Source organism: Kribbella sp. NPDC051587 (genome assembly GCF_044453945.1).
Lineage (GTDB): Bacteria > Actinomycetota > Actinomycetes > Propionibacteriales > Kribbellaceae > Kribbella.
In genome coordinates, this window is sequence record NZ_JBITDE010000001.1 from 509148 (window position 1) to 962145 (window position 452998).

The 452998-nt window shown below is 67.4% G+C and carries 447 protein-coding genes, 1 tRNA gene and 1 other RNA gene (2 of these 449 only partly in view); 183 read left to right on the top strand and 266 right to left on the bottom strand.

All coding sequences use genetic code 11. From position 1 onward, the window contains the following. The 6 genes from ACIA49_RS02375 to ACIA49_RS02400 all read right to left on the bottom strand — a co-directional run. Nucleotides 1-246, bottom strand: partial view of a helix-turn-helix domain-containing protein gene (locus ACIA49_RS02375; RefSeq protein ID WP_396375283.1) — the 5' portion only. It extends 627 nt beyond the left edge of the window; the window shows 246 of its 873 coding nt (coding positions 1-246); the start codon lies at nt 244-246; its stop codon lies off the left edge, out of view. 24 nt (nt 247-270) lie between these two features. Further along, a complete protein-coding gene (locus tag ACIA49_RS02380; RefSeq protein ID WP_396375284.1) occupies nt 271-897 on the bottom strand; it encodes a DUF2461 domain-containing protein in 627 nt (208 codons plus the stop codon). A gap of 31 nt (nt 898-928) precedes the next feature. Then, complete coding sequence (locus ACIA49_RS02385; protein ID WP_396375285.1) at nt 929-1471, bottom strand: LuxR C-terminal-related transcriptional regulator; 543 nt, start codon at nt 1469-1471, stop codon at nt 929-931. A 98-nt stretch (nt 1472-1569) separates the two neighbouring features. Beyond that, on the bottom strand, nt 1570-2619 hold the full coding sequence (locus tag ACIA49_RS02390) for an epoxide hydrolase family protein (protein WP_396376027.1): 1050 nt from the start codon (nt 2617-2619) through the stop codon (nt 1570-1572). A gap of 81 nt (nt 2620-2700) precedes the next feature. After that, nucleotides 2701-2961 carry a hypothetical protein gene (locus ACIA49_RS02395; protein ID WP_396375286.1) on the bottom strand — a complete coding sequence of 87 codons (261 nt, stop codon included), beginning with the start codon at nt 2959-2961 and terminating at the stop codon, nt 2701-2703. A 215-nt stretch (nt 2962-3176) separates the two neighbouring features. Further along, on the bottom strand, nt 3177-3455 hold the full coding sequence (locus ACIA49_RS02400; protein ID WP_396375287.1) for a DUF1905 domain-containing protein: 279 nt from the start codon (nt 3453-3455) through the stop codon (nt 3177-3179). A gap of 67 nt (nt 3456-3522) precedes the next feature. Here ACIA49_RS02400 and ACIA49_RS02405 point away from each other — a divergent pair, with 67 nt between their 5' ends. Continuing rightward, nucleotides 3523-4044 (top strand): GNAT family N-acetyltransferase, encoded by a 522-nt coding sequence (locus ACIA49_RS02405; protein ID WP_396375288.1) that lies wholly within the window; start codon nt 3523-3525, stop codon nt 4042-4044. On the opposite strand, the gene ACIA49_RS02410 is transcribed toward ACIA49_RS02405, so the two are convergent. Together ACIA49_RS02410 and ACIA49_RS02415 are read right to left on the bottom strand one after the other, a co-directional pair. After that, a complete protein-coding gene (locus tag ACIA49_RS02410; protein WP_396375289.1) occupies nt 3983-4999 on the bottom strand; it encodes a cation diffusion facilitator family transporter in 1017 nt (338 codons plus the stop codon). The genes ACIA49_RS02405 and ACIA49_RS02410 overlap by 62 nt on opposite strands. 3 nt (nt 5000-5002) lie before the next feature. After that, nucleotides 5003-5398, bottom strand: coding sequence for an ArsR/SmtB family transcription factor (locus tag ACIA49_RS02415; RefSeq protein WP_396375290.1), 396 nt, complete (start codon nt 5396-5398; stop codon nt 5003-5005). Between the two features lie 116 nt (nt 5399-5514). On the opposite strand from ACIA49_RS02415, the gene ACIA49_RS02420 reads away from it, so the two are divergent. Both ACIA49_RS02420 and ACIA49_RS02425 read left to right on the top strand, forming a co-directional pair. Beyond that, nucleotides 5515-6408, top strand: a complete 894-nt coding sequence (locus ACIA49_RS02420) for an endonuclease/exonuclease/phosphatase family protein (protein ID WP_396375291.1) — start codon at nt 5515-5517, stop codon at nt 6406-6408. After that, the gene (locus tag ACIA49_RS02425; RefSeq protein ID WP_396375292.1) at nt 6405-6917 is read left to right on the top strand and encodes a DinB family protein; all 513 of its coding nucleotides are present in this window, start codon (nt 6405-6407) and stop codon (nt 6915-6917) included. Before ACIA49_RS02420 ends, ACIA49_RS02425 begins: the two co-directional genes overlap by 4 nt. Here the strand turns inward: ACIA49_RS02425 and ACIA49_RS02430 are convergent. The 6 genes from ACIA49_RS02430 to ACIA49_RS02455 all read right to left on the bottom strand — a co-directional run bounded on the left by ACIA49_RS02430 (nt 6896) and on the right by ACIA49_RS02455 (nt 13105). Further along, nucleotides 6896-7525, bottom strand: coding sequence for a response regulator (locus tag ACIA49_RS02430; protein ID WP_396375293.1), 630 nt, complete (start codon nt 7523-7525; stop codon nt 6896-6898). The genes ACIA49_RS02425 and ACIA49_RS02430 overlap by 22 nt on opposite strands. After that, the gene (locus ACIA49_RS02435) at nt 7522-8667 is read right to left on the bottom strand and encodes a sensor histidine kinase (RefSeq protein ID WP_396375294.1); all 1146 of its coding nucleotides are present in this window, start codon (nt 8665-8667) and stop codon (nt 7522-7524) included. The genes ACIA49_RS02430 and ACIA49_RS02435 overlap by 4 nt, the downstream gene beginning before the upstream one ends. 7 nt (nt 8668-8674) lie before the next feature. Beyond that, nucleotides 8675-9163, bottom strand: a complete 489-nt coding sequence (locus ACIA49_RS02440) for a hypothetical protein (RefSeq protein ID WP_396375295.1) — start codon at nt 9161-9163, stop codon at nt 8675-8677. 124 nt (nt 9164-9287) lie between these two features. Beyond that, on the bottom strand, nt 9288-10886 hold the full coding sequence (locus tag ACIA49_RS02445) for an ABC-F family ATP-binding cassette domain-containing protein (RefSeq protein WP_396375296.1): 1599 nt from the start codon (nt 10884-10886) through the stop codon (nt 9288-9290). A gap of 125 nt (nt 10887-11011) precedes the next feature. Then, a complete protein-coding gene (locus ACIA49_RS02450) occupies nt 11012-12421 on the bottom strand; it encodes an ATP-binding protein (RefSeq protein ID WP_396375297.1) in 1410 nt (469 codons plus the stop codon). Beyond that, nucleotides 12422-13105, bottom strand: a complete 684-nt coding sequence (locus ACIA49_RS02455; protein ID WP_396375298.1) for a response regulator — start codon at nt 13103-13105, stop codon at nt 12422-12424. 167 nt (nt 13106-13272) lie between these two features. Between ACIA49_RS02455 and ACIA49_RS02460 the strand changes: the two genes are divergently transcribed. The 5 genes from ACIA49_RS02460 to ACIA49_RS02480 are packed head-to-tail and all read left to right on the top strand — an operon-like array spanning nt 13273 to nt 18944. After that, on the top strand, nt 13273-15063 hold the full coding sequence (locus ACIA49_RS02460; RefSeq protein ID WP_396375299.1) for an ABC transporter substrate-binding protein: 1791 nt from the start codon (nt 13273-13275) through the stop codon (nt 15061-15063). Between the two features lie 4 nt (nt 15064-15067). After that, the gene (locus ACIA49_RS02465) at nt 15068-16039 is read left to right on the top strand and encodes an ABC transporter ATP-binding protein (protein ID WP_396375300.1); all 972 of its coding nucleotides are present in this window, start codon (nt 15068-15070) and stop codon (nt 16037-16039) included. Further along, nucleotides 16036-17049 carry an ABC transporter ATP-binding protein gene (locus ACIA49_RS02470; protein ID WP_396375301.1) on the top strand — a complete coding sequence of 338 codons (1014 nt, stop codon included), beginning with the start codon at nt 16036-16038 and terminating at the stop codon, nt 17047-17049. Before ACIA49_RS02465 ends, ACIA49_RS02470 begins: the two co-directional genes overlap by 4 nt. After that, entirely contained in the window at nt 17046-17972 is a 927-nt protein-coding gene (locus tag ACIA49_RS02475; protein WP_396375302.1) for an ABC transporter permease, read from the top strand. Before ACIA49_RS02470 ends, ACIA49_RS02475 begins: the two co-directional genes overlap by 4 nt. 12 nt (nt 17973-17984) lie before the next feature. Then, nucleotides 17985-18944: an ABC transporter permease gene (locus ACIA49_RS02480; protein ID WP_396375303.1), complete on the top strand. Its 960-nt coding sequence runs from the start codon at nt 17985-17987 to the stop codon at nt 18942-18944. On the opposite strand, the gene ACIA49_RS02485 is transcribed toward ACIA49_RS02480, so the two are convergent. Beyond that, nucleotides 18945-19217, bottom strand: a complete 273-nt coding sequence (locus ACIA49_RS02485) for a BTAD domain-containing putative transcriptional regulator (protein ID WP_396375304.1) — start codon at nt 19215-19217, stop codon at nt 18945-18947. It abuts the gene before it with no gap. A gap of 22 nt (nt 19218-19239) precedes the next feature. Here ACIA49_RS02485 and ACIA49_RS02490 point away from each other — a divergent pair, with 22 nt between their 5' ends. Next, complete coding sequence (locus ACIA49_RS02490; RefSeq protein WP_396375305.1) at nt 19240-20238, top strand: 2-dehydropantoate 2-reductase; 999 nt, start codon at nt 19240-19242, stop codon at nt 20236-20238. Here ACIA49_RS02490 and ACIA49_RS02495 read toward each other — a convergent pair. Beyond that, nucleotides 20215-21111, bottom strand: coding sequence for a GNAT family N-acetyltransferase (locus ACIA49_RS02495; RefSeq protein WP_396375306.1), 897 nt, complete (start codon nt 21109-21111; stop codon nt 20215-20217). The genes ACIA49_RS02490 and ACIA49_RS02495 overlap by 24 nt on opposite strands. Before the next feature lie 13 nt (nt 21112-21124). Continuing rightward, nucleotides 21125-21691 carry an isopentenyl-diphosphate Delta-isomerase gene (gene idi, locus ACIA49_RS02500; protein ID WP_396375307.1) on the bottom strand — a complete coding sequence of 189 codons (567 nt, stop codon included), beginning with the start codon at nt 21689-21691 and terminating at the stop codon, nt 21125-21127. Between the two features lie 205 nt (nt 21692-21896). Here idi and tyrS point away from each other — a divergent pair, with 205 nt between their 5' ends. Continuing rightward, entirely contained in the window at nt 21897-23111 is a 1215-nt protein-coding gene (tyrS, locus tag ACIA49_RS02505; protein WP_396375308.1) for a tyrosine--tRNA ligase, read from the top strand. Between the two features lie 129 nt (nt 23112-23240). Here tyrS and ACIA49_RS02510 read toward each other — a convergent pair whose 3' ends face one another. Then, nucleotides 23241-23846, bottom strand: a complete 606-nt coding sequence (locus ACIA49_RS02510) for a TetR/AcrR family transcriptional regulator (protein WP_396375309.1) — start codon at nt 23844-23846, stop codon at nt 23241-23243. A 90-nt stretch (nt 23847-23936) separates the two neighbouring features. Between ACIA49_RS02510 and ACIA49_RS02515 the strand changes: the two genes are divergently transcribed. Continuing rightward, nucleotides 23937-24689 carry an SDR family NAD(P)-dependent oxidoreductase gene (locus ACIA49_RS02515; RefSeq protein WP_396375310.1) on the top strand — a complete coding sequence of 251 codons (753 nt, stop codon included), beginning with the start codon at nt 23937-23939 and terminating at the stop codon, nt 24687-24689. Here ACIA49_RS02515 and ACIA49_RS02520 read toward each other — a convergent pair. Both ACIA49_RS02520 and ACIA49_RS02525 read right to left on the bottom strand, forming a co-directional pair. Continuing rightward, complete coding sequence (locus tag ACIA49_RS02520) at nt 24657-25202, bottom strand: isochorismatase family protein (RefSeq protein WP_396375311.1); 546 nt, start codon at nt 25200-25202, stop codon at nt 24657-24659. The two genes, ACIA49_RS02515 and ACIA49_RS02520, sit on opposite strands and share 33 nt — an antisense overlap. After that, nucleotides 25199-29851 (bottom strand): DUF2961 domain-containing protein, encoded by a 4653-nt coding sequence (locus tag ACIA49_RS02525; protein ID WP_396375312.1) that lies wholly within the window; start codon nt 29849-29851, stop codon nt 25199-25201. The genes ACIA49_RS02520 and ACIA49_RS02525 overlap by 4 nt, the downstream gene beginning before the upstream one ends. Before the next feature lie 185 nt (nt 29852-30036). On the opposite strand from ACIA49_RS02525, the gene gndA reads away from it, so the two are divergent. Beyond that, nucleotides 30037-31476: an NADP-dependent phosphogluconate dehydrogenase gene (gene gndA / locus ACIA49_RS02530; protein ID WP_396375313.1), complete on the top strand. Its 1440-nt coding sequence runs from the start codon at nt 30037-30039 to the stop codon at nt 31474-31476. A 110-nt stretch (nt 31477-31586) separates the two neighbouring features. Beyond that, on the top strand, nt 31587-32033 hold the full coding sequence (locus tag ACIA49_RS02535) for a DUF6319 family protein (protein WP_396375314.1): 447 nt from the start codon (nt 31587-31589) through the stop codon (nt 32031-32033). A 155-nt stretch (nt 32034-32188) separates the two neighbouring features. Here the strand turns inward: ACIA49_RS02535 and ACIA49_RS02540 are convergent, their stop codons facing one another. Next, nucleotides 32189-32755 (bottom strand): helix-turn-helix domain-containing protein, encoded by a 567-nt coding sequence (locus ACIA49_RS02540; RefSeq protein ID WP_396375315.1) that lies wholly within the window; start codon nt 32753-32755, stop codon nt 32189-32191. 62 nt (nt 32756-32817) lie between these two features. Between ACIA49_RS02540 and ACIA49_RS02545 the strand changes: the two genes are divergently transcribed. Continuing rightward, complete coding sequence (locus ACIA49_RS02545) at nt 32818-33645, top strand: MBL fold metallo-hydrolase (protein WP_396375317.1); 828 nt, start codon at nt 32818-32820, stop codon at nt 33643-33645. A 13-nt stretch (nt 33646-33658) separates the two neighbouring features. On the opposite strand, the gene ACIA49_RS02550 is transcribed toward ACIA49_RS02545, so the two are convergent. Together ACIA49_RS02550 and ACIA49_RS02555 are read right to left on the bottom strand one after the other, a co-directional pair. Further along, nucleotides 33659-34669, bottom strand: a complete 1011-nt coding sequence (locus ACIA49_RS02550) for an alcohol dehydrogenase catalytic domain-containing protein (protein ID WP_396375318.1) — start codon at nt 34667-34669, stop codon at nt 33659-33661. A gap of 11 nt (nt 34670-34680) precedes the next feature. Further along, nucleotides 34681-35424 (bottom strand): SDR family oxidoreductase, encoded by a 744-nt coding sequence (locus ACIA49_RS02555; RefSeq protein WP_396375319.1) that lies wholly within the window; start codon nt 35422-35424, stop codon nt 34681-34683. 113 nt (nt 35425-35537) lie between these two features. On the opposite strand from ACIA49_RS02555, the gene ACIA49_RS02560 reads away from it, so the two are divergent. Next, nucleotides 35538-36452 carry a LysR family transcriptional regulator gene (locus ACIA49_RS02560; protein ID WP_396375320.1) on the top strand — a complete coding sequence of 305 codons (915 nt, stop codon included), beginning with the start codon at nt 35538-35540 and terminating at the stop codon, nt 36450-36452. Here ACIA49_RS02560 and ACIA49_RS02565 read toward each other — a convergent pair. Then, the gene (locus ACIA49_RS02565; protein WP_396375321.1) at nt 36433-36567 is read right to left on the bottom strand and encodes a hypothetical protein; all 135 of its coding nucleotides are present in this window, start codon (nt 36565-36567) and stop codon (nt 36433-36435) included. The genes ACIA49_RS02560 and ACIA49_RS02565 overlap by 20 nt on opposite strands. 203 nt (nt 36568-36770) lie before the next feature. Between ACIA49_RS02565 and ACIA49_RS02570 the strand changes: the two genes are divergently transcribed. Continuing rightward, nucleotides 36771-37307 (top strand): DUF6817 domain-containing protein, encoded by a 537-nt coding sequence (locus ACIA49_RS02570; RefSeq protein ID WP_396375322.1) that lies wholly within the window; start codon nt 36771-36773, stop codon nt 37305-37307. Nucleotides 37308-37348: 41 nt separating this feature from the next. Beyond that, on the top strand, nt 37349-37759 hold the full coding sequence (locus tag ACIA49_RS02575) for a hypothetical protein (protein WP_396375323.1): 411 nt from the start codon (nt 37349-37351) through the stop codon (nt 37757-37759). On the opposite strand, the gene ACIA49_RS02580 is transcribed toward ACIA49_RS02575, so the two are convergent. The 5 genes from ACIA49_RS02580 to ACIA49_RS02600 are packed head-to-tail and all read right to left on the bottom strand — an operon-like array spanning nt 37756 to nt 42591. After that, nucleotides 37756-38478, bottom strand: a complete 723-nt coding sequence (locus tag ACIA49_RS02580; RefSeq protein WP_396375324.1) for a PIG-L deacetylase family protein — start codon at nt 38476-38478, stop codon at nt 37756-37758. The two genes, ACIA49_RS02575 and ACIA49_RS02580, sit on opposite strands and share 4 nt — an antisense overlap. 9 nt (nt 38479-38487) lie before the next feature. Then, a complete protein-coding gene (locus ACIA49_RS02585; protein ID WP_396375325.1) occupies nt 38488-39789 on the bottom strand; it encodes a D-arabinono-1,4-lactone oxidase in 1302 nt (433 codons plus the stop codon). Then, nucleotides 39786-40943, bottom strand: coding sequence for an amino acid deaminase/aldolase (locus ACIA49_RS02590; protein WP_396375326.1), 1158 nt, complete (start codon nt 40941-40943; stop codon nt 39786-39788). The genes ACIA49_RS02585 and ACIA49_RS02590 overlap by 4 nt, the downstream gene beginning before the upstream one ends. A 41-nt stretch (nt 40944-40984) precedes the next feature. After that, nucleotides 40985-42091: a succinyldiaminopimelate transaminase gene (gene dapC, locus ACIA49_RS02595; RefSeq protein ID WP_396375327.1), complete on the bottom strand. Its 1107-nt coding sequence runs from the start codon at nt 42089-42091 to the stop codon at nt 40985-40987. After that, nucleotides 42088-42591 carry a MarR family winged helix-turn-helix transcriptional regulator gene (locus ACIA49_RS02600; protein WP_396375328.1) on the bottom strand — a complete coding sequence of 168 codons (504 nt, stop codon included), beginning with the start codon at nt 42589-42591 and terminating at the stop codon, nt 42088-42090. Before ACIA49_RS02600 ends, dapC begins: the two co-directional genes overlap by 4 nt. Before the next feature lie 86 nt (nt 42592-42677). Between ACIA49_RS02600 and ACIA49_RS02605 the strand changes: the two genes are divergently transcribed. Both ACIA49_RS02605 and ACIA49_RS02610 read left to right on the top strand, forming a co-directional pair. Continuing rightward, complete coding sequence (locus ACIA49_RS02605) at nt 42678-43049, top strand: DoxX family protein (protein WP_396375329.1); 372 nt, start codon at nt 42678-42680, stop codon at nt 43047-43049. An 18-nt stretch (nt 43050-43067) separates the two neighbouring features. Next, the gene (locus ACIA49_RS02610) at nt 43068-44099 is read left to right on the top strand and encodes an FAD-dependent oxidoreductase (protein ID WP_396375330.1); all 1032 of its coding nucleotides are present in this window, start codon (nt 43068-43070) and stop codon (nt 44097-44099) included. Here ACIA49_RS02610 and ACIA49_RS02615 read toward each other — a convergent pair. From ACIA49_RS02615 to ACIA49_RS02625, 3 genes are read right to left on the bottom strand one after another with little or no spacing between them, the layout of a single operon-like run. After that, entirely contained in the window at nt 44090-44383 is a 294-nt protein-coding gene (locus ACIA49_RS02615; protein WP_391543269.1) for a GroES family chaperonin, read from the bottom strand. The two genes, ACIA49_RS02610 and ACIA49_RS02615, sit on opposite strands and share 10 nt — an antisense overlap. Nucleotides 44384-44424: 41 nt before the next feature. Beyond that, entirely contained in the window at nt 44425-44688 is a 264-nt protein-coding gene (locus ACIA49_RS02620) for a DUF3618 domain-containing protein (protein WP_396375331.1), read from the bottom strand. 17 nt (nt 44689-44705) lie between these two features. Next, on the bottom strand, nt 44706-45749 hold the full coding sequence (locus ACIA49_RS02625; protein WP_396375332.1) for a glucose 1-dehydrogenase: 1044 nt from the start codon (nt 45747-45749) through the stop codon (nt 44706-44708). Nucleotides 45750-45874: 125 nt separating this feature from the next. On the opposite strand from ACIA49_RS02625, the gene bcp reads away from it, so the two are divergent. The 7 genes from bcp (at nt 45875) to ACIA49_RS02660 (ending at nt 52936) form a co-directional block, all read left to right on the top strand. After that, on the top strand, nt 45875-46345 hold the full coding sequence (gene bcp, locus ACIA49_RS02630; RefSeq protein WP_396375333.1) for a thioredoxin-dependent thiol peroxidase: 471 nt from the start codon (nt 45875-45877) through the stop codon (nt 46343-46345). A gap of 353 nt (nt 46346-46698) precedes the next feature. Further along, nucleotides 46699-48294: a VWA domain-containing protein gene (locus ACIA49_RS02635; protein WP_396375334.1), complete on the top strand. Its 1596-nt coding sequence runs from the start codon at nt 46699-46701 to the stop codon at nt 48292-48294. A gap of 52 nt (nt 48295-48346) precedes the next feature. Then, nucleotides 48347-48427, top strand: a tRNA-Leu gene (locus tag ACIA49_RS02640). A gap of 95 nt (nt 48428-48522) precedes the next feature. After that, on the top strand, nt 48523-49365 hold the full coding sequence (panB, locus tag ACIA49_RS02645; protein WP_396375335.1) for a 3-methyl-2-oxobutanoate hydroxymethyltransferase: 843 nt from the start codon (nt 48523-48525) through the stop codon (nt 49363-49365). Continuing rightward, on the top strand, nt 49365-50303 hold the full coding sequence (locus tag ACIA49_RS02650; protein ID WP_396375336.1) for an NAD(P)/FAD-dependent oxidoreductase: 939 nt from the start codon (nt 49365-49367) through the stop codon (nt 50301-50303). Before panB ends, ACIA49_RS02650 begins: the two co-directional genes overlap by 1 nt. A gap of 72 nt (nt 50304-50375) precedes the next feature. Continuing rightward, nucleotides 50376-51611 carry an RNA polymerase sigma factor gene (locus tag ACIA49_RS02655; RefSeq protein ID WP_396375337.1) on the top strand — a complete coding sequence of 412 codons (1236 nt, stop codon included), beginning with the start codon at nt 50376-50378 and terminating at the stop codon, nt 51609-51611. Between the two features lie 233 nt (nt 51612-51844). Further along, the gene (locus ACIA49_RS02660; protein WP_396375338.1) at nt 51845-52936 is read left to right on the top strand and encodes an IS701 family transposase; all 1092 of its coding nucleotides are present in this window, start codon (nt 51845-51847) and stop codon (nt 52934-52936) included. A 53-nt stretch (nt 52937-52989) separates the two neighbouring features. Here ACIA49_RS02660 and ACIA49_RS02665 read toward each other — a convergent pair whose 3' ends face one another. The 7 genes from ACIA49_RS02665 to ACIA49_RS02695 all read right to left on the bottom strand — a co-directional run bounded on the left by ACIA49_RS02665 (nt 52990) and on the right by ACIA49_RS02695 (nt 58417). Continuing rightward, complete coding sequence (locus ACIA49_RS02665; protein WP_396375339.1) at nt 52990-53769, bottom strand: maleate cis-trans isomerase; 780 nt, start codon at nt 53767-53769, stop codon at nt 52990-52992. Nucleotides 53770-53777: 8 nt separating this feature from the next. Beyond that, entirely contained in the window at nt 53778-54461 is a 684-nt protein-coding gene (locus ACIA49_RS02670; RefSeq protein ID WP_396375340.1) for a transglutaminase family protein, read from the bottom strand. A 9-nt stretch (nt 54462-54470) separates the two neighbouring features. Continuing rightward, the gene (locus ACIA49_RS02675) at nt 54471-55589 is read right to left on the bottom strand and encodes an acyl-CoA dehydrogenase family protein (RefSeq protein ID WP_396375341.1); all 1119 of its coding nucleotides are present in this window, start codon (nt 55587-55589) and stop codon (nt 54471-54473) included. Between the two features lie 73 nt (nt 55590-55662). Beyond that, nucleotides 55663-56037 carry an ectoine synthase gene (locus ACIA49_RS02680; protein WP_391543220.1) on the bottom strand — a complete coding sequence of 125 codons (375 nt, stop codon included), beginning with the start codon at nt 56035-56037 and terminating at the stop codon, nt 55663-55665. 52 nt (nt 56038-56089) lie between these two features. Beyond that, nucleotides 56090-56356, bottom strand: coding sequence for an acyl carrier protein (locus tag ACIA49_RS02685; protein ID WP_396375342.1), 267 nt, complete (start codon nt 56354-56356; stop codon nt 56090-56092). Then, complete coding sequence (locus tag ACIA49_RS02690; protein WP_396375343.1) at nt 56353-57786, bottom strand: AMP-binding protein; 1434 nt, start codon at nt 57784-57786, stop codon at nt 56353-56355. Before ACIA49_RS02690 ends, ACIA49_RS02685 begins: the two co-directional genes overlap by 4 nt. 187 nt (nt 57787-57973) lie before the next feature. Then, nucleotides 57974-58417: a MarR family winged helix-turn-helix transcriptional regulator gene (locus tag ACIA49_RS02695; protein ID WP_396375344.1), complete on the bottom strand. Its 444-nt coding sequence runs from the start codon at nt 58415-58417 to the stop codon at nt 57974-57976. A 139-nt stretch (nt 58418-58556) separates the two neighbouring features. Here ACIA49_RS02695 and ACIA49_RS02700 point away from each other — a divergent pair, with 139 nt between their 5' ends. The 4 genes from ACIA49_RS02700 to ACIA49_RS02715 all read left to right on the top strand — a co-directional run bounded on the left by ACIA49_RS02700 (nt 58557) and on the right by ACIA49_RS02715 (nt 60523). Continuing rightward, nucleotides 58557-58877, top strand: a complete 321-nt coding sequence (locus ACIA49_RS02700) for a DMT family transporter (RefSeq protein WP_391543224.1) — start codon at nt 58557-58559, stop codon at nt 58875-58877. Between the two features lie 25 nt (nt 58878-58902). Then, complete coding sequence (locus tag ACIA49_RS02705) at nt 58903-59307, top strand: DMT family transporter (RefSeq protein ID WP_396375345.1); 405 nt, start codon at nt 58903-58905, stop codon at nt 59305-59307. 92 nt (nt 59308-59399) lie between these two features. Continuing rightward, a complete protein-coding gene (locus ACIA49_RS02710; protein WP_396375346.1) occupies nt 59400-59873 on the top strand; it encodes a nucleoside deaminase in 474 nt (157 codons plus the stop codon). Continuing rightward, entirely contained in the window at nt 59870-60523 is a 654-nt protein-coding gene (locus ACIA49_RS02715; RefSeq protein WP_396375347.1) for a DsbA family protein, read from the top strand. Before ACIA49_RS02710 ends, ACIA49_RS02715 begins: the two co-directional genes overlap by 4 nt. 91 nt (nt 60524-60614) lie before the next feature. Here ACIA49_RS02715 and ACIA49_RS02720 read toward each other — a convergent pair whose 3' ends face one another. Genes ACIA49_RS02720 through ACIA49_RS02735 form a run of 4 tightly spaced genes read right to left on the bottom strand, consistent with a single transcriptional unit; the run spans nt 60615 to nt 63374 of the window. After that, nucleotides 60615-61202 (bottom strand): hypothetical protein, encoded by a 588-nt coding sequence (locus tag ACIA49_RS02720; RefSeq protein ID WP_396375348.1) that lies wholly within the window; start codon nt 61200-61202, stop codon nt 60615-60617. A 3-nt stretch (nt 61203-61205) separates the two neighbouring features. Further along, entirely contained in the window at nt 61206-61811 is a 606-nt protein-coding gene (gene rdgB, locus ACIA49_RS02725) for an RdgB/HAM1 family non-canonical purine NTP pyrophosphatase (RefSeq protein WP_396375349.1), read from the bottom strand. After that, the gene (gene rph / locus ACIA49_RS02730) at nt 61808-62524 is read right to left on the bottom strand and encodes a ribonuclease PH (protein ID WP_396375350.1); all 717 of its coding nucleotides are present in this window, start codon (nt 62522-62524) and stop codon (nt 61808-61810) included. Before rph ends, rdgB begins: the two co-directional genes overlap by 4 nt. Before the next feature lie 10 nt (nt 62525-62534). Beyond that, the gene (locus ACIA49_RS02735) at nt 62535-63374 is read right to left on the bottom strand and encodes an SGNH/GDSL hydrolase family protein (RefSeq protein WP_396375351.1); all 840 of its coding nucleotides are present in this window, start codon (nt 63372-63374) and stop codon (nt 62535-62537) included. Between the two features lie 147 nt (nt 63375-63521). Between ACIA49_RS02735 and ACIA49_RS02740 the strand changes: the two genes are divergently transcribed. From ACIA49_RS02740 to ACIA49_RS02750, 3 genes are all read left to right on the top strand, one after another. Further along, complete coding sequence (locus tag ACIA49_RS02740; protein ID WP_396375352.1) at nt 63522-64703, top strand: Gfo/Idh/MocA family protein; 1182 nt, start codon at nt 63522-63524, stop codon at nt 64701-64703. Nucleotides 64704-64835: 132 nt separating this feature from the next. Next, nucleotides 64836-65624, top strand: coding sequence for a hypothetical protein (locus ACIA49_RS02745; protein ID WP_396375354.1), 789 nt, complete (start codon nt 64836-64838; stop codon nt 65622-65624). A 26-nt stretch (nt 65625-65650) separates the two neighbouring features. Continuing rightward, nucleotides 65651-66619: a DNA glycosylase AlkZ-like family protein gene (locus tag ACIA49_RS02750; protein WP_396375355.1), complete on the top strand. Its 969-nt coding sequence runs from the start codon at nt 65651-65653 to the stop codon at nt 66617-66619. Here the strand turns inward: ACIA49_RS02750 and ACIA49_RS02755 are convergent. From ACIA49_RS02755 to ACIA49_RS02765, 3 genes are read right to left on the bottom strand one after another with little or no spacing between them, the layout of a single operon-like run. Further along, nucleotides 66606-67484, bottom strand: coding sequence for an alpha/beta fold hydrolase (locus ACIA49_RS02755; RefSeq protein WP_396375356.1), 879 nt, complete (start codon nt 67482-67484; stop codon nt 66606-66608). The genes ACIA49_RS02750 and ACIA49_RS02755 overlap by 14 nt on opposite strands. Next, nucleotides 67465-68211 (bottom strand): MBL fold metallo-hydrolase, encoded by a 747-nt coding sequence (locus ACIA49_RS02760; protein WP_396375357.1) that lies wholly within the window; start codon nt 68209-68211, stop codon nt 67465-67467. The genes ACIA49_RS02755 and ACIA49_RS02760 overlap by 20 nt, the downstream gene beginning before the upstream one ends. A 10-nt stretch (nt 68212-68221) precedes the next feature. Continuing rightward, nucleotides 68222-68974, bottom strand: a complete 753-nt coding sequence (locus ACIA49_RS02765; RefSeq protein WP_396375358.1) for a TetR/AcrR family transcriptional regulator — start codon at nt 68972-68974, stop codon at nt 68222-68224. Nucleotides 68975-69048: 74 nt separating this feature from the next. Here ACIA49_RS02765 and ACIA49_RS02770 point away from each other — a divergent pair, with 74 nt between their 5' ends. After that, nucleotides 69049-69279, top strand: a complete 231-nt coding sequence (locus tag ACIA49_RS02770; protein ID WP_396375359.1) for a hypothetical protein — start codon at nt 69049-69051, stop codon at nt 69277-69279. Here the strand turns inward: ACIA49_RS02770 and murI are convergent. Continuing rightward, entirely contained in the window at nt 69276-70088 is an 813-nt protein-coding gene (murI, locus tag ACIA49_RS02775; protein ID WP_396375360.1) for a glutamate racemase, read from the bottom strand. The two genes, ACIA49_RS02770 and murI, sit on opposite strands and share 4 nt — an antisense overlap. Before the next feature lie 194 nt (nt 70089-70282). Between murI and ACIA49_RS02780 the strand changes: the two genes are divergently transcribed. After that, a complete protein-coding gene (locus tag ACIA49_RS02780; protein ID WP_396375361.1) occupies nt 70283-70642 on the top strand; it encodes a hypothetical protein in 360 nt (119 codons plus the stop codon). A 4-nt stretch (nt 70643-70646) separates the two neighbouring features. Here ACIA49_RS02780 and ACIA49_RS02785 read toward each other — a convergent pair whose 3' ends face one another. From ACIA49_RS02785 to ileS, 5 genes are all read right to left on the bottom strand, one after another. Then, entirely contained in the window at nt 70647-71594 is a 948-nt protein-coding gene (locus tag ACIA49_RS02785; protein WP_396375362.1) for a PLP-dependent cysteine synthase family protein, read from the bottom strand. A 2-nt stretch (nt 71595-71596) separates the two neighbouring features. After that, on the bottom strand, nt 71597-71875 hold the full coding sequence (locus ACIA49_RS02790) for a MoaD/ThiS family protein (protein WP_396375363.1): 279 nt from the start codon (nt 71873-71875) through the stop codon (nt 71597-71599). A 1-nt stretch (nt 71876) separates the two neighbouring features. Then, nucleotides 71877-72344 carry a Mov34/MPN/PAD-1 family protein gene (locus ACIA49_RS02795; RefSeq protein ID WP_396375364.1) on the bottom strand — a complete coding sequence of 156 codons (468 nt, stop codon included), beginning with the start codon at nt 72342-72344 and terminating at the stop codon, nt 71877-71879. 64 nt (nt 72345-72408) lie between these two features. Further along, a complete protein-coding gene (locus ACIA49_RS02800; RefSeq protein WP_396375365.1) occupies nt 72409-73386 on the bottom strand; it encodes an aldo/keto reductase in 978 nt (325 codons plus the stop codon). Nucleotides 73387-73396: 10 nt separating this feature from the next. Further along, nucleotides 73397-76594 (bottom strand): isoleucine--tRNA ligase, encoded by a 3198-nt coding sequence (gene ileS, locus ACIA49_RS02805; protein ID WP_396375366.1) that lies wholly within the window; start codon nt 76592-76594, stop codon nt 73397-73399. A gap of 62 nt (nt 76595-76656) precedes the next feature. Here ileS and ACIA49_RS02810 point away from each other — a divergent pair, with 62 nt between their 5' ends. Further along, nucleotides 76657-77511, top strand: a complete 855-nt coding sequence (locus tag ACIA49_RS02810; RefSeq protein ID WP_396375367.1) for a phosphotransferase family protein — start codon at nt 76657-76659, stop codon at nt 77509-77511. Nucleotides 77512-78164: 653 nt separating this feature from the next. On the opposite strand, the gene ACIA49_RS02815 is transcribed toward ACIA49_RS02810, so the two are convergent. Then, on the bottom strand, nt 78165-78716 hold the full coding sequence (locus tag ACIA49_RS02815) for a DUF2017 domain-containing protein (RefSeq protein WP_391543247.1): 552 nt from the start codon (nt 78714-78716) through the stop codon (nt 78165-78167). After that, nucleotides 78713-79000, bottom strand: coding sequence for an ATP-dependent Clp protease adapter ClpS (gene clpS, locus ACIA49_RS02820; RefSeq protein WP_344152419.1), 288 nt, complete (start codon nt 78998-79000; stop codon nt 78713-78715). Before clpS ends, ACIA49_RS02815 begins: the two co-directional genes overlap by 4 nt. Before the next feature lie 94 nt (nt 79001-79094). On the opposite strand from clpS, the gene ACIA49_RS02825 reads away from it, so the two are divergent. Together ACIA49_RS02825 and ACIA49_RS02830 are read left to right on the top strand one after the other, a co-directional pair. Then, the gene (locus tag ACIA49_RS02825; RefSeq protein WP_396376028.1) at nt 79095-80375 is read left to right on the top strand and encodes a nicotinate phosphoribosyltransferase; all 1281 of its coding nucleotides are present in this window, start codon (nt 79095-79097) and stop codon (nt 80373-80375) included. Beyond that, the gene (locus tag ACIA49_RS02830; RefSeq protein WP_396375368.1) at nt 80372-80842 is read left to right on the top strand and encodes a MarR family winged helix-turn-helix transcriptional regulator; all 471 of its coding nucleotides are present in this window, start codon (nt 80372-80374) and stop codon (nt 80840-80842) included. The genes ACIA49_RS02825 and ACIA49_RS02830 overlap by 4 nt, the downstream gene beginning before the upstream one ends. Here ACIA49_RS02830 and ACIA49_RS02835 read toward each other — a convergent pair. From ACIA49_RS02835 to ACIA49_RS02860, 6 genes are all read right to left on the bottom strand, one after another. Then, nucleotides 80839-81240 carry a VOC family protein gene (locus ACIA49_RS02835; RefSeq protein ID WP_396375369.1) on the bottom strand — a complete coding sequence of 134 codons (402 nt, stop codon included), beginning with the start codon at nt 81238-81240 and terminating at the stop codon, nt 80839-80841. The two genes, ACIA49_RS02830 and ACIA49_RS02835, sit on opposite strands and share 4 nt — an antisense overlap. Nucleotides 81241-81244: 4 nt before the next feature. Beyond that, a complete protein-coding gene (locus ACIA49_RS02840) occupies nt 81245-82048 on the bottom strand; it encodes an ABC transporter permease (protein WP_396375370.1) in 804 nt (267 codons plus the stop codon). Continuing rightward, nucleotides 82048-82839 carry an ABC transporter permease gene (locus ACIA49_RS02845; RefSeq protein ID WP_396375371.1) on the bottom strand — a complete coding sequence of 264 codons (792 nt, stop codon included), beginning with the start codon at nt 82837-82839 and terminating at the stop codon, nt 82048-82050. Before ACIA49_RS02845 ends, ACIA49_RS02840 begins: the two co-directional genes overlap by 1 nt. A 65-nt stretch (nt 82840-82904) precedes the next feature. Next, complete coding sequence (locus ACIA49_RS02850; RefSeq protein ID WP_396375372.1) at nt 82905-84110, bottom strand: ABC transporter substrate-binding protein; 1206 nt, start codon at nt 84108-84110, stop codon at nt 82905-82907. 36 nt (nt 84111-84146) lie between these two features. Continuing rightward, nucleotides 84147-85178, bottom strand: a complete 1032-nt coding sequence (locus ACIA49_RS02855; RefSeq protein WP_396375374.1) for an ABC transporter ATP-binding protein — start codon at nt 85176-85178, stop codon at nt 84147-84149. Continuing rightward, complete coding sequence (locus tag ACIA49_RS02860; protein WP_396375375.1) at nt 85178-86611, bottom strand: gamma-aminobutyraldehyde dehydrogenase; 1434 nt, start codon at nt 86609-86611, stop codon at nt 85178-85180. Before ACIA49_RS02860 ends, ACIA49_RS02855 begins: the two co-directional genes overlap by 1 nt. A gap of 123 nt (nt 86612-86734) precedes the next feature. Between ACIA49_RS02860 and ACIA49_RS02865 the strand changes: the two genes are divergently transcribed. Both ACIA49_RS02865 and ACIA49_RS02870 read left to right on the top strand, forming a co-directional pair. Beyond that, entirely contained in the window at nt 86735-87478 is a 744-nt protein-coding gene (locus ACIA49_RS02865) for a FadR/GntR family transcriptional regulator (protein WP_396375376.1), read from the top strand. Between the two features lies 1 nt (nt 87479). After that, entirely contained in the window at nt 87480-88163 is a 684-nt protein-coding gene (locus tag ACIA49_RS02870) for a cache domain-containing protein (protein ID WP_396375377.1), read from the top strand. Here ACIA49_RS02870 and ACIA49_RS02875 read toward each other — a convergent pair. Next, complete coding sequence (locus ACIA49_RS02875) at nt 88156-89379, bottom strand: D-arabinono-1,4-lactone oxidase (RefSeq protein ID WP_396375378.1); 1224 nt, start codon at nt 89377-89379, stop codon at nt 88156-88158. The genes ACIA49_RS02870 and ACIA49_RS02875 overlap by 8 nt on opposite strands. Nucleotides 89380-89446: 67 nt before the next feature. On the opposite strand from ACIA49_RS02875, the gene ACIA49_RS02880 reads away from it, so the two are divergent. Together ACIA49_RS02880 and ACIA49_RS02885 are read left to right on the top strand one after the other, a co-directional pair. Further along, entirely contained in the window at nt 89447-90442 is a 996-nt protein-coding gene (locus ACIA49_RS02880) for a hypothetical protein (protein ID WP_396375379.1), read from the top strand. Nucleotides 90443-90479: 37 nt separating this feature from the next. After that, the gene (locus tag ACIA49_RS02885) at nt 90480-91478 is read left to right on the top strand and encodes a YdcF family protein (protein ID WP_396375380.1); all 999 of its coding nucleotides are present in this window, start codon (nt 90480-90482) and stop codon (nt 91476-91478) included. Here ACIA49_RS02885 and ACIA49_RS02890 read toward each other — a convergent pair. Continuing rightward, nucleotides 91475-92239: a sulfite exporter TauE/SafE family protein gene (locus ACIA49_RS02890; protein ID WP_396375381.1), complete on the bottom strand. Its 765-nt coding sequence runs from the start codon at nt 92237-92239 to the stop codon at nt 91475-91477. The genes ACIA49_RS02885 and ACIA49_RS02890 overlap by 4 nt on opposite strands. A 78-nt stretch (nt 92240-92317) precedes the next feature. Between ACIA49_RS02890 and ACIA49_RS02895 the strand changes: the two genes are divergently transcribed. After that, entirely contained in the window at nt 92318-93568 is a 1251-nt protein-coding gene (locus tag ACIA49_RS02895; RefSeq protein ID WP_396375382.1) for an SLC13 family permease, read from the top strand. A gap of 3 nt (nt 93569-93571) precedes the next feature. Here ACIA49_RS02895 and ACIA49_RS02900 read toward each other — a convergent pair whose 3' ends face one another. Beyond that, a complete protein-coding gene (locus ACIA49_RS02900; RefSeq protein ID WP_396375383.1) occupies nt 93572-94240 on the bottom strand; it encodes an alpha/beta fold hydrolase in 669 nt (222 codons plus the stop codon). Nucleotides 94241-94381: 141 nt separating this feature from the next. Here ACIA49_RS02900 and ACIA49_RS02905 point away from each other — a divergent pair, with 141 nt between their 5' ends. Next, nucleotides 94382-97357 (top strand): BTAD domain-containing putative transcriptional regulator, encoded by a 2976-nt coding sequence (locus ACIA49_RS02905; protein WP_396375384.1) that lies wholly within the window; start codon nt 94382-94384, stop codon nt 97355-97357. Here the strand turns inward: ACIA49_RS02905 and ACIA49_RS02910 are convergent. From ACIA49_RS02910 to ACIA49_RS02925, 4 genes are all read right to left on the bottom strand, one after another. Next, complete coding sequence (locus ACIA49_RS02910) at nt 97347-97913, bottom strand: DUF3105 domain-containing protein (protein WP_396375385.1); 567 nt, start codon at nt 97911-97913, stop codon at nt 97347-97349. The two genes, ACIA49_RS02905 and ACIA49_RS02910, sit on opposite strands and share 11 nt — an antisense overlap. Continuing rightward, a complete protein-coding gene (locus tag ACIA49_RS02915) occupies nt 97910-99067 on the bottom strand; it encodes a hypothetical protein (RefSeq protein ID WP_396375386.1) in 1158 nt (385 codons plus the stop codon). Before ACIA49_RS02915 ends, ACIA49_RS02910 begins: the two co-directional genes overlap by 4 nt. Further along, the gene (locus ACIA49_RS02920; RefSeq protein WP_396375387.1) at nt 99064-100155 is read right to left on the bottom strand and encodes a HesA/MoeB/ThiF family protein; all 1092 of its coding nucleotides are present in this window, start codon (nt 100153-100155) and stop codon (nt 99064-99066) included. The genes ACIA49_RS02915 and ACIA49_RS02920 overlap by 4 nt, the downstream gene beginning before the upstream one ends. A gap of 309 nt (nt 100156-100464) precedes the next feature. Further along, nucleotides 100465-101553, bottom strand: coding sequence for an aldo/keto reductase (locus ACIA49_RS02925; protein ID WP_396375388.1), 1089 nt, complete (start codon nt 101551-101553; stop codon nt 100465-100467). A 111-nt stretch (nt 101554-101664) separates the two neighbouring features. On the opposite strand from ACIA49_RS02925, the gene ACIA49_RS02930 reads away from it, so the two are divergent. The 9 genes from ACIA49_RS02930 to ACIA49_RS02970 all read left to right on the top strand — a co-directional run bounded on the left by ACIA49_RS02930 (nt 101665) and on the right by ACIA49_RS02970 (nt 110419). Next, a complete protein-coding gene (locus tag ACIA49_RS02930; RefSeq protein WP_396375389.1) occupies nt 101665-102540 on the top strand; it encodes an AraC family transcriptional regulator N-terminal domain-containing protein in 876 nt (291 codons plus the stop codon). Nucleotides 102541-102669: 129 nt separating this feature from the next. After that, nucleotides 102670-103791 carry an inositol-3-phosphate synthase gene (locus ACIA49_RS02935; RefSeq protein ID WP_396375390.1) on the top strand — a complete coding sequence of 374 codons (1122 nt, stop codon included), beginning with the start codon at nt 102670-102672 and terminating at the stop codon, nt 103789-103791. A 559-nt stretch (nt 103792-104350) separates the two neighbouring features. Further along, the gene (locus tag ACIA49_RS02940) at nt 104351-105217 is read left to right on the top strand and encodes an SCO3242 family prenyltransferase (protein WP_396376029.1); all 867 of its coding nucleotides are present in this window, start codon (nt 104351-104353) and stop codon (nt 105215-105217) included. Beyond that, a complete protein-coding gene (locus ACIA49_RS02945; RefSeq protein ID WP_396375391.1) occupies nt 105214-106038 on the top strand; it encodes a sugar phosphate isomerase/epimerase family protein in 825 nt (274 codons plus the stop codon). The genes ACIA49_RS02940 and ACIA49_RS02945 overlap by 4 nt, the downstream gene beginning before the upstream one ends. After that, a complete protein-coding gene (locus ACIA49_RS02950) occupies nt 106035-106586 on the top strand; it encodes an EboA domain-containing protein (protein WP_396375392.1) in 552 nt (183 codons plus the stop codon). The genes ACIA49_RS02945 and ACIA49_RS02950 overlap by 4 nt, the downstream gene beginning before the upstream one ends. A gap of 8 nt (nt 106587-106594) precedes the next feature. Continuing rightward, the gene (locus ACIA49_RS02955; RefSeq protein ID WP_396375393.1) at nt 106595-107446 is read left to right on the top strand and encodes a TatD family hydrolase; all 852 of its coding nucleotides are present in this window, start codon (nt 106595-106597) and stop codon (nt 107444-107446) included. Continuing rightward, nucleotides 107443-108588: a metabolite traffic protein EboE gene (gene eboE, locus ACIA49_RS02960; protein WP_396375394.1), complete on the top strand. Its 1146-nt coding sequence runs from the start codon at nt 107443-107445 to the stop codon at nt 108586-108588. Before ACIA49_RS02955 ends, eboE begins: the two co-directional genes overlap by 4 nt. Continuing rightward, a complete protein-coding gene (locus ACIA49_RS02965; RefSeq protein WP_396375395.1) occupies nt 108585-109952 on the top strand; it encodes an alkaline phosphatase family protein in 1368 nt (455 codons plus the stop codon). The genes eboE and ACIA49_RS02965 overlap by 4 nt, the downstream gene beginning before the upstream one ends. Before the next feature lie 149 nt (nt 109953-110101). After that, nucleotides 110102-110419, top strand: a complete 318-nt coding sequence (locus ACIA49_RS02970; protein ID WP_396375396.1) for a hypothetical protein — start codon at nt 110102-110104, stop codon at nt 110417-110419. A gap of 46 nt (nt 110420-110465) precedes the next feature. Here the strand turns inward: ACIA49_RS02970 and ACIA49_RS02975 are convergent, their stop codons facing one another. From ACIA49_RS02975 to ACIA49_RS02990, 4 genes are all read right to left on the bottom strand, one after another. Further along, the gene (locus ACIA49_RS02975) at nt 110466-111533 is read right to left on the bottom strand and encodes a hypothetical protein (protein WP_396375397.1); all 1068 of its coding nucleotides are present in this window, start codon (nt 111531-111533) and stop codon (nt 110466-110468) included. Nucleotides 111534-111743: 210 nt separating this feature from the next. Continuing rightward, nucleotides 111744-112994, bottom strand: a complete 1251-nt coding sequence (locus ACIA49_RS02980; RefSeq protein WP_396375398.1) for an FAD-binding oxidoreductase — start codon at nt 112992-112994, stop codon at nt 111744-111746. 103 nt (nt 112995-113097) lie between these two features. After that, nucleotides 113098-113595, bottom strand: coding sequence for a HutD family protein (locus ACIA49_RS02985; RefSeq protein WP_396375399.1), 498 nt, complete (start codon nt 113593-113595; stop codon nt 113098-113100). Nucleotides 113596-113624: 29 nt separating this feature from the next. Continuing rightward, the gene (locus ACIA49_RS02990) at nt 113625-113936 is read right to left on the bottom strand and encodes a hypothetical protein (protein ID WP_396375400.1); all 312 of its coding nucleotides are present in this window, start codon (nt 113934-113936) and stop codon (nt 113625-113627) included. A 174-nt stretch (nt 113937-114110) separates the two neighbouring features. Here ACIA49_RS02990 and ACIA49_RS02995 point away from each other — a divergent pair, with 174 nt between their 5' ends. Then, a complete protein-coding gene (locus ACIA49_RS02995; protein ID WP_396375401.1) occupies nt 114111-114890 on the top strand; it encodes an SDR family NAD(P)-dependent oxidoreductase in 780 nt (259 codons plus the stop codon). A 19-nt stretch (nt 114891-114909) separates the two neighbouring features. After that, nucleotides 114910-115488 (top strand): nicotinamidase, encoded by a 579-nt coding sequence (locus ACIA49_RS03000; protein WP_396375402.1) that lies wholly within the window; start codon nt 114910-114912, stop codon nt 115486-115488. On the opposite strand, the gene ACIA49_RS03005 is transcribed toward ACIA49_RS03000, so the two are convergent. From ACIA49_RS03005 to ACIA49_RS03035, 7 genes are all read right to left on the bottom strand, one after another. Next, nucleotides 115481-117013, bottom strand: a complete 1533-nt coding sequence (locus ACIA49_RS03005; protein ID WP_396375403.1) for an AbgT family transporter — start codon at nt 117011-117013, stop codon at nt 115481-115483. The two genes, ACIA49_RS03000 and ACIA49_RS03005, sit on opposite strands and share 8 nt — an antisense overlap. After that, nucleotides 117010-117924, bottom strand: a complete 915-nt coding sequence (locus ACIA49_RS03010; RefSeq protein WP_396375404.1) for an alpha/beta hydrolase family esterase — start codon at nt 117922-117924, stop codon at nt 117010-117012. The genes ACIA49_RS03005 and ACIA49_RS03010 overlap by 4 nt, the downstream gene beginning before the upstream one ends. A 207-nt stretch (nt 117925-118131) precedes the next feature. Beyond that, entirely contained in the window at nt 118132-118860 is a 729-nt protein-coding gene (locus ACIA49_RS03015) for a creatininase family protein (protein WP_396375405.1), read from the bottom strand. A gap of 11 nt (nt 118861-118871) precedes the next feature. Beyond that, nucleotides 118872-119567 (bottom strand): FadR/GntR family transcriptional regulator, encoded by a 696-nt coding sequence (locus ACIA49_RS03020; RefSeq protein WP_396375406.1) that lies wholly within the window; start codon nt 119565-119567, stop codon nt 118872-118874. Between the two features lie 32 nt (nt 119568-119599). Next, a complete protein-coding gene (locus ACIA49_RS03025; RefSeq protein ID WP_396375407.1) occupies nt 119600-121063 on the bottom strand; it encodes a M1 family metallopeptidase in 1464 nt (487 codons plus the stop codon). Nucleotides 121064-121135: 72 nt separating this feature from the next. Next, nucleotides 121136-121789 (bottom strand): response regulator, encoded by a 654-nt coding sequence (locus ACIA49_RS03030; protein WP_396375408.1) that lies wholly within the window; start codon nt 121787-121789, stop codon nt 121136-121138. Then, nucleotides 121786-122895 carry a sensor histidine kinase gene (locus ACIA49_RS03035; RefSeq protein WP_396375409.1) on the bottom strand — a complete coding sequence of 370 codons (1110 nt, stop codon included), beginning with the start codon at nt 122893-122895 and terminating at the stop codon, nt 121786-121788. The genes ACIA49_RS03030 and ACIA49_RS03035 overlap by 4 nt, the downstream gene beginning before the upstream one ends. 113 nt (nt 122896-123008) lie before the next feature. Between ACIA49_RS03035 and ACIA49_RS03040 the strand changes: the two genes are divergently transcribed. Then, nucleotides 123009-123260, top strand: coding sequence for a PLD nuclease N-terminal domain-containing protein (locus ACIA49_RS03040; RefSeq protein WP_396375410.1), 252 nt, complete (start codon nt 123009-123011; stop codon nt 123258-123260). 2 nt (nt 123261-123262) lie between these two features. On the opposite strand, the gene ACIA49_RS03045 is transcribed toward ACIA49_RS03040, so the two are convergent. The 3 genes from ACIA49_RS03045 to ACIA49_RS03055 form a co-directional block, all read right to left on the bottom strand. Then, nucleotides 123263-124069 carry a hypothetical protein gene (locus ACIA49_RS03045; protein WP_396375411.1) on the bottom strand — a complete coding sequence of 269 codons (807 nt, stop codon included), beginning with the start codon at nt 124067-124069 and terminating at the stop codon, nt 123263-123265. After that, entirely contained in the window at nt 124066-124581 is a 516-nt protein-coding gene (locus tag ACIA49_RS03050; RefSeq protein WP_396375412.1) for an RNA polymerase sigma factor, read from the bottom strand. The genes ACIA49_RS03045 and ACIA49_RS03050 overlap by 4 nt, the downstream gene beginning before the upstream one ends. A gap of 69 nt (nt 124582-124650) precedes the next feature. Next, a complete protein-coding gene (locus ACIA49_RS03055; RefSeq protein ID WP_396375413.1) occupies nt 124651-126510 on the bottom strand; it encodes a bifunctional metallophosphatase/5'-nucleotidase in 1860 nt (619 codons plus the stop codon). 196 nt (nt 126511-126706) lie between these two features. On the opposite strand from ACIA49_RS03055, the gene ACIA49_RS03060 reads away from it, so the two are divergent. Continuing rightward, nucleotides 126707-127480: a polysaccharide deacetylase family protein gene (locus tag ACIA49_RS03060; RefSeq protein WP_396375414.1), complete on the top strand. Its 774-nt coding sequence runs from the start codon at nt 126707-126709 to the stop codon at nt 127478-127480. Here the strand turns inward: ACIA49_RS03060 and ACIA49_RS03065 are convergent. Then, nucleotides 127477-128094 (bottom strand): hypothetical protein, encoded by a 618-nt coding sequence (locus tag ACIA49_RS03065; RefSeq protein ID WP_391548739.1) that lies wholly within the window; start codon nt 128092-128094, stop codon nt 127477-127479. The two genes, ACIA49_RS03060 and ACIA49_RS03065, sit on opposite strands and share 4 nt — an antisense overlap. A 37-nt stretch (nt 128095-128131) precedes the next feature. Continuing rightward, nucleotides 128132-129328 carry a homogentisate 1,2-dioxygenase gene (locus ACIA49_RS03070; protein ID WP_396375415.1) on the bottom strand — a complete coding sequence of 399 codons (1197 nt, stop codon included), beginning with the start codon at nt 129326-129328 and terminating at the stop codon, nt 128132-128134. Nucleotides 129329-129400: 72 nt separating this feature from the next. On the opposite strand from ACIA49_RS03070, the gene ACIA49_RS03075 reads away from it, so the two are divergent. Both ACIA49_RS03075 and fahA read left to right on the top strand, forming a co-directional pair. Then, nucleotides 129401-130246 carry a hypothetical protein gene (locus tag ACIA49_RS03075; protein ID WP_396375416.1) on the top strand — a complete coding sequence of 282 codons (846 nt, stop codon included), beginning with the start codon at nt 129401-129403 and terminating at the stop codon, nt 130244-130246. Beyond that, nucleotides 130243-131376 carry a fumarylacetoacetase gene (fahA, locus tag ACIA49_RS03080; protein WP_396375417.1) on the top strand — a complete coding sequence of 378 codons (1134 nt, stop codon included), beginning with the start codon at nt 130243-130245 and terminating at the stop codon, nt 131374-131376. Before ACIA49_RS03075 ends, fahA begins: the two co-directional genes overlap by 4 nt. A 174-nt stretch (nt 131377-131550) precedes the next feature. Here the strand turns inward: fahA and ACIA49_RS03085 are convergent, their stop codons facing one another. From ACIA49_RS03085 to ACIA49_RS03095, 3 genes are read right to left on the bottom strand one after another with little or no spacing between them, the layout of a single operon-like run. Next, entirely contained in the window at nt 131551-132834 is a 1284-nt protein-coding gene (locus ACIA49_RS03085) for a lanthionine synthetase C family protein (RefSeq protein ID WP_396375418.1), read from the bottom strand. After that, nucleotides 132831-135587, bottom strand: coding sequence for a lantibiotic dehydratase (locus tag ACIA49_RS03090; RefSeq protein WP_396375419.1), 2757 nt, complete (start codon nt 135585-135587; stop codon nt 132831-132833). The genes ACIA49_RS03085 and ACIA49_RS03090 overlap by 4 nt, the downstream gene beginning before the upstream one ends. Nucleotides 135588-135611: 24 nt before the next feature. Then, nucleotides 135612-135785 (bottom strand): hypothetical protein, encoded by a 174-nt coding sequence (locus ACIA49_RS03095; RefSeq protein ID WP_396375420.1) that lies wholly within the window; start codon nt 135783-135785, stop codon nt 135612-135614. Between the two features lie 196 nt (nt 135786-135981). Between ACIA49_RS03095 and ACIA49_RS03100 the strand changes: the two genes are divergently transcribed. Further along, nucleotides 135982-139725: an endo-alpha-N-acetylgalactosaminidase family protein gene (locus tag ACIA49_RS03100; RefSeq protein WP_396375421.1), complete on the top strand. Its 3744-nt coding sequence runs from the start codon at nt 135982-135984 to the stop codon at nt 139723-139725. Nucleotides 139726-139792: 67 nt separating this feature from the next. Here the strand turns inward: ACIA49_RS03100 and ACIA49_RS03105 are convergent, their stop codons facing one another. The 7 genes from ACIA49_RS03105 to hppD form a co-directional block, all read right to left on the bottom strand. Continuing rightward, a complete protein-coding gene (locus ACIA49_RS03105) occupies nt 139793-140212 on the bottom strand; it encodes a hypothetical protein (protein ID WP_396375422.1) in 420 nt (139 codons plus the stop codon). A 115-nt stretch (nt 140213-140327) separates the two neighbouring features. Next, nucleotides 140328-141569, bottom strand: coding sequence for an ATP-binding protein (locus ACIA49_RS03110; RefSeq protein WP_396375423.1), 1242 nt, complete (start codon nt 141567-141569; stop codon nt 140328-140330). Between the two features lies 1 nt (nt 141570). Continuing rightward, nucleotides 141571-142269, bottom strand: coding sequence for a two-component system response regulator CseB (gene cseB, locus ACIA49_RS03115; RefSeq protein WP_132409936.1), 699 nt, complete (start codon nt 142267-142269; stop codon nt 141571-141573). A 6-nt stretch (nt 142270-142275) separates the two neighbouring features. Beyond that, on the bottom strand, nt 142276-142881 hold the full coding sequence (locus ACIA49_RS03120; protein WP_396375424.1) for a hypothetical protein: 606 nt from the start codon (nt 142879-142881) through the stop codon (nt 142276-142278). Nucleotides 142882-143022: 141 nt separating this feature from the next. Beyond that, nucleotides 143023-144399, bottom strand: coding sequence for an FAD-binding oxidoreductase (locus ACIA49_RS03125; protein ID WP_396375425.1), 1377 nt, complete (start codon nt 144397-144399; stop codon nt 143023-143025). A 46-nt stretch (nt 144400-144445) separates the two neighbouring features. After that, nucleotides 144446-144901 (bottom strand): hypothetical protein, encoded by a 456-nt coding sequence (locus ACIA49_RS03130; RefSeq protein WP_396375426.1) that lies wholly within the window; start codon nt 144899-144901, stop codon nt 144446-144448. 170 nt (nt 144902-145071) lie between these two features. Further along, nucleotides 145072-146274 carry a 4-hydroxyphenylpyruvate dioxygenase gene (gene hppD / locus ACIA49_RS03135; protein WP_396375427.1) on the bottom strand — a complete coding sequence of 401 codons (1203 nt, stop codon included), beginning with the start codon at nt 146272-146274 and terminating at the stop codon, nt 145072-145074. Nucleotides 146275-146371: 97 nt separating this feature from the next. On the opposite strand from hppD, the gene ACIA49_RS03140 reads away from it, so the two are divergent. Then, complete coding sequence (locus ACIA49_RS03140) at nt 146372-146902, top strand: Lrp/AsnC family transcriptional regulator (protein WP_396375428.1); 531 nt, start codon at nt 146372-146374, stop codon at nt 146900-146902. Nucleotides 146903-147295: 393 nt separating this feature from the next. On the opposite strand, the gene ACIA49_RS03145 is transcribed toward ACIA49_RS03140, so the two are convergent. Beyond that, a complete protein-coding gene (locus tag ACIA49_RS03145; RefSeq protein WP_132409924.1) occupies nt 147296-147940 on the bottom strand; it encodes an IclR family transcriptional regulator in 645 nt (214 codons plus the stop codon). A gap of 244 nt (nt 147941-148184) precedes the next feature. Between ACIA49_RS03145 and ACIA49_RS03150 the strand changes: the two genes are divergently transcribed. Then, entirely contained in the window at nt 148185-148931 is a 747-nt protein-coding gene (locus ACIA49_RS03150; protein ID WP_396375429.1) for a hypothetical protein, read from the top strand. Between the two features lie 11 nt (nt 148932-148942). On the opposite strand, the gene ACIA49_RS03155 is transcribed toward ACIA49_RS03150, so the two are convergent. Together ACIA49_RS03155 and ACIA49_RS03160 are read right to left on the bottom strand one after the other, a co-directional pair. After that, on the bottom strand, nt 148943-150175 hold the full coding sequence (locus tag ACIA49_RS03155; RefSeq protein ID WP_396375430.1) for an MFS transporter: 1233 nt from the start codon (nt 150173-150175) through the stop codon (nt 148943-148945). A gap of 11 nt (nt 150176-150186) precedes the next feature. Continuing rightward, on the bottom strand, nt 150187-150948 hold the full coding sequence (locus tag ACIA49_RS03160) for a phytanoyl-CoA dioxygenase family protein (protein ID WP_396375431.1): 762 nt from the start codon (nt 150946-150948) through the stop codon (nt 150187-150189). Between the two features lie 109 nt (nt 150949-151057). Here ACIA49_RS03160 and ACIA49_RS03165 point away from each other — a divergent pair, with 109 nt between their 5' ends. Both ACIA49_RS03165 and ACIA49_RS03170 read left to right on the top strand, forming a co-directional pair. Beyond that, entirely contained in the window at nt 151058-151687 is a 630-nt protein-coding gene (locus tag ACIA49_RS03165; RefSeq protein WP_396375432.1) for a helix-turn-helix domain-containing protein, read from the top strand. Between the two features lie 14 nt (nt 151688-151701). Beyond that, nucleotides 151702-152247: an NUDIX hydrolase family protein gene (locus ACIA49_RS03170; protein WP_396375433.1), complete on the top strand. Its 546-nt coding sequence runs from the start codon at nt 151702-151704 to the stop codon at nt 152245-152247. 50 nt (nt 152248-152297) lie between these two features. Here ACIA49_RS03170 and ACIA49_RS03175 read toward each other — a convergent pair whose 3' ends face one another. After that, complete coding sequence (locus tag ACIA49_RS03175) at nt 152298-153014, bottom strand: SDR family oxidoreductase (protein WP_396375434.1); 717 nt, start codon at nt 153012-153014, stop codon at nt 152298-152300. Between the two features lie 101 nt (nt 153015-153115). Here ACIA49_RS03175 and ACIA49_RS03180 point away from each other — a divergent pair, with 101 nt between their 5' ends. Further along, entirely contained in the window at nt 153116-153946 is an 831-nt protein-coding gene (locus ACIA49_RS03180; RefSeq protein ID WP_396375435.1) for a helix-turn-helix transcriptional regulator, read from the top strand. Between the two features lie 180 nt (nt 153947-154126). On the opposite strand, the gene ACIA49_RS03185 is transcribed toward ACIA49_RS03180, so the two are convergent. The 7 genes from ACIA49_RS03185 to ACIA49_RS03215 form a co-directional block, all read right to left on the bottom strand. Continuing rightward, nucleotides 154127-155287 (bottom strand): helix-turn-helix transcriptional regulator, encoded by a 1161-nt coding sequence (locus ACIA49_RS03185; RefSeq protein WP_396375436.1) that lies wholly within the window; start codon nt 155285-155287, stop codon nt 154127-154129. A gap of 461 nt (nt 155288-155748) precedes the next feature. Further along, entirely contained in the window at nt 155749-155946 is a 198-nt protein-coding gene (locus tag ACIA49_RS03190; protein WP_396375437.1) for a hypothetical protein, read from the bottom strand. Between the two features lie 19 nt (nt 155947-155965). Further along, nucleotides 155966-156655, bottom strand: coding sequence for a hypothetical protein (locus ACIA49_RS03195; protein WP_396375438.1), 690 nt, complete (start codon nt 156653-156655; stop codon nt 155966-155968). A gap of 722 nt (nt 156656-157377) precedes the next feature. Continuing rightward, nucleotides 157378-158328, bottom strand: a complete 951-nt coding sequence (locus tag ACIA49_RS03200) for an alpha/beta fold hydrolase (protein ID WP_396375439.1) — start codon at nt 158326-158328, stop codon at nt 157378-157380. Nucleotides 158329-158411: 83 nt separating this feature from the next. Further along, nucleotides 158412-161762, bottom strand: a complete 3351-nt coding sequence (locus ACIA49_RS03205; RefSeq protein WP_396375440.1) for a CARDB domain-containing protein — start codon at nt 161760-161762, stop codon at nt 158412-158414. Nucleotides 161763-161944: 182 nt separating this feature from the next. Continuing rightward, nucleotides 161945-163729, bottom strand: a complete 1785-nt coding sequence (locus ACIA49_RS03210) for a DEAD/DEAH box helicase (RefSeq protein WP_396376030.1) — start codon at nt 163727-163729, stop codon at nt 161945-161947. A 61-nt stretch (nt 163730-163790) separates the two neighbouring features. Then, entirely contained in the window at nt 163791-164366 is a 576-nt protein-coding gene (locus tag ACIA49_RS03215) for a Uma2 family endonuclease (RefSeq protein WP_396375441.1), read from the bottom strand. A gap of 117 nt (nt 164367-164483) precedes the next feature. Here ACIA49_RS03215 and ACIA49_RS03220 point away from each other — a divergent pair, with 117 nt between their 5' ends. Beyond that, the gene (locus ACIA49_RS03220; RefSeq protein WP_396375442.1) at nt 164484-164744 is read left to right on the top strand and encodes a DUF3039 domain-containing protein; all 261 of its coding nucleotides are present in this window, start codon (nt 164484-164486) and stop codon (nt 164742-164744) included. Nucleotides 164745-164748: 4 nt separating this feature from the next. Here ACIA49_RS03220 and ACIA49_RS03225 read toward each other — a convergent pair whose 3' ends face one another. From ACIA49_RS03225 to ACIA49_RS03235, 3 genes are read right to left on the bottom strand one after another with little or no spacing between them, the layout of a single operon-like run. Beyond that, nucleotides 164749-165306, bottom strand: a complete 558-nt coding sequence (locus ACIA49_RS03225) for a YqgE/AlgH family protein (protein ID WP_391546830.1) — start codon at nt 165304-165306, stop codon at nt 164749-164751. Next, complete coding sequence (locus ACIA49_RS03230; protein ID WP_396375443.1) at nt 165303-165707, bottom strand: VanZ family protein; 405 nt, start codon at nt 165705-165707, stop codon at nt 165303-165305. The genes ACIA49_RS03225 and ACIA49_RS03230 overlap by 4 nt, the downstream gene beginning before the upstream one ends. Next, the gene (locus ACIA49_RS03235; protein ID WP_396375444.1) at nt 165707-167134 is read right to left on the bottom strand and encodes an NAD-dependent malic enzyme; all 1428 of its coding nucleotides are present in this window, start codon (nt 167132-167134) and stop codon (nt 165707-165709) included. The genes ACIA49_RS03230 and ACIA49_RS03235 overlap by 1 nt, the downstream gene beginning before the upstream one ends. A gap of 268 nt (nt 167135-167402) precedes the next feature. Between ACIA49_RS03235 and ACIA49_RS03240 the strand changes: the two genes are divergently transcribed. Then, entirely contained in the window at nt 167403-168395 is a 993-nt protein-coding gene (locus ACIA49_RS03240) for a LacI family DNA-binding transcriptional regulator (RefSeq protein WP_396375445.1), read from the top strand. Nucleotides 168396-168510: 115 nt separating this feature from the next. Here the strand turns inward: ACIA49_RS03240 and ACIA49_RS03245 are convergent, their stop codons facing one another. From ACIA49_RS03245 to ACIA49_RS03270, 6 genes are all read right to left on the bottom strand, one after another. Then, nucleotides 168511-169518, bottom strand: coding sequence for a substrate-binding domain-containing protein (locus ACIA49_RS03245; RefSeq protein ID WP_396375446.1), 1008 nt, complete (start codon nt 169516-169518; stop codon nt 168511-168513). Between the two features lie 13 nt (nt 169519-169531). Further along, nucleotides 169532-170527 (bottom strand): ABC transporter permease, encoded by a 996-nt coding sequence (locus ACIA49_RS03250; RefSeq protein ID WP_396375447.1) that lies wholly within the window; start codon nt 170525-170527, stop codon nt 169532-169534. Continuing rightward, entirely contained in the window at nt 170524-172071 is a 1548-nt protein-coding gene (locus tag ACIA49_RS03255) for a sugar ABC transporter ATP-binding protein (protein WP_396375448.1), read from the bottom strand. The genes ACIA49_RS03250 and ACIA49_RS03255 overlap by 4 nt, the downstream gene beginning before the upstream one ends. Before the next feature lie 259 nt (nt 172072-172330). After that, nucleotides 172331-173473 (bottom strand): CaiB/BaiF CoA transferase family protein, encoded by a 1143-nt coding sequence (locus tag ACIA49_RS03260; RefSeq protein WP_396375449.1) that lies wholly within the window; start codon nt 173471-173473, stop codon nt 172331-172333. A 138-nt stretch (nt 173474-173611) separates the two neighbouring features. Next, nucleotides 173612-174679, bottom strand: a complete 1068-nt coding sequence (locus ACIA49_RS03265) for an alpha/beta fold hydrolase (protein ID WP_396375450.1) — start codon at nt 174677-174679, stop codon at nt 173612-173614. Further along, complete coding sequence (locus tag ACIA49_RS03270; protein WP_396375451.1) at nt 174676-176499, bottom strand: hypothetical protein; 1824 nt, start codon at nt 176497-176499, stop codon at nt 174676-174678. Before ACIA49_RS03270 ends, ACIA49_RS03265 begins: the two co-directional genes overlap by 4 nt. Nucleotides 176500-176583: 84 nt before the next feature. Between ACIA49_RS03270 and ACIA49_RS03275 the strand changes: the two genes are divergently transcribed. After that, nucleotides 176584-177330, top strand: a complete 747-nt coding sequence (locus tag ACIA49_RS03275; RefSeq protein WP_396375452.1) for a MerR family transcriptional regulator — start codon at nt 176584-176586, stop codon at nt 177328-177330. Nucleotides 177331-177333: 3 nt separating this feature from the next. Here ACIA49_RS03275 and ACIA49_RS03280 read toward each other — a convergent pair whose 3' ends face one another. The 4 genes from ACIA49_RS03280 to ACIA49_RS03295 all read right to left on the bottom strand — a co-directional run bounded on the left by ACIA49_RS03280 (nt 177334) and on the right by ACIA49_RS03295 (nt 179613). Next, complete coding sequence (locus ACIA49_RS03280) at nt 177334-177726, bottom strand: type II toxin-antitoxin system VapC family toxin (RefSeq protein ID WP_396375453.1); 393 nt, start codon at nt 177724-177726, stop codon at nt 177334-177336. After that, nucleotides 177723-177977 (bottom strand): type II toxin-antitoxin system VapB family antitoxin, encoded by a 255-nt coding sequence (locus ACIA49_RS03285; RefSeq protein WP_396375454.1) that lies wholly within the window; start codon nt 177975-177977, stop codon nt 177723-177725. The genes ACIA49_RS03280 and ACIA49_RS03285 overlap by 4 nt, the downstream gene beginning before the upstream one ends. A gap of 98 nt (nt 177978-178075) precedes the next feature. Continuing rightward, nucleotides 178076-178669 carry a hypothetical protein gene (locus ACIA49_RS03290; RefSeq protein ID WP_396375455.1) on the bottom strand — a complete coding sequence of 198 codons (594 nt, stop codon included), beginning with the start codon at nt 178667-178669 and terminating at the stop codon, nt 178076-178078. Between the two features lie 98 nt (nt 178670-178767). Continuing rightward, the gene (locus ACIA49_RS03295) at nt 178768-179613 is read right to left on the bottom strand and encodes a helix-turn-helix domain-containing protein (RefSeq protein WP_396375456.1); all 846 of its coding nucleotides are present in this window, start codon (nt 179611-179613) and stop codon (nt 178768-178770) included. A 129-nt stretch (nt 179614-179742) separates the two neighbouring features. Here ACIA49_RS03295 and ACIA49_RS03300 point away from each other — a divergent pair, with 129 nt between their 5' ends. Continuing rightward, nucleotides 179743-180807: an aldo/keto reductase gene (locus ACIA49_RS03300; RefSeq protein ID WP_396375457.1), complete on the top strand. Its 1065-nt coding sequence runs from the start codon at nt 179743-179745 to the stop codon at nt 180805-180807. On the opposite strand, the gene ACIA49_RS03305 is transcribed toward ACIA49_RS03300, so the two are convergent. From ACIA49_RS03305 to ACIA49_RS03315, 3 genes are read right to left on the bottom strand one after another with little or no spacing between them, the layout of a single operon-like run. Then, nucleotides 180773-180967: a hypothetical protein gene (locus ACIA49_RS03305; protein WP_396375458.1), complete on the bottom strand. Its 195-nt coding sequence runs from the start codon at nt 180965-180967 to the stop codon at nt 180773-180775. The two genes, ACIA49_RS03300 and ACIA49_RS03305, sit on opposite strands and share 35 nt — an antisense overlap. Continuing rightward, nucleotides 180964-182271 carry a hypothetical protein gene (locus tag ACIA49_RS03310; protein WP_396375459.1) on the bottom strand — a complete coding sequence of 436 codons (1308 nt, stop codon included), beginning with the start codon at nt 182269-182271 and terminating at the stop codon, nt 180964-180966. The genes ACIA49_RS03305 and ACIA49_RS03310 overlap by 4 nt, the downstream gene beginning before the upstream one ends. Before the next feature lie 52 nt (nt 182272-182323). After that, complete coding sequence (locus ACIA49_RS03315; RefSeq protein ID WP_396375460.1) at nt 182324-183778, bottom strand: flavin-containing monooxygenase; 1455 nt, start codon at nt 183776-183778, stop codon at nt 182324-182326. A 65-nt stretch (nt 183779-183843) separates the two neighbouring features. Here ACIA49_RS03315 and ACIA49_RS03320 point away from each other — a divergent pair, with 65 nt between their 5' ends. The 11 genes from ACIA49_RS03320 to ACIA49_RS03370 all read left to right on the top strand — a co-directional run bounded on the left by ACIA49_RS03320 (nt 183844) and on the right by ACIA49_RS03370 (nt 194254). Next, entirely contained in the window at nt 183844-184485 is a 642-nt protein-coding gene (locus ACIA49_RS03320; protein WP_396375461.1) for a TetR/AcrR family transcriptional regulator, read from the top strand. 297 nt (nt 184486-184782) lie between these two features. Then, nucleotides 184783-186177 carry a glycosyl hydrolase family 18 protein gene (locus ACIA49_RS03325; RefSeq protein WP_396375462.1) on the top strand — a complete coding sequence of 465 codons (1395 nt, stop codon included), beginning with the start codon at nt 184783-184785 and terminating at the stop codon, nt 186175-186177. A gap of 735 nt (nt 186178-186912) precedes the next feature. Then, complete coding sequence (locus tag ACIA49_RS03330) at nt 186913-187812, top strand: ABC transporter ATP-binding protein (RefSeq protein ID WP_396375463.1); 900 nt, start codon at nt 186913-186915, stop codon at nt 187810-187812. Continuing rightward, a complete protein-coding gene (locus ACIA49_RS03335; protein ID WP_391546809.1) occupies nt 187809-188543 on the top strand; it encodes an ABC transporter permease in 735 nt (244 codons plus the stop codon). Before ACIA49_RS03330 ends, ACIA49_RS03335 begins: the two co-directional genes overlap by 4 nt. An 18-nt stretch (nt 188544-188561) precedes the next feature. After that, entirely contained in the window at nt 188562-189686 is a 1125-nt protein-coding gene (locus ACIA49_RS03340) for a sensor histidine kinase (RefSeq protein ID WP_396375464.1), read from the top strand. A 73-nt stretch (nt 189687-189759) separates the two neighbouring features. After that, nucleotides 189760-190368: a response regulator transcription factor gene (locus ACIA49_RS03345; protein WP_396375465.1), complete on the top strand. Its 609-nt coding sequence runs from the start codon at nt 189760-189762 to the stop codon at nt 190366-190368. Next, a complete protein-coding gene (locus tag ACIA49_RS03350; protein WP_396375466.1) occupies nt 190368-190916 on the top strand; it encodes an exonuclease domain-containing protein in 549 nt (182 codons plus the stop codon). Before ACIA49_RS03345 ends, ACIA49_RS03350 begins: the two co-directional genes overlap by 1 nt. A 33-nt stretch (nt 190917-190949) precedes the next feature. Then, entirely contained in the window at nt 190950-192047 is a 1098-nt protein-coding gene (locus tag ACIA49_RS03355; RefSeq protein ID WP_396375467.1) for a sulfite oxidase, read from the top strand. 79 nt (nt 192048-192126) lie between these two features. Then, the gene (locus tag ACIA49_RS03360; RefSeq protein WP_396375468.1) at nt 192127-192345 is read left to right on the top strand and encodes a hypothetical protein; all 219 of its coding nucleotides are present in this window, start codon (nt 192127-192129) and stop codon (nt 192343-192345) included. Nucleotides 192346-192413: 68 nt separating this feature from the next. Further along, nucleotides 192414-193019, top strand: coding sequence for a winged helix-turn-helix domain-containing protein (locus tag ACIA49_RS03365; protein WP_396375469.1), 606 nt, complete (start codon nt 192414-192416; stop codon nt 193017-193019). 8 nt (nt 193020-193027) lie between these two features. Further along, nucleotides 193028-194254 (top strand): MFS transporter, encoded by a 1227-nt coding sequence (locus tag ACIA49_RS03370; protein ID WP_396375471.1) that lies wholly within the window; start codon nt 193028-193030, stop codon nt 194252-194254. On the opposite strand, the gene ACIA49_RS03375 is transcribed toward ACIA49_RS03370, so the two are convergent. The 9 genes from ACIA49_RS03375 to ACIA49_RS03415 all read right to left on the bottom strand — a co-directional run bounded on the left by ACIA49_RS03375 (nt 194236) and on the right by ACIA49_RS03415 (nt 203828). After that, on the bottom strand, nt 194236-195615 hold the full coding sequence (locus tag ACIA49_RS03375; protein ID WP_396375472.1) for a multicopper oxidase family protein: 1380 nt from the start codon (nt 195613-195615) through the stop codon (nt 194236-194238). The genes ACIA49_RS03370 and ACIA49_RS03375 overlap by 19 nt on opposite strands. 34 nt (nt 195616-195649) lie before the next feature. Further along, nucleotides 195650-196063, bottom strand: a complete 414-nt coding sequence (locus ACIA49_RS03380; protein WP_396375473.1) for a DUF6220 domain-containing protein — start codon at nt 196061-196063, stop codon at nt 195650-195652. Next, entirely contained in the window at nt 196060-196482 is a 423-nt protein-coding gene (locus tag ACIA49_RS03385; protein WP_396375474.1) for a DUF1707 domain-containing protein, read from the bottom strand. Before ACIA49_RS03385 ends, ACIA49_RS03380 begins: the two co-directional genes overlap by 4 nt. Before the next feature lie 227 nt (nt 196483-196709). Then, complete coding sequence (locus ACIA49_RS03390) at nt 196710-198065, bottom strand: ABC transporter substrate-binding protein (RefSeq protein ID WP_396375475.1); 1356 nt, start codon at nt 198063-198065, stop codon at nt 196710-196712. After that, nucleotides 198065-198946: a carbohydrate ABC transporter permease gene (locus ACIA49_RS03395; protein ID WP_396375476.1), complete on the bottom strand. Its 882-nt coding sequence runs from the start codon at nt 198944-198946 to the stop codon at nt 198065-198067. Before ACIA49_RS03395 ends, ACIA49_RS03390 begins: the two co-directional genes overlap by 1 nt. Beyond that, the gene (locus tag ACIA49_RS03400) at nt 198943-199884 is read right to left on the bottom strand and encodes a carbohydrate ABC transporter permease (protein ID WP_396375477.1); all 942 of its coding nucleotides are present in this window, start codon (nt 199882-199884) and stop codon (nt 198943-198945) included. The genes ACIA49_RS03395 and ACIA49_RS03400 overlap by 4 nt, the downstream gene beginning before the upstream one ends. A 33-nt stretch (nt 199885-199917) precedes the next feature. Beyond that, nucleotides 199918-202035 carry an alpha-galactosidase gene (locus ACIA49_RS03405; RefSeq protein ID WP_396375478.1) on the bottom strand — a complete coding sequence of 706 codons (2118 nt, stop codon included), beginning with the start codon at nt 202033-202035 and terminating at the stop codon, nt 199918-199920. 127 nt (nt 202036-202162) lie between these two features. Beyond that, nucleotides 202163-202921, bottom strand: coding sequence for a DNA polymerase beta superfamily protein (locus ACIA49_RS03410; RefSeq protein WP_396375479.1), 759 nt, complete (start codon nt 202919-202921; stop codon nt 202163-202165). Beyond that, the gene (locus tag ACIA49_RS03415; RefSeq protein WP_396375480.1) at nt 202911-203828 is read right to left on the bottom strand and encodes a DNA polymerase beta superfamily protein; all 918 of its coding nucleotides are present in this window, start codon (nt 203826-203828) and stop codon (nt 202911-202913) included. Before ACIA49_RS03415 ends, ACIA49_RS03410 begins: the two co-directional genes overlap by 11 nt. Nucleotides 203829-204003: 175 nt before the next feature. Between ACIA49_RS03415 and ACIA49_RS03420 the strand changes: the two genes are divergently transcribed. The 7 genes from ACIA49_RS03420 to ACIA49_RS03450 all read left to right on the top strand — a co-directional run bounded on the left by ACIA49_RS03420 (nt 204004) and on the right by ACIA49_RS03450 (nt 210905). Continuing rightward, a complete protein-coding gene (locus ACIA49_RS03420; protein WP_396375481.1) occupies nt 204004-204558 on the top strand; it encodes an ArsR/SmtB family transcription factor in 555 nt (184 codons plus the stop codon). Beyond that, a complete protein-coding gene (locus tag ACIA49_RS03425) occupies nt 204555-205238 on the top strand; it encodes an SRPBCC domain-containing protein (RefSeq protein WP_396375482.1) in 684 nt (227 codons plus the stop codon). Before ACIA49_RS03420 ends, ACIA49_RS03425 begins: the two co-directional genes overlap by 4 nt. 100 nt (nt 205239-205338) lie before the next feature. Further along, nucleotides 205339-206541 carry a hypothetical protein gene (locus ACIA49_RS03430; protein WP_396375483.1) on the top strand — a complete coding sequence of 401 codons (1203 nt, stop codon included), beginning with the start codon at nt 205339-205341 and terminating at the stop codon, nt 206539-206541. A 142-nt stretch (nt 206542-206683) separates the two neighbouring features. Continuing rightward, on the top strand, nt 206684-208627 hold the full coding sequence (locus tag ACIA49_RS03435) for an FHA domain-containing protein (protein WP_396375484.1): 1944 nt from the start codon (nt 206684-206686) through the stop codon (nt 208625-208627). A gap of 56 nt (nt 208628-208683) precedes the next feature. Continuing rightward, entirely contained in the window at nt 208684-209115 is a 432-nt protein-coding gene (locus tag ACIA49_RS03440) for a MarR family winged helix-turn-helix transcriptional regulator (protein WP_396375485.1), read from the top strand. Nucleotides 209116-209122: 7 nt separating this feature from the next. Beyond that, on the top strand, nt 209123-210316 hold the full coding sequence (locus tag ACIA49_RS03445) for an epoxide hydrolase family protein (protein ID WP_396375486.1): 1194 nt from the start codon (nt 209123-209125) through the stop codon (nt 210314-210316). Nucleotides 210317-210332: 16 nt separating this feature from the next. Then, on the top strand, nt 210333-210905 hold the full coding sequence (locus ACIA49_RS03450; RefSeq protein WP_396375487.1) for a Uma2 family endonuclease: 573 nt from the start codon (nt 210333-210335) through the stop codon (nt 210903-210905). Nucleotides 210906-210915: 10 nt separating this feature from the next. Here ACIA49_RS03450 and ACIA49_RS03455 read toward each other — a convergent pair whose 3' ends face one another. Beyond that, nucleotides 210916-211653, bottom strand: a complete 738-nt coding sequence (locus ACIA49_RS03455; protein WP_396375488.1) for a hypothetical protein — start codon at nt 211651-211653, stop codon at nt 210916-210918. Between the two features lie 131 nt (nt 211654-211784). Between ACIA49_RS03455 and ACIA49_RS03460 the strand changes: the two genes are divergently transcribed. The 5 genes from ACIA49_RS03460 (at nt 211785) to ACIA49_RS03480 (ending at nt 214792) form a co-directional block, all read left to right on the top strand. After that, nucleotides 211785-212939: a serine hydrolase domain-containing protein gene (locus ACIA49_RS03460; RefSeq protein ID WP_396375489.1), complete on the top strand. Its 1155-nt coding sequence runs from the start codon at nt 211785-211787 to the stop codon at nt 212937-212939. A gap of 299 nt (nt 212940-213238) precedes the next feature. Then, a complete protein-coding gene (locus ACIA49_RS03465; protein WP_396375490.1) occupies nt 213239-213457 on the top strand; it encodes a hypothetical protein in 219 nt (72 codons plus the stop codon). Between the two features lie 83 nt (nt 213458-213540). Next, entirely contained in the window at nt 213541-213951 is a 411-nt protein-coding gene (locus ACIA49_RS03470; protein ID WP_396375491.1) for a hypothetical protein, read from the top strand. Continuing rightward, nucleotides 213948-214265: a hypothetical protein gene (locus tag ACIA49_RS03475; protein WP_396375492.1), complete on the top strand. Its 318-nt coding sequence runs from the start codon at nt 213948-213950 to the stop codon at nt 214263-214265. Before ACIA49_RS03470 ends, ACIA49_RS03475 begins: the two co-directional genes overlap by 4 nt. An 80-nt stretch (nt 214266-214345) precedes the next feature. After that, nucleotides 214346-214792, top strand: coding sequence for a hypothetical protein (locus ACIA49_RS03480; RefSeq protein WP_396375493.1), 447 nt, complete (start codon nt 214346-214348; stop codon nt 214790-214792). 236 nt (nt 214793-215028) lie between these two features. Here the strand turns inward: ACIA49_RS03480 and ACIA49_RS03485 are convergent, their stop codons facing one another. Continuing rightward, the gene (locus ACIA49_RS03485) at nt 215029-215280 is read right to left on the bottom strand and encodes a hypothetical protein (RefSeq protein ID WP_396375494.1); all 252 of its coding nucleotides are present in this window, start codon (nt 215278-215280) and stop codon (nt 215029-215031) included. A 330-nt stretch (nt 215281-215610) separates the two neighbouring features. Here ACIA49_RS03485 and ACIA49_RS03490 point away from each other — a divergent pair, with 330 nt between their 5' ends. Both ACIA49_RS03490 and ACIA49_RS03495 read left to right on the top strand, forming a co-directional pair. Then, nucleotides 215611-215802, top strand: a complete 192-nt coding sequence (locus ACIA49_RS03490) for a helix-turn-helix domain-containing protein (RefSeq protein WP_396375495.1) — start codon at nt 215611-215613, stop codon at nt 215800-215802. A 308-nt stretch (nt 215803-216110) separates the two neighbouring features. Beyond that, a complete protein-coding gene (locus ACIA49_RS03495; protein ID WP_396375496.1) occupies nt 216111-216350 on the top strand; it encodes a hypothetical protein in 240 nt (79 codons plus the stop codon). Nucleotides 216351-216404: 54 nt separating this feature from the next. Here ACIA49_RS03495 and ACIA49_RS03500 read toward each other — a convergent pair whose 3' ends face one another. Both ACIA49_RS03500 and ACIA49_RS03505 read right to left on the bottom strand, forming a co-directional pair. Then, nucleotides 216405-216767 carry a type II toxin-antitoxin system RelE/ParE family toxin gene (locus ACIA49_RS03500; RefSeq protein WP_396375497.1) on the bottom strand — a complete coding sequence of 121 codons (363 nt, stop codon included), beginning with the start codon at nt 216765-216767 and terminating at the stop codon, nt 216405-216407. A gap of 3 nt (nt 216768-216770) precedes the next feature. Beyond that, nucleotides 216771-217052: a type II toxin-antitoxin system prevent-host-death family antitoxin gene (locus ACIA49_RS03505; RefSeq protein ID WP_396375498.1), complete on the bottom strand. Its 282-nt coding sequence runs from the start codon at nt 217050-217052 to the stop codon at nt 216771-216773. Nucleotides 217053-217183: 131 nt separating this feature from the next. On the opposite strand from ACIA49_RS03505, the gene ACIA49_RS03510 reads away from it, so the two are divergent. Next, nucleotides 217184-217348, top strand: a complete 165-nt coding sequence (locus tag ACIA49_RS03510; protein WP_396375499.1) for a hypothetical protein — start codon at nt 217184-217186, stop codon at nt 217346-217348. Between the two features lie 42 nt (nt 217349-217390). On the opposite strand, the gene ACIA49_RS03515 is transcribed toward ACIA49_RS03510, so the two are convergent. The 14 genes from ACIA49_RS03515 to ACIA49_RS03580 form a co-directional block, all read right to left on the bottom strand. Beyond that, entirely contained in the window at nt 217391-217675 is a 285-nt protein-coding gene (locus ACIA49_RS03515) for a hypothetical protein (protein ID WP_396375500.1), read from the bottom strand. A 1-nt stretch (nt 217676) separates the two neighbouring features. Beyond that, a complete protein-coding gene (locus ACIA49_RS03520; RefSeq protein ID WP_396375501.1) occupies nt 217677-221843 on the bottom strand; it encodes a phage tail tape measure protein in 4167 nt (1388 codons plus the stop codon). Nucleotides 221844-222048: 205 nt separating this feature from the next. Further along, complete coding sequence (locus ACIA49_RS03525) at nt 222049-222795, bottom strand: hypothetical protein (protein WP_396375502.1); 747 nt, start codon at nt 222793-222795, stop codon at nt 222049-222051. Further along, nucleotides 222795-223265, bottom strand: a complete 471-nt coding sequence (locus ACIA49_RS03530) for a hypothetical protein (RefSeq protein ID WP_396375503.1) — start codon at nt 223263-223265, stop codon at nt 222795-222797. The genes ACIA49_RS03525 and ACIA49_RS03530 overlap by 1 nt, the downstream gene beginning before the upstream one ends. Then, nucleotides 223262-223678 carry a helix-turn-helix domain-containing protein gene (locus ACIA49_RS03535; protein ID WP_396375504.1) on the bottom strand — a complete coding sequence of 139 codons (417 nt, stop codon included), beginning with the start codon at nt 223676-223678 and terminating at the stop codon, nt 223262-223264. Before ACIA49_RS03535 ends, ACIA49_RS03530 begins: the two co-directional genes overlap by 4 nt. Next, a complete protein-coding gene (locus ACIA49_RS03540; protein WP_396375505.1) occupies nt 223675-224163 on the bottom strand; it encodes a hypothetical protein in 489 nt (162 codons plus the stop codon). The genes ACIA49_RS03535 and ACIA49_RS03540 overlap by 4 nt, the downstream gene beginning before the upstream one ends. Then, complete coding sequence (locus tag ACIA49_RS03545) at nt 224160-224315, bottom strand: hypothetical protein (protein ID WP_396375506.1); 156 nt, start codon at nt 224313-224315, stop codon at nt 224160-224162. The genes ACIA49_RS03540 and ACIA49_RS03545 overlap by 4 nt, the downstream gene beginning before the upstream one ends. Next, nucleotides 224303-224674, bottom strand: coding sequence for a hypothetical protein (locus tag ACIA49_RS03550; protein ID WP_396375507.1), 372 nt, complete (start codon nt 224672-224674; stop codon nt 224303-224305). The genes ACIA49_RS03545 and ACIA49_RS03550 overlap by 13 nt, the downstream gene beginning before the upstream one ends. Beyond that, entirely contained in the window at nt 224671-225000 is a 330-nt protein-coding gene (locus ACIA49_RS03555) for a hypothetical protein (RefSeq protein ID WP_396375508.1), read from the bottom strand. Before ACIA49_RS03555 ends, ACIA49_RS03550 begins: the two co-directional genes overlap by 4 nt. A gap of 11 nt (nt 225001-225011) precedes the next feature. Next, nucleotides 225012-225722: a hypothetical protein gene (locus ACIA49_RS03560; protein ID WP_396375509.1), complete on the bottom strand. Its 711-nt coding sequence runs from the start codon at nt 225720-225722 to the stop codon at nt 225012-225014. Between the two features lie 477 nt (nt 225723-226199). After that, nucleotides 226200-227684 (bottom strand): AAA family ATPase, encoded by a 1485-nt coding sequence (locus tag ACIA49_RS03565; protein ID WP_396375510.1) that lies wholly within the window; start codon nt 227682-227684, stop codon nt 226200-226202. Next, entirely contained in the window at nt 227681-227902 is a 222-nt protein-coding gene (locus ACIA49_RS03570) for a hypothetical protein (RefSeq protein ID WP_396375511.1), read from the bottom strand. Before ACIA49_RS03570 ends, ACIA49_RS03565 begins: the two co-directional genes overlap by 4 nt. Next, on the bottom strand, nt 227899-228087 hold the full coding sequence (locus tag ACIA49_RS03575) for a hypothetical protein (RefSeq protein WP_396375512.1): 189 nt from the start codon (nt 228085-228087) through the stop codon (nt 227899-227901). The genes ACIA49_RS03570 and ACIA49_RS03575 overlap by 4 nt, the downstream gene beginning before the upstream one ends. A 148-nt stretch (nt 228088-228235) precedes the next feature. Then, complete coding sequence (locus tag ACIA49_RS03580) at nt 228236-228430, bottom strand: helix-turn-helix domain-containing protein (protein ID WP_396375513.1); 195 nt, start codon at nt 228428-228430, stop codon at nt 228236-228238. Between the two features lie 94 nt (nt 228431-228524). Between ACIA49_RS03580 and ACIA49_RS03585 the strand changes: the two genes are divergently transcribed. Further along, the gene (locus tag ACIA49_RS03585) at nt 228525-229082 is read left to right on the top strand and encodes a multiprotein-bridging factor 1 family protein (protein WP_396375514.1); all 558 of its coding nucleotides are present in this window, start codon (nt 228525-228527) and stop codon (nt 229080-229082) included. Nucleotides 229083-229089: 7 nt separating this feature from the next. After that, nucleotides 229090-230226, top strand: coding sequence for a tyrosine recombinase XerC (xerC, locus tag ACIA49_RS03590; protein WP_396375515.1), 1137 nt, complete (start codon nt 229090-229092; stop codon nt 230224-230226). Between the two features lie 70 nt (nt 230227-230296). Here the strand turns inward: xerC and ssrA are convergent. Both ssrA and ACIA49_RS03600 read right to left on the bottom strand, forming a co-directional pair. Next, nucleotides 230297-230678: a transfer-messenger RNA gene (gene ssrA / locus ACIA49_RS03595) on the bottom strand. 86 nt (nt 230679-230764) lie between these two features. After that, on the bottom strand, nt 230765-231325 hold the full coding sequence (locus ACIA49_RS03600; protein ID WP_396375516.1) for a DUF1707 and DUF4870 domain-containing protein: 561 nt from the start codon (nt 231323-231325) through the stop codon (nt 230765-230767). 119 nt (nt 231326-231444) lie between these two features. On the opposite strand from ACIA49_RS03600, the gene ACIA49_RS03605 reads away from it, so the two are divergent. Together ACIA49_RS03605 and ACIA49_RS03610 are read left to right on the top strand one after the other, a co-directional pair. After that, nucleotides 231445-231876: a MerR family transcriptional regulator gene (locus ACIA49_RS03605; protein WP_396375517.1), complete on the top strand. Its 432-nt coding sequence runs from the start codon at nt 231445-231447 to the stop codon at nt 231874-231876. Further along, nucleotides 231873-232925, top strand: coding sequence for an NAD-dependent epimerase/dehydratase family protein (locus ACIA49_RS03610; protein WP_396375518.1), 1053 nt, complete (start codon nt 231873-231875; stop codon nt 232923-232925). The genes ACIA49_RS03605 and ACIA49_RS03610 overlap by 4 nt, the downstream gene beginning before the upstream one ends. A gap of 78 nt (nt 232926-233003) precedes the next feature. Here the strand turns inward: ACIA49_RS03610 and smpB are convergent, their stop codons facing one another. The 6 genes from smpB to ACIA49_RS03640 form a co-directional block, all read right to left on the bottom strand. Further along, the gene (gene smpB, locus ACIA49_RS03615) at nt 233004-233483 is read right to left on the bottom strand and encodes an SsrA-binding protein SmpB (RefSeq protein WP_396375519.1); all 480 of its coding nucleotides are present in this window, start codon (nt 233481-233483) and stop codon (nt 233004-233006) included. A gap of 21 nt (nt 233484-233504) precedes the next feature. After that, nucleotides 233505-234839 carry a M23 family metallopeptidase gene (locus ACIA49_RS03620; RefSeq protein WP_396375520.1) on the bottom strand — a complete coding sequence of 445 codons (1335 nt, stop codon included), beginning with the start codon at nt 234837-234839 and terminating at the stop codon, nt 233505-233507. A gap of 180 nt (nt 234840-235019) precedes the next feature. Next, a complete protein-coding gene (ftsX, locus tag ACIA49_RS03625) occupies nt 235020-235931 on the bottom strand; it encodes a permease-like cell division protein FtsX (RefSeq protein ID WP_391546776.1) in 912 nt (303 codons plus the stop codon). Nucleotides 235932-235975: 44 nt separating this feature from the next. Then, a complete protein-coding gene (gene ftsE / locus ACIA49_RS03630; protein WP_132407842.1) occupies nt 235976-236665 on the bottom strand; it encodes a cell division ATP-binding protein FtsE in 690 nt (229 codons plus the stop codon). 193 nt (nt 236666-236858) lie between these two features. Then, on the bottom strand, nt 236859-237023 hold the full coding sequence (locus ACIA49_RS03635) for a hypothetical protein (RefSeq protein ID WP_396375521.1): 165 nt from the start codon (nt 237021-237023) through the stop codon (nt 236859-236861). Further along, the gene (locus ACIA49_RS03640) at nt 237016-237396 is read right to left on the bottom strand and encodes a hypothetical protein (RefSeq protein ID WP_396375522.1); all 381 of its coding nucleotides are present in this window, start codon (nt 237394-237396) and stop codon (nt 237016-237018) included. The genes ACIA49_RS03635 and ACIA49_RS03640 overlap by 8 nt, the downstream gene beginning before the upstream one ends. 124 nt (nt 237397-237520) lie before the next feature. Here ACIA49_RS03640 and ACIA49_RS03645 point away from each other — a divergent pair, with 124 nt between their 5' ends. The 3 genes from ACIA49_RS03645 (at nt 237521) to ACIA49_RS03655 (ending at nt 240345) form a co-directional block, all read left to right on the top strand. After that, complete coding sequence (locus tag ACIA49_RS03645; RefSeq protein WP_396375523.1) at nt 237521-238591, top strand: carbohydrate kinase family protein; 1071 nt, start codon at nt 237521-237523, stop codon at nt 238589-238591. A gap of 81 nt (nt 238592-238672) precedes the next feature. Further along, nucleotides 238673-239941 (top strand): ABC transporter substrate-binding protein, encoded by a 1269-nt coding sequence (locus tag ACIA49_RS03650; RefSeq protein ID WP_396375524.1) that lies wholly within the window; start codon nt 238673-238675, stop codon nt 239939-239941. Further along, nucleotides 239941-240345: a cytidine deaminase family protein gene (locus tag ACIA49_RS03655; RefSeq protein WP_396375525.1), complete on the top strand. Its 405-nt coding sequence runs from the start codon at nt 239941-239943 to the stop codon at nt 240343-240345. Before ACIA49_RS03650 ends, ACIA49_RS03655 begins: the two co-directional genes overlap by 1 nt. Before the next feature lie 158 nt (nt 240346-240503). On the opposite strand, the gene ACIA49_RS03660 is transcribed toward ACIA49_RS03655, so the two are convergent. From ACIA49_RS03660 to ACIA49_RS03695, 8 genes are all read right to left on the bottom strand, one after another. Next, entirely contained in the window at nt 240504-241496 is a 993-nt protein-coding gene (locus tag ACIA49_RS03660) for a TIGR03842 family LLM class F420-dependent oxidoreductase (RefSeq protein ID WP_396375526.1), read from the bottom strand. Between the two features lie 10 nt (nt 241497-241506). Then, complete coding sequence (hydA, locus tag ACIA49_RS03665; RefSeq protein WP_396375527.1) at nt 241507-242913, bottom strand: dihydropyrimidinase; 1407 nt, start codon at nt 242911-242913, stop codon at nt 241507-241509. Between the two features lie 9 nt (nt 242914-242922). Beyond that, a complete protein-coding gene (locus ACIA49_RS03670; RefSeq protein ID WP_396375528.1) occupies nt 242923-243765 on the bottom strand; it encodes a nitrilase-related carbon-nitrogen hydrolase in 843 nt (280 codons plus the stop codon). Between the two features lie 366 nt (nt 243766-244131). Continuing rightward, nucleotides 244132-244746, bottom strand: a complete 615-nt coding sequence (locus ACIA49_RS03675) for a hypothetical protein (protein ID WP_396375529.1) — start codon at nt 244744-244746, stop codon at nt 244132-244134. A gap of 463 nt (nt 244747-245209) precedes the next feature. Further along, nucleotides 245210-245680 carry a T6SS immunity protein Tdi1 domain-containing protein gene (locus ACIA49_RS03680; protein WP_396375530.1) on the bottom strand — a complete coding sequence of 157 codons (471 nt, stop codon included), beginning with the start codon at nt 245678-245680 and terminating at the stop codon, nt 245210-245212. 176 nt (nt 245681-245856) lie between these two features. Then, nucleotides 245857-246273, bottom strand: a complete 417-nt coding sequence (locus tag ACIA49_RS03685; RefSeq protein ID WP_396375531.1) for a hypothetical protein — start codon at nt 246271-246273, stop codon at nt 245857-245859. Nucleotides 246274-246543: 270 nt separating this feature from the next. Further along, entirely contained in the window at nt 246544-247119 is a 576-nt protein-coding gene (locus ACIA49_RS03690) for a hypothetical protein (protein WP_396375532.1), read from the bottom strand. A 41-nt stretch (nt 247120-247160) separates the two neighbouring features. Next, the gene (locus ACIA49_RS03695; RefSeq protein WP_396375533.1) at nt 247161-247340 is read right to left on the bottom strand and encodes a hypothetical protein; all 180 of its coding nucleotides are present in this window, start codon (nt 247338-247340) and stop codon (nt 247161-247163) included. A 73-nt stretch (nt 247341-247413) separates the two neighbouring features. Between ACIA49_RS03695 and ACIA49_RS03700 the strand changes: the two genes are divergently transcribed. Both ACIA49_RS03700 and ACIA49_RS03705 read left to right on the top strand, forming a co-directional pair. Beyond that, nucleotides 247414-247830 (top strand): SRPBCC family protein, encoded by a 417-nt coding sequence (locus tag ACIA49_RS03700; protein ID WP_396375534.1) that lies wholly within the window; start codon nt 247414-247416, stop codon nt 247828-247830. Then, nucleotides 247827-248366, top strand: a complete 540-nt coding sequence (locus ACIA49_RS03705; RefSeq protein WP_396375535.1) for a TetR/AcrR family transcriptional regulator — start codon at nt 247827-247829, stop codon at nt 248364-248366. Before ACIA49_RS03700 ends, ACIA49_RS03705 begins: the two co-directional genes overlap by 4 nt. On the opposite strand, the gene ACIA49_RS03710 is transcribed toward ACIA49_RS03705, so the two are convergent. After that, nucleotides 248350-249480, bottom strand: a complete 1131-nt coding sequence (locus ACIA49_RS03710) for a serpin family protein (protein ID WP_396375536.1) — start codon at nt 249478-249480, stop codon at nt 248350-248352. The genes ACIA49_RS03705 and ACIA49_RS03710 overlap by 17 nt on opposite strands. 129 nt (nt 249481-249609) lie before the next feature. On the opposite strand from ACIA49_RS03710, the gene ACIA49_RS03715 reads away from it, so the two are divergent. The 3 genes from ACIA49_RS03715 to ACIA49_RS03725 are packed head-to-tail and all read left to right on the top strand — an operon-like array spanning nt 249610 to nt 251995. Next, complete coding sequence (locus tag ACIA49_RS03715; RefSeq protein ID WP_391546754.1) at nt 249610-250620, top strand: permease; 1011 nt, start codon at nt 249610-249612, stop codon at nt 250618-250620. Next, a complete protein-coding gene (locus ACIA49_RS03720; RefSeq protein WP_396375537.1) occupies nt 250617-251324 on the top strand; it encodes a TIGR03943 family putative permease subunit in 708 nt (235 codons plus the stop codon). The genes ACIA49_RS03715 and ACIA49_RS03720 overlap by 4 nt, the downstream gene beginning before the upstream one ends. Before the next feature lie 38 nt (nt 251325-251362). Next, on the top strand, nt 251363-251995 hold the full coding sequence (locus ACIA49_RS03725) for a flavin reductase family protein (RefSeq protein ID WP_396375538.1): 633 nt from the start codon (nt 251363-251365) through the stop codon (nt 251993-251995). On the opposite strand, the gene ACIA49_RS03730 is transcribed toward ACIA49_RS03725, so the two are convergent. Next, nucleotides 251907-252833 (bottom strand): EamA family transporter, encoded by a 927-nt coding sequence (locus ACIA49_RS03730; RefSeq protein WP_396375539.1) that lies wholly within the window; start codon nt 252831-252833, stop codon nt 251907-251909. The genes ACIA49_RS03725 and ACIA49_RS03730 overlap by 89 nt on opposite strands. Nucleotides 252834-252906: 73 nt before the next feature. Between ACIA49_RS03730 and ACIA49_RS03735 the strand changes: the two genes are divergently transcribed. Further along, on the top strand, nt 252907-253815 hold the full coding sequence (locus ACIA49_RS03735) for a LysR family transcriptional regulator (protein ID WP_396375540.1): 909 nt from the start codon (nt 252907-252909) through the stop codon (nt 253813-253815). Between the two features lie 133 nt (nt 253816-253948). Then, a complete protein-coding gene (locus ACIA49_RS03740; RefSeq protein ID WP_396375541.1) occupies nt 253949-255856 on the top strand; it encodes a cellulase family glycosylhydrolase in 1908 nt (635 codons plus the stop codon). On the opposite strand, the gene ACIA49_RS03745 is transcribed toward ACIA49_RS03740, so the two are convergent. Further along, complete coding sequence (locus ACIA49_RS03745; protein ID WP_396375542.1) at nt 255849-256751, bottom strand: helix-turn-helix transcriptional regulator; 903 nt, start codon at nt 256749-256751, stop codon at nt 255849-255851. The genes ACIA49_RS03740 and ACIA49_RS03745 overlap by 8 nt on opposite strands. A gap of 102 nt (nt 256752-256853) precedes the next feature. Between ACIA49_RS03745 and ACIA49_RS03750 the strand changes: the two genes are divergently transcribed. Continuing rightward, a complete protein-coding gene (locus ACIA49_RS03750; RefSeq protein ID WP_396375543.1) occupies nt 256854-258284 on the top strand; it encodes an MFS transporter in 1431 nt (476 codons plus the stop codon). Here ACIA49_RS03750 and ACIA49_RS03755 read toward each other — a convergent pair. Genes ACIA49_RS03755 through ACIA49_RS03765 form a run of 3 tightly spaced genes read right to left on the bottom strand, consistent with a single transcriptional unit; the run spans nt 258262 to nt 260785 of the window. Then, nucleotides 258262-259044 (bottom strand): pentapeptide repeat-containing protein, encoded by a 783-nt coding sequence (locus tag ACIA49_RS03755; RefSeq protein WP_396375544.1) that lies wholly within the window; start codon nt 259042-259044, stop codon nt 258262-258264. The two genes, ACIA49_RS03750 and ACIA49_RS03755, sit on opposite strands and share 23 nt — an antisense overlap. Continuing rightward, a complete protein-coding gene (gene prfB, locus ACIA49_RS03760; protein ID WP_396375545.1) occupies nt 259028-260149 on the bottom strand; it encodes a peptide chain release factor 2 in 1122 nt (373 codons plus the stop codon). Before prfB ends, ACIA49_RS03755 begins: the two co-directional genes overlap by 17 nt. Before the next feature lie 18 nt (nt 260150-260167). After that, nucleotides 260168-260785: a TetR/AcrR family transcriptional regulator gene (locus ACIA49_RS03765; protein WP_396375546.1), complete on the bottom strand. Its 618-nt coding sequence runs from the start codon at nt 260783-260785 to the stop codon at nt 260168-260170. Between the two features lie 70 nt (nt 260786-260855). Here ACIA49_RS03765 and ACIA49_RS03770 point away from each other — a divergent pair, with 70 nt between their 5' ends. Beyond that, the gene (locus ACIA49_RS03770) at nt 260856-261656 is read left to right on the top strand and encodes an SDR family oxidoreductase (protein ID WP_396375547.1); all 801 of its coding nucleotides are present in this window, start codon (nt 260856-260858) and stop codon (nt 261654-261656) included. On the opposite strand, the gene ACIA49_RS03775 is transcribed toward ACIA49_RS03770, so the two are convergent. From ACIA49_RS03775 to ACIA49_RS03795, 5 genes are all read right to left on the bottom strand, one after another. Next, the gene (locus ACIA49_RS03775; protein ID WP_396375548.1) at nt 261653-262939 is read right to left on the bottom strand and encodes a carbohydrate-binding protein; all 1287 of its coding nucleotides are present in this window, start codon (nt 262937-262939) and stop codon (nt 261653-261655) included. The genes ACIA49_RS03770 and ACIA49_RS03775 overlap by 4 nt on opposite strands. Before the next feature lie 95 nt (nt 262940-263034). Next, complete coding sequence (locus tag ACIA49_RS03780; protein WP_396375549.1) at nt 263035-263829, bottom strand: SDR family NAD(P)-dependent oxidoreductase; 795 nt, start codon at nt 263827-263829, stop codon at nt 263035-263037. Between the two features lie 51 nt (nt 263830-263880). After that, nucleotides 263881-265014, bottom strand: a complete 1134-nt coding sequence (locus ACIA49_RS03785) for a sensor histidine kinase (RefSeq protein ID WP_396375550.1) — start codon at nt 265012-265014, stop codon at nt 263881-263883. Then, the gene (locus ACIA49_RS03790; protein ID WP_396375551.1) at nt 265011-265928 is read right to left on the bottom strand and encodes a hypothetical protein; all 918 of its coding nucleotides are present in this window, start codon (nt 265926-265928) and stop codon (nt 265011-265013) included. Before ACIA49_RS03790 ends, ACIA49_RS03785 begins: the two co-directional genes overlap by 4 nt. Before the next feature lie 61 nt (nt 265929-265989). Further along, a complete protein-coding gene (locus ACIA49_RS03795; protein ID WP_396375552.1) occupies nt 265990-266595 on the bottom strand; it encodes a DNA-binding response regulator in 606 nt (201 codons plus the stop codon). 221 nt (nt 266596-266816) lie between these two features. Here ACIA49_RS03795 and ACIA49_RS03800 point away from each other — a divergent pair, with 221 nt between their 5' ends. Further along, nucleotides 266817-267377 carry a dihydrofolate reductase family protein gene (locus ACIA49_RS03800; protein WP_396375553.1) on the top strand — a complete coding sequence of 187 codons (561 nt, stop codon included), beginning with the start codon at nt 266817-266819 and terminating at the stop codon, nt 267375-267377. Nucleotides 267378-267480: 103 nt separating this feature from the next. After that, complete coding sequence (locus ACIA49_RS03805) at nt 267481-268974, top strand: MFS transporter (protein ID WP_396375554.1); 1494 nt, start codon at nt 267481-267483, stop codon at nt 268972-268974. 19 nt (nt 268975-268993) lie between these two features. On the opposite strand, the gene ACIA49_RS03810 is transcribed toward ACIA49_RS03805, so the two are convergent. The 8 genes from ACIA49_RS03810 to ACIA49_RS03845 form a co-directional block, all read right to left on the bottom strand. Then, entirely contained in the window at nt 268994-269431 is a 438-nt protein-coding gene (locus ACIA49_RS03810) for a pilus assembly protein TadG-related protein (RefSeq protein ID WP_396375555.1), read from the bottom strand. After that, nucleotides 269428-269871, bottom strand: a complete 444-nt coding sequence (locus tag ACIA49_RS03815; RefSeq protein WP_391546738.1) for a hypothetical protein — start codon at nt 269869-269871, stop codon at nt 269428-269430. Before ACIA49_RS03815 ends, ACIA49_RS03810 begins: the two co-directional genes overlap by 4 nt. Continuing rightward, nucleotides 269868-270263: a TadE/TadG family type IV pilus assembly protein gene (locus ACIA49_RS03820; RefSeq protein ID WP_396375556.1), complete on the bottom strand. Its 396-nt coding sequence runs from the start codon at nt 270261-270263 to the stop codon at nt 269868-269870. Before ACIA49_RS03820 ends, ACIA49_RS03815 begins: the two co-directional genes overlap by 4 nt. Further along, nucleotides 270260-270454, bottom strand: coding sequence for a hypothetical protein (locus ACIA49_RS03825; RefSeq protein WP_391546736.1), 195 nt, complete (start codon nt 270452-270454; stop codon nt 270260-270262). Before ACIA49_RS03825 ends, ACIA49_RS03820 begins: the two co-directional genes overlap by 4 nt. A gap of 14 nt (nt 270455-270468) precedes the next feature. After that, on the bottom strand, nt 270469-271407 hold the full coding sequence (locus ACIA49_RS03830; protein ID WP_396375557.1) for a type II secretion system F family protein: 939 nt from the start codon (nt 271405-271407) through the stop codon (nt 270469-270471). Next, complete coding sequence (locus ACIA49_RS03835; protein WP_396375559.1) at nt 271404-272264, bottom strand: type II secretion system F family protein; 861 nt, start codon at nt 272262-272264, stop codon at nt 271404-271406. The genes ACIA49_RS03830 and ACIA49_RS03835 overlap by 4 nt, the downstream gene beginning before the upstream one ends. After that, nucleotides 272264-273541, bottom strand: coding sequence for a CpaF family protein (locus ACIA49_RS03840; RefSeq protein WP_396375560.1), 1278 nt, complete (start codon nt 273539-273541; stop codon nt 272264-272266). The genes ACIA49_RS03835 and ACIA49_RS03840 overlap by 1 nt, the downstream gene beginning before the upstream one ends. A 186-nt stretch (nt 273542-273727) precedes the next feature. Beyond that, on the bottom strand, nt 273728-274471 hold the full coding sequence (locus tag ACIA49_RS03845; protein WP_396375561.1) for a GntR family transcriptional regulator: 744 nt from the start codon (nt 274469-274471) through the stop codon (nt 273728-273730). A 260-nt stretch (nt 274472-274731) separates the two neighbouring features. Here ACIA49_RS03845 and ACIA49_RS03850 point away from each other — a divergent pair, with 260 nt between their 5' ends. Further along, the gene (locus ACIA49_RS03850) at nt 274732-275733 is read left to right on the top strand and encodes a Gfo/Idh/MocA family protein (protein ID WP_396375562.1); all 1002 of its coding nucleotides are present in this window, start codon (nt 274732-274734) and stop codon (nt 275731-275733) included. A gap of 54 nt (nt 275734-275787) precedes the next feature. Here ACIA49_RS03850 and ACIA49_RS03855 read toward each other — a convergent pair whose 3' ends face one another. The 12 genes from ACIA49_RS03855 to ACIA49_RS03910 form a co-directional block, all read right to left on the bottom strand. Continuing rightward, entirely contained in the window at nt 275788-277290 is a 1503-nt protein-coding gene (locus tag ACIA49_RS03855) for a CoA-acylating methylmalonate-semialdehyde dehydrogenase (RefSeq protein ID WP_396375563.1), read from the bottom strand. 12 nt (nt 277291-277302) lie between these two features. Continuing rightward, the gene (locus tag ACIA49_RS03860) at nt 277303-278322 is read right to left on the bottom strand and encodes a Gfo/Idh/MocA family protein (protein WP_396375564.1); all 1020 of its coding nucleotides are present in this window, start codon (nt 278320-278322) and stop codon (nt 277303-277305) included. After that, a complete protein-coding gene (locus ACIA49_RS03865; RefSeq protein WP_396375565.1) occupies nt 278322-279179 on the bottom strand; it encodes an ATP-binding cassette domain-containing protein in 858 nt (285 codons plus the stop codon). The genes ACIA49_RS03860 and ACIA49_RS03865 overlap by 1 nt, the downstream gene beginning before the upstream one ends. After that, nucleotides 279176-280222 (bottom strand): ABC transporter permease, encoded by a 1047-nt coding sequence (locus ACIA49_RS03870; protein ID WP_396375566.1) that lies wholly within the window; start codon nt 280220-280222, stop codon nt 279176-279178. Before ACIA49_RS03870 ends, ACIA49_RS03865 begins: the two co-directional genes overlap by 4 nt. A 9-nt stretch (nt 280223-280231) precedes the next feature. Beyond that, entirely contained in the window at nt 280232-281227 is a 996-nt protein-coding gene (locus tag ACIA49_RS03875; protein ID WP_396375567.1) for a substrate-binding domain-containing protein, read from the bottom strand. 85 nt (nt 281228-281312) lie between these two features. Then, a complete protein-coding gene (locus ACIA49_RS03880) occupies nt 281313-282206 on the bottom strand; it encodes a sugar phosphate isomerase/epimerase family protein (protein WP_396375568.1) in 894 nt (297 codons plus the stop codon). Between the two features lie 3 nt (nt 282207-282209). Beyond that, nucleotides 282210-284120, bottom strand: coding sequence for a 3D-(3,5/4)-trihydroxycyclohexane-1,2-dione acylhydrolase (decyclizing) (gene iolD, locus ACIA49_RS03885; RefSeq protein WP_396375569.1), 1911 nt, complete (start codon nt 284118-284120; stop codon nt 282210-282212). Next, nucleotides 284117-285028 carry a 5-deoxy-glucuronate isomerase gene (gene iolB / locus ACIA49_RS03890; RefSeq protein WP_396375570.1) on the bottom strand — a complete coding sequence of 304 codons (912 nt, stop codon included), beginning with the start codon at nt 285026-285028 and terminating at the stop codon, nt 284117-284119. Before iolB ends, iolD begins: the two co-directional genes overlap by 4 nt. Beyond that, nucleotides 285025-285909 carry a deoxyribose-phosphate aldolase gene (locus ACIA49_RS03895; RefSeq protein ID WP_396376031.1) on the bottom strand — a complete coding sequence of 295 codons (885 nt, stop codon included), beginning with the start codon at nt 285907-285909 and terminating at the stop codon, nt 285025-285027. Before ACIA49_RS03895 ends, iolB begins: the two co-directional genes overlap by 4 nt. 1316 nt (nt 285910-287225) lie before the next feature. Beyond that, nucleotides 287226-288167 carry a 5-dehydro-2-deoxygluconokinase gene (iolC, locus tag ACIA49_RS03900; protein ID WP_396376032.1) on the bottom strand — a complete coding sequence of 314 codons (942 nt, stop codon included), beginning with the start codon at nt 288165-288167 and terminating at the stop codon, nt 287226-287228. A 20-nt stretch (nt 288168-288187) separates the two neighbouring features. Then, entirely contained in the window at nt 288188-289072 is an 885-nt protein-coding gene (locus tag ACIA49_RS03905; RefSeq protein WP_396375571.1) for a sugar phosphate isomerase/epimerase family protein, read from the bottom strand. Nucleotides 289073-289110: 38 nt separating this feature from the next. After that, nucleotides 289111-290097 carry a Gfo/Idh/MocA family oxidoreductase gene (locus ACIA49_RS03910; protein WP_396375572.1) on the bottom strand — a complete coding sequence of 329 codons (987 nt, stop codon included), beginning with the start codon at nt 290095-290097 and terminating at the stop codon, nt 289111-289113. A 148-nt stretch (nt 290098-290245) separates the two neighbouring features. Between ACIA49_RS03910 and ACIA49_RS03915 the strand changes: the two genes are divergently transcribed. After that, entirely contained in the window at nt 290246-290983 is a 738-nt protein-coding gene (locus ACIA49_RS03915) for a GntR family transcriptional regulator (RefSeq protein ID WP_396375573.1), read from the top strand. A gap of 12 nt (nt 290984-290995) precedes the next feature. On the opposite strand, the gene ACIA49_RS03920 is transcribed toward ACIA49_RS03915, so the two are convergent. The 10 genes from ACIA49_RS03920 to ACIA49_RS03965 all read right to left on the bottom strand — a co-directional run bounded on the left by ACIA49_RS03920 (nt 290996) and on the right by ACIA49_RS03965 (nt 302415). Further along, nucleotides 290996-291343, bottom strand: coding sequence for a hypothetical protein (locus tag ACIA49_RS03920; RefSeq protein ID WP_396375574.1), 348 nt, complete (start codon nt 291341-291343; stop codon nt 290996-290998). A gap of 13 nt (nt 291344-291356) precedes the next feature. Then, on the bottom strand, nt 291357-291953 hold the full coding sequence (locus ACIA49_RS03925) for a TetR/AcrR family transcriptional regulator (RefSeq protein ID WP_396375575.1): 597 nt from the start codon (nt 291951-291953) through the stop codon (nt 291357-291359). Beyond that, a complete protein-coding gene (locus tag ACIA49_RS03930) occupies nt 291923-293419 on the bottom strand; it encodes an FAD-dependent monooxygenase (protein ID WP_396375576.1) in 1497 nt (498 codons plus the stop codon). The genes ACIA49_RS03925 and ACIA49_RS03930 overlap by 31 nt, the downstream gene beginning before the upstream one ends. Nucleotides 293420-293670: 251 nt before the next feature. Further along, entirely contained in the window at nt 293671-298530 is a 4860-nt protein-coding gene (locus ACIA49_RS03935) for an NAD-glutamate dehydrogenase (RefSeq protein ID WP_396375577.1), read from the bottom strand. Nucleotides 298531-298657: 127 nt separating this feature from the next. Continuing rightward, a complete protein-coding gene (locus tag ACIA49_RS03940; RefSeq protein ID WP_396375578.1) occupies nt 298658-298867 on the bottom strand; it encodes a ferredoxin in 210 nt (69 codons plus the stop codon). Next, nucleotides 298860-300053, bottom strand: a complete 1194-nt coding sequence (locus tag ACIA49_RS03945; RefSeq protein WP_396375579.1) for an NADH-ubiquinone oxidoreductase-F iron-sulfur binding region domain-containing protein — start codon at nt 300051-300053, stop codon at nt 298860-298862. Before ACIA49_RS03945 ends, ACIA49_RS03940 begins: the two co-directional genes overlap by 8 nt. Continuing rightward, nucleotides 300050-300607, bottom strand: a complete 558-nt coding sequence (locus tag ACIA49_RS03950) for a hypothetical protein (RefSeq protein ID WP_396375580.1) — start codon at nt 300605-300607, stop codon at nt 300050-300052. Before ACIA49_RS03950 ends, ACIA49_RS03945 begins: the two co-directional genes overlap by 4 nt. Then, the gene (locus tag ACIA49_RS03955; RefSeq protein WP_396375581.1) at nt 300607-301503 is read right to left on the bottom strand and encodes an FAD:protein FMN transferase; all 897 of its coding nucleotides are present in this window, start codon (nt 301501-301503) and stop codon (nt 300607-300609) included. Before ACIA49_RS03955 ends, ACIA49_RS03950 begins: the two co-directional genes overlap by 1 nt. Continuing rightward, the gene (locus ACIA49_RS03960) at nt 301500-301826 is read right to left on the bottom strand and encodes a hypothetical protein (protein WP_396375582.1); all 327 of its coding nucleotides are present in this window, start codon (nt 301824-301826) and stop codon (nt 301500-301502) included. The genes ACIA49_RS03955 and ACIA49_RS03960 overlap by 4 nt, the downstream gene beginning before the upstream one ends. 97 nt (nt 301827-301923) lie before the next feature. Then, nucleotides 301924-302415, bottom strand: a complete 492-nt coding sequence (locus tag ACIA49_RS03965; RefSeq protein WP_396375583.1) for a MarR family winged helix-turn-helix transcriptional regulator — start codon at nt 302413-302415, stop codon at nt 301924-301926. Between the two features lie 93 nt (nt 302416-302508). Here ACIA49_RS03965 and ACIA49_RS03970 point away from each other — a divergent pair, with 93 nt between their 5' ends. Next, nucleotides 302509-303489, top strand: a complete 981-nt coding sequence (locus tag ACIA49_RS03970) for an NmrA/HSCARG family protein (protein ID WP_396375584.1) — start codon at nt 302509-302511, stop codon at nt 303487-303489. A gap of 545 nt (nt 303490-304034) precedes the next feature. Here ACIA49_RS03970 and ACIA49_RS03975 read toward each other — a convergent pair. Beyond that, nucleotides 304035-305891, bottom strand: a complete 1857-nt coding sequence (locus ACIA49_RS03975) for a DUF4209 domain-containing protein (protein ID WP_396375585.1) — start codon at nt 305889-305891, stop codon at nt 304035-304037. 1448 nt (nt 305892-307339) lie between these two features. Between ACIA49_RS03975 and ACIA49_RS03980 the strand changes: the two genes are divergently transcribed. After that, nucleotides 307340-309259, top strand: coding sequence for a restriction endonuclease (locus tag ACIA49_RS03980; RefSeq protein ID WP_396375586.1), 1920 nt, complete (start codon nt 307340-307342; stop codon nt 309257-309259). A 1770-nt stretch (nt 309260-311029) separates the two neighbouring features. Here ACIA49_RS03980 and ACIA49_RS03985 read toward each other — a convergent pair. The 3 genes from ACIA49_RS03985 to ACIA49_RS03995 form a co-directional block, all read right to left on the bottom strand. Continuing rightward, complete coding sequence (locus tag ACIA49_RS03985) at nt 311030-312439, bottom strand: hypothetical protein (RefSeq protein ID WP_396375587.1); 1410 nt, start codon at nt 312437-312439, stop codon at nt 311030-311032. Further along, nucleotides 312436-313677 (bottom strand): ATP-binding protein, encoded by a 1242-nt coding sequence (locus ACIA49_RS03990; protein ID WP_396375588.1) that lies wholly within the window; start codon nt 313675-313677, stop codon nt 312436-312438. Before ACIA49_RS03990 ends, ACIA49_RS03985 begins: the two co-directional genes overlap by 4 nt. Nucleotides 313678-313771: 94 nt before the next feature. Then, the gene (locus ACIA49_RS03995) at nt 313772-314047 is read right to left on the bottom strand and encodes a DUF3892 domain-containing protein (protein WP_396375589.1); all 276 of its coding nucleotides are present in this window, start codon (nt 314045-314047) and stop codon (nt 313772-313774) included. Between the two features lie 175 nt (nt 314048-314222). Here ACIA49_RS03995 and ACIA49_RS04000 point away from each other — a divergent pair, with 175 nt between their 5' ends. Then, nucleotides 314223-315239 carry a hypothetical protein gene (locus ACIA49_RS04000; RefSeq protein ID WP_396375590.1) on the top strand — a complete coding sequence of 339 codons (1017 nt, stop codon included), beginning with the start codon at nt 314223-314225 and terminating at the stop codon, nt 315237-315239. Here ACIA49_RS04000 and ACIA49_RS04005 read toward each other — a convergent pair. Continuing rightward, the gene (locus tag ACIA49_RS04005; RefSeq protein ID WP_396375591.1) at nt 315236-316549 is read right to left on the bottom strand and encodes a hypothetical protein; all 1314 of its coding nucleotides are present in this window, start codon (nt 316547-316549) and stop codon (nt 315236-315238) included. The two genes, ACIA49_RS04000 and ACIA49_RS04005, sit on opposite strands and share 4 nt — an antisense overlap. A 349-nt stretch (nt 316550-316898) precedes the next feature. Between ACIA49_RS04005 and ACIA49_RS04010 the strand changes: the two genes are divergently transcribed. The 6 genes from ACIA49_RS04010 to fxlM all read left to right on the top strand — a co-directional run bounded on the left by ACIA49_RS04010 (nt 316899) and on the right by fxlM (nt 323439). Continuing rightward, on the top strand, nt 316899-317096 hold the full coding sequence (locus ACIA49_RS04010) for a hypothetical protein (RefSeq protein WP_396375592.1): 198 nt from the start codon (nt 316899-316901) through the stop codon (nt 317094-317096). A 125-nt stretch (nt 317097-317221) separates the two neighbouring features. Further along, entirely contained in the window at nt 317222-317506 is a 285-nt protein-coding gene (locus ACIA49_RS04015; RefSeq protein ID WP_396375593.1) for a hypothetical protein, read from the top strand. 211 nt (nt 317507-317717) lie between these two features. Further along, a complete protein-coding gene (locus ACIA49_RS04020; protein ID WP_396375594.1) occupies nt 317718-317858 on the top strand; it encodes an FxLD family lanthipeptide in 141 nt (46 codons plus the stop codon). Nucleotides 317859-317926: 68 nt separating this feature from the next. After that, nucleotides 317927-320986 carry a lantibiotic dehydratase gene (locus ACIA49_RS04025; RefSeq protein ID WP_396375595.1) on the top strand — a complete coding sequence of 1020 codons (3060 nt, stop codon included), beginning with the start codon at nt 317927-317929 and terminating at the stop codon, nt 320984-320986. After that, complete coding sequence (locus tag ACIA49_RS04030) at nt 320983-322140, top strand: lanthionine synthetase C family protein (protein WP_396375596.1); 1158 nt, start codon at nt 320983-320985, stop codon at nt 322138-322140. Before ACIA49_RS04025 ends, ACIA49_RS04030 begins: the two co-directional genes overlap by 4 nt. Nucleotides 322141-322224: 84 nt before the next feature. Continuing rightward, on the top strand, nt 322225-323439 hold the full coding sequence (fxlM, locus tag ACIA49_RS04035; RefSeq protein ID WP_396375597.1) for a methyltransferase, FxLD system: 1215 nt from the start codon (nt 322225-322227) through the stop codon (nt 323437-323439). 71 nt (nt 323440-323510) lie between these two features. On the opposite strand, the gene ACIA49_RS04040 is transcribed toward fxlM, so the two are convergent. Next, nucleotides 323511-323906, bottom strand: coding sequence for a hypothetical protein (locus ACIA49_RS04040; RefSeq protein WP_396375598.1), 396 nt, complete (start codon nt 323904-323906; stop codon nt 323511-323513). A gap of 39 nt (nt 323907-323945) precedes the next feature. Next, a complete protein-coding gene (locus ACIA49_RS04045; protein ID WP_396375599.1) occupies nt 323946-324872 on the bottom strand; it encodes a hypothetical protein in 927 nt (308 codons plus the stop codon). A 357-nt stretch (nt 324873-325229) separates the two neighbouring features. Between ACIA49_RS04045 and ACIA49_RS04050 the strand changes: the two genes are divergently transcribed. Both ACIA49_RS04050 and ACIA49_RS04055 read left to right on the top strand, forming a co-directional pair. After that, on the top strand, nt 325230-326561 hold the full coding sequence (locus tag ACIA49_RS04050) for a tyrosine-type recombinase/integrase (protein WP_396375600.1): 1332 nt from the start codon (nt 325230-325232) through the stop codon (nt 326559-326561). Nucleotides 326562-326633: 72 nt separating this feature from the next. Beyond that, on the top strand, nt 326634-326780 hold the full coding sequence (locus tag ACIA49_RS04055) for a hypothetical protein (protein WP_396375601.1): 147 nt from the start codon (nt 326634-326636) through the stop codon (nt 326778-326780). A 369-nt stretch (nt 326781-327149) separates the two neighbouring features. Here the strand turns inward: ACIA49_RS04055 and ACIA49_RS04060 are convergent, their stop codons facing one another. From ACIA49_RS04060 to ACIA49_RS04080, 5 genes are all read right to left on the bottom strand, one after another. Then, nucleotides 327150-327902: a hypothetical protein gene (locus ACIA49_RS04060; RefSeq protein ID WP_396375602.1), complete on the bottom strand. Its 753-nt coding sequence runs from the start codon at nt 327900-327902 to the stop codon at nt 327150-327152. Beyond that, a complete protein-coding gene (locus ACIA49_RS04065) occupies nt 327902-330250 on the bottom strand; it encodes a hypothetical protein (protein WP_396375603.1) in 2349 nt (782 codons plus the stop codon). Before ACIA49_RS04065 ends, ACIA49_RS04060 begins: the two co-directional genes overlap by 1 nt. Next, complete coding sequence (locus tag ACIA49_RS04070) at nt 330243-331013, bottom strand: hypothetical protein (protein WP_396375604.1); 771 nt, start codon at nt 331011-331013, stop codon at nt 330243-330245. Before ACIA49_RS04070 ends, ACIA49_RS04065 begins: the two co-directional genes overlap by 8 nt. A 99-nt stretch (nt 331014-331112) precedes the next feature. Next, a complete protein-coding gene (locus ACIA49_RS04075) occupies nt 331113-331808 on the bottom strand; it encodes a Crp/Fnr family transcriptional regulator (RefSeq protein ID WP_396375605.1) in 696 nt (231 codons plus the stop codon). Further along, nucleotides 331808-332299, bottom strand: coding sequence for a Pycsar system effector family protein (locus ACIA49_RS04080; RefSeq protein ID WP_396375606.1), 492 nt, complete (start codon nt 332297-332299; stop codon nt 331808-331810). Before ACIA49_RS04080 ends, ACIA49_RS04075 begins: the two co-directional genes overlap by 1 nt. Before the next feature lie 878 nt (nt 332300-333177). Here ACIA49_RS04080 and ACIA49_RS04085 point away from each other — a divergent pair. Further along, a complete protein-coding gene (locus ACIA49_RS04085; RefSeq protein ID WP_396375607.1) occupies nt 333178-335364 on the top strand; it encodes a M4 family metallopeptidase in 2187 nt (728 codons plus the stop codon). Nucleotides 335365-335422: 58 nt separating this feature from the next. On the opposite strand, the gene ACIA49_RS04090 is transcribed toward ACIA49_RS04085, so the two are convergent. Beyond that, nucleotides 335423-336406, bottom strand: a complete 984-nt coding sequence (locus ACIA49_RS04090) for a LuxR C-terminal-related transcriptional regulator (RefSeq protein ID WP_396375608.1) — start codon at nt 336404-336406, stop codon at nt 335423-335425. A 120-nt stretch (nt 336407-336526) separates the two neighbouring features. Next, nucleotides 336527-337090, bottom strand: a complete 564-nt coding sequence (locus ACIA49_RS04095; protein ID WP_396375609.1) for an RICIN domain-containing protein — start codon at nt 337088-337090, stop codon at nt 336527-336529. A 161-nt stretch (nt 337091-337251) separates the two neighbouring features. Between ACIA49_RS04095 and ACIA49_RS04100 the strand changes: the two genes are divergently transcribed. Together ACIA49_RS04100 and ACIA49_RS04105 are read left to right on the top strand one after the other, a co-directional pair. Then, complete coding sequence (locus ACIA49_RS04100) at nt 337252-338166, top strand: serine hydrolase domain-containing protein (protein ID WP_396375610.1); 915 nt, start codon at nt 337252-337254, stop codon at nt 338164-338166. A gap of 10 nt (nt 338167-338176) precedes the next feature. After that, on the top strand, nt 338177-339004 hold the full coding sequence (locus ACIA49_RS04105) for a patatin-like phospholipase family protein (RefSeq protein ID WP_396375611.1): 828 nt from the start codon (nt 338177-338179) through the stop codon (nt 339002-339004). A 67-nt stretch (nt 339005-339071) separates the two neighbouring features. On the opposite strand, the gene ACIA49_RS04110 is transcribed toward ACIA49_RS04105, so the two are convergent. After that, the gene (locus tag ACIA49_RS04110; RefSeq protein ID WP_396375612.1) at nt 339072-339521 is read right to left on the bottom strand and encodes an Lrp/AsnC family transcriptional regulator; all 450 of its coding nucleotides are present in this window, start codon (nt 339519-339521) and stop codon (nt 339072-339074) included. A 78-nt stretch (nt 339522-339599) separates the two neighbouring features. On the opposite strand from ACIA49_RS04110, the gene ACIA49_RS04115 reads away from it, so the two are divergent. Then, complete coding sequence (locus ACIA49_RS04115; protein ID WP_396375613.1) at nt 339600-340007, top strand: DUF2000 domain-containing protein; 408 nt, start codon at nt 339600-339602, stop codon at nt 340005-340007. Nucleotides 340008-340034: 27 nt separating this feature from the next. On the opposite strand, the gene ACIA49_RS04120 is transcribed toward ACIA49_RS04115, so the two are convergent. Both ACIA49_RS04120 and ACIA49_RS04125 read right to left on the bottom strand, forming a co-directional pair. Further along, on the bottom strand, nt 340035-340613 hold the full coding sequence (locus tag ACIA49_RS04120) for a hypothetical protein (protein WP_396375614.1): 579 nt from the start codon (nt 340611-340613) through the stop codon (nt 340035-340037). Continuing rightward, nucleotides 340610-341134 (bottom strand): RNA polymerase sigma factor, encoded by a 525-nt coding sequence (locus ACIA49_RS04125; RefSeq protein WP_396375615.1) that lies wholly within the window; start codon nt 341132-341134, stop codon nt 340610-340612. The genes ACIA49_RS04120 and ACIA49_RS04125 overlap by 4 nt, the downstream gene beginning before the upstream one ends. Nucleotides 341135-341222: 88 nt before the next feature. On the opposite strand from ACIA49_RS04125, the gene ACIA49_RS04130 reads away from it, so the two are divergent. Together ACIA49_RS04130 and ACIA49_RS04135 are read left to right on the top strand one after the other, a co-directional pair. Further along, nucleotides 341223-341819, top strand: coding sequence for an RNA polymerase sigma factor (locus ACIA49_RS04130; RefSeq protein WP_396375616.1), 597 nt, complete (start codon nt 341223-341225; stop codon nt 341817-341819). Next, nucleotides 341816-342736: a hypothetical protein gene (locus ACIA49_RS04135; RefSeq protein WP_396375617.1), complete on the top strand. Its 921-nt coding sequence runs from the start codon at nt 341816-341818 to the stop codon at nt 342734-342736. The genes ACIA49_RS04130 and ACIA49_RS04135 overlap by 4 nt, the downstream gene beginning before the upstream one ends. Here the strand turns inward: ACIA49_RS04135 and ACIA49_RS04140 are convergent, their stop codons facing one another. Beyond that, nucleotides 342737-344269, bottom strand: a complete 1533-nt coding sequence (locus tag ACIA49_RS04140; RefSeq protein WP_396375618.1) for a long-chain-fatty-acid--CoA ligase — start codon at nt 344267-344269, stop codon at nt 342737-342739. Nucleotides 344270-344346: 77 nt separating this feature from the next. On the opposite strand from ACIA49_RS04140, the gene ACIA49_RS04145 reads away from it, so the two are divergent. From ACIA49_RS04145 to ACIA49_RS04175, 7 genes are all read left to right on the top strand, one after another. After that, nucleotides 344347-344925 (top strand): TetR/AcrR family transcriptional regulator, encoded by a 579-nt coding sequence (locus ACIA49_RS04145; protein ID WP_396375619.1) that lies wholly within the window; start codon nt 344347-344349, stop codon nt 344923-344925. 6 nt (nt 344926-344931) lie between these two features. Then, entirely contained in the window at nt 344932-345807 is an 876-nt protein-coding gene (locus tag ACIA49_RS04150) for an alpha/beta fold hydrolase (protein WP_396375620.1), read from the top strand. 84 nt (nt 345808-345891) lie between these two features. Beyond that, a complete protein-coding gene (locus ACIA49_RS04155) occupies nt 345892-347310 on the top strand; it encodes an amidase (RefSeq protein ID WP_396375621.1) in 1419 nt (472 codons plus the stop codon). Between the two features lie 15 nt (nt 347311-347325). Continuing rightward, nucleotides 347326-348903 (top strand): ABC transporter substrate-binding protein, encoded by a 1578-nt coding sequence (locus tag ACIA49_RS04160; RefSeq protein WP_396375622.1) that lies wholly within the window; start codon nt 347326-347328, stop codon nt 348901-348903. Nucleotide 348904: 1 nt separating this feature from the next. Further along, nucleotides 348905-349882 carry an ABC transporter permease gene (locus ACIA49_RS04165; RefSeq protein ID WP_396375623.1) on the top strand — a complete coding sequence of 326 codons (978 nt, stop codon included), beginning with the start codon at nt 348905-348907 and terminating at the stop codon, nt 349880-349882. After that, nucleotides 349882-351732: a dipeptide/oligopeptide/nickel ABC transporter permease/ATP-binding protein gene (locus ACIA49_RS04170; RefSeq protein ID WP_396375624.1), complete on the top strand. Its 1851-nt coding sequence runs from the start codon at nt 349882-349884 to the stop codon at nt 351730-351732. The genes ACIA49_RS04165 and ACIA49_RS04170 overlap by 1 nt, the downstream gene beginning before the upstream one ends. Beyond that, nucleotides 351732-352478: an ABC transporter ATP-binding protein gene (locus ACIA49_RS04175; RefSeq protein WP_396375625.1), complete on the top strand. Its 747-nt coding sequence runs from the start codon at nt 351732-351734 to the stop codon at nt 352476-352478. Before ACIA49_RS04170 ends, ACIA49_RS04175 begins: the two co-directional genes overlap by 1 nt. Before the next feature lie 28 nt (nt 352479-352506). On the opposite strand, the gene ACIA49_RS04180 is transcribed toward ACIA49_RS04175, so the two are convergent. Then, the gene (locus ACIA49_RS04180; protein ID WP_396375626.1) at nt 352507-355005 is read right to left on the bottom strand and encodes a X2-like carbohydrate binding domain-containing protein; all 2499 of its coding nucleotides are present in this window, start codon (nt 355003-355005) and stop codon (nt 352507-352509) included. A 117-nt stretch (nt 355006-355122) separates the two neighbouring features. Further along, the gene (locus ACIA49_RS04185; protein ID WP_396375627.1) at nt 355123-355719 is read right to left on the bottom strand and encodes a DJ-1/PfpI family protein; all 597 of its coding nucleotides are present in this window, start codon (nt 355717-355719) and stop codon (nt 355123-355125) included. Between the two features lie 63 nt (nt 355720-355782). On the opposite strand from ACIA49_RS04185, the gene ACIA49_RS04190 reads away from it, so the two are divergent. From ACIA49_RS04190 to ACIA49_RS04210, 5 genes are all read left to right on the top strand, one after another. Continuing rightward, nucleotides 355783-357114 carry a PLP-dependent aminotransferase family protein gene (locus tag ACIA49_RS04190; RefSeq protein ID WP_396375628.1) on the top strand — a complete coding sequence of 444 codons (1332 nt, stop codon included), beginning with the start codon at nt 355783-355785 and terminating at the stop codon, nt 357112-357114. A gap of 83 nt (nt 357115-357197) precedes the next feature. Further along, nucleotides 357198-357860 (top strand): fasciclin domain-containing protein, encoded by a 663-nt coding sequence (locus ACIA49_RS04195; protein ID WP_396375629.1) that lies wholly within the window; start codon nt 357198-357200, stop codon nt 357858-357860. A 96-nt stretch (nt 357861-357956) separates the two neighbouring features. Next, nucleotides 357957-358562, top strand: coding sequence for a sigma-70 family RNA polymerase sigma factor (locus tag ACIA49_RS04200; RefSeq protein ID WP_396375630.1), 606 nt, complete (start codon nt 357957-357959; stop codon nt 358560-358562). Then, complete coding sequence (locus ACIA49_RS04205) at nt 358559-359278, top strand: anti-sigma factor domain-containing protein (protein ID WP_396375631.1); 720 nt, start codon at nt 358559-358561, stop codon at nt 359276-359278. Before ACIA49_RS04200 ends, ACIA49_RS04205 begins: the two co-directional genes overlap by 4 nt. Before the next feature lie 101 nt (nt 359279-359379). Next, a complete protein-coding gene (locus ACIA49_RS04210; protein ID WP_396375632.1) occupies nt 359380-360591 on the top strand; it encodes a glycoside hydrolase family 16 protein in 1212 nt (403 codons plus the stop codon). On the opposite strand, the gene ACIA49_RS04215 is transcribed toward ACIA49_RS04210, so the two are convergent. The 4 genes from ACIA49_RS04215 to ACIA49_RS04230 form a co-directional block, all read right to left on the bottom strand. Then, nucleotides 360588-361889 (bottom strand): sensor histidine kinase, encoded by a 1302-nt coding sequence (locus ACIA49_RS04215; protein WP_396375633.1) that lies wholly within the window; start codon nt 361887-361889, stop codon nt 360588-360590. The genes ACIA49_RS04210 and ACIA49_RS04215 overlap by 4 nt on opposite strands. 1 nt (nt 361890) lies before the next feature. Next, nucleotides 361891-362574 carry a response regulator transcription factor gene (locus ACIA49_RS04220; RefSeq protein ID WP_396375634.1) on the bottom strand — a complete coding sequence of 228 codons (684 nt, stop codon included), beginning with the start codon at nt 362572-362574 and terminating at the stop codon, nt 361891-361893. 93 nt (nt 362575-362667) lie between these two features. Further along, on the bottom strand, nt 362668-363279 hold the full coding sequence (locus ACIA49_RS04225; RefSeq protein WP_396375635.1) for a hypothetical protein: 612 nt from the start codon (nt 363277-363279) through the stop codon (nt 362668-362670). An 11-nt stretch (nt 363280-363290) separates the two neighbouring features. Next, nucleotides 363291-364109, bottom strand: coding sequence for a tryptophan 2,3-dioxygenase (locus ACIA49_RS04230; RefSeq protein WP_396375636.1), 819 nt, complete (start codon nt 364107-364109; stop codon nt 363291-363293). A gap of 82 nt (nt 364110-364191) precedes the next feature. Here ACIA49_RS04230 and ACIA49_RS04235 point away from each other — a divergent pair, with 82 nt between their 5' ends. The 7 genes from ACIA49_RS04235 (at nt 364192) to ACIA49_RS04265 (ending at nt 372505) form a co-directional block, all read left to right on the top strand. Next, nucleotides 364192-364656: a hypothetical protein gene (locus ACIA49_RS04235; protein WP_396375637.1), complete on the top strand. Its 465-nt coding sequence runs from the start codon at nt 364192-364194 to the stop codon at nt 364654-364656. A 92-nt stretch (nt 364657-364748) separates the two neighbouring features. Beyond that, nucleotides 364749-366206: a glycoside hydrolase family 76 protein gene (locus tag ACIA49_RS04240; RefSeq protein WP_396375639.1), complete on the top strand. Its 1458-nt coding sequence runs from the start codon at nt 364749-364751 to the stop codon at nt 366204-366206. Between the two features lie 13 nt (nt 366207-366219). Then, nucleotides 366220-366633 carry a hypothetical protein gene (locus tag ACIA49_RS04245; RefSeq protein ID WP_396375640.1) on the top strand — a complete coding sequence of 138 codons (414 nt, stop codon included), beginning with the start codon at nt 366220-366222 and terminating at the stop codon, nt 366631-366633. 31 nt (nt 366634-366664) lie between these two features. Continuing rightward, complete coding sequence (locus ACIA49_RS04250) at nt 366665-368107, top strand: ROK family protein (RefSeq protein WP_396375641.1); 1443 nt, start codon at nt 366665-366667, stop codon at nt 368105-368107. Between the two features lie 71 nt (nt 368108-368178). Beyond that, on the top strand, nt 368179-371688 hold the full coding sequence (locus ACIA49_RS04255) for a glycoside hydrolase domain-containing protein (protein WP_396375643.1): 3510 nt from the start codon (nt 368179-368181) through the stop codon (nt 371686-371688). Between the two features lie 54 nt (nt 371689-371742). Beyond that, nucleotides 371743-372231 carry a DUF2505 domain-containing protein gene (locus ACIA49_RS04260; protein ID WP_396375644.1) on the top strand — a complete coding sequence of 163 codons (489 nt, stop codon included), beginning with the start codon at nt 371743-371745 and terminating at the stop codon, nt 372229-372231. A gap of 88 nt (nt 372232-372319) precedes the next feature. Continuing rightward, complete coding sequence (locus ACIA49_RS04265) at nt 372320-372505, top strand: hypothetical protein (protein ID WP_391546671.1); 186 nt, start codon at nt 372320-372322, stop codon at nt 372503-372505. 4 nt (nt 372506-372509) lie between these two features. Here ACIA49_RS04265 and ACIA49_RS04270 read toward each other — a convergent pair whose 3' ends face one another. Continuing rightward, nucleotides 372510-373376 (bottom strand): esterase/lipase family protein, encoded by an 867-nt coding sequence (locus ACIA49_RS04270; protein WP_396375646.1) that lies wholly within the window; start codon nt 373374-373376, stop codon nt 372510-372512. Between the two features lie 139 nt (nt 373377-373515). Here ACIA49_RS04270 and ACIA49_RS04275 point away from each other — a divergent pair, with 139 nt between their 5' ends. Continuing rightward, the gene (locus tag ACIA49_RS04275) at nt 373516-374148 is read left to right on the top strand and encodes a TetR/AcrR family transcriptional regulator (RefSeq protein ID WP_396375648.1); all 633 of its coding nucleotides are present in this window, start codon (nt 373516-373518) and stop codon (nt 374146-374148) included. Nucleotides 374149-374190: 42 nt separating this feature from the next. On the opposite strand, the gene ACIA49_RS04280 is transcribed toward ACIA49_RS04275, so the two are convergent. From ACIA49_RS04280 to ACIA49_RS04295, 4 genes are all read right to left on the bottom strand, one after another. Then, nucleotides 374191-375246, bottom strand: a complete 1056-nt coding sequence (locus ACIA49_RS04280) for a hypothetical protein (RefSeq protein ID WP_396375649.1) — start codon at nt 375244-375246, stop codon at nt 374191-374193. Between the two features lie 77 nt (nt 375247-375323). Beyond that, nucleotides 375324-376952: an L-glutamate gamma-semialdehyde dehydrogenase gene (pruA, locus tag ACIA49_RS04285; RefSeq protein WP_396375650.1), complete on the bottom strand. Its 1629-nt coding sequence runs from the start codon at nt 376950-376952 to the stop codon at nt 375324-375326. 801 nt (nt 376953-377753) lie between these two features. Continuing rightward, complete coding sequence (locus tag ACIA49_RS04290) at nt 377754-378314, bottom strand: suppressor of fused domain protein (RefSeq protein WP_396375652.1); 561 nt, start codon at nt 378312-378314, stop codon at nt 377754-377756. After that, complete coding sequence (locus ACIA49_RS04295; RefSeq protein ID WP_396375653.1) at nt 378314-379309, bottom strand: HNH endonuclease; 996 nt, start codon at nt 379307-379309, stop codon at nt 378314-378316. The genes ACIA49_RS04290 and ACIA49_RS04295 overlap by 1 nt, the downstream gene beginning before the upstream one ends. Nucleotides 379310-379381: 72 nt before the next feature. On the opposite strand from ACIA49_RS04295, the gene ACIA49_RS04300 reads away from it, so the two are divergent. Beyond that, nucleotides 379382-380182 (top strand): alpha/beta fold hydrolase, encoded by an 801-nt coding sequence (locus ACIA49_RS04300; protein WP_396375654.1) that lies wholly within the window; start codon nt 379382-379384, stop codon nt 380180-380182. 221 nt (nt 380183-380403) lie between these two features. Here the strand turns inward: ACIA49_RS04300 and ACIA49_RS04305 are convergent, their stop codons facing one another. Beyond that, a complete protein-coding gene (locus ACIA49_RS04305; protein WP_396375655.1) occupies nt 380404-381120 on the bottom strand; it encodes an Imm52 family immunity protein in 717 nt (238 codons plus the stop codon). Then, nucleotides 381120-390401, bottom strand: a complete 9282-nt coding sequence (locus ACIA49_RS04310; protein ID WP_396375656.1) for a LamG-like jellyroll fold domain-containing protein — start codon at nt 390399-390401, stop codon at nt 381120-381122. The genes ACIA49_RS04305 and ACIA49_RS04310 overlap by 1 nt, the downstream gene beginning before the upstream one ends. A gap of 263 nt (nt 390402-390664) precedes the next feature. Here ACIA49_RS04310 and ACIA49_RS04315 point away from each other — a divergent pair, with 263 nt between their 5' ends. Continuing rightward, a complete protein-coding gene (locus ACIA49_RS04315; protein ID WP_396375657.1) occupies nt 390665-391792 on the top strand; it encodes a hypothetical protein in 1128 nt (375 codons plus the stop codon). On the opposite strand, the gene ACIA49_RS04320 is transcribed toward ACIA49_RS04315, so the two are convergent. The 4 genes from ACIA49_RS04320 to ACIA49_RS04335 form a co-directional block, all read right to left on the bottom strand. Beyond that, nucleotides 391789-392241, bottom strand: a complete 453-nt coding sequence (locus tag ACIA49_RS04320; RefSeq protein ID WP_396375658.1) for a VOC family protein — start codon at nt 392239-392241, stop codon at nt 391789-391791. The two genes, ACIA49_RS04315 and ACIA49_RS04320, sit on opposite strands and share 4 nt — an antisense overlap. Before the next feature lie 346 nt (nt 392242-392587). After that, on the bottom strand, nt 392588-393508 hold the full coding sequence (locus tag ACIA49_RS04325; protein WP_396375659.1) for a Ku protein: 921 nt from the start codon (nt 393506-393508) through the stop codon (nt 392588-392590). A gap of 13 nt (nt 393509-393521) precedes the next feature. After that, a complete protein-coding gene (locus ACIA49_RS04330; protein WP_396375660.1) occupies nt 393522-394040 on the bottom strand; it encodes a DUF6912 family protein in 519 nt (172 codons plus the stop codon). Next, nucleotides 394037-395503 (bottom strand): wax ester/triacylglycerol synthase family O-acyltransferase, encoded by a 1467-nt coding sequence (locus ACIA49_RS04335; RefSeq protein ID WP_396375661.1) that lies wholly within the window; start codon nt 395501-395503, stop codon nt 394037-394039. The genes ACIA49_RS04330 and ACIA49_RS04335 overlap by 4 nt, the downstream gene beginning before the upstream one ends. Before the next feature lie 174 nt (nt 395504-395677). Here ACIA49_RS04335 and ACIA49_RS04340 point away from each other — a divergent pair, with 174 nt between their 5' ends. Beyond that, entirely contained in the window at nt 395678-396166 is a 489-nt protein-coding gene (locus ACIA49_RS04340) for a cupredoxin domain-containing protein (RefSeq protein ID WP_396375662.1), read from the top strand. After that, the gene (locus ACIA49_RS04345) at nt 396163-397491 is read left to right on the top strand and encodes a hypothetical protein (RefSeq protein ID WP_396375663.1); all 1329 of its coding nucleotides are present in this window, start codon (nt 396163-396165) and stop codon (nt 397489-397491) included. The genes ACIA49_RS04340 and ACIA49_RS04345 overlap by 4 nt, the downstream gene beginning before the upstream one ends. On the opposite strand, the gene ACIA49_RS04350 is transcribed toward ACIA49_RS04345, so the two are convergent. The 6 genes from ACIA49_RS04350 to ACIA49_RS04375 all read right to left on the bottom strand — a co-directional run bounded on the left by ACIA49_RS04350 (nt 397488) and on the right by ACIA49_RS04375 (nt 403779). Next, on the bottom strand, nt 397488-399041 hold the full coding sequence (locus ACIA49_RS04350) for a carboxylesterase/lipase family protein (RefSeq protein WP_396375664.1): 1554 nt from the start codon (nt 399039-399041) through the stop codon (nt 397488-397490). The genes ACIA49_RS04345 and ACIA49_RS04350 overlap by 4 nt on opposite strands. Nucleotides 399042-399044: 3 nt before the next feature. Then, nucleotides 399045-400262, bottom strand: coding sequence for a glycosyltransferase 87 family protein (locus tag ACIA49_RS04355; protein WP_396375665.1), 1218 nt, complete (start codon nt 400260-400262; stop codon nt 399045-399047). Continuing rightward, nucleotides 400259-400918 carry an HAD family hydrolase gene (locus tag ACIA49_RS04360; protein WP_396375666.1) on the bottom strand — a complete coding sequence of 220 codons (660 nt, stop codon included), beginning with the start codon at nt 400916-400918 and terminating at the stop codon, nt 400259-400261. The genes ACIA49_RS04355 and ACIA49_RS04360 overlap by 4 nt, the downstream gene beginning before the upstream one ends. 58 nt (nt 400919-400976) lie before the next feature. Further along, the gene (locus ACIA49_RS04365; RefSeq protein ID WP_396375667.1) at nt 400977-401744 is read right to left on the bottom strand and encodes a DUF4097 family beta strand repeat-containing protein; all 768 of its coding nucleotides are present in this window, start codon (nt 401742-401744) and stop codon (nt 400977-400979) included. A 107-nt stretch (nt 401745-401851) separates the two neighbouring features. After that, complete coding sequence (locus tag ACIA49_RS04370; protein ID WP_396375668.1) at nt 401852-403120, bottom strand: CpaE family protein; 1269 nt, start codon at nt 403118-403120, stop codon at nt 401852-401854. Then, a complete protein-coding gene (locus ACIA49_RS04375) occupies nt 403120-403779 on the bottom strand; it encodes an SAF domain-containing protein (RefSeq protein WP_396375669.1) in 660 nt (219 codons plus the stop codon). The genes ACIA49_RS04370 and ACIA49_RS04375 overlap by 1 nt, the downstream gene beginning before the upstream one ends. A 167-nt stretch (nt 403780-403946) precedes the next feature. On the opposite strand from ACIA49_RS04375, the gene ACIA49_RS04380 reads away from it, so the two are divergent. Continuing rightward, a complete protein-coding gene (locus tag ACIA49_RS04380) occupies nt 403947-404195 on the top strand; it encodes a helix-turn-helix domain-containing protein (RefSeq protein ID WP_396375670.1) in 249 nt (82 codons plus the stop codon). Here ACIA49_RS04380 and ACIA49_RS04385 read toward each other — a convergent pair. Beyond that, a complete protein-coding gene (locus ACIA49_RS04385; RefSeq protein WP_396375671.1) occupies nt 404192-404734 on the bottom strand; it encodes a hypothetical protein in 543 nt (180 codons plus the stop codon). The genes ACIA49_RS04380 and ACIA49_RS04385 overlap by 4 nt on opposite strands. A gap of 130 nt (nt 404735-404864) precedes the next feature. Between ACIA49_RS04385 and ACIA49_RS04390 the strand changes: the two genes are divergently transcribed. From ACIA49_RS04390 to ACIA49_RS04445, 12 genes are all read left to right on the top strand, one after another. Continuing rightward, the gene (locus tag ACIA49_RS04390) at nt 404865-405830 is read left to right on the top strand and encodes a LysM peptidoglycan-binding domain-containing protein (protein WP_396375672.1); all 966 of its coding nucleotides are present in this window, start codon (nt 404865-404867) and stop codon (nt 405828-405830) included. A gap of 1 nt (nt 405831) precedes the next feature. Then, entirely contained in the window at nt 405832-406260 is a 429-nt protein-coding gene (locus ACIA49_RS04395; protein ID WP_396375673.1) for an Rv3235 family protein, read from the top strand. Between the two features lie 150 nt (nt 406261-406410). Next, nucleotides 406411-407394 carry a VanW family protein gene (locus ACIA49_RS04400; RefSeq protein ID WP_396375674.1) on the top strand — a complete coding sequence of 328 codons (984 nt, stop codon included), beginning with the start codon at nt 406411-406413 and terminating at the stop codon, nt 407392-407394. Between the two features lie 26 nt (nt 407395-407420). Further along, nucleotides 407421-408521 carry a hypothetical protein gene (locus tag ACIA49_RS04405; RefSeq protein ID WP_396375675.1) on the top strand — a complete coding sequence of 367 codons (1101 nt, stop codon included), beginning with the start codon at nt 407421-407423 and terminating at the stop codon, nt 408519-408521. Nucleotides 408522-408678: 157 nt separating this feature from the next. Then, nucleotides 408679-409380: a helix-turn-helix domain-containing protein gene (locus tag ACIA49_RS04410; RefSeq protein ID WP_396375676.1), complete on the top strand. Its 702-nt coding sequence runs from the start codon at nt 408679-408681 to the stop codon at nt 409378-409380. Further along, nucleotides 409377-410387 carry an aminoglycoside phosphotransferase gene (locus ACIA49_RS04415; protein WP_396375677.1) on the top strand — a complete coding sequence of 337 codons (1011 nt, stop codon included), beginning with the start codon at nt 409377-409379 and terminating at the stop codon, nt 410385-410387. Before ACIA49_RS04410 ends, ACIA49_RS04415 begins: the two co-directional genes overlap by 4 nt. A 222-nt stretch (nt 410388-410609) precedes the next feature. Continuing rightward, complete coding sequence (locus tag ACIA49_RS04420; protein ID WP_396375679.1) at nt 410610-411431, top strand: endo alpha-1,4 polygalactosaminidase; 822 nt, start codon at nt 410610-410612, stop codon at nt 411429-411431. Nucleotides 411432-411467: 36 nt separating this feature from the next. Continuing rightward, on the top strand, nt 411468-412760 hold the full coding sequence (locus ACIA49_RS04425; protein WP_396375680.1) for an ABC transporter substrate-binding protein: 1293 nt from the start codon (nt 411468-411470) through the stop codon (nt 412758-412760). Continuing rightward, complete coding sequence (locus ACIA49_RS04430) at nt 412760-413683, top strand: carbohydrate ABC transporter permease (RefSeq protein ID WP_396375681.1); 924 nt, start codon at nt 412760-412762, stop codon at nt 413681-413683. The genes ACIA49_RS04425 and ACIA49_RS04430 overlap by 1 nt, the downstream gene beginning before the upstream one ends. Then, the gene (locus ACIA49_RS04435; protein WP_396375682.1) at nt 413680-414492 is read left to right on the top strand and encodes a carbohydrate ABC transporter permease; all 813 of its coding nucleotides are present in this window, start codon (nt 413680-413682) and stop codon (nt 414490-414492) included. The genes ACIA49_RS04430 and ACIA49_RS04435 overlap by 4 nt, the downstream gene beginning before the upstream one ends. A 5-nt stretch (nt 414493-414497) precedes the next feature. Beyond that, nucleotides 414498-415424, top strand: coding sequence for a carbohydrate kinase family protein (locus ACIA49_RS04440; RefSeq protein WP_396375683.1), 927 nt, complete (start codon nt 414498-414500; stop codon nt 415422-415424). Then, complete coding sequence (locus ACIA49_RS04445; protein WP_396375684.1) at nt 415421-416722, top strand: alpha-glucosidase/alpha-galactosidase; 1302 nt, start codon at nt 415421-415423, stop codon at nt 416720-416722. The genes ACIA49_RS04440 and ACIA49_RS04445 overlap by 4 nt, the downstream gene beginning before the upstream one ends. Here the strand turns inward: ACIA49_RS04445 and ACIA49_RS04450 are convergent. From ACIA49_RS04450 to ACIA49_RS04470, 5 genes are all read right to left on the bottom strand, one after another. After that, complete coding sequence (locus ACIA49_RS04450) at nt 416686-417642, bottom strand: NAD(P)H-dependent flavin oxidoreductase (protein ID WP_396375685.1); 957 nt, start codon at nt 417640-417642, stop codon at nt 416686-416688. The two genes, ACIA49_RS04445 and ACIA49_RS04450, sit on opposite strands and share 37 nt — an antisense overlap. A gap of 96 nt (nt 417643-417738) precedes the next feature. Beyond that, entirely contained in the window at nt 417739-420669 is a 2931-nt protein-coding gene (gene secA, locus ACIA49_RS04455; RefSeq protein WP_396375686.1) for a preprotein translocase subunit SecA, read from the bottom strand. A 184-nt stretch (nt 420670-420853) separates the two neighbouring features. Continuing rightward, a complete protein-coding gene (locus ACIA49_RS04460) occupies nt 420854-422050 on the bottom strand; it encodes a winged helix-turn-helix domain-containing protein (RefSeq protein WP_396376033.1) in 1197 nt (398 codons plus the stop codon). 62 nt (nt 422051-422112) lie between these two features. Continuing rightward, nucleotides 422113-423618: a BTAD domain-containing putative transcriptional regulator gene (locus ACIA49_RS04465; protein WP_396375687.1), complete on the bottom strand. Its 1506-nt coding sequence runs from the start codon at nt 423616-423618 to the stop codon at nt 422113-422115. Then, the gene (locus ACIA49_RS04470; RefSeq protein WP_396375688.1) at nt 423615-424973 is read right to left on the bottom strand and encodes a BTAD domain-containing putative transcriptional regulator; all 1359 of its coding nucleotides are present in this window, start codon (nt 424971-424973) and stop codon (nt 423615-423617) included. Before ACIA49_RS04470 ends, ACIA49_RS04465 begins: the two co-directional genes overlap by 4 nt. Before the next feature lie 196 nt (nt 424974-425169). Here ACIA49_RS04470 and ACIA49_RS04475 point away from each other — a divergent pair, with 196 nt between their 5' ends. Next, nucleotides 425170-425952, top strand: a complete 783-nt coding sequence (locus tag ACIA49_RS04475) for a hypothetical protein (protein WP_396375689.1) — start codon at nt 425170-425172, stop codon at nt 425950-425952. A 116-nt stretch (nt 425953-426068) separates the two neighbouring features. Beyond that, nucleotides 426069-426872 carry a S1 family peptidase gene (locus tag ACIA49_RS04480; protein ID WP_396375690.1) on the top strand — a complete coding sequence of 268 codons (804 nt, stop codon included), beginning with the start codon at nt 426069-426071 and terminating at the stop codon, nt 426870-426872. 94 nt (nt 426873-426966) lie between these two features. Here ACIA49_RS04480 and hpf read toward each other — a convergent pair whose 3' ends face one another. The 5 genes from hpf to mtrA all read right to left on the bottom strand — a co-directional run bounded on the left by hpf (nt 426967) and on the right by mtrA (nt 432825). Continuing rightward, nucleotides 426967-427590, bottom strand: coding sequence for a ribosome hibernation-promoting factor, HPF/YfiA family (hpf, locus tag ACIA49_RS04485; RefSeq protein ID WP_396375691.1), 624 nt, complete (start codon nt 427588-427590; stop codon nt 426967-426969). Between the two features lie 248 nt (nt 427591-427838). Continuing rightward, complete coding sequence (locus ACIA49_RS04490) at nt 427839-428522, bottom strand: ComF family protein (protein WP_396375692.1); 684 nt, start codon at nt 428520-428522, stop codon at nt 427839-427841. Between the two features lie 69 nt (nt 428523-428591). After that, nucleotides 428592-430379: an LpqB family beta-propeller domain-containing protein gene (locus tag ACIA49_RS04495; protein ID WP_396375693.1), complete on the bottom strand. Its 1788-nt coding sequence runs from the start codon at nt 430377-430379 to the stop codon at nt 428592-428594. Further along, nucleotides 430376-432058 carry an MtrAB system histidine kinase MtrB gene (mtrB, locus tag ACIA49_RS04500; protein ID WP_396375694.1) on the bottom strand — a complete coding sequence of 561 codons (1683 nt, stop codon included), beginning with the start codon at nt 432056-432058 and terminating at the stop codon, nt 430376-430378. The genes ACIA49_RS04495 and mtrB overlap by 4 nt, the downstream gene beginning before the upstream one ends. Before the next feature lie 89 nt (nt 432059-432147). Then, nucleotides 432148-432825, bottom strand: a complete 678-nt coding sequence (gene mtrA / locus ACIA49_RS04505) for an MtrAB system response regulator MtrA (protein ID WP_141859693.1) — start codon at nt 432823-432825, stop codon at nt 432148-432150. Between the two features lie 212 nt (nt 432826-433037). Between mtrA and ACIA49_RS04510 the strand changes: the two genes are divergently transcribed. From ACIA49_RS04510 to ACIA49_RS04530, 5 genes are read left to right on the top strand one after another with little or no spacing between them, the layout of a single operon-like run. Further along, nucleotides 433038-434054 (top strand): hypothetical protein, encoded by a 1017-nt coding sequence (locus ACIA49_RS04510; protein WP_396375695.1) that lies wholly within the window; start codon nt 433038-433040, stop codon nt 434052-434054. Further along, complete coding sequence (locus ACIA49_RS04515; RefSeq protein ID WP_396375696.1) at nt 434051-434683, top strand: DUF4129 domain-containing protein; 633 nt, start codon at nt 434051-434053, stop codon at nt 434681-434683. The genes ACIA49_RS04510 and ACIA49_RS04515 overlap by 4 nt, the downstream gene beginning before the upstream one ends. Continuing rightward, nucleotides 434680-435828, top strand: a complete 1149-nt coding sequence (locus tag ACIA49_RS04520; protein ID WP_396375697.1) for a DUF4350 domain-containing protein — start codon at nt 434680-434682, stop codon at nt 435826-435828. The genes ACIA49_RS04515 and ACIA49_RS04520 overlap by 4 nt, the downstream gene beginning before the upstream one ends. Continuing rightward, entirely contained in the window at nt 435825-436796 is a 972-nt protein-coding gene (locus ACIA49_RS04525) for an AAA family ATPase (RefSeq protein WP_391546616.1), read from the top strand. The genes ACIA49_RS04520 and ACIA49_RS04525 overlap by 4 nt, the downstream gene beginning before the upstream one ends. Then, nucleotides 436796-438088, top strand: coding sequence for a DUF58 domain-containing protein (locus tag ACIA49_RS04530; RefSeq protein WP_396375698.1), 1293 nt, complete (start codon nt 436796-436798; stop codon nt 438086-438088). Before ACIA49_RS04525 ends, ACIA49_RS04530 begins: the two co-directional genes overlap by 1 nt. Here ACIA49_RS04530 and ACIA49_RS04535 read toward each other — a convergent pair. Continuing rightward, a complete protein-coding gene (locus ACIA49_RS04535; protein WP_396375699.1) occupies nt 438066-438887 on the bottom strand; it encodes a helix-turn-helix transcriptional regulator in 822 nt (273 codons plus the stop codon). The genes ACIA49_RS04530 and ACIA49_RS04535 overlap by 23 nt on opposite strands. Before the next feature lie 102 nt (nt 438888-438989). Here ACIA49_RS04535 and ACIA49_RS04540 point away from each other — a divergent pair, with 102 nt between their 5' ends. Then, nucleotides 438990-439727 carry an SDR family NAD(P)-dependent oxidoreductase gene (locus ACIA49_RS04540; RefSeq protein WP_396375700.1) on the top strand — a complete coding sequence of 246 codons (738 nt, stop codon included), beginning with the start codon at nt 438990-438992 and terminating at the stop codon, nt 439725-439727. Nucleotides 439728-439744: 17 nt separating this feature from the next. Next, nucleotides 439745-440473, top strand: coding sequence for an SDR family NAD(P)-dependent oxidoreductase (locus ACIA49_RS04545; protein WP_396375701.1), 729 nt, complete (start codon nt 439745-439747; stop codon nt 440471-440473). On the opposite strand, the gene ACIA49_RS04550 is transcribed toward ACIA49_RS04545, so the two are convergent. Genes ACIA49_RS04550 through ACIA49_RS04560 form a run of 3 tightly spaced genes read right to left on the bottom strand, consistent with a single transcriptional unit; the run spans nt 440470 to nt 442262 of the window. Next, nucleotides 440470-441138, bottom strand: coding sequence for a phosphotransferase (locus tag ACIA49_RS04550; RefSeq protein ID WP_396375703.1), 669 nt, complete (start codon nt 441136-441138; stop codon nt 440470-440472). The genes ACIA49_RS04545 and ACIA49_RS04550 overlap by 4 nt on opposite strands. After that, the gene (locus ACIA49_RS04555) at nt 441139-441939 is read right to left on the bottom strand and encodes a VOC family protein (RefSeq protein WP_396375704.1); all 801 of its coding nucleotides are present in this window, start codon (nt 441937-441939) and stop codon (nt 441139-441141) included. Next, entirely contained in the window at nt 441936-442262 is a 327-nt protein-coding gene (locus ACIA49_RS04560) for an ArsR/SmtB family transcription factor (RefSeq protein WP_396375705.1), read from the bottom strand. Before ACIA49_RS04560 ends, ACIA49_RS04555 begins: the two co-directional genes overlap by 4 nt. Before the next feature lie 73 nt (nt 442263-442335). On the opposite strand from ACIA49_RS04560, the gene ACIA49_RS04565 reads away from it, so the two are divergent. Then, nucleotides 442336-442587, top strand: a complete 252-nt coding sequence (locus ACIA49_RS04565) for an amphi-Trp domain-containing protein (protein WP_396375706.1) — start codon at nt 442336-442338, stop codon at nt 442585-442587. 71 nt (nt 442588-442658) lie between these two features. Here the strand turns inward: ACIA49_RS04565 and ACIA49_RS04570 are convergent, their stop codons facing one another. From ACIA49_RS04570 to ACIA49_RS04590, 5 genes are read right to left on the bottom strand one after another with little or no spacing between them, the layout of a single operon-like run. Then, nucleotides 442659-443594 carry an ABC transporter ATP-binding protein gene (locus ACIA49_RS04570; RefSeq protein WP_396375707.1) on the bottom strand — a complete coding sequence of 312 codons (936 nt, stop codon included), beginning with the start codon at nt 443592-443594 and terminating at the stop codon, nt 442659-442661. Next, complete coding sequence (locus ACIA49_RS04575; protein ID WP_396375708.1) at nt 443588-444538, bottom strand: ABC transporter ATP-binding protein; 951 nt, start codon at nt 444536-444538, stop codon at nt 443588-443590. Before ACIA49_RS04575 ends, ACIA49_RS04570 begins: the two co-directional genes overlap by 7 nt. After that, complete coding sequence (locus tag ACIA49_RS04580) at nt 444538-445422, bottom strand: ABC transporter permease (protein ID WP_396375709.1); 885 nt, start codon at nt 445420-445422, stop codon at nt 444538-444540. Before ACIA49_RS04580 ends, ACIA49_RS04575 begins: the two co-directional genes overlap by 1 nt. Beyond that, complete coding sequence (locus ACIA49_RS04585; protein WP_396375710.1) at nt 445419-446438, bottom strand: ABC transporter permease; 1020 nt, start codon at nt 446436-446438, stop codon at nt 445419-445421. The genes ACIA49_RS04580 and ACIA49_RS04585 overlap by 4 nt, the downstream gene beginning before the upstream one ends. After that, a complete protein-coding gene (locus ACIA49_RS04590) occupies nt 446435-448225 on the bottom strand; it encodes an ABC transporter substrate-binding protein (RefSeq protein WP_396375711.1) in 1791 nt (596 codons plus the stop codon). The genes ACIA49_RS04585 and ACIA49_RS04590 overlap by 4 nt, the downstream gene beginning before the upstream one ends. A 167-nt stretch (nt 448226-448392) precedes the next feature. Between ACIA49_RS04590 and ACIA49_RS04595 the strand changes: the two genes are divergently transcribed. The 4 genes from ACIA49_RS04595 to ACIA49_RS04610 all read left to right on the top strand — a co-directional run bounded on the left by ACIA49_RS04595 (nt 448393) and on the right by ACIA49_RS04610 (nt 452394). Beyond that, complete coding sequence (locus tag ACIA49_RS04595) at nt 448393-448986, top strand: TetR/AcrR family transcriptional regulator (protein ID WP_396375712.1); 594 nt, start codon at nt 448393-448395, stop codon at nt 448984-448986. After that, nucleotides 448986-449885 (top strand): ATP-binding cassette domain-containing protein, encoded by a 900-nt coding sequence (locus ACIA49_RS04600; RefSeq protein WP_396375713.1) that lies wholly within the window; start codon nt 448986-448988, stop codon nt 449883-449885. Before ACIA49_RS04595 ends, ACIA49_RS04600 begins: the two co-directional genes overlap by 1 nt. Then, a complete protein-coding gene (locus ACIA49_RS04605) occupies nt 449882-451462 on the top strand; it encodes an ABC transporter permease (RefSeq protein WP_396375714.1) in 1581 nt (526 codons plus the stop codon). The genes ACIA49_RS04600 and ACIA49_RS04605 overlap by 4 nt, the downstream gene beginning before the upstream one ends. Before the next feature lie 215 nt (nt 451463-451677). Continuing rightward, nucleotides 451678-452394 (top strand): DUF899 family protein, encoded by a 717-nt coding sequence (locus ACIA49_RS04610; protein ID WP_396375715.1) that lies wholly within the window; start codon nt 451678-451680, stop codon nt 452392-452394. On the opposite strand, the gene ACIA49_RS04615 is transcribed toward ACIA49_RS04610, so the two are convergent. After that, on the bottom strand, nt 452391-452998 hold the 3' portion of the coding sequence (locus ACIA49_RS04615) for a DUF1206 domain-containing protein (protein ID WP_396375716.1). It continues 160 nt past the right edge of the window; the window shows 608 of its 768 coding nt (coding positions 161-768); its start codon lies off the right edge, out of view; its stop codon occupies nt 452391-452393. The genes ACIA49_RS04610 and ACIA49_RS04615 overlap by 4 nt on opposite strands.

Genomic DNA, 452998 nt, shown 5'->3' on the forward strand with positions numbered 1-452998 from the left:
GTCCCTGGCCAGCTCGATCAGCTCGGTACGGCGCTTGGGCGGCACGCCGTACAGGTCGAAGAGGGTCTCGAGGGTGCCGCTCTGTGGTTTCGCCCGGCCCTTCTCGAGCCGCCACAGCGTCCCTTGGTTGACGCCGGTCTGCTCCTCGACCTGCTCCCGCGTCAGCTGGGCCTCGGCGCGCAGCGAGCTCAGTTCGGCGGCGAGGCGGCGGAGACGCACGGTGGGCGGGCCGGGCGGGGTCGGCATCCCCTCAGTCTACGAGCGCGGCGTTCAGCTGTTGTCGGTCAGCCAGGTGATGAGGGGCTGGGTGGACTTCCAGTCCGCACGGATGGCCTCGGCGAGCTCCGGCGTATGGATGATCGGTTCGAAGCCGTAGGACTTGGTGACCGTCAGGGATTTGTGCCGCAGCAGCTCGATCCGCGGGTGGTCGGCGTCGTACCCGCGCGGGCTGGTCTTGAGCCGGTCGCCACCGACAGTCCAACCGGCTGCGGTGAGGTCGGCCAGCAGTCCTTCCAACTGCTTGCCCCGACGGTCTTCGTCGATGGCCGTGCGCACCCGGCCCAGCCGCTCCGCGTTGGCCTCGTAGAAACCGGCCGCCACACGCACCCCGGGTGCCGAGACCTCGACGTACCAGCCGGTGGCCGGAGCCACGTCGATGAAGGCACCCTGATGCGTCTTGTACGGCGTCTTGTCCTTCGCGAAGCGGACATCGCGATACGGCCGGAAGAGCTTGGCCTTGCCGAACTCGGCCTCCAGCTCGGCCAGCAACGCGGCCATCGGCGTCCGGACCGACTCCTCGTAGGCGTGCTTGTGCGCCGTCCAGTACGTCTTGGTGTTGTCCATCTCGAGGTCGTCGTAGAAGTCCAGCGCAGCCGCCGGGAAACCGGTGAATCCCATACCGGCAACCCTAGTCGTGCCGACCTACAGTTCAGATCCAGCCGGCCTGCTCGGCCTTGCGGATCGCCTCGATCCGCGACCGCGCCTGGGTCTTGGTGAGGATGCGGGACAGGTAGTTGCGCACGGTCCCCGCACTCAGGCACAGCTTGCGGGCCACCTCCTGCGCGGTCGCGCCGGTGGTCACCAGCTTCAGCACCTCACACTCGCGATCGGTCAGCGGATTGTCGCGCACCCTGATCGCGGCCAGCATCAGCTGCGGATCCAGCACGGCCTGGCCGCGGGCGATCTGCCGGATCGCGCCGATCAGCTCACCAGGCGACGAGTCGGTCCCGATGAACCCCACCCGCGGCGCCTGCCGGACCAGCCGCAGACTCGCGGCCCCCGACAATTCCCGGTCGGACAACACCAGTACGCCGGCCGCAGAGCGCCGTACCAGCACGTCGATCCCGACGGCCCCCGGCAGGTGGGCGTCCAGCACCAGTACGTCGGGCCGCTCCCGCGCCGACGCGGACAACACGTCGTCCGCGTGGTCCAGAACGGCCACGACATCCAGATCGTCTTCGGTAGCGAACACCGTGGCCAATGCCCCCCGCAGCAATGCCCCCCGGTGTCCGAGCAGCACTCGGATCACGGCTCCGCCCCCCAGCTTTGGCCCCCCAGCCAGGACCTACTTTAGGAAAGACTCATGAAAAACGCACGGACGTCCCCGACGAAAACGGCCGCTTGTTCCATGGCCGCAAAGTGGCCGCCGTGCGGGTGACTCGTCCAGCGGACGATGTTGTCGGTGCGCGCCACCTTGTGCCGCAACGGGATGAAGTTCTCGTGCGCGAGATCGAGCAAGGCGGTCGGAGTGGTCGACGTCTGATCCCCGTACGACGCGTGCGCGCGCTCGTAGTAGACCCGGGCCGCCGACCCTGCGGTTCGGGTCAGCCAGTAGAGCATCACGTTCGTCAGCAGGTGATCGAGATCGAGTTCGCTCGCCGGATCACTCCACGCCACGAACTTCTCCACGATCCACGCCAACTGCCCGACCGGTGAGTCCGTCAACGCGTAGGCCAGTGTCTGCGGCCGGGTCGACTGCAGATCGGCGTACCCCTGCTCGTCCTTCGACCAGGCCTCGAACCGTCGCCACGACGCCCAGGTCCGATCACGCTCGGCCTGATCAAGCGGAGCCAACTCCTCCGGCGTCGGCTCCGCGGTCGCGCCGCCTCCGGGGATGAGGTTGAGGTGGACGCCGATCACTCGCTCCGGGTGGATGCGCCCGAGTTCCCGCGAGATCGCGGCACCCCAGTCACCACCCTGTACGCCGTACCGGTCGTAGCCGAGCTCGGCCATCAGGACCGCCCAGGCACGCGCGATCCGCTGGTACTCCCAACCGCGGTCGCGGGTCGGGCCGGACAACCCGAAGCCGGGGATGCTCGGGATGACCAGGTGGAAGGACTCCAGCAGCGGGCCGGCGACCTCGGTGAACTCGACGATCGAACCCGGCCAGCCGTGCGTGAGGATCAGCGGGATCGCGTCCGGAGCCTCCGAACGGAGATGCGCGAAATGCACGCGGGCGCCGTCGATCGTGGTGGTGAACTGTGGCCACTCGTTCAGCCGCGCCTCGGCCGCCCGCCAGTCGTAGCCGTCGCGCCAGTACGCGACCAAGTCCTGAAGATAGCCGAGCGGTACGCCGTACTCCCAGCCGACCTCGGGGAGTTCGTCCGGCCACCGGACCAGTCCAGTCGCGCGCGAAGGTCATTGAGGTCAGCATCCGGGACAGCCAGCCGGAAGGGTTCGATAGTCATCGGACCCAGCCTCTCAAGCGTCGACGCGACCTGCGAACTTCTTTACGGCGATGGCCGCGATCAGCAGCGCCGCGCCGACCGCGATCACCACGGTGACCAGCGTGCCGGCGCTGCTCAGCGCGCTGTCGCAGGTCATCGGCGTGATGCCGGCCGCGGTCCGGAAGGCCGAGCCGCAGTAGGCGCCGCTGGACGAGACCGAGCGGAACCCGAGCGCGATCCCACCCAGCAGGACCACCACCCCGGCGACACCGAGCACCCTGTTCAGCAGCGTCACGACGGCCACCCCGGTGCATGAGGGCATGCCGACAGCACACCACGCGAGCCCCGTTGCACGGATCTTCACCCCAAATCTCGACGGACCACCCGCCTCCGAACTTACGGTCCGGACCAGATGTTCCCCAGCCGAGGAGGCCGTCAGCTGTAATTCTTCACAGAGTCCTTACTCAGAACATGACAGATTGTGACCGTCGACACGGTCATGGACCGTCGTCAGAGCCGCTCGGTGAGATGGACAGTGATCTCGTCACCTGGGCTTTTCGCCAGAACCGTGCGGAGTTCCGCCTTCACCGGGAGTTTGTGCGTTCCGTCACCGAGAGCCATGAACGAGCTCTCGAACGGATGCCCGTCCATCGTCCCGCGCACCTTGACCAGGCCGCGGGTTCCGAAGTACTCCGCCGATCCCGGCAGCTGAACGTAGGTCCAGCCACCCTTGGCCGGGCTCTTCAGCAGCGGTGCGGTGAAGGTCTTGTCCAGCTTCTGTGCGCTCACGGTGAGCTCCTTTCTTCACCCCTAGGTAGAGACTGGCAGACCGTTTTCGACATCTACCCTGGAGAACGTGGAAATCTCGGTGCGACCAGGCGGCCCAGACGACGTCCAAGCGGTCCTCGCGCTGCTGGACGGCGCAACCGAGTGGCTGGTGGCACAGGGGCGCACCGATCAATGGGGTACCGATCCGCACTCGACCAGCCCGCGACGGATCGCCCAGATCTCCGGCTTCGCGGCGACCGACGGCTCGCTCTGGATCGCCGAGTACGACGGCCGCCCGGTCGGCGCGCTGGCCGTCGGCGACGCGCATCCGCCGGTCCCCGCGGCCGAGGAGCCCGAGGTGTACGTGCGGCTGCTCGTCACGGACCGCAGGTCGACCGGGCAAGGCATCGGCGGCGTACTGCTCGATCACGCGCGCGACCTGGCCCAGCGGGCCGGCGTACAGGTCGTGCGGGTGGACTGCTTCGGCGGGAACGACGGGGCGCTGATCCGGTACTACGAATCGCAGGGGTTCACCCGCGATGTGGCCTTCAGTGTGCAGCGGGAGAATGCCCCGGACTGGCCAGGTCAGGTCCTCGTCCAACGTCTGTGATCGAGCGGTGCACGGTGCCGTGCGCGTCCGAACAATGCGCGTCGATCTCGTCGCCGCGGGCGTGGTCGACCTGCAGTGTCGAGTGCGTCAGCCCGTGTCGCTCGGCCAGCAGGGACTCGATCCGGACCCGGATCTGGTGACAGTCGAGACCTTCGGCGACCAGGATGTGCGCCGAGGCGGCCGGCTCGCCGGAGGTGATCTCCCAGACGTGCAGGTCGTGTACCTCGACCACGCCGTCGATCGCGCACAGTTCGGTGCCGAGCGCCTGCGGGTCGATCGCGGCCGGAGCGGCCTCGAGGAAGATCCGGCCCGAGTCGCGCACCAGGGCGATACCGCCCTTGAGCATCAGTGCGGCCACGATCAGCGCGGCGATCGCGTCGGCCCGGGCGAACCCGGTCAGCAGTACGACGAGGCCGGCGATCGCCGTCGCGATGAACGCGAACAGGTCGTTGAGGATGTGCTGGAACGCGCCCTCGACGTTCAGGCTGGAGCGGTTCGCCTTACTGATCAGCCAGGTCGCGAGCAGGTTCACGACGATGCCGACGACACCGGTGATCAGGACCAGCACGCCCTTGACCTCGGGCGGGTTGATCATCCGATGCACGGCCTCGTAGACGAAGTACACCGCGAGCAGCAGCAGGGTGATCCCGTTCGCCTGGGCGGACAGGATCTCGACCCGCTTGAAGCCGTAGGTGAACCCACCGGCCGGCGGCTTCGCGGAGAGCCGGATCGCGACCAGCGCGAGCACGATCGCGATCGCGTCGGTCAGCATGTGCGCCGCGTCGGTGATCAGCGCCAGCGAACCGGCCGCGAACCCGACCACGACCTCGGCCAGCATGAACCCGACGATCAGCGCCAGCGCGCCGCTCAGCAGCTTCCGGTCGGCATCCCCGGTCACCGCATGGCCGTGACCGTGTCCGTGCCCCGCGTCTTTGGATTCAACACCAGTAGCCATCGCTCAGCGCTCCGGGTGGATCGCGTCGGTGTGCTCGGTATGCGCGACCGCTAGGTCGACCAGCATCCGCACATGCGCGTCGTCCAGGCGGTAGAACGCGTTCCGCCCATCCCGCCGTACGGCGACGACGCGGTGCGCGCGCAGCAGCCGCAGGGCATGGGAGGTCGCCGACTCGCTGAGCCCGGTCACCGCGGCCAGGTCGCAGACGCACAGCTCACCGTCGAGCAATGCGACCAGCAGCTTCAACCGCCGGGGATCACCGAGCAGACTGAAGACGTCCGCGGTGTCGACGATGGCAGCCTCGGCCGGCATCCGGTCGTTGACGCTCGCGACCCGCTCGGGGTCGACGAGCCGGACCGCACACTCGTCCAGACCCTGCACATCTGCAGAACTGTTCATATGTTGAGGCTAACGCACCCAGCCGCCTCGACGCGACTCCCGTTGGAAATACACGGGGTGATGAATTCCTCGGTAAGCTACCTACTGACCGTCTCCACCGCCCCAGGAGCAGCCTCATGCGTCGTCTTGCCGGAATCCTGACCGCCTTCCTGCTCAGTCTGGGTGTGGTGACACCAGCCGCGGCCGACACGACCGCGACGTACCAGGTCTGGAGCTGGAACGTCGCCGGCTGGGCGATGAACAAGGCGCTGATCAACAACGGGATGGTCAGCGGCGCGGTCTCCTCGATCCAGGCTCGTGGCGCCCAGTTCGTGGCGCTGAACGAGATCTGCTGGCAGCAGTACAAGGAGATCCAGGGCAAGCTCGCGACGGCCGGCTGGCCGCAGGACACGACCAACTTCTCCCGGTTCGCGGAGCAGCGCGCGGACGTCTGCAACGGTGAGGCCTTCGGCGAGGCGATCTTCAGCAAGTTCCCACTCGGCACCGCGCAGAAGGTCCTCCTCCCCCAGGACGAGACCAAGGAGCAGCGCCAACTGCTCTGCGCGCCGCTGGTCGCGCGCCCCCAACTGCGCTTCTGTACGGCGCACATCACGCCGTACAGTACGAATGTCCAGCAACTGCAGAAGGTGCTGTCCGTGCTGGAGCAGCAGAACACCAACGGCGACACCACCTTGCTCGCCGGTGATCTCAACGCGCAACCGAGCTGGGGACGGCTCGACGACTGGTACGACGCCGATCTGCGGACCGACGTGAACATCCAGAACCGCGGCCAGTACCGTGAGCTCGACGACCTGGACCCGATCTGTCCCGGCTACGGCGAGAAGACCACCGAGAACAACACCGAGGGCTGTGCGGGTCAGGCGAAGAAGATCGACCTGATCTTCGTCCGCAAGAACCACCTCAAGAGCTCGTACTCCGAGGACTCGCTGGCCATCGCGCAGAACTGCACCGGCGGCAAGCCCTGCTCCGACCACCGCATCGTCGTCGGATCTGTCACCATCGACCGGTGATCTATCCCGATGTCACCGCCGGCGAACGCGACAGCCTCGAACAATTCCTCGACTTCCACCGGAACGGCGTACTGCGGACCCTCGACGAGGTGACCGATGCCGAAGCAACCGCGCAGGTGCTACCTGCCACCGGTCTGACCATCGGCGGCATCGTCAAGCACCTTGCCTCGGTGGAGGACCTCTGGTTCAACCACAAGCTCCTCGATGCGCCGAGTGCCGAACCGTGGCGCTCGGCGCCCTTCGACCAGGATCCCGATTGGGAGATCAACTCCGCGCGCGACAACATTGTGGCGGAGCTGCGCCGGCTGTACGTCGATGCATGCGCGGCCAGTCGGGCGATCACGGCGACGTTCGGAGCACTCGACGATCGGGCGAAGCGAGGTTCGTTCGGGGGCCAGAACGTGAGTCTGCGCTGGGTTTATCTGCACATGATCGAGGAGACGGCGCAGCATCGCGGACACATCGACCTGTTGATGGATGCGGTGCGTCAGGCGAGGCCGAGTCGGTAGGCGTAGGCGACCGCTTGGGCGCGGTCGCGGAGGTTGGCCTTGGCGAAGAGGTGGTTGATGTGGGTCTTCACCGTTGCCTCGCTGACGAACAGTTGCCGGGCGATCTCGGTATTGGAGAGGCCTTCGGCGATCAGGCGCAGGACGTCGAGCTCGCGCGGAGTCAGGCCGGTGTCGACCGGCTTCGGGGCGGTCGCGGCGCCTTCGATCAGGCGGCGCTGGACGTCGGCGTCGAGGATCGATTGACCGGCAGCGGCCGCCTCGATGGCGCGGCCGATCGACTCGGCGTCGGCGTCTTTGGTGAGGTAACCGCGCGCCCCGGCCCGCAGCGCGGACAGTACCGAGTCGTCATCGCTATACGTCGTCAGTACGACGACCTCGGTCCGCGGGTGCTCGGTGCGAACCTGGCGAGTGGCTTCGACGCCATCCACGTTCGGCATCCGCAGGTCGACCAGCAGGACGTCAGGGTTGTGCTCGGCAACCATTCGCACCGCCTCGGCACCGTCGGACGCGGCCGCGACCACGTCGATTCCGGGCAGCAGTTTCAGCAACGTCACCAGACCGTCGCGAACGACCGTCTGATCGTCGGCCACCACCACCCGCACACTCATCCCGGCACCTTCAGCTCGACTCGCCAACCCTGCGCGGTCGGCCCGGCCACCAGTGACCCACCCAGCAGCTCGGCCCGTTCCCGCATCCCGACCAGACCATAACCGCCCGGCTCCGCACGATCCGGTCGCCTCCCCGGTTGGTCCTCGACGCTCAGGCGGATCGTGTCGCCGTACTCGAGTGTCGCCAGCACCGGAGCACCGAGCGCGTGCTTGCGAGTGTTGGCCAGCGCCTCCTGGAGCGTCCGGTACAGCGCGTTCATCACGTCAGCCGGCAGCTCCCGCGTCGTACCGGAGGTTTCGAAGGTTGCGGTTGCACCGCTCTCCAGCCTGTACGCCGTCACGAGGTCGGCGAGCGCTCTTTCGTCCGGGACCGAGTCATCGCGCAATGCGGCGACCGCACGGCGTGCCTCGGCCAGTCCGTCGGCCGCGAGGCCTTGTGCACGCGTCACCTGCTCGATCGCCTCGGCCGATGCGCCGTCGCGAACGAGCATCAACCGCGCACCCTGCAGGTTGAGCGACAGGCCGGCCAGCGAATGCGCCAGTACGTCGTGCACGTCGCGGGCGATCCGCGCCCGCTCGGCCAACGCGGCGGCGCGGCCGTGTTCCTCGAGGGCGGTCTGTCTGCGAGCCAGCGAGACCTCGAGCTCCTCCATCTGGGTCTCGCGATTCCGCCGGTTGGTCGACGCCAGCACGAGAGCCGCCATACCGAAAATGACGCCGAACGCGACGCCGACCGAATGCGAGGCCAGATAGAACGGCACGGTCGCCCCGACAGTGGCTATACCGACCACTACCCACTCGACCGGGCCGGGCCGGTGGTAGCGGACAGCGACGCGCGCCACCCAGTACGGCAAGGCGATGAGCGCACTGCCCGGTAAGGCGAACCACAGCAGGGATCCGGCGAGCGCGAAGGCCAGCAGGGCGTAGACCGATCTTCCGATCGGTTCGCCGTCACGGAGGAGGACGAGCCAGCCGTTGCTGATGACAACGATCGCGGCGAGCGCCACGATCAGTGGGAACGGCAGCCGGTGGTCGCCGTGATCCGTGGCGACGGTGAACGCCACCAGCACGCTGGGCAGCGCCCGCAAGACCGCGCCGGGTCCGGCGGAGCGCCGTACCCGGTCCCGGAGCGTCAGTTCCACGGTCCCATCATGCCCGTTGGGTGGCCATCGGGATGCGCAGGTTCTGGCCCCGGCGGTAGATCGTCGCGCTCTGGGCGGCGATCGTCACGCCGATCGTGAAGACGAGCGAGGCCTGGCTGACCGGGTTGTGCGGCCAGATCGCCGCGGAGGCGAAGGCACCAGCGATCCGGATCCCGATGGTGAGCAGCCACAGGACGAGCGTCGCGCTGGTGCCCTTCTGCCACAGTCCCTCCGGCGTGGCGGTCAGCCTCAGGCTGGCACCGCGGGCGACACCGAAGCCGATCAGGACGAGGCAGTCCAGCACCAGGAACGCGATCTGGGCGGGGGTGGCGACATCGACGACCGACGAGAGCGAGAACAGGCCGAGGGTGAGCAGCACGCCCGGCATCACGAACAACGAGCGCTGCGTGACGATCGAGCCGGTGAGCTGCCGGCCGACCACGCGCACCAGAACGAAGGCCGCTACCAAGACTGCCAGTACGACGTGGGCCGACATGGTGTGAAGTCCTTTCCGAGGAGTTTTGCGATGTCTCCAATCTCCTCGGAAAGGACCGTCGTCACGTCAGCCCCGGGGTCGCACCCGGGTGGAAGGTCGACCTCAACCCTGGGGTTGAGATCGCTCAGGCCAGGGACACCAGGGACAGGTAGTCGTCCGACCACAGGTCCTCGTCGGCGTCCGGCAGGATCAGTACCCGGTCCGGGCGCAATGCCTCGATGGCACCCTCGTCGTGCGTGACCATCACGATCGCCCCCGGGTAGCTGCCGACCGCGCCGAGCACCTCGTCGCGGGAGGCAGGGTCCAGGTTGTTGGTCGGCTCGTCGAGCAGCAGCACGTTGGCGCCGGAGTGAACCAGACCCGCCAGGGCGAGCCGGGTCTTCTCGCCGCCGGAGAGCACGCCGGCCGGCTTGTCCACATCGTCACCGCTGAACAGGAACGAGCCCAGCACGTTCCGGACCTCGCCGTCAGTCAGGCCTGGCGCAACCGCCGCCAGGTTCTGCCGGACTGTCCCGGCCAGGTCCAGGGTGTCGTGCTCCTGCGCGAAGTACCCGAGCCGCAAGCCATGCCCCGGTACGACGCGACCCGCGTCCGGCTCTTCCCTTCCTGCGAGGAGCCGGAGCAGCGTGGTCTTGCCTGCGCCGTTCAGGCCCAGTACGACGACTCTGCTGCCGCGGTCGATCGCCAGGTCGACCCCGTCGAGCACCTGGAGACCGTCGTACGCCTTCTTCAGTCCTTCGGCGGTCAGCGGGGTCTTGCCGGAGGGAGCCGGTTCGGGCAGGCGGATCTTCGCGACCCGGTCGGAACGCCGTACCGGCTCGAGTCCGGACAGCAGCTTGTCGGCGCGCCGCGCCATGTTGCGTGCGGCAACGGTCGTGTTCGCGCCGGCCATCATCTTGCGGGACTGGGCCTGCAGGATCGCGGCCTTGCGCTCGGCGGTGTTGCGCTCGCGGGTGCGACGCCGTTCGTCCAGCTCGAGCTGCTGCAGGTACTTGTTCCAGCCGGTGTTGTGGATGTCGATCGTGGTCCGCTGCGGGTCCAGGTGGAACACCCGGTTAACCGTTGCCTTCAGCAACTGCCGGTCGTGGCTGATCACGATCAGCCCGCCCGGATACCCGAGCAGGAACGACCGCAACCACACCACCGAATCGGCGTCCAGGTGGTTGGTCGGCTCGTCGAGCAGCAATGTGTCGTGCTGCGCGAACAGGATCCGCGCCAGCTCGACCCGCCGCCGCTGCCCGCCGGACAACTCGCCGACCGGCTGCTCCAACGCCCTGACGGGCAAGCCGACGCCACCCGCCAACCGAGCCGCCTCGGCCTCGGCCGCGTAACCGCCGCCGGCCTGGAACCGCGTCTCGGCCCGCGCGTACGCCGCCATCGCCCGCTCTTGCGCGTTCCCGGTGGCGGTACTCATCGCCGCCTCGGCCTTCCGCAGGTCGCGAATGGCGGTATCGAGGCCACGCGCCGACAGAATCCGGTCGGTGACCGTGAGGTGCGGGTCAGCCGCCCGCGGGTCCTGCGGCAAGTAGCCGACCGAACCGGACGCCGTCACGGTCCCGGCCGCCGGACGCTCTTCCCCGGCCAGCGTCTTCAGCAAGGTGGTTTTGCCGGCGCCATTGCGCCCGACAAGCCCGACCCGGTCCCCCGGGCCGACATGGAACGACAGGTCGGACAGCAGCAGACGGGCGCCGACGCGAAGATCTACATCACTGACGGTGATCATGACTGCAACTCTCTGTGATGGTAAGCGAACACACTTCTGGCGCGGAAGCGGGTTGCGTACCTAGACACAGAGGCAAGTAGCCATGCCCCGAGGGTAGACGCCCACCCCAGAACCCGTCACCCGAATTACTTGGCGGGGAGGTCGATGACGAAACGGGCGCCGCCGGTGGGGTTGGAGGTGACCTGGATGGTGCCTTGGTGCCACATGACGTGGCGGGCGACGATGGCCAGGCCGAGGCCTACGCCGCGGCCGCGGCCGCTGGTTTCGCCACGGCCGAAGCGTTCGAAGATGCGGTTGCGGTCCTCGGGGGCGATGCCGGGGCCTGCATCGTCGACGGTGATGATGACACCGAGGCCGCCGGGTTCGACGGTGACGCCTTTGCAGCCGCCGGCGTGGTCCTCGGCGTTCTCGACGAGATTGGCGATGACGCGTTCCAGGCGGCGCTTGTCGGCTTGCATGACGAGGAACTCGGCGCGTGGCTCGACGGTGGTGATCGGGCGGCCGGCGGTGGCATCGGCAGCGGCGCGCACCAGGTCGGCGATGCGGACGAGTTCGCGGCTGCCGCGGTCGCCACCGTCGTCGCGGGAGATCTCCAGCAGGTCGATGACCAGGCGGCGGAAGCGATCGAGGTCGTCACCGAGGAGGTCGACCGGTTCGCGCACCGCCTCGGGCAGTTCGTCGCGGTGGTTCTGGATGAGCTGCATGGAGTTGAGCATCGTCATCAACGGTGTCCGCAGCTCATGGCTGACGTCACCGGCGAACCGGGCGTCGGCCGCGACCCGCCGTTCCAGGTTGGCCGCGGTCTGGTTGAACGAGCGCGCCAGACCACCGAGGTCGCGATCCTCCTCGGCTTCCAGACGGGCGTCGAGGCGGCCGCGGGCGACGGCGTCGGCGACCTTGGTGAGTTCGGCGAGCGGGCGGAGGGCGAGCGTGCTGGCCAGGCGGCCGACCGCGAGACCGACGAGCAGGGTCGCGATCGTCGCCGCGATCAGCGTGAGCCGCAGCGTCGCCAGGGTGTCGTCGAGCCTGTCCAACGGATGCCACTCGAAGAGCGCGTCGCCCGGCCGGTCCAGCTGGATGCCGACCGCAAGCACTCGCTGGCCACCGACCACGATGCGTTGATCGGCGGGCGTTCCCGTCCGGGCCGACTGGATCAGGTCGGGCGGCAGGTCGTCCGGGCTGCCGGTCAGCGAGTACCACGTGCCGTTCACGTAGACCATCGAGGCAGCCGAGTCGCTCGTCGGCAGGCTGTTCAGCACGTCCATGACGGTCACACCCGGTCGCGGCTGTGCCGCGTCGCACTCGACCCGTAACCGCGCCGGCGTGCACGGCGTCGCGGCGCCGTACAGGCCGAACCGGAAGGCGGCCGCGTTGTCGGAGGTCTGGTTGATCGCGGACTCGCGACGCTGCTCGGTGAGGTAGTTCGACACGACGCTCCAGGTGACGATCGCGAGCACCGCCGAGAGCCCGAGCGCGAGCAAGCCATAGGCGATCGTCACCCGCCCCCGCAGACTCGTGCCGCCGAGCAGTCGCACTCAGCTGACCAATCGGTAGCCGAGGCCGCGAGCGGTCACCAGGTGTTTCGGGCTCGCCGGGTCGTGCTCGATCTTGATCCGGAGCCGACGGATGTGGACATCCACGATCCGGCTGTCGCCGAAGTAGCCATAGCCCCAGACCTTGGACAGCAACTGCTCCCGCGACAGCACGCGTCCCTCGGCACCGGCCAGCTCGGCGAGCAGCTTGAACTCGGTCCGCGTCAGCGGCAGCACAGCGTCGCCACGTGTCACCTCGGCCCCCGGTACGTCGATGGTCAGGTCCCCCACGACCAGTACGTCGGGCTGCCGCGCGTTGGCGGGCTCGACCCGGCGCAGCAGCGCGCGGATCCGGGCCGACAGCTCCTTGGCGACCAGCGGCTTGGTCACGTAGTCGTCCGCGCCGGCCTCCAGCCCGGCGACCACGTCGTGGCTGTCGGTCCGCGCGGTCACCATGATCACCGGTACGTCGCTGGTCCGCCGGATCTCGCGGCAGACGGTGAACCCGTCCCGGTCCGGCAGCATGATGTCGAGCAGCACCACGTCCGGTGGCTGGCGGCGCAGGGCCGCGAGCGCGTCGAACCCGTTGGCCGCCTCCGCGACCTCGTAGCCCTCGTCTTCCAGGGCGAGCCGCAGTACCCGGCGGATGCGGGGCTCGTCGTCGACCAGCAACAGGCTGTGTGCCACGCCACCAGTGTCGCTCACCACAGGGCCCGGACGGCGGTTACGGCTGTCATGAATCCGTCATGTTCGCCCCGGAGTCAGATGACAACTCCTTGACGCTTCGGTGATCGCCGTTCCGGCCGGGTCCGGAAGTCCCAAGATCGGGGCCATCCAGTCCTGGAGGAGGACCCATGGCACGAAAGAGGCTGGCGGCAGTGGCACTTGCCGTCGTGGCGAGCTTGGGGCTCGCCGCCTGCAACAGTAACGGCTCGTCGCCGACCGGATCCGGTACGGCGGGCACACCGGTCAGCGGTGGCACGCTGAACATGCTCGGCGCACAGGACGTCGACTTCATGGACCCGAACATCAGCTACTACTCCGTCGGCTATCTGAGCCTGCGCCTGTGGAGCCGCCAGCTCTTCACCTACCCGGCCGAACCGGGCGGCAAGAACACCACGCCGGTCCCGGACATCGCGCCGGAGATCCCGACCACCGCGAACGGCGGGATCAGCGCGGACGGCAAGACCTACACGATCAAGATCCGCCCCGGCGTGAAGTGGAGCACGACCCCGGCCCGCCAGGTCACCGCGGCCGACGTGGTCCGCGGGATCAAGCGGACCGCGAACCCCAAGCAGCCCTTCGGCGGCATCCCGGACTTCCACGACCTGATCACCGGGTACGCCGCGTTCGCCGACGGCTTCGCCAAGGCGGCGGTGACGGTCGCCGGGATCAAGGAGTACATCGACAAGACCCCGCTGCCCGGTGTCGAGGCCAAGGGTGACGACACCGTCGTCTTCCACCTCAACCGGCCCGCGTCGTACTTCGTGGACATGCTGACGATGCCCGCGTTGTCGCCCGCGCCGGTCGAGTCGCTGGACTACCTGCCGGCCAGCACCGAGCTCGGCAACCACTTCCCCTCCGACGGACCGTACAAGGTCGACTCCTGGGTCCCGAGCAAGTCCATCAACTACTCGCGCAACCCGGCCTGGGATCCGGCCAGCGACCCGGTCCGCAAGGCGTACGTCGACAAGGTCGTGGTCAAGGAAGGCCTGACCCAGGACTCGGTGCAGCAGCAGCTGCAGACCGGTGAGGCGTCCGCGGACATGGAGTTCGACCTGGCCCCGGCCGCGTCGCAGATCCCCGCGCTGCAGGCCAAGAAGGACCCGAACCTGTCGATCGGCGACACCGCCAGCACCAACCCGTACATCCTGTTCAACACCGTCTCGCCGAACAACAACAAGGCGCTGGCGAACCCGAAGGTCCGGCAGGCGATCAGCTACGCGATCAACCGGGACAACATCCTGCAGGTGCTCGGCGGCAAGACGCTCAACCCGCCACTGACCCACGTGCTCCCGGACGTGATCACCGGCTCGAAGCAGATCGACCCGTACCCGTACGACCCGGCCAAGGCCAAGCAGCTGCTCGCCGAAGCCGGCTACCCGAACCTGACGCTGAAATTCCTGTACCGCAACGCGACCGAGGGCAGCAACAAGACCTTCCAAACCGTTCAGCAGGACCTGTCCAAGGCCGGCATCACGGTGACCGGCGTACCGTCGCCGAACTCGGACTTCTACGTGAAGTACCTGCAGGTGCCGTCCGTCGCCCAGAAGGGTGTCTGGGACGTGTCGCTGAGCAGCTGGGGCGCGGACTGGTACGGCAACGGGGCGCTCTCGTTCTTCAACCCGCTGTTCTCGGGTGAGCCGTCGTTCCCGCCGGTCGGCAGCAACTTCGGTCTCTACAACGATGCCGAGACCAACGCGCTCATCAAGCAGGCGATCGCGGCACCGACCACGGACTCGGCAGCGGAGCTGTGGGCCAAGGCCGACGCCCGGGTGATGGACCAGGCCGCGTTCTTCCCGCTGACCAACAACAAGCAGGCCAACTACCACGCGGCCCAGGTACACAACACGATCTACGTGCCCTCGCTGCAGAACTTCGATCCTGCCAACGTGTGGCTCGCCAAGGACAAGCAGGGCGGCTGACCTCATGGCCCTGCTTGAAGTAAGAGATCTTCGGGTCTCCTTCGACACCCCGGACGGTACCGTCCGCGCCGTCCGGGGCCTGTCGTTCGACGTCGAGGCCGGACAGACCCTCGCGGTCGTGGGCGAGTCCGGCTCCGGCAAGAGCGTCTCCACCCAGACCATCACCGGGCTCACCCGCGGTGCGACGGTCTCCGGTACGGCGTTCTTCGACGGCACCGATCTGATCACCGCGGACCAGTCGACACTGCGCCATCTCCGCGGCGCCCGGATCGGGATGATCTTCCAGGACCCGTTGTCGAGTCTGCATCCGCACTACCGGATCGGCTGGCAGATCGTCGAGATGATCCGCGCGCACGACACCGTGATCGGCAAGCAGGCGGCCCGGAAACGGGCCGCCGAGCTGCTCACCCTGGTCGGCATCCCGCGGGCCGAGGAACGCATCGACGACTACCCGCACCAGTTCTCCGGCGGGATGCGGCAGCGGGTGATGATCGCGATGGCGATGGCGCTCGACCCGGCGCTGCTGATCGCGGACGAACCGACCACTGCCCTCGACGTGACCGTGCAGGCCCAGGTCCTGAACGTGATGCGCCGGTTGCAGCAGGAGTTCGGTACGGCGATCGTCCTGATCACCCATGATCTCGGAGTGGTCGCCGAGATGGCCGACGACGTCGTGGTGATGTACGCCGGCACCGTGATGGAACGGGCGCCGCGCCGCGACATCTTCTACCGCAACCACCACCCGTACACGCAGGGACTGCTGGCTTCGCTGCCGGCTCGCAGCGGCGACCGGCTGACTCCGATCCCCGGCACACCGCCGAGTCTGATCAGCCTGCCGAAGGGCTGCCCGTTCGCGGCCCGCTGCCCGCACGTGTTCGACAAGTGCCGGACCGAGGCCCCGCCGCTCGCCGACATCGGCCCGCGGCATCAGTCGGCCTGCTGGCTCCCCGCTCAGGCAAGTGAGGCGATCGCATGAACGACGTACTCCTGAAGGTGGACAACGTATGCAAACAATTCCCCACGCAGTCGAAGGAGGTGGTCCGGGCGGTCGACGGTGTCTCCCTCGAGGTCTTCAAGGGCGAGACGCTCGGCCTGGTCGGCGAGACCGGCTGCGGCAAGTCGACGCTGGCCCGCTGCATGGCCCATCTGTACGACGTCACGTCCGGCTCGGTGTCGTTCGAGGGGACCGAGATCAGCACGCTGTCGCGGCGCGCGATGCGGCCGGTCCGGCGCGAGATCCAGGTGATCTTCCAGGACCCGTACGGCTCGCTCAACCCGCGTCGCCGGGTCGGCTCGATCATCGGCGACCCGTTCGCCATCCATGGCATTGCCTCGGGCAACGAACGGAAGAAGAAGGTCCAGGAGCTGATGGAGCTGGTCGGGCTGAATCCCGAGCACTACAACAGGTTCCCGGCCGAGTTCTCCGGCGGCCAGCGGCAACGGATCGGGGTCGCCCGGGCACTGGCGCTGCGGCCGAAGCTGATCATCTGCGACGAACCGGTCTCCGCGCTGGACGTCTCGATCCAGGCCCAGATCATCAACCTGCTGGCCGATCTCCAAAAGGAGCTGGATCTGACCTACGTCTTCATCTCCCATGATCTGTCCGTGGTCCGGCACGTGAGCAACCGGATCGCGGTCATGTACCTGGGCCGGATCGCCGAGCTGGCACCGACGAACGAACTGTTCGGCGAGACCCGGCATCCGTACACCCGGGCCCTGCTGTCGGCGCTACCGGTCGCCGACCCGGACACCGCCGACAGCAGGGAACAGATCATCCTCGGCGGCGACATCCCGACCGCGACGAACCCGCCGGAGGGGTGCAGGTTCCACACGCGGTGCCCGAAGGCCCGGTCCGAGTGCGCACTCACCGAGCCGGAACTGGCCGCCGTACTGGATGACACCGACGATCACCGCACGGCTTGTCTGTATCCGTTGACGCTGGGCGAGGACCTGTCCACCGCCGTACCGGATCTGAGGGCATCATGACGGCCGCACTCGAACTCGTCGATGTTCTGGACGAGCCGAAGACGATCGAGGGCCGCAGCCCGCTGGTGCTGGCGTTGCGGCGGCTGCGGCGGGACAAGGTGGCGATGATCTCGCTGGCGGTGATCATCCTGATCGTGCTGATGGCGGTCTTCGCGCCGGTCTTCGCGGCGATCACCGGGCACGGGCCGAACGATCAGTACCGCGACATCGGCCTCTCGCCAGAGGGCTTGCCGCGGGGGCCGAACGGCACCTTCTGGCTCGGCACCGACGACCTGGGCCGGGACATCCTGGTCCGGATCGCGTACGGCGCCAGGGTGTCGCTGCTGGTGGGAGTGGCCGCGACGGCGATCACGGTCGTGGTGGGAGTCGTGCTCGGGCTGGCTGCGGGGTTCCTCGGGGGGATCACCGACACCATCCTGACCCGGCTGATCGACGTCGTCCTGTCGGTTCCGTTCCTGCTGGTGGCGATCGCCCTGGTCTCGATCACCGGGCCGAGCCTGTCCGTGACGGTGCTGGTGATCGGGTTCTTCAGTTGGGCCTCGGTGGCCCGGATCGTCCGCGGGCAGGTGCTGTCGCTGCGCGAACGCGAGTTCGTCGAGGCGGCCCGGTCGCTGGGCGCCAGTGACGGCCGGATCATGTTCGTCGACGTCCTGCCGAACGTGCTGGCCCCAGTGATCGTCTACACCACCTTGCTGGTCCCGGTGGTGATCGTGACCCAGGCGACGCTGTCGTTCCTCGGGCTCGGTCTGCCGCCACCCATCGCCGACTGGGGCGGGATGATCAACTCGTCGCAGAACTACTACACGACGGCCTGGTGGTTCATCCTCTTCCCCGGTCTGGCGCTGCTGATCACGACGCTGGCGTTCAACCTGTTCGGCGACGGTGTCCGGGACGCGTTCGATCCGCGCGCCGACCGGACGTAGGAGGGGATCACGATGGCTCGCTTCTTGCTCCGCCGGCTCGGGCACGGGCTGCTGGTGCTGTGGCTGATCTCGATGGCCGTCTTCGCGCTGTTCTTCATTGCCCCCAGCAACGTTGCACAGACACTGGCGGGCCGGCAGGCCACGCCGGAGACCGTCGCGCTGATCCAGCACCGGCTCGGTCTCGACCTGCCGGTCTGGCAGCAGTACCTGAACTTCGTCAAGAACGCCGTCCAGGGCGACCTCGGCTACGACTACTACCATCAGGTGCCGGTGACAACGATCATCGGGCAGGCACTGCCGATCACGTTGTCGCTGGCGCTCGGCGCCGCCGTACTGTGGCTGCTCCTCGGGGTGACCAACGGCGTCATCTCGGCCGTGCATCCGCGGTCGCCGGCCGATCGTGGGCTGACGCTGTTCGCGTTGTTCTTCTTCTCGTTCCCGTCGTTCCTGCTCGGTCTGTTGTTGCTGTACTTCCTGTTCTTCAAGCTCACCCTGGCCGGGTTCGACTGGTTCCCGGCCGGCGGGTACACGGCGTTCAGCGAAGGGCCCGGAGCCTGGTTCCAGCACCTGGTGCTGCCGTGGATCGCACTCGCGTTGCTGCTCGCGGCGACGTACACGCGATTGACGCGCGGCTCGATGCTCGACGTACTGGGTGAGGACTACATCCGCACGGCGCGGTCCAAGGGGATCCGGGAGAGCCGGGTGATCGTCCGGCACGGGTTGCGCAGTGCGCTCACCCCGGTGGTCACGCAGTTCGGTATCGACCTCGGGCAGCTGGTCGGTGGTGTCGTGGTGACCGAGACCGTGTTCAGCCTGCCAGGGCTGGGCCGGACCGTGGTGACCGCGATCAACCAGCAGGACCTGCCGGTGATCATCGGCATCGTCCTGTTCGCCTCGGCCGCGGTCGTGATCGCGAACATCCTGGTCGACGTCGCCTATGCCTTCCTCGATCCGCGAGTCCGGCTGCACTGATCAGGAGAGCAGGGCAGTCGTCTGCGGGCTCGGGACGCTGCCGACGTCGGCGAGGCTCGCGGTGAGGGCGTCGTACTGGCGTACGGCGGCGGCGCGGTCGCCCTGGATGAGGTGGAGTGAGATCAGCGCGCGGTGGGCGGATTCGAGCAACGGATCGTGGCCCACCGCCTGCTGGTAGAGCGCGATGCTCTCCTCGACCCGGCCCTCCGTGGCCTTGGCATCGGCCCGCGCCAGCAACTCCCCCAGGACGCGCTCCGACAGCCCCTCCGCCATCGCCACAGCGTAGCCTCCTGGGATGGCAATCGTCGTGTACGGAGCTGGTGGAATCGGCTGTTATGTCGGCGGGCGGCTGGCGGCGAGCGGAAGCCCGGTCACGTTCATCGGGCGGCCGCGGATGGCCGGCGAGCTGGCCACGCACGGCCTGCGGCTGACCGACTACCTCGGCGCCGACCTGCGGGTCCCGCCGGGCGAGGTGCGGTACGAAACGACGCCGGCGGCTGCCGCTGAGGCGGATCTGGTCCTGGTCACGGTGAAGTCGGCCGCGACCGCGACGGCGGCCGACGAGCTCGCCGGGGTGCTCAAGCCCGGCGCGGTGGTGGTGAGCTTCCAGAACGGCATCCGGAACGGCGAGACCCTCGCGGCCCGGCTGACCGAGCAGCGCGTGCTGACCGGGATGGTTCCGTTCAATGTGCTGAACAGTGGCGGTGGACATTTCCACCAAGGCACGGAGGGCGCACTCGACGTCCAGGCCGACGCCGCGCTCACGCCGTACAGCGGTGCCTTCGAGCGAGCGGGGCTGCCGCTGAAGCAGCACGACGACATCCTGCCGGTGCAGTGGGCGAAGCTCCTGTTGAACCTGAACAACCCGGTCAACGCTTTGTCCGACCTGCCGCTGCGTGACGAACTCTCGCAGCGGGCCTTCCGCCGCTGCCTGGCCGCGGCGCAGGCCGAGACGCTGGAACTGCTTGCCGCCAAGGGACTCGAGCCGGCCCAGATCCTGCGCGTCCCGCTGCGACGCTTCCCGACCATCCTCAGGCTGCCGGACTTCCTCTTCCGTCGGCTGGCCAGCTCGATGCTCGCCATCGACCCGCTGGCCCGAACCTCGATGTGGGAGGACCTGCAGGCCGGCCGGACCACCGAGATCGACTACCTGAACGGCGAGGTCGTCCGCCTGGCCGAAGAGCTCGGCCGCGCCGCGCCGGTCAACGCCAAGCTGGTCGCGCTGATCCGGGCTGCCGAGGTCGATCGGCGGGCGTGGACCGGGGCCGAACTACTCCGCGAACTTCAGGGGTAGCGACGCCCGCACGTTGATGCTGACCAGACCGTCCCGGAAGCCGAGGTGCTCGTTCAACCGGCGCATGTTGGCGTTGCCCTCCTGCGTCCAGGTGTAGATCTCGGTGATCCCGTGCTCGGCGGCCCACGCCATACTCGTCCGCTTCAGCGTCGACGCGACCCCCTGCCCGCGCCACTCCGGCCGTACGGCGGTGTAGGCGACCTCGGCGCGCTGCGGCTGATCGGTGTCGATCATCAGCCCGGCGAGGCCGATCACGTCGTCCCCGTCGAGCGCGGCGAACATCGCGGCGGGGTCGTTGATCCACTCCACGGCCCACTCCTCGGCCGTCACCTGCATCGGCGGCGTCACATCCATGTCCGGGAACGTCGGCAGCGCGACCTGCTCATAGGCCTGCGCCCACAGCTCGGGCCGCTCGGCGATGCTGACGATCCGGTACGTCGTCGGTGCGGGCGGCCGGGGTTCGTCCCCGATCGCACGGACCTGCTCCACCTGCCGCGCGGTCTCGGTGAACCCGAAGAGCCCGGCGAACTCCACCGACCCCGGATCGTCGATCGTGCAGCCGCCCCGGTTGTAGCCCTGGGCAACGACATGCTGATCGAGCGCCTTGAGGAGTTCGGTGCCGACGCCTTGACGGCGATCCTCCGGGCGGACGCGGACAGCAATCACCGCACGCCCGGGCTCGGCCGAGCGGTCGGCGAGACCGTGGCCGACGACCTTCCCGTCGACCTCGGCGAGGAGCAGCAGGCGGCCGGGGCGGTCCTGTTCACGCAGTTCCGCGACGCTCGAGCAGCGCTCATACGGCAGTGCGGCGATCCGCACCTCGCGCCACGCTTCGTAGTCCGCATCAGTCAGCACGGGCCGGATGTCCACCATGCTGACGGTTGTATCAGGGTCGGGCGGCTGGTGGCAGCAGGTTTTCGTCGGCGGTCTCCCACTCGGCCGGAGCCGGACCGAGCCGGTCGAGCTCATCGAGCTGGAGTTCGGCCCAGGGCGAGAGGCCGTCGACAGCGCGGATCTCGGACCACTCGATCCAGCGGTACGCCGCGACCTCGGCCGGCGCCGGCTCCGGAGCGCCGGACCAGCGGACCCGGTAGACCGGGCAGACCTCGTTCTCGACGACGCCGTTCGGCATCTCGGCGCGGTACCGGAATCCGGGCAGCACCAGCTCCGCCTTCACGTCACTGATGCCCAGCTCGTCGGCCAACCGCCGTACGACGGCGTCCTCGATCGCCTCGCCGGGAAGAGGATGCCCGCAGCAACTGTTGGTCCAGACCCCCGGCCAGGTCGGCTTCCCGAAGGCGCGCTGGGTCAGCAGCACCCGGCCGCGGTCGTCCACGACATAACTGGAGAAGGCCAGGTGCAACGGCGTCGCCGAATGGTGAACCGTCGCCTTGGCCTCGGTCCCGATCGACCGGCCCTCGTCGTCCAGCAGTACTACCAGCTCCTGCGTCACCCTCCGAGGGTATGCCGATATCGAACTGCGGGCCGCATGCACAGCGTGTTACCTTCCTGACGTGATCATGCGGCGCGTGGCGTATCGACCGGCTCTGGGAGGAGCCGGCGTTCTGTAGTACCCACCCCCGCTCCGTCCCAGGGCCTCTTCCGTTTCCGGAGGCGCTGACGAGGGGTGTCTCCATCACATCTTGGAGCACATCCCCATGGAACCGTCCGCTGTAGTCGACCGGTTACGCCGTACCACCGACTCGATCGTCGGCGAAGCCGACCTGCTCTTGCGCCTGGCCTCCGGGAGGCCGTTGCGGATCAAGTACGGCGTCGACCTGACCGCCCCCGACCTGCATCTCGGTCACGCGGTCAACCTGTGGATGATGCGGCAACTGCAGGACCTCGGCCACCAGGTCGTCTTCCTGCTGGGCGACCTCACCACCCGCGTCGGCGACCCGACCGGCCGCTCCGACACCCGCCCGGTGCTGAGCCCCGACGCAATCGAGGCGAACGCGTCGTCGTTCCTGGCGCAGGTCTCGCTCGTGCTGCGGACGGAGCCTGCCGTCTTCGAGGTACGGCGGAACTCCGAGTGGTACGACGGAATGCGGATCGCCGAACTGCTCGGGCTGTTCGGCCAGGTCACACAGGCGCAGCTGATGAGCCGGGACATGTTCCGCGCCCGGGTCGAGGCTGGGCGCGAGATCGCCGTACATGAGCTGGTGTACCCGGTGCTGCAGGGCTACGACAGCTTCGCGATGCAGAGCGACCTGACGGTCGTAGGGTCGGACCAGCTCTTCAACGAGCAGCTGGGGCGGCACTTCCAGCAACGCCTCGGCATGCCGCCGCAGGTGGTCATCACGACGACGATCACGCCCGGGCTCGACGGCCGGGCCAAGCAGTCCAAGTCACTGAACAACTACATCGGGTTGACCGACAGTCCGCGCGACAAGTTCGGCAAGCTGATGAGCATCCCCGACCACCTCGTCGAGCCCTACGCCCACGTCTACACCGAACTCCCCCTCGACACCGTCGCCGCTCTCGCCGCCTCCGCCGACGCCGGCGGAATCGCAGCCCGCGACGCCAAGCTCCGCCTCGCCGCCGCCGTCGTCACCCGCTACCACGGCGCCGGAGTCGCGCGCACCGAACTCCGATCCTTCCAGCAAACCTTCACCCACCGGGCAGAGCCCACCGACATCCCGGTCCTCGCCCTCGACCAGCCCGCGAACACGCTCCTGGACCTCCTCCAAGCAGCCCGCCCCACCGACACGCGATCGCACCTCCGCCGCCTGATCACCCAAGGCGCCGTCACCCTCAACGGCACTCGAACCACCGACCCCACCACCCCCGTCGACTCCTCGACCGACCTACTCCTCCGCTCCGGCCCCCGAACTTGGCACCGCCTGACCCGCAGCGCGGACCGCCCCCACTGACCAACTCCCCGTAGACCGACCGGTTCACGCTCAGCCGACGCTGCTCGGGGTCCTCCCGGGCAGGTTGGTGAGTGGCACAGGTCCGCCCCCTCAGGCAGAAGGGGTCCCTGTCGGGTCCGAAAGGCGGGGCTAACGGGTGAGTGTGTGCAGGTGCGCGATCATCGTGTCGACGGCGACCCGCAGCGGCGCGGGATCACGGCGGACCTGGCTGAGTAGCAGACCACCCTGTACGGCGGCCAGCATCGCGACGGCGAGTTCCGCCGGATCCGCCGTCGCGGCCAACTCGCCTCGCTCCTGCAACTGGGTCAGACCGTCGCGGATCAGCTCCTCCCAGAGGCCGAACGCCTTGGCGAGCTGCACCCGCGCGACCGGGTCGCTCTCGGCGAGGTCGCTGGCCAGTGAGCCGAGCGGACAGCCGCCGATGCACTGCACCTCGGTCAGGATGCCGACCATCATGTCCCGCCAGCGGGTGAGCGAGTCGATGGTGTCGAGCCGGCCGAACCCCGGCCCCTGCGTCTCGAGCACGCGGCCGGTCTGGAAGTCGATCACGGCGGAGACGAGCGCGCTCTTGCCGGGGAAGTAGTGGTAGAGCTGCGACGGGCTGACCCCGGCCGCCGCCTGGATCTCCTCGATCGTGGTCCGGGCGACGCCCTGCTCGACCATCAACTGCGAGGCCGCGGCGACGATCCGCTCGCGGGTCGCCTGGCCCTTCCTGGTCAGTCGCTGCGTCGTCATGGATCCCAGCGTAGGCATTTTGGAGTTGATACTCCAATTTTCGCGCTCCACGATTGGAGTAATCACTCCAACTCAGAGATGGGCAGGGATATGACCGAGCAGGACTTCGCCGGGCGGACGGCACTCGTCACCGGCGGGAACAGCGGGATTGGGCGGGCGGTCGCCGAGGCACTGGCCGAGCGTGGCGCGTACGTCGTGATCAGCGGCCGTGACGACGCCCGCGGCAACGAGGTGGCGGCCGGGATCCGGTCGGTCGGCGGCCGGGCCGATTTCGTCCAGGCGGACCTCGCGGACCTGGACAGCGTGCAGGCGCTGGCGAAACAGGCGATCGAGCTCGGCGGCGGACACGTCGACGTCCTGGTCAACAACGCCGGGATCTTCCCGATGGGCCCGACCGCCGACGTGGCACCGGCCGACTTCGACGCCGCGTACGCCGTCAATGTCCGGGCGCCGTTCTACCTGGTGGCCGCGTTGGCACCGCTGATGGTGCAGCGCGGGCACGGATCGATCGTCAACGTCACCACGATGGTGGCGACCTTCGGGATGGCGGGAGCGGCGGCGTACGGGTCGAGCAAGGCCGCACTGCAGTTGCTGACCAAGTCCTGGGCGGCCGAGTATGCAGCCGGTGGCGTCCGGGTGAACGCCGTCAGCCCTGGACCGACCCGCACCGAGGGAACCGCCGTGATGGGCGACAGCCTGGACCAGTTGGCCAACACGACCCCGATGCAGCGCGTCGGGAGCCCGGCCGAGATCGCGGCCGGCATCGTCTTCCTCGCCTCGGACCAGGCCTCACTCATTCACGGCACCGTGCTACCGATCGACGGCGGCCGCCTCGCCGTGTAGGGCGGCGACAAACTCGACCCCGGTGCAGAGGGTGCCGAGGCGGGGGAAGATCTGGGTGAGGGCGAAGTCGTGGGCATGGTGGTCGAGGCCGGTCATGGCGTCGGTGAGGTAGACGGTCTCGTAGCCGAGGTCGTCGGCGGCGCGGGCGGTGGATTCGACGCCGAAGTTGGTGGCGATGCCGGCCAGGGCGAGGGTGGTGATGTTGCGCTGCTGGAGGTCTGCGTCGAGGGTGCTGCGGCCGAAGGCGCCGAGGGTGTGCTTGACGATCTCAAGGTCGCCGGGTTCGGGCTCGACGGCGAAGCCGCTGCCTTCGGGTTGGTGGTCGACGCCCGGGCGTTCGACCCGGACGTTGACCACCAGACCGCCAACGGAGCGCGTCGCCTTCGCCAGGGCGACACAGCGCTCCTGGACCTCGCTTCCCTTGAGGGGAACGGTGTCCAGGGCGACGATGCGCGGCATCAGGTCGATCAGGACGAGCGCCGTACGGCGGGGATCCAGGCTCAGCGTGGTCATCCGCCGAGGTTAGCCGCCAGGGAGTTCGCGTAGTTCACGTCGCGTTCGGTGCCGGAGAAGCCGATGCGCCAGGTGCCGCCGTCGTACGTGCCTTGGGGCCAGGGGCGGCCGCCTGGCTGCCAGAGGGGTTGCCAGGCGACGCCGTCGCTGACCGGGTCGTACCAGTGGTTGTCGTTGGACCAGGCGTTCTTGTGTGCTGTGACGAGGCTGAGGCCGGGGCCGGTCGCCATCGACCACTTCGGGAGGCCAGCGACGTCGCCGTCGCGGTCGAAGCCGCCGGGATCGCCTTGGTTCGGAAGGGCTGAGTCGACGTTGAAGGCCACCTCCCAGAGCGGTGCGGTCGTTGCCCCGTTCACCTTCCAGGACAGGCCGGTGTCAAAGGTCTTGCTGCCGAAGTCGAAGCTCCAGTCGGCCGTCACGGGCTCGTCGCCGAAGGCAATGCCTTTGAGGGTGAGCGCCGTACCGGTGGTCTCGACCTGTTGGGCCGGGCCGGTGATGTCCGTCGCGCCGAAGCCACCAACGCCCAGGTACGGCGCGGTCGCACGGCCGGTCGAATCGAGGGCCGGGCGGTATTGACGTTGCCCGGTGGGGTCGACCTCGAGCCCGGTGAGGGCGGCTCGGGGGCTGGTCTGGATCGTGGCGCGGTAGTAGTCGTTGCTGACCACTTGTCCCTTGGTCACCTCTTGTTTGGCGAAGTCGAGCGGCGCGAGGAACAGACCGCCCTTGCCCCAACCGGCACCGGTCACGTACCAGTCGTCACCGTCCTGCACGACCTCGGCCGCGTGCGCCTGGATCGTGCCGGCCAACTGGTCGATGCTGAAGTGCAGTGGGTCCTTGCTCTTGTAGACCTTTGTCGATTCGTAGCCGCCGTCGCAGCAGACGAACAGGTAATAGTCGGTTCCCCGCTGTACGACGAACGGCGACTCGGTCGGACCACCGAACGTGCCTGTGGCAGGGTGTTGGAAGGCGGTCTGCCGTGCGCTCCAGTGCCGCAGGTCGGTACTGGTGCGGTAGGCAACGATGTGGTTTCCGCCGGACGGCGACGAGTTGGCCGTGTAGTACATCACCCACTGGTCACCGACCTTGCGCACCATCGGGTCACGACCGTCGAAGCCGTCGGTGAACAACGGGTTGGCCGCGTCGCGGGTCCAGGTCTTGAGGTCGGTGGACGTCGCCAAATGCATCCGGTACGCCGTGTGGTCCGGCGTACCGGCCGCGTAGAACAGGTAGTAGGTGCCGTTGTCGTAGATGGCGTGCGGCGCCCAGATGTGACTCTCACCGGCAGCGGGATCCGCGATCAGCGCCGGCGGTTGCTTGGTCCACGGACCGTTCGGGGTCGGGGCGGTGGCGTGGCCGAAGCTCTTCTCGTCGAGCGGGTCGGCCGGCTCGGCGTGGGTGATCGCGTAGACGTGCCAGGTACCGGTTGTGCGGTCCTGGATCAGCGTGTGGTCGTTGTAGTACCAGGGGCCGGACTCGCCGACACTCGGGTCGTAGATCTTGGTGAACTTGCCCGCGGCAACCACCGTGTCGGTCTTGGTGAACGGCGTGATCGTCGTGTTGTTCAATTCCAGGTCCAAGTAGTCGAGGCCGGCGAGGTAGCCGGTGGCGGCCGGGTTCTTGCCGGTCAAGGTGATGGTCAACGTGTGCTTGCCTGCGGTGAGTTGCCTACTGCCGAGACCGACGCGCTGCGTGGTCACGCCAGCAGCGACGTACCCGTCGAAGTTCGTTGCGGGAGTGCCATCGACCTGTACGTCGACGATGCCGTAGTCGGCGGCCTTCGTGAGGCCGATGTTGAGCTCGTAGGTTCCGGCGGTCGGGACGGTGAAGGCGAGGACGGTCTTGTCGCCTGCCTTGGTGCCGTGGATCCAGGCTTGGGCTCCACCAGACCAGCTCACTCCACAGCAGCTCCCCTGTGGGTCCACCGGGACTGTGCTCGACTGCGGCGGGAGCATCGACTCGCCCTCGATCCTTATCCCGTTGCCGCTGGTTCCCTTGATGGGTTGCGACTTCGGGCCGACGTTGCCCGCGAGGTCGACCGCGGCGACACGGTAGGTCCAGGTCTCGTGGAGTCCGAGGTTGCGATGGACGAAGCCAGGCAGTGGCGTGGTGCCGAGCAGCTTTTCCTCGCCACCCTTGGTGCCGTACACGGTGTAGTACTTGATGCCTGAGTCGTCGACTGCATCCGTCCAGCTCAGGTTGATCGCGTTGCCCGATTGACCGATCGCCTTCAGGTTGGTGACCGCGCCGGGAGCGCGACGGTCGACGTACGGGATGACGAGCGACTGAACGACGTACTGGCTGGCTGTCCAGGTCGGACTCGTCGGTCTCAGCTCGATGTCCAGCTTGGTGCGGCCGAAGGTGAGTGCCGCGGGCAACTGATAGTTGTCGTCCAGCCAACGCTGGTGCGAGTTGCCAAGCGGCTGTAGCCAGGTTCCGGCCTCCTTGCCGTTGACAAACACCTTGACCGACTGACCGGCCGTCTGCTGATCGCTCGTCCTGCGGAGCGTCACGCCGCGGTTGATCGGATCGATCTTGGCCGTGAACTTGAGTGCCGAGCCAACCTGGTCGGTCAGCTGGACGTCGTCGTGGTCGCCTTCGTAGACGGACGTCAGCTCCGGACCTTCTGCGTTGATCCGATCCGTCTCCCGAGCGCCGAACTTGCCCGAGGTGTAAAGGAAAGCGGTGGAGCCGTAGACGGCCGGGTGGTCGTCCTGCTGGCCGTGTTCGATACCGATGTCGAGCTGGTTCTCGAAGCCGATCGAGTCGGTGATGTGCAAGCGCCAGGCACCATCGCACTCGTTGGTGCAGAAGCCGGCCTGGACCTCGTGCGCGGCGTTGCCGTGGAACGGCGTCGAGTACGTGCCGTTGTTGAAATACCAGCCGGACTCGTAGTAGTCCTCGGTCCCGGTGCCGTGGATCGCCGGGGTCCGCTCGCCGTCGACGTACACGCGTTCGTCGCCTTCGAGGTAGCCGCGTGTGTTGCCGTCGGCAAGTAGCCCTTCCATTGTCTGGACGACGCCGACGAACTTGCCACGACCTGAGGCCTGCGCGAACGTCCAGTCGCTGCCCTGCGTGGTCTCACCGCGCTTGGAGATCGCACTGAAGTAGCCGGTCTTGCCGGTGACCAGGTCGACTGCCTTGCGGGCGTCGCGAGACGCGGTGACCTCGGCCTGACCAGTGAGCTTGTACGCCGATTTGTTGACCAGGCTGACGGTGGCACGGGCGACGTACGGCATCGGCCACCAAGCGGAGTACCAGCCGTTGGGGTCCATGGCGAAGAAGAGGGAGCGGACCGGGTTCTCACCGAGACCGGAGCCGAAGAACTCACCGAGCGGGGCGTCTACCCGCTTCTGACCGTCGATGGTGACCTCGACACGGACTCCGGCAAGCAGGGAGTCGGAGGGCTTGACCCGAGCTCCGTCAGCCGGAGTGGCGGCGTACGGCATCGTGTGTGAGCCGCTCCAGGCCTGCTTGGTGATCTCGTAGCCGTGTGCCTGCTCGTCGGCCACGTGGTCCGGGCCGACGTTCAGAGTGTCGGTGCGGGTGGGCGAATCGACCCAGTAGCTGAACTCGTTGAAGTCCAGGTCGGACGAGATGAACTGGTTGGTGATGGTGATCTGCGACTTGCCCTTGGTCAGGGCGGCGGGCAGGTCGACGATCTGGTCGTGCCACTGCGCACCTGCTGCCTTGAGCGGCGCCCACTCGCCGGCCTCGACACCGTCGACGAGGATCTTGGCGCGCTGGTTGCCGATCCGCAGGTCCATCCGGCGCGTCAGCTTCACGCCCGTGTTGGCGGGGTTGATCTTCATCGTGAACTTACTGCTGCCGGTGAAGGCCCGGCCGTCGTCTGTCGTGCTGGGCAACTCGAGGCCGACGATCTCCGGGAGCTTCAGCCGGAGCGCGGTGAGCTCACCTGGCCCGTAGGTGTCGGCCAGAGTGACTCGCTTGCCGGGGGCAAGGTTCACGCCGGCTTTGGTGGTGCGGCTGTTCGGCTGGGCAGGCTTGGGATCCTTGGTGCCCGCAGCGTTGAGCAGCTTGAGAACGTCCTCGGCTTTGTCAGCAGGGTCGAAGGTCTGGATGCCGTTCGTATCCGGGAACTGGCGGTAGTCCACGTGGTAGAAGTACGGGTTGCTCTGGGTGGTGATCCGCATCGAGGAGCGGTACGGCATCGGGACCCGGATGTAGACGCCACCGCTGCTCTGGACCGCGTTCGCGACCAGTGGATAGCTGAACGGCGCACCGAGCTTGCCGTCGACGATGTCCTGCAAGGAACCGTGCAGCACCTGCTTGCCGTCGAGCTCGACGGTGATCGTGCCGGTCTTGGTCACGTGGCCCTCGTCGCGGGTGAACCAGATGGAGGCGACCTCACCAGGGCCACTGTCCTCTGCGATCACGCACCCGGCGTCCGTCGTACGGAGGCAGGAGTAGGTGCCTTCGAAGCCGTCGTTGTTGGTGCCGTCGCGGCCGAAGCTGGAGAACTGCTTGGTCCGGACGGCGGTCTGGAGTTCCGGGAGGCGGTCCAGGTTCCGGTAGACGTCCCATCCGACGGGACCGTTGCCACCCGCTGGCGGCGTCGTACCGGCTGAGGCTGTAGCGGTCGGGAACGCAAGGACGGCGGCGGCGAGAACCGCGACTATTCGACGGAACATGGGCGGGCCCTCCGGCGGAATGGATGGCGGGAAATCGATTTCTCAGTGTCTACCATCGATGCACTCGGGTTGAGAAGAGCTCAGCTTCGGTCAGTTGGTTGTCCGCGAGGCGGGCCGCTGCGGCGACCGCTTGCCGAGCGCGCGAAGATGGGACCGCACACAACTTGAGACTGCGGGAGTAATCGATGAGCTCTGAGAAAGCCGAGATCGCCGTCACCGGCCTCGCCGTGATGGGGCGCAACCTGGCCCGGAACCTGGCGCGCAACGGGTTCCGCGTCGCCGTCCACAACCGGTCCCAGGGCCGCACGGACGCGCTGATCGAGGAGTTCGGGCACGAAGGTGACTTCACCCCCGCCGCCGACCTGCCCGCGCTGGTGGAGGCGCTCGAGACGCCGCGCAAGATCATCATCATGGTCAAGGCCGGCGAGCCGACCGACGCCGTGATCGACGAGCTGGTGCCGCTGCTGGAGAAGGGCGACATCGTCATCGACGCCGGCAACGCGCACTTCCTGGACACCCGCCGCCGCGAGAAGGCCCTGAGCGAGAAGGGGCTGAACTTCGTCGGCAGCGGCGTCTCCGGCGGCGAAGAGGGCGCCCTGAACGGCCCGAGCATCATGCCGGGCGGCTCCAAGGAGGCCTACGACTCCCTGGGCCCGATCCTGACCAAGATCTCCGCCCACGTGAACGGCGAGGCGTGCTGCGTGCACGTCGGCCCGGACGGTGCCGGCCACTTCGTGAAGATGCTGCACAACGGCATCGAGTACGCCGACATGCAGCTGATCGCCGAGGCCTACGACCTGCTCCGGCACGTGCTGGGGCTGACTCCGGCCGAGCTGGCCGACGTGTTCCGTGAGTGGAACACCGGCGACCTCGAGTCGTTCCTGATCGAGATCACCGCCGACGTGCTCAGTCAGGTCGACCCGACCACCGGCGGCGCGTTCGTGGACGTCATACTGGACCAGGCGGAGCAGAAGGGCACCGGACGCTGGACAGTACAGTCCGCACTCGACCTGGGCATCCCGGTCAGCGGTATGGCCGAGGCTGTCTTCGCACGGTCACTGTCAGGCGACGTCGTACGGCGTGAGGCCGCAGCCGGCGTACTGCCCGGGCCGGCGTCGGCGAAGCTGGATGTCGATCGCGAGGCGTTCATCGAGGACGTGCGGCACGCGCTGTACTCGTCCAAGCTGGTCGCCTACGCGCAGGGCTTCGACGCGATCCGGGCCGCCTCGGAGCAGTACGACTGGAACGTCGACCTCGGTGCGATGGCGACGATCTGGCGCGGCGGCTGCATCATCCGGGCGCGGTTCCTGGACCGCATCAAGGAGGCCTACGACCGCAACCCGGCACTGCCGTCACTGCTCGTCGACGACTACTTCAAGGACGCGGTCGCCAACGGTCAGGACGCCTGGCGGCGGGTTGTCGCGACGGCGGCCACGGCCGGCGTACCGGCACCGGGCTTCTCGGCCGCACTGTCGTACTACGACGGTCTGCGCGCGGAGCGGCTGCCGGCGGCGCTGATCCAGGGTCTGCGGGATCTCTTCGGGGCACACACGTACAAGCGCGTGGACGCCGAGGGGACCTTCCACCTGGAGTGGTCGGGCGACCGGTCGGAGACCAAGTCCTAGGTCGTGCGACACGCGGGCGGGTTGGCGTTAGGGTCGAACGTATGTTCTAATGTTCGCACAGTGCCAGCCCGCTCACCGCGGGCGATGTAACTAAGGAGATCGCCGCAACGATGACTGTAGACACTCTGGCAGTAGAAACGCCGTCGGACGACGTCGACACTCCCGTCACCGCCGACACCACCCCCGCTGCAACCTCCGAGTCCGTTTCGGCCCCCGACGCCGTCGCTGACACCGAGGCCCCGGCGCCCGCGCCGAAGAAGGCTCCGGCCAAGAAGGCCGCCGCGAAGAAGACCAAGACGATCGAGCTGACGCTCACCGTCACCGGCACCGCCGACGGCGAGTGGACCGCCGAGCTCAAGCAGGGCTCGACGTACCTGGCTCGTGGCGTGGCCGTCGCGGCCGCGGCCGTCTCGCGTGCCGCCAAGGAGCTGCACGAGGACCTCTCGACCCCGCTCGACGAGGTCATCGAGGAGGCCCGCGCCCAGCAGGCCGCCAAGGTCGCCGCCCTCGAAGCCGAGCTCGAGGCCGCCCGCCAGGCGCTCGCCGACCTTTCCTGATCCACCCGCCCGTTGTCTGGCCCTCGCCGGCCCGACGATCCGGTCCTGCCGGCCACCTTCCCTGGCCATCAGGACCAGCCGATGCTCGTCCTCTTCCCAGGACGCACATCGCCCTCGCAGCCCAGGTGCCCCGCGCGCCTGGGCTGCGGCCGTTCTCAGGCTCGCCGGGAGATGACCATCAGGTATTCGCAGGGCGTGTTCGCGCGATTGGCGAACTCGGTCACCGCGTCGGCCCGGTAGAAGATCGAATCACCGGCCTGCAGACGCTCACCGCCCCCGTCGATCGACACCGTCAGGGTGCCCTTGATGATCACCAGCTGCTTCTCGGTGCCCGCGGGGTAGCCCGGCAGCGGCCCGGTCGAGACCTGCGCCGGCAGGTAGTGGGCGATCACCTCGGTCCGGCCCGCGCCCAGCGCAGCCGACACGACATGGCGCTCGAATCCGGTCTCCGGGTCCCGGAAGACCGGCCGCTCGCTCTTGCGCATCACGACAGCGACACCGGCGGACGCGGGCGCACCGATCAGGTCCGACAGGGACGTATCGAGCGCGTGCGCGATCTTGGTGGCAACGCCGATCGTCGGGCTGGTCTCCCCGCGCTCCACCTTGGACAGCATCGCGCGGCTCACCGCCGAGCGCTGCGCCAACTGCTCCAGCGTCAGTCCGGCCTCCTCGCGGCGCTGCCGCGCCCGGCTCCCGAACCCGCTCGCCAGCTCCTCCGCCACCGCTGCACCCTCTTCTATGTTAGATATGGTGTCTTGTATCGGAGATCTTAGCTGGAGGCACCATGCACTACATCTCGGGCGGGCAGCTGCACGCCCGGTTCCAGTTCGGCAACCTGCAGGTCGTCTCGCTCCGCGACGGCTACATCGACATGCCACCCACGCGGCTGCGCGACGAGAGCGGCAGCCCGCTCGACGCCGTACCGGACACCGTTCCGATCATCGAGGGCAACCTGCGCCTGTCGGTCAATGCCTTCTACATCACTGACGGCACCCAGTCAGTACTCGTCGACACCGGTGCCGCCGACGCCTTGGACGCCAGCATGGGTCCCACCATGGGCTTGCTCTACGACGCCCTCGCGGAGGCCGGCATCGAGCGCACCGACATCACCGACGTCGCCATCACTCACAAGCACGGCGACCACGTCAACGGCCTCATCACACCCGACGGTTCAGAAGCCTTCCCCCACCTCCAGCGGGTCTGGGTCGGCGCCGGCGACACCCCAATCTTCACCGGCCGCCTGACCCCGGTCGCCGATCGCGTCGTACCGATCACCGCCAAGGTGACCATCAACGACTGGACCACCGCCGTCCCCGCCGAAGGCCACACCCCCGGCCACACCGTCTTCGACATCCACAGCACCAGCGGCCATCTCCTGGTCTGGGGCGACACAGTGCACGTCCCGACCCTCCAGTTCGCCCAACCGGACGTGTCCTGGGAGCTCGACGGCGACCAAGCCCAAGCCCGCAAAGCACGCGCCGGTCTCCTCGAACAGCTCACCCAGCCCGACCACTACGTAGCCGGCGCCCACCTCGACTCCCCCGGCATAGCCGCCGTAACCCCCGCCCCCAGCGGCTACACCCTCAACTACCTGGCGCCATCAATCTCCTGACAGCGGAGTCCTTTCAGGGTTGGGTTTTGAGGACTATGCGGAGGTTGGCTTTGGGTTGGTGTTGCCAGGCGGCTTCGGCTTCTTCGAGCGGGTAGGTCTCGATGATCGGGCGGATGCCCTTGAGGACGGCGAAGTTGAGGGTGTCTTCGGAGTCCTGGGCGACGCCGGAGTACCAGCCGGAGACGCTGATGCGGCTGTCGGCGAGGTCGTGGCCGGTGACCTGGATGGGGTCGGAGCCCTCCAGCACGATGAGTTGGCCGTTGGGGCGAAGGCCCTTGACCAGATCAGACTGGAGGTCGGCTCGTGACACCGTCGCCAGTACGGCGGCCGCACCGCCGAGCGCCTTGAGGGCTTCGCCGGCGTCACCTTCGGTGCTGTCGATGTACTCGTCGGCACCGAGCTGACGCGCCAGCTCCTCCTTGTCGCGACCGCGGTTGATCGCGACCGTGCGGAAGCCCATCTTGTCGGCGAACTGAATCGCCAGGTGCCCAACCCCACCAACACCCTGTACGGCGACCAGGTCGCCCGGGCCCGCGTGAGCATGGCGGAGTGCGTTGAAGGCGGTGATCCCGCCACACATCAGTGGGGCCGCCTCCTCGAACGTGAGGCCGTCGGGGATCCGGGCGACCGCGTCCTGCGGGGCCACCATGTATTCGGCGTAACCACCGTCGTACGACGTACCGACGATCGTGCGGTTGACGCAGTTCGTGAAGTCACCGCGACGGCAGTACTCGCAGGTGAAGTCGACGCCGCCGGACCAGCCGACGCCGACCTTCTCGCCGACCGTCCAGAGCGTGACGCCGTCGCCGACCGCGTCGACCACGCCGGCGATCTCGTGGCCGGGGATCCGGGGCAACGTCGTACCGAAGATGGCGTTGCGCGGGATCGCGTCACCACCGCAGATGCCACAGGCGTGCACCTTGACCCGGATGTGTCCGGGCGACGGCTCCGGGATCGCCACATCGGTCACCACAAAAGGTCCGCCGGCCTGCTGGACCTGGGCCGCGCGCATCGTGTCAGTCATCAAGCTCCCTTTCAGTGCATTCCGCCGTCGGCGACCAGTTGCTGTCCGGTGATCAGGCCGGCGTCGTCACTGGTCAGGAACGCCACCACACCGGCCACGTCCTCCGTCGTACCCAACCGCCCGATCGGCACCATCGCGACCAGGCTCTGCTTGTACTCGTCGTTCGCCGGGTCGGTGAAGATGCCCGCACCGTCGATCGGTCCCGGTACGACGGTGTTCACGGTCACGCCGCGTGGACCGAGCTCGAGGGCGAGGACCCGGGCCAGGTAGCCGGTGGCCACCTTGCTGGTGCCGTAGAGGCCGACGCCGAGCTGCGGCACCGTGGTGGTGTTCGACGAGATCGTGACGATCCGGCCGTTGTCGGCGATCCGCCGGGCCGCCTCGCGCAGGACGAAGTACGGGCCCTTGGTGTTGACCCGGAAGAGGAGATCGAAGTCCTCCTCGGTCACCTCGGTGACCGGGACGTTCACCTTCTCCATGCCGGCGTTCGCGACCACGATGTCGATCCGGCCGAACGCCTCGACGGCCGCATCGAACACCCGCGAGATCCCGTCCACCTGGGACACGTCGGCCGCGACTGTGATCGCTCGCACCCCGAGTGCCTCGGCGGCCGCCTGAACCTCGGCCGCGGCGCTCTCGTCGCGGGAGTAATTGACCACGACGTTCGCGCCCTGCCCGGCGAGCCGGAGCAGAATCGCGCGCCCGAGCCCCTTCGACGAACCGGTGACGAGCGCCGTCTTTCCCTGCAGCGTCATCCTTGTTTTCTCCCATCAAGTCGCCCTGCTCCGATCGTCCGGCGTCACGGCGCGATGAGGAAACAGAGACTTCTTAGGGAGGTCACAAGGAATCGTTGTGGCACGATTGCAGGGTGGATCTGAGCTTGCGCCTCCTGCAGGCACTGGCCGCCGTGGCCGAGGACGGCAGCATGACCCGGGCCGCCCGACGGCTGAACCTGACCCAGCAAGCGGTCAGCGGACAGATCCGTCAGCTCGAACGCGTCGTCGGTACGGCGTTGGTCGTGCGACTCGCCACGGGAATCGAGCTCACCGCGGCCGGGCTGGTCGTGCTCAAGCAGGGCGAGGCACTCCTCCAGTCCGCCGAGGCGATGGTGTCCGAGGCCCGCATGGTCGGCGCCGGCCGCTCCGAACCACTGCGGATCACCTTCAAGGCGCAGAGCACCGCGCACTTCATGCCCGCCGTCGAGGCCGCCCTCCGCCGGCAGGCGCCGGACCTCGAGGTGCAGCCGATCGCCTCGCACACGCTGCCGGACGAGATCGACGCTCTGCTCAAGGGCCGTGCCGACGCTGCTTTCCTCTGGCTGCCGATCGGCGACGACCCGCGCTTCACCATCCATCCGCTGTTCGCGGAGGATCGCTGGGTCGCTCTGCCTCCCGGTCACCCGCTCACCGAGCGGACCACGTTGACGATCGCCGACCTGGCCGACGTACCGGTCGTTGGTCCGCGCGAAGGCATGCCGGAGGCTGTGGTGCGCTTCTGGTTCATCGATCCGCGGCCGGACGGCACGCGTGCCGTCTTCGGGCCGCAGGCCCGCACGCCCGAGGAGTGCTTGCACCTGGTCGCCGCCGGCCACGGTTGCTGGATCGCACCGGCCTCAACGGTCACGTACTTCGCGCACCCGCGACTGGTGTGGCTGCCGCTGGTCGACGCGCCGCCGAACCAGTTGGCCCTGATGTGGGCCGTGCACAACCCGAACCCCTATCTGCCACTGCTGTTGCAGGAGACCAGCCGAGTGCTGCTGCCGATCACCCAGCCGACTGCGTAACCGTCTGAGCCGGGTCGTTGAGCGCGCCGTCGAGGCGCGACGTGATGGTGATCGTCAGAAGCGTGATGGCGGCGAGGACTGCGATCAGGGTCCAGCGGGCTGCGGTGTTGCTCATGAGGAAATGCTGGCTCGCGGCAGGCGCCGGGTGCCAGGGGACGGCGTGGGTTCCAGGGGCGGTTCGGGGTGCGATCCGGGGCGTTCCTTAGGCGGGAACGACGGGTGAACATGGTGTGACCGAATCGGCACGCCGAGATGGTGGGCGCGCGGCAGGCCGGGGCCGTACGGTGGGTGCCCGGGCCGGCGCCACGAAGGGGTCAGATGAGCACATTCCAGGACTTGGGTTCACTGCTGCTGGTCCGCGGCGCCGACGAGATCGACCACGCCGGCGGGACCCTCTACGTGCACCTGCACCGCGTCGCCAAGCGGCTGACCTCGCTGGGCGGCTCGGACACGCTGATCCTCGCCGGGCTGGCACACGCGGCGTACGGGACGGACGGATTCCCCACCCACCTGTTCGACTGGCAGGCCGAGCGTCCGGTGCTCGAGTCGGTGATCGGCCCGGAGGCCGAGCTGCTCGTCTACCGGTACGGCGCCTGCGAGCGCGAGACCACCTGGCGTGATCTCGCCGAGCACCGCACGGTCACCGACCGCTTCACCGGTACGTCGGAGGAGCTCGGTGGTGAGGAGCTGCGCGAGTTCGTCGACCTGACGATCGTCAACGAACTCGACGTCCTCGACCACGCTCCCGCGCTCGCGCCGAAGCTGCGGCCGTTCCTGCAGGAGCAGATCCCGCGCTGGCAGTCGATCACCTCGCCGGCCGTGCTGTCGGAGGCGCAGCGGATTCTCCAGCTCTAGATTTGCTGGAGTTCCATCGCTGGGCGACGCATGATCGAAGTATGTCCAGGTACGAAGTGATTGCTCACGCCAAGCCGGTCCGTCGTCTGTCCGAGCCCGAGTACGTCGCCCTGTCGCTCACCTCGTACCCGCTCGATCGAGGTCTGCGGTTCCAGCGCATGGAGGACCTGCCCGACGGCAAGGTCGCGATCGTCCTCCAGCACAAGGCGTCGCCCCGCAAGCAGGACCACGCCTATGCGATGGCCCAGCGCACGCTCTGCCAGCTCGGCATTGCTGCCACTGAGGTCGAGCGCGTCGACCTGCACCGGGTGACGCGCAAGCACGGGCGCACGCTGGTGCGTTCGTGGATCAGCCCGCAAGGTCCGGGCGACGCGGCCGGTGACCGCGAGCCGCGCCGGCCGAAGCCGACGCCGCCGCATCTGCAGGCCGCCCGGGAGCTGCCCACCGACTAGGGGGTGAAGACCTCGAAGGGGGTCGCGTATTTGGTGCCAAGGCGAGTGCCAGTGGGTCGGGCAACGCCCTCGAGGAACTCCTCGGGGTCGAAGTGCGGCCAGTTGAGGCCTTCGATGTAGGCCTTGTGCGCCTTCAGGGACTCGACGCCGGTGGCGAAGGTCTCGGTGGTGTCGGCGGCGTGCCGCGAGTTCGGGGAGCCGCACGCCCAGACCTGCTTCACGCCGGCCCAGCGCTCGCCCACGTCGGGGAAGATCCAGCGGTTGGCCGCGTCGCGGACCGCGTCCAGGGTGGCTCGGCCAGTGTTGATGTGGTCAGCCTGGTTCAGCAGTACGTCGCCGTCCCAGGTGTCGCGGAAGTTGTTCGTGAGCACGATCTCCGGCTGGTGCCGGCGGATCACCTCGGCGATCGCCCGGCGCAGCGGTACGCCGTACTCGATCGTGCCGTCGGGCTGACCGAGGAACTCGACCGCGGAGACGCCCACGATCCGCGACGACTCGATCTGCTCGGCCTCCCGCAACGGACCGCACTCGTCCGGCGCGAGCCCGTCGATCCCCGCCTCCCCCGACGTCAGCAGGACGTAGACGATCTCCTTGCCCTGCGCCGTCCAGCGCGCGATCGCCGCCGCCGACCCGAACTCCAGGTCGTCCGGATGCGCCACCACCGCCAGCGCCTTCTGCCAATCCTCGTCGACCGCCTGCAACCCCTCCGAAGCACTCATGCCCGCAGGCTAAGCGCCAAACACCTTCCGGGTGTAGGGGTTATCGAAGGCGCGCTGGGGATCTACCCGATCGCGCACGGCGAGGAAGTCGTCGTAGTGCGGGTAGAGCGCGCGGAAGTCCTCGGCGCCCAGGGTGTGCAGCTTGCCCCAGTGCGGACGGCCCTGGTACTCGGCGACGATCCGCTCGAACGCCTGGAAGTAGATGTCGTGCGGCAGCCGGTGGTACTGGTGGATGGCGATGTACGCCGTGTCCCGGCCGGACGCCGTCGACAGCCAGATGTCGTCGGCCGCCGCCACCCGGACCTCGATCGGGAAAGGAAGGTGGTGGCCCGAGGCATCGATCCAGTCGCGGAGCCGACGAAGCACCTCGACCACGTGTTCGCGGGGAACGGCGTACTCGGACTCGCGGAACAGCACGTTCCGCTCGGAGACGAACACCTTGTACGACGCGTCCACGTACTCACGGGCTGACAGGGCACGCGACACGAGCCGGTTGATCCGCGGCACCAGCGCCGGCCGTCGCATCGCGAGCCGGTTGGTGAGCTCGAAGACCCGGTTCGAGAGGAGCTCGTCGTCGATCCAGCCCCGGACCGCGCCGACGGGCGACGCGGCGACCCCTTCGCCGACCCGGTTGTTGCGCTTGGTCAGCGCGACGTCGGTGTGCGGGAACCAGTAGAACTCGAAGTGATCGTTGCCATCGGCAAGCTCATCGAACCCGTCCAGCACCTCGGCCATCGGGAGCGGCATCTCCTGCGCCCGCAGCAGGAACGCCGGCACCGTCTGCAGCGTGATCGAACTGATCACCCCGAGCGCGCCGACCGAGACCCGGGCCGCGTTGAAGACGTCCGCGTTCTCCTCCGGCGAGCAGTGCAGGACCGAACCGTCTGCCGTGACCAGGTCGAGCGCGGCGATCTGGGTCGCGATCCCGCCGAGCTTCGCACCGGTCCCGTGGGTGCCGGTGGAGATCGCACCGGCGATCGTCTGCTTGTCGATGTCGCCGAGGTTCGCCATCGCGAGGTCGAAGGCGGCCAGCCCGGCGTTCAGCCTCCGCAGGCCGGTCCCCGCGCCGACGCTCACCCGGCCGGAATCCTTGTCTGCACTGGTGATCGACGACAATCCGTCGAGCCGGACCATCACCTGCTCCGGCGCGGCACACCCGGTGAACGAGTGCCCGGCCCCGACCGCCTTGAGCTTCTTGCCCTGCTCAGCCGCGGCCTTGACCGCAGCCGCCAGCTCGTCGACCGACCCCGGCCGCAAGATCTCAACCCCCCGCGCCGACTCAGTCCCCGACCAATTCCGCCACGTGCTCATCCGAAGTTCCGCCCCTCACCTCGGTACGTCGTGAGCTCGGTGAGCTCGTCGCCGTCGATCGCGTGCACGACCTCGAATCGCTCGACCATCTCCCCCGCCTTCGCGTAGCGCATCCAGACCCGATCTCCAAGATGCAGCCCGTCGGCGGACTTTCCAAGGACCGGAGTCTGCACTTCTCCGGCACCTTCCGTGCCCAACAGCTTCAGACCGGCCGGCCAGGCAGGCAACGGCAGGCGCGACTTCTTCGCCGGGCCGGAGGCCACATACCCGCCACCGAACAACGTGGCGATCCGCGGGGCAGGACGCCGTACGACGTCCAGTGCGTACGCGACCGCGGGCTCGGGCTGGAAGACGTCGTACTTGTCGAAGAGCGTCGGTCCGTAGAGGCCGGAGCCGGCCGTGACCTCGGTGACGGAAGGATCGGCGCTGCTGATCTCCAGGCTGCCGGTTCCGCCGCTGTTGACGATGCGGAGCGGACCGAGCTGCTTCACCGCGTCCACCACCGCACCGCGCCGGTCAGCGAGCTCTGCAGCCGAACGGCGCTTCACCCAGCGCACGGCCGGGGAGGTGTCGGGCAGACCGGCGATCTGCGCCTCGTAGAACATCACGCCGGTGAGCTCGAACGCATCGTCCGCGACCACCTGGCGCGCCAGCCCAACCACGTCCTCCGGGGTGCGCAGCGGCGAACGCCGTACTCCGAGGTGCTGTCCGAAGACCCGCAGGGACGCGTCGACATCCAGCGCAACCTGGATCTTGGCGCCACCACCAGCCGTCACCGAGCGGATGAAGGCGAGGTGCTCGGGTGAGTCGATCATCAGCGTGATCTTCGCGGCCGCCTCAGGGTTGGCGGCCAGCTCCCGCAGCGCAGCGCGATGCGCGGTCGGGTAGCCGAGCAGGATGTCGTCGACCCCGTTCTCGGCCAGCCACAGCGCTTCGACGAGCGAGTAGCCCATCACGCCGTGGAATCCGGGCCGCTCCAGTGCGGCCGCGAGCAGCGCCCGGCACCGCACCGACTTGGACGCGACCCGGATCGGCGTCCCGGCCGCGCGACGGACCAGATCGTCCGCGTTCCGCCGGAACGCGGCCAGATCCACCACCGCGAACGGCGCATCCAGGCCCGCCGTCAGCCGTCCGTACCGCTCGAACTCACCCATCTTGGGAGTGTAGCGAAGAAATACTGAAAGGTAATACATCTTTACGACTGCAATCGCGCCGCTGCCGCCTCGACCCGCTCGTCGGTCCCGGTCAGCGCCACCCGGACATGGTGATCGGCCGTCGGGCTGTAGAAGGTGCCCGGCGCCACGAGGATGCCGTGGTCGGCCAGCGCGGCCACCGACTCGTAGGAGTCGTACGTCGGGTGATCGGCCCACAGGTAGAGCCCGCCGTTGGACAGCGTGATGTTCCAGCCGGCCTCGGTGAGCGCGTCGCGCAGCAGCGCACGGCGGCGGAGGTACCGCTCGCGCTGCTCGTCCACATGGGTGTCATCGGCGAAGGCAGCAGCCATAGCGGCCTGGATCGGCGACGGAACCATCAGCCCGGCGTGCTTGCGCACCGCGAGCAGCTCAGCGACCACGGTCTCGTCACCGGCGACGAATCCGCCTCGATAGCCGGCCAGGTTGGAGCGCTTCGAGAGCGAGTGCACCGCCAGCAGGTTGTCGAAGCTCCCACCGCAGATGTCCGGGTGGAGGACCGACATCGGCTTCTCGTCCCAGCCGAACTCGGCATAGCACTCGTCACTCACCAGCAGTACGTCGTTCGCCCGCGCCCACTCCACAGCCCGCCGCAGGTCGTCAGCCGGCGTGATCTGCCCCGACGGGTTCCGCGGCGAGTTCAGGTACGCGATCCGGACCGGACCGCCGTCGTACGACGTCGGATCCGCCACGGGCACGCTGGTCGCGCGCACCAGGGCCGCACCGGCCTCATACGTCGGGTACGCCAGGTCGGGGATCAGCACAGTGTCCCCAGCGCCGACACCCAGCAGGGTCGGCAGCATCATGATCAGCTCTTTGGTCCCGATGACCGGCAGTACGCCGTGCTGCGGGTCCACGTCGACCACACCGAGCCGCCGTGCCATCCAGTCGACCGCAGCCTGCCGCGCGGACGCCGTACCGAGAGTGGTCGGGTACGCCGGGGCGTCAGCCGCGTCAGCCAGCGCCTTCTGCACCAGTGCGGGCACCGGGTCCACCGGACTGCCCACGGACAGGTCGACGATGCCACCTGGATGCGCGGCCGCCTTGGCCTTGTAAGGGGCGAGCTTGTCCCACGGGAAGTCTGGCAACCGGCTGGAGGTCTCGAATTTCACCCACCCATTGTCTCTCGCCCGGTCGGACAGGCCTGATCGGGATCAACTCTGGTCATGATCTGGTCGGCGATGGCCCGCAACTGGTGCAGCTGCTCGGGCGACAGCGCGTCGATCACGAACTCCCGGACCGCACCGACGTGGCCAGGAGCCGCCGTCACCACGAAGTCGTACCCGCTGTCGGTGAGCGTCGCCACGGTGATGCGGCCGTCGTCCTCGGCCGTCCGCCGTACGACGAAGCCGCGGTTCTCGAGTCGCTTCACGACATGCGACAGCCGGGACAGCGAACCGTTGGCGAAGCCGGCCAGGTCACTCATACGCAGCGACCGATCGGGCGACTCCGAGAGGCCGGCGAGCACCAGGTACTCGAAATGGGTCAGGCCGGAGTCCCGCTGCAACTGGTTGTCCAGCACACCGGGCAGCTTGAAGATCACTCCGACCAGGGCCAGCCAGGTCGCGAGCTCGTCCTCGGTGAGCCACCGGGGTTCGGAATCCGACGCCATACCGGCAGTATACGGGGTTACTTGACGCTTCAAGTCTCGCCCTCTACGGTGATGTTGATACATCAACTCATCACCGAGAGTGGGCTATGAACGTCTTTCTGTGGATCCTGGCCGGAGTCCTGGCCGCCCTGTTCCTGGGGGCCGGCGCGACCAAGCTGACCCAGCCGCGCAGCAAGCTGCAGTCGACTATGGGATGGGTCGAGGACTACTCCGACACGGGCGTCAAGCTGATCGGCGCGGTGGAGATCCTCGGCGCGATCGGGCTGATCCTGCCGGCCGTTCTCGACATCGCCCCGATCCTGGTCCCGCTCGCCGCGACCGGTCTCGCGATCATCATGGCCGGGGCGATCATCACCCACGTCCGCCGCAAGGAGCTGCCGCTGGCCGGCTTCAACACCGTTCTGCTGGTCCTGACTGTCGTGGTCGCGATCTTCCGCTTCGGGCCGAACAGCTTCTGAGGCCGCATCATTGCAAGCATGACGTACGACGTGGCGGTGGTCGGGGCGGGCGCGATGGGATCGGCGGCGGCCCGGGCTCTGGCCGCCGCCGGCCGGGAGGTCGTCGTACTGGAGCAGTTCACGCTCGGCCACGACCGCGGCGGATCGCACGGTGGGACCAGACTCTTCCGTCCAGCCGCTGACGACGCCGAGCAGGTCCGGCTGACCGAGCTGGCCCGGCCGCTGTGGCGGGAGCTCGAAGCCGAGTCCGGCGAGACCCTGTTCGAGGTGACCGGTGGTATCGACTTCGGAGTCACCGACGACACCGTCGAAACCTTCAGGGCCTTGCATGCGACGACCGGTGAGGTGCTGACGCCCGAGGCTGCCAGCGAGCGCTGGCCGGGCTTCCGCTTCACCACTCCGGTGCTGCACCAGCCCGGATCGGGACGCCTGTACGCCGATCGCACGGTGAAGGCACTCCAGACCACAGCCGCCCGTCTCGGCGCAGAGTTCCGCGGGCAGTCGCCAGTGAAGGCGATCCGGCGCCACAACGGCCTGGTGGAGCTCGACGTACCCGGTGGCGCGATCAGAGCGGCACATGTCGTGGTGACGGCCGGGTGCTGGGCTCCCAAGCTTGTGAGCGGACTGGCGACGCTCCCGCCGTTCAGAGTGACGCAGGAGCAGCCCCGCTTCTTCACACCAGTCTCACCCGACCTGTCCTGGCCGAGCTTCGTGGACGAGAGCGCCGGGAGCTATGGCTTGTTCGAGGACGGTTCCGGCGTCAAGGTCGGCCTGCACGGCACTGGACCGGAGGTGGACCCGGACACCCGCGACTTCCAGGTGGAACCCGAGCGGGACGCCGCACTGATCCGGTACGTCGAGTCCACCTTCCCTGGGCTGGACACCAGCCGCACGACGGCCATCAGCTGTCTCTACGACAACACGCCGACCAAGACGTGGGTCCTTGAACGGTCCGGGCCGGTCACCGTTGCCGCAGGGTTCTCCGGCTCGGGGTTCAAGTTCGTGCCTCTGATCGGCCAGCAGGTGCGAGACCTGGTGCTTCAGAGGTAGAGGCCGGTCTGACCGTCCTCGAGGCGGTTCGCCGCGACCGCGTGCAGGTCGCGCTCGCGCAGCAGGATGTAGTCGTCGCCGCGGACCTCGACCTCGGCGCGGTCCTCCGGGTCGAACAGGACCCGGTCGTCGACCTCGACGGTCCGGACGTTGGCACCGATCGCGACCACCTTCGCCCAGGCCATCCGGCGGCCCATCTGAGCGGTGGCGGGGATCAGGATGCCGGCCGACGACTTGCGCTCACCCTCGACCTCCGCCGAGACCAGGACGCGGTCGTGCAGCATCCGGATCGGCAGCTTGTCGTCGGAGAGCTTCTTGCGAGGAGTCACCGGCGTCCCACCAGGCGACGGATCACGAGCAGGACGGCGACGACGCCCGCGACCGCACCGGCGACCGCGACGAGCTTCTGGGTCCGCAGCTGTCCGGTCTCGTCGAAGACCTGGGACCTGGCCTGCTCGACCTGACGCCTGGCCACGTTCTTCGGGTGCGCCCGGTCGACCAGCTCATCCACGGTCGAGGCCAACCGTGCCCGGGTGGCGGCGATGTCCGCCTCGATCTGCTCTGCGGTCCGAGCTTTCGTGTCCGACATGTCCCCATCTTCGCAGGTCAGCGCTGCAAGTCCACGACCACCTTGATGTCGTCCGGCTCCCGGACGAGCGCGGACGGCCAGTCGGACAGCGGAACCGTCCGGGTGATCAAGCGGCGCAGCCACTCCGGATCGGCCGCCTGCAACACGTCCACAGCATCCGCGTAGTGCCGCTTGCCGGCGTTCACCACGCCGACCAGCGCAGCGTTGCGGACGACGAGCTGCCGGACCAGTGCATCGAGCTGTACGTCGATCGACGCCGGCCCCGGTGAGATGCCGATCAGGCACATCACTCCAGCCGGTCCCAACAGCTTGGCGCAGTCGAACACCACCTGCCCGACACCGGTCGCCTCGACGACCACATCCGGTACGACGCGGAGTTCGGTGAGGTCGGTCAGGTAGTTGGCCCCGAGTGCCCGGACCAGGTCCGGCTTGAGCCCGTCCTGCATCCGGTCGAGGACATGAACGTCGTACCCACGCTGTTTGGCCACCAGAGCGGCCAGCAGGCCGATCGGTCCGGCCCCGGTGATCAGGACGTGTTCCGGGCCGTACCAGGACCGGCCGCCCACCACATCGATCTGCTCCCAGGCCTTGGTGAGCACACTGGCCGGCTCCACCAGTACGCCGAGGTCTCCCAACGAGGCCGGCACCGGTACGGCGAAGTACGGGTCGACGCGCCAGCGCTCAGCGCCGTACCCGTCCATCTCTTTGATGCCGCGCTCGGTGTAGCGGCCGTTGCGGCAGAAGTCCCACTCACCGCGTGCACAGGCCGGGCAGGGTTCCGGATCGGGTCGGCGAACCACTCCGGCGACCAGGTCACCAGGTGCGAAGCCGGATCCGGCAGGTGCCTCCAGAACCCGGCCGAGCGACTCATGGCCGATCACCAGCTCGTCGGAGCCCGGACGGCCGGTGCCGAAATGACCTGACACCAGCTCGAGGTCGGTCCCGCAGATGCCTGTCAGCAGGCCTTCCACCAGGACCGATCCGTCAACGGCCGGAGGTTCTGTGACCTCTCCCAACCGCGCCGAGTCAGCCTTCCCCGTTGTGACGGTCATAGCCCGCATGGGTTCAGGCTAACCGGGTCATGTCGACTGTCACCTCGATCGCTGTGGGCGTCCCCCCGGTGACCCGGCCAGAGTTTTCCCGCACGTAGCATTGGCGGCATCTCACTCGATCCGTGGAGGGCCTGATGTCCGAACGTCTGTCAGTCGGCGACGCCGCACCTGATTTCGCCCTCCAGGATGCCGATGGCAACGAGGTCGCGCTGAAGGACCTGCGCGGCCAGAGCGTGATCGTCTACTTCTACCCGGCGGCGATGACGCCGGGCTGCACCAAGCAGGCCTGCGACTTCCGCGACTCACTCGACTCGCTGCAGGCCGCCGGGTACGCCGTACTGGGCATCTCCCCCGACAAGCCGGCCAAGCTGGCCAAGTTCCGCGAGCGCGACGGCGTGACCTTCCCGCTGCTGAGTGACCCGGAGAAGGAGACGCTGGCGGCGTACGGCGCGTTCGGGGAGAAGACGATGTACGGCAAGAAGGTGACCGGGGTGATCCGGTCGACGTTCGTGGTCGATCCGGACGGAAAGATCGCCGTCGCGCAGTACAACGTGAAGGCGACCGGGCATGTCGCCAAGCTCCGGCGCGACCTGGGTCTGTCGTAGCTGCTTGACGAAAACGCGTCCATCGGCGGAGGGAAACCTTCGACCGTTTCATGCAAGCGGTCCAGAGGCTGACCAAGGCGGTGTGATTTGGATCACACCCCGAGTTCAGCGGACCGCAGCTACCGCATTACCGAAAGTGAGATTTCCCGCTTTCCTGTGAACAAGCGGTACTCCGGAGACCGTTGCAGTCTTCCGGAGGGACCGTTTCGGTTCATTGCGAACTTCGCCCTGACCTGCCGAAACCGGGTACTCTGCGCGCGCAGTGAGCCTCTGGGAGGGAGGGACCAACCGCGATGGGAAAGCATTCCTCTGCGGTAACGCGAAGTAACAAGAGCAACAACAATCGCCGACCGGTGTACATCACCGCGGTGGGACTACTGGTGCTGGCGATCGGCGGCGTCTTCGTGGTCCGGTCCTTCGGTTCGGAAGCGGGCGCCGACGGTCTCGGCGGCAAGGCCTGCGACGACCCCACTCAGGTCAAGCTGACCGTCGCGCCCGAGCTGCAGTCCTCGATCGAGGCCGCGGCCAAGTCGCTGGCGGCCAAGGGCGGCAAGGACGGCGTCCCCTGCCTGCAGTTCACGATCACCGCCACCGCGGCCGCCAAGGTTGCCCGGGACATCGCGAGCGGGAGCGACAACCGGCCCGACCTCTGGATCCCCGACTCGTCGATCTGGGTCTCCCAGGCCGACGACGGCGAGACCGTGCCGTCGATCGCCGTCCCGTCGATCGCCAGCTCGCCGATGGTCCTGGTCGGGAAGAACACCAGCTTCGCCGACACCTCGTCCTGGCTGCGCGCCTTCGCCGGTGCCACGCCGGCCCTGGTCGACCCGCTGGGTACGTCGCCCGGCGCCCTGGCGCTGCTGGCGGTCCAGTCCGAGCGTCAGCAGACCTCGACCACCGACAACCAGGTCAGCGGCGTCGTCGTACCGCTGGCGCAGCACCTCGGGTCGATGCCCAAGCCGTACACCGATGTGAACGCACTCTTCGGCCGCGCGGCCCAGGGCGGCAACGACATCATCGTGCCGGCCTCGGAGCAGTCCTTCGTGAACTACCAGGAAGAGCACCCCGAGGGTGGCCTGAAGGCCGTCATGCCGACCACCGGCACCCTCTCGCTCGACTACCCGGTCGTGGTCACGGCCAAGGCCGACACCACGAAGTTCAGTGACGCCGGCAAGACGCTCGGCGCCGAGATGCTCGAGGACGCCTCCAGTCAGGCCCGCGACCAGGCAGGTTTCCGCGACCAGCTGCTCGACCAGCTCAGCGGCGGCCGCGGCGTCGGCGAGGTCGACCAGCTCCCGAAGCCGAACGCCGAGACGATCGACCGCACCCTCGGCAACTGGAGCCGGCTCTCGCTGTCCACCCACTCGCTCGCGGTGATCGACGTCTCCGGCTCGATGGCGGAGAAGGTCGGCAACAAGACGCGGATGCAGCTGACCATCGAGGCCGCCTCCGAGGGCCTCAAACTGTTCCCGGACACCGCGTCCCTGGGCCTGTGGACGTTCTCGTCCAACAACGGCAAGGACGGCGCCGACTACAAGCCGCTGGTCCCGATCAAGCCACTCTCGGCCAAGCAGCGATCGGTGATCGGCAACGTGCTGAAGGTCCAGAAACCGATCCCGAACGGCGGCACCGGGCTCTACGAGACCGCGATCGCGGCCGTTTACGCGGTCCGCAAGGACTACAACCCGAACGCGGTCAACTCGATCCTGCTGTTCACCGACGGCAAGAACGACGACCCGGGCAGCGGCGACCTCGACGCGACCGTCAAGACGCTCAAGAGCATCACCGACCCCGACCGCCCGGTCCGGATCATCGCGCTCGGCATGGGCCCCGACGCCAACCCCGACGAGCTCCGTCGGCTGGCGCAGGCCACCGGCGGCCAGTCCTACGTCGCCAAGGACCCCGGCGACCTCCGCCAGGTCTTCATCGACGCCCTGCAGAGTCGCTGAGCACCACAGCTCCCCTAGGATGTCTGTCCTAGGGGAGCTCGCTTCTTCCCCGGCCAGAGTGGTGGAACGGCAGACACGCCGGCTTTAGGTGCCGGTGCCCTTGGGCGTGCGGGTTCGAGTCCCGCCTCTGGCACCCCCGTCGTACCCACCCGCCATCACGCCTCACCAAGGCCTCGTGCCGCCAGTCTTACCTTGACAGATCAAGGTAATGGCTCGCAGAGTGGCGTCATGACTCTCTCCCCCGTGCCCACCAGGTCCGCGTGGCCGACCGATCGGCGGATCACGATCCGCGACCTGCAGGCCGCGACCGACCGTGGCGAGAAGTGGGCGATGCTCACCAGCTACGACACCCAGACCGCAGGCGTGATGGAGCGGGCCGGCGTCCGGGCCCTGCTGGTCGGTGACACCAGCGGCATGACCGTCCTCGGTCACCCCGACACGATCGCCGTCACGATGGACCAGATGATCCCGATGGTGCAGGCCGTCGTCCGCGGCACCGATACCGCCCTGGTGGTCGCCGACCTGCCCTTCGGTAGCTACCAGAACGGACCCAAACAGGCGCTCGCCAACGCCACCCGGCACCTCAAGGAGGGCGGGGCCCACGCCGTCAAACTCGAAGGCGGCGGCCGCACCCGGAACCAGGTACGGCGCCTCGTCGACGCCGGCATCCCGGTGATGGCACACCTCGGCCTGACCCCGCAGAGCGTCAACGTCCTCGGCGGTATGCGCCGTATCCAGGGCCGTGGCGAAGCAGGCGACCAACTCTTGGCCGATGCGCTGGCACTCGAAGCCGCGGGAGCGTTCGCCCTCGTCCTCGAGTCCGTCCCCGCCGATCTCGGGAACCGCGTGACCAAGGAACTGCACATCCCGACGGTCGGCATCGGAGCCGGACGGCACTGCGACGCCCAGATCATGGTCTGGCAGGACCTGGCGGGTCTGACCCCCGGACGCCTTCCGAAGTTCGTCAAGCGGTACGCCGACCTCGATCAGATCCTCGGTGACGCCTTCGCCGAGTACGCGACCGAGGTGGCCGAAGGCCGCTACCCCGACGACGACCACAGCTACTCCTGATGCGCGAGTACGACGTCCTCGTGGTCGGAGGCGGTGCTGCCGGGCTGAGTGGCGCGTTGGCGTTGGTGCGGTCACGCCGCTCGGTGCTGGTGATCGACGACGGTCAGCCGCGCAACACATCCGCCGCCCACGTCCACAACTTCCTCACCCGAGACGGGACGCCGCCGAGCGAGCTCACCGCGCTCGGCCGCGCCGAGGTCGCCCGGTACGGCGGTCAGTTCGCCACCGGCACGGTGACGGCAGTCCGGCATGGCGAGGTGTTCACGGTCGAGCTGGCCGACGGTACGACGTACCGGGGGCGGCGGATCCTGGTCACTAGCGGGCTGACCGACGTACTGCCTGATGTCGGTGGTCTGGCTGAGCAGTGGGGCAAAGACGTTCTGCACTGCCCGTACTGCCACGGCTGGGAGGTGCGGGACCAGGCGATCGGCGTACTCGCCGTCAGCCCACTGGGCGTCCACCAGGCCCAGCTCTTTCGCCAGTTGAGCGACAACATCACGCTCTTGCTGCACACCGGACCGGAGCTGACCGACGTGCAGCGGGAGGAGCTCGCTGCGCGCCAGATCGCCGTCGTCCAAGGAAGAGTCGAGCGTCTTGAGGTGGTAGACGGCAAAGTCACCGGCGTACGGCTGGAGACTGGCCGGCTCGTCCCTTGCGACGTCCTGGCGATCCAGCCAACCCTGCGAGCCAAGGCGGACTTCCTCACCGAACTGGGACTCAAGGCGACCAGCCGGAACGCAGCCGGCGTCACCTACGGCGACGCCCTCGACGTCGACCCCCAAGGCCGAACATCGGTCCCTGGGATCTTCGCCGCCGGCAACGTGACCGACCCGACGGCACAGGTCGTCCACGCCGCCGCCGCAGGCGTGAACGCCGGCGAAGCGATCAACGCCGACCTGATCGCCGAGGAGACCCGATCCGCACTCGAGGTTCGCTGACTCAGTCGTGTACTAGGTTGCTGTCGAAACGGCCCGGCCGGGTTCGTAGTAGGGGTGGAAGGCAACCGAGCGATGTCGGAAGAGCAGGCTGTCAGCGAGGCGATCACGCGCGTCCACCGGGAGGAGTGGGCTCGGGTGGTGGCTGGGCTGGCTCGTCGGTTCGGCGATCTGGACGTGGCCGAGGAGGCTGCGGCCGAGGCATTCGCGGTGGCTGTGGAGCGGTGGCCGAGTGACGGCGTACCGCCTAATCCCGGCGCGTGGCTGACGACGACCGCGAACCGGAAGGCCATCGATCGGCTGCGGCGGGAGAGCAAGCGTGACGACCGGCAGAAGGAGGCTCAGATGGCGTACGACGAACCTGTCGAGCCTCTCGGGGTCATCGACGACGAGCGGCTCCGGCTGATCTTCACCTGCTGCCACCCGGCGCTGGCCCCGGAGACGCGGATCGCGTTGACGCTGCGGATGGTCGGTGGGCTGACCGTGCCCGAGATCGCGCGGGCGTTCCTGGTCCAGGAGACCACGATGGGCCAGCGGATCACCCGGGCGAAGGCGAAGATCAAGGCCGCCCGGATCCCGTACCGGGTCCCAGCCGCGGAGGACCTGCCGACCCGCGTGGCCGGCGTACTGACCGTGCTCTTCCTGGTCTTCAACGAGGGCTACCTGGCGACCGGCCCGGACACGGATCCGGTCCGCCACGACCTGACCGCCGAGGCGATCCGCCTGACCCGCCTGATCCGCGCGCTGCTGCCGAACGACGGTGAGGTGGTCGGGCTGCTGGCGTTGATGCTGCTCACCGAATCCCGCCGTACGGCGCGCGTCTCCGCAACCGGCGAACTCGTCCCACTCGGAGAACAGGACCGCGGTGCGTGGGACCCGGCCTTGATCGCCGAGGGCCACCAGTTGGTCCGCGAGCGGTTGGCCACCGGCGTCGCGCCCGGCAGGTACCAGATCCTTGCGGCGGTCAACGCCGTCCACACCTCGGCCCGCGATGTCCGCGACACCGACTGGTCGCAGATCGTCGCGCTCTACGACCAGCTCGTCCGGCTGGACCGGTCGCCGGTCGTCGTCCTCAACCGCGCCATCGCCCTGGCCGAGCTGGACGGCCCGGACGTCGCCCTGGCCACGGTCGACAGCCTCGAACCCGCACTGGCCGGCTATCACGCCTTCCACGCCACCCGGGCCGATCTGCTCCGCCGGCTGGGCCGCAGCGACGACTCCCGCGCGGCCTACACGCAGGCCATCACGCTGGCCGGAAACACCGCCGAAGCCGCCTATCTGACCCGGCGCCGCGATCAACTCGGCCAGTAACGGCAAGCCTTTCAATTCAGGTCGAAACAACCATCCAAACGCTTGGTCGATTACCCGGACAGTCACCATGCAATTACCTGGCGGCAAGAATTGTGAGGCCATGTCAAACATGACTTGGCAACATGGTGAAGTTGCAGTCATCTGCCTCTTCGGACCTCAAAAAACATAGCGGTCTTCTTTATTCTCGGAGAGCGTCCACCGCTGCGGGTGGGCCTCAGGGGAGGAAAGACCAGATGGCTGCGCTCTCGCCCACGTTCGGCCGCTTCACCGACCAGCTGTTCCGGCGAATACCCAGGGCCGATCAGCGGCGCTGGGCCGAGGTGTACGTGCAGGGACTGCTGACGACGCCCGGCAAGAAGACGGTCCGCCGGATGGCCGCCGCGGTCACCGATTCCGATACCGCCGCGCAGGCCCTGCATCAGTTCATCAATGCCAGCCCGTGGGAATGGGAACCGATCCAGACCGAAATTCTGCGCTGGGTCGAACGGCAGACCCGGCCGCAGTCCTGGACGATCGCTCCCGCGGTGCTTCCGAAACGCGGCGGACAGTCGTGCGGAGTTCACCGGCGCTTCATTCCGCAGACCGGCCGGACGGTCAACTGCCAGATCGGTATCGGCTCCTTTCTTTCGGCCGGCGACGACGTCCTGCCGGTGGCCTGGAGCATGCTGCTGCCCGACGACTGGTCCGACGCCGAGCGGCGCCGGCGCGCCCGCATCCCCAGCGACACGACGACGCCCATCGACGGCGTCCTCGACCTGCTGACCGGCCTGCCTCCGCGCCGATCACACCGGCCGATGCCGGTCGTCGCCGACCTGGTCGGATACCTGGACACCTGTGCCCTGATTCACGGTCTGGTCGAGCGAGCCCACGACTTCGTCATCGCCGTACCGGACAACCTGTTGCTCCAGCCAGGCAGCCACCTGGCCGCGCGGCAGTGTGCCGAGGGCGCTCCGGTCCGGGCGGCGGAGTTCGTCGACGAGCGCACGACCGGGCTCGCGTACCTGCCGCGCACCACCACCAGGCCTGGCCTGCAGCGCACCTACCGCCTGTTCGAGCGACGCGAGGCCGGCCGCGGCCGCCCCGGTGGCCTGTGGCTGACCAACATGACCAACCGCCCGTACGACGAACTCCTCGCCCTCGTCGACGGTCTGGCCACCACGACCACCACCATCGGCCGCCTGGAACGGGACTTCGGCCTGCGCGACTTCGAGGGCCGTTCCTACCCGGGCTGGCATCACCACATGACGCTGGTCTCCGCGGCGTACACGTATGACCGGCTGGCCGCGAGCCAGCAGCAGGACGTCCGTCTCCGCCAGGTCGCTTGAACACAGCAGGGCCGCGCTCTTCAGTCGATGAAGAGCGCGGCCCTGGTTACCGCTTACGGCTTGGTGCTGAACAGCTGCCCGTAGTCCGTGATCCCGGCAGCGATGTGAGCGGCATCGGCGAGGTGCAATGCGTGCCACATGATCGCCTGGTTCGCGGTGACCACGTTGAAGCCCAGCTCCTCCTCGAGCGCCTTGATCGTCCCGACCGCGCGAATCCCGTTGCCTGCCACGAGAACGGCGTCCGGCTTGTGCGCGGCGACCGTCGTACGGATCCAGGCCGACAGGTTGGCCGGGGTGATCGCCTTCTGGTTCGACGGCAGCCCGCACGGCCCGTGGTGGACGACGTCGAACCCGAACTCGCCGAAGTAGTCCGCCCCCTGACCCGAGAGCTTGTCGTCGAACCACGGCGGGTTCACGATCGCGATCTTTTGCGCGCCCAGTGCATGGAAGGCGGCCCGCGCCGCCATCGTCGTACCGGTGATCGGCAGCCCGCGGGTGACCGGAGCGAGCCGCTCGAACAGCTCCTCCTCCCCCTTTGCCTTCAGCACATAGCTGGACGACGTGAAGGCCAGCGCGAGGGCGTTCAGCGGGCTGGCGGCAACGAGCTCGACCGCCTGGTCCAGGTACGGCGGTTCGACGAACGCGCGCACGGGGTCGTGCGGGATCTTCTCGTCCATCTCGCCCCCGGCGCGCATGGCGCCGAAGTAGACCCGGGAGCCGTGGATCGACACCGACGCCGGGGCCATCGCTTGAAGCTCGGCCTCCGGGCCGACATCGGCATGCGGTACGACGACGCCGATCCGGGTGCCGGCGTCCCATCCATCGTGAGTCATGAGGTCTCCTAACGTGCTTCTGCGGCGAGGCTGCCGCCGCCGACGGTTCCCGTGCCGTCGAGGAACTTGGGGTGCTTGGCGCGCATGGTGGCGATGACGTACTCGTACGGGACGTCGTCGAAGCTGCCGTGGTCGACCAGGAATTCCATCGAACCACCGCTGCCGTGCGGGTGGTAGAGGCTGTCGGAGGTCCCGTCGAACTCGAGGGCCTCCATCCCGTAGAGCTTGCACAGCATCTTGTTGAACACCGGCGTCGCCTTGACCCACTTGCCGTTCAGGTAGACCTGGGTCAGGCCGTGGAAGAAGACGTCTCCCCCGATGTGTTCGATCAGTCGCGGCGACGCGAGGTGGTTGCGCACATCGCCGTACACGAGGCGGGACGGGATGCCGAGCGCACGGACAGCAGCCGCGTAGACGACGGACTTGTGCAGGCAGAAGCCGGACTTGGCCCGTACGACGCTCGACGCCTTCAGACCGTCAGCGGACAGATCAGCGCCGTACACCTCATAAAAGATGCCGTCCCGTACGGCGTAGTACAGCTCGATCGCGTTGGTGGTCTGGTCGGCCGAGCGGTCCTTGACGGCGTGGTCGATGAAGGCCTGGACCTCCTCGGTCTCGTAGTCCAGGAAGGTGGTTGCCCGGACCGGGGCGGTGGGGTGGGAAAGGTCTTCAGTACAGCTTAAGTCGTTCATGAATGCTCCTCAGAGGCCCATCAGGATGGCGATGCGGTTGCGCTGGATCTCCGAGCTGCCGGAGTAGATCGTCCCGGCGATGGAGTTGCGCAGCTCGCGCTCCATCCCGAACTCGGTGAGCACCCCGCGACCACCATGGATCTGGACGGCGTCCAGGGCGGTCTGCAGGTTGGCCTCGGAGACGATCGTCTTGGTGGCCGCGAGATCGAAGGCGGCGTCCTGACCGGCCTCGACCTTCGCACCGGTGTCGGTCAGCCACTTCCGCGCGGTCTCGATCCGCATCTTCATGTCGGCGAGCTTGTGCGAGATCGCCTGGAACTTGCCGATCGGCTGCCCGAACTGGATGCGGTTCTTGGCGAACTCGACGGTCTCCTCCAGCCGGCGGGTCATCTCGCCGAGCGTGAGCGAGAACCCGAACAGGACCTCACGCTTCATCACGTAGTCCAGGACGAGGAAGCCGGCGCCGTGGGCACCAATCCGGTTGGTGGCCGGGATGCGCAGCTCGTCGAACGAGAGCGTGCCGATCGGGCTGGTACGCAACCCGATCTTGTCCATGGTCGGCCCGACGGTCAGACCTGGCGTGTCAGCCTCGACCAGCAGTGTGGTCAGGCCGAACGGGCCCGACTTGCCGGTGCGCACGTACAGCAGGAACAGGTCGGCGATCGGAGCGTTGGTGATGAACATCTTGCTGCCGTTGACGACGTAGTCGTCGCCGTCGCGATAGGCCAGCGTGGCGATGTTGGTCGCGTCGGACCCGCCGGACTCCTCGGTGATCGCGTGCGCGGTGACCAGGTCACCGGCCATGATCTTCGGCAGGTAACGCTTCTTGAGCTCCGGCGTCGCGAACCGCTGCATCGGGATGCCGACGGACACGATCTGCGTCGACGTGGAGAAGGACAGCCCGGCGTCCCGTGACGTGTAGCCGAGCCCTTCCAGGGCACGCATGGTGTCGGTCAGGCTGCGGCCGCTGCCGCCGAGGTCGGGATCGAAGGGTGCCCGCAGGATCCCGGAGTCCTGGATCGCCTTCCACTTGTCCTGCGGAAAGGCACCGGCCGCGTCGGACTCCTGCAGGCCGGCGTTGAGCTGATCTGCCCACGGGGTGGCGAGGTGGAAAAGGTCGTCGTTCACAAGGTGTCCTCGGGGTCGAACTGCGGGGGAACCCGCAGGTGGTTGCTCGGAGCAACCACCCGCGGGCCGGCACTCAGTACTGCGAGAAGCCGTCGGCCGACAACGTGTGCTTCTCGTTGCCGACGATCGGCGGGTTGAACACGGAGATCAGGTGCAGGTCCTCGTCATCGGAGGCGATCAGGTAGTGCGGGTCGTGCTCGTTGAGCGCATACATGCTTCCTTCGACGATCTTGTGCCGGGTGCCGTCCTTCTCGACGATCTCGCCGGAGCCGCCGACGCAGAAGCAGGCCTCGAGGTGGGCGCGGTACTGGAGGGCGCTGGTGGTGCCGCGCCGGACGAGCGTGTCGCAGATGGCAAAACCCATGCCGTCCGCCTCGGTGAGGACGCGGTAGCTGAGGCCGTTGCCCCACTCGACGGGGGCGATGGTGTCAATGCTGCGGACGATCATTTCTTGCGTTTCTCCTTGCTGGGTTGGACGGAAGGTAGTGCTGTTGCTGTTGCTAGGCCGCGGCAGCGGCGGAGTGGGTGCGGACGAGGTCGACGATCGCGTCCAGGCTGCGGAAGTTCTCCGGGCCGAACTCGATGTCGTCGAAGGAGACCTGGTAGGTCTCGGTGAGGTGGGAGATGAGCCGGATCAGCCCGAGGCTGTCGATGACGCCGGAGTCGATCAGGGCGTAGTCACCGGTCAGGTCGGAGGCGTCCTCACCGGCCAGGTACTCCGCCACGACATAGGCACGGATCTCGGCGGCGATGTCCTTGCTGGTCACGTGTGGATCTCCTTCAGACGGTTGCTCTTGATCAGGTTTCGGTCCGGCTTGCCCGTCGACGTACGGGGCAGCGGGACGTCCGTGATGTGCACGGAGGTGGGGATGGCGTGGCGGGGCAGGTGTTCGCCGGCGTGCGTCCGCAGCCGCAGGCTGGTGAGCGTGCTGCTCGGGTGCCGGCTGACGTGCGCGTGCAGACGGACGCCGGCCTGTTCATCAGGCAGCGGTACGACGACCGCCTCCAGCACCTCGGGGTGCGCAGCGATCACCTGCTCCACTTCCTGGAGGTTGGTGCGGACGCCGCGGACCTTCACCTGCCAGTCGGCGCGGCCTTGCAGGCTGTACAGACCGTCCTCGTCACGGGTGACGAGATCGCCGGTGCGATAGAAGACGCGACCGTCGATGACCTGGAAGGTGTCGGCATTGAGGACCGAGTTGAGATAGCCGTCGGTCTGGAACGGCGTTGCCACCAACAGTTCGCCGGCATCGCTGACGAGTGCCTCGGTACCGGCGATGGGCCGGCCGATCGGCATCTTGCCGGTGAGCGTCGCGGGGTCGACCTCGTAGATGAACGAGTCGTTGGTCTCCGTACAGCCGAAGATGTTGTGGAACCGGGCCTTCGGGAAGTCCGTGCTCACCGGCTCCAGCAGCGAGGCCGGCACGCTGTCGCCGGTGAAGATCACCTCACGCACGGATGGGAACGCCGTACCGGCTTCGACGAGCAGGCGGTAGAGCATCGGGACGCCTTGGATGAAGGTGACCTCGTGGTCCTCGACCAGGGCATGGACGTACGGCGCGTCGGTGGCCTTGCCCTGATCAACGAGCACGACCTGCGCGCCGAGCTGCAGGAAGGACCAGATGTCGAGCAGCGCGAGATCGAAGTTGAGCGGGGCGTAGGAGAGCGCGACATCATCCGAGCTGAGCGCGAACTCGGCGGTGGCCCAGGTGGCGAAGGCATCGAACCCGGTCGAGGCGATCGGCACGATCTTCGGCGTACCGGTGGAGCCCGAAGTCGTGAGCAGCAGGCAGGTACGACGCGGGTCGGCCTGAGCGAATCCGGCCGCCTCGGCCTCGTCACGTCGTACCGGCTCAGCTGTCAGAACGTCGGCGACGGTGAGGACATGGGTGGCGCGGGCCTGCTGAGCCAGCCGGGTCAGGGCCGCCGTACCCAGATCAGGTGAAGGAGCCAGTACGACGAGGCCTTCGTGGAACGCGGCGAGTAGCAGCGCGATCGTCTCGGGCGTCTTGTGCGCCGGGACGCAGACCGTGCTGCCGGCCGGGAGCTCCAGCTGGAGCAGTTGGCCGCGGTAGGTCTGGGTGAGGTCGATCAACTCGCCGTACGTGACGATGCGGTCATGGAAGACCAGGGCGGTGCGGTGGGGCCGATGGAGGCCGTGAACGGCGACGGCGTCGGCCAGGCAGGGCGATGGCACGGCGGATTCCTCGCAGTAGGGAAAGTCTCTGGACGGTGTGTGGCGATCCAGAAGCTATCCCGCGAGGTACATGCTTGGTCAAGCATCTACTTGGCGAAGTCGTAGTGAGCAGCATCATTGGTGCTTGCGCGGGCAAACAAAAACCCCCGCCACGCCGGAGGGCGAGCGGGGGTCTTGGGGTGATGGCCTACGAAGTGCGCAGCGCCTGGACCGTGGGGCCGAGCTCAGGGTGGCCCGCGAATCCGTTGAGGGCAGCCGAGAGCACCTCGACGTACGTCGCGTGGGCCGACTGGTAGCGCTTCCTGCCCTCGTCGGTGATGACGGCGTACACACCGCGCTTGTCCGACGGGCAGAGGTCCTTGAAGGCGAAGCCGGCCGTCTCCAAACGCCCTACCAGGCGGGTGATCGACGACTGACCGAGGCCGACCTTGTCGGCGAGATCCTGCATCCGCAGCTCGCTGGTCTCGGAGGCGACGAGGTGCTCGAGCGACCGGTACTCCGACAGGCCGATGCCGTGCCGGCTCTGGAGGGCGAGGGCCAGCTCACGCTCGACCTGGGCATGCAGCGTGAGCACGCGGTCCCAGGCGCTGCGGTCGGACGTGCGCGGGGGCGCGACCTGCGAGGTTGTCATCGAACCCGGTCCTCCTCGATTGATTCTTGAATCAGAGTACATGCTCGTGCAACCTCCCCGGGGTTTCCCTTGCTCACGACTTTGGCGTATGGTCTGGCCAGACGCTTGCATGTACAAGCAATTCTCTGGAGGACATCTCATGCACTGGCTCCTACTCGGCATCGCCGTCGTCTTCGAGGTCGTGGTGGCGATCGCGGCCGGCAAGGCCGACGGTTTCAAGAACCGCAAGTGGACGATCATCACGCTCGTCAGCGGCGCGCTCGGCACCTTCTTCCTCAGCCGCGCGCTGCTCACCTTCAACGTCGGCGTCGGCTACGCGATGTGGACCTCGATCTCCGGCATCGGCATCACGCTGCTCGGCGTCCTGGTCTTCGGTCAGAAGCTCAGCTGGCGCAAGGGCCTCGGCATCGCGGCGATCATCGCCGGCGTCGTCGGCCTCCAGCTCAGCGGCGCTGCGTAACCCCTCCCCGAAAGGAACCCTTCAGATGTCTACGACCAGCCCCTCCGCAGCCAAGTCCTGGCTGATGCTCCTGCTCGCCGGTGTCTTCGAGATCGGCTACGCGCTCTCGGTCGGCGGAAGCCACGGCTTCACCCGCCTGACCTGGTCGCTCGTCGCCGTCGTCTTCTTCCTGCTCACCCTGTGGGCCCTGAGCGCCGCCCTGCGCACCATCGAGGTCAGCATCGGGTACGCCGTCTGGGCCGGTATCGGAGCAGCCGGTGCGGCCGCCCTCGGCCCCGTCTTCTTCGACCAGAGCCTCACCCTGGTCCAGTCCCTGTGGCTCGGCCTGATCATCGCCGGTGTCATCTGGCTCAAGCTCGCCGACCGCCTGGACGCCGCCAAGGCGCCGGCCGTCGAGCAGCCTCAGGAAACCGAGAACGCCGGCGTCTGAAGCCGTTCCGTACCGCACCCCCGGAGCGTCCTCCTCCCCGTCCGGATGAGCCGCTCCGGGTGTGCCCCCTCCACTCCCCCAAGGACTTCTTGATGCCAACTGACCTCACTCCGCACGTGGCGGAAGCCGTCCGGATCAGCCGCCTGCACGTCGCCGAAGGTGGCATCCCGTTCTCCGGCCTCGTCGTCCGCGACGGCCAGGTGCTCGGCACCGGATTCAACCGGGTCCTCGAGGACGACGACCCGACCGCCCACGCCGAGGTCGTCGCACTGCGCGCCGCCGCCCAGAAGGCCGGCCGGCTGGGCGTCGCGGGCGCCACCCTGATCGCCTCGGGCGAACCGTGCGCCCTGTGCTACATGGCCGCGCTCTACTTCAACATCGAGCACATCGTCTACGCCTCCGACCGCAAGACCGCCGACGAGTACGGCTTCAACTACTCCAGTTCGTACGCGATCTTCGCCAACGACCCCACCACCTGGCCGATCAAGGTCACCCACGCCCCGATCGAGGGCCACGAAGTCCCGTTCCAGGAGTTCATGACCGGCCGGAAGGGTGCGCTGCGATGACCGAACCAACGCTCGGCGCCGTCAAGATCAAGATCTTCTCCGACTACGTCTGCCCGTTCTGCATGCTCGCCGAAGGCCCGATCGAGGAGGCGACGAAGGACTTGCCCGTCGACATCGAGTGGATGCCCTTCGAGCTCCGGGCCCACCCGCACCCGACCCTCCGCCCCGAAGACGACTACCTCCCCGCCATCTGGGCCCGTGCCGTCTACCCGATGGCCCGCCAACTGGGCGTCGACATCACCCTCCCCACCGTCTCCCCCCAGCCCTACACCCACTTAGCCTTCGAGGGCTACCAGTACGCCGCCGCCCACAACCTCGGCACCGAATACACCCACCGCATGTTCAAAGCCTTCTTCCAAGAAGACCAAGACCTAGGCAACCCCGACGTACTCGAAACCCTCGCCACGGAGATCGGCCTCAACGCCCCCGCCTTCCGCGAAGCCCTCGACAACCGCACCTACCGCACCAAGCACCAAGAAGCCCTCCGCGAAGCCGAATCCCACCAGATCCGCTCCGTCCCCACCATCCTCGTAGGCAGCACCCGCCTAGAAGGCGTCCCCGACCCCACCCACCTCCGCCAAGCCATCCTCAACACCCAAGCCGAAACCGCCATCACCCACGGCACAGCCTGCAGCCTCGACGGCTGCTAACGTCCGAAAGACCGGAGGGCCCGCCTCCGCCTCTTCGGACGTTAACCACATCCCGTTCATAACGTCCGAAGGACCGGAGGTCCTCTGGTTGTCAGGCGAGGGTTTTTAGGTAGGCGGTGCCTCGGGGGGAGAGTTCGTAGCCGGTTTCCAGGCTGTGGGTCAGGCCTAGGTTTTTGAGTTTGCGGACGTCCAGTTTGAAGGGGGCGGTTTCGCGGTTGAGGGAGGCGGCTAGGTCGGCGGCTCGGGTGGCTGGTTTGGACTGGATGAGGCGGAGGGTTTGGAGGGTCCAGGGGCCGTGGGGGTTGGCGGCGTCGAAGCGGGCCAGGCGTTCGGTGAGGTCGGTGAGGTCCTCGGCCGAGAGGTCCGTTTGGGCTGCTAGTTCCTCGCGGGGGTCGGGGCCTTTGACGAGGTGGAAGCGGATCAGGAAGGTGGGCCAGGACTCGTCGCCGCGGAGGCGGCGGAGGATGTCGCCGGCGTTGCTGCGGTCGGCGAGGGCGACGTCGGGGTCGTTGTCGGCGATCAGCGCGGGGTTGATCTCGCGGACGCTGTCGATCTGGATCCGGCCGGCGTTGGTGCGGTAGATCCGGCCCTCGACGACGCGGGCTTCCGACCAGCGGCGGTAGGCCGAGGTGATCCAGCCGTCCTCGACGCCTTCTTTGTCACGTCCGGCGAACAACATGCTCTAGGCCCCCAATGCTTTCGCGACGATCGGCGCCAGGGCGCGCAAGGCCTTGCCGCGGTGGCTGATCGCGTCCTTCTCTTCGATCGACAGCTCGGCCGTGGTCCGGTCGTAGCCGTCGGCCTGGAACAGAACGTCGTACCCGAAACCGCCGGTCCCGCGGACCTCGCGGATCACCGAGCCGCGCATCTCGCCGAGCACCAGCTCGTCGGCCGCGTGCGGACGCACGAAGGCGACGGCCGCCACGAACGAGGCACCGCGCCGCTCGTCCGGTACGTCCTCGAGCTGCCCCAGCAGCAGCTGGTTGTTCGCGTCGTTGTCCTTCAACGGACCAGACCAACGAGCCGACAGTACGCCGGGCATCCCGTTCAGCGCGTCGACACAGATCCCGCTGTCATCGGCGATCGACGGCAGCCCCGTCGCGGCCAGCGCGGCGTGCGCCTTCAGCAACGCGTTGCCCTCGAAGGTCGGCTCGGTCTCCGGCGGCTCCGGGTACGGCGGTACGTCGCCCAGCCCGATCACCTCGATCCCCGGCACGATCGGGGTCAGGATCCGGCGCAGCTCCTCGAGCTTCTTCTTGTTGTTCGACGCCAGCAGAACGCGGGTCATCCGAGCGCCTCCTGCTGCAGCTTCGCCAGGTCCGCACAGCCGGCAAGACCCAACGAGAGCAGGCTGTCCAGCTCGGCGCGGTCGAACGGCGCACCCTCGGCGGTGCCCTGCACCTCGATGAACTTGCCGTCGCCGGTGATCACCAGGTTCATGTCGGTCTCGGCCCGCACGTCCTCCTCGTAGCAGAGGTCGAGCATCGGAGCACCGTCGATGATGCCGACCGACACCGCGGAGACCGTCCCGGTCAGCGGCTCACTCTTCAGCAGCTTGCGATCGCGCAGGTACGACACCGCGTCCGCGAGCGCGACATACGCGCCGGTGATCGCCGCCGTACGGGTGCCGCCGTCAGCCTGCAGTACGTCGCAGTCCAGCAGGATCGTGTTCTCGCCGAGCGCCTTGTAGTCGATCACCGCGCGCAGCGACCGGCCGATCAGCCGGGAGATCTCGTGCGTCCGGCCACCGATCCGGCCCTTTACCGACTCCCGGTCCGAGCGCGTGTTCGTCGACCGCGGCAGCATCGCGTACTCCGCGCTGACCCAGCCCAGCCCGGAACCCTTCCGCCACCGCGGTACCCCTTCGGTCACGCTCGCCGCGCAGAGCACCCGCGTCTTGCCGAACTCCACCAGCACCGACCCTTCGGCGTGGTCGAGCCACTTCCGTGTCAGGGTTACCGGTCGGAGCTGGTCAGGGGTACGTCCGTCGATGCGAGCCATGGCCGCAACTTTATGCCTCCAGGCGCTGGACCTCCGCATTGGTCAACGCGCCCGACACCGGGCGGCGCTGGGTGAGGGCCATCCGGGCGGCGAACGGGATCAGGTCGTTCGCGCGGCGGCCGAGCCACGGGACGCCCTCCTTGATCATCCAGACGGCGTCGGCCCACCTGCTCGGCGGCTGGTAGGCACAGTCCAGGTTCGGCGGTACGTCGATCGGCACGCCCCGCCGGGTCAGTTCGTCGGCGAACATCCGGGCCAGCTTGCGGTGCCCGCGCTCACCGGGGTGCATCCGGTCGATACTCCAGAAGTCGCGCCGGTAGATCTCGGGGAAGTCGGCCATGTCCAGCCGGATCCCGCCGTACCGACGGTAGAGGTCGTCGTACGCGAGGTTGACCTGCTCGATCCGCTGCCACAGCGGCCGGCCCATCCACTTCGGCAGGCCGAAGATCTTGGCGTGGTCGTGGAACCGGACCGTGAGCAGCAGCGCACCCCGTGCGGTCAGCTCCTCGGCGCAGACGTGCAGGTGGTCGCGGACCCGGCCCGGATCGAAGGTGGAGCGCAGGGTGTCGTTGATCCCGACGATCAGCGAGGCGATGTCGATCGGCCCGCTCCCGATCTCGGGAAGCTGCTCGGTCGCGACCAGGTCCGTGGTCGCGCCACTGGTCGCGAAGTTGGAGAACGTCACACGGTGGGAGCTGCCCAAGGAGTCGGCGAGCAGCGAGGCCCAGCCCCGCCACCCCTCGCCCGGGCGCGCACCGGCACCGGAAAGGTCGGTCGTACTGCTGCCGTTCATCGGGTCCCCGACCCCAACTGTGGTCGAGTCCCCCAGTGCCACGTAGTGGAGGCTCACATTCCGCCATGGTGTCGGCACGGTGTGATGCGGTGATGGTGCCTAAGTGACCAGGAAGGCAATTTCCGGCAGAGGACGGGTGATTGAAGGACGGAACTGCTCGGAGTTAGGCTGCTTCAAACAACTATGTGCAGGAGTTGCTGGCTGATGACTGATCTTCGACTCGGCGTGGTGGGGCTCGGTGCCCGGAGTTACCTCGCGGGACACGCGCACCGTCCTGGTGCGGGCAGCGCCATCGTCGCCGTCGCCGACCCCGTCGCCGTACAGCGGGAGCAGGCGCTCGAGAAGTACCCGGAGGCGACCGCGTACGCCGACCACACCGACCTGCTCGACCAGAAGCTCGACGGGGTCTTCCTGACCACCCCGGACGACCTGCACGAGGGTCCGGCGATCGACTTCCTCAAGGCCGGGATCTCCGTCTTCGTCGAGAAGCCGCTGGCGATCACCACCGAGGGCTGCGACCGCGTGCTGCAGGCGGCCTACGACTCGGGCGCCCGCCTGTACGTCGGTCACAACATGCGCCACATGCCCGTCGTACAGACCATGCGGCAACTGATCCAGGACGGCGCGATCGGCGAGGTGAAGGCGATCTGGTGCCGGCACTTCGTCGGCCACGGTGGTGACTTCTACTTCAAGGACTGGCACGCCGACCGCCGCCGGACCACCGGCCTGCTGCTGCAGAAAGGTGCCCACGACATCGACGTGATGCACTGGCTGGCCAACGGCTACACCCGGCGCGTCAACGCGATGGGCGCACTCACCCTGTACGGCGGCATCGAGGACCGGCTCGACCGGACCGGCCAGCGGTTCTCGGACTTCGTGAGTTCGGACAACTGGCCGCCGCTGGAGCAGAAGGGGATGGCTCCGGTGATGGATGTCGAGGACCTCTCGATGGCGAACCTCCTGCTGGACAACGGGGTTTTCGTCACCTACGAGCAGTGCCACTACACGCCGGACTACTGGCGCAACTACACCGTCATCGGCACCCACGGCCGCCTGGAGAACTTCGGCGACACCGCCGGCGGCGTCGTGAAGGTCTGGAACAGCCGCCGCTCCGGCTACCGCGAGGACGCCGACATCGTGGTCGAGATCGCCGGTGAGAGCGAGCACCACGGTGGCGCCGACCCGCACCTGGTCAACGAGTTCCTCACCTTCGTCCGCGACGGCGGCACCACCCTGACCTCCCCGGTCGCCGCCCGCGCCGCGGTCGCCGCCGGCGTCGCCGCCACCAACTCACTCCGGTCGAACGGCGTACCGATCGACGTACCGGAACTGGACCCGGCGTTGATCGCCTACTTCGACAACGGTCAGGTACGATCGGCGCTGTGACCAGGACCATGATGCGAATGCTGAGCCCTCGATACGGAGGATCTTCAGCCGCGTAGTCACGTGTGCTTGCAGAGAGGCCTCCCTGTCGGGGGGCCTCTTCTCATGTCTGCAACCACACCCAGGAGACCTCGCATGTACCCGATCACCTATCTGACCGACTGCTTCGACGGCAATGCCCGCGCCCGCCTGAGCACCCGCATCGGCGCCCTCTTCGGCCAGTCGCCGACGATCATCGCCCTCGACGGCCCCGACCCGGAGTCGTTCGCCGCCCTGACCCTGCTCGACTGTCTGAGATCGACGGAGGGCCTCGCCGGCCCGACGATCACGCTGCTGAACCTCGCACCCCGCGACGGTCACTGGCCGAACGGCGTCCCGTTCTGCTTCTTCCGGTACGGCGAACATCTGGTCGCGAGCACGTTCAACCCGCGCGCACTGGCGCTGGTACGGCGTGAGCTCGGCATCACCGAGGTGTTCGTCACCGACATCGCCGAGGTCCTGGACGCGGTCGACTTCGACCCGGTACAGGCGGAGCGGATCGTCACCACCCAGTTCCGCAGCCTCTGGTACCTGCCCCTGCTCGCGCGCTGGGTCGCCGACCACCGCGCGATCCCCTCGACGCCCACCCCGATCCCGGTCACCCCAGACGAGGGCCCGCTGGTGACAGTCATCGACAACTTCGGCAACTGCAAACTCGACCGCGCGCCCGCCGAACTCAAGCTCGCAGGCATCCCGCGCTACCCCCACCTGACCGCCGTACCGCGCAACCAACTGGGCCTCATCCCCGGCAGCTCGGACGTCGCCGAACTCGTGATCCGCGGCGGCTCGGCCGCGGAGGTCTTGGGCCTGCAGCAGGGTGACCGACTGGATGACCATCGCGCGAAGAATCTCGCGGACCGCGTCAGCCTGCTCGCGCCACAGTGATCAGCCGTACCTGCTAGACAACGGGTATGACTTCACGGCTCCGGATCGACCACCAGCAGGCGGTTCGGTATCGGCTGGCTGTGAACCGGTTGGGCGAGCGCCTGCCGGCTGGGGCTTATGTGGAGGCGGCGCGGTTCGGGTTGCAGGACACGGCGCCGCGGGACGCGTTGGTTGGGTTGCATGCGCGGGTGGCGGAGTGCGAGCCGTCGGCGTGGGAGGCGCCGGGGTTGGTGCAGACGTACAGCCCGCGGGCGGCGGTCTATGTGCTGCCCGCGGCAGACTTCGGGGTGTTCACGGTGGGACGGATGCCGCTGGATCCTGTCGAGCAGCAGGCGGTCGAGGAGTTGGCTGAACGGATCTGCCAGGAGTTCGCGGGAGCCGAGCAGCGGCAAGGGCATCCCGAGTTGCGGGGCGCGTGTGCGACGGGTCGGCTGCTGTTGCGGTGGACGACGAGTGCCTTGTACGCACGGGAGGTCGAGCCACCGGAGATCGACTTTCGCGAAGCCCATCTGGAGTTGTGCCGTCGGCACGTGCGCGCCTTTGGGCCGACTACTGCAGAGACGTTCGGTTGGTGGTCAGGGCTCTCGCGACCGGACGCTCGCGTTGTGTGGAGCTGGCTGGGTGACGAGTTGTTGCCGATCGAGGTCGAGGGACGGGCTGCCGCGATTCTGGCCGCCGACGAGGACGCCGTACGGGCTGCGCCCGCGGTGACGGGTGCACGGTTCCTGGTCGCTTCGGATCTGCGGCTGTTCGGGGCTGACCGCTACGGGTTGTTCGCCGGGCCTGGGCAGAAGTCCCGGATCGAATTGAACGACTGGCATCACCCGCACGGGTTGATGCTCGACGGGCAGCTCCGCGGCGCGTGGGGACGTCGGCAGGGAGCAATCAATCTGCGGTTGGCCGGTCGTGTCACTGGCGCTGAGCGGGCTGCGATCGAGGCGGAGGCGTTGTCGATGCCGATCCCCGGCGCGACCATGTCGCTCAGGCTGAGCTGAGCACCACCGAGCGCAGGATGTCGCGGACGGCCGTGGGCTGCTCGCGCCACGGTGAGTGACCGGCCTCAGGAATCAGGTGGAACGCCGGTTGCTGGGCGTGTTCGGCCAGAGCCTGTACGGCGGTGTAGGGGCGCGGGTCGCCTTCGCCGTGGATGAAGGTGATCGGGGCCGGGATCGCGGCGGCGTCAGCGGCCTTGCGACTGTCCGGCCAGCTGTTGATTTCGTTGCTCAGGGCGCGGTTCACGGTCCAGTTGATCGGCAGGTCGACGGACGCGTCCTCGAGCGCCCACTCCATCGCCCGCGACTGATCGGCGAAGTCGGGGAACCAGGCCAGCACCCGGAGCTCGATCTCCTCCTGGGGAGTCCGCGGTCGGCCGAACAGGCTCTCGAGCCGGGCGACCTGCTCGGGGGTCATGCGGGTCGCGCGGACCTCTGCCTCGCCCGTTCGCCAGTCGCCGATGCCGACACCGTCGAGGTAGACCACTCCGGCGACGTGATCGGGGTACAGCGCGGCATAGGTGATCGCCAGCGTGGCGCCGAAGGAGTGGCCGATGACAACGATCTTGTCGTGGCCCCAGAACGCCCGCAGCTCGTCGATGTCCTGCGCCCAGCGCGCCATCGTCAGCTCGTCCGACGCGCCCGACCGGCCGCAGCCCCGCTGGTCGAACCGATGGACGACCGTCACGTCGTCGATCATCGAAGCGAGCCGCGCGTGGTCATCCCAAGTGCCTGGACCACCGTGGAGGATGATCACCGGCGCGGCGGCAGGGGTCGGCTCTTCTTGAGACCTTCCCCGCCCCGCCGCCCCGGTCGGGCCAGTGGTTGCAGTCCACAACGGAACTTGATCAGATGTCGAAAACAGCATCGGGGGTCGCAATCTCGATCGGCCCGGAGTAGGTACGTCGGGCGTTCTCCGCTTGGGTCACCCGGTTGTACCACGGTGGGACGTGCGTGATCACGAGCTTTTTGACGCCGGCCTTCTTGGCGTGCTCGCCGGCGTCGGACGGGGTCAGGTGCAGGTCGACCGGGTTGTCCGGATTGTCGTCCTGCAAGGCCGCTTCGGACAGCATCAGGTCGGCACCGCGAGCGAGCTCGATCAGTGCGTCGTTCGGGCCGGTGTCACCGGTGTAGACCAGCGACTTGCCGCCGGCCTCGACCCGGATCGCGTACGCCGGGACCGGGTGCCGCATGCTCGCGGTCCGGACCGTGAACGGGCCGATCTGCTGAACGTCCTGCCAGGCATGGAATTCCAGCTCCTCGGTCATACCTGGGTCGATGGGTAGGTCGTAGGCCAGGGCCATCCGCTCCGCCGCACCGGGCGGGGCGAACACGGGGATGCGGGGAATCGGTGAACCCGGTGCGTACTTCGCCGCGACATAGAGGCCGCACAGGTCCATACAGTGGTCAGGATGCAAGTGGGACAGGCCGATCGCGCCGATCTGCGGGACGGCAAGATGCCGCTGGAGCGATCCGAGAGCGCCGCTGCCGAGATCGAGGACCAGGTGGAAGTCCTCGGCAGTGACCAGATAGCTCGAGGCGGCCGAGTCCGGCCCGGGGACGGACCCGGAACAGCCGAGCACGGTGAGCTTCATATCTTGAAGATTACCGGCGGGTTGCCGGCTTCGCAGGGAAACTCGTCGCGTCGCAGAACAGCTGATCGAGTTGCCTGGCTATGATTTCGCGCACGTCACGGGCAGATCTGGTGCCATGGACAACATCCAGCGCGAGGCCGGTGACCCCGGAGACGAGCAGGTCCGCGGTCGATTCCACGTGCACCCCGGCGCGGAGCAGACCGCGGTCGGCCGCCTGTCCCAGGATCAGGCCGACGAAGCCTTCGAGGGAGCGGTCACCGCTCAGGAAGACCGCGGCCATCGCGGGGTCGGTGAGGCTGCGCGCGTAGTAGCCGCCCAGCGCCCGCAGGCTCATCCGCCGGTGGTCGTCCAGGGGCAGGAACTCGTCCAGGATCGCCGCCAGCAAGGCTTTCGGGTCCTGTAGGTCACCCTGGATCCGCTCCGCGGCGAGTCGTTCGTTGGTGCGGTGCAACAACTGCAGCGAGTCCACCAGCAACTGGTGCTTCGAGCCGAAGTGGTACTGCACGACACGCACCGACACGCCGGCCCCGGCTGCCACGGCGCGCATGCTCACCGCGTCGAGCCCACGCTCGGCCGCGATTCGCCAGACGACCTGAGCGATCGCCGTACGGCGTTCTGTGGGTTCGACGTCGCGTGGAGCCGCCGGTGTCCGGCGCGCCCGGTAGGCCTTGGCCTGGCAGGCGCGCGAGCAGTAGAACGGCCGGCGGCCGCGCTCGGGCGGAGTCAGCGGGCCACCGCAGACCCGGCACTTTTCGTCACGCACCACTCCACTATAAGCGTGATGAAAGGCAGAATCAGCGACTAAAGTCGCACGCCGCCGTTGATACGTTCGTATCCATGGACGAGGGAATGTATCGACTGGTGATGGTCGCGGTGGGGTTCTTCGGGATCTGGGAGGGCATCATCGCCCTGATCTACCGGATCTGGACCGACAAGCGGCCGAACGTACTCACGGCGGCCAACTATCTGGACGCGCCGTGGTGCTATCTCGTGGCCGGCGGCACCATCGTGGTCGCCTACCTGATGCTGGCCGTGCTGGAGCAGGGCCGCAAGCGTGCGGACGCCTAACGAACCCAGGCGAACTGGTCTACTGACGAGAGCACCGGGCCGAGGAAGCGGGAGCCGATCGCCTCGAACTCGGCAGGCGTTCCGGTCGTGACGAAACGATGCTTGGGCTCGGGCAGGTCGTCCGGTCGCAGCAGTCCGGTGCTGGTCAGCACGCGGTAGACATCCTTGGCACACTCCTCGGCGCTGCTCACCAGCGAGACCGCGTCACCGACGACGTACGAGATCACGCCGGTCAGCAACGGGTAGTGCGTGCAGCCGAGGATGAGCGTGTCGACGCCGGCCTCGACCAGCGGGTCGAGGTACTCGTGCGCTGCCTCGAGCAACTCCGGTCCCGACGTGACGCCGGACTCGACGAAGTCGACGAACTTCGGGCACTCCCGGGTGATCAGGTCCACCTGCGGGGCGGCGGCGAACGCATCGTCGTACGCCAACGACGTTGCCGTTGCGTGCGTGCAGATCACGCCGACCTTCTGGTTGCGCGTCGCGGCAACGGCACGGCGAGCAGCCGGAAGAATCACTTCAACGACCGGTACGTCGTACCGCTCCCGGGCGTCGCGAAGCATCGCGGCACTGGCCGAGTTGCAGGCGATGACGATCATCTTCACGCCCGCCTCGACCAAGTGGTCAAGGCATTCCAGCGCATACTCACGCACCTCGGCGATCGGCTTCGGGCCGTAGGGCTGCCGGGCAGTGTCGCCGAGGTAGAGGATCGGCTCGTGCGGCAACTGGTCCAGCACCGCACGCGCGACGGTGAGACCGCCGAAGCCTGAATCGAAGATCCCCACCGGCGCGTCTGTCACGGCACGCATTCTATCGGGGACGCGCCGACAACCACCCGGCACCCGTAACCAGGACCGGATTCGGGTCGTTCAAGAAGACACCCAGTCCCAACTCCAGAAACGACACGCCGAACCTTGTCCACATCTTTACGTTATGCAATTGCCAACAGCAGTGATTCGGGTCACTCTGGACCGATGTTCGCCCGAACCGCCCTCGAGATGCCATGAGCCTGGCGCATCACATCGTCGCGGTGCTGAGCAGCACCGCCGGACCGAATCCGCAACCTGATCACGTCTCCGCCTCCGGGCAGGCCGCGAACCAGGCTGCCGAAACCAACAGCACCGCCGCGGACCTCGCGTCGTCCATCGGGTCGACCGGAGTCCTGTTGCTGCTGCTGATGGCGGCGTTCTTCGTGTACGTCGTCTCGCTGTCGCTGCACCCGAATGCCAAGTGCAACCGCTGCAAGGGCGCCGGCCGTCACCACGGCGGCCTCTTCAGCTACGCACAACGCCCCTGCACCAGCTGCAAGGGACGCGGCGTTCACCCGCGCATCGGCCGCCGGATCCTCTTCAAGTCCCCCTAGCCCTTCAGGCCCAGAGCTGGCCTTCGAGGCGATCCTCCGCCTCGTCGACCGTGCCCTCATAGGCACCGGTCGACAGGTACTTCCAGCCGCCGTCGGCGACCACGAAGGCGATGTCGGCCCGCTCTCCGTCGCGCACGCACTTGGCCGCCTGGCCGAGCGCGGCGTGCAGGATCGCGCCGGTCGAGATGCCGGCGAAGATGCCCTCGTTGTCGAGCAGCTCCCGGACCCGCCGGACGGCGTCGCGCGGTCCGACCGAGAACCGGGCGTCGATCAGCGACGCGTCGTACAGCTCCGGGACGAAGCCCTCGTCCAGGTTCCGCAGGCCGTAGACGAGCTCGCCGTACCGGGGCTCGGCGGCAACGATCCGCACCTCGGGCTTGTGCTCGCGGAAGAAGCGGCCGGCGCCCATCAGCGTGCCGGTCGTGCCGAGGCCTGCCACGAAGTGCGTCACCGACGGGAGGTCGTCGAGGACCTCGCGGGCGGTGCCGTCGTAGTGGGCAGCCGCGTTCGACGGGTTGCCGTACTGGTAGAGCATCACCCAGTCGGGGTGTTCCTCGGCGACCTGCTTGGCCACCCGGACCGCCTCGTTCGACCCACCGGCGGCCGGCGAGGAGATGATCTCGACGCCCCACATCCGCAGGATCTGGCGGCGCTCCTCGGAGGTGTTCTCCGGCATCACGCAGACCATCCGGTAGCCGCGCAGCTTGGCCGCCATCGCCAGCGAGATCCCGGTGTTGCCCGACGTCGGCTCCAGGATCGTGTTGCCCGGCCGCAGCCGGCCGTCCTTCTCCGCGTCCAGCAGCATCCGCAGCGCCGCCCGGTCCTTGATCGAACCGGTCGGGTTGTGGTCCTCCAGCTTGGCCCACAACCGCACGTCCGCCGTCGGCGACAGCCGGGGCAGGCCGACCAGCGGCGTGCCCCCGACCGAGTCGAGCAGGCTGTCGAAGCGCATCCTCAGCCGCCGGCGACCGCGGGCAGCACGACGACCACGTCGCCGTCCTTCACCGCCGTCGTCAGACCACCGGTGAACCGGACGTCCTCGTCGTTCACGTACACGTTGACGAACCGGCGCAGCTCCTCCGGTTCCCCCTCGACGATCCGCTCCTTCAGGCCCGGGTGGTCGCCGTTCACGTTGTCGATGAACTCGGCCAGCGTGGCGCCGTCGCCGTTGACCGCCTTCTCGCCACCCGTGTAGGTCCGCAGGATGGTCGGGACGCGAAGCTCGATCGCCATCTCAGTTGTCTCCTCGTTCGCTGCTGTCTGAATCGGCGTAGGCCGCCACGATCTTCACATCTTCTTCGGTGACCACGCCGTCGACGATCCGGAACGACCGGAACTCCACCGGACCGTCGTAGCTCTGCTGCTCGGCCCCGTCCCGGGTCGAGACGATGACGTAGTGCGAGTTCGGCTCCTCGGCCCGGGCGATGTCCGTCCGCGACGGATACGCCTCGGTCGCCGTGTGCGAGTGGTACGTCACCACGATCTCCTCGTCCCGCTCCCACAGGTCCTTGTGCACCTTGAGCAGATCCTCGGACGAGAACTCGTAGTACGTCGGCGACATCGCCGAGTTCGGCACCGGCACGAACCGCTCCGCCCGCCCCGACCCCTCCGGCCCCGTCACCACACCGCACGCCTCGTCCGGATGGTCCCGCCGCGCGTGCGCCAGGATCGCGTCGTACGTCGCCTGGTCGATGATCAACACACCACCACGGTACGGCGACCGTCGTACCGACCCTGACAACCGCAGGGTCAGTCCAATATGTGGACTACCAGCGGTCGTGGATCTGGGGGCGGATGAGGTCGTCGTAGATCTCTCGTACGGCGGCTTGCTGGTCGGCGGTGAGTGGGGTGAGGGCGGCTGCGCCTACGTTGCCGGCGACTTGTTCGGGGTTGCGGGCGCCGGGGATGACGACGGAGACGCCGGGCTGGTCGATGATCCAGCGGAGGGCGAACTGGGCCATGGTGGCGCCGGCGGGGAGCCAGGGCATCAGGCGGCGGACGGCTTCGAGGCCGGTGCCGAAGTCGACGCCGGAGAAGGTCTCGCCGACGTCGAAGGCCTCGCCGTGGCGGTTGTAGGTGCGGTGGTCGTCGGCGGAGAAGACGGTGTTCTCGTCGTACTTGCCCGACAGCAGCCCGCTGGCGAGCGGGACGCGGGCGATGATGCCGACGCCGGCCTCCTGGGCGGCGGGCAGCACCTCGTCGAGGGGCTTGAGGCGGAGGGCGTTCAGGATGATCTGGACGCTCGCCACGTTGGGACGCGCGATCGCGGTCAACGCCTCGGCGCAGGTCTCGACGCTGACGCCGTACGACGCGATCCGGCCCTCGTCGACCATCGCGTCCAGGTCGTCGAAGACGGCGTCGGTGGAGTACACCGCGGTCGGCGGGCAGTGCAGCTGAACCAGGTCAATCGTGTCGACGCCGAGGTTCTGCCGGGAGCGGTCGTTCCAGGCGCGGAAGTTGGCCGGGTTGTAGTTCTCCGGCAACTGCTCGACCCGACGGCCCATCTTGCTCGCCACAGTCAGGCCCTCGTGTTCCTTGAGCACCTGACCGACAAGGCGCTCGCTCCGGCCGTCGCCGTACACGTCGGCGGTGTCGATGAACGTCACGCCGCCCTCGATCGCCGACCGCAGGACGGCGAGCGCGTCGCTCTCGTCCACCGAACCCCAGTCGGCGCCCAGCTGCCAGGCGCCGAGCCCGACCACGCCTACATCCCGACCGGTCCGTCCCAGCTTCCGCGTCTCCATGCACGCAACATTAGGACCTCAGGTCGATCTCCAGCTCAGAGCCCTCCAGTACGGCGAGGTCAGTGGCGAGCGTCTCGCGCATGATCAGCTCGCGGTGCGTTTCCACGGCTTGAGCCATCGCCGGTTCCGCAGTCACCGTCAGGTGGATGCGGTCGGTGACCTCGAGTCCCGAGTCCCGTCGCGCCTGTTGGATCAGCCGGATCACATCCCGCGCCGTACCTTCAGCCTCCAGCTCCGGCGTGATCGTGGTATCCAGCACAACAAACCCACCCCCAGGCAACAGCCCACTAGACGAGCTGGGTGCCGTGGTGGGAGATGCGGGTGTGGTGATGGGAGAGGAAGACGTAGTAGTGGCGGAGGAAGAGGTGGCGGCCGCCGCACCTCTGGGCCCATCGCCCGCGCCGGCCGTGCGGCTCGCCGGCCCGGCCTGCCCCGCGTCCACCGCCAGGGTGGTCTCCAGCGTGTACTCCCCCTCGACCAGCTCGATGCCCCCGGCAACCACTGCCCCGTCCGCGGAGACCGACCAGTCTTCGGACTTCGACGCCTTGATCGCCGTCTGCACGGCCTTGCCCAACCGCGGTCCCGCAGCTCTCGCGTTCACCGTCAGGCGTTGGGAGACCGGCGCATCGACCGCGTCCACCGACGTCAGCACGACCTCGCGGACGTTGAGCTCGGCGGCGATCAACCCGGTCAGCGCCTGCAGGTCCGCAGTTGTTGCCACGGTCAACTTCTGCAGCGGCTGCCGCGCGCGGATCCCGGTCGCTTTGCGGATCGCGGAGGCGACCGAACACACCTCGCGCGCACGCTCCATCTGCGCCACCAGCTCCGGATCGTCCGGCAGGTCGGTGACGGTCGGCCAGTCGGTCAGGTGCACCGACCGCTCGCCGGTCAGCCCGCGCCAGATGTCCTCGGCAACCAACGGCAGCAGCGGTGCGACCGCCCGGCAGAGCGTCTCCAACGCCGTGTAGAGCGTGTCGATCGCCGCCTGCTCACCCGCCCAGAACCGGTCGCGCGAACGCCGGATATACCAGTTCGTCAGCACATCGACGTACGAGGTGATCGCGTCACAGGCCGATGCGATGTCGTACCGGTCGAGCTTGTCCTGGACGTCGGTGACGAACAGCCGCAGCCGCGCCAGCAGGTACCGATCCAGCAGGTCGGTCGGTTGCTTCACCGCCTGCCCTTCGCGGTCGGCCGCGTTCGCGTAGAGCGCGAAGAACGACCACGCGTTCCACAGCGGGATCAGCACCTGCCGGACGCCCTCGCGGATGCCCTCCTCGGTGACGATCAGGTTCCCGCCGCGCAGGATCGGGCTCGACATCAGGAACCACCGCATCGCGTCCGCGCCGTCGCGGTCGAACACCTCGCGCACGTCCGGGTAGTTGCGCAGCGACTTGCTCATCTTCTGCCCGTCGCTGCCGAGCACGATCCCGTGGCTCAGCACCGACTTGAACGCCGGCCGGTCGAACAACGCCGTACCGAGAATGTGCATCGTGTAGAACCAGCCGCGGGTCTGCCCGATGTACTCGACGATGAAGTCACCCGGGAAGTGGCTCTCGAACCACTCGGTGTTCTCGAACGGGTAGTGCACCTGGGCGAAACTCATCGACCCCGAGTCGAACCACACATCCAGTACGTCGGGCACCCGGCGCATCGTCGATTTCCCGGTCGGGTCGTCCGGGTTCGGGCGGGTGAGCTCATCGACGTACGGGCGGTGCAGGTCCTTGACCTCGACGCCGAAGTCCCGCTCGAGGTCCGCGATCGATCCGTAGACGTCGATCCGCGGGTACGCCGGATCATCCGACCGCCAGACCGGGATCGGCGAACCCCAGAAGCGGTTCCGGCTGATCGACCAGTCCCGCGCGTTGCTCAGCCACTTGCCGAACTGGCCGTGCTTCACGTGCTCCGGCGTCCAGGTGATGTCCTCGTTCAGCTCGACCATCCGGTCGCGGATCGCGGTCACCTCGACGAACCAACTCGAAACCGCCTTGTAGATCAGGGGATTCCGGCACCGCCAGCAGTGTGGGTAGCTGTGCACATAGCTGTCCTCGCGGATCAGCGCGCCGGCCGCCTTGAGGTCGCGGATGATCGGACGGTTCGCCTCGAAGACGTGCAGACCCTGGTACGGCGGGACCACGCTGGTGAACCGGGCTCCGTCGTCGACGGTCAGGATCGTGGGGATCCCGACGGCGTCACACGCGAGCTGGTCCTCCTCGCCGTACGCAGGAGCCATGTGTACGACGCCGGTGCCGTCATCGGTGGTGACGTGGTCGGCCGCGATCACCTGGAAGGCGTTCGGGGTGTCGGCGAAGAAGTCGAAGAGCGGGGTGTAGCGCTTGCCGATCAGCTCGGTGCCCTTGAACCGCCGTACGACGTCGGTGCTCTGCAGCCCTGAGGTGGCGTACGCCTGCATCCGGGCCTCGGCGAGGATCGTCGGGCCTTCGGGGGTGTCGACGACGACATAGTCGAGCTCCGGCCCGACCGCCATCGCGAGGTTGCTCGGCAGCGTCCACGGCGTGGTCGTCCAGGCGAGCAACCGCTCCCCGGTCTCGAGCTCGACCGCGACCGTCACCGAGGGGTCCTGCCGCTGCTGGTAAACGTCGTCGTCCATCCGCAGCTCGTGGTTGGACAGCGGCGTCTCGTCGTTCCAGCAGTACGGGAGCACGCGCAGGCCCTCGTACACCAGGCCCTTGTCGTACAGCGTCTTGAACGCCCAGATCACCGACTCCATGTACTCGGCGTTGAGCGTCTTGTAGTCGTTCTCGAAGTCCACCCACCGCGCCTGCCGCGTGACATAGGCCTGCCACTCGTCGGTGTACTGCAGCACCAGCTCCCGGCACTTCGCGTTGAACTTCTCGATCCCGAGCTCGAGAATCTCCGCCTTCGTCTTCAGCCCCAGCACCCGCTGGGCCTCCAGCTCAGCCGGCAACCCGTGCGTGTCCCACCCGAACCGCCGCTCCACGCGGAATCCCCGCATGGTCTGGTACCGCGGCACCAGGTCCTTCACGTACCCGGTCAGCAGATGCCCGTAGTGCGGCAGCCCATTGGCGAACGGAGGCCCGTCGTAGAAGACGAACTCCTCCTTGGCCCGCCGCTCCACCGACCCCCGGAACGTGTCGTCCGCCTCCCAGAACGCCAGCACCTCCCCCTCGACCTCAGGAAAGTCCGGAGCCCCACCCACCCTGCCGCCAGTCCTCGGATAACTCACCCGTGCATCGTAGGCGCGATATTCGGTCGCGTCCGTCGCTGCCTGAATGGTGAGGTGGGTGGGTGATCAACCTGGCCTGGGTGCAGCAGCACCTCGACGCCGGCGAGCGCGTCCTCGACGCCGAGCCCCTCCACGGCGGCCTCACCGCCGACGTACGCCGCCTGACCATCGCCACCCCGGACGGCGGCGTCCGTCACCTGGTCCTCCGCACGTACGTCGACCGCGCTGACACCGCCGAGCTCGTGGACCGTGAGGCGCACGCCCTCACCGAGCTCGCGGCAACCGCCGTACCGGCCCCCGAACTCATCGCCGTCGCCGACACGGCCGTCCTAATGACGCACATGCCCGGCCGGACCGTCCTCACCGACGCCGGCCTCGCCGACCGCATCCCGGCCCTCGCTCAGCACCTGGTCGCCATCCACGCCGTGCTCCCTGTCGAGCGCCCCGGCACCTTCGTGACGCTGACCACCGCCGACACAGTCGTCACTCCGCCCGGCGCCGACTGGGCCGCCGCGATCGACCTCATCCGGCGGCCGCATCCGCCGTACGAGGGCGCCTTCCTGCACCGCGACTACCAGCCCGGCAACGTCCTCTTCGAGAGCAACCGGATCACCGCCGTCGTCGACTGGGCCAGTACCTCCTGGGGCCCCACCGACCTGGACGTGGCCCACTGCGCCACCAACCTCGCCCTACTCCACGGCCCCACCGCAGCCCACCACTTCATCGAGGCCTACCAACAAGCCGGCGGCACCCTCTCCCCCGACCGCCGCTACTGGCTGGTCCGAGACGCCCTCTCCTTCTCCGAAGAGATCGAACCCGCCACCCGCCCCTGGCGCGAATCCACCCGCCCCGACCTAACCCCCGAGCTCCTCGAGTCCCGCCTAACTGCCTACGTCGCCACCCTGATGAACCAGTAGCCCGAACCCCCATCACCCACTAACGCCCACCCATCCGAGCCCGCCACGCCTGGCCCCACCTCGAAATACCTGCCACCAGCCACTTAGTGGGTGACAGCGGTCCGCCATGGTGTGTCGTCCGGCTCTTGGCGCTGGTGGCGCTGACCTTCGCCGACGATCCCGGCCGGGCCCTACTGCCACCTGACCGTGCCGGCCGACGCGCTCGCGGTCGTCGCGTGCTACCGGCGCGGTCGAAGGGGTGTCACCCATCCGCTCGCCGAACGACACCCCCAGCCCCGTCTGTACGCCGCCGGGTCAGGGTGCTCGTGATGCGGACCGCCCCCACTCACCAACCTCCGCGCCGCCGACCCCGCCACGCCTGAACCCACCGCGCCGAACCGCCGGTGAACCACTTGGTGAGTGCCGGAGGTCCGCCCACATCGATGGGCGAGCGCACACCCCGCGACCGCTTCGGCTCATCGGCTCCGGGCCGAACCACCTTCGTACCGCGCCGGAGGGCTGTCGCCGCCGGAGGCGGTGTCCTTACCGAACCGCCGGTGAATCACTTGGTGAGTGCCGGAGGGCCGCCCACATCGATGGGCAGGCGCACACCCCGCGACCGCTTCGGCTCATCGGCTCCGGGCCGAACCGCCGTCGTACCGCGCCGGAGGCGGTCAGCGCATGTTGTGGAGGAGGGCTGACTGGAGGTAGCCGAGCCAGTCGTAGAGGTCGTAGGTGAGGCGGCGGGGGTCGTCCTCGGGGAGTTTTTCCCAGGTGCCGTAGTCGTCCTCGTCCTTGATGTCGAGACGGGTGCCGATGGCGAGGCGGAGGTCGTTGAGGGCGCGCAGCCAGGAGAGTTGTTCGTCGGGTTCGAGGGCGATCTCGTCGGCGCCGGACTCCTCGAGGGCCGAGAGGACGCGCTTGGCGTCGGTGATCTTGCCGTCGCGCAGGCCGCGTTCGGTGAAGCGGCGGAACTCCGAGGACGCCATGTCGTCGGAGCCGTAGGCATCGGGGAACAGGCGCTGCAGGACGATGTCCTCGGGCGGCGAGGTGGGGCCGTCGGAGTCCAGCAGGGCCGCGAGCGGGTCGCTGGACTGGGTGGCGCGCGGGGGGAGGCCGTCGTACAGGAGTTCGACCAGGTTGCGGAGCAGGTTGGCGAGGATGTCGGCCTCGTGCTCGGCGAAGCTGACCGCGACGATCTTGCGGCGCTTGCGGAACCGCGTCACGACTTCTCGCAGGTGGCCCACAGGCCGTAGGAGTGCATCGCCTCGACGTCGCGCTCCATCGCTTCCCGGTTACCGTTCGACACCGCCGACTTGCCCTCCTCGTGGACCTGCATCATCAGCTTCTCCGCCTTGGACTTGGAGTAGCCGAAGTACGTCTGGAAGACGAACGTGACGTAGTCCATCAGGTTCACCGGATCGTTCCAGACGATCGTCACCCACGGTGGGCTCAGCTGGATCGCCTCGTCGACTTCGGGGCTCTCGAGCTCACTCGGTGCGGTGGTCACTGACCCATTCTCTCCACTAGAAGTTCCGGCGGCGCAATAGGCTGCCCTTGTGAACACCTCGACCGCGCTCCTGACGGACCACTACGAGTTGACCATGCTGCAGGCCAGCCTGGCCGACGGCACGGCGCAGCGCCGCTCGGTCTTCGAGCTGTTCGCCCGCCGGTTGCCCGACGGCCGCCGGTACGGCGTCGTCGCCGGCGTGAACCGGCTGCTCGACGCCCTGGAGCAGTTCCGCTTCGACGAGCGGGCGATCGCCTTCCTGGCCGACCGGGGTGTCGTCGACCAGGTTACCTCCGACTGGCTGGCGAACTACCGGTTCACCGGGGACATCGCCGGGTACGCCGACGGCGAGATCTTCTTCCCCGGCTCCCCGGTCCTGGTGGTCGAGTCGAGTTTCGCCGAGGCCGTGCTGCTGGAAACCGTCTTCCTGTCGATCCTGAACCACGACTCCGCGGTCGCCTCGGCCGCCTCCCGGATGACCTGGTGGGCCGGCGGCCGGCCCTGTATCGAGATGGGCTCGCGACGGACCCACGAGGAGGCCGCGGTCGCGTCCGCGCTGGCGGCGTACATCGCGGGCTTCGCCACCACCTCCAACCTGGAGGCCGCCCGCCGCTACGGCATCCCGAGCGCCGGGACGTCGGCGCACTCGTTCACCCTCCTGCACGACACCGAGAAGGAGGCGTTCACCTCCCAGGTGGATGCCCTCGGCAAGCGCACCACCCTCCTCGTCGACACGTACGACGTCGCCGAGGCGGTCCGGACCGCGATCGAGATCACCGGCCCGGAGCTCGGCGCCGTCCGGCTGGACTCCGGCGACCTCCCGTCGCTGGCCGGTCAGGTCCGCGAGCAGCTCGACGCGCTCGGCGCCACCAAGACCCGGATCATCGTGACCTCGGACCTCGACGAGTTCCAGATCGCCGCGCTCGCGCCGGCACCGGTCGACGGCTACGGCGTCGGTACGTCGCTTGTCACGGGCTCGGGGTATCCGACCTGCGGGTTCGTGTACAAGCTGGTCGCCCGTGAGGACGCGAGCGGCGAGCTGAAGCCGGTGGCGAAGAAGAGCCCGGACAAGATCTCGATCGGCGGCCGCAAGTGGGCCCTGCGCCGCCGTACCGCGGCCGGTGTCGCCGAGGCCGAGCTGATCGGCGTCGGCAGCCTCCCCGAGGACGACGGCGACGACCGCGAACTCCTCAAGCCGCTGGTCAAGGGCGGCGAGGTGATCGGCCGCACCACCCCGGCCGAGTCCCAGGCCCACCACCTCAAGGTCCGCGACGAACTCCCCCGCTTCGCCAGCCAGCTCAGCCGCGGCGAGCCCGCCATCCCCACCCAGTACGTCGGTGACTACACCTCCCAGAACGCGTGGACCCCCAAATGACCACCGTTGAGGAGGAGTGGCCAGTCGACGCCCCGGCGACTCCCCGAGACGTCCTGATCGCCCTGCGCTTCGCCGACCGCGCAGCCCGCAAAGCCGTCGCCGCCGAACTGGTAGGCACCGGTCTGCACACCGGGCAAGAACTCGTCCTGGCCAAACTCCTCCACCACGGCTCACTGCCGGTAGCGAAGCTCGCTCACGTCTTGGACGTCGAGGTGCCGACGGCGACCAAAACCACCCAACGTATGGAGGCCGCCGGCCTGGTCCGCCGCGTCAAGAGCACCACCGACGCGCGCCAGGTCGGCATCGAACTCACCGACCAGGGCGCCGAACTGGCCCGCACGGTCGAAGACATCTACGACCGAGCCGGCAGCCGAGCCCTCGCCGGCCTCACCCCCGAGGATCGCCGGCAGCTCCGGAACCTGCTCTGGACCCTCACCACGACCCTCGAAGGCGACCCCCGCGACTAGGACCAGGTAGGACCCTCGTCGGTCCAGACGACACCCTTGTTGCGGCACAGGCAGAAGGGGTGGCCAACGGGGTCGGCGTAGATGCGGAAGCCGAAGCCTTCGGGACCGACGTGGTCCCGCAGCAGGGTCGCGCCAAGACCGAGGACGCGGCTCTGTTCGGCCTCGATGTCGTCGACCTCGAAGTCCAGGTGGAACTGCTTGGGGTGGTCGCTGTCCGGCCATTGCGGAGCGCGGTAGTCCTCCACTGGGACGAAGGCCAGTTCGAGGTCACCGAACCGGAGACCGGCCCAGTTCTCCGTGCTGCTCTCCTTGATCGGGACCCCCGTCACCTCGGCGTAGAAGGCCGCCAGCTTCATCGCGTCCGGGCAGTCGATGATGAAGTCAGTAAGTCGCAACATCCCCCTAGTGTCCCAGGGATTCGGCGTCACCCGACAACCGTTGGGCCAGCCACACGGGGACGACGGAGACGACGATCAGCGCGGCGGCGACGACGTTGACGATCGGGGCCTGGTTGGGGCGGAAGAGGTTGTTGAAGATCCAGATCGGCAACGTCTGCTGCTGAGCGCCGGCGGTGAACGTCGTCACGATGATCTCGTCGAACGACAACGCGAAGGCGAGCAGCCCGCCGGCCAGCAACGCCGAGCGGATCATCGGGAAGGTGACCAGCCGGAACGTCTGGAACGCCGACGCCCCCAGGTCGGCCGAGGCTTGCTCCAGCGACAAGCCGGTACGGCGAAGCCGCGCGATCACGTTGTTGAACACGGTCACGATGCAGAAGGTGGCATGCGCGATCACGATCGTGACGAAACCGAGTTGCCACCCGAAGATCGTCCGGAAGGCGTTGTTTAACGCGATCCCGGTGACGATCCCGGGCAGCGCGATCGGGAGAATCACCAGCAGGGACACGGCATCGCGGCCGTAGAAGGTGAAGCGCTGCAGGGCGAACGCGATCATGGTCCCGAGGATGAGGGCGATCGCCGTGGCCGCGAGCCCGACCCGCACGCTGACCCACAGCGCATCCAACGCGCCCTGGCTCTCGGCGGCACGGCGCCACCAGTCGAGGGTGAAGTCGCGCGGCGGCCAGGCGAAGGTCTTGTTCACGTTGAACGAGTTGACCACCACCAGCAGCAGTGGGATGTAGATCACCGCGAGGATCAGGCCGGTGAGGATTCGCAGGACGACGCGGGTCGGGCCGGACATCGTCATCAGAGGCTCTCCATTGCTCCGGTACGGCGGACCGCGGCCAGGTACACGAGCATCACCACAACCGGGACCGTGGCCACCGCCGCCGCGAACGGAAAGTTGTTCGCGGCACCGACATTGTCGTAGACCACGTTGCCCAGCAGCTGATTCGTGCCACCGACGATCCGCACCGCGATGTAGTCACCCAGCGACAGACTGAACGTGAAGATCGACCCGGCCACCATCGCCGGGATCACCACCGGCACGATCACCCGGCGGATCGTGTGCCCGGTCCGCGCCCCGAGATCAGCCGATGCCTCCAGCAACGAATTCGGCAGCCGCTCCAAGCCGGCATAGATCGGCAGGATCATGTACGGCAGCCACAGGTACGCCAGCGTCACCACCGTTGCCGTCAGCCCGTATCCGGGCGACTTCAGACCAACCGCCTCGAACGCAGACGACACCAGCCCGCCCTCGGAGAACATCCCGCGCCAGGCGTAGGCCTTCACCAGATAGCTTGCCCACAAGGGCATCAGCACCGCCACCAGCAGGAACCGCTGCAGCCCCGGCCGCGCCACCTTCGACATGTACAGCGCGATCGGAAAGGCGACCACGGCATCGACCAGAGTCACCAGTACGGCGACTCCGATCGTCCGCAGCGCGATCGTGCGGTACACGTCGACGGTGAACAACGTCCGGAAGCTGTCCAGCGTCCACACCCGCTCGATCGTCCCGGTGAACCCGTTCTGCGTCCACAGCGCGGTGACGAACAACGCCGCCAGCGCACCGAGGTAAGCAACTCCGAGCCACAACATAGGGGGACCGAGCAACAGTGCGAGCCGCGCCCGCGGGTGCCTCAAGAGACCGCCGGGCAACATGCTCATCCCTTGATCTGGGTCCAGGCTTGGGTCCACTTGGTGTAGTCGGCGCACTTGACGTCGGTGCGACCGTCCAGGCACTGCTCGATCGGCGTGGTCCAGTACCAGATCTTCTCGGAGTAGGCCGCGTCGCCGGCGTGGAAGGTCGTGCAGTGGCTCTTGTCCGCGGTCTCGTTGCAGGCCTTGCCGTTGGCCGGCGACTCACCGAAGTACTCGGCGACGGCCGCGTTCGCCTTCGGGCTGATGATGTGATTCATCCACAGGTAGCCGCAGTTCTTGCTCTTGGACGTAGCGCTGAGCATCCACGTGTCCGACCACCCAGTCACACCTTCGGTCGGCACGGTCACGTCGACCGGGACCTTCTCGCCCTTGGCGACATTCGCGATCACCTGCCAGGTGGTGCCGATCACCGAGTTGCCGCTGGTGAACGCCTGTACCTCCTTCAGGTAGTCCGACCAGTACTCCGAGACGAGCCCCTTCTGCTGCTTGAGCAGGTCGACGGCCGCGGCGAACTGCGTGTCGTCCAGCGCGTACGGGTTCTTGATCCCCAGATCGGGCTTGGTCGCCATCAGGTACATCGCAGCGTCGGCGATGTAGATCGGCGAGTCGTACGCCGTCACCTTGCCCTTGTACGGCGAGTTCGGGTCGAACACCGCGCCCCACGACGTCGGGGCGGTCTTCACCTTGTCGGTGCGCCACATCAACAGGTTCGCGCCGTAGCCGTGCGGGATCCCGTACATCTGCCCCTTCACCGAGTTCCACGGCCGGTCCTTGAGGAACGGGTAGACGTCGGCGTAGTTCTTGATCAGGTCGGTGTTGATCGGCTCGACGGTCCCGGCCGCGATCAGCCGCAGCGACGCATCACCGGACGCCGACACCACGTCGTACTGGCCGGTCTTCATCAGGGTGACGGCCTCGTCCGACGTACCGAAGGTCTTCACCGTGACCTGGCAGCCAGTCTCCTTCTCGAACGACGAGACCCAGTCGACCTTCGGGTCGTTCGAGCCGTCCTCGGCGTACCCGGGCCAGGCGAGCACGCTGAGCTTGCCCTCGCCGGCGCCGAGCGTGTCGAGTTTCTTCAGGTCCGGCGGGGTGAAGCCACCGGCCGAGTTGTTGCCCGAAGCACCGGAGTCACCTCCGGACGTGCCGCACGAGGCCGCGATCAGGGCGAGCACGGCCAGGCTCACCGCTGCGAGAGACTTCTTCATCGAACGCTCCTTGCCAAAGGGTGGGGGCGGGGGGACTTACTGAGCACCGCCGTCGATCGAGACGGTGTGTTCGCGATGCCAGGTGAGGCGGACCTGGGCACCCCGAAGTTCGAGCTTGTCCTGCACGGAATCGCCTTGGTTCTGTTGCAGGACGAGGAGCGAGCCGCCGGCGTCGAGGTCGACCACGGACTGCGTGGCCGCGCCGAGATAGACGACCTCCCGGACGACGCCGTTCGCCGTACAGCGGCCTGGTTCCGCGGGAGTGTCGACCGGCTGCAGCCTGATCTTCTCCGGCCGCACGGTGAACACTCCCGGCGTACCGAGGATCGCTTCGGCGACCTCGCCGGACAGGAGGTTCGACGTACCGACGAAGCCGGCCACGAAGGCGGTCGCCGGGTGTTCGTACAGCTCGGCCGGTGCGGCCAACTGCTCGATCCGGCCGCCGTTGAAGACGGCGATCCGGTCGCTCATCGTCAGCGCCTCCTCCTGGTCATGCGTGACGAACACGAAGGTGATGCCGACGTCGCGTTGCAGGGCCTTCAGCTCCAGCTGCATCTCACGCCGCAGCTTGAGGTCGAGTGCGCCGAGGGGTTCATCGAGCAGCAGCACCTTCGGCCGGTTCACCAACGCTCTCGCCAACGCGACTCGTTGCCGTTGGCCACCAGACAGCTGACTCGGCTTCCGATCCCCGAACCCGTTCAAGCGCACGGTCTCCAAGGCCTCCGAGGCCTGGGTACGACGCGCGCGACGATCAACGCCCTTGACCCGCAGCCCGTACTCGACGTTCTGCAGCACGCTCATGTGCGGGAACAGCGCGTAGTCCTGGAAGACCGTGTTCACATCCCGCGAGTACGGCGGCCGCCCGGTCACGTCGACGCCGTCGAGCATGATCGTCCCGGCGGTCGGTTCCTCGAAGCCCGCGATCATCCGCAGCACCGTGGTCTTGCCCGACCCGGACGGCCCGAGCATCGAGAAGAACTCGCCCTCGTCCAGATCCAGGTCGACCTCGTCCACGGCGACCACGTCGCCGAAGGTCTTGCGCAGCCCGCGCAGGCTCACCGCGCCCATCAGATCGCCGACATGACGTGCTTGATCCGGGTGTAGTCCTCGACGCCGTACAGCGAGAGGTCCTTGCCGTGCCCGGAATGTTTGAACCCACCATGCGGCATCTCGGCCACCAACGGGATATGGGTGTTCAGCCACACGCACCCGAAGTCGAGTGCGGCCGACATCCGCAGTGCTCGCGAGTGATCCCGCGTGAACACCGACGACGCCAGCCCGTACTCGACGCCGTTCGCCAGCTCCAGCGCCTCGGCCTCGTCCGCGAACGGCTGCACGGTGATCACCGGCCCGAAGATCTCGTCCTGGATCATCTCGTCGTCCTGTCGCAACCCGGTGACGACCGTCGCCTCGAAGAAGTACCCGTCAGCCAAGGCTCCACCCGCTCGTGAGCCACCCAGTACGACGTTCCCGTGCGCGGGCATCCGTGTCAGGAACGCGCGGACCCGGTCGAGTTGCATGCTGCTGTTCAGCGGGCCGAACAACGCGTCCTCATCGTCGGCGAGCCCTGGGCGGGCGTTCTCGCGCGCCCACGACGTCAGCGCTTCGACAAACGCGTCGTGCACCGACGCCTCGACGAGCACCCGGCAGGCCGCCGTACAGTCTTGGCCGGCGTTGAAGTACCCGCCGACTCCAATGGCCTCGGCTGCCGCTGACAGGTCGGCATCGGCGAAGACCACTGCGGGTGCCTTACCGCCCAACTCGAGGTGGGTCCGCTTGAGATCGAGAGCGGCTGTCGATGCGACCTCTGAGCCCGCTCGCGTCGAGCCCGTGATGCTGACCAGCCCCGGCGTCGGATGCGCGACAACTGCTTGCCCGGTCGCGCGATCACCGCAGACCACGTTGAAAACGCCTGCAGGTAAGACCTCTGCGGCAATCTCGGCCATCAGGACCGTGCTCACCGGAGTCGTCTCGGCAGGTTTCAGCACGAGGGTGTTGCCGGCGGCAAGCGCTGGTCCGATCTTCCAGACCGCCATCATCATCGGGTAGTTCCACGGCGTGATCTGTCCGACGACACCGATCGGTTCGCGCCGGATCCACGAGGTGTGACCGGCCAGGTACTCGCCCGCCGCCTTGCCCTCCAACAGGCGCGCGGCGCCGGCGAAGAAGCGCAACTGGTCGACCATGACCGCGAACTCCTCGGTCCGGGTCAGCCCGAGCGGCTTGCCGGTGTTCTCCGACTCGGCCGCGATCAGGTCGTCGGCTCGCGCCTCGATCGCATCCGCGAAGCGGAGCATCATCCGCTGCCGATCGCCCGGCGTCACGCCCGCCCACGCCGGTACGGCGGCGGCCGCGGCCCGGTACGCCGCGTCCACGTCCTCCTCACCGGACAGAGGCGCCGTACCGAAGACCTTGCCGGTGGCGGGATCGACCAGTTCGCTCGTCGCGCCGCTCAGCGCGTCCCGGGACTCGTGACCGATCAGGTTGCGGACAGTTCGCATTGCTCACTCCCAGTGCCGCGGCGACTCGTGGCGGTTAACATATGAAATCAGATGTTAAAGTTCAAGTCATCGGAGAGAATGGCGGGGATCTGTTCCCGAGTCGTTTCCTGAGAGGTGGCCGACGTGGCGGTGCGGTTCTACGGCAGTGGCGCAGCGGCGGTGTTCGCACCGTTGGAGTCACTGAGCCGTTCGGAACTGGTGGCCCGCCGGCTCACCGACGCGATCGCGCTCGGCCTGATCCCGGACTCCGAGCAACTACCCGGCGAGTCCGACCTGGCCGGCATCTTCGGCGTCTCCACGACCACGATCCGCGAGGCGCTCTCCGCGCTGCGCCTGCGCGGGCTGATCGACACCCGGCGCGGCCGCGGTGGCGGCAGCTTCGTCCGGGCCCAGGAGGACATGTCGTCCACGCTGGTCCGGGCCCGGTTGGCCGAGCTGAGCCTGGCGCAGCTGCGCGACCTCGGCGACCACTACGGCGCCATCGCCGGTACGGCGGCCCGCCTCGCCGCCGAGCGTGCGACACCGGACGACGTACGGCGGCTGGTGATGGTGTGCGATGCGCTGGAGAACGCGGAGGGTTCGGGAGCGCGGCGGCGGGCGGATGCGCAGTTCCACATCGAGGTGGCGGCGACAGCGCAGTCCACGCGGTTGTATCGGGCCGAGGTCAGTCTGCAGGCCGAGGTCGGCACGCTGCTCTGGCTGGCCTTCGGTGATGACGACAGCCATCGTCGTACCGTCGCAAGCTGCCGCGACGTGGTGGCGGCCATCGACCGAACCGACGGCGACGCCGCCCGCACCGCTGCCGAAGAGCGGGTCGCGGACTCGACGGCGCGACTGATCGACCTCAGACTGGCCTTGGAGGACTGAGATGAGCACTCACGTTGCGCAGGACACCGCGGCCATCGTCGAACTGGTCAGCGCACTGGCCGGCGAGGCTTTCGGGTTGGCCGATCAGATCGCCGCTACCGCTGCGGCGGCCTTCACCAAGCAGCCTGTCCGGCGTAGTGATCTCAAGGGGATCGCCTCGTTGGTGAAGCCCGCCATCGATGCGCCAGGCAGCCCGATCGCGGGCGCGGGATTCGTCGTCGCGGTCGACGCGCTCGCGGACTCGCGGTGGTGGCTCGAGTGGTTCATGCGCAACAACGGTGCCGCCGAGCGGTTGCTCGTCGACACGGATCCGCGCGGCGACAACTTCTACGACTACGAGTCACTCCCCTGGTACGACGTACCGCGGACGACCGGCCAGCGGCACATCACCGGACCGTACGTCGACTACCTCTGTACCGAGGACTACACCCTGACCTTCACCGTGCCGGTGTTCGCCGGTACGACGTTCGTCGGCGTCGCGGGTGCCGACGTCCGCGTCTTCACCTTCGAGAAGGCCGTACTGCCCTGCCTGCGCGCAATCCACCGCACCGTTGCCGTAGTCAACGACCAGGGTCGCGTCGTGCTCAGCAACAGCGCCCGCCACGTCAGCGGAACCTTGCTCAAGGCACCCGGCCCAGCTCAACCCATCGAAGGCCTACCCCTCAGCCTCGTCGAGATCACCTAGGCAGGTAGGTGTCCAGGTAGTCGTTGCGGAACTTGCCGGTGGGGTCGTAGCGGTTGGCCAGGGCGATGAAGTCTGGGACCTTGGGGTAGCGGGCGGCGAGGGTGGTGGCGTCGGCGGCGAAGACCTTGCCCCAGTGAGGGCGGGCGTCGAGCGGGGCCAGGGCTTCTTCGAGAGCCTCGACGACTGGGCGGACTGCGGTCTCGTCCTGGATCCAGGTGAAGTGCAGGGCTACTGTGTCGCGGCCCTGGCTGGGGCTGAGCCAGAGGTCGGACTTCGCGATGGTGCGGATCTCGGAGACCTGGATGACGTCGGCCAATTGGTTGCCCAGGGCACGGAGGATCTCGACCGCCTCCGGACCGCGCTTGCGCGGGATGAAGTACTCGGACTGCAACTCGTCCCCGTTGCTCGGGGTGAACTCGAGGCGGAAGTGCGGCAGTCGCTCGTTCCACGGTCCCGGTACGCCGCCCTGCTCGGTCGCGTAGTCGGCCGGCATCACCTTGATCGGGTGCCGGGGGCCGTCGGCAACCTTCGCCCCGAGCCACTCACGGTCGAACTGCGGTGACTTCTGCTTGCGCCAGACCATCACGTCGGGATCGACCCAGTCGGTGAACGCGCTGACGCTGTAGGCGCTGCCCATCACCGCGTCGAAGTTCGACTGCAGCCGCTTCACCGGCAAACCGTCGTACACGACCTGGCTGATGTTGTACGTGCGCTGGACGTTGAGGGTCAGGCTGACGATCACTCCGAGCGCGCCGAGCGCGACGACCGAGCCGTTGAAGTCGGGGTCGTCACGCGTCAGCGTGACGAGCGAGCCGGACGAGTCGATGAAGGTGATCGCGTAGACGGCGTCGGCGAGTGGGCCGTTGGTGTCGCCGGATCCGTGTGTCCCGGTGGCACAGGCGCCGGCCACCGAGATGTGCGGGAGCGAGCCGAGGTTGTGCAGCGCGAGGCCGCGCGCCTGCAGGGCCGCGGTGACCTCGCCGTACCGGAGGCCGGCCGAGATCGTGGCGCCCGACGTACCGATCTCGAGCCGCTTCGGCAGGTCCGCGATGGTCAGTAGCGTGCCCGTCGTATCGGCGATCCGGTTGAACGAATGCCCGGTCCCGAGCACCCGCACCTTCTCCGACTTCGCCACCAGCTCCTGCAGTTCGGCCACGGATCGTGGTCGTTCGAGCACGCTGGAGAATTCGACGTTCCCGGCCCAGTTCGCGACCACAGCAAACCCCTTCCGTCGTACCAGTCCCCAACGACTCTTTCACACCCTCGCGCGTTAAGGTCGCAGAATGCGATTTTCGATGACCCGCCGCCGGGTCGCCCTCACCCTCGGACTGGCCGGCCTGCTGGCCGCCGGTACCGCCACCACAGTCGCACTGACCGGCTCCGACGCCTCGCAGGCGGCGACCACGTCGACCGCCGCGGCGACGCGCGCGATCAGCTGCAGCACCGCCGCCGGGGGCAAGCACTTCTACGACGGCCCGTCGGCGTCCAAGGTGTATGACGCCCGGTTCAGCAACAGTGCCGCGCTGCCCAAGCTCGCCTCCTACGTGCCGCAGGGCATCGGCACCTGGTGGAACTGGTCCGGCTCCAAGGACCTGCTGCTGGTGACGATGTACCACACCGGCAAGCAGTCGCTGATCGTCGGCATCGACCCCACCACCAACAAGGTCGTCGGCGACGTCGCGATCGCCGAGACCCACGGCGGCGGCATCACCACGTCGATGGGCTGGGCCTTCGTGCAGGGGAGCACCAACGGCATCCGCAAGTACAAGCTGTCCACGCTCGCGGCCGCGATGAAGAAGGCCGGTACGCCGTACGTCAAAGCCGTCGGCTCCGAGCGCAAGGTGTACGGCGCGTCGTTCCTGACCAGCTACGGCGACTCGCTGTGGTCGGGGAAGTTCAACGACAAGGGCCGCGACAAGATGTACGAGTACAAGATCAAGAGCAACGGGACCCTGGTCACCGTCAACAAGGCCTGGGAGATCCCCACCAAGACGCAGGGTCTGCTCGTCACCAAGACCCACTTCGTCTTCAGCACGTCGTACGGGCGGACCAACCTCGGCAACCTGTACGTCGTCCGTCGCGGCCAGCCGGATCTGGACAAGGCCAAGCTGTCCTGCTTCCGCGCCCCGAGCATGTCCGAGGGCATCACCGAGTACGGCGGCCGCGCGTACCTGGTGTTCGAGTCGGGTTCCTACGCCTACCGCTCGGACCCGAAGACCAAGAACGTGATCACGCACCTGCACAAGGCCACGATTTCGTCACTGACCAGCCTGGCGTGACCCGGTCGGGCGCCGTCCGATGGTTGGATGGCGCCCGATGACCATCTGCTTCTCGATCGCCGGGTTCTGGTTCCTGATCTTCCTGATCAGCTTCCTGTACGACCGGCGGCTGTTCCGCAACAGCGTCTTCCTCGTGATCGCGCTGATGTTCGCCGGGCTCGGCGGGCTGTTCGCGATCGCGGAGGTGAACCGCACGCTGGCCGAACTGGTCGCCTACGGGATCCTCTTCCTGATCCCGGTGACGATCGCCGTCCTGGCGGTCTTCCTGGTGGTCAACGGCGTCACGATGCTGCGCCGTGAGGGCCGCCGCCCGGCCAACCTGCTGTCGCTCGCGGCCGGGCTCGGGATCTTCGGACTGGTGATCTTCGGGATCATCTCCCGGCTGATCGACTCGCGGCCGCTGTCGGCCTTGCTGACCGCGATCGGCGGGGTGCTGACCTACGTCTCGTTCCTGTTCGTGTGTTTCCTGATCTACGCGTTCGTCTACAGCCGGGTCCGGTCGTCGCGCAAGATCGACTTCGTGATCGTGCTCGGCTCGGGACTGCGCGGCTCGCGCGTCCCTCCGCTGCTGGCCAGCCGGCTCGACCGCGGCAAGCTCGTCTACGACCGGGCGATCCGTAAAGGCCGCAGCACGATGGTGATCACCTCGGGCGGCCAGGGGCCGGGCGAGGACATCCCCGAGTCGCACGCGATGGCGACGTACCTGATCGAGCGCGGTGTGCCCGAGACACAGATCCTGCGCGAGGACCGCTCGACCTCGACCACCGAGAACCTGCTGTTCAGCCGGGCCCTGATGGTCGAGCGCGTGCCGAAGTACCGCTGCCTGATCGTCACGAACAACTTCCACGCGTTCCGCGCCGCGCTGACCGCGCGCAAGGTGAAGGTCAACGGCCAGGTGGTCGGCTCACCCACCGCGCGCTACTACTGGCCGACGGCAACCATCCGCGAGTTCGTCGCGATCCTGTTCAGCCACAAATGGATCAACGGCATCATCTGCGGCTTCCTGTTCCTGCTCCCCTTCGTCCAGTTCGTCTAGGTCAGCATCAGTACGGCGGCGACGATGCCCGCGAGGACGATGAGGGCGCGGAGGACGCCGCTCGGGATGCGGCGGCCGATGTGGGAGCCGACGTAGCCGCCGACGAGTGAGCCGGCGGCCAGGAGAGTGGCGGCCGTCCAGTTGATGTCGGTGACGACGACGAAGATCGCGCTGGCGACGACGTTTGCCGCGAGCAACGACAGGGTCTTGAGGCCGTTGACGACGCGGAGTTCGAGGTCCAGGCCGAGGGCGAGCACCGCCATCATCATCACTCCGGCACCGGCGCCGAAGTAACCGCCGTACACGCCGGTCAGCGCGGTGAAGACATACGTTGCCGGGGACATCGACGTACGGAGACCATGGGGGTGGTCGCTCCGGGCGCGCAGCCAGCGCGAGATCCGCGGCTGGACGCCGACGATCAGACAGGTGAACAGGATCAGCCAGGGTGCCGCGGCGGCGAAGACGCCGGGTGGCAGGGCGAGCAGCAGTACGACGCCACCGATCGAACCGACCGCGCAGATCACCACGACCGCGATCGTGATCGGCCGTGGTACGTCCCGGATCTCGCGGCGGTAGCCGAACGAACCGGAGAGGGCGCCGGGCAGCAGGCCGATCGTGTTCGACACGTTCGCGACGACCGGTGGGATGCCCAGGGCAATCAAAACAGGGAAGCTCAGCAACGAAGCAACGCCGACGGTCGAGGTCAGGATGCCCGCGCCGAACCCGGCAGCAATCACCGCAAGATGCTCTGCCCCGCTCATGCCACCACTGTATTGACAGCAGCACCATCGGCCTATTGGCTAGGCCACTCCGCCCCAACAACTGTGAGGTAAGCCACCATGGGACCTGAGTGGGTTGCGATTCTGGCGCTGATCGCGCTGTTCGTCGTGGGCACCGTTCTGCCGATCAACATGGGCGCGCTCGCGTACGTCGCGGCATGGCTGGTCGGCATGTACTCGCTGCACCTGAGCGAGAAGGAGATCCTGGCCGGCCTCAGCGGTGATCTCGTCCTGACGCTGATCGGTGTCACGTTCCTGTTCGCGATAGCGCGGAACAACGGCACCGTCGACCTGATAGTCGCGGGCGCCGTCCGAGCCGTCGGCGGGCGGGTCGCGCTGATCCCGTGGGTGATGTTCACGGTGACCGCCGTCCTGACCGCGATCGGGGCTGTCAGCCCGGCGGCCTGCGCGATCATCGGGCCGATCGCGCTCGGCTTCGCGCAGCGGTACAAGATCAGCCCGCTGATGATGGGCATGCTCGTCGTCCACGGCGCGCAGGCCGGCGGCTTCTCGCCGATCAGCATCTACGGCACGATCACCAACTCGGTGATGGCCGACAACGGCCTCCCGAACAGCGAGCTGACCGTCTTCCTGTCCAGCCTGGCCGTCAACCTGGTGCTGGCGGCGATCCTGTTCGTGGTCCTCGGCGGACGCAAGCTGATGTCGCAGCGCGCCGATGAGGTCGAGCCGGACGACTCCGACGAGAAGCACGGGGCGACCCGCGACCAGATCCTGACGCTCGTCGCGTTCCTCGGGGTCGCGGTCGTCGCGCTGGCCTTCGACAAGAACATCGGGTTCGTCGCGATCACCGCCGCGGTCATCCTGGCGATCCTCTCCCCGCTCAAGAACAAGGACGCCGCCAAGCAGGTCGCCTGGCCGACCGTCCTGCTGGTCGCCGGTGTCAGCACGTACGCCGCGATCCTCACCGAAGCGGGTTCCCCGCAGTTCGTCGGCAAGTGGGCCGCCGGACTCGGTGCGGCCGTGATCGGCGCGCTCGTGCTCTGCTACGTCGGCGGCGTGGTCTCGGCGTTCGCCTCGTCGGCCGCACTTCTGCCAGTGATCATCCCGATCGCACTGCCACTGATCGCGCATGGCCACCTGAGCGCCGGGTTGTTCGTCGCCGCCCTCGCCGTCTCGTCAACCATCGTCGACGTCAGTCCGTTCTCCACGAACGGCGCGCTGATGCTCGCGAACCGGCCGGACACGATCGCGGAACCCGTGTACTACAAGCAGATCCTCACCTACAGCGTGATCGTCGTGCTGGCCGGACCGCTCCTGGTCTGGGCCGCCCTGGTGGCGCCAGGGTGGTGACCGCTACTTGGTGATGATGGCGACCAGTTCTGATGGGCAGGACAGGAACGGCGAGTGGCCTGAGTGCAGCCGCTCGACCGTTCCTGCGCGCTGCGCCATCGCCTCCTGCGCGAACACCGGAATCGCGTTGTCGTCATCACAAACGACGTACGTGCTCGGAGTCGTGTGCCACGCGGCCGCGGTGAGCTCCTCGGTCGCCACCGCATAGCTCTGCGTCTCAAGCCGCCGTACGGCGTCCGCCGGGTTCTCGACGTCGTTGAAGAACACGAGCTCCGGGGTCAGCGGCCGGAACACCTCGCCCTCGATCTGCCACCACGGTGGCGGCGTACCACCGATGGCCTTGAGGAGTGACTCGCCGACATCCAGCAGGAACGCGGTGACATAGATGATCCGTTGCACCTCGGGCAGTCCCGCAGCACCTTCGGTCGCCGGTTCCCCGCCGTACGAATGTGCGACCACGACGACCGGCCCACCGATCGCAGTGATGGCCTCGCGGACGGCCTTGGCGTCATCATGCAGTCCGTACCGAACCTCACCCGCTGGCGCCACGCTGGGCAGGTCAACGGTCTCGACCCGCCACCCCTGGTCGACGAGCAGCGAACGCACCGCTTCCCAGCACCACGAGCCGTGCCAGGCGCCATGCACCAACAGCACCGCAGGACGTCCGGACATCAGGTCCTCCATTCACCAGGTGGCCTCAGTGCACTCCCCCACCACCCCGTCGGCAAGCGCGCCCTTCCACTGAGCGGAAGTGGGTTTGCAGCATCCTGCAGCCGCGTTGATGCTGCTCCCGGCGCAAGGCAGACTGCTCTAGTGACCGGGCAGCTACGCATCGAGATCCTCGGACCGCTGCGCGTCTTCTGGCAGGACGAACCGGTCGCCCTCGAGGCCCAACGACTGCAGACTCTGCTGGCCGTTCTCGCCCTGCGCGCCAACCAGGTCTGTACGGCGGAAGACCTCCTCGACCTGGTCTGGGACGACAAGCCACCAGGCACCGGCCTCAAGATCCTCCCGCCGTACATCTACCGCCTCCGCCGGGTTCTCCCCACCGAAGTCCTGCAGCGCACCACGAACGGCTACATCCTCCGCCTCCCACCCGGCACCCTCGACATCGCCGACTTCGAAGCCGCCGCCGATCACGCCGCCGCATTGCGCGACAACGGCGACCTGGACGGAGCCGCGACTGCCTACACCCAAGCCCTCGACCTCTTCCGCGGCGAACCACTCGCTGGGCTCCCCGGCCAGTTCCTGGCCGCGCAACGCCGCCGCCTCACCGAACGCCGCAACAAGGTCTTCGCCGACCGCGTCGACGTCGACCTGGCCCGCGGCCACACCACCGACCTGATCGCCGAACTCGTCCCGGCCGTAGCCGCCCACCCCTTCGACGAACGCCTCGCCGGCCAACTCATGCAGGCCCTCACCGCCGACGGCCGCCAAGCCGAGGCACTCGACCTCTACACCCGAACCCGCCAAACCCTCATCGACCAACTAGGCATCGAACCCGGCCCCGCCCTCCGCGACCTGCACCAATCCATCCTCCGCAACGAGTCCGCGGCCACCACCACCCGCGACGAACTCCCCTACGCCGGCGCCGTCTTCGTCGGCCGCGAACCCGAGCTCGATCGGCTCACCAGCGCGCTCGAAAGCCGCAGTACGTCGGCGCCACCGGTCGTCGCCATCGACGGCATGGCCGGTTCCGGGAAGACGGCGCTCGCGCTGCATGCCGCGCGACGGCTGGCGGATCAGTACCCCGACGGCCTCCTGTTCGCCGACCTGCACGGTCATACCTCCGGGCGCGGGCCGCGCGACGTGAAGTCGGCACTCGACCACCTGCTCGCCGGTGCCGGAGTCACAGCGACAGCCATCCCGCCCGGTCTGGAGGAAGCACGGGCCTTGTGGCGGACCACCGTGGCGGGCCGGCGCCTGCTGATCGTGCTGGACAACGCCCGGGACAGCAGTGCCGTAACGTCGTTGCTACCCGGCTCGCCGACCTGCGGCGTGGTCATCACCAGCCGCGCTCAACTGACCGGACTGGACGTCCACGAGCGGATGCATCTCGACCTGCTCTCCCCGGTCGATGCGACCGCCCTGCTCAGCCGACTGATCGGCGCCGAGCGAGCTGCCGCCGATGTTGCCGCTAGCAACGGTCTGATCGAGCGCTGCGGCAACCTGCCACTGGCGCTCCGGATCGCCGGCGCCCGGCTTCGCTACCGACCGGCCTGGACCGTTGCCCATATCAACGATCGCCTGGACCGGGTCGGCCGCCGGCTGCCCGAACTCAGCACCGACGGTCTCGCCGTCTCGACGGCGTTCGAACTCTCCTACGAACAACTGCCGGTGGAGCAGCAGCGGTTCTTCCGCCTGCTCGGTCTGGTCCCGGGTGCCGACCTCGACCAGTACGGCGCTGCTGCGCTGACCGGGCTCGACCCGGCCGAGGCGTCGGACCTGGCCGAGTCCCTGGTCGACGCCAACCTGCTGCTCCAGCGCGCGCCCGGCCGGTACGAGTTTCACGACCTCCTGCGCGAGTATGCCCACCGCCTGGCCCTGGACACCGACGCACCCTCGCTACGCAGCGCCGCCAGAGACGGTCTCCTCGAGTACTACCTGCAGGCCTGCTTCCATCCGTTCATCACGGAGGAGGGCCAGCGATACTTCGACCCCGGTCCCCGGCCCCCACACGCAACACCACGGCACGCGACGGCCAAGGGGGCACGGGCCTGGGGAGACGCGGAGGCCGACAACCTTGCCGCCGCGGTCGAGTACGCGGCGACGACCGATGATCCTGTCCGCACGTGGCAGCTCGCGCTGGCCGTCGCGGGCTACCTGGAGCGCCGAGGCAAGGTCCAGCAGCAGGACCGGATCCTGGCGCTCGGGCTGACGGCCGCAGAGGTCGTCGGCGACAAAGAAGTCCAGTCCAGGGTTCTGCTCGCCACCGGCACCCTGAACCGGCAACGGCGCGGCGCTCACTTCGCTGCCGAGAAGCTCCGGCGCGCGCTCGACATCCTGCCCGCGGAAGGCGACCTGCTCCTTCGTGGCCTGCTGCATTCGGCCCTCGGCGCGGCGCTGCGCACCCTGGATCCGCTCGGTGAATCCTTGACGAACCTCCGGGAGGCGACGCGGATCGGCCGTGAGCTGAAGCACGAACCGCTGATCGCGCAGAGCCTCACCTACACCGGAATCATGTACACGAACGTCCCGGACGACGCGGCCGCCGTCGAGGCCTACGTGGAGGCCATCGAGATCCTCAACCGGATCCAGCGCGGCGGCATGATGTCCGAGGCTCTGAGCGGACTGACCAACAGCTACCTGGCGATGGGCCGGGTCGAGGATGCGATCGCGACCGCGACCGCCGCCTACGACCTGTCCGTCGAGATCGGCAACAAGATCAGCCTGCCGTGGGCGCTCGGCTCCCTGGGGAGTGCCTTCCGGGCCAACGGCGAGCTCGAACGCGCTGTCGAGATTCATCGCCAGGCCGTCGCAGCGGCCGAAGAGGTCAACATGGTTCTGACTATCTGGGCCATGCAGCTGTCGCTGGGCGAGAGTCTGCTGGCCATCGGCGACACCGCCGGAGCGCTCGCCTGCTACCAACCCGTCCTGACCGAATCGACGGCCGCGAAGGACTACATCTACGTGGTGGAAACACTGTCGCTCCTGGCGGACCACGCCGTGACCGTCGACGACCGGGAGGCCGCTGTCGGCTACCTCACCCAAGGTCTCGCTGTCGCCGCCGAGCACACCCCGACCCGTTGCCCCGGTCTGCGCGAGAAGCTGGCCAAGCTCACTGGGTGAGGCAGTCGGTGGCGTTGTTGCGCCACTGGTGGTTGTAGCGGCCGGCGACTTTGGTGACGAAATCCTCGATGCGGTTGTTGTCTACGGCATCGAGTTTCTCCAGGCGTTGCCAGGCGGTGAGGGCGATGCCGTTCGGGAGGTCGGGGTAGGGGGCGACGATCACGTCGCGCGGGTGGCGGCGGCCGATGCGTTCCAGGCGGTCGATGTCGGCGGGCGACGTACTGGCGGCGTACTGGAGGAGGACGTGGCCGTGTTCGAGGATGTGGACCTGGAGTTCGGGTGGGATGGGGGCTCGGTAGATGCCGGGGATGACGACGCGGGGTGAGTGCGGTCCGGAGGTGGGCGGAACGGTCTTGTACGGCGCGTGCGGAGCGTTCTGGTAGGCGAGGTGACGGTTACCTTCGAAGGGTTGGGGCGTGCCGGGGACTTCGTTGCAGGGAAGGGCTTTGCGGTCGTTGAACTGGCCGAGGAGGACGCCGAAGGCGAAGCTGGACATGGTGAGGACGCTGAGGGTGGTGACGAGGATGCCGACGACCAGGCCGGTGCGTTTCTTCATGCTGCGGCCCTTCGGCGGTTGCGGATCCAGACGCCCAGCGGCAGGAAGACGTTGAGGGACGTGAAGGCGAGCAGGACCAGGCCTTCGCACCAGTAGAGGCTGAAGGGCGGGGCCTGCAGCAGTACGCCGAACGCCCAGCCGAAGGTGACCTTTGCACTGGGCAACAAGAAGTGGACGGCGAACCAGACCATCCAGATCAGCCCGGTGAGATAGAGCAGGCGATACCAACGGGCTACGCGCAGATCGCGGTCGTGGGCCGTGGCCATCACCGCTTGCTCGGCCGGGGTCAGACGTCGTACCAGGCGTTTGAGAGACAGGCGGGTGACCTGGTGCAGGTTGCCGCAGCCGGTGGCGGTGGCCATCACGAGGTACATGTCGGTGCGGAGGTAGGCCAGGGTTTGGAAGGCGAGTTTGGCGACCTGGCTGAGGACGACCATGGCGAGGATGCGGATGAGCATCGGCGACAGGTCGATCCAGCCGCGCGACCAGGCGTAGCGGGGTGCGACGGCGAAGAACAGAATGACGCTGTCGATCGCCATCCCGGCCAGAAACGGGCCGTAGCGCTTGGCCGGAGGGAGCGCCCACAGGCCGGACAGATCGGTCTCTAGGACAGGGAAGATGCCGCGCCGCTCAAGGCGAAGTCGCGACGGTACGCCGACGGCCGCGCCCGCGAACGCGTGCCAGATCTCGTGCAGGAAGGTCAGTGCGATGACGACCACGTTGGTGACCAGGAGACTCGCGACGATGTCCGGGAAGACGAACGTGTCCTCGTACGTCGGTCGCAGCGACGGCTCGATCACGAACATCACCAGGGTCACGGCCAGGCAAGCGCCGTACAGGGTCCAGGCGGTCGGTCCGAAGAACGGGCGGACGAGCCTGGCCGGGATGCGCGAGATCGACCAGTGCTCGGCGGTTTCAGTGCTGCGGGTGATCCCGGCCTCGTGCAGGACCTCCAGGAAGTCGGCGGCGTCGATCTCTTCACCGGTTTCCTGGTGGAGCTGCGCGGCTGCCTCCTCGGCGGTGCGGCCGGCCATGAACAGTTCGACCAGACGGGCACCTAGCTCGGGTACGACGACGAAGTTGCCGCTGGCCGGATCGCCGACGACATACTCGTCCTCGCCCTCTTTCCGTACGACCACATGGGCGAGGCTCATGTCCACCCGCAGGTCGCGCAGGTGGTGCCGGGCGTCGGGCGGACCGTGTAGTGGTAGGTCAGGTCGGTCAGGCTGAGGTGGAACATCAGGCCGCGCGTCGTCGTCGGAATGCCGCCGAGGTGGTAGACCGCGTCCAGCGCCGCGAGGTGGCCGGTCAGGTTGGCCGTCGGCGCGATCACCGCGTGGCCGGTGAACGGGAACAGATCCTCAGGCTCTTGACCGTACTGGTCGCGCAGCCGATCGCGGACGCTCGGCAGGCAGTCCGGGCAGCACGTCTCGCCCGGGACGAAGAGGCCGACGACCGCCATCGGACCGGCGTACTGGGCAAGCATCCAAGGTGTTCCGGTGCGGAGCGCGGCCTCGTTGGTCCACTCGCGGATCGTGTGCATCGGCTGGTCGGCGCAGAGGATCATCAGGTCGGCCTGGTCCATCAGGTAGGCGACCGCATCGGCCGAATCGACCTTGAGCTCCTCGCCGGTGACGACGGCATGCTGGTTGATCTTGCTCAAACGCTCGACTGCGACCGGGATCTTCGGCTTGCCGAGATCGTCTTCGGTGTAGAGCAGCTGGCGGGTGAGGTTGCCGGCCTCGATCACGTCGAAGTCGGCGCAATGCACGGCTCCCACCCCGGCCGCGACCAGCGAGGCGGCGACTGCAGAACCAGTTCCACCAAGACCCAGTACGACGACCTTGCTCGCCTTCAGCCGGGCCTGTACGTCGTACCGGGAGGGGCGCGGAGTGAGGTCGACCCACGCGTAGTAGGTGAGCGCGCGGTCATAGCGGTCGATCTCCTCCGCGCTCAGACTGTCGGGTGGTGGAGCGGCGGCATCCTCGACGTACCCGGCATCGATGATCGCCTGCATCGCCTCGGTGCCTTCATCCGCCGAGAGGCCGGGATGCTTTACACACAAGGCTTTGACGATCTCCGTACGCGTCCGGCTGCCGTCCATCAGGCCCAGCAGGTGCCAGACCATGCCGTCCTCGTCGTCGATCTCGGCGCCGATCCCCTGCTGCCGGCCGCCGACCGTCACCAGCGTCGGCGTCAGTCGGGTCGGTTTGTGGATGGGTTTCACCCGCGGCCTGTCCATGTCCCTCCCCAGGAAACGAACCGGGACGTGGTTGGCCCCACGCCCCGGTCCTGTTCAGATGCTGGTGACTAGCCGCAGAGCTCGTTGCGGCAGCCGGGGTCGGTCACGATGACCGCGGTGGTCTCCAGCTTCTCGAGCCGGCGCACCATGATCTTGCGCGGTTCCGGCTTGGTCTCGATCTTCTCCATGACGGTTTCCCCTCTTCGTGGGCGGCAACTGCAAGGAAACGGCGGGCCCACCGCGAGCTCAGTAGAACATCGATTTCCGGCGCTCCGGGATGGGGGAAATCCCCACGATTTCGGACCCTTTTCAAACCCTCGACTGAGAATCGGTACCGGTCAGCGACGGCCAGACCGAATGCGTCACTCCGTCCACGGTGGCGCCGGCGAATTGCAGCATCGGCGCCAGCTCGGCATTGTTCTGGGCCGGGAAATTCAGCTTCGGGGTGGAGACCTCGTCCAGCCGCGCGCGGGCGTCGGCCGGGAGCTCCAGCGCGAGCGACTGCAGATTCGCGCGCAACTGTTCGAGGTGGCGGGCGCCGAGGATCGTGGACGTCACGCCCGGCGTCCCGCGCACCCACGCGAGCGCCACTTCGGCGGGCGTCGTACCGAGCTCGTCGGCAGTGGCGCGAACCGCGTCCAGGACCGGGTACGCCGACGTCGGCGGCCGGTTGCCTTGGCTCCGAATCGTGTCTTCGGGCTCGGCGGCGCCGGTGTGGAACTTGCCGGACAGCCAGCCGCCCTTGAGCGGCGACCACGGCAGGACGCCGGCGCCGAGCGACCGGGCCATCGGCAGCAACTCGCCTTCCGCGGTCCGCTCGAGCAGTGAGTACTCGGCCTGGATCGCGATCACCGGCGCCCAGCCGTGCGACCGGGCCAGCACGATCGCCTCGGCCGTGGCCCACGCCGGTACGTCGGAGAATCCGACGTACCGGATCTTGCCGGCACTCACCAGATCGTCCAGCGCGCGCAGGGTCTCCTCGCGCGGGGTGGCCAGGTCGAAGTTGTGCAGCCAGTAGAGGTCCAGGTAGTCGGTGCGGAGCCGGCGCAGCGAGTCCTCGACCTGGTGCAGGATCGCCTTCCGGCCGGCGCCGCCGCCGTTGGGGTCGCCGGGGTGCAGGTTGACGAAGAACTTCGAGCCGAGGACGAGGCGGTCGCGCAGACCGGGGTGCCCGGTCAGCCAGTCGCCGATGATGACTTCGGAGTGGCCGTTGGTGTAGATGTTCGCGGTGTCGATCGAGTTGCCGCCGGCGTCGACGTACTCGTCGAGCATCCGCTCCGAGTCCGCGACCGAGGCACCCCAGCCGTGGTCCTCACCGAACGTCATGGTGCCCAGCGTGGCCGGGCTGATCCGCAGTCCCGAGCCCGGGACGGTGCGATAGGAATCCAAGGTGGTCATGGCTTCGAGTCTTCTTCCGAGGCCTCGGCATTCGTAGCCGGATCCGCCCGGGTTCTTGCCTGATCCGCTCCCTCGCGGTCTCGATCGGGCAAGTCGGGGTTTACTGGAAGCGTGGACCCCTTGACCTCCTTGCGCGACCTGGTGCTGGCGATGACCGGCGCTCCCGACCGGCGGATCGACGTCGACGGGATGACGCTGGTGCAGAACTCGCGGCCGACGATGTCGATGGGTTCGACCACGACGCCGACGGTCGCGTTCGTGCTGCAGGGAGCGAAGCAGTCGACGGTCGGAGACCAGCTCTACGAGTACCGGGCCGGTCAGTTCCTGATCGTGACGGTCGATCTACCGATGATCGGGCGGGTCGTCGAGGCCTCGGACCAGACGCCGTTCGTCGGGTTCGGGATGCCGTTACGGCCGGCGTTGATCGCAGAACTGCTGCTCGAAGGTCCGGCCGAACTCCGCCGGTTGCCGGGGCGCGCCGTACCGGGTCTGGCGGTCAGTACGGCGGATGACCACTTGCTCGATGCGATCACCCGGCTGCTGCGACTGCATCGTCGACCGGCGGACTACCAGGTCCTGGCGCCCGGGATCATCCGGGAGATTCATTGGTGGTTGCTGACGGGCTCGCAGCAGTCGCTGGTTCGGCCGCTTGGTGACACAGAGTCCGGTACGACGCTCGTCGCGGCGGCCGTGCGGTGGATCCAGCAGAACGTGGATCAGCCGCTGCGGGTTGATGAGTTGGCTGCTGGGGTCGGGGCTGGTGTGTCCACGCTCAATCGGCACTTCCGGGCGGTGACCCGGCTGAGCCCGCTGCAGTACCAGAAGGCGCTCCGGCTGCAGCGTGCCCGGCTCGCGCTGCTGTCGACCCGGACCGAGATCGCGCGGATTGGGCACGACGTCGGGTACCAGTCGCTGTCGCAGTTCAGCCGGGAGTACCGGCGGATGTTCGGCGTACCGCCGTCGGCCGACCGCGCCGCCGGGGCCTGAGCCGCGACTTAGGCGGTTGACCCAACAAAGTCGCGACAAACGCTTCCCAGGAAGCATTCGGAAACCTTAGAGTCCCCACTGCCACGGATAGTCCGCCGTCCATCACCATCCGTGGCGTGAGGAGCTTCCATGCGTCCACGCGTTGGTGTCTGGTTGTTCGGAGCCCGAGGATCGGTCGCGACCACGACCGTGGCCGGCGCGGCCGCGCTCGCCCACGGTGCGCCACCGGCCGGGGTCGTCACCGCCCAACCGGCCTTCGAGAGTGCCGGACTGGTGCCGATCGAGAGCCTGGTCTTCGGCGGTCACGACGTGACCGACACTCCGCTCACGAAACAAGTCGAGCGACTCGTCGCCGGTGGAGTCCTGCCCGCCGGGCTCGACGGGCTGATCGCCGCGGAACTGGCCGCGGCCGAGGGGAACCTGGTGGTCCTCCCGGTCGCATCTACCCAGTCCGAGGTCATCGAACTGATGGCCGCGGACATCCGCGCGTTCCGGGAACGGCATGGGCTGGAACGAGTGGTCGCGATCAACGTCGCCTCGACCGAGCCGCCGTACCAGGTCCCGTACGACGACGTCGCCGTACTGCGGTCCGCCCTTGGCGAAGGCAGTCCGTTGCCGGCAAGCTGCATGGCGGCGCTGGCGGCGTTCGAGGCGGGGGCGTCGTTCATCGACTTCACGCCATCGACGTCGATCCGGCCGCAGGTGATCCGCGACTGGGCGGTCGACCGCGGCCTACCGTTCGGCGGGCAGGACGCGAAGACGGGCGAGACGCTGGTGAAGAGCGTGCTCGCGCCGATGTTCACCGCCCGGGCGCTGCCGGTGCACGCGTGGTCCGGCACCAACCTCCTCGGCGGCGGTGACGGCGCGACCCTCGCCGATCCGCGCGCGGCCGAGTCGAAGAACGTCTCCAAGGAACGCGGCCTCGCCGACATGCTCGGCCCCGACGTCGCCGGCCAGGTCCACATCGACTACGTCGATCCCCTCGGCGACTGGAAGACCGCCTGGGACCACATCCTGTTCTCCGGCTTCCTCGGCGTCCGCATGACCCTCCAATTCACCTGGCAAGGCTGCGACTCCGCCCTAGCCGCACCGCTCGTCCTGGACCTAGCGCGCCTCTCCGCCCTAGCCCTGGACCGCGGCCACACAGGCCCCATGCCCTTCCTAGGCTTCTACTTCAAAGACCCCATCGCCTCCACCGAGCACTCCCTAACCACCCAGTACGACGCCCTACTCACGTGGGCCCAGTCATGACCGCCCCAACCCCCCACCCGAACGGGCAACCCCCCACTCCGCCCGGCAACCCTCCATCCCCCACAGGCAACCCTCCAACTCAGGGGATGCCCACTCGGCTACAGGGTTGCCCCCTGAAAATCTCGATGGGCAACCCTCCAACTGGGTGGATATCCCCTCAGCTGGAGGGTTCGCGCACGGGGGTCGCGGGGACCGCAGGGTGGGTTCCATCAACGGAGGCTGAGTGGGTCCCGCCGACGGATGCACGGTGGGTTCACTCGCGCCGGCACGGTGGGTTCACTCGCGCTGGTGTTGTTGGGCTCGGGCGAGTGGCGCCAGTGTGCGGACACCACTCGAGTGTGCCGACCGTGTCGCCGGATATCGATTTCTGGCGACACACTCCTTCCACTCGCTTGCACAGAGCCCACATTCGCACGGTGGGTTCACTGGCGGGGGCACGGTGGGTTCACTCGCGCCGGCACAGTGGGTTCACTCGCGCGGGCGGGGTGGAGGCGGTTGCGGGGGCGCGGTGGGGGCGGTTGCGGGTGGGCGGTTGGGGGTTGGCGTGTTGAGGGCGTTGGTGGAGTTGGTTCGGGCGCCGGCTGGGTTGACGGTGCCGGGGGATGTGTTGGCGGGGGCTGCGGCGGCTGGGGATTTGCGGGTCGGGCGGTTGGTGGGGTTGTCGGCGTCGTCGGTCTGCATCTATTGGGCTGGGATGGCTTTGAACGACTGGGCCGACCGGGAGCTGGATGCGGTGGAGCGGCCGGAGCGGCCGATTCCTTCGGGGCGGGTGTCGGCGCAGACTGCGTTCACTCTTGCGGCCGGGCTCACTGCGGGCGGGCTGGTGTTGTCCGCAGTCGCGGGTGGGCGATCGGCGTTGGCGACGTCCACGGCACTGGCGGCTACTGCGTGGACGTATGACGTGATGGCGAAGAACACGATTGCTGGGCCGGCGGTGATGGCGACCGCGCGGGCGCTCGACGTACTGGTGGGGGCGGGTGATCAGCGGCGGCGCGCGTTGGGGCCGGCGTTGTCTGTTGGTGCGCACATTCTTGGGGTCACCACGTTGTCGCGGGGTGAGGTGCATGGAGGTACGCCATTGCCCGCGCGAGCGAGCTTGGCGGTGAGTGCGGCGCTGACCGCTGCAACCGCCCAGCGCGCCACGGACTGGAAACAGTTGGTATGGCGGCGGCGAAGCACGGCTGCCGAGGTGACCACGGCTGCGCTCGCGGGGTGGTTCGCGCGGTCCGTCGTACCGGCGCAGGCCGCAGCCGCTCGGGAGCCTGACGCGAAGAACATTCGGAGTGCCGTGGGTGCGGGCATTCATGGGTTGGTGCCGTTGCAGGCGGCTTGGGTTGCGCGCTCGGGAGCGCCGCGGCTCGGCGCCGGGTTGGCGCTGGCGTTTCCATTGGTGAAGGCGTTGGCGAAGAAGGTGTCGTCGACATGAGGCTCGGCTACGGGACCAACGGGTTCGCGAACCATCGGCTGGCCGATGCTCTCGCCGTGATCGCCGACCTCGGGTACGACGGGGTCGCGCTGACCCTCGATCACAACCACCTGGACCCGTTCGAACCCGGGCTGCGTGAGCGGACCGCCGAGGTCGGGCGACTACTGGAACGCCACCAGCTAGCCGTCGTGATCGAGACTGGCGCACGCTATGTGCTGGATCCGTTCCGCAAGCACGCACCGACCCTGCTGCACACCGACGGCGCCGACCGGCGGATCGATCTGCTCAAACGCGCGATCGAGATCTCGGCCGATCTCGGTGCGGAGGCGGTCTCGTTCTGGTCCGGCATCCTCCCGCCCGACGTGGAGCCGACGGTCGGCTGGCAACGCCTCGTCGCCGGGTGCGAACAACTCGCCGGGTACGCCGCCGACCGGGGCGTGCGGCTCGGGTTCGAACCGGAGCCGGGGATGCTGGTCGACGACCTGGCCGGCTATCTCAATCTGCAGGCCGAGGTGGGCAGCGACGCCCTCGGGCTGACGCTCGACATCGGCCATCTGGTCTGCAACGAGTCGCAATCACCACCCGCCTGCATCCGCGCCGGAGCGCCGTACCTGGTGAATGTGCAGATCGACGACATGGTGCGCGGCGTCCACGAGCACCTCGAGTTCGGGACCGGTGAGGTCGACTTCCCGCCGGTCTTCGAAGCCCTTCGCCAGATCCAGTTCACCGGCCTCGTCGCCGTCGAACTCCCCCGCCACTCCCACGCCGCGCCGACCATCGCGCGCGACTCCATCACCTTCCTGCGGGAGGCACAACGATGAAGGCCGCCGACCTTCCCGTCGATGTCTCCGCCCTCCGCGACCGGCCCCTGGCCGAGGTGTTCCCGGCCGTCGGCCGGATCGTCGGTCGCGAACTGCTCGGCAACGGCTGGACCACCGACGAGGCCGCCCGCGCCGTCCTGCTCGGTACGGCGAGCGCCGCCGAGATCGCCGAGATCTACCGGTACGGCGATGCTGCCGAGAAGCGTGCTGTCCTCAAGGCCTTCGCGTTGGACGAGGTCGCCGCCACCATGAGCGCACGTGGTGTCGACCTGCTCGACGATGCCCTGCGCACCAATGATCCGCGGCTGATCACCGCCGCGCTCGGATCGCCGTACGCCACCGAGAAGTTGCCGCCGGCAAGTTTTCGGCAGGCCGTGCTGAAATGCGTCTTCTCCGGGATCCCGCTGGCCGAGGTCGACGGCCTGCCGGACCGGGTGGACGCCGAACTGCTCCGGATGATGACCGACTTCGCGGCCGAGAGGAGGGCCGCCGGCCGCGCCGTCCCCGCCGATCTCACGCCGTACCTCAGCATTTCCGACGAGAGGTGACTCGACCGATGCGCATCTTCGACCCGCACATCCACATGACGTCCCGGACCACCGACGACTACGCGGCGATGGCCGCGCACGGTGTCCAGGCCGTCGTCGAACCGGCCTTCTGGCTGGGTCAGCCGCGGACCAGCGCCGCTTCGTTCGTCGACTACTTCGACGGGCTGATCGGCTGGGAGCCGTTCCGCGCCTCGCAGTACGGGATCAAGCACCACTGCACGATCGCCCTGAATCCCAAGGAGGCCAACGATCCGCGCTGTCGCGAGATCCTCGACGTCCTGCCGCGGTACCTGGCCAAGGACGGGGTGGTCGCCGTCGGCGAGGTCGGGTACGACTCGATGACACCGGCCGAGGATTCCGTGTTCGCGGCGCAGTTGGAGCTCGCGGTCCGGTTCGGGCTGCCCGCGCTGGTGCACACGCCGCATCGCGACAAGGCGACCGGTACGGCGCGAACGCTCGACGTGGTGCGCGAATCGGGGATCTCGCCTTCGTTCGTCGTTGTCGACCACCTGAACGAGGTCACGGTCGAGGAGGTCGCGAACTCGGGCTGCTGGATGGGTTTCTCGATCTACCCGGACACGAAGATGGACCCGGACCGGATGGTCGCGATCCTGCAGCGCTTCGGTCTTGAGCGGGTGCTGGTGAACTCGGCCGCGGACTGGGGGCGCTCCGATCCGTTGCGGACCTATGCGACCGGTCAGGCGATGCTCGCCGCGGGGTTTTCCGATGACGAGGTCGATCGGGTGCTGTGGCGGAATCCGGTGGAGTTCTACGGGCAGTCCGGGCGGCTTGACCTGAGCTCGGGTGAGCCCGCCGAGACCTATGCGGGCAACTCGATTCTGCGGGGAGCCCGGGCATGAGGTTCCGGCATCCCGACGGGTCGCTCGTCCATCTCGCCTACTGCACGAACGTTCATCCGGCCGAGGACCTCGACGGGGTGATCGCGCAGCTCGACGGCTGTTCCGCGTTGGTGCGGAAGGAGCTCGACGTACCGGTTCTGGGGGTCGGGTTGTGGCTCGCTTTCGAACTCGCCGACCAGTTGGCCAACTCACCGGAGGCCTTGCATCGGCTGCGGGTCGCGCTGGCGCGGAACGGGCTGGAGGTCGTGACGTTGAACGGCTTCCCGTACGCCGGGTTCCACGACGAGGTGGTCGGGAAGAAGGTCTATCTACCGGACTGGACTCAGCCGGAGCGACTCCATTACACGCGCAACCTGGTCGACGTACTGGCTCAGTTGCTGCCGCCGGACGCGTCGTACGGGTCGATCTCGACGCTGCCGTTGGCCTGGCGAGACCCGTGGACTGTCGAGCAGGACACGCGAGCGCGGGCCGCGGTGAGTCGGCTTGAGATGCACCTTGCGCGGACCGAGGAGTCAACCGGGCGGCAGATCCGGGTGGCGTTCGAGCCCGAGCCGGGTTGTGTGATTGAGCTGGTGCCGCAGGGTGCGGAGTGGCTCAAGCCGTACGGCGAGGGTGGGCGGATCGGGTTGTGTCTCGACACGTGTCATCTCGCGGTGCAGTTCGAGGAGCCGGCTGAGGCCTTGGCTGTGTTGGATGCGGCCGGGGTTCCGGTTGTGAAGAGTCAGGTGTCGGCGGCGCTGCATGTGGCTGATCCGGGTGATCCAGAGGCGCAGCGGTTGCTGGCGGAGTTTGCCGAGCCGAAGTTCTTGCATCAGACGCGGGAACGCGGTGGGCTCGGGATCGACAATCTGGATACTCGCGATCAACTGGCCGGGCGGGATGCCTGGCGGGTGCACTTCCATGTGCCGGTGCATGCGGCGCCGCGACCGCCGTTGAGCAGCACGACCGACGTACTGGAGGAGTCGCTCGCTCACCTTGTGGGTGGTGCGCATCCGCGGACCCAGCATCTGGAGTCCGAGACCTATACGTGGTCCGTGCTTCCGTCATCGCCGCGGGATACGGCGGAGCTCGCCGAGGGCATCGCCGGTGAGCTCGCCTGGTTGCGTTCGCGGATCACTGCGCTTGGTTTGGAGGCCTTGTGAGTCGGCAAGTGGTGGTCATCGATGTGGTCGGGCTGACGCCGCGGTTGCTGCGGAAGATGCCACGGTTGCGGTCGTTGCCGTTGACAAGGAATCTCGGGACGGTGTTGCCGGCGGTGACGTGTTCGGCGCAGGCGACGTTCCTGACCGGTTCACTGCCGACCGAGCATGGGATCGTGGGGAACGGCTGGTACTTCCGGGACCTCGGTGAGGTGTTCCTGTGGCGGCAGCACAACCGGCTCATCCAGGGCGAGAAGGTGTGGGACATCGCCCGCCGCAGCGAACCGTCGTACAAGGTGGCGAACGTCTGCTGGTGGTACGCGATGGGCGCGGAGACCGACCTGCTGGTGACGCCCCGGCCGATCTACTACGCCGACGGGCGGAAGTCGCCGGACTGCTACACGCGGCCGGTGTCGCTGCACGATCGGTTGACGTCGCGGTTGGGTGACTTCCCGTTGTTCAACTACTGGGGACCGACGGCGAGCATGAAATCGAGCCAGTGGATCATCGACGCGGCTCGGGACATCCTCGCGACGGATTCGCCTGACTTGTTGCTGACTTATGTGCCGCATCTGGACTACGACCTCCAGCGGTACGGCGCTTCATCGGTCGAGGCGACGCGGGCTGCGATCGCGCTGGACGCCGTACTGGCTCCGTTGCTCGACGATGCCGAGGCTCGGGGCGCGACGGTCGTCGTACTGTCGGAGTACGGGATCACGGACGTCAGTCGTCCGGTCGATGTGAACCGGCTGCTGCGTCGCGAGGGCCTGCTCGAGGTGCATACGCAGGACGGGATGGAATACCTCGACCCGTGGGCGTCGCGAGCGTTTGCTGTTGCTGATCATCAGATCGCTCATGTGTATGTGAAGGACCCGGCAGATCTCGATGAGGTTGGGAAGCTGCTGGCCGGGTTGCCCGGGGTCGCCGAGGTATTGGATGCCGAAGGCAAGAAACAGTACGGTCTCGACCACGAGCGGGCCGGTGAGCTGGTGGTGGTCGCCGAGCCCGACGCCTGGTTCACCTACTACTACTGGCTCGATGACGACCGCGCTCCCGACTTCGCGCGCGCCGTCGAGATCCACCGCAAACCCGGCTACGACCCGGCGGAGCTCTTCTTCGATCCCCAGGATCCGTTGGTCAAGCCCCGAGCGGCCTCCTACCTCCTCCGCAAGAAGCTCGGCTTCCGCTACACCATGCAGGTGGTCCCGCTCGACCCCTCCCCCGTCCGCGGCTCCCACGGCCGCCTCCCCGACAACCCCGAAGACGGCCCCGTCTTCCTCAGCACCGATCCCGACCTGGCCGCCGAAGGCCCGATCCCGGCAACCGCCGTACGGGATCTGCTCCTCAAAGCCGCGGGTCTCGCCTGAACCCGGACCTGCCCCACTCACCAAGACCCTCCAGGACCGGTTCCCGGCCGCCCGCTGAGCGTGGCGGCCCGGGCGCTGCGGAGGTTGGTGAGTGGGGGCGGTCCGCCCGACGCCCTGGAATTGTCGCCGGCGGCTGCGATGCTGCCCGGGTGACCAACACCAGCAAGCTCGTCCGCGACCGCATCCCCGAGATCATCCGCTCGCACGGCGAGGACCCCACCTACTACCAGGCCGACCCCGCCGAGTACCGCAACCGCCTCCGCGCCAAGCTCACCGAAGAGGTCACCGAGTTCCTCGCCGCCACCGACGAAGACGCTCCCGAGGAACTCGCCGACGTCCTCGAAGTCGTCTACGCCCTGGCCGCCACCCTCAACACCACACCCGACCAACTGGACAAGATCCGCCACCAGAAGGCCACCACCAACGGCGCCTTCACCGACCGCATCGTGTGGACCGGCACGCGGTAAGCGGGACCCGCGCCGGGCATGGCGTGGGTCCCGCGTCGGTAAGCCGTCAGAGGATGGAGTTGGCGCTGATGGTGAAACCGGTGTTCACCGGGGCACCGGCGTTCGTGAAGCAGTTGACGTCACGGACGACCAGGTCAGGACCGGACGACATGTTGAACCAGAAGGTGTTCATCCCGCAGAAGTTCGAGTTCGAACCGTAGGCCGTGACCTGGACGGTGTTCTGCGGGAAGGCGATCTTCGGGAAGGTCACCAGGGAGAGACCGGTCCCGGCGGCCAGGATGGTGTTGGCGCCGAGGCCGAGGACCGAGTTCAGGTTGGTCGACGGCGGGCCGGCCGGCGGCTGGTTGAGGAAGTAGCCGTAGTACTTCGGCGGGATGGCCGCGCCGTACAGGGAGACCTTGTACTGGTAGGTCAGCGTGAAGCGCGTGTTCAGCAGGGCGCCGACGGCGTTGAAGCAGAGCACGTTGACGTCTTGGCCGCTACCGCTGGAGACCCAGTTGCGAACCTTGCAGCGGGCCCCTTGCTGCGGGTTCACCGCGGTCGCCTGCAGGCTGCCGTCGAGCGTTCCGCCGGCGACCAGGCTCGGGAACTTCACCTGGTACTGCCCGACACCCAGGTTCGTCGAGGTGTTAGGAGCACCGGCCGAGTTGTACTGGCTGATGATCCCGCCGCTTGGAGGTGAGTCGACGTACCCGTAAGGACCGGGGGCAGGCCCGCCAGAGGCCCGGACGAAGAAGACGCTGAAGCTCGACACATCCAGCGCGCCACCGACGCGGTAGCAGGCGATGTTGATGATCTCGTCGGCGCCGGACACACCCCAGTTCTCCGCCTGGCACCAGTGCGGCGCGTTGTTGATCGCCGTCACGTGGACGACGCCCTGCGGTGCGCCCTGGCCGACCAGCTTGACCTGGTAGCGACCGAAGGCGACCGGTACGACGGTGCTGCCGCCCGGCCAGGTGCCGGTCGGCACCACAGCACCGGCGGTCTGGTCCCACAAGGCCCAGCCCTTCCGGTCCGGTACGGCGGCGTCGGCGGCGGGTGCGGCAACGGTGAGGAAACCCGCCAACATCAACAGACTTGCTGCGAAGCGGGCGGGCAAAGACAGTCGTGGCATCGGATTCCCCCCTAAAGGAAAGTAACGAGCAGGAAATTAGTGACCGATTACTGGGGGAATGCAAGCATGCACACTCGGCGATTAGCAAGAGTCTAATGTCAGGAATTGTTTCTGTAGAACGTTTGTTTGCGCATTAAAAGAATGCAGCACACATTAGCCGACCCACCATCGGCTTACTGGTCGGAGTGCCGGACCGGCCGCGCTGATACATCAGCGGCCGGGCAACGGGGTCGCACTGAACACGCTGTGCGGATCCAGGTACTCCTTCAACGCCAGCAGTCGTACGGCGTTCGGTCCGTACGCGACCGCGGTCTGCGTCGCGTCGTCGGGCCCGAGGAGGTTGGGATAACCGCCAGGCAGCGAGTACGGCGCGAGCTCGGCACTCGCCGTACGGGGCCAGACGCCGTCGCCACCGACCTCGATGAGCTCGACCATGAAGTGGAACTGGCGCTCTCCGAAGGCAGCGCTTTCGACCGGAATCCGGGTGGCCGCGCCATGGAAGTGGTGGATGTTGATAAAGGTGCCGGGAGTCGCCCGCGCAGCGTAGGTCTCGAGCAGTGTCGACACGACCGCCGGCGTAAAACCGGTGACGTTGCGGGTCCGGATCGCGTAGCGAACCCCATCCGGAAAGGCGCCGTCGAATTCGCGAAGCTTGGCCAGCGGCGACTTGACGTCGACCGAGGCGTTCAGCGGCGTACCGAGCCGGCCGAAGGCATCCAGCACGACCTTTCCCTGGGCGATGTCGCCGGACCAGGTCGGCGACACGACGACCGCCGGCCCGTCGACGATGGCGATCACCGACGTGAGCTCGTCGGGACCACCGTCGAGGAGTTCGCCGTACCCGCGCAGCACCTGCTCGGCCTGCTCCCACGGGTAGGTGAAAGAGCCGGCAAGCACCTCCCTCAGCGGGTGGACTGCAACCGAAGCGGAGGTGACCACGCCGAAGTTGCCGCCACCGCCACGCAGCGCCCACAGAAGCTCACCATCAGCCTGTACGACGTTGCCGTCGGCAAGCACGACCTCAGCACCGAGCAAGTTGTCAGCTGCCAGCCCGAACCGGCCACTCAAAGGCCCATAGCCGCCACCCAGCGTCAGTCCCAGCAATCCAACCGTGCCCACCGTGCCAGTCGCGACGGCAAGCCCTTCACGATCGGCAGCCTCGGCGGCATCCGCAGCGGTCGCACCCCCACCGACGGTCGCGATCTCCCCGTCGATCGAGACCTGCCGCATCCGAGTCAGATCGATGACCAGACCGCCGGCGCGCAGCGCGCGACCGGCCCAGTCGTGGCCCCCGCCGCGAACCGACAGCGGTAGGCGACGTTCGCGTGCCTCCGCGATCGCCTCCTGGACGTCAGCGGTCGACGTGCACAACGCGACGAGCGCCGGGCGTTGGGTCACGGCGCCGTTCCAGATCGCGACAGCGGCGTCGTACGACGGTCCTTCGGTGACGAGTTCAACCATGTCCGCCAACGTATTGAGCTTCGGACGCCGGCACCCGGTCTCCGGCCGAACCCTGCCCGGGAGACTCCCGATCTTTGCCCGCGATGGCGGGCTCGCCGTTCGATCAGGCGTCGGCGATGCCGACGAGCGCCACCACTCCCACACCCGTCAAGCTCGCCCTACCCGGCGGATCCTGAACGACGTCGAGCGGGCCGAGGCCCACTCCATCCAGCTCGACAGCACCCTCGAGCACCACCAAGAAGTCGGCAGCCCGAACCGCGGCCCGCTCCCCGGCGAGCTGCAGGCAGGTCACCTCGGCCGCAGCGCGCCCCCGGTGCGTCATCACGTTGAAGTTGACCGTGGCAACTGACGTGTCGGCCCAGACCTCGGCCTCACCGGGGAACGCGAACGGCTCGAACGGCCGAAGCACCTGAACGACGCCACCCGGCATCGTCAACGCCAGCTGCTCACCGGCGACCAACGTGATGATCCGGTCGACCTCCGGGAACGTCGAGAACGCTCCCGGACGGTCGACCTCGGCGAAGCTCAGCCGCCAGGCGAAGTCAGGCGAACCCGACTGGACCACTTCGTACGTGACGCCCTGACCGTTCTTCCACGGCACCCGCCGATGGCCGGCCCGCCGAAGCAGGATCAGTGCTGGTCCTGGTTCACCTGCGGGGCCTCCGAACGGCGGGCCATGGCGCCTCGGACGAAGTTCACCACCAGCAGCACCGGCAGGATGAACGCCTGGAAGAACATCATGTAGCTGCCGCCCTGGAAGATGAACGCCAGGTAGACGCCGTAGCCGAGGAACGCCGCGCCCACGACGCCGCTGAAGGTCCTCGCCCCGTTCGACTGCCCGCCGACGTTCGCGAGCGCCATACCCACCATGATCGCGCCGCTGAGACACAGCAGCACGACGTACCACGAGAACGTCGGGTCGAGCCCGAAGTCGATGTTCACAAGTCCCCCACCAAAAGATCGCTGTCGAATGAATCCCCCGGCGGGGACCGTACCCGATCGAGGGGGCCGCGCGACACCGAATTGCAGCAACCTGCAAGGAGCCCACTTGCGAACCGATAGTTAGTCGGCTAAGTTCTTGATATTAGCCGACTAACTATCTCATGGAGTGGGTTCATGGAGCTGGGACTGAACGGTGCCGCGGTGTTGGTGACGGGTGGGTCGTCCGGGATCGGGCGGGCCGCGGCGATCGGGTACGGGCGGGAGGGGGCCCGGGTGGCGATCACCTATGGGTCGCGGAAGGAGGCGGCGGAGGAGGTCGTTGGGGAGGTCGAGGCGGCGGGTGGGCAGGGATTCGCCGTACCGATGGATCTGAACGACGCCGGGTCGATCGAGGCCGCGGTGGCGGCGGTCGTCGAGCGGTGGGGTGGGCTGGATGTCGCGGTGGGGAACGCGGTGAACTGGGGCAACCTGGGGTTCCACGGGCGGCCGGAGAAGATCGAGGACGCGCCCGAGGACTGGTGGACCGAGGTGTTGCGGGCCAACCTCGAAGGCAACTTCCGGTTCGTCCAGCAGGTCGCGCCTTCGTTGCGGCGGTCGGAGGCCGGGCGACTGGTGCTGGTGTCGACCGATGTCACCGCGCGTCCGCTGCCGGGTTCCTGGCCGTACGGCGCCGCCAAGGCGGGGCTGCACGGACTCGTGACCGCGCTGAGTTATGACCTGGGCGCGGACGGCGTACTGGTCAATGTGGTGATGCCGGGAATCACGCTCGAGGACGGCAAGCATCGGGTGATTCCGCAGGAGGCGACCGACGAGATCGCCAAGAGCTTCAGCGCGCGGCGGCTGCCGCACACGACCGAGGTGGCCGACACGATCCTGTTTCTGACCTCACCGCGGACGCCGGCGATTCAGGGCGAGATCATCAGGGTCACCGGAGGTGCGCTGCTGCAGCAGTGACCGGCTGTACCGTGGGGACATGACTCGGGCACTGATCGTGGTGGACGTGCAGAACGACTTCTGCGAGGGCGGAAGCCTGGCCGTGGCCGGCGGCGCCGACGTGGCGTTCCGGATCGGTGAGCTGGTGCACAAGTGGCACGAGGCCGAGCCCGACGAGCGCGAGTACTCGCACGTCGTGGCCACCCGGGATCATCACATCGACCCGGGTGACCACTTCTCCGACGAGCCCGATTTCGTCCACTCCTGGCCGCGGCACTGCGTCGCCGGGACCGACGGGGTCAGCTTCCACCCGAACCTGGATCCGCAGCCGTTCGACGCGATCTTCGACAAGGGTGAGTACGAAGCGGCGTACTCGGGCTTCGAGGGCAAGTCCCACGAGGGCGGGCGCGGCCTTGCCGAGTGGCTGCGCGAGCACGGCATCACCGAGGTCGACGTCTGCGGGATCGCCACTGACTACTGCGTCCGGGCAACCGCCCTGGACGCCCGTGTCGAGGGCTTCGGTACGACGGTCCTCACGGGCCTGACCGCCGGTGTGGCCCCCGGCAGCACAGAGCAGGCCCTGAGCGACCTGCGTGCTGCCGGGGTCAACCTCACCTGACCGGAGCTCCTGGTCCGAGCGGGATCCCCAGCGCCCACCAGAGCAGGAACAACGCGGTCCAGGCGATCGTCATCGCGATCGCCAACGGCACCGTGTACGACGCGAGCGTGCCCACGCCGGCGTCCTTGCGGTACCGCTGCAGGAAACCGAGTGCCATCACGAAGTACGGGCTCATCGGCGTGATCGCGGTCGAGCCCGAGTCGGCGATCCGGAAGAGCGCCTGGGTGGTCTCGGCCGGCACGTTCAGCAGCAGCATCATCGGGACCAGGATCGGCGCGGTCAGCGACCACATCGCCGAACCGCTGGTGACCAGGATGTTGATCAGCGTCAGCAGCACCAGGATGCCGAGGAAGATCACGATCGTCGGCGCGCCGAGATCGCCCAGCCAGCGGGCCGATTCGGCCGACAGCAGGTCGCCGATCTTGCTCCAGCTGAAGTAGGCCAGGAACTGCGCGATCGCGAAGAACAGCACCAGGACCGGTGCCATCTGCTTGATCCCCTCGCCCATCAGCTTCGGTACGTCGGCGGCCTTCTCGATCGCCTTGACCGTCACGCCGTAGGTGATGCCGACCAGCCCGAACAGCACCGCGACCACCATCGCGATCCCGTCCAGGAACGGCGACTCGACGATGCTGCCGTTCTCGCCCCGCAACGGTGAGTTGTGCGGAACCAGTACGGCGATGATCGCGACCGCCGCGATCCCGAAGACGATCGCGGCCCGCCGCAAGCCGGTCCGCTCCACGGCGGACAGCGTCAGCGCGTCCGGATCGTCACCGGGGGCATCCGGGTCGGCCTCCAGGTCGTCCCGCTTGCTCAGCACCAACCGGGTGACGAGCGTGATCACGAGCGCCAGCAGCACCGACGAGGCGATGTTGAAGAACCAGTTCGACAGCGGTGAGATGGAGGCATTCGGATCTATGGTCTTGGCCGCGGCCTCGGTGATGCCGGCGAAGATCGCATCATTCGGTGTCGGGATCGGACTGGCGTCGTACCCGGAGGCGATCGCGGTGTAGGCGACCACGATGCCGAGGATCGGCGACCGGCCGACTGCCCGAAAAGCCAACCCACCAAGGGGAACGAGGATGATGTACGCCGCCGCTGACGCGACGTGGGCCATCGTCCCGGCGAACGCGACCGCGAAGACCACCATCGAGGTCGGCACCCGGGAGACGCTGACCTTCATCAGCGACTGCAGGAATCCGGTCCGCTCGGCGAGCGCGACCCCCATGATGACGACCACGATCGTGGCCATCGGCGGGAACTCGGCGAAGTTCGAGATCGCCGTGGACACAGCCATCTGCAGGCCGTCACCGGACAACAGGTTCTGTACGGCGACCTCCTTGCCGTCCTTCGGCGAGATGACCGAGACGTCCAGCGCGGCCAGGATCGCGCTCACCACGGCGAGGATCGCGGACAGGATCCAGAACAGCCAGAACGGATGCGGCAACGCGTTACCGGCCCGCTCGATGACCGCCATCGCCCGGACGAGACGTGGCAGCTCCTTCGTATCGGTTGCGGTACTCATCGCCTGTGCTCCTTGAAGAACTTCCCGATCAGCTCGTGCGCTTCGAAGGTCTGGGTGACGTAGCCCGGACCAGAGGACGCGTCCGAACCCGGCCAGGTGTGCCCACCATCCGTTACGGCGACGTGGACGACATCAGCATCGCAGCCCTTGTAGGTGAACTTGAGGACGTCGTCACCGACCTGGGTTTCGCGTGGGTCCTGGTCACAGTGGTTGCGCACCGACCAGTCCCGGACCCACGTCTGTACGTCGGGAAGGTCGCGCTGACCGTCGCCGCCGTACGGGATCGTCGTGTCACCCGTGCCGTGGATGTCGAGGACGGGGATCGGCCGGCTCGGCGCGCAGCGACCGCCCTCGATGTAGAACGCCCCGGAGTCCGGCGCGATCGCCGCGAACCGGTCAGCCATCGTGCAGGCGAGGATGCCCGTGAACCCGGCACCGTTGGACTTGCCGGTCGCGTAGACCGCGCGGGTGTCCACGCAGTAGTTGGCCTCGAGTTGGTCGAGCAGGTCGGCGGTGAACTTCACGTCGTCGACGCCCTTGGCCGCGTACGGCGCGCCCTGCCACGCCTGCTTTTCCTCGTCCCCGATCACACCGTTGGGGTAGGCAACGACCGCGTCGAGCTTCGACAGATCGGAGAACGCCTCGGTCTGGGCGCCGGTCTTGCCCCGGCCGTGGAAGACGAGGATGAGCGGATAGGTCTTGGACGGCTTGTAGTTGTCCGGCACATGCAACCGGTACGTGCGCGTCAGACCGCCACTCGCGACGGTGTAGTCACCGGTGGCCGCGGCCTTGCCACAGCCCGCCGTACGGGACACGGTGGATGCAGTTGCTGTCGGCAACGTGGTGGCGGCAGTCACCAGGCCGGCCGCCGCCACGATCGCAGCTAGGGTTTTCGGGCGTGCGAATCTCATCGAGGTGCCTCCTCAGGCAGGACTCCCCCTCACCCCATTCGATGGGGTGAACCCACCGCCTCGCCCCATTTGATGGGTGAACCCACCAGCTTGGGGGTTCCCCACCCTGAATACGGGGTGGGAACCTCCCATTTGGTGGGTGAACCCACCAAATGCGGACAGGGCGGGGGTGCGGGGGTGCGGGGGTGCGGGGGTGAGGGGTGGGGGTTAGGCGGAGAGTAGGTCGGTGGCGAAGGCGGCTATCCGGTCGGCGGCGGTCTCGACGAGGAGACGGCCGGCCTCGGCAGTGGCGGTCCGGGGATCACCCAGAACGCCACGCTTGTGGTACTCGTCGAACCCGACCGAGATCCGCGGCCCCCGACCGCGACGGGCCAGCCGGGCCGGGACGGAGAGCTCGTCGAGCGTGGTGGCGCCCGGCTCCAGGCGGTCGGCCTGAACCAGGTCCGGCGCCAGGTACAGCATCTGCGCGGTCTCGGCCTCCCCAGCGTGGCCGTGCACCTCGCTGACATCGGTGATCAGGTCGGACACCACTTCGGTGACGGGTGTCCAGACGAACGTGAGGTCCGCACGCAGGTACTCCTGCGAGAGCACCGACAGCGCGGCGTTGTTCCCGCCGTGCCCGGTGACCACGAGGAACTGCTTCCAGCCATGGAGATTCAGGCTGGTGATCAGATCCCGGATCACCTGCATGAAGGTTGCCGGCGACAACGACATGGTGCCGGCGAAGGCGAGGTGATGCGGCGAGACGCCGTACGGGACGACGGGGGCGATGACGGCGCGGCCGGCCAGTCGCTCGGCGACCCGCTCGGCGACGCCGACCGCGCGCACGGTGTCGGTGGACATCGCCATCCCGCCGCCGTGCTGCTCCTGCGCACCGACGGGGATGATGACGAGCGGCGACCGGCGAACGGCCGCAGCGGCCTCGTCGGTGGTCATTTCGGCGAGTTTCACGGCTGCCCCCAGGCGTCAGCGGACTCCACGGCAGCCCGGATGTTGTCCAGATGTTCGCGGGTGAGGCGCTCGGCACGCTCGGCGTCCTGCGCCCGTACGGCGTCGACGATCGCCTGGTGCTCCTCGTGATCGCGCGTGCGGTTGTCGTACAGCGCGCGGATCTGCTGCTGCTCGCGCAGGCGCACCTTGAGCAGCGAGGCCAGCACCTCCTGCAGCAGTGGGTTGCCCGACGCGCCGGCGAGCTCGATGTGGAAGTTCAGCGCGAACGACGGTCCGCCCGGCGGGACGAGTGCGTTGGTGACCGCGGCCTCGAGCCGCTCCAGGTTCTCCGGCTGACGCGCGGCGGCGGACTGAGCGGCGATGGCCGGCTCGATCACCAGGCGGGCGCTGATCAACTGCAGCACCGACTCCTTGGTGATCGGCGGCCGGTGCGGATTGGCCAGGACCACGTTGTTGATGGTCGGGCCGACGTACGTCCCGGATCCGTGCCGGAACTCGACCGCGCCGGTCGCCTCCAGCTTCCGCAGCGCCTCCCGGATGGTCGGCGTGGTGATCTCGAACCGTTTGGCCAACTCACGCGCCGACGGGATGGCGTCACCGGGGCCCAGCCCGCCGTCCCGGATGATGCCGAGGATCGACTCGGTCAACCGGTCGGACAGGCTGGGGGGCGCTTCGGACGCTGAGTAAGTCACAAAGTGACTAAATCACTTAGCCTTTCGAGCCGTCAAGACTTCGGACCCACCTTCCAGTCCGGGTGCCCCGGCATCGCGGGGAGCGTCGTGCCGTAGAGCCACGACCGCAGCAGCGGGCCGAGGTCGCGGCCGGCGACCCGTGAGGCGAGCGCGATGAAGTCCTCGGTCCCGGCCGACGCGTTGGCGTACTTGCGGACCCACGCGCGCTCGATCGCCTCGAAGGTCCGCGCTCCGACCGTCTCGTGCAGGGCGAACAGCGCGAGGGCGCCGCCCTGATAGGCACCCGAGCTGTACGGGCGGACGTCCGCCTCGTGGCCGGTCCAGGTCTTCGGGTCCGGTTTGGCGATCGGGCCGTTCACGAGCAGGTTGTTGCCCTGGCTCTCGTAGGTCTCCCGCAGGCTCTCGGCGAAGTCGTGCCCCCATGTGCCCGCGGCGAAGACGCGCTCGTAGTAGACGGCCTGTCCCTCGTTCAGCCACAGGTCGGACCAGTCCTTCGGCGAGACCGAGTTACCGAACCACTCGTGCGCGACCTCGTGCAGGACGACGGCCTCGGTGCCGTTGTTCTCGAACCCCTCCTTGGTCATCACGTCGGCCGCCATCAGCGTCAGACCCTGCGTCTCCAGTTCGCCGCCGAGCGCGGAGACGTACGAGCCGGCCTCCGCCCCGGGGAACCGGCCGAGCCGCTTCTCCAGAAACCGGATCGACCGGTCGAACGAGGCCAGCTGCGGTTCGATGTCCTTCACCTGCGCGGCCGGTACGGCGTACCGCAGCGGCAGCCCGTGCGGCCCGGTCGCGTGCAGGACGGTGAACGGGCCGAGCCCGAACTGCATCAGCTCCGGCGCGATCTTGCGCGACTCGCGGAACACGCGGGTGGTCGAGGCGCCGGACGCGCGGACACTCACCAGCTTGCCGTTGGCGATCGAGTTCACCGTGGACGGCGCGGTGACGGAGAAGGTGGCCGGCGCCTTCTGCGCCGGATGGTCGCTGACGGCAAGGATCCGGCGCGCGCCGGACGGCTGGCTGGTCGTCTGCACCCAGCCGTGGTACCGCTGCAGGCCGGCCGGGAACGGGTCACTCTCCGATGCCTCGGGCAAGTTGTTGCGGACGTCGACCCGCACGGTGAACCGCAGGTGCCGACGAACCGGCTTGACCGGAGTGATGACCAGTTCGCCCTGTGGGGTGGTCTTCCAGGCCGCCGGTACGCCGTTGACCTTGACCGCGGTCACCTTGGGCCCCAGCAGGTCGAGGTCGAACGCGCTCAGGTTCTGCGTGGCGCGCGCGGCCAGGGTCGTGGTCGCCGTGTACGCCGTCAGTCCCTTGCCGAAGCGAAGGTCGAGCCGCTGGTCAAGGACGTCGTACCCTCCGTTGCCGAGCTCGGGCCAGACGCGGTCACCGATCCCGATGGCACCGGCGGCCGGCGGGGGTGCGGCCTGCGCCGGCAGGGTGAACGTGAGTGTGGTCAGCGCAACCGCGGCTGCGACGGATCGTTTCAGCATGCTGAAAAAACTAGGCGCTGCCGGCCCGCCGAACATCGTGCTGCGGGCGGGACCTACCGTCATCCCACGGTCTTAGGCGAGGCCGATGTCGTGCACCAGCAGGGCCAGCTTCGTCCGGTTGGACAGGCCGAGCTTCGCCATGATGTGGGTGATGTGCACCTTCACGGTCGACTCGCTGAGCTGGAGCTTGCCGGCGATCTCCGCGTTGCTGAGCCCCTCGGCGACCTCGATCGCCACCTCGCGCTCGCGCGGGGTGAGCTCCTGCAGCGGGTCGTCGTCGCCGGTGCCGGCCGGACCCGGCGCAGGGTGCGCGGTGTAGGAGCTGATCAGCCGCTTGGTGATCTTCGGCGAGAGCATCGAGTCGCCACGGACCGCCTGCTCGACCGCCTCGACCAAGGCCCGCGGCGCGATGTCCTTGAGCAGGAACCCGGTCGCCCCGGCCTGCAGCGCCTCGTACACGTACTCGTCCAGATCGAACGTGGTCAGTACGACGACCGGCGGCGGATCCGGCAACGCGTTCACTCGCCGAGTCACCTCGATCCCGTTCACCTGCGGCATCTGGATATCGGTGAGTACGACGTCCGGGTGGTGCTTCTCGATCAGCTCGACGACGTTCGCGCCATTGGTGTCCTCGGCAACCACTTCCGCGGTACCGCCGGCCTGCAGGATCAGCCGGATCCCGTTGCGGACCAGCCCTTCGTCGTCGAGCAGGAGCACCTTGATCATTCCGCCGCCTTCACCGGGAGGTTTGCCTTCACCTGGAACACACCGTCATCCCACCCGGTCTGCAGTGTGCCACCCGCCAACGTGACCCGCTCCTGCATCCCCAACAGCCCGTACCCGGATCCGGGCACCTCCGACGGTACGACGGCGCGCGGGTTGCTCACCTCGACGGCCAGATTCTTCTTGTCAGCCTTGATCTTCACGGTCACCACGACACCCGGCGCGTGCTTGGTCGCGTTCGTCAACGCCTCCTGCACCACCCGGTACGCCGCCCGCCCGGCCGCCGGCGAGACCTCGGGAACCGGGTCCGGCAGCTCGAGATTCACCTTCAGCCCGGTCGTTACCGCATCAGCGACGAGCACCGGTACGGCGTCCAGCGCGGGGGCGACGTGTCCCGGCTCACCGGGCAGCTCGTCGCGCAGTACTTGGAGAATCTCGCGCAGCTCCGTGAGCGCCGCCGTACTGGTCTTGCGGATGACTTCGGCGACCTCTTCGGTCTGCTTGTCCGGCGCGGTCATCGTCAGCGCGCCGGACTGCAAGGCGATCGCGCTGACCCGGTGTGCGACGACATCATGCATCTCGCGGGCGATCCGCCGGCGTTCGGCGACGACCACGCGCTCGGAGCGAAGGTCCCGCTCCCGCTCAGCCTGCTCGGCCCGCTCGCGCAACGCGATCAGGAGCGCGCGGCGCTGATAGACCCACAACCCGAGAAGCGTCGGCACCAGCACGAAGAACACGATGTAGCCGATATCCGAACCGACCCCGGATTCCCCCCGCTTGCCCGGCCAGAACACGATCACCGCGCTGCCGTAGACGAACGAGACCGCGGTCTGCCAGTGCAGACCCTTGCGGCTGGCAACGGTGTACGCCGCGATCGTCACCTGCACGCTCGGCCACCACTGCGCGATCGGCGTGACCGCCATGAACACCAGCGGGAACCGCCGCCGTACCAGCATCGCCGCGAACGGAACCGCGACCAGCGCGACGGTGTACCACCGGTACTGCTCGTTCTTGGCGATCTCCAGCACCAGCCCGCACGCGACGAGCACGGCGAACAGGACGTCGAACACCAGGATCCGGAGTTTGCCGTCCCACCAAGCCAGCCGCATACCCCAAACCGTAGCGCCACCGACGAACAGGCGGGCGTCTAACACCTTCGTACTACGGCCGATTGAGCCGGTCGACCGATGCCTCCAGCACCCGTTCCCGAGATGCTGGAGGCATGCTCACCCTCATCGCACACACGACCTCGTCCACCGACAACGGCATGTGGATCTTTGGCGCCGCCGGCATGGCCGTCCTGGCCGCCTACGTCCTGCTGGTGATCGGCGCCTTCTTCAGCGCGCTGTTCTCCCCGGCATCGGGCGGTATGAAGCTGGTCTGGATCATCTTCATCATCGTGGCGCCGTTCATCGGCAGCCTGCTCTGGTTCCTCGTCGGCAAGCGCAACGCCAACGAACTCGCCTACCGCTGACCTCAGCGTTGCCGGTCCGGCCCGACGTCGACGAAGACGTGGTGGTCGGACGAGGCGTTGGCCGAGTACACGAACCAGGTGTCCGGGACCTGCTCGCGAAACACTCCCGTGCTGTTGACGGTCACCCGGTACGTCACCGAGAAACCGCGCTGCTCGATCGCCTTCGCCACCTTGGCGACCGGCTGGTTGAAGATCCTGGTCCCCGCGAGCGCCTCACCCGGCGCGCTGATGTCCGCGGCGGCTCCGTATTCCTCACCGGGTTCGGCCGCCCGGCCGAGGTACAGCTGCGCCTGGCCCTGGAAATCGCGCGCGATCGTGAACTCCGGGACGCAGGGCCGGAGGTTCCGTTCAGCGCACCCCACCGGGTAGGCCGTGGTGGTGATGCGCGCCGCGGTGGCGTCGCCGGAGAAGCCTCGCGCGATCGTCTGGCCGACCTTGGACGGCGACACCGGGACCAGCTTGAGTCCGATGTCGAAACCCTGCGCCTTGAGCTCCTTGGTGAGGCGCTCGGCGTCCGCCCCGGGATCGACGACCCGGATCTTGATCACGTCACCTTGAGCCGTGAAGGACAGCGCCTCCGGGCGGTCGTTGCCGCCCGGCACGCGAACCACGAGCACCGTGATCGCGGCGACCGCGGCTGCGGCGACGAGCACCGGCACCAGACGTCGTCGTACCGGGACTTTGACGGGCACCGGGGTGGCGGTGATGGTGCGGAGCAGGTCGCCTCGGGTCTCGGCAGTCACCTGCGCGGCGGGGTCGTTGGTGGCGACCGGGTCGAGAGAGCGGAGGAGGTCCAGGGAATCGGTCATGACTTTGCTCCAGCCGGGGTGTTGTCCAGGAGGCGCTCGAGGCGGCGGCGAGCGCGGTGCAGGCGGACCATGGCCGCACTGCGTGAACAGCCGAGGGCAGCGGCGAGCTGACCGGAGTCCAGGCCTTCCCAGGCGACCAGGGAGAGGACTTCGCGATCGGTGTCCGACAGCTGCTTGAAGGCCTCGGCGGCCTCGACGGCGGCCGGTTGCGGATCCGGTACGGCGGTTCGTAGATCGTCGCGGAGGCGGTCGGCCAGGCCGTGCCGGCGGGTCTCGCCGCGGCGGTGATTACTCAGCACGCGGCGAGCGACGCCGTACAGCCAGGGCAGGATCTGTGCGTCCGGCACCTCGTCCAGGCGGCGCCAGGAGATCAGGAGCGTCTCCGCCACCAGGTCGGCGGCGTCGGCGCGGATGTCGAGCCGCCGCACGAAGTACCGCAGTACGTCGTCGTGGTGACAGGTGAAGAGTTCTTCGAAGCGGGCCAACCGGGGATCTGGAGGGGACTCGGTCACGCGGGCGGCCTCCCTCGCCAGTAAGTGCGTCATACCCGGTTGATGTCCGGGTATGACGCGTTCTTACCTTTAAGGGTTGATGACGATGGGGGCACCGTTCGAGACGAGGGCCCAGTCGACGGTGTGGAAGGAGGCGGGGTCGACCTCGCCGGTGGCGGTGACGTAGTCGATCATCAGCTGCCGGATCTCGACCTGGCGGTTGTAGACGACGGGTGCCTTGGAGACGTGCGGGAAGTTGCCGCCGCCGGACTGGCGGTAGTTGTTCACCGCGACCACGAACTGCTGGTCGTCGGTCACCGGAGCACCGTCGTACGCGAGATCGAGGATCCGGGAGCCGGCCGCCTTGGCGATGTCGATCTTGTAGGTGAGCGGCTTGGTCAGGCCGCCCATCACGTCGTAGTTGTAGTCCGGCGTCCCGGTCGGCGCGGTCGGCGTCGGTGCGTTGGTGACGTCGGCCGACGCGAACGGGCCGGGGCCGCTGACCTGCTTGTAATACTGCGCGGAGAACTCCAGGTAGGCCTTGATCTGGACGCCCGTCATCGTCACCGCGAGCAGGGTGTTGTCGAAGATGTAGAGCCCGGCCACGTCGCGCACCGAGACGTCACCGGCCGGGATCGCGGCTGCCCGGTTGAACGGCGCGGCGATCGCGAGGACCGGCAGCGCGGCTTGCGGCGTACCGACGAGGGCCTTGGAGACCGCGTCGGCCTGGACGAAGTTGATGAAGTCGAGCGCGGCGGTGTCCTCCCAGGGAGCGGTCGCCGCGGACATCGCCGCCTTGCTGGTGCCGATCTTGGAGTTCACGTAGCCGACGACCTTGTCGTGGTCGGCCTGCAGGACGTCGACGACCTTCGGGTCGGCAGCGACGGTGTTCGCGTTCAGCACCTGGCTGTGCCGGCTGACGACCTTCCAGCATCCGCGGACCTGCTGCAGGTCGAGGTCGATCACGGACAGCCGCATGCCCCACTTGAGCGGCTCGGTCAGCACGACCTGCTCACCGGTGACCTTGTTCGTCACCAGCCGCTCCGGGATCTCCTGGTGCGCGTGCCCGACCAGTACGGCGTCGATGCCGGGCACCGTCTCGGCCATCAGCACCGAGGCGTTCTCCGGGACCGGCAGGGCGTCGCCGTACGAGGAGGAGAGGTCCATGCCGGAGTGCGCGGAGACGATCACGATGTCGGCGCCGGCCTTGCGGACCCGCGGCACCCAGAGCTTGGCCAGCTCGACGATCCCGCCGAACTTGATCTTGTTCTCGACGTTGGCCTTGTCCCAGATCGCGATGCCGGGGTTGGTCAGGCCGAGGATGCCGACCGTGATCGGCGCCCGGCCCGGCACGTGCACGCGCTTCAGCACGTACGGCGGGAAGACCGGCAGGCCCGTCGACCAGTCCTGCGCGTTCGCACCGAGCAGCGGGAACCGCAGCTGGCGCTGGAACCGGCGCAGGATGTCGAGGCCGTAGTTGAACTCGTGGTTGCCGAGCGCGGCGGCGTCGTACCCGATCTTGTTCATCGCGGCGGCCATCGGGTGGATGTGCCCGCCGGTGATGGGCTCGATCTTCGCGAAGTAGTACGCGAGCGGGGTGCCCTGGATGGTGTCGCCGGCGTCGACCAGCAGCGGCCGCGGTGCGTGCCGGTCGGTGGCCACGCGCTCGCGGAAGGCGGTGACGAGCGTGGAGATCTTCGCCAGGCCGATGTCGTTGTGCGCGGCATCGTCGTACTCGGCGTTCTTGAAGTAGTCCCAGTTGAAGACGTTGCCGTGCAGGTCCGTGGTGCCGAGCACGCTCAGCCGCACGGTCTTGTCATGGCCGCCGCCACCGCGCCCGGCGTACGCGGGTGCTGCTGTGAAACCGGCCGCGGCGAGCGCCGCCGCACCACCGATCGCCGTCCGCCTGCTCATCGTCGTCCGCCCGTTGTCGTTCATCAGCCGCCTCACGCGTCGTTGGGTATGGCAATCGACACCTTACGTGCGACCCGATTCGGAATTGGCCCCCTGGCTGTTAGAGGATGCAACTCATGACCGTGCACATTCCGCGCCTCCGGCGCGGCGAGTCACGGGGCTACTCCCGCCCTTCCCTCGTCGTTCCAGTCGCTCCGCTCCCCATGCGCTCCGGGCCAGGGCGGGAGGCTCCGTGACCGGGCCGCCCGGCAAGCTCCTGCCGTTGGTCGCCGCCTTGCTCTGCGGTGCCGTTCTCGCTCAGGCCGCCCAGCCGTCCGACTCCCCCGTCAAGACGTCGTCGCCTGCCGTCCAGACGGTGGCGCACGGGCCGCTGAGCGGCAGTCCGATCCCGCGGAAGCCGTCCGGGCCGGGGCCCAAGCATCAAGGCCCGAAGGCCAAGCCAGCCGTCGACGACTGGAACCTGACCAAGCATGGCAAGGTCCTCTACCTCAGCTTCGACGACGGCCCGCACGCCGTCTGGACGCCGAAGGTGCTGCAGATCCTGCGCAAGCACAACGCGCACGCGACGTTCTTCGTGCTCGGCTCCGAAGCGGCCAAGCGGCCGGAGCTGCTCGACGTCGAGCGCGCCGCCGGGCACCACATCGGCAACCACACCTGGGACCACCCGATGCTGACCAAGCTCCCGGCCGCCAAGATGCGCCAGGAGATCTTCTCCGGCGTGAAGTCCAAGTGCTTCCGCCCGCCGTTCCGCGACACGAACGCGGCCGTCGAGGCGACCGCCAAGGCCAACCACCAGCGCCAGGTCCTCTGGGACGTCGACACCAACGACTGGAAGAAGCCCGGCGCGGCCGCCATCGAGCACGCCATCCTGATCGGCGCCCGCCCCGGCGCCATCGTCCTCATGCACGACGGCGGCGGCAACCGCGCCGAGACCGTCGCCGCCCTCGACCGAGCCCTCACCAAACTCCAGCGCCAGGGCTACACGTTCCACTCCCTGCCCTGCTAGTGCTGTACGGCGGCTGAGCCCTTGGAGTAGTGCTGGAGGGCCTGGTCGATGACGTGGACCGGTTGGTCGAGGGCCTTGACCAGGAACATGCCGATGGGGTGCAGGAGTGGGCTGGGCTTGACGACGGCCCGTACGGCGGGTTGGTCGAGGCCGCGGACTCCGGCGGTGGTGGCGCCGACGCCGGGGGCAATGACGAGCTCGAGCATGTACTGGCCGAAGAGCTTCTTCTGGCGGAAGCCGGTGACGGTTCCCCAGGGGAGCATCACCGGGTAGCCGGCGCCGTCGCAGGCTAGTTCGAGACCGCGCTCGGTCATCCGCATCGCGACGTCCTGGAGCGGGAAGGCGGCGTACCAGCGTTGCCGCTCGGAGTCGAGGCGGAGGGCGAGGACGGTGCTGACGACGAGCGGCAGCATGGCCACGATCAGGAGTACGGCGAACGGCCACAGTCCCGAGTAGCGCATCGTGATCAGCACGTAGAGCGCTCCAAGGATGCCGATGGCACCGATCACCAGCGTCGCCCACGCTCCCCGGCGCAGCACCGTGCTGACCACCTCACGCCGCCGCATCACCGCCTGCCGATCGACCCCGACGACGAACCCCGCCTCCTCGCTCATCCGGTAAGAATCCCATCCCACCGGCCCACCGCCGACATCAGGGCTGAAGGCGGCGGCCTGCCCAGGTCCAGGCGTAGACGCCGTCGTCGACGTTCAGGCCGCCTTCGCCGAGTTCGAGCGGGCGGAAGGTGTCGACCATCACGGCCAGTTCTTCGAAGCGCTCCGCGCCCAGCGACGCCTCGATCGAGGAGGGTTGCGGGCCGTGGGCGTAGCCGCCGGGGTGCAGGGAGATCGACCCGAGGCCGATGCCGGATCCCTTGCGGGCCTCGTAGTCGCCGCCGCAGTAGAACATCACCTCGTCGGAGTCGACGTTCGAGTGGTAGTACGGCACCGGCACGGACAGCGGGTGGTAGTCGACCTTGCGCGGGACGAAGTTGCAGATGACGAAGTTGTAGCCTTCGAACACCTGGTGCACGGGTGGCGGCTGGTGGATCCGGCCGGTGATCGGCTCGTAGTCGCTCACGTTGAACGTGTACGGGTACAGGCAGCCGTCCCAGCCGACCACGTCGAAGGGATGCGTCGCGTACGTCATCCGGCTGCCGACGATCCCGCTCGGACCGTTCCCGCGGTGCTTCACCAGCACCTCGACATCCGTCCCCTCGACCGTGAACGCCTCGGTCGGCCCGTGCAGGTCCCGCTCACAGTACGGCGAGTGCTCCAGGAACTGCCCGTACCGCGACAGGTACCGCTTGGGCGGCGCGATGTGTGAGTTCGCCTCGATGCAGTACGCGAAGACGCCGTCCGGACCGGGCAGCCAGCGGTGCGTGGTCGCCCGCGGAATGATCACGTAGTCGCCTTCGACAGCGCTCAGTACGCCGAAAACCGTCTCGACCGTGGCCGAGCCCTTCTCGATGTACACACACTCGTCGCCGATGGCGTTCCGGTAGTACGGCGAGGGCTGCTCGGCCACGACGTACGAAATCCGTACGTCGCCGTTGCCCAGCACCAACCGCCGATGCTCCACCACGTTGGTCGCCGACGTGTCGGTGAACAGGTCATGGAGTTTCAGGTGCCGCGGCGTGAGCGGGTGGTTCGGGACGGTGGCGAGGTCGGGCAGCTCCCAGATCTGGGAGTCGACGATCGCCGACGGGACCCCGGCGTGGTAGAGCAGCGACGAGTCCGACGAGAACCCCTCCTCGCCCATCAGCTCCTCGTAGTACAACCCGCCGTCGGCGTTCCGGAACTGCGTGTGCCGCTTGGGCGGGATCTGCCCGATCTGCCGGTAGAACGTCATTCTTCAGACTCCCGAGTACGATAATCGAACGCATGCGTCCGCTTACCGAAAGCATCCGTTAGGCTCGGGGCCATGTCAACCGTCCCTGCCCTGTACCGGCACCTGGTCGACGACGCGGCGATGTTTCCTCCGGGCAACCTGCCGCTGACCGAGGCCGTCACTGCCCACCGCGCGCACCGCGCCGCGCCGTACGCCGATCTCGTGGGCACCTTCATCTGTACCGACGAGGACCTGCCGAAGATCGCCGCGGCGGCCGGCGACGAGCCGCTGCGCATCTCGGTCGTGATCACCGGCGGCGCCGGCGGGATCGAGCCGGCCGTCCGCTGGGCCGAGCGCTCCCCCGGCCTCGAACTGACCGGCGTCGAGGTGCGGCTGCGCGACGAAGGCGACCTCACCCGGAACGCGCTGCGCGTCGTACGGGCCGCCGAGGACTGCCTCGACGACCAGGCCGTGTACGTCGAGACCGGGCTGGACGGCGCTTGGGAGCAGGCACTCGGCCCGATCGCCGAGGCCGGGTACGCCGCCAAGCTGCGGACCGGCGGTCTGGACGCTCACCTGTTCCCGTCGGCGGACGAGGTCGCGAGGTTCATCACGCGCTGCCTCGACGTCGAGGTCCCGTTCAAGTGCACGGCCGGCCTGCACAACGCCGTCCGGCACACCGACCCGGCGACCGGCTTCGAGCACCACGGCTTCCTGAACGTCCTGCTCGCCACCCGCGCCTCCCTCGACGGCGCCTCCCACGACGAGCTCGTGCAAATCCTGAGCTGGGACAACGACCTCGAGCTCGCCGAACGAGCCCGCGAGCTGACCGAGGACCGCGCCGCGACCACTCGCCGCTGGTTCACCTCCTTCGGCTCTTGCAGCATCGACGAACCGCGCACCGACCTGAACCACCTGAACCTGCTGGGGGACCTGTGACCACGTTCGGACCTGACACGCTGCCCCTCGGCGTCTTCCGGCACGGCGACGAGGAGCCGCGGATCGGCACGGCGCTCGGTGACGACGTCATCGACCTCACCCCGCTCGGCCTCTCGGACACCTTCGCCCAGCCGACGCTGAACGCGTTCCTCGCCCTCGGCCGACCGGCCTGGACCTCCCTGCGCGCGCAGTTGCTGGAGCTCGTCCAGACCGGTGCCGTCGAATCACACCTGATCCCGCAGTCCGCGGTCACGATGCTGCTGCCCTTCGACGTCGCCGACTACGTCGACTTCTACGCCTCCGAACACCACGCGACCAACGTCGGTCGACTCTTCCGTCCCGATGCCGAACCGCTCCTGCCCAACTGGAAGCACCTTCCCGTCGGCTACCACGGCCGCGCCGGCACAGTCGTTGCCAGTGGCACCGATATCGTCCGGCCGTCCGGTCAGCGCAAGGCCCCGGACGCGGCAGCACCGACGTACGGACCGTCGTTGCGCCTCGACATCGAGGTCGAGCTCGGGTACGTCGTCGGTACGCCGTCCGCGCTCGGCAGCCGGATCTCCGTCGACGACTTCAAGGAGCACGTGTACGGCGTCGTGCTGCTGAACGACTGGTCGGCCCGCGACATCCAGGCCTGGGAGTACGTGCCGCTCGGGCCGTTCCTCGGCAAGTCGTTCGCCACCTCGATCTCCCCCTGGGTGGTGTCCCTGGACGCCCTCGAGCCCGCGGAAGTTGCCCTGGGCACCCAAGAGCCGGCCGTCCTGCCCTACCTGGCCGGCGAGCGGTTGACCAACCTCGACATCACCTTCGAGGTCTACTGGAACGGCGAGCTGGTCAGCCGGCCGCCGTACCGGGAGATGTACTGGTCGCCCGCGCAGATGCTCGCCCACCTCTCGGTGAACGGCGCGGCAGTCCGTACCGGCGACCTGTTCGCCTCCGGAACCGTTTCAGGAGAGGCCAAGGACCAGCGCGGTTCGTTCCTGGAACTGTGCTGGGGCGGTCGCGAGCCGATCACCGTGAAGGGTGAACAGCGCACCTTCCTCGAGGACGGCGACGAGGTCACCATCACCGCACACGCCGGCCCCCTCCACCTGGGCGAGGTCACCGGCCGCATCACCCCCGCCCTCTAACACCACCCGTACGGCGGCTGTCCCGGGCACCGCCGACACGAACGACTGCAGGTAGTCACCCCGTCGCGATGACGCGGGTTCGGCGAGGCACGTCGTACTGGGCAGCGCGACTGAACCCACCGTGCCCTCACGACTGAACCCACCGTGCGAATGGCGCCGGTGGTGCTTCGTGTGTCAGCTGAGCAGGAGGGCCGAGTCCCAGCCGGTCCGCGGCGGGGTGGTGTAGGCAGCGAGGGCCAGTGCGATACCGGCTGCGCCCTCCATCAGGCCTGGCAGATCGAGGGTCAGGTTCGCGATCGGCTGGTGGTAGCGATAGCCGAACGGCGCCGCCGGATCGAACCGGTCGACGAGATCAGCCGCGATCTCGTCGGCGACCTGACCGAAGGCTTCTCCGGGGTGCGCGCGGTCGAACAGCGTGCACAGGTAGAGCATTCCGGCCCAGCCGTGGCAGAGGGCGTCGTCAGTGATCCCCCACTGGGCGCGCGGCCGGCTCAGCAAGGAGCGGAACGCATCCAGTCCCGCGTCCGACCAGTCCGGCCGGTTGAAAGCAGTCGCCGCGAACTCGAGAGCACGCGCGATCGCTGGTGCGCCATAGCACCAGGATGCGCGGGCGGGTTGTGGAGCAGCGGCCGCGTCGCGATCGGCGTAGTACGACAGCGGCACATAGGCGGTCCAATAGTGGCCCCAGGCATCTTTCTCTCGCCACTCCAGCAGCCAATCCGCCATCGCCGCAACGGCTTCTGCTTGTCCGTCGACGCGAATGCCCGCCGTCCAGGCCAGCGACAGCAGCGCCAGCGGACCCGGCGTTCCATGCGCGAGGCCGAAGTTCACTTGACCTTGGGCGAACTCCGGTCCGACGACCGTCTTCGTGGTCCCGTCGAACCACCAGCCCGGTACCTCGATGCCGTCGACAACGATCGGCTCCCGCAACGAGACCAGGCCGGTCAGCACTTCGCGGAGTACGTCGTACTGCTCGCGGGCCAGCAGATACCGACCGACACCGCTCAGGCCGCTCACCACATCGACGACACCCGAACACGTCGGTACGCCGGCCCGTCGCGTCGCGGCCTGAACACTGACGAGCCACCGCGCGTGCTCGATCATCCGGCCGTCGAGGCGCTCCAGCATGCCCGCGTAGTCCCCCGGCTCATGAGCCGCCAGGCGGGTCGCGGTCGCCAGCGCGCCGAGCCCCTCGACCGGGCCCTCGACTGAACTCCCCCGGGTGGCGGCCATTGTCCGCTGCAGGTAGTCATGGGCGACCTCGCGCTCGCCGAGCTCGGAGAACAGCACTGCCAGCGCACCAGGACCCCGGGTCAGCGTGGACGGATCCCACGGCGGAAGGCTCAGGTCAGCGACGTCGACCACCTTGCCGTTGGCTGTCGTGGCCGCGATCACCGCCTCCGGATCGCGCAGGCGATCGGCCAGTACGGCGACGATCGCGGCCGCATCGTTGGTCATCGGCCGTGCCTCCTTCGGTCGAGCCGGCGCCGCAGCGCCACCCGGAGCAGCCCGTACGCACGGCTCTCGGCGGACCGGTCCATTCCGAGCAGACGGTTGGCGTGCAGATGCAGGACGCTCATCACCGCTTGCCTGTTCTGGTCGACAGCCTCGCCGTACGCGGCGGCCGCCGAGGCTCGCTGCTGCCAGCAATCGAGAGGCTGAAAGTCCTTGTACAGTTGGAGAAACGCAGTTCGCTCGGTCGTCGGCAGGACATTGGACAGGTCGATCGGATAGGTGTCCACGAACCACTGTTCGAGATCACCAAGACCACTCAACAGGTCCAGGTGATTCAGGGCAGTCAACGACTCGATCGGCACCTGGAGTTGCCCGCGGGCTCGCTGCTGCAGCTGGTCGACGACCGCTTGGCTGTCGGCGCAGAACAGGTTCTCAGCCGCCTCCAGCACGTCGGGACCGCCGTACCGGACGGTCTCGGGCTCGTACTCGTCCAGGACCATCGTGCGGATCAGACCGGCGTCGGCTGCCTCACGCGCCCAGTCATGCAAGACGGCGGGATCGCCATGATGGAAGCGCAGGCGCAGGTGCGCGTCAGGATCGGCGTACCGCAGGAAGAACCAGCGGTCGACGTTCATCCGTTCGACTAGCCCGCTGACCGGCCCGGCCAGAAAGGCGTCGTGCAAGTCGGACATCAGGTAGACCTTGGCGTAGAGCCACTCCCCACCCGGCAGATGCCTGATCCGCGGCGCGGCGGCAGTCGCCCAGGACGGGTTCGGCGCAACGGCTTCCGGTACGGCGGTCGAGACCACCGGGACCACGAGTTCGTTGGCGTGACCACCGGTCACCCCGAGCCCAGCGCCGTACTCGGCAGGGATCTCACTGACCACCGTCGACGGCTCCTTGCGGAGCTGGTCGCGGAACAATCTTCGGTGCAACGGGACGCGCAGATCGAGGTCCAGATGATGGTCCAGGACGGTGACCCGGACGACATTCGGCAGCCGCCATCGATCCCGCCAACGGTCGAGGTCGGCGTCCCACTCAGCACTCTCAGCCAGCGCGGGATCCGTGCGCCACAAGGCCGGCGCCAGGATCGTGCGGCCGAACCGAACGCGCGGCAACCGCGGGAGAACAGCCAGCCGGCCCCACTGCCACGGCGTCCAGAACCGACGCCCGGCCAGGCCGATCGCGGCCAGGAAGCGGGCCGCGTTGGGAGCCGCCGTGACGACGTTGATCATGTTCGGCCGGATCACCGACAGCTCGCGGCCGAGTTTCGTCGACAGCAGGTAGAGCCGCTCACCGGTGGTGCCGACGGCAACATCGCGGACGTCGATCACCCCGGGGTCGTCGGGATCGGCGAAGGTCCCGACCGAGAGCAGGTGCGGCAGCAGTTGGGGCTCGCGCAGCACATTGCCGAAGCGTGGTTCGAACGGCTGGAACCGCAACTGCACCGGCAGCGGATCCGCGGACCCGCCGAGGAGCTCGGTCAGCTCGTCCTCGAGTCCGAGCATGGTTGCGAACCGGCCGAGCATCGCGCCCGCCGCGATCGACCCACTCGTTGCCGACAGCAAGAAGTCGCCCCGGTCCACCGCCTCGGCCGAGTCGGCGAACAGCTGGGCGCACAGGTCGAGGGAGTCCGGTGGCCTGTCGTCCGTCGTACCGGCGAGCCGGTCGATCAGGGCCTCGTCGAGGACCAGTTCACGCTGGTTGTCGCCGAGCGTGGCCGCCAGGATCTGGTCGCGCAGTTCCGGATGGGTCGTGGCGGGCGCACCCCGCCCGGATCGCTCACCGAAGGGGATGCGGTAGTCGGCCGGCGGGCCGAGGCCGACATGCGGGTCGAGCAGTTCGAGGACCGGTACGACGCGGTCGGTTCCATAGCGATCAAGAAACTCCAGGTGGTACGTCGCGAGGTCGGGCAGCCCATCCCCGGGCGGCGACAACCGCCACAACACCTCGGCCGCCCGGGCCGCCTCGTCGGCGACCTCCTGAGGCAGCTGCAGGTCCACATCCATCCGCAGGTCGACCTGCACCGTTCCGGTGGCTGCCTTCGGCCCGTGCTCAGGGAGCAGGATCTCGCGGTCCAGGAGTTGGCGGAGGATCTGATCGGCGTGCTCGGGCGTCGCCTCTGGATGCGCCTCCAGGAGCTGGCCGCGGAGTACGCCGTACTCGATCGGGCGGCGAGCCGCGGTGCGGATCAGGCGGACGGCCGGCGAGTTCGCGATGGACAGTTGGCGACCGGGCCGTTCGTCGCCGAGCTTGCGCAGGTACTGGAGGACGACGCGATCGCCGCGGACCTCGGCGAGGTTGTTCGCCACCACCCGCTCGGGCAGTTCGGTACGGCGTTCCTCGAACAGCCAGCCGGAGTCGGGGTGTACGACGCGGGTGTGGTCCGTGCCGATCCGGACTTTCGCCGACTCGCCGAACCGCACTGGCGCAACACCGGCCAGCAGCCCGAACGGGGTCGGCCGACCGGTCATCCGCAACAGGTATCGCGTCGAGGCGAGGACCGCCCGCTCCAGCTTGCCCCGGTCAGGCGTCTCCGCTGCGAGCAGCTTGCGGACGGCAGTGGTCAACGACGGGCTGGACAGCTCGATCGCCTCGCGAAGCGGCTCGTCGGCGTACAGGTCGGCGAGGTAGTCGCGGAGCTGCGCAACGGTGGCGGTCTCCGGGTCGGGGGCGGTACGCGTCGGTGCTGCGGCGGCAGCTGGTGCACCTGCCAGCCGCAGCACCGCGAACCCGCCGGGCCGGAACCGGTCCATCGGCGGCACGTCGTCAGTCGAGCGTCAGCAGCAGGGGACGCACGCGGCGATACCGACCGCGTAGGTGTTCCGGGTGCCGGGGGTCAGGCCGCTCTTCTCGTCCACCTCACGCGCGTCCTCCGGCCGGGCGGGCCGGATCAGGGACGGGTCGGTGGCGGGTACGACGTCGATGTCCAGATCGAATGCGGTGGGGCTCATGATGGGTGACCCTTTCGCTCGCGAATTCGTAGCCGGTCGGCTACATATCGCGACAGCTAAGCACCGTCCCGGGAAGCTTTCAACCGTTGCGCAGGTGGACAACAGCAATTTTCTTTCCGAGACCTTTGCGGTCCAGAATGTTCATAACTGTTCGTTTCTCTTGACTCATTAGCGCTTACGTGCGAACTTCTTGCGCATGAAACGTTCAGTGGGGTGTGGAGTGCTGGTGTCAGCGCTCGTCGCCGGGGTCCTGTCGGTGCCGGCGGGCGCGCAGGCTGCGGGCGACCTGACGCTGCGGTCGCGGGAGTTGACGGTCACCGTGGGAGCCGAGTTCCCGCGGGTGATCAAATACGTCGAGAACGCGTCCGGACAGGCCCTCGCCGGGCGGGCCGAGGCGTTGTCAACCGTCACAATCGACGGGGTTGCGCGGACGGCACACCTGGCCGATCCGCCCACGATCAGTGGCGGCAAGGCGTCGTACAAGCTGGCCTTCGATGCGCTGCCGGGCGTGGAACTCGACGCGAGTCTGAGCCTGGCCGGTCGGGTCACGACGTTCCGGGTCGATGCTGTTCGGGACACCGAGACGAGCCGGGTCCACACGATCGACATCCCGGACCACGACCTGGTGTCGGTCGCCAGTACGGACGCCGGGGCGACGACCGCCTTCACCACGCTGGACCCGGACTCGACGCGGACCGCGGACAAGATCACGCCGGTCACCGCGACGACGCCGGCCGATGCCGCGGCGGTCGGAGCGACATACGCGTTCGTGAACACCAGCGGGCTGGCGGCGGGGATCGAGTCGAACTCGACCTACGACAAGCCGGCCGGACAGTCCGTCGACGACGGCGCCCGGTTCTGGCACCGCGCCCGGAAGGGGACCGACGGCAGTACCCGGGTCGGCGTCTGGAGTGGGCAATGGACCTACCGCGCGGACACCTCGCCGTACACGGAGCCGTTGCCCTGGGCAAAGGTTGTGGTGACGCCGGACGCGAACCAGGACGAGACGGTCGACTGGCAGGACGGCGCGATCGCGTTCCGCTCGATCATGACCGAGCCGCAGGGCGGCGACCAGGTCAAGGACCGGGTCATCACGCACATCCCGTTCAACTTCGCCAGCCAGGCGACACACCCGTTCCTGCGCACGCTGGACGACGTCAAGCGGATCTCGCTGGCGACCGACGGGCTCGGGCAGATGGCGATCCTCAAGGGGTACGGCTCCGAGGGGCACGACTCCGCGCACCCGGACTACGGCGGCAACTACAACATCCGCGCGGGCGGGCTCACCGACCTGAACACGCTGCTCAAGCAGGGCAAGAGCTGGAACGCCGGCTTCGGGGTGCACGTGAACGCGACCGAGTCCTACCCGGAGGCGAACGCCTTCAGCGAGGACCTGGTCGACAAGAGCGCCAAGGGCTGGAACTGGCTGAACCAGAGCTACTACATCAAGCAGCGCCCTGACCTTGCCTCGGGCAACATCGTCAAGCGGTTCCAGCAACTGCGCGACGAGACCGACAAGAACCTCCAAGAGCTCTACATCGACGTCTACTACCAGTCCGGCTGGCTGGCCGACGGCCTGACCCGGCAGCTCGGAACGCAGGGCTGGCAGATCGCCACCGAGTGGGCCGACCGGCACGAGCGCACCTCGCTCTGGTCGCACTGGGCCAACGACCTCGACTACGGCGGCCCGACCAACAAGGGCCTGAACTCGCAGATCATCCGGTTCGTCCGCAACCACGAGAAGGACGTCTGGAACAACGATCCGATCCTGGGCCAGGCGAGCCTGGTCGAGTTCGAGGGCTGGACCGGCGAGGTCGACTGGAACAAGTTCTACGCCAACATCTGGCAGAAGAACCTGCCGGCCAAGTTCCTTCAGCAGCAGCAGATCACCGACTGGAACAACGGCGAGATCAGCTTCACCGGCGGCGTCCGCGGTGCGGTCGTCGACGGCAAGCGGACCCTGTCCGTCGGGAGCGCGAAGGTGCTCGACGGCGACAAGTACCTGCTGCCGTGGGACGGGAACAAGAAGCTCTACCACTACAACCCGGCCGGCGGCAGCACGACCTGGCAGATCCCGGCCGCGCTGTCCTGGGCCCCGAAGTTCGGCGTCTACAAGCTGACCGACACCGGTCGCGTCCAGGTCCGCACAGTCCCGGTACGCCGGGGCGCCGTCACCCTGAACGCAGTCGCGGGCCAGCCGTACGTGCTCTACCCGATCGCCGCGCCTCACCCCAAGCCGGCGGAGTGGGGTGCCGGGACGCATCTGCAGGACCCCGGATTCAACGCCGGGAACCTGAAGGCGTGGAACTCCACGGGTGGCGCGACGATCGACACGCTGGCCAACGGGCAACACGTTGCCTCGCTCGGCACCCGCTCTTCCTCGCTGCAGCAGCGGATCACCGGGTTGACCCGCGGCAAGACCTACAGCGCCTCGGCCTGGGTTGAGGTCGAACCGGGGAAGTCCCGCCCGACCACGATCTCGGTGGACGGCGTACGGAACACTGTGGTGCGGTCGACGGCCAAGAACCAGGTGGCCTCAGACGACAAGCAGGGCGCGTATTACCAGCGGAATCGCGTGGTGTTCACCGCGAAGGGCTCGACTGCCTCGTTGAGTATCGGTGCCGCGGCCGGAGCGGCCAAGGTGCGGATCGACGACGTCCGGGTGGTCGGTACGACGAAGGTCGGCACGGAAGGCTTCGAGGACGTCGACCAGGGTTGGGGACCGTTCGTGAAGGGTGACGCCGGTGGCGTGACCGATCCGCGCACCGTGCTCGCGCGCAAGCACGCGCCCTACACGCAAGCCGGGTGGAACGGGAAGCTGGTTGACGACGTACTGGATGGTGAATGGTCGCTCAAATCCCATGAGGAGAACGAGGGACTCGTCTACCGGACCACGCCGACGACAGTGAACTTCCAGCCGGGGCACAAGTACCAGGTCAGGTTCGACTACGAGAGCGGCCGGGCCGGGCAGTACGCCTGGGTGCAGGGAGTGGATCGACCGGAATCGGTGGAGATCAAGTCGACGCCGATTGGTGAACAGCGGACGAAGGCGACGTTCGACCAGGAGTTCGTGGCCGGCTGCGGCGGCGACAACTGGGTCGGGCTGCGCAAGCTGACCGACGGTGGAGACCAGACCGACTTCATCATCGACAACTTCGCGGTCACCGATCTCGGCGCGAGCTCCGAGCCGGCCGACTGCACGTCGGTCGCGATCACCGGGACGAGCGGCCTGGTCTCGGGTGAGGCGAACACGATCACGACGTCGTTCACCAACAACGATGTCGTTGCCGCGGCCGACATCACGCTCGGCCTGACCGGCCCGGCGGGATGGTCCATCACCGCTACCTCACCGGCGACGTACACCTCCGTTGCCGCTGGGGCGACCGTGAAGACAACCTGGGATGTCACTCCGCCGGCCGGCACTGCCGAAGGAAAGTACGGGCTGACGGCAACGGGTGGTCAGTCGGTGGCAACTGCCGAGGCCAGCGTGTTGCCGCCGGGGATCGTGCCGCAGTCCAGGATCAAGGTCGCCGATGTGGACAGCGAGGACGTCGCCACCGGTGGTGCGGCAACGGCCGCGCTGGACGGGAATCCCAGCACCCTCTGGCATTCCGCGTGGTCCGAGGTGAGTACGCCGGCCGGGTTCCCGCATCACCTGACGCTCGACCTCGGATCGACGTACCAGGTGAACGGTCTCAGCTACCTGCCCCGCCAGTCGGGGACCAACGGAATGTTCAAGGGCTACGAGACCTACGTCAGCTCCGATGGCCAAACCTGGGGTTCCCCGGTCGCCACCGGCCAGTTCCCCAACTCCACCGCAGTCCAGCGGGTCGACTTCCCCACCGTCGCCGCCCGCTACGTGAAGTTCGTCGGCACCAGCTCCCTCAACGGAGCCGTCTTCGGCTCCGCCGCCGAACTCAACGTCTACGGCACCCGCTGACACCCAAGCGGCGCCCGGCGCTCCCCCGAGGGGAGCCGGGCGCCGCTGCGGTGGTGCGGGTGTCAGATCACTTGGTGATGGTGACGGAGACCGGGGCGCTGGCGGTGTTCGCGGAGACGACGCGGAACTTGTTGACGCCGGTGCGGCCGCTCTGGACCCAGACCGAGTAGGTGCTCTTCGCGGTGACCTTGGTGGTGGCCGGGAAGTTGACCCACTTGTTGTTCTCGAAGCGCTGGACCTGGACGACCGTGTTCTTGGCGATCCCGGTGGTCTTGCCGCTGAACGAAACCTTGGCCCACGCCTTCGCGGTGGCCTTGTCCGCCTTGATGGTGACCGTCTTGGCCACGGCCGGCTGGGTCGCCGCGACCGGCTTGGTCGTGGCGGCGTTGGCCTGCAGGGCGCCGGCGACACCGAAGCCGGTGGCGGCGAGAGCGAGGCCCGCGACGGTGGCGGCGGTACGACGGACGAACTGCGAACGGTTACGCATGATGTTTGTTTTCCCCTCGTTGCGCGGGCTCGTCGTGAACCCGTCACAAGAGGAGACGCCCTGACCCGGCCAGAGGTTGTGTTGCAGTTCCGTCTCAGCCGAAACCCTTGCTGAGCTAGGAGTCTGACTCGAGCGCCGGAAGGGTGAGCCGGGCCAGCGCGCCGCCGGTGGCCGCGGTACCGAAGGTGAGTTCGGCACCGAGGACCTTGGCGTGGCCGGCGGCGATGGTAAGGCCGAGACCGTGGCCGACGCCGCGCTCGGCCATCCCGGACCGGAACCGGCGGGGGCCTTCGGCAATCAACTCCTCGGGGTAACCGTTGCCGTGGTCAACGACCTCGACGACGCGACCGGTGACCGTGACCTCGATCGGCGGGCGGCCGTGCCGCAGGCCGTTGACGATCAGGTTGGCCAGGATGCGCTCGATCCGGCGGGAGTCGGTCGAGACGGTCTCGTCCTTGCCATTCAACTCGACCACCACGCTGTCCGGCGCCAGTGACTGCTGCATCCGCAACCGCCCGACCGCGGAGCCGACGAAGGCCCCGAGCCCGACGAGCTCCAGATCAGCCTGCTCGACACCAGAGTCGAAGCGAGCGATCTCCAGCAGATCCTCGACCAGGCGGCGCAGCACCTTGGCACGGTCGCGGACCAGCTCACTCGGCCGCCCGGGTGGGAGCAGCTCGGCGGCGGTGGTCAGCCCGGTGACCGGCGTACGGAGATCGTGGGCGACGTCTGCGGTGAAGCGGCGCTCCGCCTCCAGCTGACCGCGTAGTGAGCTGGCCATCGTGTCCAGCGCTGCGGCCAGCGACGCCACCTCGTCCTTGCCCTTGCCGACCGCCTCCTTCGCCGACGCGTCCAGATCACCAGCGGCGATCCGCCGCGCGGTCCCGGCGACGGCGACGATCCGCTTGGACAAGCCGCCGGCCAGGATCACGCTGACCAGCGCAACCAGACCGACAGTGCCCAGACCGCCGAGGATGAGGGCGCGCTGCAGCGCCCGCATCGACTCGTCGGTGGTCTCGTAGTCCTGCACGATCGAGAGGATCTTGCCGTCCTTGACGGTGACCGCGGCCCACATCTTCGCGTTCGGCGAACCGGTCTTGAAGGTGGCCCGCTTGCCCTCCAGCACCGCCGCCCGCAACTGCGGCGGCAGGTCCGGATCGTCCAGCTTCGACCCGAACACCGGGATCGTGGTCTGGTCGTAGCTCTGCGCCGCGAGCTGCACCCGCTCGTCGGCGAAACTCCGCGTCCGGTCCAGGCGCGCCGACTGGGCCTGCGTGTAGACCGCAACACACAGGACCAGAATGGCGAGCGCCGAGACCAGCAGGAAGATGAGCCCGAGTTTTCCCCTCAGGCCCATGTCACGCCCTGAGCTTGTATCCGAATCCGCGGACCGTTTCGATGCGGTCGGCACCGATCTTGGTCCTCAGACGCTGCAGGTGGACGTCGACGAGGCGGCCGTCGCCACCCCATTCGTAGTCCCAGACCCGCTGCAGCAGCGTGGACCGGCTGAGCACCACACCCGGGTTGTTCGCGAACTCGATCAGCAGCTTCAGCTCGGTCGGCGTCAGCTGCACGGTCGCACCACTGCGCCGCACCTCCAGCGCCTCGCGATCCAGCTCCAGGTCGCCGAACGACTCCACGCCGGAGCCGGCCGCCGGAGCCGGGCGCTCCGGGTCGGAGACCGCACGCCGCAGCACGGCCCGCAGTCTGGCCACCAGGACCTGGGTGTCGAACGGCTTGGTGACGTAGTCGTCGGCACCCGCCTCGAGCCCGAGGACGACGTCCAGCGCGTCACCGCGCGCGGACACCATCACGATCGGGACCGTGCTCGTCTCCCGGATCCGGCGGCACACCGAGATCCCGTCCAGCCCGGGCAGCATGATGTCCAGCATCACCACGTCGGGATGGATCTTCTCGAATCGCTCGATCGCCTCCAGGCCGTCCTCGGCCGTGGTGACGTCGTAGCCGTGCCGCTCGAGGGTCAACTGTGTCGCCTCACGGATCACCGCGTCGTCCTCGACCATGAGAATGCGCGCTGCCGGTTCTTCCGGTACCACCGAACTTCAGTCTCCCTTTTGGTCCGTCGAGCTCACCCTGGTCATCTGCCGACCGTCCCAACGGTAGACCTCCACCTTGCGCCCGGAGGGGCAGCAGGGCTTGTCGTCGGGCTCGAACTTCTCGGATTCGACCACCAGGTCACCCTGGGGACTAGCGTTGATCGTCGGCTGGTCCACCTTCAGGCTCCAGATCCGCCGCGGGCCGGCCGGTTCGAGCGCGATCAGGAACACGCCGAACACGAACTTTTCCAGGGCATGGATGTAGACGACCTGCTGAGGAACACCGTTGTGCATAACATCAACGGTCGGACCCTGGCTGAGGCAACGCGAAATCACCGTGCAATTCGTGAGAATCGCCCGCGCGTTCGGATCGAGGCCCTTGTCGACCAGCAAGTTTGTCCTGACCTGAGCCAGGGAGACCGTCGTCGCGGGTCCGGACCGGAACCCGGGAGTCGCCGTCGGAGAGACGGTCGGGGTCGGCGCGGTGGCGGAACCGGAATCGGCCGGCTCGGCGCCTTCGACGCGCAGGCCACTGCCGTTCCCGCAGCCGGCGAGCACGCTCAGTGCCGCCACGGCCGCGACGGCAGGGGCCAGTAGGCGCTGCATACGCATAGGGCGCCTCCTACCCTGCCTCATCGATGGTTCCCCCGGAGATTCAGACAACTACCTTCCATAGTGCTCGGCCGACGTCACATTGGACGGCCATGGACATCGAATGGCCCCGGCAGTTCCGTTGCGGTTGGGTCACAGCGGTCAGCCCGCCACGACTTTGCCGGGATTGAGCAGATTTCCCGGGTCCAGCGCGGTCTTGATCGCGCGGTGCACGTCGATCGCGACCGGGCCGATCTCCTCGGCCAGCCAGGCCCGTTTCAGGACGCCGACCCCGTGCTCACCGGTGATCGTGCCACCGAGCTCAAGGCCCACCTCCATGATTCGGTCGAACGCAAGCTGGGCCCGCTCGGCCTGACCGGGGTCGGTCGGGTCGAAGACCACCGTCGGGTGCATGTTGCCGTCACCAGCATGCCCGAGGACACCGACAGTGATGTCGAGCTCGGTGGCCAGCGCCTCCACGGCACCGATGAAGTCGGCCAGCCGGGACCGCGGGACGCAGACGTCGTCGATCATCGTCGTACCGAGTTGGTCCAGCGCGACCAGCGCGGCCCGCCGGGCCTCCAGCAGCAGCTCGCCCTCGGCCGGGTCGTCCGCCTCGATGCACTCGATCGCACCGTTGTCGCGGCACAGCTTGGCCACCGCGGCGACATCGGCCGCGCCCGCCTCGCCACCGGCATCGGACTGGGCGATCAGCATCGCGGCCGCCTCGGACGGCAGGTCCATCCGCTTGTAGGAGTTCACGGCGGCGATCGTCGTACGGTCCATGATCTCGAGCAGGCTCAGTGAGACGCCGCTGCGGATGATCTCGACGATCGCTTCGCCGGCCGCGACGCCGGAGTCGAACAGGGCCGCCATCGTGCGCGGGCGGGCGGCCTCCGGGCGCAGCGCCAGGGTCGCCTCGGTGATGATGCCGAGCGTGCCTTCGCTGCCGACGATCAGCTTGGTCAGGTCGTAGCCGGCGACACCCTTGACGGTCTTCCGGCCGGTGCGCAGGATGCGGCCGTCGGCCAGCACGACCTCGAGACCGAGCACGTAGTCCGTGGTCACGCCGTACTTGACGCAGCACAGACCGCCGGAGTTCGTCGAGAGGTTGCCGCCGATCGAGCAGAACTCCCAGCTGGACGGATCCGGCGGGTAGAACAGGCCCTGCTCAGCCACGGCACGAGACAGTACGGCGTTGTAGACGCCGGGCTGCGTGACGACGTACCGGTCGACGGGCTCGATCTCGAGGATCTTGTCCATCTTCTCCAGCGAGATGACGATGCAGCCCTCGAGCGCGTTCGCGGCGCCCGACAGCCCGGATCGCGCCCCCTGGGGAACGATCGGTACCCCGGCCGCGGCAGCGACCCGCACCGCGATCTGAACATGTGCGGTCTCCCGCGCCAGTACGACGGCAGCGGGCATCCCGGCCGGGCAGAACATGGCCCGGTCGTACCGGTAACTCTCCATCCGGTCCGGATCGGTCACCAGCGCCTCGGGCGGCAACAGCCGCCGAAGTTCTTCGACTACCTCACCCATACTGCGAGCCTAGTTGCCGAACCGCCTTTTGGCGCTGGTGCCGGTGTCAGCGGATGTACTTGGTGTAGTTCTTGCCGAGCTCCGAATAGCCGGAGCCGAAGTTCTGGTACTCCGCGCCGTAGGCCCGGAAGCTGGCGCCGTTGGCACCCCGCACCTTCGGCGTCCGGCAGGTGCGCTGGCCACGGACGACCTCGTCGTTGCCGCCGGAACTGTTGCAGTTCCACGTCCGGCCGCCGCTCTGGACCAGGAAGGCGTTGGCCTTCGCGTTGGCCGGCAACGGTGAGTCCATCCGGACCTCGGCCCAGAAGCGACCGCAGCTGTCCTTGAAGACGAAGATCCGGCCCCAGCTGGGCGGCTGATTGCCGCGCAGCATCGGTGCGTCGTCCTGGCTCACGACCGAGCAGTTGGCCGTCTCGGCGGCCTGGGCCGGTGCGGCGGCGAGCGCGATGGCGCCCACCCCGGCAAGGCCCGCAGTGCTGAGCAGAATGCCCAGAGTCCTCATGATGAAACCCTTCCTGAGCACACGCCCCGACGCGCACTCAAGAGCGCACATTACGCGAACAACCCCTGCCTTGACAGTCATTCCGGTAATCGGACGGCGACACGCCGCACGTCGCGTGTCGCCGTGACCTGTTGCCACCGGCAAGCGTTAGAGATGGCCGCGACCGGACGTCAGAGGTTGCCGCGGCGCTCCTGCTCGCGCTCGATCGCCTCGAACAGGGCCTTGAAGTTGCCCTTGCCGAAGCCCAGCGAGCCGTGCCGCTCGATCAGTTCGTAGAACACCGTCGGCCGGTCGCCGAGCGGCTTCATGAAGATCTGCAGCAGGTAGCCGTCCTCGTCGCGGTCGACCAGGATCTTGCGCGCCTGCAGCTCCTCGATCGGCGCCCGCACGTGGCCGATCCGCTCCCGCAGCTCCGGGTCCTCGTAGTAGGAGTCCGGCGTGTTCAGGAACTCGACGCCGTTGGCCCGCATGATGTCCACGGTGCGCAGGATGTCGTTGGTGGCCAGGGCGATGTGCTGCGCGCCGGCGCCGTCGTAGAACTCCAGGAACTCGTCGATCTGCGACTTCTTCTTCGCGATCGCCGGCTCGTTCAGCGGGAACTTGACCCGGTGGTTGCCGTTGGCCACCACCTTGCTCATCAGCGCCGAGTAGTCGGTGGCGATGTCGTCGCCGACGAACTCCGCCATGTTCACGAAGCCCATCACCTTGTTGTAGAACGTCACCCACTCGTCCATCAGGCCGAGCTCGACGTTGCCGACGACATGGTCGATGGCCTGGAACAGCCGCTTCGGGTGGCCTTCCGGCCGCTGCACCTGGGTCTCGGCCGCGACGAAGCCGGGCAGGTAGGGACCGTTGTACTTGCTGCGGTCGATCAGCGTGTGCCGCGTGTCGCCGTACGCCGCGATGGCGGCCCGGCGGATGGTGCCGTGCTCGTCGCTGATGTCGTTCGGCTCCTCGAGCACGGTCGCGCCCTGCTCGCGGGCGTGCTTGATGCACTTGTCCACGTCCGGCACCTCGAGCGCGATGTCGGAGACACCGTCACCGTGCTTGCGGTGGTGGTCGTTGAGCGGGCTGTCCGGGGTGACGCCGCCGGTGATGACGAAGCGCCCCGAGCCGGCCTTGAGAACGAAGGCCTTGTGGTCCTTGGTGCCGTGCTCCGGACCGGTGTACGCGACCAGGTCCATCCCGAAGGCGAGCTGGTAGTACTTCGCGGTCTGGGTGGCGTTGCCGACCACGAACACCACGGCGTCCATCGCGGTCACCGGGAACGGGTCGGTGCTCTCGTCGTACGGCACCAGGCCGACGAGCTGCTTGAGCTGGTCGAGGTCGAGATCGGCGTCGAGCTCTGCGGGGGTGAGGTCGGTGCTGGTCATCGGTGGGCTCCTCCAGGATCGGATCAGTAGGCCGATCCTGGGTGGAGGCATGCAGGTTGCGCAACAGTTTGTTGTTTCACTGTGCAGGTTGCGCAGTATGCTGCGAGCACTGCTGGCCGCGTCGGTCAGTCTGACCATTGCGGGAGACGACATGTCGGTCGATGCGCTGGACGCCCAGATCCTCGAACTGTTCGCGGCCGAGCCGCGGGTCGGCGTACTGGAGGCGTCCCGTCGCCTCGGCGTCGCCCGCGGCACCGTCCAGGCCCGCCTCGACCGCCTGCACCGCGAAGGCGTCGTCCGCGGCTGGGGCCCCGACATCGACACCACCGCCATCGGCTACCCCGTGACCGCCTTCGCCACCCTCCAGATCGAGCAAGGCTCCGGCCACACGACAGTCGCCGCCGCCCTCGCCCGCATCCCCGAGGTCCTCGAAGTGCACACCATCACCGGCGCCGAAGACCTCTGGTGCCGCATCGTCGCCCGCTCCAACGCCGACCTCCAACGCGTCATCGACCAGGTAGTCATCGTCCAAGGCATCCAACGAGCCTCAACCGTCATCGCCCTGGCCGAACAAATCCCCCACCGCGTCCTCCCCCTCGTCAACGCCGCCACCCGCCCCACCACCTGACGCACCTCACCGGCTCCCGCCGTACCCTCCTTTCCCTGCCCGGCAATTTGGACGGAGATCCCCTGAATGTGCCCCTTCTCCCCTCGAAATTTCAACGGAGAAGGGACAACTTGAAGGGAGATCCCCTCAAATGCACCACGACGGGACGGGGCCGACGCGGGAGGGGCGAGGCGAGTGGATGGCGACGCGGAGCGAGAGTGGTGAGTGCGCTCGGCGGGCGACGTACCGGGTTGGCGACGCGAGTGGGTGGTGAACCGGAGCGAGGTCGGGCGCGCTCAGCGGGCGACGTACCGGGTCGGCAACACGAGTGGGTGGTGAACCGGAGCGAGGTCGGGCGCGCTCAGCGGGCGACGTACCGAGTGGGTGGGTGACGCGGAGCAGGGGGCGGGCGGGTCAGGCGAGGCGTTTGGCTACTTCTACGGCGGCGCGGGCTACGCGGGGGCCGACGAAGTCGCGGTCCAGTTTGCCGAGGACTACTACGCCGATGGAGGCTTCGACGCCGGGCACGCCCAGGACGGGCGAGGAGACGCCTTGGGCGCCGGCTTGGAGTTCGCCGGAGGTGACGACGAAGGGGCGGCCGGCGGGGTCGGGCTTGCGGCGGCCGGCCAGGATCGCCTTGCCGGCGGCGCCTTGGTCGAGGGCGTGCCGGGAACCCATCCGGTAGGAGACGTGGAAGTCCGTCCAGGAGGGTTCGATGACGGCGATGGCCAGGGCTTCGTCACCGTCTGCGACCGTCAGGTGCGCGGTGGCGCCGGTGTCTTCGGCCAGCGAGCGCAGGACCGGGAGCGCGGCGTCACGCAGCGTGGGCTGGACACGGCGGCTGTAGTGCAGGACGGCGAGGCCCAACCGGGCCCGGCCCTCGCTGTCGCGGCGCACCAGGCGGTGCAGCTCGAGGGTGTTCACCAAGCGGTAGACGACGGTCCGGCTGACACGCAGCGCGGCGGCCAGCTCGGTGATCGAGAGACCGTCCGGTGCGTCCGCCAGCAACTCGAGGACGGTCAGTCCCCGGTCGAGCGTCTGGGAGGTCTCTGCGGGCACGCGGCAAGCGTATCCGCATTTCGTGCAGTACTCACGGGAGTGTCCTGAGTCGAGGGTTCGGTGAGTGCCGGAGGTGTCCAGGTGCGTGCATCGCAAGGCGGAGAAGGGTCCTCGATGCGGGGTTCATCGTGGACGCTTCTCCAACGCCGCGAGGTGCGTGCCTGGGCGCCTCCGGTGCCATCGAACCTCCGACTCAGGACACCAAATTTTCAGGCGCGGCCCGGTGGGCCCGTATCTTGCTGCCGTGCGAAATTACTGGGCGCTTCTCCCCGCGATCGCCGTCATCGTCGGGCTGATCCTGCTCTACGCGATCCCGACCCTGATCAACCCGCAATGGACCAAGACCGTCCTGAACCTGTTCCGCCAGTACCCCGAGGACGAACAGGCCGACGCCGAGACCGGCCGGCCCGCCGGAGTACTCGGTCCGCAGCAGATCAGGTCGCGGCGGATGCTGGCCGGGCTGCTGGTGGTCGGCGCGCTCGCACTGATCGGGTTCAACATCGAGCTGAACCGCGAGTCCAACGCCTGCTATACGGCGGCCCGCGCGTTCGGCGCCGTCGACGGCAAGGCGGCCGACGACCCGTGCATCTCGATGATCTACGGAACGTTCATCGGCGACGGCACCGGTCCGTCGTTCGAGGACAAGCAGCAGCCGGTCCCGTCGTACCAGCTCGTGCACAAGAAGCACCCGACGTACCTGCGCTGGATCCAGAACCCACCGGAGTACGACGACAACAACCTGCTGATCGGTACCTCGCTCGACTGCGCGATGGACCTGCGCGTGATCGAGGAGTCCGACCGGATCACTGTGGTCGTCGACACCGATTCGCCCTGTACGGCGGACGACAGCGTCTCGCTGACCGCGGTCCGGCTCAAGCAGCCGGTGGGCAGCCGCAAGCTCGTCACGGTCGGCGGCAAGGAGATGCAGCAGATCGACCCGGACGTCGCCTCCTGGCCGAAGGTCCTCGGCAAGCTGATGACCGGCGGCTAACTCAGCGCGGTTCAACTCAGCGCACGGACCTCGGAGTCGTAGACGCGGAAGGGCCGGTTCCGGGCCAGCAGGATGAGCAGGCCGGTGATGCAGACCGCGGCACCGCCGAGCAGGGCGATGGTCGGCGTGGTGAGCGAGGCCGTCGTACCGGCGACGAAGTCTCCGAGCCTTGGTCCACCCGCGACGACCACGATGAACACGCCTTGCAGGCGGCCGCGCATCGCGTCCGGGGCCGCTGATTGCAGCACGGTGTTCCGGTAGGCCGAGCTGACCATGTCGGCCGCACCCGACAACGCGAGCAGCGCGACACCGAGCCAGATCGTGCGGGCCAGGCCGAACAACCCCACAGCTGTCGCGTACGCCGTGATTGCCACGACGATCGCGATTCCCTGCCGCCGGACCCGGGTGACCCAGCCGGAGAACAGCACCCCGATCAGCGCGCCGATCGCCGGAGCCGCCTGCAGCAGGCCGACCGTCCGCACTCCGCCGGCGAAGAACGCGCCCGCGACCGCCGGGAACAACGCTCGCGGCTGGGCGAACACCATCGCGAAGATGTCGGCGAGGAACGTCGCCAGCAGCGCCGGCGCGGCCCGCAAGAACGTGAACCCCTCAAGGACCGACCGCAGCCCAGCCCGCCGTACCAGCCCGGTCGGCGGCACCGACGGGAGCCGGAAGAGTGCGTAGAGCGCCGCGGTGAACGTGATCACGTCGACCAGGTACGCCGCTGCGAAGCCGTGCCAGGCGATCACCGCCGCCCCGAGCAGCGGGCCGGCGGTGAAGCCCAGGTTGAACGCGGCCTGGCTGAGCGTGTTCGCGGCCGGAAGGAGTTCCGGCCGGATCAGTCGCGGGATGATCGCTGCCCGCGCAGGGTTGTTGACGGCGAAACACGCCGACTGGCAGGCGACGACGGCGTACAGGACCCAGGTCTGGTTCCACTTCAGCTGGGACTGCACGACCAGGATCATCGAGAGCAGCCAGAGCCCGCTCGACGAGATCAGGGCCAGCATCCGGCGGTCGATCGCGTCGGCCATCGCGCCGCCGTACAGGCCGAAGACGACCAGCGGGACCAGCGAGCACAACCCCACCAGGCCGACCGCGAACGTCGAGTGCGTGAGCGCGTACACCTGGATCGACACGGTCACCGCAGTCATCTGCTGACCGAGCTGCGACACCGTCGACCCGATCCACAACCGGCGGAAATCGGCGGACTCCCGGAGCGGCCGGATATCGGTGAGGAGTGGCACAAATCCTCATGTTAGACCCGCGGGAAGGTGGCGTGCTCCAACGATTGACCCGGCGTCAGGCCGAGACCGTCGGTGACGACGTGGCCGCCGCCGGTGTACTCGGTGTCGGCGTCGATGAAGATCGTGACGTGCGCGATCCGCGGGTCGTCGGTGAGGTTGGGGGTCGCGGAGTGCGCGAGGTAGGCGTTGTGGAAGGTGCAGTCGCCGGCGCGCAGCGGGATGGTCAGCCGCTCTCCCCAGCGCAGATCCGGGGCGACCCGGAACAGGTCGTCGCGGTCGGCCAGGTCCTGGGCGCGCAGCCCCTGGTGGTCGTGCGAACCGGGGATGAAGGTCATGCAGCCGCGCTCGACCGGTACGTCGACCAGCGCCACCCAGGCTGAGAGCGCGTGCCGCGAACCGGCATGCGGCCAGTACGGCGCGTCCTGGTGGAACTCGGTTGCCGCGCCATTGTGCGGCGGTTTGATCAACAGGTGGTCGTGCCAGATCCGCAGCGGTACGCCGGCTAGCGCGGTCGCGGCGGCGGCGAGGTTGGGATGGAGGGTGAGTTCACGCAGTACGTCGTTCTGCTGCCAGACGTTGACGTATTGGTTGAAGATCGTCGACCCGCCGGCGTAGTCGCTCGCGATCCCGCTCTCCGCGATGGCCGCGTCCCGGAACCGGGCCGCCTCCTCGGCCGTAATGATGTTACGTAACCTCGTTACACCATTCCGGCGGTAGGCGGAAATGGTCTCTGCGTCGACGATCGTGGTGGGCGTAGGCTCGGTGGTGGTCATCTGCCGGCTCCTCGGAAGCTGTTGTCAGCAAGGCGTATCCAGCCTCGCCGCTCAGCCCTCCAGGGCACCAGGCGATCCCGCACCATTCCTTGACCAGAAATGACCTCGGATGCACAAGATCCTCAGCAGTGAAGTCTTCCCCGACGAGCGGCTGCCCGTGGCCGAGGAACTGCTGTCGCTGACGGCAGACGTCGCGCCACACAGCCACGCCTTCTTCGAGATCGCAGTCGTCGTCGCAGGCACCGGCGTACATGTGTCTGCGGATGGGTCCCGGCCGTTGGCTACCGGTTCGGTGGTGGTACTGCGCCCGGGGCAGTGGCACGGGTACTCGGAGTGCGCCGGGTTGGTCGTCCGGAATGCCTATCTGGGCACAGACATTTTCGGATTACTCTCCGGCGCCACCGAGCGCGCTGCGGCGCACCCCGCTGTCCAGCATGCGATGCGGTTGCTCGAGACCGATCTCGCCTCCGCCTGGACCCTCGACCGGCTGGCCGCCGCCGTGAACCTCGCCCCCGGCTACCTGGTCCGCCTCTTCGGCCGGAGCGTCTCGGTGTCCCCAATGGCTTACCTGCAGCGGATCCGAGCCGAGCGCGCGGCCGGCCTGCTGATCGAGAGCGAGCTCCCGATCGCCACCATCGGCGCGCTCGTCGGCTGGCCCGACCCCAGCCACGCCACCCGCCGCTTCCGGGCCCATTTCGGTCTGAGTCCAACCCGCTACCGAGAGGCATTTCGGCCCTAGGTCAAGATGTCCCTGTGACTTCTGTGCGCACGCCTGACCCGAACCCCGGCTGGCTGTCCGACCTGGCCCTGCAGGAGACCCGTTCCCGGGTCCCGATCCTCTACGTCGAGGCCGTCCCGGCCCGCGTCGACGCGACCGGTCATATCGAGCACGTCGGTGTCCTGCTCCGCGGCTCGACCCAGACCAACCAGATCGTCCGGACGCTGGTCTCCGGCCGGGTGTTCCACGGCGAGACGATCCGGGACGCCCTGCAGCGCAACATCGAGAAGGACCTCGGCCCGGCCGCGTTCCCGCGCCTCCCGGTCAGCCCGGTGCCCTTCACGGTCGCCGAGTACTTCCCGCTCCCGGGGCTCACGCCGCTGCACGACCCCCGTCAGCATGCGGTCGCGCTGGTGTACGTCGTACCGGTGACCGGCGAGTGCAACCCGCGCCAGGACGCCCTCGAGCTCACCTGGCTGACCCCGGAAGAGGCGCTCTCCCCCTCGCTCCTGGCAGACCTCGAAGGCGGCCGTGGCCAGCTCCTGAAGCAGGCCCTCGCCTGGTCCGGCGTACTGATCTAACGTCCGAAGGTCCGCAGTACCTGGTCGGCGTGTTTTCGGACGTTAGCGAATTACCAGGGGAGTTGACCGGCCTCGTCGTGGACCTGGCCGGTGGGGCCGTCTGCGCCGAGAGTGGCTAGGCGGACGGCTACGGCGGCGCCTTGGGCCGGGGTGCGCGCGGCCTGCCAGCCGCCCATGTCGGTTGCGCAGTTGCCGGGGTCGGCGGCGTTGACCAGGATGCCGGTACCGCGGAGTTCGTTGGCGAGCATGACGGTGACCATGTTCACCGCCGCCTTGGTCGCGTTGTAGGCGAGCGTGCGCCTGGACGCGAACCGCGACTCCGGGTCGCCGACCAGCGTGAACGACGCCAGCGAGGTCGACAGGTTGACCACGCGCGCCTGCTCCGCCTTCCGCAGCAGCGGCAACATCGCCTGCGTCACCGCGACCAGGCCGACCACATTCGTGTCGAACCCATCCCGCAGTACGGCGGCCTCGATCTCCGCCACCCCGGCATCCCCGACCGGGATGATCGCCGCGTTGTTGACCAGTACGTCGAGCCGCCCGTACTCCTGCGCGATCGTGTCCGCCGCAGCCTGCACGGACTCGGGGTCGGTCACCTCGAGCTGGATCGCGACCGCACCCTCCAGCTCCGCGGCCGCCTGCTGACCACGACCGAGGTCCCGCGAGCCGACCAGCACCCGGTACCCGGCCTCGCCGAGCTGCCGCGCGATCTCCTTGCCGATGCCCTTGTTGGCGCCCGTGACGAGCGCAATCTTGTTCTCAGTCATGGCTCTCAGACTGGTGCGAGATTTTCGCGGCCGGCAGAGCGAGCCGACCCTGGGACCGGCAGTCCCTGTTTGGCGTTCGCACCGCCTGCGACCATGGTCAGGTGGATCGAGGACAGCTGGCAGAGTTCCTCCGGGTACGGCGTGAGCGCCTCACCCCGGCCGATGTCGGCCTCCCCGCAGGCCTACGCCGCCGTACGCCGGGCCTGCGCCGCGAGGAGGTCGCCACCCTCGCCACCATGTCCACCGACTACTACACCCGCCTCGAACAGGCCCGCGCCCCACGCCCGTCCCGCCCGGTCCTCACCGGCCTGGCCCGCGCCCTCCGCCTGAACGACGACGAACGCGCCCACCTCTTCCGCCTGGCCGGCGAACAACCCGGCCCACCCCCGGGCCCACCCTCCGACGTCCGCGACGGCATCCTCCGGATGATCGCCCGCCTCGACGTCCCCGGCATCGTCCTCGACGCGAAGTACGACGTACTGGCCTGGAACCGGCAGGCGACCGCCCTCCTCGCCGACTTCTCCGCCCTCCCGGTGAAGGAACGCAACCTGCTCCGGCAACGCTTCCTGCACGGCGAGTCTGCTCGCTTCTCCCCCGAAGCCACCCACGCCTTCGCCCGCGAAGCCGCCGCCGACCTCCGCGCCGCCTCCGCCACCTACCCCGACGACCCCACCATTACGGCGTTGATCGCCGACCTCCTCGCCGGCAGCCCCGAGTTCGCCGACATCTGGTCCCAGCACGAGGTAGCCCGCCAGCAAACCCTCTGCCAAACCATCCTCCACCCCGAAGTCGGCCGCATCGACGTCATCTGCGAGATCCTCCTCGTCCCCGACCGCAACCAACGCGTAGTCCTCTACACCGCCGACCCCGGCTCCCCCTCAGACCAGGCCCTCCGGTTATTGGATGTCATCGGCACCCAGTCGCTGGCGTGATGATCCCCCTCGCGACCTGACTACGCCCGCTCCTTCGTCGCGTGCTGCGCAGGCCGCCCCACCCGCCCCTCGAGGCTCGCAACGCTCGCTGAACTTGCTCGCTCCGCTCGCGCGCGACCGCGGGTGGTCGGCGGGTGCTGTCGATCCGGTGGCTGACCGTGGTGGACGTTCCCGGCCCGCTTACACGGACCGCAGCGCTTCTTCGAGATCTGTCACGAGTCCCTCGGCCGGGAACGCACGGCGCAGCTCCTGGTCCAGCTCGCTCGCAACCATCCGCAGATGTGGTTTGGACTGCCGCCCGTCCTTGAGACCCTGCGTGGCCAAGGTGACGGCACCCTCGAGGTCGCCCTCACGTCCCGCGATGAAGCCGAGGATGATGCGGCTCTCGGCAACCCGCATCGGGCTCAGCTCGGTTCCGTCCGGGGCGATGTTGTCGTGAATGACGGCCGCGGCATACTCCTTGGCCTGCTGGTTGTCGCGTGCGACGCGGTGTACGTCGGCCGCGTAGTAGTCCCACTTGGCGGGGTCGACCTTGAAGTGACTGTCCGGCCGATCCGGGTACGGAAGGCGTGTCAGTAACTCGCGCCCCTTCTCCAGCAGGGGGTCCAAGCCGGATTCGCCCAGCCGCGCCCGCGCCTTCGCCTCCTGCGCGATGAGCTGCACGTGCACACAGGAGTTCTGGGCGACCTCTTGGCCACGCCGTGACGCGTCGGCAGCCTGACGGAACCTCCCCTGGGTGAGGGCGAACCAGGCCGTCATCTCATGGCCCCATCCGACGATCTCGGGGTGGCCGGCCTCAGAACCGAGCTGCATGGCTGCGATCCTGGTCGACTCTGCGGCGGTGCCCATCCCCAAGTCGTACTCGACACACCCCGCAAGGAGCGCGAGCCATCCGCCCGCGACCAACAGATCCTGATGGGCCTTGAGGCCGACGGGCCGCTTCAGCATCCCGTCGACATGCGCCAGCCATTCGTGCGCTTCCTGGCGGAGCTCCAACGCGTCACGGCGGTTGTACTGGCAGCACAGCTCCTCGACAGTGGAGTGCAGGGCATCAATCGTGTGCGCTGTGGTGTCGGACGCCTGCAGACGCTGCACGAGCTCGGCAGTCTGCCAGGGCGTCTCGTTGAGCTTTGCCGCGACATCCTGGCGCGCAGCCGCGATCAACTCGCCCTTGGCCCGTAGCGCGGCGTCACAGGCTCTGGCCAGATCTTCCGTAGGCGGCTTTCGGCCGTTCTCGATGTTCGACAGGTAGCTACGGCTGTAGTGAGTGGACCGCTGCAGGTCCGCGAGCGACCAACCGCGGTGGTCGCGGTACTCCCTCAGGCGGTCTCCGAAGCTCACACCATCAAGTGTCCGTCATCTTTTGTATCCCTGTCTCCTCGTCCCGAGGGATACGCAGGAGTCATCGCTCTACGCCCATGTGACGGCGATGCTTCAGAGCATGAACACGGACACGGGGCCACGGACTGAAGCTGAGTGGGGCGATGATCCCGGCAGGGACAGCGCCTGGCCGGACCTTCGGTCCGCCGATCCCTGCGACGGCCGGAATCCAATGACGCAGCTCCCGTGTGCACTCGGCCGCCACCGCGGCTACCACTGCGATGTCACTGGAGCCGAGTGGCTCGACGACGAGTAGCCGCGCCCCTCATCCGGCGAGGCCGCGTGCCGTCATGCCCCTGAGACCGCGCGGCCTCGCCGTTCCACGTCGTCGCTCGTGCGGGTGAGCTGTGCCGGCGCTTGGAGAACTTCGAGGCGACTCTCCTTGCGTACGACCGAGCCGACAAAAGCGACTTGCCCAAGGATCAGCTCAGCGAGAAGGCGCAAGGAACCGAGCCCGTCGGGGTCATGGGTCTGCGCAGGTCGTACTCGCTGAGGCCCTCGAGCTTGCTGAGGTTCGCTTCGCGTGCGCGCCGCAAGGTGTCGTGGAGTGCAGTCTTCACGTCATCGGTCATCGCACGCTCCAAGTTGCTGTTCGCCTTGGTGGTAAGGATTGCAGCCACCACCGACAGTTCGCGCGGCTCAGCGTTTGAGCGTCAGGACGTAGGGTTTCAAGGCTGTGGCGAGCGCCGCATCGGTGACGGTGTCCGGTACGTCGGGGTAGTAGCCGTCGACTTTGCCGGTGACGTCAGGGCACACACCTTCGGGGACGGATTCGCCTTCGCTGTTGCCGCTCTTCAGCTCGAAGGCTCCCCGCAGTTCGCCCGTCCGGGACTCCCGGACCTCGTAGCGATAGCGAGCCGGCCGGATGTAGAGCATCAGGGGAACACCGCCGGTTTCGTTCAGAGCGCCGTACTGGCCGCACTTCTGCTGCAGAACAGAACCGACCGACACCAAGTACTCGCACACCACAAGCTGCACCGCGGCCGCGTACGTCGGACCGTGATCGCCATCCTGCGGGGCACGAACCACGATCGACCCGTCAGCACTCAGCGGCGGCTCCCATTTGGGCGGCAGCCGCGGTGAACCCGTTCCGGCGCTGAGGGCGTAACTATTAAGCGCCTCCGGGCGATAGTCGGACTTGATCAGCGTCGCGAGATGCGGCGCACGGCCGGCGTAGGGTGCACCAGTTGCGTTGTACGGCGCGATCTTGTGGCTGTTCGACATCACGCAGGGCGCACTCGCCTCTGGCTCGGCCGGCTTGCTTTCGGGCTGGCAGCCGCACAGCACCACAGCCAAAATCACCAACCAGGCAACGCGCTTGGACCACATCAGCGAAGCCTAGGAGCCTGCGAGAGGTCACGACCGCCCCTGGCAAGTTACTGCCAGCCGATCTGCTGGTGCCGGCCGCGACGAACTGACCTTATGCGGTAACAAATGGGCGCCTAGCGCCGAAAAGTCACCGATCAGCGCGTCGCCCCAACACGCTCTTCGATCCGTCGCGCACACACTCCCCAACCACCACGAAGCGTCCGTCGGGCCAACGCTAAGCACCTCGTGTCCTCTCCAACTCAGATGTACGTCGGCCCCTAGCCACCCACACTCGCCGCGAGCGGAGCGAGCAGATCTAGTGAAGGGCGGGTGGGAGCGGACAGCGCAGCATGCGACGAAGGAGCGCGCGTAGTCGACCGCGTGGGGGCGACTACGGATCGGGCGTAGTCGGCCGCGTGGGGCTCACCCACCTCATCCCCCGCACCACGGCACCCGACAACCACCCGCCCTCAACGCGAGCGCCGCGAGCAGGTCGAGCGAGCGCCGCGAGCGTGAGAGGGGCGGCGGGAGCGGACAGCGCAGCACGCGACGAAGGAGCGCGCGTAGTCGGCCGCGTGGGCGCTCACCCACCTCACCCCCCAACACCACCGCACTCGGCGACCATCCGCCCTCAACGCGAGCGCAGCGAGCAGGACGAGCGAGCGCCGCGAGCGTGAGAGGGGTGGTGGGAGCGGACAGCGCAGCACGCGACGAAGGAGCGCGCGTAGTCGGCCGCGTGGGGGTTAACTGCGGGCAGCCAACTCGTTGATTGCTTTGGCGACCTCGACCGGGGCTGAGATAAGGGTTAGGTGGCCTTGGCCGGGGAGGATGGTGGGTGGGGGTGCGCCTACTCGGGTGGCGGTTTGTTCGGCGGAGCCGCCTTGGTTGTCGAGGGCACCGAAGAGAACTGCCTTGGCGATGGGGAGGTTCTTCAGCCGGGCCAGGCGGTCCGGCTGCACCGCGGGGAAGTTGGGCCCGATCATCTGCCACAGCGCTTTCTCGGCGCCGGGGACGCGGAACGGGCGGGTCCAGACCTGGACTTCGTCGTGAGTCAGAGGTGCGCATTTGTCAGCACAGGCGTCGTTGTAGACGCTGCGGATAAGGCTGTCGGAACCCAGGACGAGGCGCAGCGCGGACGTCCGATAAGGGTCGACGACAAGAGTGTTGACGACGGCCCGAGGCGGCCCGCCACCGTTGGGCAGCGGCAACGCGTCGCCGTCCAGGAACATGATGCCGCCGATCTTGGCGGGCTGTTCGAGAGCGGCTTCAGCGACCACGCCGGCGCCCAGTGAGTGACCGACCAGCACAGGCTTGGTGAGTTTCATGGCGTCGAGGAAGCCCAGGAGCTGCGCGGCCAGGTGTTCGATCGTGTACGGCGCTTTGCGCTCGCTGTACCCGTATCCCGTGATGTCGTACGCATACACCCGATGCGTCCGCGCCAGCTCCGGGACCAGCGCCGACCAGGTCTCGACCGACTCGGCCGCCCCGTGGACGAGCACGATCGGGGACCCCGTCGTGCCCCACTCGTCGTACCGGGTCTGCAGGTCGCCGGTCTGGACGAACTTGAGCCCCGGCGGCGGTTCGGCGCGCTCGCGGGTGGCGAAGTTGTAGGTCAGGGACGCTCCGGTGACCACGAGCCAGATCACCACTAGGACGACGAAGATTCGCCGCAACACCCGCACGAGCCGTTTCACGAGGTCAAGTTTGTCGGATGGGTCAAAAGCGGGCCCCCGCGCCCTGGGCAGCGGGCGCGGGGGCTCGGATCACCGGGGAGGGGCTACTGCCCGGTGAAGGTGAAGGTCGAACCGGGCTCCTTCAGTACGTCGCCGTCACGGGAGTTCGTGATGACGACGTTCGTCAGGGTCGCGCTGCCGCGGGCGCCACCCATCGCGAGGATGCCGGAACCGTTGTTCGACTTGTCGATGCGGAGGTTGGTGAGCTGGACGTTCGGCATCTCACCACCGCCGGTCTTGAACTGGATGCCGTCGTACGTCGAGTCGTAGATCTCGGTGTCGCGGATCGTGACACCGGGGATCGGCAGGTTCGACGGGAACAGCGTGATCGCGCCGAACTCCTGATCCTCGTTCCAGAAGGCACCACCACAGCGGTAGAGCGCGTTGTTGGCGATCAGCGTCGTCCCGGAGAACGGGAGCGGGTCGTGGTCGGTCGCCAGCATGATGCCGGGGTAGTTCATCGTGTCGTAGATCAGGTTGTTCTCGATCTTGTTGCCGTACCCGCCGTAGATCGCGATCCCGTTCGCCCGCCACGGCAGCTGCACCGTGTTGTTGGTGAACGCGTTGTCGTGACCGATGTCGACCGACTGGTCCTTGACGTACTTGCTCGCCCAGACCGCCATCGAGTCGTCGCCGGTGGTCCGGAACGACGAGTTGAACACCCTGGAGTTGCGGCTGCCGTTGGCGAAGTTGATGCCGTCGGCGTAGGTGTCGCGGATCCGCATCCCGGAGAACTCCAGCCCGTCGGCCGGGCCCCAGAGCTCGGGGATGTTGTCGTAGTCGCGGCCGACCCAGACCGCGACGTTGGCGTGCTCGATCCAGACGTTGGTGATCTTCGTGCCGGTACCGAACCGGCCGTTCAGGCCGACCCCGCCCTCGGCGTTGCCGTCACCGCCGCGGATCCGGCCGGAGCCGAAGATCGCGATGTCCGAGAGTTGCACGTTCTTGTCGATGTCGAAGCCGAAGTTGCCTTCGTGCGGGTGGTTGATGCCGCCCGCGTTCTGCGGCTCGATGGTCGAGTAGAGCTGGGAGTACCACATGCCGGCACCGCGGATCGTGGTGTTGCTGATCCCGACCTGGTTGTACTGACCGCGGTTCAGCGGGTCGTCGGTGAGGATCTTCTTCTCCTGCCGCCACTGGCCTTCCGGGATCCAGACGCAGCTGATCACGCCGTTCTGGTCGTCGGTGACGGCGCGCTGCAGAGCATCCGCGTCGTCGATCCCATCGTTCGGGACCGCGCCGTATTGGGTGATCGACGTACAGCCGGCCGGCTGTGAGAGCGCCGGAGCGACCTGCTCGAGGTCGATCGAGTCGACGATGTAGTACGACGCCGAGTCGCCGGAGTCGCGCTGCAACTTGAACTTCGTTCCGGCCGGGTACGACGTACCGAGCAGGGCATGTGATTCGTCGAAGAGCCGGCGGGCGTCGCCGCCCGGTGTGTTGGTCAGCGCCTCGGGGCCATCGCTGTTGCCGTAGAGCCAGCTGTAATGCGAGGACAGGTTCAGCTTCTGCTTGAACGTGCCGTTGACGTACAGGCTGATCGTGGCGTCGATGCCCTGGCCGTTGGCCGAGTCCGGGATCGAGTTGCGAACCACGATCGAGTTGGTCTGCACGGTCGAGGTGAACTCGACGTACTGGCCCGTCGTGTTGAGCCGCACCGACGCCCGGCCGGACGACTCGGTCGCGAAGTTGGTGTGCCCGAAGGTGCGCAGCGGGTCGGTGGTCAGCAGTGCACCCGTGTACGCCGCCGCCTCCGCCTCGTACGACGTGTACGGTACGGCGGCGCCGCGGCCGACCACGATCGCCTTCGTGAAGGTGTTGTTGTTCTCGTTGGTCTCGGTCACCGCGTTCGCGGCGTCGGCCGTGGCGACCAGGTTCGCGCCACCGTTGGCCGCGGTCCAGGTGCCCGAGATCGCGACGTTCGCGGTGGCTCCGGCGGCGATCGTGCCGGTGGCACCGTTCAAGGTCGTCGAGCCGATGACGAGTCGGGTCGTGCTGGCTCCGGCGGCCGTCGTACCGCGGTTGTTCACGGCGACGGTGAAGGAGACAGCCGCGCCCGGTGCCGGGTTCGACGGGTTCGGGGTGATGCCGGTGATCAGGAGGTCCGGGCCGGGGGCCTGGGCGACCTGGAGCTGGCTGGTTGCCTGGAGCGTGTTGTTGGTTTCGTTCTGCTCGGTGACCGCGTTACCGGCGTCGGCGACGGCCGCGACGGTGTAGCTGCCTTGCGGCTTGGTTCCCGCGTTGGCCGTGACCGTGGCGGAGGCTCCAGCGGCAAGGGCGCCGACAGACGCCGTACCGGCGACGGAGCCGCCGATCAAGAAGTTCAGGCTGCTGGCGGGAGCGGCCGCCGTACCGGAGTTCTTGACCGTGGCCGAGAGCGTGATCGGCGTGGTCTCGGACGGGTTGGCCGGGGACCAGTCGACCGCGGTGACGACCAGGTCCGGGTTCGGGGCCGCGGCGCCGAAGACCTGGAACTCCGCGACCTGACCACCCGGGGCGCCGGTGTTGGAGAAGACCTGCAGCCGGACGTCGGCGTACCGGCCGGTGACCGGGATCGTGATCGCGTTGCCGCCGCTGTTCGGGCTGAACTGGTAGTCGGCGCGCGCCTTGATCGAGGTGAACGCGGTCGCCGACTGCTCCCGGCCGAGGACCTCGATGCTCTGCGTGCGAGCACCCCAGGCCGAGTCGGGGTTGAGCTTGACGACCACGGAGGTCAGGTCGGCGTTCGAACCGAGCTTGGCGGTCAGGGTCGAGGGGAAGCCGTTCGATTCCCAGTACGTCGCGACGTTGCCGTCGTTCGCGTTGGTCGCGACGAAGTTGAAGACGGCGCTGGACGCCTCGATCGGCTTGTTCGCCGCGAGGTCGGTACCGGTCGGGGGTTCGACGGGCCCGCCACCAGGTCCGGCCAGGTCGAACTCCGACAGTTGCGCGGCCGGCCAGCCGGTGTTCGCGGTGATGTTCAGCCGGACGTAGCGGGCGGCGGTCGTCGGGAGATCGATGGTGACGACGTTGTTCCCGGTGAAGTTGTACGCCGTACCGGTGACGATCGTGCCGAACGTCGTACCGTTCGTGCTGCCCTGGATCGAGAGGGTCTGGGTGCGTGCGCCCCAGCCGGTGGGCAGTTTCAGGGTGATCTGGTTGACGTCCTGGGTGGTGCCGAGATCGGCCTGGATCCACTGCGGGAAGGCGTTGTTGCTGCTCTCCCAGTACGTGCCTTGGTTGCCGTCACCGGCGTTGGTGCTCGGGTATCCCCCGTTCGAACTGCTGGCTGACAAGGTCTTCGCGAGGTTCGCGGTCACGGCCGCGGTCGCAGCGGGCACCAGACCTACTGCGACCACCACCGCCACCAGCACCCCGATCAGGATGCGGCGGACAGGACTTCTCTTTCCCTGCATAAGAGGGCTCCTCCGTCAGAGGGCGGATAGACGGACAGCACCGTGCATCTGAAATTTTCAACACCTTGCCAATTTCTTGCGCGACGGTAGTCGCATGTTGCATGACCCTCCGTCGAAGGTCAACAGCTCGGCGTACGCAAAGCGCCCCACCCGAGCAGTCAGGTGGGGCGTTCTCAGTCCGATTACGCGCGGCGCTGGCTGGCCCAGTGGCGGATCAGCTCGATGCGTTCCTTGAGCTGTTCCGACGACGCCTGCGCGGCGGCCGGGCCGCCTAGTTTGCGCCGGAGGTCGTTGTGGATCACGCCGTGCGGCTGGCCGGTGCGGTGGTGCCAGGCGGCGACCAGACCGTTCAGATCGCGGCGTAGCAGGGCGATCTGCTCGTGCGTGGCGAGCTCGGTGGGAGTCGGGTCCTCGCGCTCGTCGGAGCCGCGTTGCGACCTCTTCTGGGCGGCGATCGACTTCGCCTGCCGCTTGCGTAGCAGGTCGCGCACCTGGTCGGGCTCCAGCAAGCCGGGCAGTCCGAGGAAGTCCAGCTCCTCGTCGGAGGCCTGGTCCCCACCGGTCCCGTAGTCGCCGCCGTCGAACACGACCCGGTCGAAGCTCGCGTCCGAGCCGAGCGCCTCGAACTTCGCGTCCAACTCGTCGCTGGCGCCCTCGGCCTCGTTCGCCTTCTTCAGCAGGTCGTCCTCGAGGGCAAAGATGTCGCCGTCCTCGTTGTTGTTCTTGCGGCCGAGGACGTGGTCACGCTCGACCTCCATCTCGGCGGCGAAGCTCAGCAGCCGGGTCACCGACGGCACGAACACCGACGCCGTCTCACCCCGCTTGCGTGCTCGCACGAACCGGCCGACCGCCTGCGCGAAGAACAGCGGCGTCGAGGTCGGCGTCGCATAGACCCCGACCGCCAGCCGCGGCACGTCGACGCCTTCGGAGACCATCCGGACCGCGACCATCCACCGGGACTCGTCCTCGGAGAACTTCTGGATCTTCTTGCTCGCGGCCTTCTCGTCCGACAGTACGACGGTCGGCGCCTGCCCGGTGATCTCCCGCAGCGTCTTGGCATAGGCCCGCGCCGAGTTCTGATCCCCGGAGATGACCAGCCCACCGGCATCCGGCATGTGCCGCCGCACCTCGGTCAGCCGCTTGTCCGCAGCTCCCAGTACGGCGCCCATCCACTCGCCGGTCGGGTCGAGCGCGGTCCGCAACGCCTGCGCGGTCAGATCCTTCGTCAGCGGCTCACCCAGCCGGGCCGCGACCTCGTCACCGGCCTTGGTCCGCCACCGCATCTCGCCGGAGTACGACATGAAGATCACCGGCCGTACGACGTGGTCGCGCAGCGCGTGCCCGTAGCCGTAGGTGTAGTCCGCCTTGCTCCGCGCATGACCGTCCGGCCCGTGCTCGTACGTGACGAACGGAATCGGGTTGTCGTCGCTCCGGAACGGCGTACCGGTCAGGCACAACCGGCGGGCGGCCGGCTCGAAGGCCTCCCGCACCCCTTCACCCCAGCTGAGCGCGTCACCACCGTGGTGCACCTCGTCGAGGATCACCAGCGTCTTGAACCGCTCGGTCCGGACCCGGAACGCCAGCGGGTTCACCGCGACCCCGGCATACGTCACCGCGACGCCGGTGAAGTCCTGGTTCGTCTTCCCGCGCCGCCCGGCGAAGGCCGGATCGATCGCGATCCCGGCCCGGTCCGCCGCGTCCGCCCACTGCACCTTCAGGTGCTCGGTCGGCGTCACCACCGTGATCCGGTCGATCAGCCGCCGGTGCAGCAGCTCCGCCGCCACGGTCAGCGCGAAGGTCGTCTTCCCGGCCCCCGGCGTCGCGACCGCCAGGAAGTCGCGGGGATTGGTCTCCATGTACTGCGTGAGCGCCTCCGCCTGCCAGGCCCGCAGCTTGCTCGCGGTACCCCAAGCAGCACGATCCGGATAGGCGGGAGGAAGCACGCCCGATCCACCAGGCACGTGCATTTCCACAGGCGGAACTCCCCCGATCGACGACAAGTAAGCCGTACAGAGACGTTACCCGAGATCACCGACAGAACAGATTCGCCGGCACGATCGACACCTCGAACGGACTTGTCAGACGCGCCGTTTCGTCGCCGGTTGCCTTCGCGACCTGCACGTATGCGCCGTCTTGCAGTTCCCACGCAATGAGACTCGGCGTGTCGGGATCCACCACCCAGTACGCCGCACACCCCGCGTCCTGGTACCTCGACCATTTCACCATCAGGTCGAACCGCCGGGTGCTCGGCGATAGCACCTCGACCGCGAGCAACGGCGCGACCGGCAGATCTTGCTCGCTGAAGTCGTCTCGCCGCGCGACCAGCAGATCCGGCTGCATCACCGTGTCGTCGGCGAGGACCACGTCGACCGGCGCCACCAACACGTCGAGCTCCGGTGGACAGTCGGCAAACAACGCTCGATAGATCCCCAGCAACGCACGCTGATGCTGCGGCACCGGCGCGGGGCTCACGAAGAGGGCTCCGTCGATGAGCTCGAACCGACGGCCATCAGTAGGCATCAGTTCGAGATCGGCCCTGGTCAGCGGCGTCGCCGAGTGGCCGTGCTCCGGGAAAGGACTGGGCAAGGTGTTCACGAGACTCATAGTGCCTCCTTGAGTTGGTCACACCAAGAATGTGCAGTCATCTGCCCCGGTCTGCCCCGACGAGTTCCCGGCTGTGGATAAGTGCCGGTCACTGGCGGGGCGGCTTACACTCGGGGCATGAGTACGCAGTTGAGCCCCGGCGCCGACACCGTCATCGATGAGCGGACCCAGCCCCTGGAGGGCGGGGACCATGAGCGGTTCTCGCACTATGTGCCGAAGGACAAGCTCACCGAGGCGATGGTGATGGGGACGCCGGTGGTGGCGTTGTGCGGGAAGGTGTGGGTGCCGAGCCGGGACCCGCAGAAGTTCCCGGTCTGCCCGGAGTGCAAGGAGATCTGGGAGTCGATGAACCCCGGTGACGGCGACGGCGACGAGTAGTCCGTCAGTTGTGCGTGGGGTCGTCCGGGTAGGTGGCCAGGTAGGCCAGCTGGTCGGTCTGGCGGCGCAGGACGCGCCGCCACAGCGTGTCCGGGTCGAGGCTGAACACGTCGTCGGGTTGGGACTCGACGACGTACCAGGCGCCTTCGGTGATCTCGCCTTCGAGCTGGCCTGACGACCAGCCGGCGTACCCGGCGAAGATCCGCATCCGCTGGATGGCGCCCACGAGCAGTTCCGGCGGGACGTCGAGGTCGATCAGACCGATCCGGCCGAAGCACTCGCGCCAGCCGGGCGGGTCGGTCGACTCGATCACCTCTGCGACCGCCAGCGCGCTATCGGTGCCGACCGGTCCGCCCAGGAAGAGGACACCGGGCTCGTTCACGGTGTCCGACCAGTCCGGGAGTACCCGGTCGACGGCCAGGTCGGCGGCGCGGTTGACCACCACGCCCAGCGCTCCGTCGTCGTCGTGATCCAGGAGCAGGATCACCGACCGGCGAAAGGGCGGCTCGTCGAGCAACGGGGTCGCAACCAGCAGCGAACCGGTCAGCGTCTGGGCCGTCATGCACCCATCATGTCGTGCCCGCCAACACGGCCTCTACGGACCACCCAGAAACCCGCCCACGCGCCGGCCGCGACCCCGATCAGATCGGCCAGCGCATCGAACGGATCCCCATCGCGATGCGGCAGCAGATAGTGCTGCACGAACTCGCTCCCGATCGCGTTCACCACGAGCGCGCCGAGCAGCCAGCGCGCCGGTACGCCGACCTTCAGCCCGGTGAACGCGACCGCCGCGAACAGGCAGAAGTGCGCGACCTTGTCGATCCCCGGGATGCCGACCGACGGACCAGCCTCCTCCGGCGCATAGACGCCGTACAGCTGCAGCGCGCAGGCCGCGACGAACGCGACCCGCCACGCCCATACCGAGAACCGCGAGCCGGTCGCCCCCGCCACCGTCGCCGTCATCAGAGCGGAGAGTCGTCCGGGAACAGCTCGGCCGCGGGCGCCTTGCCACCGGCCGCATCCCGTACGGCGTGCGCCACGCGCGTGTGCACCTCGGGATGGAACACGCTCGGCACGATGTACGTCGCGTTCAGCTCGTCGTCCGTGACGACCCCGGCCAGCGCCTTCGCGGCGGCCAGCTCCATCTCGATCGACACCTTCGACGACTGAGCGTCGAGCAGACCGCGGAAGACGCCCGGGAAGACCAGCACGTTGTTGATCTGGTTCGGGTAGTCGGACCGCCCGGTCGCGACCACGGCCGCGTGCTCGCCGGCCTCGCTCGGGTCGACCTCGGGGGTCGGGTTCGCGAGCGCGAACACGATCGCCTTCTCGTTCATCGTCGCGATGTCGGCGCCGTTCAGGATGTTCGGCGCCGAGACCCCGATGAACACGTCAGCACCGGCCAGCGCGCCCTTCAGGTCGCCGCTGTACTGCGCCGCGTTCGTGTTCTCCGCGATCCACCGCAGCTCCGGGGACAGGCCCTCGCGCTCGGTGTGGATGATGCCGCCGATGTCGGCGACGCAGGTGTCCTTGACCCCGGCCGCGATCAGCAGCTTGAGGATCGCCGTACCAGCCGCGCCTGCGCCGGACAGCACCACCTTCACCTCGCTGATGTCCTTCCCGACCACCCGCAGCGCGTTGTAGAGCGCGCCCAGTACGACGACCGCCGTACCGTGCTGGTCGTCGTGGAAGACCGGGATGTCGAGCTCCTCGCGCAGCCGGGCCTCGATCTCGAAGCAGCGCGGCGCGGAGATGTCCTCCAGGTTGATCCCGGCGAAGCCCGGCGCGATCGCCTTCACGATCTCGACGATGGCGTCCGGGTCCTGGGTGTCCAGGCACAGCGGCCAGGCGTCGATCCCGGCGAATCGCTTGAACAGCGCCGCCTTGCCCTCCATCACCGGCAGCGCGGCCTTCGGGCCGATGTTGCCCAGCCCGAGCACGGCCGACCCGTCGGTGACGACGGCGACCGTGTTCCGCTTGATGGTCAGCCGGCGGGCGTCCTCGGGGTTCGCGGCGATCGCCAGGCAGACCCGGGCCACGCCCGGGGTGTAGATCATCGAGAGGTCGTCCCGGTTGCGGATCGGGTGCTTGGCCTCCATCGAGATCTTCCCGCCGAGGTGCATCAGGAAGGTCCGGTCCGAGACCCGGCCGATCTCCACGCCCGGTACGGCGCGCATCGCCTCGACCAGGCGGCCGGCGTGCTCGGTGTCGGCGGCGGCACAGGTCACGTCGATCCGCAGCCGCTCGTGACCGGACGCGGTCACGTCGAGGGCGGTGACCAGACCACCGGCCTGCTCGACCGCGGTCGTCAGCTTGCTCACGGTCGAGCCACCCGCGGGGACCTCGAGGCGAACGGTGATGGAGTACGAAACACTCGGCAAGGCAGTCACGCGGGTGATCCTCTCATGGCACTGGTAGGGGGTGTCTGGGAGCTTCACGCCGTAGCGAGCATGTGCTCGGTGCGGTGCATCGGCGTGCTGGGGCGAAGGGGTCGATGCGGAGCATCGTCACCTTTGCACCAGTGCGTCGAGGTGCCGTGCCGAGTGCAGCGCAGTAGGTGTGATGCTCCCAGACACCCCCTCAGGCCCCGGAGTTCCGTAAGTAAAGTGCATGACCAAGTGCTGGGAAATCCATTACCTGAGCGCTAGGGTGCGGCCTATGCCGACGATCAGTGACGTGGCGGCGCGGGCGGGGGTCTCGACGGCGACGGTGTCCCGGGCACTGAACGGGAAGGCGACGGTCGACCCGGAGCTGGCCGCCCGGGTCCGGCTGGCGGCAACCGAGCTCGGCTACCAGCCGAACGGCCCGGCCCGGAACCTGCGCCGTCAGGAGGCGGCCGTGGTCGCGTTGATCATCTCCGACGTGGAGAACCCGTTCTTCACCGCGATCGCCCGCGGGGTCGAGGACGTCGCGCACCAGGTCGGCTACTCGGTCGTGCTCTGCAACTCCGACGAGAACGCCGAGAAGGAGAGCCGCTACATCGACATCGCGCTCCAGGAACGGGTCGCCGGCGTCATCCTCTCCCCCAGCGGCCCGGCGACCTCGGTCACCAAACTCGCAGCCCGCGGTACGGCGTACGTCGCGGTCGACCGGCCGTTGCCGGATCACGACAGTGACGTCGTACTGGTTGACACCCGTCTCGCCGCAGCGCAGGCGACCGCGCACTTGATTGCCCAGGGCTACGAGCGCATCGGGTGCCTGACCGGGCCTTCTGGCGTTCGGACCGCCGACGACCGCCTGGCCGGCTATCGCGACGCCCTCAAGGCGGCCAAGCACCGCGGCAGCACTCGACTGGTACGGCGGTCCGAGTACAAGGCAGCGGGAGCCCGACGAGCCGCGCTCGAACTGTTGTCCCAGCCCGAACCGCCCGACGCGTTACTCGTCGCCAACAACGCGATGGTCGTCGGCGTCCTGCAAGCGCTTCAGGAGATAGGCCTACGCCCCGGCCGCGACGTGGGTGTGGTCGCATTCGACGACGCCCCCTGGGCAGAACTCCTCGATCCCCCACTCACGGTCGTCGCGCAACCGGCGTACGAGATCGGCACTGAAGCAGCCCGGCTCCTGCTCGCCCGCATCGCCGACAACACCCGCCCGCCGACCGTCACCACCCTCGGCGCCCGCCTCATCGACCGCGCCAGCTCCCACCGCTGACGTCCGAAGAACCGGAGGGCCCGCCTCCGATCCTTCGGACGTTGCGCCCGGGTTGTTCGTAACGTCCGAAGAACCGGAGGGCCCGCCTCCGATCCTTCGGACGTTGTGGAGGGGATCAGCCGGTGGGGTTCTCCTCGGCGTAGATCTTGGCGGCGTTCTCCTTGTCGATCAGGCGGGTCGGGAGGATCTGGGACTTCTCGATGGTTCCGCAGTCGACGAGGATCTTCTTCGCGGCGGCGATGGCTTCCTTGCCGTTGGTCGGGTAGGTGAAGGTGGTGCTCAGGCGGCCCTGCTCGACGGCCTTGATGCCGCCGGACGGGATCGGCAGCGCATCGATGCCGATGAACTTCATCTCCTTCTCCCGGCCGACCGACTTCGCGGCCAGGTACGCACCCTCGGCCATCGGGTCGTTGTGCGCGTAGACCACGTCGATCTTCGGGTTGGCCTTGAGCAGCGCGTCCATCTGCGCCTGCCCCTTCTCGCGCAGCCAGTCACCACTGCCGGAGGCGATGATCTTGATCTTCGGGTTGTCCTTGATCCCGGCCGCGAACCCGTCGTGCCGCTCGGTCTGCGGCGTCGCGCCCGCCAGCCCCTTGAGCTCGACCACGTTGCCGCCGTTCGGGAGCAGCTTCTCGGCGACGTACTTGCCGGCCTCGGTACCGATCTGCACGTTGTCGCCACCGATGAAGCCGGTGTACGCGTCACCGTCGACCTTGCGGTCCAGCACCAGCACCGGGATGCCCTTGTCATAGGCCTTCTTCACCACCGCGGTCAGCGGCGTCGCCTCGTTCGGGCTGATGATCAGCAGGTCGATCTGCTGGGTGATGTAGTTGTCGACGTCCGCGACCTGCTTGGCGTTGTCCTGCGCCGCGTCGGCGAACTTCACATCGAACTGCGGCACCTCCTTGGCCGCCGCCTTGATGTCGTCGTCCATCCGCTGCCGGTACGGCTCGGCGACGTTCGCCTGGCTCATCCCGATCACATACTTGCCGTCGGCCCCCTTGCAGGACTTCGACGAGCCGGCCGACGGGCTGTCCGACGTCCGGTCGCTGGTGGTGCCACAACCCGCCAGCACCAGGGCGGCGACCGCCGCGGCGGCCAGCGGAATCTTCACAGAACGCATGGGGGAACCTTCCTCACGAGGCGGGCCGGAGCCGTTGCAGCGCGGCGGCCGCAACGATCACGAGACCCTTGATCAACAGCTGGATGTTCGAGTCGATGTTGTTCAGGGCAAGGACGTTGTTCAGTACGCCGAGCAGCAGCGCGCCCGCGACCGTCCCGGCGACCGAACCGCGGCCACCGGCCAGGCTGGTCCCGCCGATCACCACGGCGGCGATCGCGTCCAGCTCGTACCCGATGCCGTCGTTCGGGCTGCCCTGATTGAGCTGTACGGCGTGCACGATGCCGGCCAGTGACGCCAGCAGACCGCAGATCGCGAAGACCGCGATCTTGACCCGGACCACCGGTACGCCGGACAGCCGGGCCGCCTTCTCGTTGCCACCAACGGCGTACAGGTGCCGGGAGAACGCGCTGACCCGGAGGAAGATCACGGCCGCGACCGCAACCACGGCGAAGATCAGTACCGGGATCGGAACCAGTCCGCCGAACGTCCGCTCACCCAGGAGAGCGAACGACGCCGGCGCCTCGTGCGGCCCGTCGCCGTACGCGATCGCGACGCCCTGACCGCCGGACCAGATCCGCGCCAGACCCCGCGCGATCTGCAGACCGGCCAGCGTGACGATGAAGGACTGGATGCCGATCATCGCGGTCGCGACACCCTGCAGCGCTCCGAAGATCAGGCCGATCACGAGCACCAGCAGGACGGACGGCAGGAAGCCCCAGTCGTTCTCCACCATCAGTACGGCGGACCCGACCGCCGCGAGCCCGAGGACCGCGCCGACCGAGAGGTCGATGCCGCCGATCAGGATCACGAACGTCATCCCGACCGCGATGATCCCGATCTCGGAGACGGCCCGGACCACGTTCGCGAGGTTGTCCGCGCTGACGAACAGGATCGCGCCGTTCTTGCGGGGCGAGAAGATGATCGCCGCGATGAAGACCGCGAGCAGCCCGAACACACTCTGGAACCGGAAGAGCGTCGCGACCACCGAGGTCTTCTGTCCGTCGGTCACAGGGCTTCTCCGATCACAGCTGTTTCTCCCATTGCCGCAGCCAACAGATCACCTTCGCTGGAGTCCGCCGTACTGAACGACGCCACATCCCGACCATCACGCAGTACGACGACGCGGTCGCAGACGCCGATCAACTCGGGCAGTTCCGAGGACGCGAGCAGTACGCCGAGGCCCTGGCCGGCGAGCTCACCCAGCAGGCGGTAGATCTCGGCCTTGGCGCCGACGTCGACACCACGGGTGGGTTCGTCGAGCAACAGCAACCGCGGCTCGGTCAGCAACATCCGGCCGAACACCACCTTCTGCTGATTGCCGCCGGACAACGTGCCGACCTCGTCCTGCAACCGGCCGAACTTGAGCCGCAGCCGGTCCGCCATCTTCACCGAGGCGACTCGCTCCTGACGCCGGGCGATCACCCCGAGCCGCCCGTACGACGGCAGGCTCGACAGCACGGTGTTCGCCAGAATCGAGTGGAACAGCACGAGTCCCGAAGCGCGCCGGTCCTCGGGGACCAACCCGATGCCGTGGGCAAGCGCCTGGCGTGGACTCCGCGGTCTGATTTCTGAACCCTCTAAGACGATTCGGCCGGACCGCGTGCCGGTGGGCGCGACGCCGTACAGGGTTTCGAGCAGTTCGGTGCGGCCGGCACCGAGGAGACCCGCGAGGCCGACGATCTCGCCGGCGCGGACGGTCAGCGAGATGCCGTCCGGATCGCGGCGGCCCGGTCGTGGGCGGCGGGCGGTCAGCTTCAGGTCCTCGACGCGAAGCAGTTCGCCGCCGGTATCGGTGTCCGGGGTGGTGAACAAGGTCTGCACGGGACGGCCGACCATCGCCTCGACGACCTCCGCCGTACTGAGTTCGCGCGGGTCGAAGCTGGTGACGATCTCACCGTTGCGCAGGACGGTCGCGCGGTCGGCGACCTGCGCGATCTCCTCCATCCGGTGCGAGATGTAGACGATGCCGACGCCCGCGCGGCGGAGTTCGCGGATGACCTCGAAGAGGCGCTCGACCTCGGTCGTCGTCAGCGCTGAGGTCGGCTCGTCCATGATCAGCACGCGAGCGTCGAGTGAGATCGCCTTCGCGATCGTGACGAGCTGCTGCTCACCGACGCGCAGCTCGCCGACCGGGCGCCGCGGATCGATCCGGACCCCGCTGCGTTCGAGCAGAGCGCGGGCCTCGCGATCCATCCGGCGGCGGTCGACGGTCCGCAGCGGGGTGCGCAGTTCACGGCCGAGGAAGATGTTGTCGGCGACGGAGAGTCCGGGGACGAGGTCGAGCTCCTGGTGGATCATCGCGATCCCGGCCGCCTGCGCGTCGGTCGGGCCGCCGAACGACATCTCGGTGCCGTCGATCTCGATCGTCCCGTCGAAGTCGGTGACGTCACCGGACAGGATCTTCATCAGCGTCGACTTGCCCGCGCCGTTCTCGCCGAGCAGAGCGTGCACCTCACCCGCGCCGAGGGTGAAATCCACCTCCCGGCACGCCTGCACGCCGCCGTACCGCTTCCCGATCCGTTGCATCCGGACCAGGGCAGCGTCCTGGCTCATGAGGCCTCCGCCAATCCGGTCAGTAATCGATTTCCCGGACGCTATGCCGCACCGTCGCGACCCGTCAACCCCTCACCGGCCGCACGCCCGAACCGTGACCCAGCTTCGTCCCTGGCCCGGGCCACGCGGCAGCTATTCGATCTGCGTCGAATACGCGGACCGCCAACACTCACCAACTGCGTCAGTGGGCGCTCGGCCGTGCGCCGCTGAGCGTGAATTCGCCCGCGCGGCGTGAGTTAGTGAGTGGGGGCGGTCCGCCTTACTCCGCCAACCACTCCCGGACGGAGTCGTTGTGCTCGCCCAGGCGCGGCGGCGCGAGGTTCTTCTCGCGAGCGCCCGCGAAGAGCTGGTCGTCGAAGCGGAGCGGCGGCCCGGGAAGCTGGATGGTCCCGAGCGTCGGGTGTTCGACGTCGATCAGCAGACCCTGTGACAGCGTCTGCTCCCACTCGTACACCTGCTGGATGTCACGTACCTTGCCGGCCGGAATCCCCTGCTCAGCCAGCGTTTCCAGCCATTTGTCGGCCGACGCCGCCGCGAACGCGGTCTCGATCGCCGCGATCAGCTCGTCGTGGTTCCCGACCCGGTCCGCGTTCGTCGCGAACCGCGGGTCCGCCGGATCCAGCCCGACGATCGGCGCGAACGTCCGCCACTGCCCCTCGCTCCCGACCGCCACCTGCACGCTGTCGTCCGCCGTCCGGAACATCCCGTACGGCGCGATCTGCGCATGGTGGTTACCGATCCGCCCCGGTACCTGACCAGCGACCGTCCATTTCGTCCCGTGGAACGCATGCACCCCGACCATCGCGGCCAGCAGGCTCGTCCGGACGACGCGCCCCTTCCCGGTCACCGACCGCTCGTGCAACGCGGCCAGCGCGCCATAAGCGCCGTACATGCCGGCGAGCAGGTCCGCGATCGGGACCCCGACCTTCGTCGACTCGGCCTCGCCGGTGACGCTCATCAGACCGCCCTCGCCCTGCGCGATCTGGTCGTACCCGGCGCGCCCGCCCTCCGGCCCGTCGTGCCCGAACCCGGTGATCGAGACCACGATCAGTCCCGGATTCAGCTCGTGCAGCCGCTCGACCGAGAACCCGAGCCGGTCGAGCACACCGGGCCGGAAGTTCTCCAGCAGGATGTCGGCCTTCCGAACGAGCTTGGTGAGCAGCTCCTTGCCGTCGTCGGACTTGAGGTCCGCGGTCACCGACTCCTTGTTCCGGTTCGCGGACAGGAAGTAGGTCGACTCCCCCTCGACGAACGGCGGTCCCCACCCACGGCTGTCGTCCCCGCCGGCCGGCGCCTCGACCTTGATCACCCGGGCCCCGAGATCCCCCAGCATCATGCCCGCATGCGGCCCGGCCAACGCCCGGGTCAGGTCCACCACAACGACGTCCGAGAGCAGCTGCATGCGCCCGAGCCTAGGGCTCACCCCACCACCCCGACACCAAGTGAGACTGATCCCTCAGCAGCCCCATTTCCCTGGCTAGGCACCGCGGTTGGGGGTTCAGCACCGTGGTTCACGGTGGAGAACCCCCAATATCAGTGCCTAGCCAGCCAAATTGCGGGCGAGGGAGGCCAGGCGGTGGGTTACATCGCGGGGGCGTTCTTGGGGGAGCATGTGGCCGGCGCCGGGGTACATCCAGACGCGGGCGTTCGGGAGCTCGGCGGCGATGCGATTCGCGTGCCGCGGCGGCAGCAGCCGGTCCCGGGTACCGTGCATGATCTCGACCGGAATCTGGTCCAGGGCCTTGAGCGCCTGTGCGCGATCATGCTGAAGGATCGCCTCGAAGAATCCGCTGTACGACGCTCCGGGTAGCAGCGTGAGTCCCTGCTGGAAGATCGCGATCTCGGCCGGGTCCACCTTCTTCCCGAACACGAGTTGCCGCAACGCCGGCCGCTGCAACAACGCAGCCACGTTGGCACGCGCAGCACGAGCCGCGTCGCGCCCACCGACCACTCGCCCCACGGCTCCACCGGCACCCACCAACACACCTTCCGCCGTACCAGCCGCACGTCCGGCAGCGTCAGCCACCGAAGAGGCTGCCCCCTCAGCGGCGACCATCGCGGCGTCTGCAGCAGCAGCCAGTCGCTCGGCCCGGCGGTCCACTCGAGATCCGACAACATGCGCAACGCGCGGCGCGAACCGCACCGCAGCCGGCTCGAACCGCGGCGGCAGACCCAACGCGCCTCGCGCCACCTGACCGGACGACGTACTCACCAACGCAGCAGCCTTGATCCGCGAACCGAACAACTCCGGCCGCGAATCCGCCAGCTCCATCAGCGTCATCCCGCCCATCGAGTGCCCGGCGTAGACGACCGGCCCGTCACCCACCACGGTGTCGAGCACCGTCACGAGGTCGTCGGCCAACTGTGCGATCCGCAGCGACCCAGCCGGCGCCGCATCGGAGCGCCCGTGGCCGCGGTGGTCGTACGTCACCACTCGCACCGCCTGCGACCCGAGGATCTGCGGCAGCCCCGAGACCTGGTGGTGCCAGGCGCGGGTCGAACACGTCCACCCGTGCACCAACAGCACCGTGACCGGCGCATCGGCCGGTCCGGTGGTCTCGACGTTCAGGTGGATCCCGTCGGTCGTCGTCACGGTCTGGTTCGTCACGCAGTCTCCCGTTCCCGTTCGCCGGCGGCCAGGTGAGCCGCGCGCAGCCGCCCGCCGCGGGCGCCGCGCCCGACCAGCCAGGCGATACCGGCGATCTCCAGTAGACCGACCACGCCCAGCAGGGCATAGCCGCCGTTCCACATCCATCGTGGCACGTCGGTGCGTTCCTCGCGCCGCAGTGTGAGCTGCTCGTTGACGAAGGCAACGGTCTGGCCGTCGGAGACCTGGATCGCAGGCTTCTCGATCGCCGCGTCCTCGGGCGCGTACACCCACATCGCGGTCATGTCGCGCTGACCGGTGTGCAGCCGGATCATCGACTTCCACTTGCCGTACATCGGCAGCGCGTCCGCGGACCGGTAGGTGCCGTCAGCAACCTTCTGCATCGGGTGCAGGACCCGGCCACCACCCTGCCAGGCCAGCGCCTCGAACCAGCGCGCGTCGTCGGCCGCGGTGGCCGGGTCCAGCTTGACCGTGATGTACGCCGTCGGCTCGGCCCCCGTGGCGACCCGCTCCAGCGACACCGTCCCGGTCACACCCGGCTCGGCCGACCGCGGTACGCAGAAGAACACCGTCGCGACCACGGCCAGCAAGCCGATCGCCCCCAGCTGATGAGTCCGTCGGATGACCGCCGGCCGGGTGTTCCGTACGTCGGTCGCCCGCTGCTCGCCGGCGACTTCGGCGTACCGGGTGGCCAGCCAGGCGCCGACCAGACCAGCACCGGCGCCGACCACGACGCCGTACCCGAGGGCGGACGGCAGGATCGACGACGGCCAGGCGATCGGCATCCAGACCTGGCTCCACGCGTACTCCGCGACCACGCCGACGGTCCCGATCAGGGCACCGGCGACCAGGCCGAGGCGGAAGCGGTTCTTGTTGCCGAGGGCAAGGGCCACGGCCTCGACCAGGATCGCCTCGACGATCAGCAGCGGGAAGTGCCCGAGGATCTCACCGAGCGGCTGGTTGACCGCCCAGGCGATGATGCCGCGCACGGCCAGGTAGATCGCGAGCGCGCCGAAGGTGATGCCCGGGCCGCGGCGGGCGCGCAGGATCGTGAAGCCCATCGCCGCGCCGAACGCGATCAGCAGCGGGTGCAGGATCAGCGGAAACTGCGGTACGCCGTAGTTGAACTCGGTACTGAACAGGTCCCACGCGATCAGCAGTGCGCCAACCGACGCGACCTCTTGGAACAGCCGGCGCTTGTTCATCCCCATCAGCTGCTCGACCTCGGCGACCGCCAGCAACCGGGCGAAGATCGAGAAGACCACGCCGCCGATCATCAGCAGGTGGGTCGGCCCCCAGAGCGTGACGTCCTCACCGAAGAGCCGGTGCCAGGTGTCGTCGAGCGGGAAGCCGACCAGCGCGAACGTGCCGCAGACGAGGATCAGCGCCGCGCTGCACGGGATCCGCCAGCTCTTGGTGAGCTTGATCGTCCGGGCCGGCAGCGGCTTCCCGGCGAGCGCGATCGGCAGCACGCCGGTCACGATCACCCCGAGGATGCCGAAGAAGATCGGGTAGTGCGCGGGCGTCCCGAACGGGCCGGTGTCGCGGCCCTTGTCGATGTGCACCGCGATGTCCCACCAGACGCCGAACGCGCAGGCGAGCAGCGAGACGACATGGATGTACGGCGACAGCGCGGCCCATCGGGGGACTCCGTCCAGTCTCCCGATGGTGTCCGCGAGCCTGCCGATGAGGGTGACGCGCCCGGTCCGTTCCCGCCACAGGAAGACGGCCATCGCGACGTACAGCAGTCCCACCACGCCGGTCACGATCGCGATCTGATCGAACGTCGCCGTACCGGTGGTGGCCATCGGGATCGCCATCCGTCGCTCCTTCGGGACAATAAGAATGCGCCATGGCAGATGTTACATACGATATGTAACGTCGTATCTGGAAGACTGTCAAGAGTGGAAGCAGACGAGGAGCTCACCGTCGACCAGCTCGCCGCCAAGGTGGGCATGACTGTGCGCAATGTGCGGGCCTACGCCGGGCGCGGCCTGATCCCGCCGCCGCGGCTGGTCGGCCGCACGGGCTACTACGGCGCCGACCACGTGGCACGGCTCACGCTCGTCCAGGAACTGCTCGGCAAGGGCTACACGCTCTCCGCCGTCGAGCGCATGATGAGCGAGCTCCCCGACGGCGCCCTGGCGCTCGGCGTCTTCCAGACCCTGGTCAACCCCTGGACCCCGTCCGAGCCCGAGGAGCTGGACGAGTTCCAGCTCGCCGAGGCCGCCGGCGTCCCGCACGACCCGGCCGTCATCGACCAGCTCGTCGAGCTCGGCATCGCCGAGCGGATGGACGACGGCCGCCTCCGCATCCCCAACCCCGACCTGCTCCGGATCGGGTTCGAAGTGATCAAACTCGGCGTCCCCCTGGACGCCATCTTCGTGATGCTCCCCAAGCTCTTCACCCAGGCCGACGCCGTCGCCAAGATCTACGTAGAGCTCTTCCGCTCCACCGTCTGGCGCCAGTTCGCCGACGCCGGCCTCCCCGCCCAGGGCTGGCCCGAGATCCAGCGCACCCTCGAAAACATCATCCCGCTCGCCGGCCAGGCCCTGGTCGCCGCCTTCCGCGAAGCCATGGCCCGCGAGATCGAGATCGCCGCCTACGAAGAACTAGGCCTGGACCCCAAAACCCTCCCCTCCACCGGCTGACCCTCAGAGGGCAGACTTCAGATCTGTCTGACTGAAGTCGTTGCCCTTGAAGAGCAAGGGCTCGCCCGAGTCCTGGGCAAGCGCATAGGCGAAGCAGTCTCCGAAATTCAGCCCGGCCGGGTGACCGCTGCCCTTGCCGAAGTCCCGGTAGGCCTCGCGCGCGATGCGCGCATGCGCCTCGGTCACCGGCTCGATCTGGATCTCGGCGGCGCCGACCAACTCGTCGAAGCGGCGGCTCACCACCGGGTTCCGCTGGCTGTCGATCACAACCGCAGCCTCCAGGAAGGTCGCCGCCGACATCCGTCGCGACGGCGCAGCCTCGATCGCCTCGGCGAAATCGGCCGCATCGGGCTCGGCGCGCAAGATGGCGATCAACGCGGAGGTGTCGATGATCATCGGGGCAGTCCGTTCTCGTCGTACAGAAGATCGCCGTGATCGACGGCCAGTGCTTCGTCCGACATCCGGTGCGCCGCGTCGGCCCCGATCGCCAGCAGCCGGTCAGCAAGTCCAGCGCCTCGCAGACGGCGGACCCTTGCCAGCCGCTCCCGCACCGACGTATCGACGGCTGCCGTCTGGGACTCACCCGTCAGGCGCGCCAGCTCGCGGACCAGCTCATGAGTGTCCTCGTTCTTGATGTTCAGACTCATGCTGCCACCTTTCTACCCGTATAACTCTACCAGTCTACCCAGACTGCCAAAACCCAAGCCCGGGGAGCCTGGTGGGTTGCCCGGGCCTTGGGTGGCGATCAGTCGCCGTTGTAGAAGGAGGTGGTGGCGCGGGCCAGGACGGTGCCGAGGAACTTGGCGTTGTTCGGGGAGCCGGCGACGGTGATGGTGTTGGTGGCCCAGGGGTCGCCGTAGGTGCCGAGGAACCGGGTGGCGACCCAGCGGGTGGTCTTGCCGCTCTTGTAGGTGTAGACGATGGTGCTGGCGGTCAGCGGGCCCATGCCGGTGCTCGACCTCAGCTTCGTCGTCGCGGTGCTGACGATGTGCAGGCCCTTGGTGCCCTTGAGCGCCTTCTGCTTGGCCTTGAGCAGGGTCGCGGTCGTCTTCGAGCCGTCGACGATGTTGTCGAACCGGACGAACTGGTTGCCGGTGCCAAGGAACTTCGTCGTGAAGTCGTCGATCTTGACGGTCTTCCAGGTGCTCGGCACCTCGGCGCTCGAGAGGCAGCCCGTCTCGTAGAAGCAGTCGAAGTGCCGGGTCTTGAACTTGACGGCCGCTGCCGCCGACTGCTGCTTGGTGACGGCCGGGGCCGCGTTGCTCTGCAGCGCCGAACCGCCGAGCAGCAGCCCGCCGGCTGCGATCGTTGCTGCGATACCGCTGATCATCTTTCGCATTGGTCTACTCCCCCAAGGTGTTGGTGACTTACGAGGAGACAGACGACTGCACCAGTACGACGGTTGGCGGGTGCCCGGGGGTCGGCACGATCGGGCAGTTAGCCGGCGAGGGCTCGGCCACCCTTGGCGACTGCGGCGGCGATCCGATCCAGTGCGTGCTGGGAGGCGGCGTCCGCGGCTCGGTAGACGACCAGGCGCTGAGTGGGGTCCCCGAGCGGCGTGAGTACGTCGTACTCGATCGCGAAGTTGCCGAACTCCGGATGCCTCAGGTCCTTGCGGCCGTTGCCTTTCACCCGTACGTCGCGGCGCGCCCACAGCTCGCTGAATTCCTTACTCTCGGCACACAGCATCCGGACCAGCTCGGCCAGCTCTTCGTCGTCGGAGTGCGCGGCCCAAGCTGCACGCAGGTCGGCGATCCCCTCGCGGATCACGCGCTGGCGGTCGGTGTAGTAGTCGAAGAAGATCGGCTCCAGGGTGCACAGGATCATCGCGTTCCGGCGCTCCGGTACGACGTTGGCGAAGTCGAGCATCAGCAGCTCGAGCTCGGGATTCCACGCGCAGATGTCGAAGCGGTGGTTGATCAGCATCGCGGGCAACGGCGACACCGCCTGCACGAGCGCGGCCAGCGAGCTCGACGCGGGCTGCCGTCGTACGGCGGTCCATTGCCGGGTGAGGTCGAAGACGTACGCGTGCTCGTCGGGCGACAGCCGCAGGGCCTTGGCCAGCGCCTCGAGCACCTCACCCGACGGCCGCAGGCCGCGTCCCTGCTCGAGCCGGACCACATAGTCCACGCTCACTCCGGCGAGCTCGGCGACCTCCTCCCGCCGCAGTCCCGGCGTACGGCGGGCGCGTCCTGGCCGGTCCACGCCGGCCTCGGCCGGCGCGAGCCGCTCGCGGCAGCCGCGGAGGAAGACGGCCAGTTCCCGAGCCACGTCGACGGTCATGCCACCTATTTTACGAAGGTAGGCCCACCTCTTCGAAGGTAGGAAGGCCAGTCCCAGGATGAACCTTCCCTTAACCCCACTCACCAGCCGCACGAAAGTAGGTGACACCAGACGGAAAGAAGGACTTCAGTGAGCACCACACTTGACACCTATCGCCTGCTCGGACGCTCGGGCCTGCGGGTCTCGCCGCTGTCGCTGGGCACGATGACGTTCGGCGAGGACTGGGGCTGGGGCGCGGACAAGGACGAGGCCCGCCGGATCCTGGACGCCTACACCGAGCGCGGCGGCAACTTCGTCGACACCGCGAGCATGTACACCAACGGCAGCTCCGAGCAGATCCTCGGCGAGCTCACCCAGGGCCGCCGCGACGAGCTCGTCCTCGCGACCAAGTACACGATGCTGACCCGCCCCGGCGACCCGAACTCGGGCGGCAACCACCGCAAGAGCATGGTCCGCTCGGTCGAGCGGAGCCTGCGCAACCTGCAGACCGACTACATCGACCTGCTCTACCTGCACGCCTGGGACTTCACGACGCCGGTCGAGGAGGTCATGCGCGCGATGGACGACCTCGTCCGCCAGGGCAAGGTCCTGTACGTCGGCATCTCCGACGCGCCGGCGTGGCAGGTGGCCCGGATGCAGACGATCGCCGATCTGCGTGGCTGGTCCCCGCTGGTCGCGCTGCAGATCGAGTACAGCCTGGCCGAGCGGACCGTCGAGCGCGACCTGATCCCGATGGCACGCGAGCTCGGCCTCGGCGTCCTGCCGTGGTCCCCGCTGGCCAGTGGTGTCCTGACCGGCAAGTACACCGAAGCCGACCTCGACCACGGCGGCGGTACGGCGGGCGCTGCGGGCACCCGGAAGAACGTCGCGGCCTCGAACAACTCACTGACCCCGCGCACGTTGCAGATTGCCGACGTCGTCAAGAAGGTTGCCGAGCGCAACGACTACACCGCGGCGCAGGTCGCGCTCGCCTGGACGCTGCTCAATCCCGGCGTGACGTCGACGATCATCGGCGCGCGGACACAGCAGCAGCTCGAGCAGAACCTGTCCGCCCTCGACGTCGAGCTGAGCGATCAGGACGTCGCCGAGCTGGAGACGGCCAGCGCGGTCGAGCTCGGCTTCCCGCACGACTTCCTGAACCTGCCGATGACGCGCGAGGTCACCCAGGGCGGCTTGCGGATCGAGTCTCGCTAGCACTGGGCGGGAGATCGCCGAGGTCGGCATCCCAGTCGTCCTCGGCGTCGGGATTCTCGGCCTCGTTGCGGCGGGCGATCCGGAGGAAGGCGATGATCAGCAGGATCGGCCCGAGCACCATCGCGGTCTCCGGAACGCCACCCATGTGCAGCGCGATCATGAGGCCGTCACCAGCGCGATCCCACCGGCGGTGAAGGCGACCATCGCGGCCAGCATCGGGTACTGCGCCTGTCGCAGCTGGCGCCGCCGGAACAGCCCGGCCGCGCGATCGTGCGCAGACACGACCCCTAGTACGTGTCCGAGCACGATCGCACCGATCTGTACGCCGGCGATCACGCCGGTCCCCAGGAACGCGTAGTCGATCCGAGTGCCGCTGGTCCCGAGCAGATCCCAACCGCGACCGAACGGATCAGTTGCCAGCAGCAACCCTTCCTGGCCCTGGAACATCGCGAACGAGAAGTAGTGCGCGACCGCATAGCCGATCGCGATCGGGACCAGCGAATGCACGAACGCCCCCGGCAGACCCGCGCCCCCGACCGCGCCGGGCCGGACCTCCGCCGTACCGGTGGTTCGGGCCGCGAACACGAAGAGCGCGGTCACGATGCCGACGGCAACCATCAGCCCGGCGGTATAGACGAGAACGTGGTTCAGTTCAGCGGTCCGGCTGGTCCAGGCGGACCACTGGGAGATCCCATCGAAGGCTGTTGACCCGAGCAGCAAACACAGCAGGGCAACGATCCCGGGCCGCTGTGGCATCGTGGCCAAACCGGCGAGCGGGTTGCGGACCACCAGTTGCCCGTCAGTGCCGCGCCCCAGTGGGCTCAACCTCGACAACACCTCGGCGTACACCTCGAAGGAGTCGCCGATCGCGAACCAGGCCGGTCCATAAACGATGCCTGCAGCAACATTCACCACGGCGTAGACCGTCACGAACGCCGCGACCACGATCGGCTCGGAGGCATCCGGATAGACGAGTTCCAGCCAGAGGAATCCGGCCAGCCCCGCGACCGCCGGCCAATACGCGATCCCGTCCGGAAGACGCCGGTACGACGTACGCCGTACCAGGCTCGCGATCGTGCGCAACGGGTTCGCGAGCCGCCAGATCGGACCGAAGAGCAGGGACAGCGGGATGATGCCGACCCAGATCCACACGTAGAGCCAGGTCGGCGCCGGGTTCTCCGCAGGAGAGTCACTGCCGAACCAAGCGGCGCCGATCAGCAGCGCGAGAGCAACCAAGCCAGCAGCCTTGAGCAACCAGCGCACCGCCTGCGAGTCGACCACACGGGTCAGGTGAGCGAGCGCCGTACCGCCGGTGGTCTCGAAGCGTGGGCGGGACCAGAAGGCCGCGAGCGCGAAGAACGAGACCGCCACCGCGGCGCCGGCCGAGTAGATCGCCAGCCAGAGCGGTACCGGCAGGTCTCCGCGACCGCCGATCCCGTGCATCGGTACCAGCAGCTCCAGCACGGCGGCGCCCTCCGATCAGCTATCCGACTGATCGAATGTAACACGCAGGATGTCACATAGCGAGGGTCTGGTACTCCGCCGCATCGAACCGGCGGGTGAGCTGCCGGAACCGGAAGGTGAAGGTCGGCCAGAGCGTGGTGTTGCGGCCCTGGGCGTCGAGGTACCAGCTCATGCAGCCGCCGCGGGTCCAGATCGTGTTCTGCATCGAGGACCGGACGCCGTCGACGAACGCGCGCTGCACCTCCGGCCGCACCTCGACCTCGCGCAGACCCTTCGCGTCGATCTCCCGCAGCGCATCGATGATGTAGGCGATCTGGGACTCGATCATGAAGACCATCGAGCTGTGACCGAGGCCGGTGTTGGGGCCGATCAGCAGGAAGAAGTTCGGGAAGCCGGCGACCGCCGTACCGAGGTGGGCCTCCATGCCGTCCGCCCACGCCTCGCGCAGCGATCGGCCGTCGCGGCCGTACACCATGTCCATCACCGGAAGATCGGTGACGCGGAACCCGGTGCCGTAGATGATCGTGTCGACCTCGTGCTTCACACCCTCGTGGGTGACCACGGCATTCGGGGTGACCTCGGCGATCCCGTCGGTGACGACGTTGACATTCGGGCGGGCGAGGGCCGGGTAGTACTCGTCGGAGAGCAGCACGCGCTTGCAGCCGAGGGTGAAGTCGGGCGTCAGTTTCGCGCGCAGGTGCGGGTCGCGAATCTGGTGCTCGAGGTGCTTCTCGGCGACCTTCTGCGCCTGCTTCATGATGCGAGGCAGCTTCGCGAACCCGAGGACCATCGACTCGCGACCCCAGTAGATCGCGGTCCGAACCGCCTTCTGAACAAGGGGAAAGCGACGGTACGCCGCCTTCTCGACCGCGGTGATCTTGCGGTCGGGCCGGGGCATCACCCACGGGGGTGTCCGCTGGAAGAGGTGCAGCTCCTCGACCTCAGGCTGGATCGCCGGCACGAACTGGATCGCCGAGGCACCGGTTCCGACCACCGCGACCTTACGGCCCGCCAGATCGAGATCGTGGTTCCAGCGGGCCGAGTGGAAGACCTCGCCCTCGAACTCCTCGATACCGGGCAGCTTCGGGACCGACGGCTCGGCCAACGGACCCATCCCGGAGAACACGAACTGGGCGACGAAGTCACCTTGGTCGGTCCGGACCCGCCACTGGCCGTCCTCCCACTTCGCGGACTCGACGGTGTGACCGAAGCGGATGTGGCGGCGGACGTCGTACCGGTCGGTGACGTCGCGGAGGTACTGCTCGATCTCGGGCTGCGGGGAGAAGGTCGACGACCACTCCGGATTCGGCGCGAACGAGAACGAGTAGAGATGCGACGGCACATCGCACCGGCAGCCCGGGTAGGTGTTGTCCCGCCAGGTGCCGCCGACATCGTTCGCCCGCTCCAGTACGACGAAGTCGTCGTACCCGGCCTGCTTGAGGCGAACCGCCATCCCGATCCCGGCGAACCCGGTACCGATCACCACGATCCGATGCGTGTTCTCCATTGCGGGACCTCCTCCTGGGCGAACTTACTCCCAGTAAGTTACTCGGAGTCAGTTAAGCTACGCAAGTGACGTCGACCACTGCCCAGCCGACCCCGAAGCGCCGCCGCGACCGGGCCGCCCGCGAGCGCGAGATCCTCGCCGCCGCCGAGCGGATCTTCGGCGAACGCGGCTACCAGGGCACCTCGATGGACGACGTCGCGGCCGCCGTCGGCGTCTCCAAGCCGCTCATCTACCAGTACTACGGCTCCAAGGACGGCCTGTTCCTGGCCTGCCTGGCCCGCCTGCGCGCCAACCTCCTGGAGACCGTCTCCGACGCCGTGCTGGCCGCGACCGACGTCGAGGACGCCCTGTACGCCGGCTTCGTCGCGTGGTTCCAGTTCCTCGACGACCACCCGCAGGCCTGGTCGGTCCTGATCGACGAAGGCATGCTCGCCACCAGCCCCGCCGCCGGCCCGATGGCGGCCGCGACCGACGAGGTCCGGGCCGCCTTCATCGAACTCATCTCCGCGATGGTCCGCCTCAATCTCCCCAAGACCCGTGAGGTCGATCCGGACGAGATCGAGATCCTCGCCCAGTCCATCTCCGGCGCCACCGAGCGACTGGCGGTCTGGCGTACCCGGATCCCCGACCCGCCGTCAGCACAAAAGGTCGCCCGAACCCTCAAAGACCTCCTCTGGCAAGGCCTCGAAACCCTCAGCAACAGTTAGCGTCCGAAAACACGCCGACCACGTACTGCGGTTCTTCGGACATTAGCGGCGGGCAAACGATGTCCCGGGCGTCTGACATCCCGGTACCGCTTTCCCAGCGGGGTTTTCCGGGGCTTCTGAGAATGCGCATTCTCGCTGGTCACGACACCTTGACGTGACTCTGTTCACCCAGGAAACTAACGGCACTTCGGTCAGATCTTTTCTTATCTTCGCCTTCGCAACAACCGCCCCCGGAAGGTGCCGAGTCGACCGTTCGCTGGCTGCTGCCCGGGGGTCCCCTCCGAAAGGACCGCCCCCATGAAGTTTTCCCGAAGTCGCCTTGCGATTGCAGCACTTGCGCTGGTCACCGGCACTGCCGGATTGATCAGCACCACGGCCTCCGCCCCGAAGGCCGAGGCCGCGCCGGCGGCCACCAGCGCCGCCGCGGCGTTGCCGGCCGGATTCAAGAGCGTCGGTTACATGCCCTCCTGGTCGGGCAGCGTGACCGCGATCCAGTACAGCAAGCTCACCCACATCAACTACGCCTTCGCACTGCCGAACTCCAACGGAACGCTGCAGGCGATCGACAACACGGCCAAGCTGTCCCAGCTGGTCAGCCTCGGTCACCAGAACGGCGTCAAGGTCTCCCTGGCCATCGGTGGCTGGAACGACGGCAACGACTCCGCGTTCGAGGCGCTGGCGGGCAACTCAGGTGCCCGCACCACCTTCGTCAACTCGGTGATGAGCGTCGTCAACCAGTACGGCCTGGACGGGATCGACATCGACTGGGAGTACCCGGACCCGGGCACCTCTGGTAACAACTACGCCGCGTTGATGCAGCAACTGAGCACCGCGCTGCACAACAACGGCAAGATCCTCACCGCCGCGGTCGTCTCCGAGGGCGGTACGGCGAACGGCGTCCAGCCCGTCGTCTTCGGCTACGTCGACTGGCTGAACATCATGGCGTACGACGGCGGCAGCCCGCACGCCAACTACGACTGGTCGATCGCGTCGGCCAACTTCTGGAAGGGCCGCGGCCTGCCGAAGGCCAAGACCGTGCTCGGCGTTCCGTTCTACAGCCGTCCCGGCTACCTGACCTACGCGCAGATCGTCGCGCAGAACCCGGCCAACGCGCAGGTCGACTGCATCAACAGCGGCGGACAGCAGTGCTACAACGGCATTCCGACCATCAAGCGCAAGACCCAGTGGGCGGTCGCGAACGGCGGCGGCATCATGAACTGGGAGCTGTCCCAGGACGTCACCGGAAGCCTCTCGCTGGTGAGCGCGATCTTCGACGCGGCCGGCGGCACCGGCACCCCGCCGACCGGGAAGACCGGTCAGATCAAGGGCATCGGCGGCAAGTGCGTCGACGTCGCCGGTAACAACAGCGCGAACGGCACCGCCGTACAGCTCTGGACCTGTGGCAGTGGCACCGGCCAGACCTGGACCGTCGGCACCGACGGCACGATCCGCGCCCTCGGCAAGTGCCTCGACGTCGCCGCGGCCGGCACGGCCAACGGCACCGTCACCCAGCTCTACGACTGCAACGGCACCGGCGCCCAGACCTGGCAAGCCCAAAGCAACGGCAACCTCCGCAACCCGAGCTCCGGCCGCTGCCTGGACGCCACCGGCCCCAGCTCGGCCGACGGCACCCGCCTGCAGATCTGGGACTGCGCCGCCAGCAGCAACCAGATCTGGACCCTCCCCGCCTGATCCCTCCCGACCCGGGGACCACGTCAAGTGCGTCCCCGGCCAGGAGTCGGCTGCAGGAACCGGACCGCCCCCACTCACCAAGTCCCTCCGAGAGCAATTTCCCCCTCCGCCTGAGCGCGACGGACCAGACACCGCGCAGGTTGGTGAGTGTTGGCGGTCCGCATCCGCCAATCAGCGTTGGCGACGAGGTGATCGCCGGGCCGGCCTCGCCGATACCCATGGGTCCAAGGCGCCAACCACTTTGTGAACCCACCAACCACTTTCGTCCCGCTCGATGGTTGAACCGTGCTCAACGTCGTACCGGGTCCGCGCCCTCCCGCGCCATAGCTCCCCAAACCGGTTTGGGGAGAGTTTCCCCCTCGCCAACAGCCATCCGGGGGAGGATTCACGCCCCGAATCGGTCCGACATCCACCCCAAACCGGCCCCGCCCTGGCGCCGATCCTCCCCGAACCGGTTTGGGGAGGACGTCCCGGACGCATCGCAAGGAGAGCCGCGGCAGCGACCGTCCGCGACGCCGGCTCGGCTGGAAGGACGGCTGGGCCGGAGCTGGCCGGCGTCCGAAGAATCGCCGACCACGTGCTCCGATCGTTCGGACGTTGCGGCAGTAGGCACCTGGAGGAACCGCGTCCGGGCGAACCCTGAGAGGTGACCCTGAGGAGCGGCTGACGGATGTCATGGGCGGGTGATGACGGCTGGTCGAGGGCGTGAACGGCCAGTGCCAGCAAGCTTTGGGTATGACGACAACGACTGCGGTCAGCCTGATGGGCGTGACCAAGAAGTATGGGGCGGTGCAGGCTGTCGCTGGGGTGGATCTGAGCATCCGGGCCGGTGAGGTCGTCGCACTGCTGGGCCCGAACGGGGCCGGCAAGTCGACCACGATCGAGATGCTGCTCGGGCTGGTCCGGCCGGACCAGGGCAGCGTGCAGGTGTACGGCGGTACGCCGTCGGAGGCGATCGCCCAGGGGCAGGTCGGGGTGATGCTGCAGAGCGGCGGGATCATCGAGGACGCCAAGGTCGGTGAACTGCTGAACCTCGTGGCCGGCCTGCACAGCAAGCCGATGCCGGTGAAGGAAGCGCTCGACCGGGCCGGGATCGCCGACCTGTACGGCCGAAAGATGAAGGGCCTGTCCGGCGGCCAGAAGCAGCGGGTCCGGTTCGCGATGGCGATCATCCCCGAGCCCGATCTGATCGTGCTGGACGAGCCGACGACCGGGATGGACGTCGAGTCCCGCCGTGACTTCTGGGCGTCGATGCACGCCGAGACCGCCCGCGGCCGCACGGTCCTGTTCGCGACCCACTACCTCGAAGAGGCCGACGCGTACGCCGATCGCGTCGTACTGATGCGCAACGGGAAGATCGTTGCCGACGGCACCGCTGCGCAGATCAAGGCGAGCGTCTCCGGCCGGACCATCCGGGCCACCGTGCCGGGTGCCGACCTGGCCGCACTCGCTTCGCTGCCTGGCGTTCGCAATGTCGAGACCCGCGGAGACGTCGTACTGCTGCAGTGCGCGGACTCCGACGACACCCTGCGCTATCTGCTGAACAACACGCCCGCCCACGACATCGAAGTGACGTCGGCCGACCTCGAGGACGCGGTCCTCGCGATCAGCGCACAAGAGGAGAGCCTGGCATGAACCGCAACTACCTGATGTTCGACATCCGCCGGACGCTGCGCAACCGGCGCGTGATGATCTTCGCGATCCTGATGCCGCTGGTGCTGTTCGCGATCTTCGGCCTCACGATTCCGAAGGACGCGGCCGAGGGCGGGATCTCCGCGATCGCCTACGTGATGGTCAGTATGGCGATGTTCGGCTCGATGTCGGCGGCGATGAGCAGTGGCGGCGTGATCGCGGCCGAACGTGACGGCGGCTGGAACCGGACACTCCGGCTCACCCCGCTGAAGCCCCAGGCCTATGTCGTCAACAAGGTGATCCTGTCCCTGCTGGTGGCGGTTCCCCCGCTCATCGTCGTCTTCCTCTTCGGTATGACGGTCGGCCATGTCCACCTCAGCGCGACCCAGTGGATCACCGTCGCGCTCGTCTCCTGGCTCGGTGCCCTGCCGTTCGCCGCGATCGGGCTCGTCATCGGGTACGTCGCCAAGCCGGACAGCGTGCAGCCGATCACCGGACTCGCGACGATGCTGATCGCCGCCTTCGGCGGACTGTGGCTGCCGGTCGACCAGATGCCCTCGATCATGAAACACATCGCCCAGCTCACCCCGGCGTACTGGACCGGACTGACCTCGCGCAGCGCACTGACGGCGGGTGGCGTCGACACCCAGGCCCTGCTGGTGGTCCTCGGCTGGACCGTCGTCCTCGGCTTCATCGCCCTGCGTCGCTACCGCGCCGACACCGCGCGGGCCTGATCGCCTACCGTGAGCTTCATGAAGCGAACCCTGCCGGCCGCGATGGCCGCCGAGGATCGGCCACCGGGCCGGTGGGGCTGGCTCGCGGTCGGTGTCTGGCTGTTCTACCTGGTTCAGCCGCTGACCGAGATCTGGCAGACCCAGCACGGGGTGACCCGGGTCCTCGGCCTGCTGAACCTGCTCGTCTTCGGCCTCGCCTACATCAGCTTCTTCGGTGTCCTGCGCTGGCAGGAGTTCCGGCAGAACTCCTCCCCGTTGTGGCAGCGGCTCGGATATCTGACCGTGATGCTCGGGCTGGCTCTGCTGCTGACCACGACGGCCGGTCAGACCGCACTGACCTGCATGGTCTACATCGCAGCGACCGCTCTGCTCACGCTGGACGTGCGTGTCGGAGTGCTCGTCGTCCTGCTGCTCCTCGGCGGCGTCGAGCTGGCGATGCGCGTGGTCCCCGGTTGGTCGGACGACGGCAGCTACGGCTTCGCGATCTTTCTCGCCGGCGTCGCCGTCCTCGCCATGCGCCGGGCGATGCAGCGCAGCTCGGAGCTGACCCGGGCCCGGCAGGACATGGCCGACCTCGCCGTCCAGGAGGAGCGCAACCGGTTCGCTCGCGACCTGCACGACATCCTCGGCCACTCGCTGACCGTGATCACGGTGAAGGCCGAGCTGGCCGGCCGATTGATTCAGGTCAACCCCGAGAAGGCCGCCGCCGAGGTTGCGGACGTTGAGAGCCTCGCCCGCGCCGCGCTCGGTGACGTCCGGGCTGCGGTCGCCGGGTACCGCGAGCTGAGTCTGGCCGGAGAGCTGGTTTCGGCGCGGACCGCCCTCCAGGCCGCCGAGATCAAGCCTGATCTTCCGACCACAATGGATGAGGTTCCCGAGGAGAACCGCGAGCTCTTCGCGTGGGTGATCCGCGAGGGCGTCACCAACGTGATCCGGCACTCCGGCGCCAAGCGCTGCACGATCAAACTCGCTGCGCGGCAGATCGAGGTCCTCGACGACGGCAAAGGCCCGACGCCGAACGACGCCACCTCCGGCCACGGCCTGATGGGCCTGCGCGAACGAGCAGACCAGGCCGGCGCCGGCCTCCAGGTCGGCCAGTCCCCCGACGGCGGCTTCCGCCTTGCTGTAAAGGTTGGCACGTGAACGAGCGCAGCGAGAGAACCGAAAGTACAGCGGCCCCTTGTCACGACGTAGCCGAGCGCAGCGAGGTGGAGGCGTGACGATTCGTTTGTTGCTCGCTGATGATCAAGCACTCGTTCGTGGTGCACTGGCTGCCCTGCTGGATCTCGAGCCTGATCTCGAGGTGGTGTCCGAGGTCGGGCGGGGTGACGAGGTGATCGCGGCCGCCAAGGCCAGTACGCCGGACGTCGCGCTGCTGGACGTGGAGATGCCCGGGCTCGACGGCATCGAGGCCGCGGCCGCGTTGCGCACCGCCGTACCGGGGGTTCGGATCCTGATGGTGACCACGTTCGGTCGCCCGGGCTATCTGCGGCGCGCGATGGAGGCCGGGGCTGCTGGGTTCGTCGTGAAGGACACTCCGGCTGCTCAGTTGGCTGACGCCGTACGGCGTGTGCACCAAGGACTGCGCGTGGTCGACCCCTCGCTCGCCGCCGAGACCCTGGTGGCCGGGACGAGCCCGTTGACCGGCCGCGAGTCCGACGTACTGCGGGCGGCCCGCGAAGGCGGCACCGTCGCCGACATCGCCAAGGAACTGCACCTGTCGGAAGGCACGGTCCGCAACCACCTCTCCGCCGCGATCGGCAAGACCGGCGCGCGCACCCGCGCCGAGGCCGCCCGGATCGCCCTCGACAACGGCTGGCTCTGATGCCACTGCTGAACGTGATCGACCTCGAAGCAACCTGCTGGGAAGGCGAACCGCCGCCTGGCATGGACAACGAGATCATCGAGATCGGCCTGACCACGATCGACATCGACAGCTGGCAACGCGTGGAGAAGCACCAGATCCTGGTCCGGCCAGAACGTTCCGAGATCAGCCCGTTCTGCACCGAGCTCACCGGCCTGACCGCCGCTTCCGTCAGCGGCGGAGTCTCGTTCGACGATGCCTGCGCGCTACTGATCAGCCAGTACGGCGCTGCCGAGCGGGCGTGGATGAGTTGGGGCGACTACGACCGCAAGCAGTTCGAGCGTCAGTGCGCGGCGACCGGTGTCGCGTACCCCTTCGGACCGACCCATGTGAACGCGAAGGCTCGTTTCACCGAGGTCCGGGGACTCAAACGGCGGCCGGGGATGTCCCAAGCGTTGGAATTGGCCGGTCTGCCACTCGAGGGACGGCATCATTCGGGGACGGATGACGCGTGGAACATCGCCGCGCTCATCGTCCAACTCTCGGCGGAAAGCTTCCCCGAGGTGTGAGCACGCACTAGCGTGGGTCCTCGGGGAGGAACTATGTCGATCGAGCAGTTCAGCGTGCGGGGGCGGCTGGCGGATACCGGTGAGGGGATCACCGGTGACGAGCTGCAACTGGCGGCGCGCAACCATGGCATTCCGTTGGAGGCCCTGCGGTACGACGTGACGCCGGCCGGCCTCCACTACGTGCTGGTCCATTACGACATTCCGGCGGGGAACGCGGCGACCTGGCGGCTGGAGGTCGATGGGTGCGTCGAGCAACCGATGTCGTTCGGACTGACCGAGCTGCGCGCGATGGGACGCCGTACCGTCCGGGTGACATTGGAGTGCGCGGGCAACGGCCGGGCGTCGCTGCACCCGCGGCCGATCAGCCAGCCGTGGCTGAACGAAGCAGTCGGTACGGCGGAGTGGACCGGGGTGCTGTTGTCCGACCTGCTGCACAACGCGGGGATCCGGAAGGACGCGGTCGATGTCGTCTTCACCGGCGCGGACCACGGGATCGAGCGCGGGGTCGAGCAGGACTATCAGCGGGGACTGTCGCTCGGCGAGGCGATGGAGTCCGGCGCGATCGTCGCCTGGGAGATGAACGGCGATCCGCTGCCGCCGCAACACGGGTACCCGCTGCGCCTCGTCGTGCCGGGCTGGTACGGGATGGCCAGCGTCAAGTGGCTGCGGTCGATCGAGCTGATCGACCACGAGTTCGACGGCTTCCAGAACGCGGTCGCCTACCGGATGCGCCAGGAGGCCGACGAACTGGGGACGGCGATCACGAAGATCGCACCGCGGGCGCTGCTGATCCCGCCGGGCTTCCCGGACTTCATGAGCCGGCACCGGTTCGTTGCCGCCGGCACCGTTGTGCTCGAGGGCAAGGCGTGGTCCGGCTGGGCTCCGATCGAGCGCGTCGAGGTCAGCACCGATGCGGGCGTCACCTGGCACCCCGCCAAACTCGATGCCACTGGCAACGATGAGCTGGCCTGGCGGTCCTTCACCTACGACTGGGACGCGACCCCCGGCGAGCACGTGCTCACCGTCCGCGCCGTCGACGGCAGTGGCCGTGAGCAACCAGTTGAGGCCCCTTGGAACCGCGGTGGTTTCGCGAACAACAGCGCCCAACGGATCACGGTCCTCGTCAGCTGACCGCGTGTCGTTGGGCAGTTCCGCCGTACCGGCGTCACATCCTGGAATTCGGACACAGTTCTCCTCCAGGGGTGACGCGGTGAACGAGGCGGATACGCAACTGCACCTGCACGCACGGATCTTCCGGACGGCGGACGAGTGGTACGCCGACATCGACGACGGGCTGTTCCCGCAGCCCGACAACCCGCTCTGGTGCGGCTCGTACGTCAGCCAGCGGGCCGCCATCGACGCCGCCTGCAGCCGGATCGCCGCTATGCACCGGCGCGAATCCGACCTCCGGGACGACCAGGCCTCCTGAGCCGGGACCCGCCACACTTCTCGGCGTGAGCTATTGCAACACCTCTTTCGAAAGAGTACTTTCGATGCGTGGACGAGAAGAGGCAACGCACGATCAGTGACGCCCGGACGCTGCGCGCCGTCGCACATCCGGTGCGGATCGCGATCCTGGAGCAGGTGACCATCAACGGCGCGATGACCGCGACCCAGCTCGGTGACCGCCTCGACGAGACCCCGGCGAACTGTTCGTGGCACCTGCGCAAGCTCGCGGAGTACGGGTTCGTGGAGGAGGCACCGGGCGGTACCGGCCGGCAGCGGCCCTGGCAGGCCACCCACCTCGGGATGAGCTGGGGCGACGAGGACGGCGGCCCGCTGGAGACGGACTTCCAGCTGGCCGGGCGCGCGCTGACCGAGGTGCTGGTGGCGCGGGAGGTCGACCGGCTGCTCGAGAGCCAGCTCCGTGCCGCCGATGAGCCGGCCGAGTGGCGCACCGCCGCGACGTCCACCCAATCGATGATGTGGCTGACCGCCGAGGAGCTCGAGGTGGCGAACGCCGCTGTCCGCGAGGCGCTGATGAAGCACTTCGACCGGCACCAGGACCCGGCGCTCCGCCCGCCCGGGTCGCGCTTGTGTGCCTTCATGTCCTGGGGCGTCCCGACCTACGGCATCGCCGACCCGACGCCGTCACCCGAGTGAGGTTTCCGATGCGCGCAATGTTCGCCCAGCCCGCCTTCCGGCGGTTGTTCGCCGGGATGACCACGTCGATGTTCGGCGACTCGGTGATGCTGCTCGTGCTGAGCATGTGGGTGAAGAGCCTGACCGACTCGAACGCCAAAGCCGGCCTGACGTTCTTCTGGATGGTGGTGCCGGCGCTGATCGCACCGCTGTTCGGCCTGTACGTCGATCGACTGCCGCCGCGCCGCGTTCTCGCCTGGGGCAGTCTCGCCTCGGCGATCGCCGTCCTCCCGCTCACGCTGGTCCGCGACGCGGGTGACGTGTGGATCGTCTGGGGCGTCGCGTTCCTCTACGGCATCTCGATGATCGTCCTGCCGGCCGCGCTGAACGGGCTGCTCAAGGAGATCGTCAGCGACGCCCAACTGGTGACTGCGAACTCATCGCTGCAGACTGTCAAGGAGGGCTTCCGGCTGATCGGCCCGATCATCGGTGCCGGCCTGTTCGCCCTGATCGGTGGCTGGGCCGTCGCCGTCGTCGACGCCGCGACCTTCCTGGCGGCCGCGATCATCATCGGGACGATGTCGCTGCCTGATCGCAAACCCGAGCGCTCCGACGGCAACTGGCTGACCGAGATGAGCGGCGGGATCAAACACCTCTGGTCCGACCGCATCCTGCGGCACACCCTGGTCGGTCTCGGACTACTCCTGCTCGTCCTCGGCTTCACCGAGGCGTCGATCTACGCGATCATCCACGTCTTCGACAAGCCGGTCGAGTTCGTCAGCGTGATCGTCACCATCCAAGGCGTCGGCGCCCTCGCCGGCGGTCTGACCGCGACCTGGTGGGTCCGTCGCCTCGGCGAGGTCGGCACCTTCGCCGTCGGCGCGCTCGCGATGGCCGCCTCGATCGCGGTCATCGCCGCCACCGAGAGCCTGCCGGTCCTGCTCTTCGACATCCCGTTGCTGGGCTACTCGATCCCCTTGATCATCATCGCCTTCATGACGCTCATCCAGCGGCGCACGCCGCTGCGCCTGATGGGCAGGGTCTCCACGGCCTCCGAGGTCGTGATGGGCAGCCCTCAGGCCGTCAGCCTGGCTCTGGGCGCAACCCTCGTCTCGTTGATCAGCTATCACGTCATCTTCATGATCATGGCGATCGTCATCACCAGCTCGGTCGTCTACCTGGCCGTCACCCTGCGCGGCCAGGTCATCCGCCCGGTCCCCGCAGTGGTGGACGAGGTTCACTCCGGGGTGTTGTGAGTCGTACCGCCGATACGGAACGGCGTTACGTAACCGGCGTACATGAGATGGGTCATCAAACCCTCGGAGGCGTGCGGGAGGTTGTGGCAGTGATCCATCCAGAGGCCCGGGTTGTCGGCGACGAACGCGATCTCGTAGGTCTCGTTGTTGCCGACCTCGACGGTGTCCGTCCACCAGGGTGAGCCGGTCGACGCGACGCCGTTGCGGCTCAGGACGACGGCGTGGTGACCGTGCAGGTGCATCGGATGTGCTTGCCCGCTGGTGTTGCTGATGGTCATCCGGACAATGTCGCCCTCGGCGACCATGAACATCGGGACGTCGGGGAACTTGTGCCCGTTGATCGTCCACCACAGACCCGGTACGCCGTCCAGGAAGCCGATCCTCCGGCCGATCCGGTACTCGAACCGCCGGTCAGCCTTGGCCGGGTCGAACCCGATCGCCTTCGGGGTTCCGTAGGTCAGCAGGTCGACCGTCTCGGCCGGCAGCTCGGCGGTCGGCGGATCAACCGGTCCGATGCCGAGCGTGAGCGCCGCCGTACCGGCGACGAACCTGAGGCCTGTTGGTGGCACGATCGCTTCGAGGTCGACTCGTCCTCCTGCTGCCAGCGCGTAGGCCTTGGTGGTCGGCGTCGGTTTGTTCACCTCGCGCCCGTCGACCGCCACCACCTTGTACGGCGTCCCGGTCAGGCCGATGCGGAGGATCGCGTTGTCGGTGTTGATCACGCGCACGCGCGCCGCCGTACCGGCGGTAAGTTGCTGGCGCTGACTCCCGGTAAGTCCGTTGATCGTCCGCTTGCCGTCGTAGGTGTGGATCGTGGCGAGCACCTCACCAGGCGTCTTCGGCGCAATCACGATCGGCCCGAACAGCCCGCCCTTCACCTCATCGCTCGACACCTGGTGCGAGTGGTACCAATACGTCCCGGCGTCCTTCGCCCGGAAGCGATAGACGTGCTGCCCACCCACCGGTACGGCGTCCTGGGTCACCCCCGCGACCCCGTCCTCGGCATTCGGTACGTCGATCCCGTGCCAGTGCAGGGTTGCGCCATCCGGCACGGACTCGTTGATCAACGTCACCTGGACGAGATCACCGCTCTCGGCCCGGATCAGTGGTCCCGGCGAGCTGCCGTTCAGCGTGTACCCGGCCAGGCCCTTCTTCTCCTTGCGGGCAACGAGTGTGACGGACACATCCGGCGTACCGGTCTTCGGTCCGGTCAGATCCGCGATGTTCATCTCATGGTGCATGTGCTCGTGCCCACCAGCAGGGCCACCGCCATAGTCGGCGTACCCCATGTCTGCTGCGTTGTAGGTGCCCGGGACCAGGCTGGTCGCCCAGAGATACCCCAGCGGCACCAACACCGCCATCAGGATCCCCAGAGCGACCAACCGCCCGCGTCTCTTACGCACTGGTCGCGAGCTGGCGCGGCGCAGCGGCCCGGCCGGCAGCAGTTCCGCCCAGCGCACCGATCGCCAGCCCGTTCAGACCGTGCAGCACACCCAACGCCGGCAACCCGAACGACACCGTCGCCAGCACGAACTGCAGCGCCACCAAGCCAACGATGACGCCGGCCAGCACGCGACCACGCGGCACATCGGTCAGGAACGAGACCACCAGCAGAATCAGCGCCAGCAGCCCGATCACCATCCCCTCCACACTGTGGAAGCTCTGCCCGAAGTTGGTGTAGTCGGCGCCGATCGCCGCGCCGTCGTTCGCATCCTTGGCCACGGTGAAGCCGGACAACGCAATCGACGCCACCTGCAGCCCGACCGCGATCGACAGCAGGACCGCGGTCACCCGATAGACGTTTCTCATGCCGTACGCCGCTTCCGGTAGATGACTACCCCGGCCACGACCGCCGCGATCAGCAACACCGGCGGATGCGGGTGCCCGCCACCCCAGGCCCCCATCTGCTGGTGCGGATGCGGATGCCCCCCAAATACCGCACAAGCAACAGACGCCAGCACCGCGACAACCCCCAGCGCCACCAGCAGCGGCCGCGGAACCTTCCCGAACGGCGAACCTACCGGCCGGCCCTTGCGCGGCGCCTCGGCCTGCTCCTCGAGCGGCAGGTCGGTGAAGACCGCACCCAACTCGCTCTTCGTCTTGGCCCGCAACGCCGCCTCGACGCGCTCCGAGTGCTCGTCGGCAGTCAGCCGGCCGGACTCATAGTGCTCACCCAGCCGCCGGACCGCCTCTTCGCGCTCGGCGTCCCCAATCCGCATGTCGTCCATGACACTCCTCGGTGCTCGCAGTTCTTCGACTGCACCGATCGTGTCGCGACAGCACCCCACACCGCGTCGCCCAGGCGGCGGCACCTCACCTACCCCCGCAGGCGCACCCCACCCCGTACGACGCAGGACGCCGTACTCCCCGTGGAGTACGGCGTCCCTGGGTGAACCCCCAACGTCCGAAGAACCGCAGTACATGGTGGCGTGTTTTCGGACGTTAGTGAGAGGGGTTACGCGCTGGCGGCGAGGATCTTGTTGACGTCGTCGTTCGCCTTGGCCAGTGACGACGGTGGGGAGTCGAAGGACAGCACGGAGTCCATCGCCGGCGTCATGATGGCGCTGACGTCGGCCGCGTTCGGGTTGGCCGGATACGGGAAGACGTCACCTGCCTCGACCGTCTCGAGGAACGGCGTCACGTCCCACCCGTTGGCCGCGAACTTCTCCTTGGCCGCCGGCAGGCTCGCCGACACCGCCGGGAACACCACGCCGGCCTTGGCGACGATGTCCTGCGCGGTCTGCGAGCCCAGGAACTTCACCCAGGCCCAGGACGCCTCGCGCCGGGTGGTCCCGGCCCAGATGGTGTCCGCGAGCCCGTTCATCATCGACATCCGCTTGCCGATCGGGCCGATCGGCAGCCGGGCCAGCTTGGTCTTCACGCCCTTCAGCGTCTGGTAGGTGCCGAGCATCCACGACCCGTTCGGGGTCATCCCGTACTTCCCCGCACCGAACGAGGTCGTCACGTCGACGCCGGACTTCGCCTGCGCGTACGTCGGCATGTACCCCTTGGTGATCAGGCCGCGCCACCACCCGATCGTGTCGGTGAACTTCGGGTCGCCGTAGAAGAACTTGGTTCCCCACGGTTCACCCTCGGAGTACTTCCACCCGTTCGAGGCGGCGTACCAGCTCCAACTGGTCTGACCGTCGGACCCGCCGGCATCGCCGTACCCGAGTCCGAAGACCTTGATGTTGTTCTTGTCGAACCCGGGCTGGTCGCCGCGGCGGCCCTTGGAGTCGACGGTCAGCCGCCGGACGATCTGTTCGAAGGTGCCGCCGTCCTGCGGGTTCCACGTCATCGAGTTGAGCTGCTCGACACTGATCCCGGCCGCCTCGGTGAACGCGCTGTTGTAGAAGTAGACCTCGGAGTCGAAGTCCTTCGGCAGGCCGTACCGCTTGCCATCGGCACCGATCCAGCGATCCGCCAGGCCCTTCTGATAGATGCTCAGGTCAACGTTGTCGCTGGTGACGAACTCGTCGATCGCGAGCACCTGCCCCTTGTCCGCGAACAGCGGGTACTTCGCGGAGTGCGACGTGAAGACATCCGGTGCAGTTTCGGAGATGAACCCGGTGACGAGCTTCGACCAGTAGTCGTTCCAGCCGTACTGCTCGATCGTGACCGTGTACTGCGGGTTCTGTTCGTGGAAGACCTTCGCGGCCTCGGTGTACATCGGCAACTGGGCGGAGTCCCAGAGCCAGTAGATGACCTCGCCCGGTCCGCGGGCCGCCGCGCCATTGTTGCAGGCGGCCAGCGACGGTACGGCGAGCGCCGCGAGCCCGGCCTTGAGCAAGGTCCTGCGGGATACGTTCATCATTTGATCCCCGAGAAGCCGATGGAGTTGGTGATCCGCTTGGCGAAGGCCAGGAACAGGATGATCATCGGCAGCGCCGCGATCAGCGTGGCGGCCATCAGACCGGCCCAGTCGGGTCCGCCTTGGGGGGTCTGCGAGCGGAAGACGCCGAGGGCGACGGTGAGCACGCGGACGTTCTCCTGCTGACCGACGAGCAGCGGCCAGAAGTAGTCGTTCCAGGAGTTGATGTAGGTCAGGATCGCCAGCGTGGTGATCGGCGCGGCGCTCATCGGGATGATCATCCCGAAGAAGATCCGCCGGTGACCGGCCCCGTCGATCATCGCCGCCTCCTCCAGCTCACGGCTGATGCCGAGGAAGAACTGCCGCAGGAAGAAGATCGCGAACGGCGTCATGAACGCGCCCGGCAGGATGATGCCGGCGAAGCTGTTCAGCAGGCCGAGGTTCTTGATCAGCACGAAGTTCGGCAGCGTGGTGAAGATCGGCGGCACCATCAGCGCGGCCAGGAATACCGCGAACACCTTGTCCCGGCCGGGCCAGCGCAACCGGGCGAACGCGTACGCCGCCATCGCGCTGAAGAAGACCTGGCAGACCGTGGTGATCGTTGCCACCACCAACGAGTTGCGCAGGTACAGCCAGAAGTTGACCGAGGCACCGGAACCGCCCTGGGCCTGGGCCTCCTCGATCGTCGACAACCCGAGTACCCGTTTGAAGGCGCCGAGCGTGGTCTCCACCGGGAGCAGCGAATTCGGGTGCGCGGCCAGCTGCGTGTTGTTGGACAGCGCCGTACGGAGCATCCAGTAGAAGGGGAACAGCGTCAGGATCAGCAGGATGATCAGGAACGCCCAGGCAAGGATCCGGCCGATGTTGAGTGGCTTTCTCATGCCAGATCACTCTCCTTGGCGCGGAGCAGCCGCAACTGCAGCAGCGAGACGATCGCCAGGATCGCGAACAGCACCATCGCCATCGCGGACGCGTAGCCGAAGTCGAACCGGGTGAAGGCCCGCTCGAAGATGTAGTAGTAGATGACCCGCGTCGAGTTGATCGGGCCACCCTGCGTGGTGACCGCGACGGTGTCGAAGATCTGGAACGAGCCGATCATGGTGACCACCAGGACCATCACCAGAACGGGCCGCAGCAGCGGCAACGTGATCCGCCAGAACGTCTTCAGCTCGCCGGCGCCGTCCACCTCGGCCGCCTCGTAGACGTACGACGGGATCGTCTGCAGGCCCGCGAACACCAGGAGCGCGGTGTAGCCCATGTGCCGCCAGACGTTGATCCCGGCCACCGTCGGGATCGCCCAGTTGGAGTCACCGAAGAAGGCGACCGGGTCGATGCCGATCCAGGTCAGGCCCTGGTTCACGATGCCGACCTGGAAGTCGAGCATCCAGTACCAGACCAGCGCGACCACGACGTTCGCGACCAGGTAGGGCAGCAGAATCGCGGCCCGGACGGTGATCGACTTGGTCAGCCGGTACATCACCATCGCGATGCCGACGGCAAGGACCGTCTGGACACCGATGTTGATCACCACGTACTCGACGGTGACGCCGAGCGCGTTCCAGAAGAAGCTGTCGTGGATCATCCGGTCGTAGTTGTCGAGGCCGTTGAACTTCGGTGCCTCGAGCAAGCTGTACTCGGTGAAGCTCAGGTAGGCGCCGCGCAGGGTGGGCCAGATGTAGAAGACCACGAACCCGAGCGTCGCGGGAGCGAGGAAGATCATCGCGACCTTGAGGTCTCCCAGGCGCCGTCGCTTCTTCGCCGGCGGCGCCTGCTCCCCGTGACTTCGTTTCTCCGGTGGTGCGTTCGTTACGGCAGTCACAGGGGGATCTCCTTTGATAGATCGACTGCGGGGTCAGTCGATCGCGGTCACGTCCAGCAAGAGGGCGTTCTCGGGCCATTGCGCCGGGAGCAGGACGCCGGCCGCGGCGAGCGCGGCACCGTTCAGCTCGACAGGCTCGGTCCAGGTGAGCTGCCAGCGCGACACGGGACCGGGTGTCGCGATCCGGCTGACGCGGTAGGTGCGCTGCGGATCGAGGCCCGGCAGGCGGACCCGGCCGACGGCCGAGGTGACGGATTGCGTCAGCTGGACAGCGGCGTACACGGCGCGGGAGCTGTCCTGGGCAACCACCCCGTGCAGCAGGAAGTCGTCCGGACCACGGTCGGCGCGAACCACCCGGCCAGTGTGCAGCAACGGCCGCAGGTCCTTGTGCAGCGCCACCCATCCGGCGAGTTCGGTGCGCTCCTCCTCGGAGGCGAGCGTGATGTCCCACTCGATGCCGAAGTGGCCGAACAGCGCGGTGATCGCGCGGAACGAGAGCGCCTGGGTGCGGCCGGTGGTGTGTGCCTTCGGCGGACCGACGTGGGATCCGATCAGCTCCGGCGGCAGCAGGAGTTGCGTGTACCGCTGGATCGTCTGCCGCTCGAGCGCGTCGTTGCTGTCGCTGCCCCAGACCCGGTCGGTGCGCTCCAGGATGCCGAGGTCGACCCGGGCGCCACCGGACGAGCAGGACTCGATCTCCAGGCCGGGGTGGCGGCGCTTCAGCTCGTCGATCAGCCGGTAGACGGCCAGCGTCTGCGCGTGAATGCCCGCCGTACCGGTCAGTTGGTTGCCGCCGTCAACGAAGTCGCGGTTGTGGTCCCACTTCAGGTACGCGATGTCGTACTCGGTCAGGATGCTGTCGAGCCGCTCGAGGATGTAGTCGTAAGCAGCCGGTACGCCGAGGTTCAGCCCCTGCTGGTGACGAGCGGTCGGCGGGAAACGGTGGCCGGTGGCAAGGATCCAGTCCGGGTGCTCGCGGGCCAGATCCGAGTCCGGGTTGACCATCTCCGGCTCGACCCACAGACCGAACTGCAGACCGAGACCGCGGACGTGGTCGACCAGCGGGTGCAGGCCCTTCGGCCAGATGCCTTCGTCGACGTACCAGTCGCCGAGGCCGGCGTGGTCGTCACGGCGGCCGCGGAACCAGCCGTCGTCCAGCACGAACCGCTCGGCGCCGACCTCGGCGGCCGCGTTCGCGAGGCTCTTCAGCTTCTCCAGGTCGAGGTCGAAGTAGACAGCTTCCCAGGTGTTCATCACGACCGGCCGGTCGGTCTGCGGGTGGTGCTCGCGGGACCGCAGGTACTCGTGGAAGCGGGTCGACGTCTGGTCGAGACCGACGCCGTACGTGCCGTAGAGCCAGGGGGTGCTGTAGGTGCCCTGCGGGGCCACCCGACCTTCGCCCGGGAGGAGGAGCTCGCCGCCGCCGATGACGGCGTACCCGCTCATGCCGCGCTCGGCGTACGACCGGTGATTGCCGCTCCAGGCGGTGTGCACGCCCCAGATCTCGCCGTCGGTGAAGTTGAAGCCCGGCGTACCCGCGAGCAGCAGCAGGGTCGCGTCGGCACCAGTGCGGCCACGGCGGTTGTCGCGGATGTGCGCGCCCTGCGTGAACGCGTGCCGCTGCGGGTGCCGCTCGCCGATGTGTCGGCCGGTCAGGTCGAGCAGCTCGGTCGCCTCGGTCGGCACCGGCAGCGCGAGGGTGAGGCCGTCGACCGTGTACGTCGTCGCACCGGTGTTGGTCAGATCCGCCTTCGCGCGCACCAGCCCGGAGTCGGTCAGCTCGATGGTCAGGCGAATCGTCAGCCCGGCCTCAGTGTCAGCTGCATCGACAACCACCGAGTTGTCGGCCTGCGCGACATCGACGATCCGGAAGTTCGCCGAGAAGTCCTGCCCGTCGCGGTGTCCGTTCAGGCCCGGCAGCCCGAACCAGCCGGCCGAGTACTCCGGCACGATCGCCACCGGCTGGTTCTCGTCCAGCCCGTTCCCGTCCTGCACCGCGCCCGCGCCACGCCGTAGCTCCAGCAGAGCCCGCTCACCCAGCTCGCCCAGATCCGCACCCCAATGCAGCACGGAAGGCAACGCCGGTCCCGAGCAGTCCAGCACCAAACTGACCCCAGCAGCCCGCAGCTGCAGCACCTCGATGTTCGACACTGTTGATTCACTCTGCTTTCTGATTGATTTCAGGACGAAACTATTTACCTCGCCAGCCCTGTTGTCAATGCTTCACGAAGTTAAGTAAGTACTCTATGGCTCTGCCCGGGTCGCTACAACGCTGCAATCACTGCGAAAGCCGGACCCGGATCAACAGATCGTTCAGCTCAGGCTCCGCAACGGCGCTCTCGGGCAACTGGCTCGCCGCCTCGGCCGCGTCCAGCTCGGCCTGAAGGCGCTCGACATCAGCGGTCAACACCTCGACCGACGGACCCTCCAAGGCGCCGTGCTCGGCCTCCGCCTTCACCGCCATCAACTCCGGCAGGTACGACGGCGCTCCGTCGAGCAACTCCCGGAGGTCCGCCTGAACCACGCCGGTGCGCATCAGGTGGATGCCGGTCAGGAGCACTCGGAAGGTGTAGAGCAGCGGCTTGAGCTCACCGGTCTTCCCGAAGAACTCCCACTGGGTCTTCGCGAACCCGCGGTAGTGATGCGCGTGCCACCTGGTGATGCAGCCGGCCGCCAGGGAGACCAGTTCCTCGTGTTCCGGCGTACTGAGAACGACGAGTGGCAACAGAACCTGCTCGAGGACGTAGCCGTTCCGCCGCAACATCAGCCGGGCGAACTTCGCCAGGTCGTGCGTGACGAGGTCGACCTCGGCCTCGTTCTCGAACCAGGTCCGATCCAAGGTCTCGGGGCCGGACCGCAGCCCAACCACCTCAGCGGCCGGGAGTACATGCACTCCACGTAGGTCGACATCCGAGTCGCGTGAGGGGAAGCCGTACAGGTGAGCGCCGGAGACTGTTGCGAAGAGCAAGGGGTACGGCTGCTCACCCATGATGTCGCGCAGCTCGGCATAGTCGAGCTCTCGCATGTCACGCGTCATTGATGCTCCTCCTCCGGACGGATCGCAGCCAATCGTCCACCCGAGCCACGTCCGGTGTCGCCGGCAATACCGTCCGGCCAAGTGCGTCGTCCAGCTCGGCATGCAGGCTGAGGCGCCACTTCTCCACCTCATCCCAGGGCAGCTCGCCACGCTTCACCTGGAGGAGCCGTTCCCGGTAGGGGCCGACATCAACGACCAACCGGGCCTCGAGCAACAGAGAGCGGGCCGACAGCAACAAGCGGATCAGATGCATGACGTGCTTCCACTTCGGTGCACCATCACGCCGGAAGTCCGCCTCCAGTTTCTTGAACTGGCTCAGCACATAACCGGAGTAGGTCTGATAGGCGAGCTGCGACAAGAAGGCCTCGCGGAGGTCGACGAGCTCCTGGCCGAGTGCGGTCTGCTGGACGACCAGCGGCGAGTGCAGGACCTCGAGCAGGTTCGGATTCGCCTTCAGCGCGAGTTCACAGAATCGCTCGACCTCCCACGAGAACCACTCGGGCTCCGGCCCGTCCACGTGCGCCGGCGGCTTCGCCAGCGACCAGAACGACTCCGTCGGCGCGACATAGACCCCGCGAGTGTCGGTATCCGACGCATCCGTGTCGAGCCCGAACGCCCGCGACCCCACAACCACCGCGTAGATCGTGTGCTCCCGCACCAACAGATCGCCATCCGGCTGGGTCAGCTCTAGCGCCTCATCCTGATACGCGGTCCGCAGGCTCAACTGATCCCGCCGGGCCACCGTCTCGCGCCCATCCACCAACCGGACCACATACCGCCCATCCCCGGTGATCCCGGCTACCCGCCCGGTCGCCCCACGCTGCGCCGTACCGCCCTGGTCGTCCGGCCCTGCAACCCGCAGCACCACCTGAGTCCCCACCGGCAACTGCGGCCCCTCAACAGACATGCCGCCATCCTCCCCCACTCGGGGCCCCGTACCGACGGACTGTGAGTGGTCGCCACCGCAGACCAGCGCCACGCTCAGCGATCGCCTCCGAGCCCTCCAAAACCACACCTCCACCCCTTCGTCGGTACACCACGGCATATTGACAGATTTTCCTGTCAAGTGTCAGATTAGGCCCATGCTGGTCGAGGAGCCGGAGAAGGCGCGGGTGGCGTTGTCGCCGATCCGCCGGCAACTGCTGGAGTTGCTGCGGGAGCCCTCGTCGGCGACCCAGTTGGCCGCGGCGCTCGAGTTGCCGCGCCAGCGGGTGGGCTATCACCTGCGTGAACTGGAGAAGGCCGGGCTGGTGGAGCTGGTCGAAGAGCGGCAGCGCCGTGGGTTCACCGAGCGGATCTTCCGTGCCGCGACCCTGGTGATCGACCCGGCCGTGATGGGCCAGGCGTTCACCGGGATCCAGGACCAGTACGCCGCCGAACATCTGATCGACGTCGCCGCCGGCACCGTGCGGGATGTGGCCCGGATGCAGAGTGCGGCCGACGGCAAGCGACTACTCACGTTCACCCTCGAGGCCGAGGTGCGGTTCGCCGAACCGGGCGACGTGCACCGCTTCACCGATGCATTGACCGAGGCTGTTCGTCAGGTCGTCGAGCAGTTCGACGCCGAGGGCGGACGGCCCTATCGCCTGGTCGCCGGCGGCCACCCGGCACCCCGTCGTACCGAAGGAGAGTCATGACCAAGATCGTGGTGACCGTGGCGGCACCGGTGGAGGCCGTGTGGGACGCGCTGCGGGACAAGGAGAAGATCCGGCACTGGCACGGCTGGGAGTACGCCGGTCCACAGGGCGGCCTGGAGGAGGAGATCGACCAGATCTACTTCACCGAGGTCACCGAGGACGGGACCAGCCTGACCTTGGGGAACGGCGACGAGTTCGTCGTCGAGCCGGTCGAGGGCGGCAGCCGGATCACGTTGACCCGGGCACCGTTCGGCGCGAATCCCGAGTGGGACGCGTACTACGACGACGTCACCGACGGGTGGATCACCTTCCTGCACCAACTGCAGTTCGCGATCGCACACCATCCGGGCGAGCCGCGCCGGACCTTGTTCTACTCCGGCACCGGCACGGTGAACCCGATCACCGAGCTGGGCGTCCCGGCCGACGAACTCGACCTCCCGGACGGGCACGTCAAGGCTTCCATGCTCTACACCTCCGAACACCAGGTCGGCGTCGTAGTAGATGCCTGGGGCAACGGTCTGCTCGTGCTCAGCCACATCCCGCCCGGCGACCGGAAGCCCGAGGGAGCGACGATGGCCGTCCTTTCCCTGTACGGCGACGCCGATCGCGACGAGGTCGACACGCAGTGGCGCACGTGGTGGTCCGAGCGGTACCCGAAGGACCTAGACCTGTTCGCGTGACACGGGGGTGACAGTACGCAAACGTGCCACCACGCCCGGTCTGTTCTTCACCGGTTACCTGTGAGTACATGGGGGTCCCTCCAGCAAGAGAGGTACCCCGGTGAAGAATCCGCCCAGTTCACTCCGGCTCGCCCTGATCCTTGCGCTCTCCATGACCGGGCTCTGCCTGGCCGCCGCCCCCGCTCAGGCCGACGGCCCCGGCACCGGCACCCCGTACGTCGTCACCCTCGGCGACTCCTACATCTCGGGCGAGGCCGGCCGCTGGGCCGGTAGCTCGAACGACTCCGAGACACCAGCCGACGCACTCAGCGCGCACGCCTATCACGACAACGCGAGCGGTACCGCGGAAGCGATCCCGAAGTGCCACCGCAGCCGCTCGGCCGAGGCGTTCATCGGTGGCGGCGTCGGCGGCCTCAACCTCTCGTGCTCCGGTGCGCGCACGACGACCGGTACCGGCGACGACTTCAAGCCCGGTATCGACTTCTACGACGACGGCGCCGGCAAGCTCGGCCAGGCGAAGGCGCTGCAACAGTTCGCCACCACCCACAACGTGCGGCAGGTCGCCGTCTCCATCGGCGGCAACGACTTCAACTTCGCCGCGATCGTCACGCAGTGCGTGCAGGACTTCCTGCTGTCGCCGTCATGGAACCCGGACTACTGCCGGGACGACTCATCGGTCGTCGCGAACTTCACCGCCGCGAACGTGACCACCGTCCGCGGCAAGATCGCGACCGCGCTGCAGAACGTCCGCACGGCAATGCGCGATGCCGGGTACGGCGACACCGCGTGGACACTCGTCGTACAGACCTATCCTTCACCGATCCCGAACGCAAGCGGCTTCCGCTACGGCCAAACCGGCTTCACCCGGCAGAGCGTCGGCGGCTGCGGCTTCTGGAACGCCGACGCCGACTGGGCCAACAGCACCGCACTGGTCACCATCAACAACACCGTCCGCGCCGCCATCACCCAGTCCGGCCTCGCGAACACACGCCTGCTGGAACTCCAGTCCGCGTTCAACGGCCGGCGCCTCTGCGAGAAGACGGTCGGCCTGTACGAAGAGGTCGGCCTCTCGTCCTGGACGCAGCCCACGGCCGTCGACAAGACCGAGTGGGTCAACCAGATCCGAACCGTCACGACGGTCGGCTCGAATTACTTCATCCAGGAATCTCTGCACCCCAACTACTGGGCCCAACTGGCGCTGCGCTCCTGCCTGCGCCAGACCTACACCGCCAACCGCGGCGGCACCTGCACGATCGCAGGCACCGGCCTCGCGAACGGCGAACCCCGCATGACACTCGGTTAATTTCAGACTATCCAGTCTCGGTACGGCGGCCTCCCCCTGGTGCACTAGTGTTTGGAGTCTCATCAGGGTGGGGGCCCTGGACCGGATACCGGTGGGACAGGCAGAATCGCGCCGACGGGGTCGGCTGCCGGGTGGGGTGTTGGTGGAAACGGAATTTGCGCTGTCGCTCGGCACACAGCGCTGGCCCCTGCCCGCACCCGCCGAAGAGATCACCCTCGGCCGCGCAGCCAACGCCGACGTCCGCCTCCCGGCCGACGACCAGATCTCGCGCATCCACGCGCGCCTCACCCGCACCGGCGCCACCTGGACCCTGCACGACGCGTCCCGCAACGGAACGGGCCTCAACGGCCGCCGCCTCACCGAGTCCACTCCCCTCACCGACGGCGACCAGATCCACATCGGCCGCTCCGTCCTGACGTTCCACGCCACTCCAGCCGCGCCTGGGGGTCCCCCGGCAGCCACACCGTCCAGCTCCGTCGGTACGACGCCTCCCGCGTCAGCTCCTGCCAGCTCCACGGCAGCCACGCCGCCCAACTCCGCCGGCACCCCGCCTCCTGCTGGCTCCCCGGCAGCCACGCCGCCCAGTTCCGGCGGTACGCCGCCTGCCACGTCGGCTCCTGCCGCTCCCCCGCCCGCCGCGCCGGCACAATCCACTCCTCCTGCCGCTCCGCCGGTCCCGTCCGCTCCCGCCGCCGCGAGCCCAGCACCGGACGCAGGGGTGCCGCCCACGCCCAGCGCGCCCGCTTCGACGCCGCCCAGCACGACACCACCCTCGCCAGCAGAGGCGGCTCCTTCCGCGCCACCGCCGAACACGGCCCCTTCCGCGGCACCACCGACCGCCGCTCCTGCCGCGCCGGGCCAGGACGACGGGCCGGGGAGCGAGGGCGAGTGGAGGGGCACTGCGAGCTCACCCGAGGATTCGGGCCTACTAACTCCTGCCTCCACCACACCGCCGCCCCCAGCGCCGCCCAGGACGCTCACTCCGCGCCCGGCCCCCACGAACCAACAGCCTCCCAACCCACCCAGCCGCACTCCGGCCGACTCACGTCCGGGGGACGGCGCGCCGGCCGACTCCCCGTTCGCGCCCACTGAGGGCACGCGCCGCAACGAGCCCTACCCGGCCGACCGCGCGAGCGTCAGCCAGCCCAACCCAGCCGACGCGAACAACAGCGCGTCCTGGCCCGGCTACCCCTCCGCGGACTATCTCGAGTCGGCCCGCTCGCCCTGGTCGAACGGCGAGCGCGCCCAGATCGTCCAGCCCGACACCCCGCCACACCCCGCGTGGCCCGACCGCGCGGACTATCCCGAGCCCGACGACCCGACCCCCACTCGGCCCACCCGCCCCGCCTCCAGGCCGGCGAAACGCCCAGAACGCCGTACCAGCGAAACGCCGTCCATCGCCGAGGCCGGCCAGGTCCGCCTCGCCCGGGTGCTCGCGATCGCGGGCGCGATGCTGGCGGTCGGTCTCGTCATCAACATGATCGCGACGTTCCTCGCGGACGGTCCCGGCGGCATGCTCCGCTGGCTGATCGCGCCCACGGTCGCGCTGCTCGGCGCGATGACGTTCGCCGTCCTGGACGCCGTCAGCCCGACCGAACGCGCAGCCAGCCGCCTGGACGTCTCCGTCATCGTCGCCATCGGCGCGGTCCTCCTCGGCGTCGGCGTCGGCGGCTTCGCGATCACGGCCGGCGCCGAGTACGTCGCCGGCTACCTCAGCGGCAACGAGAACGGCGAGGACCAGCTGATCAAACCGGTCGGCAAAACCGTCGAGAACCTCACGATCACGGTCGACAACGTCACGAACACCAGCCACTTCACCCGGATCCGGATCACCGTCACCAACAAGGGCGCGGACGCGGTCAGCCTCCCGCTCGACGGCAATGCGACGTTCACCAGCGCCGAAGGCAACTCGATCCGCGCCGACAACTCCCGCAGTGACTGGCCCGAGCAGTTCGCGGCCGGCCAGGTCGAGAAAGGGACCATCATCTTCAAGGGCCACCTTCCCCAGGGCTTGAAGACCGCGACCCTGATGCTCCGCGGCGGCGACACCCCGATCATCCTCGGCGGCGTTCCCCTCAGCAACTAGGGAAACATCGAGAATCGATCTGGTTGAACTAGATCGATCCTTGATATGTTCGGTCCATGACCGAGGTCGATGCCGAACGCCTGACCCGAGTGATCGTCGACTTCAACACGATCTTCATCCGGCTGCCGTCAGTCCGGCGGTTCAACTTCTCCACACTGTCGGTGCTGCACACGCTGTCCCGCAGCGGCCCGCTGCGGCTCACCGACCTCCTCGCCACCGAGCAGCTCAAACAACCCGCCCTGACGAGCCTGGTCGCGAAGCTCGAGGAAGACGGCCTGGTACGGCGTCGCCCGGATCCGACCGATGGTCGCGCGATGCTGCTCTCGCTGACCCCGGCCGGTCGCCGCGTGGTCCGGTCCCGGCACACCAACCGCGTCACCAAACTGACCGAGCTGGTCGACCAGCTCACCGACGCCGAACGCGCCGTACTGGCTGAATCCGTGGACGTTCTGGCCCGCCTGACCGACATTGCCGCAGAAGAGGCCTGAGGCAACTATGAACCTGGACCCCACTCCGATCCACGTCCCCGACGAGGTGCTCGACGATCTGCGCCGCCGTCTCCGGGCGACCAAGTGGCCACGCGATGCGGGGAACGACGACGGCTTCTACGGCGTACGTCGTACCGACCTGCAGGAGCTGGTCGAGTACTGGGCCGACGGCTACGACTGGCGCGCCGCCGAGCGCGCGATGAATGCCTATGACAACTATCGCGTCGACGTCAGCGGCGTACCGGTGCATTTCCTGCACAAGCCCGGCGTCGGACCCGCGCCGATCCCGCTGATCCTGAGCCACGGCTGGCCGTGGACGTTCTGGCACTGGTCGAAGGTGATCGACCAGCTGGCCGATCCGGCCGCGTACGGCGGTGATCCGGCCGACGCCTTCGACGTGATCGTGCCGTCCCTGCCGGGCTTCGGATTCTCCACCCCGACGAACCCGGACATGAACTTCTGGAAGATCGCCGACGTCTGGCACGAGCTGATGACCGACGTACTCGGCCATCAGAAGTACGCCGCCGGCGGGTGCGACGTCGGCGCGCTGGTCACCGGCCAGCTCGGCCACAAGTTCGCCGACGAGCTGTACGGGATCCACATCGGCTCCGGCCTGAAGCTGTCGTTCTTCACCGGCGACCGCGCCTGGGACCTCACCGGCGGCAATCCCCTGCCCGACAACCTTCCGCCCGACATCTACGACGGCGTCATCGCCTTCGAACGACGGTTCGCCGGTCACCTCGCCGCCCACGTCCTGCACCCGAGCACCCTCGGCTTCGGCCTCGCCGACTCACCCGCCGGCCTGCTCGCCTGGATCCTCGAACGCTGGCAGAGCTGGTCCGACGGCAACCCCTTCACCCCCGACGACATCCTCACCCACGCCACCATCTACTGGGCCGGCAACGCCATCGACACCTCGATCCGCACCTACGCCAACAACAACCGCTACCCCTGGACCCCGTCCCACGACCGCCACCCCGCCGTCGAAGCCCCCACCGGCATCACCTTCGTCGGCTACGAGAACCCACCCGGCATCACCACCCCCGAAGCCCGCATCAACCACTTCCTCACCAGCGACCGAGCCCCCTGGTACAACCACACCAACCTCACCGCCCACCCCACCGGCGGCCATTTCATCCCCTGGGAACTCCCCACCCAATGGACCACCGACCTCCAAACAACCTTCCGGCCCCTCAGGTAACCACCGGGAGAAGATGATGAAGGCCGCCTGGCCGCCCCATCCCCTCAGCGTCAGCGAGTACGTCGCTCTCGGTGAAGACGACCTCGTCAGGACCGAGCTCATCGAGGGCAACCTCGTGGTGTCTCCCAACCGCAGTCCGGATCACAGCGTGGCGGCGGTCCGCATCGCCCTGCAACTGGTACCGCAACTGCCCTCGAATCTTGAGGTCATCACCGACGTGGACATCGACCTCGAGCTCGCTCCGGCCGACCAGCCCGGCTTCTCCCGCCGCCCCGACGTCATCGTCGTACGTCGCTCGGCCCGCCCGCGTGTCCGGGCCGAGGGCGGTCTGATCCGGGCATCCGAGGTGCTCATCGTGGTCGAGATCGTTTCGCCCGGATCACGCCGTACGGACAATGTCGTCAAGCGAGCCGAGTACGCCGACGCCGGGATCCCGCACTACTGGATCGTCGACATCCAGGACCCCGTCTCCCTGCTGGCCTGCCATCTGACCGACAAGTTCGGCTACCTCGACGACCAGGTCGTCGGAGGCACCTTCGCCAGCAGCAGCCCGCTGGCTGTCACGCTCGACCTGACTGATCTCCGCTGACTCGAGGGAGCTAGCCGTTTTTCTTGGCGGCTTCGGCGAGGAAGGCGTTGAGGGGAGCTAGCACGGCGGTGAGGGCGGCGGTGGCTTGTTCGAGGGTCTGGCCGGCGGCGATCGCGTCGTCGAAGGCTTTGTGGGCGGCGGCGCGTTCGTCGACGGTCTGGGTGGCGTAGCGCAGCATCCAGAACGACTGGCCCCGGATCTCCTGGCGGGTCGCGGAGCCTTGGGTCTTGATCTCCTTCATGAGTGCGTCGTACTGGGCCGCGGTGAAGGGCTCGCGCCAGAGCGGGTGGGCCTTCTCCCACTGCTCGAAGGTCACGCCGACCCAGGTGCGCGGTCCGTCGTCCCTGCCGTTCGAGGCGAGGCCGTTGAGGCCGTTCCGGTAATCGGTGACCTGGTCGCGGGCCGACGGCGACAGATCCGGGTCTCCGACGGCGATCGCGTGGGTGTGCCACGGCCAGTCCGCCTGGGACGGATCGCGGATCCAGGCCGCGAATCCGACCTGCCGGGCCGCGTTGCGGATGCGTTCGCGCCGGACCTTCGGGAACAGCTCTCCCGACTTGGCGTCCTTCAGCGAGATGTCCACTGCCCCGCCGCCGTCGTGGGTGCCAGCCGACGCCCCGACTCCGCCCGGGTTGTAGGAACCCTGGGTCAGCACGAACGTGAGGCCGCTGACGAACTCGGCGGCCTCGATCATGTTGATGGTGCGCTGGTTGAGGCGCACCCCTCGATATCTGATGATCGTCTGCATCTGCTGACCTCACTTCTTCGGTATTCCCAGCTAACAGCACGCGGGGATCATCGGCACATCGGGTGTGTCGGCGCCGGCCGTGTCAGGGGCGTGTCAGTACGGCGTCTGCCGGGCTCGCGATCGTTGCTGACATGACCAGTCGAGTGAAAAAGTTCCTCCGGCGTACCGGAGTAGTCGCAGTAGCGGTCGCCCTGCTGGCGGCGCCGAGCACAGCGACCGCCGTACCGAAGGAGCGGCCGGAAGTGGAGGCCGCCATGCAGGCGTTTGTCGATGCCGGGTTCGGTGGGATCCAGGTCCGGGTGCACGACGAGCAGGGCGAGTGGGTCGGCAGCGCCGGCACGCAGAAGGTCGGATCACCCGCGAAGCCGCCGACGAACGGTTCGTTCTGGGTCGGCAGCGTTACCAAGACCTTCACGGCGACCGTCGTCCTGCAGCTCGTCGCCGAAGGCAAGCTCAAACTGGACGACTCGGTCGCCGGCTACCTGCCGCGCCTCGGCCTGGACCGGCGGATCACCACCCGGATGCTGCTGCAGCACACCAGCGGCCTGTTCAACTACACCGGCGAGTACTACGACGACGGCACGACCGCCCCCGGCATCCCCGCAACCGGCCACGCATGGGTCGAGAACCGCTTCCGCAGCTACACCCCGGAAGAGCTGGTCCGCATCGCCCTCTCCAAGCCGCCGCGCTTCGCGCCCGGCACGGACCAGAACTACTCCAACACCAACTACACCGTTGCCCTGCTCCTGATCGAAAAGCTGACCGGCCACTCGTACGCCGACGAGGTACGGCGTCGCATCCTCCGCCCACTCGATCTCCGCGGCACCGTCGTACCGGGTAACCGGACCAACCTCCCCGGCCCGCACTCCCACGGCTACTACCTCGACAACGGCAAGCTCATCGATGTCTCCCGCCAGAACATGTCCCTGCTGGCCGGCGCCGGCGACATGATCTCCACGACCAAAGATCTGCGCACCTTCATCTCCGCCCTCATGAGCGGCAAACTCCTGCCCGCCCCGCTCCTCGCCCAGATGCGCGACCCGCACGGCAAACTGGGCTACGGCTTCGGCCTCTTCGTCCAAGACCTAGGCCCCACCTGCGGCGGCACCATCTACCAACACAACGGCAGCCCACCCGCCGGCTACGGCGCCCTCATGTACAGCTCCCCCGACGGCACCAAAACCCTCACCGCCTCCGTCACCATGGGCGCCCGCGACATCAACCCCGTCACCGAGTTCCCCAAGGCGCTGGGCCCCCTGCTCACCGCAGTCTTCTGCACCAAGTAGCAGGGGAAACCAAAAGGCCGGCCCCGTGGTGGGGCCGGCCTTTTCAAGGGGTGGAGGTGGCGGGAATCGAACCCGCGTCCTTCTATCGGTCGAAATCGGCCTTGATTGTTGCTTCCCACAACCGATTGTTTGGCCTTGCATTCAAGGGATCTCATCGGTTGGCAACGGTTGTCGAGGTTTGTTCTCGATCGTACGTTTCGCGGTCGTTTAGTGGTCTCGACTCCAGCGGGGAGCTCTGCCGGTTGACTACGGGCATATCTTCCAGCATCATTTAGAGCATCAGGTTGAGAGGAGGGCCGATGACCAAGGTGCGCGAGAACCGTCTCCGCCGTATGGCGGATCGGCAGGGGATGCAGCTGGTGAAGTCTCGCCGGCGCGACCCGAAGGCGCACGACTTCGGAACGTTCATGCTCGTCGACCTCCGCACTCAAGCGATCGTCATCGGCGCCCCCAAACTCGGAGAGAACCCGAGCGCGACCATCGACGAGATCGAGGCTTGGCTCACGAAGTCCAGCTGACCCACAACAGAAGACGGCCCCCGCAGCTGCGCCAACAGCATGCGAGGGCCTAGCCAGAACTCCCTATCTAGGAGGGACCTGACATGGAGAACACCCTAGCGGTGGACCACCGCCGCGGCATGACCCTGATCCCCTCGGGTGGCCTGTACCACCCGGCGTGGTGCGAGCAGCTCGTCGACTGCGAGCAGCACGGCCACTCCTCGCCCACGGTCCACGGCGAAACCAAACGGACCCACAGCGACCGTCCCGAGATGCGCTGGTCGCTGCATGTCTCCGAGCGCGACGGCGGCCGCGGCACCCACGTGTGGGGGATGCTCACCGTCGCCAACGACATCCACGACACGCCCAACACCGCGGTCCTGATGTGCGACCCGATCGAGGCGTTCAAGCTCGGCCACGACTTGATCGCGGCCTCGGGCTACGCCTACGCCGAACCGGCACCCGCCGCAGTCGAAGACATCGCGGCCCGGCCGAAGCTGGAGGTCGTGCGATGAGCGCCGTGGCCGAACTGGAGCGGATCTTCGTCTTCGAAGACGGCAAGTTGGTGCTGGTGGATTCGCACTTGCCGCCGATCGGCGTTCCTGCAATGGAGGTACGCGCAGGAGCCGTGGTGCATGACCCGTTCAGCGACCGACGGCTCCTGGTCGACCGGGTGGAGTACGGGACCGACTCGCAGAACCGGCCGCGGGTGTGGTTCCACTACAGCACCAGCATGGGCGCCTGGTCCTCGCCCACGGGCGTGGGCGTGTTCGGGACGAGCCCGGACGCCACGGTGCTCGTCTCAGCTGACTGCGTGGGAGGTGCGTGATGGCCACGGTCGTCTCGTCATCGTCGCCATCTCCGGAATCGTCCTCGTCGTCCAAGTGGGGGCCATCCTCACCGTTCCCGATGCCGCTCACTCCGGACAGGGGCGGTCTCGCCGGAGAGGACGTGCAGAACGGCGTCCGCTGGTTCACCGTCGAGCCCGTCCACGGCTGCTGTGCCCCGTTCTGCGCGAACGATGACGATGCCGGCGCCGACGTCGAGGATCACGGCGTTGCGTGCGCGTCCTGGTCGAGTCTCTGGCTGGAGAACTTGACGACAAGGACGGGCGCGTCAGGCCACATCGACGGAAAGCTCGTCGTTCCATACCTGCACGGCTTGTACTCGTCCTGGGATGTGGCCACGGTCGAGCGCCGTGGATACGTCCAGCTGTCGGTTGACGCGGGAACGGTCGACAGTGAGGTCGACATCTGTCTGACGCCGGAGCAGGCCAGGACGATTGCCGCGGGCCTCTACCGTCTCGCCGCTGAGCTCGAGCGGGCAGGAGGCGGTATCGGCACTCCTCAGAGCTGACCAGGACGAGGACGGCGCGAACACCGTCCTCGTCCTCGTCCTGGTACCGGTACTTCTCCCGGCCGGGTGGTACCGGTACCAGGACGAACAGGTCAGAGCAGGACGAGCGGTACTGGGGACGGAGGCAGGACGAGTGGTCCTCCGGTCGACTCCGCTCATACCAGGACGGCCGGGACGAGTACCGGTACCGATCGGCCGTTCGTCCTGAGTATCGGCAGCCGTCCCGGTACCGGTACTCAGGTGGGACGGCCGACGATCCTGAAGTCTCGCCAGGCCTGGTCCAAGCCCTGGACCCGGAGTTCGTACTGGTCGATCCACCATGGGTCGCCGGAGCCTCGCCGGTCGAGGTCACGCGCCATGGCCTCAAGGTGCTTGAGCAGGGCGTCGTGGTCGTCCGGGTCCTCGGTGACTTCGACCGGTTGGTGTTTCCACTCTCGGTCGTTGTTCCTGTTCCTGAGCGTGAGCCGCAGCCGTTGCCGGTGTGCCATCAGCTTCCCCTCCAATTCGATGGCTCCTGATACTCCGGGCCGAGAGCAACTGCCGCAACGTCTGGGGCGCCGTTGCTCCCCACGGGGGATGCAAGTCCGGTCCGGTGGAGTCCGGTCCGGTCTGCATTGCTCTGAGCTGCTCCAGACGCGGCCGCGCGCGCCCGCGCGTACGCGAGGCAATCTGGAGCTGTCAAGGGCGCAACCGGACTCCGCCGGACCGCGCGTACCGTCACTTCTGCTGCCGCTCCTTTGCCGCCTGTGATCGGACCGCAGGAATTAGTCTTGGCGCTGCGGGGCCTGAGATCGGCGGTGCTGCTGTGGGATATGCCGGTGACTGTCTGGCTCCTGGTTCCTGAGGTTGCCGAGCGGCTCCGCTTGTCTGATGAACAGGTGCGGCGGCTGATTCGTCGAGGCGACCTGGCTGCATCGAACGTCGGTACGTCGAGTCGGCCGGCGTACCGAGTTTCGACGGCCGCCGCCGACCGCTACATGGATGAGCGCCGGACGAGCGCCAGCCGGTAGCGAGGGGCCTGCGGGACGCGGCCCGGCGATACCAAGTACCGCCCAAGGGCAGGACGACGGACCTGGTACTCGGGGAGGACGGAGAGCCGTCCTGAGACGAGTCCTGCCAGGACGAACTGGTACCCGGACTCGGCATTCGACCGGCACTCGTCCTGTCCCGTCCGCGCCCTGCGGGACGAACCGGTACTCAGGACGAAGTCATGGTCCCCGTCCCCGTCCTCGAGTACCGGTCCAGGACGGCGGTACTCAGTCCTAGTTGAGATCGACCTGAAACAGTCTCGTCCCGGCAGTAAGTCGTTGGGACGGCTGTGAGTATCCATCATCAGATCGCGGCCCACGAGTCCTGGGCCAAGACCACCGACCGCGCCGCACGCACCCGAGCCGCCCGCCAGGGCCTCGAGGCCAAGTTCGAGCGCGAAGCCGACCCAGATGGCGTCATGTCACCGGCCGACCGCGCCAAGGCTGTCGCCAACGCCCGCTCCGCCTACTACCTGCGGCTTGCCCGGAGTTCGGCGGAAGCCCGACGCCAGCGGATGTCGACGAAATGAAGAAGCGCCCCGAACCGAACAAGCCGGCTCGGGGCGCCTGTGCAGCGCGCCGATTCAGAGGTTACGAACCGACTCCAGCATGGTCAGTAGCTCCTCGGCGATCTGACGATCCCCGTAGGTCTTGAGCCGAGCTGCGGCCAGCTCGTACACCTCTGAGTCGGCGCGCTTCGCGATCACCCAGACGACGACGACAGTGCCGTCCTCCTGGATGCGGTAGACGATCCGGTAGTCGCGGTTGCCAACCACAAGCTTCCGGAACGTGGTGAGATCCGACCCCGTTTGGGCACCGAGCGGGGCGCCACGCAGTTCGGGGTCGGTCTCCAGCTTTCTCAAGGCCTTCATGACCAACTGACGGGCGGCACCGTCAAGGTCTTTCAGATCCTCTAGGGCATCGCCCGTCAGTTCGACTTTGGCCATGGTTCAGGAACGCTCCAGTTCGGCCTCGACTTCGTCGAGGCTGTATCGACGGCCATCATCGGTGGCTAGGCGCACGATGGTGGCGGCAAGGAGCCGCAGATCGTCGGCGAGTTCGTCGATCCGGTCGAGCCGGTCGGCGGTGTCCATGCCAACGATCACAGCGGCTGGTTCGGAGTTCTTCAGTACGACGGTGGTTTTTCCTTCAGCGGCGCGGTTGATGAGTTGTGAGAGTCCTCGGCGTTGTGCTTCAGAGACGCTGATCAGGTCTTGTGTAGTTGTTCTCATGTGCGGGGTCTGCCTCTCCTCTATACCCAGAATACTACCCAGGATCTATAGTGTTTCTATAGTGGGTTATATCACTCTGTTAGCTACTCGCAGTACCAAGATGGCTACCGGGTGGGATCAAGGAGACTGCTATGTCGTACAAGCACCAAGATGAAGCCCGAGACGCTCTCCTCAAGGCGATCGTGGAACTGGCGCCCAAGATGGGGTCCGCGGGCTCGATTCGTGATCTCGCCGAGGCGTATGCCTGGGCGGTGAGCCCCGGTCAGCCGCACGGCGGGCACACCACAAACAAGTAGAAGCGATGAGGGCTGCTCGCTCTACGAGCGAGCCAGCCCTCATCAAAGTGGCCGCTGAGTATCAGAATCGAGGTCCGGCAGCTCGACTCGCCGGAGCAGCAGCTGGTACTGGATACCGTCGCCGGACGGTGATGGGTGGATACCCCATCCGTCCGGTTCCGGCCCGATGTCCCACAGTCTGGCGAAGCGGACGAGCGCGTAGGCACGCAGCTCCTCGGTATCAAGGTCGATGAACGGGCAAACCCGGTGCAACCGTTCTCCCGCCTCCGACACGTGGACGACCAGCGCCCCGATGTACCCCAGGGCCACTGCATCTCGCTCGTCCATGTCAGGTCCTCGCCATGAACTCGAGCTTCGCCTGAGCGCGCGAAGCGATCAGGTCGGCCTCTGCCATCGATACGCCGTGGTTGTTGATCGTCTGGTGGATCTCGCGCACAACCGTCGGCGCCGAACTGGCAGAGCCACTGCGGTTGCCAGGCAGGGACTGGATGTACCGGGCCGGGTCGACGGCGTGCGGGATGACGTAGCCGTCAATGGGAGCGGTGAAATACTCGGTGCCGTCTTCGTTGACGCGGTACGTCGAGCCGGCCGACACCGGCCCGCCGCCGGCGCGTGCGCCCGTGACCTTGACGCCGTACTGGGCGGTCGCGACACCGGCGCCGATGAGGTTGGCCTGGTCGTCGAGTGCCTTCTCCGCTTTGTTCAGCGCGTCGACCAGCGACAGGCCGCCGGACAGGATCGCCTGGGCGATCTCGCTGCCCTTGCCGGCGCCCTTGCCGATGATCTGGTTGATCAGGTCCTCGTCGAGCTTCTGCTTGCGCAGCTGGTCGATCAGGCCGCGGAACTTCGACAGCTGCGCGCCCTGGTCCTGCAGATCCGCGAGCAGCCCCTTGCCGGTGAGGGACTGGTCGAACAGGTCGCCGAGGTCTGCACTGCCCGTGAGGCCGGACGCAACCTGCTGCGCGAGTTCGACGGCGGCGCGCTGCTGCTCGACGAGCTTCTCCAGCGCATCCTTGTAGTTCTGCGCAGCCGTCTTCGCGGCGTCAGCCTTCTTCTTGTACGCCTCGTCGGCCGCACTCGATGCCTTGGTCGCCGCAGTGACGCGCTGCTTCGCACGGAACAGCTGGTCCTGGAGACCGATCGTCTCCTTCTGCTCCGCCCGGATCTTCGCCTCGGACGCACCCTGCTGCCGCAGCTGCGTAACGTAGCGCTGCTGCAGCGTGATTGCCCGCTGGATGCGTGCGACTTCAGCCTTCGCCGCCGACTCGGCCGCCTCCGCCCGGACCATGGTGGTTCTGGCCGGTGCCGCGGCAGCGTTCGCCTTGTTCAGCGAGGCCAGCGCGCCCGCGTAGTTGACGCCTGCGGTCGGGTTGAACGGGAGCCCGAGCTGCTGCAACAGGTAGGCGATGTCAACGAGTTTGCCGCCTGCGAGCGGACCACCGGCCGCGTAGTGCCCGATCTGGCCGCCGTCGGCGTAGCCCTGTGCCATCTCACGCGGGTACTGCCGCGTCTCTACGGCCTTCATGAACCCGGGTCCGTAGTAGTCGACTGAGGCGTTCGAGTGCACCCACTCGCCGGCGGTCCCCCAGAACAGGATGTTGTCGGCACGTGGGTTCGGGCTTGATCCCGGCAGAGGACCGCCATCAGCACGGCCCGGGGCACGAACACCGACATCAACGTGAGTGACGGTCTCCAGCGTCTGCCGGATCGTCTTGATCGTCACCGTCTTCGACGGGGGCAGCGCACCCAGCAGGCCGAGCAGGTTATCGACCTGGCCGGCAGCGCCCGCTGCGCCAGGGGTCGACACGCTCGTCGACTTCGACGGCGGAGTCAGACCGAGGACCGTGAGGTAGCCCTTCCAGCGTTCCGCCGCGCCGGGCGCGTTGTTGCTGACCACCGTGCTGACCTGCGGCAGTGTCCCGCGCAGGATCTCGGCGTACCGCTCCGCGGCGGTCTTTGGCTGCGCACCAGCGTTGTTCGTGACCACCGTGTGGACCGTCGGCAGCGTGCCGGCCAGGATCTCGGCATAGGACTTCGCGTCCTTGGCCGGCTTCTGGTCCGGGCCAGCGTTGTTGCTGACCTCGGTGGCCTTCTTGTCCGGGACCTTGATGAACTGCTCGGCGTAAGCCCGAGCCTCCTCCCGGCCCATGCCCATCTTTACGGCGAGGTTGACGTAGGCGTCCTGAGCCTCTCTCACCCCAGCGTTGATGGTCTTTTGCGACGCGTCGCTGCGGACATATGCCTCGGACAGCTTGTTGGCCGAGGTCGCGATCGCGTCGAGGGCCTCTTGGTTTGCTCGGCCTTTCTCGGTGCCGATGTTGAGGGTGCGGCCGTTCTCCTTGATCGACGCGGTCGCGTCGTCGATGGCAGCCTGCACGCCACGCTGAGCGTCCCGGACGCCCAGGAGCAGGTTCGGAAGCCCGTACAACGTGGAGATGTAGTCCTGCAGGCGATCCGCGGCAGACTCCGCCTGCTTACCGGTCATGCCGAGCGCCTCTGCATAGGCAGATGTGGGTCCGGCTGCGCCGCCAGCCTTGTCGCCGGCGACCTCCGCGTCGACCGCAGCCGACTTCAGCGCCGCCTGATACTTCGGGAACGCCTGCAGCAGTGTGTCCTGGGTGATGCCGTACTTGGCGTTCTCCTGGGCCAGCTTCGCGACAGCCTTGCCAGCCGAGTCGGCGTTGCCGCCCTCGACCAGGCTGGCGAGGGCCTGGTCGATTTCCTTCACGCGGTCGACGTACTCATGGAACCCGGGCGTCGAGTTCTTGATCTTCTCGATGAACGAGTCGTTGCCCTCGGTTGCCTGCAGCAACGCGGCAGCCAGCGACCGGCCGTTGGAGCCGATGTCGCGGAAGGCACCGTTGAGGTCGTCACCGAAGTTCTTCGCCAGCTCGCCGGTGACCTTGCCGGTCTCACCGAAGCGGAGCAGGTCGGCCGACAGGCCACCGATGTCCATCTGGTGGGTAGCCGCGTTCACCTGCGCGAGCGCATCGGCCAGCTGCTTCAGACCGAGCGCCACCCCGATCGCGATCCCGCCCTTGCCGACCAGCGACAGTGCGGTCGCGGTCCGCTTCGAGTCCGCACCCAACCCGACCATGGCGACACGGGCGGCCGAGATGGAGGTCACCATCTTGACACCCGCGCCGGCAACCAGACCGCCGACCGCGACCACGCCAGCCAGACCTGTGATGACAGACCGGACCGGGCCCGGCAGGTCACCGAACCACTTCGCGAGGTCAGCGACATTCCCGGCGATCCCGGCAATCACGGGCAGCATCTCTGACCCGGCTGTGATCGCGGCGTCCTTGATGTTGTTCCAGGCGATCCGGATCTGGGACTCGGTCGTGGCGTACCGCTTGCTGGCCTCGTCGACCAGCGCGGTGTTCTCCCGCCACCCGTCGGCCGAGACCTTGAGCGAGTCGGCCAGGTTGGTGCCCGACGCCGCGAGCCGCAGCACAGCGTCACGCTGCCGGATCTCGGTGATACCCAGGGTCTCCAGGGTGCCGTTCACGTCCTGGCCGGCGTCGTTGATCGCGCCGATCCCCTGGATGAAGGCGAGGGTCGCCCCGGCCGCGTCCTTCTCGAAGTTCTGCTTGAACTGGGAGCTGGTCTGGCCGGACACGGTCGCGAAGTTGGCCAGGTGCTCGCCGCCCTGCGACACGGCCTGGTCGATCTTGGTGAAGATGGTCGAGATCGCGGAGCCGCCGGCCTCGGCCTCGATGCCGACGTTCGACAGGGCGGCCGCGAAGCCGAGGACCTGGGTCTCGGTGAGGCCGATGATCTTGCCCGAGCCGGAGATCCGCTGCGCCATCGCGACGATGTCGCGCTCGGTCGAGGCGCCGTCGTTGCCCAGCGCCACCACTGCGGCGCCGAGCCGGTTGACGTTCTCCGGGGCGGTGCCCATCACGTTCATGAACTGCGCGAGGCTGGTCGCGGCCTCGTCGCTAGTCAGGTTCGTGGTCTCACCGAGGTCGACCATGACCTTCGTGAACGACGCGATGTCCTCACGGCGCACACCGAGCTGGCCAGCCGCCTCAGCGACCGCCGCGATCTGCTCGTGGGTCTCCGGCAGCGACCGGGCCATGCCGCGCAGTTGGTCCTGGAGCGCGGCCATCTGGGTCGTCGTACCGTCGACGGTCTTCGTGACCCCGGCCCACGCCGACTCCCAGTCGACAGCGGCCTTCGCGGCCAGGCCGATCCCGGCCGCTGCCGTGACGCCCATTCGGGTCGCGCCACGGCCGAGCGTTTCGAGGTTGTGGGAGTTCTTGTCGATCCGGGCGGCGAGATCGTCGAACCGCTCGACGCCCCGGCCGATCCCGGCGTTGATCTTCGGGCCGATCCCAGCTGCCCGGTTGCCGAGGTCGTCGACCTTCCGGCCGGCCGATGTCGCGGCGGCTTCGAGCTTGTTGACGGCGGCAACTGCCTGCACGCCTACCTGGGCGATGAAGCCGACGACGTTGGCTTCGAGACGGACGGCGTACGAGCGAGTGGTCATCTACAGCTCCGAGACAGGTAGGGAACGCCCCACAAACCACGGCAGGGAGAGATCGGCCCTGATTCGTGGGGCGTTCAGTCAGACGTCAGCGCAGCACCAGGCAGGAGAACAGAACCTGGTGAGTCACCCGGTCCTCGATAGCCGCGCAGCCCACCGTCGCGTGATCGCTCTCGAGGCCCCACTGACGCCCGAGTCATGGCCGGGTCTAGTGGATCTGCTCTTCGGACGTGGCTGGCGTGGCCGGATCAGGGTCGACGGCTCCAGTTGCCGGGGTCGACCGGGTATACGCCGGCGCAGGCAGGACCGCATTGGAGCCCCAGGTGCTGTCGGTGTAGAAGATCCGCGGATCCGGCCCGTTGACGAGGCCGACGAATCGAGGCCCTTCGAACGGCACTCGCAGCGCCTGGTGCGGATCACGGCCGGCCGCGACCTCCCGCAGCGCCCAGGCAGTACGGCGACAGGTCTCGAGGGCTCGTTCGAGCACCGGCCGCTGCGCGACCGTCGGAGGCATTGCGTTCGGGCTAGACACCGCGAGCTCGACTGTCGACTCCTCGTTGCCGCTGCGAGGAACCCACGACAATCCCGTGAATGCCTCCAGCGCCCCCAGGAGCTTCGCCTGGCGTGCGTCGAACTCGTCCAGCGCCGTTTGTGCTCGCGCCTGCTCGGCCTCGACCTCGACAGCCTCTGCCAGCAGCGCTTCCACCGCGGCCGCGTGAAGCTTCGGCGTGGCCGCATCCACTGCCCGCTGCGCGATATCGACTCTGTCGCGTAGCTCCTGCATTGAGCGGGATAGCCGGCTCGCAGCTGAGGCGTCCGCCAGGACCTCTTCGCCAGCGCGCTCCTGCAGGCTCTCCAGCTCAGCCATCGCGGCAGCTCGTTCGGCCTCCCAGTGAGCAACCATGCCGCGGTGCTGCTCGACCTCGGCCAGGAAACCTGCACGGGGACTCTTCATCAGCGGGTCCCTTCGCTTACATGCCGCGCCCGCCCCGGAGACTGCCGCATCGCCTGCAGATGAGCCTCAAGGTTGGCGACTGCCCCGGCAACACTGTTCGCGGTCTCCCGGCACAGCAGAGCCTGGCTCTGAGCTTCGAGCTTCGCGCGCTCAGGCGACATCCCGTGAACCCGCTCCGCCTCCTTGGCGACCTCACCGATGAGGTCCGTCATCCGATGCTGGGCATCCACACTCTCGGTTTGCGCACCGGAGTTGAGGACCTTCTGGGCCTCAGCAATCCTGCCCTGGTCCGTCTCACTTCCGAAGGCCTCCGCGATCAAGACACTGGTCGCCTCGTACAGCGACATCGACGGCTCTCCGGCCTCGTGCAGCTCAGCGAGCCGCTCCTCAACTGCCCACTTCGGCGGCGTTCGACTGAACGCCTCCGCGATGGCGATCGCCGTGTCGGCTCTGCTCACCTGCTTGGTCATGCGGCCCTCCTGGCGTCGATCAGGTCATCCACCGACGGGCCGTACACACGCCATGCCCTCCCGGACTTTCGCCCAAGCAGCTCGCCGGCGTTGAGCAGCTGACAGACTCGCTCTCGAGTCAGGCCCAGCCGGTCCGCGGCCTCCGCGGTGGATATCTCCGACTCTTCCAGGTCGATGGCGATTTCCGTTTCCGTGCTTCCGTCAGCGGAAACCGCAGCGGCGACGGCGGCGTTCGACAGTTGCGCGGCGGCGGCCCGAAGTTGAGCGAGCGCGATGATGAATTGGCGGGAGACGTCGACCATGCCCCGGCGCGCGTAGGTCTCTGCCGCTGCCCGCATCTCGTCGCCGTGTTTTCCCAGGAGCCAGAGCGCGACCATCGGCGAGACCGGCGCCGGAAGCATCGCGCGCGTCATTGCGATCCCAGCGGGCCATCAGGCCAGGCGCAGCCGCCGTACCCCATCGACACCAGGAGCGGCGCCACATCGGCCACCAGGAGCCCCTGACGCCGGCCAGAGCGGTGCGCGGCGATCGCACGCCAACGGGCGACCTCGCAAGCCGCTGAAGCCGGTACAGCGGCCACCATGACCACGACGTCGGTATCTGACTGCGTCTGGTGCGCGATGGCCGCCTGTAGCCAACTGGCGATCTGGCCCTCGCCGGCCGCACCCGAGGGGCTCCGCGACGATCGCACCGACCACTGCACACCTGGCGTTCCTGCGACCGCGTCGAGATGACGGTTCGACGCGGAGGGACGCCGCTCGGCACACGAGAAGCCGTTCCTCCGCAGGTACTGCACCAGCAGCGAGACTGCCGATGTCTCGACCGCGCGAGCCAGACGGCGTTCGTTGCGAACGGCCAAGCCTGCGACGCGTCGGGCCGCGAACTCTTCGCGGCTCACCGGTCGGCCTCCGGTCTCCAGATCCCGGTCAGGCCGGCCTCGCGGCGGATCTCCAGAAGCCGATCCATCTGGTGCCGCTTCACTCGCGGCCGAGGTCGGAGTCCGTACGTCAGCCGTTTGAGCCAGTCGATCGCGCCCCTCACAGCTGCCACTCATCCATCTTGGGCTGCCAGTGCACGGCGAGGAACAACCGCATCTGCTCGATGTCATCCTGCTTGATCCAGCCCATGAAGTTGGGCCGGGCGAGAACAGCCATAGCCAGAGCGACTCTCGTCATCTCGTACTCGCTGAGAGGCAGGAACAGCCGGGCGAGCTCTCGCTCGACCTCCATGTAGGACGTCTGAAGGGAAACCTCGAACGCCTTGAGCGCCAGGCTGTGGCACTCGTACCAGGTGAGCTCGTGCGTCATCCCCGCGTCGCGGCGGTGATCGCGGTGACGCGCACCTTTACGCCTCCGACACCACCACAGCCGCAGCGCACACCTGATGCGCTGAACGATGGCCGGCTTCATGTTGCCTCCTCGCTGAGTTGCCGGTCCGGCGCCCGCCAGGCGACCTCGAGCCGCAGTTGGTCGACCCAGTCGCGCACAGCGCCCCGCCAGTGGGTTTCCATCAGTCCGGCGTCTCGGTCACGGCCGGACAGGTGGTATGCCAGCACGGTCGGCAGGCGGGACCACACGGCCTCGACCGCGAGGCAGCCGGCGACGCGTCTCAACGCCACTTCGTCGAGCTCGCGGAGGGCGTTGTGTGTGTCGAGGATCGCGTCGTTCTTGCTCGGTGCCTCGACGACCGCCGACAGCAGGTTGAGCGCAACCGCGTAGACGTCCTCTGTTGTCATCTGGTCGCCTCTCACGAGGCATCGCCTCCTTCGATCTCGGCGGCTGCCCTGAGGTGTCGTTGCACCGCTTCTGGCGCCTTCTCCATCTGATCCGGCGTGAGATTGAGCTCGGCCAGCACGCCGTTGATCACCTCTGCAAGCAGCTCGCCCTGCCGTTCAGCGAGGCGCACTTCGCGTTCCGCGATGCCCATGTCGTGCGCGACCTTCGCGTACCTGACGACACGATCCCGCTCTTGGGCTTCCAGGGTGACAAGCGCACGAATAGCCTCTCCCGATGCGAAGATCCCGGCCTGCTTGTCGGCGCTGTACGTGTGCCCAATCAGGCCTTGAACTCCGCCAGGCGCAGGCTGGGCGTCCGCGTAACCCTGGGCCACGCGTGGACGGGTGCCTGCGGACCGCAGGAAGGTCACCCCCGGTTCGCTCTGCATCTGCCGCTCAAGAAGCCGCGAGTAGACGTGTAGCCGCAGCCACGACATGTGCAGCGCAGCCAACACCGCACTGCCAGGCTCGACCGTCGGCCGGCCGGTCATCGCAGACCAGGCCGTGATCTCGGTCTGCGACTCCCACGTGACGATTCGCTCCTGCCGCTTCGCAGCAACACGTGGAGCGCGGCCGCCGTGAACGATGCAGACTCCACCGCCGATCACACGTCGCCGGCACCGATTCCCGGTGGCCTTGCTGGTCGCTGTGCACTGATCGCCGAGCGGGTGCGGGTTGCTCATCACCACACCGCCAATGCGGCCAGAACGCCTGCAGCACAGGAAATCCGGCCGAGTGGAGAGGTGTATTGATACTGTCTGTTATCCGCGATTTTCGCCTGGTTCCAGCAGCGAGCCGCCCGCTGCGCTGACCTTCCTCCCGACCTCGCACCATGTGGTCTCCGCGACCATGAGGTTCCGCCGCTCATCGTTCCTCCGCCAGGTGCTTCTGTAGTGCGGGTGAGTTCGTGCCGGACGCCGCTGAGTGATCCGTGGGGGCAGCAGTCGTCATCGGTGGTTGGGTCGTACTCAACGTCGCTGCGGTGCGGCTTGTCGCTACAGGAGTGCATGGTTGGCGTCCTCTGAGGTGGTTGCTGTCCGGGTGTCGCACCTGTCCGCTCTTATAGAGAGAGAGCGGACCGGACAGGCGCGCCATGACACCGTGTCCGCGGTCTGTCCGAGGGTCTGACGGACAGGTTTTGTGAGGCCTGACCTGCGGTTTCATGGACTTACGCCTTGGCTGTCCGTCGCTGTCCATTCGATGCGCGGACAGGTCCTGTGATCGGCGCCTGTCCGCGCCCATTCCGGACAGGTTTTGCGGTGCTTGATCGCTCGTGCGAGGTCGTTGGTGGGAGCCGCGATCGAGGCTTCCTTGAGTGCTTCCCGCGCCTTGGTCCGGCCGGCGTCCTGGGGGACGCCCAACCGGGCGAGGGCTTCGAGGATCTCGGCGAGGCGGGCGTCTGCAGCGGCCATCCAACCGGCGCCTTCGACCTTGTGCCGGAGGGGGTTCTCGAGCCGGGTGAGGACTAGCTCGTCCTCGGTGATCTGGAAGCGGTGGTCGGTGCATTTGAGCTTGAAGGTGTTGTTGGCTTCCTTCGAGAGCTTCCAGACCGCGTCGACGTCGCCGTACTTGGCTGAGCCGCCGCGCATGCCCTTCGAGTCGTCCTTGCCGGAGTGGTCGAGGCGGATCATCGCGACCTTGGCCTGTTTGAGCGCTTTGCCCGTGGCGCGGTAGAGCCGTAGCCAGGTGTCATTCTCGTTCTCGTCGCCGTTGACGGCTCGCGAGATGGTGTCGATGACGACGAGTTCGCATTGGTAGGCCTCGACGGCCGCGAGGAGCTGCTGGGCGCCTTGTGCGCCGTCGAGACCGTCCATGACGGGGTAGGACAGGTAGCAGAGGTTCCGGAGGTCCTTGAGTCCGTAGCCCATGGCCTCGAGCCGGGTTCGAACGTCGCCGCGGGGGTCGTTCTCGTGGTCGACGTAGAGGACGCGTCGGGGCCGGTCAGGCCGGACTCCGAGAACCTCTGCGCCCTTGGCGACGCCGACCGCGAGCTCGAGCATGAGCAGGGACTTGCCAACCTTCGGTGCGCTGTACAGGGCCACGAGTCGCCGCGCCGGCAGGAGCGGCTCGATGATCCACTCCTCCTCGTCTTCCTGGGCCCAGAGCTCATCCCAGTCGAGGATGGGCAGGCTGGCCGCGGGTGACCGGGGTTCGCTGCCATGAAGCTGTTCTCGCGCGAGTTCGTCGATTGTGTCGACTGCGTGGGTGATCGCGTCGTATGGGTCGGTGGTCGTGCTGAGGTGCGCGAGTTGTTGACCGGCTTGCAGGATCCGCCGGCGCACCGCGTGGTCATGTACGACGCCCGCAAGGAATGCAGCGGCGGTCGGATGTTCGGTGCCTGCGAACTCGACGAGGTTGAAGAGATACGGCCCGCCACCGATCCGCTGGTAGTCGTGCGGGTTCTGCATCAGCAGTGTGGCGTTCACCTTCGTCGGGGTGATCGATTCGCCGTCGCTGTGCAGACGTGCCAGCTTGTCCCAGAGCCACTCATGAGACGGCCGGTAGAAGTCGCTGGGCGCCAGGCGGATCTCGCCGAGCAGCTGTGGGTGCTTGAGGACGAGGCCGAGTACGGCTCGTTCGGCCTGGAGGTCGTGCGGCGGCGATCGGAACGCATCGACAGGCGCCGGTATGGCTTCGGCGGTCACTCGGTGCCGCTTCCCTTCGAGACGGACCCAATCCGCGGTACGAGCGCCTGAAGCTCGGCGAGCAGCGAGCAACGGCGGCCGCGCGGGCAAGAGCAGAACCACTGCTCGCCAGGGAGATATCCAGCGCGATATCGCTTGCCATCGTCGTGCTCGATGACGGCAGAGACGACCTGTCGCCCGCCATGGGTGTCGACGTAGTCGATCGCTAGCCGGGTCATTGGGGTCGCCCCTTCTTGCGGAGGCGCTCCCAGTCCTTACCGAATTCTCCGCCGCGGAGCGCCGTGTCGGCGCCGACCGCCATGAGCGCCGGCATCAGATCGTTCACTCGCGCGGCGTCTACAACTGGGGCGCCAGGAACGAGCGGTTCAGCCTGCCGTCGCTCGTACCGTGTCGTCGTGGGCATCGGGTACCTGTTTCAGGGTCGTCGTTGAGATATCCGCGCACGAGGCCAGTCGGCAACTCAGCAGCCTCGAGCAGAACTTCGCTGGCCAGCCCCAAGTCCCGTCGCCTTCCTCGACCCATTGGGCGCGAGCGCTGGGAGCCATCAGTGCTCACGCTGAGCGCGAGCTATCTGCCATGAACTGCCGCTCGATCCACGCGTCAAGCAGTTCCTCGTCGAACATGCGGCGGCCGGCGATTCTCGCCGACGGCGGAGCAGTTCCGTTGTGAACCATCCAGCGCAGCTGCGACGGGCTGCGACGCAATCGTGCGGCGGCTTCGTCGAGGTGGAGCAGTTTCCGTGCCATTAGGCCTCCATCGTTATGTGTTCGCGTGCGAACACAATTGAGAGTACCCATAGATGTGTTGGATTCATAGTCTGTTTTGTGGCACGGTAGGCATGTGCCGAGAAACGTTGAGTCTGTTGAGCCCGGAACCGACGAAGCGCTGTTCGCGGAGAACATGCGTCGCCGCCGGGAAGAACTGGGCTGGTCTCAGGGCGAGCTGGCGCGGAAGATGCAAGACGCCGGCTGGGAGAACTTCCACCAGACAACGGTGTCTCGAATCGAGAAGGGCGAGCGCCCGATCCGCCTCAACGAGGCTCGCGGACTGGCGGGGGTCATGGATGCTGCCGTGGCCGAGATGCTCCGACCTCCGGCCGAGGCGGAGCTAACTACGCGGCTGCGGAGCCGCACCAACGTGGTCCGGGGTCGCGTTGCTCGAGTACGGCGCGACATGCTGCACCTCGCCGGCTGGGTCGACCGCCTGCAGGAGTCGGTCGACCTGGCGCTGGCGAGCGGTGTCGAACCAACCGAGGGGGCCGAGTTCACGGACTATGCAGAGAACCTTGCCGGGTATCGGCTCCGAGAAGCGATCGACGCCCTGGACTCTGCTCGCTCGACGCTTGAGCTACTGGCCGCCACAAGCCACGGCGAAGGTCCCGAGGGCCAAGATGGCTAGGCCCGCATTGCCGATCGGCACGGCAGGCAAGATCGGCTTCCTGACAATCCGCAAGGGGCGCGTACGTGCTCGCGTTCAGTTTCGCGACTATGACGGTGTGACTCGTGCTGTGACCCGTTACGGGTCAACGCGCGCGGCTGCTGAGCGGCGACTGAAGGAGGCCGTGCGGGATCGCGTTGGCCCCACCGGTGGCGATGTCACGGCGGATACGAAGATCCGCGATCTGGCCGAGGTGTGGCGCTCGGAGCTCATGGCGTCCGGTCTTTCCGATGGCAGCAAGCAAACGTACGAGCGCGACCTGGACCGGAAGATCCTGCCAGCCATGGGCGAGCTCACAGTCCGCGAGGCGCGTGTGCCGCGCTGCGACGCGTTCCTGACATCGGTACGAACCAACAGTGGTCCGGGAAAGGCCAAGACCTGCAAGACGGTTCTCTCATTGCTGATGGGGCTGGCCGTCCGACACGGCGCTATCGACACCAACCCTGTCCGCGAAGTGTCCAAGATCCCCCGCGCCCGCAGCAAGCCCAAGGCGCTCACGACCGACGAGGAATCGGTGATCCTGACCAAGGTCCGCAAAGACGACTTCACTGGGCCTGACGGTGACGACGTCGCCGACCTCATGGAGTTCCTCGACGGCACTGGGATGCGTATCGGCGAGGCGCTAGCAGTGCGAGCCGAGGTGGTCGACATCGAGGCTGGAGTCATCGAGGTGAACGCGACCGTAGTACGGCTCGTGGGCCGCGGCAGTGTGCTGCAACTGCGCCCGAAGACGGCGGCGGGTTGGCGCATCATCGCGGTACCCCCGCACATCGTCGAGCTGTGTACTCGGCGTCTGGCGAGGACCTGGCCGAACAACCCCCACGGCCTGCTCTTCCCACCCCAACTCGGCGAGGCCCGGAACCCGTCAAACGCCAACCGGGACATGAAGGCGGCCCTGATCCGCATCGATCCTGGCTTCTCATGGGTGACCTCGCATACCTGGCGCAAGACCGTCGCAACGCGGCTCGACGAGGCCGGCCTCACGGCGCGTGCGATCGCGGACCACCTGGGTCACGCCAAGCCCAGCATGACCCAGGACGTCTACATGGGCCGCGGTGTAGCGTCCTCCGCGGCGGCCGCGGCTCTCGACCGTAGCGCTGCATAACGTGGTCGTAAACTGGTCACGAAATGACGAAGTGCCTGGTCGATGTTGCTCTGACCAGGCACTTCTCAAGGGGTGGAGGTGGCGGGAATCGAACCCGCGTCCTTCAGCGTTGCCTCAAGGCTTCTCCGAGCGCAGTCTGTTATGGCGCTTTTCTCAGCCCCAGTGCTCTTACAGACACGTCACTGACAGGCTCAGTCACTGTAAATGTCCCGTGTTAACCCCGTGACCGGGCTAACAAAGCAAGCTTCCTAGCTGAGGCCAGGAACCGGGTCGGAAGCACCCCCGGGCTGACCGCTACTTTAAGTTCTCAGGCCGTCAGGCGGCGAGAGAGTAGCTGCTGCGCGCGTTAGCGTTGGCAGTTATTGTTTTCCAGAGATCGTTTACGAGATAACCCTGGATCCTCGGCTCGCTTCACTTGAAACTAACGTCCAAAGTCGAAACCGTTCACCCCCTGTTGAGTTGTCAAACTCCCACCCCGAACCGCAGGTGGAAGGTCCACACTACCAAGTCCAACAAGCTGCCCGCACCTGGGATTCCCCTACTTCACCATGCGGAGGGTGAAGGGGTAGCGGAAGTTGGAGCCGGCCGCGGTCGCGATGCCGCCGATGCCGGTCAGGACGAACCACATGATGCCGAGGATCGGGAACAGGAAGCCGATCCAGCCTCCGACGATGCCGGTCGCGATCCCGACGGCGGCGAAGGCCAGGGCCGCGGTCAGCTGGAAGTTCAGCGCCTCGACGGCATGACGTCGTACGGCGGGGTTCTGCTTGCCGGCGGTCGCGACGACCAGCGCGGGGCCGACGAAGAAGGTGGGGTAGCCGAGCCAGTGGGCGACCGTGCCCATGCCGCGGCCGTCGCTGTTGTAGCGCTGGAGCGGTGCCGGGCGGCTGAAGGCGGCCGGAACGTACGTCGGGACCGGGCTCGCCACGAGGCCGTCGAACGTGCTGTTCAGCTCGGCGCGGGTGCGCGCCTTGAGCGCCAGCTCGACCCGGGTGTCGAACTCGAACTTGTCGACGCGACCGTCGGCGTACATCTCTTGCAGGATCTCGACGGCGCGATCCCGCTGTTCGTGGGTCACCAGCAGCTGTGAAGTGGACATGTACCCACTGTCTCCGCCGAAACCCGCCCACCCCATCGGGTGCGCCCCGGACCCACCCCTGACCCGACCCGGACGCGCGTCCTTGACTTCAAGCGCTTGAAGTTTGTCAGGCTGAGGACATGTTCACCATCCAGGACGTGTCCCGGCGGTCCGGGCTGAGCGAGCCGACGGTCCGGTACTACGAGCAGGTCGGGCTGATCGGCCCGATCCGGCGTGACGAGAGCAGCGGTCACCGCCGGTACGACGATGCCGACCTCCACACGCTCGAATCACTCGCCTGCCTGCGGGCGACCGGGGTCGGGATCGAGGACATGCGCGTCTACGAGGCCAACCGCGCCCGCGGCCGGGCCGCCGCCGCTGAGCAGCGGGATCTGCTGCTGCGGCACGCGGAGCGGATCGAGGCCGAGATCGCGGCTCAGCACGTCCGCCTGGAGTACCTGCGCGCCAAGGCCGCCCTGTGGGAGGCCCGCGACCGTCGCGACGCGGCGGCGGAGGCCGCAGCGGTCGAACGAACCATGGAAGTCGTCACGAGATTGGAAGTTGTCCGATGAGCCCCACCCTGGTCACCGGTGGATCCGGTTACCTCAGCACCCACCTGATCGCGCAGCTGCTCGGTCAGGGCCACGAAGTACGCACTACCGTCCGCGATCTCGAGCGTGAACCCGAGCTCCGAGCCGCGATCCGCCGCGGCGGCGCCGACGACTCAGGCCTGGAGATCGTCACCGCCGACCTGTCCTCGGACGACGGCTGGGACGCCGCGGTGAAGGGTGTCGACGAGATCCACCACGTCGCCTCCCCCATCCCGGTCGTCCAGCCCGACGACCCCGAGGACCTGATCCGCCCCGCCCGCGACGGCGCTGTCCGGGTACTACGCGCCGCCCGCGACGCCGGTGCCCGTCGGGTCGTGCTGACCTCGTCGTTCGCCGCGGTCGGCTACACCCCGAAGCCCGGCGCCGAGTTCACCGAGGACGACTGGACGGACCCCGATACGCCCGGACTGGCGCCGTACCCGAGGTCGAAGACGATCGCCGAGCTCGCCGCATGGGAGGTGCTCCGCAACGAGAGCACTGATCTCGTCGTCATCAACCCCACCGGAATCTTCGGCCCCACCCTGACCACGAAGCTGGGCTCCTCCGCCCAACTGATCAAGGCCATGCTCGACGGAACCATGCCCGTCGCACCCCGCGCCCGCTTCGGCATCGCCGACGTCCGCGACGTCGCCGACCTCCATCTCCGAGCCATGGCCGCACCCCAAGCCGCCGGCAAACGCTACCTCGCCGTCTCGAACGACCCCGCCACGAGCTTCCTCGAGATCGCCACCCTGCTCCGCACCCGCCTAAGCGCAACCCAAGCCCCCACCGAAGAAGCCCCCGGCGCCGAGCCCCCGCGCCCCATCATCCACAACACCCGAGCCCGCACCGAACTCGGCTGGCCCCCCGCCCCGCCGACCAAACAATCCTCGACACCGCCCAGAGCATCCGACGCCTCGCGCTCTGACCCCGGCGAAGCGGACCTGCGTCACCCACCAACTCGCTCATCAGCCGCCCAGACCGCCCGCGCTGAGCGTGAACCAGACGATCCGCGCAGAGTCGGACGGTGATGGCGGTCCGCCCAACGGTGCGAACAGTACAAAGGCCAACACTCGGAGTGTGGCCAAATGGGCCGGCTCGACTGGCGGCTAGTCGCGGCGGCGGGTTCGGTCGGAGAGGGCTCGCTGGGCTTCGCGGCCGGCTTGGCGTTCGGCGAGGGCGTGGCGTTTGTCGTAGTCCTTCTTGCCGCGGCCGGTGGCGAGCTCGACCTTGGCGTAGCCGTCCTTGAAGTAGAGGGACAGCGGGATCAGGGAGACGCCTTGCTGTTCGACGGCCTTGACGAGTTTGGCCATCTCGTCCTTGTGCAGCAGGAGTTTGCGGGTACGGCGGGGCTCGTGGTTGGTCCACGTGCCGTGGGTGTACTCGGGGATGTGCATGCCCTGCAGCCAGAGCTCGTTACCGCGGACCGCGGCGAACGCGTCGACGAGGGAGGCCCGGCCCAGCCGCAGGGACTTCACCTCGGTCCCCGTCAGCACCAGGCCGGCCTCCACGACGTCCTCGATGTGGTAGTCGTGTCGCGCCTTCCGGTTCTGCGCGATCGGCTTCTGCTGGCCGGTCTGTTTCACCATCCGACCAGTATCTCAGACCGCCTACAACCACTTCATCGGATTAACCAGGCGCCCGTCCTGGTAGACCATGAAGTGCAGGTGACAGCCCGTGGAGTACCCCGTGGTGCCGACGTACCCGATGATCTCGCCCCGGGTGACGTGTTCGCCGACGCGGGCCTTGTAGCGGGACAGGTGGTTGTAGACGGTGGTGATGGACGAGCCGTCGATCACTCCGTGTGAGATGAAGAGCCGGTTGCCGTAACCGCCGTTGTAGTACTTGTCGGTCACGCGACCACTCGCCGCCGCGCGGATCGGCGTACCGCAGCCGGCGCCGAAGTCGGTGCCGTCGTGCAGCTTCCAGACGTGCAGGATCGGGTGGAACCGCATCCCGAACGGCGAGGTGATGTAGGTGTCGATCGGCTTGCTCAGCCCGCCGTCACCGTTGTCGGGGTCGTTCGGGACCGGGCGCGGCGGCCTGCCCTCGCGGCGGGCCTTGTCGCGCTCGGCCTTCTCGCGGGCCGCCTTGCGACGGGCAGCCGCGGCCTTCTCGGCGCGAGCGCGGGCGATCAGGATCTGCTCGACCCGGTTACGCTCGGCAAGCAACGAGTTGTACTCGGTCTGCTCGGAGATCTTCTCGCGCTCGGCGCGCTTGTAGAGGATCTGCTTCTGCGTCGTCACCGCTTGCGCTTCGGCCTTGTCGGCCGCGACCTGCTTGGTCAGCTCGGTGACCTGCTTGACCGTCCGGGCCGCCTCCGCGCGTGCCGCCGCGGCGGACTGCTCGGCGGCGGTCAGCTTGGCCTGTTTGCTGGCGAGCTGCGCCTGCGCGTTGTTCAGGTTGGTGATCGCGTTGCTCTGGATGCCGAACACGTTCCGCTGCACCTGCAGCCCGGTGGCGACATCGGTCGGCGCCGCGCCCTGCAGGGCGATGCTCAGGCCGACCAGCGAGTTCTGTTGCTGGTACGCCGATCGCACCGCCTTACCCGCCGCTGCGCGTTTCTCGACGATCTGCTGCTGCCCGGCCTCGACCTCGGACACGGCGTCCCGCAGCGATCGCTCGGCGGCCGCGAGCTTGCCCGCGGCAACGGCATCGGCGGCCTTCGCCGCGGCGAGCCGGCCCTGGGCCGCGGCGTACCGGACCTCGACGACCTTGAGCTTGGCGTCGGCGTCGGTGTACGCGGCGACGGCCGACCCGAGCTGATCGGCGGCCTCGGCCAGTTCGGCCTTCGACTTGCCGATCTTGGTGTCGAGTTCCTTCTTCTTCTGGGCTGGATCGGGCGGATCCGCCTGCGCAGACGGAACCGCCGCCAGGACTCCGGCGGACAGGGACAGGACAAGGCAGCATGCGGCAACGACCGTCTGCCGGCCCTGCGATCTCATGCGGGAACGCGGGCGCGGTACGGCGGAGGTGCCGGTGCTGTCGTCTCGCTGGATGCTCGCCCGCTCACGCGGGTCTGCACCGGGGAAGTGCGGGACCACAGGTCGACCCCTTGCTCTGGGTTGAGTTGTCGTGCAGACGAACCTCGAGAGGTACGCCTATTGCACGATAAGTCACCCAGGTCAGACTTTGAGGTATTTCCGTGTTGTCAGGAATGTCGGGACCACGGCCAGGATGATGCCGACGACAACCATGATGAGCGTGGCGCGGAAGGTTTCACTGGCCCCGACCCATTGCCAGACCTTGAAGGTCTCCTGGGCGCGCCGCATCACGACGAAGTACAGGCCGAGCCACAAGGTGCCGCAGGCAAGCACCGCGCCGATCAGCGCGGCCAGGATCGCCTCCAACAGGAACGGCAGCTGGATATAGAAGTTCGAGGCGCCGACCAGTCGCATGATCCCGATCTCCCGGCGTCTCGCGTACGCCGCCAATCGGATCGTGTTCGAGATCTGCATCAACGCGGCGATCAGCAGCAGCGCGGCACAGATGTAGGCGCCCCACTGCACGCCCTCGAGTGCCTTGAAGAGTGGATCGAGGTACTGCCGCAGGTCCTGCACGTTGTCGACGCCGGGCAGGCCGGCCACCGCGCTGACCAGGTTCTGGTACTGCTTCGGATCCCGGAGCTTGACCCGGAAGGACTGCTGCATCTGGTCCTCGGTGACCGTCGAGATGATCGGCGAGTCCTTGTACAGCTTCTTGAACTGCGCGAACGCTTCCTGCTTCGACTCACCGAACACACCGTCGGCGGCGGTGTCGGGGTTCGACTCGATCACCTGGCGGATCCGGTTCTTCTGGTCCTGCGTCACCTCGGCACCCGAGCAGCCGCGCCCGGTGGTGTCCTTGGTGCACATGAAGACCGAGATCTGGATCTTCCCGTACCAGTTGCCCTTCATCAGCCCGACCTGCTCGTTGGCCAGCAGGGCGCTGCCGAACAGGGCCAGCGAGACCCAGATGGTGACGACGACCGCGATCGTCATCGACAGGTTCCGCTTCAGGCCGATACCGAGGTCGGAGAGGATGTAGTTCAAACGCATTGTTCAGTCAGTCCCTGGATCGATCCCGAGGTTCGGGGCAGTGGTCAGTGCTGGTAGCCGTAGACGCCACGCGACTCGTCGCGGACGACATGACCGTTCTCCAGCTCGATCACGCGCTTGCGCATCTGGTTGACGATCGACACGTCGTGGGTGGCCATCACGACGGTGGTCCCGGTCCGGTTGATCCGGTCGAGCAGCTTCATGATGCCCTCCGACGTGGCCGGGTCCAGGTTTCCGGTCGGCTCGTCGGCGATCAGGATCATCGGCCGGTTCACGAACGCCCGGGCGATCGCGACCCGCTGCTGCTCACCGCCGGACAGCTCGTCGGGCAGCCGGTCCTGCTTGCCCTCCAGGCCGACCAGCTCCAGGACCTCCGGAACGGTCTTGCGGATGTGCGAGCGCGGCTTGCCGATCACCTGCAGCGCGAAGGCGACGTTCTCGGCGACCGTCTTGTTCGGCAGCAGCCGGAAGTCCTGGAAGACCGTCCCGATCTGGCGGCGCATCTGCGGGATCCGCCAGCTCGCCAGCCGGTTCAGGTCCTTGCCGGCCACCATGATGTGGCCCTTGGACGTCCGGTGCTCGCGCAGGACCAGGCGCAGGAACGTCGACTTGCCGGACCCGGAGGTACCGACCAGGAAGACGAACTCGCCTTTCTCGATCTCGACGTTGACGTTCAGCAGAGCGGCCTTGGTCTGGCCCTCGTACGTCTTGGACACATTCTCGAAGCGGATCACGGGTTCATCCGGCCGTGGTCGGGAACAGGGAGCGACGTAGCGGTAACCACGTGGTGCACCGTACGCCACCGAAGCGGCCGCGCTCAGCCTAGCCCGTCCTCGGCGTGCCGCCGACCACCCACACCCGCACGTCCGATACGCGGCGTACCGGCTGCGCCCACGCCGTACGGCGGAGCTGGGACTCCGGACGCGATCAGGCCGGCGCGGGGGCTGCGCCGGAGCCTGGGGCCGGGCGGGCGCCCGCTATCCGGGCCACGGCGGCGTCGGGTTGGCGGCCCGCGCGGCGGGCGGCTTCGACGTGTAGGCGGGCCAGCTCTACGGCTTGGCGGGAGACCTTGACGGTCTTCTTCTCAGCCATGCTCACCGTCTCCCTCGACGACCTCGATCTCGGCGTCTGCAATCTCAGCGTACGCGGCCGGGCCGACGCGGTCGATCGCCACGGCGGCGGTCAGCGCGGCGACCAGGTCGTAGTCCTCCGGTTGTAACAGCTCCGACCGCATCAGTGAGCGGAGCGTGACGACTCCGGCGTCCGTGCCGGCCTCATCGTCGTTGAGGATCTGCTCGACGGCCCATCGGACCATCCGCATCGTCTCCTCGCGGTGCCGCCAGGTGTCGAGCTCGCGCTCGGACTTGCGGGACAGGTAGGCACCGAGCGCGACGCCGCCGAGCGCCAGCAGCGGGCTGAGGGCCGTCACCACCACCCCGACGATCGCCATCCAGTTCGGAATCACCGACACACCCCCCAACCCATCGGGTTGCCTCCCCTGTTTCGCACCGTTGACCGGTCGATGATGTTACGTAGGAGCATTCCACCCCGCACCGACAGAACGCGCGCCCCTCGCAGTCGGACTCAGAATGACAAGGAACGAGGTCACCGTGATCGACGAGCCCGAGGCGTACGACGTGTTCGTCCAGGGCACGGTGTTCCTGGACATCGTGCTCACCGGACTGGAGTCCGCGCCGACCACCGGGACCGAGATCTTCGCCGAGGGGATGGGGTCCTGCCCCGGTGGGGTCGCGAACTTCGCGATCGCCGCCGGCCGGCTCGGGCTGCGCAGCGGCCTGGCCGCGGTCTTCGGCGATGACGTGTACGCCGATTTCTGCTGGCGGACCCTGGCCGATCAGGAGGGTGTGGACCTCTCGCACTCGCGCCGGATCGGTCACTGGCACTCCCCCGTCACCGTGTCGATGTCGATCGACCGGGACCGGGCGATGGTCACGCACGCCCACGAGGCTCCGGGGGATCCGAGCAAGCTGGTCGGTCCCGGGCTCAAGACGCGGTCCGCGATCGTTCCGGTCGCCGATGACCTGCCCGACTGGGTTCAGCAGGCCAAGCAGTCCGGTGCGCTGCTGTTCGGTGACGTCGGCTGGGACCCGACCGACGAGTGGTCTCCGGCAGTGCTCGACGTACTGGATGGTTTTCACGCGTTCACGCCCAATGCGGCCGAGGCGATGGCCTACACCCGCACCGACACCCCGAAGGACGCGCTGCACAAGCTGGCCGAGCGGGTACCTCTGGCCGTGGTCACGAACGGCGCTGACGGCGTACTGGCGATCGACTCCGCGACCGGTGAAGAGGAGCACATCCCGGCGCTGCCGGTTCGTTCGTACGATCCCACGGGCGCCGGTGACGTGTTCCTTGCGTCGCTCGTTCTCGGCACGCTCCGCGGCTGGCCGCTCGCGCACCGGCTCGCGTTCGGCAACCTGTGTGCCGGTCTGTCGGTCCAGCACTTCGGTGGTTCGCTGGCCGCACCGGGCTGGGGCGACATCATCGATTGGGTCCGCGACCACAGCCGGCACCGCCCGGGCGACGTCGATCCCGACATCCTCCGGCACTACACCTTCATCGGCGACGTCCTCCCAGCCGGGCCGGTCCCGATCGTCCGCCGAGCCTCCGCCACGATCGCCCGCCTGTCCGACGCCTGACCGAGCCGTGGAAATCCCCGCCGGACGAGCCTTGATGGTCGTAGGGTCGTCGGGCAACCACAAGCTTCTGGAGGCGGCGTGATGGGTGGGTTCAGTAGGCGGCAGGTGCTGGGGCTTGGTGGCGGGCTGGCGGCGGTCGCCGTGGCCGGCTGCGGGTCCAACTCGGGACGGCCGAACAGTGGCGGCGACGGCTCCAAGCCGGCGCTCTCGCAGTGGTACCACCAGTACGGCGAAGCCGGCACCCAGCAGGCGGTCGAGCGGTACGCGAAGGACTACCCGGATGCGACCGTGACCGTCGAGTGGTCACCGGGCGAGTACGACAAGAAGGTCTCGACCACCCTGCTCACCGACCAGGGGCCGGACGTGTTCGAGTACGGCAACGGGCCGACGATCGACATGATCAAAGCCGGTCAGGTCGCCGACCTCAGCGACGTACCGGGTGATGCCGCGGCCGATTTCACGCCTTCGCTGATCAAGCGCATGTCGTACCAAGGGAAGCTGTACGCGATCCCGCAGGTCGCCGACATGCAGCTGCTCGTCTACCGCAAGAGCCTGCTCAGCGCGGCCGGCGTCCAGCCGCCGCAGACCGTCGACGAGCTGCTCGACGCGGCGAAGAAGCTCACCAACGACAAGGTGAAGGGTCTGTTCGTCGGCAACGACGGCGGCGTCGGCATTCTCGGCGGGCCCGCCCTGTGGTCGGCGGGGCTCGACTACTTGACCGAGGACGGCAAGTTCGGCTTCGACGACCCGCTCGCCGCAGAGTCCCTCAAGAAGCTCCGCGAGCTGTTCACCTCGAAGACACTGCTGCTCGGCGCCCCCACCGACTGGTCCGACCCGTCGGCGTTCACGCAGGGCCTGACCGCGATGCAGTTCACCGGTCTGTGGACCCTGCCGGCCATCGAGAAGGCGTTCAAGGACGACTTCGGCGTCCTCCCCTGGCCCAAGCTCAACGCCACCACCGGTGCCCCGAGCGTCCCGGTCGGCGCCTACGGCTCCTGCGTCAGCACGAAGTCGAAGAACGTCGACGCGGCGAAGAAGTTCGTCAAGTGGCTCTGGGTCGACCAGACCGACAAGCAGCTCGACTTCGCCCAGGCCTACGGCTTCCACATCCCGGCCCGCAAGTCGCTCGTCGACAAGGCCGACAAGCTCAAGTCGGGCCCGGCCGCGGACGCCGCCAAGTTCGTCAACGAGAACGGCCACGCCCAGACCCCGCTGCTGTGGTCCCCCAAATCCGGTACGGCGTACTCCGACGCCCTGAACCGGATCATCCGCACCGGCTCCGACCCGGCCACCGAGATCAAGGCGGTCAAGGCCGTCGTCGAGGCCGAACTGAAGCGGATCGGCGGCTGATGGACCTGCAGCCCCTCACCGCCGACGACCACGAGCTGATCGAGCTGGCCCGCCGTACCGTCGACGCGAACACCGACGGCCCCGACGGCGTCTACACGATGGGCGCCGCGGTCCGCGGCGCCGACGGCCGCCTGTTCGCCGGCATCAACCTCTACCACTTCACCGGCGGCCCCTGCGCCGAACTGGTTGCCCTAGGCCACGCCCGCGCCTCCGGCGCCCGCGACCTGGTGTCAATCGTGGCCGTAGGCAACGAAAACCGCGGCATCTTCGCCCCCTGCGGCCGCGATCGCCAAGTATTGCTGGATTATCACCCGAACATCCGAGTCATCCTCCCCAGCCCCAACGGCCCCGGCTGGGCCCCCATCACCGCCCTACTCCCCGCCGGCTACCACTGGGAGCCGTGAAGTCAGGCTAATCCGGCAGCGAGTTGGGGCGGACCGCCCCCACTCACCAACTCTGTGCGACCCGTCCCGTTCACGCTCAGCGCTCGCCGTCGAAAGAGCCCGGGACCGGGTTGGTGAGTGGCGCAGGTCCGCCTCAGCCAACCTGCGGCCGATCCACTTCATGATGCCCCGATGATGTCCTTGCCGTACGCCGCCAGGGTCTCTTCCTTGGCGTCGTGTTGGAGGTAGAGCGCGAACTGGTCGACGCCTAGCTCTTCCAGCTCGGCGAGGCGGGCGCGGTGGTTTTCGATGGGGCCGAGGATGCAGAAGCGGTCGATCACCTCGTCGGGGACGAAGTCGGTGTGGGTGTTGCCGGCGCGGCCGTGCTGGCTGTAGTCGTAGCCTTTGCGGCCCTCGATGTAGTCGGTCAGCGCCTTCGGTACGCCGCCGCCGTCGCCGTACCGGGCGACGATGTCGGCCACGTGGTTGCCGACCATGCCGCCGAACCAGCGGGTCTGCTCACGCTGGTGCGCGAGGTCATCGCCGACATACGCCGGGGCGGCGACGCAGAACTTGATCGCGTCCGGATCCCGGCCGGCCTCCTCCGCGGCACGCCGTACCGACGTGATCATCCACTTCGCGATGTCCGGGTCGGCCAGCTGCAGGATGTACCCGTCGCCGACCTGGCCGGTCGCCGCCAGCGCCCTTGGCCCGTACGCCGCAACCCACACGTCGAGCGCGCCGTCCTTGACCCAGCCGAGCTTCAGCTCCTGACCGCGATACTTGACCGTCTCCCCGCGGGCGAGCCCGCGCACCACCTCGACGCACTGCTTCATGTCGGCGATCGTGCCGGGCTCAGCCCCGAGCGTGCGCAGCGCCGAGTCCCCACGGCCGATCCCGCAGATCGTGCGGTTGCCGAACATCTCGTTCAGGGTGGCGAACTGGGACGCGATCACACTCCAGTCGCGGGTGCCCGGGTTCGTCACCATCGGGCCGACGATCACTCGCCGGGTCGCCGCCAGGATCTGGCTGTAGATGACGAACGGCTCCTGCCACAGCAGATGCGAGTCGAACGTCCACACGTAGTCGAACCCGGCATCCTCCGCCTTGACCGCCAGCTCCACGACCGCGGACGCCGGCGGATCACACTGGAACACCACTCCGAAGTCCACAGCCCACCCCTTAGACCAAGTACGACGACAGGCCGCGCTTCAGGTACCGGCCGCGACCCTTGCGGCCATGGTAGTTGCCGTCAGCCACGATCACCTCGCCGCGCGAGATCACTGTGCCCACCCGGCCCTGGATCTCGACCCCTTCGTACGCCGAATAGTCCATGTTCATGTGATGCGTCTCGACGCCGATCCGCGTCGTACCGTTCGGGTCGTAGATCACGATGTCAGCATCCGATCCCGGCGCGACGATCCCCTTCTGCGGATACAGCCCGAACATCCGGGCCGGCGTGGTCGCGATCGTCTCCACCCAACGCGCCAGCGACAGCTGCCCGTCGACGACACCTTGGTAGATCAGGTCGACCCGGTGCTCCACCCCGCCGATCCCGTTCGGGATCTTGGAGAAGTCACCGACGCCGAGCTCCTTCTGGTCCTTCATGCAGAACGGGCAATGATCGGTCGACACCATCGCCAGATCGTTGCTCCGCAACCCTTTCCACAGGTCCTTCGCGTGTCCCTCGTGCTTGCTCCGCAAGGGGGTCGAGCACACCCACTTCGCCCCTTCGAACCCGGGCGCACCGAGCTGGTCCTCCAGCGTCAGGTACAGGTACTGCGGGCAGGTCTCGGCGAACACGTTCCGCCCCTGATCGCGCGCCTCGGCAACCTTTGCGAGTGCCTGACTCGCCGACAAATGCACGATGTAGAGCGGGCAGTCCTTCGCGACCTCGGCGAGCATGATCGCCCGATTCGTTGCCTCGGCCTCCAACGCGGCCGGCCGGGTGATCCCGTGATAGATCGGATCGGTCTCGCCGCGAGACAACGCCTGCTGAACCAGTACGTCGATCGCGGGGCCGTTCTCCGCATGCATCATGATCATCGCGCCGTTCTCCCGCGCGGTCTGCATCGCCCGCAGGATCTGGCCGTCATCGGAGTAGAACACCCCCGGATACGCCATGAACAGCTTGAAGCTCGTGATCCCTTCGTCGCTGACGAGTTGATCCATGGCCTTCAGGGCGTCGTTGTCGACCCCACCGAGAATCATGTGGAACGCGTAGTCGATATGACAGTTGCCGTCGGCCTTCTCGTGCCAGGCCGCGAGCCCGTCCTGCACCACCTCACCGGTCCGCTGGATCGCGAAGTCGATGATGGTCGTCGTCCCGCCGTACGCCGCCGCCCGGGTCCCCGTGTCGAACGTGTCACTGGCCGACGTACCGCCGAACGGCATCTCCATATGCGTGTGCGCGTCGATCCCGCCCGGGATCACATACTTGCCGGTGGCATCGATCACCTCGTCCGGTGTGATCGCCGTACTGAACAACGGATCCAGCAGGGCAACGATCTTCTCGCCCTGCACGAGCACATCGGCTTGTTGTGACCCCGACGGCCCGATGACCGTCCCGCCCTTGACCAGCAACGTCATCTCGGCCCCCTACGGCTTCGTCAGATCCCCATAGGCGTCCGGCCGGCGATCCCGGTAGAACTGCCACCGGTCCCGGACCGTGTCGAGGAGATTCAGATCCAGGTCCCGGACGATCAGTTCGGGGTCGTGGTCGTGCCCGACCTCCCCCACGAACTTCCCCTCCGGATCCACGAAGTACGACGTACCGTAGAAGTCGTTGTCCCCGTAGTCGGACTCGATCCCCACCCGGTTGATCGCCCCGATGAAGTACTCGTTGGCCACCGCACTCGCTGGCTGCTCCAGCTGCCACAAGTACGCCGACAGCCCCCGGCTCGTCGCCGACGGGTTGAACACGATCTTCGCCCCTGCCAACCCCAACGCCCGCCACCCCTCCGGGAAGTGCCGGTCATAACAGATGTACACGCCGATCCGCCCCACCGCGGTATCGAACACCGGGTACCCCAGATTGCCGGGCCGGAAGTAGAACTTCTCCCAGAACCCCTTCACCTGCGGAATATGGTTCTTCCGGTACTTCCCCAAGTACTTGCCGTCAGCATCAATGACCGCAGCCGTGTTGTACAACACCCCCGGCTGCTCCTGCTCATACATCGGCAGCACCATCACCATGCCCAGCTCAGCCGCCAACGCCTGAAACCGCTCCGTAGTAGGCCCAGGCACAGCTTCGGCGTACTCGTAAAACTTGGGGTCCTGCAGCTGACAGAAGTAGGGCCCGTAGAACAGCTCCTGAAAACAGATGACCTTGGCCCCGGCCTCCGCGGCCTGCCGCGCATACTCCTCATGCGCCTTGATCATCGACTCCTTGTCACCAGTCCAAGAAGTCTGCACCAACGCCGCCCGCACAACCTCCGCCACCGAAACCTCCCGAGTCGCCGAGGCCCCATCCTCCATCTGCTCCCGGACAGAGTCAACGGATGTCTCCGCCCGACCTCCCGCAGTCAGTACCTATCGCGTACGCCGAGAATCCGCCGGCAGCAACTCACTCCACCGGACTCGCCATAAAAGACCCGAGCCCCACGGCAACAATCTCAGCCAACTCGGCTGGACGTGAGACCCACTCCACGTCCACGGTCAGGAACCCGCCGGCCACCCTCCCTCCGACAACAGACCTGAACCCGCCCATGCATTCCTCACACTCGAGAAACACCCCAGCCGTATCCACCCGCACCATGAACCCAAGCAGCCCGTTGGTGCACATCGTGCAGTCGAGCCAAGAAGTGATCACTGTTCCGGGTCCGTGGATTCAGCCAGCAGGGCGTCGTCCCGCAGCGCGTCGAGAAACGCCCGACATGCCTCCGACTCGTTCGCGAACACCCGCTCGTCGATCCGATGACCCCGTTCGCTGTAGTAGACGTGCCAGTGCTCCTCCTCAGGCACCAGACAGTACGACTCGTTGACGTCCACCCCGATGCTGTAGGCCCCCGCAGGAACCCGCTCCGCCTGCAACCGCGCCGCCAACTCCACTATCGTCATGCCGCCGCCCTCCAGCACCGCGCGCCACTCCGCCGCCTGCTTCGCGTCGAACTCCGTGAACGGGTACCGCATCAACGCCTCCCGCAGCAGCCGCGCCGCCTCCCGATTCCCCAGCGGCCGCAACCCGTCGTACTCAGGCTCGGTGAGGTGGATCGGAAGTCGACCGACGGCAGCATCCCTCAGAAAGACAATCGCGTTACACCGGAGCATGCGCACCGGGTTCGGCCCGTAAGCCACCAGAAGCACCGACTCGATCGACGCCCGATGATCCAAAACCCACTGCGGCCGCCCATCCGTCCCCCGACCATCACTCCCGCGCCTCCGAGCGATCGCCACCAACTCCTCCGCCGGCATCTCCTTCACCGGCCACGGCAACCCCCAGTCATCCGCATCACCCCGCCACAGCCACCTACGCCGGAGCCGCCGCAACGAACGCCTGCTCACCAACTCACCTCCGGGTTCACGAAGGCGAGAGTTTCCGTCAACACCCGCCAGACCTCCCCTGCACCAAAATGCCGGTGGTCCACCATCTCCGATCCGCCGCCTCTCGGCCCACCCTCGCCGCTCACCCAGAACATGAACTGCGCCATCCGCTCGGCGCTGGCCAGGCGGAGTCGGACCGCTGGCTTGTCGGTCCACTCGGACCGATCCACCCGCCCCTCAACCAACCTCGATCAGCGATCGTCGTCGACCAGATGTTTCCGCCCCGCGTTTCGGGACTCTCGGATAGAGCGCAACCGCAGGTGAGGCAGGCCGGCCCGATGCTTGGCGCCCGGCTTACCTCGCGGAGACGCAGTCAGGAGCGGTTCGCGGAGCGATCCAGGGCCTAACTCAGATCGATCCCCGCAATCGCATTCCCGAGACCAGCCTCCCTGGCTTGAGCCCGCAATCTCCCCATGATGTCCCAATAGATCTCGATGTCCATCAGCTCAAGATTCTCCACTTGGTCCTTCCCGCCCAGGAACAGCGGGACCTGATAGCCAACGCATTGGCCAAATTCAAGCGGGCTCGGAGTCTGCGATTGCCACTGCAGGTAGAAGCTCACCGCAAGAGCTTCTTCCGAATAGTCAACCAACTCTTCGTCGTGAAATTTCGAGAACGGCACCGGAACCTCCAACGCCTCGCCGGTCCCAGCCTCGACGATCATCACCTCCGGGTCGAGCGCCTCGCCCCGGGCTCGGTCGGTCGCAAACTGCCGGCCGAGCCAATCGAACCCGAAGACCTCGAAGCGACCCCTGAACTCCGGAAAAGCCGCATCAACCCACGCCTGCCCCGCGGTCGCAGACGCTTTCGTCATGAATTCGGTACAAGCCCTCTCGGAACGTGCATCCCCCGAACCGTCCACGCAGCTCCTGCAACGGCGTCGGCTCCGCATCGCCGGCAAGATCGGAGGCTTGTCCATCAGTAAGATCGAACCCGTTCCTGAACCTATCCAGCAACATAAGCATCACCTTTCAAAAGTCCAGACGCCAGTCACCCTTGACTCGCAAACGCCAACTCCGGATCGAGGCCAACGGCAACCAGACCGAGCCGCACCTTCTCAACGAACGACGTCACGCACGCCTCGACCTCACTCCACGGAACCGGCCTGCTGACGACGCCCGGCTCGAACACCGACCCGAAGACCCACCCAGCCTCCTCGCGGGTGATCCGCACCGACCCGATCTCCTCGTACGACATCGAGTTGAACGAGAAGTCCTCCTCCCGATCCCAGCCGAGCAGACTCCGCGCCAACTCCACCACCGGAAACGCGTCCTCGGCGAACAGCACCCGCTCCCCCTCGACCATCCGAAAGTCAGCATCAACCTGCACCAAGATGTCCGCCTGAGTCTTCTTCTGAAGCTCCGACACATCCAATGCGCCACACGTCAGCACAACACCCCAGCTCACCGCTCCACCCCATCCACAATCCCCAGGACCATTCGAGCCTTCTCTCCCGAGCAACTCAACCAAAGCTCCGTGCCCTCGCCACCCGCCAGAATCGGCGCCGTGCTCCGCAGCCACTTCCTCCGAACGTCGAACCCCTCAGACCGCAACGACCCATCCGCACCGAGCGAGCCCCGTCAATTGCGGCGCCCCATCCGCAGAGGACAGGCCAACTGATCCCCAGAGATCGCCGAGTGCAGCACTGCCGCGAACAAGTGAGAGGTGTCCCCTTGCCTAGAGGAAGGCGGCTCTGAGCACCTCGACGTGGGCCCTGCCTGCAGCCTGGGCCTGATCTCTGAGGGCGGCCAAGTCGACGGACGCGAAATCCGCGGAGAGAGTTTCCATGTCGCGGATCTGGGCCGCGATCTCTTCTTCGTAGCGGCTGGACTCTCCGGTGACCGCATCGTCGATAAAGCCGGCGATGTTGAGATTGTGGTTCGAGGTGTACGTAATGTTCTCCGACTCGCCGGTGGCCAGGTAGGTGTAGGCGTAGTACATCGCTCCGACTGCATCGAATGCGAACGCCAGGATTCCTGGCGGCTCGTCGTCGCTTTCCGTCTGCATTTCTGGAAAGGCGTCGATCTGCTCCTGCCGCGAGGCCCGCTCCTCCAGCGACAGGTTGGGCGCGCCCCAGAGGTCCTCAAGGAGACGCAGGTACGTCTCAACGTCCGCGCCACGGTCTCGTTCAGCTGCTACGGCCAGGAAGAACACGGCTGAGGCGCGCTCCACGCAACTGGCAGCGAAGGCCGCCTGAGCACCCTCCCCTGCTTCCCGAAGGAAGCGGGGGAGAGCGTGGTCGACACCTACCATTCGAAGGTCCTGACCCGGACGACGTCGACCGGGAGCACTCGTCAGAGGACGGCGATGAGCACGACGACGATGACCAGCAGGACTGCGGCCACGGCGACGGCGACGATGCGGCCGTTGAACTTGGGTTCGGCCGCGGGTTGGTTCTCGTTGACGAAGGCCTTGAACATCTGGGTGTTCGCGCCCGGGTCCAACTCGTTCTCGGGGACGTTCTGGTCTGCCATGGCTCCTGACCATACCGGTACGGCGGACCGCGGGCACTCACCAACTCCCGAAATCGCATGTACCATTTGGTACATGCGATTCGATCACGCGGTCACGATCCAGGCGCCGGCCGAGCGGGTGTGGGCGGTGTTCAGCAACGTCGAGCGATGGCCCGAGTGGACACCGACGGTCCAAGAGGTCGAGCGGCTGGACGCGGGGCGGATCCGCCTCGGCGCCCGGACGCGGATCCGGCAGCCGAAGCTTCCGGTGGCGGTGTGGGAGGTGACGGAGCTCGAGGAGGGGCAGTACTTCGCGTGGGTCTCCAAGGCACCCGGCATCAGGACGACCGGCGGTCATCGGGTGGTCAGTACGCCGGAGGGCACGGTCGCGACGGCGACGATCATCCAGGAGGGGCCGCTCGGCTGGCTGTTCGGGAGGCTGTACGGCGGTCTCACGCGCCGCTACATCGCGACCGAGACCGAGAAGCTGAAGGAAGTCGCGGAGCGGTGAGCCGGGACACCCTTCTGCAGGACGCGGTCGAGTACTTCGCGAAGAACGGCATCGGCGAGACCAGCCTGCGCGGAATCGCGACGAGTATCGGAACCAGCCACCGGATGCTGATCTACCACTTCGGCTCGCGCGACGGGCTGCTGGCCGCGGTGGTGCGGACGGTCGAGCAGCAGCAGCGCGACCTCCTCCAGGAGCTGACCGGGCTGCCGATCGCCGAGCAGTCGGAGCAGTTCTGGCGAAAGGTGACCGAGGCAACGTTGATCTACGGGCCCTTGTTTTTCGAGCTTTCCGCGCACGCGATGCAGAACCAGCCGCATACCGCCGAGCTGAAGGCGGACCTGATCAACGTCTGGCTGCCCCCGCTCATCGAGCTCTGCATCAAGGCCGGCATCCCCGAGGCCGAGGCGCCGAGCTACGCGCGACTAGGCCTCGCGGCATCACGCGGATTGCTGTCCGACCTGCTCCTGACCGGCGACGTCCAAGGCGTCGACGAGGCGTCCGCCCTGCTCAACCGCCTGTTCAGCCTGCCTCGGTAGGCGATTCGATCCAGCCCGCGACGATCGGCAGCCGCGACTCCCGCAGTACCGCGGCAAAAGCAAAAGGCTGATCCAGTACGACGTCCAGCCGGCGTTCCTGGCGCGTCACCATCGCGGCCCGCGTCATCGCCATCGACGTCACCGCCGCGGCCTCGAACCCGGTCGCGAAGAACCGCGCGAGCACCTCCTGCTTGGCCTGCCCGATCGCGAGCGGCTCCGGGCTGATCGCGCTGAAATGACCCTGCGAACCAGAGGACACCGCGGACAACCCGAACAACTCCGCAGACTCCAACAGGTCGTGCGATGCCGAGACCTCGAACGACGGCAGCGACAGCCGCACGTCCGGCCGCGAAGCCGTCGTCTTCCCCAGCCGCACACCCGGCGCGACGACATCCGACCCGTCGATCAACTCACTACCCGGTACGCCGTCGCGCGGGCGGGCCGCCGCGTCCAGCAATCCGTCGACGCCACCACCGACCCCCAGCAGTACGTCGACATCCGCGTCGCCGCGCACCGTGATCACGGTCAGATCGTCATACCGGCGTACCGAATCGAGGTCGGTGTCGGTCCGCTCGAGCCAATGCCATGAACCGGCCCACGCACCAGACCCGACATGCTTGACCTGCTCAGTGAACGGGCGGACCCAGGTCGTGCGTAGACAGAGCGCGGACGCGAGCACGAGCATCACGTCCGGGCTGATGTCGACCGGCATCTGCCGGATCAACCCGTCGGTGTGCTCCGCGGCCCACCCGTCCAGCCGAGGCTTGTCGACAGCGGACTGCCCGATCAGCATGCCGACCACCGGAGCCGGTACGACGTCGCTGAACGACTCGGCCAGCTTCAACTGCTCGCTCACCCAGACACCGAGCGCCGCATGCAGATCAGCCGACGAGTCCAGTGCCGAGATGAGCTCCGCTGCAAGCCGCGAACCGTCATCCGCGGAAACACCGGCGGCCGCCGCGAGCTCAGCTCGGCCGGGTTCGTCAGCGGCCGTGGCGAGGATCGCCAGCAACGGCCACAGGCCGAGCCCGGACACGACGGAGTTTCCGGGCGGCAGGCTGCGCACCCAGCGGCCGGTGAGATCGTTCACTGCACGCACGACGTCGGCATCCATACCCTCCAGCCTGCCATGTAAAGCCCAATCCGGCGCAGGACCAGTATTTGCCGTAACGACGCTGATTTTCATTATGCAGGTGCAGTGAGTCCTCGTTCGAACGCGCTGCGTTGTGTCAGGATTCCGCCCATGAGTGCGCCCGCGGACGTCGCCGAAAAGGCCGAGAAGCCGCCGAAAGAACCGGCTGGATCGTCGATCGCGTTCACCGCGACGCTGGTCCTGCTGGTCGGTCTGGCGTTGTTCGGGCGGCGGATCTTCGCCGGTGCCTTCACCGACGAGGGGGTCCGCACCTGGGCGACCATGTTCGTCGGAGTGACGGTGCAGGCACTGCCGTTCCTGGTCCTCGGCGTACTGCTCTCGGCCGCGCTGACAGCGTTCGTGCCGGCCTCGTTCTTCGCGAAGGCGCTCCCCAAGCACCCGGCGTTCGCCGTACCGGTCGCGAGTGCGTCCGGCGTCATCCTGCCCGGCTGTGAGTGCGCCTCGGTGCCGGTGTCGGCCGCGTTGATGGCTCGCGGGGTCACCCCGGCCGCCGCGATCGCGTTCCTGTTGTCGGCGCCGGCGATCAACCCGGTCGTGCTCGCGTCCACCGCGGTCGCGTTCCCCGGACAGCCGAAGGTGGTGGTGGCCCGCGCGGTCACCTCGCTCGCGGTCTCGATGATTCTCGGCTGGCTGTTCTTGCTGACGGGCAAGGGCGCCTCCTGGCTGAAGATGCCGACGAACCGGCACGCCGAGGGCACCCCCAAGTTCGAGGTGTTCCGCTCTTCGATGCTGCACGACTTCCTGCACGCCGGCGGGTTCCTGGTGGTCGGTGCCGCCGCGGCCGCCACGCTGAACGTCGTCGTACCGCGTGCCTGGCTCGACCATGTGGCCGGCAACCTGTTGCTGTCCGTCCTCATCCTCGGTGTGCTGGCCGTCGTACTGGCGATCTGCTCGGAGGCGGACGCGTTCGTCGCCGCGAGCCTCACGCAGTTCTCGCTGACCGCGCGGCTGGCCTTCATGGTGGTCGGGCCGATCGTGGACGTGAAGCTGATCGCGCTGCAGGCCGGAACGTTCGGTCCGAAGTTCGCCGTCCGGTTCGCGCCGGCCACGTTCGTGGTCGCCGTACTGGCCAGTCTCGGAGTGGGGTGGTGGTTGCTGTGAAGCGCAATGTGGCCGGACTCGTGATCGTCTTCGTCGGCGCCGCGGTGGTACAGCTCGCGGTCTCGAACACCTACCTGCGGTACGTGAAGCCCGGCATGCGCTGGATGCTGCTCGCGGCCGGCGTGATCCTGATCGTGCTGGCTGTGGCTGACGTCCTCGCCGATACCCGCAAGGACAACGAACACTCGGACGACGGCCACGGTCATCACGGGCTGCCGCGAGCGGCCTGGCTGCTGCTGATCCCGATCTTCGCGCTGCTGGTCGTCGATCCGCCCGCGCTCGGCGCTGCTGCGGCCCAACGCCAATCACCGGTCGCCTCGAAACCGATCCAGCCCAAGAGCAACTCCTGGCTGGCCGACAACCCACAAGGCGGCCCGGTCAACCTCGCCGTACGGGACTATGCCGTCTGGGCGGTGTGGGAGAAGGAGAGCATGAAGGGTCGCGCCTTCACGCTCACCGGCTTCGTCACCCCGACCAAGGACGGCAAGTGGTACGTCACCCGGATGGGCCTCACGTGCTGCGTCGCCGACGCCACCGCCTTCATGGTCGAGGCCCGCGGCGACCAGGTCGCGCCGCCCAAGAACCAGTGGGTCACGGTCACCGGCGAGTGGGCCGAGCCGGGCAAGCGCGTCGACGGCGATGTCGCCGCTCTCACGGTCGACAGCATCAAGTCGGTCGCCGCGCCCGCCAACCCGTACGAGTAGGTCCCTCACACTTTTGCCGCGTCCGCCGTTCCATGGGCATGAAGCGCACAGTCGAGCCCAAGGTCCTCTACTTCGGTACGCCGGTTGTCCTGATCAGCACGCGTAATCCGGACGGCTCCACCAATCTCGCCCCGATGTCTTCCGCCTGGTGGCTCGGGTACCACGCCATGCTCGGGATGGGCACGAGCGCGCAGACCGTCAAGAACCTCGTCGACCGGCCGGAGATCGCCCTCAACCTGGTCGATCCGGCCATGGTCGCGGCCCTGGACCGGATCGCCCTGCTCACCGGCTCGGAGGAGATGTCGGACGCCAAGCGCGCCCGCGGCTACCGCTACGAACCGGACAAGTTCGCCGCCGCCGGACTCTCCCGTACGACGGGCGCGCTGACCGGGCTGGACCTGGTCGCGGAGAGCCCGATCACGATGGAGGGCCGGATCGAGGCCATCCATCAGATCGGTGCTGCCGACAACCACCTGTGTGCACTGGCGATGAAGGTCGAGCAGGTCCAGGTCGAGGAGGACCTGCTGATGAGCAACGACCGCTACATCGATCCACTCGCCTGGGACCCGCTGATCATGAAGTTCACCGAGTACTTTGCCGGTGGAGTTCCGGCGTACGAGTCGTCATTGGCTCGGGGCTGGGAGATGCCGAAACTGAACGTCGCCGGATAACCGTGCACGCCATCCCGCCGATCACCAGCGCGGCCGCGATCGCCTGCTGGAGCCCGACCGTCTCACCGCGCAGCAGCCACGCCGCGGCCATCCCGACGATCGGTACCAGCAGCGAGAACGGCGCCACGGTGCTCGCGTCGTACTGGCGGAGCAGGTAGCCCCAGATACCGAAGCCGAACAGCGTGGCGACGAAGGCCAGGTACGCCAGCGCACCAACCCCGGTGACGTCGATCCCCCGCAGGGCATCGAGGTCGGCGCGCGGTCCTTCGGTGAGCAGCGACAACAGCGTCAGCGGTACGACGGCGACCGCGCTCACCCAGACCATGAACCGCAGCGTGTCCGGCGGCTTGGCGTACCGGGTGATCGTGTTCGAGACACCCCAGCAAGCGCCTGCCAGGATCACCAACGCGAGCGCACCGAGCGGCGCCGACAGGCCGTGGTCGAACACGATCAGCAGCATCCCGCCACACGCGATCGCGATCCCGGCCACCTGAGCCGGCCGCGGTCGCTCCCGCAGCACGGTGATGGCGAAGATCACGGTGAAGATCACCTGGCTTTGCAGCACCAGGGAGGCCAGCCCGGCCGGAACTCCGCGGTCCATGGCAATGAAGAGCAGCCCGAACTTCGCGACGCCGAGCGCCAGCCCGACCCCGATTACATAACGCCACGCGACCCGAGGCCGGCCGAGAAAGAAAATGGCCGGTACGGCGGCGAAAAGAAAGCGCAAAGCGGAGAACAACAGTGGCGGGAAATCCTCCAGCCCGACCTCGATCACGACGAAGTTGACGCCCCAGGCGACCACGACGGCGAGGGCAAGCAGGAGGTCACGAGGTTTCATGCAGTCAGTCTGGATCCGGACTAGACTTAAGGACCAGCACCGATTGCTACCGCCCTCGATGTAGGAGTGCTACATGATCGATCTGGGCCGTCTCCGCGCCCTGTACGCCGTCGCGCAGTACGGCTCGGTCAACCGGGCGGCCGAGGTCCTTGGCTACACACCGAGTGCGGTGTCGCAGCAACTGGCCAAACTCGAGCGCGAGACCCGGACCACGCTGGTCGAGCGGCGAGGTCGTGGCATTGTCCTCACGGACGCGGCGCTCCAGCTCGCGGCCACGGCGGAACGCATCCTCGAACTGGTCGAGGATGCCGAGCTGACGCTGGAAGAGCAACGTGGGCAGGCGATCGGGACGCTGCAGATCGCCGCGTTCCCGACCGCGGCGCGCGGGTTGTTGCCGACGGCATTGAGCCGGTTGATCGACGAGCACCCGGCGCTCGACGTACGGGTCAGTGAGACCGACCCTTATGAAGCCGTTGCCGCGGTCAACCGTGGCGAGGTCCACGTCGCGGTCGTGCACGACTGGCACAACACACCACTCGCGCTGCCCGAGGGATTGTCCCGGGTGAAACTCGGTTCGGACCCGGCCGACGTACTGGTGCCGGCAGCGCATCGCCTGGCAGGCAAGGAGTCCGTCCGCGCCGAGGATCTGATCGGTGAGCGATGGATCTGCCAGCCGCCGGGATCCATCTGTCACGAGTGGCTGGTCCGCACGATGCGCCGGGCGGGCGCCGAGCCGGACTTCGCCTATTCAGTGGCTGAGTACCAGACCCAGCTCGCGATGCTTGCCCAGGGCATCGGCATCGGCCTGGTCCCGCGGCTGGGCCGGGGTCCGCTGCCCGACGGAGTGGTCGTCGTACCGCTCCAGCCGGAGCTCAGCCGACGGGTCTATGCCGTCTGGCGGAACGTCACTTCGCGCCGGCCGGCGATCGTGGTCACGCTCTCACTTCTCAAGCGGGCTTGGCCGGAACGCGCCACCGCGTGATCGAAATTGATCACATCGCGCGATCCGTTGACAACGCTCCGCGCCGATATTAGGTTCCGTTGAACTATCAGGAAACTTTCCTATTAGTTATGTAACTACCTCCCCGCCCCCATGTATCAGGAGGCAGTCAATGATGCGTTCCCTGACGGCCGGAGTTCTCCTCACCGCGGCCGCCCTGTTCCCCACCCTCCCAACCAGTGCGGCACCAGCAGCCGATACCCCGGTCTCCCGCAACGGACAGCTCCACGTCTGTGGTCTGAAGCTCTGCAACCAGAACAACCAGCCCGTGCAGCTGCGCGGCATGAGCACGCACGGCATCCAGTGGTACGCCAACTGCATCAAGACCGCGTCGCTGGACGCTCTGGCCACCGACTGGAAGGCCGACATCCTCCGGGTCTCGATGTACGTCGCCAAGGGCGAGGACGGCTACGAGACCAATCCGCGCAAATTCACCGACCTCGTGCACGGCTACATCGAGGAAGCCACCACGCGCGGCATGTACGTGCTGGTCGACTGGCACCAGCTCACCCCCGGCGACCCGAACATCTATACGGAGAAGGCGAAAACCTTCTTCGCGGAGATCGCGAGCCGGCACAAGAACAAGAACAACATCATCTACGACATCGCCAACGAGCCGAACGGCGTCAGCTGGGCGCAGATCAAGTCGTACGCCGAGAAGGTCATCCCGACCATCCGCGCCAACGACCCGGACGGCGTCGTCTTCGTCGGCACCAAGGGCTGGTCGTCCCTCGGGGTCTCCGAGGAGAGCGACGAGAAGGACGTGGTGAACAACCCGATCAACGCGTCCAACATCATGTACACGTTCCACTTCTACGCCGCGTCCCACCACCAGGAGTACTTCGACGCGCTCTCCCGGGCGTCGACGAAGATCCCGCTCTTCATCACCGAGTTCGGCACCCAGAACTACGAGGGCGAGGGCGCGAACGACTTCACCTGGTCGAAGAAGTACCTGGACTTCCTGGCCGGCAAGCAGATCGGCTGGACGAACTGGAACTTCTCCGACGACGAGCGCTCCGGCGCCGTCTTCAAGGAAGGGACCTGCGCCGGCAACAACTTCACCGGTACGGCGAACCTCAAGGAGGCCGGCATCTGGATCCGGGACAAGATCCGCAACCGCGGAGTCGCTCCCGAGGCCGAGCCGCAGGCGACCATCAACGTCAGCACCGCCGCCCAACTCAAGACCGCACTGACCGATGCCAAGCCCGGTGACACCATCAAACTTGCCGACGGCACCTATACCGGCAACTTCAAGACGACGGTCAAGGGCACGTCGTCCGCGCCGATCACACTGACGGGCTCGAAGAACGCCGTACTGAAGGCAAGTGGTGGGTACGGCCTGCACCTGAACGGTGCCAGCTACTGGAACGTCAACGGCATCAGCATCACCGGCGGCCAGAAGGGCATCATGATCGACACCGCCACGCGTGTGACGATCGACGGTGTGACCGTCTACGGGCTCGACATGGAAGGTGTGCACTTCCGGAACAGCAGCACGTACGGCGTGATCAAGAACTCGCGCATCTACGACACCGGCAACGACGGCCGGGGCATGGGCGAGGGCGTGTACGTCGGGAGTGCGGGCGGTACGTCGGACAAGTCCGACAACGTGCAGATCCTGGACAACGTCATCGGACCGGATGTCGGCGGCGAGGCGGTCGACCTGAAGGAGGGCACCACCGGCGGCCGGGTCGCCGGGAACTCCTTCGACGGCAAGGGCCTCACCGGCGCGAACTACGACGACAGCTGGATCGATGTCAAGGGCAACAACTATGTCATCGAGAACAACACCGGCAAGAACACCACCAACAACGGGTTCGAGACGCACACCCAGCAGTCCGGCTGGGGCTGCGGGACGGTGTTCCGCGGCAACAAGTCCGACCTCACCGGCGCCACTGGTGACGGCCGGTACGCCTTCAACATCACCAACTACAACGCGTCCAGCTGCAAGGTCACGATCGACCGGAGCAACACCGTCACCGGCGGCCGCGGCCTGACCAACCCGGGCATCCCGGTCAGCTGAACACCTGCTCGCGTGGGCCTTGTCCCGGGCTCACGCGAGCACCCGCCGGCCGCACCGCCCCGCGGCCGGCGGGAACCAGCATCCGGAACTTGGCCTCGGTGTCCTCGTCGGCCGCGGTGTAGACGTTCACCCGGAACTGACCGCCCTGCGTGATCCACAGCAGCGCCGGCTCCACCCGCAGCAGCCCCACCTCGGGATGATCGACAAGCTTCACCCTGGTGCTGGGCGCGGCGACGTCGTACCGCTCCCAGTAGGTCGCGAACTCCGGCGACCGGGCGAGCAGTCCCTGGGTCAGCTCCTGCCACGGAGGTTCGGTGAGGTGGTTGGCCATGGCCGCGCGGTAGGCGGCGACCATGTGCAGCCGGATCGACTCACCGTCGACGAAATGGCAGTGCCACTGGTCGGAGACGAAGTTCAGCCAGAGCATGTTGCGCTCCTCGATCGGGATCTCCCGCAGATCCAGCACCACCTGGCAGTAGGCGTCGTTGAACGCGAGGATGTCCCACCGCTCGTTCATCACGATCGCCGGGTACGGCGAGACCGCGTCCAGCGTTCTCTGTACCGCCGGCGGCAGCGCCGTGCACTCCCCCGTGGCCGGGCCCACGCGCAGACCGGCGAGGGTGAAGAGGTGGTTGCTCTCGAGCCGCTCCAGGTGCAACGCCCTGGCGACCGCCTCGAGCACCTGCGCGGAGACGTTGATGTCCCGGCCCTGCTCGAGCCAGGTGTACCAGGTGACCCCGACCCCGGCCAGCAGTGCCACCTCCTCGCGCCGCAACCCCGGCGTACGGCGTCTGAGTCCCGGAGCGAACCCGACTTCCTCGGGCTGGATCCGCTCCCGCTGGGTACGCAGGAAGAGGCCCAACTCCCGTCGGCGTGCGTCCTGACTGGCTGTCATGGTCTTATGGTGCCTCGCCGCGCAGCCTGGTGCCAGGTGGTGTCGGTAATAGGATAACCAGGCTCTCACCACCAGGATCCAGTCGCGCGCAGCCTGGTACTCATGACTGCCCAACTCACCGCCACCCGGCCGCCGGCGACCTCGCTGGCACCGGCGGCGCTCACTGCACTTCTCTTCGGCTCCCTGCTGCCGATGCTCTCGTTCTTCATGGTCAACGTCTCGCTCCCCGCGATCGGTGCCAACCTGCACGCCAGCGCAGGGTCACTGCAGCTCGTCGTCGGCGCCTACGGCATCGCGGCGGCGACTCTGCTCGTCGTCGGAGGCCGGCTCGGTGACGGCTTCGGCCGCCGCCGTCTGTTGCTGCTCGGTCTCACCGGGTTCGCCATCGCCTCACTGGTCTGCGCGATCGCACCGTCCGTGTCGGTACTGCTGCTCGCCCGGATCGTCCAGGGTGCGTCGGCTGCTGCGGTCACGCCACAGGTGCTTGCGTCCATCACCAGCCTGATGACCGGTGAGCACCGTACTCGCGGGATGGCCCTGTTCGGCGTTGCCAACGGCATCTCGGCTGCACTGGGCCAGATCCTCGGCGGCGTCCTGACCGACGCGAACCCGTTCGGGCTCGGCTGGCGCTCGGTGTTCGTCGTACTGGCGCTCGGTGCGCTCGTTGCGCTGATCGCGGTCGCCGCCACTGTCCCGGACACCAAGGCGGTCGAGGCGCATCGCGTGGACCTCGTGGGGGCCGGACTACTCGCTCTCACCCTCGTACTCCTGCTGCTGCCGCTCACCGAGGGCCGTGCACTGCACTGGCCGCTCTGGACGTGGCTCAGCCTGGCGGCCGTCGTACCGGCTGTAGGTCTGCTCGCACTGCACCAGCACTGGGCTGAGCGGTCAGGTCACGCGCCACTGATCCCGCCTTCGGTACTGCGGCATCGGGCGATGCGGATCGGCCTGTTGATGGCGGTCGGGTTCTTCACCAGCTTCGGCGGCTTCATGTTCGTCTTCGCCATCGCCACCCAGGCAGGCGCTCACATGTCAGCCCTGGAAGGCGGTCTGAGTCTGTTGCCACTGGCCATCGGCTTCCTGATCACCTGCATCTGGGGCCCCGCCCTCCAACGCCGGTACGGCGTCGCCATGGTCATCGTGGGCTGGATCATCAACGCAGCCGGCTACGTACTGCTGGCAATCACGGCCCTCACCCTCTGGCCGGACGTGACCGTCCTCAAACTCGCCCTCCCCATGCTGATCGTCGGCATCGGCAGCGGCCTCGTCATGATCCCCATGATCGGCGTCGTCGTCAGCCAGGTCCCACCAGCCCAAGCAGGCCTGGGCAGCGGCATCCTGCTCACCAGCCAGCAAACCTGCCTAGCCCTAGGCGCCGCCACCGTCGGCACCGTCTTCCTCTCCCTCACCACCACCTCCTGGGGCTTCCGCGGCGCCCTAGCCGCCGTAGCCCTCGGCCTGGCCGTCATCGCCGTTCTGATGGCACCCGTCACCAACCAGCTCCGCCGCACTACCAGTGGGAAGGGCGAGTGACTGCTTGCGGGAGCTTCGTCGCGGTGTCGCCGTGGGCGGCGTTGATTTGGGACTGGGTGAGGAAGAGGGCGCCGGTGAGGTCGGCGCCCCGGAGGTTGGCGTCGCGGAGGTCGGCGCCGATCAGGTCGGCCTGGCGGAGGTTGGCGTTCGTCAGGTCGGCGGCGATCAGGTAGGCGCCGCGGAGGTTGGCGTTGGACAGGTCCGCGCCGCGGAGACGCTTGCCCATCAGGTCGGCGCCGCGGCGTTCCTTGGACTTGGGTTGTTTGCCGCGGACGAGCTTGCTGGTCTTGAGGAGCAGCTCGTTGACGACGGATCGCTCGGCCATCACGTCGACGGCGGCCAGGTCCGTCGTACGGCTGACCTCCTCGACGCGGGCGAACGCCGTACGGAGGTCGGCGTGGAGAGGCGCGGTCGCCTTGTAGGTAAGGGCTTCGGTGAGATACCAGAGCAGCTCGTGCAACTGGCGGAGGATCGGGAGGGCCGCGAACATGTCGGCCCCCGGCTGATCGCGCCAGCTCTTGCCTGCACGGCGGGAGATCTCTTGGCCAGCGCCGAAGCAGTCGTACACCGTGCAGCCCTGGAAGCCCTTCGAGCGCAGCTCGGTGTGGATCCGGCACCGGAACGCGTCATCCAGATTCCGGCACGCCTCGCCCGCCGGCTTGTCGATCGCGAAGTCGGCGGACTTGCTGAACGTCAGCGCGACGCAGCAGAGGCCGAAGCAGCTGCTGCAGTCGGCTCTAAGCTCAGTTTTGGTCGGCAACCGTCTGGCCGGTACGGCGCCAGCGGATGCCGGCCTCGACGAACTCGTCGATCTCGCCGTCGAAGACGCCCGAGGTGTTGCCGGACTCGTACTGCGTCCGGAGGTCCTTCACCATCTGGTACGGGTGCAGGACGTAGGACCGCATCTGGTCGCCCCACGAACCCTGGACGTCACCGCGCAGCGAGTCGATCTGGGCCCGCTCCTCGGCCTTCTTCAGCGCGAGCAGCTTGGCCTTCAGGATGACCATCGCCGACGCCTTGTTCTGCAGCTGGGACTTCTCGTTCTGACACGTCACGACGGTGCCGGTCGGGATGTGCGTGAGCCGGACCGCGGAGTCGGTCGTGTTGACGCTCTGACCACCCGGACCGGACGACCGGTAGACATCGATCCGGATGTCTTCGTCCGGTACGTCGATCTCGTCGGTCTGCTCGAGCACCGGGACGACCTCGACCGCGGCGAACGACGTCTGCCGGCGGCCCTGGTTGTCGAACGGCGAGATCCGGACCAGCCGGTGCGTCCCGGACTCCACGCTCAGCGTTCCGTACACGTACGGCGCCTTGACGGCGAACGTGGTCGACTTGATCCCGGCCTCTTCCGCGTACGACGTGTCGTAGACCTCGGTCGGGTATCCGTGCCGCTCGGCCCAGCGCAGGTACATCCGCTGCAGCATCTCGGCGAAGTCCGCCGCGTCGACACCACCGGCGCCGGAACGGATCGTGACCAGCGCCTCGCGCTCGTCGTACTCGCCGGAGAGCAGTGTGCGGACCTCGAGCGACTGGATCGCCTTCGCGACCGCGCCGAGCTCCTTCTCCGCTTCGGCGACGCTGTCGGGGTCGTTCTCCTCGCGGGCGAGCTCGATCAGCACGCCGAGGTCCTCGACCCGCGACCGCAGCCCGGTGACGCGCTCCAGATCGGCCTGCAGGCTGGACAGCCGGGACGTCACCTTCTGCGCGTTCGCCTGGTCGTCCCACAGGTCCGGCGCGGCGACCTTCTCGCCCAGGTCGGCGATCTCCGCGCGCAGGGCAGGGAGATCGAGCACCTTCTCGATCGAGGTCAGCGTCGCGTCGAGCTGCTTGAGCTCAGCATCAAAATCCAGTCCAGCCACAACCATGCAGCGTACCCGCTAACCCCTAGCGGCCGTTAAACCGTTTCTGAGGATGCTGAACACCTCGGCCACTACTTGCTCCAGCTGTTCCTGCGCCTGAACCAGCTCGGCGGCCGACGCGTCATCCGGCAGGATCCGCATCAACTCCTCCTCGAACACATCCTGAGCAGCGGCGTACTGACCCGCGAGCAGGCGGTTGCGCAGCCGCTCGTCCGATCGCTCATCGAGAGCTTCCGCCAGCGTCAGCACCAGCTCGTCGATCTGAACCCGCCGCCGGGCCAGCAACGCCGGGCTGCCCTCGATCGTGCGGACGAACTGCTTCCAGGTCGCCAGATGCCCGACCTCGAGCCGCTCCCGGATCGACGCCAGGTAATGCGCCTCGAGCGCCTCCAGCGGATCACCCGCCGACTCCCGCACCGCGCGCGCCGGTCCGCGCCACCAACCCTCCTCGTCGAAGAACAGGTCCTCCTTCGTCGGGAAGTGGTTGAAGACCGTCTGTACGGCGACGTCCGCGGCCCGCGCGACCTCGGCCACGGTCACCGCGTCGAAGCCGCGCTCGAGGAACATCCCGGTCGCGACCTGCGAGATCGCAGCCTTCGTCTGCTGCTTCTTGCGTTCCCGCCGACCAAGCTCCATTGGACAACCGTAGAGCACACTGCTTTACTGAGACCAATCTTGTAGTCACTACATCTTTGGAGCTCTTCCAATGACTATTCTCGTCACCGGCGGTCGCGGCGCGATCGCCCGCGCCGTCACCACCGGCCTGATCGCCGCCGGCCAGGACGTCCGCGTCGGCAGCAAGGACCCGTCCGGCATCCCCGGCGCGGTCGCCTACGACGCCACCAACCCGGCCCCTGCCCTCGAAGGCATCACCCAGGTCTTCCTGTACTCCGACCGCTCCGCCCCGGGCGCCTTCGTCGCCGCCGCCGAAGCGGCCGGCGTGAAGCAGGTCGTACTGCTCTCTTCGCTGTCCGCGCTCGACGGTCCGCAGGACCCGCACGCCAAAGCCGAGCAGGCCGTCACCGTCGGCTCGTACGCAACCACCCGCCTGCAGCCAGGCGCCTTCATGAGCAACGCGAAGTTCTGGTCGTACCAGGTCCGCGCGACCGGCCAGATCCGCCTGCCCTACATCGACGCCGAGGAAGCGCCGATCCACGAGCAGGACATCGCAGACGCCGCCCTTCGCGTCCTGCTCGACGGCCCGGCCAACGGCCACGACGGCCGCGGCTACCCACTCACCGGCCCCGAGTCGATGACCCGGCGCGCTCAAATCGCCCACATCACCGAGAGCACCGGCGTACCGATCGAGGCCGTCGACCTCACCCCTGACGAGGCACGCGCCGAGATGCGCATGCCCGACGAAGGTCAGCGCGAGACCCTGCTTGCTTACTGGGCCTCGCGCGTCGGCTCACCGCACCCGATCGAGCCCGGCGTCGAACTCCTCACAGGTCACACCGCACGCACCTGGCAGACCTGGCTGGCGGACCACCCAGGCCTGTTCGGCTAACGACCCTGGAGCGCCTTGACGTTGTCGCCGAAGGTCCAGTTCTTGGAGCCGTCCCAGTTGATGGACCAGGTCATCAGGCCCTTGAGCTGGCCGTTGAAGCTGTTCCAGGACTGGGAGACGAGGGACGGGGACATGTAGCCGCCGCCAGCGCCGTTCTGGGCGGGGAGGCCGGGGACCTGCTTGTCGTAGGGGACGCGGATGGTGACGCCTTGGATGGTCAGGCCGTTGTTGAGGCAGGTGGTCTGGGCGACGAAGCCTTGGACAGTGCCTGCGGAGTACGAGTCACCGGAGCAGCCGTACATGCTGCCGTTGTAGTACTGCATGTTGAGCCACCACAGCCGGCCGTTGTCGGCGTACTTCTTGATGATGGGTAGGTACGAACCCCAGATCGAGCCGTAGGTCACGCTGCCGCCGGTCACGTACGCCGTCTCGGGAGCCATCGTCAGCCCGAAGTTCGAGGGCATCTGGGCCAGGACTCCGTCGATGATCCGGATCAGGTTGGCCTGTGACGTCGAGAGCTGGTTGATGTTGCCGCTTCCGGTGAGGCCGGTCTCGATGTCGATGTCGATGCCGTCGAAGTTGTACTGCTTCAGGATCGGTACGACGGTCGCTACGAAGCGGTCGGCGACAGCGGACGAGCTCAGGTCGATCCCGGCGGCCGCGCCACCGATCGACATCAGGATGGTTTGGCCGGCCGCCTTCGCCGCGCACATCTCGGCCGGAGTGGCGACCTTCACGGTCGCGTCCATGCCGTCCTCCCACTTCACGGTGCCGTCGGAGAGGATCACCGGGAAGGCTGCGTTGATCACGTTGTAGCCGTGCTGGCTGATCCTGCTGTCCGTGATCGGCGTCCAGCCGAACGGCGGGTGAACGCCGTTCGAGGAGCCGTCCCAGTTCTCCCAGTAGCCGTGCAGCACCTTGCCGGCTGGGCGGGACTTCACCGCGCAGGTCGCACCGCCGGGCGGCGGGGTGGTGGGAGGCGTGGTCGGCGGATCGGTGGGCGGCGCGCTGTCACACGCGCCGAGGTCGAGCCAGAGTGACGGGGCGGCGACCGGGTTCCAGCCGGATCCGGGCGGCGCGGTGTGCGCCGAGCGGGCTTGGTACGTCCGGCTCTGGTAGCTCACCTTCGCGCCCGCAGCGTAGGCAACTCCCTCAGCCCAAGCGGGCGCCGTACAGGCTGCTTGCACCGACGTTCCGCCGGCCTGAGCGACCAGCCCGGCCGTGGCGAAGAGGAGCCCCGCGGCGAAAGCACTCGCGAGAACAACGCCGACCCGTCGTTTCATGGCAGCTCCTCATTCAGATATGTAGCGACCTTTCGTTTACCGTAAGGCGCTACTCCTCGGATCGCCACGACATGTCGGAAACCCGCCACGAAGGTTCAGGGCAGGATCGAGTCGACGTAGCCGCCGTCGACGCGAACGGCGCCGCCGGTGGTGGCCGAGGCCAGGTCGGAGCTGAGGTAGACGACCAGGTTGCCGATCTCCGGCGGCTCGATCAGGCGCTGGATCAAGGAGTACGGGCGGTGCTCGCGCATGAACTGGCGCTGCGCGTCGTCCCACTCCTGGTCGTCGCCGACCAGCTCGTGCACGAAGTCCTCGACGCCGGGCGTGTGGGTCGGGCCCGCGATCACCGAGTTGACCGTGACGCCGGTACCGGCCGCGGCCTTCGCGTAGCCGCGGGTCACCGCCAGCAGCGCCGTCTTCGTCACGCCGTAGTGCACCATCTCGACCGGCGTCACGATCGCCGAGTCGCTCGCGATGTTGAGCACCCGCCCGTGACCGCGCTCGGTCATCCCCGGCAGGTACAGCCGGATCAGGCGGATGGCGGACAGCACGTTCACCTCGAAGTAGTGCCGCCACTCGTCGTCATCCACCTCGAGCACCGGCTTGGCGCCGAAGATCCCGAGATTGTTGACCAGGATGTCCAGGTCCGGAACCTCGGCCTGCAGGTGCTCAGCACCTTCACCCGACGCAAGGTCAGCCGCTACCGCGGTCACCTCAGCACCCGGTACGTCGTTCCGTACCTGATCCGCCGCTGCTTCCGTCTTGTCGGCCGTTCGCCCGTTGACCACGACCGCCGCTCCGGCCCGGGCCAGTTGGGTGGCGATCGCGAGCCCGATCCCCTGACTCGATCCGGAGATCAGGGCCTTCCGTCCACTCAGATCGATCTGCATCTCCCCATGGTGCCCACGCCGTACCGGAGGAACCCGGATGACCGCGCCGACTCAGCGCAGCGGCAGCGTCACAAGCAGACGGAAGCGGTCGCCGTCGACAGGTCGCGCAACGGCCGACCCACCGAGATCGCGGGCCCGATCGCTGAGTCCGGTCAGCCCAGTGCCGCCGCTCGCCGACAGTTGCCGGACTCCGTCGTTGGTCATCTCCAGCGAGACGGACTGAGCATCGCGCCGGACCGTGACTTCGCAGATCGTGGCCTCGCTGTGCCGCAGCAGGTTGGTGGTGCCCTCCCGAACGGTGCGGGCCAGCATCTGCCGGAGCTCGTCCGGGAGCTCCGGTCCGGCCGGGCCGAGGTCGATGAGGGTCCGGACGCCGGCGGCCGCCAGCAACCGCTCGGCCGCGGCGATCTCGTCCGGAAGGCTCACCTGGTGGGCGCCGAAGGTGATCGCCCGGATGTCCCGCCGGGCCGAGCGGGCAAGCTCGGTCAAGCTGGCGATCTCGTCGTACGCCCGGGCCGGGTCGCGGCGCAGCAGCCGAACAGCGAGATCACCCTTCAAGGAGATCGCCGACAAGCTCTGGCCGAGCAGGTCGTGCAGATCCCTGGAGACGGCGATCCTTTCTCGGTCGACGGCGAGTTCGGCAAGCTCGATCCGGGTCCGGTACAGCTCGTCGACGACCTGCACCAGGCGAACGGTTCCGTACAACACACAGGCGAAGATCACGCTCACGGTGGCGTAGTACGCGACCTCAAGCGCCACGTTGAGGTGCGGGGAGTCATGCACGAGGTAGGCGTGCAGCACTATCGTCGTGGCCAGGAGCCCCACGCCGAGGGCCGGGAACCTGCGGTCACGCGCCAGGATCATCGCGCCCGCGGCCACCACGATCTGGCTGCTGCCGACATCGGCCCCCAGCCAGAGCGCGGGCACGAAGGCGATGATCATCTGAACGACAAGGGTCCAGCGCCAGCCGCGCGGCCGTCCTCCGCGCATCGCCGCCCAGATGTGCCGCAGGTGCAGCGCTGCCATCAGCAGACTGGCAACCACCGCGAGGAATCGTTCGGCGGCGGAACGCGGACCGCCACCCTGGGTCAGCACGATGCTTGGCGCGAGAGCGAGCAGGGCGAAATGCAGACCGGCCACCCACCACATCGCACGTTGCACTACCGGTGGGACGGGTTCGTTCATCGGCTCACCTCCGTGCTCTCCTCGACCACGAGCCGGTGGCCGTCGCGCGTAGTCCGCACGGTGATCACGCACGCCGGCATCGGCCTTCGCAGCAGCTCTTCCACCGCTGCACGCAACTCTGACCGCAGTACAGGCTCGCTGTCCGGCAGGTCGCGTGGCAGCACCAAGCGCGCAGACATGCCCGCGGCGGTCAGCAGCGTGACAGCGGTCTCCAGCTCAGCCCGCAGGCCCACATGTTGGTAGCCACGAACCAGCAACCGCGCGTCAGCCAGCGTCCGCCGGGACTGCTCCACCAGGCCGGTCAGTTTCGTCGCGGCGACCTCAGGATCGGTGGCGACCGCCGTACCGGCCTCTGCACCGGCAGCCGCGATCGCCGACAGGGACTCACCGACGGTGCGGGACAGTTCATCGTCGATGCGGCCCCGTTCCCGCAGCACTGCCCGGACTGCAAGCTCCGCACGCGCCGCCCGCAGGCTTCGGAGCGCACCCGCCAGCCAGACCGGTACGACGATGGCACCGGCCCGCTCGACCACCACGATCATCATCCACACCGGGTTGGGCCGCGGCCCCGGTAAGAGGCTTATCGGCACCAGCGCCACCAGGATCACCACGCCCGCGAGCACAGCAGCCCTCCTGGGCAGGACGAGCACGGCCGACGCGAGCAGATAGGCGAACGTCGTGACCCACTGCGGCCCGGCCACCGGTACGCCGACCGCGATGACCACCGCCATCGCACCGAGCGACCACAGCGCCCCGGGCGCATGCAGACCGTGGGCCGCATGCCAGACGTGGTGCAGGGAGATCACCAGGAGGCCCGACATCAGCAAGGCGGAGTGCACGACTGGTCCCGACCGGGTGGCGTTGGCTGCCGTCAGCGCCAACTGTGGACCGGCGAGCGCGAGCACGACCACCACAGGTGCAAATGTGACCAGTCGGAGTGTCCGGTCCGACGCGGCGTCCTGCCCGTCCGGACGGCTAGAGCCAGCCGGCATTGCGAGAGATCCGGATCGCATCGATGCGGTTGTGCGCACCGACCTTGCTGATCGCATTGGACAGGTAGTTGCGCACGGTCGCCGAGGACAGCGAGAGCGTGGCGGCGATCTGCTCGGTGGGCACTCCGGTCTCCGCAACCCGCAGTACGTCGGCCTCGCGCGGGGTGAGCGGGCTGCTACCGGTCTCCAGAGCCGCCGCGACCAGATCCGGATCGATCACCCGCTCGCCTGCATGGACCCGCCGGATCCCGTCGGCCAATGTCTGGGCGGGAGCGTCCTTGACGATGAAACCGCGGACGTGCGCCTGCAGCGCCCGCAACAGATTGCCGGGCTGAGCCAGGCCCGTCAGCACGACCGTGCGGCACTGCGGGACCTGGGTGAGCAGTTGCTCCGCCGCGGACAGACCGTCGAGACCAGGCAGGTCGATGTCGACCACCGCCACATCGGGCTCGGTCCGCAGCGCGGCCGGGACGATCTGGTCGCCACGCTCCAGTTCGGCCACGACGGTCATGTCGTCCTCCAGGGCCAGCAAGGCGACCAGGGCACCGCGGATCATGTGCATGTCCTCGGCGATCAGGACCTTGATCACGCGCACTCCCCCGCTCCGCTCCGGTGTCTGCACAGTATCTCCGGCCGGGAGCGACCCGCTGTAGATCACCACATCACCGGTCCACCGATGACGTTTGTCATCGGCAAGTGACCACATCAGCATCTGTCCCGGACAGCCACGGTCCACGAAGACTGGAACCTGATGTCAAAAGGCCGCGGTCCGCTCCGACCGAGGGGTGACCACAACGAAGGAGAAGCATCATGCGCAAGATCAGCTACTGGGTTCACATTTCGGTCGACGGGTTCATCGACGGCCCGAACGGTGAGTTCGACTGGCCGGTGATGGGGCCCGAACTGTCGGCGTACTCGGAGGGCCTGGACAAGGGCGTGGACACGCTGCTGTTCGGCCGCCCGGTCTGGGAGATGATGGTCGGCTTCTGGCCGAACGCCGAGTCCATGACCGAAGATCCGCACGTCGCGTCGTTCGCTCCGTTCTGGCGGGCGACGCCGAAGATCGTGTTCTCGCACAGCTACCCGGGTGACGACTGGACGAGCCAGGTCGTGAGCGGCGATCTGGCGGCCGAGGTCGGCAAGCTGAAGGCCGCACCAGGCGGTGACCTGCTGCTCACCGGCGGCTCGGCGCTCGCCGGGAAACTGGCCGAGCTCGGACTGATCGACGAGTTCCACATCGCCGTCCATCCGGTCGTTCTCGGCGGCGGCCGCCCGCTCTTCGCCCACCCTGACCAGCGCCGCGGCCTCCGGCTTGTGGACACCGCGGTTCTCGACGGTCAGGTCGTGGTCTCGCAGTACCGACCGGCCTGACCGCCACCTCCTCCAAAAAAAATGCTCCGGGGGATGTCAAAAACCGGGCTACTGATCCGACGCATGGGTGAACACGGAAACGGTCCACCCGAGAGGAAACACCATGACGACCTCCATCACGGAGCCCACCGAACGGCGGGAGCGGACTCGCAGCCCGCGGCTCGCGCTGGCGTTGCTGGCCCTGCCCTCGCTGCTGATCGCGATCGACATCAGCGTGCTCGGTGTGGCGCTGCCCCGGATGTCCGCCGACCTGCAGCCGTCGCCGAGCGAGCTGCTGTGGATGAACGACATCTACGGGTTCATGGTCGGCGGCACGATGATCACGATGGGCGCGATCGGCGACCGGATCGGGCGCCGCCGGCTGATCGTGATCTGTGCGGCCGTGTTCGCGCTGGCCTCGGCCGTCGCGGCGTTCTCGACCGCGCCCTGGATGCTCATCGCGACCCGTGCGGTGATGGGCCTGGCCGGTGCGGCGATCATGCCGGCGTCAATGGCGCTGATCGGCCAGATCTTCCCGGACCCGAAGGCCCGCGTGTCGGCCATGGGTGCCTACATGACCTGCTTCCTCGGCGGGATGGCGGTCGCACCGCTCGTCGGCGGCGTGATGCTGCAGTACTGGTGGTGGGGCTCGGTGTTCCTGCTCGGCGTACCGGTGATGGTGCTGACGCTGATCGCCGCTCCCCGGCTGCTGCCGGAATCGCAGCCGCAGCCGGACACCCCGCTCGATCTGCGCAGTGCCGCGCTCTGCCTGGTCTCGATCCTCAGCCTCGTCGCCACGCTCAAGTGGGCGGTCAACGGCACCGAACTGTGGAAGGTCATCGGTCTCGGCGTGGTCGGCCTCGTCCTCGGCGTCATCTTCGTCCGGCGGCAGCACAGCCTCGAGAACCCGTTGGTCGATCTGTCGCTGCTGCGCCGGCCCGGAGTCGCCCGCGCCATGTGGGTGCTGTTCCTGACGGCACTCCTGATGGGCGGTTCGTCGATCTTCGCCGGCTTCTACCTGCAGTCGGTGCGGGAGCTGGAGCCGCTGACCGCAGCGCTCTGCCTGATCCCCTCGACGATCGCGATGATCGTCGCCTCGAACCTCGGTCCCTGGCTCGGCCACCGGTTCCCGCCGAAGCAGATCGTCATCGGCGGACTGGTGATGATGGCCGCGGGATTCGTACCGTTCGCCTTGATTCCGGAAGGCCCGGCCGGTATCGCGGTGGCCATTCTCGGCGCCGTCCTCACGACGGCCGGAATCGGCGGCGCCTTCCCGTTCCTGATGAACGACATCATTTCGCACGCACCGCAGGAGCGCGCCGGTTCGGCGGCCTCACTGGCGCAGACGGCCAACGAGATCGGCATCGCGACCGGCCTGGTGATCCTCGGCAGTCTCGCCACCGTCGTCTACCGCGCTCAACTGTCCAGCCGCGCCGGCCATGCGGAAGGTTCCTGGGTCGACGGCTTCGAGCAGGCAGCCAACCGATCCGACGGTGTCCTCCTCGGGCAGGTCAAGACCTCCTTCGTCAACGGCTATCACTCGGTCGGGCTCTTCGCCGTCGTTCTCATGCTGGTCGTCCTGGTCCTGTACGTACTTCCCGCACGCCGGACGAAGTAGTCGTTTCGAACGGGACCCGTCAGCGAATCGGTACGACGGCCGACGCTTCCGTAGCGATATCGGCCGAACCCGGGAAGCCGGGCGGCTGGAACGGCAGGTCGACGGACGACGTGAGCTGCACGGTGACCGTCGCACCGGTGACGTCGGCGGACCAGTCGAGACCGTCGAAACGGTTGCTCGCGGCAACCTGATCGAGGTACTCGGCGGTCAGCCGGCGGGCCTGGTCGGGATCGACCTCGGCATTGCCGTCCGCGGCGGGCTGGGTGTAGATCGCGGCCAGCCCGTTGGCGGCGGCCAGGACGGCGCCGTCGGCGGTGGCATCCAGGTCGCGCCGGACCAGGAACACCTTGGAGATGTCGGTCACCACCACGATCATCAGCAGGATCACGAAGGTGAAGCCGATGATGAGCACGGTGATCTGGCCCTGTTCATCACGCTTTCGGCGAGGGCGGCTCATCCGTCGCCCTTCGCCTCGCGGTAGTCGCCGTACGGCTCGGTGTGCGAAGAACTGATCTGTACGGCGGGTGGCTCGCCCCCGAGCGCGTCGGGGATCAGCGGCAGCGGGACGCTCGTGTTCAGCGTGACGGTCACCGTCGAACCGGGCTGCAGGCAAGCAGGATTGCAACTGATCGTGAGCTGGCCGGGCGACAACTCCATCCCCTGGTCCTGCATCGCCAGGCGGGCCGCCTCGAAGGCTCGTTCGCGGGCCTCGTCCTCGGACAGGCCCGCCGGCACGATGATGAACGCTCGCCCGGCCGCCCGGGTCGCCGCGGTCGCGCCGTACGAGGCTCGTTGGACGTCGAAGACGCCGAGCATCACATAGATCAGCGGAACCATTAGCAGCAACGCGAGCCAGGAGAACTCGACGACCGCGCTTCCGCGTTCGTCCTTCGTCATTCGCCGGTCTCCTTGACCGCATGACCGGCGACGCTGAAGTCGACCGACGGTCCCCAGAGCCCGAGCGACGGCATGTGTGCCTGGACGACGACCTCGACCCCCGGCTGGCCGTCGACCTCGGTCGCGCTCGCCTCGACCGAGTCGACCAGTCGCTCGTTCACCACGCCGCTGATCAGCTCCCGCGTCCGCGCCTGCCCGTCGCCGGGCGACCTGTTCAGTACGGCGGCGTAGTGGGCGCCCTCGGAGGCCGCGGCGGTCACGGTGTTGCGGACATACAGGTAGAGGCCGACCTGGAGGATGCCCAGGAACAACGGCACCACAAGCATCGAGACCAGCACGAAGTCCACGACCGCGGATCCACGGTCGCCCCTCGGCCGGCGTACCAGCTTCACTTGTTGGAGACGGAGTCCAGAGCGTTCTTCAGCATCTGGGCCAGCTGCGGACCCGCGACCGCCCAGATCGCGACGACCAGGCCGGCCGTCATCACCGTGATGAGCACCCAGCCCGGGACATCGCCGCGCTCCTTCCGCGCGGGCCGCGGCGTCAGCAACGCCACGTACAGTCTCGTCATCAGTGGGGACATGACCTCTCCTCGATTCATCCGGCGATCAGCCGGATTCCGACAGCGCCCGGGTAGAAGGCGAAAGCGATGGTGACCGGCAGGATCAGGAAGATCACCGGAACCATCATGGCGACCTCACGCCGCGCACCCGACTCGATCAGCTCCCGCCGACCGGCCTCACGAATATCACCGGCCTGCGCCCGCAGTACGTCGGCCAGCGGCGTACCGCGTTCGAGCGCGACCGCCAGTCCGTCGGCGAAGCGGGACAAGGCCAGCAGGCCGGTTCGCTCCGCCAACGCGTCCAGCGCCTTGACCAGGGTGTCGCCGGCCCGGGTCTCGGCGAGCACTCGCTTCAGCTCGTCGGCGAGATCGCCCCGGCACGAGCGTGCGACCCGGTCGAGCGCGGCGGCCGGGCCTTCGCCGGCGGCGACCGACAAGGCCAGCAACTCCGCGACCGTGGGCAGTTCGGTGAGCAACCTGCGCTCGCGGTTGCGGACCTGGGTGCTGAGATAGGTGTCGCGGGCAAGCACTCCGATCACGCCGAGCACCGCGCAGAGAACGAGCAATCCGATCGGGTTACCGATCCCGGCCGCCACCGCGATCAGCGCGCCGACCAGCCCGACGCCGAAGGCCGCGGTCCCCCACAACAACTGCTCGATCCGGAACTCCTCGACCGTCCGCTCCAGCCCGGCGCGGGCCAACCGGCGACGGATCGAGTTCGCCCCGCCGAGGATCCGCTCCAGCCGCCGGGCGCCGGCCCGCAGCGAGGGCCCGAACAGCCTGATGATCGCGTAGAACGGCGAGTTCGACGCGGTCGCCCCGAGGAACACCTCGGAGCCGTCGATATCCCGCAGGTACGGCGCGATCCGGTCGTCCGGCGCGGGTTTGCGCAGGAACGGCATCCGTCGTACGGCGATGAGCAGGCCGGCGCCGAACATCGCACCGAGCAGGCCGCCAAGCATCCAGGGAGTCATCGCAGCACCCGCTCGGGCTCGGGCAGCCGGCCGATCCGCAACATCAGCCGGTAGGCGAAGACGCAGATCACCGCGCCGACGCCGATGACGATCGCACCGACCGGTGAGTTGTAGCGCTGGATCACGTCGCCCTGGAAGGACAGCATCGCCAGCACGAGCCACGGTGCCGCGACCGCGACCCGGGCGCCGTTGACCGCCCACGACTGGCGCGACTCGAGCTCCGACCTGGTCCGGGCGTCGTCGCGCAGGAACGTCGACAGGGAACGCAGCAGCCGGCCGAGGTCACCACCACCGACCTCGCGCGCGATCCGCAACGCCTCCACGACGCGGTCACCGACCGGGTCGGCGAGCCGGGCCTTCAAGCGGTCCAGCGATTCCGCGAACCGTCCGGTCGACGCGTAGTCGGCGCCGAACCGCCGGAACGGTTCGCGCAACGGCAGCGGACCGCGCTCGCCGACTTGGGCCAGTGCCTCCGACAACGACAGACCGGCCCGAACGGCGGACGCGATGTTGTCCACGACATCCGGCCAGAGCTCACGAAACTCGGCCAGCCTTCGCCGGGCGCGACTCCGCACCAACGCGATCGGCGCACCACCAGCCATCACGCCGAACACCACGCCGACCGGCCAGGCACCGGAGACCGCGAACATCACCACGAGCCCGATCAGGCCGGTGATCAAACAGGCACCGATGAACGCTGCCGGGGTCACGCCCTCGACGCCGGCGCTGGCCAGCAAGTCCCGGCTCCGCGTGATCAGGCGGCCGTCCTTCGCTGCGCGGACCTCGGCCGGCGCCACGAACGTCGCGATGATCAGCAGCACGCCGACCCCGAAGAACAGTCCGAGCAGCAGCCCCATCAGCCGGCACCCTGCGGCAACTCGGTGAGCAGACCGGACACGTTGTACCCGGCCTGCTGGAACCGCTCGGGATGCGGCAGATGCCCTTCGGCCCGCCGCAACCGCCCGTCGATGGTGCCGAACAGCGTCTCGGTCTCGATCGCCTGCTCCTCGATCCGCCCGCTCACCGCGAGAATCTCCCGCACCCGACGGCGTCCATCGGCAGCGATCCCCAGGTGGACGACGAGGTCGACACAACCCGCCACTGTCGGCAGCACGAACCGGGAGCCGATGTTCTCGCCGGCCAACAGCGGCAGCGTGCACATCTTGGTCAGCGCTTCGCGCGCCGAGTTCGCGTGGATCGTGCACATGCCAGGCAAGCCAGAGTTCAAAGCCAGCAAGAGATCCAGGCACTCCTCGCCCCGCACCTCGCCGACGATGACCCGGGACGGCCGCATCCGCAGCGACTCCTTGACCAGGTCACGCAGCCGAACCTCGCCGGTACCCTCCAGACCGGACTGCCGGGTCTGCATCGACACCCAGTCGGGGATCGGCAGCTTGATCTCGAAGACCTCTTCACAGCTGATCACGCGTTCGCTGGCGGGGATCGACCCGGCCAGCGCGTTCAGCATCGTGGTCTTGCCGGCCTGGGTTCCGCCCGAGACCAGGATGTTCAGCCCACAAGCCACCGCCGCGTCCAGGACCGCGGCGGCGTGCGGGGTCATCGAACCGAGCTGGACGAGATCGTTCAGCCGGGTCGCGCGGACGGTGAACTTCCGGATGTTGATGGCTGCGTAGCGTTGGGTGATTCCCCCGAGAACGATGTGCACGCGGCTGCCGTCGGGCAGGCGGGCGTCGGTGAACGGCTGCGAGACGTCGACCCGGCGGCCGGTCGTCTTCAGCATCCGCTCGACCAGGTCGCTGACCTCTTCCTCCGTCAGCACCGTCGTGGTCAACTCGTGCCGGCCCTCGCGGGCGATGAACACCCGGCTCGGCTCGTTGATCCAGATCTCCTCGACCGACGGGTCGTCCAGATAGCGCTGCAGCGGCCCGAACCCGGCGACGCGGTCGTGGACCTCGCGGCTGACCGCCTCGACGTCACCGATCGGCGGGACCACGCCGGTCAGGCTGCGCTCGTCGTACTCCCGGACGACCGTGGCGACGATCGCGTTCACGGCGGCCGGGTCGCGGAGCGGGTCGATGCCCTCGCGGCGGACGACGTCGCGGACCTGGGCGTCGATAAGCTCCACAGCGCCGTCCCAGCCCGGCCGGCGCGCGGCAAGTCTGTCGGCTGTCATCGCTCTCCCCGTTGCGTCCCGTCAGGCGACCCCACGGTCACCATCCGCGACCATCCTTTCAACCCGGGGGCACCCGGCGCCACTCGCTCACTGCCGCCTGTGGATAACCGTGCCACGCCAAAGGTTCACTGAGCGTATCCACGCCGCAGCTGGGAGTCCACAAAGTTGCACCTTGTTGCAAGGGGCTCAGCGGTGGATCAGGGTGTGCTCGAAGGAGTAGCGGCTGGCGCGGTAGAGGTGCGACCCGAATTCGACCGGCTGACCGTGGTCGTCGTACGTGATCCGGGTGGTGGCCAGCAGCGGATACCCGGGCTCCTCGGCGAGCAGTCGAGCCTGCTCCGGAGACGCCGGTACGGCGGAGATGGTCTGGTGGGCCACCTTCAGCCGAACGCCCTCGGCGCGCAGCAACTGGTAGAGCCCACGCTCGGCCAGCGTGGTCGGATCGGTCTCCAGCAGGTCCGGCGGCAGCCAGTTACGCATCAGGGCGAGCGGTTCGCCATCTGCCCGGCGCAGGCGCTCCAGGCGCAGGACGCGGTCCCCCACCTCACATTGCAGAGCAGTCGCGACCTCTGGCGTGGCGGGCGCGATTCCCAGCCGCAGCACCTCGGTCTCCGGCTTACGGTGCGCCGCGGCCAGGTCGTCGTACAGGCTGGTGAGCTCGAGGGAACGCCGTACCTGGCCGGAGTTGCCGACCACCTGCGTCCCGACACCGCGCTTGCGGACCAGCAGTCCCTGGTCGACCAGCCGGGCGATCGCCTGCCGCACGGTGGGCCGGCTCAACCCGTAGGCCTCCGCGAGGTCCACCTCGTTGCTCAGCCGGGACCCGACCGGGAGCTCGCCACCCTGGATCGCCGCCTCCAGCTGCTGTGCCAATTGCACATGCAAAGGCGTCCGACTGCTCCGATCAACCTGGACCTGCACGGTACTCATGGGCACATCCTGAAGCCTCCACCCTGATCAGTCGACCCACCACGGTGATTTGATCAGATCCCTTCCGATTACCCAGCGTGTGCACAGCGGCGTGAACGGGAGATGAACGTGCCCGGATCCGGGTCCGGATGGCGGGCTGGGGATGTCTGCCGGAGCGTTCGTGGGGGAGGATGTCGCCTTCTGGATCATCCGCCGGCCCACTCGGGGGCTGCGCTGGCTGCTGTACGGCTGAGATTTTGACGGCTGAGATGAGGAGAAGCATGGAACCCCTGCGTATCGGGATCCTTGGCGCCGCCCGGATCGCCGGGCGGGCGATCGCCGAACCGGCCCGGCTGACCGGCGCCCGGCTGGTCGCCGTCGCCGCCCGGGACCGGGACCGGGCCGAGGCCTTCGCGGCCGAACACGGCGTCGAACGCGTTCATCCGACGTACGACGACGTGCTCGCCGACCCGGAGGTCGAGGCGATCTACAACCCGCTGGCGAACGCGCTTCACGGCCCGTGGAACCTCAAGGCGATTGCCGCCGGCAAGCATGTACTGACGGAGAAACCGTCGGCCAGCAACGCAACCGAGGCAGCGTTGGTGCGCGACGCTGCCGCGGAGCGCGGTGTCACCGTCATGGAAGGCTTCCACTACCTCTTCCACCCGGTGACGCGGCGACTGCACGAACTGCTCGCCAAGGGTGAGCTGGGCGAACTGCAGCACGTGGAGACGACCATGGTGATGCCTCCGCCGGCAGACGACGACCCACGCTGGTCCCTGGCGCTGGCCGGCGGCGCGTTGATGGACGTCGGCTGCTACGCCCTGCACGCCCAGCGCTCGATCGCCCCCTGGGCCGGCGGTGTACCCCGCCTGGTCAGCGCCCGCGCGGGCGAGCGCAAGCGAGTGCCTGGGGTCGACGAGTGGCTGAACGCCGACCTGGAGTTCCCGAGCGGCGCCACCGGCGCAGTGCGGACCAGCATGGGCGCGGAGACTCTCGACTTCAGCATCAAGCTCGTCGGTACCCGCGGCGAGGCCTTCGCGCCGAGCTTCGTGCTCCCCCACAACGACGACCGCGTCATCGTCACCACGAAGGAAGACCACTGGGTCGAGCACCTCGGCCGCAAGTCGTCGTACGCCTATCAGCTCGAAGCCTTCGCAGCCCATCTGCGCAACGGCGCCGCCCTCCCGACCGACGCCGACGACGCGGTCGCCACCATGCAACTCATCGACGAGGCCTACGTCGCCGCCGGCCTCTTACCCCGTCCCACGCTCGAAAGCTGACGGCATCGCTGAGCGCCCCTGACCGCATCGGTCAGGGGCGTTGCCATGTCAGCGTCAGTCGCCGGTGGGGAAGCCGAGGTTGATGCCGCCGTGGCTGGGGTCGAGCCAACGGGAGGTGACGACCTTGGTGCGGGTGAAGAAGTGCACGCCGTCCATGCCGTGGGCGTGGGTGTCGCCGAACAGCGAGTTCTTCCAGCCGCCGAACGAGTAGTACGCCATCGGGACCGGGATCGGGACGTTGATCCCGACCATGCCGACCTCGACCTCGTTCTGGAACCGCCGGGCGGCACCGCCGTCGTTGGTGAAGATCGCCGTACCGTTGCCGTACGGGTTGGAGTTCACCAGGTCGAGGGCCGCGTCGTACGACGGGAGCCGCAGCACCGACAGCACCGGGCCGAAGATCTCGTCGGTGTAGATCGACATCTCCGGGGTGACCTTGTCGAACAGGGTCGGGCCGAGCCAGAACCCGCCGGAACCACCGTCGAAGTCACCCTCGCGACCGTCGACGACAAGCTCCGCGCCCGCGTCGACACCGGCGGCCACATAGCCGGAGACCTTGTCGCGGTGCGGGCCGGTGACCAGCGGGCCCATGTCGGCCGAGCGGGCACCGTCACCGGTCTTGAGCTTGCCCATCCGCTCGGTGATCTTGGCGATCAGCTCGTCGGCGATCGGCTCGACCGCGACCAGCGCCGAGATCGCCATACAGCGCTCACCGGCCGATCCGAAGCCGGCGTTCACCGCGGCATCGGCGGCCAGGTCGAGGTCGGCGTCGGGCAGCACGATCATGTGGTTCTTCGCGCCGCCGAGCGCCTGCACCCGCTTGCCGTTCCTGGTGCCGTTCTCGTAGACGTACTTCGCGATCGGCGTCGAGCCGACGAACGAGACCGACTTGATGTCCGGGTGCTCGAGCAGCCGGTCGACGGCCTCCTTGTCGCCGTGCAGCACGTTGACCACACCGTCCGGCAGGCCGGCCTCCTTCCAGAGCTCGGCCATCGCGTTCGCCGCCGACGGGTCCTTCTCGGACGGCTTGATGACCACACTGTTGCCGCAGGCAACCGCCAGCGGGACGAACCACATCGGCACCATGGCCGGGAAGTTGAACGGCGAGATGACCGCGCTGACGCCGAGCGGCTGGCGGATCGAGTACACGTCGACCTTGGTCGAGACGCCCTCGCTGAAACCGCCCTTGAGCAGATGCGGGATACCGCAGGCGAACTCGATCACCTCGAGACCCCGGGTGACCTCGCCGAGGGCGTCGGACAGCACCTTGCCGTGCTCGGCCGTGATCAGCGCGGCGATCTGCTCCTTGCGCTCGTTCACCAGCTCGCGGTAGGCGAACAGCACCTGCGTGCGCTTGGTGAGTGAGGTCTGCCCCCACGCCTTCGACGCGTCGTGGGCGACCTTCACCACCTCGTCGACGGTCGCGGCCGAGGCCAGGTCGAGCTCTCCGGTGACGTCGCCGGTGGCCGGGTTGTAGACCTTGCTGGTCCGCTCGGCGACGCCGGTCCACGGGCTGCCGCCGACCAGGTGGGTGATGCGCTTGATCTCAGTACTCACAACCAATTCCTTTCAGCCAAGGACCGCGTGGCGGTCGGCAAGGTCGACAGTGACGGGCTGACCGGTGCTCAACGATGCGACCCCGGCTTCACAGACCGCAGCTGCCGCATAGCCGTCCCAAGCGCTCGGACCGTCGATCTCGCCGCGGCCGACCGCCTCGACCCAGCGCTGGACCTCGATGTCGTAGGCGCGGTCGAAACGGACTCGGAAGTCCTCGGGCATCGCACCGCCCCAGTGTCCGGCCGCGCGGGTGAGGACACCAGAGCCGAGCCCGATGGTCGCGCTCCCGCGCTCGGCCACGGCCTCGCAGCGCACCTCATAGCCGACCTGGAAGTTCACGAAGACCTCGACGTCGGCCATCGCCCCGTTCGCCATCTCGAAGACCGCGAACTGCGGGTCCAGCACACCCTCCGGTACGGCGCTCGTCGGCTTCGGCGCGTGCACAGTGATCTTGGTGATCTCGGAGTCGAACAGCCAGCGCGCGACGTCGACCTCGTGCACCATCGAGTCGCGCACGATCATCTCGCTGCGGAACCCGGGGCCGTTGGCCTTGTTGCGGTGCACGTTGTGCAGCAGCAGCGGGCGACCGAGCTCCCCCGAGTCGAGCAGCTGCTTCAGAGCGGCGTACTCGGGGTCGAAGCGCCGCATGAAGCCGACCTGGATGAGCTGCCGGCCAAGCTTGTGCTCGGCCTCGACGACCTGCAACGAGGATGCCGCATCCATGGTCAGCGGCTTCTCACAGAGCACCGGCTTGCCGTGCTCGAGGCAGGCGAACAGCTGCTCCGCATGCGCGAACCCCGGTGACGCCAGGATGACCGCGTCCACCTCGCGGGTACCGATCAACGCCAGCGGGTCCTCGATCACCCGGACCGCGCTCTGGCCGGAAAGCCGAGTGGCCAACTCCTCGGCCCGCGCGGTGTCGGGATCCGACACCGCGACCAACCGCGCACCCGAGGTGTGCCGCACGATCCGCTCGGCGTGGTCGGCGCCCATCGCGCCCACCCCGACGATGCCGATCCGCAGATCACTCATTACTTCTCCTTGTCCTGTACGACGTCGTCCGGCCTCGGATCCGGCGTGAGGTCACGCAGCTCGTGGCTGAGCGCCTCCAGCTCGGACCCGCCGGCCATCTCCGTGGTCAGCTGCTCCAGCGTGATGTCGGCGCGGTGCGTGTCCAGTGCGACCCGGCCGAGCTTGAGCACCACGAAGTGGTTGCCAACCAGGTACGCGTGGTGCGGGTTGTGGGTGATGAAGATGACGCCGATCCCCGCGTCTCGCGCCTTCACGACGTACTTGAGCACGACTCCGGACTGGTTCACTCCCAGCGCCGCGGTCGGCTCGTCCAGGATCAGCACCTTGGCGCCGAAGTGGATGGCGCGCGCGATCGCGACACACTGCCGCTGACCACCCGACAACTTGCCGACCGGCTGCTCCAGGTCGGGGATCGAGATCCCCATCTTGGTCAGCTCTTCCTGGGCGATCCGCTTCATCGCCCGCTCGTCGAGCTGCCGGAACGGTCCGTGGGTGAGCTCGTTGCCGAGGAAGAAGTTCCGCCAGACCGACATCAGCGGCGCCAGTGCGAGGTCCTGGTAGACGGTCGCGATCCCGCTGTCCAGCGACTCCCGCGGCGAGGAGAAGTGCCGCTCCTCGCCGTTCACCGACATCTTGCCCGAGGTGTAGTCGTGCAGACCGGCGATGATCTTGATCAGCGTCGACTTGCCGGCGCCGTTGTCGCCGAGCACACAGGTGATCTCGCCCTGACGCACCGCCAGCGACACCCCGCGCAGCGCGTGGATGTTGCCGTAGCTCTTGCCGACGTCTTCCAACAGGACGATCGGTGTCGTCGGGCTGCTGGCAGCCTCGGACGCGAAGCTCTCGGTCGTGGTCATCGTGCCTCCGCCCGGTTCTTGACGATCAGGTTGACGATCGTGGCCAGTAGCAACATCGTCCCGAGGAAGGCCTTGAACCAGTCCGGGTTCCAGCCGGCGTACACGACGCCGAGCTGCACCATGCCGAAGATCAGCGCACCGACCGCACCACCGACCACCGAGCCGTAGCCACCGGTGAGCAGGCAGCCGCCGACCACCGCGGCGATGATGTAGAGGAACTCCTTGCCGACGCCCTCACCGGACTGCACGACACCGTTCTGCACGAACAGCAGCTGCATCCCGGCGAACCAGGCGAAGAACCCGACCGCCATGAACAGCCCGATCTTCACCTTCTTCACCGGGACGCCGACCGCGCGGGCGGCCGCGGCGTCGCCACCGACCGCGAAGATCCAGTTGCCGATCTGGGTCTTCAGCAGCACCCAGGCGGCGATCGCGACGAACACGATCCACCAGACGACGATGATCTTGATCGTCACGCCGCCCAGCTTGAACTCGGAGGCGAACACCTGCTGGGCGGACTTGAAGCCGTCCATGTCGCTGACCGAGTTCGAGGCGACCGCACCCGACGCGAGCCGGGTGACGGCGATGTTCAGGCCCTGCAGGATGAAGAAGGTGCCCAGCGTCACCAGGAAGCTGGGCAACCCGGTCCGCATCAGCAGCCAGCCGTTGAAGGCACCGACCGCCAGCGAGACGACCAGGGCGAGCAGGATCCCGACCCAGACGTTCAGGCTGAGCTGGTAGGCGAACAGGCCGGCGGTCAGGCCGGAGGTCGTGACCGCGACCCCGGCCGACAGGTCGAACTCGCCGCCGATCATCAGCAGCGCCACCGGCACCGCCATCACGCCGATCAGCGCAGCCTGGTAGAGGATCGTGCCGGTGTTGTTGATGTCGCGGAACGGCGGTGCGGCGATCAGGAAGAACACCAGGATGACCGCTGCGCCGACCAGCGATCCGATCTCGGGCCGGCTGAGCAGCCGCGCCCCGACGGACCGGGCCGAGACCCGGTCGTCGGCCGAGGCCGGTGCGGTGATGGTCGATGCCATGGCGCTACCTCAGCGAGTTCCGGCCGTGGCGTACTTGGCGACGGCCTCGATGTTCGTCTTGTCGATGAAGGCCGGACCGGTCAGGGTCGCCTCGCCACCGCCGATGGTGTCGCCGTTGGTCTTGTTCAGCCAGATCGCATCCACCGCCAGGTAGCCCTGCAGGTACGGCTGCTGGTCGACCGCGAACTGCACGGTGCCGTCCTGGACGGCCTTGGCCATCTCCTTGCTCATGTCGAAGCTGGCGATCTTGGCCGCGGAGCCCGCGGTCTTGGCCGCCGTCACCGCGGTCAGAGCGACTCCGGCGTTCAGCGCGACCACGTAGTCGGCCGTCTTGTCCTGCTGGAGCTTCGCGGTCAGCGTCGCCTGCGTACCCGGCTGGTCGGAGCCCGTCACGTTCACGTTCTCGACGGCGCCGAATTTGTCCTTGATGCCCTGGCAGCGCGCCTCCAGGCTGACGTTGCCCTGCTCGTGGATGACGCAGATGACCTTCTTCGCGCCGAGCTCCTTGAGCTTCTCCCCGGTGGCCTGACCGGCGATCCGCTCGTCCTGGCCGAAGTACCCGATCGCGCCGCTGCTCTTCCAGGTGTCCAGGCCACCGTTCAGCACGGTCACCGGGATCCCGGCCGCGATCGCCTTCTTCACGTTCGGGATCACCGCGTCGGGCTTGTTCAGCGTCACCGCGATGCCGTCGACCTTGGCGTCGATCGCCGTCTGGACCAGGTTGGCCTGGGCCGCGCCGTCCGGGTCGCTGGAGTACTGCAGCTCGATGTTGTCCTTCTGCGCGGCCGCCTCGGCGCCCCGCCGGACGATGTCCCAGAAGGTGTCGCCAGGCCCTGAGTGGGTGATCAGCGCAACCTTCATCCGCGGCGTGTTCGCGACGTTGCCGCTACCGCCGCTCGAGCCCTGCTCCTCCTGCTTGCCCCCGGAGGAACTGCACGCGGCGAGTGCCGCGGCGAGCACGAACGCCGCGCCCGCGGCCACTGCCTTCTTGTGCCACCGAACCATGACTCCAACCAGCCTTTCAGATGTTCCGCGAACCAGCCGCGGAGAAATTGCGTTGGGACCAGCGAGTTTCACACTCTGCTGGCCATCACACCGATACGCCACCCCCGTGGGATCTCAGATAGGCCAACGTCCGGGCCGCGATCGGCAGCGGCACGTCCGGCGGGCAGGGATACATGTCCTGCTCCACGATCGCGAACAGCTCCACGTCCCGCCCGGCCAGCTCCGCCAGCAACGGCGGAAACTCCGGTACGCCGGTGGGCGGCTCGGCCATCACACCACGCTCGATCGCCTGGTCGAAACTGAGCCCCTGGCCGTCGATCGCCGCCAGGACCTCGGGATTCACCTGCTTGAGGTGCAGGTAACCGATGCGGTCGGGGAACTTCCGGACGAGCTCGAGGTTGTCCCCGCCGCAGTAGCTGATGTGGCCGGTGTCGAGACACAGCCCCACATGCTCCGGATCAGTCTCCTCGAGGAAGCGCTCGACGGTGCCTTGGTTGTCGACGTGACCATCGGCATGCGGGTGGTACTGCAACCGGACACCGAACTCCTCCGCGACCCGGCGGCCGAGCTCGGTGACCTCCTTGCCGTGCGCGGCCTGGCCGGCGTGGTCGAGACGCTCCTCGACGATGCTGCCGTCCGCGTCCCGCCACATCGACGGCATCACGACGAGATGCTTGGCGCCCATCGCGGCTGCCAGCTCGGCCGTCGGCGCCACATCACGCCAGGTCGTCTCCCAGCCATCCGGCCGGTGCAACTGCTCGAACGTCGTACCGGCTGTCATGGTCAGGCCACGCTGGTCAAGCTCTGCCTTCAGCTGTGCGGGGTCGGTCGGCAGGTAGCCGTACGGCCCGAGCTCGATCCGGGTGTATCCGGCCTCCACGACCTCGTCGAGGAACCGCGTCCATGGGGTTTGCTGCGGGTCGTTGGCAAACCACACTCCCCACGAGTCCGGCGCCGTACCGACGTTGATCGATGCCATGGATCAGTCGCCTTCGACCGGCGCGAGGTAGGAGTGCTGAGCCTTCTTGCTCTCTTCGTACGACGCCGCGGCGGCCTGCGTGGACTGCAGCTCGGAGACCTCACTCACCGGAACGTCCCACCACGCCTCGCTGTCCGGCGCGCCGATCAGCGGGTCGGTGGTGACGTGGATCGCGATCGGTCCGGTCGCCGCCTTCGCGGTGTGAATCGCCTTCTCCAGCTCGTCGCGGCTGTGCACGTCGAGCACCTCGATGCCGAAGCTACGGACATTCGCCGCGAGGTCGACCGGGAGGTAGTCGCCGTCCAGCCGGCCGTCGCCGGTGCGCTTGCGGTACGCCGTGCCGAAGCGCTGCGAACCGAGTGACTCCGAGAGGGCGCCGATCGAGGCGAAGCCGTGGTTCTGCACGAGGACCACGATGATCTTCAGGTTCTCCTGGACCGCGGTGGCCAGCTCACTCGACATCATCAGGTACGACCCGTCGCCGACCATGACGAAGACGTCGCGCTCGGGTGCGCCGAGGCGGACGCCCAGACCGCCGGCGATCTCGTAACCCATGCAGGAGAAGCCATATTCGACGTGGTATCCCTTCGGGTCGCGGGTCCGCCAGAGTTTGTGCAGGTCGCCCGGCATCGAACCGGCCGCACAGACGACTACATCAGACGGCGCCGACAATTCGTTGACGGCACCGAGGACCTGGCCCTGGGTGAGCAGTCCTTCCGCGAGCTTCCCGGTCACCTCGTCCGAGGGCCGGTAATGTGCCGAGACAATGCCGTCCCAGTTCCTTGAGAGTTCCGTGGCCGCCGCGGTGTACTTGGTGTCGACGGACCAGTCACCGAGCGCGGATCCCAACGAAACAAGGGCTTCCCGCACATCCGCGACGAGAGGAAGGCCGGCATGCTTACCACTGTCGAAGCGCGCCACATTGATGTTCACGAACCGCACCGCCGGGTTGGCGAAGGCGGTCCGGGAGGCGGTCGTGAAGTCGCTGTAGCGAGTGCCGATGCCGATCACCAGGTCGGCCTCGCGCGCCAGCGCGTTCGCTGCCGTCGTACCGGTCGAGCCGACCGCACCCATCGACTGCGGGTGATCGTAGACCAGAGAACCCTTACCTGCCTGGGTTTCTGCCACTGGGATGCCGGTCACCTCCGCGAACGAGCGCAGTGCATCCTCGGCGCCGGAGTAGTGCACGCCACCGCCGGCGACGATCAGCGGTCGCTGCGCGGACCGTAGGAGATCTACCGCTTTGTCGACAATCGATGCCTCCGGCAACGGGCGCGCCACGTACCAGGTGCGCTCGGCGAAGAGCTCCTCGGGCCAGTCGTAGGCCTCGGCCTGCACGTCCTGCGGCAGCGCCAACGTCACCGCGCCGGTCTCGACCGGATCGGTCAGCACGCGCATGGCGTTCAGCAGCGCCGACGGCAGCTGCTCGGGACGCCAGACGCGGTCGAAGTACTTCGAGACCGGACGGAAGGCGTCGTTGACCGACACGTCGCCGGCGCCGAAGTTCTCCAGCTCCTGCAGCACGGGGGTCGCCACCCGGGTTGCGAACACGTCCGAAGGGAGGATCAAGACTGGGAGGCGGTTGATCGTGGCGAGGGCTGCGCCGGTCACCATGTTGGTCGAGCCCGGGCCGACGCTTGCTGTGCAGGCATAGGTCTGCAGCCGGTCCCGGGTCCGGGCGAAGGCCGCCGCCGTGTGCACCATGGCCTGCTCGTTGCGGGACAGGATGTACGGCAGGGCGGTCGGGTCCTGGAGCTCGGCCTGTAGCAGTGCCTGGCCGACGCCGGCGACGTTCCCGTGGCCGAAGATGCCCAGGGTGCCGGCGATGAGCCGCTGCCGGACACCGTCACGCTCCGAGTACTGGACGCTCAGGAATCGCACCAACGCCTGCGCGACCGTGAGACGCACCGTCATGACTCTTCTCCTCCGAGAGATTCTTCCTGCTCGAACGGCAGGCGGGGATCGATCTGCTGCGTGGCCCAGAGCTCACGCACCCAGCCGTGCTGCGGATCGTCGGTGATCAGCCACTCGCGTTCCGTGCCCGGGCCGGCCATCACATTCAGGTAGTACATGTCATAGCCAGGAGGCGCCATTGCCGGACCATGCCAGCCGTGCGGCACCAGGACCAGATCGCCGTCGCGGACCTCCGCGAGCACGTCGATCGGCCGGTCCGCCGTACCGTAGACCCGCTGGTAGCCGATCGGGTCGTTGCCCTTGACACCTTCCGGGGCGGCGTCGGAGAGCTGCAGCTCGAAGTAGTAGATCTCTTCGAGCACGCTTTCCTTACCAGGCTTGTGTTCGTCGTGCTTGTGCGGCGGGTACGACGACCAGTTCCCGGCCGGGGTGAGCACCTCGCAGGCGATGATCGAGTCCGCGTCGAGCACACCCGGCGTACCGAAGTTGCGAACCTGCCGGGAGGAGACTCCCGCACCCCGCAGTTCGGTCTCCACGTTCTCGACACCGATGCGGCGGAACGGGTAGTCGTTCGCGGCCTTCGCATGCGGGAAGGCGATGCGGGCGCCACCGGCGCTGGTGACAGCAACGGCAGTGCCCCGCGGGACGTAGGCGAGGTCGGTCGGTCCGGCGAAGACGTCGGCCCGCCCACCGAGCGGAACGGTCTCACCGTCGACGATCACCTCGGCCGATCCGCTGAGCGGCAGCACGAGGTATTCACAGTCGTTGGTGTCGAACTCGATCGACTGGCCGGGGCGGAGCGTGGCGACGTACAGGCCGCTGTACTCCCAGTCCTTGTCCCCGGGAGTCACCGCGACGTCGAACGCGCCCCGCGCCGTACTGCCTGCCGGCTTGAACCACTCCGTCATGCAACACCTCCGTGGACGAGGGCGGCCGCTTGGTCTACGGCGTAGGCGACGTTGCCGTCCGGTGGGAAGAGAAGCGCTCGTCCAACGACCAGACCACGAACCGAAGGGAGGGCTAGTGCTTTGCCCCAGCGTGCATAGGTTTCTTCGGGGGCGACTGTTGGGTCGCCGCCGAGGAGGAGAGTCGGCAGGGTGGTGGCGTCCATGACGCGTTCGAGGTTGTCGACGACCGGCAGCTTGAGCCAGGTGTAGGCGCTGGTGGCACCAAGGCCGGCGGCGATGTGGACGGACTTGATCACCGAGTCGGCGTCGAGCACGTTCGTGACCCGACCGTCCTTGCGGGTCGACCAGAACGGTTCGACCATCGCCATCAGTTTGTGTTCGGCGAGTTCGGTGACGGCCTTCGCACTCGCCTCCAACGTCGCGACCGTGCCGGGGTCGGCGAGGTCGATCCGAGTCAGCATCTTGCCGCCGTCAAGCCGGCGGGACGCGATGTCCGCCGCGGAGCCGTAGGCGGTGAAGCGATCATCCAGTTCGAAGGAGGAGCCTTGCAGACCACCACGGTTCATCGAGCCGATGACGACCTTGCCCTCGAGCGCGCCGAGCAGCAACAGGTCTTCGAGCACATCCGGAGTGGCCAGTACGCCGTCAACTCCGGGTCGCTCAAGCGCCGTCACCAGTCGCTGGATCAGGCCGGGTCGGCTACCCATCGCGAAATGGTCATCCCGGACGCCGAGTGCACCGCGCGCCGGGTGGTCAGCCGCGACGATCAGCAGTCGACCGTCCGCACCCACCAGCTCGCGAGTCCGCCGGCGCTGCCAGGCCTCAGCGATCCGCTCCGGCTGGCGTACCCGGATCTCCGTCAACTCGTTCAACCGCGTCAAGAGGTCGTCGCGGCCGGGCGCTCCCTCGGACAGCCCCACCGGCTCCACAGCCGGCCGAGGTCGTCCACCTTCTGTCGCCGGATGCCAAGAATCCACCACCGGCACCACCCGAGCCGACCCGTCAACCCCAGCTGCCGGATAGGCAACCCCAGGCGCAGCTGCCACCACACTCGGCAACGGAGGTGCCGCCGGACCGACACCCGACGGTGCATTCGCGGGCACCCCGACAGTCGAATCACCGGCGCCCACCTCCGCGCCAGACACAGCATTCGGCGCGACAACCGTCGGATCATCCGCACCCACGTAACCCGCATTCGCCTGAGCGACGACGGTCGGATCGTCCGCACCCGTGTAAGCCGAGCCATGAGAATCCGCCTGAGCGACGGTGGGATCGTCCGCACCCGCGTGATGCGCGCTGTGGGAATTCGCCTGGGCGACGGCTGTTGGGTCGTTCACGCCTGTGTGGGCGGCGGTCTGAGCGTTTGCCGGGGCGGGGTTGGTTGGGGCGTCGGGGTGGGTCGGGGGCGGAGGTGTTGTTGGGACGACCATGGTTGGGTCGTTGGCGGCTACCACCATGGTGGGCTCGCCGGCGGGGTTCGTCGGGACGACGGTTGTTGGGTCGTCGGCGCCGGGCAGTTCGACGCGCGCCACGATCGTCGGATCGTTCGGCAGGCCGGCCTGCCGTCGCGCCCGTGCCGCCTGGACCGACTGCACCACCGTCGGGTCCGTGGGGCTCACGCCTTGCGAGTGCGCTGGGTCCGGGCGGCGCTGAACCACAGTCGGGTCCGTCGGGCTCACACCTTGCGAGTGCGCTGGGGCGGCACGACGCTGGACGACGGTTGGGTCCGTGGGGCTTACCTCGCGCGGCTGCGTTCCGCGGGACTGTGCAGGGGCCTGGACGGGAGTCGGGTCCGTGAAGCTCACACCTTGCGAGTGCGCAGGGGTGGCACGGCGCTGGACGACGGTTGGGTCCGTGGGGCTTACCTCGCGCGGCTGCGTTCCGCGGGACTGTGCAGGGGCCTGGACGGGAGTCGGGTCCGTGGAGCTCACACCTTGCGAGTGCGCTGGGGCGGCACGACGCTGGACGACGGTTGGGTCCGTGGGGCTTACGTCGCTGGGGTGTGCCGGTGCGGCGTCGGGGCGGCGTTGGACGACAGTGGGGTCGGTGGGGCTTACGTTCCCGGGGTGTGCGGGTGGGGCGTCGGGGCGGCGTTGGACGACGGTGGGGTCGGTGGGGCTTACTTCGTCGTTGGGGACGGGGATGGTGGGGTCCTCGGGGGTGGTTTGACGCAGTGGGATGGGACGGCGGGAGTCGGTCATGCGGGCTCCCCCATCGTGGTCAGGACCTCGGCGGTGGTGGGCATGGCGGTGGAGCACTCGAGGCGGGAGGCGACGATCGCACCGGCCGTGTTGGCGAAGCGGATGATCTTCTCGAGGGGCCAGCCGGCCAGCAGGCCGTGGCAGAGGGCTCCGCCGAAGCCGTCGCCGGCGCCGAGGCCGTTGACGACCTCGACCGGATGCGGTGGGACCTCGACGCGCTCGTCGCGGGTGCGGGCGAGGGTGCCCTTCGGGCCTTGTTTGACGACGGCCAGTTCGAGTCCGCGGTCCAGCAAAGCCTGAGCCGCCTTGTCCGGATCGGTCTCGCCGACCGCGACCTCACACTCCTCACGGTTGCCGACGGCAACTGTGCAGTACTCGAGCGCCCGGCTCACCTGCGAGTGCGCCTCGCTCGGGTCGGCCCAGAACATCGGTCGGTAGTCCAAGTCGAGCACGGTGATCGGACGACGCCCACGCGCTTCCCACGCGGCGAAATGCGCCGACCGAGACGGCTCGGCCGACAGGCCCGTCACGGTCGACCAGTAGATGGAGGCGTTCCGGATCGCGTCGAGGTCGAGTTCGGACGAGTTGATGACGAGATCCGGCGCCTTCGGGAACCGGTAGAAGTACAACGGGAAGTTGTCCGGCGGGAAGATCTCGCAGAACGTGATCGGCGTCGGCAGTCCCTCGACCGGCGTCACGAACCGGTCGTCGACCCCGAGCTCACGCAACGACGAATGGATGAACGTCCCGAACGGATCGTTCCCGGTCCGGCTGATCACCGCCGACTTCCGCCCGTGCCGGGCCGCCGCGACAGCAACGTTCGTAGCGCTCCCACCAAGGAACTTCCCGAACGACGTCACGTCCTCCAGATGCGTCCCGATCTGCAACGGATACAGGTCGACACCGATCCGCCCAATGGTCAGTACGTCGTCCACCATCAAACTCCCCGTCCCGTCCGTCATCGCACGGCTTCGGCGATCGCCTGCAGGTGCGCGATGCTCACCCGTACGTCGACCACCGGGCCCTCGTCGTCCGGGCGGTCGGTGAGGATCGTGTCCTGCTCCAGCACGTACCAGCCGTCGTACCCGGACTGCTCGAGCGTGCTCACGATCGCGCCGAGATCGATGTCGCCGTGACCGAGCGGCCGGTACATCCCGTCCCGAACCGCGTCCGTGTACGTCACCTGACCCGACTGCACCTTCGCGGCCCACGCCGCATCGACGTCCTTCAGATGCGTGTGCTTGATCCGATCGGTGTGCGCCAGCGTCAACGCCACCGGGTCGACCCCACCAATCAGCAGGTGACCAGTGTCGAGCGTCAGCCCGATCGACGAACCAGCCAGCACCCGCTCAACATCAGCAGCGTTCTCGACCATCGTCCCGACGTGCGGGTGGATCGTGGCCAGCACGCCACTGCGAGCAGCGAGCTCCGCGAGCTTGTCCAGGTTCCCGACCAGCGTGCTCCAGCCGGCGTCGTCCAGCACCGGCCGATCGTCGTACCCATCGCTGCCAGTAGCGGCCGCCAGCACGAGCGTAGTCGCGCCAGCAGCAACGAAACCTTCCAGCGCCGCCGCAACCTCAGGCGCTGGGTCGTGCGCCGCATCATGCAGTACGACGGGAACGAATCCACCGACCGCACGAAGTCCCACGTCGGCCAACCGCTTCGCCTTCTCGGCCGGATCCTCGGGCAGGAACCCGTCCGGCCCGAACTCGGTCGCGGCGAGCCCGACGGCTCGCATCTCGGCCAGCACGGTCTCGGCGTCGTACTGATAGCCCCAGCCGGGAACTTCGCAGACACCCCACGAGATCGGAGCACCCGCGATCCGGGCAGCCAGGTCAGTCATCGAGCACAGTCTCCTCTATCGCAACAATGGAAGGTGAATCAGACAGTGACGACACGGTTCTCGTGCCGGGACAACTCACAGGCATCGGCGACCCGGAACGCCGCCAGCGCGTCGCGGACCGTGCACGGCACGTCACGCGTCCCGGCGGCCACCTCGGTGAAGGCAGTCAGCTCAGCCACATACGCCGGCTGGAATCGATCCATGAAGGTCAGATGCGGCGGACCGGCCGGAAAGTTCACTCCGGGTTCGGCCGACCGCAGCGCGGTGTGCTCGTCGAGCCCGACGGCGATCGACCCCAGGCTGCCCTGCAGTTCCATCCGCACGTCGTGACCGGCGCCGTTGTACCGGGTGCCGCTCACCATGGCGAAGGTGCCGTCGTCCAGCGTGAGCAGAGCGGCCGCGGAGTCCACGTCGCCGTACTCGCCGAAGAAGGCCTCGCCGCGGTTGGCGCCCGTCGCATACACGCTGACGATCTCGCGGCCCGTCACGTACCGGATGATGTCGAAGTCGTGCACCGTGCAGTCCCGGAAGAAACCGCCGCTCTGCGGGATGTACTCGCGGTGCGGCGGCGACGCGTCGTTCGTGTTCGCACGGATGTGGTGAACGAACCCCAGCTCACCCGACTCGACCGCGGCCCGAGCAGCCTGATACCCGGCATCGAAGCGACGCTGGAAACCGATGTGCACCGGCACCCCACCAGCCTCGACCAGCTCGACCACCCGCTGCGTCTCCGCCAGGTCGAGCGCGACCGGCTTCTCACAGAACGTCGGTACGCCGGCCGCCACGCCCGCGGCGATCAGCTCCGCGTGCGCACCCGTGGCAGCGGCGATCACAAACCCGTCGAGTCCCGCCGCGAGCAGACCGGGAACATCCGGGGCGAACGAGAGACCAAGCTCCTTGGCGACCGTCTCGGCCCGGCTGGGATCGGCATCGGCGACGACCACCTGATCCACCGCCGGTAACCCCTTGAGCGTCGCGGCGTGGAACGCACCGATCCGCCCGACCCCGACCAACCCGATCCGCATCCGCTGCCCTCTTCCGTCGTCGCACGGCAGCCGGCCGGCACCGGAACCACCGCCGCCAGCTTTCCTGGCCGCGCCGGAGGTGTCAATAGTTTGTCAACACATTCGAACGTGCAGACATGACATGCCCACACCTGTAATATCCCGGGCCATGGCGACCCTCCCGATCAGCATCGATCGGACGAGCCCGGTGCCGCTCTATCACCAGCTCGCCGAGCAGCTCACCGCTGCGATCAGCGGCGGTACGCTGCGCCCCGGCGACCCGTTCGAGAACGAGATCGCCATGTCGGACCGGCTCGGCCTGTCCCGGCCGACCGTGCGCCGGGCGATCTCCGAGCTGGTCAACAAGGGCCTGCTGGTCCGCCGCCGCGGCATCGGCACCACGGTCGCGAACCAGATGGTGCACCGCAAGGCCGAGCTGACCAGCCTGTACGACGACCTCGTCCGCGAGGGCCGTGCCCCGCGGACCGACGTCCTGTCACTCACCACCGACGCGCACGACGACCGCGCCGCCGAGATGCTCGGCCTCCCGGCCGGCACACCCCTGGTCTCGATCGTCCGCCTCCGCTACGCCGGCGACCAGCCACTCGCCATCCTGCGCAACTGGTTGCCCCCGGCCCTCAACGACCTGACCGTCGCCGACCTCGAACGCGACGGCCTGTACGCCGTCCTCCGCGCCCGCGGCATCCGCCCCACCGTCGCCCGTCAACGGATCGGCGCCCGCAACGCCACCGCCGAGGAGCGCCGTACCCTGCACATGTCCAAAGCCGAGCCCCTGGTCACCATGACCCGCTCCGCCTACGACGCCGACGGCGCCCCCGTCGAGTACGGCAGCCACTGCTACCGCGCCGACCAGTACTCCGTCGACGTCCTCGTCTCCGAACGCTAACCGCGGACCTGGTCAGCAACCCCCGGAACGATGCCCCAGTACTGCTGGGTGTCGGCAAGCGACACCGACTGCCCCTTGCGCGGCACCTTCTGCCTGCTCTCGACCAGGACTCCCCGGCCGGCAGAGAAGGTCTCGTCGAACGGCCGCACGCCGAGCGCGGCGGCGTACTCGGCGAGCCAGCCCCTGGCACTTCAGCTGCTCAGCCAGATACCCGACCGTGCTGACCGCATCCGTCCCCTGGAACCCGCAGTCGAAGTACGCCATCCAGCGGTCCCCCGCCGTACCCACGAGCAGCTTCTGCCGCCACGCCCGCAGCCCCTCGGCCGCCACGTCGAACCGGTCGGACAGTAGCGTGATCACTGCAGCATTCTCCTTACCGCCTTGGGACGAGATAACCCATGTGCTGCAGGAGGGTGTGGAGGCGTTGCTTGATTTCGGGGGCGGTGGGTTCGCCCGCATGGAGGAGGACGAAGCTGATCGCGCTGGTGACGGCATCCTGAACCGCGGTCGGGTCGGTGTCGGGGGCGAAGTGGCCGGCTGCGATGGCTTGCCGGGCAATGTCGGCGACGGCGGTCATGCGGGGCTCGAGGTGCCGTTTCGTGTAGGCCTGGACGAGTTCGGGTTGGTCGACCGAGGCGCCGATCACGCGGGCCATCAGGGCGCGGAAGCGGGGCCGGCTCAGTAGTTCGGCGGTTCGGTCGACGAGGTCGTCGATCGTCGAGGGCGGTGTGTCGTCGACTGATTCGCGGGAATGTTCGAGAGCTGCGATCAGGAGTGCTTCTTTGGACTGCCAGCGGCGGTAGACGGTCAGCTTGGCGACGCCGGCTTGGCGGGCGATCGCTTCGATGCTGGCGCCGGCGGCGCCGCGCTCGATGAACAGGTCGAGGGCGGCGTCCAGGATCGCGGCGTCGTTCCCGGGGTTGCGCGGGCGGCCGCGGTCTACGCGGGCCACAGAACCTGGTTCAGCCATGTGGACAGCATCTCCGGTCCGCCGCGACCACGCCAAGCCAGGTGTCCGTCCGGACGGATCAGCAGTACGTCGGGCTGCGTCGTACCGACTGGGGTGAACCCACGAACCAGGTCCGGGCCGAGCGCATCGACGTACGGGGTGGGGTCTTTGGCGAGCACGACCCAGGAGCCACCGATCGCCGCGTGGAGGGTGGTTTCGGTCCCGTCGATTCGTCGGCAGGGCAGGTCGGGGACACGGTCGCCTGGGCGCGGACGACGGCTCCACGGTGTGGATGACGCGGCGAGCGGACCACCTCGGTAGGAGACGGTGAGCTGGGAGGCGGCCAGCCACAGGCGGCGTTGGACGACTCGGAGGCGAAGGATCGGCATCACGACGTGATCGCGGAGGAACCGGCCCCAGCACGTGGTCGGGAGCATGATGTCGATGGCGGAACTGGTTGCCGCCAGCACCCTTTTGGTCAGTGGGCGGCGTTCGGCTTCGTAGGTGTCGAGTAGGCAGGCGTCGGCGCGGCCGTTCGCGACCAGAGCCAGCTTCCAGCCCAGGTTCTCGGCGTCGCCGAGGCCAGTGTTCTGACCCTGGCCGCCTGATGGGCTTTGGATGTGGGCAGCGTCGCCGGCCAGGAAGATACGCCCGCGCCGGTAGGTGTCGGCGAGTCGACGGTGCAGGCGGAACTCGGAGGCCCACCGCACTGAACCCACTGTGTCGAGACTCGTCCCGCTCCGGCGGGAGAACTCCTCGAGTACCCGTGAGGTGATCTCGGCCTCCGACAACACCTCTGGCAGACCTGGCGGCGGTTCACTGAAGACGCGCCAGACGTTGTCCGGCATCGCAGTCACCGAGAGCATGCTGCCGGCCGACATCCACGTCGTACTACCGTTCGCGTCGTACGGCCAGTCGGCCTCGACGTCGACCATCAGCAGCCGCTCGACCAATTTGCGCCCCGGGAAGCCGATGCCCGCCAGCTTCCGCACCACGCTGTGTGCGCCGTCGCAGCCCACCAGCCAGTCCGCGTCCAAGCGTTCCGTCGTACCGTCTGCCAACTGAACGGTCGCACTGACGAGCTCAGTTGTCTGCTCACAACCGACGAGCCGCGTCGACCACTCCACCTTGCCGCCGAGCTCGGCGAACCGTCGTCGCAGCTCACCCTCCACCTCGGCCTGCGACACCAGCAGCGCTTGCTTCTCCAGGCCGACCGCGGCCCGGCCGACCGGCAACTGCAGGCGCAGTCGTTGACCGTCGAGATAGTTGATCGTCAGCATCGCCTTCGAGCGCTGGGGCAACTCCCCTAGCGCCCCGATCCGCTCCAGCACCTCGGCGCCACGCGGCTGCAGCCCCAGCGCGCGCGATGTCGACGACGGCCCCTGCGCGCCGTCGATCACCCGCACCCCCACACCCCGCATCGCCAGACAGACCGCCAGCGCCAACCCCGTCGGCCCAGCTCCCACCACCAGCACAGTCTCCGTCATTTAATAAACGGTACGGTACCGATTACTAACTGCAAAGCACCTTGAACGCGGTTCAACCAGTCTCGGGCTCGGCCGTGCTCAAGGTCGTACCGGCGCACGCAGCGACCGACCCCGCCACGCCCCCACGAATGTGAACGGATATCTGCTGAGGTTGACGGTTCTCCGCTCGAAATTCGGGGGGAGAACCGTCAACTTGGGGGGAGATCCGTTGAAATTGCCGGCTAGCGGGGCGAGGTGGGGTGGGGCGGGGGTCAGGCCTGGTTGGCCAGGAGGGTGCGGACCAGGCGGAGGCCTACCGAGAGGTGGGCAAGCTCAGGGCCTTCGGTGTCGACGATCTCCTCGAGCATGGTGGCGGCTCGGGACAGGGCCGTGGCGTTCTGGTCCTGCCAGGCGATGACCCGGGTCTCGGGGTCTTCGCCGGCGTCCGTGGTGGCGAGGACCTGGCGGGTGAGGCGGGCGTGGACGGCGTGCAGGTCGTCGCGTAGGGCGGCCCGGGCCATCGTCTGCCAGCGGTCGGTGCGCGGGAGGCCGATGATGCGCTCGAGGAAGAGGCCGAGCTGGAGGCGTTCGGCCAGCGCGAAGTGGACCTTGGCGACCTCGAGGATGTCGAGGTCGTCGGCCGAGGCCGTCTCCACGATGCCCAGACCCGCGTACGCCGGGGGCAGGATCGCGATGCTGGTCGCGAAGTCGGCCGAGACGCCCTTCTCGACCAGGGCCTCACGCCGGTGCTCGAACAAGGCCAGCTCGCGACCGCGCAGCAGCTCCGGCAGGGCCGTCGTCAGCTTCGCGATACCCGGTGCGAAGTCGTCGATCAGGTCCTGGATGTCGACCGGCGGCCGGTGGTTGCTCACCAGCCAACGCGTCGCGCGCTCGACGAGCGTGCGGGTCTCCAGCCGCATGTGTGTCTGGGTCGCCGCGTCGACGACGTTGTCCAGCGCGGCGTTGGCCGACAGCAGATCAGGCTGCGCGAAGATCCGCGACGCGGCCAGGTTCGCCCGTACGACGTCCTCCACCGAACCGCCGGTCTCCAGCGAGAGCCGGTGGTACGCCGTGATGCCGGAGGTGTTCACGAACTCGTTCACCACCTGGGTGGTGATGATCTCGCGCCGCAGCTGGTGGGACTGGATCTGGTCGTCGAACCGTTCCTGCATCGCCTTCGGGAAGTACGACGCGAGCTTGTGCTTGAGGAACGTGTCATCGGGCAGCGAGGTCTTCAGCAGCTCCGCCTCCATCACGATCTTCGTGTAGGCGATCAGCACCGACAGCTCCGGCGAGGTCAGCCCACGCCCGTCGGCCTTGCGGCGCTTGAACTCCGCGATGCTCGGCAGGAACTCCAGCTCGCGGTCGAGCAGGCCCTGCTTCTCCAGCCGCCGTACCCAGTCCTGGTGGACGTGCAGCAACGCGGCGGCTTGCGCGGCCGCGTTGGCCAGCGCGATGTTCTGCCGGTAGTTGCTCTTGAGAACCAGGCTCCCGACCTCGTCGGTCATCGACGCGATGATGTCGTTGCGCTGCTTCTCGGTCAGATCGCCGTCGGCGACGACCTTGTCGAGCAGGATCTTGATGTTGACCTCGTGGTCGGAGGTGTCCACGCCGGCCACGTTGTCGATGAAGTCGGTGTTGATCCGCCCGCCGGCCGCGGCGTACTCGATCCGGCCGAGCTGGGTGAAGCCGAGGTTGCCGCCTTCACCGACCGCCTTGGCGCGCAGGTCGGCGCCGTTGATCCGGATCGTGTCGTTCGCCTTGTCGCCGACATCGCCGTGCGACTCCGTGGTCGCCTTCACATACGTGCCGATGCCGCCGTTCCAGAACAGGTCGACCGGCGCCTTCAGGATCGCGTTCATCAGCTCGGCCGGCGTCAGCGTCGGCCGCGAACCCTCGATCCCCAGCGCCTCACGGATCTCGGCCGAGACCGGGATCGCCTTGTCGGTGCGCGGGAAGACACCGCCACCGGCCGAGATCAGCGCCGCGTCGTAGTCCGCCCAGGACGAGCGCGGCAGCTCGAACAGCCGGCGCCGCTCGGCGAACGACGCCGCCGCATCCGGCGTCGGGTCGAGGAAGATGTGCCGGTGGTCGAAGGCCGCGACCAGCTTGATGTGCTCCGACAACAGCATCCCGTTGCCGAACACGTCACCGGACATGTCGCCGACACCGACCACGGTGAACGGCTCGTTCTGGCAGTCGTGGCCCATCTCGCGGAAGTGCCGCTTGACCGATTCCCACGCACCGCGGGCGGTGATGCCCATCGCCTTGTGGTCGTAACCCACCGAACCACCGGACGCGAACGCGTCGCCGAGCCAGAAGCCGTACTCCTTGGCGACCCCGTTCGCGATGTCGGAGAACGTCGCCGTGCCCTTGTCCGCGGCAACGACCAGGTACGCGTCATCGCCGTCGTACCGGACCACGTCGCGCGGCGGAACGATGTCACCGGCAACGATGTTGTCGGTGATGTCGAGCAGTCCGGAGATGAACGTCTTGTACGACGCGATCCCCTCCACCAGCCAGGCATCACGATCGACCGACGGGTCGGGCAGTTGCTTGGCGTAGAACCCGCCCTTCGCGCCGACCGGCACGATCACCGAGTTCTTCACCATCTGCGCCTTGACCAGACCCAGCACCTCGGTCCGGAAGTCCTCACGCCGGTCCGACCAGCGCAGACCACCGCGCGCGACCGCGCCGAACCGCAGGTGCACACCCTCGACCTGCGGCGAGTACACGAAGATCTCGTACGCCGGCCGCGGCTGCGGGAGGTCTGGAATCGCCTTCGGCTCGAGCTTGAGCGAGATGTAGTTCCGCGGCTGCCCGTCGGCGGCCGGCTGGAAGTAGTTCGTCCGCAGCGTCGCCTTCATGACCGTCAGGTACGACCGCAGGATCCGGTCCTCGTCCAGCGACTGCACGGTGTCCAGTGCCGCGAGAATCTCCTTCTCCAGCAGGTCGCACTGCGCGACCCGGTCCGGGTCGTCGGCGTCCCCACGCGAGGGGTCGAAGCTGGTCTCGAACAGCTGGACCAGCAGCCCGGCCACGTCCACGTGGTTCAGGAAGGTGTTCTCGATGTAGGACTGACTGAACGGCGTACCGCCCTGACGGATGTAGCGCTGGTACGCACGCAGGATCGACACCTGCCGCCAGCTCAGCCCACCACGCAGTACCAGCGCGTTGAGGTCGTCGGACTCGGCCTTGCCCTGCCAGACCGCCTGGAAGGTGTCGGAGAACAGCTGCCGGAGCTCCTCGCGCTCCTCGGACTTCGGCGGCGCCTTGAGCCCGAAGTCGTAGACGAAGACGGTGCCGTTGTCACGACGGATCTCGTACGGCCGCTCGTCGATCACCTCGACGCCCATGTGGGTCAGCAGCGGCAGCACCTGCGACAGCGACAGCGCCGAGCCGGTCCGGAACACCTTGAACCGGCGCTCCCCCGCCCACTCCTCGTCGATCGGACTGTAGAGCGACATGGCCAGGCCGTTGTCGGCCGGCAGCCCCTCCAGCACCGCGACGTCGTTCACTGCGACGCGGGCGTCGAAGTCCTCCTTGTAGGCCTCCGGGAACGCATCGCCGTACCGGCGGGCCAGCTGAGCGACCGCGCCGTCGCCACCCTTGGCGTGCAGGGCAGCGCTGAAGTCGTCCTCCCAGGCCCGAGTGGCCTCGATGATGCGCTGCTCGAGCAGATCCTGGTCGAAGTCGCCGACCGTCGTACCGTGCTTCATCCGGACGACGAAGTGGACGCGCGCGAGCACGGACTCGGTCACATACGCCGCGTAGGTGACGGACTCGGCCCCGATGGCGTCCTTGAGGATGTCCTGCATCTTCAGCCGGACCGCGGTGGTGTAGCGGTCACGCGGGAGGTACACCAGGCACGACAGGTAGCGGTTGTACACGTCCCGCCGTACGAAGAGCTTGACCGCGCGGCGCTCCTGCAGGTGCAGCACCGACTGCACGATCGGCAGCAGGTCCTCGACCGGTGCCTGCAGCAGCTCGTCACGCGGGTAGGTCTCGAGTACGTCGAGCAGTCCCTTACCGCTGTGGCTGTTGGGGTCGAAGCCGGTCAGCCGGAACAGCTCCAGCGCCTTGCGCCGCAGTACCGGGACCTGCATGACACTCTCGGTGTACGCCGTCGACGAGAGCAGCCCGATGAACCGGCACTCCCGGATCGGGTCGCCGTTCGCGTCGAACTGCTTGATGCCGACATAGTCCAGGTACGACGAGCGGTGCACGGTGGACCGCGAGTTCGCCTTGGTCAGGATCATCAGCTTGCGCTCACGAGCCTTGGCGCTCACCTCGGGCGGCAGCTTCCCGACGCCGGGCTTCGGGTCCGGCCGCAGGATGCCCAGACCAGTGCCCGGGACGCCGCGCAGGATGCCCTGCTCACCCTCCATGGTGAAGTCGTACTCGCGGTAGCCGAGGAAGGTGAAGTGCTCGTCGGCGAGCCACTCCAGCAGCTCCTTGGCCTCTTCGACCTCGTTCTCCCCGACGGGCAGGTCGGCGGCGTTCAGCGAGTTGGCGATGCTGACAGCCTTCTCGTGCATCTTCGGCCAGTCCTCGACCGCCTCGCGGACGTCGTGCAGCGCCTGCTGCAGGGCCGCCTCCAGGTCGCGGTGCTGCGCCACGTCGGCGATCCGCTCGACCTCGAGGTGCATCCAGCTCTCACGGACCAGGTCGTGCGCATCCGAGGCGGCGGTGTCGTCCAGCACCTCCTCCAGCTGGCCGGTGACGTCGCGGCGGACGACGAACTGCGGGTGGATCAGCAGCTGGATCTCGAGGTCGCGCTGGGTGATGACCATCGAGGCGCTATCGACCAGGAACGGCATGTCGTCGATGACGATCTCCACGACGGTCCGCCCGTTCGCGGTCCAGCCGTGCTCCTCCAGGGTCGGCGTGAAGACGTGCACCTTCGCCGTGCCCTGCGGGCGGGAGACCGCGCTCTTGTAGTGGTGCCGAGCCGCGCCCAGGCAGTCGGCCGGCTGGCGCTCGGCCACGTCCTCGGCGGCGACGTACCGGTAGTAGCGCTCCAGGAAGGTCTTCAGCTTGCCGGGGTCGGCCGACTTGTCGTGACCATGTGTTCCAGCTGCCACCGCCTTGGCGAGCACATCCGCCTTCTGGACGTCCAGCTTGCTCTGCATTCCCCACCGTCTCCACACGTGACTTTCGGTGCTGCCGGCACCGGCCGCACGCCGTTGTGCGGTCTCTCAGAGATTAGTCCACCTTTGTCACTGGTGTGATGTCGGGACGGCCCTGTCCGACGACTGGTCAGTAACGCTTAACAGACTTCTCGAGACGCAGTGCGAGGGCCGGACAGGCCAGTACGGCGCGGCGCGTGTCCGGCAGCTCACCGGCCGTGATCTCACGCCCCTTCAGGACCGGAAAACCCCACTCGTCGAGACTTACGTCACCCCCGAGCAGCGTGGCGCAGAGGCCGTGGCCGTCGCAGCGGGTCCAGTCGATTTCGAGCCTAGCCATGGTTGACCTCCAGTACGCCGAGGACCGGGCGACCGCAGCCACGCGCTTCGCCGAGATGACGCTGTACGTCGTCGCCGAACGCCTCGAGGGCCGAGGCCAGGAACCGGGCCGCTCCGTCCGGATGCGCACACGCGCCGCGCCCCGGGACCAGGCCCAGGTGCCGCTGGGCGTCGTACCAGCCGGAGACGTCACCCCGGACGATCCGGTCGAAGTCGTCGACCAGTCCGGCGAGACCGAAGACGCAGGGTCCGCACTGACCGGCGGACTGGCTCGCGAGCCACTGAGCGACCCGGTGCACCTCTCCGAGCGGGCAGGTCTGGGTGCCGAGTGCGACCACGATGCCCACGCCTTGCAGTGTCACGCCGGTCGGCCGCGGAACCCAGCGGCCGTGATACCCACCAAGCAGTACCGGTCCGGCGTCAGCACCGGCGTACTGGAGCACGGTCTCCAGCGGTACGCCGGTCGGCGTCTCGATCACGCCTGGTCGCCGTACTGCGCCGTCGACGGTCAGCAGTTGCGTCCCGGGCTCGCTGATCAGTCCGGTCGCACTGAACCGCCGTGCGCCGAGTCGAGCCAGTACGGCGAGTTGGGCGAACGTCTCGACATTCGACAGAAACGTCGGGCGCCGGTGGTAACCCTGCCGCGTGGGCAGCACCTTCCGCCCGGGCGGAACGGCCGGACCGCCCTCCAGGACGCTCAGGACTGCACGAGCCTCACCAGCGACGAAGCGCCCAGGGGTCTCGGTCACCTCGATCGCCAGTCGGTCGTCGCGCTCGAGGATCGCTTCCCGGATCGACAGGGCCGCCTCGGCATCGTGGACGGCGATCAGTACGTGCGGAGCGCCCAGTGCATGAGCCAGACCGGTAGCGCCGTCCAGAACCAGATGAGGTGACAGGGTGAGCAGCAGGCGGTCCTTGCGACTGACCGGCTCGCTCTCTGAACCGTTGACGACCACCGCCTCGATTCCGCGCGCCGGAAGGCTGGCCAGCTTGCGGGCGACCGGGAAGGCGGCACCGCCGCGTCCCTTGAGGCCGACCGCTTCACAGAGCTCCAGGTACGCCGCTCGGGTCAGCTCGGGCTGTGCACCGTGCGCCCAGAGATGACCCTGCCGATCCAGTCGGCCATGGTCGAGTCCTGCGAGGAGACGGGCGTCCCCGATCACGCTGGTTGGTTGCAAAGTCTTCATCGGGCTCTCCCGGCACGGACGAGGTTGGGTGGCGCATAGGTGTGCGCGCGGTAGAAGCCGGCGCCGACCACAGCGAGCAGGCAGCTGAGAGTGATGGCGAGCATCCACGGCGTACTGCGGTCGGTCCCGGCCAAGAGCCCATGCCCGACAGACAGCGCCCAGCCGACCGCGGCGGCGATGTGGATCGTCCTCCAGTACCTGCTGAAGGTGGCGAACCGTGCCAGCCGACCACGGGCTGCCCCGGCGACTGTTGCGAGCACGAGGCCGTACAGGGCGAGCACTCCGAGCGTCACTGCGAACGGCCGGTAGCCGGAGCCGAACGGCCAGACCAGGACGGTCGTACTGATCGCCACGTTGCTGTCGGCGATCACTGCGATGACGTGAGCCACCAGAAGGACCAGACCGGTGACGGCCGCTGAGCGGTGCACGTACTGGAACCAGAAACGGCGGTCCGGTCGGCGACTGCCCGAGCTGACGATGCCGAGCGCGGCTGCGAGCGTGAACATGATCATGGCGACCACGCCGGCCGCGCGGGCGACGTACCAGAGAGTCATCAGGCCGCCTGGGTCGATGCGGGCCAGCCGGCCAGTTCGGTGACCTCACCGTCGTTGGCGACCATCCGGGCCGGGTGACCAGCCAGAGTCAGTCGGCCGACAGCCGCCTCGCCGGTGGCGATGAGCGCCGTACTGAAGGTGTTGGCCCGTACGGCGGTCGGCGCCCACACGGATGCGGTTCGCCAAGGACCGTCAGCCGGTCGCCCGGTCCGCGGGTCGATGATGTGGTGCCCGTTCTCCCAGCAGCGCGAAGTCCGCGTTGAGGTCGTCAGACCGCCATGCGCCAGTGTGACAAGCACTCCGGGGTCACCGGCTCGCTCAGCCACCGTGATGACCCAGGGCTCGTCCGGTTGACCAGCTGCGCACAGGTCGCCGCCGATCTCCACCAGTACGGCACAGCCGTAGCGCTTGCTCAGGATGAGGGCAGCACGGTCGGCGGTCCACGCCTTGGCGGTCGCACCGAGGTCGAGCACAGCGCCATCCGGTACGCCGAGCAGCGCGAGCTTGCGGTTGAGCTGCACCTGCTGCCAGCCGGGAACAGTTGCCGTCATTCCGACCGGTTGGGCGAGGCGACGCCGTACCGTCTCGATGTCGTCGTCGTAGCCCGCGGCGATCACCGCCGTACCGACCGTGGGGTCGACTGCGCCACCGCTGATCGAGGCGGCCATCAGGCTGACGTCGACCAGGTCGACGAGCAGCCGGGAGACCGGGACCATCGCGCCGCTGCGCTGGTTGACGATCGACAGCTCCGAGTCCGAGCGGAAGCGGCTGGCGGCCTTGTCGACGCGATCCATCAGCGCCTTCAGCTCACCACAGGCCGCACCGAGCACGGCGGGGTCGTCGACGGTCAGACGGACCGTGCAGCTCCAGGCGGTCCAGGTACGGGACGCGCTCATGATCCGTTGCTCCCGCCCTGCGGAACAGCTTCGGTGGGGGCGGAGCCGAGACCGCTGTCGTCCGACGGGCTGCTGGCGGAACTGCCGCCCGAGTCGTCGGTGGAGGCAGAAGGCGCGGAGCCGGTGGAGCCCGTAGAGCCGCTGGACTCGGTCGAGCCCGTGGAGCCGGCGGCGGGGGTGGCGTGCCGGGCGGAGACGACGGCGACGGAGAGGCCCGCCGTGCCGATGCCCAGTACGGCGGTGGCTGCCGCGGCCACGGAGGCCCGGCGCAACCAGCGCCGCCGCCGGTCGGAGGAATCGTCGAACGCTGCTGTGGTGACCATGACCGACAGCCTGGTCGCGCGCCCCTCAGGCCCACTCCAAGAGACCCTCAAGCGAGCGTCAAGTTCTGCTGAGAACTCCCTGAGTGGAGCCTTCAGGTCAGCAGGTACCGCGGACCTCCGGCGGGCAGTCCGACGCCTCGTGCTTGCGAATGGTGTCGACGACCTCGTCCGAGGCCTCACCCAGCGCGGCCAGCCGGTCCGGGCCGAACACGTCGACGAAGAACTTCCGGATCCGGGCGGCGTGCTCCGGAGCACAGGCCTCGATCGCGGCCCGGCCCTCGTCGGTGATCGCGACCTCGGGATAGCGCGAGTCGCACGACTCACGCCGTACCAGCCCGCGCTTCTCCATCCGGGTCAGGTGGTGCGACATCCGGCTCTTCTCCCACTGCGTCGCCTGCCCGAGCTCGAACGCGCGCATCCGGCCGGTCTCCGCCTCGGACAGGTTCACCAGGATCTCGAAGTCGGACTTGGACAGGCCGAACTCGCGCTGGAGGTGCCGCTCCATATGCGTCTCCAGCGTTTTGTGCATCAGCAGATAGCTCCGCCATGCCTTCTGCTCGTCATCGTCGAGCCACGGTCCGGTACCCACGCTCCCCATCCTACCCGACCGGTTGACACATCAACCCGACGAGCTACGATGGCTTCGAGTTGACACATCAACCTCACCAGGGAGTGAACGAACATGACCGAGCGCAAGCTGATCGCCGTCGTCGGAGCCACCGGCTCACAGGGCGGCGGACTGGTCCGCGCCATCCTCGACGACGCCTCCGGGACCTATGCCGTCCGAGCGCTGACCCGCAGTGCGAAGTCGGCTTCAGCCCAAGCCCTCGCCGCGGCCGGTGCCGAGGTCGTCGAGGCCGATCTCGACGACGAAGCAAGCCTGCGCAAGGCCTTCGAGGGCGCGCACGGCGCCTTCGTCGTGACGAACTACTGGGTGACCCGGACGCCGGCCGAAGAGGCCGCCCGGACCCGCGCCGAGATGGAACTGCAGCAGGCCGAGAACGCCGCCCGCGCCGCCAAGGACGCCGGCGTCGCCCACGTGATCTGGTCGACCCTCGAAGACACCCGCCTGCACTTCGGCGAGACCGACCGGGTGCCGAGCCTCGACGACGGCCGCTACAAGGTCCCGCACTTCGACGCCAAAGGCGAAGCCGACGAGCTCTTCACCAAGTACGGCGTACCGAGCACCTTCCTCCGCACCACCTGGTACTACGACGGCCTGACCCAAGGCCTCGGCCCGGTCCGCGACGAGAGCGGCAAACTCGTCTTCACCCTGCCCCTGGCCGACCAGCCCCTGGCCGGCATCGCCGTCGAGGACATCGGCCGCACCGCCTTCGCCATCTTCCAGCGCGGCGACGAGTTCATCGGCCGCACCGTGAGCATCGCCGGCGACCACCTCACCGGCGTCCAACTCGCCGCCGCCCTCACCAACACCCTCGGCGAAGAGGTCACCTACCAGCCCTACACCTGGGACGAGTACCGCGCCCTCGGCTTCCCGATGGCCGTCGAGATCGCCAACATGTTCCAGTACTACGCCGAGAACGCCGACCAGTTCACCGGCGACCGCGACCTGGCCGCCGTACGCGACCTGAATCCCCGCCTCCAGTCCTTCAAAATGTGGCTTGACCTGCATAAAGACGAACTGAAGGCCGCCGTCCAGTAGCTCCGCCATGGAGACTCGCCCTGATCCGGAACACTCGTCACTGAGCACCAATCACCACCGTTTCGCGCTCTCTCACGGAGCAGTGACGGAGCAGGAACGGAGCACAACCGGGCCATCCGGGCGACCGGAACTGACCACTCGAGGGAATGCGACTGGACTGCCTACTCGGTCTGTCCAACCTCACGAGCAGGACGTTGAACTTAATGAAGGTCGGATCGAAGCAGCGGTCGATGGGCTTCGGCCATGCTCCGTAGCGGTCTCTGGATAGGCGACCCCGTCTAGGACGCGGTGCCCCCAGCCGATCCCGTAGCCGGGGTTGGGGCGTCTGACCTGGAGTTGCGGTGTGGTCAGATCCCTCGTCGCCCACCTGTCGCCGAGGGCTCGCAGCTGAGCCGGCGCCGGCAACGCCTTCAGCAGCTGCGATAGGGGCCTACGAACCAATCTGCTATTGACATCGACAGGCTGTGGGCAGCGACTGAAGTGGTTCGCTGCCCACTCCCGACACGTTCAACTCGGGCACGGCTATCTGACGACCGAAGTTCGCGTCAACTTGCTGCATCGTCTGTCGCAGAAGAAGCTTCAGCCACCGGCTCAGAACTAGATTCAGTCTCCCGGTACAGGATCCAGACAGGCAGCACCACAAGTCTCAGCATGAGCCACCAGCAGTAGACAGCCGAGTAGCTCCAGCTACCGTCATCCGTGATGAGACCGTGCGCGATCTCATTGCGGAGGTTCGCTCCGTCCTTGTCCACCAGCAGGGCGCGAAGTTCCAGGGTGAGGCCGCTGCCAAGCAGATCCTCGACTCCCTCCTGGACAAGTAGAGTCCCGAGTCCCTTCTCCGTCTCAACACCAGTTGCCTCATCGGTGATGATCGTGTTCACGCCGGATGCCTTCAGACGAACGCGTACGGACTGCTCAAGCTGAGGCACGAGAACAGACACAGCTGACGGAAAGTCGTCGTTGAATCCGTGCCAGAGGCCCCTCGCCCAGAGGCGCTCATGCCCAGGTGGGACGAAGGGCGATTCCAGACACAGCGCCTGGAAGAAATCGAGACGGTAGAGATGCTCGATGATCAAGCGTTCGCGGGAAGGCAAGATCAGTCCGCCCGTGACAAGCTCGACTCGATACCGGAAGTTCCTGACTACCTCGGACCACATGAAGCCGTCGTCGTCGATGCCACCGCTTGCCGCGACCTTACGACCATCTCGGCTGAAAGTCGCGCGCGGGAATAACCCCGCGATCGTTCCCGCGGTCTGCTGCCTGACCTGCTCGTAGCTCTCGTCCTTGTCGCTGAGCGAGTAGATGTTGGCGAACCGCCCTAGCGCTTCGAACGGCGTCCTTCCAGAAACCAGCGCCATGGCGCCGGTGGCGTACGGTTCCAGATCAATCGTCTCTCCCTCGATCGTCACCATCGCCTCGACCGTTGCCTGGCGTAGATCGTCCAGACGAGCTCGCAGCTGATCGATCCGCAGATCCAGGCCGTTAGCCTGGCGATACGACCTAGGAAGCTCACGGAGGCTGGAAATCGCCTTCTCAATCTCCAAGCCAGCAACGAGAGCTCCCGAAAGGCCTTCTGCCATTCGGGTATCCGCGGCGACCACATAAGTCTCGACGATCCGCGCGCCACAGGCATTTGCTTCGTTGGCTTGCCCGCTTCGCCCGAACCATGACAATGCCTCTCGCTCGAAGTGTCGAGACAGCCGCTGATCAAGCGGTAACGCCTGCGAGGCCAGCTCGACGAATCGCTCCGCCAGCCGCCCCGCGACTTCGACCGGCAAGCGAGCACTGTTGTTCAACAGCCGCGAGAGCCGAGTGACGAAATAGCCATCAGCTAGTCCGGCAGTCAAGATCCTGTCCCGCATCGCGTCGCACATCGGCTGCACGACCACCGACCGCTCGCGGCCGAGTCGCTTGGCGAGCTGCAGGGCCCTCTGCCACGACTCCTCCCCCACTGTCGCCCAGTCCTCCCGCTCGAGCGGACACGCCCGATAGGCATCGATCGCCATAGTGAGCAACTCGACCGCTCCGCGGTTGCCGTAGAACCAGGCGATGTCCGCGACGCGAGCCCGGAGGGTCGTCGCCTTGATCAGCGGGGCGACCTCACCGAGCACGACGATTTGCTCGGCAGTGAGGTCACTGGGCAGCGCCGATCGCTTGTTATCCCACATCATCATCGGTTTGAAAGGCTCCAGCCAGTTGTCCGGCTGGAGCAGCGCCGATGTAGCAATCGCCAGAGCCTCAAGCACCTGCCTCTCAAGCGCTCCGAGATCCTCCTGCCTCAGCCGCGCTTCGAAGTCCGTCGCCAGCACTTCCGGCTGCTCAAGGTCACGTCCCGACACGCAATCCTCCCACCATGCCGGATCGACCTGTTCCTCTCCGACGGCAGGCGTTGCTTCACTCACTCCCGGCTCCCCTCGACTCGGCGGCTACCAAAGTCCGCTTCCGGTTGCACCCATCGAATCCCTCGTCTCGCACAGCCCCGCCTGTAAAAGACCGTCAGCCGCCATGCCCATGCAGTCGGTACGACCGACGAGCCTTCGCGATGTATCTATGAGAAGAGGACCTCTCGACCGTTCGAAATACAACCCGGCTGCCGTTGAGTTTGGGCGAGCCGTCGCGAAGGACTGTCCGGGATCCGGTCGAGATCGTCCTTCGAGTCAGCGTCGGCGCCGACTCAGCCTCAGAAAGCCGGACCCCGCACACCTCCACCGGTCTGGCAAGTACTCACTAGCTAATCGGACCCGTCAACGCAGTCACTTCCTATTGACGAAGTATGCGGCCACGGCGGTTATCAGCGATGCTAGCGCGACTATTGCGCCTAGCCATATAACTCCATTAAATCCAGCCCACACAAATATTGAAACAATGCCCGTCAGAGCAGAGGCGCCTGCCGCAATCAGGGTGGGCACTCTTTGAGGGTCACGAGGTCCGCGAGGACCCATCGGGTTCTCACCACTCATATACACTCACCCCCGCAGCGACAGCGATAGCGAGCGTCAGCAAACCAAACACATTCGCGCCAATCACCCATCTCCATCTGAGCTTGTTCGCCGAGTCATAGGCCCGCTCGCGCATGACCCACGGGACCGCACTGACACCCAATATAAGAAGAGCACCTGACGCAAGCCATTGACTCATAGTCGGAGAGTGTTCAGTCCGATACGCCTGGAATCCGGACAGCGCAAGTCCGGCCGACGCTGCAATAAACCAGTCCGTCCAGAAGAGCGCGTCATCTCGCGTCAATCTTGGTATCGCTCGATTCGCACCTGGTGGAGTATATTTCTCGCGACTGGTCAACTTGAGATATAGCTGCATTACGGCGATACTGACAGATATAGCCATTGTTATGACCATGGTTTTCAGCTCAGCACCTCCGTATAATTGCGAATCAGCTGAGTCCGACATCGTTCCTTCATGCACCTGCCACATTCGAAGGGAGCCAACTCCACCTAGAAGGAGTCAGTACGGCGCTCGCCTGATACACGCCTGTTCCGATGTCCGATGGCGCCGCGGAGGTGCTGACGCGGCACATCAAGACCAATCGGATGGCCCCGACAGCACGCCGCGAGAGAAGCCTGACAGCGTGCCCATCCCTCTTCCAGTGGCGTGACGACCTACACGTCAAAGCACGGGCGTACACGAGCGGATCTGGAAGCCCGCACTCACGACGGCGACCGCCATCCCGCCATCGATCCGGAACGAGAAAGGTGCACTCGTGTACCTGGCGAGCTGGAAGGACAGCATTCACGGCCGCGACGCTACGTCGCAAGCATCGGGGCGGAATCCGCTCCCGCGACGCTGAACCGGCAAGGCGAACAGGTAGCGGCTGCGCCGCGAGGACAATGCTCGCATGCATGATGCCGCAGGGCTGAGGGCCTTGATCTCCGAGTACGGTCAGCTGCGCGCTGCCGAGGGTGCGCGACAAACACGGGGCCAGCGCTTCAACGGCCTCATCGCCGAGATGCTCCGATGCTGGGGTATCGAGGCCGAGGCATCGACGCTCTCGCCCGGACGTGGTGAGATCGACGTGACCTTCACGCTGAACGGTGAGCGGTACTTAGTGGAGGCGAAGTGGGAGCACGAGAAGACGAACGCTGATCCGCTCTTCAAGTTGCAGGCTCGCCTGAAGCAGCGCCTACGTGGCCCAATCGGCATCTTCGTGTCGATGGCCGGATTCACCGCCGACGCCCTCCGCGGCCTGGACTCCGGCAGCCAACTCGAGGTCTTGCTGTTTGACCGCAGTCATCTCGAGGCGATGCTCAGCGGACTGGTCCCGCCACAGGAGTTGATCGGGCTCGCTCACGATCGAGCAGCGTTCCGCGGAGACGCGTACTCTCCGCTGACACAACTTCTGGCGAGTCGATCCGCAGAACCTCCAGTCTCGTTCGACCCGCCGGCACCTTCTTCGGCTCCATCTGAGCTCAGCCTGGCCACCAAGCCGCTCGTTACCCTCGCCAACTCTAACCAGCTCGGTATCGCGTACGGCAGTTCCGACGAGATCCTCGTCACCCATGCGGATGGGATCGCTGGGGTAGACGCGGTGAAACGACGCGCACGATGGCGGGTGCCGTTGCGCGACTGCCACCGCAACGCCTTGCAAGCCGACGATGGCTCTGTGCTAGTCGTACGGCGGAACGCTGTCGCACGATTCAAGGACGGCGACCTTTCGATCGTGGGGGGCGGGTTCTCCGACAACTCCTGCTTGCTCCAAGCGGTCGACAGTGCAGTCTGGGTTCTGGACGGCGACACAGGCCTCAGTGGCCCACCGTCGATCACAATCACCAGGCTGGGGACGCAGCTCGGAGAAGAGGAGCGCAATCCACTGTCGACGCGCTGGGATTCGTCAGCACGCGCCGCCGTCTGGATGGACGAAAATCGCCTGGCAGTCGTCCACAGCAGTTCTTTCTCCGTGATCCAGAACCTCGATCATCAGACGTTGCGAGGCCTCCACACAGGTACATCGAATGGCGCCGCAATACTTCGGATCGACGACGATCACGTCCTGATCGCGGGTGGCGACGGCTATCTCGAACTGACAGACGTCAACACCGGTCGACATGCTGCCGTCGCAAGACTCGGCCTTGCTCCCTCGGCGGTCGAACTCGTGTCGAACTCCGCAAACAAGATGCTCGCAGCGTCCTACGTCGGAGACGGCTCGATGGACATCGTCGTAGTCGACGTCGAATTCGTTCCGTCGATCGCCGCCGTGGCTGACGAAGCATTCAAGGCAGCCGACTCCGGCCAGGTCGCTGAGTACTTCGAGCAGTACAACCGGATCCCACAGGTCGATGTCCCACAACCAACCGCCGCTGAACCCGATCACAACACCCTCTACAACAAGGTCGTCGAAGCCGCATGGGCCATCGTTTCCCCGCTCGATCAGATAGCCACCAACGCCGGCCTCGCTCCAACGCCCTACAAGCCGCAGGGCACGATGGACGGATGGCCGCCGCCTTCCTACAGCGGCAGTGCGGCTGTACCGCGATGGCGAGCTCCAGGCGTCGTCGACGGGCCGCTAATTGAAGCCATCATCGGCGTTGGCGCGCGCAGATGGCCGACTGAGAACTTCAACGACCTCGTGATCACCCTGCTAGTCGCTCGACGGACTGAGACTGGTCAGCACATGCTGATGACCCGATTCGTCCCCTGCCTCCTCGAAGACCCCTCGCTCCAGCAGAAGATCGAATCCGTCATCTACGACCTTGAGACGATCCTGCCCACCGCGTTCGAGGACTTCTACCGCTCTAGCGCCCATCCGGAGGACAAATGAGTTCCGTCAGTGCGCTGAGGTGCTCGCAGTCGGCGGCAACGTCGGATCTACGGATCAATGCGCTGTCGCTGCCGGTCACCAACTGACGGGCGACGCGCCCGGCGGTGACCCGTGATCCGACCGTCCGCTGACTTCAGGCGCCGTGCTCAGGAGTGGCAAACCAAGCCATGGCCTCAGAGGAGTGAGAGCTCCGATGGCGGCCGACTCCTCCAGTTGGCAGACCGCATCCGCAGGATCGCCAAGGGAACAGGCACGCGTGTGGCACCTTCAATGGGCCGCAACCTGATCGGTGTCTCGGAGCGGCTCGAACTCACACCACTTCGGCATCTCGTCGGACTTCCAACCCGTGACCGGGCGAGCGTCGTTCTCGCTGTGCCTTCACGGCTCAGCGAGCGTCGTTCTCGCTGTGCCTTCACGGCTCGCCGGACGTGGCGCTGAGAGAGTCCGAGGATCTCCGCTGCTACCTCAGCCGACCCGCATACCATCGCCAGGTCCGCGGTTGCCGCCTCTGAGATCTCCTCAGCCATCGCGATCCGCCCATCGCACCGTTCGATCGTCTGGCGCTTTGCATCAACCGCACGCCGTAACCGACGCTGTGCTGCGGCCGCCCGGGCAGACGCAGCCCGAACGCTCGCCTGCCGCTCGCGGGTGCGTCGCAGAGTGCCAGTTCGCTCGATTGACCCCATCGTCAAAGCCCTCGGCCGTCAGACTGGAATCCGGCGGAGTCCCAGTCGTCCACGCACCAACGCGGTCGCCGTTCGTGTAAGCGTGCGACCTCATGAGCCAGCCGGGTCAACGCACCAACACGATCAAGATCGTCGAATGTCACAGCACATTCATTGCATTGCCTCCCAGGATCGGTCTCTCTACTCATCTGCGTTCCTCCGCGGACTCTGAGTCGCTTCCTCCAGGTCCGATCGCCTGGTTCACGAAACTCAACGGATGCCGACGACAACTTTTTGCCCAGGCCGCGGAGGGCGGACACCGTCACACTTCTGGCATCTAAGGAGTTTCCGCCCAGCGAAACGAATATCCGAACGCATCACCCGCGCTCCGTTGAAGCCGATATGGACATCACCGACAACCCGTACTTGGCCAAGCTCGAAGCCCGAACCCGACCCTGCGAGCACTGCGCCACGCCCTTCATCGCCAGCAGATCTGACCAACGCTTCTGCACAGACCTCTGCCGCCTCCGCCACTGGCGAAGCCTGAAATCCGCCCCCTCACGCTGCACCGAAACCGGCCAACAACGGCTCGCCGCCCTCGGCTCCAGCATCGACCGTCTCGAAGCCCAACTCACCGAACTCCGCCAAGGCCACAGGGCCCTCTCTGAGGCACTCACACACTGCCGGTGCGCAGGTCTCGACCACGAACCCGACCAGCCCTGACAGCCTGGCGACCACCACTACCCGTGATGATCCCTTCCATCGCCCGCACTCGCCGACGCCGAACCAACCGGGCTCGCACCTCCCGCCCCGACCTACCCGACGGCCTCTAGTTCAAGCGACACATCCTCGGCAGGTCCAAGTCGCGCGATGCTCCGTCGTCGTTGACAACTGCCGGCAGAAACGCCCGGGGTCCGTGACTCCATCGCTGATCGATAGGCGGCGCTTCTAAGCAATTCATCGACGCCGACGAAACCCGCCGCAACTCGCCCGACTGAGGTGAAACCGCGACGCAAAGCCCGTGGCCGGTCTCCAATCCCCGCAGGTACCGGGAACGCCGCCGACAGAATCGATGCCCGACAACGTCGGTCCGCAACGCACAGGACTACCAATAGATGGCTATCACCTCGGCATGTAGATTTGCACCGTCCCCCTTCGAAGCAGGCTTGATTGCTGCCGAGGCCCTCGACACAAGCGAGCCTCCAGGATGAAGACCATTGAGCTCCTGCGCTTGTTGCCTCAGTTCCGCCGCATCCTTTGGCATGAGTGATTTGCCAGAGATCTCTGCCATGTACTGGGAAACGGCCAAGAACCCCTTGCGCGACTCCGGCACCGAGGTCAACTGGTCAGCATGAGCACTCGCAAGTTCACTCACGTGCGCCTTCTGCGCTTCATTCAGCGACAGACTCTGATAATTAGCCACGAGTTCACTGTAGTCAATCAAAGCATTTACACGAGGCTCAAGTGCGCCCTTCTGGCTTTTTGTATACTCTTTCATGAATCCGATCGCATTGTCACCGAAAGATTCGACGATACCTCCGAGTTCGGGTGCCACTTCTCGCAAAACTTCTGCAAGCTTCACTGGGTTCCAGGAGTCCGCGACACCCTCACTGCTCAACCTGCACAACACACGGAATCGACTGCCGGCAAAGAGGACGCGCCGAAGATCCTTCCAGAATAGTTCCTTTTCAAGAACGGCAACCAGGTGAACCTGCCTTGAATCAGGACGACTGACCTCAGGGATGGCCTCGATTGTTTTTCGATTCACAATCAGAGGCGACTCAGTCTCTGCATTGGCAAGAAAATAGTCAGCAATCAAGCACTTGATCGGAACGAGTCCAACCAACAACTTGTCGAGCATGCCGTTGACTTCAAGCACTTGATCGAAACTCTTCTTATCGATCTGCGAGAGAATCTGATCTGACTCGCCAAACAATTCAGACAGGATCGACAGCACCGTGCTGAAGTGAAAGACAGAATCGGCCTGCAGTTCGACTTCGACCTCCATAAGGTCGCCGCGATGCAAGTCATTGACTGGCGCTAGCCAAGTAAGATCCTGCGAGGCGCTCCGGACACCAGCAGCTAAGATCGCCGCCGCGTCGACAGGCGCGATCGGCGCAGAATGTCCAGAAATAGGCCCTAGAGCTAGGGATCCGTCTTCTACTGCTTTGGCATAAAGATTGCGAAAACCTGTCTGAATCGTTGCGCGACTCACTACTTTTGTATCTTGCGCCTGTGAAGACTCGAACCTAGAGCCTACCTTCGACTTGACCACACCCGCATCTGCATCGACGCCGGAAGTAATCTCTACCTTTGATGTATTGCTGACAGATTGCGTGAACTCGCTCGGCACCTGACCTAGCCGTGCCGACAGCAAACTGACAACACTTACCTCGTCCAGGTAAACGAATTCGCGAAACGCAGCCTCGAGCGCTTGAGGCGTTGGCTTCTTCCGACGACGACGATTCCGCCACCATATCCGCGGGCGGCCGAGCTGCTTCTTGAGCCATTTCATGACCGGCCCTCCCCATTTGCACGAGTCGATCCAGGCTGCCGACTCGCGTCAATCGAGACCTTGTGCCTCAGCACGCGCTCATAGCCCCCGTAACAATCCTCTGGAAGGATTGCGTCGCGGTCATCGACAACCGCCAAGAGTGCAGCTTCAGTCCAGATCGCAGTCAGGTCGGCGGCCGACCATCCCTCTGTCTTCTTGGCAATCTCCGCCAATGGCAGATCACCCGCAACTTCAAGCTTCTTAGAAGATGTTCTTAGAATTGCTTGCCGATCAGCCTCCACTGGGAGCATGAAATCAATCTGCCAGTCAAAGCGACCCGGTCGGCGCAGTGCCACGTCGAGATCTTGCGGCCTGTTGGTGGTTGCGATCACCACAATATTTTGCGTCTTGTCGAAGCCGTCCATCTCGGTGAGAAGTTGACCGACGAGTCGACGTGTTGCCTCGTGCGACTCATCTGAACGCTGCGGCGCGAGGCTGTCAAGCTCATCGAAGAAGATAATAGCGCGCTCTTGCTGACGAGCATCCTCGAAGACTTTCCGAATCAACTCCTCGCTGGCACCTAGCCATTTACTGACAATCTCCGGGCCTTTGATTTGGTAAAACTGAGCTTTCGCCTTGTTTGCAATTATCTGCGCAAGCATAGTCTTGCCGGTTCCAGCTGGCCCTGTGAACAGAACCCCTTTGACCGCCCGGGCATTAATCTTTAGAAGTGGCTCGTGATATTTGAGCGGAACCTCGATCAGTTCAGCTGCCCGCTCTACGATGTCAGGTGATCCACCGAAGTCTTCGAATGAGGGCGATGCGCCCGGCGCCGTCTTAAATTGACTGATGTCAATTTGCTCACCTATGGATATCTCATACTGCTTGATTGGGGTTTCACTTAGCAACCGAAACGGGCCATATGCATCGGTGCCCTGCACCGAGTTTCCTACCGCGAACTCCAACGTGGTCGACTTAGGGAAAATTCTGAGTCTATCGCCGATAGCAACAACAATCTCGGCATCGAGAATGGCCCGCACCGTGCCGATCCATTGCACTTCCGGCCATATCTCAATCGGTGCCCTCTCGACCTCTAACGTGCCCGTCCCCACTAAGACGACATCACCAAGGACCAAATCGTCTCCCGCATTCCTGTCACAGCGTATAGATGACCCGTTGATCAGCTCGATATAGACAACACCCGCCTCATCGTCCACATGGCTTACCCGCCCACGCATTCTAAACTCACTGTCATCCATGGCACTCATTTACTTCCAAGTCTGCATTCAAGGGCCGCTGAGGCCAGGGAAATTGTCGATTGGAGCTGACTATGTGAACCCTCATGACCGCGGACTAATAGCGCGGCAAGCTCAGCAAGTTATCGGTGTACCGATTGTCGCTATAGGTGCGCAGATACGGAGGATTCGCCTCCACGACACCGACCTGCACGTCGCCGTACAGATCGCGAACGCGAGCATCTCCACTCTTGTTAGCGATCCAGCCGACCATCGCGGCTTTGCTGGATACTCCGGTTGCCCGGCTCTGAGGGTTCTGCCAACGGACCTCGGCGATATGCTCGTGCGACGAGCCCCAACTCGGTTCCATGTGGACAGCGGTTATGTAGATCATCAGGGCCCCCTTCGAAGCTCGCCGCCCTGGCCCCCCAGCGGCTACTCTGCGTGCTTCGAATCTGCACTATGCACCCGTCACGCTCCGTTGCCAAGGGCTCGGTCGCAGATTGTGACGGCCATACTCGCGAACTGCGACTCGCAGAGTCGACCATCGATCCGGCAAGATCTTCAACATGCGACTCCTCCTGCTCGGTGGCAGCTGGTTCCTCGGCCGAACCCTGATTGGCGACGCCTTGGCTCGTGGCTGGGAGGTCACCGCCTATTCCCGCGGAAAGAGCGGGCAACCGCCCGCCGGAGCAACACATGTCGTGGGTGACAGGAAGAACGACTCCGATCTACTCCACCTGGCCGAGTCGGGCCCGTGGGACGCCGTTATCGACACCAGCGCGTTTGAACCCGTCGACGTTGCGCAGGCCACGGCGGCTCTCAGAAGTCGTGCCGCGCAGTACGTGCTTGTCTCGACTGTCAGCGCCTATCGTGACTGGCCCGAAGTGGTGGTCGACGAATCGTCGCCTCTCTGGCCGTCATCGCCGACGCTCACCGAGAAATCACCCGAACTGGCAGACATGACCATCGGTGGTCGATACGGCACGCTCAAGGCAGGCTGCGAGGTTGCCGCGGTCGAGGGTTCCGCGCACAGCCTGATCGTCCGGCCAGGGGTCATCTTGGGTCCGGGCGAGTACGTCGGCCGCGGGCTGAAGCTATTGGAGCGAGCAGCCCGCGGGGGTCGGTGGCTGCTCCCAGCGCCGCCAGAGCAACCCATTCAACCGGTCGATGTGCGCGACGTGTCGACGTTTCTGCTCGACTCCATCGAGGCGAAGCGGGACGGTGTGTTCAATCTGGTAGCTCGGGTCGGTCACTCGACATTTGGCGACATGATCGAGACCTGCCTCGCACTGACCGGACGCCGCGCTCAACCTGTTTGGGTTGAACCGCACTGGCTGGCTGAGCAAGGCGTCCGGCAGTGGACGGAAATCCCGTTGTGGCGAACCCCAGAAGCGACTTGGCAGGTCGATGGCCGGCGCGCCGCCGAAGCAGGCCTCGTCTGCCGCCCCCTGGTCGACACTCTCTACGACTTCAAAGAGGCGCTCGATCGCGATGGCCTGATCGACCATCCGCGGCAGAATCAGCTCGGGCTGTCGCCCGAGCGCGAGGCGGAGCTCCTCGCCGCTTGGGACAACAGACCTTAGGCGGTCGGAAGCGCCAGGCGGGATACCGCCTCGGCGTTGAACACCTCGATCTGGTCGCGTAGCTCGACAGCTTCCGTACTGTCACGCCAGTCGCGGCCAGTAAGGCGGCGAGACAGCTGTTCCATCCGCCCGGTCACCCCGTGACGCCGACTTGGTGCTGGAATTGTCCAGACAGATTCAAGCGCGTCCACGCTGGCATCAAGACGGCCAGCCAGGAGCTCAGCAGTTGCCAGGTCGACTTGCGCGCGGGCCGGCGCCAAGCCGCCTAGGGGGTCCTCTGGCACCAGGGCTATGGCGTCCTGGATGCGAGCTACCGCCGACTCGCCCTGACCGACCGTCAGCAGGGCGGTACCAGCACACGCCGAATGGCGGCTCTGGCCCCAGCCAAACTCTCCGCCGGTGGCGCTGTACAGCTCGCTGTCCTGCACTTGCTCCATCTCGATGTCGGCCAGCCGGAGAGACTCCTTGACCTGATCAGGTCGACCAAGCTCGGCCCACGCTCGCGCCTCTATTGCTCGGATACGCGCGGTTGAAGCACCTGCCGGAGCAGCATCAACACTGCTGGCGATCAGCTCGACCGCGCGCCGACTCTGCCCACGCCAATTGGCGATGAGCGCCTGCGTGCCTCGAGACCACGCCTCGAGGTGGGCGTCGCCGATCAGTTCGGCGTAGGTACGTGCCGAGCGGGCCTGCTCCTCGGCCGCGTCCCAGCGTGCAAGGTCAAATGAGACGACCGACAGCAGTCCACAGGCTTGTCCAGCGACCTGGTACAGCTCGCTGGTCTGGGCCGGGCGTCTCGTCTTGTCGAGTAGTAGGTAAGCGACATTGCGGATGTGGCGGGCCTCGGTGAGTAACTGCAACGGGGGTTTGGTTTGATAATCACGGGCTAGCTCGAGGACTGACTCCTGGAGCAACGAAATGTCGTCCGAGTCAACAGTGCCGGCGATTCGGGCTGCGTGCTCAAAACTCTCGTGGGCGGCCATGACTGCCGCTGCCTCCAACGATTCGATGTCAACGGAAAGGCCAGACGCGGCCGTTCCGCTGTAGCGCTCGAACTCAAGTGCCTCGTGCGGCGAGCCGAGCAAGACCTCGAAACGATGACCCCAGAACGCTTCAGCTACACGCTGCGCGACTGCTCTTGCTTGAGCAACATCGCCTCGCATCCACCGCGCAAGTTGCCGCGGTGACAGCGTCGCCGACTCTTTCATCTGCTGCGCCCGGGCTTCGAACGCCCGACACGTCTCTTCAACCGTCCATGGTCCTTCGTGGACGATCTGTTCTAACAGCGTTCTGTACTGCGCCGTAGCCACCACTTCACCGTACGTCAGATGAATAGCCAGGACCCCAGATCCGGGCGTCGATGGCAGTCGAACGTCCGCTAAATGGCAGAGAGATGGCAGGACTGCCATCTGGCGCCCCGACGTGATCTGCGCCCTCGGGCCGGATCTGGGCGAAATGGCAGTCCGATGGCAGCCGATCGTCCGGTGTCGTTCATGGTGCAGACCAGTCACTCAGCGTCAAGCTACTCATCCATCGGGGTTCCGCTTCTGGAGTGATGAGGTGACTAACAGTGATCTTCCGCATGTGGCTACTCATCCTCGGTACTGCCGTAGTACCGGTCCTCATGGTTCGGGACATCCTGCGAGGAGTTCGAGGCGAATGATGGTTGACATTGAGCACGAGACGCCGATCAACGAGGTCCGCATCTGGTTCGGCCAACACCTCGTCGTCGACCACCTGGACGATCCGATGAGCACGACCGAGTTCGAACAGCTCATGCACGAGCACTTCGCGAGTCTCCACATGGCCCGTCGGCTGGCGCATACGGCGGTGAGTTCAGATGCTGCTGACTCATGAACGGCCCGCACCGACGCGGCTGGTGGCCCCGGTTGTGGGATCGGCTCATCGTCACCTTCCGCCGGTGGATGGACGAGGAACGATGACCGACTACACGAGGCCACTGCTGCTCGGGTACGCCCGGCATGACCTCCTACCACCCAGACCACGACGTCGATCGCCTGCGTCGGATGTTCGAGGCATTCGCCCATGTCGAGGGCTTTGCAATGGGGTCGGCGTATGCGGAACGGCGATCCACGGCGCCAGCCGCATTCGAGGCGCTGGTCGAGTCCATCAACCGCTACGAACTCACGGCTGTGGACATACAGGGTTGGCAACACCTCGAACTCCTCGGAGAACCAACCGCGGTCAAGCAGCAATTCGAGCGGGTCACGGGGGCTCGCTTCCTCCTCTACGACCCCGGCCCCTGATCCGACGAGATCGGTGGGGAGTCGTCGTAAGCCCCTCCGTGCAGCGGTTCAACCAGCACGCCGACTGATCTCGTCGCCATTGGTCTGCGGCCGAGCCTTCCCCTCCCCTGTGGAGGGCTCGGCCACAGATCTCCACAAGCCGGCTGGCGCGAGGCGCGAAGGCGAGTCCGTCTTGCGCCAGCCGATTCATCACCAACCGAGAGGAATCGAAATGGATCCGAAGCAGTCGCTCACCCAGGAATTCGAACTGGACATCCGCGTGGTCACCGACGTCGTACCGCAGGCCAACTCGGGCTGCGGCACCAATGACGGCTGCGCGCCGTCGTGTGCGTCGAGCTGCACCAGCGACTGACGTAGTTCAAGCGAGGGGCCGGAGCGCTTGCTCTGGCCCCTCTTCCGACCTCATCACCGGAGGACCTGATGGCCAACGACGACAGCAAGCTTCTGTACCGCCACAGCGGTGCAGCACTGCTCCGGGCAACTGCGGCGTCCACGGCCGATGGTCCTGCTCGCTGGCCTGACCTGAGCGATCTCGATGACTGCCGTTCGTGGCTGACGGAAGTCTGGCTCGATCCCCGCCTTGCGGCGGCCATCCGCCATGCCAGCTTCGGGCTGGCAAAGCAAGTCGATGCCATCTGTTCTGGTGAGGATCCGCCAGACAGGCAGATCCGACGAGCTGCGCTGTCTGTCGTTCGCTACTCCCTTCGGTTAACCGGTCGCCAGATTCCGTTTGGCATGTTCGCTGGGGTTGCCCCGGTCAGTTTGAGCGCACAGAGCTCCGCGCGCTGGGGAGCGGAGCACCGAGCCTTCATCCGGGCCGATACGCAGTGGCTCGATGACGTGGTCAGCCGGTTGGAGTGGGAGCCCGGGCTTCTCGATCACCTCGATGTCGTCTTCACGAACCTGGCCGCTCAGCGCGGCGACGACATCGACGTACCTCACGGGACATCGCGGGTTCTGATCCGTTGCACTCGACCCGTCCAAGCTGTTCGGGACCTCTGCCAGTCGCCAGTCAAGTTCGTTGCACTGATCAACAAGCTAAGGGAGCGGTTCGCTGGCGTGGACGAGTCGAAGATCCGGGATCTCGTCACCGGTCTGGTGAAGCAGGGGTTCCTGGTCACGAACCTTCGGGCACCGATGACGATCACCGATCCCCTGAAGTACGTCATCGAGCGGCTGGAGGAGATCGGACCAGAACCGACGGAGGGCCTCGCAACATCCCTCGAGTACCTCGGGGTGATCTCGGCTGGGATCGCACGCCATAACCGTCCGGATACCAGCTACGAGATGAAAGCGGCTATCCGGTCGGAACTGGGCATGCGAATGTGTCGACTGTCGCTGGCGGGCCGGACACCGCTCGCGGTTGATCTTCGCCTGGACTGCGATGTACAGATTCCCGAGCACGTTGCCGTCGAGGCGAGCTACGCAGCAACTGCGCTGATGCGGCTCACTCGTCAACCGACCGGGTCTGCGGTGTGGCGCGACTACTACATAGCTTTCTGCGACCGCTACGGCGTCAACACCTCAGTCCCAATGAGCGACGTCGTCAACCCCGAGACCGGCCTGGGCCTCCCCGCCACCTATCCCGGCAGCACCACGACCACGAACTCCATCGGGCCGACGGAGCACGAAGAACAGCTGCTCGCATTGGCCTGGGGTGCGATGGCCGACCACAGTCCCGAGATCGTCCTGAACGATCAGATCATTCAGAGTCTGGCAGTGGGTGACCCATCAGTCGAGCGGTCCATTCCACCGCATGCCGAGGTCACCGCGCAGATTCGGGCCAGGTCCACCGCTGCACTCGACCGAGGTGATTACACCTTGGTCGTGCGCCCAGGTCGCTCAGCCGGGACGTTCACCTCTCGGTTGGCATACTTGGCGCCAGAGGCCGGCTTGCGAGACGTCTATCGAGGTGTCCCCACCGGGGTCGACGGCGCGCTGCCAGTCCAGTTGTCGTACCCGCCGACGTTCACACACGCGGAGAACATCAGCCGAGTACCTGCCTACCTCCCGCACCTCCTCTCTCTCGGCGAGCACCGCACGGATGACGCCAACACCATTCCGCTCGACGATCTCGCAGTGACTGCCACAAGGGACAACCTGTACCTCGTCAGCATCTCTCGGCGACGAGTCATCGAGCCGCAGTCCTATCACGCGCTGGCGATCGAGAAGCAGTCACCACCGATCGCCCGACTGCTGGCTCATCTGTCCCAGAGCGTCGGCGCAACCTGGCACCGCTTTGATTGGGGCAAGGCCGCTCAGCGACTGCCTTACCTGCCACGGGTGCGTTACCGCCGATCGATCCTCTCGCCAGCCACCTGGCGGTTGGAGGCCGCGGCCTTGTCATCGCCCACTGACGAGACGACGTGGCGGGCATCACTTGAGGAGTGGCGAGCGCGGTGGGCCTGTCCGGTGACGGTTGAGCTGCAGGATGCTGACCGCTCACTCCCCCTGACGCTGACCGAACCAGCCCACCTCGCCATCGTGCGTAGCCAGCTCACGCAGCACGGCTTCGCAGTCCTCACCGAAACCGCCCAGGCCGGCGACTTCGACTGGATCGGCGGCCGCGCACACGACATCGCCATGCCACTGGAGACCACCAGGCCGCCTGTGCCTCCACCTGCGGCAGCAACCAGCGGGATCGTCACGAGTCACCATCACGGGCAACTGGCCGGATCCGCGGACGCGCGGTGGCTGTACCTCAAACTCCACACCCACCCAGAACAGATGAACGCCCTGATCACCACCGAGCTGCCGCGACTACTCGGTGAGATTGACGAACCCGAGTACTGGTTCGCGCGCTACCGAAGCCCTCGCGAGACCGATCATTTGCGACTACGCCTCCGCGTGAAGAACCCCGCCCAGAGCACGAGGTTGCTCGTAGCAATTAGTGCGTCTGCTCAGCGTCTGCGCGACGAGGGCAAGATCGGCCGCCTGGTCGTGGATACCTACTTCCCAGAAACCGGTCGGTACGGCGGCGGGGCCGCGATGCCCTCAGCTGAGGCAGTCTTCGTTGCTGATGCGCAGTTGGTGGCCGCCCAGCTGAAGCAGCTGCCATACACCGCCATCGATCCGAGTGGCTTGGCCGCGGTGAACATGATCGGCATACTTGAAGGCTTCTTCGGCGACATGGCTTCGGCGTGCGCCTGGCTCGTAGACAACCGGCCGCCTGTCGATGCTCTCGCGGATCGAATTCTGACCCACGTCGTCGTCAGGTTGACCCGAAGCGGTCTCCCGCTCAGCATCCCTCGGTGGAACAACGAGCTGAGTAGCGCATGGCAGCAGCGGGCTAACGCGCTCGCCACCTACCGCGAGCAGCTACCAGCTGATACTCACGTCAACGACGTCCTCGAATCTCTCCTGCACATGCATCACAACCGGGCGATCGGCATTGACCGCGAGGGCGAAGCGGTGTGTCGTCGCCTGGCCCGTCAGGCCGCGGTCGCGTGGAGCGCGAATACGGCTGGGGTGACGCAGTGACAACGCGACAGCTCGCGTCTGATTCGGCGAAGCATTCCCTCGCACGCGGCGCAGCTGGGCAAGCACTGCTCTCCATCGAACAAGCGCGGGCTGGCCAAGGCAGCTGGGCCAAAGCACACGAACACGTCATGCGGTTGACCGGGGTACCTGTCGCCGCACACATCGAGAGCAGTCTGTTCGAGGGAGCGACCGCAGTTGCCTACGTGCTCGCGTCATCCGAGCAGACGGCTTACGAACCCGCCCTCGCCACGCTCGACCGCTACATCGACGAGCTCACCAGGGGACGACTCCGACGAGCACACCAACGTATCGATGGCGGCCTATTGCCCGAGCTTCGCGAGTTCGATCTGATCAGCGGACTGACCGGACTCGGCGTGTACCAACTACGCCGGCGCTGTGGTGGCGAGGTCCTTCGTGAAGTCCTTCAGTATCTGGTCCGCCTCTGCCAACCGATGACAAACGACGGTGTACCGGGGTGGTGGACCGCCAACGACACCGCAGACCTTCCCTCAGACCATTGGCCCGGTGGACACGGCAACTTCGGCATCGCACACGGCATCTCGGGACCACTCGCCCTGATGGCCCTTGCCGCGCGACGCGGCGTCCAGGTTCCTGGGCAGCTCGAGGCGATACGGGCGATCTGCTCGTGGCTCGACCGCTGGAAACAAGGCGACGCAGAGGCGGCCTGGTGGCCGGGGACGATCACGAGGCGCGAACACCAAACGGACCTGCTCTCCCAGGCGGGCCCTCAGCGGCCCTCGTGGTGCTACAGCACACCTGGCATCGCCCGAGCTCAGCAGCTGGCAGGACTCGCGCTGAACGACCCGGAGCGCCAGCACCTTGCCGAGTCGGCACTACACGGCTGCATCACCGACGCCGCCCAACTCACCCAACTCCGTGACACGTCCCTGTGCCACGGGTGGGCAGGACTCGTGCAGGCGAGCAGGCGGGCCACCGCAGACGCCGGCCCAGAAAGCCCGCTGGCACCTGCCCTCCCAGAGCTGACTCACCGGCTCAACGAACTCGTACGCACCGACGAGTCGCACGGTTACCCGGAGCTGCTGGAGGGACGTATCGGCGTCGAGCTGGTTCAAATCTCTGCAGCGTCAACCGTTGAGTCCATCTGGGACGTCTGCTTGCTCCTTAGCGGCTAACTGTCGTCTCCAAGAACTGTCCGTCCGCCCAACTACGATCAGCCCGCCGCCCAACAGAGGCCCGGGCTTTCACGAAAGGAAGCGATGACCACCATCACTAACTCGCCAGAGACCTTGCGCGCGGCCATGGTCGATAACGTCAAGGCGGCCGGCCACGCCACGAGCCCGGCAGTCGAACAGGCGATGCGCTCTGTACCGCGGCATGCCTTCGTCCCTGAGGCGAGCGTTGAAGACGCCTACGCGGATATCGCGGTCATCACCAAGAGCGCCAGCGACGGTTCGGCGCTGAGCTGCGCCTCCGTGCCCACGATCGTCGGCATGATGCTCGACCAGCTCCAGGTCCAGCCCGGCAACCGCATCCTGGAGATCGGCGCGGGCACCGGCTACAACGCCGCCCTTCTCGCACGGCTGACCGGCCCCGGCGGATCCGTGACAACGGTCGATATCGATCCCGAGGTCACCGCTGGCGCCCGCCGGGCCTTGGGTGCGACGGGAAACGAGCGCGTAGAGGTCATCACCCGTGACGGGTCACTCGGCGCCCAGGAGAACGCGCCCTACGATCGGATCATTTTTACTGTCGGCGCGTGGGACCTAACGCCGGCGTTCTGGGAGCAGTTGGCTCCCGGAGGGCGCTTAGTCGTGCCGCTGCGGTGGCGCGGGCAGACGCGCAGCGTCGCCTTTGTCCGCGAAGGCGACGCCTTGGTGTCGGACTCAATGGAGCTGTGCGGCTTCGTGCCCATGCTCGGCCAGGAAGGCGAGCGCAGCGCCACGATCGACCGAGGCGATCTCGTCACGCTCTACTGGGACGTCGACCAGGCCATCGACACGGAGAAACTGCAGGATGTCCTCGACCAGCCTAAGCAAACATCGTGGTCTGGAGTAACGGTTGGCCCCTACGACTCTTTCGATGGAATCTGGCTTCGCATGTCCGCGACCGCCTCAGGGACATGCCGTATCGCCGCCGGCAAGGCAGCAGTTGAGTCGGAGCTATGCACACCTGCGATTGCCGTCCGCAGCCCCGCACTCGCCGATCACGACAGCCTCGCATACCTCGCAACTCGCCGGGTCGGCGACAGCGTGCACGAGTTGGGCGCGATCGGCCACGGTACCTACGGGCTGAACCTGGCGGCTCAACTCAGCGACCAGATTGCAGGCTGGAACGAGAATCGTGACGCGCTCCCGGCTCTGCGCGCTTACCGGACCGACGTGCCTAACGCAGCACTCACGTTCGAACCGAACGTCGACCTCGGACAGATCATTGAGAAGACCGAATCTCGACTCATGATCAACCTGACCTGAGAAGTCATCCACAGGATCGCCGTCGCACTCGCGGCGGCGATCGGGCTGAAGCACGCTCGATATCCAGCTGGCTACAGCAGACGAAACAGTGAGAGGTCGTAGCCAGTGCCTGTCACGCTGCTGATCACTTCTTCTCCGTTAGCTCCCTTGAATCGGAGCTCGTCGAGCGCGATGCCGGACAAGAACGCACCCTCGACCGGATACCTTCCTTCCGAACGCTTGATGTTCATCGACAGTTGCTTGGCCAAGTACTGCGCGAGACTTGTTTGCTTGCCGGTACCGATCCCGCCGACAGTCAGGCCGAGACTCTTTTTGAGGTCGGGATGCAGCTCATCGACTTTGATGGCCAGCTGATACGTCGTGATCCATGCCCTGCCGTAGTGATGACCTGCCTCGTTCACTACCGGCACTGTTCCCAGCGCCTTAAGCACCTTCGCCTCAATGTCGTAGTCATTCCAATCACTCATGCGTGGCAGGCTCTCGCCTCGAGGGCGCGTCGTCAATGACTAGGAGTCGCTGCGTTCCTGGATCAATCGGCGTTCTGCTGCGATCACCTCGGCGAACCGCGACCGGAGCTCCGCCAGATCAGCATGGCCGGTGGCGGAGAGGCTTCGAAGTACACGCGGCAGCGTCCAATGAACGAAGTTTCCTTGATACGCGTAGTACACGCCTATGCTCTCGATCGAGAGTTCGTCGTCCTCGTCGGCCAGCGCGTAGGCGAGGACTTGACGCAGGGTCTGGCGTAATGAGTCTTCGGGCCTCTGATGGCACTTGATCTCGATCAATGTGTGACCGGCAAGCAGATCGCCTTCACCGAAGCGCTCGGCAAATGTCGGTTTGGCGATGATGGGTCGGCCGAGGCCGAGCAGGGCGGAACGCGCAGGGCCGACGTACCGCTGCCAAAGCGCAAGGAGCACAGCGATAGCTTCGCTAGACGGTTCAGGCCGCTGATATGTCCAGACCGCACGCAGAAAATCCAAGCTGTTCTGCTCAGTTTTCGAAAGACTGTAGGCAATGGACTCCAAGTAGGCCAACTGCCAGCACAGACGTGCAGCCGCAACTTGGCGATCATGATCATCCGCTTCGTCGTGAGCGACCGGCGCCGTGCGCTTTCGCCACGTCGACAAGTCGGCGTCATCGCTCGCGGGCGGTTCGTAGCCTAGCGAGCTGATCGCGTCCGCACCTGCGGTTAGGGCGACGGTAGTGGCCAGTTCCGCATACGGCAGGGTCTGGGCTAGGTCGAGGCCAATGCGGAACTCGATCGCATCGCCGATCAGAGTGTGCGCCCCAACCGCCGGCATCGGCTTTCCGTGCACCCGACCACGGAGAGCCTTGACCCACGGCCGAGCGAACGGCTCGTGGTGGGGCAGATGCTCGTCGAAGAACCGACTGATCGGGCTCGTCGGATCTTGCAGCGCGATGGTTATGGCCACGTCAGCGAGCCCGCCAGGCGACCAGGAAGACACGAACAGGAACGGGCATAGCTCTCAGCCTTCCAGGCGGACTCACCGCAGGCGCAATGGTCACGTCACGGCAGCTCGCCGTCTAACTCGCCACATTGCACAACAGGTGTATGACGATGGTCAACGTCGATCACCCTGTAACTGTCTTCCCGTCGGTCACGAGCGTCTTTGTCCAACCTTCGGGCGCCACTTTCGACCCACGTCGGGCCTCAGTCCTCATCGGCACGCTCCAGTGGACCTGCGCCGCTTCTTGATGGTCCGCAGAGCAAAGCCTTCCTCGCTCATGCGTTGAGCCCGGGTGTCGGTCAGACGGCGGGAGGTTGGAGCGTGGCGTTCACGAAGGATCAGTGGACTCGGGCAGTGAAACAGCCCGATGGGTCTGTTGTTCGGGAACGAATCGAGCCTCGGTGGGGGCGGGGGAAGCGGTGGTTGGCGGTTTGGCTGGATCCTTCGGGGAAGGAGGTTTCGAAGGCGTTCAGTAGTAAGGCTCGGGCGGACAAATACGGGGCCGAGATGGAGACGGACATCGGGCGTGGGGAGTACGTCGCTCCGCGAGCCGGGAGTATCCGATTCAAGGTCGTGCTGGAGAGGTGGCCGCAGTCGCGGTTCGTTGATCCATCGACGTGGATCACGTACGAGCGGGCGCTGCGGCTTCATGTGTTGCCGACGTTTGGTGAGCGGGAGACGGGTGCGATCAGGCCGTCTGAGTTCTGTCGGTGGCTCGTTGAGCTGGAGACGCGGGTTGGCACGGCTACGGCGCGGACGGCTTTCATCGTCTTGCATGGGAGCTTGGGGCTTGCCTTCGACGATGGTGCGATCAAGCGGAATCCGGCGAAGGCGGGCTCGGGCAAGTTGCCTGTGCCTAAGAGTGGACGGATCGTTGCATGGAGTGATGAGACCGTGCTGCGTGTCGTTGAGGCCCATCCGGCGCCGTACCGGGCGATTCCGGTGCTTGGGGCGGCATCCGGGCTTCGGCAAGGGGAGCTCTTTGGGTTGGGCGAGGAGGACATCGACTTCGATGCGATGGAGATCCACGTACGGCGGCAGATCAAGCGGCTTGGTAGCTCCTATGTGTTCGCCCTGCCGAAGAACGATCAGGAGCGGACTGTTCCGATGTCTGATGGTGCTGCTGAGGTGCTTCGGCGGCATATCGAGATCAGCCGGGTGCGGCCGTACAGCCTGCCTTGGGAGAAGCCCGGCGGTGAGGAGGCCAGCGTGCGGTTGCTGTTCCGGTGGCGGGATGACCGGCATATCCGGGCTCGTGGGTACAACGAGCGGATCTGGAAGCCGGCGCTCGTGGCGGCGGATGTCATCCCGCCGCCGGTCCGGAATGACAAGGGTGCGCTGGTGTACCTCGCTAGTCGCAAGGACGGCATGCATGCTCTTCGGCATTACTACGCGAGCGTGACTCTTGCTGATGGGGTCAACATCCGGGAGTTGTCCGAGTACCTGGGACACGGCGATCCTGGGTTCACACTCCGGCTGTATACCCACATGCTGCCGTCTTCGCATCAGCGCGCACGGTTGGCCATTGATTCTCGTCTTAGCGCAGTGTTCGCGTCCGCGGCTCACGGAGCAGTGACGGAGCAGGCGGCATCTCAAAACCTGAGCGCGCAGGATGTGCTGGAGCTGGATGCTGGCCCCCAACTTGGGCTCTGACCTGCGGAAAGATTGCAACTAAGCGGTCCTCAACCAGTCGCTGGGGACCTGCCCCGGACCGCCTTGGGCAACATGTTCCAGTACTACGCCGAGAACGCCGACCAGTTCCCGTACGGCGACCGCGACCTGGCCGCCGTACGGGAACTGAACCCGCAGTTGCAGTCCTTGGAGACCTGGCTCGGGCTGCACAAGGAGGAACTGAGGGCGGCCGTTCAGTAACCCCGCCCCGCAGAGCCGCAACCTGCTCCGGAACACCCGTCGCTGCACATCGATCACCACGCTTTGCGCTCTCACGGAGCAATGACGGAGCTGCGGCTGAGACTCGGACAGGCAGAGCCTGACCGCTAGGTTGGTCAATAGCAGGCGGAGCGACAGGAGATCTGGCTGGCCTGCTCCGATCCGTCTTGGTGATGTCACATATCTGCTCGGGCTTCACGAGACGCGAACCGAAGGACGGCATCCACGCGCGGCGGGACGCGCTCAACGAACTCCCGATCTCCAGCAGCGCGATATCTCAGGGGCTCAGCAAATTCCTGCCTGGACTCGTTGTCCATCCGGCCTCGGTGAGGTCCTCCAGGTAGCCGCAGATCAGTCACCCGCCCGAGGATCCGACCGTCCGGAGGAGTCCGGGGCACGTGCTGGCGCTCCACCTTGGATGTCGTCCCATAGCGGCTTCCAGTCCATATTGCCCATGACAACCTCCGCCGTTGCCAGGAACTGCTTCTGCAGCAGCGGGTTGGACTCCATCTTCTCGAACACCCGCGCCATGGCGCGGGCGATACGTTCTGCCTTCGATTCCGGCCCGTCGTCAAGGACAAGCTCGCTCAGGATGTGCTCGTCGAAGACGTCCCAGGTCATTTCGGCCATTTGTTCTTGGTGTCGGTCGAGCCACCAGAGGCGCGCGAGCCTGCGGTCGCCGAGGACTTCCCCAAGGTAGGCCATCCGTTGCCGATCGATCGCGAGTTGCAACTGCTCGGAACGCATCGTGTCGTAGAAGATCCGCGTGCGCCGTTCATCCTCAGTACTCAGCCATAGCCGGCACCGAGCCGTCAGCGAGGATGCCGCGAACTCGGCAATCGCTGTTTGTACGCCCAGCCGATCGGAGAGCTTCTGCTGGGCCGCCACCAGATTTCTGGGCGAGCTATTTTCGGTGATCTCACCTGCCACGGCTTCCAGCGTCGTTCTGGCCGCAGCCGCAACTCGCGCCCAGTCGACACGCTCACGTTCTCTGGAAATATCGATGGTCATGCGCCCTGTCGCCCGAAAGACGACACCGTCGATGGTCGACGCGAGTTCAGTGTCGAAGTCGAACGATCGACGGCTCCGACGGAAGCGCGGCATCAACTCTCCGCCGTAAGCCGCCGCTCGACGCGCTTCTCGATCGCCCGAGTCAGGATGCGCCCCCGGAATGAAGCCACGAACTCGTGGCCATCGCCGAAGAGGGTCTCGCTGCCGTCGATCCCTGGTGCGTACACATCCGATAAGAAGTCCAGGACCTGTTCCTCGGGCAGATCACCTCGCGCCACCAGCTCACACCAGCGATCCACGACTCCGCTGAGAAGTCCTCGCGCGTCGGTCCGCGTCAGTAGAGCCTGCCAGGCGACACGGAGCCCCGCACCAACTGCCGACTCGGCGAGCCCCTCGACAAGGAATCGTGCTCCGAGATCGCTGTCGGCGATCGCGATGACCACGCCAAGGGTCTTCGGGTCCTCACCCTTAGCCTTGAACCAGGCCTTCAACGCCTCGAGCGTTACCATCGGCTGGTACGTGACCAAAGACGAGAACGCCCCCACCAACGTTTTGTCCGGCTTCGCCGTCAGCTCCGCGGTCCACCACAAACGGGTCAGAGCGATATCTGGTTTCTCGACTCCGAGCCTCCCCCCACACACCGCAATTACCAGTTGTCTCTGATCTTCGGATGTCGATGTTGCCCAGCGATACAACAGGTTGCGGGTAAAGATGCCGGACTCCGGCGCCAACGCAGCCTCAGTCAGCTTGTCGACAGCCAAGCTCAGCCGAGAGCCTGCTAGTTCGGATCCCAGCTCCCGGATGATTTCGACGTGGCGGTGGCTGACCGCGAGATCGAACAGGGCAGTGGCCGCTCCCTGCGCTTCGCTCTCCGACGCGTCTTTGTCAGCGGCAACGGCCACCGCCCACTTCGTGAGAACATCCCCCTTGGTATGGAAAGTCTCTAGCATGTTCCTCAGGATCGCCTCCGGCAGACCATGTTTGGTCCGGTCGTGCGCGACTACCGAATCCGACTCCTGCAATCCCCCCGCCTTCAACCGTTGCCTCGCGGTCGGACCGCCTAGGATGTCCGCAGGCCGCCGAGACTTGCCGAGCCTCTGCAACAGGTCGTCCGCGGCACGAACAACTGATCTGAGTTGGCAGCCGTTCAGCAGAGCGCCGGCCCAAATCATTGCCCTGGCTTCAAGCACGCCACCCTGCCAGGTCGGATCGTGAGTGACCGTCAGCAACGAGGCAATGTGCTCCGACCAACCCTGATACTCGTCCCTGATCTCTGCAGGGCTGCGATCTCCGGCGGTCGAGATGAGCTGAGCCAGCCGGACCAACTCGGAGGCTCCCGGTTGCGAAGCAAAGATGTTGTCGTAGACGCCGGATCCAAGGTCTGCAAGGCGATCCGGACGTTCTCGCCGGACAAGGCCTTCCACAAGTCGCCGCGCGTCCGGTGGTGATACAGACAGCATGAAGCGGCGTAGCGGCTCCTCGGCGGAACGCACCTGTTCTTGCGGAGTCAGGAGGACTACGACACGTCGTCCTTGATCCTTCTGCTCGGTGCCGTAGGCGACGAGCTTCTTGCAGAAGACAGCTGTCAGCTCGTCTGCGGTGCTATCTGTCAGATCGAGAATGAAACGCCCGTTGTCGGCAGGCAGAGCATCCGTATCCGGCGCCTTCCACTGAGGTTCCAGGTCGTGGACGTCGGGCACCACTTCGGCTCCGTTGGCTCGGCCGAGCAACCGCAGTGCAAGCGTCCGCCGTCCGGTGCCGGCAGATGCCACGAGAACTACCATGCCGTGCTCAGCCAACAAGGTCTCCGCAACCTCGAACTGCGTGTCCTCAGGAACCGTGCCATCAGTCTGACGCTGGAACGGGCCCACAAAGTCGTCGCTCAGTGCAAACGACAGCTCAACCGACGACACGCGCGACAGCTTGACGTATTCACCGGTTCCGTAGCTGACGTGCATGACGTTCGCCTGGAAGGCGGGACCGGATCCCGAAGACCTCTGTTCAAAGCGCAAGCTGACGCCGTCCGGCTCCGAATCCGGTTCGCTCGCAGCCGCCGCTGAACCAGCGTCATCGAGTGGCTTGAGTACGCTGCTGTCCGATGACGCGTCCGAGGGCACTCCATGCGAATCGGAGGCCTCAAGCAAAGCGTCCACCGCCACAGCGAGTACAACGTGTTCCTCCGCTACATGGGCATCAGAAACCAACTCGCGCAGAGACACCGCGTCCGAATCCGCCGACATGTAGACCGAACGCAGCGGCTCCGAATCCACTAGGTCAGGCACCGCTTCCCCGGCCGCGATCTCGTCAGCGGCAGGGTCTGTGGCATTACTCTCACCGACCGAATGTACCGATTGGACTGCCATGTGCTGAATCGGCGCTGGCTCGTTGGGGCCGTGCTCCTGGGGCCGCTGCGGCTCTGATTCTGAGGCTGGCTCAATCATCTCGGCCTCCTGTGACGTGGGCGGTGACCTTGTATCCCTGGAAGAGCGTGCCATCGCCCTGCTGGCTGAAGGTCATGGACGGCTTTTCGGCGGACTTTGGACTAGGCTGTTCAGCTGGCTCGGCCGGGACCGGAGGCTCGAAGAGCTCCGGATCCACCAGCCGCCAGTCCAAGCCCGGGACGTGAATCCACGCCGGCCGCTCGAACGCTTTGACCTTGGCAATCTGCTCGCGATAGTGGCCGGCGACGGTCTGGCCAGTGCGCACGCCACTCCGAAAGACGTCCTCGTAGACCCGATCCGAGATGACGACCGCGACGTTGGTGATCTGAGGATCGGCCCGATCTAACACACGTCGTAGCGAGTTCTCGTCGAGAAGGCGATGGGTGTGCACCATCGGATCTCCGATGCCAGTCTCATCCAGGGGGCCTACGTGGACACTGACACGTAGCTGAACCGGATCCGCGACGTTGCCTCTCGGCTTCCACTGCCGCAATGCCTCCGAAAGCGCCGCCGGGAAGCTGCCGATCAGACCAGGCAGACATGTCGGCACCAACCCGCCGACATATCCGTCGCCGGTGTGCTGCCCGAAGTCGTGCTTCCGCCACTCGGTCGAGAGACCGATGACGTCCAACGCCGAACGGAGAACCTCCCGGATGCCCGAGTTCACCTCTCGCTGCGCCTCGCTGTCCAGCGCGCTGAAGTTCCTCGTATCCACCGCCAGGACCGCCCGGTAGGGCGGCAAATCCTGCCAATCGCGTTCCATCGCAAGTCTTCCTTCCTGAGCTTTGACCTGCTCAAAGACTCCCGTCAGCGACTTATCTCTTCCGTCCGGATCTGAACGGAAGAGCAGTGACCTGGATCACTAACGCCGATCCGGTCTTCTAGCACGGCGCGACAACGCCTTTAGACCAGCGAGATCCACGACGACGAGGTGCTGCCGACCAGTCAGCACCAGACCGTCGTTCTGCAGATGGCCCAACGCGTCGTACACCAGAGTGCGGCTCATCGACGCCATGGATCCGAGGTCCTCTCGCGGCATACCGAGGTCTATTCGCACGCCTTCCGGTACCGGACGCCCGACTTCCTCGGCCATCGCGGCCAGTATCCTGGCAAGCCGTTGTTCCGGCTCGAGGTGAGCCAAGGTGTTGTCGAGCTCCTCGCGCTGCTCGAGTCGCTCCACTGCCAGCCGTAGCACTGTTCCCGCAAGTTCGTGCTGCCGAGCGAACCGTCGGAAGACAGCTGCCGGTACGACGTAGCAAGTGCATCGAGTGGCAGCATCCACCGTGGCCGAACGAGGACGCTCCAGAAGTACGCCGTAGTCCCCAAGAACTTCACCCGGCCCACGAAGCTTGATCGTCAAGCTGTGGCCGTGCTCATCGGTCTGACGCACTCGGACGGTGCCTTCGGTCAGAACGCTCACCGAAGTAGCCGTCGACCCCTGATGCATCAGGATGTGGCCCGGTTGAAAGAGCCGCCTGCGTCCGCAAGCGAGCAGATCCTCCCAGACCTCCACAGCTACGCTGTCCTGGAAGTTGCGGCCCGCACCTCCCACCGACATCAACCGACGACCGCCGCGATGACGAGCAGGGCGGCCCCAGTCAGGCCGAGCAGAAGCGAGCGCCGCACCCAGCGAAACTTTGACCAAGCGATGTCGCTCAAGACGATCAACTGCCCCGAGAGGATGGGTAGCAGGTCGGCGTTCAGCAGCTCTTTGACTAGGCGCTCGCGAGTGTAGGACCGTAAGCCGCCGAAGTATGCGATGCCGGCGTCTCCCTCGATCTTCTTCCGCGAACGCAATACGGGAGAAACAGCCAACGCCGCACATGCAGCAGCGGTCAGCATCAAGCCGACTCCTGCGAGGGCCAACACCTTGGATGCCACCGATCGGTCGGCACCCAGGTCCCTGCCAAAAATGCTGGCGCCTCCCAACAGGCCGAGAACCGTCGACTGCACCAACAATGCCAACGTGGCCTTGCTATCAGCCTTCGCTATCCACTCGACCAACAGCGAATGCAGACGCCACGCAGTCTCCGATGCGTCCTCGGCCATATCCCCCCACATAGTGCGAGCCGACTCGATCCGCCATCACCTACAGTAGGCGAGCCGACACCTCTGGGCGACCAGAATGCGTGTCGCGGGCAGCAGATCACGCTTCGCTAGTCGTGTTTAGCATCCCAAAGCCTGGTCCTCATCCCGTCGGCCGTGGCGTCTGGCACCGTCGCGCTTCGCCACGGCCGAATGCTCCGTCTTGGCATTGGCCACCAGAGCGCACTTGCGTGGGGTGCGTTCGACCGAGAATCACTGCGCAGACACCGTTGGCAGCTGTCGCCGGCTGCGGAACCAGCGCGTAGCCGCACGGGTCGCAGGTTCCTCGATATCGTCAAAGGTTCCATTTCCTCGGGTCCCTTCAGGAAGGCATCTCCCGGGTCGTTCCAGAAGCTGTCCGGTTGGCCGATTGCCTCAGCCCGACTAGACGAGCGACTCTCGGGGCAGAAGGCAGCGCCGAGATGCCACGCTTGCCGGCCACGATTCGCGTAACACTCGGCCCCCAGCTTTCGCCGCCATCCGCTCGCCGTGGTGCTCCATGGCTACGTGCTGGCAGGTGTCGACCACGTGCCGCGCTACGTCATTGGTCGCCCTGGAGCATCGGATACTGAGTTGGTCTGCCTTGTGGGCCCAGCCGCTGCTCCGCAACCGCTCTGGCTCGCCCTGGCCTGCCGATCGCCATGAGCTGAGGGTGCTGGTGCCTTGGGCAACGGTGTCGTAAATCGGCGGTGCCGATCTCGGCCACGACGACGCCTTCCGCTGATGGGCGGGGATCCACAAACTCGGAGCACCCCAAGCGCCTGTCGTTGTTGAGGCCTCCCCCCGGAGGCGGCGGGCGCGCATCAGGTCGGCTGATCGTCGACCCCGCCTAAGGAGCAGTTGTGGATCGAAAGAAGAGCAGGTTGACCGCCGCGGGCGGTCTCCTGGTGGTCGGAGCGGTGGTGTCGTCGGCGCTCGTCGGCGGCGGCGTCAGCCAGGCCTCGGAATCGCTGGTTGCCACTGAGCAGGCGAACGCCCCGGCCAGCGCGTCGGCGTTCGGGCTGGCCGCGGGCGAGACGTTGACGGTCAAGTCGGTCATCGAGGATGCCGACGGTGGGACGCACGTGCGGTACGAGCGCAAGCTGGACGGGCTGCGAGTCATCGGTGGTGACTTCGTTGCCCACAAGGACGCGAAGGGTGGGGTCGAGGACGTCACCTACAACCTCGGCCGGAAGAGCATCGCGCCGGCGTCGCGGACCGCGAAGATCTCCAAGGCGGCGGCCCAGGCCAAGGGAGTCGCCGCGGCCCAGGCCACCAAGGACGAGAAGACCGCCGGCAACGAACTGGTCGTTTTCGTCACCGACCAGGGGCCGAAGCTCGCGTACGACGTACTGACCACCGGTATTCGTGCCAACCAGGTTCCGACCCGCCTGCACACCTACGTCGACGCCACGACGGGCGCCGTACTGTCGAGCGACGACGAGATCAAGACCGGTACCGGCGACGGGCTCTTCTCCGGCAACGTCAGCATCGCCACCTCCGCCAAGTCCGGTGGTGGTTACGAGATGCGGGACGCGACGGGCAACACCGCTACCGACGTGCACAACCAGGGCGACCCCAACACGGGCGAGGGCCCGGACGGCGACATCTTCACCGATTCCGACGACAAGTGGGGCACCGGAACCAACTCCGACCGTGCGTCCGCTGCTGTCGACGCGCTCTACGGCGCGCAGAAGACGTTCGACTACTACAAGACCCAGCTCGGCCGGAACGGCATCTGGAACGACGGCCGCGGCGCCCGCTCGCGGGTTCACTTCGCCAACGCGATGGTGAACGCCTTCTGGGACGGCACCCAGATGTCGTACGGCGACGGCGCGAACAACGCCGCCCCGCTCACCGAGCTCGACGTCGCCGCACACGAGATGAGCCACGGTGTCACCGAGAACACCGCGGGACTCGTGTACACCGGTGAGGCCGGCGGCCTGAACGAGGCCAACTCCGACATCTTCGGTACGGCGGTCGAGTTCTACGTGAACAACCCCAAGGATGTACCGGACTACTTCATCGGCGAGCTGATCAACATCCGTGGCGACGGCGCGCCGCTGCGCTACATGGACAAGCCGAGCAAGGACGGCGCGTCGAAGGACTGCTGGTCCTCGACGCTCGGCAACCTCGACCCGCACTACTCCTCGGGCCCGCTGAACCACTGGTACTACATGCTCTCCGAGGGCTCGGGCGCCAAGACGGTCAACGGGGTCAGCTACAACTCCCCGACGTGTAGCGGCGCCGCGGCCGTCACCGGCATCGGCCACGCGAAGGCCGAGAAGATCTGGTACCGCACGCTGGCGACGTACCTCACGTCGTCGAGCAAGTACAGCAACGCCCGGACCGGTGCGATCAAGTCCGCCAAGGACCTGTACGGCCAGGGGTCGGCAGAGTGCGCAGCGGTCGAGAAGGCGTTCACGGCCATCGCCGTCGCGGCGACGACCGAGACCTGTGGCACGGGTAACCCCGACCCCGGTACGCCGACGGTCACCAACCCGGGCTCGCAGACGAGCACCGCAGGAACCGCGGACACGCTGCAGCTCGCAGCAACCGGCGGTACGACGCCGTACTCGTGGTCGGCGACGGGTCTCCCGGCGGGTCTCACGCTCAACGCGTCGACCGGTCTGATCTCCGGCACTCCGACCACCGCAGCCACCTCCACGGTGGCGGCGAAGGTCACTGACGCCGCGGGCAAGACGGCCAGCGCGTCGTTCTCGTGGGTCGTCTCCAGCCCCGGCGGCGGTGGAACTTGCACCGGCGACCTCAAGTACAGCGGCACGCTGTCTGCTGGTGGCAGCAAGACGTTCGCCGCCTTCAGTGACAGCGACGCAGGTCAGCTGAAGGTCTGCCTCGACGGGCCGACCGGCGCCGACTTCGACGTCTACCTGCAGAAGCAGTCCGGATTCTCCTGGGTGACCGTTGCCCAAGGCATCACCCCGAACCCGGACGAGTCGTTCAGCTACAACAACACGGCGGGCACCTACCGCCTCGTAGTGAAGGCCGATTCCGGATCCGGCGCCTTCACGGCCACCGTGTCCGAGTGATCGCGGCAGTGGCACCTCCTCGATCCCACGGGGCTCGACGAGGTGCCACTGTGGCTACTCAGATCCAGTCCCGGCGGCTCGCCTGGACTGCCAACTGAAATCGGCTGTGAGCGCCGAGCACCTCTTCGAGCCGGGCGATCCGCCGGCCGACGGTGCGGGCGCTCACACCCAGGTCGCGGGCGATCGCCTCATCGGTGAGGCCGGCGGCCAAGTAGGACAGCAACTGCTGCTCCTCGGGGCCCGGGCGGTCCAGCGCGTCAACCACCTGGGACTCCGCCGACAACGGAACACCCATCTGCCAGAAGACGTCGAAGAGGCTGACCAAAGAGTCGAGGAGGCCGGACTCATGAACGACGATTGCTGACCGCCGGGCACCTTTCTGGCCCGGAACCGTGATGAAGGCACGCTTGTCGTCGAACAGCATCAGGTTCAGCGGCACCTGCGCGAAGACGCGCGCCTGCTCGCCGGCTGCGATGCACTGGTGGACGGCGGCAAGCCCTTCGAAGTCCTCGAGCACCGTCACGCCGTACAGCCCGCGCGCCCGGACGCCGCGTTCCATCGCCTCGAGGAACCCGACCGCCACCCTGGGCCGCGGGATCGTCATCCCGGGTTGCAGTTTCCGCGGCGACACCGGACCGATACACAGACCGTCGACGGTCGAGGCCGTGTCATCCATCAGCTTGGCCTCGACGGCGTTGATCCGCGCCTCGTCGGCGATCACCTCGACGAAGTTCAGCCGGTCGCCGGCCTCACTCCAGATCTCGGCGAAGGACGCGGCGAGCCCGCGAGCGGCATCAGCAGCCTTCGCATGCTCGGCGGCCACCTGCTCCAACGGCATCCGGGGAGCCACCGCTTCGATCCCCCCGTCCCGCACATCGAGCAGACCGATGGCAGCCAGCACCTCAACCTCGTGCGCCGCGACCGTGCGGTCGATACCGGCGTGCTCGGCCAACTCCTCCAGGCTCGTTCTCCCACTCACGACCGCGGCCCGATACAGCGGCTCCGCGGCGGCCGAGAGGATGGGGGCTGAGGACAACTTCATCTGCACGTAGTACCACCTCCAGCCCCCACCGCGCGAGAGTCACACCGCGCAACCTCACCAGGCGAGCAACGCGCTAACCCAAGTCACACACATCGTCACGCCCCGTCGTCCGCCTCGGGATCAGTCGAGGTACGAGATCTTCCACTTCTGTTCGTCGCCGTCACCGCAGGTGTAATTGATCAGGCCGACCCCGTCGTCGGTCCGCGCTCCAGGGACGGCCAGGCAGTCACCGCTGCTGTGGCTCCAGATCCGCTTGCTGCCGGTGATGTAGTAGGTCCAGCGCTGGTTGGTACCGGAGACGCAGGTGTACTGCCAGACCTTCGCCGGGCTGCTCCCCGTCGTCGTCAGGCATTGGCCGGTCTTCACGTTCTGGAATGCGTAACTGCCGTCGGCGAATGGCACCAGGTACCACATCTTGGCCGGGTTGTACGGGTTCGCCGGGTCGTCCGGGTTGAACGGGCCGCACGTCCACTGGACGACTTGCGTCTTCGGAGTGGTCGTCCCCGCCGGAATCGACGCGCATTTGTCACTGTTCACGTTGCGAATCAGCACCTTCTGGTACGCGGTCGGTGCTTTCGCCGACAACGGCTGGGGCGCGGCCGCAGTGGCCGTCGTGGTCACGCCGGCCATCGCGATACACGCTGTGGCCGCAAGGATTCCGGTGCTGAATTGACGCACGCGCATTGTTCGGTGCTCCTTTTCCGGGGTCAATCGGAACCACAGCAGACCCGGCCGGCAAGGGCCCCGTCAATGCGCCGAATTTTATCTGCAGCAACCTGCGATCCATGCAACGAAACCGATGGGCTGGTGCGTTGTTACTGCCCATCCGGGCCTAGGATGCGGACGTGACCGCCGAACTTCTGGACGACTTTCTGCAGGCGAACCGTGACGAAGAGCTGGGTCTGTACGGCATCTGTGTTCATCGGGACGGTTCGCCGCTGATCGAGGCGCGGACGCGGTCCGACGACCGGGTGAATCTGTACTCGGTCTCGAAGACGTTCACGTCGGTCGCGTTGGGGATGGCCGAGGCCGAGGGGCGGTTGAGCCTCGATGATCGGCTACTGGATCACTTCCCCGAGTTGCGGACGATCGCGGCGGACGGGGTCGAGGGCGTGACGTTGCGCGAGCTGACCACGATGACGAGCGGGACGAGTCACGAGTGGTACGCCGATGTGCGGATCGAAGCGGCTGACCTGCTGCACGAGATCGTGGCCGCCCCGCTGAGCGCAGCTCCTGGTACGGCGTTCTCCTACACGGGATCGGGTCCGTACGCCGTGGGTCGTGTCATCGCCCGCGTCACCGGCGCCGATGTGCGCGCCTATTTGATGCCCCGGCTGTTCGCACCGCTCGACCTGCACAACCCGGCCTGGCACACCTGCCCGAACGGATACCCGTTCGCCGAGAGCGACCTTTTCCTGCGGACCCACGAGCTCGCGCGCTTCGCCCAACTCCTACTGCAGAACGGCGAATGGAACGGCCGCCAACTCGTCCCCGCAGACTATGTACGGCGGATGGCCGCCGACCGCGTGGACACCAGCGACCTCGACTACGGCGGCCGCTGGACACACGGCTACGGACTCGGCGTCTGGATCGACGAAGGCGACACCTACCGAATGGACGGCCGCTACGGCCAGTACGCGTTGATCAGCCCTTCGGCCCGTGCCGCCATCACCGTGACAGCGCACGTCGAGGACGACCGCAAACTCCTGGAAGCCCTGCACCGCCTGGTCCTTTCGCGACTCGGCTGGCCAGATGGGTGACAATCGAGCCGTGACGGAAACTCGCGGTCTGGTTCTGGGTGGTGGAGGTCCGGTCGGCCGTGCCTGGCAGACGGGACTCGTTGCGAGCGCGACCGGTAGTGGGCTTGACCTCCGTTCGGCGAACAACATCGTCGGTACGTCGGCCGGTGCCATCGTCGGCGCCGAGATCGCGCTCGGTCGCGACCTGCTGACCACACTCCCCCGCTCCAAGCCGGCCGCTGGATCACCGCGACCCGATCCGAAGCTGATGGCGATGATCGCCGAGGCTGCGACCGCGGCCGACCCCGACGAGGTGCGCCGTCTGATTGGCAGCGCCGCCCTGGCCGCCGAGACGCCTGACGAGGCGACAGCGTTGGGCCGGCCCAACGTCGTACCGATGCATGGGGTTGCGTGGCCGCCGCGATTCGCGGCGACGGCGGTCAGTGTGACCACCGGCAAACTCGTCCTGCTGGACTCGGACTCCGGGGCGTCACTGCAGGAGGCGTTGGCTGCCAGTTCGGCGCTCCCGGGCGTCTGGCCACCGATCACGATCGGGGCGGACCGGTTCATGGACGGCGGCGTCCGAAGCTCGTTGAACGTCGACGCGGTCGCCGGGGCTGATCGCGTACTGATCATCAGCTGTCACCCGGTGCGCGAGGGTGCGCTCGCGGCCGAGATCGAGGCGTTCCGACGGCTGGGCGGCACCGTCGAGGTGGTGGCCCCCAGCAACGAATTCGTCGAGCTCACCGGCGGCGGCCGCGGCCTTCTCGATCCCGAACTCGAGGCTCCCGCCTTCGAGCTCGGCCGCCGTCAGTGGGAAACCGAAGCCGCCAGGATCACGGCGTTCTGGACCGGGTAGCGACGGCCGTGTCGGCGTAGAGCTGGGCGCGGGTGATCCGGCCCTGCACCGCCTGGTTCTGGACCGCCTACAGGGGTAGGACCGTGGTGCGGTGGTGGTGATCGAAGACGATCGAGCTGCGGATGTCGGCGATCTCCTGGCGTTTCGCCAGGTTGAGGACCAGGTCACGAAGGGCCTCGGTGTCCTTGACCGCCACGTGGGCCAGGAAGTCGGAGGCGCCGGAGACCATGAACATGGCCAGCGTCTGCGGGAGTTGCATCACGTAGTCCTGGAAGGCGGTGGCGACGGCCATCGCCTGCGGCCGCAGCTTGATCGAGATGATCGCCTGGGTGGCGCGGTCGATGGCCTTCAGGTCGACGGCGGCGTGGTAGCCGCTGATGACGCCGCGATCGCGGAGCGACCGGACGCGCTCGAGACAGGTCGACGGAGCGATGCCGAGGGCGGCGGCGAGATCGCGGTTCGTTCGGCGCGCGTCTTCCTGCAGCAGTTCGAGGAGCGCCGTATCAAGTTCGTCCATGGACAGTAGTTTCGCAGATTCACCGAACGATGTTCGGTTCCCCATGAAATCGACCGGACGAACGACTAGTTTGCCGCCATGACAGAGAAGCTGGTCGTGGTGATCTCGACCGACACCCCGGTCGGGGTCGCCCTGAACACTGCCGCACTGCTCGGCGTGGCCCTCGGCCGGGCGAACGACGAGATCGTCGGCCCGGACACAGTCGATGCCTCGGGCAACAAACATGCCGGTATGTGCACCCAGCCGATCCCGGTACTGCGGGCATCCGGCGAGCGACTGCACGAGCTACGCGACCAGGCCGCCGCGCGCCCCGACGTCGCCGTCCACGAGATGCACCAGGTCGCCCAGCAGGCACGCACCTACGAGCAGATGGCCGACACCCTCGCTGGCACCAAGCCTGAGGACATCACCTACCTCGGCCTCGGTCTGCACGGACCGAAGAAGGCGATCGACTCCCTGGTCGGCGCCCTCGCCCTCTACCGGTGACAATCGCTGCCGGCACGGCCCCAGGACTCAGTAGGCCTGTTCGTAGAGGTGCCGGAGGTCGGGGTCGCTGGGGCCACTGTGGCCGCAGGTGCTGACCTGGCCGTTGCTCGCGGAGACGAGATAGCTGTCGCCGATCGTGAAGTCGACACCGAGGAGGGTGGCGACGTCTTCGGGCATCGATTGGACCTCGACGGTTTCGCCGGGGCCACCGCGGTACCAGTGGGCCACCTGCAGCGTGATCAGGTCACCCTTGATGGCGGTGACCTGGCCTTCGAAGGCGATCGGCAGTTCCTTGAAGTCGGCAACCTCCGGGGCGCGGCACTTGCCGTTCGCGCCGCCGGCCATGGTCAGTTTCACCGCCGGGGCAGGAGGCGTCGCGGCGGTCGGCGGGTTGTCGCTCGGCGCCAGGCCCCAGACGAGGCCGGCGGCCGCGATCAGAGCGACCGCGGCGGCGGCCGGGATCCAGCGGCGGCGGGTGGTCGTGGTGGGCCGGGTTTCGGTATCGGCGGTCATCGTGGTCTCCAGGAGGCGATCGAGGTCGGGTCGGGGAGCACGCGATGCCGGGTCGGCGGCCTGCAGCCGGGCCAGCAGTTCGTCGTCGTTCACAGTTCACTCCCTCTCTTGACCTGTTCCTGTCCGGCCGTGCCGCCGTTCTTTCGGTCCAGCTCGGCGGCGAGTTTTTTCTTTGCCCGATGCAACCGGATGCTCACCGCGTTCGCGGTCAGGCCGGTCACCTCGGCGATCCCCTGCGGCGCCAGGCCCTCCCATGCCCACAACTGCACGACCTCGCGATCGAGCTCACCGAGGGTGCGCAAGGCGTCGTACAGCTGGTCGTGTTCGGCGGGCGCGGAGGCCGATGGTGTCCGCGCCAGTTTGTCGACCAGTCGCAGCCGCCGCTGCTCGGCCCGGCGAGCGTTCGCGAGGCAGCCGCGGGCGACGCCGTAACACCACGGCAGTACTTCCTCCAGCTGCGGTACGTCGTCGATCCGTCGCCAGAGGACGAGCATGGTCTCGGCCAGTACGTCGTCGACCGCGGCCGGGTCGGCCCGTCGTACCAGATAGCGGTGCAGCGGCTCACCGACCGCACGCACCAGCGCCTCGAAGCGGGCCTCACGCAGGGAAGTCACATCTCCCCCTGTCCGGCACGTCGTCGATTCTTTCAAAGTTTCGCCCCCGGATCGGGAACCTGGTCGCGAATCTCGACACAGAGGGGGCATGGGCAGGCAGGATGGACTGATCATGACGGCGAGCGACCGGGAGTTGTGGGAGCGGGCCGCGGCCGGGAGTTCGGAGGCCTTCGGGCAGCTGTACGACCGGCATGCACGCGCGATCTACAACTTTCTGTACCGGCGCACCGCGTCGTGGAGTGATGCCGAGGACCTGACCTCGGCGGTCTTCCTGCACGCCTGGCGCCGGCGCGCGGACGTCGTACTGGACCGCGAGTCGGCACTGCCCTGGCTACTGCGCGCAGCCGACTACACAGTGCGTAACGAGTGGCGGGCCAAACTCCGCTATCGGCGCGCGCTGGCGGCTGCACACCTGCTGGCTGATCACCAGCGGGACCATGCCGATGACGTCGTCGGCCGGCTGGACAGCGACCACCATCTCGCACGGGCCCGTACGGCGTTGGCTCGGCTGCCGCGTCAGGAGCGAGAGATCGTCGAACTGTGTGTCTGGTCGGGACTCGACCAGCAAGCAGCGGCGATCGCGCTCGACATCCCCCTCGGCACGGTCAAGTCCCGGCTCTCCCGAGCCCGGAAACACCTGCGCGAGCTGGGCATCACCGACACTTTCGTGGAGACCTCATCATGACCGACAGCATCACTCCCCCGCCGGACCACGACCTTCCCGGCACCGTACGCAACCGCCAGCGCGACGAACTGGTCGCCATCGTCGACCACGAGGCCGAGACGCCTCGCCGGCGGCTCGCCGTACCGCTCCTCGCAGCCGCGGCAGTGCTCGCCGTGGTCGCCGGCCTGGCGGTCGCCGTACCGGCTTTGCGGGACAAGGACGAGCCCGCCCCGGCTGCCACCCAGCCAAAGGTTGCGGCGAGCAAGAAACCGCCAGCGCAACCGGCCAAGACTCGTCAGCTCAGCGCCGCCCAGACCGCCGCCTTCCGGAGCGCGTGCATCACCTTCACGCAGTACTCGTCGGACTCGTTCGCAAGCTACGAGGTCATCGAGGCCTTCGAGTATGTCGAGACCGCACGACCGAGCCTGGCCAAAGGCTGGCTGGTCGCTCGCAAGGGGATGGACTACTGGATCTGCGCCCGCGACGGACGCGGATCCGTGGTCGGCGACTCCGGCTTCGGACCTGCCGTGTCGCCAGCCGGCAAGGATGTCCCGTATCTGTTCGCGCCGGTCGACCAGCGCGGCGTCAGCAGCGGCATGTACATCCCGTCGATCACCCGCGTGACGGTGCAGCACACCGGCGAAGCTGTGGTCGAGGCAGTCCTCAAGGACGGCTTCTGGTTCGCGCCGATGGAGGACGCCAAGCTCAGGCGGGACAGCAAGGGCCAGCCGGTGCGGCCTGACAACGGCCTGATCGGCGTGGCGCCGGGCTGGACGATCCGCGGGTACGACGGCGCCAAGCTGGTCTACGACTCCGCGAAGAACGGTCCGCAGGTCGCGAAGTGCTACAGCAACCCGGCCGTGACCGAGGTCTTGGTCATCAACGGCGTGAAGAACCCGACCCCGGCCACCTGCCAGAAGATGTTCGACTGGCGGTGATCAGTGCACCTGGCGGCCTTCGTCGGCCCAGTGGGGTCGGCGAAGATCGCGCTTGAGGACCTTGCCGGTTCCCGAGATCGGCAGGGCTTCGACGAGTTCGAGGCTGCGCGGAGCCTTGTAGCCGGCGATCAGGGTCTTGGTGTGGTCGCGCAGCTCGGCGAGGGTCGGAGCCTCGCCGGGATGCGGTACGACGACAGCGTGCACGCGCTCACCCCAGTCGGGATCGGGGACGCCGATCACCGCGCACTGGGCGACGGCGGGGTGCCGGGCGACCGCGTTCTCGACTTCGGCGGAGTACACGTTCTCGCCGCCGGTGACGATCATGTCCTTGAGCCGGTCGACGACGTACAGGTAGCCCTGGTCGTCGAGATAGCCGGCGTCGCCGGTGTGTAGCCAACCGTCATGGAGAGCGGCGGCGGTCTCGGCCGGCTTGTCCCAGTAGCCGACCATGATGTGGTCACCGCGGACGGTGATCTCACCGATGGTTGCCGCAGGCACCTGGTTGCCGGTGGCATCGATGATGCGCAGCTCGGAGTGCGGGGCGGCTTGACCGGCCGAACGCAGGAGACCGTTCTGATGGTCCGTCGGGGTCAGCAGCGTGACGATGGGCGCAGTCTCCGTCAGGCCGTAGGCCTGGGTGAATGTGACGCCAGGCAGCGCCTTCATCGCTCGCTCCAGTACGGCGGCCGGGATCGGTGAAGCGCCGTACAGGATGGCGTGCAGGCTGGTGAGGTCGTAGTCGCCGATGGTGGGATCGTCCACGAGGAGCTGGATCATCGTCGGCACCACCAGTACGTCGGTGACTCCGTGGGTCGCAATTGCCTCGAAGACGAGTTGCGGCTTGAAGCTCGGCACATAAACGTGCCGACCACCGGCCAGGAGCGCCGCGCCCCAGACCGCCAGCGCGGCCAGGTGAAACATCGGCGCGCAGTGGAGAGCCCACGAATCCTTGGTGGGCATGCAGCCGGTCGCGGATGAGCCGAGCCACGAAGTGGCGAGGTTGGTGTGGGTGAGCATGACGCCCTTGGGGAAGCCCGTCGTACCGCCGGTGTAGAAGATACCGGCCAACTTGTCGCCTCCGCGACAGGCGTCCGAGACGGGTTGTGCGCCCGCGATCAGCGCCTCGTAGCTCAGCATCCCGTCCGGCGTCTCGCCGTCACCGAGGTAGATCACGGTCGCCAGCCCCGGAAGATCAGGGACCATCGCCACGAACGCGTCGTCGACGAAGAGCACGCGAGTGTCGCAATCCGCGAGCGAGTAGGCGATCTCCGCCGGGCTCCAGCGGATGTTGACCGGATTCAGTACGGCGTTCGCCCACGGCACCGCCAGCAGGTATTCGGCGTACCGGTCGGAGTTGAGCGCGAGGATGCCGACGCGGTCCCCCGGACCGACGCCCAGCCCCTGCAGCGCTCCGGCCAGGCGCGCGACCCGCTCGGCCACCTCGCGGAACGTCCGCCGGCGGTCGGCACAGATCGTCGTCACTGCGTCCGGTTGCTGCTGCACAGCGCGATGCAGACCTTGGGTCAGATACATCGGACACCCCCTGGTGAAAGAGTCGGGAAGGCTTTAGAGTGATTGCACTGCACCGCGTAGCGCAATGGAGTGTAACTGTGGCTGGTCGTCCCCGGAACCCCGAACTCGAGAAGCGTTTGCTCCAGGCAACCTGGGAGTTGCTGACCGAGCGCGGGTACGACGCGTTGACGCTGGCCGAGGTGGCCAACCACGCCGGGGCTCATCGCACGGACGTCTATCGGCGCTGGTCGAGCAAGGCCCAGCTGGTGGTCGACACCCTGAGCGAGCATCTGCCGCCGATCGTCACACGCGACACCGGCTCACTGCAGAGCGACCTCCGGTCGATTCTGGCCGCTTTCGCGGAGTCCTGGTCGGCGCCGTGGATCGACGGAGTCGTTGCCCTGTCCGCCGATCTGCAGCACGATGCCGACGCGGAGCTGGCGTTCCGGCGGATGGCCGAAGGCCGTGGCGACGCCTTGCGGAACGCCCTCGACCGGGCCATCGCGCGCGGCGAGATCGCCGCCACCACCGACCGCGGCCTGGTCGGGGATCTCATCGAGGGACCGCTGATGCACCGGCGGATCGCGGGCCGGCAATCGCTCAGCCCGGAGTTCCTCGACACCCTCGCCGCCGTCGTCCATCAGGTTCTGACCGCGGGGTCCTCAGTGAAACGGTGAATATCCATGGAGCTCTACCCAGGCGAAGGACTGACTGAGTCGTACGTCGTCCTGCGCGACGGCCGGCGGTTACGCACGATCGCGGCCGGAGCGGGCCCCGGCCCACTCGTCGTCTTCGAGGCCGGCATGAGCGCCCCGGCCGCCAGCTGGATTCACACCCAGCGCGAACTCAGCGCTCACGCACGCACGCTGTCCTACGACCGCGCCGGGTACGGCGGAAGTGACGTCGACCTGGCCGATCGAACGCTGGAGCGTCTCGCGGACGACCTCACTGCCCTACTGGACGCTCTCGGTGAGTCCGAGCCGGTGATCCTCGTCGGGCACAGCTGGGGCGGGCCGATCCTGCGGCTGTTCGCTGAGCGCTCTCCAGAGCGGGTCGCCGGCCTGGTGTTCATCGATGCGACGCTCGTCGAGGTCATGCCCGAGAGCGACGCGAAGCTGCTGTCACGATCCTTTGCGGTGATGGAGTTTCTCACCCGCATTGGCGGCAAGCGACTGATCGTGAAGCAGACGATCCCGCACTGGTCGCCCGACTTCAGCGACGCTGATCGCGAGATCATGATCCGCGACTACGCGAGCGCGCGGGCGATGCGGGCCGGTCGCCGCGAGGCCCATCAGGTCGTTCCCGCCCTGAAGACGATGCGCAGGTTGCAAGCAGCCGGGACGCCGGATGTGCCCACGATCTGCCTGCAGGCCGGGCGGGTCGACCGCGGCACGAAGGAGCGTCGCCCGGCCTTCAATCAGGCTGCCGAATCGCTGATGGCGGCGGTCCCGAACGGCCGGGTCGAGGTCGTCGAAGGCGCCGGACACCTTGTCCCGCAGGAGAATCCGGCCGCGACCCACGCCGCGATCCTCGAGATCCTGACCGCCGGTCGCAGCTGACCCGAGCGCCGATCTGCGTCGATCCCTTGCATCCTGCGGCGGACAGCTCTACGTTACTTAAACTGCACAGCGTAGCGAAATGAGGTGAGCAGGGTGCACGAGCTGTCGGCGACGGCGCAACTCGCGGCGCTACGCTCCGGTGAGCTGAGCTCACTGGAGCTGACGACGCACTATCTGGAGCGGATCGCGAAGTACGACGACACGCTCGGCGCTTTCGTCACCGTCACCGCGGAGCTCGCGATCGACGAGGCACGGCGGGCCGACGAGCGGATCGCGGCCGGCGAACACCAGCCGCTGCTCGGACTGCCGTTGGGCATCAAAGACCTCTTCCCCACCGCTGGCGTGCGCACCACCTTCGGCTCGGCAGCACTCAGCGACACCGTCCCGGACGCCGACGGCTGGACGACCGGACTGCTTCGACAGGCGGGCGCCGTACTGGTCGGCAAGACGAACACGCCTGAGTTCGGCGCCACCTGCTACACCGAGAACGCGGTGACCACGCGACCCTCGGTCACGCCGTACGACGTGACGCGGTACGCGAGCGGATCGAGTGGTGGCGCGGCCGCGGCCGTTGCGGCCGGTCTCCTGCCGGTCGCGCACGCCAGTGACGGCGCCGGCTCGATCCGCACCCCAGCAGCGACGTGCCATCTGGTCGGTGTGAAGCCGAGCATCGGTCTGGTCACCCCTGCGGTGCCGGCCAGCTCCTTCTTCCCCGCATCCATCGAGGGACCGATCGCGCGGACGGTTGCCGACGCGGCGCTCCTGCTGGACGTGATGGCCCAGCCGTGGACCGGCGACCTCAACGGCTGGCGGCCGGATCGCACGTTCACCAACGCCATCGGTCAACCGCCCCGTCCCTTGCGGATAGCCGTGTGGACCGAGACCGGACTGGACGTCGACCCACATCCCGAGGTGGTCCATGCGGTCGAGCGGACGGCCAAGCTGCTTCAGGCGCTGGGGCACGAGGTCCGTGAGGTCCCGATCCCGGCACGCTGGGACGACGCCGTACGGCGGGCCATGCGGACGCACTTCGGCTACCTTGTCGACCTGGTCGTGGAGTCGATGGTCCCCGACGAGCGCGCGGCCCTGCTCACGCCGTACACGAAGTATCTGAACGAGATCGGCGCCGAGCTCTCCGGTGCGGATGTCCTGACCGCACAGGCGATCCAGGTTCGGTTCGCCAGCGCGTTCCTGGCCACCGACGCCGACGTCGTCCTGACGCCGGTCACGAGCGGCCCTCCGGTCCCGCGCGGGCACTTCGAGACCGCCGGGGTCGAAGGAATCATCGATCTGATGCTGGAGTGGTCGGTCTACACCCCGTGGGCCAACCTGACCGGTCAGCCGGCGGTCGCCCTGCCGTCACATCTCGACCACGAAGGGCTGCCCTACGGCGTGCAGCTCGTCGGACGTCCTCGCCACGACCTCGAGTTGCTCGCGCTGGCCGCGCAGCTCGAGAGTGCCGCCCTGTGGGACGACGTACATCCACCCTGCTGGAGTCAGTAACGCTACGGAGAAACCATGAAGAGAATTGCTGCACCCGCTGCCGTCTGCGCAGCGGTGCTGGTCGCCTCGGGCTGCGGCGGCGCGAGTCCCGCGGCCGAGGACCAAGCGGTGGTCGACGGTGCGACGTTCACGTTCGGCATCGACTCCGATCCCGGCAACCTCGACCCGCAGTCCGGGGCGAACAGCTGGGTCCAGCAGCTCGGCCGGTTCGGCTACGACCCGCTGGTCCACATCGATGCCGACGGCAAGATTCTGCCCGGTCTCGCGACTGCTTGGGCAGTGGACGGCAACCAGGTCGAGCTGACGCTGAAGAAGGGCGTGACCTGCTCGGACGGTACGCCGTTCACTGCGGCGAACGTGGTCTCGAACCTGGCCTGGGTCGCGGAGCCGAAGAACAAGAGTCCGCTGCTCGGCGTCTACCTCCCGGCCGGCACGAAGGCGACCGCGGACGATGCGGCGGGCACCGTGACGATGACAGCCCCGCGCGTCGGTTCGTTCGTCCTCAACGGCTTGGCGAAGCTCTCGATGATCTGCGGCAAGGGCCTGCAGGATCGCAAGGCGCTGGCGCAGGGAATGGTTGGCACCGGCCCCTATACGTTGACCTCGGTAGCGGCGAACGACCAATACACGTTCACCAAACGCGACGGCTACACCTGGGGACCGAACGGCCTCAGTACGACGACGCAGGGGTTGCCGCAGAAGGTTGTCGCCAAGGTGGTCCCGAACCCGACCACGGCCGCGAACCTGCTGCTCTCCGGCGGACTGAATGCGGCCGCGGTGATCGGACCGGATGCCAAACGGCTGCAGAACCTGTTCACCGCGAAGATGCCGTTGCTCGTCGGCGAGATGTGGTTCAACCAGGCGGCCGGTCGCCCGGCCGCCGATCAATTAGTACGTGAAGCCCTCACCAGCGCTGTCGATCTACCGCAACTGGCCAAGGTCCTCACCTCCGGAGCCGGTACGGCGCCGACCACGCTCTCGGCCGTCGTACCGCTGGCGTGTCAGGGTGACTCGGTCACCGCTGCCCTTCCGAAGCACGATCTGGAGAAGGCGAAACAGCTGCTGGACAAGGCGGGCTGGGTTGCCGGAGCAAACGGCGTCCGGTCCAAGGATGCCAAGCCACTCGCGTTGACCTTGTCGTTCAACACGGCCTTCGGCACTGGGATCTCGGCGGCGGCTGAGCTCGCGAGCAAGGCCTGGACCGAGCTGGGCGTGAAGGTCACGTCGAAGCCGCAGGACACGACCGCGATCAACGGTTCGCTGTTCGGCACCGGTGACTGGGACATCGCATGGGTCGGCGTCGGTGCAAGCTCGCCCGACCAACTGGTGCCGTTCGTGTCCGGACCGGTCCCACCGAACGGGACGAACTTCGCGCACATCGAGAACGCGTCGTACGGCGAGGGCGTGGCCGCGGCGGCGAAGCTTCAAGGCGCGGACAGCTGCGAGTCCTGGTTGAAGGCCGAGGCCGAGCTGGTCGGCGATGTCGACGTGGTCCCGTTCGCGAACGACGTCCTCCAGATCTTCGGCAAGGGTGCTCGCTTCGAGAACCTCGGCGGCCTGGTGCCGACGAGTATCCGGATGCTGGCCGGCTGACATGACGACCGTCGAAGCCGTGCCGGTGCTCGACAGCCCGTGGGTGCGGTTCGCGGCCCGCCGGCTGGGCCGGATCGTGGTCTCGGTCTGGGTGCTGATCACGGCGGCGTTCCTGATGATCCATCTCGTGCCTGGCGATCCCGTGCGTACCGTGCTCGGGCCGACCGCCACGGCCGAGGTGGTCGCCGCGAAGCGGGAGGCGCTCGGACTGAACGACCCGCTGTGGGTGCAGTACGGGCACTACCTGCACGGGGTGCTCACCGGGGACCTCGGTACGGCGTTGACCTCGAACCTTCCCGTATCCCAAGTGATCGAGCAGCGGCTGCCGACGACCGCGACCTTGGCGGTGCTGGCGTTCCTGCTCGCGGTTGCGGTCTCCATCCCGCTCGGGGTGTTCATGGGCGTACTGACTCGCGGCGGACGTGCTCGCCGGGCCGAACTGGCCTTCACCGGGACAAGCGTCGTACTGGGTGTGATTCCGGAGTTCCTGCTCGCGGTTGGGCTCGTCTACGTGTTCGGGGTGAAGCTCGGTTGGCTGCCAGTGGCGGGCCGGTCGGGACCAGCGTCGTACGTGCTGCCGGTGGTCGCGCTCGCGATCGGGCCGGCCGCCGTACTGAGTCGCATCGTGCGGGTCGAGATGTTGAACGTGCTGTCGGCGGATTATGTGCGGACGGCTCGGGCCAAGCGGCTTCGAGCCGGAGCCGTGTACTTCAAGCACGCGTTGCCGAACACGTTGACGGCGACACTCACGCTCGGTGGGTTGCTGCTGAGCGTGATGGTGGCGGGGACGGTCCTCGTCGAGAACGTGTTCGCCTGGCCGGGGCTCGGGACCACGATGATCAGCTCCATCCTGGCCCGCGACTATCCGGTCGTCCAGGCGATCGTGCTCGTGTACGGCGTCGGCGTACTGCTCGTGAATCTCGTCGTCGACGTCGCGCTGGCGGTCCTCGACCCGCGATCTGCCATCCGGGAGAGCTGATGAAGAAGAGATGGCTGTCGGTACTGCGGACGCCCGTGGGACTGAGTGCGGGGCTGCTGTTGATGGTGGTGCTGGCGCTGGCGGTGGTCGCGCCGATCCTCTGGTCGGGACGAGCCGATCATGTGGACACGAACGCGATGCTGGAAGGCGCTTCGGCGCGGCACTGGGTCGGCACTGATGATCTCGGGCGCGATCTGTTCTTCCGCGTCCTCGTCGCTACTCGGCTCTCGGTTGAGTTGGCCTTGCTGGCAACGCTGATCGCAGTGGTGGTCGGGCTCATACTCGGAACATTGCCGGCGCTGGTCGGACGTCGGTTGGGGCACTTCGTCGTTGCGATCGTCAACGTGGCGGTCGCCTTTCCGGCGTTGTTGCTGGCTTTGTTCTTCGCGGTGGTCTTCGGTGTCGGTGCGCACGGTGCGGTGCTGGCGATCGGGCTGGCCAGTGCGCCGTCGTTCGCTCGGTTGACGCAGACGCTGGTGGCCGGGGTGATCTCGCTGGACTACGTCGCGGCGGCCCGGGCCGGCGGGGTCGGGCGATTCCGGGTGCTGCTGCGACACGTGCTGCCCAACATCGCGGAGCCGCTCGTCGTCAACGCCACGATCGGCGCTGGTGGTTCGCTGCTCGCCTTTGCCGGGTTGTCGTTCCTCGGCCTCGGTGTCCAGGCGCCGCAGTACGACTGGGGTCGGTTGCTCGGTGACGGGCTCGACGGTATCTACGTGTCACCGGCGGCCGCGCTGGCGCCAGGTGTCGCAGTGGTGATCGCGGGGTTGGCGTTCAACTTGTTCGGCGAGGCGGTGGCCAAGGGGTTCGGGCTGACGTCGCCGGTGGGAAGGTTGCTGCGGGCATCTAATGTTCCGGTGGCGCCCGACGTACCGGAGCTTGATACCGAGAACGTGCTCGATGTCCGCTCGTTGTCTGTCACCCTTCCGAATGGCCTACAGCCCGTGCGGGACGTGAGTCTGCGCATTCGGCGGGGTGAGGCGGTTGGGGTGGTAGGCGAGTCCGGGTCGGGTAAGTCGCTGACTGCGCTGGCGATTGCCCAGCTGATCGAGGAGCCGGTGCGGGTGTCGGCATCGCGGCTGCGGCTCCGCGGCACGGATCTGTTGACGGGATCACATCGGCGGCTGCTGGGGACCTCGTTGGCGATGGTGTTCCAGGACCCGATGACCGCCTTCAATCCGGTACGGCGGATGGGCGCGCAACTGGCTGAGGGAGCTCGCGAACATGACGGGCTGACGCGCAAAGCGGCGTACCGGCGGGCTGTTGATCGACTGCGGTCGGTACGGATCCGCGAACCGGAGCGGCGGGCGGGTCAGTACCCGCACGAGTTCTCCGGCGGGATGCGGCAGCGCGCGCTGATCGGGATGGGGATGATGGGCAACCCGGCGCTCATCATTGCCGACGAACCGACCACGGCCCTTGATGTCACTGTGCAGCAACAGATTCTGCAGCTGCTCGAGGAGATCAGGCTCGCTGACGAGGTAGCGCTGCTACTGATCAGCCACGACGTCAGTGTCGTGAGTGCGGTCTGCGACCGGGTTCTGGTCATGTACGCCGGCCGCATCGTCGAGGACCTACCGACCCTGGAACACGCGCGACACCCCTACACGCGAGCGCTGGTGGCCGCCGTACCGACTATGCAGACGTCGTTGACGGAACCGCTCGCGGTGATCCCGGGCCGGATGCCTGATCTGGGTGATCTGCCGACCGGCTGCGCGTTCGCGCCGCGCTGCCCGCTCGCCGACGATCGATGCCGCCAAACCGAACCGGAGTTGGTGACGTCGTCCGACGGTGCACGCGTCGCCTGCTGGCATGCCAATGACCTAGCTCTGACGACGCGGGGGTCCTGATGTCCGAGCTGAGCTTCGACGGTGTCACCATCCGCTACGGTCACGGCCGACACAGCCTGACCGCGGTCGACGACGTCAGCCTGACCGTGCCTGGCGGCGAGATCGTCGGGCTGGTCGGCGAGTCCGGTTCCGGCAAGTCCACGCTGGCACGCGCTGCAGTGGGACTCACCCCGGTCACGTCCGGCCGCATCACGGTTGGCGGCCAACCGGTCCCGACCCGGGGCCGACGGCCGTTGCAGATGGTGTTTCAGGATCCCTATCTGTCGCTGAATCCACGGATGTCGATCGGCCAGTCGATCGCGGAACTGCTGCCGCCGAGCTCACGCGCCGACCGAGCCGCCGAGGCCCGGCGGCTGCTCGAACTCGTCGACCTCGCCCCGAACCGCGCCCAGCAGTTCCCGTCCCAACTGTCCGGCGGCCAACGCCAACGCGTCGCCCTGGCGCGCGCCCTCGCCGCCCGCCCCGAGGTGATCATCGCCGACGAGATCACCTCCGCCCTCGACGTCTCCGTCCAAGGCACCGTCCTCAACCTGATCCGCGACCTCCAGTCCCAGCTCGGCCTGTCGATGCTCTTCATCTCCCACAACCTGGCCGTCGTCCGGTACGTCGCCACCCGCGTCGTGGTCATGTACCGCGGCCGCATCGTCGAGCACGGCGCGGCCGCCGACGTGCTGGAAGAACCTCAGCACCCGTACACCCGGGAGTTGCTGAGCTCGGTGAACGGGCGAACGCCGGGAGCAGCGTGAGGTCTGTTCCCGGCGTTCGCCGGTGGGGTTACTTGATCGTGTAGGTGAAGGTGTCGTGGCGGAGGGCTTCGCCGGAGACCTTCACGATCTTGAGGGTGTGCTGGGCGTTCCTCAGGTTGGTGGCGGTGAAGACCTGGCGGTTGGTGACCCGGGCGTCGTTGTGCAGGTTGACGCGGCGGACGACCTTCCCGTCGAGGTAGACGTCGGCTTCACCTTGGTCGGGGGCCAGGGCGGTGGACCAGTCGACCGACGTACCGGTAAAGGTGAAGGAGGCTGAGGCGCCGTTCGCCGTGGTGGCGTGGACGTCGTTCAGGTAGTCGCCGCGGAAGCGGAAGTCGAGGGCGAGAGCGCCGACGGCCTGCTTCGCGAGGTACTCCTTCTTGATGGTGACGGTGCGGCCGGTGACGGTGTAGTCGGTCCCCTTGACGAGGTCGGTGCCGCCGTTGGCGAGGCCTGCGAGTTCGCCCGGGTCGCGGCTGATCTCGATGCTGACGTCGGCCGGCGCGGCCTTGTTGAAGGTGGCCTTGTCGGGGTTGAGCAGGCTTTCCTGCCGGATGTTGAGCTTGTCGACCAGCATGAACTGGCCGCTCTTCTTCACGCCACGGATGGTGTGGGCACCGTTCGGCAGGTCGGAGATGCTGTAGACGACCTGCTGCGCACCACGGCCGTCGGCCTGGTAGGTGTTGACGGTCTGCTTGAGCTGGCCGTCGATGTAGATGTCCACCTCGCCTTGCGAGTTGTGTGTCTCGGTGACGTAGTCGACGCCGTTCCCGACGAAGCTGTAGGAGAACGAGTCACCGTTGGTCTCGGAGTACTGGACGTCGTCCTGGTAGTCACCGAGCCCGCGACCCGAACTGCGGCTCCACGAACCCGTGTAGACGATCTGCGAGTTGTCGTTGTTGACCTCGAGCGTCCGAGTGCCCGCGTTGGCCGCACCCGCGGCGCTGGTACCGGCCGAGTCGGAGATGGTGACGTTCAGCGGCTCGGTGGTGGCCGGCACCTCGTAGTTGCCGTTGCGCTGCCAGGCGCCGTCGTACGAGACGCGCAGGTCGTCGTCGTTCACCTTGATCGTGGAGTTCTTCTGCGGTGTCACCTTGAACAGCCGCGTGCCATGGATCGGTACGTCGTTCGCCGTGAAGCTGCCGTTGAACGTACCGAGGTCCTTCTTGGCCCACAGGTCCCGGACCTTCGCGGAACCGGTCAGCCCGAGGTCGGCGAACGTCGCGGTCATGTTCGCGTCGGTCTGACCGAGGTTGAACAGTGCCACGGTGTAGCTGTTGTCGGCGTTCAGCGCGTACCAGACCTGCCGGTTCGACGTGGTGGCCACCGGGTGCGCCGGACGGCCGGCCTGGTTGACCGCGATGACTTCGCGGTTGGTCAGCAGGTCGAGGCCGTACTGGTCGAGGCGCGTCAGGTCGTTGCCCGTGTACATCGGGGCGGCCGACACGGCCCACAGCGTCGCCGCCGTACGGCGCTCGTCCTTCGTCATGCCGTCCATCTGGCCGTTACCGACGTCGAGGGAGTCGAGGTCGTTCCAGCCACCGGGACCGGCGTGCCGCCACCAGTCGGCGAGCTTCGGGAAGAGCCGGCTGATGTTCGGCCAGGCGGTCAGCGCGACGCCTTCGCAGTAGCACTCGACGTCCCAGTCGATCCGCCAGCCGTTCGCGTACTGCTTCCAGTAGTCGGCATAGTTGATGTCGAGCGCCCAGGACAGCTCGAGCCAGATCTTGTGCTTGGCGAGCGCGGTCGACCAGGCCTTGACGTCGTCGCGCGCGTCCAGCGTGAGGTTGCTGACGCCCGACCCCGGCGTCACGCTGTCGAACTTGAGGAAGTCGATCCCCCAGGAGGCGAACAGGTCCGCGATCGAGTCGATGTACTTCTGTCCACAGGGCTTGGAGAAGTCGATCTTGTAGCCGATCCCCCAGTAGTCGGCCTGCTGCAACGGCCGGACCGGCAGGTCACCGGTCTTGCACTCGGGCGCGCCGTACACGGGCAGGTTCGCGTCGATCACCTGCTGGCCGATGCCGGGGATCGCGTAGATGCCGATCTTCTGGCCCTGCTGGTGGATGTACTTGATCAGGGTCTGGAAGCCGCTCGGGAAGTTCTTCGCGCTCGGCGTCGGGCGGCCGTAGGCGTCGATCCCGTCGTTCCACGCGGCGTCGATGTTGATCCGGTTGTAGCCGTACGGCTGCAGCTTCGCGTGCATCGCGTCGGACTGCGCCTTGATCTGCTTCTCGTTGATCCAGCTGCCACCGTTCCCGGCGTACACCTGCATGCTGTAGCTGCTCCAGCCCATGTAGGGCTTGTCCGCCTGCGCGCCCGCCGGCCCACCAGGAACCACCGTGACGTTGGACGGAAGCGGAGCCTGCGGTACGGCGCCCTGCTGCGAAGCGGCCTTGAGCACCGCCCCGGGGCCTGGCAGCGGAGCCGCGGACGACATCGCCGCCGAACCGGTGGGAATGAGTGCGGCGATGACGAGCGTGGCGACCACGCCTCGCAATGCCTTGGCGCGTATGGATCTGGTCATCAGCGGCGACCTTCTGCCTGGCGGATCGGATAGGATATGGGAATCTTGATCGGGTTAAGTAAGTCCGTCAAGATCCGATAGGCCAAATCCGATAGAAGGGCCGAAGCCCTCAGTTTCTCAGGCGAGGTACGGCGTGACGTTCCGCAGTGCCCTGATCACGTAGTCGTCCTTTTCGCCCACCGGGGCCACATAGTCCATCGCTTCCGTGGCCGCCTCCAGGCCGTAGAGCCGGGCGATCGTCCAGGTGGCCAGATAGGTCGATGCCAGACAACCGCCCGCGGTCGCCAGGTTGCCGCGCGCGAAGAACGGCTGATTGAGAACCTCAACCCCTGCCGCGACGACCCAGGGCTTGGTGGTCACGTCGGTACACGCCGGTACGTCGTCCAGCAGGCCGAGCTTGGCCAGGACGAGCGCGCCGGAGCACTGCGCGGCCAGCAGGTGTTGCTCAGGGTCGAGCCCCTTCAGGACGGCCATGATCTCCGGGTCCTCGACCACCTCGCGGGTCTTGCGACCACTCCCGATGATCACGGCGTCCGCCGTACAGGCTTCTTCGAGGTTGATCGCGGCCTCGATCGTGACGCCGTTCATCGAGGTCACCCGTGGGGTCGGGCTCGCGATCGAGACGCGCGCGCCGGGGACGCGGTTCAGAACGCCCAGTGCGATCAGGGAGTCGAGTTCGTTGTAGCCGTCGAAGGTCAGGATCGCGGTGTGCATGGCTCGGACGGTACGCCGGTCGATCCATGACGATCCACAAATTGTCCTGCATACAATGCGGGGATGCGGACACCGAAGTACAAGGGACTGGTCGACGCGCTGGCGGCCGAGATCCGCGGCGGACGCCGGCCCGCCGGATCGCGGCTGCCCACGCATCGGGAGTTGGCCGCGGCCGAGGGGATCGCGTTGGTGACCGCGTCCCGCGTGTACGCCGAGTTGGCCGCGATGGGTCTCGTGAGCAATGAGCAGGGCCGGGGCACGTTCGTACGTGATCTGGCGACCGTCGATGAGTTCGACCAACGGTCGGTGGCTGTCGATGCGATCGATCTGAGCTTCAACTCCCCCTCCGTGCCGGGTCAGGCGGATCTGCTGCGGCAGGCGTTGCGAGAGCTGGCCGCTGCCGGGGATCTCGATGCGCTGCTGCGGTACCAACCGCATCGAGGGCGCGCGCAGGATCGGGAGGCGGTGGCACAGCATGTACGACGGCGTGGGCTGACCGTCGGTCGGGAGCGGGTCCTGATCGTGAACGGCGCTCAGCACGGGCTGGCGGTCTCGGCGATGGCGATGTTCCAGCCGGGCGATGTGATCGCGGTCGATGCGATCTCCTATCCGGGGTTCATCGTGCTGGCCCGGACGCTCGGGCTGGAGCTTGCGCCGCTGCCCGCTTCGACGAGCGGGATCGATCTCGATGCGCTCGACGAGTTGTGCCGGCGGCGACGCGTGCGCGGTCTGTACGCGATGCCCACGCTGCACAACCCACTCGGTTGGGTGCTCCCCGGCGAAGCACGCGAACGACTGGTCGCAATCGCTCGGCGCTATGAGTTGGCCGTGATCGAGGACGCGTCGTACGCGTATCTGGCCGAGGAAGCGCCGCCACCGCTGGCGATGCTCGCGCCCGAACTGACGGTCTATGTGTCGGGGTTGTCGAAGAGCGTCGCGACCGGACTGCGGATCGGGTACGTCGTTGCGCCGGATGGACTCGTGCCGTCGATCGAACGCGTGATCATGGCGACGACCTGGCAGACGCCCGGCGTGACCGCGGCCATTGCGTGCCGGTGGTTGGAGGACGGCACGGTCGATCGGCTTGAGGTCCAGAAGCGTGCGGACGCTCGGGAGCGGCAGGCGATCACCTTGGCGGCGCTGGACGACCTGCCGTCGATCGGGCACTCGTCGTCGTACGTCCGATGGTTGCCCTTGCCACCTAATACCCGGCCCGACCGCATCGTGGCCGCACTGGCCGGGCGCCGGGTCGCGGTCTCCACGGCAGCACCGTTCGCGACCACGGCCGTCGTACCGCAGGCACTCCGGTTGGCGATCGGATCGGTCCCGCTCGACCAGCTGGCGCACGCCGTACGAGCGGTTCGGGAAGAAGTCTTGAAAGATGCTGCGAATTGACACCCATCCGGGTCCTGAGCAGGACCGAAGAGCAGATGTGAGCGGCACCGCTCACACTCCCTCAGCTCAGGAAAGAGATCGTCATGTCTCGTAAGATCGTCCGCGCCGGCCTCGCCGCGACTGCTCTGGCCCTTGTTCTGGCGACCGCTGCGTGTGGCAGTGACGACAACAAGGCCGACACCCCCGCTGCCTCGCAGCCGACCTCGGCCCCGACCAGCGCGCCCTCGAGCGAGCCCTCGATGGACAACGCCTCCGGCCTCGTCGGCCCAGGCTGCGAGGCCTACGCCAAGGCCAACCCCACCGGCGCCGGCTCCGTCGACGGCATGGCCGCCGCACCGGTCGCCAACGCCGCCTCGGCCAACCCGCTGCTGACCACCCTCGTGGCCGCCGTGTCCGGCAAGCTCAACCCGAAGGTCAACCTGGTCTCGACCCTGAACGGCGGCGAGTTCACCGTCTTCGCACCCGTCGACGACGCCTTCAAGAAGATCGACGCCAAGACCATCAACACCCTCAAGACCAACGACGCACTGCTCACCAAGATCCTGACCTACCACGTCGTGGCCGGCCAGCTCGACCCGACCGCGGTCGTCGGCAAGCACGCCACCGTCGAGAAGCAAGAGGTCGACGTCACCGGTTCGGGCCAGGCCCTCAAGGTCAACAACGCCAACGTCATCTGCGGCGGCGTCAAGACCGCCAACGCGACCGTGTACCTGATCGACTCGGTCCTGATGCCCCCGGCCGCCTGACCAGCAACCCCCGCAGTACGCCGGACCGGTGCCCCGTGCAGTTGCCGTGGGCACCGGTCCGGGACCACCATGAGGGTCGAACAGAGGAACAACAGCGTGAACGAACCGACCGCACTCCCCTGGCCGGGCAACGGGTCCCGGCCAGGCGTCACCGATGCCGAACTGCTGGCCCGCACCGCCGGTGGTGACACCGCGGCGTTCAGCACGCTCTACGACCGGATCAGCCCTTGGGTCTACGGACTCGTCCGGCGGGTCCTGCGCAACCCGGCCCAGTCGGAGGAGGTGACCCAGGAAGTGATGATCGACATCTGGCGGACCGCCAGCCGGTTCGACGCCGCCCGCGGTTCGGCGCATTCCTGGATCCTCACCATCGCCCATCGCCGGGCGGTCGACCGGGTCCGCTCCGAACAGGCCGCGAGCGATCGCACCGAACTGGTCGGGGCCCGTAGTGTGGAGGTCGACTTCGACCAGGTCTCCGACACCGTCACCACCCGGCTCGAGGCCCAGCAGGTGCGGCGCTGTCTGGGCACCCTGACCGAGCTGCAACGGGAATCGATCGAGCTCGCCTACTACAACGGCTACACCTATCTTGAGGTAGCCCAGCAACTCGACGCCAAACTGCCAACCGTCAAAGCCCGAATGCGCGACGGTCTGATCCGGCTCCGTGACTGCCTCGGAACCACCAAGGGGGGTACGCCATGACCGAACCAGACGTGCACACTCTCACCGGCCCCTACGTCCTGGACGCACTGCCCGAGGACGAGCGGGTCCGCTTCGAGGCTCACCTGGCCGAGTGCCAGTTCTGCACCGCCGAGGTGTCCGAGCTGCGCGAGACCGCGATCAAACTCGCCACCCAGGTCGAAACGGCCCCGCCGCCGCAGCTGAAGGTCAACGTGATGCAGGCGATCGAGAACGTCCGCCAGCTGCCCCCAGTGGTCGCCGGTACGACGGATCTCGTCGCAGCCAAGCGCTACAGCCGCCGGTCGGTGTTCGCTCTGGCCGCGGCAGCGCTGGTGATCGCGGGGGCCGGCGGAGTTGCTGTCGACCAGTACCGGGACAAGAACGCAGCCGTTCAGGCCACCAACCAGATGGCGGCGGTTCTCGCCCAGCCGGATGCGAAGACCTCGCACGGCTCGGTCACCGGCGGTGGAGAAGCCACCGTGGTGATGTCCGCCCGCGCCGACGCGGTCGTCGTCGTACTGCACGAACTGCACAAGCCGCCCAGCGGCAAGGTATGGCAGATGTGGCTGATGGACGCCGCGCAGAACGCTCGCTCGATCGGGCTCACCTCGGGTGATGTCGCGACCGTGATCCAGGGCGGTGTCGTCGGGCAGACCACGTTCGGTCTGACCGAGGAACCGACCGGTGGTTCCGCCAAGCCGACGACGACTCCGGTGGCCGCGGTCGAGATGACCTGATCCTGACAGTGCCCGACCGAACCGTCTCTGCTGGGAGAATATATCGATTTCCCGTGCCGTCGCCCACGGCATGGTTGCTCTCTGCAGAGACGGAGTCGGTCATGACAAACGCCCACCCCCGACGCTGGGTCGTCGCGCTCGCGACGCTCACGCTGCTGGGGTCCACTGTCGGCTCGGCTGAGGCCGCCGACAACCTCGCTCCAAATCCCGTTCTCGCCAGCACCGCGACTGGCTGGGGAACCATGTCAGGCGGTACCGGCGCTCGGGTCGCGATCAGCGGTCACCCGATCGCGTCGTACGCGTATCAAGTCACGCTCTCCAGCGGGACCGCCGGGATCTACCTGCCGCAACTGCCGGTCGCCGGCGGGACGAAGTACACGGTCGCCGTCGACGCCAAGACCAGCGGTTCGGCCCGGATGCAGATGGACTGGTACGGCGCCAATGGCAGCTACCTCGGGAGTACCGAGGGACCGTCGGTCGCGACGAACGCTACGGGCTGGACGAAGGTCTCGGCCCAATTCACTGCACCTGCTGGAGCGACGAACTCACATCCGCTGACTTACATCGCCGGTGGTTCAGGCCAGTGGCAGACGACCGCGGCCGACTATCGCGTGGCTGGGGACGACCCGCCGCCGACCGGTTCCACGGCAGCTGAGAACTTCCACTGGGGTACGCCGCTGCCGGCGAGCGACGAGTTCAACTACACAGGCGCTCCGGACCAGAGCAAGTGGGGCATCTACGGCGGGGCCAACGGGTGTGGGCCGGGGCATGCGGGCAACGGCCAGCGCTGCGGCTACACGAATACGGTGCAGAGCGGTTATCTGCGGCAGACCGGTTACGCCAATGGGGATTCCGCTGGACTCGCGTCGCAGTTCGGTCAGAAGTACGGGCGGTGGGAGGTGCGGGCTCGCGTCCAGTCGGCCGGCGGTAGCGGAGCGCCGTACCACCCGGTCTTGATCACTTGGCCCGACTCGGATCAGTGGCCGCAGGGCGGTGAGTACGACTACTTCGAGGTGAACGTCGGCGAGACGCGGGCGACCGCGTTCATGCATCACCCGACGAACGGGCCCGTGGTGCAGGACGAGTACCACTCGGGTGGGCTGGATCTGGCGCAGTGGCACAACTACGGCTTCGAGTGGGCGCCGGACGGGCTGACCGGATACATCGACGGGCAGCCGTGGTTCCACGACACCGATCCCGCCGTCCAGGCGCCCGGCCCGATGCACCAAACGATCCAGTTGGACAACTTCTGCGGATGCTCGATGCAGAAGGCGTACTTCGACGTCGACTGGGCCCGGGTCTACAGCCGTTAGGGAACGGCCAAGGTCAGGACCACCTCATTGCGGCGGATCGTGAGGTGGCCCCCGGTGGCCTCGGCATAGCGACGAGCTATGTCGAGGCCGAGACCGGACGAACCGCGGTCGCTGCGACCACGCTCCCCCGCACCCAGCGGGATCCCCGGTCCCTCGTCCGCGATAGTGATCCGTACGGCGTTCTCTATGCGCAGCAAGGTGATCCGGGCCGGTGTGCCGTCGGGAGTGTGTGCGACGACGTTCTCGACGAGGGCATCCAGAGCTGCGGCCAGGTCCTCAGGTGCGGACCGGACCATCGCGGGTGGGTCCGGGAGATTGAGGGTGAGGTCGCGGCCTTGGTCCTCGAACAGCGGTTCCCAGAACGCGGCGCGGTCGCGGGTCACCTGGACTGCGTCGCACTGCGGGACGCGACCTTCACGTTGCGGCCGTCGCGCCGCGCTGATGACTGCGGTCAGGGTGCGTTCGAGGCTGGTGACCTGGGTGTTGAGCTCCTCGGCTCTTTCGCGATCCGGGAGTGCCTCGACCTGAAGTCTGAGCGCGGTCAAGGGTGTGCGGAGTCGGTGGGAGAGGTCGGCCACGGATTCGCGTTCGACGGCGATGACCTCGTCGATGCGATCCGCAAGGCGATTGAGGGCAGCACCTACCTTGGCCACTTCCGCCGGCCCGGTGACCGGGGCTCGCGCCTCGAGATCACCACCGGCCAGGCGCTCCGCCGTACCGGCTGTCTCTTCCAGCGGGCGGGCGAGACGGCGGGAGACAAGCTCGGCGCCGACGATGCTGAGGAGTAGGACGAGTAGGCCGGCTCCGGCCACGACGAGTACGCGCGGCATCAGGCCGGCGTGGAGTTGGTCGCCGGTGAGGTACAGGCAGACGGAGGCTGGGCCTTGCCGGGTACCGACGTCGATCTCGACGGCCAGGCCGCCGTTGATGGTGCGGTAGTCGGCGTCCCCGATCTTCGGTGGGCCCTTGTGGTCGTCGTCATCGCCGTCGCCGACCGGTGCGTTCTTGGGTGGCGAGACGCCGCCGGGCGGGGCCTGGCCGAGCGTCGTACCGTCGTTGAGGCGCACCGAGATCCGGCCGGGACCGTCGTTGGCGACCCCTTGGATGTAGGCCGCGATGTCGTCCTTGGTGTGGTCCTTGTCGCCGACGTAGTACGCCACCGCCTCGGCGCGGTAGCGGGCCTTCTCCTTGGACTCGGTCGCCGTCGTACTGCGCAGGAGCAGGATCAGCGGTACGGCGAACCCGATGACGACGAGCGTGGTCAGCCCGACCGAGAGCAGAAGGATCCGGCGGCGCACTTCAGCTCTCCAGTACGGCGAGCTTCACGCCGACGCCGCGGACACTGTGCAGGAGTCGCGGCGCTGCGGCGGTCTCGCCAAGCTTGCGCCGCAACCAGGAGAGATGGACGTCGACGGTTCGGTCTCCGCCGCCCCACGGGAGCCCCCAGACCTCGGCCAGCAACTCACGCTTGCTGACGACCGCTCCTGGTCTCCTCGAGAGCGCCAGCAGGAGGTCGAACTCCTTGCGCGTCAGGTCAACCGGCTGCCCGTCAAGCGTGACCTCGCGGCTGCGCGGGTCGATCTTCAGCGGACCGACATCCACCGTCACGTCCTGCTGGTCGGTGCCGAGCCGTCTCAAGACCGCTCTGATGCGGGCGTCGATCTGGGCGGAACTGTAGGGCTTGATCACATAGTCGTCGGCACCGGCGTCCAGGAGCTTCACCACGCTCGCGTCATCATCCCGAGCGGTCGCAACAATCACCGGCACATCACTCACCGACCGAACCATCGCCAGCACGTCACGCCCATCGAGGTCGGGCAACCCCAGATCCAGCAGAACCACCTCAGGCCGCTCCCGCGCCACCCCCGCCACACCCTCGGCCCCACCCGCCACCGCCGTCACCACATGGCCCACCGCAGTCAGAGACTTCGTGAGCGACGTACGAATCGCATCGTCGTCCTCCACCAACAACACCCGAGCCATGCCAACGAGAGTAGCCACTCACCCCCCGCGCCCGCTCCCGCCTCGCTACCGCTCGCCCCGCCACCTAACCCACCCACCGGGTCGGGGGGTGGGTTAGGTGGGTGGGGGTGGTTTGAGGCCGGTGGTGCGGAGTTCGAGGGTGGCTAGTTGGCGGATGACTGCTGGGTCTCCTTCGCGCCAGGCGGTGACGGGGTCGTCGGAGATGCGGGCGAGTTTGTGCATGGGCTGGTTGGCCATGGCGCGGAGGGCGAAGAGGTCGAGGTCGGCGGCGTTGTCGATGAAGCGTTGGGCGGCGTTGGCACGGCGGATGAAGCGGAGGCGGCGCGGGAGCCAGATCAGGAGGGCGAACAGGATCGGCAGGGTGATGGTGACGGCGGCCAGGACGTAGGCGAGTTGTTCGACGGCGTGGGCCTGGTCGCGGCCGGCTTGGGCCATCCGGGCGGCTGCCGCGGCCGCGCCGTCGACCGGAGAGCGGAGGTCGTCGCCGACGATGGGGACCTTGCCGATCGGGTCGGAGAGGCGGTGGAGATCTTCGGCGAGGCCGTCGCCGGCTTCGGCGGTTTTGCGGCCGGGCGTACCGAGGGCGTTGGTGATGCGGAAGACCAGCAGGCCGACCTTCACGCACACGTAGATCCAGCCGACCAGCAGCAGGTCGCCGAAGAGCTGCCAGAACCGCTGTCCGCCGACTTGCGAGTAGAGCCTCATGGGCCCCGAGGCTAGAGGCTGGAGCGGAGATCCCACAGCAACGGGTAGTAACGAAGATCGAGACGGCTGCGCAGGTACGTCGCTCCGGACGACCCACCGGTTCCCGGCTTGGTACCGATCATCCGTTCGACCATGACGACGTGCCGCGCGCGCCAGGCGGCCGCGAGCTCGTCGTGCTGGAGGAGTGCCTCGGCGAGCTCCCAGACAGCGCCGTAGTGGGCACGGTCGCCGGCCACCTTCCGCAGCGCGTCGCTGATCGACTCATCGGAGTCCGTGGCGAAACCGGCTTTCTCCAGTACGACGAGGAACGCGTCCCAGAGAGTTGGTTCGTCGAGCCGGAGTTCCAGGCGGGCGGTTTCAGCCTCGGTCAGCCCGCGGAAACGCCGTACGAAGGAAGGATCCTTGGCCGCGGACAGGAACTCGATCTCGCGGAACTGCACCGACTGGAATCCGCTCGCCGGGGAGAGCCGGTGCCGGAACTCACCGAAGTCCTGGGGGGTCATCGTCTCGAGGATGTCGACCTGCTGGGTGAGGGTTCGCTCGATGGTGTGCACGCGGCGGAGGAGGTGCTGGGCGAGCCACAGTTCGTCGTTCAGCATCGCGTTCCGGGAGGCGGTCAGCTCGTGCAGGACCTGCTTGAACCAGAGCTCGTAGACCTGGTGGATCGTGATGAACAGCAGCTCGTCATGAGCCGGTGGGTTCGACTCGAGCCGTTGCTGGTCGAGCAGCTGCGGCAACCGTAGGTAACTGCCGTAGGTCAGTCGGCCACCCTCCTCGCCGAAGTTGACCTCGACCCCGCCCCAACGCCCCGCAACCACCTCATCAGCCATGGCGCGAGGCTATCTCAGGCTGTTCGTGACCGGTCAGGGATTGGCTCGTTGGACCTGGGGTACGCCGAAACGAGGAGTTGCATTGACCGCGACGGTTGAGACACCACTGGTCCCCGGACCCGTCCAGGGCCCGACGCGGGAAGAGCCGATGGTCGAGGCGCTGCTGCTGGACGACTACCGGTCGCTGGCCCGTCTGGCCTATCTGATCCTGCCGCCGTCGATCAGCCGGGCACGGCGGATCGCGGCCGCGCACCGCGTCGTACAGAGTGCTTTGCCGCCCGGCCTGCCGCTGCCGGAGCACGACCCGCGCGGGTTCCTACGGCGGCGCGTCGTCCAGGAGGCCAGCCGGCAGGCGGCCGACCGGTCGGTTCTTGAGCGACTGGGCAGTGTGTTCGCTCCCGCTGACCCCGCCGACTTCGACCCGTGCGCGATCGACCTCGACCGTACGGCGATTGTCCGGCGCTGCCGGCGTGGTCGCTGGGTCGCCCTGACCGGTACCGGGGTGCTCACCCTGTGCGTGCTGGCGGCCTTGCTGCTGCTGTCCTGACCACAGTCGTGGCGTCCTGATCTTGACGCCACGAGAGCGGCCACTTACTTTCGGTTCACCGCACACCTCCTACCGCCCCAGGGAGTTTCGTGATGTTGGTTGGAATCGTTTCCAGTATCAGTCTGCTCATCAGCCCACTCGGTGCACCACTGCCCGCGCCCGCGACCCCGGAGGTCCCCTTGGCGCCGCAAGCGACGATCTGCAACAAGTACTGCGATGCTCGCGACCCGGCGCTGTCCCCCGGCGACCGCTCCCCGGTGACGTCGACCCTGTTCGGCCGCACCTTCCGGCTGCACTTCGACGACGACGACGCGATGGGCTGGGGGTCGATCGAGAACGGCAGCCCCGGTGACGAGGTCTGGCTGGACCGCTCGATGGACGGCGGCCGCAGCTGGAACGGCGGGAGCAAGCTCGGCGCCACCGCGATCCCGAGCGGCCGGACCAGTTGGCGGACGCAGATGTACAACGTCGACGACTGGGGTGCTCTCGGTGTCGGCGCACTCCGTGTCTGCGGCAAGGCCGGAGACCGCGCCGACATCACTTGCTCGCCCTGGGCCCGGACGACATGGAACGCATGGGATCGCCGTACGGCGGCCGCGACCGCGCTGATGCAGGACTACAACCTGTCGACCGGGCTGTTCAGCACGACCGGTTGGTGGAACAACGCCAACGCCTTGAACGCGCTGATCGACAACATCCGCGTCAGCGGGATGAACAGCTACCGGTACGCGATCGGCAAGACCTACGACCTCAACCTCAACGCCCAGCAAGGCCAGTTCCGCAACGACTACATCGACGACACCGGCTGGTGGGGTCTGACCTGGATCGCGGCGTACGACCTGACCGGTGAAGCGCGCTACCTGCAGACGGCGCGGGCCGACGCCGACCACATGGCGGCGTACTGGGACAACGTCTGTGGTGGTGGCGTGTGGTGGAGCCAGGCCAAGACCTACAAGAACGCGATCACCAACGCGCTCTACATCCACCTCAGTGCGGCTCTGCACAACCGGATCGCGGGTGACACGACGTACCTGCAGCGAGCGCAGAGCGGCTGGACGTGGTTCCAGCAGACCGGGATGATCAACAGCTCCAACCTGGTCAACGACGGCATCAACCTGTCCACCTGCAAGAACAACGGCGACACCACCTGGACCTACAACCAGGGCGTGCCGATAGCGGCGCTGGTCGAGTTGTCCAAGGCAACGAACAACTCGGCGTACCTGACGACTGCGCGTCAGCTCGCGAACGCGTCGACGACGGCGGCCGGCCTGCACACCGCGGACGGCATCCTGCGCGAGCCCTGTGAGAGTGGCGACTGCGGTGGGGACGGACCGTCGTTCAAGGGCATCTACGCGCGGTCGCTGACCAAACTGAACGCGGCGTTGTCCGATCACCCGTACTCGGCGTATCTGAAGCGGCAGGCGGATCGCGCGTACGCCGCCGACCGGACACCGATGGATCACTACGGACTGCGCTGGTACGGACCGGTCGACAAGCTGGACGGAGCGCGCCAGCAGTCGGCCCTGGATCTGCTCAATGCTCCGGTCTGACAGCATTCGCCCGGTGAAGATCGAGCAATACGGCTCGCAGTGGCAGGCAACGCTGCTGCGAGTCCACCGGGAGTCCGACTGCATCTTCAAGCTGACGCTGACGATCGACCCGGAGCGAGGAGCGAAGGGGATCGTCTTCACCGAGTTCTACGACTACGGTCCGCTCGGTGACGACCCAGGCCGGGAGTACGGCTACAGCGTGCTAGCCCCGTACGCCGTCCTCGACGTACTGGCCGACGCCTACTCCCCAGGGATTGCCGGGCCGGCGCGGGAGCGACTGGCCGGTGGACTGGCGACACTCGTCGATGAGGGCGTGCTGGGTGATGGGCTGGCGCTGAAGGGGAATCAGGAGAAGGTGCTGGCCGGGTTCCTGGCTGCTGGGGTGCCGGCGACGACGGATATCTGGTTCTGGATGAACTCCGACTGATTTGAGCCGGTCTCCGGCATAATTCGGCAGCATGAGTGCCGGGACAGATCTGGGCGGGCTGCGGCGGATCAATGAACTCGCGATCCTGACCGCGGTCCGCGCCGGTGCGGACACGTTGGCCGAGGTCGTCCGGGAGACCGGGCTGGCGCGCGCGTCGGTCGGCGAGGTGACGCGTGATCTGGTCGCCAGCGGCTGGCTGAGCGAGGCGGCACCAGTGGTCCGCGGGCGCGGTCGACCGGCCGTGCGGTACGAGTACCGGGCCGGGGCCGGCGTGCTGATCGGCGCGGACATCGGCGCCTTCAATCTGCGGGTCGCACTCTCCGACTTGGACGGTCGACCGTTGGCGCAGAGCCGGCGGTTCACCACCCCCGAACTCGACGCCCGTCGTCGGCTGCGGATCCTGGACGCGGCGATCGACGAGTGCCTGCGCGATGCCGGTCGCCACGAACACGAGATCTGGGGTGCCGTCCTCGGCACGACCGGCCGGGTCGGCGGCGGTCGCGTGTTGCTGTCTGCCGCGATCCCGGACTGGACAGGTGTAGACCTGTCCGGTCACCTGAGCAAACGCCTGCCCGCCTGCCTGATCGGGGTCGAGAACGACAGCCGCCTAGCCGCGATCGCCGAACAAAAACTAGGCGGCACCGCTGCAGCGACAGGCAGTGCTGCGGCGGGTGGTGGTCTAGCGGCGGGCAATGACTCGGCAGGCGGAGGTGCGGCGGCACGCGGGGGTGCGGCGGCACGCGGGGGTGCGGCGGCACGCGGGGGTGCGGCGGCAGGCGGGGATGGTGCTGCGGCCGGAGCACCGAGCGCCGGGGCTGCGGCAGGCGGGGATGGTGCTGCGGCGGGAGGAGCGAGCGCCGGGGCTGCGGCGGGCGGCGGGGGTGCGGCGCGGAGAGTGGTTTGGCCTTCGGCTTTGGCGGGTGGGCGGCCGCAGAGTTTGGTGTTGTTGCAGGCGGGGCGGCGGACGGGGTTGGGGCTGATTGTGAATGGGCGGCCGCATGCGGGGTTTGGTGGGGTTGCGGGTGACCTCAGTCGGTTTCCCGCGCTGAAGTGGGAAGGGGCGATGGAGTACCTGCAGCAGAGCGGGGTCGCGCCTGCCTCCGGTGCGACCTCGGATCCGGTGGCTGACACGCTGGATGCCGCGATCGAGGGCTCCCCCGCGGCGCTCGCCGCCGTTCGGCGCTACATCCGGATGCTCGCGACCACGGCGGGCGCGGTCGTCTCGATCCTCGATCCGGAGGTGCTCGTGCTCGGCGGTTCACTGGCAGCGTACGGCGATCTGCTCCTGCCGTTGCTCGCCTCGGAGCTCGAACTGCTCTGCCTGCGGACCCCGCGACTGGAGGCGTCCACGCTCGGCGCGGAGGGCGCCGTACTGGGTGCTCTGTGTGCGGCGGCTGAGCTGGTCGACGACGCTCTGATCGGCTCCGGTCCGGGCCCGCTGCCGGTCCATGCCCGGCCGAGGGTTTCCACCTGAATCGAAGGGTGGTTGCCAGGCTGCGACGAACCCCTTATATCTAAGGAGTCCGTCATAAATAAGGAGCCTTGATGTCCGACACCGCCCCACGTCGTACCACCTCCGCTCGCTCCGGCCTGGTCGGCAGGCGCCAACTCCTCGGCTGGATGGGAGCGGGTGCGGTCGTCGCCGGAGTTCCCCTGGCCTCCCAGACCGCGGCCGCGACCGGCCTCGGTACCGCGGCAGCGCCACTGACCGTCTGGCTGCCGTCGCCCACGGACAAGGTCAAGCGCGACCGGCGCTTCGGGCCGTCGACGGACACCATCCGCCTCCAGGCCGCCCGGAACGAGTACGAGTCCGGCCAGGTGATCATCCGGACCACGAGTGGCAGCACCGGCATCAACGTCACCGCGGGCGAACTCACCGGCCCCAACGGCGCCAAGCTGACCGGGATCGAGGTCTTCGAGCAGTCCTACATCTTCGTCAATCAGTCCGACACCGGCCCCTGGGGGCCCGGCACCTACCCGGACGCGCTCATCCCGCTCGCACCCACCCGCACGCTCACCGCGAGCAGCGACGCCAACCTCGGCGTCTGGTTCACCGTGAACATCCCCAAGGACGCCCCCGCCGGCCACTACACCGGCTCGCTCACCATCACCGGCGGTACGGCGCCCGTCGTCGTACCGATCGATCTCGAGGTCTGGAACTTCGAACTCCCCGACACCTGGAGCACCGCGACCGCCGTGTCGATCTGGTACCAGCAGGTCGCCCGCGCGCACAACGTCCCGTACGGCGATCCGCGGCACGAGCCGTTGATGCGCAAGTACTACGAGTTCCAGCTGAAGAACAAGATGTTCTCGTGCGACATCCCCGTCCCGATGAAGCCGAAACTCCAGCACCCCAACACTTCTGACGGCCTACTCGCGCCAGGCCCGGGCCAGGATCCCGAGCCGGCCGAGTTCCTCGCCCGCGCGGACCAGTACCTGAACGATCCGCGAGTGAACAAGTTCCGGATCCCGCTCTACACCACCGGCGAGAACGGCACCGGATTCACCACCGACACCGTGAAGCTCCGGCAGGTCGTCGAGGGCCTGCGCGCAAAGGGTCTGATCGACCGCGGCTACTTCTACTACGCCGACGAGCCGCAAGGCGACGTAGCCTACGCGAATGTGCGCAAGCTCTTCGACACCGTCAAGGCGATCGCACCCGAGGTACCGCATGTGCTGACGTTGGAGCACCTGCCCGAGCAGAAGCTGCTCGACTTCGTCCACGCCTGGTGTTTCGTGATCACCGTACCCAAGCCGGAGCTGCCGGGAATCGTTGCCCAGCTCAAGGAACGCGGCGACCTGGTCTGGTGGTACACCGCCGTCAGCCACCACTATCCGTTGCCTGGCGTCTTCATCGCCGACAGCGGCGTCGGGCACCGCCTGCTCCCCTGGATCCAGTACGACCTCGGCGTCGAGGGCTACCTGTTCTGGTCGAGCACGGTCTTCGGTCACTGGACCAACGACGGCTACGAACCCAGCAACCGCTGGAGCGACCCTTGGGCGCTGGGAACCGAGGCCGGCGACGGCTTCCTGATGTACCCCGGCAACGCGGTCGGCATCGACGGCCCGGTCGGGACCGTCCGCCTGGAGTGGATGCGCGAAGGCTTCGAGGATCTCGAGTACCTCGCCCTGTACGACCGACAGGCGGCCGCGCTGGCGGCAAGCTGGGGCGTGCCGAAACCCGAGCGTGGACTGGGTTCCCACCACGACGTCCTGCACGACTGGCTGGCGCCGTACCGGGATGATCCGGCCTTGTTCCACAAGGTTCGCGCCCAGGTCGGCGCCGAGGTCGCACAACTCTTCGGTACGACGCCCGCCCTCGTCCGGATCGACCAGCCGACCGCCGGACATGGCGTGGTCGAGCTGATCACCCTGAAGGACGCGGCCGTGCGGATCAACGGCATCACCAGTACGGCGGTCTCCGTGCAAGGCCCGTCGGCAACGCATCGCGTGGTGCTCAACCTCCCGGCCGGTGAGCAGACCGTCACCATCAATGTTGCCAACAGCAACTTCACGCGGACCGTCAAGGTCGCGGGCGTCGCCACCCCGCACGAGATCGTCATCAACTCTTTCGAGACCGAGGCGGACGTCGCGCGGCTGACCACCCAAGAGGCCAGTGCCACCTGGAGCGACCAGCACCCGACCACCGGCGGCCACACCGCGAAGCTCGTCTTCAACGCGAACGTCGCCGACCCGAAATGGGCCGGTGTCTACCTGTACACGCTCAAGGAGAACCACCCCGAGCAGTCGATCGGACGCAACGACTGGTCCCAGCTCGATGCGGTCGCCTTCGACCTCTACAACGACTCCGACGACCTGATCGCGATGTACTGCGACTTCCACGACCCGGTCAACCTGGACGCCGGCAACCCGTTCTATCTCGCGCCACGCAAGCAGCAGCGCGTCGTCGTACCGCTGACGAACCTGATCAGCGACCTACCGCGGATCACGTCGATCCACCTGCGCGTCGACAGGCGCTCCAACCCGCTGACCGTCTACCTCGACAACGTGCGGTTCCTGCGCAGCAAGACCGGACTGCCGACACCAGGCACGTGGTCGCGCCAGGACGCCGATCGGCGAGTGACAGTTCAAACGGTGCGCGAGGACGGGACGATCGGCTACGTCCGGGAGAACGGCGCTGCCTGGGAGGTGACGAGCGTCGCGGCCGGTGTGACCGGCACCGTCGCCGGTGCGGTCGACCCGGCCGCCCGGATGAACCTGATCGGCCTCACCACAAGCGGCCAGCTCAAGTGGAGCCGGCTGGACGGCACGTGGACGCACACTGTCGTTGACGCCCAGCCAACGCTGACCGGTACGCCGACCGCCGTACTGGATGCTCTTGGCCGCCTGACGTATTTCGCCCGCACCACTGACGGCAACCTGGTCCGTGGGCGGCAGACCGCGCCTGGGGCAACCACCTGGACGACGGCGTACGTGCTCGACGGTGGCGGTGCGAAGCTGCGCATCGGCGGCGATCCGGCCAGTGTGCAAGACCCCTCCGGCAAGCTGACCTACTTCGTGCGCAGTGTGACCGGAGAGCTCGTCCATGGCTGGGAAAACGCGCCTGGCAACGACCAGTGGAGCATCGACCTCATCCGCTACAACGGAGGCGGTGCTGTTGCCGTCATCGAAGGACGTCCGGCAGTGTCACAGGACATCTCCGGGCGCCTCACCTTCCACGCCCGTACGACGGCCGGCGGCGTCATCACCGGCTGGCAGGACACTCCCGGCAACGGGCCGTGGCGCTTTGACACACTGCCCACGACAGTCACCCTCGCTGGGGACCCCGTCAGCGCACTGGATGCCTCCGGCAAGCTGGTGTACTTCGCACGCACCACTGACAACCGCCTCCTCCACGGCTGGCAACGGACCCCTGGCAACGGCCCATGGGACAGCACAGTGATCGACGGCGTCGCTGCGGACGGCACGGTGACACAGTCCGCCGACGGACGGCTGCACTACTTCGCGCGCCTGACCTCAGGCCGCCTCGGGCACTGGTGGCAGGACGCCCCAGGTGTCGGCCCGTGGCACAGCGCCGAGATCGTGGGCGGGTGATCCGGTCATGCCCGCAGCTAGTTGGTGACCGATGCGTAATGCCATGATGGCCCGATGGAACTGAAGCTGTCCGCGTCGTACGACGCCACGCCCGAGGAAGTGTTCGCAGTCGTCACGGACAAGACGTTTCGTGAGCAGGCCTGCGAGAAGACCAACGCGTTGTCGTACGACGTCCAGGTGACCGAGTCCGGCGCCGACACGATCGTCAAGGTGACCCGCGAGATGGCGTCGGACGACGTACCGGATATCGCACGCAAGTTCGTCGGCCAGACCCTGACCGTCGTCCAGACCGAGACCTGGCATGCCGCGGCCGCCGACGGCTCGCGGAAGGCCGACGTGGCCGGGGAGATCACCAACACCCCGGTCACACTGAAGGGCACCGCCGACATCACCCCGGGCGGAGCTCAGACCACCCAGGGCATCACGCTCGACGTGAAGGTCGCCGTACCGCTGATCGGCAAGAAGATCGAGCCGTTCGTGGTCGACGCCGTCCGCAAGGGCCTGGTGAAGGAGCACGAGCTCGGCCAGGACTGGACCAACTGACGCCACCCCGTCGAGCCGTGTCGCTGCCGGGTCACCCGATCCGGCAGTGGCACGCTGTGGAGTGAGTGCTCCCTGGAGGTGAGCCTGGATGCGGAAGTTACAGCTGTACGCCGACACCGCCCAGTACTGCGTGATCTGCGCGGGCACGATGCCGTTCGAGCGCGTCGACGCCGTTGATCACGACCACGACGAAACGGCCGAGCTGATCTGCGTGGCCTGCGGGTACGCACTGCTCGTCGACCCACCACTGCAGGAGCTCAGCCGCTCCGCCTAGACCGTCAGAGTGGCGGACCGAAGGCGCACACGACGCTCTTGGCGTGTGCGGGGTCGAGTGCGTTCGCCACCAGTTGGGCGACCGTCGGGTCAAAGGCCAGTCCGACGTGCCCGACCGGGTCGAGCGCGCAGGTGTCCTGGACGAACTTGTTGGTGACACCGGGCTCACGGATGAACGACGTCTCGTGCGGCGTCACCAGAGCGTCGAACCGGCTGGCGATCACCGTGTACTTGACGCCGGGCTGAGCGATCGGGCCGGCCGTCAGCTTCGCGATGGCGGAGCCACCGACGATCAGCTCGTCACACGCCGGGCAGCCGAACTCCCGCAGTACCTGATCGACCGCCGTCCGCAGGCCCAGGTAATCTCCGACGCTCACCAGACCGCCGAAGGTCGTGCCGTGGGTCGGCGGTGCCAAGGCGACCACCTTGCCCACCTGACCGGCGTACCCGAGGATCTTGGGGCCGTAGATGCTCTGCAGCGCGCCTTCGGAGTGGCCGACGATGTCGACCTTGGCGGCGCCGGTGGCCGTCAGGACGCGCTGCACGAAGGCCTTGATCTGGGCGGCCGACTCGTCGATCGGAATGGTGCCGCCGACCGGGATGACCGGGCTGGCCTGGCCATAGGTCAAGGTGAACGCGCAGTAGCCCTTCCCAGCCAGGTACGGACCGAGGTAGGAGTAGTTCCCAGGACCGTTGCCGCCCAGACCGTGCAGCAGGACCAGCGGGTTGGGATGCGCGGCCGACGGCTTGCAGGACCAGTTGTCGAACCCTGCGGCCGGTGCAGCGTTGGCGGGCGTCGTGGTAACCAGGGCGGTTGTCACCACAGCGCCCGCCAGAAGAGCCGTCAGAGCTCTTCGAAGGCGATTGGACATTGGAGGCTCCCCGTGACGTATCGTTCGGTAACCGGCGGGTAACCCAGAGTTGAGCATGAACTCGGGTTATTAACAAGAGCTCGTATTCAAAACCGGTTCACCTGGTTACCAAACCTGGAGCGGGGGTAACGTCCAGCGCATGAGTCGGACCATTCGGGGACTGGACGCCGAGCAGCGGCGCGCCGAGCGGCGCGAGCAGCTGCTCGACGCCGCGCTCAAGCTGTTCGCGGCCAACGGGTATCTCGCGACGTCGATCGAGCAGATCTGCACGACGGCGTACATCGGCACCAAGAGCTTCTACGAGCTGTTCACGAGCCGCGAGGAGTGCTACGTCGCCGTCCTGCGGCGGACCTCGGACCGCCTCGAGGAGCGGATGGTGGAGGCCGCCCGGCAGGCCACGGGCAACGAGCGGCAGGAGGCGCCGCGACTGCTCGCGACCTTCGTGCACGCCCTGGTCGACGATCCGCGGGTCACCCGCGTCACCTTCGGGATGGCGTCCGGGATCTCGGAGAGCGTCGAGCGCGAACGCCGCTCCAACCGCCGCTGGGCGGCCGGCTTCCTCGAGAAGCTCTGGGACGCGTACGACGGACCGCCGACCGAGGAGCTGCGCGTCGTCCGGCACGGGGTGGCGATCGGCCTGGTCGGCGGCATGTTCGACCTGATCTCCGACTGGCTGCTGGACGCCGACCTCGACAACCAGCAGCAGATCGAGTCCCTCATCGACGACCTGACCACCTTCTACATCACCGTCCGCCGCGGCCTCACCAAATAGCGTCCGAAGAACCGCAGTACGTGGTCGGCGTGTTTTCGGACGTTACTCGAAGACGAGGGTGCGGAGGGCTACGTGGCCTTCCTCGTCGATGACGTAGTGGGCGTGGCCCTCGTGGTCGACCGCGACGCCTTCGACCCGGCGGATGTCGCCGAAGTGGTGCAGGGTCTTGGTACCGACCGGGCCCGAGTCGCCGGAGAGCTCGAAGCGGATGTGCTCGGAGTCGGCGACCGCGCCTTCGGGTTGATCGGCGAGCACGGTGGCAGACTTGCCGATCGCGTCCAGGTCACCGATGATCGCGTCGAACTCCACCCCGTCGCGGGTGTCGAGTGCGCGCAGACCGGCCGGGGCATCCGCCGTACCGACGTCGTTGAGGACCCAGACTCGTCGGCATCGCGGTACGGCGTTCGGGTCGGCGAACAGTTCGTCGACGTTCTCGAGCTCGACCACGATCGGGTGGCCGTCCGCGGTGACCGGGTAGCGCAGGCCGAGCAGCAGTTTGCCGTCGGCCGCGAACTCGGCGGCCTCGATGTTGACCGGATGATCCGTCGGGGCGACACTCCCCCGCCAGCTCTTGGTCTCCCCCTTGGTGATCGTGGCATCGACGTACGACGCCTGACCGAGCGGGCCGAGTGGGATCAGATCGAGGCCCTCGAGCGCGTCGTTGATCGCGCGGTGCAGGCCGAACCGCATCCGGACCACCTCGAGCTCGGCCGGCGTACCGTCGTCGAGCGCTTTCGCGATGGACGCCTCACTGACGCGGGCGATCCAGGATCGCTTCGCGGAGAGCGGGCCGCGCTTCTTCCCGAACTGGGAGCCGACCAGATACACGTACCCGTCGCGGGACGCGCAAGCCTCAGCGTCCTCGGTCCGGCCGTTGTGCACTCCGGCATCGGCCGGTATCCGAACCGCCGTCCAGCCCTCGTCGAGCGGCGCACCCGCGGCGTGCGCGAGCAGAGCGATCGCGTTCTCCGCGGTCGCCTCGTCCAGGACGGTCACGAAGGCTCGCTCCCAACCCCGCCGTACCAGCTCGTCGGGGCCGAAGACGCGGCACAGGTCAGAGGCTTCGTTGGGATCGAGGTGCAGATCGGTCTCATGCATACCGGTGAAACGCTACAGCGGGCCGGACCGCTCCCGCTGCAGCGTCAATCCCGGGTGATCCCTGAGGGGATCCAGGGTCAGCCCTGGTGCGGGTAGCGGTAGTCGGTCGGCGGGGCGAAGGTCTCCTTCATCGACCGCGGAGAGGCCCAGCGGATCAGGTTCCACATCGAGCCGGCCTTGTCGTTGGTGCCCGAGGCGCGAGCGCCACCGAACGGCTGCTGACCGACGACCGCGCCGGTCGGCTTGTCGTTGACGTAGAAGTTGCCCGCCGCGAACCGCAGGTAGTCGGCCGCCTCGGCGACCGCGTGCCGGTCCTGCGCGATGATCGCACCGGTCAGCCCGTACGGCGCGGAGTTCTCCATGCCCTTCATCACCGCGGCGTAGTCGGCGTCGTCGTACACGTGCACGCCGAGGATCGGGCCGAAGTACTCGGTCGTGAAGATCTCGTCGGTCGGGTCGTCGGAGACGACCAGTGTCGGCCGGACGAAGTAGCCCTCGGAGTCGTCATAGGTGCCACCGGCAACGACCTGCAGTGCGTCGGTCGCCGCGGCCCGGTCCAGCGCGGCCTTGTGCTTGGCGAACGCGCGGTCGTCGATCACGGCACCGATGAAGTTCGACAGGTCGCTGACGTCACCCATGGTCAAGGACTCGGTCTCGGCGACGATGTCGTCCTTGATCAGGTTCCAGACCGAGCGCGGCACGTAGGACCGGCTGGCCGCCGAGCACTTCTGGCCCTGGTACTCGAAGGCACCGCGCACCATCGCGGTCTTCAGTACGGCGGGGTCGGCCGACGGGTGCGCGAGGATGAAGTCCTTACCGCCGGTCTCACCGACGAGCCGCGGGTAGGTCTTGTACGACGCGATGTTCGTGCCGACCGTCCCCCACAGCGACTGGAACGTCTTGGTCGACCCGGTGAAGTGGATCCCGGCCAGGTCCGGGTGGGTCAGCGCGGCCTTGCTGACCTCGATGCCGTCACCGGTGACCAGGTTGATCACACCGGCCGGCAGGCCCGCGGCCTCGAACAGCCGCATCGTCCAGTGCGCCGCGAACTGCTGCGTCGGCGACGGCTTCCACACGACCGTGTTGCCCATCAGCGCCGGCGCGGTCGGCAGGTTGCCGGCGATCGCGGTGAAGTTGAACGGCGTGATCGCGTAGACGAAGCCCTCGAGCGGCCGGTAGTCGACCCGGTTCCAGATCCCCGGGCTCGAGATCGGCTGGTCGTTGATGATGTTGCGCGCGAACGCCACGTTGAAGCGCAGGAAGTCGATGAACTCACACGCCGCATCGATCTCGGCCTGCTGCACCGTCTTGCTCTGCCCCAGCATGGTCGCCGCGTTCAGCGTGTCCCGCCACGGCCCGGCCAGCAGGTCGGCCGCCTTCAGGAAGATCGCCGCCCGGTCGTCGAAGCTCAGTGCCCGCCAGCTCGGCGCCGCCGCCAGCGCCGCGTCCACCGCGGCCTCGCCGTCGGCCTCGGTCGCGTTGCCCAGGTTGCCAAGAACATGGGCATGCTTGTGCGGCTGAACGACCTCGATCGAGGCGCCACCGCCGAGCCGCTGCTCGCCACCGATCGTGCAGGTCAGATCGATCGCGCCCGCGGCGTTGAACTCCTTGAGCTTCGCCTCCAGGCTCACCCGCTCCGCCGAACCGGGCGCATAGCCCTTCACCGGCTCGTTCACAGGGGTCGGGACTGCGGTGACGGCATCCATCGGGTACGGCGCTCCTCGGTCGGCTCTACTGGATCACAGCTGGCCACTTCATGGTGCCATGTCCAACCGAGTACCACGAACCTGACAGGTATGACGTCGCGTACGTTCTTTTACGTGACCGGCATAGGACATTTCACAAGTGCGCAAGCCCAGTAGTCGTACCTCTCGCTGCGCAAAGACATCAATCGAAAGCTGCGCATCCCGCACCATGAGCCCCGGAGTCAACCCACCCAAAACGTCCTCTGCCAAACCCAGACCGCCATAGCCTCCTGGGCCCCCGCAAGCCCCATCCCCAACATGAGGGGCCCCAAACCCCGAGCGGATCTAATTCGAAGCGCGTCACGACCCTCGGCATCCCCGATATCAGTCAGGACGGCCCCACTGCCTTCGAGCAGTGCAGCCGCGCGGCCACCTCGCCGTACTTCCGTGGACGGAACGTGGATCCATCCCCACGCCTCGAATCGTGCCGCTTGGTCCCGTGGCTGCAACTGGCACACCGAGCAGTCCCCTGATGGATCGCGTTAGCCGACGCGCCATCCAAGCGTAGGTTGGGGTACTCGAGTTCCCACCGGACCGCGAACGCCCGCCACAAGTGGAGGTAACAGCGGTCGCTTCCTGTGTCCACCGATTGTGCCATCACGGCCTGCGCAACCAGAAGCCTTTATAGCCTCTCATCGGACAACTACGGCGATCCCCTCAGTGGCGGGCCACCAACAACCATGGCACGCCCGGGGCACGAGCACCCGCACTCCGTCAATAGCTCACTAACGTCTCTTCGGCCCTATATACCCACCAGACAGGTTAGATTCGCGGCTCCGGATTGCGGCCCGGGTTCCAGAACGGCACCAGACTCCTTTCCCAGAGATCCATCAGAGAATCCAGTCCGTGCGCAATCTTGAATTTGCGCTCCGCTTCAAATATCGGCACAGCCTGCAAGAATTCGACGTGAATCCCGTCGGCCAGATAGATGACCGGAAGAGTCGCCTCTTCCGGGCGTAAAATCAACCACGTATCCATGTCGGTTCCGGGCCACAGGGGTCCGTCAGACGGAATCGTGTGGCCGTGATCGATACTTTCACCCGTCTGAGCTCCGTACAGACCGAGCGCTGCAAGCGAGGAGGCCACCGCGTCGCATCCAGGATTGAATCCAACATAATATTCCACCCGATGCCCCTCATTACCGAGGGGCATATCGAACGCACTTCCTCCGATTGTCGTATAGAAATCCACTTCCTCCGAATTGGAGGCGGCGTCCCACTTGTAGATTTCGATAGTTCCGGCGGCAGCACGAAATACGGCGCGCCGCGAAGGCTCTCCCCATCGCGCCTCATGAGCCTCGCGAACCGCATCCACCACATCCATTACGGACCTCCAAAGGGCCACCAGACACCAGCAGGCCATCCCGACGGCCACCACTGGCCTTCACCAGGACCAATCACCTTCGACGACTTGCTGCCGTTACATGGCTGGCAAGCACCAATCAGGTTATCGGGACTGTTGACCCGCGTCGAACGGACCACCCTACTGTCCTCCCACCCGCCACTCTCCCAGTCCGTCTTGAGCGACGTGATGTGATCGGCCTGCGTGGAGTCGGCCTTTCCACAGTAGGGACACGTGGGTGCCTTCGCCAGCGCATCAGTGCGCGCCTTCGGGGTGAATCGGGTATATAATTTGCGAGCGTACTTGGGAATTTCTGCCGCTGCTTCCGATGCCGCAGGTTCAGGGCTGGCCGCGGCCTTACCCGTTAGCATCTTTCCGACGGCCCCGACGACTTTGGGTACCGCAACGCTCAGCCCGACTCCCGCGGCACCAGTAGCTGCGCCAGTCGCCCCGCCAACGACGACTTCCTTGGCATAGGTTGCTGTGTCGAATGACTCGGACTCACTAAGCGCTATCCGCGTGCTGTACCCCAGACTTGCACCTGCCGCACCCATCACAGCACCGGCAACAATGACACATCCGACCCCTGCGGTACCGGCACAGAATGCGACAGTACCGACGACCGCGACACCAATCGCAATACCATTGCCAATATCCGCGGCATGTTCATCGGCCCACTGACGCGCGTGATCAGTGGCCTTCTGCCACCAGTGCTTTTTCTTCTGCGGGTGGTTGCTGCCGCCGTCGTCGTTACCGCCGCCGTGACCGCCGCCGTAACCACCGTTGGGACCCAAGGGGTTGGGGTTGTCGTTCGCTCCACCGGAGGGGTAAAGGACATCTACATCGTCGTCGGTGTAGCCGCCGCCACCGTCGCCGTCCGAGGCGTTGATCAGGCCCGTGGGGTCTGAGCCGGAGACGGGGTTGTCGTTGGCGTAGGTGTAGCCGAGCATCTGCTGAGGGTCGTTGGGGTCCAGCACGGGGTCGAGGCTGACGAAACGGCCGATAGCGCGCAAGCCCAGTCGTCGTACCTCTCGCTGTACGACGAAGCGATGGCCGCGATCCCGGGTGAACGCGAGACGCGCGACGTGGCAACGACGTACGGGCAGGTCCGCGTCTACCGCTTCGGCTCAGCGTCCGGCACGCCCTTCGTGCTGCTGCACGGCCGCGGCGCGACCTCCGCCATGTGGGAACCCAACATCCCCGCCCTAGCGGCCCACCACACCGTCTACGCCATCGACTCCCTCGGCGAACCCGGCCGCAGCATCCAAACGCTACCTATCAAGACCTCCGCCGACCAAGCTCTATGGCTGACCGCGGTACTGGATGCTCTCGGTGTGGAGCGCGCCCACCTCGCCGGCGTCTCCGGCGGCGGCTGGCTCACCTTCAACCAAGCCCTCCACACCCCCACCCGCGTAGCCACCGCCGCCCTCATCGAACCGGCCCACGTCCTGGCCCGCTTCTCCAAAAAGTTCCTCCTCGGCGGCTTCTCCCTCCTCCCCGGCCTGCCCGACACCCTCGGCAACCGCTTCCTGGGCTGGGTCTCCGGCGACCCCGACATGACCCAACCCATCGCCCGCCTCCTCACCACCGGCATGCGCACCTACCGCATGGCCCTCCCCATGCCCGAATACGGCCGCGACGACCTACTCCGCAGCCTCCAGGTCCCCGTCCTAGCCCTCCTAGGCGGCCGAAGCGTCGTCCATAACCCCCTCGAAGCCGCCCGCCGAACCCAACCCTTAATCCCCACAACGAAACCGAACTCTGGCCCGAAGCAACCCACGCTCTCTCCGGCGAGTATCCAGCCCCAGCGAAACGCCCGCCTACTGAAGTCTGCCGAGCGGGCTTCGTAGCCCGAACTTGGCGCCCAGGATCTCCACCCTCGTCGTCGTCACCCGGGACTGGACGGCGGATCCGGAACGGCCGCTGAACAGGAAGCGCCACCGCCCACCGCCGGTACGCCGAAACCCCAACCTCACCCATATTCAACGTCCGCGTTACCGACCCGGCAACCGCCCACTCAATCTCTCCGCGAGAACAGACCCGCAGACCGCAGTATCCCATCAGGGATTCATTACGCGTTCGTCAGCACCTGCGCAGCTACATGCACCAGATCGGGAATATCTACAGACAGTGGATCTTCCGCGACCGCTATAAATACACCCTCCACCATATCTTCGACGCTAACTTTTTTGCCCGCCACGGTCATCAACGGTTCGTCGACCGGCCCCCGAAGATAGGTCAACGGACCAAGGATCGGCCGACCAGGAGTCGCCGACTGCGCACTGGAAATCGCGTAATTCGTTAGCGACGCCCAGTCCGGGCGCCAGGCCTCTACAATTACTTGCAGTATCTCACGTAGGACCGCAGGCCGATGCAGCCTAATTCCGTCCTCGCTTCCGACGGCCGGGAGATTGAGCACGAAGCTATTCATCAACGTTCGAGATGCCGGTTTCGCACCGCAGGTGGTGCTCCACGACGCGGAATCACGACGAGCATTCCACAGTGCCGCATTGAAGCCAAGCTCCGGGATCTCCTCATCATCGCCGCCGTTGCGATTAGCTCCACGAGCCAGCAGGCGTTCAAGGGATGTCTGATCAATGGCCGCAGGGACGCCGGCGGACTTTTTTGACTTCCCTTTCGCAAACCACGAAGAGAATGCCTCGTCTACCGCCGCTAGACCCCGGAGACAACTCGAAAGACGGCTCGCGCAATCGCCTACCGTCTCCGGCCGACTTCCCCAGTAGGACCCCACCAAGAAGCGTTCCGCCACTTCAATTCCTCCGCTCATCAAGGAACGACAACAATATTGATGCCAGAGATTCCACGATTAGAGAAGAGCCTTTGCATCGCCTCTGCTGCCTTCTCCTCGGCAACATTCCATGTAATCGGAGTGCCACCGGCAGCGTTTATCTGCCGCTGCGCCTGCGCAACGAGATCATCCGCCCCAGAATACCAGTCCCGAAATTCACCGTTCTTGACAAATTTTGCGTAGCCGGGCCCCTTGGCATCCAGAAGGGTCCCATTCTTGTACCCGTCGAACTTTACACCCCGGACATTATATCCCGAACCCCGAGGAACGCCGGTAACACGTTCCTGATAGGCCGCGGCCCGATCGGACATAGATTCTTTGACGTCCTCCCAGCTACCAGGGCCACCCTGCTCCTCATGGCACTTCAGCTCCTCGGGGCAGCGGTCATTCGGAGGCTGTGCTGTTCCACCCCCGCCGGTCAGCAGATCGTCGTAGAAGTTTCCGCCGCCGGTTTGGTCTTGGGAGAGAAGGACGCCGATGCCTGCGGCGCCACCGATCGCGATGCCACCGCCGATACCGATGCCGCCGCCAGTGCCTAGCGGGATGCCGGTGCCACTCGGAGCCGGGCCGAATCCGCCACCGCCACCATGTTCGAGGCCCAACGGGTTGCTCCCGGGGAGCATGCCCATGCTGAACCAGTTGTAGGAACCGGTGCTGGCGACGGTACCGACCACAGAGCCGGTACGGCTGAGCGTTTGCTGGTAGAGGGCATTTGCGTAATCGCCGGTCTCACCGGTGAGGTCGTCCTTGTGCCCGATGACCGTGGTGGGCTGGTTTGTGGCGCGCGGACAGAGGGACGTGTTGCCGTTGGTACAGGCGGGATTCCCGGGGGGATCCTTCGGGTCTTCCTTGGCGTCGCGCTCGATCTTGTCGCGCGCTTTCTGTGCTAGGCAGGCCGGGGTGTTGCAGGTTTTTTGCGGCTTACGGCCACCTCCGCCGTCGCCCCTACCGCCATCACCATCACCATCACCATCACCGCCGTCACCGCCGTCGCCGCCGTCGCCGTCGTCACCCTTGCCCTTGTCCTTTCCCTTGCCCTTGCCATCGCCGGGGTCTTTGCCCTCGTAGTGACAGTGGAAGACCCACTGGTGGCCGTCTCCGACTACCTCCCACTTCCAGTTACAGACTCGCTTGAGCTCTCCGCCTTCTGGATCGGTTGGGCGGTGGCCGTCGGGGTCGTTGAGGGTTAGGGGGTTTGCGGAGGCGTAGGCGTAGAGGTTGGGGAGGGAGGAGGCTACGCCGGCGGCGTAGGAGGTGGTGTCTCGGGAGTTGAAGGTGGCGGTGCTGGGGTCGTACCAGCGGGCGCCTTGGTTTACGTCGCCGGAGCGGGGGTCGGTCCAGTCGCCTTGGTAGCCGATGCGGTATTTGAGGCCGGTGGCGCTGGTGGAGTTGCCGAAGGGGTCGTAGGTGCGGGTGTCGGGGAGGCCGGCGGACAGGGTTGTGTCGGTGGGGTCGAAGCCGGCTATGGCGTCGCCGTGGCGGTCGGAGATGACTAGGCGTTTGGTGGTTTCGTAGCCGACAGAGAGGAGTCCGTCGGAAGCTGAGCGGCCGAAGGACTGGGTGCCGTCGGTGACTACCTCGTCGGAGAAGCCGGCATAGCGCATGCGGGCGGTTCCCGCCTGCACCGGGCGGTCCAGGGCGTCGTAGGTGAAGTCTCGGTCGGCGGTGCGGATCATGCGGTCGAAGGCGTCGAAGGTGAAGGCTTCGGTGGTTGTGGTGCCGCCTTCGGTGGTGGCCTTGGAGAGCAGGGCGCCGCGGGGCGAGTAGGTGTACGTCGAGGTGCCGTCGTTCAGGAGGCGGTTGCGTTCGTCGTACGTCGCCAGCTTGGTGCCCGCCTTGACCCGGTTACTGGCGGCGTCCCAGCTGTACGGCGTGGTGGTGGTGCCCTTGGTCCAGGTGGTCAGGCGGCCCAGTTGGTCGTAGGTGTAGGTGTTGTCGCCTGCGCCGGCTACGCCGGTGGTCTTCTTCGACGTGACGTTGTTGTCGGGGTCGTAGCCGTAGAGGATCGACGAGACCGACGTCGTACCGGCTTTCAGGACGTCTGAGTTCATCCGGCCGTAGGCGTCGTAGTCGATGGTGCGGATGCGGGAGGAGCCGTAGTCGATGGTGGAGAGTTGGCCGGCGGCGTTGTAGCCGAGGGTCTGCGCCGTGCGCGTGACAGGGTCGGTCACGGTGGCCGGGCGGCCGTTGGTGTAGGTGAAGTCGGCGGTGCCCGCGGCGTCGATGCGTTGGGTGAGCTGGCCGTCTGGGTTGTAGCCGTGGGTTGAGGTACCGGAGGGGCCGTCGGCGCGCAGGAGCATGCCGCGGTCGTTGTAGGTGTAGGTGTTGACGCCGTCGAGGGCGCTGGTGGTCGCTACTCGGCCGACGAGGTCGTAGGTCAGGTCGCGGGTAGCGGTTGAGGCCTCGGCGCCGGTGCCTTCTTCCTTGGCGAGGCGGCCGGCGGCATCGAAAGTCCGATTCCGTACGACGCCACCGGGCGACAGCAGTGAGACCGCGTTACCGGCCGCGTCGTACGACGCCGTCCAGGTGCGATCGGCCACTGCCGGATGAGCGGTCGTCGACGGCTCGATGACCTTCTCGGGCAGACCGAGGGTGTTGAGGGTGTAGACGGTCGAGTTGCCCCGCCCGTCGGTGTAGCGGGTGCGGTTGCCGGCGGCGTCGTACCCGTAGGAGATGTTGATGGAGTCGGTCGCGTTGACCGGGTCGGCCTGAGCCGTCAGCCGACCCAGAGCGTCATACGTGTAGGTCGTTGGCCGGTTCCCCGAGGCCGGTGTCGACGACTTCAGGTTGCCGTCGGCGTCGTACGCGAGCGTCGTCGTACCGAGTGCTGCGTTCGAAGCGTTCAGCGTCTTGGACGTGATCAGTTGGCCGGCCTTGTCGTAGGCGGCGACGCTGCTGCGTCCCAGGGCGTCCGACGACCGGACCTGGCGACCCGCGTAGTCGTAGCCGTAGCGGGTGACGACGTTGTTCGGGTCGGTCGTCTGGGTGAGCTGGCCCAGGGTGTCGTAGGCGCTGATCGCAGTGGCGCCGGACGGCGTCTGCGCCTTCACCACGTTGTCCATGTCGTCGTACGTCAGCCGCGTGACGAAGTTCGCCACGGTCGGCTTCCGCTCGACGGCGGTCGACGTCACCACTCGGTCGAGGTCGTCGTACGTCAAACGAGTCACTGCGCCGAGCGGGTCGGTCGTCGACTCGACATCACCGTTCGGTGTGTAGGTCATCTTGCTGATGACGCGCTCGTCATTCGTCTTGCCTGGCGCATCGACCTGGACCTGCTGGTTCAGTGCGTTGTACGTGAAGCGGGTGGCGTTGCCGCGTTCGTCGATCTGCTGCAGCACGTTGCCGACGGCGTCATAGCTGAACGTCGTCTTCGGAGTCAGCGCCGATCCTCCCGGAGGCGTGTACGACGGCGCCGAGACCTCGATCTGTCGTCCGAGCTTGTCGAACGATGACTTCACCACGTTGCCCAGGGCATCCTTCGACGACGTGGCCTGCCCGAAGGCGCCGTACCCGACCGTTGCGGTCGGCTGGACGTCAGCGGGCGCTCCGCCGTTGGACTCGGCCTTGACCTTCGGCGCAACCGTCTTGACCAGCCGCCCGAGCTCGTCGTAGCTGGAGACACTCGTGAAGTCCGCCTTCACCGCGCCGGAGACGTTGCCTCGAGGCGAGGTCGTCGAAGTCGCCAGCCCGCGCTGGTCATAGGTCCAGGAGGTTTGCAAGTTCCCGCTGGCGTTCTCGACGGTCTGCGAGACCCGGCGGCCCGCCGCGTCGAAGACGAACGAGGTCGCCTCGGTCACGGCCGTCGGGCCGGCGATGTCCGCGTTCGACCATTCACCGGTGGTCTCTTGACGAGTTACGTTGCCCGCGAGGTCGTAGGTGGAGGTGGACTTCCGCTTCAGCCCGGTCGGGTCGGTGATCTCGGCCGACACCCGCCCAACGGCATTGATCGTGTACGTCGTGGTCGTCTTGCCGTTGTCGGTGACGGACTTGGTCCGGTTCCCGGCGTTGTCGTAGGTGTTGTCCTCGAGGACGACGTCGCGCGTCGTTCCATCCGGGTCGTGGAAGCCGACCAGCTTCCGGTTCTTCAGCGAGTCGTCCGCGTTGTAGGTGTACGACACCACGCGACCCATCGCATCGACGTCGGCGACCTTGCGCCCGGCGGTGTCGTACTGCGTCTTGGAGCGGACCTTGTAGTCCACTCCCTCGCGCGGCTCATCCACCGGCGGATTGTTCGGGTCGACCGGCTGGTTCATGTCCCAGACCTCGGTCGGCATGTTCAGATCGCTGAACTTGTACTCGAACCGGTTGCCGTTGGCATCTTCGGACCAGGTCCGGTTACCCGACGCGTCGTATCCCTGCTGCGATTCCTTGCCGTCAGCATCGATCGTGCGAGAGACCCGGTTCCGGTCGTCGTACTCGAGCGTCGCGACGCGGGGCTCGTCCGCCGTCTTCAGATCCCGTGCAGTCGTCTGCACGACGTTGCCGTCATCGTCGTACGACAGCTCGGCCTTCTGCTGATGCTGCTCACCGGTCACGGCATCCGTGGTGACCGGGCCGGTCACCGAGGTGATCCGCGACATCTTGTCGTACGTGTACGTCGTGGTGACGCCGGCCGGATAGGTGTCTGACACCTGCGTCTCGGTCTTCTTGCGGCCGATCTCGTCATAGGTGTACTTCGTGACGAGCCCCGAAGGGGCGGTCAACTGAGCCAGCTGGCCGTTACCGTCGTACGCGTACTGAGTATCGGAGTTCAGGGTGCTGCTGACCTTGACCCGCACCAGCTTCAGCAACCCCGGCGGCATCGTCTTACCGTCCGGACTGGCCTCGGTGCCGTCGGTGTAGGTGTAGTCCGTCTGGCCGCCGTCCGGCCTGACCTCGCGCGTCACGTCGCCGTTGACTGTCAACGTCTGGGTGCGCACGTAGGTGTTGTCCGTTGCACTCGCCGAACGCCCGTCGCGGAACTGGTACAGCTTGTCCCAGCGCGGATCGAGTGGGGGCCACGTGGCGAGCGAGTGGTAGGCGCTGTACTCCGTCCGGCAGTCCGTCCCGCCGAGACCACGGCAGGTCTTCGTCGACGCCACGTTGCCGCGCGCGTCGTACGTCATCGAGACCTCACCACCGGACTCGCTGGTGACCTTCGTCAGCTGGCCGGTCTTGTCGTGGGTGTAGCTACGAATGCCGTAACCGCTGCCGTCGGCCCAGTCGGGCGTGCTGTCCGCGTCCCACGGTTTGTGTGTGGTCTCACCCAGCGGCCTTCCGGTCCTCAGCAGCCAGCCACCGAGCGCGTCGTACTCGTACATGTACGACGTCCTGCCCGGGCCGACGACCTCAACCGTCCGACGCAGGTCCTTGTCGGTGCCGATGACCGCGGGATCGCTGATCGTCCAGTCGCCACCGTCCTGGTCGATGTACTTCTGGACGCGATCCGACGCCGGGTTGTACTCGACCTCCGCGGTCGTCCGCCCACCGGCAGAAGTGATCGACGTCAGCTGGTCAGCCGTGCTCCGACCCTGCTGGTAGTGGGTCTGCACGTCCCTGAAGCTCAATGGGTGCGAGTAGATCGCGACCTCGTCGATCTGACCGTTGAACTTCGTCGCAGCAGTACTCCCGTAGCCCGGCCACGAACCCGGTGCCGCAGCTACGGCCGCACCGATCTGGTTCACCGGCATCCGGGAGTGATCGACGATGCTCTGCGTCAGCGTCTGCTGGGCCACCCCGTCCAGGTACAGGTTCTGCTTGCTCCCCATCGCACTCAGTACGACGTGGTGCCACTGGTTGTCGTTGACCGTGGTGGTCGAGCTCATTGGTGCGGCGGACCCGTGCCAGAACTGACCACGCAGCTTGCCGTCGCTCCCGACGTACAGGACCGGCATGCCACCCGTGGTCGACGTACCGAGCTTGCCAACCTGGTAACCGATCAGCGGCTGCCCCGTCGTACCGCCTGGGGTCTTGAACCACATCTCGATGGTCTCGTCCCGGCTCTTGGTGGCCAGGCCGTTCGGCAGGCCCACGCTCGCTGTGCCGTTGAACTTGACCGACTTGTCCGCAGCGCCGACACCCGCCAGCGGGCTGTCCTGGCTGAACTCGACACCCGCGTAGGTGCCGAAATCGCCCTTGCCGGTCATGTCGATTTCATTGGTCGCGTTGTTGTCACCGCCGTCGTCTGCGAGGCGGAAGTAGCCATCCGGGTTGCTGTCCATCACCGTGCTTCGGTAATGCGAGCCGGTCTGCGATCCGTACGTCGTGCATTTCTGCTCGGCGTTGCACGACTTCGTCAGCACGTCACCGGCATACTCGTAGGTCCAGGTCAGCGGCGTGCCGCCGACCGGCTGCGTGCTCACCGACGCGACGTGCTTGTTGTCGCTGGTCCAGGTGAACGTCAGCTTCCGGCCGGCGCCGTCCTGGCTGGCCGCCGTCTCCAGCGTGCCGTTGGCGCGGTAAGTCAGGGTCAGCGGCTTGCCCAGCGTCTTGTAGATCTTGCTCAGCTTGCCGGTACCGGCCGCGAACTCGTACTTCATGCCGGCCGCGATCTGCAGCGTCCACGGACCGGTCGCCGAGGTCGCGGTCAGGATTGTCTTGGTTCCCCGCGGGGCGGCGTACGTGCCATCGGCGTTCTTGCCGAACCGAACCTGCCGTCCGTCCGGATAGGTGATCAACACGTTCTGCGTGTCCTCGTTCACCAACCGCATGTCGTAACGGCTCGACCACCCCGCGCCGAACGCCCCGTCCCGCCGCGGGTCCAAGCTGTTGTATGTCCGGGCTACGTTGAGCTCGGGACCAGCCACCGGTACGACGATGTCCAGCGCGGATGCGGTGTAGTTGCCGACGGCCGGGTCGTACGGCTTGTCCTGCGACTTCCCGTCGTTGCTCGCGATGTGCGAGGTGATCGACGGCTGCGGAACGTCGGTGAACAGCGTGACGGGCGGCCCGGTCGTGACGGCGCCGTCGTTGTCCTGGACCGAAACCGTCCACTGGTACTCACGATTCCAGCCCAGCTTGCCCGCTGGGACGACCCAGCCCTTCATCGTCGTGTAGGCACCACTGTCGAAACAGCCGACCTGGGTGTTCGTGCCGACGACCTCACACACGCGGAACTTGTACTTCAACGTGGTCTCGGGCTGGTCCGGGTCGATGCCTCCGGCCCACAACGGCGGAGTCAGGGTGTAGGCCTGTGCTCCGTTGAGCGGCCAGACCTGGTCGACGTCGACCACCGGCCGGACGTTCTTCACTGTGATCAGCCGTGCAGCGGGGCGAACGCCCCAGTCGGTGTACCAGCGCCGTACGGTCGTATCTCGGTGCACCATCGAGAACTCGATCTGATAGTCGACACCGGCCTGGGTACCGGCCAGCCGCCCGACGTTCACATCCAGATTGATCTTGCCGCCGTGCGGAACGCTTGCCGTGACCGGAGTCTGGAGTTGGTTCACGCTCACGGCCTGACCGTTCTTGAAGACCCGGTAGCTCATGTAGTCGTCGCTGGGGATCCAGGTGCGACCACCAAGGTTGGTGATCGTCATCGGGAACTTGCCGTCCTCGTCCTGCGTGACGTAGTCAGCCGGCTTCTGCGCCCGGAACGCGTACGCCGCGTGGTACGGCGAGTGCGTGATCGCCAACTTCGGCGGGTTGGCCTTGTCGATGCCGACGAGCTTCTTCCAGGAGTACTTGTCGGCTCGTTGCCGGGCGAACAACGCGAACCCGTAGTTCGAGATCCGGTCATCCACGATGCCCTGCAGCCAGGAGACACCGGACGCGTTGAACGGGAGCGCCTCGTAGCGCGGCGCACAGGCCGTCGTACCGGTGGTTCCCGAGACATATCCACGGGAGAATCCCTTGGCGGCGAGGACCGACTTGCCAGTCGCCGGGCCCGGGTACTTGAGGTCCGGCAGCGGCGTCGTCCGCCAGTTCTCGGTCACGCCGTACACATCGAGATCACGAGCCGCACAGGTGTCGGCCTGGTAGTTGTAGACCTCGAGCGAGGCAGCCACGATCGTGTCGTACATGAACGGCGTCTTCTCGAGGATCGGGAAGTCCAGGAGCGCGCTGTACGCGTTCCAGCCTGAGGTCGAGGAGCAGTTCGCGCCACCAGCCGGCGGACGGCAGCCGATCTGTAGCTCGTCCGAGCCGCTGACCGCACCGTTCAGCCCAACGCTCACCGCCCTACCCGCCTCGGCGCGATCGGTCGGGATCACGGTCGGGTCGATGCGGACCGGGTACACGCGGGCCGGGTCGTCGAGCCAGGCATCGTCAGCGGTCACCTTGAGCGCCTGGCGGCCGTTCACCTGAACGAGTTCGAAGGTCACAGCGTTCGAGGTCGCCCGAACCTCAGTCGTGTTCGAGTCCTCCATGGTGCCCGCCGGAATTCGAGCGCGCTCGACGCCGTCCGCGTCGGACAGGACGATCTCGTGGCCTTGCAGCTTGGCGGTCAGATTGGTCAGGGTCAGCGGGAAGGTGAACGACCTCGCGGCAGCAGCCGACGTGAGGACCACGGTCTCCTTGATCCCCCGCGGCTGCGACTCCAGCTCGAGGTCGGCGTTCGGCATGAACCCCGGGTAGGTCACCTTGTTGCCGGACATCTGGCCCGGTACGCCGGTCGCTCCGGAGACGCCCCATCCGATGCTGCGGTCCCCACCCAGGTCGATGCGCGCGACCGGATCAGCGTCAGCCTGGGGTGCCAGCCACGAATAGACCTCGGTCGAGATCGTCTCCCAGCCGCCCGGATCCGCCGGCTGCAGGTTCGCGTTGATCTGCGCCCAACTGCCGTCCGCCTTCTGGAAGTTCAGCGGCGCCGGTGACGTGACGGTCGTTTCGGTGCTGTCCGCATTCGCGAAGGTCTGCGTGAAGCGGTCGCGCTTGTTCGTTAGCTCATGGCTGGTCTTTGCGTCGAAGCCCTTGACTGGCGCCTGCTGCTGCGGCGGAAGGGCAGCTACGGCCCTCGGTGCCGGCTGGGCGCTCGCCGCGTCCGTCGGCTTCTCCTCCACCGTCGGGAACATCGATCGCAACGACGGCGGCTTCACCTTGTTCGCCCCCGGCACCACCGGTGGCAGCTTTCCCGTCCCGACTTGCTGCTTGGGTGCCGAAGCCTCGCCCTTGCCCGACATGGCAGCCGGCGGAACCGGCGGCTCAGCCGCTGCGGCTACCGTGATCGGCGCGGCCGGCCCGATCCCCGCCAACGGCACCGCCAGCGCGACACCGATCGCCACAGCCTGTGCAATCCGGAGACGCCGCTTGCGAACACGCCGAGAGCGATTCAGGACAGACATAGGACAACCCCGCCTCACGCCGGCCAGGGACGGAACAACCTTGGCGACGGGACATTCACCGAGGGCGGCCAGCACCCCCGACATCGCGACGCGAACGAGTCGCGTTACAGAAATTGCAGCAAGCTGCAGAGACTCTTGACAAGATCGCTGCGATCTGATCGCTCTTGGTGACTGACCGGGTTTGTGATGGCGAGTCTGGGTTGTGGGTCGGATAGGCTCCCGGCGTCCGCGAGCGGTCGCGGTATTTGAGAAGGGCAACGGAGATGCACGCACACGCCGCGACGGCGCCGACGGGCCGGGGGTGGGCGGTCGCTGCGCGGGTGGCTTGGCCGGCGGTTGCTTTGTACGCCGCGACGCGGGTGCTGACGTTTGTGGTGCTGGCGATCTGGAGTCGGAGTACGCCGGAGAGCCTGGGCAAGGTGCTGGGGGATTTCGACGGTGCGCACTATGTGCTGATCGCCGACAAGGGGTACGACGCTGTTGCCGGTGGGAAGGAGATGGCGCTCTTTCCGCTGTATCCGATGCTGGTGCGGGGGCTCGGGTGGGTGTCACCGTTTTCTACGGCGCAGAACGCGATTCTGATCAGTGTTGTGGCCTCGCTGGTCGCGGCCTGGGGGATCTTCGCCGTCGGCAACCACCTGGCGGATCGGCGTACCGGAATCTTGCTCGCTGGGTTGTGGGGCGTCGTACCGCATGCACTGGTCGAGTCGATGGCGTACACCGAGTCGCTGTTCACTGCGTTGAGCGCCTTTGCCTTGCTGGCGTTGCTGCGTCGCAACTGGGTGACGGCGGGCGTGCTGACGGCGGTGGCGGGGCTGACTCGGCCGTCTGCGATCGCGCTGGTTGGTGTGGTCGGGCTGGTGGCACTGATTGCGGTTGTACGGCGTGAGGACGGGTGGCGACCGTGGGTTGGCGGGCTGCTCACTCCCCTGGGGTGGCTGGGTTACATCCTCTGGGTCGGTCAGAAGATGGGACGGGTTGACGGCTGGTTCCACATCCAGAAGACGATCTGGCGATCTTCGTTCGACTACGGCACTTCGGCGTACCGAGTGGCGAAGAAGACGCTCACCACGGCGTCCGCCTTGGACTACACGGTGGTCACGTTCGTCCTGGTGGCCGCGATTCTGCTGCTGGCGCTGAATGCCGTGGACCGGCTTCCTTGGCCCCTGCTTCTCTACAGCGCGCTCATCCTGATCTCGTCGATCGGCGCCGCGAACTACTACAACTCCAAAGGCCGCCTGATCCTCCCGGCCTTCCTGTTGCTCCTCCCGGCAGCCCGCGCTCTGGCGCGAACACAGCTCCCCAAGGCCGCGCTGATCTTCACGTTCCTCGCTGCCACCTCAGTGACCTTCGCGGGCTACCTCGCCTTCATCTGGACCCTCTCGCCCTAAGGGCGCCAGGGCATGTGTTGGAGGGCCCAGGTGTTGCCGTCGGGGTCGGCGAACCAGGCGTAGAAGACGCCGCCCAGGTCTTCGATGGGGCTGACCTCGACGCCGCGGTCGATTAGTTGCTGGCGGGCTGCTTCTAGGTCTTTGACGACCAGGTGGAGGCCGCGTTGGGAGCCGACGGGCATTTCCATCTGGGGTAGGCCGGTGGTGAGGACGATCGAGCAGTACGAGCCCGGCGGGGTGAATTGGACGATGCGAACGCCGTCGGCGGGGGTGATGTCCACGTCGCAGGTGAAGCCGAGCTGGTCGGCGTAGAACGCCTTGGCTCGGTCGACGTCGGAGACGGGCATCGGGAGGAGCTCCAGCAGGAAGGCGCCCGGCGCGACGAGCGGGTGCGCCGGATCCACCGGAATCTCCGAGATGTCCTTCGGAATCTCAGTCCGTTCAGTCATGGCCATGCCTTTCGGTTGAACCCAGACGTCCAGGGCACCCCGATCGGCAGCACCTGAAGACGCTCTCCCACAGCGTTCGAAGTATCACGAAAGACCGCCCGAATCCCAAGCTCTGAGGGAGTCCCCTCCGCCCGAAATCCAGTGTGGGGAGGATGTACCGCCGGATCCGGGCCTAGATCCTCCCCGCATCGGCTCCGAGCCTGCCGGAATCCTCCCCGAACCGGTTTGGGGAGCCGTCCAGCGGAGGTCCGCGCGGGATGGGGAGCGCTAGCTACCGGAATCGGCGGGTAGCGCTCCCCAGCGCGGACGGCGTCCGCGACGGGAGCCGCTGAAGGGGCGGGACTGGTCAGGCAGACTTCTTGGCCGCTTTTTTGGCGGTTTTCTTGGTTGTTGTCTTCTTGGCTGCGGTCTTTTTGGCGGGGGATTTGGCTTCCGCGGTCTTCTTGGCGGGGGCCTTCTTGGCGGGGGCGTCGCCGGCGCCGGCGCGGCGGGCCTTGGCGGCCTCGACGGAGGCTCGGAGGGCGGCGACCAGGTCGACGACCTCGGCGCCTTCGGTCTCTTCCTCTTCGGAGTCGGCGGGGAGCGGGACGCCGGCGGCCTTGGCTTCGACGACCTGTTCGAGGGCCTGGCGGTACTCGTCGTGGTACTGCTCGGGGTCGAATTCGCCGCGCAGGGTGTCGATGTACGACGAGGCCATCGCCTTCTCCTGGGAGCGGATCTCGACGTCCTCGGGTGGGGCGGCGAAGGCGGCGTCACGGATCTCGTCGGGCCAGAGCATGACCTGGAGGATCAGGATGTTGTCGACGGTGCGGAGCAGGCCGAGGCTCTCGCGGGAGCGGAGGGCGACCTTGACCAGGGCGTAGAGCTCGGAGCCCTCGAGGGCGTCGCGGAGCAGCACGTAGGGCTTGGCGCCGGGGCCGCCGTCGGCCTGCAGGTAGTAGGACTTGCCCAGGTAGAGCGGGTCGACCTGGTCGGCGGGGACGAACTCGAGGACGTCGATGACCTTCTTGCTGGTCAGCGGCAGGTCGGCGAAGTCGTCCGGCTCGAGCACGATCATCCGGCCGTCGGGCATCTCGTAGCCCTTGCCGATGTCGGAGTACGGCACCTCTTCACCGTCGATCGAGCAGATCCGCTTGTACCGGATCCGGCCGCCGTCGGCCACGTGCACCTGGCGGAACGAGATGTCCTTCTCCTCGGTCGCCGAGAACACCTTGATCGGGATCGTCACCATTCCGAAGGAGATGGCACCCTTCCAGATGGCCTGCATGAACACCAGCTCCCTAGAGTTTGCCGCGCGGACCTTCCGCGGCCAGCAGATCGGGGATCTCCTGGGTCGCGTACCACATCAGATCCTCACCCTCGCACGAGTCGAGGGCAAAGATCGCGTCGTCGTCGCCGTTCTGCGCCGCCGCCCACAATTCTGCGGCTTTTCCGACCGTTGTGGCAGCGTCGGCGGCATCGAGATGAGCCGCGGCGACAGCGCGCCACGGCACGACTACGTGCAGCTCCAGCCGGGCGTCACCCAGCTCGGCGGCACCGTCGGCCGGCGGGACCGCGCTGACCTCGGCGGAGACGACCACGCGGCGGCGCGGCGTACCGGGGTCGTCGGCGAGCAGGCCGACCGAGGCGCGGGCCGCCTGCGCCATCGCGGCGTACTCGAGCTCCTCGTCGTCGCCCTCGGTGTACCACTCGCGCAGCGCGGGGGTGACGGCGTACACGGTGAGCGGTTGCGGGCCGAACTCGCCGGCGTGGCAGGCGTCGTCGAGCAGCCGCAGCGTGGATGGGATGTAGACCCTCATGAACCTGCCTTCTTGGTCGTGCCGCGTGGCTTCTTCCGCCCCCGCGACGCCCGGTTCCGGCTGCCCTTGGTGGTGTCGACCAGTTCGTCGAGGGCATCGGTCACGCATTGGGCGAAAACGGCCAGGTCGGGCATCGCGGTGCGGTCCGCGTTCAGCCCGTAGAACACCTTCCCGTCGTACGACGTGACGCCGACCGACAGGCCCTGACCCGGCATCAACGGCACGACCGGGTACGACGCGAGCATCGGCGCGCCCTGTGCGTAGAGCGGGAACTGCGGTCCGGGCACGTTCGTGATCACGACGTCGTCGATCGGGCGGACCGTCGCTGTCGCCACCCGGGCGGCGAGCGCGTGCAGCGTGGTCGGCGCGAACCCGGCGATCCCGACCAGCGAGCGGGCGCTGACCGCGCGGCCGGTGTCCTTGTGCACCTTGGTCTGGTACGAGATCTGGTGCAGCCGCATCACCGGGGAGTTCTCCCCCACCGGGAGCGAGACCGCCGAGGCGATCACCCGCGAACCGAGCGAGGTCGGCTCCTCGTCATCGTCGTCCCGGATGCTGACCGGGACCACAGCACGCACGTGCCGGGTCGGGCCGACGCCTTCACCACGCGTCATCATCCAGGCCCGTACGGCGCCTGCGACCACCGCGAGAACGACGTCGTTGACTGTGCCTCCGTGCATCGCGCGGACGGTCCGGTAGTCCTCGAGGTTGGTCTCGACCGTGGTGAACCGGCGCTGCCCGGAGGTCTTGACGTGCAGCGAGCTCTCCTGCGCGTGCTGCCGCGCGGCCAGCGAGCCGACCACGTTGCCGAGGACCTCGCGGACCGAGGTCGAGCCGGTCAGGCTCGCCATCTCGGCCCGCGCCAGCTCCAGGGCCGCCGTCGGGGTCTTCGTCGCGTCGGTGAACACGCCGGCCAGCAGCTCGAGCGCGGACGGCGGATGCTCCGGCTGCCAGGTGTCGGTCGGGGTCTCCTTCGGCTGTGCGGTCGCGTCGAGCACGACCTGGCCGATGTCGACCGTGCTGTTGCCGTCGACAAGCGCTTGGTGCGACTTGGCGATGATCGCGAACCGGTCGCCCTGCAGCCCCTCGACCAGATACATCTCCCACAGCGGCCGCGCCCGGTCGAGCCGGCGGGACATGATCCGGGCGACCAGCTCCAGGAGCTGGGCGTGCGTCCCCGGCCGGGGCAGGGCCGAGCGCCGTACGTGGAAGGTGATGTCGAAGTCTTCGTCGTCCACCCAGACCGGCCCGGCGAACCGGCCGGGCACCTGCTGCACGCGCTGCCGGTACCGCGGCACGAACGCGATCCGGTCCCGGATCAGCGCGACCAGACTCTCGTAGTCGAACTCGTCGTCACCGTGCACCGGCGGCTCGAAGATGTCGACCGTGCCGACATGCATCGGGGTGGCCGGCGACTCGGTCCGGAGAAAGGTGAGATCCAGCGATGACAGCCGGTCGGGCATTCGAGTCACCTTCCTCTCTGGCGGGTTAGCTTTCCGTCACCCTAGCCGCCTCCACGGACAGTGGGCTGCGACACTGGCTGCCTTGGGAACACTGAGTCTCCCGTGTTCGTCAGGCAAGAGGGCGCGTCCCGCGCTCCGAGAACTGAACAGACCCTTTGAAAGGCCCCTCGACCCATGCGTTCGAAGATCGCTCGCGGCACCGCCACCGCTCTCCTGCCCGCTCTGGCCGTGTTCGTCCTGGCCGCCTGTGGCAACGACTCCAGCACCTCCGGCGGTTCGCCCAGCACTCCGACGACCGCCCCGACCACGGTCCCGTCCGACGTACCGACGAACACGCCGACCCCGGGCAAGCCGAACTCCTCGACGCCGTCGAACACCACCGACCCGTCCGGTGACCAGGCCGACGTGACGCTCGCCGTCACCGTTGCCAACGGCAAGGTGAACCCGAGCGGCGCGACCGTCAAGGTCAAGGCCGGCCAGACCGTCCTGGTCACCGCGGTCAGCGACGCCGCCGAGGAGCTGCACATCCACGGCTACGACAAGGAGCTGGAACTCACCCCGGGCAAGACCGCCCAGGTGACGTTCAAGGCCGACATGAAGGGCACCTTCGAGGTCGAGACGCACAAGAGCGGCAAGCTGGTCGCGAAGCTCGTAGTCTCTTGATCGGGCTGCTGCTCCCCCTGCACGGGATCGGCGGCAGACAGGACCTTCCCGTACCGTTCGGCCTCGCGGTCGGCGGTGCGGCGGTCGCTGTCGCGGTCTCGTTCGTCGTGCTCGGGCTCGCCTGGCGGACACCGAAGTACCGGGGCAACGAGTCCGGGAAGCCGTTGCCGAGCGCAATCACCCGGACGGTCGACGCGGGCTGGTTCCGCTGGCTGGTCCGGCTGATCGGGCTGGCCATCTTCGGCTACGCGATGGTCTCGCTGGTCTTCGGCGTGGATCGGCTGACGAACCCGATCTTCGGCTTCATCTACATCCTGCTCTGGGTCGGCCTGGTCCCGATCTCGATCTTCCTCGGCCCGGTCTGGCGGACGCTGAACCCGCTGCGCACGCTGCACCTGCTGCTCAGCAAGCTGCTGCGTCAGCCACCGTCGAAGGGGCTGCTCCAGCTGTCCCCGCGGCTCGGGCTCTGGCCGGCCGCACTGGGCATCTTCGCGTTCACCTGGCTGGAGCTGGTCGCCCCCGACCGGGCCACCATCCCGGTGCTGCAGGCGTGGATCGCGCTCTACGTGGTGATCACGATGTTCGGGGCGATCCTGTTCGGCGACCGCTGGTTCGCCTCCGGGGATCCGTTCGAGGTCTACGCGTCGCTGATGTCCCGCCTGTCACCGTGGGGCCGCCGTACCGACGGCGCTCTGGTGGTACGGCGGCCGCTGGAGAACCTGGATGGTCTGAAGGCGCAGCCGGGACTCGTGGGCATGGTCGCCGCGCTCCTGGGCTCGACGGCGTACGACGGCTTCTCGAACTCGTCGGCATGGGTCGGCTGGGCGCAGAACCAGGACATCTCGATGACCTGGCTCGGTACGGCGGCCCTGATCGTATTCATCCTCTTCGTGCTCGTCACGTACTCCGGCGCCACGCTCCTGGCAGGCAGACTGTCAGACAGCTCCCGTACGACGCTGCCGGGGCTGTTCGCGCATTCCGTCGTACCGATCGCCCTGGGCTACGTGATCGCGCACTACCTGACGCTGTTCATCCTGGAGGGGCAGCGGACGCTCATCTACCTGAGTGACCCGCTCAGCAACGGCGCCAACGTGTTCGGCACCGGGCTGCTCGCAGTGAACACCGGAATCACCAACCACAGCACGGCGATCTCGGTCATCCAGGTGCTGGCGGTCGTCGGCGGCCACCTGCTCGGTGTCATCTCCGCCCACGACCGCGCTGTCGCCCTCTTCCCCCGCCACAAGGCCCTGGCCGGTCAGCTCCCCCTGCTGATCGTCATGGTCGGCTACACCGCCGGCGGGCTGCTCCTGCTCTTCTCGTCCTAGCTGTAGGCGACTGTCGACCAGAAGCCGCAGTTGTGAACGTCTGACAGGTTGATCGTCCGTACGGCGTGCTGTCCCAGCTCCTGGGCCTGTGCGCCGTGCGGCGTCACCCGCGGCCACTTCACGCCGCCAGGGTGGTTCGGGCTCGCCGTGTGCGCGAACTGCGTCCAGTAGTCGACCATCTGGTCGGACAGCTTGGTCTGCTCGGCATTGAGGTCGGCCATGTGGAACAGGTAAGACAGCTCCGAGCCGTGGGGAGCTCCGAACGGGAAGGCCGGGTTCTCCGGCAGCCCCGTGCTGTTGGGAGCAGACCGGTCCGCGAAATCGAACGCATAGACCGGGACGTGCTTGGCCAGCGTCCGGTCGGCGTTGAGCGCCTGACAGCTCCAGCCCGCGTCAGTGAGGGCGGCTGCCCACGCCAGCGCCGCAGTGCCGTACTTGCTCGCCGGATAGACCTGCGCGACGCGGTCCGCGTTCGCACCGAACGAGTCCTTCAGCAGGCGCGTGTACTCGGCCGGGGTGTACTCATGACCGCCGGCCAGCGCATAGCCGACGTACAGGCGCATCTCGTCCTTGTTGGTGCCCTGGATGACCGGGACCCGGTTGAACCTTCCGGACTCGAGTGCCGCCGACGGCTTCACCGGCAACGTCTTGGTGCCATAGGCAACGAAGGAGAAGGTGTTCATCAGTCCGGCCGTGGCGAGCTGGGCGGTCGGCTTCTTCCGCAGACAAGCCAGTACGTCGGTTGCGCAGCCCAGCTCCTTGGCCGCGTTGACGCCGTTGGCCTCGACCGTGGCAGTCGACCACCACGGGTCGTACGCCGGGACTCCGGGCGCGATGCCGTTCTTCGGGAACAGCGTCCGGCATGAACCGCTCTCGATGATCGCCTTGTCAAAGAGCCCGCGTGCGGCCGGCGCGGCCAGCTGTGAGCAGGTGCTCATCCCGCCGGCGGACTCACCGAACAAGGTGACGTTGCCCGGATCGCCGCCGAAGAACGCGGCATTGTGCTTGACCCAGCGCAGCGCGGCCTGCTGGTCCTGAAGCCCGAAATCGCCCTCGCCCTGGAGCGCCGGGTGACCGAAGAATCCGAAGACACCCAGCCGGTAGTTGACCGTCACCACGACCACGTCGCCACGCGTCGCGAGCTTGGCGGCGTCGTAATCGGACCCTGCCCCCATCGTGAACGCCCCACCGTGCACCCAGACCATCACCGGACGCGGCCGCGCCGGCTTCGTCGGCGCCGTGACGTTCAGGAACAGACAGTCCTCGGACCCGGTCCCATCGAGCTGCACGCACTTCGACCCAGGCTCGGAAGCATCCCGTACGCCGGTCCACGCGGCGGCCCGCTGGGGAGACTTCCACCGCAACGCGCCGACCGGCGGAGCGGCGTACGGAATGCCCTCGAAGGTTTTGTACCCGTCGTGGCCGACCCCACGAACAGCACCACGATCCGTCAACGCGACCGGATCGGCTGACGACGTACCGGTCGCTGCGACGGTCAGGGCCGCGACGGCGGCCAGAACAAGTCCTCCAGCAAGCAATCCGCGCTTCACTGCTCAGACGGTATCGGCGGAGCGGGTCAGGCCTCGGCTGGTGATGGCGAGGACGACGAAGGCGATCAGGCCGAGGATCAGGTGCGAGTTGCCGGGGATCGACTGCCAGAAGGTCCAGTCGAGCTCGCGGTCGTCGCGGTACGGGACCCACCAGATCGAGCGCAGCACGAACAGGCCGTACCAGAGCACGCCGGTCACGACGGCCGGGTTCAGGCCCCAGACACGGTTCACGCTGCGGATCAGGCTGATGCCGAGCGGAACGATCCAGACCCAGTGGTGGCTCCACGAGATCGGCGAGGCGAAGAGAACGGCCAGCGCCATCACGGCGATCGCGGTGACGCGCTCGTCGGCCAGCCAGTACTTGCGGGCCAGCCAGAGCACGGCCAGGCCGACGACGACCGAGGCGACGAACCACGTCGGCTGGACCCAGCTCGCGGTGTTGCCGAGGCGGTGCAGGAAACCGTTCAGGGACTGGTTGCCCGAGTAGGCGATGCCGCCGACCCGGTTGGCGTCGAAGACGACCTCGGTCCAGTACCGCCAGGACTGCTTCGGCGCGAACGCGAAGCCGACGGCGATCGTGGCGAGCAGGCCGAAGATCGCGTTCCGCAGGGCCTTCCACTGCTTGGTGACCACGAGCAGGGCGAGGAACGGCACCGGGGTCAGCTTGATGCCGATCGTGACGCCCAGCCAGAAACCGCGCAGCCGCGCGTCGTTCGGCCGGATCAGGTCCAGCAGGATCATTGCCACCAGCATCAAGTTGATCTGGCCGAAGTCGATCGTGGCCCAGACCGGCTCGAGCACCAGCGACAGGATGGTCAGCGCGACCAGCACCACGGTTCGCTTGCGCAGGGTGACGAAGGACCAGAAGGTCTTCGGCAGGCTCGCGCGCCAGATCAGCGTGAGGCAGAGCACGGACGCCGTGGTCCAGACGACCAGCGCGACCCCCCACGGCACGATCGCCAGCGGCACCATCGCGATCGCCGCGAACGGCGGGTAGGTGAACGGGAGCCCGATCCCCGGCAGCTTCGCGTCGTACAGGGCGGGTCCGTGCAGCAGGGCGTCGCCGCCGAGCCGGTAGACCCGCAGGTCGATCATGCCGTGGTACTTGCCACCGATCCACGCGCCGAGCGCGACCAGGGCCGCGGCGGCGAGGATCCAGAGCAGGGTCCGGCGCCGATCGAGCGGCCGGGATGCGGGGGTGCTGGTGGTCGTCGTGCTCACGTCAGGTCTACTCCGAACAGGGACTCCAGCTCGCGCCGGGTCTCGTCGTACGAGGTGTGCAGGATGCCGGTCATGCCGAGGGCGCGGGCGCCGTCGACGTTCACTTCGAGGTCGTCAACAAAGACGCACTCCGCGGGCCGAAGGTTCACCCGGCGCGCCGCCAGCAGGAAGATCTCGGGCTCGGGTTTGCGCAGTCCGACCTCACCGGAGATGACGATGTCGTCGAACATGCCGTCCCAGGTGTCACGCGGGTAGGTGTTGCCCCACGAGTTCGACAGCAGGGCGGTGCGGATGCCGTGCCCCTTGGCCCGGCGGACCAGCGCGTTCATCGCCGGGACGTGCTCGAAGTGCGCGAACATCCGCTCGATCAGGCCCTCGGCCGGCACCTGGGTACCGTCCGGCCGGACCAGGATCGTGGCCAGCTTGCGCTCGAAATCCGGTACGGCGATCTGTCCGCGCTCGAGCGCATGAACCGGGTTGATCTCGGCCTCGGCCGCGGTCTCGACCGGCAGCCAGGCCATCACAGCCTTGACGTACGCGTCGAAGTCGAACCCGTCCAGCTCGGCCCAGCGCCGCAACGCGGTATCCAGACCCGAGGTCAGCACGCCACCCCAGTCCACCAGCAACCCACGGGGTACCGCGTCGACCTCTGCCATGCCGGTCAGCCTACTCAGGACAAGGTTGGGCTCACTGACGTGGTCCCGGTGGTCACCGTCAGTGGTCGTAGCCGACGCTGACGTCGCCGGAGGAGGTTTTCACCGTGATGCTGCGGGTCGAGGCAGGGTCGAGCTTCACATTCCGCTCGTTGTCACCCGACGAGGTCTCGGCCTCGACCTTGTAGGTCTCGTCACCCGTGGGCAGGGCGATCGCCACGTCGCCCGAGCTGGCCTTGGAGTCCACCGACTGCGGTGCCATCGAGAACTCCAGATCCGTGTCGCCGGAGCTGCTCTTGGTGGTCACGGCGCTGGTACTGAGCCCGCTGGCCTCGATGCTGCCGGAGCTGGACTCCATCCGGAGCGATCCGCCCAGGCCCTGCACGGCGATGTCACCCGAGTTCGTCTTCAGCTCGGTCTCGCCGGTCATCCCGGAGACCTTGATCGGGCCGCTGTTGTTCTTCACCGTCAGCTTCACGTCGCGCGGCACGGTCAGCACATACAGCGTCTTGCAGTTGAAGGAGAGGAATCCGCAGTTGGTGTCCTTGAGCTCGAGCTTGCCGTCCTTGAACGTGTCGGTCGGGTCGGAGCCGAACGCGTTGCGCTCGAACTGCCGGTCCACCTTCAGCTCGGTGCCGTCGCCCGGCCGGATCTCGACGCTGGTCGAGCCACCCTCGACGACCAGCGAGTCACCGTCCAGCTTGTACGACGTCTGGCCGCTGTGGTCGCCCTCGGTCAGTCCGGTCAGCGCCCAGTAGAGCCCACCCAGGATGAGCGCGATCGAGATCGCGATCCCGTAGCGGCGCTCGGCGCTCATGGTGCTGGCCATGGGTCTCCTCTCCTCCACCTCAGCAGCCTGACAGATCCGCGGGCCGCTGTCGGTGGGGTTAACCCCCATATCCCCCTGGCCTGAACCCTGGCTGCCGAACCTTGGGCCTACCTGACGAAAGTCTGGTCGATCGAGGTCGCGAGCTGCTGCAGGGATTTGCGCAGCTTGCTGGACTTCGCGGCCTCGGCCAGGCTGCGGCCGTGCGCCATCGCCGCGTCCACCGCGTTCAGGTCGTAGGGAAGCAGGGCCGACGGCTGGATCCCGGCGTACTGACCGAGCGCGTCAGCGACGGCGTCGGACGGCGAAGTGCCGAGCGAACCCGAGCGGATCCGGTTCACCACGACCCGGAGGGTGACCGAGGGGACGAGCCCACGCACCTCGTGGATCGCGCGGATCAACCGGGTCAGGCCGACCGGGTCGGCCGAGCCGACGACGATCACCTCGTCGGCCTCCTCGAGGGTCGCCACCGTCGCGCCGTTGCGGCGCGGGGCGAGCGAGTCGAACGAGATCTCCTCGTCGGTCTCGATGCAGAACCCGAGATCGACGATCGTGCACGGTGACAGCAGCCGCGCCGACGACCAGATCGACTCGACCGCAGCCGGGCGCAGCTCCGTCCATCGGTCAGCCCGGCTGAGCCCGGTCAGCACCATCAGATGCTTCTCGACCTGACGGGCGTGCTTGGCCAGCGTCATCATGTCCAGCGTCCCGCTCGACGCGGAGCGTGCCGCGGCGGCCAGGCCGGAGGTCTCGTCGAGCATCCCGAGCAGCTGTGCGACAGTGCCGCCGTACACATCGCAGTCGGCGAGCAGGGTGGGCATGCCGCGGGCTGCGAGCTCGGAGGCGAGGCCGACCGCGACCGTCGTCCGCCCGGGTGCGCCCGTCGGGCCCCAGACGGCGTAGATCCGGCCGGTGCCGGCGGCGTACTCGGGTGGTTCCGTCCGCAGGTCGGGCTCCCCCGGCCTCGGTACGAAACCGCCGGCGAAGTGCGACAACGCGATCGGCGGGCCGGCATCGACCGCGTCACTGATCGCACGGCCGAGGTCCTCCGGGCTCACGTCGGCCGGCAGGATCCGCTCGATCCCCATCCGGCTGAGCCGGTCCTCAGGCCCGAACGCTTCACCAGTCTCGCTCGGATCAACCAGAGCCAGTACGGCGATGCCGCGCGCGTGCAGCGCGGACACGGCATCGGAGGTCAGCCGGGACAGGTCATCGGCGAGTAGCACGGCACGGGCCTGACCACTGGCGGCAGCTGCCATCACGTCGGCGATGTCCACACACCGCCGTACGACGCGGATACCGGGTGCCCGCTCGGTCCGCCGTACGACGTCTGCCTCCCACGGTGCCCCGGTCACCGCGAGCAGGACCGGAATCGCCATCAGGCCGCCCGCCGGACCAGAGTCGGCTCACCCTGACTCATGGCAGTCAGCGCGGCCGGGAGCTTCTGCAGGTCCTTCGGCGTGAGCGCGACCAGCACCTGCCGGCGAGCCGAGCCACCGGCGACGCCCTTGACCGCATCGATCTGCAGAACGCGGATGTTGCTCCAGAGCAGCTTGGCCGCTTGGCCCTCGTCCTTCGGGACCACCCAGATGTCGACCTTGTCGCCGTCCGCGGTGTCGGAGGGCAGCCTGCCGGTCGCCACCGAGAGCGGGAGCTCGGTGCGGTCGTTCTGAGCCTGCGGTACGGCGGCGTCGCGCGGAACGAACTCACCGGCGTCGACCGCGCGGGCCACGACCAGTCCCTTGAGCTCCGCGTCGGCAGCGACGTACTGCTCGGCGTCCTGGCCGCTCGTGAAGCGGACGCGGACCGTGGTGAGGTCGTCGCCGGTCAGCTTGGTCCCCGCGGGCAGGTCGCGTTTGGCCGCCCAGATCGTGGTGGTGTCGTCGGCGGACGACAGCAGCTTCGCACCGGCCAGAGCGGTGATGGCAACCAGCAGCACGCCCAGCACGAGCCGGCCGTCCTTCCAGCGCGCCCGCCGGTTGCGCTGCGCCGGGATCGAGGGCGCCCCGAACCCACCTCGCCCTGCTGTGTCCACCACGTCGGCTCCCCAGTCACTCGATCGTTGCTGCCAGCATTCTGCCGTGCCGCCCAGTCCCCCGTGAGCAGATATCCACAGGCTGTCACAGGCTGGGGACAAACTTGATCATCCTCGGGTGAACCGTGGCAAACTGAAGAAACCCGCTACCAGCCGAAGGAGTCCGAACGATGCCGGCACCGCGTTTCCTCCAGCTCGCCGACGTCGCCGAGGTCCTGAACATCTCTGCCAACCAGGTCTACGCGATGGTCCGCCGTGGTGACATTCCGGCGGTCAAGATCGGCGGCCGCGGTCAGTGGCGGGTCGAGTCAACCGAGCTCGAGAAGTACATCGAGCGGCTCTACACCGAGACCAAGCAGTTCATCGACACGCACCCGTTCGGCGAAGAAGCGGACGCGACGGAAGACGCTCAGCTCTAGCGGCGTCGTACTGCCTGGAGGGCTTGGGTGGGGATCAGCCTGACGTTGTAGACCTCTGAGCGGCGGCGGGGCGCGTCCAGCGGGTGCTCGGCGACCTCGAGGAAGTCCGCTCCGACCCGGTCGATCGTGCCGGTGACGGGGATCCCGCCGCAGAAGACCGTGACCGGTGAGCGGTCCCGGGCGATGCCACGGAGCAGGTGCGCGAGGCCGAGCTTCCCCGCGACCGCGCCCACGGCGGGCTCCGCCCACGGGCCGAGCCGGTGTACGGCAACCAGCGCGCCGACCGGAATCAACCACTCCTCGCGACCGGCCTCGATCAGCAGGCAGTCCTTGCCGACGCGGGTGAGCAGCCCCTGAAGCGGTTCGGTGCCGGCCAGCTCGATCCGGACGACTGTGTCCACGGCGCCGCGCAGGCGGTCGAGCACCGTGATCTTCCCGACCTCGGTCCGGATCCGGTCGGCGACCTCGCCGTACAGATCGCCCTCCTGGAGCGCCTCGAACTGCGACTCCAGGTCCTCGAACAGCGCATCCCACTGCATACCGGTCAACCTACCGCGCACGTTGGGTGACGTATCCACTTGCAAACTGGCAGTAGTTCCGGTCTATAGTGGTCAAGCCAACGCAAACTAAAGCAAACTCATAGGTCGGAGGCGAAGTGAGGTGAACGGGATGATTCGAGCAGTCAAGAGCCTGCTGTCGGTCGGAGCCTTGGTGGGCGTCGGGCTGGCGCTGCGCTGGATGACGACGGGCACGCTCACCGCGATGAACACCCACGACCTGGACTCGCTGACCGTGCTCGCCGTCGGAGCGGTCGCCTGGGTCGCCTACGCCTGGCTGGTGCTCGCAGTCCTCGCGACTGCGCTCGAGCAGCTCCCCGGTGCGATCGGTACCGCGGCCGGTGTGGTCGCCACCCGGATCACCTCGACCACCTCCCGCGCCCTGCTCCGCTCCGCCCTCGGCGTCGCGGCAGTCACCCCGCTCACGGTCGGCGTCGCCCACGCCGCGTCTCCGCACACCTGGACGGCACCCCAGTCCACTACGAAACAGTCTGGTACGACGCAGTCCGGCGCCGCGTGGCGCGCAACCGAGCCGCGCTCCACCGTGCAGCTCTCCGGCGACACCTGGCGCGCCACCGAACCGCAGTCCTCGGCCAAGATCGGCGCCGAGCCCCAGACCGGCTGGCGCTCCACCGAACCGCAGTCCTCCGTCAAGCTCAGCGGCAACGACTGGCGCGCTACCGAACCGCGGTCGACCGTCCAGCCCGGTGCGGAGCGTGTGCAGGACCTGCCGCCGCGGAACGCCGTACGGACTGGTCTTCCGAAGGCTCGGCCGGCACAGGCGGCCACTGGTGACATCAAGGTGCCGGACCGGCCGGAGAGCGGTGCTGCGACGCGCTACACGGACCTGCACTCCGGACGTGGTGTGCAGGTGACGGTCAAGGCCGGCGACACCCTCTGGGACCTAGCGGCCCGAGAGCTCGGCCCACATGCGACGAACGAGCAGATCGCCGAGCGGTGGCCGCACTGGTACGCCGCGAACCGACAGGTGATCGGCACTGACCCGAACCTCATTCTTCCCGGCCAGGTACTGCGAGCCCCGGCTCAGGCCACGCCGCCCACGAAGCAGGAGCAGTGACATGACCAGTGCGTACCAGGAGATCAGCGAGTCGATTCAGCAACAGCGCGTCCGGCTGGGCGTCGTACCGGCCATCGCAGTGACCCGGCCGGGTCTGCCGGAGGCACGGGCCTGGGGTGGCCGGCTGGCGCAGGCGGTATCGGAAGTTTTGGCGGGAGATCGTCCGGTAGCGCAGTTGGTCCGGTTCACCGACGAGGAGGTGTTCGTCGAGCTCAACCGGCGCGTGCGCCTGCTGGGGCTGACCACGACGGCCAACGGTCGCGGTACGCACGAGCGGTGCGCACTGCGCTCGGTGCGGGTCTGCCGGCCGAGCTCGGGCGTCGCAGAGGTCGCGGCACACGTCCGCCACGGCGGCCGGTCGCGGGCGATCGCCCTGCGGATGGAGGTCCGCCGCAACCGCTGGGTGTGCACCGCACTCGAGGTCGGCTGAAATTACTTCGGGTTCCGATCGAACAAACTGCGCACCTACGGAGTCCCTAGAGCGCAACGTGATCGTGTGGTTGTCGTCATGTGACCGGTGGGAGCTCGCCAATAGAGTTGCCGGGCGGTCGCCAGGCCGAAGTCGTTCGGGGGAACGAAAATGCAGGAGAGCAGTATCAAGGTGGGGCAGGTTGCACGGCCGACGTCCACTGGGGTGATGCCGGTCGGTGAACCTGCCGACCCCGGTGAGGTGGCCTTCGCCTGGCGAATCGGGCTCGACGAGCTGAGCGCGGCAGAGCGCGCCCGGGTCGCTCCGGGAGTGCGACGGCGCCGCTGGTCCGAGCGCGTGCCCGCGCTGTACCCGCTGGCGATCCGCTATCACCGCGCCCGCAAACGCATCGAGTGGCTCCGAGCCAGTACGGCGTACGCACGGGAGCGGCAGCCTGCTGACCTGCCTGTGCGCGTCAAGCGGCACAAGTCGCTGCTGCTGCGTCAGCTCGGTGAGACCGAGATGTGGATGCAACACAACAAGGTGACCAACCTGCGGCTCGCCTGCGAGCAGGTCGACGGCCTGATCATCCGGCCGGGAGAGACCTTCTCCTTCAACCAGGTGGTCGGAAACGCGACGCGCCGCAAGGGCTACCTCAAAGGCATGCGGCTGTCGAACGGCCAGGCACGCCCCGGGATCGGCGGCGGGATCTGCCAGCTCGCGAACCTGCTGCACTGGATGGTGCTGCACTCACCGATGACGGTGACGCAGCGGTCGACCCACAGCTTCGACCCGTTCCCGGACAACGGCCGCGTGCTGCCGTGGGGCGTCGGCTGCAGCATCGTCTACAACTACGTGGACCTGCAGTTCCGCAACGACACCGACCAGACGTTCCAGCTCCGGGTCGGGGTCAGCGATCGGTACCTCGAGGGTGAGATCCTCGCCGACGTACCGGCCGCGACGTCGTACCGGGTCTTCGCCCAGGGCGAGCGGTTCCTGCGGGCCGGCACGGATTACTTCCGGCGCAACGAGATCTGGCGATCGGTGATCGACCGCCGGACCGGACGGACCACCGCCGAGGAACTCGTCCGCGAGAACGTTGCCTTGGTCAAATATGTGCCGACGGGCGTGACCGTGTACGACGTGATGGACTGACACCGCGAAGCGATAAGTTTGGACTCATGTCGTCGTACGGTCCGCCAGGTGGCCAGCAGTACCCGCAGCAGCCCCAGCAGTACCCGCAACCGCAGTACGAGACGCTCCAGTACGGCGGCCCGCCGCCTCCCCCGCGGCGTGGACCGTCGCCGTGGCTGATCGGCGGGATCGTCGGCGGCGTGGTGGTGGCGGTGGTGGTCGCCGGCCTCGTGGTCAACAGCCTCGTGCGCAGCGAACCGTCGCAGGAAGACCGGCGGCCGCTCACCATCGGCTCCCCGGCGGACGGCGGCCAGGTGAAGCAACTCACCAGCGCGCTGACCGCAGCGAAGATGGAGTGCTCGACCCGGTTCACCACCGCGGGCAGCGGTCAGGCCGGATGCTTCCAGTGGACCGATCGCGGCCGCACCCAGAGCGCCATCCGGTTCCAGTACGACGACACCGGCGCCGTGACGGCGATCAACGCCCAGTCGGACAAGGCGGCCGCACTCAAGCCGCTGATCGCGGCGACGGCCGGAGTGGTGTTCGCGGCTGACCAGGACGCGGTGAACCAAGCGGTGGGAACTGACCGCGGCAAGTTCGACGGCAGCTGGGGCAGTTACAACGCTGGCACCGGCAGCATCACGCGGTTCGTCGCCGGCAAGTCCGGTACGTCGCCGCTGCTCCCGCCGACGCTCAACGCGACCACCACCTCGAGTGAGGTCGCCACCGCCCTTGAAGGCAAGGGCTTCACCTGCGATGACGCCAAGGAAGACTGCAAGAGCACCTTCACCGGCTACAACAACCACAAGGGTGACCTCGCGGTCCGCACCAGCGGCATCGGCTCAGGCGGCATCTCCTACCTCTTGGTCTCGGTCGCCGACACGTCGAAGGACGCCACCGAGCAGGGCAACTACGACGCCTTCGCCGGCGTCATCAAGACGGCCTTCGAAGTCGTGCAGGGCCCCGGTACAGCCGAGGTCCAGAACTGGCTCACCAAACACACCGATGGCGAGTCGCACACGGCGTACGTCGCCGGCTGGCGCGTCGAGATCATCACCAACTACGGCTCCCCCAGCGAGCCCAACCTCCCGGGCTACCTGCGCGCCACCATGTTCACCGACGGGCTGTGGACCACCCCCGACCAGTAGCCGGACTGTCGGTGGGGCGGACCTGCATCACCCACTAACTTCGCTCTCACGCTGTTGGGAGGGCGCCCTGAGCGTGCGCCCAGACGTGCCGCGCAAGGTTGGACGGTGATGGAGGTCCGCCACCCGGAATGTCGGTGGGTGGTTGCAGACTGGTGGGGTGACTGTCGAGGCCTACCGGGAACGTCCCGCACTGCTGCCTGGAGCCACGGTGTGGACGCGGACCGCGCCGGGCGGGGACTACCTGATCCTGCCGGACGGCTGCATGGACCTGCTGCTGATGGACGACGACCTGGTGGTTGCCGGCCCGGACTCCCGTGCGTGGACCGGCACCTCGGCGGCCGGCGGCCGGTACGTCGGATTACGGTTCGCGCCGGGTGATGCGCCGACGTTCCTCGGCGTACCGGCTCATGCGCTTCTGAACGACCGGGTGCCCTTGAGTGAGCTGTGGTCGCGGAGCAGGAGCCGCAAGCTGTTCGACCGGGTCAGAGCCGCGGCCGATCCGGCTGGAGGGCTAGATCGAGCTGTGGCCGAGCTGCTGGACGCACCGGCGGATCGCCTGGCTCAGGAGGTCTTTCGCCGCGTCCGCTCCGACACGCTGCGCACTCCGGGTGGGATGGTGGGTCTGGCTCGGGCGCTCGGCTTGTCTGAGCGGCAGCTGCATCGGCGGTGCTTGGGAGCCTTCGGGTACGGCGCGAAGACGCTGGACCGGGTGCTGCGGATGAACGCGGCGCTGGACCGGGCTCGCACCGGCCAGGGACTGGCGGAGGTAGCTGTGGTGAGCGGGTACGCGGACCAGGCGCATCTGAGCCGCGAGGTGAAGGCGCTGACCGGGGTCCCACCGACGACACTGTTGCGGTGACGGTTCCTGAGGTCCTTCGGCACAATCCACTGAACGCGGTAACGGAGACGGTAGAGCGCCTGACCTCTGCCGACGGGCGGACTGTTGTCCGGAAGCGGCTTCGACGGCCGGTAGAGGTGAGTGCGGATCCGTGGGCGGCCTCGGTCGATCCGCGGCACTGGAACTACTGGCGGCGCGAGGTCGAGGTCTACCGCGACGACGAGCTGCGCTCGGAGCTCGCGGCTGCTGGACTGGTGTTGCCAGGCGCTGAGGTGATTGAGGACGACGGCGGGGCGGAGTTGGTGATGGAGGATGTCACTGGCCTGGCTGGGACGGACTTCGGGCTGGCGGAGCATGGGGAGCTGGCGCGGGCCTGTGGGCGGTGGCAAGCGCGGCCAGGTCAGGACCGGGAGTGGACGTCGCGCGGGTTCCTGCGGGACTACTCGACGACGCGTGTGGTGCCGTGGGACCTGGTGGACGATGACGACGCATGGCGGCAGCCGTTGATCGCAGAGACGTGGCCGACAGGTCTGCAGGCAGCTTGGCGCGAGCTGCTGGCCCACCGGGAGGAGCTGCTGCGCCTGGTGGAGACTGCGCCGCGTGCGCGGTGTCATCTCGACCTGTGGGTCTCCAACATCATCCAGCGCCCCACTGGCGAATTCGCCTTACTGGACTGGGCCTTCACCGGCGACGGTGCCCGCGGCGAGGACATCGGCAACCACATCCCGGACGCCGTCTTCGACCTGTTCTGGCCGGCTGAGCAGCACGCCGAACTGGCCGACACCTGCCTGACCGGCTACCTCGCCGGGCTCGACGAAGCGGGCTGGCGCGGCGACAGCGACGTCGTACGGCGGGCTGTGCTGGCGTCCGGCGTCAAGTACGCGTGGCTACTGCCGCACCTCCTCGGCCGCGCCTCACTCGAAACCCATCAGGCCTACCACCAGGCAGCAGACAGCCGGCACCTGTACCACCAGCGCGGCCAGGCCCTCGCCTTCGTCGCCAACTGGTGCGGTGAAGCCCTCAGCTGAATCCGAACCTTTGCGCAATACCGCAATCTGTGGAGACTTCCGCGCACTCTTTTGCATTCGATCCCTTGACGGCGGGCGGGCACTCTGGCTTAACTTGGTCGGCAGTGACGCACCCAGCCGGTAGCGGATCGATGATCCGGAGTCCGGTTTTCAGGCGCCAGGGCGGCCAGGACTGTGGCCCACCCGAGGCGGGGTAGCGTCCCCGGGACCGATGGAGCAATCGTGTCCGAATCTCGCTCAGTCATCCACCGCGTGCTCCTGGCCACTCTGGCCTCCGCCCTCGCGGTGACCGCCGTCTACTCCGCCCTCAACCTCAGCCCCGAAGCCGAGGCGGCCGCGACGCTGCCGCCCACCCACGCGAAGTTCGACTACCAGATCGGCGGGGCCTACACACCGCCGGCCGGCGTCCAGGTCGTCACCCGGGACCGGACCGCCTCCCCCGCGGCCGGGCTCTACAACATCTGTTACGTCAACGCGTTCCAGGTACAGCCGGGCGAGCAGGGCTCCTGGGCCTCCGACCTGCTGCTGCGCGATGCCAAGGGCAACCTCGTCATCGACGAGGACTGGGGCGAGCCGCTGCTCGACCTGCGCACCGCCGACAAGCGCACCCGGGTCGCCGCCAAGGTGAACGGCTGGATCGACGACTGCGCGGCCAAGGGCTACAAGGCGATCGAACCCGACAACTACGACAGCTACGAGCGGTCCAAGGGTCTGCTCACCACCACGCAGGCCAAGGCCTACCTGACGTTGCTGGCAACGCATGCCCACGGCAAGAACCTCGCCATCGCACAGAAGAACACCGTCGACCTGGCCGGTTCGCGGACCTCGGTCGGCCTCGACTTCGCGGTCGCCGAGGAGTGCGGTCAGTACGACGAGTGCGGTGACTATGTCGCTGCCTTCGGCAACAACGTGATCGTGATCGAGTACACGAACGCCGGCCGCACGAAGGCCTGTTCGGCGTACGGAACCAAGCTCACGATCGTGCAGCGCGACGTGGACGTCTCGACGCCGGGGTCCTCCGGCTACGTCCGCAAGACCTGCTGACACCCCCCTCATTTCCCCCCGTTACTGGAGACCGCTATGTCTCAGCATGGTCCTGTCCTGTCCCGCCGCGGCGTCCTGCGCGCCGCCGCGGCCGTCACCGCCACCGGTGCCCTCGCGTCCTGTGGCAAGAACGACGATCAGGCCGCCGGCGGCGTCGTCGAGGTCGAGCTCTGGCACGGCCAGGTCGACACCGGCAAAGCCGCGATCGATGCCCTGATCAACGAGTTCAACCGCACGCACCCGGCGATCCGGGTGAACGGCGGTGGCGGCGGGGTCACGGCGGACAGCATGCTGCAGAAGGTCACCGCCGGTCTGGCGGCGGGGTCCTACCCGGATATCGCGTATGTCTTCGGGTCGGACCTCGCCAGCCTGACCCGCAGCCCGAAGGTCGCCGACCTGTCCGGCACTCTGCACCTCGACGACTACTGGCCGGCCGCCCGCGAGGCCGTCACCGTGAAGGACAAGGTCCGGGCTGCGCCCGCCTTGCTCGATTCACTCTGCCTTGTCTACAACAAGAAACTGTTCGCCGCTGCCGGACTGCCAGCACCCAAACCGGGCTGGACCTGGGACGACTTCATCGGTACGGCGAAAGCGCTGACCAACCCAGGCAAGGGTGTCTTCGGTACCGGGTGGCCGGGCGTCGGCGACGAGGACACGGTCTGGCGGCTCTGGCCGATGATCTGGGACCTCGGTGGCGACGTCGCGTCCGCCGACGGCAAGAAGGTCGCGTTCGATCAGGTCGGCGCCCAAGCACTCGGCACCCTCGACCGCCTGCGCACGAACAAGTCCCTGTACGTCGACCCCAAGCCTGGCAGCGAGCAGCTCTACCAGGTGTTCCTGGGCGGGCGGATGGGAATGGTTGCCACCGGCCCCTGGCAGCTCCCCGACCTCGCCGCCAAGGGACTCGAGTACGGCGTCGTCCCGCTCCCGTCGTACTCGGGGAAGCCGGTGACGATCTCGGGGCCGGACACCTGGACGGTCTTCGACAACGGCAAGGCCAAGGTCAAGGCCGCGAGTGAGTTCGTGAACTGGCTGATCCAGCCGCAGCAGGACATCAAGTGGGATGTGCAGGGCGGGAGTCTGCCGCTCAGCAAGGGAACCGCCGCGACCCCGGCCTGGACGAAGCACGCGACCGAGACGGCCGGGCTCAAGGTGTTCGTCGACGCGCTGGACTCGGCTCGGGTGCGTCCCACCATCACGGCGTACCCGAAGATCTCGCAGTTCCTCGGCGAGGCGATCGTGTCGGTCCTGCTCGGCAAGAAGAGCCCGGAGGACGCGATCAAGCAGGCCGTCGACGCATCGAACGCCGTACTGGCGGTGCCGAACTGATGGCCAGCGTCGTCGGAACGTTCACGCTCGATCCACGGGCGAAGAAGGCCGCCAAGCGCCGGATGCGCGGCGAAGGTGCGACCGGGTGGGCGTTCGTCAGCCCGTCGGTGGTGATCATCCTCGGGCTCAGCGTCGTACCGGTCGTATGGTCGTTGCTGCTGTCGTTCCAGGTGAACGACCTGGTGTCGCCGAGCGAATGGGTCGGGCTGGCCAACTACAAGGCGCTGATCGCGGACCCCACCTTCGGCGCGGCGGTCAAGCACACCCTCATCTACACCGTGCTCTATGTGCCGCTGAGTGTGGTGGGCGGTCTCGCGATCGCGATCGCGCTGGACCGGAAGATCAAGTTCATCGGGCTCTACCGGACGCTCGTCTTCGTGCCGTTCGTGGTCTCCGCGGCGGCCCAGGGCGTGCTGTTCTCGTTCGTGCTCGATCCCGAGTTCGGGGTCGCGAACTCCCTGCTGCACAAGGTCGGGCTGCCGACCCAGGGCTTCTTCAGTGATCCCGGTCAGGCGTTGCCGCTACTCGTCGTGATCTCGCTCTGGAGCGGTACGGGGTTCTGCGTGATCGTCTACCTGGCCGGCCTGCAAGGGGTTTCGGCCGAGCTGGTCGAGGCCGCGCGGATCGACGGTGCGGGACGGTTCGGCGTACTGCGGCATGTCATCCTGCCGGCGCTGTCACCGGTGACCGTGTTCCTGTTGCTGTTCCAGACGATCGGCGCGTTGCAGCTGTTCGACCTCGTCTTCGTCACCACCAAAGGCGGGCCGCTCGGATCGACGACGGTGATCGTCTACTTCATCTGGGAGAAGGCGTTCAAGAACTTCACCGCCGGCTACAGCGCAGCGGCGGCGTACGCGCTGGCCGTTGCCTTGCTGGTGGTCGGCATCGGTCTGCAGATCTCGCGGCGGAGGGCAGCCCGATGAAGCGGCCGAGTGCCTGGCATCTGGTGCTGGCGCCGATGGCGTTGCTGTTCGCGCTGCCACTGTTGTGGCTGCTGGTCAGCTCTGTGATGAGCAACGCGGAGATCAACCGCTTTCCGCCGGCGCTGATCCCTTCACATATCGATCTCGGCGGCTACCGGTACGTCCTCGGCAACGCGCTGTTCCCGCGATGGTTCGTGAACTCGATGATCGTCTCGGCGGTCGCGGTGACGGCGAACCTGGTCTTCGGCACGCTCGGCGGGTACGCGTTCGCGCGGATCCGGTTCACCGGGTCGAAGGTCGTCCTCGGGCTGATGCTGGCCACGATGGTGATCCCGTTCCAGCTGACGATGATCCCGACCTTCCTGGTGATGAAGAGCCTCGGCCTGATCGACACCCTCGGTGCGCTGATCATCCCCTCGCTGGTGACGCCGCTGGCGGTCTTCCTGTTCCGCCAGTTCTTCGTCAGCCTGCCGCGGGAGCTCGAGGAGGCAGCCTGGATCGACGGCTGCGGGCGGCTGCGGATCCTGGTGTCGATCGTGCTGCCGCTGGCTCGGCCCGCGCTGAGTACCGTCGCCGTACTGACTTTTCTGAGCACGTGGAACGACCTGACCTGGCCGCTGATCGCGATCAACAGCGACTCCAACTACACCCTTCAGCTCGGACTGACCACCTTCCAAGGCCAGCATCACACCCAGTGGGCCGCTGTGATGGCGGGCAACGTCATCACCGTGCTGCCGGTGCTACTCGGGTTCCTCCTTGCCCAGAAGGCGTTCATCCGCTCGCTGGCTTCTACCGGACTCAAAGGCTGACTCTGATGACATATGACCTCTTGGTGATCGGCGACGCGAATCCCGACGTGGTCGTCGGACCCGTTGAGCAACCGATCCTCTTCGGCCAACGCGAACGCCTGGTTCCCTCAGGCGCCTTGCTGCTCGGCGGTTCAGCCGCGATCATGGCGTGTGGTGCGGCCCGGCTCGGGCTGCGCGTCGCCTTCGCCGGGCGCGTCGGCGACGATGCCGCCGGCAACTTCGTCCGTACGGCGCTCGCCGAGCGCGGAGTGGATGTGTCCGCGATGACCGTGGACCCTTCGTTGCCGACGGCACTCACCACGGTCCTGACGTCGGGTGACGATCGCGCGATGATCACGTCACCCGGTTGTCTCCCGGTCACCAGCGCGAACGACGTACCGACTGCTTTGTTGCGATCGGTACGGCATGTGCATGCATCGTCGTTCTACCTGATGCCTGAACTGGCCGCGGGAATTGCTGGGTTGTTCAAGGAGGCCAAGGCGTCGAAGGCGACCACGTCGCTGGACCCGAACGACGATCCGTCGGGACGTTGGGATCGGATGATCCTCGACCCGGTGCTGCGCGTGACCGACTACTTCCTGCCGAACGCTTCCGAGGCCCAGTCGCTGACCGGGCATCCGTCGACGCAGGACGCCGCCGGCATCTTGGCTCGGCGTGGTCCGCTTGTTGTCGTGAAGGATGGCGCGGCCGGTGCGCTCGCGCATGACGGCAGCAAGGTGGTGAGCGCGCCCGCGTTGAAGGTGACGCCGGTGGATGCGGTCGGGGCCGGCGACAGTTTCGACGCCGGGTTCGTGGCCGCCCGGCTGAACGGATTCAGCCGGGTACGCGCATTGACGATCGCCGCCGCCTGCGGTTCGTTGTCGACGCGCGCCGCTGGGGGCACCGCCGCCCAGGCCGATTGGGATCTAGCGCTGGGGAGCGTGACCGCATGACTCTGACGAAGATTGCTTTCGTAGGCGCCGGCAGTGTGGTGTTCACGCAGGGACTGCTGGCGGACCTGTTCGCGCTCGACCTCGGGCCGGTGCACATCGCCTTGCACGACATCGATCCGGAGCGGCTCGACACGGCGGCCGGAGCGGCGGCGTACATCGCTCGTGAGCGTGGCGTGACGCCGCAGATCACCGCACACCTCGATCGGCAGGCGGCGCTCGAGGGCGCCGACTTCGTGATCAACATCGTCCAGGTCGGAATGAACGCGGCGACGCGCATCGACTTCGAGATCCCGGCCCGGTACGGCGTGCGGCAGACGATCGGGGACACCCTCGGAGTCGGTGGGGTGTTCCGGGCGCTGCGGACGTTCCCGGTGCTGAAGGCGTTGGCTGCCGATATCGCCGAGGTCTGCCCGGATGCGTGGCTGCTCAACTACACGAACCCGATGGTGATGAACGTCTGGTACCTGCAGGCGCTGGGTCTGCGGAAGGTTGTCGGGCTGTGCCACTCGGTGTACTGGACGATCCACGATCTGTCGGCGTTGATCGGCGTACCGTTCGACGAGGTCAGCTACCTCGCGGCCGGGGTGAACCACCAGGCGTGGGTGCTGCGGTTCGAGCACCAGGGTGTGAATCTGTACGACCGACTGGACGCTGCCATCGATGCGGATCCGGAGCTGCTTCGGCGCGTGCGGGTGGATATGTACAAGCGTCTCGGGTTCTATCCGACCGAGACGAGTGAGCACTCGTCCGAGTATGTGCCGTGGTATCTCCAGCATGAATCCGAGATTGAGCGGCTGCGGCTGCCGGTGGGTGATTACCTCGGGATCGTCGAGGAGAACCTGGCGGCGTACGAGAGGACTCGCGATGCGCTGAAGGCCGGTACGCCGTTGGCCGTCGAGGGGACGATGGAGTACGCGCCGCAGGTGATCCACAGCATCGTCACCGGGACACCACGGACGATCTACGGGAACGTGCCGAACACCGGGCTGATCAGCAACCTGCCAGCTGGCGCTGTGGTCGAAGTGCCTTGCCTGGTTGACAGTTTGGGCGTGCAGCCGACGGCGGTTGGCGCGTTGCCTGCTCAGTTGGCTGCCTTGAACCGGTCGTACTTGAATGTGGCTGAGCTAGTGGTGCGGGCGGCGATCGAGGAGGATCCGCGGTCGATCCGGCAGGCAGTGATGGCCGACCCGGCGACCGCGGCGGCGCTACCGGTGGAACAGATCTGGGCGCTGTGCGATGAGCTGGTCGATGCTCACAGCAACTACTTGGCGCCGCCGTTGAGGGCTGCGCTCAGGTAGGTTCGGTAGGTCGCGAAGCCGTCGAGGACCTCGGCGGCTGTCGGCCTTCCGGTGATCGCGCCGACACCTTGGCCGGCGTAGACCGAAGCGCGGGTGGTGTCGGCGGCCTTCGTGCCTTCGACGTACTCGGTGTGGGCGGTTTCGTCGGTCTTGAGTTCTTGCTCGCGGCCTTCCCACTGGTCGAAGTAGGCGTTGCGGAGCGCGCGGCCGCCGAACTCGTCGGGCCACCCTGCCCTCGATGCTGCGTCGAAGACGGTGCCGTAGACGGTGTCGGTTTCGTCGGCCTCGATCACGCGCTGGGCGATTGCTTCCTTGGTGAGGCCTTCGACGCAGGTGATGAACGCCGTACCGATCCAGCCGCCGGCGGCACCTGCAGCTAGTACGGCGGCCAGCCCGCGTGCACCGGAGATGCCGCCGCCCGCGAGTACCGGGCGGTCGGTCAGGTCGAGGATCGCCTGGAGGAGTGGCAGCGTGCCGACGGCGTTGCGACCGTGGCCGCCTGCTTCAGCTCCGCGGGCGACGATGATGTCCACGTTGGCGTCGATCGCCTCGCGGGCGTCCGCGACGGTGCCGGCTTGGGTGGCGACCGCGATGCCGGCGGCTTGCAGCGGGGCGACGTACGGGGCGTAGTTGCCGAAGCTGAGCGAGACGAGGGCAGGCTTGAGCTCCAGCACCGCTTCGAGGTGCTCTGGGCGCTCGTCGACCGACCACGCCATCAGGCCGACGCCGTACGGCTTGCCTCCGGCAGCCGCGATCGCGCCCTCGGTGCGGATCCAGTCGGCGGTAACGGCGGAGCCAGCGCCAAGCATGCCGAGCCCGCCAGCCGCCGAAATCGCGGCGGTGAGCCTGCCTCCGGTCACGTTGGCCATCGGTGCGCCGATCACCGGAACTGTCAGTCCGAACTTCTCCTGCAGCCACATACCGCTAGCGCACCACATCACCCTCCCCGCCGCCATGTCCCACACCACAACGACGAAAGGCCGGCCCCGCTCGGGGACCGGCCTTTCGGTTGGTGCTTAGAACTTGTAGGCGTCTGAGGCGGCGTCGCCGTGACAGCGCTTGTACTTCTTGCCGGATCCACAGGGGCATGCGACGTTGCGCGGCGTACCGGCGTACATGAGGGAGCCCTCGTCGACTGCGTCGCCCATCACGGAGACCTCGTCGTCGCCGTCGATCGTCGGCGCCGAGTAGGTGAGGCGTTGGGGCTTCTTGTCGCCGGTGAGGCCCTTGGCGCGCAGGCGCGGGGTGTCGCGCGGGCGCTCCTCGTCCTGGACGCGGCCGGGGAACTCCGCCACCGGGGCACCGGGGGTGAGGATGTCCTCGACGCGGCGGCCTTCGAGGCCGGCGCCGTTGAGGTCGAGGTTGACGCCCGCGGCCTCGGCCTGGGCGGCGGACTCCATCTCGGCGCGCATGGCCTCGATGTCGACCTCGACGTTGAAGATGAAGGCGACCGACTCTTCCTTGATCGACTCCATCATCGCGGCGAACATGTCGTAGCCCTCGCGCTGGTACTCGACCAGCGGGTCGCGCTGCGCCATCGCGCGCAGGCCGATGCCCTCGCGCAGGTAGTCCATCTCGTAGAGGTGCTCGCGCCACTTGCGGTCGAGGACGCTCAGTACGACGCGACGCTCGAGCTCACGCATCGCGTCCTCGCCGAGCAGCTCCTCGCGGCGCTCGTAGGCCTCGTGGGCGTCACCGATGAAGCGCTCGACCAGGAAGTCCTGGGTCAGGCCGGACTTGTCGCCGCCGGCCTCCTCGATCAGCTCCTCCTCGGTCAGCTCGGTCGAGTACAGCGTCTTCATCGCGGTGAACAGCGCGTCCAGGTCCCAGTCCTCGGCGAAGCCGTCGGCGGTGGCGCCCTGGACGTACCCGGTGACGGTCTCCTCGAGCATGTCCGAGACCTGCTCGCGCAGGTCGGCACCCTCGAGCACGCGGCGGCGCTCGTCGTACACGACGTGCCGCTGGCGGTTCATCACGTCGTCGTACTTGAGGATGTTCTTCCGGGTCTCGAAGTTCTGCGACTCGACCTGGGACTGCGCCGACGCGATCGCCTTGGTGACGATCTTGTTCTCCAGCGGCTGGCTGTCGTCGTCGTTGCGCGACATCGCCCAGTCGACCATCTCGCGCTTGAACAGGCGCATCAGGTCGTCCTCGAGGGACAGGTAGAACCGGGACTTGCCCGGGTCGCCCTGCCGGCCGGCGCGACCGCGCAGCTGGTTGTCGATCCGGCGGGACTCGTGCCGCTCGGTGCCCAGCACGTACAGACCGCCGGCCTCGCGGACCTCGACCTGCTCGTCCTTGACCTGCTTCTCGAACTGCTCGAGAACCTTCGGGTACTCCTCCTCGTACTGCTCCGGGAACTCGGCCGGGTCGATCCCGCGGGCCCGCAGGTCCTTGTCGGCCAGGTGCTCGGGGTTGCCGCCGAGGATGATGTCGGTACCACGGCCAGCCATGTTGGTGGCCACCGTGACGGCGCCCTTGCGGCCCGCCTCGGCGACGATCGCGGCCTCGCGCGCGTGCTGCTTCGCGTTCAGCACCTCGTGCGCGATGTTCTCCTTGCGGAGCTGCGCGGACAGCCGCTCGGACTTCTCGACGCTGGTCGTACCGACCAGGATCGGCTGCCCGGTCTCGTGCACCTCGACGATGTCCTTGACGACGGCCTCGAACTTGGCGTCCTCGGTGCGGTAGATCAGGTCCCGCTCCTCGACCCGGATCATCGGCTTGTTGGTCGGGATCGGGACGACGCCGAGCTTGTAGACCTTGGAGAACTCGGCCGCCTCCGTCATCGCCGTACCGGTCATGCCGGCCAGCTTGTCGTAGAGGCGGAAGTAGTTCTGCAGCGTGATCGTCGCGAGGGTCTGGTACTCCTCCTTGATCTCGACGTTCTCCTTGGCCTCGATCGCCTGGTGCAGACCCTCGTTGTAGCGACGGCCGTGCAGCGTGCGGCCGGTGTGCTCGTCGACGATCAGCACCTCGTTGTCGACGACCACGTAGTCCTTGTCCTTGCGGAACAGGTCCTTGGCCTTCAGCGCGTTGTTCAGGTAGCTGATCAGCGGGGTGTTGGCCGACTCGTACAGGTTGTCGATGCCGAGCCGGTCCTCGACCTTCTCGATGCCGCGCTCGAGGATGGCCACGGTGCGCTTCTTCTCGTCGACCTCGTAGTCGGCGACCGGGCGCTGCTCCTCGGGGATCTTGTCGTCGGCGACCCGCGGCTTCAGCACGCCGGCGATCTTGGCCATCTCGACGTACCAGCGCTGGGAGTCCTCGGCCGGTCCGGAGATGATCAGCGGGGTCCGGGCCTCGTCGACCAGGATCGAGTCCACCTCGTCCACGATCGCGTAGTTGTGCTCGCGCTGGACGCAGTCCTCGATGCTGGAGGCCATGTTGTCGCGCAGGTAGTCGAAGCCGAACTCGTTGTTCGTGCCATAGGTGATGTCCTTGGAGTAGGCCACCCGGCGCTCGGCCGGCGACATGTCCGGGAGGATCACGCCGTAGTCGAGGCCGAGGAAGTGGTACACCCGGCCCATCCACTCCGCCTGGTACTTGGCCAGGTAGTCGTTCACCGTGACCACGTGCACGCCGCGGCCGGACAGCGCGTTCAGGTACGTCGGCAGGGTGCCGACCAGCGTCTTGCCCTCACCGGTCTTCATCTCGGCGATGTTGCCCAGGTGCAGCGCGGCGCCGCCCATGATCTGGACGTCGTAGTGGCGCTGGTGCAGGGTCCGCTTGGCGGCCTCCCGGACCACGGCGAAGGCCTCCGGGAGCAGCGCGTCGAGTGACTCGCCGTTCTGGTGGCGTTCCTTGAACTCCGCGGTCTGACCCCGCAACTCCTCGTCCGTCATGTTGACGAAGTCGTCCTCGATGGAGTTGACCACTTTCGCGATGCCCTGGAGCTGACGCAGGATCTTGCCTTCGCCGATCCGCAGGACCTTGTCGATCACCTTCATGGTGGGGAGTTCTCTCCTTGCTGCTGTCGCCTGGTTGCGGCCGATCGATACAGTCGGGCACGGCCCGCTGGAACGGCGTGCGCCCCCCATCGTACGGGGCGGAGTGTGCCAAGCCACGCCCGCAGCGTGCCCTGACCTGTAACACACCCACGCTCAGGCGTGCCCGAAAGTTCCCGTTGCCCCGTCAGGAACCTCGCAGGGCGTCACTGAGCGCTGGCGCGAGGTCACCGCCACCGGCCATCCGGACCTGGTCCAGACCCAGCCAGCCGGCCAGCTGGACGAGCTCGGCAGCCAGCTCCGCGGCGGTCTCGGCAGGCGCCTTCGGCTCGGAGTGCGCCGACTGGACCAGCAGGACGCCGGCCGCCCGGTCCGCCTTCAGATCGACCCGGGCCACCAGCTTGTCCCCGAGCAGGAACGGCAGCACGTAGTACCCGTGGATGCGTTTCTCGGCCGGGACGTAGATCTCGATCCGGTAGTGGAAGCCGAACAGGACCTCGGTCCGGGTCCGCTCGAACACCAGCGAGTCGAACGGGCTGACCAGCGCCCGCGTGTTCACCCGCCGCGGCAGCCGCGCGTCCCGGTGCAGGTACGCCGGGCGCTTCCACCCCTCGATCTGAACCGGCAGCAGCTCCCCCTCCTCCACCAGCTCCGCAATCGCCTGCGCGGTCGGAGCGGGCGACGTACGGAAGTAGTCCCTGAGGCATTGTGCGGTCGCCACCCCATGCGCCCGCGCAGCGATCGACACGAGCCCACGGTGCGCCTCGTCCAGCGTCGGCGTCGGGGTGTCAACGACCTCGCGCGGCAGAACACGCTCCGGTACGTCGTACTCCCGCTCGAACTGCTGGTTCCGCCGAGCGACGGTGACCTCGCCGGCGAAGAACAGGAACTCCAGTGCCCGTTTCACGTCCGACCAGTTCCAGCCCCAGTTCTCCTTCGACCGCTCCACGTCGTCATCGATCTGCCGCGCCGTCAGCGGACCGTGCTCCCGGACATCCGCCAGCACCTGTTTGACCAGATCCGGACGCTCCTGAGCGATCGACCGCGGACCGCCCCACGCCTCGGTGGTCGCGCGCGCCATCCGCCACCGCATCAGCGGATGCGTCTCGACCGGGATCAGCGACGCCTCGTGCGCCCAGTACTCCACCAGCCGCCGCGGCGACTTGCCGGACGCCTTGTCGAGCAGAGTCCGGGGATACGGGCCGAGCCGTGAATACAGCGGCAGGTACTGCGCGCGGCTCAGCACATTCACCGAGTCGATCTGGATCAGCCCGATCCGGCTCAGCACCCGACCCAGCGCCCGAGCGTCGGGAACGCCCTTCGGACGGGGGTCCATGAACCCCTGGGCAGCCAGCGCCACCCGCCTGGCTTGGGCCGTCGACATCACCTGGGTACTCACGGCACGGATTCTGCCTGGACCCACCGACAGAAATTGTTGACCGGGCGCTATGCGGGCGGAAGAAGTACCAGGTACGTCGCGACGGCGGGAGGCAGCGGTGCTGGGAAGAGCCCACGGTCGGTGAGGTCGTTGAGGGTTTCGAAGCGGCCGTGGTGTTCGCGGCTGCTGACGATCAGGGCTGCGTGCTGGGCAGTGACGCCGGGGATGCGGGTCAGGACACCGGCGGGAACCTCGTTCGGGTCGATCAGGCCGCCGTCTTCGTACTCGCGCTGCAGGTGCGGGCGGCCGATGCCGAGAGTGCGGGCGAACCCGGGGTCGCGCTCGAGCACCTGGCGGGACCGGTTGCGCTGGTCCAGCGCGGCCAGCCCGCGGATCCGCCGTACCGAGACCGGGGCGATGGTGATGCCGACGTGGATCGCACTGGCGACGAGGACGAGGAGCAGCAGGAAGAGACCGAGGTAGTTGGCAACGCTGATGCGCTCAGCCTCGCCGGTGATCGCGAGCACCGCACCGGCCAGCCACGCGACCAGGTAGGCCGCAGCAACCCGGGCGAGGAAGCGACTGTGGCGGAGGTAGGCGACAACGGCGAGCAGTACGCCACCGCCGAAGCCGAAGGTGACCACAGTGATCAGTACGGCGACAGTCTTCATCACCGCGCGACCGAACAGCGGGCGTTGTGGCGGGATCAGGTCGGTCATGCTGACCGGCCAGCCACGTCCCAGCGACCAGTCCCGTCCGCCGCGGCGCAGAACCTGGGTAGTCGTCGCCGCCCGCTGCTCTCCCGGGATCAGCGACGGGTCGTTGCTCGAGATGCGCGCTTGCAGCTGCTGCAGGTCGGGTCCGGGCTCTACCCCGTACTCCTCGACCAGGCGTTCCTGCAGATCCCGGTACGCCGCCAGTGCGTCGTCGGACCGCCCGGAGCGATGCAAGGCCAGCATCTGTACGCCGCGCAGTCGCTCGCGCAGCGGGAAGGTTTGAGCCAGCGCAGGGAGCTCATGGGTCAGCGGGAGATAGTTCCCGAGCTCCAGCTCGATCTCAGCCCGGTCCTCGATCGCACCGGCACGCAGCTCGGTCAGGTGCCGGCGGGCTTCATCGAAGACCGGACCGGTGAGTCCCTCGAACGGTTCACCACGCCAGAGGCTCAAGGCGTGCTGGAATTGATGTGAAGCCTCCGCCAGCTGACCGGACTGCCGGAGCGCTCGAGCCGACTGGACCTGTGCCTCGAAGTCGTCGGCATCTGAACCACTGGTGCCCACAGCCACTCGGTAGCCACCTGGCTCCAGCACCAGCAGCTCACCGGAGCTCCGGGGTGCCCGGTCCGGTTCCAGCACGCGGCGCAGTCCGGCGACGTACTTCTGTACGACGTTGGTCCCGTTGACGGGTGGCTCGTCGGCCCAGACCGCGGCGATGATCCGCGCGGTGGGCACCACCTGGTTCGGTGCGGCCAGCAGGGTCGCGAGCACCGCCTGCTGTTTGGCGGGACCCAGCGGCAGCTCTTCCTGCTCACGGGTCACTCGCAAAGGTCCGAGAATCTCGAACCGGACTGCACTCACCGGCGCTCCTCCTTGGGGGCGTCCTGGACTGGGATCACCAGGACGACGTCAGCGATCTGCCGCGGCACCGGCGAGGGGAACATACCGCGTGCGACCGCATCCTCCAGCGACCGGAACGGTCCCCGCGCGTTGCGCTCGGCAATGATCAGTACGGCGTGCATCGGCTCGATCCCTGGCAGGGTACGCAGCACCTGCTCCGGAGCACTGTTCAGATCGACCATCACCCGCGGCGCCGCCGCACGGGTTCGAGGGGCGATCAGCCAGGCCGCCTGGATGCCTGCCACCACTGTGCTCAGCAGCAACCCGGTCATCGCCACGCCGTCGATCAGCACGAAGTCCTCCGAGTCCACCCGCTTGTTGGCGATGGTGAAGAACGCGATGGACGAAACGAGATAGCCCAACGCCGCCAGGCCCAGCTTCCAGCTGCGACGCCGGATGGCGAGCCCACCAATGAGCGGCGCAGCGGCGATGCTCAGGGTGACCGAGGGCAGCAGCGCCGCGGCCACCTTGAGAGTCCAGCCCTTCCAGCCCAGCGGGCCACGCACCGGCTCCGGCCAGTAATGGGTCAGCATCGGTTCGGCTTCGACGCTGGGCACGGGCGGCGGCCGATCGCTCTGCAGTACCTGACGGTGAGCAGCTTGCAGCTCAGGACTCGGCCGACCGCCAACGAGCTGCAGTGCCTGCTGGTACGACGTGAGCGCATCCGCCTGGCGGCCGGTCCGGTAGAGCGCGAGCACGTGCACAGCCCGGAGTCGCTGGCGTCGTGGGTACTCGGCGATCAGTCGGGAGAGCTCGGGAAGCAGCGCCTGTTCCCTGCCCTGCTCGAGCTCCAGCTCGGCCCACTCCTCCAGAGCCGCAGCACGGTCACCGGCCAACTGAGCGCGGGTCGCGTCGAAGTAACCACCTGTCAGACCGGCCAGCGGCTCGGACCGCCACAGCAGCAGCCCAGTCCGGAGCTCAGCGGTCGCTTCAGCGCGGCAACCAAGTGCACGGAGCCGACGGGCCTCATCCACATGGGCGGTGAACACATCCAGGTCTGAGCCGCCCGGTGGCACTGACAGCCGATAACCCGCCGGAGTGGACGTGAGCAGTTGCCCGGCCGCGCGCGGGAGCCGGTCCGGCTCCAGAACCCGCCGCAGCCCGGCGACGTACTTCTGTACGACGTTAGCGCCGTTCGCCGGCGGCTCGTCACCCCAGACCTGATCGACGATCTCACTCGCCGGTACGGCGTGGTTCGCGGCGAGCAGCAGTGTCGCCAGGACCGCCTGCTGCCGGGCTGGTCCCAGCTCAAGCTCCTGGAGGCCGCGATACGCCCGCAGCGGTCCGAGCAGCTCGAACCGGACGGAGTCCTCCACCGGCGCATTCTATCCAGGCAGCAGGGGCCGAGCAGACCGGAATCAGGGGCCTCTGCGGTACGACGGCAGTACGAGCGCAGTGGAACGGCAGCGCTGCGCAGTGAAACCGCAGCAGCCCGGAGACCGCCGTACCTCATAGTTCGTACCAGACGCCGGCCGATCGGGCCGCCGTACAGAGAGAAAGCGCACCGCCATCATGTCCTTCCCCTGGATCCGCACCATCGCTACGACCGCCGTGCTCGCCGCGGCCACGACCGCCTGTGGCCCGGCCAAGGAGCCGGTCAGCCAGCCCTCGTCGACGCCGCTCACCACCACCAAGGCCGACGTGACCACGCCGACCCCGACCCCGACGCCCACCGGCCTCGCCGGCCTGGACGCCAAGGCGCTGTTCGCCAAGTCCAAGGCGGCCATCCTCGCTGCCGACAGCGTCCGGCTGCGCGGCTCGTTCGTGGACGAGGGCGAGAAGACCGCCATCGACGTGCACATGACCAAGACCGGCGGGCAGGGCACCTTCACCGTCGACGGCAGTCCGATCGGGATCACCGTCATCGGCAAGACCGCCTACCTGCAGCTCAGCGAGAAGTACCTCCGCGCCCAGGGCAAGGCCGAGAAGGACAAGCCGGCCGAGATCAACGCGACCGTCGCGATCCTCAAGGGCCGCTGGATCAAGCTGACCAAGAAGGACAGCGACTTCCAGGACATGATCGACCTGGTCACCCGGGACACCTTCGTCGCCGGCACCTTCCAGCCGTCCGGAGCACTGACCAAGAAGCCGCAGAAGACCGTCGACGGCGTCCCGTCGATCGGGCTGAACGACGGCGAGGGCACGCTCTGGGTGGACAGCACCACCGCCCGGCCGGTCCGGATGGAGCTGGGCACCGACGGCGAGTCCTTCGGGTTCAGCGACTACAACAAGATCAAGGCCCCGACGGCACCGTCGAAGGACAGCGTGATCGACGGGAAGCAGATGGGCCTCTGAGAGGTCATAACTCCAGTGTTACCGCAAGTGAGAGGTATGCTACCTCGGGTAATCGGGAGAGGGTCGTCGAGGAAGCCGTGCCGCCCGCACGGCTCCTGACCCCTGGAGTGTGAGGCATGACAGCACGACTGCAGCTGGTACGCGCCCTTCTCGCCGCCGGCGCCCTGACGGCGGCGTCCGTCGGTGCGGTGGCCACAGCGAGTGCAGCACCTGCGCCGGACGGCCCGAAGACCCGCATCGTCGGCGGCGCGATCGCCCACACCGCGGACACCCCGTGGGCGATCGCACTGAACAACAGCGGCTCTCCGGTACCGAGCGGCCAGTGGTGCGGTTCCACACTCGTCGCGGCGAACAAGATCGTCACCGCAGCGCACTGCGCGGACCAGGAGCCCGGGACCTACACCGCGATCCAGGGCCGGGACAAGCTCAGCGAGACCGCCACCGGCAAGGAGTCGAAGGTCAGCAGCATCTGGGTCGACCCGAAGTACGGGCAGGAGCCAGGGCACGATGTGGCGGTCATGACGTTGGCGACGCCGTTCGACGGCGTACCGACCCTGGCGCTGGAGACCAGCCAGGCGGCCGACACCGTCGGCGCCGCCTCGGTCGTCTACGGCTGGGGCTCGACCGGCGGCACCGGTCCGGCGGACACCTTCCAGACAGTGGCCGTCCCCGTGCTCGGCGACGACTACTGCGCCGACGCCTACAAGGCCGAGGGCTACTCCGCGGCGGGTGAGATCTGCGCCGGCTACAAGGACGGCGGCAAGGACTCGTGCCAGGGCGACTCGGGCGGTCCGCTGGTGCTGAACGGCCGCCTCTTCGGTGTCGTCTCCTGGGGCATCGGCTGCGCCGAGGCGGGTCACCCGGGCGTCTACGCCGAGGTCGCGACCTACGCCACCGAACTGCAGGACCAGATCGGCTAACCACAGAGACCTTCACAGGGGAAGGCGAAAGGGCCCGGATTCCGCGAGGAACCCGGGCCCTTTCTGTGAACTCGGAAACGACAGCCTGTGGGCCTTAGACCGCCAGGCGGATCACGCCGTAGTCGTAGCCGCGCCGCCGGTAGACGACGCTGGGCTGGTTGTCGTCGGCGTCGACGAACAGGTAGAAGTCGTGCCCGACCAGTTCCAGCTCGTAGAGGGCCTGGTCCAGGGACATCGGCTTGGCGGTGTGCGTCTTCTCGCGCATCACCAGGGGACCGTCCCCGGTGACGGTCAGCGAGCCGACCTTGTAGGTCGCTACCTCGTCCTCGGCGGTTGTCTCTTCCACCACGGGGTCGTTGCCGGTCACCGGCTGCTTGGCGTTCAGGTGCCGCAGGCCCTCGGGTGTGCGCCCGCCGTGCACGCGGCGACGGTCGGCCGCCTTGCGGACCTGGGAACTGAGCCTGTCCAGGCAGACGTCGAACGCTGCCTGCTTGGTCTCACCGCACGCTTCGGCGCGGACCACCGGACCCTTGGTGTACATGGTGAGCTCGACACGCATCGCCCGGTCGTGCTGTCGCGGGTTCTTCTCCTGGCTGACTTCCACCTCGCACCGCAGTACCCGGTGGTCGACCTTCTCGATTCGCTCGAGTTTTTCCTCGACGTACTGCCGGAAGCGGTCACTGACCTCGCAGTGATGACCCTTGACAACGACGTCCACGGAAACCTCCATCGATCGGCGACTTCTTCTTACGTCTCCGGACCCCCGACGGTTCGGAACTCTTCTCCTTGGTGAGGACTACAGGTGCTGGGGAGCCCGAAACGAAAGACACCCGTCGTGGCGCCGGTCGGAGCCCGCGGCCAGGAATCCGGCTGATCCGGTCCTGCGCCACTCGACTGCTCGACAAGCCCAAGCGGGTGTCATGCACCAACGCTAGTCGGCTTCGGCGAAAACCGGTAGAGAAGTTCTCATGAACCAGACGGTAAACGTCTCGGGGTCGCGGCGACCACGGCACAGCCGAGCACCGGAATTCCCTGTGATTCCAGGGCTCGGCACGCCTCGGCGAGCGTGGAGCCGGTGGTGATCACGTCGTCGACGACGACGATCGGTTGATCCGTCAGCAGTTCAGCCCAGCGCGAACGGAGGCCGAAAGCCCCGGCCAGGTTGGTGGTACGGCGTTGTGCGGACAGGCCCGCCTGGTCGTCAGGACGCCGTACCAGCCGTAGTGCCGGAGCGAGCCGGGCCTCGATCCCCTGTGCACGCAGGGCCCGTACGGCGGCCCGGGTGATCCGCCGCAGCGGGTCGTGGCCGCGCTGGCGCACCGTCGCCCTCGCTGACGGAACCGGCACCAGCCACCCGCCCCGATGCTCCCCAAGCGCAGCCTGTACGGCGGTCGCCAGCGCTGCCCCGAGCGGTTGAGCCAACGGGTACCGGGCGTTCTCCTTGTGCGCGATGACGAGCCGGCGGATCTCTTCGCCGTACGGCGCGGCCGCGGTCGGCGGTGCCAGTCCGCTCGGCGGCGGATCTGGCCAGGCACGGAACGGAGTCAACCGGCTCAGGAGCCCCCGGCAACCATCACACAACGTCACGCCCGGACGTCCACAGCCGGCGCAGTCGCCTCCGAGCAGCAGGTCGACCGCGGCACCCCACACCCCACCACCTTGGCCACTCCGGCAGGCGTCCACAAGCGCCTTCGGGCGACCTGTGGAAAACCCTGGGATTCAGCCGGGGTAGGTGGGCACCACGTCGGCGAGTTTGTCGTCCCCGACCGGAGTCACCCACTCGAGGTCGCGCGTCTGCCAGTGCACGTGTCCCTGCGGGTCCTCGAAGACCGGCAGGATGTTCGGGTTCGCGTTGGAGGCGATGGTCTCGATCCCGAAGGGTGGCGTACTGCCGGGCAGTACCTGCGGGTTCGAGCCGTCCGCGTTCACGAACCAGGGCTGCGCGAGGGTACCGGAGGCCGACCGGCCGGCGACCAGGATGCCCTTCTTGGACCAGGCCGCATCCGTGATCGCGACCAGCGGCACCTGGAGGTCGCGGAGCTGACCGAGCATCAGACCCTTGCCGTTCGGGGCGGGCTGCACGGTCGCGGTCTGCACGGTGTTCTGGTGCGTCTTGGCGGACTTCAGCACCAGCAGCGCGCGGACCCCGTCCGGCGCCATCCGCAGCACCCGCGGCACGTCGCCGTGGAAGTCCACCGACAAGGTTTCCAGAACGCCGTCGCGGGTGCGGACGCGGAGTCGCGGCGACGAGCTGTCGGCCCGGTCCAGCACCCACAGGTTGTCCAGGTTGTCGAAGGACGGCCGCAGCACCCGGCCGTCGACGCCGAACGTCTTGGGCTTGGGCTCGTCCTTGGCGTTCTCGCCGGGGTCGAGTTTCGCGACCGCGACCACCTTCTTGCCCTGGTCCATGGTGACGATGGCACCCGAGTCACCGCGCAGGCTCACCGCGAACGACTCCGCGTCGTACGGGTAGAGCTGGCTCGAGTTGAGTCCACGGACGGTCTGTTCGGAGGCGCCGTCGAGTCCGTCGACGCGTTGCACCTTGCCGCTCAGCAGGCCGTACAGGACGGTCGACGCGGCGGTGGGGGCGGCCGGATCGTTGTCGGGGAACGACGAGAACGGGATCACGCCCGGGTCCTCCGGCAGCAGCGGTGCGCCGTTCACGGTGATCTTGACCTTCAGGCTGATCTGGTTCAGGGTCCAGACGATCTGGGCCGCCAACCGGTGTCTGTCGTCGTCCAGCAGCTGCCCGGCGACGTCGTTGAGCGCCACGGTCGCCTCACCGAGCTCGACCGGAACCGACACCTGGATGGCCGTTCCCGGGGGCGCGATCGAGATGGCGCCGTTGCCGAGCCGCTTGGTCGGGCCTCGCAGCAGCTCCTGGACCAGTTGGGTCGCGGCTTGCCCCGGGGACAGGTTGTTCTGCGCCAGGTAGACGGTGTCCGGGACCAGCGTCCGGCGGTCCCGGGAGAAGAAGTACAGGTCGCGCGGCGCGAGCTTGATCGCGACCTGGTTGCTGCCCAGCAGCGCGCCCGACGGGACCGAATCCACCCGCCACTGCCCGTTCACCTTGACCATCTTGAAGGTGAACTTGATGTGCTTGTCCGCCGGCGCGGCCGGCGACCACTCGCCGCGGTCGTCGATGGTGGAGATCCTGGTCGCGGTCAGCACGAAGTTGTCGTCGGCCGGATTCACCTGGTCGTCGCCCTGGTCGTACACGATCGTGCGGACCTCGGGCTTCCACTTCGCCGCGGCCTGCGGGGTCATGTAGAGCCGGGCCTGCTCGAAGCCGTTCCTGGAGTCCGACATGGCCTCCAGGAACCCGGCCACGATCGCGTCCGGCTTGGCATCCGCGCGCGGCGGTTTCGCCTCGACACCGACACCACCGGCGTCCAGGGCCAGGCCCTCCCGGTTGCTGTTCCGGATCGCGCCCTTGGTCGGCACCGTCGCGCACCCCGACAGCAAGACGAGCCCGGCCAGCAGCACCACGAGCAGGCGGCGCCTCACAGCTCCTCACCACCCGTCAGCTTCTGGTACGGCGCTCCGACGTCGACCAGCGACTTCTCAGTGATCACCCGTACGGCGTCCGCCGGGCGGGCCGGTAGCGGTGATCCGGCCAGCGCCACATCAGGCCGGCGCGGCAGCGTGAGCCGGAAGTACGCGCCCTCGCCCGGTGAACCCCAGGCGTCGAGCCGGCCGCCGTGCAGGCGAGCGTCCTCCAGGGCGATCGACAAACCGAGACCCGTGCCACCGGTGGTTCGCGCCCGGGCCGGGTCGGCCCGCCAGAACCGGCTGAACACCATCTCGGCCTCCTCGGCCCGGAAGCCCACACCGTGGTCCCGGACCGCGACCGCCGCCGCGTCGTCGTCGTTCGCCGTACTGATCAGGATCGGCAGGCCCTCGCTGTGCTCGATCGCGTTGCCGATCAGGTTCCGGAGGATGCGCTCGATCCGGCGGGCGTCGACCTGGGCGCGGCACTGCTCCGGCATGTTGAGCTGCACCTCGCAGCCCTTGGCCTGCAGCAGCGTCTCGTAGTTCTCCAGCACCCGGTTGACGATGTCGCGCAGGTCCACGTCCTCCAGGTCGAGCGCGGCCGCACCGGCGTCGAACCTGCTGATCTCCAGCAGGTCGGCGAGCAGCTCCTCGAACCGGTTGAGCTCGTTCTGCAGGAGCTCGACCGAGCGGCGGCTCATCGGGTCGAACTCGTCGCGGGTCTCGTGCAGCAGGTCGGCAGCCATCCGGACCGTGGTCAGCGGGGTGCGCAGCTCGTGGGACACGTCGGAGACGAACCGGCGCTGCAGCCGGGAGAGGTCCTCCAGCCGGCGGATCTGGCGCTGCAGGTTGCTCGCCATCTTGTTGAACGAGACCGCCAGCCGGGCCAGGTCGTCGGTACCACGGACCTGCATCCGCTCCTCGAGCTTGCCGGCCGCGAGCCGCTCCGCGATCCGGCGTGCCATCCGCACGGGCGTGACCACCTGCCGGGTGACCAGCCAGGCCACTGCGCCGAGCAGGACGACCAGCAGCAGCCCGGCAGTGATCAGAGCCTGCTGTACGACGTCCAGGGTGACCTGCTGCGCATTGAGCGGGAACAGGAAGTAGACGGCGTACCGGTCCTGGGTGCTGGTGATGCGCAGCTGGGAGCCGATGACCAGACCGGGTGCACTGGTGTTGTCGCTGTACTTGATGACCGTGTACGTGTCCCACAGCTTGGTGTCGTTGCTGTTCACCGACGAGACCAGTGCCTGCGGGAGCGAGTCGCTGTCGACCAGTCCGGTGTAGCGGATCGCGTTCGAGCCGGTGTTGCCGATCGGGACGAGCAGCACGTCGTACAGGCCGGGGCGGTTGGCGCCGAGGACCAGCTCGGAGAGCCGCTGGTTGATCGTGGTCGGGTCGGCCGCGTTCAGCTGGGAGCTCAGTGACGTCAGCTGTGCGACCGCCTCGGCCTGGGCACTGTCACGACGGGACTCCAGCACACCGTCGGTGACCTGGCTCATCATCACCCAGCCGACCAGCAGCAGAACCACGGTCGACATCAGCAGGGTGCCGGTGACGATCCGGGCCTGGATGGAACGCCGCCAGATGTCCGGCCAGTACTTCGGGTGCGTGCGCCAGAGCGGCTGTGGGTAGGCATGCCACTCAGCCGCCGCGGACGTCAGCTCCAGCTCGGTACCGCGCGGCTCGGCCACCTCCTGCTCGGGCGGGGCCGACTGATCCGGCCCCACCGGTGCGGCGGGGTCGGAGACAGTCTGCGACTCGTGGTCGCGTCCGTACTCGATCAGTCCGCACCAGCCTTGTAACCGACACCGCGGACCGTCACGACGATCTCCGGGTGCTCAGGGTCCTTCTCGATCTTGGAGCGCAGCCGCTGGACGTGCACGTTGACCAGGCGGGTGTCGGCGGCGTGCCGGTAACCCCAGACCTGCTCCAGCAGCACCTCGCGGGTGAACACCTGCCAGGGCTTGGAGGCCAGGCAGACCAGCAGGTCGAACTCCAGCGGCGTCAGCTGAATGGTCTCGCCGGCCCGCTTCACCGAGTGGCCGGCCACGTCGATGGTCAGGTCGCCGATCGTCAGCGACTCCGGGCCGGGCTCGTCCATCCGGCGCAGGCGGGCCCGGATCCGGGCCACCAGCTCCTTCGGCTTGAACGGCTTGACCACGTAGTCGTCGGCCCCGGACTCCAGGCCGAGCACCACGTCCACGGTGTCGCTCTTCGCGGTCAGCATCACGATCGGTACGCCGGACTCGGCCCGGATCGCCCGGCAGACGTCGATCCCGTCCATCCCGGGCAGCATCAGGTCGAGCAGCAACAGGTCCGGCTTGAACTCCCGGAACGCCGGTACCGCCTTGTCACCGGTCGCGCACAGATACGTGTCGTACCCCTCGTTGCGCAGCACGATGCTGAGCATCTCCGACAACGCGGTGTCGTCGTCGACGATGAGAATGCGACCCCGCATCGTCCGGTTACCATCTGCCACGCGCTGCTCCTTGCCGTCCGACTCGTCGTGCGCCCGGTGCATGCCGTCCGTCCGCACTACGGATAGTGTCCCATTCCCTGGGTAGTGCACACGCCGGATCGCCGATTGACCCCGGTTTGGGCTGTGATCATGGTGCACGGCCCGGCGAGGCGACAACTCGGGGTGCACCCACAGGCGGAGGGGAGGCGGACATGAGCGACGACATCAGGCTGCATGAGGACCCTGCGGCCGAGCCGCTGCGCCCCTGGCTGCCGGCCGATCTGCTCGACAACGCGGCCCGGACGATCTCGGACAACAAGACGATCATGCTGGGTCTCCCGGTGCTCGCCGCGGTCGCGCTGCTGGCGGTCCAGGCCGTGCTGACGGAGGTCGCCGTACCGGGTGGGCTCAGTGGGTTCTTCGGTGCCGATGACCCGTTCGAGCAGGCCGGTGGGGCTTTGCTGCTCACGTACGGCGTTCAGCTGGTGCTGTTCGCGGTGGTGTCCAGCACGCTGGCCGGGATCATCGCTCTGGCCGCAGTGCGCAGCCAGCTGGGTCATCAGGTCAGCGCCCGCGAGCTACTCCGGCTGGTGCGGCCGGCGCTGCCTGCGCTGGCCGCTGTGGGGCTTCTGCAGTCCCTGTCGTTCCTGGTCCTGATCGGCGGCTGGATGCTGGCCGTGTTCGGCATCGGGGCCGGAGCGGAGTCGGCGATCTCAGGTGCGGTGGCCGGCGCGGTCGCCGTCGTACTGATGATGCTCGGCGGACTGCTGGTGCTGATCTTCGGTGTGCGGCTGGTACTCGCCGGAACCGTCGTCCTGATGGAGGGCAAGCACGCGCCGGACATCGGGCTGCACATCCCGGCCCGGGTCGGCATCTGGGGTTCGCTGCGGCGCTCGTGGCAGTTGGTGAAGGGCAAGTTCTGGCGGGTGTTCGGCATCCTGATCTTCGGCAGCGTGGTGGTCAACATCGTCAGCTACGCCCTGCAGTTCGGTGTCACGACGCTGGTGATCACGGTCGGCTCCTGGGCCGACTCCAGTGACAGCACCGGCGGCATGGTGATCGCCATCGCGGTCGGAGCCGCGGCCGGTATCGCGACGGTGCTGACCCTGATCGCCAGCCTGGCCTTCATGTCCGCCGTACAGGCTCTGGTCTATCTGGACCTGCGGATCCGGCGTGAGGGCCTCGATCTGTGGATGCGTCCGTCCCTGCGCTCGGGAGGTACCGCGTGATCTTCGCCGAACCGCCGGTCGACGTCCTGCGTGACCAGGCTGCCCGTGAGGCCGCGGAGGAGCTGTCGAAGTCCGCCTACCGGCAGTCGGGTGGTTCGCTGATCGAGCGCGCCCTCAACAAGCTGATCGAGTGGATCGCCGACCTGTTGAACAACGTCACCGGCACCTCCCCCAACGGCCATCTCGGACTGATCCTGCTGGTCGCACTGATCGCGCTGATCATCGTGGTGGTGCTCTGGCGAGCCGGGGTGCTGCGGACTTCGAAGAGCAGCAAGAAGCAGGCTGTGTTCGACACGGCCAAGCCACGGAACGCAGCGGAGTACCGGGCCCAGGCCGAGCGGGAGGCCTCGTCGGGTGACTACACGCACGCGATCCGCAGCCGGTTCCGGGCGTGTGTGGCCGAGTTGGTCGAGCGGACTGTCCTCGACGACCGCGCTGGCCGGACGGCGTACGAGGTGGTGGCGGATGCGGGCCGTGCGGTGCCGACGCTGCGCGACTCCCTGCAGCCGGCTGCGCTGGCCTTCACTGAGGTTGTCTACGGCAACCGTCCGGGAACGGCCGAGCGGTACGCCGTGGTCGTGACCGCCGACAACGCGGCCCGGAGCGCTCGGTTGACGGTGAGCCGATGAGCACGAGCGTTCCGGTCGGACGGGGAGCCGCTGAGAGCTGGCGTGCGCTCCGGAAGCCGATGCTGATCACCGGGATCATCGTGCTGGTGTCGATCGTCGTACTGATCGCCACGACTGCCAGTACGTCGGGACCGTTCAGCCCGGACTCGACCGAGCGGGACGGCGCACGGGCGCTGGCGAACCTGCTGAAGAAGCACGGCGTCAACGTGCAGGGGACGGAGTTCCTGAGCGACGCCACGGCATCTGGTGCGGGCAAGGCCCTGCTGATCGGGCCGAATGGCGCACTGGACCGCGACGACTGGCAGCGGATCGACGACGCCGGCTGGAGCCACCTGATTCTGATCCGGCCTAGCTCTCGTGAGCTGGCAGTGCTCGCACCTGGGGTGAAGGACGCCAGCCAGGTGCTCAGCTCGGCCAGCCGCGAGCCAGGATGCGACCTGCCTGCCGCGGTGAAGGCCGGCACCGTCACAGTCGGCGGTACGACGTACTCCGCGCCGGCGGGTGCCCAGACTTGCTACGGCGACGGAATCAACCACACCGTGGTCCGGATCGTCGCCAGTGGCCGCACGGTCGACGTCGTCGGCTCGTCGCGTTCTTTCACCAACGACGAGCTTGCGGACGACGGCAACGCCGCATTGGCACTCAACCTGATCGGCACGCACAAAGACCTCACCTGGTACCTCCCCCAGTTCGAGAGCGACGGTGTGGACGACGCCGGCGACGACGGTCCCCCGTTGGTCCCGCCGGATGTTCGCTACATCGGCTGGGCGCTCGCGTTCGCCGTACTGGTGGTTGCGGTGTGGCGGGGGCGGCGGCTCGGACCTGTGGTCGTGGAGCGGCTGCCGGTGATCGTGCACGCGGCCGAGACCACCGAGGGCCGTGCGCGGCTCTACCGGCGGTCACGGGCTCGCGACCGGGCTGCGGCGGCGCTCCGCGAGTCAGCGCTCGCCCAGCTCTACAAGGCACATGGCATTCCGCGGCGTGCCGAGCCGAGTGCAGTGGTTGCCACCCTGGCGGCCCGCACCGGCTGGGACCCGATCACTCTGTACGAGGCCCTCTACGGCATGCCCCCGCTCGACGACGCCGCTCTGTTGAACTTGTCCGACGTACTAGACGTACTCATGCAGGAGGTACGACACCCGTGACCACTACAGAGGTCAGCGCCGACCAGGCCAGGCAGGCGCTGGTGGCGCTGCGGACCGAGATCGGCAAGGCGGTCGTCGGGCAGGAGACTGCGGTCACCGCGCTGGTGCTGGCGCTGCTCTGCCGTGGCCACGTGCTGCTGGAAGGCGTGCCGGGTACGGCGAAGACGCTGATGGTGCGGGCGCTGTCGATGGCGATGCGGCTGGAGACCAAGCGGGTGCAGTTCACTCCGGACCTGATGCCGGGTGACGTGACCGGTTCGCTCGTGTACGACGCGAAGACGAGCGAGTTCGAGTTCCGGCCGGGTCCCGTGTTCACCAACATCATGCTGGCGGACGAGATCAACCGGACGCCCCCGAAGACGCAGGCGGCGTTGCTGGAGGCGATGGAGGAGCGGCAGGTCACCGTCGACGGTGTCTCCCGCAAGCTGCCCGTGCCGTTCGTAGTCGCCGCGACACAGAACCCGATCGAGTATGAGGGCACCTACCCGCTGCCGGAGGCGCAGCTGGACCGGTTCCTGCTCAAGGTGACGCTGGACATGCCGCCGCGAGACGCCGAGATCGCCGTACTGGCTCGGCACGCACAGGGCTTCGACCCGCGTGACCTCGAGGCTGCCGGACTGCGGCCAGTGGCCGGGCCGGAAGACCTGCTGGCCGGACAGAACGCCGTACGGCGGGTGGCGGTGCGAGAGGACGTTCTGGCCTACGTCGTGGACCTGTGTCGGGCGACCCGGCAGTCGCCGTCGTTGCAGCTCGGAGTGTCGCCGCGTGGTGCGACTGCGCTGCTGGCGGTGTCGAGAGCGTGGGCCTGGCTGTCTGGTCGCGACTACGTCATCCCGGATGATGTGAAGGCCATGGCACGTCCTTGCCTGCGGCATCGAGTGCAGGTGCGTCCGGAGGCCGAGCTCGAAGGCGTCAGCGCGGATGCGGTGCTGGAGAGCGTCCTCGCGACCGTGCCCGTCCCACGCTGATGGTTCTCACTGGCAGGGCCGGACTGCTGGCTGGTCTTGGGGTGGTGTTCGTCGCCCTGGTGATGCCGAGCTGGTCCGGCGTCGGACTGGTCATCGGTGTGGTCTTTTTGGTCTGCCTGGTCGATCTGTTGCTGGCCGGGTCTCCGCGGCGGCTGCAGTTCACCCGTGAGGGCGACACCGCCGTACGGCTGGGTGAACAGGCTGCCGTGCAGCTGCTGGTGACCAACCCAGGTCGGCGAGTGCGCGGGCTGCTGCGAGACGCGTGGCCGCCGTCGGCCGGCGTACTGGATCCTCCGCACAAGCTGGACTTGCCCAACGGTGAGCGACGGCGGTTGACGACGCACCTGCTACCGACCCGGCGTGGGGATCGGCATGCGGACCGGGTGACCGTCCGCTCGATCGGTCCGCTCGGTTTTGCTGGCCGACAGGGCGGGCATCAGGTGGCGTGGACTGTGCGTGCGCTGCCGCCGTTCAACAGCCGCAAGCACCTGCCGTCGCGGCTGGCGCGACTGCGTGAGCTGGACGGTCGTACGGCGCTCCTGGTGCGTGGGCAGGGGACGGAGTTCGACTCGCTGCGGGACTACGTGCCTGGTGACGACGTACGGAGCATCGACTGGCGTGCGACGGCTCGGCGCGGCAACGTCGTACTGCGGACTTGGCGGCCCGAGCGCGATCGCCAGGTCGCCATCGTCATCGACTCCGGGCGCATGTCCGCCGGCCGCGTCGGCGACGCCCCACGGCTCGACCACGCCATGGACGCCGCCCTCCTGCTGGCGGCGCTCGCCACTCGCGCCGGTGACCGAGTCTCCTTGCTGGCTTGCGATTCCGCGGTGCGGGCCGACGTACGACGTCCTGCGCCCGAGGACGTCCTGCCGTCGTTCGTGAACGCACTGGCCAACGTAGACGCAGAGCTGGTGCAGACCGACTTCCGAGTCGTCGTCTCCCAGGTCCTGGAACGCCTCGGCCAACGCTCCCTGGTAGTCCTCCTCACTGGCCTGGACCCAGCCGTCATCGAGGAGTCCCTCCTCCCCGTCATCGGCCCCCTCCTGAAGCGCCACGTCATCGTGCTGGCCTCCGTGGCCGACCCGCGCCTCACCGAGCTCGAGTCCACCCGCACCGACCTCATCGACGTCTACAACGCCGCTTCCGCCGCCCGAACCCGCCTCGACCGTGACCGCGTCACAGCAGTCCTCACCCGAGCCGGCGTCACCGTAGTAGACGAGAACCCGGACCAGATCGCCCCAGCCCTGGCCGACACCTACCTAGCCCTCAAGAAGGCCGGACGGCTCTAGCAGCCAAGCCCAACAGAGCCAGGGCGTCGGCGCTCGGTGTTCCTGGTTCAGCCTGGTAGACGACCAACTGCTGGCCGGGTGCGCTGCGGACGTCGAACGCCTGGTAGGTCAGTGTGAGCGCGCCGACCGCCGGGTGGACGAACTGCTTCGGCTCGCTCGTCTTCCCACGGACCTGGTACCGGTCCCACAGGTCGCGGAACTGCTGGCTGTCCGCGCGGAGCTCAGCGATCAGGCTGCGCAGACCAGGGTCCTGCGGATCGACGCCGGAGGCGGCCCGGAGGTTCGCCACGGTCGCCTGTGCGGTCCAGTCCCACCGCGCGTGGAAGCTCGGCCCGGCCGGGTCGAGGAACGCCATCCGAGCCAGGTTCCACGGTGGCCGGAACGGAGCGAACAGGGCCTGAGCCATCGAGTTGGTGGCCAACAGGTCCAGCGAGCGGTTGAGGACGAACGCCGGTACGTCGGCATATCCGTCCAGCAGCCGGTAGAGGTCGGGGCTCACGTGCTGCGGCGCCGGAGCCGGTGCGGGCGGCAGCACGCCGGCCAGCCGGTACAAGTGGGCGCGCAGGTCGTCGTCGAGGTCGAACGCACGGCACAACGCGTCGAGGACCTGCGCCGACGGGTTCGTCTCCCGGCCCTGCTCCAGCCGCGCGTAGTAGTCGACGTTCACGCCCGCGAGCACCGCGACCTCCTCGCGCCGTAACCCAGGCACGCTCCGGCGCCCGGAGTACGCCAGGCCGGCCGCCTCCGGTGAGCGCTGTCCCCGGCGGGCCCTGAGGAAGTCACCCAGCTCGTTGCTCATGCCTCCCAGCCTAGGTCCGCAGCGAACACGTCACCTGGGTGTGTCACACCCAGCTGAATCACGCCCTCCCGGAGGTCGCCGTACGGCGGAAGGCTGGACGCCATGACCTCATCACTTGAAGGAAAGGTCGCACTCGTCACCGGCGCGGCCCGTGGCATCGGAGCCGCTACCGTGGCCTGGCTGCACGCACGTGGCGTAGCCGTCGTCGCAGCCGACCTGCGACCGGATGTCGCCGACCTGCCGTTCCCGGGCCTTGCCACGGTCGTCGGAGACGTGTCCCGCGAGGACACCGCGATCCGGTCCGTGGAGACCGCGGTCGAGCGCTTCGGCGGTCTGGACATCCTGGTAGCGAATGCGGGCCGGTCGGTGAACAAGCCGATCACCCAGACGACAGCCGCGGACTGGGACGAGTTGCTGGCGGTCAACGCGCGCGGCGTCTTCCTGCACGCCCGTGAGGCGTTCCGGGTGATGAGTGAGCACGGCGGTGGATCGATCGTGACGGTCGGCTCGTTCGCCTGCACGGTCGGGTTGCCCGACGCGTCGGCGTACAGCGCCTCGAAGGGTGCGCTGGCCCAGCTGACCAAGGTGCTCGCCCTGGAGGGCGGCCCGCACGGCATCCGCGCCAACGTGGTCGCGCCCGGCGTCGTCGAGACCGATCTGCTGGACACCTTCCGGCCGGACAGCCGTGAGTACCTGCGGTCGTTCGGCAGCGCCCACCCGCTCGGACGGGTGGCACAGCCCGCCGAGATCGCCGAGGTGATCGGCTTCCTCGCCTCACCGGCGGCCGCGTTCGTCACCGGGGCTGTCGTCGCCGCCGACGGTGGCTACACCGCGGCCTGAGAAAGGACACCAACATCATGGCAGGACGACTCGTAGGCAAGGTCGCGTTGATCACCGGCGCGGCCGGTGGGATCGGGCGTGCGACAGCCGAGCTGTTCGCCCGTGAAGGCGCGCAGCTGGTACTCGCCGATCTCGGCTCCCCGCAGGACAGCACCGCCGATGTCCTGAGACTCCCGCTCGATGTCTCCTCGGAGAGCCAGTGGGAGGCCGTCGCCGAGGCGACACGCGAGCGGTTCGGGAGGCTCGACGTACTGGTCAATCTGGCCGGCATCGTCGACTGGCCTGGCATCGAGGGCACCACGCAGGCGGACTGGGACCGGGTGATCGCCGTCAACCAAACCGGCACCTGGCTCGGTATGAAGGCGATGCTGCCGTTGCTGCGGGCATCCGGTGCGGGCTCGATCGTCAATACCTCGTCGGTGCTCGGACTGATCGGCAGTGGCGCGGCCGCGGCGTACCAGGCCTCGAAGGGCGCCGTCCGTCTGCTCACGAAGACCGCCGCCGTCGAGTACGCGACCCGCGGCGTCCGGGTCAACTCCGTGCATCCCGGCGTCATCGCCACCCCGATGATCCAGGAGATCCTCGACGAGCAAGGCGACCAGCAACCCGACATCGTCCGTACGCCGATGCGCCGCGCCGGCCAGCCGCACGAGGTCGCCACTCTCTATCTGTTCCTCGCGAGCGACGAGTCGTCGTACGTGACCGGCGCCGAGTTCGTCGTCGACGGCGGCCTCACCGCGCACTAGCCGAGGCAGGCCTCGAAGGTGGGGCGGTGGCGGGTGGTGAAGTCGTGTTCGCGTCGGGACCAGGCGATGCGGTCGGCGCGTTGCTGGGGTGTCACCTCGGCTTGGGTCTCGGTCCAGAAGCGGACGTTGCGGGACTGGCGTTCGAGGATGGCGTCGACCAGCACTGCGCGTTGGGGCTCGGTCGCTGCGTAGCCGTCGGCGAGGACTCGGACCTGCGCGGCTTGGCGGTCGGGGTCGTCGTGTTTGGAGGCGATGCACCAGGTCCAAGCGGCGTAGCCGAGGTCTTCCAGCGGGCTGCCTACGGCTGCGGTGTCGAAGTCGATGAGGGCGACCGGGCGGTCGCCTCGGAAGATCGTGTTGTTGGGGCCTGGGTCGTGGTGACAGATGACCTCGTGCGGGGCGGTGCGGGTCGCGTCGTGGAAGGCGCGGAGGAGTACGCCGAACGCAGCCACCTGCTCGTCCTGCCAGCGCTGGAAGGGGCCGACGGCACCTTCCAGGTAGGTGAGGATGTCGCGGCCCTCGTCGTCCCGGCCTAGGTAGCGCGGGGCTCCGGCGAAGCCGCGGGACTCGAGCAGCCGGAGCAGGTCGGGAGTCCCGGGGGACGCGGGGCGTCGTACGGTGTCACCGATCCGTACGACGCCTGGGGTGATGCGGCCGGGCTGCATCTACTGGGTGGGCCGGGCCTGGGCGAAGGTCCAGTGGTGGCCTTCCAGGTCTTCGGTCTCGTACCGGCGGTAGCCGTACTGATGGATCTCGCTGAGGATCTTGGCGCCGGACTCCTGCGTGTGGGCGAAGTGGGCGTCGAGGTCGTCGACGTAGATCCAGGTGCTGTGGTCGTGCTGGGGTGCGCGGTCGCCGGTACGGCGGAAGAGCATGACGCTGCGGTCGCCGACGTTCAGCTCGACCCAGGACGGGGCGGTGCCTTCGGCGGGAATGCTCGTCCACGAATCGAGGCCGAAGACGGTGTGCAGCCAACGAGCCGCGGCGGCCGGATCCTCGTAGTACAAGCCGATGGCGAGCCGGTCGAGTTCGCGCGGCGTACTGGGTGCGTCATCGCGCCGGGCGACCCACTGCGGCACCCACTTGATGACGTTCTTCCAGAAGTAGAAGGCCTTCTCGCCACCGGCGATCAGAGCCTGTACGACGGTGACGCGAGTACCGTCGCTGGCCGGCTCGAAGGTGATGCGGGTCTCGGTGTCGTCGACCGAACTGCGGTAGGCGAAGAGTTCACCCGGCTCCCAGTCGGTGATCCGGCCGAGCTCGAGCACGTCGTCCGGTGGCGTGTAGACCTCGAGGATGCGGCCGCCGACGCCTGGCTCGATCTGCATCGCGGTGGCACGGGCGGCGTCGAAGAAGTTGATCGGGCCGCGCACCCACCACAGGTCGATCTCTTCGGTGAAGATCCGGAAGGCAGTCGCCGGATCGGCCGCGACCTCCACGGACGCTGTCGCTGATTGTTCGGTCATGACTTCTCCACGTGTCGTTTGAAGGCGCCCAACTGCTCGCGCCAATGCGCCTGCACTTGGTCGAGCCAGGCCTGTACGGCGACCACGGGCTCAGGGTTCAGCCGGAAGAGGCGGACGCGGGCGTCATCGGGCACCCGCTCGTCGGCGACCAGTCCTGCCTCGAGCAGGATCCGGAGATGCCGGCTCATCGCCGGTGACGACGAACCGGTCGCCACCGCGAGCTGACCGGCCCGCTGCGGACCCTCACCCAGCAGCTGCACCACCTGCCGCCGGGTCGGATCGGCGAGTACCTCGAAGAACCGATCGACCTGATCTTCCACCATGCCGCAATAGTTCTACCAGATGTGAACTATTGTCAACCGCTCGAAGGACCCCTGAGTTGGTTGGATGGTGCCCATGAGTGAGAGAGATGTCGAGAAGGACTACACCGTCGCCGAGTTCGCCGCCAAGCTCCGTCGGCTGGCCGATGCCCTGGAGGCGGGCAAGCCGTTCCGGATCCAGATCGCCGGCGAGCGCTTCACCGTTCCGCAGAACGCGCGGATCAGCGTCGAGCACGAGCGCTCCGAGGACGAGGAAGAGGTCGAGTTCCAGCTGAAGTGGTCCCACGCCGACGCCGACGAGGACCCCGAGGACGACGACGCGGTCTGAGCCATTTGACCGGATATCCCCTGAAATGCGCGGCCGGTACGGCGGGCGCTGGCTGGCGTTGGCGGTCTCGGTTAGCGGTCGGCTGGTACGGCGGTTGTCAGGTGGCAGGAGACTTGCGGGGCTGTCGTGGCCGGGAGGATGGGGAGCGGGGTTGTCCGGCAGGCGTCCACTCCGTTGCCGGCGGCTACCAACTGGCAGCGTGGGTGGAAGCGGCAGCCGCTCGGGATGTGGGTCGGGTCCGGGGGTTCGCCGGTGAGGATGATCCGGGACGGCGATTCGGGGAGTACCGAGAGCAGGGCTTGGGTGTAGGGGTGCTGCGGATTGGTGAGCACGTCTTCGGTGGGGCCGGACTCGACGATCCGGCCGAGGTACATCACCGCGACCCGGTCGGCGATGTTCCAGGCGAGGCCCAGGTCATGGGTGACCACGAGAGCGCCGAGGCCGAGGTCGTCGCGCAGCCGCAGGAGCAGGGCGAGGATCTCACCGCGGATCGAGGCGTCCAGGGATGCGACGGGCTCGTCGGCGATCAGGATCTTCGGGTCGAGCGCGAGCGCACCGGCGATGACCACGCGCTGACGCTGGCCGCCGGAGAGTTCGTGCGGGTAGCGGAGGAAGAAGCGTTCAGGCGGTCGCAGACCAGCCCGCGCGAGCGCTGACGCGACGATTGCCTCTTCATCGGGCAGCTTGTGGATTCGCGGGCCCTCGGCAACAGCCTCGTAGACGGTCTGCCGGGGATTCAGCGCACCAGTGGGGTCCTGAAGGACAAGCTGGACCTGACGTCGGAAGGTGCGGAGCGCGCGGCCGGAGTAGCCGAGCGGACTACCTTCGTAGGACACGGTCCCGCCTGCCGGGCGCACGAGGCCGAGGAGGGTTCGAGCGAGGGTGGTCTTGCCGCACCCGGACTCGCCGACCAGCGCGACGATCTCGCCGGGAGCGATGGACAGGTTGACGCCGTCGACGGCGCGCGCCCGGCCGAACTCGACCATCACATTGGTTGCCTCTAGCACTTTTCCTCCACCAGGACACAGGCAGCCAGCCGGTCGTCCCCAGCGGGCCGGAGCTCGACCGGCGACGTCGCGCACGATTCCAGCGCCACGGGGCACCGCGGATGGAACGAGCAACCTCCCGGCAACTCGGCCGGATCCGGTGGATCACCGGCCAGCCCACGCGGAGCCAATCGCGACGCCGGGTCGCCGACCGTCGGGAAGGCCGCAGACAGCGCCTGGCTGTAGGGATGCTTGAAGCCCGACGCGGCCGGCCCGGTCTCGACGAGCCGACCGGCATACATGACGGCAAGGCGATCGCAGACGTCCGCCAGCACCGACAGGTCATGCGAAATCATCAGCAGGGCAATGTCTTCCGAGGCGATCAGGTGCCTGATCAGGGTCAGCACCTGCGCCTGCACCATCAGGTCGAGCGCGGTCGTCGGCTCATCGGCGATGATCAGCTGCGGCGAACAGGCCAGCGCCATCGCGATCATCACTCGTTGCCGTTGGCCACCACTCAGTTCATGCGGATAGCTCCGTGCTCTCCAGGCTGGCAACCCGACCTGCTCGAGCAGTTCCCGGACCCGGACCGCTGCCTGGGAAGCCGAGGCCAGCCGGTGCACCAGCAACGGCTCCGCGATCTGGTCGCCAATTCGCCGTACCGGATTGAGTCCGTGCTGCGCACCCTGGAAGACGATCGACGCCCCCGACCACCGCACGGCTCGCAACCGGCCCCAGTTCATCGCGACGACGTCCTCGCCATCCAGGAGGATCCGTCCATCGATCCGAGCCGTCCTTGGCAGCAGGCGAAGGATCGAGAGCGCGACCGTCGACTTGCCGGACCCCGACTCCCCCGCCAGCCCGACAGCCTCACCGGCCGCGATCGACAACGACACACCCCGTACGGCGGGGACGTCGCCACTCGCCAGCCGGTACGTCACCGACAACCCATCGAGTTCCAGCATCAGGCCGCCCGGGTTCGCAGTCGCGGATTGAGCACAGTCTCCAAAGCCCTTCCACACAAGGTGAAAGCCATCACCACGATCACGATGCACAGACCCGGGACGAGGATGTACCACCAGGCGCCGGCGGTGGCCGCACCCCAGTCGTACGAACCGCGCAGCATCGTTCCCCACGAGGTCTTGTTCGCGCTCACGCCGAGGAACGCCAGTGTCGACTCGGTGACAATCGCGCTCGCTACCTCCAGCGTCGTACTTGCCAGCAGCAACGGTGCGACGTTCGGCAACACGTGCCGCGTGGTGATGTGCCAGTGCCCGGCGCCCAACGCCAGGGATCGTTCGATGTACGGACGAGCTTCCACAGCCAGCGTTTGCGCGCGGATCAGCCGAGCGGTCGACGGCCAGGAGGTGACACCGATCGCGACGACGATGGTCGCCGTACTGCCACCGAGGATCGCCGCGAGCACCAGCGCGGTCACCAGCGACGGCAGCACCAGGAACCAGTCGGTCACCCGCAGCACGATCGCGCCGGCCCAGCCGCGGAAGTGACCGGCCGCAATCCCGAGCACGGTCCCGATCACCATGCTCAGCAGGGCGGCGAGGAATCCGATCAGCAACGAGGTTCGCGAGCCCCACCAGATCATCAGCAGCACGGACCGCCCGGACTCATCGGTACCCAGCGGGTAGTCCAGACTCGGCGGCGCCATCTTCGCGCCCGTCCCGCCGACTACGTTCGTGACGCCCGCATCGATGAACAGCGGCGCGATCAGCGCGAGCACGACCGCCACCACCAGGACGCCGAGCCCGGCCATACCGGCCCGGTGCGTCCGGAAATCTCGCCAAAACCTTTGCACAGAACGCTGCCGCCGTACCCAGGTCACATTGCTCATACCGACCTCACCCGCGGGTCGAGGACGTGGTAGATCACGTCGGCCAGCGTGTTCATCAGGATCACCGACACCGTGATCAGCAGGAACGTGCCTTGCATGAGGGTGAAGTCCGGCACCCTGATCGCCTGGTAGAACAGCTGCCCGAGCCCCGGCCAACTGAAGATCGCCTCGACCGTCACCGCACCTCCGACGACGAACCCGATCCGCATGAACACGAGCGTCACCGTCGGCAGCAAAGCATTCGGTACGGCGTGCTTGCGGCGAATGTCGTCGTCCTTCAGCCCCTTGGCCCGGGCGGTCGTGATGTAGTCCTGCTCGACCTCGTCCAGGACCGACGACCGCATCACCAGCAGGTACTGGGCGTAGACCACGGCAACCAACGTCAAGCACGGCAACACCATGTGCTGCGCCACATCAAGCACATAACCAAAGCCATCAGGAGCATCGACACTGGAGATCCCGCGCGTCGGGAAGAGCCCCGGGATCGGACCGATGCCGGCGGCAAACACCATCAGCAGCAACAGTCCGAGCCAGAACGTCGGCACCGACCACAGCACCAACGACACCGCGGTGGAGAACCGGTCGAACCGCGACCCCGGCTTCCACCCGGCCCGCGCGCCCTGCCAGATCCCCAGGCTGACCGCCATCACCAACCCAGTACCGGTGAGCAACAGTGTCGGCCCGATCCGCTCACCGATCAGATCGAGCACCGGCCGCTTGTACTCGTACGACGTACCCAGGTCGAACCGCAGTGTCTGCCCGACGAAGTGCACGAACTGCTCGGGGATCGACCTGTCCAACCCGAGCCGCGCACGCTCCAGATCGAGCTGTTCCGGCGTCATGTTGCGCCCCTGCGCCAGCGCGCGGACCGGGTCGCCCGGCAGCATCCGGAACAGGAAGAACGTCGCCACGACCACCATCGCGATGCTCAGCAGCGCCCCGCCCACCTTGGTCGCCGCATAGCGCAGCAACCCATGGCGGGCGGGAGCCGCCTCAACCTCGGCGACGACCGTCATTCGCGCTCGTCGGCAACGCCGCGCCGCCGCCGCGCCAGGAAGAACCCGCCCAGCGCCAGTACGACGACCGCTCCCGCGACCCCCGCGATGAGTCCGGTGTTCGAGCCGCCGCTGTCCGTCGTACCGGTGTTCGTCACCGCGTCGACGGTGTAGAACGGCCAGTAGCCGCTGCCGCCGTACAGGATGCCCTTGTCCTCGGGGATCGGCGTGATGCTCGCGATCCGGTCCTTGCGGTACCCCTCGAGGTCGTTCGGGTAGTAGAGGGCGATCACCGGCGCGTCGACGTACAGGCGCTCTTCCATCTTCTTGATCAGCTCGGCGCGCTTCGGCCGGTCGAGTTCCTTCTGCTGCTGCTTGTAGAGCGCCTCGTACTGCGGGTCGCAGTAGAACGACTCGGTGCCGCCGCCCTCGCCGGACGCGGTCGGGCGCCGGCTGCACAGGTGCGTGCCGAGGACCTCTTCGGGATCGGGGTTGACCGACCAGCCGCTGATCGCGATGTCGAACAGCGCCGTCGTACCGGTCTCCTCGGTGAACTTGCTGGAGTCGAGCCGGCGCGCGGTCAGCCCGATGCCGATCTCCTTGAACCAGCCGGTCAGGTACTCGGCCAGCTTCTCCTCGCTCGGCGCATCGGTGTGAATGCTGAAGCGGAACTGGAGTTTCTTCGATCCGTCCGGCATGGTCCGGATGCCGTCGGCACCCTTCTTGTAGCCGGCGTCGTCGAGGATCTTGTTGGCCTTGGCAACGTCATAGGTGATCTTCTCCGCGCCCGAGGCCTGCCAGAAGAAGTCCTTGTACAGCGGTGGCACGATCGAGCCGTCGGCGACCCGGGCCAGCCCGCTCTGCGTCTCGTCGACCAGCTTCTGCTTGTCGATCGCGTAGTGCAGCGCCTGCCGCACCCGCGGATCCTTGAGCGCCGGGTGACCGTCACCGATCGGCTTGTTGTCGCTGGTCGTCGCACCGTGATTGATCTGCAGGTACGTCGCCCGCCGGCCCTCGGCGTTCCACTGGACGATGTTGTCGTCACCCTTCAGCGACTCGAAGTCCGGCGGTGCGAGCCGGCCGATCAGGTCGATGTCGCCCTTCTTCAGCCCGACGATCGAGGCGGCCGGGTTGTCGTAGAAGATCATCTGCAGCTCGTCGATCTTCGGCGCCCCACGCCAGTAGTCCTTGTTGGCCTCGAGCCGGACGAACTGGTCCTTCTTGTACTCGACCGCGACGTACGGACCGCTGCCCACGGTCGGGTACTGGTCGGCCTCGTACTTGCCGATGTCGGTGACCTTCTCCCAGACGTGCTTGGGCAGGATCGGCACCGGGTTGTCGAGCATCGACGCCTGCGGTGCCTTCAGCTTGATGGTCAGGTCCTGGCCGCTCGCGGTGACGCTGGCGAAGTTCTCGACCGCCGGGCCGTTGCCGGCCTTGGCCGCGTCGTCGGTGATCATCTTGTTGAAGGTCCAGGCCGCGTCGTCGGCGGTGATCGGCTGGCCGTCGGACCACTTGGCCGTCCGGATCTTGAAGGTCCATGTCAGGCCGTCGGGTGACGTCGTCCAGGACTCCGCCAGGTCCGGGCTGGGCTGCAGGGTCTTGGAGTCGGGCACGGTCAGGAAGCTGTACATCCAGCGCTGCAACGAGCCCGACACCAGCCGGACGGCCAGGAACGGGTTCATCGAGTCGACCGCCTGGGTCACCCCGACCTTGATCACCTTGCGTCCCGGCTCAGCGGCAGACGCCGTACCGGGCAGGCACAGCAACGCGATCGCTCCGAGCATCGCGAGACATTTCCTGATCATCCCCACGCACCTTCCGCCCTCAGTGGTGTTTGGGAAGACACCACACCAGCAAGCGCTGCCCTGGTCAATGAAGTACCAATCTTTGTCACACATACGTCATCAACTTTCGACTTGACTACACGACCGTGTAGCTGTCTACTCGACTGTGTAGTCAAGGAGGATTTCCCATGAACGACGATCTGACCGCCCGGGCCCGGATCCGGGACGCGGCGATCAAGCTCTTCACCGAGCGCGGGATCGAGGGCGCCTCGATCCGCGACATCGCCACCGAGGCCGGCGTCTCGTCCGGCCTGGTCCGGCACCACTTCGGGTCCAAGGAGGCGCTCCGCGACGCCTGCGACGAGTACGCGCTCGGCCGGATGTTCGAGCTCGGCCGCGAACTCGTCGACGAGCAGGGCCTGGAGAACGTCAGCGTCGCAACGGTGCAACCCGTCGCATTCCCACTGCAGACGTACCTGGTCCGCTCGATGATGGACGGCTCCGAGACCGCTTCCGCGATGTTCCTGCAGACGGTCGAGTACGGCGAGCAGTGGGCCAGAACGCACGGCGTGAAGACCGACGACTACCGGGCCTGGTCCGCCGTGATCACGGTGATGAAACTCGGCGTCTACGTGCTCCGCGAGCAGCTCGAACTCGCGCTCGGCGAGGACATCGCGTCCGCGTCCGGCTACGCCCGGATGAACCGGGCCTTCGTCGACATCTTCTCCGAACCCATGCTCACCCCCGAGCAGGCGGCCAACCTTCGAAAGGACAACCACTGATGTCCGCTGCGGCGATCCACACGGAGGGTCTGGTCAAGACCTTCGGCCGCACCCGCGCGCTGGACGGTCTCGATCTGACCGTCCGCACCGGCGAGGTGCACGGCTTCCTCGGCCCGAACGGCGCCGGGAAGACCACCACGATCCGGATCCTGCTCGGGATGACCCGGCGCTCCGACGGGACCGCGCGCCTGCTCGGCGGCGACCCGTGGTCGGACGCGACCGCTCTCCACCGGCGGCTCGCGTATGTCCCCGGCGACGTGACGTTGTGGCCGAACCTGTCCGGTGGCGAGGCGATCGATCTGCTCGGCCGGATGCGCGGTGGTCTCGACAAGAAACGCAAGGCCGAACTGCTGGAGCGCTTCGATCTCGACCCGCGGAAGAAGGCCCGGACGTACTCGAAGGGCAACCGGCAGAAGGTCGCCCTGGTCGCGGCCTTCGCCTCGGATGTCGAACTCCTCCTGCTCGACGAGCCCACCTCGGGATTGGACCCGCTGATGGAGGAGGTCTTCCGCGAGGTCGTCCAGGAGATCAGCTCCGGCGAAGGCAAGACCGTGCTGCTGTCCAGCCACATCCTGTCCGAGGTCGAGGCGTTGTGTGAGCGCGTCACGATCATCCGGGCCGGTCGCGCGGTCGAGAGCGGCACGCTGTCCAGCCTGCGGCACCTGACCCGGACGTCGATCACGGCCGAGCTGGCCGGGGCGCCGAACGGCCTGGCTTCGCTGAACGGCGTACACGATCTGCGCGTCGAAGACGGACTGGTTCGCTTCGACGTCGACACGGAGGAGATCAACGCCGTACTGCGACAGCTGGTCGAGGTCGGCGTCCACAGCCTGATCAGCCAGCCGCCGACGCTCGAGGAGCTCTTCCTGCGCCTGTACGAACCGGAGGCCGCGCGATGACCGGCGTCCTTGGTTTGGTGCGGCTCATCCTGCGCCGGGACCGCATCGTGCTACCGCTGTGGATCGTGTTCCTGGCCGTCATCCCGATCAGCTTCGTCTCGTCGTACGGCGACCTGTTCCCGACGCCGGAATCACGGCTGAGCTACGCGAACAACGCCGGCTTCATCACCCTGTACGGCGAGTTGGGCGGGACGTCACTGGGTGAGTTCGTCACCTGGCGGCTCGGCTTCGTGCCGTTGATCGTCGGGCTGATCGGGCTGCTCACCGTGATCCGGCATACCCGGGTCGAGGAGGAGACCGGGCGTTCCGAGTTGCTCGGATCGAGTGTCGTCGGGCGGCACGCGGGGCTCGCCGCCGCCCTGCTGACATCCTTCGGGGCCAACCTGGTGCTCGGCGTACTGATTGCCCTAGGCATGCAAAGTCAGGACCAGCCACTGGCCGGATCTGTTGCCCTCGGCCTCGAATTCGCCAGCACCGGCTGGCTTTTCGCGGCCGTTGGTGCGGTCGCCGCGCAGCTGACCGCGAACTCCGGTACGGCGCGCGGGATCGCGATCGGGGTGCTCGGCGCATCGTTCGTACTGCGAGCGGCCGGGGACACGAGCGCTCACACCGACGGTCCACTCGCCTGGCTGTCCTGGCTGTCGCCGGTCGGTTGGGCCCAACGCATCCACCCGTACGGCGCTAACCGGTGGTGGCTGGGTGGACTGATGCTCGCGGCAACCGTCGTACTGGTGGTGGTGGCTGTTCAGCTCGCGGTACGACGTGATGTCGGGTCGGGCCTGTTGCCCGCACGCCTCGGGCCTGCCGAAGGCCGGTTGGGGTCGCCGTTCGGTTTGGCCTGGCGACTGCATCGTGGGCTGCTGGCTGCCTGGACGGTCGCTTTCGCCTTGCTGGGCTTGCTGTTCGGAAGCGTGGCCGAGGGCGTCGGCGACATGATGCGCGACGATCCGCAGATCCAGAAGATCTTCGAGCGGCTCGGCGGTGCGGGTGCGCTGATCGACTCGTTCCTGGTCGGTGTCATGACGATCACCGGACTGATCGCATCGGCGTACGCGGTGCAAGCAACACTGCGGCTGCGCGCCGAGGAGAGTAGCGGCCGCGCCGAACCAGTCCTAGCCACCGCTACCAGCCGCCTGCACTGGGTCGCCAGCCACCTCGTCTTCACCTTGCTCGGCCCTGCCATCGCGCTGCTGGCGTCCGGCATCGCCGCGGGTTTGGCCTACGGCTCCGCAGTCGGCGACGTCGGTGGACAGCTCCCCCGACTGATCGGCTCGGCCCTCATTCAACTCCCCGCCGTCTGGCTCCTGGGTGCCCTCACTCTCGCGCTCTTCGGCCTCATCCCCCGCGCCTCCCAAGCCGCCTGGGCCGGGCCCAGCGTCTGCCTCCTGATCGGCCTACTCGGTGCCGGCGTCCAACTAGCCCCGTGGATCAAAGACATCTCCCCCTACACCCACCTCCCCCAACTCCCCGGCGGCTCGGTCTCCGCCGTACCCCTGGTCGTCCTCTTGGCCATCACCGCCGCCCTCACCGCCCTAGGCCTGACCACCCTCCGTCACCGAGACCTCCCCACCAGCTAGAGATTCGAGCCGTCCTAACGTCCGAACGATCGAACACATGGCATGCGGGTCCCTCGGACGTTATGAGCGGCGCGAAGCTAACGTCCGAACGAACGCAGACATGGCGTGCGGGTTCTTCGGACGTCAGCGGGACTCACCAGCGGTCAGGTTGGAGCGGGTTGGTGTTGAGAAAACGGGTACTGCTACGACGTTCTCGGTAGAGAGAGGAGAACGTCATGGTTGACGCATTGCCGCCCGTGACCGAGCGGGCAGGGTTTGAGGCTGAACTGGACGCGCTGCGAGTTCGGGAGAAGGCGCTGACGCGTGAGACCGATGCTGTTGCGGCGGCTCGGCGGCGGTTGCCGATGGTCGAGGTGGACGCCGGGATCACCGTGACCGGTGAGAACGGGCCGGTGACGCTGCTCGAGGCGTTCGAGGGGCGTTCGCAGCTGATCGCGTATTACTACATGTGGCACGACGGGCACCCGGCGGCTGAGCAGTGCCCTGGGTGCACGTGGTGTAACGGCGCAGTGGGCGAGCTGTCCTACCTGCACTCCCGTGACATCACGTACGCCGTCTTCTGCCAGGGCCCGTACGACGAGAGTCGGCGGTACCGGGACTTCATGGGCTGGACGATGCCGTGGTACTCGTCGATCGACAACCGCGACCAGCTGCTCGTCGGGCGGAATCTCGGGCAGATGTACCTGGTCTGCTACCTGCGGGACGGCGACCGGGTGTTCGAGACCTACTGGACGACGTTGCGCGGTGTCGAGGTGATGGACAACGGCTACCACCTGATGGATCTCACCGTGTACGGCCGCCACGAGGGGCACGAGGACTCACCGGCGGGCTGGCCGCAGGAGTGGGCCAAGGCCGAGCACATCCTGAAGAGTGACGGCCGTCCGATCGCCCAGTGGTCGCGGATCGAGGCTGGGCGGTCGGACAAGCTCTAGACCTTCGCGTTGCGGGACCACACGAAGCAGTAAGCACCGAACGCGGCAATGCCGAGGGCCAGGACCGTCAGCAGGATCGAGCCGAAGGGCTGTTCCTTGATCGTGCGGAGGGCGGAGTCCAGGCCACCGGCCTTGTCGGGTTCGTAGCTGATCGCGGCCCAGCCGAACAGGATCCCGACCACCGCGAACGCGACCCCCTTGGCGGCGTACCCGAGCCGGCCGAGCAGGATGGTCTTGTCGGAGACCCCACCCACCAGGTCCTCGGTGAACTTCTTGGTCACCGCCTTGTGGATCTGCCGGACGCCGACCCCGATGATGACGAGCCCGACGATCACCACCAGCACCCGGCCGAAGCCGTGCTCCATCATCCGGGCGGTCATCGTCTTCTGCTGGTTACTGCTCGAACTCCCGGCCCCGATCGCGACCTTCACCGCGCTGACGCCGAGCACGAGATAGACGACCGCACGCCCGGCCGACGACACCCGCTTCTCGGTGTCGAGATCGCCGTACGCGAGGTCGAGCGCGCGCCAGATCACCAGTGCGAAGAGCCCGACCGCGACGATCCAGAGCAGGACCCCACCGAGCGGCTTGCTCGCCAGTTCCT

Coding starts and splice junctions, on each gene's coding strand:
- ACIA49_RS02380 (WP_396375284.1), bottom strand. CDS start 897: ATGGGATTCACCGGTTTCCCGGCGGCTGCGCTGGACTTCTACGACGAC.
- ACIA49_RS02410 (WP_396375289.1), bottom strand. CDS start 4,999: ATGGCTACTGGTGTTGAATCCAAAGACGCGGGGCACGGACACGGTCAC.
- ACIA49_RS02415 (WP_396375290.1), bottom strand. CDS start 5,398: ATGAACAGTTCTGCAGATGTGCAGGGTCTGGACGAGTGTGCGGTCCGG.
- ACIA49_RS02420 (WP_396375291.1), top strand. CDS start 5,515: ATGCGTCGTCTTGCCGGAATCCTGACCGCCTTCCTGCTCAGTCTGGGT.
- ACIA49_RS02430 (WP_396375293.1), bottom strand. CDS start 7,525: ATGAGTGTGCGGGTGGTGGTGGCCGACGATCAGACGGTCGTTCGCGAC.
- ACIA49_RS02440 (WP_396375295.1), bottom strand. CDS start 9,163: ATGTCGGCCCACGTCGTACTGGCAGTCTTGGTAGCGGCCTTCGTTCTG.
- ACIA49_RS02445 (WP_396375296.1), bottom strand. CDS start 10,886: ATGATCACCGTCAGTGATGTAGATCTTCGCGTCGGCGCCCGTCTGCTG.
- ACIA49_RS02460 (WP_396375299.1), top strand. CDS start 13,273: ATGGCACGAAAGAGGCTGGCGGCAGTGGCACTTGCCGTCGTGGCGAGC.
- ACIA49_RS02465 (WP_396375300.1), top strand. CDS start 15,068: ATGGCCCTGCTTGAAGTAAGAGATCTTCGGGTCTCCTTCGACACCCCG.
- ACIA49_RS02470 (WP_396375301.1), top strand. CDS start 16,036: ATGAACGACGTACTCCTGAAGGTGGACAACGTATGCAAACAATTCCCC.
- ACIA49_RS02475 (WP_396375302.1), top strand. CDS start 17,046: ATGACGGCCGCACTCGAACTCGTCGATGTTCTGGACGAGCCGAAGACG.
- ACIA49_RS02480 (WP_396375303.1), top strand. CDS start 17,985: ATGGCTCGCTTCTTGCTCCGCCGGCTCGGGCACGGGCTGCTGGTGCTG.
- ACIA49_RS02485 (WP_396375304.1), bottom strand. CDS start 19,217: ATGGCGGAGGGGCTGTCGGAGCGCGTCCTGGGGGAGTTGCTGGCGCGG.
- ACIA49_RS02490 (WP_396375305.1), top strand. CDS start 19,240: ATGGCAATCGTCGTGTACGGAGCTGGTGGAATCGGCTGTTATGTCGGC.
- ACIA49_RS02495 (WP_396375306.1), bottom strand. CDS start 21,111: ATGGTGGACATCCGGCCCGTGCTGACTGATGCGGACTACGAAGCGTGG.
- tyrS (WP_396375308.1), top strand. CDS start 21,897: ATGGAACCGTCCGCTGTAGTCGACCGGTTACGCCGTACCACCGACTCG.
- ACIA49_RS02510 (WP_396375309.1), bottom strand. CDS start 23,846: ATGACGACGCAGCGACTGACCAGGAAGGGCCAGGCGACCCGCGAGCGG.
- ACIA49_RS02515 (WP_396375310.1), top strand. CDS start 23,937: ATGACCGAGCAGGACTTCGCCGGGCGGACGGCACTCGTCACCGGCGGG.
- ACIA49_RS02520 (WP_396375311.1), bottom strand. CDS start 25,202: ATGACCACGCTGAGCCTGGATCCCCGCCGTACGGCGCTCGTCCTGATC.
- ACIA49_RS02525 (WP_396375312.1), bottom strand. CDS start 29,851: ATGTTCCGTCGAATAGTCGCGGTTCTCGCCGCCGCCGTCCTTGCGTTC.
- gndA (WP_396375313.1), top strand. CDS start 30,037: ATGAGCTCTGAGAAAGCCGAGATCGCCGTCACCGGCCTCGCCGTGATG.
- ACIA49_RS02535 (WP_396375314.1), top strand. CDS start 31,587: ATGACTGTAGACACTCTGGCAGTAGAAACGCCGTCGGACGACGTCGAC.
- ACIA49_RS02545 (WP_396375317.1), top strand. CDS start 32,818: ATGCACTACATCTCGGGCGGGCAGCTGCACGCCCGGTTCCAGTTCGGC.
- ACIA49_RS02550 (WP_396375318.1), bottom strand. CDS start 34,669: ATGACTGACACGATGCGCGCGGCCCAGGTCCAGCAGGCCGGCGGACCT.
- ACIA49_RS02555 (WP_396375319.1), bottom strand. CDS start 35,424: ATGACGCTGCAGGGAAAGACGGCGCTCGTCACCGGTTCGTCGAAGGGG.
- ACIA49_RS02565 (WP_396375321.1), bottom strand. CDS start 36,567: ATGAGCAACACCGCAGCCCGCTGGACCCTGATCGCAGTCCTCGCCGCC.
- ACIA49_RS02570 (WP_396375322.1), top strand. CDS start 36,771: ATGAGCACATTCCAGGACTTGGGTTCACTGCTGCTGGTCCGCGGCGCC.
- ACIA49_RS02575 (WP_396375323.1), top strand. CDS start 37,349: ATGTCCAGGTACGAAGTGATTGCTCACGCCAAGCCGGTCCGTCGTCTG.
- ACIA49_RS02580 (WP_396375324.1), bottom strand. CDS start 38,478: ATGAGTGCTTCGGAGGGGTTGCAGGCGGTCGACGAGGATTGGCAGAAG.
- ACIA49_RS02585 (WP_396375325.1), bottom strand. CDS start 39,789: ATGAGCACGTGGCGGAATTGGTCGGGGACTGAGTCGGCGCGGGGGGTT.
- ACIA49_RS02590 (WP_396375326.1), bottom strand. CDS start 40,943: ATGGGTGAGTTCGAGCGGTACGGACGGCTGACGGCGGGCCTGGATGCG.
- ACIA49_RS02600 (WP_396375328.1), bottom strand. CDS start 42,591: ATGGCGTCGGATTCCGAACCCCGGTGGCTCACCGAGGACGAGCTCGCG.
- ACIA49_RS02605 (WP_396375329.1), top strand. CDS start 42,678: ATGAACGTCTTTCTGTGGATCCTGGCCGGAGTCCTGGCCGCCCTGTTC.
- ACIA49_RS02610 (WP_396375330.1), top strand. CDS start 43,068: ATGACGTACGACGTGGCGGTGGTCGGGGCGGGCGCGATGGGATCGGCG.
- ACIA49_RS02615 (WP_391543269.1), bottom strand. CDS start 44,383: ATGCTGCACGACCGCGTCCTGGTCTCGGCGGAGGTCGAGGGTGAGCGC.
- ACIA49_RS02620 (WP_396375331.1), bottom strand. CDS start 44,688: ATGTCGGACACGAAAGCTCGGACCGCAGAGCAGATCGAGGCGGACATC.
- ACIA49_RS02625 (WP_396375332.1), bottom strand. CDS start 45,749: ATGCGGGCTATGACCGTCACAACGGGGAAGGCTGACTCGGCGCGGTTG.
- bcp (WP_396375333.1), top strand. CDS start 45,875: ATGTCCGAACGTCTGTCAGTCGGCGACGCCGCACCTGATTTCGCCCTC.
- panB (WP_396375335.1), top strand. CDS start 48,523: ATGACTCTCTCCCCCGTGCCCACCAGGTCCGCGTGGCCGACCGATCGG.
- ACIA49_RS02650 (WP_396375336.1), top strand. CDS start 49,365: ATGCGCGAGTACGACGTCCTCGTGGTCGGAGGCGGTGCTGCCGGGCTG.
- ACIA49_RS02655 (WP_396375337.1), top strand. CDS start 50,376: ATGTCGGAAGAGCAGGCTGTCAGCGAGGCGATCACGCGCGTCCACCGG.
- ACIA49_RS02660 (WP_396375338.1), top strand. CDS start 51,845: ATGGCTGCGCTCTCGCCCACGTTCGGCCGCTTCACCGACCAGCTGTTC.
- ACIA49_RS02665 (WP_396375339.1), bottom strand. CDS start 53,769: ATGACTCACGATGGATGGGACGCCGGCACCCGGATCGGCGTCGTCGTA.
- ACIA49_RS02670 (WP_396375340.1), bottom strand. CDS start 54,461: ATGAACGACTTAAGCTGTACTGAAGACCTTTCCCACCCCACCGCCCCG.
- ACIA49_RS02680 (WP_391543220.1), bottom strand. CDS start 56,037: ATGATCGTCCGCAGCATTGACACCATCGCCCCCGTCGAGTGGGGCAAC.
- ACIA49_RS02695 (WP_396375344.1), bottom strand. CDS start 58,417: ATGACAACCTCGCAGGTCGCGCCCCCGCGCACGTCCGACCGCAGCGCC.
- ACIA49_RS02700 (WP_391543224.1), top strand. CDS start 58,557: ATGCACTGGCTCCTACTCGGCATCGCCGTCGTCTTCGAGGTCGTGGTG.
- ACIA49_RS02705 (WP_396375345.1), top strand. CDS start 58,903: ATGTCTACGACCAGCCCCTCCGCAGCCAAGTCCTGGCTGATGCTCCTG.
- ACIA49_RS02710 (WP_396375346.1), top strand. CDS start 59,400: ATGCCAACTGACCTCACTCCGCACGTGGCGGAAGCCGTCCGGATCAGC.
- ACIA49_RS02715 (WP_396375347.1), top strand. CDS start 59,870: ATGACCGAACCAACGCTCGGCGCCGTCAAGATCAAGATCTTCTCCGAC.
- ACIA49_RS02720 (WP_396375348.1), bottom strand. CDS start 61,202: ATGTTGTTCGCCGGACGTGACAAAGAAGGCGTCGAGGACGGCTGGATC.
- rdgB (WP_396375349.1), bottom strand. CDS start 61,811: ATGACCCGCGTTCTGCTGGCGTCGAACAACAAGAAGAAGCTCGAGGAG.
- rph (WP_396375350.1), bottom strand. CDS start 62,524: ATGGCTCGCATCGACGGACGTACCCCTGACCAGCTCCGACCGGTAACC.
- ACIA49_RS02740 (WP_396375352.1), top strand. CDS start 63,522: ATGACTGATCTTCGACTCGGCGTGGTGGGGCTCGGTGCCCGGAGTTAC.
- ACIA49_RS02745 (WP_396375354.1), top strand. CDS start 64,836: ATGTACCCGATCACCTATCTGACCGACTGCTTCGACGGCAATGCCCGC.
- ACIA49_RS02750 (WP_396375355.1), top strand. CDS start 65,651: ATGACTTCACGGCTCCGGATCGACCACCAGCAGGCGGTTCGGTATCGG.
- ACIA49_RS02755 (WP_396375356.1), bottom strand. CDS start 67,484: ATGCTGTTTTCGACATCTGATCAAGTTCCGTTGTGGACTGCAACCACT.
- ACIA49_RS02760 (WP_396375357.1), bottom strand. CDS start 68,211: ATGAAGCTCACCGTGCTCGGCTGTTCCGGGTCCGTCCCCGGGCCGGAC.
- ACIA49_RS02770 (WP_396375359.1), top strand. CDS start 69,049: ATGGACGAGGGAATGTATCGACTGGTGATGGTCGCGGTGGGGTTCTTC.
- murI (WP_396375360.1), bottom strand. CDS start 70,088: ATGCGTGCCGTGACAGACGCGCCGGTGGGGATCTTCGATTCAGGCTTC.
- ACIA49_RS02780 (WP_396375361.1), top strand. CDS start 70,283: ATGAGCCTGGCGCATCACATCGTCGCGGTGCTGAGCAGCACCGCCGGA.
- ACIA49_RS02785 (WP_396375362.1), bottom strand. CDS start 71,594: ATGCGCTTCGACAGCCTGCTCGACTCGGTCGGGGGCACGCCGCTGGTC.
- ACIA49_RS02790 (WP_396375363.1), bottom strand. CDS start 71,875: ATGGCGATCGAGCTTCGCGTCCCGACCATCCTGCGGACCTACACGGGT.
- ACIA49_RS02800 (WP_396375365.1), bottom strand. CDS start 73,386: ATGGAGACGCGGAAGCTGGGACGGACCGGTCGGGATGTAGGCGTGGTC.
- ACIA49_RS02825 (WP_396376028.1), top strand. CDS start 79,095: ATGCTGCAGGCCAGCCTGGCCGACGGCACGGCGCAGCGCCGCTCGGTC.
- ACIA49_RS02830 (WP_396375368.1), top strand. CDS start 80,372: ATGACCACCGTTGAGGAGGAGTGGCCAGTCGACGCCCCGGCGACTCCC.
- ACIA49_RS02835 (WP_396375369.1), bottom strand. CDS start 81,240: ATGTTGCGACTTACTGACTTCATCATCGACTGCCCGGACGCGATGAAG.
- ACIA49_RS02840 (WP_396375370.1), bottom strand. CDS start 82,048: ATGACGATGTCCGGCCCGACCCGCGTCGTCCTGCGAATCCTCACCGGC.
- ACIA49_RS02845 (WP_396375371.1), bottom strand. CDS start 82,839: ATGTTGTGGCTCGGAGTTGCTTACCTCGGTGCGCTGGCGGCGTTGTTC.
- ACIA49_RS02850 (WP_396375372.1), bottom strand. CDS start 84,110: ATGAAGAAGTCTCTCGCAGCGGTGAGCCTGGCCGTGCTCGCCCTGATC.
- ACIA49_RS02855 (WP_396375374.1), bottom strand. CDS start 85,178: ATGGGCGCGGTGAGCCTGCGCGGGCTGCGCAAGACCTTCGGCGACGTG.
- ACIA49_RS02860 (WP_396375375.1), bottom strand. CDS start 86,611: ATGCGAACTGTCCGCAACCTGATCGGTCACGAGTCCCGGGACGCGCTG.
- ACIA49_RS02870 (WP_396375377.1), top strand. CDS start 87,480: ATGAGCACTCACGTTGCGCAGGACACCGCGGCCATCGTCGAACTGGTC.
- ACIA49_RS02880 (WP_396375379.1), top strand. CDS start 89,447: ATGCGATTTTCGATGACCCGCCGCCGGGTCGCCCTCACCCTCGGACTG.
- ACIA49_RS02885 (WP_396375380.1), top strand. CDS start 90,480: ATGACCATCTGCTTCTCGATCGCCGGGTTCTGGTTCCTGATCTTCCTG.
- ACIA49_RS02890 (WP_396375381.1), bottom strand. CDS start 92,239: ATGAGCGGGGCAGAGCATCTTGCGGTGATTGCTGCCGGGTTCGGCGCG.
- ACIA49_RS02895 (WP_396375382.1), top strand. CDS start 92,318: ATGGGACCTGAGTGGGTTGCGATTCTGGCGCTGATCGCGCTGTTCGTC.
- ACIA49_RS02900 (WP_396375383.1), bottom strand. CDS start 94,240: ATGTCCGGACGTCCTGCGGTGCTGTTGGTGCATGGCGCCTGGCACGGC.
- ACIA49_RS02910 (WP_396375385.1), bottom strand. CDS start 97,913: ATGAAGAAACGCACCGGCCTGGTCGTCGGCATCCTCGTCACCACCCTC.
- ACIA49_RS02915 (WP_396375386.1), bottom strand. CDS start 99,067: ATGAGCCTCGCCCATGTGGTCGTACGGAAAGAGGGCGAGGACGAGTAT.
- ACIA49_RS02920 (WP_396375387.1), bottom strand. CDS start 100,155: ATGGACAGGCCGCGGGTGAAACCCATCCACAAACCGACCCGACTGACG.
- ACIA49_RS02925 (WP_396375388.1), bottom strand. CDS start 101,553: ATGACCACCTTGGATTCCTATCGCACCGTCCCGGGCTCGGGACTGCGG.
- ACIA49_RS02935 (WP_396375390.1), top strand. CDS start 102,670: ATGCGTCCACGCGTTGGTGTCTGGTTGTTCGGAGCCCGAGGATCGGTC.
- ACIA49_RS02945 (WP_396375391.1), top strand. CDS start 105,214: ATGAGGCTCGGCTACGGGACCAACGGGTTCGCGAACCATCGGCTGGCC.
- ACIA49_RS02950 (WP_396375392.1), top strand. CDS start 106,035: ATGAAGGCCGCCGACCTTCCCGTCGATGTCTCCGCCCTCCGCGACCGG.
- ACIA49_RS02955 (WP_396375393.1), top strand. CDS start 106,595: ATGCGCATCTTCGACCCGCACATCCACATGACGTCCCGGACCACCGAC.
- eboE (WP_396375394.1), top strand. CDS start 107,443: ATGAGGTTCCGGCATCCCGACGGGTCGCTCGTCCATCTCGCCTACTGC.
- ACIA49_RS02975 (WP_396375397.1), bottom strand. CDS start 111,533: ATGCCACGACTGTCTTTGCCCGCCCGCTTCGCAGCAAGTCTGTTGATG.
- ACIA49_RS02980 (WP_396375398.1), bottom strand. CDS start 112,994: ATGGTTGAACTCGTCACCGAAGGACCGTCGTACGACGCCGCTGTCGCG.
- ACIA49_RS02995 (WP_396375401.1), top strand. CDS start 114,111: ATGGAGCTGGGACTGAACGGTGCCGCGGTGTTGGTGACGGGTGGGTCG.
- ACIA49_RS03000 (WP_396375402.1), top strand. CDS start 114,910: ATGACTCGGGCACTGATCGTGGTGGACGTGCAGAACGACTTCTGCGAG.
- ACIA49_RS03005 (WP_396375403.1), bottom strand. CDS start 117,013: ATGAGTACCGCAACCGATACGAAGGAGCTGCCACGTCTCGTCCGGGCG.
- ACIA49_RS03010 (WP_396375404.1), bottom strand. CDS start 117,924: ATGAGATTCGCACGCCCGAAAACCCTAGCTGCGATCGTGGCGGCGGCC.
- ACIA49_RS03015 (WP_396375405.1), bottom strand. CDS start 118,860: ATGACCACCGACGAGGCCGCTGCGGCCGTTCGCCGGTCGCCGCTCGTC.
- ACIA49_RS03025 (WP_396375407.1), bottom strand. CDS start 121,063: ATGCTGAAACGATCCGTCGCAGCCGCGGTTGCGCTGACCACACTCACG.
- ACIA49_RS03030 (WP_396375408.1), bottom strand. CDS start 121,789: ATGATCAAGGTGCTCCTGCTCGACGACGAAGGGCTGGTCCGCAACGGG.
- ACIA49_RS03035 (WP_396375409.1), bottom strand. CDS start 122,895: ATGCGGCTGGCTTGGTGGGACGGCAAACTCCGGATCCTGGTGTTCGAC.
- ACIA49_RS03040 (WP_396375410.1), top strand. CDS start 123,009: ATGCTCACCCTCATCGCACACACGACCTCGTCCACCGACAACGGCATG.
- ACIA49_RS03045 (WP_396375411.1), bottom strand. CDS start 124,069: ATGACCGATTCCCTGGACCTCCTCCGCTCTCTCGACCCGGTCGCCACC.
- ACIA49_RS03065 (WP_391548739.1), bottom strand. CDS start 128,094: ATGAGCGAGGAGGCGGGGTTCGTCGTCGGGGTCGATCGGCAGGCGGTG.
- ACIA49_RS03070 (WP_396375415.1), bottom strand. CDS start 129,328: ATGACGTTCTACCGGCAGATCGGGCAGATCCCGCCCAAGCGGCACACG.
- ACIA49_RS03075 (WP_396375416.1), top strand. CDS start 129,401: ATGTCAACCGTCCCTGCCCTGTACCGGCACCTGGTCGACGACGCGGCG.
- ACIA49_RS03085 (WP_396375418.1), bottom strand. CDS start 132,834: ATGACCAACGATGCGGCCGCGATCGTCGCCGTACTGGCCGATCGCCTG.
- ACIA49_RS03090 (WP_396375419.1), bottom strand. CDS start 135,587: ATGGACCGGTTCCGGCCCGGCGGGTTCGCGGTGCTGCGGCTGGCAGGT.
- ACIA49_RS03095 (WP_396375420.1), bottom strand. CDS start 135,785: ATGAGCCCCACCGCATTCGATCTGGACATCGACGTCGTACCCGCCACC.
- ACIA49_RS03100 (WP_396375421.1), top strand. CDS start 135,982: ATGAAACGTTCAGTGGGGTGTGGAGTGCTGGTGTCAGCGCTCGTCGCC.
- ACIA49_RS03105 (WP_396375422.1), bottom strand. CDS start 140,212: ATGCGTAACCGTTCGCAGTTCGTCCGTCGTACCGCCGCCACCGTCGCG.
- ACIA49_RS03110 (WP_396375423.1), bottom strand. CDS start 141,569: ATGGGCCTGAGGGGAAAACTCGGGCTCATCTTCCTGCTGGTCTCGGCG.
- ACIA49_RS03120 (WP_396375424.1), bottom strand. CDS start 142,881: ATGCGTATGCAGCGCCTACTGGCCCCTGCCGTCGCGGCCGTGGCGGCA.
- ACIA49_RS03125 (WP_396375425.1), bottom strand. CDS start 144,399: ATGGGTGAGGTAGTCGAAGAACTTCGGCGGCTGTTGCCGCCCGAGGCG.
- ACIA49_RS03130 (WP_396375426.1), bottom strand. CDS start 144,901: ATGAGGACTCTGGGCATTCTGCTCAGCACTGCGGGCCTTGCCGGGGTG.
- hppD (WP_396375427.1), bottom strand. CDS start 146,274: ATGACCAGCACCGACCTCACCCCCGCAGAGCTCGACGCCGATCTCGAC.
- ACIA49_RS03140 (WP_396375428.1), top strand. CDS start 146,372: ATGCTGCGAGCACTGCTGGCCGCGTCGGTCAGTCTGACCATTGCGGGA.
- ACIA49_RS03160 (WP_396375431.1), bottom strand. CDS start 150,948: ATGACCACCACCGAGCCTACGCCCACCACGATCGTCGACGCAGAGACC.
- ACIA49_RS03165 (WP_396375432.1), top strand. CDS start 151,058: ATGCACAAGATCCTCAGCAGTGAAGTCTTCCCCGACGAGCGGCTGCCC.
- ACIA49_RS03175 (WP_396375434.1), bottom strand. CDS start 153,014: ATGACTGAGAACAAGATTGCGCTCGTCACGGGCGCCAACAAGGGCATC.
- ACIA49_RS03195 (WP_396375438.1), bottom strand. CDS start 156,655: ATGTGGTCCAAGCGCGTTGCCTGGTTGGTGATTTTGGCTGTGGTGCTG.
- ACIA49_RS03205 (WP_396375440.1), bottom strand. CDS start 161,762: ATGCAGGGAAAGAGAAGTCCTGTCCGCCGCATCCTGATCGGGGTGCTG.
- ACIA49_RS03210 (WP_396376030.1), bottom strand. CDS start 163,729: ATGCACGTGCCTGGTGGATCGGGCGTGCTTCCTCCCGCCTATCCGGAT.
- ACIA49_RS03215 (WP_396375441.1), bottom strand. CDS start 164,366: ATGAGTCTCGTGAACACCTTGCCCAGTCCTTTCCCGGAGCACGGCCAC.
- ACIA49_RS03220 (WP_396375442.1), top strand. CDS start 164,484: ATGAGTACGCAGTTGAGCCCCGGCGCCGACACCGTCATCGATGAGCGG.
- ACIA49_RS03225 (WP_391546830.1), bottom strand. CDS start 165,306: ATGACGGCCCAGACGCTGACCGGTTCGCTGCTGGTTGCGACCCCGTTG.
- ACIA49_RS03230 (WP_396375443.1), bottom strand. CDS start 165,707: ATGACGGCGACGGTGGCGGGGGCGACCGGCTCGCGGTTCTCGGTATGG.
- ACIA49_RS03240 (WP_396375445.1), top strand. CDS start 167,403: ATGCCGACGATCAGTGACGTGGCGGCGCGGGCGGGGGTCTCGACGGCG.
- ACIA49_RS03245 (WP_396375446.1), bottom strand. CDS start 169,518: ATGCGTTCTGTGAAGATTCCGCTGGCCGCCGCGGCGGTCGCCGCCCTG.
- ACIA49_RS03255 (WP_396375448.1), bottom strand. CDS start 172,071: ATGAGCCAGGACGCTGCCCTGGTCCGGATGCAACGGATCGGGAAGCGG.
- ACIA49_RS03260 (WP_396375449.1), bottom strand. CDS start 173,473: ATGCAGCTGCTCTCGGACGTCGTTGTGGTGGACCTGACCCGGGCGTTG.
- ACIA49_RS03270 (WP_396375451.1), bottom strand. CDS start 176,499: ATGGCGATCCCGATGGCCACCACCGGTACGGCGACGTTCGATCAGATC.
- ACIA49_RS03280 (WP_396375453.1), bottom strand. CDS start 177,726: ATGATCATCGACACCTCCGCGTTGATCGCCATCTTGCGCGCCGAGCCC.
- ACIA49_RS03285 (WP_396375454.1), bottom strand. CDS start 177,977: ATGAGTCTGAACATCAAGAACGAGGACACTCATGAGCTGGTCCGCGAG.
- ACIA49_RS03290 (WP_396375455.1), bottom strand. CDS start 178,669: ATGCGAAAGATGATCAGCGGTATCGCAGCAACGATCGCAGCCGGCGGG.
- ACIA49_RS03295 (WP_396375456.1), bottom strand. CDS start 179,613: ATGACCGTCGACGTGGCTCGGGAACTGGCCGTCTTCCTCCGCGGCTGC.
- ACIA49_RS03305 (WP_396375458.1), bottom strand. CDS start 180,967: ATGATCGCGCTGCACATGGGTGGCGTTCCGGAGACCGCGATGGTGCTC.
- ACIA49_RS03315 (WP_396375460.1), bottom strand. CDS start 183,778: ATGGAGAACACGCATCGGATCGTGGTGATCGGTACCGGGTTCGCCGGG.
- ACIA49_RS03325 (WP_396375462.1), top strand. CDS start 184,783: ATGAAGTTTTCCCGAAGTCGCCTTGCGATTGCAGCACTTGCGCTGGTC.
- ACIA49_RS03330 (WP_396375463.1), top strand. CDS start 186,913: ATGACGACAACGACTGCGGTCAGCCTGATGGGCGTGACCAAGAAGTAT.
- ACIA49_RS03335 (WP_391546809.1), top strand. CDS start 187,809: ATGAACCGCAACTACCTGATGTTCGACATCCGCCGGACGCTGCGCAAC.
- ACIA49_RS03340 (WP_396375464.1), top strand. CDS start 188,562: ATGAAGCGAACCCTGCCGGCCGCGATGGCCGCCGAGGATCGGCCACCG.
- ACIA49_RS03350 (WP_396375466.1), top strand. CDS start 190,368: ATGCCACTGCTGAACGTGATCGACCTCGAAGCAACCTGCTGGGAAGGC.
- ACIA49_RS03355 (WP_396375467.1), top strand. CDS start 190,950: ATGTCGATCGAGCAGTTCAGCGTGCGGGGGCGGCTGGCGGATACCGGT.
- ACIA49_RS03370 (WP_396375471.1), top strand. CDS start 193,028: ATGCGCGCAATGTTCGCCCAGCCCGCCTTCCGGCGGTTGTTCGCCGGG.
- ACIA49_RS03375 (WP_396375472.1), bottom strand. CDS start 195,615: ATGGCGGTGTTGGTGCCGCTGGGGTATCTCTGGGCGACCAGCCTGGTC.
- ACIA49_RS03380 (WP_396375473.1), bottom strand. CDS start 196,063: ATGAGAAACGTCTATCGGGTGACCGCGGTCCTGCTGTCGATCGCGGTC.
- ACIA49_RS03385 (WP_396375474.1), bottom strand. CDS start 196,482: ATGGACGACATGCGGATTGGGGACGCCGAGCGCGAAGAGGCGGTCCGG.
- ACIA49_RS03390 (WP_396375475.1), bottom strand. CDS start 198,065: ATGAACGTATCCCGCAGGACCTTGCTCAAGGCCGGGCTCGCGGCGCTC.
- ACIA49_RS03395 (WP_396375476.1), bottom strand. CDS start 198,946: ATGAGAAAGCCACTCAACATCGGCCGGATCCTTGCCTGGGCGTTCCTG.
- ACIA49_RS03410 (WP_396375479.1), bottom strand. CDS start 202,921: ATGACGCGTGACATGCGAGAGCTCGACTATGCCGAGCTGCGCGACATC.
- ACIA49_RS03415 (WP_396375480.1), bottom strand. CDS start 203,828: ATGTCTGTTGAGGGGCCGCAGTTGCCGGTGGGGACTCAGGTGGTGCTG.
- ACIA49_RS03420 (WP_396375481.1), top strand. CDS start 204,004: ATGCTGGTCGAGGAGCCGGAGAAGGCGCGGGTGGCGTTGTCGCCGATC.
- ACIA49_RS03425 (WP_396375482.1), top strand. CDS start 204,555: ATGACCAAGATCGTGGTGACCGTGGCGGCACCGGTGGAGGCCGTGTGG.
- ACIA49_RS03440 (WP_396375485.1), top strand. CDS start 208,684: ATGACCGAGGTCGATGCCGAACGCCTGACCCGAGTGATCGTCGACTTC.
- ACIA49_RS03445 (WP_396375486.1), top strand. CDS start 209,123: ATGAACCTGGACCCCACTCCGATCCACGTCCCCGACGAGGTGCTCGAC.
- ACIA49_RS03450 (WP_396375487.1), top strand. CDS start 210,333: ATGAAGGCCGCCTGGCCGCCCCATCCCCTCAGCGTCAGCGAGTACGTC.
- ACIA49_RS03455 (WP_396375488.1), bottom strand. CDS start 211,653: ATGCAGACGATCATCAGATATCGAGGGGTGCGCCTCAACCAGCGCACC.
- ACIA49_RS03460 (WP_396375489.1), top strand. CDS start 211,785: ATGACCAGTCGAGTGAAAAAGTTCCTCCGGCGTACCGGAGTAGTCGCA.
- ACIA49_RS03465 (WP_396375490.1), top strand. CDS start 213,239: ATGACCAAGGTGCGCGAGAACCGTCTCCGCCGTATGGCGGATCGGCAG.
- ACIA49_RS03470 (WP_396375491.1), top strand. CDS start 213,541: ATGGAGAACACCCTAGCGGTGGACCACCGCCGCGGCATGACCCTGATC.
- ACIA49_RS03475 (WP_396375492.1), top strand. CDS start 213,948: ATGAGCGCCGTGGCCGAACTGGAGCGGATCTTCGTCTTCGAAGACGGC.
- ACIA49_RS03480 (WP_396375493.1), top strand. CDS start 214,346: ATGCCGCTCACTCCGGACAGGGGCGGTCTCGCCGGAGAGGACGTGCAG.
- ACIA49_RS03485 (WP_396375494.1), bottom strand. CDS start 215,280: ATGGCACACCGGCAACGGCTGCGGCTCACGCTCAGGAACAGGAACAAC.
- ACIA49_RS03500 (WP_396375497.1), bottom strand. CDS start 216,767: ATGGCCAAAGTCGAACTGACGGGCGATGCCCTAGAGGATCTGAAAGAC.
- ACIA49_RS03505 (WP_396375498.1), bottom strand. CDS start 217,052: ATGAGAACAACTACACAAGACCTGATCAGCGTCTCTGAAGCACAACGC.
- ACIA49_RS03510 (WP_396375499.1), top strand. CDS start 217,184: ATGTCGTACAAGCACCAAGATGAAGCCCGAGACGCTCTCCTCAAGGCG.
- ACIA49_RS03515 (WP_396375500.1), bottom strand. CDS start 217,675: ATGGACGAGCGAGATGCAGTGGCCCTGGGGTACATCGGGGCGCTGGTC.
- ACIA49_RS03520 (WP_396375501.1), bottom strand. CDS start 221,843: ATGACCACTCGCTCGTACGCCGTCCGTCTCGAAGCCAACGTCGTCGGC.
- ACIA49_RS03525 (WP_396375502.1), bottom strand. CDS start 222,795: ATGAAGAGTCCCCGTGCAGGTTTCCTGGCCGAGGTCGAGCAGCACCGC.
- ACIA49_RS03530 (WP_396375503.1), bottom strand. CDS start 223,265: ATGACCAAGCAGGTGAGCAGAGCCGACACGGCGATCGCCATCGCGGAG.
- ACIA49_RS03535 (WP_396375504.1), bottom strand. CDS start 223,678: ATGACGCGCGCGATGCTTCCGGCGCCGGTCTCGCCGATGGTCGCGCTC.
- ACIA49_RS03550 (WP_396375507.1), bottom strand. CDS start 224,674: ATGAAGCCGGCCATCGTTCAGCGCATCAGGTGTGCGCTGCGGCTGTGG.
- ACIA49_RS03555 (WP_396375508.1), bottom strand. CDS start 225,000: ATGACAACAGAGGACGTCTACGCGGTTGCGCTCAACCTGCTGTCGGCG.
- ACIA49_RS03560 (WP_396375509.1), bottom strand. CDS start 225,722: ATGAGCAACCCGCACCCGCTCGGCGATCAGTGCACAGCGACCAGCAAG.
- ACIA49_RS03570 (WP_396375511.1), bottom strand. CDS start 227,902: ATGACCCGGCTAGCGATCGACTACGTCGACACCCATGGCGGGCGACAG.
- ACIA49_RS03575 (WP_396375512.1), bottom strand. CDS start 228,087: ATGCCCACGACGACACGGTACGAGCGACGGCAGGCTGAACCGCTCGTT.
- ACIA49_RS03580 (WP_396375513.1), bottom strand. CDS start 228,430: ATGGCACGGAAACTGCTCCACCTCGACGAAGCCGCCGCACGATTGCGT.
- ACIA49_RS03600 (WP_396375516.1), bottom strand. CDS start 231,325: ATGTCCACTTCACAGCTGCTGGTGACCCACGAACAGCGGGATCGCGCC.
- ACIA49_RS03605 (WP_396375517.1), top strand. CDS start 231,445: ATGTTCACCATCCAGGACGTGTCCCGGCGGTCCGGGCTGAGCGAGCCG.
- ACIA49_RS03610 (WP_396375518.1), top strand. CDS start 231,873: ATGAGCCCCACCCTGGTCACCGGTGGATCCGGTTACCTCAGCACCCAC.
- smpB (WP_396375519.1), bottom strand. CDS start 233,483: ATGGTGAAACAGACCGGCCAGCAGAAGCCGATCGCGCAGAACCGGAAG.
- ACIA49_RS03620 (WP_396375520.1), bottom strand. CDS start 234,839: ATGAGATCGCAGGGCCGGCAGACGGTCGTTGCCGCATGCTGCCTTGTC.
- ftsX (WP_391546776.1), bottom strand. CDS start 235,931: ATGCGTTTGAACTACATCCTCTCCGACCTCGGTATCGGCCTGAAGCGG.
- ACIA49_RS03635 (WP_396375521.1), bottom strand. CDS start 237,023: ATGGCTGAGAAGAAGACCGTCAAGGTCTCCCGCCAAGCCGTAGAGCTG.
- ACIA49_RS03645 (WP_396375523.1), top strand. CDS start 237,521: ATGACAAGGAACGAGGTCACCGTGATCGACGAGCCCGAGGCGTACGAC.
- ACIA49_RS03650 (WP_396375524.1), top strand. CDS start 238,673: ATGGGTGGGTTCAGTAGGCGGCAGGTGCTGGGGCTTGGTGGCGGGCTG.
- ACIA49_RS03655 (WP_396375525.1), top strand. CDS start 239,941: ATGGACCTGCAGCCCCTCACCGCCGACGACCACGAGCTGATCGAGCTG.
- hydA (WP_396375527.1), bottom strand. CDS start 242,913: ATGACGTTGCTGGTCAAGGGCGGGACGGTCATCGGGCCGTCGGGGTCA.
- ACIA49_RS03680 (WP_396375530.1), bottom strand. CDS start 245,680: ATGACGAAAGCGTCTGCGACCGCGGGGCAGGCGTGGGTTGATGCGGCT.
- ACIA49_RS03690 (WP_396375532.1), bottom strand. CDS start 247,119: ATGGTAGGTGTCGACCACGCTCTCCCCCGCTTCCTTCGGGAAGCAGGG.
- ACIA49_RS03695 (WP_396375533.1), bottom strand. CDS start 247,340: ATGGCAGACCAGAACGTCCCCGAGAACGAGTTGGACCCGGGCGCGAAC.
- ACIA49_RS03700 (WP_396375534.1), top strand. CDS start 247,414: ATGCGATTCGATCACGCGGTCACGATCCAGGCGCCGGCCGAGCGGGTG.
- ACIA49_RS03710 (WP_396375536.1), bottom strand. CDS start 249,480: ATGGATGCCGACGTCGTGCGTGCAGTGAACGATCTCACCGGCCGCTGG.
- ACIA49_RS03715 (WP_391546754.1), top strand. CDS start 249,610: ATGAGTGCGCCCGCGGACGTCGCCGAAAAGGCCGAGAAGCCGCCGAAA.
- ACIA49_RS03725 (WP_396375538.1), top strand. CDS start 251,363: ATGAAGCGCACAGTCGAGCCCAAGGTCCTCTACTTCGGTACGCCGGTT.
- ACIA49_RS03730 (WP_396375539.1), bottom strand. CDS start 252,833: ATGAAACCTCGTGACCTCCTGCTTGCCCTCGCCGTCGTGGTCGCCTGG.
- ACIA49_RS03735 (WP_396375540.1), top strand. CDS start 252,907: ATGATCGATCTGGGCCGTCTCCGCGCCCTGTACGCCGTCGCGCAGTAC.
- ACIA49_RS03740 (WP_396375541.1), top strand. CDS start 253,949: ATGCGTTCCCTGACGGCCGGAGTTCTCCTCACCGCGGCCGCCCTGTTC.
- ACIA49_RS03745 (WP_396375542.1), bottom strand. CDS start 256,751: ATGACAGCCAGTCAGGACGCACGCCGACGGGAGTTGGGCCTCTTCCTG.
- ACIA49_RS03750 (WP_396375543.1), top strand. CDS start 256,854: ATGACTGCCCAACTCACCGCCACCCGGCCGCCGGCGACCTCGCTGGCA.
- ACIA49_RS03765 (WP_396375546.1), bottom strand. CDS start 260,785: ATGGAGCTTGGTCGGCGGGAACGCAAGAAGCAGCAGACGAAGGCTGCG.
- ACIA49_RS03770 (WP_396375547.1), top strand. CDS start 260,856: ATGACTATTCTCGTCACCGGCGGTCGCGGCGCGATCGCCCGCGCCGTC.
- ACIA49_RS03775 (WP_396375548.1), bottom strand. CDS start 262,939: ATGAAACGACGGGTCGGCGTTGTTCTCGCGAGTGCTTTCGCCGCGGGG.
- ACIA49_RS03780 (WP_396375549.1), bottom strand. CDS start 263,829: ATGCAGATCGATCTGAGTGGACGGAAGGCCCTGATCTCCGGATCGAGT.
- ACIA49_RS03785 (WP_396375550.1), bottom strand. CDS start 265,014: ATGAACGAACCCGTCCCACCGGTAGTGCAACGTGCGATGTGGTGGGTG.
- ACIA49_RS03800 (WP_396375553.1), top strand. CDS start 266,817: ATGCGCAAGATCAGCTACTGGGTTCACATTTCGGTCGACGGGTTCATC.
- ACIA49_RS03805 (WP_396375554.1), top strand. CDS start 267,481: ATGACGACCTCCATCACGGAGCCCACCGAACGGCGGGAGCGGACTCGC.
- ACIA49_RS03810 (WP_396375555.1), bottom strand. CDS start 269,431: ATGAGCCGCCCTCGCCGAAAGCGTGATGAACAGGGCCAGATCACCGTG.
- ACIA49_RS03815 (WP_391546738.1), bottom strand. CDS start 269,871: ATGACGAAGGACGAACGCGGAAGCGCGGTCGTCGAGTTCTCCTGGCTC.
- ACIA49_RS03825 (WP_391546736.1), bottom strand. CDS start 270,454: ATGTCCCCACTGATGACGAGACTGTACGTGGCGTTGCTGACGCCGCGG.
- ACIA49_RS03830 (WP_396375557.1), bottom strand. CDS start 271,407: ATGACTCCCTGGATGCTTGGCGGCCTGCTCGGTGCGATGTTCGGCGCC.
- ACIA49_RS03835 (WP_396375559.1), bottom strand. CDS start 272,264: ATGGGGCTGCTGCTCGGACTGTTCTTCGGGGTCGGCGTGCTGCTGATC.
- ACIA49_RS03840 (WP_396375560.1), bottom strand. CDS start 273,541: ATGACAGCCGACAGACTTGCCGCGCGCCGGCCGGGCTGGGACGGCGCT.
- ACIA49_RS03845 (WP_396375561.1), bottom strand. CDS start 274,471: ATGAGTACCGTGCAGGTCCAGGTTGATCGGAGCAGTCGGACGCCTTTG.
- ACIA49_RS03850 (WP_396375562.1), top strand. CDS start 274,732: ATGGAACCCCTGCGTATCGGGATCCTTGGCGCCGCCCGGATCGCCGGG.
- ACIA49_RS03860 (WP_396375564.1), bottom strand. CDS start 278,322: ATGAGTGATCTGCGGATCGGCATCGTCGGGGTGGGCGCGATGGGCGCC.
- ACIA49_RS03865 (WP_396375565.1), bottom strand. CDS start 279,179: ATGACCACGACCGAGAGCTTCGCGTCCGAGGCTGCCAGCAGCCCGACG.
- ACIA49_RS03870 (WP_396375566.1), bottom strand. CDS start 280,222: ATGGCATCGACCATCACCGCACCGGCCTCGGCCGACGACCGGGTCTCG.
- ACIA49_RS03875 (WP_396375567.1), bottom strand. CDS start 281,227: ATGGTTCGGTGGCACAAGAAGGCAGTGGCCGCGGGCGCGGCGTTCGTG.
- ACIA49_RS03880 (WP_396375568.1), bottom strand. CDS start 282,206: ATGGCATCGATCAACGTCGGTACGGCGCCGGACTCGTGGGGAGTGTGG.
- iolD (WP_396375569.1), bottom strand. CDS start 284,120: ATGACGGTGCGTCTCACGGTCGCGCAGGCGTTGGTGCGATTCCTGAGC.
- iolB (WP_396375570.1), bottom strand. CDS start 285,028: ATGACGGAGTGGTTCAAGCCGGCAGGCAGTACGGCGCGGGGCGCGTTC.
- iolC (WP_396376032.1), bottom strand. CDS start 288,167: ATGGTGGACGACGTACTGACCATTGGGCGGATCGGTGTCGACCTGTAT.
- ACIA49_RS03905 (WP_396375571.1), bottom strand. CDS start 289,072: ATGACTGACCTGGCTGCCCGGATCGCGGGTGCTCCGATCTCGTGGGGT.
- ACIA49_RS03910 (WP_396375572.1), bottom strand. CDS start 290,097: ATGCGGATCGGGTTGGTCGGGGTCGGGCGGATCGGTGCGTTCCACGCC.
- ACIA49_RS03915 (WP_396375573.1), top strand. CDS start 290,246: ATGGCGACCCTCCCGATCAGCATCGATCGGACGAGCCCGGTGCCGCTC.
- ACIA49_RS03925 (WP_396375575.1), bottom strand. CDS start 291,953: ATGGCTGAACCAGGTTCTGTGGCCCGCGTAGACCGCGGCCGCCCGCGC.
- ACIA49_RS03930 (WP_396375576.1), bottom strand. CDS start 293,419: ATGACGGAGACTGTGCTGGTGGTGGGAGCTGGGCCGACGGGGTTGGCG.
- ACIA49_RS03935 (WP_396375577.1), bottom strand. CDS start 298,530: ATGCAGAGCAAGCTGGACGTCCAGAAGGCGGATGTGCTCGCCAAGGCG.
- ACIA49_RS03940 (WP_396375578.1), bottom strand. CDS start 298,867: ATGGCTAGGCTCGAAATCGACTGGACCCGCTGCGACGGCCACGGCCTC.
- ACIA49_RS03945 (WP_396375579.1), bottom strand. CDS start 300,053: ATGAAGACTTTGCAACCAACCAGCGTGATCGGGGACGCCCGTCTCCTC.
- ACIA49_RS03950 (WP_396375580.1), bottom strand. CDS start 300,607: ATGACTCTCTGGTACGTCGCCCGCGCGGCCGGCGTGGTCGCCATGATC.
- ACIA49_RS03955 (WP_396375581.1), bottom strand. CDS start 301,503: ATGAGCGCGTCCCGTACCTGGACCGCCTGGAGCTGCACGGTCCGTCTG.
- ACIA49_RS03960 (WP_396375582.1), bottom strand. CDS start 301,826: ATGGTCACCACAGCAGCGTTCGACGATTCCTCCGACCGGCGGCGGCGC.
- ACIA49_RS03970 (WP_396375584.1), top strand. CDS start 302,509: ATGACCGAGCGCAAGCTGATCGCCGTCGTCGGAGCCACCGGCTCACAG.
- ACIA49_RS03980 (WP_396375586.1), top strand. CDS start 307,340: ATGCATGATGCCGCAGGGCTGAGGGCCTTGATCTCCGAGTACGGTCAG.
- ACIA49_RS03985 (WP_396375587.1), bottom strand. CDS start 312,439: ATGAAATGGCTCAAGAAGCAGCTCGGCCGCCCGCGGATATGGTGGCGG.
- ACIA49_RS03990 (WP_396375588.1), bottom strand. CDS start 313,677: ATGGATGACAGTGAGTTTAGAATGCGTGGGCGGGTAAGCCATGTGGAC.
- ACIA49_RS03995 (WP_396375589.1), bottom strand. CDS start 314,047: ATGATCTACATAACCGCTGTCCACATGGAACCGAGTTGGGGCTCGTCG.
- ACIA49_RS04000 (WP_396375590.1), top strand. CDS start 314,223: ATGCGACTCCTCCTGCTCGGTGGCAGCTGGTTCCTCGGCCGAACCCTG.
- ACIA49_RS04010 (WP_396375592.1), top strand. CDS start 316,899: ATGATGGTTGACATTGAGCACGAGACGCCGATCAACGAGGTCCGCATC.
- ACIA49_RS04015 (WP_396375593.1), top strand. CDS start 317,222: ATGACCTCCTACCACCCAGACCACGACGTCGATCGCCTGCGTCGGATG.
- ACIA49_RS04020 (WP_396375594.1), top strand. CDS start 317,718: ATGGATCCGAAGCAGTCGCTCACCCAGGAATTCGAACTGGACATCCGC.
- ACIA49_RS04025 (WP_396375595.1), top strand. CDS start 317,927: ATGGCCAACGACGACAGCAAGCTTCTGTACCGCCACAGCGGTGCAGCA.
- fxlM (WP_396375597.1), top strand. CDS start 322,225: ATGACCACCATCACTAACTCGCCAGAGACCTTGCGCGCGGCCATGGTC.
- ACIA49_RS04040 (WP_396375598.1), bottom strand. CDS start 323,906: ATGAGTGATTGGAATGACTACGACATTGAGGCGAAGGTGCTTAAGGCG.
- ACIA49_RS04055 (WP_396375601.1), top strand. CDS start 326,634: ATGTTCCAGTACTACGCCGAGAACGCCGACCAGTTCCCGTACGGCGAC.
- ACIA49_RS04060 (WP_396375602.1), bottom strand. CDS start 327,902: ATGCCGCGCTTCCGTCGGAGCCGTCGATCGTTCGACTTCGACACTGAA.
- ACIA49_RS04065 (WP_396375603.1), bottom strand. CDS start 330,250: ATGATTGAGCCAGCCTCAGAATCAGAGCCGCAGCGGCCCCAGGAGCAC.
- ACIA49_RS04070 (WP_396375604.1), bottom strand. CDS start 331,013: ATGGAACGCGATTGGCAGGATTTGCCGCCCTACCGGGCGGTCCTGGCG.
- ACIA49_RS04075 (WP_396375605.1), bottom strand. CDS start 331,808: ATGTCGGTGGGAGGTGCGGGCCGCAACTTCCAGGACAGCGTAGCTGTG.
- ACIA49_RS04080 (WP_396375606.1), bottom strand. CDS start 332,299: ATGGCCGAGGACGCATCGGAGACTGCGTGGCGTCTGCATTCGCTGTTG.
- ACIA49_RS04090 (WP_396375608.1), bottom strand. CDS start 336,406: ATGAAGTTGTCCTCAGCCCCCATCCTCTCGGCCGCCGCGGAGCCGCTG.
- ACIA49_RS04095 (WP_396375609.1), bottom strand. CDS start 337,090: ATGCGCGTGCGTCAATTCAGCACCGGAATCCTTGCGGCCACAGCGTGT.
- ACIA49_RS04110 (WP_396375612.1), bottom strand. CDS start 339,521: ATGGACGAACTTGATACGGCGCTCCTCGAACTGCTGCAGGAAGACGCG.
- ACIA49_RS04115 (WP_396375613.1), top strand. CDS start 339,600: ATGACAGAGAAGCTGGTCGTGGTGATCTCGACCGACACCCCGGTCGGG.
- ACIA49_RS04130 (WP_396375616.1), top strand. CDS start 341,223: ATGGGCAGGCAGGATGGACTGATCATGACGGCGAGCGACCGGGAGTTG.
- ACIA49_RS04135 (WP_396375617.1), top strand. CDS start 341,816: ATGACCGACAGCATCACTCCCCCGCCGGACCACGACCTTCCCGGCACC.
- ACIA49_RS04140 (WP_396375618.1), bottom strand. CDS start 344,269: ATGTATCTGACCCAAGGTCTGCATCGCGCTGTGCAGCAGCAACCGGAC.
- ACIA49_RS04150 (WP_396375620.1), top strand. CDS start 344,932: ATGGAGCTCTACCCAGGCGAAGGACTGACTGAGTCGTACGTCGTCCTG.
- ACIA49_RS04160 (WP_396375622.1), top strand. CDS start 347,326: ATGAAGAGAATTGCTGCACCCGCTGCCGTCTGCGCAGCGGTGCTGGTC.
- ACIA49_RS04165 (WP_396375623.1), top strand. CDS start 348,905: ATGACGACCGTCGAAGCCGTGCCGGTGCTCGACAGCCCGTGGGTGCGG.
- ACIA49_RS04170 (WP_396375624.1), top strand. CDS start 349,882: ATGAAGAAGAGATGGCTGTCGGTACTGCGGACGCCCGTGGGACTGAGT.
- ACIA49_RS04175 (WP_396375625.1), top strand. CDS start 351,732: ATGTCCGAGCTGAGCTTCGACGGTGTCACCATCCGCTACGGTCACGGC.
- ACIA49_RS04180 (WP_396375626.1), bottom strand. CDS start 355,005: ATGACCAGATCCATACGCGCCAAGGCATTGCGAGGCGTGGTCGCCACG.
- ACIA49_RS04185 (WP_396375627.1), bottom strand. CDS start 355,719: ATGCACACCGCGATCCTGACCTTCGACGGCTACAACGAACTCGACTCC.
- ACIA49_RS04190 (WP_396375628.1), top strand. CDS start 355,783: ATGCGGACACCGAAGTACAAGGGACTGGTCGACGCGCTGGCGGCCGAG.
- ACIA49_RS04195 (WP_396375629.1), top strand. CDS start 357,198: ATGTCTCGTAAGATCGTCCGCGCCGGCCTCGCCGCGACTGCTCTGGCC.
- ACIA49_RS04205 (WP_396375631.1), top strand. CDS start 358,559: ATGACCGAACCAGACGTGCACACTCTCACCGGCCCCTACGTCCTGGAC.
- ACIA49_RS04210 (WP_396375632.1), top strand. CDS start 359,380: ATGACAAACGCCCACCCCCGACGCTGGGTCGTCGCGCTCGCGACGCTC.
- ACIA49_RS04220 (WP_396375634.1), bottom strand. CDS start 362,574: ATGGCTCGGGTGTTGTTGGTGGAGGACGACGATGCGATTCGTACGTCG.
- ACIA49_RS04225 (WP_396375635.1), bottom strand. CDS start 363,279: ATGAGGCTCTACTCGCAAGTCGGCGGACAGCGGTTCTGGCAGCTCTTC.
- ACIA49_RS04230 (WP_396375636.1), bottom strand. CDS start 364,109: ATGGCTGATGAGGTGGTTGCGGGGCGTTGGGGCGGGGTCGAGGTCAAC.
- ACIA49_RS04240 (WP_396375639.1), top strand. CDS start 364,749: ATGTTGGTTGGAATCGTTTCCAGTATCAGTCTGCTCATCAGCCCACTC.
- ACIA49_RS04250 (WP_396375641.1), top strand. CDS start 366,665: ATGAGTGCCGGGACAGATCTGGGCGGGCTGCGGCGGATCAATGAACTC.
- ACIA49_RS04255 (WP_396375643.1), top strand. CDS start 368,179: ATGTCCGACACCGCCCCACGTCGTACCACCTCCGCTCGCTCCGGCCTG.
- ACIA49_RS04260 (WP_396375644.1), top strand. CDS start 371,743: ATGGAACTGAAGCTGTCCGCGTCGTACGACGCCACGCCCGAGGAAGTG.
- ACIA49_RS04265 (WP_391546671.1), top strand. CDS start 372,320: ATGCGGAAGTTACAGCTGTACGCCGACACCGCCCAGTACTGCGTGATC.
- ACIA49_RS04270 (WP_396375646.1), bottom strand. CDS start 373,376: ATGTCCAATCGCCTTCGAAGAGCTCTGACGGCTCTTCTGGCGGGCGCT.
- ACIA49_RS04275 (WP_396375648.1), top strand. CDS start 373,516: ATGAGTCGGACCATTCGGGGACTGGACGCCGAGCAGCGGCGCGCCGAG.
- ACIA49_RS04280 (WP_396375649.1), bottom strand. CDS start 375,246: ATGCATGAGACCGATCTGCACCTCGATCCCAACGAAGCCTCTGACCTG.
- pruA (WP_396375650.1), bottom strand. CDS start 376,952: ATGGATGCCGTCACCGCAGTCCCGACCCCTGTGAACGAGCCGGTGAAG.
- ACIA49_RS04290 (WP_396375652.1), bottom strand. CDS start 378,314: ATGGATGTGGTGGATGCGGTTCGCGAGGCTCATGAGGCGCGATGGGGA.
- ACIA49_RS04300 (WP_396375654.1), top strand. CDS start 379,382: ATGGCCGCGATCCCGGGTGAACGCGAGACGCGCGACGTGGCAACGACG.
- ACIA49_RS04305 (WP_396375655.1), bottom strand. CDS start 381,120: ATGAGCGGAGGAATTGAAGTGGCGGAACGCTTCTTGGTGGGGTCCTAC.
- ACIA49_RS04310 (WP_396375656.1), bottom strand. CDS start 390,401: ATGTCTGTCCTGAATCGCTCTCGGCGTGTTCGCAAGCGGCGTCTCCGG.
- ACIA49_RS04315 (WP_396375657.1), top strand. CDS start 390,665: ATGCACGCACACGCCGCGACGGCGCCGACGGGCCGGGGGTGGGCGGTC.
- ACIA49_RS04320 (WP_396375658.1), bottom strand. CDS start 392,241: ATGACTGAACGGACTGAGATTCCGAAGGACATCTCGGAGATTCCGGTG.
- ACIA49_RS04325 (WP_396375659.1), bottom strand. CDS start 393,508: ATGCAGGCCATCTGGAAGGGTGCCATCTCCTTCGGAATGGTGACGATC.
- ACIA49_RS04330 (WP_396375660.1), bottom strand. CDS start 394,040: ATGAGGGTCTACATCCCATCCACGCTGCGGCTGCTCGACGACGCCTGC.
- ACIA49_RS04335 (WP_396375661.1), bottom strand. CDS start 395,503: ATGCCCGACCGGCTGTCATCGCTGGATCTCACCTTTCTCCGGACCGAG.
- ACIA49_RS04340 (WP_396375662.1), top strand. CDS start 395,678: ATGCGTTCGAAGATCGCTCGCGGCACCGCCACCGCTCTCCTGCCCGCT.
- ACIA49_RS04360 (WP_396375666.1), bottom strand. CDS start 400,918: ATGGCAGAGGTCGACGCGGTACCCCGTGGGTTGCTGGTGGACTGGGGT.
- ACIA49_RS04365 (WP_396375667.1), bottom strand. CDS start 401,744: ATGGCCAGCACCATGAGCGCCGAGCGCCGCTACGGGATCGCGATCTCG.
- ACIA49_RS04370 (WP_396375668.1), bottom strand. CDS start 403,120: ATGGCGATTCCGGTCCTGCTCGCGGTGACCGGGGCACCGTGGGAGGCA.
- ACIA49_RS04380 (WP_396375670.1), top strand. CDS start 403,947: ATGCCGGCACCGCGTTTCCTCCAGCTCGCCGACGTCGCCGAGGTCCTG.
- ACIA49_RS04385 (WP_396375671.1), bottom strand. CDS start 404,734: ATGCAGTGGGATGCGCTGTTCGAGGACCTGGAGTCGCAGTTCGAGGCG.
- ACIA49_RS04390 (WP_396375672.1), top strand. CDS start 404,865: ATGATTCGAGCAGTCAAGAGCCTGCTGTCGGTCGGAGCCTTGGTGGGC.
- ACIA49_RS04395 (WP_396375673.1), top strand. CDS start 405,832: ATGACCAGTGCGTACCAGGAGATCAGCGAGTCGATTCAGCAACAGCGC.
- ACIA49_RS04400 (WP_396375674.1), top strand. CDS start 406,411: ATGCAGGAGAGCAGTATCAAGGTGGGGCAGGTTGCACGGCCGACGTCC.
- ACIA49_RS04405 (WP_396375675.1), top strand. CDS start 407,421: ATGTCGTCGTACGGTCCGCCAGGTGGCCAGCAGTACCCGCAGCAGCCC.
- ACIA49_RS04425 (WP_396375680.1), top strand. CDS start 411,468: ATGTCTCAGCATGGTCCTGTCCTGTCCCGCCGCGGCGTCCTGCGCGCC.
- ACIA49_RS04430 (WP_396375681.1), top strand. CDS start 412,760: ATGGCCAGCGTCGTCGGAACGTTCACGCTCGATCCACGGGCGAAGAAG.
- ACIA49_RS04435 (WP_396375682.1), top strand. CDS start 413,680: ATGAAGCGGCCGAGTGCCTGGCATCTGGTGCTGGCGCCGATGGCGTTG.
- ACIA49_RS04440 (WP_396375683.1), top strand. CDS start 414,498: ATGACATATGACCTCTTGGTGATCGGCGACGCGAATCCCGACGTGGTC.
- ACIA49_RS04445 (WP_396375684.1), top strand. CDS start 415,421: ATGACTCTGACGAAGATTGCTTTCGTAGGCGCCGGCAGTGTGGTGTTC.
- ACIA49_RS04450 (WP_396375685.1), bottom strand. CDS start 417,642: ATGTGGCTGCAGGAGAAGTTCGGACTGACAGTTCCGGTGATCGGCGCA.
- secA (WP_396375686.1), bottom strand. CDS start 420,669: ATGAAGGTGATCGACAAGGTCCTGCGGATCGGCGAAGGCAAGATCCTG.
- ACIA49_RS04460 (WP_396376033.1), bottom strand. CDS start 422,050: ATGTCGACGGCCCAAGCCAGGCGGGTGGCGCTGGCTGCCCAGGGGTTC.
- ACIA49_RS04475 (WP_396375689.1), top strand. CDS start 425,170: ATGTCCTTCCCCTGGATCCGCACCATCGCTACGACCGCCGTGCTCGCC.
- ACIA49_RS04480 (WP_396375690.1), top strand. CDS start 426,069: ATGACAGCACGACTGCAGCTGGTACGCGCCCTTCTCGCCGCCGGCGCC.
- mtrA (WP_141859693.1), bottom strand. CDS start 432,825: ATGCGGGGTCGCATTCTCATCGTCGACGACGACACCGCGTTGTCGGAG.
- ACIA49_RS04510 (WP_396375695.1), top strand. CDS start 433,038: ATGAGCGACGACATCAGGCTGCATGAGGACCCTGCGGCCGAGCCGCTG.
- ACIA49_RS04520 (WP_396375697.1), top strand. CDS start 434,680: ATGAGCACGAGCGTTCCGGTCGGACGGGGAGCCGCTGAGAGCTGGCGT.
- ACIA49_RS04530 (WP_396375698.1), top strand. CDS start 436,796: ATGGTTCTCACTGGCAGGGCCGGACTGCTGGCTGGTCTTGGGGTGGTG.
- ACIA49_RS04535 (WP_396375699.1), bottom strand. CDS start 438,887: ATGAGCAACGAGCTGGGTGACTTCCTCAGGGCCCGCCGGGGACAGCGC.
- ACIA49_RS04540 (WP_396375700.1), top strand. CDS start 438,990: ATGACCTCATCACTTGAAGGAAAGGTCGCACTCGTCACCGGCGCGGCC.
- ACIA49_RS04545 (WP_396375701.1), top strand. CDS start 439,745: ATGGCAGGACGACTCGTAGGCAAGGTCGCGTTGATCACCGGCGCGGCC.
- ACIA49_RS04550 (WP_396375703.1), bottom strand. CDS start 441,138: ATGCAGCCCGGCCGCATCACCCCAGGCGTCGTACGGATCGGTGACACC.
- ACIA49_RS04555 (WP_396375704.1), bottom strand. CDS start 441,939: ATGACCGAACAATCAGCGACAGCGTCCGTGGAGGTCGCGGCCGATCCG.
- ACIA49_RS04560 (WP_396375705.1), bottom strand. CDS start 442,262: ATGGTGGAAGATCAGGTCGATCGGTTCTTCGAGGTACTCGCCGATCCG.
- ACIA49_RS04565 (WP_396375706.1), top strand. CDS start 442,336: ATGAGTGAGAGAGATGTCGAGAAGGACTACACCGTCGCCGAGTTCGCC.
- ACIA49_RS04575 (WP_396375708.1), bottom strand. CDS start 444,538: ATGCTGGAACTCGATGGGTTGTCGGTGACGTACCGGCTGGCGAGTGGC.
- ACIA49_RS04580 (WP_396375709.1), bottom strand. CDS start 445,422: ATGAGCAATGTGACCTGGGTACGGCGGCAGCGTTCTGTGCAAAGGTTT.
- ACIA49_RS04585 (WP_396375710.1), bottom strand. CDS start 446,438: ATGACGGTCGTCGCCGAGGTTGAGGCGGCTCCCGCCCGCCATGGGTTG.
- ACIA49_RS04590 (WP_396375711.1), bottom strand. CDS start 448,225: ATGATCAGGAAATGTCTCGCGATGCTCGGAGCGATCGCGTTGCTGTGC.
- ACIA49_RS04595 (WP_396375712.1), top strand. CDS start 448,393: ATGAACGACGATCTGACCGCCCGGGCCCGGATCCGGGACGCGGCGATC.
- ACIA49_RS04600 (WP_396375713.1), top strand. CDS start 448,986: ATGTCCGCTGCGGCGATCCACACGGAGGGTCTGGTCAAGACCTTCGGC.
- ACIA49_RS04605 (WP_396375714.1), top strand. CDS start 449,882: ATGACCGGCGTCCTTGGTTTGGTGCGGCTCATCCTGCGCCGGGACCGC.
- ACIA49_RS04610 (WP_396375715.1), top strand. CDS start 451,678: ATGGTTGACGCATTGCCGCCCGTGACCGAGCGGGCAGGGTTTGAGGCT.